394 protein-coding genes, 6 tRNA genes, 2 pseudogenes and 1 riboswitch (1 of these 403 only partly in view) are annotated in these 461,373 nt (G+C 63.5%); of the genes and pseudogenes, 218 read left to right on the forward strand and 184 right to left on the reverse strand.

Translation table 11 applies throughout. From position 1 onward, the window contains the following. Positions 1–30: 30 nt before the first annotated feature. Both SDENCHOL_RS10460 and SDENCHOL_RS10465 read right to left on the reverse strand, forming a co-directional pair. Complete coding sequence (locus SDENCHOL_RS10460; RefSeq protein WP_231912965.1) at positions 31–651, reverse strand: OmpA family protein; 621 nt, start codon at positions 649–651, stop codon at positions 31–33. Positions 652–712: 61 nt separating this feature from the next. Continuing rightward, entirely contained in the window at positions 713–2,113 is a 1,401-nt protein-coding gene (locus tag SDENCHOL_RS10465; RefSeq protein ID WP_154717182.1) for a TRZ/ATZ family hydrolase, read from the reverse strand. Between the two features lie 546 nt (positions 2,114–2,659). On the opposite strand from SDENCHOL_RS10465, the gene gyrA reads away from it, so the two are divergent. The 11 genes from gyrA (at position 2,660) to SDENCHOL_RS10520 (ending at position 17,710) form a co-directional block, all read left to right on the forward strand. Then, a complete protein-coding gene (gene gyrA / locus SDENCHOL_RS10470) occupies positions 2,660–5,251 on the forward strand; it encodes a DNA gyrase subunit A (RefSeq protein WP_154717183.1) in 2,592 nt (863 codons plus the stop codon). Beyond that, complete coding sequence (gene serC / locus SDENCHOL_RS10475; RefSeq protein WP_154717184.1) at positions 5,248–6,333, forward strand: 3-phosphoserine/phosphohydroxythreonine transaminase; 1,086 nt, start codon at positions 5,248–5,250, stop codon at positions 6,331–6,333. The genes gyrA and serC overlap by 4 nt, the downstream gene beginning before the upstream one ends. 13 nt (positions 6,334–6,346) lie before the next feature. After that, a complete protein-coding gene (locus SDENCHOL_RS10480; protein WP_154717185.1) occupies positions 6,347–7,531 on the forward strand; it encodes a phosphoglycerate dehydrogenase in 1,185 nt (394 codons plus the stop codon). A gap of 2 nt (positions 7,532–7,533) precedes the next feature. Further along, positions 7,534–8,643: a prephenate dehydratase gene (gene pheA, locus SDENCHOL_RS10485; protein ID WP_154717186.1), complete on the forward strand. Its 1,110-nt coding sequence runs from the start codon at positions 7,534–7,536 to the stop codon at positions 8,641–8,643. A 43-nt stretch (positions 8,644–8,686) separates the two neighbouring features. After that, positions 8,687–9,784 carry a histidinol-phosphate transaminase gene (gene hisC, locus SDENCHOL_RS10490; RefSeq protein WP_154717187.1) on the forward strand — a complete coding sequence of 366 codons (1,098 nt, stop codon included), beginning with the start codon at positions 8,687–8,689 and terminating at the stop codon, positions 9,782–9,784. A 27-nt stretch (positions 9,785–9,811) separates the two neighbouring features. Then, entirely contained in the window at positions 9,812–10,714 is a 903-nt protein-coding gene (locus SDENCHOL_RS10495) for a prephenate dehydrogenase (protein ID WP_154717188.1), read from the forward strand. Between the two features lie 21 nt (positions 10,715–10,735). Next, positions 10,736–11,695: a GDP-L-fucose synthase family protein gene (locus SDENCHOL_RS10500; RefSeq protein WP_154717189.1), complete on the forward strand. Its 960-nt coding sequence runs from the start codon at positions 10,736–10,738 to the stop codon at positions 11,693–11,695. Positions 11,696–11,741: 46 nt separating this feature from the next. Then, positions 11,742–12,842 carry a GDP-mannose 4,6-dehydratase gene (gene gmd / locus SDENCHOL_RS10505; RefSeq protein ID WP_154717190.1) on the forward strand — a complete coding sequence of 367 codons (1,101 nt, stop codon included), beginning with the start codon at positions 11,742–11,744 and terminating at the stop codon, positions 12,840–12,842. A gap of 87 nt (positions 12,843–12,929) precedes the next feature. Continuing rightward, positions 12,930–13,985 (forward strand): glycosyltransferase family 4 protein, encoded by a 1,056-nt coding sequence (locus SDENCHOL_RS10510; RefSeq protein WP_154717191.1) that lies wholly within the window; start codon positions 12,930–12,932, stop codon positions 13,983–13,985. Next, a complete protein-coding gene (locus SDENCHOL_RS10515; protein WP_154717192.1) occupies positions 13,985–14,830 on the forward strand; it encodes a 4'-phosphopantetheinyl transferase superfamily protein in 846 nt (281 codons plus the stop codon). Before SDENCHOL_RS10510 ends, SDENCHOL_RS10515 begins: the two co-directional genes overlap by 1 nt. Positions 14,831–14,905: 75 nt before the next feature. Next, a complete protein-coding gene (locus tag SDENCHOL_RS10520) occupies positions 14,906–17,710 on the forward strand; it encodes a valine--tRNA ligase (protein ID WP_154717193.1) in 2,805 nt (934 codons plus the stop codon). A 185-nt stretch (positions 17,711–17,895) separates the two neighbouring features. Here SDENCHOL_RS10520 and SDENCHOL_RS10525 read toward each other — a convergent pair whose 3' ends face one another. Beyond that, on the reverse strand, positions 17,896–18,135 hold the full coding sequence (locus SDENCHOL_RS10525) for a helix-turn-helix domain-containing protein (RefSeq protein ID WP_154717194.1): 240 nt from the start codon (positions 18,133–18,135) through the stop codon (positions 17,896–17,898). A 319-nt stretch (positions 18,136–18,454) separates the two neighbouring features. Between SDENCHOL_RS10525 and SDENCHOL_RS10530 the strand changes: the two are divergent. Both SDENCHOL_RS10530 and SDENCHOL_RS10535 read left to right on the forward strand, forming a co-directional pair. Continuing rightward, a pseudogene (locus tag SDENCHOL_RS10530) lies at positions 18,455–18,618 on the forward strand (IS5/IS1182 family transposase); the annotation flags it as partial. A gap of 276 nt (positions 18,619–18,894) precedes the next feature. Then, positions 18,895–20,805 carry a hypothetical protein gene (locus SDENCHOL_RS10535; protein WP_154717195.1) on the forward strand — a complete coding sequence of 637 codons (1,911 nt, stop codon included), beginning with the start codon at positions 18,895–18,897 and terminating at the stop codon, positions 20,803–20,805. A 1,060-nt stretch (positions 20,806–21,865) separates the two neighbouring features. On the opposite strand, the gene SDENCHOL_RS10545 is transcribed toward SDENCHOL_RS10535, so the two are convergent. From SDENCHOL_RS10545 to cysS, 3 genes are all read right to left on the reverse strand, one after another. After that, positions 21,866–22,243: a DUF3127 domain-containing protein gene (locus tag SDENCHOL_RS10545; RefSeq protein ID WP_154717196.1), complete on the reverse strand. Its 378-nt coding sequence runs from the start codon at positions 22,241–22,243 to the stop codon at positions 21,866–21,868. A 323-nt stretch (positions 22,244–22,566) separates the two neighbouring features. Continuing rightward, positions 22,567–23,094: a sulfur carrier protein DsrE2 gene (dsrE2, locus tag SDENCHOL_RS10550; RefSeq protein WP_420031047.1), complete on the reverse strand. Its 528-nt coding sequence runs from the start codon at positions 23,092–23,094 to the stop codon at positions 22,567–22,569. 119 nt (positions 23,095–23,213) lie between these two features. Next, positions 23,214–24,602 (reverse strand): cysteine--tRNA ligase, encoded by a 1,389-nt coding sequence (gene cysS / locus SDENCHOL_RS10555; protein ID WP_154717197.1) that lies wholly within the window; start codon positions 24,600–24,602, stop codon positions 23,214–23,216. A gap of 194 nt (positions 24,603–24,796) precedes the next feature. Here cysS and SDENCHOL_RS10560 point away from each other — a divergent pair, with 194 nt between their 5' ends. From SDENCHOL_RS10560 to recQ, 6 genes are all read left to right on the forward strand, one after another. Continuing rightward, positions 24,797–25,840 carry a nuclear transport factor 2 family protein gene (locus SDENCHOL_RS10560; protein WP_154717198.1) on the forward strand — a complete coding sequence of 348 codons (1,044 nt, stop codon included), beginning with the start codon at positions 24,797–24,799 and terminating at the stop codon, positions 25,838–25,840. Positions 25,841–25,887: 47 nt separating this feature from the next. Further along, positions 25,888–27,156, forward strand: coding sequence for a L,D-transpeptidase family protein (locus SDENCHOL_RS10565; RefSeq protein ID WP_154717199.1), 1,269 nt, complete (start codon positions 25,888–25,890; stop codon positions 27,154–27,156). A 50-nt stretch (positions 27,157–27,206) separates the two neighbouring features. Next, complete coding sequence (locus SDENCHOL_RS10570) at positions 27,207–27,776, forward strand: peptidylprolyl isomerase (RefSeq protein ID WP_154717200.1); 570 nt, start codon at positions 27,207–27,209, stop codon at positions 27,774–27,776. Between the two features lie 76 nt (positions 27,777–27,852). Continuing rightward, positions 27,853–28,344: a peptidylprolyl isomerase gene (locus tag SDENCHOL_RS10575; RefSeq protein ID WP_154717201.1), complete on the forward strand. Its 492-nt coding sequence runs from the start codon at positions 27,853–27,855 to the stop codon at positions 28,342–28,344. Between the two features lie 90 nt (positions 28,345–28,434). Next, positions 28,435–29,172 carry a UDP-2,3-diacylglucosamine diphosphatase gene (locus tag SDENCHOL_RS10580; protein WP_154717202.1) on the forward strand — a complete coding sequence of 246 codons (738 nt, stop codon included), beginning with the start codon at positions 28,435–28,437 and terminating at the stop codon, positions 29,170–29,172. A gap of 60 nt (positions 29,173–29,232) precedes the next feature. Continuing rightward, a complete protein-coding gene (gene recQ, locus SDENCHOL_RS10585; protein WP_154717203.1) occupies positions 29,233–31,059 on the forward strand; it encodes a DNA helicase RecQ in 1,827 nt (608 codons plus the stop codon). A gap of 9 nt (positions 31,060–31,068) precedes the next feature. On the opposite strand, the gene SDENCHOL_RS10590 is transcribed toward recQ, so the two are convergent. Together SDENCHOL_RS10590 and gloB are read right to left on the reverse strand one after the other, a co-directional pair. After that, positions 31,069–31,143: transfer RNA gene (locus tag SDENCHOL_RS10590), tRNA-Val, on the reverse strand. A 55-nt stretch (positions 31,144–31,198) separates the two neighbouring features. Beyond that, positions 31,199–32,041, reverse strand: a complete 843-nt coding sequence (gloB, locus tag SDENCHOL_RS10595) for a hydroxyacylglutathione hydrolase (protein WP_172955066.1) — start codon at positions 32,039–32,041, stop codon at positions 31,199–31,201. Between the two features lie 44 nt (positions 32,042–32,085). Here gloB and SDENCHOL_RS10600 point away from each other — a divergent pair, with 44 nt between their 5' ends. The 4 genes from SDENCHOL_RS10600 (at position 32,086) to SDENCHOL_RS10615 (ending at position 34,790) form a co-directional block, all read left to right on the forward strand. After that, entirely contained in the window at positions 32,086–32,880 is a 795-nt protein-coding gene (locus SDENCHOL_RS10600) for a class I SAM-dependent methyltransferase (RefSeq protein WP_331844122.1), read from the forward strand. Beyond that, on the forward strand, positions 32,877–33,398 hold the full coding sequence (gene rnhA, locus SDENCHOL_RS10605) for a ribonuclease HI (protein ID WP_154717204.1): 522 nt from the start codon (positions 32,877–32,879) through the stop codon (positions 33,396–33,398). The genes SDENCHOL_RS10600 and rnhA overlap by 4 nt, the downstream gene beginning before the upstream one ends. 2 nt (positions 33,399–33,400) lie before the next feature. Continuing rightward, the gene (dnaQ, locus tag SDENCHOL_RS10610) at positions 33,401–34,105 is read left to right on the forward strand and encodes a DNA polymerase III subunit epsilon (RefSeq protein WP_154717205.1); all 705 of its coding nucleotides are present in this window, start codon (positions 33,401–33,403) and stop codon (positions 34,103–34,105) included. Between the two features lie 91 nt (positions 34,106–34,196). Further along, on the forward strand, positions 34,197–34,790 hold the full coding sequence (locus tag SDENCHOL_RS10615; RefSeq protein WP_154717206.1) for a YceI family protein: 594 nt from the start codon (positions 34,197–34,199) through the stop codon (positions 34,788–34,790). Between the two features lie 111 nt (positions 34,791–34,901). Here SDENCHOL_RS10615 and SDENCHOL_RS10620 read toward each other — a convergent pair whose 3' ends face one another. Further along, positions 34,902–36,269, reverse strand: coding sequence for a PAS domain-containing protein (locus SDENCHOL_RS10620; protein WP_231913034.1), 1,368 nt, complete (start codon positions 36,267–36,269; stop codon positions 34,902–34,904). Between the two features lie 280 nt (positions 36,270–36,549). Between SDENCHOL_RS10620 and SDENCHOL_RS10625 the strand changes: the two genes are divergently transcribed. The 11 genes from SDENCHOL_RS10625 (at position 36,550) to SDENCHOL_RS10675 (ending at position 55,948) form a co-directional block, all read left to right on the forward strand. After that, complete coding sequence (locus SDENCHOL_RS10625; RefSeq protein ID WP_154717208.1) at positions 36,550–37,023, forward strand: hypothetical protein; 474 nt, start codon at positions 36,550–36,552, stop codon at positions 37,021–37,023. A 138-nt stretch (positions 37,024–37,161) separates the two neighbouring features. After that, complete coding sequence (locus SDENCHOL_RS10630; protein WP_172955068.1) at positions 37,162–38,376, forward strand: TolC family protein; 1,215 nt, start codon at positions 37,162–37,164, stop codon at positions 38,374–38,376. Beyond that, positions 38,373–40,070: an efflux RND transporter periplasmic adaptor subunit gene (locus SDENCHOL_RS10635; RefSeq protein WP_172955069.1), complete on the forward strand. Its 1,698-nt coding sequence runs from the start codon at positions 38,373–38,375 to the stop codon at positions 40,068–40,070. Before SDENCHOL_RS10630 ends, SDENCHOL_RS10635 begins: the two co-directional genes overlap by 4 nt. Positions 40,071–40,082: 12 nt before the next feature. Further along, positions 40,083–43,247 (forward strand): efflux RND transporter permease subunit, encoded by a 3,165-nt coding sequence (locus tag SDENCHOL_RS10640; protein WP_154717211.1) that lies wholly within the window; start codon positions 40,083–40,085, stop codon positions 43,245–43,247. Positions 43,248–43,345: 98 nt separating this feature from the next. Next, positions 43,346–45,232, forward strand: a complete 1,887-nt coding sequence (locus SDENCHOL_RS10645) for a potassium transporter Kup (RefSeq protein WP_154717212.1) — start codon at positions 43,346–43,348, stop codon at positions 45,230–45,232. Positions 45,233–45,354: 122 nt separating this feature from the next. Continuing rightward, positions 45,355–45,807: a DUF411 domain-containing protein gene (locus SDENCHOL_RS10650; protein WP_154717213.1), complete on the forward strand. Its 453-nt coding sequence runs from the start codon at positions 45,355–45,357 to the stop codon at positions 45,805–45,807. A 343-nt stretch (positions 45,808–46,150) separates the two neighbouring features. Continuing rightward, positions 46,151–53,659, forward strand: coding sequence for a hemagglutinin repeat-containing protein (locus tag SDENCHOL_RS10655; protein WP_154717214.1), 7,509 nt, complete (start codon positions 46,151–46,153; stop codon positions 53,657–53,659). 115 nt (positions 53,660–53,774) lie between these two features. Continuing rightward, positions 53,775–54,053, forward strand: a complete 279-nt coding sequence (locus SDENCHOL_RS10660; protein ID WP_154717215.1) for a hypothetical protein — start codon at positions 53,775–53,777, stop codon at positions 54,051–54,053. Continuing rightward, entirely contained in the window at positions 54,050–54,850 is an 801-nt protein-coding gene (locus SDENCHOL_RS10665; RefSeq protein WP_154717216.1) for a hypothetical protein, read from the forward strand. The genes SDENCHOL_RS10660 and SDENCHOL_RS10665 overlap by 4 nt, the downstream gene beginning before the upstream one ends. A 1-nt stretch (position 54,851) precedes the next feature. Beyond that, positions 54,852–55,226 carry a hypothetical protein gene (locus SDENCHOL_RS10670; protein WP_067169359.1) on the forward strand — a complete coding sequence of 125 codons (375 nt, stop codon included), beginning with the start codon at positions 54,852–54,854 and terminating at the stop codon, positions 55,224–55,226. Beyond that, positions 55,223–55,948, forward strand: a complete 726-nt coding sequence (locus SDENCHOL_RS10675; protein WP_067169362.1) for a hypothetical protein — start codon at positions 55,223–55,225, stop codon at positions 55,946–55,948. The genes SDENCHOL_RS10670 and SDENCHOL_RS10675 overlap by 4 nt, the downstream gene beginning before the upstream one ends. Before the next feature lie 157 nt (positions 55,949–56,105). Here SDENCHOL_RS10675 and SDENCHOL_RS10680 read toward each other — a convergent pair whose 3' ends face one another. Next, entirely contained in the window at positions 56,106–56,297 is a 192-nt protein-coding gene (locus SDENCHOL_RS10680) for a hypothetical protein (RefSeq protein ID WP_067169364.1), read from the reverse strand. Between the two features lie 249 nt (positions 56,298–56,546). On the opposite strand from SDENCHOL_RS10680, the gene rpsF reads away from it, so the two are divergent. The 5 genes from rpsF (at position 56,547) to dnaB (ending at position 59,703) form a co-directional block, all read left to right on the forward strand. Continuing rightward, positions 56,547–56,939 (forward strand): 30S ribosomal protein S6, encoded by a 393-nt coding sequence (rpsF, locus tag SDENCHOL_RS10685; RefSeq protein ID WP_067169367.1) that lies wholly within the window; start codon positions 56,547–56,549, stop codon positions 56,937–56,939. Further along, on the forward strand, positions 56,917–57,279 hold the full coding sequence (priB, locus tag SDENCHOL_RS10690) for a primosomal replication protein N (protein ID WP_269084064.1): 363 nt from the start codon (positions 56,917–56,919) through the stop codon (positions 57,277–57,279). Before rpsF ends, priB begins: the two co-directional genes overlap by 23 nt. Continuing rightward, positions 57,269–57,547, forward strand: a complete 279-nt coding sequence (gene rpsR, locus SDENCHOL_RS10695; RefSeq protein WP_067169370.1) for a 30S ribosomal protein S18 — start codon at positions 57,269–57,271, stop codon at positions 57,545–57,547. The genes priB and rpsR overlap by 11 nt, the downstream gene beginning before the upstream one ends. Positions 57,548–57,562: 15 nt before the next feature. Further along, on the forward strand, positions 57,563–58,012 hold the full coding sequence (rplI, locus tag SDENCHOL_RS10700; protein ID WP_067169373.1) for a 50S ribosomal protein L9: 450 nt from the start codon (positions 57,563–57,565) through the stop codon (positions 58,010–58,012). Positions 58,013–58,284: 272 nt separating this feature from the next. Continuing rightward, positions 58,285–59,703 carry a replicative DNA helicase gene (dnaB, locus tag SDENCHOL_RS10705; protein WP_067169376.1) on the forward strand — a complete coding sequence of 473 codons (1,419 nt, stop codon included), beginning with the start codon at positions 58,285–58,287 and terminating at the stop codon, positions 59,701–59,703. A gap of 53 nt (positions 59,704–59,756) precedes the next feature. Here the strand turns inward: dnaB and SDENCHOL_RS10710 are convergent, their stop codons facing one another. From SDENCHOL_RS10710 to SDENCHOL_RS10730, 5 genes are all read right to left on the reverse strand, one after another. Next, on the reverse strand, positions 59,757–60,548 hold the full coding sequence (locus SDENCHOL_RS10710) for a uracil-DNA glycosylase (RefSeq protein ID WP_067169381.1): 792 nt from the start codon (positions 60,546–60,548) through the stop codon (positions 59,757–59,759). After that, complete coding sequence (gene rimI / locus SDENCHOL_RS10715; RefSeq protein WP_067169385.1) at positions 60,545–61,018, reverse strand: ribosomal protein S18-alanine N-acetyltransferase; 474 nt, start codon at positions 61,016–61,018, stop codon at positions 60,545–60,547. Before rimI ends, SDENCHOL_RS10710 begins: the two co-directional genes overlap by 4 nt. Next, positions 61,015–61,731: a tRNA (adenosine(37)-N6)-threonylcarbamoyltransferase complex dimerization subunit type 1 TsaB gene (gene tsaB, locus SDENCHOL_RS10720; protein ID WP_067169388.1), complete on the reverse strand. Its 717-nt coding sequence runs from the start codon at positions 61,729–61,731 to the stop codon at positions 61,015–61,017. Before tsaB ends, rimI begins: the two co-directional genes overlap by 4 nt. Positions 61,732–61,759: 28 nt before the next feature. After that, a complete protein-coding gene (locus tag SDENCHOL_RS10725) occupies positions 61,760–62,710 on the reverse strand; it encodes a hypothetical protein (RefSeq protein WP_067169391.1) in 951 nt (316 codons plus the stop codon). 150 nt (positions 62,711–62,860) lie between these two features. After that, positions 62,861–63,247 (reverse strand): hypothetical protein, encoded by a 387-nt coding sequence (locus tag SDENCHOL_RS10730; protein ID WP_153011265.1) that lies wholly within the window; start codon positions 63,245–63,247, stop codon positions 62,861–62,863. A 182-nt stretch (positions 63,248–63,429) separates the two neighbouring features. On the opposite strand from SDENCHOL_RS10730, the gene ompR reads away from it, so the two are divergent. Both ompR and SDENCHOL_RS10740 read left to right on the forward strand, forming a co-directional pair. Beyond that, on the forward strand, positions 63,430–64,179 hold the full coding sequence (gene ompR, locus SDENCHOL_RS10735) for a two-component system response regulator OmpR (protein WP_067170640.1): 750 nt from the start codon (positions 63,430–63,432) through the stop codon (positions 64,177–64,179). After that, positions 64,179–65,540 carry a HAMP domain-containing histidine kinase gene (locus SDENCHOL_RS10740; protein ID WP_067169397.1) on the forward strand — a complete coding sequence of 454 codons (1,362 nt, stop codon included), beginning with the start codon at positions 64,179–64,181 and terminating at the stop codon, positions 65,538–65,540. The genes ompR and SDENCHOL_RS10740 overlap by 1 nt, the downstream gene beginning before the upstream one ends. A gap of 51 nt (positions 65,541–65,591) precedes the next feature. Here SDENCHOL_RS10740 and SDENCHOL_RS10745 read toward each other — a convergent pair. The 10 genes from SDENCHOL_RS10745 to rluD form a co-directional block, all read right to left on the reverse strand. After that, positions 65,592–65,667 (reverse strand) — tRNA-Ala (locus tag SDENCHOL_RS10745). A gap of 58 nt (positions 65,668–65,725) precedes the next feature. Continuing rightward, the gene (locus SDENCHOL_RS10750) at positions 65,726–67,240 is read right to left on the reverse strand and encodes an FAD-binding oxidoreductase (RefSeq protein WP_067169400.1); all 1,515 of its coding nucleotides are present in this window, start codon (positions 67,238–67,240) and stop codon (positions 65,726–65,728) included. Further along, positions 67,237–68,568 carry a 30S ribosomal protein S12 methylthiotransferase RimO gene (rimO, locus tag SDENCHOL_RS10755; protein ID WP_067169403.1) on the reverse strand — a complete coding sequence of 444 codons (1,332 nt, stop codon included), beginning with the start codon at positions 68,566–68,568 and terminating at the stop codon, positions 67,237–67,239. The genes SDENCHOL_RS10750 and rimO overlap by 4 nt, the downstream gene beginning before the upstream one ends. Before the next feature lie 135 nt (positions 68,569–68,703). Then, positions 68,704–69,354 carry a polyhydroxyalkanoate synthesis repressor PhaR gene (phaR, locus tag SDENCHOL_RS10760; protein ID WP_067169406.1) on the reverse strand — a complete coding sequence of 217 codons (651 nt, stop codon included), beginning with the start codon at positions 69,352–69,354 and terminating at the stop codon, positions 68,704–68,706. Between the two features lie 41 nt (positions 69,355–69,395). Further along, the gene (locus SDENCHOL_RS10765) at positions 69,396–70,136 is read right to left on the reverse strand and encodes a beta-ketoacyl-ACP reductase (RefSeq protein ID WP_067169409.1); all 741 of its coding nucleotides are present in this window, start codon (positions 70,134–70,136) and stop codon (positions 69,396–69,398) included. A gap of 121 nt (positions 70,137–70,257) precedes the next feature. Further along, entirely contained in the window at positions 70,258–70,998 is a 741-nt protein-coding gene (gene phbB / locus SDENCHOL_RS10770) for an acetoacetyl-CoA reductase (protein WP_067169412.1), read from the reverse strand. 119 nt (positions 70,999–71,117) lie between these two features. Further along, entirely contained in the window at positions 71,118–72,899 is a 1,782-nt protein-coding gene (phaC, locus tag SDENCHOL_RS10775) for a class I poly(R)-hydroxyalkanoic acid synthase (protein WP_231912967.1), read from the reverse strand. Positions 72,900–73,102: 203 nt separating this feature from the next. Then, positions 73,103–73,948: a ZIP family metal transporter gene (locus tag SDENCHOL_RS10780; RefSeq protein WP_067169416.1), complete on the reverse strand. Its 846-nt coding sequence runs from the start codon at positions 73,946–73,948 to the stop codon at positions 73,103–73,105. An 85-nt stretch (positions 73,949–74,033) separates the two neighbouring features. Beyond that, the gene (pgeF, locus tag SDENCHOL_RS10785; protein WP_067169420.1) at positions 74,034–74,825 is read right to left on the reverse strand and encodes a peptidoglycan editing factor PgeF; all 792 of its coding nucleotides are present in this window, start codon (positions 74,823–74,825) and stop codon (positions 74,034–74,036) included. Further along, entirely contained in the window at positions 74,825–75,835 is a 1,011-nt protein-coding gene (gene rluD / locus SDENCHOL_RS10790) for a 23S rRNA pseudouridine(1911/1915/1917) synthase RluD (RefSeq protein ID WP_408022499.1), read from the reverse strand. Before rluD ends, pgeF begins: the two co-directional genes overlap by 1 nt. Positions 75,836–75,907: 72 nt before the next feature. On the opposite strand from rluD, the gene SDENCHOL_RS10795 reads away from it, so the two are divergent. Continuing rightward, a complete protein-coding gene (locus tag SDENCHOL_RS10795) occupies positions 75,908–76,717 on the forward strand; it encodes an outer membrane protein assembly factor BamD (protein ID WP_083522812.1) in 810 nt (269 codons plus the stop codon). A 35-nt stretch (positions 76,718–76,752) separates the two neighbouring features. On the opposite strand, the gene ugpQ is transcribed toward SDENCHOL_RS10795, so the two are convergent. Then, positions 76,753–77,532 (reverse strand): glycerophosphodiester phosphodiesterase, encoded by a 780-nt coding sequence (gene ugpQ, locus SDENCHOL_RS10800; RefSeq protein WP_197706968.1) that lies wholly within the window; start codon positions 77,530–77,532, stop codon positions 76,753–76,755. Between the two features lie 80 nt (positions 77,533–77,612). Next, positions 77,613–78,947, reverse strand: coding sequence for an extracellular solute-binding protein (locus SDENCHOL_RS10805; RefSeq protein ID WP_067169426.1), 1,335 nt, complete (start codon positions 78,945–78,947; stop codon positions 77,613–77,615). A 161-nt stretch (positions 78,948–79,108) separates the two neighbouring features. Between SDENCHOL_RS10805 and SDENCHOL_RS10810 the strand changes: the two genes are divergently transcribed. The 3 genes from SDENCHOL_RS10810 to SDENCHOL_RS10820 are packed head-to-tail and all read left to right on the forward strand — an operon-like array spanning position 79,109 to position 82,772. Continuing rightward, on the forward strand, positions 79,109–81,430 hold the full coding sequence (locus SDENCHOL_RS10810; RefSeq protein WP_154717217.1) for a bifunctional salicylyl-CoA 5-hydroxylase/oxidoreductase: 2,322 nt from the start codon (positions 79,109–79,111) through the stop codon (positions 81,428–81,430). Positions 81,431–81,437: 7 nt separating this feature from the next. Beyond that, positions 81,438–81,941 (forward strand): MarR family winged helix-turn-helix transcriptional regulator, encoded by a 504-nt coding sequence (locus tag SDENCHOL_RS10815; RefSeq protein WP_067169432.1) that lies wholly within the window; start codon positions 81,438–81,440, stop codon positions 81,939–81,941. Positions 81,942–81,950: 9 nt separating this feature from the next. Beyond that, entirely contained in the window at positions 81,951–82,772 is an 822-nt protein-coding gene (locus SDENCHOL_RS10820; RefSeq protein WP_067169435.1) for an enoyl-CoA hydratase family protein, read from the forward strand. Positions 82,773–82,815: 43 nt separating this feature from the next. Here the strand turns inward: SDENCHOL_RS10820 and SDENCHOL_RS10825 are convergent, their stop codons facing one another. Together SDENCHOL_RS10825 and SDENCHOL_RS10830 are read right to left on the reverse strand one after the other, a co-directional pair. After that, positions 82,816–83,487 carry a hypothetical protein gene (locus tag SDENCHOL_RS10825; protein ID WP_153011266.1) on the reverse strand — a complete coding sequence of 224 codons (672 nt, stop codon included), beginning with the start codon at positions 83,485–83,487 and terminating at the stop codon, positions 82,816–82,818. A gap of 147 nt (positions 83,488–83,634) precedes the next feature. After that, a complete protein-coding gene (locus tag SDENCHOL_RS10830; RefSeq protein WP_067169443.1) occupies positions 83,635–86,532 on the reverse strand; it encodes a molybdopterin-dependent oxidoreductase in 2,898 nt (965 codons plus the stop codon). 297 nt (positions 86,533–86,829) lie between these two features. On the opposite strand from SDENCHOL_RS10830, the gene SDENCHOL_RS10835 reads away from it, so the two are divergent. The 4 genes from SDENCHOL_RS10835 to SDENCHOL_RS10850 all read left to right on the forward strand — a co-directional run bounded on the left by SDENCHOL_RS10835 (position 86,830) and on the right by SDENCHOL_RS10850 (position 91,335). After that, entirely contained in the window at positions 86,830–88,053 is a 1,224-nt protein-coding gene (locus tag SDENCHOL_RS10835; RefSeq protein WP_067169446.1) for an acyl-CoA dehydrogenase family protein, read from the forward strand. A gap of 131 nt (positions 88,054–88,184) precedes the next feature. Further along, on the forward strand, positions 88,185–88,727 hold the full coding sequence (locus tag SDENCHOL_RS14325; RefSeq protein ID WP_197706905.1) for a hypothetical protein: 543 nt from the start codon (positions 88,185–88,187) through the stop codon (positions 88,725–88,727). A gap of 182 nt (positions 88,728–88,909) precedes the next feature. Continuing rightward, entirely contained in the window at positions 88,910–90,400 is a 1,491-nt protein-coding gene (locus tag SDENCHOL_RS10845; protein WP_154717218.1) for a DEAD/DEAH box helicase, read from the forward strand. A 386-nt stretch (positions 90,401–90,786) separates the two neighbouring features. After that, positions 90,787–91,335: a hypothetical protein gene (locus SDENCHOL_RS10850; protein ID WP_154717219.1), complete on the forward strand. Its 549-nt coding sequence runs from the start codon at positions 90,787–90,789 to the stop codon at positions 91,333–91,335. 713 nt (positions 91,336–92,048) lie between these two features. Here SDENCHOL_RS10850 and SDENCHOL_RS14250 read toward each other — a convergent pair. After that, on the reverse strand, positions 92,049–92,405 hold the full coding sequence (locus SDENCHOL_RS14250; protein ID WP_172955070.1) for a hypothetical protein: 357 nt from the start codon (positions 92,403–92,405) through the stop codon (positions 92,049–92,051). A 208-nt stretch (positions 92,406–92,613) separates the two neighbouring features. Here SDENCHOL_RS14250 and SDENCHOL_RS10855 point away from each other — a divergent pair, with 208 nt between their 5' ends. After that, positions 92,614–101,916 (forward strand): calcium-binding protein, encoded by a 9,303-nt coding sequence (locus SDENCHOL_RS10855; protein ID WP_172955071.1) that lies wholly within the window; start codon positions 92,614–92,616, stop codon positions 101,914–101,916. A gap of 218 nt (positions 101,917–102,134) precedes the next feature. On the opposite strand, the gene SDENCHOL_RS10860 is transcribed toward SDENCHOL_RS10855, so the two are convergent. The 8 genes from SDENCHOL_RS10860 to SDENCHOL_RS10895 all read right to left on the reverse strand — a co-directional run bounded on the left by SDENCHOL_RS10860 (position 102,135) and on the right by SDENCHOL_RS10895 (position 113,068). Further along, the gene (locus SDENCHOL_RS10860) at positions 102,135–102,362 is read right to left on the reverse strand and encodes a hypothetical protein (RefSeq protein WP_067169455.1); all 228 of its coding nucleotides are present in this window, start codon (positions 102,360–102,362) and stop codon (positions 102,135–102,137) included. Further along, on the reverse strand, positions 102,346–105,486 hold the full coding sequence (locus tag SDENCHOL_RS10865) for an efflux RND transporter permease subunit (protein ID WP_154717221.1): 3,141 nt from the start codon (positions 105,484–105,486) through the stop codon (positions 102,346–102,348). The genes SDENCHOL_RS10860 and SDENCHOL_RS10865 overlap by 17 nt, the downstream gene beginning before the upstream one ends. Then, positions 105,483–106,685 carry an efflux RND transporter periplasmic adaptor subunit gene (locus SDENCHOL_RS10870; protein ID WP_197706906.1) on the reverse strand — a complete coding sequence of 401 codons (1,203 nt, stop codon included), beginning with the start codon at positions 106,683–106,685 and terminating at the stop codon, positions 105,483–105,485. The genes SDENCHOL_RS10865 and SDENCHOL_RS10870 overlap by 4 nt, the downstream gene beginning before the upstream one ends. A 92-nt stretch (positions 106,686–106,777) precedes the next feature. Continuing rightward, entirely contained in the window at positions 106,778–108,001 is a 1,224-nt protein-coding gene (locus SDENCHOL_RS10875) for an NADH:flavin oxidoreductase (RefSeq protein WP_067169458.1), read from the reverse strand. A gap of 117 nt (positions 108,002–108,118) precedes the next feature. After that, positions 108,119–108,754 (reverse strand): c-type cytochrome, encoded by a 636-nt coding sequence (locus SDENCHOL_RS10880; RefSeq protein WP_153011267.1) that lies wholly within the window; start codon positions 108,752–108,754, stop codon positions 108,119–108,121. A gap of 89 nt (positions 108,755–108,843) precedes the next feature. Then, on the reverse strand, positions 108,844–110,259 hold the full coding sequence (pntB, locus tag SDENCHOL_RS10885; RefSeq protein WP_067169465.1) for a Re/Si-specific NAD(P)(+) transhydrogenase subunit beta: 1,416 nt from the start codon (positions 110,257–110,259) through the stop codon (positions 108,844–108,846). Between the two features lie 16 nt (positions 110,260–110,275). Continuing rightward, positions 110,276–111,862, reverse strand: coding sequence for a Re/Si-specific NAD(P)(+) transhydrogenase subunit alpha (locus SDENCHOL_RS10890; protein WP_083522815.1), 1,587 nt, complete (start codon positions 111,860–111,862; stop codon positions 110,276–110,278). Positions 111,863–112,039: 177 nt separating this feature from the next. Further along, positions 112,040–113,068 (reverse strand): hypothetical protein, encoded by a 1,029-nt coding sequence (locus SDENCHOL_RS10895; RefSeq protein ID WP_067169471.1) that lies wholly within the window; start codon positions 113,066–113,068, stop codon positions 112,040–112,042. 203 nt (positions 113,069–113,271) lie between these two features. Between SDENCHOL_RS10895 and rsxA the strand changes: the two genes are divergently transcribed. From rsxA to SDENCHOL_RS10955, 12 genes are all read left to right on the forward strand, one after another. Then, complete coding sequence (gene rsxA, locus SDENCHOL_RS10900) at positions 113,272–113,856, forward strand: electron transport complex subunit RsxA (protein ID WP_067169473.1); 585 nt, start codon at positions 113,272–113,274, stop codon at positions 113,854–113,856. Next, positions 113,856–114,443 carry an electron transport complex subunit RsxB gene (gene rsxB, locus SDENCHOL_RS10905; protein ID WP_067169476.1) on the forward strand — a complete coding sequence of 196 codons (588 nt, stop codon included), beginning with the start codon at positions 113,856–113,858 and terminating at the stop codon, positions 114,441–114,443. The genes rsxA and rsxB overlap by 1 nt, the downstream gene beginning before the upstream one ends. Then, entirely contained in the window at positions 114,443–116,167 is a 1,725-nt protein-coding gene (gene rsxC / locus SDENCHOL_RS10910) for an electron transport complex subunit RsxC (RefSeq protein ID WP_067169478.1), read from the forward strand. Before rsxB ends, rsxC begins: the two co-directional genes overlap by 1 nt. A gap of 6 nt (positions 116,168–116,173) precedes the next feature. Beyond that, on the forward strand, positions 116,174–117,205 hold the full coding sequence (locus SDENCHOL_RS10915) for an RnfABCDGE type electron transport complex subunit D (protein ID WP_067169481.1): 1,032 nt from the start codon (positions 116,174–116,176) through the stop codon (positions 117,203–117,205). Between the two features lie 18 nt (positions 117,206–117,223). Beyond that, positions 117,224–117,922: an electron transport complex subunit RsxG gene (rsxG, locus tag SDENCHOL_RS10920; protein ID WP_067169484.1), complete on the forward strand. Its 699-nt coding sequence runs from the start codon at positions 117,224–117,226 to the stop codon at positions 117,920–117,922. Beyond that, positions 117,919–118,602 carry an electron transport complex subunit RsxE gene (rsxE, locus tag SDENCHOL_RS10925; RefSeq protein ID WP_067169487.1) on the forward strand — a complete coding sequence of 228 codons (684 nt, stop codon included), beginning with the start codon at positions 117,919–117,921 and terminating at the stop codon, positions 118,600–118,602. The genes rsxG and rsxE overlap by 4 nt, the downstream gene beginning before the upstream one ends. Before the next feature lie 348 nt (positions 118,603–118,950). Further along, positions 118,951–119,874, forward strand: coding sequence for a branched-chain amino acid transaminase (locus SDENCHOL_RS10930; protein ID WP_067169490.1), 924 nt, complete (start codon positions 118,951–118,953; stop codon positions 119,872–119,874). Between the two features lie 10 nt (positions 119,875–119,884). Continuing rightward, positions 119,885–120,085, forward strand: coding sequence for a zinc-finger domain-containing protein (locus tag SDENCHOL_RS10935; protein ID WP_067169494.1), 201 nt, complete (start codon positions 119,885–119,887; stop codon positions 120,083–120,085). Between the two features lie 85 nt (positions 120,086–120,170). Continuing rightward, the gene (gene waaF / locus SDENCHOL_RS10940; protein ID WP_067169497.1) at positions 120,171–121,190 is read left to right on the forward strand and encodes a lipopolysaccharide heptosyltransferase II; all 1,020 of its coding nucleotides are present in this window, start codon (positions 120,171–120,173) and stop codon (positions 121,188–121,190) included. Between the two features lie 11 nt (positions 121,191–121,201). Then, the gene (locus SDENCHOL_RS10945) at positions 121,202–121,633 is read left to right on the forward strand and encodes a YybH family protein (protein ID WP_067169500.1); all 432 of its coding nucleotides are present in this window, start codon (positions 121,202–121,204) and stop codon (positions 121,631–121,633) included. Positions 121,634–121,703: 70 nt separating this feature from the next. Beyond that, positions 121,704–123,095: a phosphomannomutase/phosphoglucomutase gene (locus SDENCHOL_RS10950; protein ID WP_067169503.1), complete on the forward strand. Its 1,392-nt coding sequence runs from the start codon at positions 121,704–121,706 to the stop codon at positions 123,093–123,095. A 101-nt stretch (positions 123,096–123,196) separates the two neighbouring features. Continuing rightward, complete coding sequence (locus SDENCHOL_RS10955) at positions 123,197–124,645, forward strand: EAL and HDOD domain-containing protein (protein WP_067169506.1); 1,449 nt, start codon at positions 123,197–123,199, stop codon at positions 124,643–124,645. A 134-nt stretch (positions 124,646–124,779) separates the two neighbouring features. Here SDENCHOL_RS10955 and SDENCHOL_RS10960 read toward each other — a convergent pair whose 3' ends face one another. Next, positions 124,780–127,668 (reverse strand): molybdopterin-dependent oxidoreductase, encoded by a 2,889-nt coding sequence (locus SDENCHOL_RS10960; RefSeq protein WP_154717222.1) that lies wholly within the window; start codon positions 127,666–127,668, stop codon positions 124,780–124,782. Between the two features lie 156 nt (positions 127,669–127,824). Here SDENCHOL_RS10960 and rnk point away from each other — a divergent pair, with 156 nt between their 5' ends. Both rnk and SDENCHOL_RS10970 read left to right on the forward strand, forming a co-directional pair. After that, the gene (rnk, locus tag SDENCHOL_RS14680; protein ID WP_330219148.1) at positions 127,825–128,478 is read left to right on the forward strand and encodes a nucleoside diphosphate kinase regulator; all 654 of its coding nucleotides are present in this window, start codon (positions 127,825–127,827) and stop codon (positions 128,476–128,478) included. 109 nt (positions 128,479–128,587) lie between these two features. Continuing rightward, the gene (locus SDENCHOL_RS10970; RefSeq protein WP_067169526.1) at positions 128,588–128,944 is read left to right on the forward strand and encodes a hypothetical protein; all 357 of its coding nucleotides are present in this window, start codon (positions 128,588–128,590) and stop codon (positions 128,942–128,944) included. Between the two features lie 44 nt (positions 128,945–128,988). On the opposite strand, the gene htpG is transcribed toward SDENCHOL_RS10970, so the two are convergent. The 3 genes from htpG to SDENCHOL_RS10985 all read right to left on the reverse strand — a co-directional run bounded on the left by htpG (position 128,989) and on the right by SDENCHOL_RS10985 (position 134,188). Further along, the gene (gene htpG / locus SDENCHOL_RS10975) at positions 128,989–130,923 is read right to left on the reverse strand and encodes a molecular chaperone HtpG (protein WP_067169529.1); all 1,935 of its coding nucleotides are present in this window, start codon (positions 130,921–130,923) and stop codon (positions 128,989–128,991) included. Positions 130,924–131,026: 103 nt separating this feature from the next. After that, positions 131,027–131,587 (reverse strand): transcription elongation factor GreB, encoded by a 561-nt coding sequence (greB, locus tag SDENCHOL_RS10980; protein ID WP_067169533.1) that lies wholly within the window; start codon positions 131,585–131,587, stop codon positions 131,027–131,029. A gap of 21 nt (positions 131,588–131,608) precedes the next feature. Further along, a complete protein-coding gene (locus tag SDENCHOL_RS10985; protein WP_067169536.1) occupies positions 131,609–134,188 on the reverse strand; it encodes a serine/threonine protein kinase in 2,580 nt (859 codons plus the stop codon). Positions 134,189–134,425: 237 nt separating this feature from the next. Here SDENCHOL_RS10985 and SDENCHOL_RS10990 point away from each other — a divergent pair, with 237 nt between their 5' ends. The 15 genes from SDENCHOL_RS10990 to SDENCHOL_RS11060 all read left to right on the forward strand — a co-directional run bounded on the left by SDENCHOL_RS10990 (position 134,426) and on the right by SDENCHOL_RS11060 (position 153,367). Beyond that, on the forward strand, positions 134,426–137,065 hold the full coding sequence (locus tag SDENCHOL_RS10990; protein WP_083522817.1) for an EAL domain-containing protein: 2,640 nt from the start codon (positions 134,426–134,428) through the stop codon (positions 137,063–137,065). Positions 137,066–137,136: 71 nt separating this feature from the next. Next, a complete protein-coding gene (locus tag SDENCHOL_RS10995) occupies positions 137,137–137,346 on the forward strand; it encodes a YdcH family protein (RefSeq protein WP_067169541.1) in 210 nt (69 codons plus the stop codon). A 77-nt stretch (positions 137,347–137,423) separates the two neighbouring features. Further along, on the forward strand, positions 137,424–139,598 hold the full coding sequence (locus tag SDENCHOL_RS11000; protein WP_154717223.1) for a PAS domain S-box protein: 2,175 nt from the start codon (positions 137,424–137,426) through the stop codon (positions 139,596–139,598). Beyond that, on the forward strand, positions 139,595–140,293 hold the full coding sequence (locus SDENCHOL_RS11005) for a response regulator transcription factor (RefSeq protein ID WP_083522818.1): 699 nt from the start codon (positions 139,595–139,597) through the stop codon (positions 140,291–140,293). Before SDENCHOL_RS11000 ends, SDENCHOL_RS11005 begins: the two co-directional genes overlap by 4 nt. A 285-nt stretch (positions 140,294–140,578) precedes the next feature. Next, a complete protein-coding gene (locus SDENCHOL_RS11010; protein WP_067169548.1) occupies positions 140,579–143,422 on the forward strand; it encodes an EAL domain-containing protein in 2,844 nt (947 codons plus the stop codon). Between the two features lie 114 nt (positions 143,423–143,536). Beyond that, the gene (locus tag SDENCHOL_RS11015) at positions 143,537–143,902 is read left to right on the forward strand and encodes a response regulator (protein ID WP_067169552.1); all 366 of its coding nucleotides are present in this window, start codon (positions 143,537–143,539) and stop codon (positions 143,900–143,902) included. Positions 143,903–143,905: 3 nt separating this feature from the next. Beyond that, on the forward strand, positions 143,906–145,204 hold the full coding sequence (locus tag SDENCHOL_RS14645; protein ID WP_154717224.1) for a methyl-accepting chemotaxis protein: 1,299 nt from the start codon (positions 143,906–143,908) through the stop codon (positions 145,202–145,204). 59 nt (positions 145,205–145,263) lie between these two features. After that, positions 145,264–145,581 carry an STAS domain-containing protein gene (locus SDENCHOL_RS11025; protein ID WP_067169559.1) on the forward strand — a complete coding sequence of 106 codons (318 nt, stop codon included), beginning with the start codon at positions 145,264–145,266 and terminating at the stop codon, positions 145,579–145,581. Positions 145,582–145,597: 16 nt separating this feature from the next. Continuing rightward, a complete protein-coding gene (locus tag SDENCHOL_RS11030; RefSeq protein ID WP_067169562.1) occupies positions 145,598–147,847 on the forward strand; it encodes a chemotaxis protein CheA in 2,250 nt (749 codons plus the stop codon). A gap of 12 nt (positions 147,848–147,859) precedes the next feature. Further along, positions 147,860–149,491: a methyl-accepting chemotaxis protein gene (locus SDENCHOL_RS11035; protein ID WP_067169565.1), complete on the forward strand. Its 1,632-nt coding sequence runs from the start codon at positions 147,860–147,862 to the stop codon at positions 149,489–149,491. Positions 149,492–149,502: 11 nt separating this feature from the next. After that, the gene (locus SDENCHOL_RS11040) at positions 149,503–150,063 is read left to right on the forward strand and encodes a chemotaxis protein CheW (protein ID WP_067169567.1); all 561 of its coding nucleotides are present in this window, start codon (positions 149,503–149,505) and stop codon (positions 150,061–150,063) included. A 275-nt stretch (positions 150,064–150,338) separates the two neighbouring features. Further along, positions 150,339–151,151, forward strand: a complete 813-nt coding sequence (locus SDENCHOL_RS11045; protein ID WP_067170654.1) for a CheR family methyltransferase — start codon at positions 150,339–150,341, stop codon at positions 151,149–151,151. Between the two features lie 30 nt (positions 151,152–151,181). Then, the gene (locus SDENCHOL_RS11050; protein ID WP_067170657.1) at positions 151,182–151,685 is read left to right on the forward strand and encodes a chemotaxis protein CheD; all 504 of its coding nucleotides are present in this window, start codon (positions 151,182–151,184) and stop codon (positions 151,683–151,685) included. Between the two features lie 4 nt (positions 151,686–151,689). Then, positions 151,690–152,766 (forward strand): protein-glutamate methylesterase/protein-glutamine glutaminase, encoded by a 1,077-nt coding sequence (locus SDENCHOL_RS11055; protein WP_067169571.1) that lies wholly within the window; start codon positions 151,690–151,692, stop codon positions 152,764–152,766. A gap of 16 nt (positions 152,767–152,782) precedes the next feature. Continuing rightward, complete coding sequence (locus SDENCHOL_RS11060; protein WP_067169575.1) at positions 152,783–153,367, forward strand: chemotaxis protein CheD; 585 nt, start codon at positions 152,783–152,785, stop codon at positions 153,365–153,367. 37 nt (positions 153,368–153,404) lie between these two features. On the opposite strand, the gene SDENCHOL_RS11065 is transcribed toward SDENCHOL_RS11060, so the two are convergent. The 4 genes from SDENCHOL_RS11065 to ubiB all read right to left on the reverse strand — a co-directional run bounded on the left by SDENCHOL_RS11065 (position 153,405) and on the right by ubiB (position 160,589). Next, positions 153,405–155,492 carry a TonB-dependent receptor gene (locus SDENCHOL_RS11065; RefSeq protein ID WP_067169578.1) on the reverse strand — a complete coding sequence of 696 codons (2,088 nt, stop codon included), beginning with the start codon at positions 155,490–155,492 and terminating at the stop codon, positions 153,405–153,407. 627 nt (positions 155,493–156,119) lie between these two features. Next, positions 156,120–157,262 (reverse strand): IS481 family transposase, encoded by a 1,143-nt coding sequence (locus SDENCHOL_RS11070; protein WP_067169585.1) that lies wholly within the window; start codon positions 157,260–157,262, stop codon positions 156,120–156,122. Positions 157,263–157,463: 201 nt separating this feature from the next. Continuing rightward, positions 157,464–159,005: a sodium:solute symporter family protein gene (locus SDENCHOL_RS11075; protein WP_067169589.1), complete on the reverse strand. Its 1,542-nt coding sequence runs from the start codon at positions 159,003–159,005 to the stop codon at positions 157,464–157,466. A 30-nt stretch (positions 159,006–159,035) separates the two neighbouring features. Further along, positions 159,036–160,589 carry a ubiquinone biosynthesis regulatory protein kinase UbiB gene (gene ubiB / locus SDENCHOL_RS11080; RefSeq protein ID WP_067169592.1) on the reverse strand — a complete coding sequence of 518 codons (1,554 nt, stop codon included), beginning with the start codon at positions 160,587–160,589 and terminating at the stop codon, positions 159,036–159,038. Positions 160,590–160,859: 270 nt separating this feature from the next. On the opposite strand from ubiB, the gene SDENCHOL_RS11085 reads away from it, so the two are divergent. Then, the gene (locus SDENCHOL_RS11085) at positions 160,860–162,932 is read left to right on the forward strand and encodes a site-specific recombinase (protein ID WP_154717225.1); all 2,073 of its coding nucleotides are present in this window, start codon (positions 160,860–160,862) and stop codon (positions 162,930–162,932) included. Between the two features lie 15 nt (positions 162,933–162,947). Here the strand turns inward: SDENCHOL_RS11085 and SDENCHOL_RS11090 are convergent, their stop codons facing one another. Next, entirely contained in the window at positions 162,948–164,396 is a 1,449-nt protein-coding gene (locus SDENCHOL_RS11090; RefSeq protein ID WP_231912968.1) for a sensor domain-containing diguanylate cyclase, read from the reverse strand. Between the two features lie 208 nt (positions 164,397–164,604). Here SDENCHOL_RS11090 and SDENCHOL_RS11095 point away from each other — a divergent pair, with 208 nt between their 5' ends. The 11 genes from SDENCHOL_RS11095 (at position 164,605) to SDENCHOL_RS11145 (ending at position 183,220) form a co-directional block, all read left to right on the forward strand. Next, positions 164,605–166,392, forward strand: coding sequence for an autotransporter assembly complex protein TamA (locus tag SDENCHOL_RS11095; protein ID WP_067169601.1), 1,788 nt, complete (start codon positions 164,605–164,607; stop codon positions 166,390–166,392). 25 nt (positions 166,393–166,417) lie between these two features. Next, positions 166,418–170,227 carry a translocation/assembly module TamB domain-containing protein gene (locus tag SDENCHOL_RS11100; protein ID WP_172955072.1) on the forward strand — a complete coding sequence of 1,270 codons (3,810 nt, stop codon included), beginning with the start codon at positions 166,418–166,420 and terminating at the stop codon, positions 170,225–170,227. A 117-nt stretch (positions 170,228–170,344) separates the two neighbouring features. Continuing rightward, positions 170,345–171,937: a transglycosylase SLT domain-containing protein gene (locus SDENCHOL_RS11105; protein ID WP_067169607.1), complete on the forward strand. Its 1,593-nt coding sequence runs from the start codon at positions 170,345–170,347 to the stop codon at positions 171,935–171,937. Positions 171,938–171,993: 56 nt separating this feature from the next. Next, a complete protein-coding gene (locus SDENCHOL_RS11110; RefSeq protein WP_197706908.1) occupies positions 171,994–173,850 on the forward strand; it encodes an ABC transporter substrate-binding protein in 1,857 nt (618 codons plus the stop codon). A gap of 152 nt (positions 173,851–174,002) precedes the next feature. Further along, positions 174,003–174,653, forward strand: a complete 651-nt coding sequence (locus tag SDENCHOL_RS11115; RefSeq protein WP_067169610.1) for a transposase — start codon at positions 174,003–174,005, stop codon at positions 174,651–174,653. Next, the gene (locus tag SDENCHOL_RS11120; protein ID WP_067169613.1) at positions 174,650–176,443 is read left to right on the forward strand and encodes an ABC transporter substrate-binding protein; all 1,794 of its coding nucleotides are present in this window, start codon (positions 174,650–174,652) and stop codon (positions 176,441–176,443) included. The genes SDENCHOL_RS11115 and SDENCHOL_RS11120 overlap by 4 nt, the downstream gene beginning before the upstream one ends. After that, positions 176,440–178,491, forward strand: a complete 2,052-nt coding sequence (locus tag SDENCHOL_RS11125; protein WP_067169616.1) for a M3 family metallopeptidase — start codon at positions 176,440–176,442, stop codon at positions 178,489–178,491. The genes SDENCHOL_RS11120 and SDENCHOL_RS11125 overlap by 4 nt, the downstream gene beginning before the upstream one ends. Position 178,492: 1 nt before the next feature. Further along, complete coding sequence (locus SDENCHOL_RS11130) at positions 178,493–179,431, forward strand: ABC transporter permease (RefSeq protein WP_067169619.1); 939 nt, start codon at positions 178,493–178,495, stop codon at positions 179,429–179,431. Then, positions 179,428–180,573: an ABC transporter permease gene (locus SDENCHOL_RS11135; protein ID WP_067169622.1), complete on the forward strand. Its 1,146-nt coding sequence runs from the start codon at positions 179,428–179,430 to the stop codon at positions 180,571–180,573. The genes SDENCHOL_RS11130 and SDENCHOL_RS11135 overlap by 4 nt, the downstream gene beginning before the upstream one ends. Before the next feature lies 1 nt (position 180,574). Continuing rightward, entirely contained in the window at positions 180,575–182,317 is a 1,743-nt protein-coding gene (locus tag SDENCHOL_RS11140) for an ABC transporter ATP-binding protein (RefSeq protein ID WP_067169625.1), read from the forward strand. 87 nt (positions 182,318–182,404) lie between these two features. After that, entirely contained in the window at positions 182,405–183,220 is an 816-nt protein-coding gene (locus SDENCHOL_RS11145) for a prohibitin family protein (RefSeq protein WP_067169628.1), read from the forward strand. A gap of 31 nt (positions 183,221–183,251) precedes the next feature. On the opposite strand, the gene SDENCHOL_RS11150 is transcribed toward SDENCHOL_RS11145, so the two are convergent. The 3 genes from SDENCHOL_RS11150 to SDENCHOL_RS11160 are packed head-to-tail and all read right to left on the reverse strand — an operon-like array spanning position 183,252 to position 186,833. Next, positions 183,252–184,034: a thioesterase II family protein gene (locus tag SDENCHOL_RS11150; RefSeq protein ID WP_067169631.1), complete on the reverse strand. Its 783-nt coding sequence runs from the start codon at positions 184,032–184,034 to the stop codon at positions 183,252–183,254. Between the two features lie 28 nt (positions 184,035–184,062). After that, positions 184,063–184,554: an SRPBCC family protein gene (locus SDENCHOL_RS11155; protein WP_067169634.1), complete on the reverse strand. Its 492-nt coding sequence runs from the start codon at positions 184,552–184,554 to the stop codon at positions 184,063–184,065. Positions 184,555–184,574: 20 nt separating this feature from the next. Continuing rightward, positions 184,575–186,833 carry a RelA/SpoT family protein gene (locus tag SDENCHOL_RS11160; RefSeq protein ID WP_083522822.1) on the reverse strand — a complete coding sequence of 753 codons (2,259 nt, stop codon included), beginning with the start codon at positions 186,831–186,833 and terminating at the stop codon, positions 184,575–184,577. Between the two features lie 135 nt (positions 186,834–186,968). On the opposite strand from SDENCHOL_RS11160, the gene SDENCHOL_RS11165 reads away from it, so the two are divergent. Both SDENCHOL_RS11165 and SDENCHOL_RS11170 read left to right on the forward strand, forming a co-directional pair. Then, positions 186,969–187,742: a zinc-dependent peptidase gene (locus SDENCHOL_RS11165; protein ID WP_067169639.1), complete on the forward strand. Its 774-nt coding sequence runs from the start codon at positions 186,969–186,971 to the stop codon at positions 187,740–187,742. A gap of 133 nt (positions 187,743–187,875) precedes the next feature. Then, on the forward strand, positions 187,876–188,673 hold the full coding sequence (locus SDENCHOL_RS11170; RefSeq protein WP_067169642.1) for an enoyl-ACP reductase FabI: 798 nt from the start codon (positions 187,876–187,878) through the stop codon (positions 188,671–188,673). 86 nt (positions 188,674–188,759) lie between these two features. On the opposite strand, the gene SDENCHOL_RS11175 is transcribed toward SDENCHOL_RS11170, so the two are convergent. From SDENCHOL_RS11175 to SDENCHOL_RS11195, 5 genes are all read right to left on the reverse strand, one after another. Next, a complete protein-coding gene (locus SDENCHOL_RS11175) occupies positions 188,760–190,667 on the reverse strand; it encodes a SurA N-terminal domain-containing protein (RefSeq protein WP_067169654.1) in 1,908 nt (635 codons plus the stop codon). A 350-nt stretch (positions 190,668–191,017) separates the two neighbouring features. Beyond that, a complete protein-coding gene (locus SDENCHOL_RS11180) occupies positions 191,018–191,314 on the reverse strand; it encodes an HU family DNA-binding protein (RefSeq protein ID WP_067169658.1) in 297 nt (98 codons plus the stop codon). Positions 191,315–191,528: 214 nt separating this feature from the next. Next, positions 191,529–191,604, reverse strand: a tRNA-His gene (locus SDENCHOL_RS11185). A 199-nt stretch (positions 191,605–191,803) separates the two neighbouring features. Then, a tRNA-Arg gene (locus SDENCHOL_RS11190) sits at positions 191,804–191,877 on the reverse strand. Between the two features lie 123 nt (positions 191,878–192,000). Then, positions 192,001–192,077, reverse strand: a tRNA-Pro gene (locus SDENCHOL_RS11195). A 321-nt stretch (positions 192,078–192,398) separates the two neighbouring features. Here SDENCHOL_RS11195 and dksA point away from each other — a divergent pair. After that, complete coding sequence (gene dksA, locus SDENCHOL_RS11200; protein WP_083522823.1) at positions 192,399–192,761, forward strand: RNA polymerase-binding protein DksA; 363 nt, start codon at positions 192,399–192,401, stop codon at positions 192,759–192,761. Positions 192,762–192,909: 148 nt separating this feature from the next. On the opposite strand, the gene pnp is transcribed toward dksA, so the two are convergent. From pnp to rimP, 7 genes are all read right to left on the reverse strand, one after another. Further along, on the reverse strand, positions 192,910–195,009 hold the full coding sequence (pnp, locus tag SDENCHOL_RS11205; protein WP_067170663.1) for a polyribonucleotide nucleotidyltransferase: 2,100 nt from the start codon (positions 195,007–195,009) through the stop codon (positions 192,910–192,912). Positions 195,010–195,390: 381 nt separating this feature from the next. Then, on the reverse strand, positions 195,391–195,660 hold the full coding sequence (gene rpsO, locus SDENCHOL_RS11210; protein WP_154717226.1) for a 30S ribosomal protein S15: 270 nt from the start codon (positions 195,658–195,660) through the stop codon (positions 195,391–195,393). 106 nt (positions 195,661–195,766) lie between these two features. Continuing rightward, complete coding sequence (truB, locus tag SDENCHOL_RS11215; protein ID WP_067169662.1) at positions 195,767–196,669, reverse strand: tRNA pseudouridine(55) synthase TruB; 903 nt, start codon at positions 196,667–196,669, stop codon at positions 195,767–195,769. Between the two features lie 4 nt (positions 196,670–196,673). Then, positions 196,674–197,057 carry a 30S ribosome-binding factor RbfA gene (gene rbfA / locus SDENCHOL_RS11220; RefSeq protein WP_067170666.1) on the reverse strand — a complete coding sequence of 128 codons (384 nt, stop codon included), beginning with the start codon at positions 197,055–197,057 and terminating at the stop codon, positions 196,674–196,676. Positions 197,058–197,117: 60 nt separating this feature from the next. Beyond that, a complete protein-coding gene (gene infB / locus SDENCHOL_RS11225) occupies positions 197,118–200,075 on the reverse strand; it encodes a translation initiation factor IF-2 (RefSeq protein WP_067169664.1) in 2,958 nt (985 codons plus the stop codon). A gap of 18 nt (positions 200,076–200,093) precedes the next feature. Further along, a complete protein-coding gene (nusA, locus tag SDENCHOL_RS11230) occupies positions 200,094–201,572 on the reverse strand; it encodes a transcription termination factor NusA (protein ID WP_067169666.1) in 1,479 nt (492 codons plus the stop codon). A gap of 52 nt (positions 201,573–201,624) precedes the next feature. After that, positions 201,625–202,068, reverse strand: a complete 444-nt coding sequence (rimP, locus tag SDENCHOL_RS11235) for a ribosome maturation factor RimP (protein WP_067169669.1) — start codon at positions 202,066–202,068, stop codon at positions 201,625–201,627. 308 nt (positions 202,069–202,376) lie between these two features. On the opposite strand from rimP, the gene SDENCHOL_RS11240 reads away from it, so the two are divergent. Then, positions 202,377–203,831: a DUF4139 domain-containing protein gene (locus SDENCHOL_RS11240; RefSeq protein ID WP_067169671.1), complete on the forward strand. Its 1,455-nt coding sequence runs from the start codon at positions 202,377–202,379 to the stop codon at positions 203,829–203,831. A gap of 57 nt (positions 203,832–203,888) precedes the next feature. Here SDENCHOL_RS11240 and rluB read toward each other — a convergent pair whose 3' ends face one another. The 7 genes from rluB to SDENCHOL_RS11275 form a co-directional block, all read right to left on the reverse strand. Then, positions 203,889–204,962: a 23S rRNA pseudouridine(2605) synthase RluB gene (rluB, locus tag SDENCHOL_RS11245; protein ID WP_067169674.1), complete on the reverse strand. Its 1,074-nt coding sequence runs from the start codon at positions 204,960–204,962 to the stop codon at positions 203,889–203,891. A gap of 49 nt (positions 204,963–205,011) precedes the next feature. Then, a complete protein-coding gene (gene scpB / locus SDENCHOL_RS11250; RefSeq protein ID WP_067169676.1) occupies positions 205,012–205,590 on the reverse strand; it encodes an SMC-Scp complex subunit ScpB in 579 nt (192 codons plus the stop codon). Further along, positions 205,568–206,392, reverse strand: coding sequence for a segregation and condensation protein A (locus tag SDENCHOL_RS11255; RefSeq protein ID WP_067170669.1), 825 nt, complete (start codon positions 206,390–206,392; stop codon positions 205,568–205,570). Before SDENCHOL_RS11255 ends, scpB begins: the two co-directional genes overlap by 23 nt. 92 nt (positions 206,393–206,484) lie before the next feature. Continuing rightward, complete coding sequence (locus tag SDENCHOL_RS11260; RefSeq protein WP_067169679.1) at positions 206,485–207,687, reverse strand: tryptophan--tRNA ligase; 1,203 nt, start codon at positions 207,685–207,687, stop codon at positions 206,485–206,487. Positions 207,688–207,781: 94 nt separating this feature from the next. Beyond that, positions 207,782–208,429: an L-threonylcarbamoyladenylate synthase gene (locus SDENCHOL_RS11265; RefSeq protein WP_067169682.1), complete on the reverse strand. Its 648-nt coding sequence runs from the start codon at positions 208,427–208,429 to the stop codon at positions 207,782–207,784. A 13-nt stretch (positions 208,430–208,442) separates the two neighbouring features. Beyond that, complete coding sequence (locus tag SDENCHOL_RS11270) at positions 208,443–209,306, reverse strand: 3',5'-nucleoside bisphosphate phosphatase (protein ID WP_067169685.1); 864 nt, start codon at positions 209,304–209,306, stop codon at positions 208,443–208,445. Next, positions 209,303–210,187 (reverse strand): alpha/beta fold hydrolase, encoded by an 885-nt coding sequence (locus SDENCHOL_RS11275; protein WP_067169688.1) that lies wholly within the window; start codon positions 210,185–210,187, stop codon positions 209,303–209,305. Before SDENCHOL_RS11275 ends, SDENCHOL_RS11270 begins: the two co-directional genes overlap by 4 nt. 264 nt (positions 210,188–210,451) lie before the next feature. Here SDENCHOL_RS11275 and SDENCHOL_RS11280 point away from each other — a divergent pair, with 264 nt between their 5' ends. From SDENCHOL_RS11280 to SDENCHOL_RS11315, 8 genes are all read left to right on the forward strand, one after another. Then, positions 210,452–210,916 (forward strand): cache domain-containing protein, encoded by a 465-nt coding sequence (locus SDENCHOL_RS11280; RefSeq protein WP_067169691.1) that lies wholly within the window; start codon positions 210,452–210,454, stop codon positions 210,914–210,916. A 125-nt stretch (positions 210,917–211,041) separates the two neighbouring features. After that, positions 211,042–212,658 (forward strand): methyl-accepting chemotaxis protein, encoded by a 1,617-nt coding sequence (locus tag SDENCHOL_RS11285; protein ID WP_067169694.1) that lies wholly within the window; start codon positions 211,042–211,044, stop codon positions 212,656–212,658. A 260-nt stretch (positions 212,659–212,918) separates the two neighbouring features. Next, positions 212,919–214,196 (forward strand): GGDEF domain-containing protein, encoded by a 1,278-nt coding sequence (locus tag SDENCHOL_RS11290; protein ID WP_172955074.1) that lies wholly within the window; start codon positions 212,919–212,921, stop codon positions 214,194–214,196. Between the two features lie 3 nt (positions 214,197–214,199). Beyond that, positions 214,200–214,291: riboswitch (glycine riboswitch) on the forward strand. 196 nt (positions 214,292–214,487) lie between these two features. Then, complete coding sequence (gene gcvT, locus SDENCHOL_RS11295; protein WP_067169700.1) at positions 214,488–215,579, forward strand: glycine cleavage system aminomethyltransferase GcvT; 1,092 nt, start codon at positions 214,488–214,490, stop codon at positions 215,577–215,579. Between the two features lie 39 nt (positions 215,580–215,618). Beyond that, on the forward strand, positions 215,619–216,002 hold the full coding sequence (gcvH, locus tag SDENCHOL_RS11300; protein WP_067169703.1) for a glycine cleavage system protein GcvH: 384 nt from the start codon (positions 215,619–215,621) through the stop codon (positions 216,000–216,002). 179 nt (positions 216,003–216,181) lie between these two features. Beyond that, positions 216,182–219,079, forward strand: coding sequence for an aminomethyl-transferring glycine dehydrogenase (gcvP, locus tag SDENCHOL_RS11305; RefSeq protein WP_067169706.1), 2,898 nt, complete (start codon positions 216,182–216,184; stop codon positions 219,077–219,079). Next, entirely contained in the window at positions 219,076–220,335 is a 1,260-nt protein-coding gene (locus tag SDENCHOL_RS11310; protein ID WP_067169709.1) for a peptidase U32 family protein, read from the forward strand. The genes gcvP and SDENCHOL_RS11310 overlap by 4 nt, the downstream gene beginning before the upstream one ends. 47 nt (positions 220,336–220,382) lie before the next feature. After that, positions 220,383–220,628 carry a biotin/lipoyl-containing protein gene (locus tag SDENCHOL_RS11315; protein ID WP_197706909.1) on the forward strand — a complete coding sequence of 82 codons (246 nt, stop codon included), beginning with the start codon at positions 220,383–220,385 and terminating at the stop codon, positions 220,626–220,628. Positions 220,629–221,596: 968 nt separating this feature from the next. Here the strand turns inward: SDENCHOL_RS11315 and SDENCHOL_RS11320 are convergent. Continuing rightward, positions 221,597–222,850, reverse strand: a complete 1,254-nt coding sequence (locus SDENCHOL_RS11320) for an NAD(P)/FAD-dependent oxidoreductase (RefSeq protein WP_067169716.1) — start codon at positions 222,848–222,850, stop codon at positions 221,597–221,599. 246 nt (positions 222,851–223,096) lie between these two features. On the opposite strand from SDENCHOL_RS11320, the gene ettA reads away from it, so the two are divergent. Both ettA and SDENCHOL_RS11330 read left to right on the forward strand, forming a co-directional pair. Beyond that, complete coding sequence (ettA, locus tag SDENCHOL_RS11325) at positions 223,097–224,761, forward strand: energy-dependent translational throttle protein EttA (RefSeq protein ID WP_067169720.1); 1,665 nt, start codon at positions 223,097–223,099, stop codon at positions 224,759–224,761. Positions 224,762–224,800: 39 nt separating this feature from the next. Further along, on the forward strand, positions 224,801–226,030 hold the full coding sequence (locus tag SDENCHOL_RS11330) for a fibronectin type III domain-containing protein (RefSeq protein WP_067169723.1): 1,230 nt from the start codon (positions 224,801–224,803) through the stop codon (positions 226,028–226,030). Between the two features lie 137 nt (positions 226,031–226,167). Here the strand turns inward: SDENCHOL_RS11330 and SDENCHOL_RS11335 are convergent, their stop codons facing one another. The 4 genes from SDENCHOL_RS11335 to SDENCHOL_RS11350 all read right to left on the reverse strand — a co-directional run bounded on the left by SDENCHOL_RS11335 (position 226,168) and on the right by SDENCHOL_RS11350 (position 230,204). After that, the gene (locus SDENCHOL_RS11335) at positions 226,168–227,724 is read right to left on the reverse strand and encodes a Fic family protein (RefSeq protein WP_067169726.1); all 1,557 of its coding nucleotides are present in this window, start codon (positions 227,722–227,724) and stop codon (positions 226,168–226,170) included. Between the two features lie 399 nt (positions 227,725–228,123). Then, positions 228,124–228,199: transfer RNA gene (locus SDENCHOL_RS11340), tRNA-Thr, on the reverse strand. A gap of 83 nt (positions 228,200–228,282) precedes the next feature. Beyond that, a complete protein-coding gene (locus SDENCHOL_RS11345; protein WP_067169730.1) occupies positions 228,283–228,915 on the reverse strand; it encodes a response regulator transcription factor in 633 nt (210 codons plus the stop codon). Further along, entirely contained in the window at positions 228,912–230,204 is a 1,293-nt protein-coding gene (locus SDENCHOL_RS11350; RefSeq protein ID WP_067169734.1) for a sensor histidine kinase, read from the reverse strand. Before SDENCHOL_RS11350 ends, SDENCHOL_RS11345 begins: the two co-directional genes overlap by 4 nt. 182 nt (positions 230,205–230,386) lie before the next feature. Between SDENCHOL_RS11350 and SDENCHOL_RS11355 the strand changes: the two genes are divergently transcribed. Genes SDENCHOL_RS11355 through SDENCHOL_RS14650 form a run of 6 tightly spaced genes read left to right on the forward strand, consistent with a single transcriptional unit; the run spans position 230,387 to position 236,988 of the window. Further along, the gene (locus SDENCHOL_RS11355) at positions 230,387–230,914 is read left to right on the forward strand and encodes a GspH/FimT family pseudopilin (protein ID WP_067169737.1); all 528 of its coding nucleotides are present in this window, start codon (positions 230,387–230,389) and stop codon (positions 230,912–230,914) included. Continuing rightward, positions 230,911–231,393: a type IV pilus modification protein PilV gene (gene pilV, locus SDENCHOL_RS11360; RefSeq protein ID WP_083522826.1), complete on the forward strand. Its 483-nt coding sequence runs from the start codon at positions 230,911–230,913 to the stop codon at positions 231,391–231,393. Before SDENCHOL_RS11355 ends, pilV begins: the two co-directional genes overlap by 4 nt. Beyond that, positions 231,390–232,406 (forward strand): PilW family protein, encoded by a 1,017-nt coding sequence (locus SDENCHOL_RS11365; protein WP_067169744.1) that lies wholly within the window; start codon positions 231,390–231,392, stop codon positions 232,404–232,406. The genes pilV and SDENCHOL_RS11365 overlap by 4 nt, the downstream gene beginning before the upstream one ends. Before the next feature lies 1 nt (position 232,407). After that, the gene (locus SDENCHOL_RS11370; protein ID WP_067169747.1) at positions 232,408–233,007 is read left to right on the forward strand and encodes a pilus assembly PilX family protein; all 600 of its coding nucleotides are present in this window, start codon (positions 232,408–232,410) and stop codon (positions 233,005–233,007) included. Between the two features lie 46 nt (positions 233,008–233,053). Beyond that, positions 233,054–236,554 carry a pilus assembly protein gene (locus tag SDENCHOL_RS11375; protein WP_153011268.1) on the forward strand — a complete coding sequence of 1,167 codons (3,501 nt, stop codon included), beginning with the start codon at positions 233,054–233,056 and terminating at the stop codon, positions 236,552–236,554. A 20-nt stretch (positions 236,555–236,574) separates the two neighbouring features. Then, complete coding sequence (locus tag SDENCHOL_RS14650; protein ID WP_067169753.1) at positions 236,575–236,988, forward strand: type IV pilin protein; 414 nt, start codon at positions 236,575–236,577, stop codon at positions 236,986–236,988. Between the two features lie 43 nt (positions 236,989–237,031). On the opposite strand, the gene queG is transcribed toward SDENCHOL_RS14650, so the two are convergent. Next, positions 237,032–238,120 (reverse strand): tRNA epoxyqueuosine(34) reductase QueG, encoded by a 1,089-nt coding sequence (queG, locus tag SDENCHOL_RS11385; RefSeq protein WP_067169756.1) that lies wholly within the window; start codon positions 238,118–238,120, stop codon positions 237,032–237,034. A 36-nt stretch (positions 238,121–238,156) separates the two neighbouring features. On the opposite strand from queG, the gene tsaE reads away from it, so the two are divergent. From tsaE to ispH, 7 genes are all read left to right on the forward strand, one after another. Further along, positions 238,157–238,714 (forward strand): tRNA (adenosine(37)-N6)-threonylcarbamoyltransferase complex ATPase subunit type 1 TsaE, encoded by a 558-nt coding sequence (gene tsaE / locus SDENCHOL_RS11390; protein WP_083522873.1) that lies wholly within the window; start codon positions 238,157–238,159, stop codon positions 238,712–238,714. Continuing rightward, positions 238,633–239,952 carry an N-acetylmuramoyl-L-alanine amidase gene (locus SDENCHOL_RS11395; protein WP_067169759.1) on the forward strand — a complete coding sequence of 440 codons (1,320 nt, stop codon included), beginning with the start codon at positions 238,633–238,635 and terminating at the stop codon, positions 239,950–239,952. The genes tsaE and SDENCHOL_RS11395 overlap by 82 nt, the downstream gene beginning before the upstream one ends. A 139-nt stretch (positions 239,953–240,091) precedes the next feature. Then, a complete protein-coding gene (locus SDENCHOL_RS11400) occupies positions 240,092–241,051 on the forward strand; it encodes a bifunctional riboflavin kinase/FAD synthetase (protein ID WP_067169761.1) in 960 nt (319 codons plus the stop codon). Beyond that, positions 241,044–243,866 (forward strand): isoleucine--tRNA ligase, encoded by a 2,823-nt coding sequence (ileS, locus tag SDENCHOL_RS11405; protein WP_154717227.1) that lies wholly within the window; start codon positions 241,044–241,046, stop codon positions 243,864–243,866. The genes SDENCHOL_RS11400 and ileS overlap by 8 nt, the downstream gene beginning before the upstream one ends. After that, positions 243,856–244,341 carry a signal peptidase II gene (gene lspA / locus SDENCHOL_RS11410; RefSeq protein WP_231912969.1) on the forward strand — a complete coding sequence of 162 codons (486 nt, stop codon included), beginning with the start codon at positions 243,856–243,858 and terminating at the stop codon, positions 244,339–244,341. Before ileS ends, lspA begins: the two co-directional genes overlap by 11 nt. Then, on the forward strand, positions 244,338–244,769 hold the full coding sequence (locus SDENCHOL_RS11415; protein ID WP_067169767.1) for an FKBP-type peptidyl-prolyl cis-trans isomerase: 432 nt from the start codon (positions 244,338–244,340) through the stop codon (positions 244,767–244,769). The genes lspA and SDENCHOL_RS11415 overlap by 4 nt, the downstream gene beginning before the upstream one ends. Before the next feature lies 1 nt (position 244,770). Further along, positions 244,771–245,715 carry a 4-hydroxy-3-methylbut-2-enyl diphosphate reductase gene (ispH, locus tag SDENCHOL_RS11420; RefSeq protein WP_067169769.1) on the forward strand — a complete coding sequence of 315 codons (945 nt, stop codon included), beginning with the start codon at positions 244,771–244,773 and terminating at the stop codon, positions 245,713–245,715. Between the two features lie 117 nt (positions 245,716–245,832). Here ispH and SDENCHOL_RS11425 read toward each other — a convergent pair whose 3' ends face one another. The 9 genes from SDENCHOL_RS11425 to moaC form a co-directional block, all read right to left on the reverse strand. After that, complete coding sequence (locus SDENCHOL_RS11425; protein ID WP_067169770.1) at positions 245,833–247,005, reverse strand: tetratricopeptide repeat protein; 1,173 nt, start codon at positions 247,003–247,005, stop codon at positions 245,833–245,835. A gap of 21 nt (positions 247,006–247,026) precedes the next feature. Further along, positions 247,027–247,875, reverse strand: coding sequence for an ExeA family protein (locus tag SDENCHOL_RS11430; RefSeq protein WP_067169777.1), 849 nt, complete (start codon positions 247,873–247,875; stop codon positions 247,027–247,029). A 44-nt stretch (positions 247,876–247,919) separates the two neighbouring features. Beyond that, on the reverse strand, positions 247,920–249,848 hold the full coding sequence (locus tag SDENCHOL_RS11435; protein ID WP_083522827.1) for a secretin N-terminal domain-containing protein: 1,929 nt from the start codon (positions 249,846–249,848) through the stop codon (positions 247,920–247,922). A gap of 7 nt (positions 249,849–249,855) precedes the next feature. Further along, the gene (locus tag SDENCHOL_RS11440; protein WP_154717228.1) at positions 249,856–250,392 is read right to left on the reverse strand and encodes a hypothetical protein; all 537 of its coding nucleotides are present in this window, start codon (positions 250,390–250,392) and stop codon (positions 249,856–249,858) included. Further along, positions 250,377–251,093: a type II secretion system protein GspM gene (gene gspM, locus SDENCHOL_RS11445; RefSeq protein ID WP_154717229.1), complete on the reverse strand. Its 717-nt coding sequence runs from the start codon at positions 251,091–251,093 to the stop codon at positions 250,377–250,379. Before gspM ends, SDENCHOL_RS11440 begins: the two co-directional genes overlap by 16 nt. Then, positions 251,090–251,812, reverse strand: a complete 723-nt coding sequence (locus SDENCHOL_RS11450) for a PilN domain-containing protein (protein WP_067169781.1) — start codon at positions 251,810–251,812, stop codon at positions 251,090–251,092. Before SDENCHOL_RS11450 ends, gspM begins: the two co-directional genes overlap by 4 nt. Before the next feature lie 10 nt (positions 251,813–251,822). Next, complete coding sequence (gene pilM / locus SDENCHOL_RS11455; RefSeq protein ID WP_067170676.1) at positions 251,823–252,764, reverse strand: type IV pilus biogenesis protein PilM; 942 nt, start codon at positions 252,762–252,764, stop codon at positions 251,823–251,825. 348 nt (positions 252,765–253,112) lie between these two features. After that, positions 253,113–253,355: a sulfurtransferase TusA family protein gene (locus SDENCHOL_RS11460; RefSeq protein WP_067170678.1), complete on the reverse strand. Its 243-nt coding sequence runs from the start codon at positions 253,353–253,355 to the stop codon at positions 253,113–253,115. An 82-nt stretch (positions 253,356–253,437) separates the two neighbouring features. Beyond that, the gene (gene moaC / locus SDENCHOL_RS11465; RefSeq protein WP_067169782.1) at positions 253,438–253,932 is read right to left on the reverse strand and encodes a cyclic pyranopterin monophosphate synthase MoaC; all 495 of its coding nucleotides are present in this window, start codon (positions 253,930–253,932) and stop codon (positions 253,438–253,440) included. A 232-nt stretch (positions 253,933–254,164) separates the two neighbouring features. On the opposite strand from moaC, the gene SDENCHOL_RS11470 reads away from it, so the two are divergent. From SDENCHOL_RS11470 to SDENCHOL_RS11480, 3 genes are all read left to right on the forward strand, one after another. Beyond that, positions 254,165–255,586, forward strand: coding sequence for a M48 family metalloprotease (locus SDENCHOL_RS11470; RefSeq protein ID WP_231912970.1), 1,422 nt, complete (start codon positions 254,165–254,167; stop codon positions 255,584–255,586). Positions 255,587–255,769: 183 nt separating this feature from the next. Beyond that, complete coding sequence (gene flgM, locus SDENCHOL_RS11475) at positions 255,770–256,084, forward strand: flagellar biosynthesis anti-sigma factor FlgM (RefSeq protein ID WP_067169786.1); 315 nt, start codon at positions 255,770–255,772, stop codon at positions 256,082–256,084. A gap of 20 nt (positions 256,085–256,104) precedes the next feature. Continuing rightward, a complete protein-coding gene (locus SDENCHOL_RS11480; RefSeq protein WP_067169789.1) occupies positions 256,105–256,596 on the forward strand; it encodes a flagella synthesis protein FlgN in 492 nt (163 codons plus the stop codon). A 39-nt stretch (positions 256,597–256,635) separates the two neighbouring features. Here SDENCHOL_RS11480 and motD read toward each other — a convergent pair whose 3' ends face one another. The 13 genes from motD to SDENCHOL_RS11545 all read right to left on the reverse strand — a co-directional run bounded on the left by motD (position 256,636) and on the right by SDENCHOL_RS11545 (position 271,336). Beyond that, entirely contained in the window at positions 256,636–257,454 is an 819-nt protein-coding gene (gene motD, locus SDENCHOL_RS11485) for a flagellar motor protein MotD (protein ID WP_067169796.1), read from the reverse strand. A 7-nt stretch (positions 257,455–257,461) separates the two neighbouring features. Continuing rightward, positions 257,462–258,211: a flagellar motor protein gene (locus SDENCHOL_RS11490; protein ID WP_197706910.1), complete on the reverse strand. Its 750-nt coding sequence runs from the start codon at positions 258,209–258,211 to the stop codon at positions 257,462–257,464. Continuing rightward, positions 258,208–258,990 (reverse strand): RNA polymerase sigma factor FliA, encoded by a 783-nt coding sequence (locus SDENCHOL_RS11495; RefSeq protein ID WP_067169798.1) that lies wholly within the window; start codon positions 258,988–258,990, stop codon positions 258,208–258,210. The genes SDENCHOL_RS11490 and SDENCHOL_RS11495 overlap by 4 nt, the downstream gene beginning before the upstream one ends. 228 nt (positions 258,991–259,218) lie before the next feature. After that, entirely contained in the window at positions 259,219–259,890 is a 672-nt protein-coding gene (locus SDENCHOL_RS11500; protein ID WP_197706911.1) for a WbqC family protein, read from the reverse strand. 98 nt (positions 259,891–259,988) lie between these two features. Then, positions 259,989–260,867 (reverse strand): MinD/ParA family ATP-binding protein, encoded by an 879-nt coding sequence (locus tag SDENCHOL_RS11505; protein ID WP_153011269.1) that lies wholly within the window; start codon positions 260,865–260,867, stop codon positions 259,989–259,991. Continuing rightward, positions 260,860–262,437 (reverse strand): flagellar biosynthesis protein FlhF, encoded by a 1,578-nt coding sequence (gene flhF, locus SDENCHOL_RS11510; protein WP_067169811.1) that lies wholly within the window; start codon positions 262,435–262,437, stop codon positions 260,860–260,862. The genes SDENCHOL_RS11505 and flhF overlap by 8 nt, the downstream gene beginning before the upstream one ends. Before the next feature lie 131 nt (positions 262,438–262,568). Next, entirely contained in the window at positions 262,569–264,653 is a 2,085-nt protein-coding gene (flhA, locus tag SDENCHOL_RS11515; protein ID WP_067169814.1) for a flagellar biosynthesis protein FlhA, read from the reverse strand. 5 nt (positions 264,654–264,658) lie between these two features. After that, positions 264,659–265,825, reverse strand: coding sequence for a flagellar biosynthesis protein FlhB (flhB, locus tag SDENCHOL_RS11520; protein WP_154717230.1), 1,167 nt, complete (start codon positions 265,823–265,825; stop codon positions 264,659–264,661). 213 nt (positions 265,826–266,038) lie between these two features. Further along, a complete protein-coding gene (locus SDENCHOL_RS11525; protein WP_231912971.1) occupies positions 266,039–267,940 on the reverse strand; it encodes a chemotaxis protein CheA in 1,902 nt (633 codons plus the stop codon). A 94-nt stretch (positions 267,941–268,034) separates the two neighbouring features. Then, positions 268,035–268,916, reverse strand: coding sequence for a protein phosphatase CheZ (gene cheZ / locus SDENCHOL_RS11530; RefSeq protein WP_231912972.1), 882 nt, complete (start codon positions 268,914–268,916; stop codon positions 268,035–268,037). A 58-nt stretch (positions 268,917–268,974) separates the two neighbouring features. After that, on the reverse strand, positions 268,975–269,376 hold the full coding sequence (cheY, locus tag SDENCHOL_RS11535) for a chemotaxis response regulator CheY (RefSeq protein ID WP_067169822.1): 402 nt from the start codon (positions 269,374–269,376) through the stop codon (positions 268,975–268,977). Between the two features lie 13 nt (positions 269,377–269,389). After that, positions 269,390–270,355, reverse strand: a complete 966-nt coding sequence (locus SDENCHOL_RS11540; protein WP_153011270.1) for a chemotaxis protein — start codon at positions 270,353–270,355, stop codon at positions 269,390–269,392. Positions 270,356–270,370: 15 nt separating this feature from the next. Continuing rightward, positions 270,371–271,336 (reverse strand): chemotaxis protein, encoded by a 966-nt coding sequence (locus SDENCHOL_RS11545; RefSeq protein WP_067169827.1) that lies wholly within the window; start codon positions 271,334–271,336, stop codon positions 270,371–270,373. Positions 271,337–271,716: 380 nt separating this feature from the next. Here SDENCHOL_RS11545 and SDENCHOL_RS11550 point away from each other — a divergent pair, with 380 nt between their 5' ends. Together SDENCHOL_RS11550 and SDENCHOL_RS11555 are read left to right on the forward strand one after the other, a co-directional pair. Then, entirely contained in the window at positions 271,717–272,403 is a 687-nt protein-coding gene (locus SDENCHOL_RS11550; protein ID WP_067169830.1) for a PaaI family thioesterase, read from the forward strand. A 134-nt stretch (positions 272,404–272,537) separates the two neighbouring features. Beyond that, positions 272,538–272,780: a hypothetical protein gene (locus tag SDENCHOL_RS11555; RefSeq protein ID WP_067169833.1), complete on the forward strand. Its 243-nt coding sequence runs from the start codon at positions 272,538–272,540 to the stop codon at positions 272,778–272,780. Positions 272,781–272,898: 118 nt separating this feature from the next. Here SDENCHOL_RS11555 and SDENCHOL_RS11560 read toward each other — a convergent pair whose 3' ends face one another. Then, a complete protein-coding gene (locus SDENCHOL_RS11560) occupies positions 272,899–277,005 on the reverse strand; it encodes a PAS domain S-box protein (RefSeq protein ID WP_083522829.1) in 4,107 nt (1,368 codons plus the stop codon). Between the two features lie 129 nt (positions 277,006–277,134). Between SDENCHOL_RS11560 and mfd the strand changes: the two genes are divergently transcribed. From mfd to SDENCHOL_RS11590, 6 genes are all read left to right on the forward strand, one after another. Further along, positions 277,135–280,662, forward strand: a complete 3,528-nt coding sequence (gene mfd, locus SDENCHOL_RS11565; RefSeq protein ID WP_154717231.1) for a transcription-repair coupling factor — start codon at positions 277,135–277,137, stop codon at positions 280,660–280,662. Between the two features lie 92 nt (positions 280,663–280,754). Further along, the gene (locus SDENCHOL_RS11570) at positions 280,755–281,828 is read left to right on the forward strand and encodes a 3-deoxy-7-phosphoheptulonate synthase (protein WP_067169839.1); all 1,074 of its coding nucleotides are present in this window, start codon (positions 280,755–280,757) and stop codon (positions 281,826–281,828) included. A gap of 76 nt (positions 281,829–281,904) precedes the next feature. Then, complete coding sequence (locus SDENCHOL_RS11575) at positions 281,905–283,125, forward strand: DUF1015 domain-containing protein (protein WP_154717232.1); 1,221 nt, start codon at positions 281,905–281,907, stop codon at positions 283,123–283,125. Positions 283,126–283,353: 228 nt separating this feature from the next. After that, a complete protein-coding gene (locus SDENCHOL_RS11580) occupies positions 283,354–283,560 on the forward strand; it encodes a cold-shock protein (protein ID WP_067169843.1) in 207 nt (68 codons plus the stop codon). Between the two features lie 100 nt (positions 283,561–283,660). Then, positions 283,661–283,918, forward strand: a complete 258-nt coding sequence (gene infA, locus SDENCHOL_RS11585; protein ID WP_067169846.1) for a translation initiation factor IF-1 — start codon at positions 283,661–283,663, stop codon at positions 283,916–283,918. Between the two features lie 12 nt (positions 283,919–283,930). Beyond that, positions 283,931–284,173 carry a FaeA/PapI family transcriptional regulator gene (locus SDENCHOL_RS11590; RefSeq protein ID WP_067169849.1) on the forward strand — a complete coding sequence of 81 codons (243 nt, stop codon included), beginning with the start codon at positions 283,931–283,933 and terminating at the stop codon, positions 284,171–284,173. A 108-nt stretch (positions 284,174–284,281) separates the two neighbouring features. Here SDENCHOL_RS11590 and SDENCHOL_RS11595 read toward each other — a convergent pair whose 3' ends face one another. The 13 genes from SDENCHOL_RS11595 to SDENCHOL_RS11655 all read right to left on the reverse strand — a co-directional run bounded on the left by SDENCHOL_RS11595 (position 284,282) and on the right by SDENCHOL_RS11655 (position 294,356). Continuing rightward, positions 284,282–284,944 (reverse strand): zinc-ribbon domain-containing protein, encoded by a 663-nt coding sequence (locus SDENCHOL_RS11595; protein ID WP_153011271.1) that lies wholly within the window; start codon positions 284,942–284,944, stop codon positions 284,282–284,284. A gap of 127 nt (positions 284,945–285,071) precedes the next feature. After that, positions 285,072–285,851 carry a TatD family hydrolase gene (locus SDENCHOL_RS11600; RefSeq protein WP_067169852.1) on the reverse strand — a complete coding sequence of 260 codons (780 nt, stop codon included), beginning with the start codon at positions 285,849–285,851 and terminating at the stop codon, positions 285,072–285,074. Between the two features lie 61 nt (positions 285,852–285,912). Further along, positions 285,913–286,107, reverse strand: coding sequence for a Fe-S cluster assembly protein IscX (iscX, locus tag SDENCHOL_RS11605; protein WP_067169854.1), 195 nt, complete (start codon positions 286,105–286,107; stop codon positions 285,913–285,915). Continuing rightward, positions 286,104–286,448 (reverse strand): ISC system 2Fe-2S type ferredoxin, encoded by a 345-nt coding sequence (gene fdx / locus SDENCHOL_RS11610; protein WP_067169856.1) that lies wholly within the window; start codon positions 286,446–286,448, stop codon positions 286,104–286,106. The genes iscX and fdx overlap by 4 nt, the downstream gene beginning before the upstream one ends. A 21-nt stretch (positions 286,449–286,469) precedes the next feature. Next, the gene (gene hscA / locus SDENCHOL_RS11615) at positions 286,470–288,332 is read right to left on the reverse strand and encodes a Fe-S protein assembly chaperone HscA (protein ID WP_067169859.1); all 1,863 of its coding nucleotides are present in this window, start codon (positions 288,330–288,332) and stop codon (positions 286,470–286,472) included. 86 nt (positions 288,333–288,418) lie between these two features. Beyond that, a complete protein-coding gene (hscB, locus tag SDENCHOL_RS11620) occupies positions 288,419–288,937 on the reverse strand; it encodes a Fe-S protein assembly co-chaperone HscB (protein ID WP_067169862.1) in 519 nt (172 codons plus the stop codon). A 51-nt stretch (positions 288,938–288,988) separates the two neighbouring features. After that, entirely contained in the window at positions 288,989–289,315 is a 327-nt protein-coding gene (gene iscA / locus SDENCHOL_RS11625; protein ID WP_067169864.1) for an iron-sulfur cluster assembly protein IscA, read from the reverse strand. Between the two features lies 1 nt (position 289,316). After that, on the reverse strand, positions 289,317–289,700 hold the full coding sequence (gene iscU / locus SDENCHOL_RS11630) for a Fe-S cluster assembly scaffold IscU (RefSeq protein WP_067169867.1): 384 nt from the start codon (positions 289,698–289,700) through the stop codon (positions 289,317–289,319). 102 nt (positions 289,701–289,802) lie between these two features. Then, positions 289,803–291,014, reverse strand: a complete 1,212-nt coding sequence (locus tag SDENCHOL_RS11635) for an IscS subfamily cysteine desulfurase (RefSeq protein WP_067169869.1) — start codon at positions 291,012–291,014, stop codon at positions 289,803–289,805. 22 nt (positions 291,015–291,036) lie between these two features. Beyond that, positions 291,037–292,203: a cysteine desulfurase family protein gene (locus SDENCHOL_RS11640; RefSeq protein ID WP_067169871.1), complete on the reverse strand. Its 1,167-nt coding sequence runs from the start codon at positions 292,201–292,203 to the stop codon at positions 291,037–291,039. Positions 292,204–292,226: 23 nt separating this feature from the next. Then, a complete protein-coding gene (gene iscR, locus SDENCHOL_RS11645; protein WP_067169874.1) occupies positions 292,227–292,709 on the reverse strand; it encodes a Fe-S cluster assembly transcriptional regulator IscR in 483 nt (160 codons plus the stop codon). Positions 292,710–292,798: 89 nt separating this feature from the next. Further along, a complete protein-coding gene (gene cysE / locus SDENCHOL_RS11650; protein WP_154717233.1) occupies positions 292,799–293,557 on the reverse strand; it encodes a serine O-acetyltransferase in 759 nt (252 codons plus the stop codon). A 52-nt stretch (positions 293,558–293,609) separates the two neighbouring features. Then, a complete protein-coding gene (locus tag SDENCHOL_RS11655; RefSeq protein ID WP_067170694.1) occupies positions 293,610–294,356 on the reverse strand; it encodes an RNA methyltransferase in 747 nt (248 codons plus the stop codon). Positions 294,357–294,442: 86 nt separating this feature from the next. Between SDENCHOL_RS11655 and SDENCHOL_RS11660 the strand changes: the two genes are divergently transcribed. The 18 genes from SDENCHOL_RS11660 (at position 294,443) to SDENCHOL_RS11745 (ending at position 313,766) form a co-directional block, all read left to right on the forward strand. Continuing rightward, entirely contained in the window at positions 294,443–295,246 is an 804-nt protein-coding gene (locus SDENCHOL_RS11660; protein ID WP_067169876.1) for an inositol monophosphatase family protein, read from the forward strand. A 110-nt stretch (positions 295,247–295,356) separates the two neighbouring features. Then, on the forward strand, positions 295,357–296,454 hold the full coding sequence (aroC, locus tag SDENCHOL_RS11665) for a chorismate synthase (RefSeq protein WP_067169879.1): 1,098 nt from the start codon (positions 295,357–295,359) through the stop codon (positions 296,452–296,454). Positions 296,455–296,488: 34 nt separating this feature from the next. Next, positions 296,489–297,646, forward strand: a complete 1,158-nt coding sequence (locus SDENCHOL_RS11670) for an MFS transporter (protein ID WP_067169881.1) — start codon at positions 296,489–296,491, stop codon at positions 297,644–297,646. A 216-nt stretch (positions 297,647–297,862) separates the two neighbouring features. After that, a complete protein-coding gene (locus SDENCHOL_RS11675; RefSeq protein ID WP_067169883.1) occupies positions 297,863–297,988 on the forward strand; it encodes an entericidin A/B family lipoprotein in 126 nt (41 codons plus the stop codon). Between the two features lie 50 nt (positions 297,989–298,038). Further along, positions 298,039–299,148 (forward strand): aspartate-semialdehyde dehydrogenase, encoded by a 1,110-nt coding sequence (asd, locus tag SDENCHOL_RS11680; RefSeq protein ID WP_067169885.1) that lies wholly within the window; start codon positions 298,039–298,041, stop codon positions 299,146–299,148. Between the two features lie 180 nt (positions 299,149–299,328). Then, positions 299,329–302,169: a FimV/HubP family polar landmark protein gene (locus SDENCHOL_RS11685; protein WP_067169887.1), complete on the forward strand. Its 2,841-nt coding sequence runs from the start codon at positions 299,329–299,331 to the stop codon at positions 302,167–302,169. 185 nt (positions 302,170–302,354) lie between these two features. Beyond that, a complete protein-coding gene (locus SDENCHOL_RS11690; RefSeq protein WP_067169890.1) occupies positions 302,355–303,035 on the forward strand; it encodes a CbiQ family ECF transporter T component in 681 nt (226 codons plus the stop codon). Then, positions 303,032–303,856, forward strand: a complete 825-nt coding sequence (truA, locus tag SDENCHOL_RS11695) for a tRNA pseudouridine(38-40) synthase TruA (RefSeq protein ID WP_231912973.1) — start codon at positions 303,032–303,034, stop codon at positions 303,854–303,856. The genes SDENCHOL_RS11690 and truA overlap by 4 nt, the downstream gene beginning before the upstream one ends. A gap of 8 nt (positions 303,857–303,864) precedes the next feature. After that, positions 303,865–304,527, forward strand: coding sequence for a phosphoribosylanthranilate isomerase (locus tag SDENCHOL_RS11700; RefSeq protein WP_231912974.1), 663 nt, complete (start codon positions 303,865–303,867; stop codon positions 304,525–304,527). Further along, the gene (trpB, locus tag SDENCHOL_RS11705) at positions 304,505–305,728 is read left to right on the forward strand and encodes a tryptophan synthase subunit beta (protein WP_067169893.1); all 1,224 of its coding nucleotides are present in this window, start codon (positions 304,505–304,507) and stop codon (positions 305,726–305,728) included. The genes SDENCHOL_RS11700 and trpB overlap by 23 nt, the downstream gene beginning before the upstream one ends. A 1-nt stretch (position 305,729) precedes the next feature. Further along, the gene (gene trpA / locus SDENCHOL_RS11710) at positions 305,730–306,542 is read left to right on the forward strand and encodes a tryptophan synthase subunit alpha (RefSeq protein ID WP_067169895.1); all 813 of its coding nucleotides are present in this window, start codon (positions 305,730–305,732) and stop codon (positions 306,540–306,542) included. Next, positions 306,539–307,402, forward strand: a complete 864-nt coding sequence (gene accD / locus SDENCHOL_RS11715) for an acetyl-CoA carboxylase, carboxyltransferase subunit beta (RefSeq protein ID WP_067169897.1) — start codon at positions 306,539–306,541, stop codon at positions 307,400–307,402. The genes trpA and accD overlap by 4 nt, the downstream gene beginning before the upstream one ends. Before the next feature lie 21 nt (positions 307,403–307,423). Beyond that, positions 307,424–308,770 carry a bifunctional tetrahydrofolate synthase/dihydrofolate synthase gene (gene folC, locus SDENCHOL_RS11720; protein WP_067169900.1) on the forward strand — a complete coding sequence of 449 codons (1,347 nt, stop codon included), beginning with the start codon at positions 307,424–307,426 and terminating at the stop codon, positions 308,768–308,770. Positions 308,771–308,851: 81 nt separating this feature from the next. After that, on the forward strand, positions 308,852–309,571 hold the full coding sequence (locus SDENCHOL_RS11725) for an SPOR domain-containing protein (RefSeq protein WP_067169902.1): 720 nt from the start codon (positions 308,852–308,854) through the stop codon (positions 309,569–309,571). Positions 309,572–309,587: 16 nt separating this feature from the next. Next, on the forward strand, positions 309,588–310,115 hold the full coding sequence (locus SDENCHOL_RS11730) for a CvpA family protein (RefSeq protein ID WP_067169905.1): 528 nt from the start codon (positions 309,588–309,590) through the stop codon (positions 310,113–310,115). A 127-nt stretch (positions 310,116–310,242) separates the two neighbouring features. Continuing rightward, entirely contained in the window at positions 310,243–311,772 is a 1,530-nt protein-coding gene (purF, locus tag SDENCHOL_RS11735) for an amidophosphoribosyltransferase (protein ID WP_067169907.1), read from the forward strand. Between the two features lie 42 nt (positions 311,773–311,814). Continuing rightward, the gene (locus SDENCHOL_RS11740; protein WP_067169910.1) at positions 311,815–313,002 is read left to right on the forward strand and encodes an O-succinylhomoserine sulfhydrylase; all 1,188 of its coding nucleotides are present in this window, start codon (positions 311,815–311,817) and stop codon (positions 313,000–313,002) included. A 20-nt stretch (positions 313,003–313,022) separates the two neighbouring features. Beyond that, positions 313,023–313,766 (forward strand): DUF2189 domain-containing protein, encoded by a 744-nt coding sequence (locus SDENCHOL_RS11745; RefSeq protein ID WP_197706912.1) that lies wholly within the window; start codon positions 313,023–313,025, stop codon positions 313,764–313,766. An 81-nt stretch (positions 313,767–313,847) separates the two neighbouring features. Here the strand turns inward: SDENCHOL_RS11745 and SDENCHOL_RS11750 are convergent, their stop codons facing one another. From SDENCHOL_RS11750 to fdxA, 4 genes are all read right to left on the reverse strand, one after another. Beyond that, positions 313,848–314,579 carry an EthD domain-containing protein gene (locus SDENCHOL_RS11750; RefSeq protein WP_067169912.1) on the reverse strand — a complete coding sequence of 244 codons (732 nt, stop codon included), beginning with the start codon at positions 314,577–314,579 and terminating at the stop codon, positions 313,848–313,850. Positions 314,580–314,595: 16 nt separating this feature from the next. After that, entirely contained in the window at positions 314,596–315,177 is a 582-nt protein-coding gene (locus tag SDENCHOL_RS11755) for a UbiX family flavin prenyltransferase (protein ID WP_067169915.1), read from the reverse strand. Continuing rightward, positions 315,174–316,877 carry a long-chain-fatty-acid--CoA ligase gene (locus SDENCHOL_RS11760; RefSeq protein WP_067169917.1) on the reverse strand — a complete coding sequence of 568 codons (1,704 nt, stop codon included), beginning with the start codon at positions 316,875–316,877 and terminating at the stop codon, positions 315,174–315,176. Before SDENCHOL_RS11760 ends, SDENCHOL_RS11755 begins: the two co-directional genes overlap by 4 nt. 102 nt (positions 316,878–316,979) lie before the next feature. Next, complete coding sequence (gene fdxA, locus SDENCHOL_RS11765; RefSeq protein WP_067169920.1) at positions 316,980–317,303, reverse strand: ferredoxin FdxA; 324 nt, start codon at positions 317,301–317,303, stop codon at positions 316,980–316,982. 384 nt (positions 317,304–317,687) lie between these two features. On the opposite strand from fdxA, the gene trxA reads away from it, so the two are divergent. From trxA to SDENCHOL_RS11785, 4 genes are all read left to right on the forward strand, one after another. After that, positions 317,688–318,014: a thioredoxin TrxA gene (gene trxA / locus SDENCHOL_RS11770; RefSeq protein ID WP_067169922.1), complete on the forward strand. Its 327-nt coding sequence runs from the start codon at positions 317,688–317,690 to the stop codon at positions 318,012–318,014. Positions 318,015–318,300: 286 nt separating this feature from the next. Beyond that, the gene (gene rho, locus SDENCHOL_RS11775) at positions 318,301–319,560 is read left to right on the forward strand and encodes a transcription termination factor Rho (RefSeq protein ID WP_067169925.1); all 1,260 of its coding nucleotides are present in this window, start codon (positions 318,301–318,303) and stop codon (positions 319,558–319,560) included. Between the two features lie 182 nt (positions 319,561–319,742). Next, entirely contained in the window at positions 319,743–319,955 is a 213-nt protein-coding gene (gene rpmE, locus SDENCHOL_RS11780; protein ID WP_067169927.1) for a 50S ribosomal protein L31, read from the forward strand. Between the two features lie 107 nt (positions 319,956–320,062). Beyond that, a complete protein-coding gene (locus tag SDENCHOL_RS11785) occupies positions 320,063–321,787 on the forward strand; it encodes an ArnT family glycosyltransferase (RefSeq protein WP_067169929.1) in 1,725 nt (574 codons plus the stop codon). A gap of 202 nt (positions 321,788–321,989) precedes the next feature. Here the strand turns inward: SDENCHOL_RS11785 and orn are convergent, their stop codons facing one another. Next, positions 321,990–322,538, reverse strand: coding sequence for an oligoribonuclease (orn, locus tag SDENCHOL_RS11790; RefSeq protein WP_067169931.1), 549 nt, complete (start codon positions 322,536–322,538; stop codon positions 321,990–321,992). A gap of 111 nt (positions 322,539–322,649) precedes the next feature. Between orn and SDENCHOL_RS11795 the strand changes: the two genes are divergently transcribed. Beyond that, entirely contained in the window at positions 322,650–323,930 is a 1,281-nt protein-coding gene (locus tag SDENCHOL_RS11795; protein WP_067169933.1) for a M48 family metallopeptidase, read from the forward strand. A 23-nt stretch (positions 323,931–323,953) separates the two neighbouring features. Here the strand turns inward: SDENCHOL_RS11795 and SDENCHOL_RS11800 are convergent, their stop codons facing one another. Together SDENCHOL_RS11800 and SDENCHOL_RS11805 are read right to left on the reverse strand one after the other, a co-directional pair. Further along, positions 323,954–324,286, reverse strand: a complete 333-nt coding sequence (locus SDENCHOL_RS11800) for an addiction module antidote protein (RefSeq protein ID WP_067169936.1) — start codon at positions 324,284–324,286, stop codon at positions 323,954–323,956. Further along, entirely contained in the window at positions 324,283–324,600 is a 318-nt protein-coding gene (locus SDENCHOL_RS11805; RefSeq protein ID WP_067169938.1) for a type II toxin-antitoxin system RelE/ParE family toxin, read from the reverse strand. The genes SDENCHOL_RS11800 and SDENCHOL_RS11805 overlap by 4 nt, the downstream gene beginning before the upstream one ends. A gap of 119 nt (positions 324,601–324,719) precedes the next feature. Here SDENCHOL_RS11805 and rsgA point away from each other — a divergent pair, with 119 nt between their 5' ends. Continuing rightward, a complete protein-coding gene (gene rsgA, locus SDENCHOL_RS11810; protein ID WP_067170705.1) occupies positions 324,720–325,616 on the forward strand; it encodes a ribosome small subunit-dependent GTPase A in 897 nt (298 codons plus the stop codon). Between the two features lie 228 nt (positions 325,617–325,844). On the opposite strand, the gene SDENCHOL_RS11815 is transcribed toward rsgA, so the two are convergent. The 7 genes from SDENCHOL_RS11815 to SDENCHOL_RS14550 form a co-directional block, all read right to left on the reverse strand. Next, on the reverse strand, positions 325,845–326,276 hold the full coding sequence (locus SDENCHOL_RS11815) for a type II toxin-antitoxin system VapC family toxin (protein WP_231912975.1): 432 nt from the start codon (positions 326,274–326,276) through the stop codon (positions 325,845–325,847). Further along, the gene (locus SDENCHOL_RS11820) at positions 326,273–326,527 is read right to left on the reverse strand and encodes a type II toxin-antitoxin system Phd/YefM family antitoxin (protein ID WP_067169943.1); all 255 of its coding nucleotides are present in this window, start codon (positions 326,525–326,527) and stop codon (positions 326,273–326,275) included. The genes SDENCHOL_RS11815 and SDENCHOL_RS11820 overlap by 4 nt, the downstream gene beginning before the upstream one ends. Positions 326,528–326,624: 97 nt before the next feature. Then, complete coding sequence (locus SDENCHOL_RS11825) at positions 326,625–326,993, reverse strand: hypothetical protein (RefSeq protein ID WP_197706913.1); 369 nt, start codon at positions 326,991–326,993, stop codon at positions 326,625–326,627. Between the two features lie 121 nt (positions 326,994–327,114). Next, a complete protein-coding gene (locus tag SDENCHOL_RS11830) occupies positions 327,115–327,405 on the reverse strand; it encodes a type II toxin-antitoxin system YafQ family toxin (RefSeq protein WP_067169945.1) in 291 nt (96 codons plus the stop codon). Continuing rightward, complete coding sequence (locus SDENCHOL_RS11835) at positions 327,392–327,661, reverse strand: type II toxin-antitoxin system RelB/DinJ family antitoxin (RefSeq protein ID WP_067169947.1); 270 nt, start codon at positions 327,659–327,661, stop codon at positions 327,392–327,394. Before SDENCHOL_RS11835 ends, SDENCHOL_RS11830 begins: the two co-directional genes overlap by 14 nt. Before the next feature lie 1,188 nt (positions 327,662–328,849). Next, entirely contained in the window at positions 328,850–329,260 is a 411-nt protein-coding gene (locus tag SDENCHOL_RS11840) for a flagellar protein FlaG (protein ID WP_067169949.1), read from the reverse strand. Between the two features lie 80 nt (positions 329,261–329,340). Then, positions 329,341–331,191: a flagellin gene (locus SDENCHOL_RS14550; RefSeq protein WP_067169952.1), complete on the reverse strand. Its 1,851-nt coding sequence runs from the start codon at positions 331,189–331,191 to the stop codon at positions 329,341–329,343. 268 nt (positions 331,192–331,459) lie between these two features. Between SDENCHOL_RS14550 and SDENCHOL_RS11850 the strand changes: the two genes are divergently transcribed. Next, the gene (locus SDENCHOL_RS11850) at positions 331,460–331,729 is read left to right on the forward strand and encodes a type II toxin-antitoxin system RelB/DinJ family antitoxin (protein ID WP_067169953.1); all 270 of its coding nucleotides are present in this window, start codon (positions 331,460–331,462) and stop codon (positions 331,727–331,729) included. Continuing rightward, a pseudogene (locus SDENCHOL_RS11855) lies at positions 331,716–331,998 on the forward strand (type II toxin-antitoxin system YafQ family toxin). Before SDENCHOL_RS11850 ends, SDENCHOL_RS11855 begins: the two are co-directional and overlap by 14 nt. Before the next feature lie 99 nt (positions 331,999–332,097). Here SDENCHOL_RS11855 and SDENCHOL_RS11860 read toward each other — a convergent pair. Continuing rightward, positions 332,098–332,493, reverse strand: coding sequence for a type II toxin-antitoxin system HicB family antitoxin (locus SDENCHOL_RS11860; RefSeq protein ID WP_067169956.1), 396 nt, complete (start codon positions 332,491–332,493; stop codon positions 332,098–332,100). A gap of 11 nt (positions 332,494–332,504) precedes the next feature. After that, the gene (locus SDENCHOL_RS11865) at positions 332,505–332,687 is read right to left on the reverse strand and encodes a type II toxin-antitoxin system HicA family toxin (RefSeq protein WP_067169958.1); all 183 of its coding nucleotides are present in this window, start codon (positions 332,685–332,687) and stop codon (positions 332,505–332,507) included. Between the two features lie 974 nt (positions 332,688–333,661). On the opposite strand from SDENCHOL_RS11865, the gene SDENCHOL_RS11870 reads away from it, so the two are divergent. The 9 genes from SDENCHOL_RS11870 (at position 333,662) to SDENCHOL_RS11910 (ending at position 341,352) form a co-directional block, all read left to right on the forward strand. After that, positions 333,662–334,591: a recombination-associated protein RdgC gene (locus tag SDENCHOL_RS11870; protein WP_067169960.1), complete on the forward strand. Its 930-nt coding sequence runs from the start codon at positions 333,662–333,664 to the stop codon at positions 334,589–334,591. Positions 334,592–334,607: 16 nt separating this feature from the next. After that, a complete protein-coding gene (locus SDENCHOL_RS11875; protein WP_067169963.1) occupies positions 334,608–335,594 on the forward strand; it encodes an NAD(P)H-quinone oxidoreductase in 987 nt (328 codons plus the stop codon). A 221-nt stretch (positions 335,595–335,815) separates the two neighbouring features. Next, positions 335,816–337,210, forward strand: coding sequence for a flagellar filament capping protein FliD (gene fliD, locus SDENCHOL_RS11880; protein ID WP_067169966.1), 1,395 nt, complete (start codon positions 335,816–335,818; stop codon positions 337,208–337,210). Between the two features lie 46 nt (positions 337,211–337,256). Then, positions 337,257–337,697, forward strand: a complete 441-nt coding sequence (gene fliS / locus SDENCHOL_RS11885; RefSeq protein WP_067169968.1) for a flagellar export chaperone FliS — start codon at positions 337,257–337,259, stop codon at positions 337,695–337,697. Between the two features lie 36 nt (positions 337,698–337,733). Beyond that, the gene (locus SDENCHOL_RS11890; RefSeq protein ID WP_083522832.1) at positions 337,734–338,069 is read left to right on the forward strand and encodes a flagellar protein FliT; all 336 of its coding nucleotides are present in this window, start codon (positions 337,734–337,736) and stop codon (positions 338,067–338,069) included. A gap of 178 nt (positions 338,070–338,247) precedes the next feature. Beyond that, the gene (locus tag SDENCHOL_RS14255; RefSeq protein ID WP_172955076.1) at positions 338,248–338,535 is read left to right on the forward strand and encodes a flagellar protein FliT; all 288 of its coding nucleotides are present in this window, start codon (positions 338,248–338,250) and stop codon (positions 338,533–338,535) included. A 214-nt stretch (positions 338,536–338,749) separates the two neighbouring features. Next, a complete protein-coding gene (locus SDENCHOL_RS11900) occupies positions 338,750–340,084 on the forward strand; it encodes a flagellar hook-length control protein FliK (RefSeq protein WP_067169978.1) in 1,335 nt (444 codons plus the stop codon). Further along, complete coding sequence (locus SDENCHOL_RS11905) at positions 340,081–340,404, forward strand: EscU/YscU/HrcU family type III secretion system export apparatus switch protein (RefSeq protein WP_083522834.1); 324 nt, start codon at positions 340,081–340,083, stop codon at positions 340,402–340,404. Before SDENCHOL_RS11900 ends, SDENCHOL_RS11905 begins: the two co-directional genes overlap by 4 nt. 123 nt (positions 340,405–340,527) lie before the next feature. Further along, a complete protein-coding gene (locus SDENCHOL_RS11910; protein ID WP_160329881.1) occupies positions 340,528–341,352 on the forward strand; it encodes a flagellar brake protein in 825 nt (274 codons plus the stop codon). Positions 341,353–341,364: 12 nt separating this feature from the next. Here the strand turns inward: SDENCHOL_RS11910 and SDENCHOL_RS11915 are convergent, their stop codons facing one another. From SDENCHOL_RS11915 to SDENCHOL_RS11940, 6 genes are all read right to left on the reverse strand, one after another. Further along, a complete protein-coding gene (locus tag SDENCHOL_RS11915; protein ID WP_067169984.1) occupies positions 341,365–342,873 on the reverse strand; it encodes a hypothetical protein in 1,509 nt (502 codons plus the stop codon). Between the two features lie 41 nt (positions 342,874–342,914). Beyond that, positions 342,915–344,132 (reverse strand): ATP-grasp domain-containing protein, encoded by a 1,218-nt coding sequence (locus SDENCHOL_RS11920; RefSeq protein WP_067169987.1) that lies wholly within the window; start codon positions 344,130–344,132, stop codon positions 342,915–342,917. Further along, a complete protein-coding gene (locus SDENCHOL_RS11925; protein ID WP_067169991.1) occupies positions 344,129–345,694 on the reverse strand; it encodes a pyridoxal phosphate-dependent decarboxylase family protein in 1,566 nt (521 codons plus the stop codon). Before SDENCHOL_RS11925 ends, SDENCHOL_RS11920 begins: the two co-directional genes overlap by 4 nt. 107 nt (positions 345,695–345,801) lie before the next feature. Beyond that, on the reverse strand, positions 345,802–346,149 hold the full coding sequence (gene fliE, locus SDENCHOL_RS11930) for a flagellar hook-basal body complex protein FliE (RefSeq protein ID WP_197706914.1): 348 nt from the start codon (positions 346,147–346,149) through the stop codon (positions 345,802–345,804). A 194-nt stretch (positions 346,150–346,343) separates the two neighbouring features. Next, positions 346,344–347,759, reverse strand: coding sequence for a sigma-54-dependent transcriptional regulator (locus tag SDENCHOL_RS11935; protein WP_154717235.1), 1,416 nt, complete (start codon positions 347,757–347,759; stop codon positions 346,344–346,346). Beyond that, a complete protein-coding gene (locus tag SDENCHOL_RS11940; protein ID WP_083522835.1) occupies positions 347,756–349,111 on the reverse strand; it encodes a sensor histidine kinase in 1,356 nt (451 codons plus the stop codon). Before SDENCHOL_RS11940 ends, SDENCHOL_RS11935 begins: the two co-directional genes overlap by 4 nt. On the opposite strand from SDENCHOL_RS11940, the gene SDENCHOL_RS11945 reads away from it, so the two are divergent. The 14 genes from SDENCHOL_RS11945 (at position 349,110) to fliR (ending at position 361,036) form a co-directional block, all read left to right on the forward strand. Continuing rightward, the gene (locus SDENCHOL_RS11945; RefSeq protein WP_154717236.1) at positions 349,110–349,274 is read left to right on the forward strand and encodes a hypothetical protein; all 165 of its coding nucleotides are present in this window, start codon (positions 349,110–349,112) and stop codon (positions 349,272–349,274) included. The genes SDENCHOL_RS11940 and SDENCHOL_RS11945 overlap by 2 nt on opposite strands. 139 nt (positions 349,275–349,413) lie before the next feature. After that, complete coding sequence (gene fliF, locus SDENCHOL_RS11950) at positions 349,414–351,057, forward strand: flagellar basal-body MS-ring/collar protein FliF (RefSeq protein ID WP_067169998.1); 1,644 nt, start codon at positions 349,414–349,416, stop codon at positions 351,055–351,057. Next, complete coding sequence (gene fliG, locus SDENCHOL_RS11955) at positions 351,050–352,042, forward strand: flagellar motor switch protein FliG (RefSeq protein WP_067170000.1); 993 nt, start codon at positions 351,050–351,052, stop codon at positions 352,040–352,042. Before fliF ends, fliG begins: the two co-directional genes overlap by 8 nt. Positions 352,043–352,094: 52 nt before the next feature. Then, positions 352,095–352,865, forward strand: coding sequence for a flagellar assembly protein FliH (locus tag SDENCHOL_RS11960; RefSeq protein WP_067170003.1), 771 nt, complete (start codon positions 352,095–352,097; stop codon positions 352,863–352,865). Between the two features lie 5 nt (positions 352,866–352,870). Then, positions 352,871–354,280 carry a flagellar protein export ATPase FliI gene (gene fliI / locus SDENCHOL_RS11965; protein WP_067170005.1) on the forward strand — a complete coding sequence of 470 codons (1,410 nt, stop codon included), beginning with the start codon at positions 352,871–352,873 and terminating at the stop codon, positions 354,278–354,280. 80 nt (positions 354,281–354,360) lie between these two features. Continuing rightward, a complete protein-coding gene (fliJ, locus tag SDENCHOL_RS11970; RefSeq protein WP_067170007.1) occupies positions 354,361–354,816 on the forward strand; it encodes a flagellar export protein FliJ in 456 nt (151 codons plus the stop codon). A gap of 75 nt (positions 354,817–354,891) precedes the next feature. Further along, positions 354,892–356,352 (forward strand): flagellar hook-length control protein FliK, encoded by a 1,461-nt coding sequence (locus SDENCHOL_RS11975; RefSeq protein ID WP_067170010.1) that lies wholly within the window; start codon positions 354,892–354,894, stop codon positions 356,350–356,352. Between the two features lie 126 nt (positions 356,353–356,478). Beyond that, entirely contained in the window at positions 356,479–357,042 is a 564-nt protein-coding gene (locus SDENCHOL_RS11980; protein WP_067170011.1) for a flagellar basal body-associated FliL family protein, read from the forward strand. Positions 357,043–357,055: 13 nt separating this feature from the next. Then, on the forward strand, positions 357,056–358,033 hold the full coding sequence (gene fliM / locus SDENCHOL_RS11985; protein ID WP_067170014.1) for a flagellar motor switch protein FliM: 978 nt from the start codon (positions 357,056–357,058) through the stop codon (positions 358,031–358,033). 37 nt (positions 358,034–358,070) lie between these two features. Beyond that, on the forward strand, positions 358,071–358,478 hold the full coding sequence (gene fliN / locus SDENCHOL_RS11990; protein WP_067170017.1) for a flagellar motor switch protein FliN: 408 nt from the start codon (positions 358,071–358,073) through the stop codon (positions 358,476–358,478). Positions 358,479–358,650: 172 nt separating this feature from the next. After that, a complete protein-coding gene (gene fliO, locus SDENCHOL_RS11995; protein WP_231912976.1) occupies positions 358,651–359,142 on the forward strand; it encodes a flagellar biosynthetic protein FliO in 492 nt (163 codons plus the stop codon). Positions 359,143–359,209: 67 nt separating this feature from the next. Next, entirely contained in the window at positions 359,210–359,911 is a 702-nt protein-coding gene (gene fliP, locus SDENCHOL_RS12000) for a flagellar type III secretion system pore protein FliP (RefSeq protein ID WP_153011289.1), read from the forward strand. A gap of 49 nt (positions 359,912–359,960) precedes the next feature. Next, entirely contained in the window at positions 359,961–360,230 is a 270-nt protein-coding gene (gene fliQ, locus SDENCHOL_RS12005; RefSeq protein ID WP_067170019.1) for a flagellar biosynthesis protein FliQ, read from the forward strand. Continuing rightward, positions 360,227–361,036 carry a flagellar biosynthetic protein FliR gene (gene fliR / locus SDENCHOL_RS12010; RefSeq protein WP_067170022.1) on the forward strand — a complete coding sequence of 270 codons (810 nt, stop codon included), beginning with the start codon at positions 360,227–360,229 and terminating at the stop codon, positions 361,034–361,036. The genes fliQ and fliR overlap by 4 nt, the downstream gene beginning before the upstream one ends. Here the strand turns inward: fliR and SDENCHOL_RS12015 are convergent. From SDENCHOL_RS12015 to flgB, 12 genes are all read right to left on the reverse strand, one after another. Beyond that, on the reverse strand, positions 360,958–361,509 hold the full coding sequence (locus SDENCHOL_RS12015) for a hypothetical protein (protein WP_067170025.1): 552 nt from the start codon (positions 361,507–361,509) through the stop codon (positions 360,958–360,960). The genes fliR and SDENCHOL_RS12015 overlap by 79 nt on opposite strands. A gap of 1 nt (position 361,510) precedes the next feature. Next, positions 361,511–362,824, reverse strand: a complete 1,314-nt coding sequence (flgL, locus tag SDENCHOL_RS12020; protein WP_083522837.1) for a flagellar hook-associated protein FlgL — start codon at positions 362,822–362,824, stop codon at positions 361,511–361,513. Between the two features lie 17 nt (positions 362,825–362,841). Beyond that, complete coding sequence (flgK, locus tag SDENCHOL_RS12025) at positions 362,842–364,782, reverse strand: flagellar hook-associated protein FlgK (protein WP_067170030.1); 1,941 nt, start codon at positions 364,780–364,782, stop codon at positions 362,842–362,844. Between the two features lie 163 nt (positions 364,783–364,945). Beyond that, positions 364,946–365,986 (reverse strand): flagellar assembly peptidoglycan hydrolase FlgJ, encoded by a 1,041-nt coding sequence (gene flgJ / locus SDENCHOL_RS12030; RefSeq protein ID WP_067170723.1) that lies wholly within the window; start codon positions 365,984–365,986, stop codon positions 364,946–364,948. 137 nt (positions 365,987–366,123) lie between these two features. Next, positions 366,124–367,206 (reverse strand): flagellar basal body P-ring protein FlgI, encoded by a 1,083-nt coding sequence (locus SDENCHOL_RS12035; RefSeq protein WP_067170033.1) that lies wholly within the window; start codon positions 367,204–367,206, stop codon positions 366,124–366,126. A gap of 39 nt (positions 367,207–367,245) precedes the next feature. Beyond that, complete coding sequence (locus tag SDENCHOL_RS12040) at positions 367,246–367,935, reverse strand: flagellar basal body L-ring protein FlgH (RefSeq protein ID WP_067170037.1); 690 nt, start codon at positions 367,933–367,935, stop codon at positions 367,246–367,248. Between the two features lie 42 nt (positions 367,936–367,977). Further along, entirely contained in the window at positions 367,978–368,760 is a 783-nt protein-coding gene (flgG, locus tag SDENCHOL_RS12045; protein WP_067170040.1) for a flagellar basal-body rod protein FlgG, read from the reverse strand. A 22-nt stretch (positions 368,761–368,782) separates the two neighbouring features. Beyond that, positions 368,783–369,523 (reverse strand): flagellar basal-body rod protein FlgF, encoded by a 741-nt coding sequence (flgF, locus tag SDENCHOL_RS12050; RefSeq protein WP_067170042.1) that lies wholly within the window; start codon positions 369,521–369,523, stop codon positions 368,783–368,785. Positions 369,524–369,539: 16 nt separating this feature from the next. Continuing rightward, positions 369,540–371,144 carry a flagellar hook protein FlgE gene (locus SDENCHOL_RS14555; protein ID WP_154717238.1) on the reverse strand — a complete coding sequence of 535 codons (1,605 nt, stop codon included), beginning with the start codon at positions 371,142–371,144 and terminating at the stop codon, positions 369,540–369,542. A gap of 30 nt (positions 371,145–371,174) precedes the next feature. Further along, entirely contained in the window at positions 371,175–371,870 is a 696-nt protein-coding gene (locus tag SDENCHOL_RS12060) for a flagellar hook assembly protein FlgD (protein ID WP_067170048.1), read from the reverse strand. A 49-nt stretch (positions 371,871–371,919) separates the two neighbouring features. After that, the gene (gene flgC, locus SDENCHOL_RS12065) at positions 371,920–372,327 is read right to left on the reverse strand and encodes a flagellar basal body rod protein FlgC (RefSeq protein ID WP_067170050.1); all 408 of its coding nucleotides are present in this window, start codon (positions 372,325–372,327) and stop codon (positions 371,920–371,922) included. Between the two features lie 30 nt (positions 372,328–372,357). Further along, on the reverse strand, positions 372,358–372,780 hold the full coding sequence (gene flgB / locus SDENCHOL_RS12070; RefSeq protein ID WP_067170053.1) for a flagellar basal body rod protein FlgB: 423 nt from the start codon (positions 372,778–372,780) through the stop codon (positions 372,358–372,360). Positions 372,781–373,028: 248 nt separating this feature from the next. On the opposite strand from flgB, the gene flgA reads away from it, so the two are divergent. Continuing rightward, a complete protein-coding gene (gene flgA, locus SDENCHOL_RS12075) occupies positions 373,029–373,727 on the forward strand; it encodes a flagellar basal body P-ring formation chaperone FlgA (RefSeq protein WP_067170056.1) in 699 nt (232 codons plus the stop codon). Between the two features lie 32 nt (positions 373,728–373,759). Here the strand turns inward: flgA and SDENCHOL_RS12080 are convergent, their stop codons facing one another. From SDENCHOL_RS12080 to SDENCHOL_RS12095, 4 genes are read right to left on the reverse strand one after another with little or no spacing between them, the layout of a single operon-like run. Continuing rightward, positions 373,760–374,650: an Hsp33 family molecular chaperone HslO gene (locus tag SDENCHOL_RS12080; RefSeq protein WP_231912977.1), complete on the reverse strand. Its 891-nt coding sequence runs from the start codon at positions 374,648–374,650 to the stop codon at positions 373,760–373,762. 49 nt (positions 374,651–374,699) lie between these two features. Continuing rightward, the gene (locus tag SDENCHOL_RS12085; protein ID WP_067170064.1) at positions 374,700–375,050 is read right to left on the reverse strand and encodes an arsenate reductase; all 351 of its coding nucleotides are present in this window, start codon (positions 375,048–375,050) and stop codon (positions 374,700–374,702) included. A 35-nt stretch (positions 375,051–375,085) separates the two neighbouring features. Then, positions 375,086–375,502 carry a phage holin family protein gene (locus tag SDENCHOL_RS12090; RefSeq protein ID WP_067170067.1) on the reverse strand — a complete coding sequence of 139 codons (417 nt, stop codon included), beginning with the start codon at positions 375,500–375,502 and terminating at the stop codon, positions 375,086–375,088. Positions 375,503–375,544: 42 nt separating this feature from the next. After that, entirely contained in the window at positions 375,545–376,072 is a 528-nt protein-coding gene (locus SDENCHOL_RS12095; protein WP_067170069.1) for a hypothetical protein, read from the reverse strand. Positions 376,073–376,255: 183 nt separating this feature from the next. On the opposite strand from SDENCHOL_RS12095, the gene SDENCHOL_RS12100 reads away from it, so the two are divergent. Beyond that, positions 376,256–378,220, forward strand: a complete 1,965-nt coding sequence (locus SDENCHOL_RS12100; RefSeq protein ID WP_067170072.1) for an FTR1 family protein — start codon at positions 376,256–376,258, stop codon at positions 378,218–378,220. A 98-nt stretch (positions 378,221–378,318) separates the two neighbouring features. Then, a complete protein-coding gene (gene rpiA / locus SDENCHOL_RS12105) occupies positions 378,319–379,053 on the forward strand; it encodes a ribose-5-phosphate isomerase RpiA (protein ID WP_067170075.1) in 735 nt (244 codons plus the stop codon). Between the two features lie 94 nt (positions 379,054–379,147). On the opposite strand, the gene SDENCHOL_RS12110 is transcribed toward rpiA, so the two are convergent. The 3 genes from SDENCHOL_RS12110 to SDENCHOL_RS12120 form a co-directional block, all read right to left on the reverse strand. Beyond that, entirely contained in the window at positions 379,148–379,417 is a 270-nt protein-coding gene (locus SDENCHOL_RS12110; RefSeq protein WP_067170077.1) for an oxidative damage protection protein, read from the reverse strand. 125 nt (positions 379,418–379,542) lie between these two features. Then, a complete protein-coding gene (gene argA, locus SDENCHOL_RS12115; protein ID WP_154717239.1) occupies positions 379,543–380,895 on the reverse strand; it encodes an amino-acid N-acetyltransferase in 1,353 nt (450 codons plus the stop codon). A 100-nt stretch (positions 380,896–380,995) separates the two neighbouring features. Further along, positions 380,996–381,748: a 16S rRNA (uracil(1498)-N(3))-methyltransferase gene (locus SDENCHOL_RS12120; RefSeq protein ID WP_067170083.1), complete on the reverse strand. Its 753-nt coding sequence runs from the start codon at positions 381,746–381,748 to the stop codon at positions 380,996–380,998. 28 nt (positions 381,749–381,776) lie between these two features. Between SDENCHOL_RS12120 and SDENCHOL_RS12125 the strand changes: the two genes are divergently transcribed. Continuing rightward, positions 381,777–382,334, forward strand: a complete 558-nt coding sequence (locus SDENCHOL_RS12125; protein WP_067170085.1) for a thioredoxin family protein — start codon at positions 381,777–381,779, stop codon at positions 382,332–382,334. A gap of 168 nt (positions 382,335–382,502) precedes the next feature. Further along, positions 382,503–382,727 (forward strand): hypothetical protein, encoded by a 225-nt coding sequence (locus SDENCHOL_RS12130; RefSeq protein ID WP_083522840.1) that lies wholly within the window; start codon positions 382,503–382,505, stop codon positions 382,725–382,727. Between the two features lie 159 nt (positions 382,728–382,886). Here the strand turns inward: SDENCHOL_RS12130 and bamC are convergent, their stop codons facing one another. From bamC to SDENCHOL_RS12145, 3 genes are read right to left on the reverse strand one after another with little or no spacing between them, the layout of a single operon-like run. After that, positions 382,887–384,020: an outer membrane protein assembly factor BamC gene (bamC, locus tag SDENCHOL_RS12135; RefSeq protein ID WP_067170088.1), complete on the reverse strand. Its 1,134-nt coding sequence runs from the start codon at positions 384,018–384,020 to the stop codon at positions 382,887–382,889. Positions 384,021–384,049: 29 nt separating this feature from the next. Continuing rightward, complete coding sequence (dapA, locus tag SDENCHOL_RS12140) at positions 384,050–384,934, reverse strand: 4-hydroxy-tetrahydrodipicolinate synthase (protein WP_154717240.1); 885 nt, start codon at positions 384,932–384,934, stop codon at positions 384,050–384,052. Between the two features lie 54 nt (positions 384,935–384,988). Continuing rightward, entirely contained in the window at positions 384,989–385,912 is a 924-nt protein-coding gene (locus SDENCHOL_RS12145; RefSeq protein ID WP_067170094.1) for a histone deacetylase family protein, read from the reverse strand. 104 nt (positions 385,913–386,016) lie between these two features. On the opposite strand from SDENCHOL_RS12145, the gene SDENCHOL_RS12150 reads away from it, so the two are divergent. The 4 genes from SDENCHOL_RS12150 to mltB are packed head-to-tail and all read left to right on the forward strand — an operon-like array spanning position 386,017 to position 391,217. Then, a complete protein-coding gene (locus SDENCHOL_RS12150; RefSeq protein ID WP_083522841.1) occupies positions 386,017–386,994 on the forward strand; it encodes an AAA family ATPase in 978 nt (325 codons plus the stop codon). Further along, a complete protein-coding gene (locus SDENCHOL_RS12155; RefSeq protein WP_231912978.1) occupies positions 386,991–387,992 on the forward strand; it encodes a DUF58 domain-containing protein in 1,002 nt (333 codons plus the stop codon). Before SDENCHOL_RS12150 ends, SDENCHOL_RS12155 begins: the two co-directional genes overlap by 4 nt. After that, positions 387,979–390,132: a transglutaminase TgpA family protein gene (locus SDENCHOL_RS12160; protein ID WP_067170099.1), complete on the forward strand. Its 2,154-nt coding sequence runs from the start codon at positions 387,979–387,981 to the stop codon at positions 390,130–390,132. The genes SDENCHOL_RS12155 and SDENCHOL_RS12160 overlap by 14 nt, the downstream gene beginning before the upstream one ends. Then, positions 390,129–391,217, forward strand: coding sequence for a lytic murein transglycosylase B (mltB, locus tag SDENCHOL_RS12165; RefSeq protein ID WP_067170102.1), 1,089 nt, complete (start codon positions 390,129–390,131; stop codon positions 391,215–391,217). Before SDENCHOL_RS12160 ends, mltB begins: the two co-directional genes overlap by 4 nt. Before the next feature lie 23 nt (positions 391,218–391,240). Here the strand turns inward: mltB and rpoS are convergent, their stop codons facing one another. The 9 genes from rpoS to SDENCHOL_RS12210 all read right to left on the reverse strand — a co-directional run bounded on the left by rpoS (position 391,241) and on the right by SDENCHOL_RS12210 (position 400,196). After that, a complete protein-coding gene (gene rpoS / locus SDENCHOL_RS12170; protein WP_067170106.1) occupies positions 391,241–392,260 on the reverse strand; it encodes an RNA polymerase sigma factor RpoS in 1,020 nt (339 codons plus the stop codon). Between the two features lie 2 nt (positions 392,261–392,262). Then, positions 392,263–393,279, reverse strand: a complete 1,017-nt coding sequence (locus SDENCHOL_RS12175; RefSeq protein ID WP_083522877.1) for a peptidoglycan DD-metalloendopeptidase family protein — start codon at positions 393,277–393,279, stop codon at positions 392,263–392,265. 2 nt (positions 393,280–393,281) lie between these two features. Next, positions 393,282–393,965: a protein-L-isoaspartate(D-aspartate) O-methyltransferase gene (locus tag SDENCHOL_RS12180; RefSeq protein ID WP_067170108.1), complete on the reverse strand. Its 684-nt coding sequence runs from the start codon at positions 393,963–393,965 to the stop codon at positions 393,282–393,284. Between the two features lie 4 nt (positions 393,966–393,969). After that, positions 393,970–394,716 carry a 5'/3'-nucleotidase SurE gene (gene surE, locus SDENCHOL_RS12185; RefSeq protein ID WP_067170110.1) on the reverse strand — a complete coding sequence of 249 codons (747 nt, stop codon included), beginning with the start codon at positions 394,714–394,716 and terminating at the stop codon, positions 393,970–393,972. Between the two features lie 209 nt (positions 394,717–394,925). Next, complete coding sequence (gene motB / locus SDENCHOL_RS12190; protein ID WP_067170113.1) at positions 394,926–395,894, reverse strand: flagellar motor protein MotB; 969 nt, start codon at positions 395,892–395,894, stop codon at positions 394,926–394,928. Between the two features lie 31 nt (positions 395,895–395,925). Continuing rightward, complete coding sequence (gene motA, locus SDENCHOL_RS12195; protein ID WP_067170116.1) at positions 395,926–396,783, reverse strand: flagellar motor stator protein MotA; 858 nt, start codon at positions 396,781–396,783, stop codon at positions 395,926–395,928. A 93-nt stretch (positions 396,784–396,876) separates the two neighbouring features. Continuing rightward, the gene (locus SDENCHOL_RS12200) at positions 396,877–398,217 is read right to left on the reverse strand and encodes a TAXI family TRAP transporter solute-binding subunit (RefSeq protein ID WP_067170118.1); all 1,341 of its coding nucleotides are present in this window, start codon (positions 398,215–398,217) and stop codon (positions 396,877–396,879) included. A gap of 93 nt (positions 398,218–398,310) precedes the next feature. Next, the gene (ssb, locus tag SDENCHOL_RS12205) at positions 398,311–398,799 is read right to left on the reverse strand and encodes a single-stranded DNA-binding protein (RefSeq protein ID WP_067170120.1); all 489 of its coding nucleotides are present in this window, start codon (positions 398,797–398,799) and stop codon (positions 398,311–398,313) included. A gap of 11 nt (positions 398,800–398,810) precedes the next feature. Further along, on the reverse strand, positions 398,811–400,196 hold the full coding sequence (locus tag SDENCHOL_RS12210) for an MFS transporter (RefSeq protein ID WP_231912979.1): 1,386 nt from the start codon (positions 400,194–400,196) through the stop codon (positions 398,811–398,813). Positions 400,197–400,317: 121 nt separating this feature from the next. On the opposite strand from SDENCHOL_RS12210, the gene uvrA reads away from it, so the two are divergent. The 4 genes from uvrA (at position 400,318) to metH (ending at position 408,539) form a co-directional block, all read left to right on the forward strand. Further along, entirely contained in the window at positions 400,318–403,194 is a 2,877-nt protein-coding gene (gene uvrA / locus SDENCHOL_RS12215) for an excinuclease ABC subunit UvrA (protein WP_067170125.1), read from the forward strand. 97 nt (positions 403,195–403,291) lie between these two features. Beyond that, on the forward strand, positions 403,292–403,543 hold the full coding sequence (locus SDENCHOL_RS12220) for a DUF2249 domain-containing protein (protein ID WP_067170127.1): 252 nt from the start codon (positions 403,292–403,294) through the stop codon (positions 403,541–403,543). 30 nt (positions 403,544–403,573) lie between these two features. Then, positions 403,574–404,749, forward strand: coding sequence for a hypothetical protein (locus SDENCHOL_RS12225; RefSeq protein WP_067170130.1), 1,176 nt, complete (start codon positions 403,574–403,576; stop codon positions 404,747–404,749). 112 nt (positions 404,750–404,861) lie between these two features. Further along, positions 404,862–408,539 (forward strand): methionine synthase, encoded by a 3,678-nt coding sequence (metH, locus tag SDENCHOL_RS12230; protein WP_067170133.1) that lies wholly within the window; start codon positions 404,862–404,864, stop codon positions 408,537–408,539. Between the two features lie 7 nt (positions 408,540–408,546). On the opposite strand, the gene SDENCHOL_RS12235 is transcribed toward metH, so the two are convergent. Both SDENCHOL_RS12235 and SDENCHOL_RS12240 read right to left on the reverse strand, forming a co-directional pair. Continuing rightward, a complete protein-coding gene (locus SDENCHOL_RS12235; protein WP_067170136.1) occupies positions 408,547–408,924 on the reverse strand; it encodes a DUF1840 domain-containing protein in 378 nt (125 codons plus the stop codon). 16 nt (positions 408,925–408,940) lie between these two features. Then, positions 408,941–409,756: an alpha/beta hydrolase gene (locus SDENCHOL_RS12240; RefSeq protein ID WP_067170139.1), complete on the reverse strand. Its 816-nt coding sequence runs from the start codon at positions 409,754–409,756 to the stop codon at positions 408,941–408,943. A gap of 125 nt (positions 409,757–409,881) precedes the next feature. Between SDENCHOL_RS12240 and SDENCHOL_RS12245 the strand changes: the two genes are divergently transcribed. After that, entirely contained in the window at positions 409,882–410,079 is a 198-nt protein-coding gene (locus SDENCHOL_RS12245; RefSeq protein WP_067170142.1) for a DUF2905 domain-containing protein, read from the forward strand. Here the strand turns inward: SDENCHOL_RS12245 and SDENCHOL_RS12250 are convergent. Then, on the reverse strand, positions 410,050–411,294 hold the full coding sequence (locus tag SDENCHOL_RS12250) for a multifunctional CCA addition/repair protein (RefSeq protein WP_067170145.1): 1,245 nt from the start codon (positions 411,292–411,294) through the stop codon (positions 410,050–410,052). The two genes, SDENCHOL_RS12245 and SDENCHOL_RS12250, sit on opposite strands and share 30 nt — an antisense overlap. An 18-nt stretch (positions 411,295–411,312) precedes the next feature. Next, positions 411,313–413,301: a lytic transglycosylase domain-containing protein gene (locus SDENCHOL_RS12255; protein WP_154717242.1), complete on the reverse strand. Its 1,989-nt coding sequence runs from the start codon at positions 413,299–413,301 to the stop codon at positions 411,313–411,315. A 37-nt stretch (positions 413,302–413,338) separates the two neighbouring features. Between SDENCHOL_RS12255 and SDENCHOL_RS12260 the strand changes: the two genes are divergently transcribed. From SDENCHOL_RS12260 to SDENCHOL_RS12270, 3 genes are all read left to right on the forward strand, one after another. Then, positions 413,339–413,989: a 5-formyltetrahydrofolate cyclo-ligase gene (locus SDENCHOL_RS12260; protein ID WP_083522842.1), complete on the forward strand. Its 651-nt coding sequence runs from the start codon at positions 413,339–413,341 to the stop codon at positions 413,987–413,989. A 114-nt stretch (positions 413,990–414,103) separates the two neighbouring features. After that, positions 414,104–415,201: an acyltransferase family protein gene (locus SDENCHOL_RS12265; RefSeq protein WP_083522843.1), complete on the forward strand. Its 1,098-nt coding sequence runs from the start codon at positions 414,104–414,106 to the stop codon at positions 415,199–415,201. A gap of 114 nt (positions 415,202–415,315) precedes the next feature. Further along, the gene (locus SDENCHOL_RS12270; RefSeq protein WP_067170154.1) at positions 415,316–417,088 is read left to right on the forward strand and encodes a phosphoethanolamine transferase; all 1,773 of its coding nucleotides are present in this window, start codon (positions 415,316–415,318) and stop codon (positions 417,086–417,088) included. A gap of 146 nt (positions 417,089–417,234) precedes the next feature. On the opposite strand, the gene aceA is transcribed toward SDENCHOL_RS12270, so the two are convergent. Further along, on the reverse strand, positions 417,235–418,533 hold the full coding sequence (aceA, locus tag SDENCHOL_RS12275; RefSeq protein ID WP_201785231.1) for an isocitrate lyase: 1,299 nt from the start codon (positions 418,531–418,533) through the stop codon (positions 417,235–417,237). Positions 418,534–418,913: 380 nt separating this feature from the next. Continuing rightward, the gene (rraA, locus tag SDENCHOL_RS12280) at positions 418,914–419,420 is read right to left on the reverse strand and encodes a ribonuclease E activity regulator RraA (protein ID WP_067170157.1); all 507 of its coding nucleotides are present in this window, start codon (positions 419,418–419,420) and stop codon (positions 418,914–418,916) included. Between the two features lie 186 nt (positions 419,421–419,606). Between rraA and SDENCHOL_RS12285 the strand changes: the two genes are divergently transcribed. The 5 genes from SDENCHOL_RS12285 to SDENCHOL_RS12305 all read left to right on the forward strand — a co-directional run bounded on the left by SDENCHOL_RS12285 (position 419,607) and on the right by SDENCHOL_RS12305 (position 425,819). Further along, entirely contained in the window at positions 419,607–421,730 is a 2,124-nt protein-coding gene (locus SDENCHOL_RS12285) for a TonB-dependent receptor (protein ID WP_083522845.1), read from the forward strand. 100 nt (positions 421,731–421,830) lie between these two features. After that, positions 421,831–422,862 (forward strand): ABC transporter substrate-binding protein, encoded by a 1,032-nt coding sequence (locus tag SDENCHOL_RS12290; RefSeq protein WP_067170160.1) that lies wholly within the window; start codon positions 421,831–421,833, stop codon positions 422,860–422,862. 73 nt (positions 422,863–422,935) lie between these two features. Continuing rightward, positions 422,936–423,739 carry an ABC transporter permease gene (locus SDENCHOL_RS12295; RefSeq protein ID WP_067170162.1) on the forward strand — a complete coding sequence of 268 codons (804 nt, stop codon included), beginning with the start codon at positions 422,936–422,938 and terminating at the stop codon, positions 423,737–423,739. Continuing rightward, positions 423,736–424,554 carry an ABC transporter ATP-binding protein gene (locus tag SDENCHOL_RS12300; RefSeq protein ID WP_067170164.1) on the forward strand — a complete coding sequence of 273 codons (819 nt, stop codon included), beginning with the start codon at positions 423,736–423,738 and terminating at the stop codon, positions 424,552–424,554. Before SDENCHOL_RS12295 ends, SDENCHOL_RS12300 begins: the two co-directional genes overlap by 4 nt. Continuing rightward, positions 424,551–425,819 (forward strand): NnrS family protein, encoded by a 1,269-nt coding sequence (locus tag SDENCHOL_RS12305; RefSeq protein WP_067170167.1) that lies wholly within the window; start codon positions 424,551–424,553, stop codon positions 425,817–425,819. The genes SDENCHOL_RS12300 and SDENCHOL_RS12305 overlap by 4 nt, the downstream gene beginning before the upstream one ends. 56 nt (positions 425,820–425,875) lie before the next feature. Here the strand turns inward: SDENCHOL_RS12305 and clpA are convergent, their stop codons facing one another. From clpA to SDENCHOL_RS12320, 3 genes are all read right to left on the reverse strand, one after another. After that, entirely contained in the window at positions 425,876–428,149 is a 2,274-nt protein-coding gene (clpA, locus tag SDENCHOL_RS12310; protein WP_067170170.1) for an ATP-dependent Clp protease ATP-binding subunit ClpA, read from the reverse strand. Between the two features lies 1 nt (position 428,150). Then, positions 428,151–428,486, reverse strand: a complete 336-nt coding sequence (gene clpS / locus SDENCHOL_RS12315; protein ID WP_067170172.1) for an ATP-dependent Clp protease adapter ClpS — start codon at positions 428,484–428,486, stop codon at positions 428,151–428,153. A 320-nt stretch (positions 428,487–428,806) separates the two neighbouring features. Next, complete coding sequence (locus SDENCHOL_RS12320; protein WP_067170175.1) at positions 428,807–429,256, reverse strand: pilin; 450 nt, start codon at positions 429,254–429,256, stop codon at positions 428,807–428,809. A gap of 393 nt (positions 429,257–429,649) precedes the next feature. On the opposite strand from SDENCHOL_RS12320, the gene SDENCHOL_RS12325 reads away from it, so the two are divergent. The 4 genes from SDENCHOL_RS12325 to SDENCHOL_RS12335 all read left to right on the forward strand — a co-directional run bounded on the left by SDENCHOL_RS12325 (position 429,650) and on the right by SDENCHOL_RS12335 (position 431,234). Beyond that, complete coding sequence (locus tag SDENCHOL_RS12325) at positions 429,650–429,907, forward strand: type II toxin-antitoxin system ParD family antitoxin (RefSeq protein WP_067170177.1); 258 nt, start codon at positions 429,650–429,652, stop codon at positions 429,905–429,907. After that, on the forward strand, positions 429,907–430,101 hold the full coding sequence (locus tag SDENCHOL_RS14565) for a type II toxin-antitoxin system RelE/ParE family toxin (RefSeq protein ID WP_231912980.1): 195 nt from the start codon (positions 429,907–429,909) through the stop codon (positions 430,099–430,101). The genes SDENCHOL_RS12325 and SDENCHOL_RS14565 overlap by 1 nt, the downstream gene beginning before the upstream one ends. Positions 430,102–430,194: 93 nt before the next feature. Continuing rightward, positions 430,195–430,662: a helix-turn-helix domain-containing protein gene (locus tag SDENCHOL_RS12330; RefSeq protein WP_067170180.1), complete on the forward strand. Its 468-nt coding sequence runs from the start codon at positions 430,195–430,197 to the stop codon at positions 430,660–430,662. Beyond that, positions 430,659–431,234 carry a PIN domain-containing protein gene (locus SDENCHOL_RS12335; protein ID WP_067170182.1) on the forward strand — a complete coding sequence of 192 codons (576 nt, stop codon included), beginning with the start codon at positions 430,659–430,661 and terminating at the stop codon, positions 431,232–431,234. The genes SDENCHOL_RS12330 and SDENCHOL_RS12335 overlap by 4 nt, the downstream gene beginning before the upstream one ends. Before the next feature lie 443 nt (positions 431,235–431,677). On the opposite strand, the gene SDENCHOL_RS12340 is transcribed toward SDENCHOL_RS12335, so the two are convergent. From SDENCHOL_RS12340 to SDENCHOL_RS12365, 6 genes are all read right to left on the reverse strand, one after another. After that, positions 431,678–433,357, reverse strand: a complete 1,680-nt coding sequence (locus SDENCHOL_RS12340) for an HD domain-containing phosphohydrolase (RefSeq protein WP_231912981.1) — start codon at positions 433,355–433,357, stop codon at positions 431,678–431,680. 46 nt (positions 433,358–433,403) lie between these two features. Next, positions 433,404–435,770, reverse strand: a complete 2,367-nt coding sequence (locus SDENCHOL_RS12345) for an ATPase, T2SS/T4P/T4SS family (RefSeq protein WP_408022500.1) — start codon at positions 435,768–435,770, stop codon at positions 433,404–433,406. A gap of 130 nt (positions 435,771–435,900) precedes the next feature. Continuing rightward, positions 435,901–436,512, reverse strand: coding sequence for an FHA domain-containing protein (locus SDENCHOL_RS12350; RefSeq protein WP_067170188.1), 612 nt, complete (start codon positions 436,510–436,512; stop codon positions 435,901–435,903). A gap of 290 nt (positions 436,513–436,802) precedes the next feature. Further along, on the reverse strand, positions 436,803–437,696 hold the full coding sequence (sucD, locus tag SDENCHOL_RS12355; RefSeq protein ID WP_067170191.1) for a succinate--CoA ligase subunit alpha: 894 nt from the start codon (positions 437,694–437,696) through the stop codon (positions 436,803–436,805). A gap of 9 nt (positions 437,697–437,705) precedes the next feature. Then, positions 437,706–438,872, reverse strand: coding sequence for an ADP-forming succinate--CoA ligase subunit beta (gene sucC / locus SDENCHOL_RS12360; protein ID WP_067170194.1), 1,167 nt, complete (start codon positions 438,870–438,872; stop codon positions 437,706–437,708). Positions 438,873–439,000: 128 nt separating this feature from the next. Continuing rightward, positions 439,001–439,570: a DUF2889 domain-containing protein gene (locus SDENCHOL_RS12365; protein WP_067170197.1), complete on the reverse strand. Its 570-nt coding sequence runs from the start codon at positions 439,568–439,570 to the stop codon at positions 439,001–439,003. Positions 439,571–439,746: 176 nt separating this feature from the next. Between SDENCHOL_RS12365 and SDENCHOL_RS12370 the strand changes: the two genes are divergently transcribed. From SDENCHOL_RS12370 to SDENCHOL_RS12385, 4 genes are all read left to right on the forward strand, one after another. Then, the gene (locus SDENCHOL_RS12370; protein WP_067170200.1) at positions 439,747–441,696 is read left to right on the forward strand and encodes a peptidase U32 family protein; all 1,950 of its coding nucleotides are present in this window, start codon (positions 439,747–439,749) and stop codon (positions 441,694–441,696) included. A gap of 115 nt (positions 441,697–441,811) precedes the next feature. Next, positions 441,812–442,567 (forward strand): energy transducer TonB, encoded by a 756-nt coding sequence (locus tag SDENCHOL_RS12375; RefSeq protein ID WP_154717243.1) that lies wholly within the window; start codon positions 441,812–441,814, stop codon positions 442,565–442,567. 2 nt (positions 442,568–442,569) lie between these two features. Further along, a complete protein-coding gene (locus tag SDENCHOL_RS12380) occupies positions 442,570–443,415 on the forward strand; it encodes a MotA/TolQ/ExbB proton channel family protein (protein WP_083522846.1) in 846 nt (281 codons plus the stop codon). A gap of 18 nt (positions 443,416–443,433) precedes the next feature. Continuing rightward, entirely contained in the window at positions 443,434–443,850 is a 417-nt protein-coding gene (locus SDENCHOL_RS12385; protein WP_067170207.1) for an ExbD/TolR family protein, read from the forward strand. 60 nt (positions 443,851–443,910) lie between these two features. Here the strand turns inward: SDENCHOL_RS12385 and SDENCHOL_RS12390 are convergent, their stop codons facing one another. Beyond that, positions 443,911–444,498: a transferase hexapeptide repeat family protein gene (locus tag SDENCHOL_RS12390; protein WP_067170210.1), complete on the reverse strand. Its 588-nt coding sequence runs from the start codon at positions 444,496–444,498 to the stop codon at positions 443,911–443,913. A 73-nt stretch (positions 444,499–444,571) separates the two neighbouring features. On the opposite strand from SDENCHOL_RS12390, the gene msrA reads away from it, so the two are divergent. The 3 genes from msrA (at position 444,572) to SDENCHOL_RS12405 (ending at position 447,244) form a co-directional block, all read left to right on the forward strand. Further along, positions 444,572–445,153 carry a peptide-methionine (S)-S-oxide reductase MsrA gene (gene msrA / locus SDENCHOL_RS12395; RefSeq protein ID WP_231912982.1) on the forward strand — a complete coding sequence of 194 codons (582 nt, stop codon included), beginning with the start codon at positions 444,572–444,574 and terminating at the stop codon, positions 445,151–445,153. A gap of 72 nt (positions 445,154–445,225) precedes the next feature. Then, a complete protein-coding gene (locus SDENCHOL_RS12400) occupies positions 445,226–446,872 on the forward strand; it encodes an NAD+ synthase (RefSeq protein WP_067170213.1) in 1,647 nt (548 codons plus the stop codon). A 33-nt stretch (positions 446,873–446,905) separates the two neighbouring features. Continuing rightward, on the forward strand, positions 446,906–447,244 hold the full coding sequence (locus tag SDENCHOL_RS12405; RefSeq protein ID WP_067170216.1) for a P-II family nitrogen regulator: 339 nt from the start codon (positions 446,906–446,908) through the stop codon (positions 447,242–447,244). Between the two features lie 46 nt (positions 447,245–447,290). Here SDENCHOL_RS12405 and trxB read toward each other — a convergent pair whose 3' ends face one another. Further along, positions 447,291–448,250 carry a thioredoxin-disulfide reductase gene (trxB, locus tag SDENCHOL_RS12410; RefSeq protein ID WP_067170219.1) on the reverse strand — a complete coding sequence of 320 codons (960 nt, stop codon included), beginning with the start codon at positions 448,248–448,250 and terminating at the stop codon, positions 447,291–447,293. Between the two features lie 187 nt (positions 448,251–448,437). Here trxB and SDENCHOL_RS12415 point away from each other — a divergent pair, with 187 nt between their 5' ends. The 6 genes from SDENCHOL_RS12415 (at position 448,438) to serS (ending at position 455,372) form a co-directional block, all read left to right on the forward strand. Beyond that, on the forward strand, positions 448,438–449,121 hold the full coding sequence (locus SDENCHOL_RS12415; protein WP_154717244.1) for a Crp/Fnr family transcriptional regulator: 684 nt from the start codon (positions 448,438–448,440) through the stop codon (positions 449,119–449,121). A 95-nt stretch (positions 449,122–449,216) separates the two neighbouring features. After that, positions 449,217–449,603 carry a hypothetical protein gene (locus SDENCHOL_RS12420; protein ID WP_067170224.1) on the forward strand — a complete coding sequence of 129 codons (387 nt, stop codon included), beginning with the start codon at positions 449,217–449,219 and terminating at the stop codon, positions 449,601–449,603. Positions 449,604–449,767: 164 nt separating this feature from the next. Beyond that, positions 449,768–452,068, forward strand: coding sequence for a DNA translocase FtsK (locus SDENCHOL_RS12425; RefSeq protein WP_154717245.1), 2,301 nt, complete (start codon positions 449,768–449,770; stop codon positions 452,066–452,068). Further along, positions 452,065–452,700: an outer membrane lipoprotein chaperone LolA gene (gene lolA, locus SDENCHOL_RS12430; RefSeq protein WP_067170230.1), complete on the forward strand. Its 636-nt coding sequence runs from the start codon at positions 452,065–452,067 to the stop codon at positions 452,698–452,700. The genes SDENCHOL_RS12425 and lolA overlap by 4 nt, the downstream gene beginning before the upstream one ends. Next, complete coding sequence (locus SDENCHOL_RS12435; RefSeq protein ID WP_067170232.1) at positions 452,684–454,045, forward strand: replication-associated recombination protein A; 1,362 nt, start codon at positions 452,684–452,686, stop codon at positions 454,043–454,045. Before lolA ends, SDENCHOL_RS12435 begins: the two co-directional genes overlap by 17 nt. 37 nt (positions 454,046–454,082) lie before the next feature. Beyond that, complete coding sequence (gene serS, locus SDENCHOL_RS12440) at positions 454,083–455,372, forward strand: serine--tRNA ligase (protein WP_067170235.1); 1,290 nt, start codon at positions 454,083–454,085, stop codon at positions 455,370–455,372. Here serS and mltF read toward each other — a convergent pair. Together mltF and SDENCHOL_RS12450 are read right to left on the reverse strand one after the other, a co-directional pair. After that, positions 455,359–456,879: a membrane-bound lytic murein transglycosylase MltF gene (mltF, locus tag SDENCHOL_RS12445; RefSeq protein WP_067170237.1), complete on the reverse strand. Its 1,521-nt coding sequence runs from the start codon at positions 456,877–456,879 to the stop codon at positions 455,359–455,361. The two genes, serS and mltF, sit on opposite strands and share 14 nt — an antisense overlap. Before the next feature lie 314 nt (positions 456,880–457,193). Further along, positions 457,194–458,288 carry an ankyrin repeat domain-containing protein gene (locus SDENCHOL_RS12450; RefSeq protein ID WP_154717246.1) on the reverse strand — a complete coding sequence of 365 codons (1,095 nt, stop codon included), beginning with the start codon at positions 458,286–458,288 and terminating at the stop codon, positions 457,194–457,196. A gap of 209 nt (positions 458,289–458,497) precedes the next feature. Here SDENCHOL_RS12450 and SDENCHOL_RS12455 point away from each other — a divergent pair, with 209 nt between their 5' ends. Further along, positions 458,498–459,079, forward strand: a complete 582-nt coding sequence (locus tag SDENCHOL_RS12455; protein WP_067170242.1) for an energy transducer TonB — start codon at positions 458,498–458,500, stop codon at positions 459,077–459,079. On the opposite strand, the gene SDENCHOL_RS12460 is transcribed toward SDENCHOL_RS12455, so the two are convergent. Next, positions 459,023–461,373, reverse strand: partial view of a PAS domain-containing protein gene (locus tag SDENCHOL_RS12460; protein ID WP_172955077.1) — the 3' portion only. 445 nt of this gene lie beyond the right edge of the window; 2,351 of the gene's 2,796 nt are visible here — the last part of the coding sequence; its start codon lies beyond the right edge, outside the window — the gene reads right to left on this strand; it ends in the stop codon at positions 459,023–459,025. The genes SDENCHOL_RS12455 and SDENCHOL_RS12460 overlap by 57 nt on opposite strands.

The raw sequence follows: 461,373 nt of genomic DNA on the forward strand, positions 1-461,373 counted from the left end.
GAAGCAGGGCTTTTTCAAGTCCCGGTGGAATTACTTGGTACCGATGACTTCGATGCTGACACGGCGATCGGGCTGCAGGCAGTCGATCAGCGCCTTGGTGCGCTTGGTGCCCTTGCACTCGTCCGCCTTGGTCACCGGCTGGGTCGAGCCCTTGCCAGCGGCGTCGATACGGTTGGCGTCGACACCCTTGCCGACCAGGTATTGCTTGACAGCCTCGGCACGGCGCTCGGACAGGCTCTGGTTGTAGGCAGCGCGGCCCAGGCGGTCGGCATGGCCGACGGCGAGGATGACTTCGACATTGAGCTGTTGGCTCTTGGCTGCAAGATCGTCCAGCTTGGCCTTGCCTTCGGGGCGCAGCACGGCCTTGTCGAAATCGAACAGCGCATCCGCCGCCAGCGTGATCTTCTCGGCGACAGGCTTCGGTGCCGGTGCCGGGACCGGAGCAGGCACGGCAGCAGCAACTTCAGGCTTCTTGACCAGATCCGGATCGCATTCCTCGATGGCCATCGCCGGCGTCCAGCGCGTGGTGCGCCAGCACAAATCATGGCCGCTGCGAGCAACCACGCCGCGCGTATCGAACATGTAACCGTCGTTGTCGGGTGCCTGTGCAAATGCAGTAGAGGCGAAAAGGCCCAGGGCAGCGAACAGCATGATTTGGGAATTCTTTTTGGTCATCATTTATCTCCAAGGAGTTGTCATCAACATTACTAAGTTACCAAGTGGTCAAACCGGTCCGTCGATCATGCATTGCACATTCCAGCTCACCGCCGCTTACAAACCCACTATATAGTCTATTTTGCCACAAATTTGCCATGTCAAGCATTTCTGCGACATCGATCCCACCCAAACGTCCATCTTCGAGACGAAGATTTCCTGCCACCCAGACATGGCTGACATGCTCCCGACCGGCCGCATGCACGAGGTGAGCGACCGGGTCATAACAAGGTTGCAGATCGATCTCGTCGAGGCGTACAGCGCAGATATCCGCCTGCTTGCCCACGCATAACGAACCGATTTCCCGCTCCAGGCCCAGTGCCACGGCACCTTCCAGACTGGCCATGCGCAATGCGGCATGCGCATCGACTGCCGTTGCATCGCCGCTGCTGCCCTTGGCGAGCAAGGCGGCCAGATTCATTTCGCGAAACATGTCGAGGCGGTTATTGCTGGCAGCGCCATCGCTGCCCAGGCCGACCGTCACGCCGGCACGCATGAGCTGCGCGCTCGGCGCAATGCCGCTTGCCAGCTTCAGATTGGAAACCGGGCAATGGGCGACACGGCAGCCATGAAGCGCCAGCAGTTCGATTTCGACCGGTTCCAGATGCACCGCGTGCACGGCAATCAGGTTGGGGCCGAGCAAGCCGAGGCGGCGCAGGCGCTCCAACGGACGCACGCCATGCTGCCGCAGGCTTTCCTCGATTTCGGCGCGCGTTTCATGAACATGCGTGTGTATCGGCAGATCGAGCTGTGCCGCCAGGGTCGCCACCTGCTCGAAGAGACGATCGCCGACGCTGTACGGCGCATGAGGCGCCATGCAAAAGTTGATCAGCGGTTGATCGCGCAGGCTGTCGCGGACGGCCAGTCCCTTGCTCAGATAGTCTTCCGCATCGGCCGCGTAGGCGGTCGGAAAATCGATCGCCAGCATGCCCAGCACGGCGCGCATGCCCAGGCGCAGCGCGGCCTCGGCAGCAGCCTCGGGAAAGAAGTACATGTCGTTGAAGCAGGTCGTGCCGCCACGCAGCATTTCGGCACAGGCCAGCAATGTGCCATCCCGCACGAATCCCGGCGTGACATGCCTTGCCTCGGCGGGCCAGATGCGCTGATTGAGCCAGTCCATCAGCGGCATATCATCGGCGTAGCCGCGCAGCAAGGTCATCGCGGCGTGAGTATGCAGATTGACGAGTCCCGGAATCAGCACATGCTGCGGCAAACGCACGGTCTTGCGCGCGCGAAGGCGCGTCCGCGCTTCAGCCTGCGGCAACAATGCGACGATACGACCGGCATCGATTGCCAGCGCATGATGCTCAAGAACCAGACCGCGCGGCTCGACCGGAACGATCCAGCGGGCTTCGATCAGGGTATCGACGATCTCGGTAGCGTGCGCGTATGCGGTCATGGGTAGCTATGGGTAGCGTGGGTAGCTGAGACAAAAAGTCAAAACGCGGATCCAGCGCGGGCTCGTGCTCGCGACTCGGAACCTGCTCGCCGCAGACAGCAAAAACCCCGCCGGAGCGGGGTCGTAAAATAACGCAACAACAAGGTCGTATCAATATCAATCACCTCGGCGATCTGCGCCGCCCCGGTAATTGGTTTTTGTTGTTATCGATCACACTGCCCACACTGTCGATCGCTGGATGCCCGCCTCAGGCCTTGAGCCAGATGCCAGCATCCGTGGCAACCCGATCAGTGCGCTCCCCCTCCGAATTCATGAAAAGTCCCGGCCGAACCCGGCAAGAACAATGTACACATATCGAAAACCGGAGCGGATTTAACCACAAAAACTTTGTGGATTCAATTTTATGCAGAAGAATACCCCACCGCCCGACCGGGCTGCGGTTCGACCATCCCTGCCATGCTAAAATCGCGAGTTTTCGGCCCTGCCTATGCTGGAGCATGCCGAAGCAGCAGCAAGAACAGCCTGTAACCTCGCGGAACCCCGACGATGACGAACACGCCAGCCTCGTTTGCCAAAGAAACCCTGCCGATCAGTCTCGAAGAGGAGATGCGCCACTCCTATCTCGATTACGCCATGAGCGTGATCGTCGGCCGCGCCCTGCCGGACGTGCGCGATGGCCTCAAACCCGTGCATCGCCGCGTGCTCTATGCGATGCACGAACTGTCCAACGACTGGAACAAGCCCTACAAGAAATCCGCGCGCATCGTCGGCGACGTCATCGGTAAGTACCATCCCCATGGCGATACCGCCGTCTACGACACCATCGTGCGCATGGCGCAGGATTTCTCGCTGCGCTACATGCTGGTCGACGGCCAGGGCAACTTCGGCTCGGTCGATGGCGACAGCGCGGCGGCGATGCGCTACACCGAAATCCGCATGGCGCGCATCGGCCATGAACTGCTCGCCGACCTGGAAAAGGAAACCGTCGATTTCGGCCCCAACTACGATGGTTCCGAAGAAGAACCGCTGGTCCTGCCGGCGAAGATTCCCAACCTGCTGATCAACGGCAGCGCGGGCATCGCGGTGGGCATGGCGACCAACATTCCGCCGCACAATCTCGGCGAAGTGATCGATGGCTGCCTGGCACTCCTGAACGATCCCGAACTGTCCGTCGAACAGTTGATCGAGATCATCCCGGCGCCGGACTTTCCCACCGCCGGCCTGATCTACGGCATCGCCGGCGTGCGCGAAGGCTATCTGACCGGGCGTGGGCGCGTGATCATGCGCGCGCGCAGCCACGTCGAGGATCTGGAAAAAGGCGGCAAGCAGGCCATCGTCATCGACGAGTTGCCCTACCAGGTCAACAAGAAGACCCTGCTGGAAAAGATCGCCGAACTGGTCAACGAAAAGAAGATCGACGGCATCACCCACCTGCAGGACGAATCCGACAAGGACGGCATGCGCGTGGTAATCGAGCTGAAGCGCGGCGAAATGCCGGATGTCGTGCTCAATCATCTCTACAAGATGACTCAATTGCAGGACACCTTCGGCATGAACATGGTGGCGCTGGTCGATGGCCGGCCGCGCCTGCTCAATCTCAAGGAAATGCTCGCGGCCTTCCTGGCCCATCGCCGCGAAGTCATCACCCGGCGCACCATTTTCGAACTGCGCAAGGCGCGCGAGCGCGGCCACATCCTCGAAGGTCTGGCCGTCGCCCTGTCCAACGTCGATGAAATCATCGCCCTCATCAAGGCCGCGCCGACGCCGGCCGACGCCAAGCGCGGCCTGATGGAGCGCCGCTGGAATTCCGCGCTGGTCGGCGACATGCTGGCGCGCGCGGCCGCCGACGCTTCGCGCCCCGAAGACCTGGCGCCCGAATTCGGCCTGGGGCCGGACGGCTACCTGCTTTCCGAAACCCAGGCCCAGGCCATCCTCGAATTGCGCCTGCAGCGCCTGACCGGCCTGGAGCAGGACAAGATCATCAACGAATACCGCGAAGTGATGGATCTGATCGCCGACCTGATCGACATCCTCGCCCGTCCCGAGCGCATCACCGCCATCATCGGCGAGGAACTCGCCGCCATCCGCAGCCAGTTCAACGATCCGCGCCGCTCCGAAATCGTCATGAGCGCGCACGACATCAACATCGAGGATTTGATCACCCCGCAGGACATGGTGGTCACGCTCTCCCATGGCGGCTACATCAAGTCGCAGCCGCTCTCCGAATACAAGGCGCAAAGACGCGGCGGGCGCGGCAAGCAGGCGGCATCGACCAAGGAAGACGATTTCGTCGACCACCTCTTCGTCGCCAATACGCATGATTACATCCTCTGCTTCTCCAACCGCGGCCGCGTGTATTGGCTGAAGGTATACGAGGCGCCGCAGGGCAGCCGCAGCAGTCGCGGCAAGCCGATCATCAACCTGTTCCCGCTCGAGGAAGGCGAGAAGATCACCGCCGTCCTGCCGGTCAAGGAGTTCGACGAGCAGCACTACGTCTTCATGGCCACCGCCGGCGGCACGGTCAAGAAGACGCCGCTGACCGAGTTCTCCAACCCGCGCCGCGCCGGCATCATCGCCGTCGGCCTGGACGAAAACGATTACCTGATCGGCGTGGCCATCACCGACGGCAGCCATGACGTGATGCTGTTCTCCGATGCCGGCAAGGCGGTGCGCTTCGCCGAGGAAGACGTGCGCGCCATGGGGCGCGGCGCGCGCGGCGTGCGCGGCATGTGGCTGGAAGCCGGCCAGACGGTGATTTCCATGCTGGTTGCCGAGAACGAAGACTGCTCGGTGCTCACCGCCACCGAGAACGGCTACGGCAAGCGCACGGCCATCGGCGAATACACCCGCCATGGCCGCGGCACCAAGGGCATGATCGCCATCCAGACCAGCGAGCGCAACGGCAAGGTGGTCGGCGCCCTGCTGGTGCAGCCGGAAGACCACCTGATGCTGATTTCCACCGGCGGCGTGCTGATCCGCACCGCCGTCGAGCAGATCCGAGAAATGGGCCGCTCGACCCAGGGCGTGACCCTCATCAATCTGGATGCCGACGATACCCTGGCCGGCATCACCAAGATCATCGAAACCGATACCGAATCCGAAACGGACAACCCAGACGAACAAGGAGAAACCGCATGACACGCGCCATCAACTTCAGCGCCGGCCCCGCCGCGCTGCCCGCCGAAGTGCTGCAACAAGCCGCAGCCGAAATGCTCGACTGGCAGGGCAGCGGCCAGTCGGTGATGGAAATGAGCCATCGCGGCAAGGAATTCATGGCCATCGCCGCCGCCGCCGAAGCCGATCTGCGCGAGCTGATGGCGATTCCCGCCAACTACAAGGTGCTGTTCCTGCAGGGCGGCGCCTCGCTGCAATTCGAGATGATCCCGATGAACCTGCTCGCCGGCAAGGGCAGCGCCGACTTCGTCAATACCGGCGAATGGGCGAAGAAGGCCATCAAGGCCGTCAAGCACTTCGGCAAGGCCAACGTCGTCGCCAGCGCCGAGGACAGCAACTTCAACTATGCGCCGAAGCAGGACACCTGGAAGCTCGACCCGAACGCCGCTTACGTGCACTACACCGCCAACGAAACCATCGGCGGCGTCGAATTTCACTGGGTTCCGGAAACCGGCAACGTCCCGCTGGTCTGCGACATGTCGTCGAACATCCTCTCCAAGCCCGTCGATGTTTCCAAATACGGCCTGATCTACGCCGGCGCGCAGAAGAACATCGGCCCGGCCGGCCTGACCATCGTCATCATCCGCGACGACCTGATCGGCAAGGGCAATCCCGCGCCCTCCGCGATGCTCGACTACAAAACCCACGCCGACAACGACTCGATGTACAACACGCCGCCGACCTATGGCATCTACATCGCCGGCCTGGTCTTCCAGTGGCTGAAGAAGCAGGGCGGGCTGGCCGCCATCGAGCAGAAGAACATCGCCAAGGCCAGGCTGCTCTATGACTTCCTCGACCAGAGCGCGTTCTTCAAGAATCCGGTACGCAAGGAAGACCGTTCGCGCATGAACATCCCGTTCACCCTGGCCAACGCCGAGCTCGACGACGAATTCCTCAAAGGCGCCAAGGCGCGCGGCATGGTGCAACTGAAGGGCCACCGCTCGGTCGGCGGCATGCGCGCCTCGATCTACAACGCCATGCCCATCGAAGGCGTCCAGGCGCTGATCGACTACATGAAGGAATTCGAAACCCAACACGGCAAGTAAGCAGGAGCACTCCATGGCCACCTCTTTTCAGGTTCTGATCCTCAACCAGATTTCCGCCAACGGCCTCAAGCGCCTGCCCGCCGAGCGCTACACCAGCGGCAAGAGCATCGAATCGCCCGACGCCGTTCTCGTGCGTTCCGCCGACATGCACAAGATGGACATCCCGGCCAGCGTGCGCGCCATCGGCCGCGCCGGCGCGGGCACCAACAACATTCCGGTCAAGGCCATGAGCGCGCGCGGCGTGCCGGTCTTCAATGCGCCGGGGGCCAATGCCAATGCCGTCAAGGAACTGGTCATCGCCGGCATGCTGCTCGCCGCGCGCAATCTGCGCGGGGCGATGGACTTCGTCGGCAAGCTCGACCCGGCCGACCCGGAAATGGAAAAGAAAGTCGAAGACGGCAAGAAAACCTACGCCGGCTATGAACTGGCCGGGCGCACCCTGGGCGTGGTCGGCCTGGGCAAGATCGGCTGCCTGGTGGCCGACGCCGCCCTCAAGCTGGGCATGAACGTGCTCGGCTTCGATCCGGAAATCACGGTGGATGCCGCCTGGAGCCTGTCTTCCCAGGTCAGGAAGGCCGCCAGCCTGAACGAGCTGCTGAAGCATGCCGACTTCATCTCGGTGCATGTACCGCTGCTCGATGCCACGCGCAACATGCTCAATGCCGACAACATCACGCACTTGAAGCATGGCGCGGTCATCCTCAACTTCTCGCGCGACCAGATCGTCGATGAGCAGGCCGTGCTCGACGCGCTCGATGGCAAGAAGCTGGCCGCCTACGTCTGCGATTTCCCCTCGGCCCGGATCAATGCCCACCCCAAGGTCATCGCCCTGCCGCACCTCGGCGCATCCACGGGCGAAGCCGAGGAAAACTGCGCCATCATGGTGGCCGAGCAACTGCGCGACTACCTGGAGCACGGCAACATCCAGAACGCGGTGAACTTTCCCAACGTGGTGATGCCGCGCGAATCGAACTACCGCGTGGCGATTGCCAACGCCAACGTACCCAACATGGTCGGCCAGATTTCGACCGTCATGGCGCAAGCCGGCCTCAACATCCACAACATGATGAACAAGTCGCGCGGCGACATGGCCTACACGCTGGTGGACGTGGATAGCAGCGTGCCGCAGCAGACCATCAACGCCATCGCCGCCATCGAAGGCGTGCTGGCGGTGCGCTTCCTGCCGCTGGAGGATTGAACATGACCGGGGCCGACGCTGCCAGCGACGAACAGAGCGAGCTCCTGCGCCTGCGCGCAGGCATCGATCGCATCGACGATGAAGTCCTGCGCCTCGTCAGCGAGCGCGCCCGCCTGGCGCAGCGTATCGGCGAGATCAAGCAGGGCACGATCTATCGTCCCGAACGCGAGGCCCAGGTGCTGCGCCGCATCGTCGAAGCCAATCCCGGCCCCTTGCCCGACGAGGCCGTGCAGCGCATCACGCGCGAAATCATGTCGGCCTGCCTGGCGCTCGAACAGCCGCTGCTCATCGCTTTCCTCGGCCCTGCCGGCACCTTCACCGAAGCTGCCGCACGCAAGCACTTCGGCGCATCCCCCGTCCTCGACCCCTGCGCCAGCATCGACGACGCCTTTCGCGCCGTCGAAGCCGGCAACGTCAACTACGCCGTGGTGCCGGTGGAAAACTCCACCGAAGGCGCCGTCGGCCGCACGCTGGATCTCCTGCTCTCCTCGAGCGTGAAGGTCTGCGGCGAAGTCAGTCTGCGCGTGCATCAGAACCTACTGTGCAAGGCCGCCGCGCTCGATTCATCAAAGCCGCCGGCACGCATCTATTCCCATGCCCAGTCGCTGGCCCAGTGCCATGAATGGCTGGACAGGAATCTGCCGCAGGTGCCACGCATTCCGGTGGCCAGCAACGCCGAAGCCGCACGCATGGCTGCCGAGCAGCCGGATACCTGCGCCATTGCCGGAGAAACCGCGGCGCAGCGCTACGGCCTGAACATCCTCGCCGGCAACATCGAGGACGAGCCCAACAACACGACGCGCTTCCTGATACTCGGCTCGCACGACGCCGGCCCCTCGGGCCATGACAAGACCTCGCTGATCTGCTCGGCGCAGAACCGCGCCGGCGCCATGCACCATCTGCTCGCCCCTTTTGCCGAACACGGCATCAGCATGACCCGGCTGGAATCCCGCCCGGCACGCAGCCTCGGCGGCGGGCAATGGGCCTATGTGTTCTACATCGACATCGAAGGCCACCGGCAGCAACCGCAACTCGCCGCCGCCCTGCAGGCGCTGGACGAACGCGCCGGCTTTCTCAAAGTCCTCGGCAGTTATCCGGCTGCCGCAATGTAGTTTCGTGATTTTGTAATTTCCAGATTTACCGAGGTTTTGCGCCATGAGCATTGCCGAACTAGCTCCGGCCCACATCCGCGCCATCGCCCCCTACCCGCCTGGCAAACCCATCACGGCCCTGGCGCGTGAAATGGGGATCCCCGTCGAGCGCATCGTCAAGCTGGCTTCCAACGAGAATCCGCTGGGCATGAGCCGTCTGGCGCGTGCCGCCGTCGAGCGCGAAGTCGCCGGACTCGCGCGCTATCCCGACCAGTTCGAGCTGATCCAGGGGATTGCCGAACGTCACGGCATCGACGCCGAACGCGTCATCCTCGGCAATGGTTCGAACGATCTGCTCGACTATGTGGCCCGCGTGTTTCTCGGCCCCGGCCTGTCCTCGGTATTTTCGCAATACGCCTTCGCCGTCTACCCGCTGGCGACCCAGGGCGTCGGCGCGGAAAGCCTGGTCGTCCCGGCACGCGACTACGGCCACGATCTCGACGCCATGCGCGCCGCCATCCGTCCCGATACCCGCGTGGTCTGGATCGCCAACCCGAACAACCCGACCGGCACCTTCCTACCTGCCGGCGCAGTGCATGCCTTCCTGCAGGCCGTGCCGCGCGACGTCATCGTCGTGCTCGACGAAGCCTACGACGAATACCTGCCGCCGGCGCTGCGCGGCGACGCCAACGACACGCGCGGCTGGCTCGACGCCTTTCCCAACCTGATCATCACCCGCACCTTCTCCAAAGTGTATGGACTGGCCGGCCTGCGCGTCGGCTACGCGCTGGGAGCGGCGGAAGTCATCGACCTGCTGAACCGCCTGCGCCAGCCCTTCAACGTGAACAACCTGGCGCTCGCCGCCGCGCGCGCCGCGCTCGACGACCACCTGTTCCTCGCCGAGAGCTTCGAACTCAACCTGCGCGGCATCGAACAGATCGTCGCCGGCCTCAAACGCATCGGCCTCGGCCATATTCCGGCGCACGGCAATTTCGTCACCTTCCACGTCAAGGACGCGGCCAGCGTGAACCAACGTCTGCTCAAGCAGGGCATGATCGTCCGCCCGCTCGGCAACTACGCGATGCCCGAGCACCTGCGCGTCACCGTCGGCCTGGAAAGCGAAAACGCCCGCTTCCTCACCGCCCTCGAAAAATCCCTCTGACCGCCTGATCCCCGTCCCCTGAAACCCATGCCCCAACTGCACAAAATCGTCATCTGCGGCGTCGGCCTGATCGGCGGCTCCTTCGCCCTGGCGCTCAAGCAGGCCGGCGCAGTCCGCGAAGTGGTCGGCATGGGCCGCACCACGGCTTCGCTCGAAGAAGCGCAGCGTCTCGGAGTCATCGATCGTTACACCACCGACTGGGCCGATGCCCTGCGCGACGCCGATCTGCTCATGCTCGCCATGCCGGTGGGCCACACCGAAGCCACGCTGCGCCAGCTTGCCCCACACCTGGGGCCGACGACCATCATCAGCGATGCCGGCAGCACCAAGCAGGACGTGGTCGCCGCCGCGTACGCCGCGCTGGGCGGCAAGGCCGGCCGGTTCGTTCCAGGCCACCCGATCGCCGGCGCCGAAAAGAGCGGCGTCGCCGCCGCGCAGGCCAATCTCTTCCGCGAGCGGCGCGTGGTGCTGACGCCTCTGGCGGAAAACTCCGCGGCCGCCGTCGCGCTCGTCCGCGATGCCTGGCTGGCCTGCGGCGCCGAAGTCAGCAAGCTGACCGCCGCGACGCACGACGCAATCTTCGCCGCCGTCAGCCACCTGCCGCATCTGCTTGCCTACGCCCTGGTGCATGAATTCGCCAACCGTGAAAATGCCGATCGGCTCTTCGGCTTCGCCGCCGGCGGCTTCCGCGACTTCACCCGCATCGCCAGCAGCCATCCGGAAATGTGGCGCGACATCTGCCTGGCCAACCGCACCGCCCTGATCCGCGAGCTGGACGCCTACCAGGCCGAACTGATACGCGCCCGCGTGCTGCTCGCCAGCGCCGACGGCCCCGGTCTCGAAGCGCTGTTCGGCAAGGCGCGCAGCGCACGCGATACCTGGCTGGCCACGCAACACGCCGCAACCGATGGCGGCGCTTCTCCCGAATAAACCTCCCGCAAAAGACCGCCCATGGAAAAACACGCCAAAATCTACGTAGCCGGCCATCGCGGCCTGGTCGGCTCGGCCATCGTGCGCGCCCTGCGCAAGCAAGGCTACGACAACCTGCTGCTGCGCAGCCACGCCGAGCTCGACCTGATGGAGCAGGCGCCGGTGCGCGCCTTCATGGAAGCCGAGCGGCCGGACTACGTCATCCTCGCCGCCGCCAAGGTCGGCGGCATCCACGCCAACAACACCTACCCGGCCGAGTTCATCCACAGCAATCTCGCGGTGCAGACCAACGTCATCCACGAATCCTGGCGCGTCGGCGTCCGGCGCCTGCTGTTCCTCGGCTCCTCGTGCATCTACCCGCGCAACTGTCCGCAGCCGATCAAGGAAGACTACCTGCTGACCGGCCCGCTCGAAGCCACCAACCGGCCCTATGCGCTGGCCAAGATCGCCGGCATCGAAATGTGCTGGAGCTACAACCGCCAGTACGGCACCCGCTTCATCGCCGCCATGCCGACCAATCTCTACGGCCCGGGCGACAACTACGATCTGGCCAACTCCCACGTGCTGCCAGCGCTGATCCGCAAGATGCACGAAGCCAAGGCGCGCGGCGACAAGGAAGTCGCCATCTGGGGCACCGGCACGCCGCTGCGCGAATTCCTCAGCAGCGACGACATGGCCGATGCCTGCCTGCACCTGATGCAACTGCCCAAAGAACGCTACGCCGAACTGCTGGCGCTCGACGGCCCACCGCTGGTGAACATCGGCTGCGGCGCGGACCAGACCATCCGCGCCATGGCCGAGATCGTCGCCAGTACCGTCGGTTTCCAGGGCGAGCTGCGCTTCGACACCACCAAGCCGGACGGCACGCCGCGCAAACTGCTCGACGTCTCGCGCATGAAGCAGCTCGGTTGGAGCGCGAAGATTCCGCTGGAGCGAGGCCTTGCCAGCGCCTATGCCGACTTCCTCGCACGCTTCGACTGAAGCCCCTGCGTTTGCCACCGATACTCACGAGAGGCCGCATCTACCCATGACCAAGACAGCACTCATCACCGGCGTCACCGGCCAGGACGGCGCCTATCTGGCCGAATTTCTGCTCGACAAGGGCTATACGGTGCATGGCATCAAGCGCCGCACCTCGCTGTTCAACACCGACCGCATCGATCATCTCTACCAGGATCCGCACGAAAAGAACCGCCGCTTCATCCTGCATCACGGCGACATGACGGACAGCTCCAGCCTGATCCGCATCATCCAGCAGGTGCAACCCGACGAGCTCTACAACCTGGCGGCGCAAAGCCACGTTGCGGTCAGCTTCGAGGAACCCGAATACACCGCCAACTCCGATGCGCTGGGCGCCTTGCGCCTGCTCGAAGCCATCCGCATCCTCGGGCTGGAGAAGAAGACCCGCTACTACCAGGCTTCCACCTCCGAGCTTTACGGTCTGGTGCAGGAAGTGCCGCAGAAGGAAACCACGCCCTTCTACCCGCGCAGCCCCTACGCCGTCGCCAAGCTGTATGCCTACTGGATCACCGTCAATTACCGCGAAGCCTACGGCATGTACGCCTGCAACGGCACGCTGTTCAATCACGAATCGCCGATTCGCGGCGAAACCTTCGTCACCCGCAAGATCACCCGCGCGCTGGCGCGCATCAAGCTGGGTCTGCAGGATTGCCTGTTCCTCGGCAATCTCGATGCCAGGCGCGACTGGGGCCATGCACGCGACTACGTAGAAATGCAATGGCTGATGCTGCAGCAGGAGCAACCCGAGGATTTCGTCATCGCCACCGGCGTGCAGTACAGCGTGCGCGATTTTGTCGATGCAGCCGCCAGGGAACTGGGTATGCGGATCCGCTGGGAAGGCAGCGGCGTCGATGAAAAAGGTTACTGGGTCGATGCCCCCGCCGGCAGGAGCACGGCCATCGTTGCCGTCGATCCGCGCTACTTCCGCCCGACCGAAGTCGAAACCCTGCTCGGCGACCCGACCAAGGCGCGCCAGAAACTCGGCTGGCAGCCCAGAACCAGCTTCGCCGAACTGGTTGCCGAAATGGCGCGCGAAGACCTCAAGTCCGCCGAACGCGACGAACTCATCAAGAACCATGGCTACAAGACCATGGATTACCACGAGTAAGGCCAAGGTAAGGCCGAAAGCGCCGCGCTGCCCGCCGCCCGTGCCAATACCCATACCGCGCATCACCACGACTGAAGGAACCGACGCTTGAGTCTTGCCGCCTTTCCCGGGCTCATCCTGTATTTCCTCGCCATACTCGGCGCATCGGCGGCTGTCACGCTGCTGCTGTTGCGCCGCTTTCGCATCATCGACCTGCCCAACGAACGCTCTTCGCACAGCACGCCGACGCCGCGCGGCGGCGGCCTGGGCATCGTGATCGGCTTCTTTCTCGCCCTGCTATCGATTCACCTGTTCGGCGGCAATGTGCTGGCCGCTCCCCTGACCACGCTGCACTTCGCCGGCTTTCTGCTCGCCGCGCTGCTGATCGCCGGCGTTTCACTGCACGACGACATGGCCGGCCAAGGCTACGCCAGCAAGCTGCTCGTCCAGTTGATCGCGGTGGCGATGGTCATGGCCTGCGGCAGCCTCATCGAGGCGCGGCAAATTCCGTGGCTGCCGGACTGGCTGGCCTGGCTGCGCTGGCCGATCACCCTGCTGTGGCTGATCGGCCTGACCAATGCCTACAACTTCATGGATGGACTCGATGGCATGGCGGGCGGCACGGCCGTCGTCGTCGCCGCCTGCTTCGCCCTCATCTGCTGGCAACAGGGGCTACCCTTCCTCGCCCTGGCCGCGCTGGCGATCTGCGCCGGCAGTTGCGGTTTTCTGCTGTTCAACTGGCCGCCGGCAAGAATCTTCATGGGCGACGTCGGCAGCACCTTTCTCGGTTTTTCCTTTGCCGCCTTCGCCCTGCTGGCCGCCGGCAACGCGGCGCCACGGCTACTGCTCGTCATGCCGCTGCTGTTGCTGCACTACATTTTCGACACGGTATTCACCTTCTGCCGTCGCCTGCTGGCCGGTGAAAAACTCACCCAGGCGCACCGCGGCCATCTCTACCAGTTGCTCAACCGCAGCGGACTTTCCCATCGCAGCGTAAGCCTGCTGTATGCCGGCCTGGCGCTGGCGCAAGGACTTGCCGCGCTCTGGTTCAGCAACGCAACCGACGACCACGCGCGCCTCTGGATTTTCCTGCCATTCCTGCTCGGCTACACGCTGCTCGCTTTCCGCATCACGCACCAGGCACGCCGCAACGGGCTCATTTGATGTTGTCGATCGGCAGCGACGAAATCCACCTCTGGCTGGCCTTCGACCGCGAGATTCACGATGCCGGCTTGCTGGCCGCCTGCCGGCGGCTGCTGAATCCCGCAGAGCGGCAGCAGGAACAGCGCTTCCACTTCGCCAAGGACAGGCAACAATATCTGGTCACCCGCGCGCTGACGCGCAGCGTGCTTTCGTACTACGCGCCCGTCGCGCCACAGGATTGGCGTTTTCGCAAACTGGAACATGGCCGGCCGCAAATCATCAATCCGCAGGCCGGCGATCTGGTGTTCAACCTCTCGCACACCGCCGGGCTGATCGTGCTCGGCATCACGGGCGGCGGCACGCTCGGCGTGGATACGGAAAACATCATCGAACGCAGCCCGCCGCTGGAAATCTCCCGGCGCTATTTCTCCCCGCGCGAAACCGACGATCTGCTGGCCTTGCCGCAGGCACTGCAGGCGGAACGCTTTTTCCATTACTGGACGCTGAAGGAGTCCTACATCAAGGCGCGCAGCCTGGGCCTGGCCTTGCCGCTGGAGCAGTTCAGCTTTCATTTTCCGGCCGAAAACGAGATCGATATCGCCTTCGATCCACGGCTCGACGACCAGCCCGAACGCTGGCATTTCCGGCTACTGCGCCCGACACCGGAACATCTGCTGGCCGTCTGCGCAGCACATGCACCCGCCAGTCCGCCCCGGCGCCTCAGCCTGCGCCGGATCGTCCCGCTGACGCCGCTGGCCGACGTAAGCGCACCGCAACCAATCGAAACCCTGCTCCTGCGCCAGACCCAATCGGAGAGTCAGGCAAGTCCGGAGAACCCGGCAAATCCAGCGAATCACGCGGCCTGAAGCGCAAGGCGGCCTACCCCCTCCGGTATAATCCGGGGTTCTTTTTTCGACCTCTGCTCACGCAAAACCTCCCCGATGGAACTCGCCAAAAGCTTCGAACCCGCCACCATCGAACAACGCTGGTATGAACACTGGGAAGGCCAGGGCTATTTCAAGGCCGGCCTCGATCGCTCCAAGCCCGCGGAAAATTCCTACTGCATCCTGCTGCCGCCACCCAACGTCACCGGCACCCTGCACATGGGGCACGGCTTCAACCAGACGCTGATGGATGCGCTGACCCGCTACCACCGCATGCGCGGCTGGAACACGCTGTGGCAACCGGGCACCGACCATGCCGGCATCGCCACGCAGATCGTCGTCGAACGCCAGCTCGATGCCCAGGGCGTTTCCCGTCACGATCTGGGGCGCGAGAAATTCATCGAAAAAGTCTGGGAATGGAAGGAATATTCCGGCTCGACCATCACCCGCCAGATGCGCCGTCTGGGCACCTCGCCCGACTGGTCGCGCGAACGCTTCACCATGGACGCGGGGCTGTCGAAAATCGTCACCGAGACTTTCGTCCGCCTCTACAACGAGGGAGTGATCTATCGCGGCAAGCGCCTGGTGAACTGGGATCCGAAACTGCACACCGCCGTCTCCGACCTCGAAGTAGTGAGCGAAGAGGAGGACGGCTTTTTGTGGCATATCCGTTATCCGCTGACGGATGGCTCGGCCACGCTGACCGTCGCCACCACGCGCCCGGAAACCATGCTCGGCGACACCGCCGTGATGGTGCATCCGGAAGACGAGCGCTATCGGCATCTCATCGGCAAGACCGTCAGGCTGCCACTCACCGAGCGCGAAATTCCCATCATCGCCGACGCCTACGTCGACCGCGAATTCGGCACCGGCGTGGTGAAGGTCACCCCGGCGCACGACTTCAACGACTATGCGGTCGGCCAGCGCCACCAGTTGCCGATGATTTCCATCCTCACCCTGGATGGCCACATCAACGACGCGGCGCCGGAGAAATATCGCGGCCTGGAGCGTTTCGCCGCGCGCAAGGCCGTCGTCGAAGACCTCGAAGCGCTCGGCCTGCTGGAGAAGACCGACAAGCACAAACTCAAGGTGCCGCGCGGCGACCGCACCGGCGTGGTGATCGAGCCCATGCTCACCGATCAATGGTTCGTCGCCATGAGCAAGCCAGGCGACGACGGCAAGAGCATCACCGAAAAGGCGCTCGAATGCGTGCGCTCGGGCGAGATCCGCTTCGTGCCGGAAAACTGGGTGAATACCTACAACCAGTGGCTCAACAACATCCAGGACTGGTGCATCTCGCGCCAGCTCTGGTGGGGCCATCAGATTCCGGCGTGGTATGGCAGTAATGGCGAAATCTTCGTCGCCCATGACGAGGTCGAAGCGCGTCAGCTCGCCGACAAGGCCGGCTATGCCGGTCCGCTGACGCGCGACCCGGACGTGCTCGACACTTGGTACTCCTCGGCACTCTGGCCCTTCTCGACGCTCGACTGGACGCCGGAATACCCGGCAAAATCCAACGACGCGCTGGATCTCTACCTGCCCTCCTCGGTGCTGGTCACCGGCTTCGACATCATCTTCTTCTGGGTAGCGCGCATGGTCATGATGACCAAGCACCTCACCGGCAAAATCCCCTTCCGCGACGTCTATGTGCACGGCCTGATCCGCGATGCCGAAGGCCAGAAGATGTCGAAGTCCAAGGGCAACGTGCTCGACCCCATCGACCTGATCGACGGCATCGACGTCGAGGCGCTGGTGCAGAAACGCACCACGGGGCTGATGAACCCCAAACAGGCGGCGCAGATCGAGAAGCGCACACGCAAGGAATTCCCCACCGGCATCCCCGCCTTCGGCACCGACGCCCTGCGCTTCACCTTCGCCAGCCTCGCCTCGCCGGGACGCGACATCAAGTTCGACCTGCAGCGCTGCGAGGGCTATCGCAACTTCTGCAACAAGCTGTGGAACGCCACGCGCTTCGTGCTGATGAACTGCGAAGGCAAGGACGTCGGCCTCGACATCACGCCGGGCACCTGCCCGCCGTTTTCCGCCGCCGACCGCTGGATCGTCAGCCGCCTGCAGCGTGCCGAAGCCGAGATCGCCCAGCACTTTGCCGAATACCGCTTCGACCTCGCCGCACGCACGGTGTATGAACTCGTCTGGGATGAATACTGCGACTGGTATCTGGAACTGGCCAAGGTGCAACTGCAAACCGGCAGCGAGGCGGCGCAGGTCGCCACGCGGCGCACCCTGGTACGCGTACTGGAAACCATCCTGCGTCTGGCCCATCCGCTGATTCCCTTCATCACCGAAGAGCTGTGGCAATCGGTCAAGCCGCTGGTCGGCATTGACGCCGACACCATCATGCTGCAACCCTACCCCGAATGCGTACCTGCCAAGATCGACGAAGACTGCGAGGCACGCATCCAGTTGCTGAAAGACATGGTGACGGCCTGCCGCAGCCTGCGCGGCGAAATGAACCTGCCGCCGTCACAAAAGGTGCCGCTGCTGATCACCGGTGATGAAGACACTGTCAAGGAATTCGCCCCCTACCTGCAAGCGCTGGCACGCCTGGAAAGCGTCACCGCCACGGGTGCGCAGCTACCGGAAGCCGACGCCCCGGTGCAGATCGTCGGCGACTATCGCCTGATGCTGAAAATAGAAATCGACATCGAGGCCGAGCGCGCCCGTCTCGCCAAGGAAATCGAACGCATCGCCGGCGAAATCGCCAAGGCCGACAAGAAACTCGCCACCCCCAGCTTCGTCGAACGCGCTCCCGCCGCCGTGGTGGAGCAGGAACGCAACCGTCTAAGCGAGTTCTCCACGCTGCTGGAAAAACTGATGGCGCAACGTCAGCGGCTGACTTAACCAAGGCGCTTACCCAACTCCCGTCCCCGCTCCTTTGGAGCCAGATAGCCCGTATCGCCGGCCATCCCGCGCTGTCAGCCCCGGACAACGGGCCGCTTGGACGGCTGGTTCATGAAACCGGCCAGCGCCAGTATTTGCCGACGATGAGATCGCCTAACACCGTAACGCTAAGATAAAGCACCGCGCTACGACGCCAGTTCCCGTTCGACACCCGGAGCTTCCAGCAGCACCGAAGGTGCCACACCCAGCGCTTCCGCCAGCTTGAAGATGTTGAGCAGAGCGATGTTGCGTTGGCCGCGCTCGACGCCGCCGAGGTAGCTGCGCGCCAGACCGCTTTCCAGCGCCAGGCGCTCTTGTGACCAGCCTTTGGTTTTCCTGACTTCTATCAGCCTCAGGCCGAAGCGTGTGCGCGGGTCGATGGGCATATTTCTCTTTCTCAAAGAGAAACAACTCTATGAGTACCCCCTCTATCAGGCTACGCTCGATAAGAGCACGCTCTATAAGTGACATTTGTATTATTTCCGCATAGAATGACCTCTATGAGTGACATCAACCTCACAGGAGGGCCTGGTGGCAAGTGTCTGGAAAACGGCCGGCCTGGGTGCCATCGTCGGATCGCCAAGTGCAGTGGCACATTTGCGGCAGCACATTGCACTACGCCCGAACTTACGCCACGAGGCAGGCAAGGCAGCCCAATCTTTACGCGCATCCTACGAGCGCCGTCTGGGCAGCCTTCGTACCAGGGCGAAACATCCTTTCCGGGTGCTCAAGCGGCAGTTTGGCCATACAAAGGTGAGATACCAGGGACTTGCCAAGAACACGGCACAGTTGAAAACGCTGTTTGCGCTGTCCTATCTGTGGATGGCGCAACGGTATTGCTGGCGGCGATAGGAGAGGTGCGTCCATGAAGCACCCAAAGCCCCCACAATAGGGCTGTAAATGACACAGATACGACGCTGAATGTCACAACTATTGAATAAAAATCAATATGGCGCGCAAGCCTAACGGAACCCGTTCGGGTGGTGTACTGTTCAGACTATCCATAAGGAGTCACAATATTTAAATATATTAAAACCAGAAAAACCCACTGATGGGAAAATTGATCCCATTAGTGCCAATCCATTTTCTCTCTTAAAAAGTTTTCAACTTCTGTCAGGATAGACCAACAACAAAGGAAACGTCATATGAGCACAATTACCGAAAGTGTAACTGACAATGCCGTCGATAAGGCTACCCTAGATAAGATGCCACAAATCTGGAACCCAAACGCTGCGGTAAATTGGTCTCTATTATTCACCCCAGTGTTTGGTACATACTTTCAGTACAGAAACTGGATAACCTTAAACGAGCCAGAGCGTGCAAAAACAACAAGGATTTGGCTTATTCTCAGTTGTTGTTTCCTTGCATTTCGTGTAGCCAGTGCTTTTAACTTTATCATCCTTACAGAATCTTTATTCATACCACTCTTTGGAGGTTTTGTTGTTTACTTCTTTACGTGGTATTTTTTGGATGGGCGTACTCAGAATACCTATATGAAGGAAAAGTACCAAGGTATGTATCGCCGCAAGTCATGGAAGATTCCACTACTGATTGCAATTCCCATCTTCTACGTGGTAACAGTTGTTGACTGGCATAACCACCCAATGTCGATTACTTCAGACTCAGCAGAGGTGAAGCTCGTCAAGAACGGCTATCTTGATGAGTGCCAGGAGTATACGGTGGATCAGATAATTACACACTTTATGCACAACCCAACTTGGGAATCAGGTAAGGCTATCGATGGCGATGTTAAAGGCAAGGATATAGTAAATATTCGTGGAAAAATCTCCTACCATGACAAGCCGGTCGAAGCAGTAATGCAATTCGTAGTTGAAGGGAGTAGCTTCACACTTCAGGCTATTGAGTACAATGGCGTTCCACAACCGGCACTCATGGCAACTGGTCTAATCATGAAGATGTGCGAAAGCGTTCCAGCCAATATGTCTGTCACAGCGCCTTTAACTCAAGTGCCCAGCCCGGTATTTGAACCTGTAGTTCAGGCTCCGGTAGACAAAGAGTTCACCATAGTTGGAACTGTGGTTTATAGTAATGGAGAAACTACAATTGGCTCCATAAAATCAATAGATGAGATTGAGAGCTACACTTTTACCTTGGATACAGAAGCTGGTGAGAAGATAATACAGGCTTGCCATGAGGCTACGGGTGACGGTATTTACTGCAAAATCGAAGGTATAGTCTCTAATGACAATAACATAGCATCGGTTATATCGGCTGAAATTGAAATAAGAGAATACAGTAACGCCTTCTCTACACAGACCAATGTAGTAACCCCAGCATCAAATACAAAAATATATAACACTAAAGAATTAGAATCTTTTCTAAACAAGATGACTCTAATAGAGAAGAAAAATATTATTAATAAAATAAGTACTTACCCAGAAAAAACAGTGTTTGATATTTGTTATGAAAAATACTCTAGCATTGAGAAACGAGATGGGTGTGCACTCTCCTTAACAGCCGACACTAACTTATGGGAGAAATCACGAAGAATCTATATGCTCAAAACACTTAATGAAATAGTTTGCCATTCAAATTTTAGTCAAGATAGTTTAGAAGTGATTCCTCAAGAACTACAGTCCCAAGATTCCAAGAATATATTTTGTGGATTTTCTCATGAGCGGCTTACCAATCTTGCTAAAGGCCAAAGTGCTAAGTCGTGCCCAGAGTATATGATGACGGTAAACCATCCTTTGATTAAAGCAAATAAATCACCATTAACTTTATTCCAAATATTAGTTGAACCAAATAATGCAGAAATACGACTTGGTGGAGTATTAGAAAATTTCCAAGGAAATCGCTATATACTTCGACAAGGAGACTTGGATCAGGAGATTCTTGTGAATGCCATGTTCAATCAACCAACAGATAAAAAACACGTAATTGCTGAAGTTGGAAGCAATACCAAGAAATTCTTGAATAACAAATTAGTAATTGGATCTGGAATAGGTATATATGGTATTTATAGGAGGAATGAATTAAATTATTCAACAGAAAAACAATTACCTGTTATTGAAACCCTTTGTATTGAGAACTAAAAATCGACAAATTAAGGATTGCAAGACGAAAACGAGACAAAATTACAGTGAGGAACGCAAGGCTCGACCTTTCGTTCCTGAGGAGATTGCTGTGTGGCTCTTGCGGCCCCCTCACCATCATTAGGGCCCTCAATCATAGGAGATGCAAAAATGCGAACGAAGCAAGCTGGTCCAAACCCATCCCCCTCAAGAAGGGACCGCTCGGCAGCTATGTGCTCCAGTTAGAAGATTTGCCAGAGGAGCCAGGCGTCTACGTCTTTGGACGAAAACATGGCGAGAGCGTAGTTCCAATCTACATCGGTGAAACGCTGTCGATTCGAAGGAGAGTTAAGGGCCATCTCAATTCCTTAGCACTTATGCGAGCTATTGAGAATGCCCCAATAGGAGGTCGATTCTTCATTTACTGCACTGTAAAAGCTGTCTCAAAAGAGAAAGCAAAGAAGCATGCCAAAGTGCTAGAAAAGGCACTTCTTATGCATGCGCAGAGTGAAGGTCATGAACTCTTCAACAAGAAGGGCACCAAGCTGCCTACCGACACCATCTCGTTTACTGGTAATCGAACATCAGAAGCAATTGCGCCCAGAATCATGCTGATTAGGCGCGCATTGACAAAAACCAAGAGGCCGAGCTCTCTCAAGAAACATACCCCAAATGGCTGAGTTAAATACTGGTTTCAAGCATCCTCCGGAATCGGATTAAGTTTGAAGCCAAGCCATTTCGTGCGTCTGGTGGAATGGTGCATGACGCACTGGCGATACCGCTCCTCAAGGGAGGCTTCCCCACGCCACTAAAAGCAGAGCACTGTATGAGCAAGAAAGCTGAGCAGCATGACTCAAAGCGTCTCGGCGCAGAAGGTGGCCGGCGTGACGATGCGCGTGCGCCCGACACGGCCGCGTTACAGCAGCCCGGCGCGGCGGTCACCCGTTACCAGATAGTCTCGGCATCGCTGCCAAGTGCCATTGCCAACAGGTAAGCGTCGTTCGGTTCGATGCTATCTGGCAACAGCGGCAATTGCGCCATATTCCGGCTGGGTCGACCGTGACAAGCCTGTACTACAGCATCAGAACGGGATGTCATCGTCCGGCGGTACCTGCGATTCGTTCTCCCAGGCCGGCGGGACATCCTCCGGGCTACCGCCCGACAGTTTTTCAATGCGCCAGGCCTGCAGGCTGACGAAGCATTTTTCCGGCTTGCCCGGCGCGCTCCACAAGCGGCCGCCGAGGTTGAAGGCCACCTTGACCTCGTCCCCCTTCTTGTAATTGTCGAGCACGGCGCATTTGTCCTTGACGAACTCCAGGGCGACGTAGTTCGGGTAGCTGGGGTTCTCGTCCTCGCCAGTCAGTTTGACCACCAGCTCGCGCTTGGTAAAACCGTTCTGCCCGTAGGTCCGGGTCTCGTCGATATTGTGAATCTCGCCCTGGATATCAAAACTTGCCATAGCCTTCCCTGCTCCTGCCTTGTGCCGTGTGGCTGAAATAAAAAACCACGCGGCTTCTTTTCATGTGCCGCGTGGGTATCGATCACTGAAACCCCGGCATGCTGCACCTGGCCTCGCAAAACGAAAGCTTCTCCGGATCGTCCGTCATTATAAATGCTCGGGACCGCAGAGCCGGGAGTCGGCTCTTGCATAAACACGTTGCCACCCGGTTACTGGGCACATCCCCTCCATGACGGACAAATCTTTCCAGCCCGGGCCATCCAGGGATTTCGAGCGTTATTAAAGGGGCCTCGATTTCCCCCGCCTACACGGACATCAAGTGTCTAAACGAAAAGACTGACGTCCGCCTTCTGCGCCTCGGGCAAAAAGGTGGCGGCGCCAGCGAAATCCACGCCGTTGATGAAGTCATCCGCCGCATAGCCGAACAGGTCCACGCTCATCTGGCAGGCGATCATTTCCACGCCGGCTTCCAGCGCCAGTTCGCGCAATTCGGCAATGCCGGCGACGCCCTTGTTGCGGATGGTCTGCTGCATCAGCTTGGTGGCCAGCGTCTCGAAGCCCGGGATGCCGGCCTGGATCAGGTTGGGAATGTTCCATTGCAACGCCTGGAACCAATCCGGGCCGAAAGGCATTTTCATTGGCATCGCCGGGTTTCCCAGCGGACTGACCTTGAGATCGGTCAGGTCCTTTTTCAGTAGGTTCAGGCCGTAGAACGTAAAGAACAGCTTGACCTGCCAGCCCAGGGCAGCCGCCGTCGTCGCCAGGATGAACGGTGGATAGCCCCAGTCCAGCGTGCCCTTGCTGGCAATCAGCGCCAGCGTGGGCACATGGCTCTGCGCCCGTGCGGCCAAGGCTGCTTCGATACGCTGCGGCAGCAGCTCGGCCAGGCGTTCATCGACCCGTTGCCGGATCAGTGCTTCGATTTCCGCCTCGGTCTTCACGCCTCAGTCCTCGCGACTCGCCAACGCACTCAGGCCCGCCGCCACAGCGTGCCCTGCGGCGTGTCTTCCAGCACCACGCCCGCTTCCAGCAGCTCGGAACGGATGCGGTCGGCCTCGGCGTAGTCCTTCGTCTGCTTGGCGGCGGCACGCGCGGCGATGCGCGCATCGATATCCTCGTTGCTCAGGCCGCCTGCAGCCACCGGCGCGGCATGCAGGTATTCGCTGGGATCGCGCTGCAGCAGGCCCAGTAAACCGCCCAGGCTGCGCAACAAACTCGCCAGCGTTGCATCCTGGTGACGATTGACTTCGGTCGCCAGTTCAAACAGCACGGCGAGCGCTTCCGGTGTGTTGAAGTCATCATCCATCGCCGCCTTGAAGCGGGCCGCCGGACCGTCGGTCCAGTCGATTTCCGCCGCGTCAGCCGTTGCCGGCGCGGCTTTCAGCGCCGTGTACAACCGCGTCAGCGCGCCACGTGCATCGTCCAGGTGCGCATCCGAATAATTCAGCGGGCTGCGGTAATGCGCGCGCAGGATGAAGAAGCGCACCACCTCGGCATCGTACTGCTTCAGCACTTCGCGGATGGTGAAGAAATTGCCCAGCGACTTCGACATTTTCTCGTCATCGACGCGCACGAAACCGTTGTGCATCCAGTAATTGACGAAAGTATTCCCGTGCGCGCCCTCGCTCTGGGCGATTTCATTTTCGTGATGCGGAAACTGCAGATCCTGCCCGCCGCCGTGGATGTCGAAATGCGGCCCCAGTAGTTGCGAACTCATCGCCGAGCATTCGATATGCCAGCCCGGCCGCCCCTCGCCCCAAGGCGAAGCCCAGCGCGCTTCCGCCGGCTCATTCTCCTTGCCGCGCTTCCAGAGCACGAAATCCAGCGGGTCCTGCTTGCCATCCCGGATATCGACGCGCTCGCCGGCACGCAGATCTTCCAGCGACTTGCCGGAGAGCTTGCCGTAGCCGTCGAACTTGCGCACGTGAAAGCAGACATCCTGGTTGCCGGCCACGTAGGCATAGCCGTTTTTCTCCAGGGCAGAAATCATCTCCAGCATCTGCGGCACGTGGTCAGTGGCGCGCGGCTCGAAATCGGGACGCGCCACGCCCAGCGCGGCGGCATCCTCGTGCATCGCGGCGATGAAACGATCGGTCAGGGCGCGCAGACTCTCATCGTTTTCCTGCGCCCGCCGAATGATCTTATCGTCGATGTCGGTGATGTTGCGCACGTAGGTGACCCGATAGCCGCTGGCCCGCAGCCAGCGCGCCACCATGTCGAAGACGACGAGCACCCTGGCATGCCCCAGATGGCAGTAGTCATACACGGTCATGCCGCAGACATACATGCGCACCTCGCCAGGTTCGATGGGAACGAAAGCCTGCTTGTCGCGCGTAAGGGTATTGTGAATTTTCAGCATGGAAACTGTTCGAAGCGATCGGGTGCCGTATTTACCGCATTTACCGCACTTGCCGCATTTGATGGGGAGCGGCTGCGCCGATGACGCGCCAGCCCGCGTCTCCCCTGCGCCGACCGTGATGACGGCATGAACAAATCGGCTATTCTTGGTAGAATGAAAAGCTAAGGATCGCCCGGAAAAGGACTAATTATAACATGCGCACACGTCTCCTCAGCCTGAGAACACCTGTTGCAATCCTCACAGCAGCGCTGCTGGCACTCGCTCCGCCGGCCCATGCCGATGCGTTGCAGGACATCGGCAAATTGATGAAACAAGGCCAGTACGCCCAGGCGCTGGAACGGGCCGAACGCTATCTCTCCTCCAATCCGAAGGATCCGCAAGGCCGCTTCCTCAAGGGACTGATCCTGACCGAGCTGAACCGCCAACCTGAAGCCATCGTCGTCTTCACCAAGCTCACCGAGGATTTTCCCGAATCGCCCGAGCCCTACAACAACCTCGCCGTGATCTACGCCCAGCAAAAGCAGTACGACAAGGCACGCCAGGCGCTGGAAATGGCGATACGCACCCATCCCTCCTACGCTACCGCGCATGAGAACCTCGGCGACATTTACGCCCACATGGCCAGCCAGGCCTACGACAAGGCACTGTCGATCGACTCGTCGAACGCCAGCGCTCAGACCAAACTGGCAATGATCCGCGACATGATGACCGGCGCAGGCTATGCCCCCACCAGCGGAGACAAGCGCCCTGCCGCAAAGCCGACCGTACCCCCGGTCGCCGTGGCACCGACACCGACGCCTGCCGCGCCTCCCCCGCCCGTCAGCGTTGCGCCGCCAGCCGCCAAGCCCACGCCGCCGGTCACAACGCCGCCTGAACGCCAACTGGCCGCAGGCGAGGAAGACGACGTTCGCAGGGCCGTCGAAAACTGGGCTGCCGCATGGGCAGGAAAGGACATGGGAAATTACCTTTCATCTTATGCAAAGGATTTCGAGTTACCCAGGGGACAATCGAGATCGTCCTGGGAAGCTGAACGCCACGCGCGCATTGCCAAAAGGTCTGGCACCATCCAGGTCGAGGTCGAAAACCTGAGCGTGACGATGGAAGGCCCGGATCGCGCCACGGCACGCTTCCGCCAGTATTACCGCGCCGCTTCATTGAAAAACACCACCAGCAAGATCCTCACCATGGTCAAGCGCAACGGCGCCTGGCAGATCAAGCAGGAACGCGTTGGCAAATAAGGCAGGCAGGACAGACCGGCAATCTTCGATAACGTAAAATCCCGACAATGCCCCTGAAATCGCGCCTCAAACTTGGAATTGCAGCTTCCGCCTGCGTGGCGGTCGGGGCGACGTTCGCCATTCCAACGCCGGCCAGGCACTACACCGGCAATACGCAATCGCAGTACACGGATACCCGGCTCTCGCCCGAATCCCAGCTCGCGCTCATTTCTTCCGGCGTCGAACCGGAAGCCCAACTTGCACGCGTCTTCGAACACATCGAGCAGAACCGTCTCGACACAGCCTTGCAGCAGGCGGAAAACCTGACGCGCGAGTACCCGAACTTCCATCTTGCCCAACTGGTCAAGGGTGATTTGCTGCTGGCGCGCAGCGGCCAGATCAGGGGGTTCGGCAACGCGGCCAACGCACCGGCCGACCGGATCGCGGACCTGCGCGACGAAGCCATTGCCCGCCTGCAGGCATACCGCAACAAACCCCAGACCGATGCCGTACCCCGCTATCTGTTGCAGATGCGGCAGGACCAGAAGTACGCCGTCGTGATCGACACGCAAAAATCACGTCTTTATCTGTACCAGAACGACCAGGGCACGCCGCGCTTCGTCACGGACTACTACATCACCCACGGCAAGCTGGGGACCGACAAGGTACGCGAGGGTGACAAGAAGACCCCCGTGGGCGTATATCACGTCACCGCCAACCTGCCGCGCCAAAAACTGACCGATTTTTACGGTGCCGGCGCCTTCCCGATCAACTATCCGAACGAGTGGGACAAGCGCAACGGACGCGCCGGCTCCGGGATCTGGCTGCACGGTACGCCATCGAACACCTATTCCCGCCCGCCCAGGGCCTCCGATGGCTGTGTCGTGCTTTCCAACAAGGACCTCACTTCGATCTCCCGCTATCTGCAAGTCGGCCTGACGCCCGTGATCATCAGCAACAACGTCGAATGGCTGTCGCTCGATGACTGGCAGAACGAGCGTGCGGGCCTGCAAAAGGGAATCGAGCAATGGCGGGCCGACTGGGAAAGCCTGGACGTCGATCGCTACCTCAGCCACTACTCCAGAAACTTCACGGGCAGCGGCCAGAACATTGCCCAATGGAGCGAGCACAAGCGCAACGTGGCGAACAGCAAGCAATGGATCAAGGTCGATACCGAAAATCTCAGCATGTTTCGCAACCCGGGCAAGGAAGAAATTGTCGTGGTGAGCTTCGTGCAGAACTACCGCAGCAACAATCTCAGCAATGTCATGAAGAAGCGCCAGTACTGGCAGAAGGAAAATGGCCGCTGGCGCATCATTTACGAAGGCGCGGCCTGATCCACTCCATCTGTCAGCCAGTCCGTCAATCCGCGCAGGAAAGCCCTCCCATGAAAAAACTGCTTCTGCTGGCCCTCGGCCTGCTCATGAATTTCTCCGTGCACGCGGCCAATCCGCAGGTTGAAATGAAAACCAGCATGGGTACGATCAGCATCGAGCTGTATGCCGACAAGGCGCCGAAAAGCGTCGCCAACTTCCTGCAATACGTGAAGGACGGTTTCTACGACGGCACCATCTTCCACCGCGTCATCGACGGCTTCATGATCCAGGGGGGCGGCTTTCAGCCCGGCATGAAGGAAAAGTCGACGCGCGCGCCGATCGAGAACGAAGCGAAGAACGGACTCAAGAACACCGTCGGCACCCTGGCCATGGCCCGCACCAACGCACCGCATTCGGCCACCGCGCAGTTCTACATCAATCTCGTCGACAATCGCACGCTCGACTATCCCAGCTTCGATGGCTGGGGCTATGCCGTCTTCGGCAAGGTCACCCGCGGCTTCGACATCGTGCAGCAGATCGGCAAGGCCCGAACCGGCACCAAAGGCTTCCATCGCGACGTGCCGGCAACGCCGATCACCATCGAATCCGTTCGCCTGCTGGGCACGGCAACCCAACCCTGAGTCCCGTCCCGGGTGAAACCGGGTCACCCCGCACACCCGTTCTCCATTCATCACAATTCATCGCAAAGGAACTTCCATGATCAAGCTGAGCACCAACTTTGGTGACATCACCATCGAACTGGACACCGAGAAGGCGCCCGAAACGGCGAAGAATTTCCAGTCCTACGTCGAGTCGGGCCATTACGACGGCACCATTTTTCATCGCGTCATCGACGGCTTCATGATCCAGGGAGGCGGCTTCACGCCCGACATGCAGCAAAAACCGACCAATGCGCCGATCAAGAACGAAGCCGACAACGGCCTGAAGAACACGCGTTATACCCTGGCCATGGCGCGCACCAATGACCCGCATTCGGCCACCGCCCAGTTCTTCATCAACGTTGCCGACAATGGCTTCCTCGATTTCAAGTCGCCTACCGGCAACGGCTGGGGCTACTGCGTTTTCGGCAAAGTGGTCGAAGGCACGGAAGTCGTCGACAAGATCAAGGACGTAGCCACCGGCAACCAGGGCTTCCACCAGGACGTACCCAGGGAAAGCGTGATCATCGAAAGCGCCACCGTCATTTGAGTCGCCTTCCTTGAGTCGTCTTCTTCCGGTTGGCCGCACTAGCTTGCTGCCAACCGGCAATCCGGCCGGTTTTCCGGATGACCGCACCCCATGGCCAGCCGCGCCACGTTCCTGATTTCCGATCTGCACCTCTGCCCGACGCGGCCGGAGATTGCCGGGCTGTTTCTCGACTTTCTCGCCAGCCGGGCGCGCGAAGCCGCCGCGCTGTACATACTCGGCGACCTGTTCGAATACTGGGCCGGCGACGACGAACTGAGCGATGCTTTCAATGCGCGCATCTGCGCAGGACTGCGCGACTGTGCCACTGCGACGCCCATCCATTTCATCGCCGGCAACCGCGACTTCCTCATCGGCACCGACTTCGCCCACGCCAGCGGCGTCACGCTGCTGGATGAACCGCAACTGCTCGATATCGCCGGCACGCCAACGCTGCTGATGCATGGCGATACCCTGTGCAGCGACGATCGGGCATACCAGGACTTCCGCAGCATGGTACGCAACCCCGCCTGGCGCGCCGATTTCCTCGGCAAGCCGCTGGCCGCACGCAAGGCGCAGATCGAAGCACTGCGCCGCCGCAGCGAAGAAGAAAAACAAATCAAGCCGGCCGCCATCATGGACGTCAATGCCGCCACCGTCGCCGCCACCCTGCGCGCGCACGGCTACCCGCGCCTGATCCACGGCCATACCCACCGCCAGGGCAGCCATGTTCATCATGTCGATGGCCATGCCTGCGAACGCTGGGTGCTCGGCGACTGGCACGACAGCGGCAACTATCTGGCGGTCGATGCCACGGGCTGCCGCTTCCACCCGCTGACGCTGGCGGCATAAGCCCTCACCGGCCCCACGCTGCGGCAATCGCTCCTGCAACGTTCAGCTTCCTCCTTTCCGATGAGCACTGCGCTTGATCTGCTGCATTCCGTCTTCGGCTACAACGCCTTTCGCGGCGCCCAGGCCGAAATCATCGAGCACGTCGCGCGCGGCGGGGATGCCCTGGTATTGATGCCGACCGGCGGCGGCAAATCGCTGTGCTACCAGATACCCGCGCTGCTGCGTCCCGGCTGCGGCATCGTCGTCTCGCCCCTGATCGCCCTGATGCAGGATCAGGTAGATGCCTTGCTGCAACTTGGCGTGCGCGCGGCTTTTCTCAACTCCTCGCAGGATTTCGACAGCGCACTGGCAACTGAAAAGCGCCTGCTCAATGGCGAGCTCGATCTGCTTTATGTCGCGCCTGAACGCCTGTTGAGCGAACGCTTTCTGGCCTTGCTGGAGCGCCTCGACCGCGAGGGGCGGATCGCCCTGTTCGCCATAGACGAAGCCCACTGCGTCTCGCAATGGGGCCACGATTTCCGCCCTGAATACATCCAGCTCTCAGCGCTGCATGAACGCCATCCGGGCGTGCCGCGCATTGCGCTGACCGCCACCGCCGACGAACTCACCCGCAGCGAAATCCGCAGCCGCCTGGGACTCACGGCAGCGCGCGTCTTCATCAGCAGCTTCGATCGGCCGAACATCCGCTACACCATCGTCGAACGCGACAACCCGCGCCGCCAACTGCTCGACTTTCTTGCCGACCACCGTGGCGAGGCCGGCATCGTTTACTGCCTGTCGCGCAAAAAAGTCGATGAAACCGCCACCTGGCTCAACCAGCAGGGCATCCTCGCCCTGCCCTATCACGCCGGCATGGACGGCGGCCAGCGCCGCCAGCATCAGCAACGCTTCGTCCGCGAAGACGGCGTAGTGATGGTGGCGACCATCGCCTTCGGCATGGGCATCGACAAGCCGGATGTACGCTTCGTCGCGCATCTCGACCTGCCCAAGAGCCTGGAAGCCTATTACCAGGAAACCGGCCGCGCCGGCCGTGACGGCGAGGCGGCCGAAGCCTGGATGACCTATGGACTCAACGATGTGGTCATCCATCGCAACCGCATCGACGAATCCGCCGCGCCCGACGAACAAAAGCGCATCGAACGGCAGAAGCTCGACGCCATGCTGGCCTACTGCGAAGCTGCCGGCTGCCGGCGCGAAGTTCTGCTCAACTACTTCGGCGAAGCCACATCCGCCTGCAACAATTGCGACACCTGCCTGGAGCCACCGCAGCTCTGGGACGGCACCATCGCCGCGCAGAAACTACTTTCGGCGGCCCTGCGCAGCGGCCAGCGCTTCGGCAGCGGCCACCTGATCGACATCCTGCGCGGCAAGCGCACCGAAAAGATCCTGCAATGCCAGCATGATCAACTGCCCACCTTTGGCGTCGGCCAGGAGCTCGACGAACCCGGCTGGCGCAGCGTTGCCCGCCAGCTCCTCGCCGCCGGCCTGCTGCATGCCGATGCCCAGCGCTACGGCGGCCTGACGCTCACGGCCGCCGCGCGGCCGCTGCTGAAAGGTGAAACCACCCTGATGCTGCGGCGCGCGGCCGCACGCCTCAAGCCCGTCAAAACCACGCGCGGCAAGACGGTCACGGTCAGCCAACACGAGCACGGCGACGATCCGCTGTTCCACGCCCTGCGCAACTGGCGCGGCGAACTCGCCCGCGAACAAAGCCTGCCCGCCTACGTCATCCTCAATGACCGCACCCTGCACGAACTCGTCGCCCACCGCCCGAGTACGCGCGATGAGCTGCTGCAGATCAACGGCATCGGCCAAGCCAAGGCCGACCGCTACGGCGTCGCCTTGCTGGAACTGCTGGCGCAGAACGCGAACCTGGATTGTGTATAGGGGGGAGTGTGGTGGGCGATAGTGGGATCGAACCACTGACTTCCACCGTGTGAAGGTGGCACTCTACCGCTGAGTTAATCGCCCACAGAAGAGACCGCGGATTATAAGCAAGCTGCCGCCGTGAAACAAGACGAAAGCCTCAAAAATCATCCTTCCACGCCCTGATTGCGGCAAACACCGCCACGGCATCCGCCGGTTCCAGGGGCTGATCCTGCCCTTCCCAACCCCGGAAGCGCGCAGCCGCCTGCTGGACGGATGGCTCGTCCCAGCGCAGGAAAGGATTGATCCGGCGCTCCAGCGCCAGCGTCGAAGGCAGACTGGGCTGCCCTGCCGCCCGCAATTGCGCGACGCGCGCCGCATGCTCGGCCAGTTCGACATTCTCCGGTTCGACGGCCAGCGCGAAACGCAGATTGGCTGCGGTGTATTCATGCGCGCAATAAACCCGCGTTTCTGCCGGCAACGCACGCAACCGGGCGAGCGAATGCTGCATCTGCGCCGCCGTCCCTTCGAAAATCCGCCCGCAACCGGCGGAAAACAGCGTATCGCCACTGAACAGCACCCCACCGGCCGGATGGTTTCGATCATAATAAGCGAGGTGCCCAAGCGTATGGCCGGGCACCGCAAGTACCTGAAACTGCGCTCCGGCCTGGGGAAATTCGACCACCGCGCCACCCGTCAGCCGCTCATCGAGACCATCGATCGCCTCGGCCGCCGGACCATGAACGCGCACAGCCGGAAAGCGCCGACGCAACGCGGCGATGCCGCCCATATGATCCGCATGATGATGAGTCACGAGGATGCCCGCGAGCTGCAGGTTCTCGCGCTGGAGATAGTCCAGCAGGACTTGCGCTTCACCCGGATCGACGGCCATTGCCGTGCCGCTCGGATCATGGCGCAACAGCCAGATATAGTTGTCGCGCAGGGCGGCAAGCGGAAGGATGCGATAGGATACGCGGATGTTGGTGTGGGATTGATTGTCCATGGCGGCCATTCTCGCGCATTCTCAACTTGCATGCATGGCGGCGCATGATGCCCATCCAGGGTTTTGACGACTGGCTCGACACTCCCCAGGGACGTTACGTCCTGCAATGGGAACAGGCAAAGCACGACCAATTGGTTGCCGATATCTTCGGCTTCAATGCCGTGCAGCTCGGCCTGCCACAATACGATTTTCTCCGCGCCAATCGCATGCCATTCCGGCTGCACTGTGACGACCTGCCCGGCGGCATCGGCAGCGGACGGCTGATCACCAATCCGCATTATCTGCCTTTCGCCAGCGCCAGCATGGATCTGGTGGTGCTGCCCCATCTGCTGGAGTTTCACGAAGCGCCGCACCAGATCCTGCGCGAAGTCGAGCGGGTGCTGGTGCCGGAAGGCAGCGTCATCGTCACCGGCTTCAATCCGTTCAGCCTGTGGGGATTGCGCCGCCGCTTCACGCGCGCAGCCGGTGCGCCGCCGCCCTGGCGCGGCCATTATCTGAGCGTGATGCGCCTGAAAGACTGGTTCGCGCTGCTCGGCCTGGAGACGCACAGCGGCAGCTTCGGCTGTTATGCGCCGCCCTTCAGCCAGGAAAATCATCTTCGCCGCTGGCGCTTCATCGAACTCGCCGGCAACCGCTGGTGGCCCTATGGCGGCGCCACCTACATCATTCAGGCGATCAAGCGCACGCATGGCATGCGTCTGATCCCCCCGGGCTGGCGCGAGCGCATGATGCACGCCAAGGCGCTGGCCACCGTGACCGCGCCCCGGCCGCGTCCCCGCCCGAGTTCGCGCAGCTCACGATTCAACCTGCAAAACTGCAACAAACCCGAAGAATCATGAATGCACAACCAGAAAACACAGATACGGACAGCGAAATCATCGACATCTATACCGACGGCGCCTGCAGCGGCAATCCCGGTCCCGGCGGCTGGGGCGCGATCCTGCGCACCAACACGCCGCGCGGCGCCGTCGAGAAGGAAATCTTCGGCGGCGAAGCGGCGACCACCAACAACCGCATGGAACTCATGGCCGTCATCGAAGCACTGAAAATCCTGAAGCGCCCGGTCAAGGCACGCGTACACACCGACTCGCAGTATGTGCAGAAAGGCATCAGCGAATGGATCCACGGCTGGAAGAAACGCGGCTGGCGCACGGCAGACAGGCAGCCGGTGAAAAACGCCGACCTCTGGCGTCTGCTCGACGAAGAAGCAGCGCGCCACCGCATCGAATGGCTGTGGGTGCGCGGCCATGCCGGCCATATCGAAAATGAACGTGCCGACGCACTGGCCCGGCAGGGCATCAGCAGCCTGCCCAGAGATTCCAGATCATCCAGCCCAGCCACCCGGGAGAAAAACTGAACATGCGACAGATCGTACTGGATACCGAAACCACCGGCCTCGACTACAAAAAAGGCCACCGCATCATCGAAATCGGCTGCGTGGAACTGATCAACCGCAAGGTGACCCAGCGCCGTTATCACGTCTATCTGAATCCGGAGTTTGAAATCGACGCCGCCGCCCAGGCCGTGCACGGACTGAGCAACGAATACCTGGCCGACAAACCGAAGTTTGCCGAAGCCGCCAGCGAATTCACCGACTTCATCCAGGACGCGGAACTGTTGATCCACAACGCCGAATTCGACCGGGGCTTCCTCGACAACGAATTTGCCCTGCTCGGCAAGCCGCCACTCGCCGACCTGACCGCCGGCATCATCGACACCCTCAAACTGGCGCGCGAAATGCGCCCGGGACGCCGCAACTCACTCGACGTACTGTGCAAGGAATTCGACGTCGACAACTCCGGCCGCCAGCTCCACGGCGCCCTGCTCGACGCCGAACTCCTCGCCGAAGTCTACCTGGCCATGACGCGCGGCCAGGACACCCTGCTGATGGACCTGGATGACGCACCGGCCATCGCGACACCGCAAACCACCGATACGACCGCACTGCCGCGCATCGTCCTGCGCGCCACCGAAACCGAACTGGCCGAACACGAACGGGTGCTCGCCGAAATCGCCAAGGAGAGCAAGGGCAAGTGTTTGTGGCTTGCGGAGAGTCAATCGTAAATGTTGAATGGCGGATGGTGGATGGCGAATGAAAAAGATCCCTTCGCCTTATAATCGGCGATCCACCGTCAACATCCAAAGGAAGCCAGCCATGCGTCCGATCTCATCATTCCTTGTTGCCCCGTGCGCCATCCTCGCCCTGCTTGCCGCCGCGCCTGCGCTGGCTGCGCCGGAAACCTACGTCATCGACGGCTCGCACACTTTTCCGCGTTTCTCGTACAGCCATTTCGGCTTTTCGACCCAGTTGAGCCGTTTCGACAAGACCAGCGGCACCATCGTTTTCGACAAGAAAGCACGCACGGGGGCAGTGGATATCGTCATCGACACCACCTCGGTCAACACCGGCAGCAGCGCCTTCAACGAGCACATTCAGGCCGAGGATTTTCTCGATACGGCCAAGCATCCGACCGCCACGTTCAAATCGACCAGGGTCGTCTTTGCCGATGGCGCCGATGTCAAGCCGATCGCGATTGAAGGCAATCTGACGCTGAAGGGCGTGAGCCGGCCGGTCACCCTGGAAATCACCTCCTTCCAGAACATGCCGCATCCCATGAGGAAGCGGGACGCCATCGGCGCCAACGCCACGACGACCATAAAGCGCTCCGATTTCAATGCCGGCAAATATGCTCCGAACGTTGGCGACGAGGTGCGCATCGACATTGCCGTCGAAGCAATCCAGCAGTAACGCCAATCTTCAACAGGCAGCCAGCCCGGCAAGCAAGGCATTGCCGGATGAACGGCCTGTAAATCCGGCTTGCGGGCCCAGCGCTCGGCCCGCAGCCAGCAGCCTACCTAATTAACTGCAGCGAAACTGCGCGGCCAGATCGACGCCGGACTGCTGCCGGTCCTGGCTGCGTCGCGAGATGCCGGAACGGCGCTCGACGAAATCGAAATCAACAAAATCCGTTCCCATGCCGGTGCTGCGGCAAGCCGCCGCAGACGCTGCCTGCCTGCGGCAACGACTGCGGCGGCGCTCAAGCCACGGTGGCACGACCTGGGTGCCCAGGGTGCTGTCCGGCTGCGGCTGCACCGTGAAATCGGCAATCGCCGGCTGCTGCCCGGCACAGATGTCGAGAATATCGGCGGTGGCCCCGTCGAGGAGCGCCTGCACGCCGTCAAGCTGCTCGCGATGTTCATTGCAAAAGTCTTCGGGCAAACACCTGGCCAGATTCGTCAGGGCGCACGCCATGTCGGCGAGCTTCGACACGGCGCGCGCCTGCAGCTCAGCGGCCAGACGCTGCCGCTCCTCCGCGCGCACGGCCGCCAGCCGTTGCCCCAGATCGTTCAGACGGCGCTGCTGCATGCGCTGCTCGCGCGCCAGCTCGCAACGCACGGCAACATCGCTGAACGCCAAATTGCTTGCGACAAAATTGCCGTCATCGTCATAGACGGCAATGGCATTCAGACTCACCGGCAGCAGGCAGCCATCCTTGCGCACCAGATCGAGCGCCAGTTCACGCAACGCACCGGACTGCATCAGATCGGGAAAAACACCGGCAAAACACAGGCGGCTGGTCTCACTCAGCAAGTCTTCCAGGCGCAGGCGCCCGATCACCTCGTCACGCCTGTAGCCCAGCCAGGCCAGCGCGGTATTGTTGATGCGCCGAAGCACGCCATCGGCGTCGATGGATTGATAGGCGCAAGGAGCGCATTGATACAGATCCTCGATTTCATAGGCAAACTGCCGCAGCCTGCGCTCGTTCTGCTTGTTCCCGGTAACGTCCAGAATGGCGCCGATGACGCCGGCAACCTCTCCCCGGGCATCGTGAAAAGGCGCCTTGACGATGTACACGATTTTCTCGAGGCCATCCTGCAGCACGTTCTCGTGCACGGCGATGCCGTTTCCGCTGCCGATGATCCGGCCATCCTCGCGGAGGAAACGCTCGGCATCATGCGCCGGGTAGAAATCGAAATCGTTCCTGCCGGCAACCTGCTCGGGCGTCAGGCCAAGATCGCTGGCAAACAGGGAATTGCACGCCACGTAGCGCGCCGTCGCGTCCTTGACGAAAACCTTCAGTGGCAAACTTTCCACCAGCGCCTGGAAGCGCTCCTTGCTGCGATGCAGCTCGTCCGCATCCAGCCGCCGTTGCCGCTGCAGATGACGAACCAGGGACTTCAAGGCACTGAAATCCGCCGGCGTGGCACCGCCGCCCGGCAATGGCATCACCCGCCCCTCTCCGTTTTCCGCACGGAGCAAACGCAAAAGTCGCGGAACAGCACGCCTGTGGGAACCCATGAGAGCCTCCAACGCGTTGTGAGTTGTGGACTTGAGACCTGTGACTTGTGTGGCTTGTGACCGGCTGCTGCCTGCAAAACGACGAATCGACGAGTCGACGAACACTCAAGCAAACATCCGGCATGCCGAATGCACTGTCATGGCGTGGCGAAAAAATGTCGCTGGGAAATGATTGTCGGCGCAATCCGATTAAATATCAAGCAGCTACATGCGCGAATCGCCTTTCATGGAGATTTGCTCTGCCGCGCTGGCCATGGCGATTGGCAGCCGATCTGCTATATTCACCGGGATGCGACTGCTTATTCTTCTCCTGCTGATGGTTGCCCTGCCGGTCAATGCTGCCTATGCGGCGGCCGCCGGCGTCTGCGACAGCATCGCCGGCCACGTGCAATCCTGCACATTCTTTGGCCATCACACTCACGTGCATGAGCAGGAACGTCATGAACATCATGGGCATGATGTCCAGAGCGAGGAAACGCCTGCATCTGCACCGGTACAGGCCGCTGCCTGCGACCACAACCATACGCATGCCCACCCGCTCTTTTCCGTCATGCTGCCGGCGCCGCTCAAGCTCCAGTCGCCTGCGCAGCCGGGGGCCGGCATCGAGCTGCCCGCAGCGGCCTTTATCTCGGCCCCGCCGACCCGTCTCGAACGCCCGCCGCAATCCCTCCTCGTCGCCTGAGCCGACGGGACGAGCGCGTCAACGCTTCCACACATCCACTTCCCGACCAGCGATTGATTTTCCGCACCGCGCCTGTGGCGTGGACGGAAGTGAATGCATGTCCCGTCGAAATCCAGACTCGTCGTTGCGAGGGTTTCGATGTCATACCATCACCATCACTTGTTGTATCCGTTGTTCATGCTGCTGGCCTTGCAGTCCGCGCCGCTCCTGGCGGCCGGCCTGACGGAAAGCGAAGCGCTCCGCCTGGTCCTCGAGCGTCCGGAATTTTCCACACTGCAGCAGGCCCGCCTGGATGAAGCCGAAGCGGATATCGTCGAATCGGCCACCTGGAGCAATCCGACCCTGGAATTCGGCCAGGAGCGGAACACCGCCTCCCGCGAACGCAGCTGGCACCTCTCCCAGTCCCTGGACATTTCCGGGCGGCGCGGTTTGCGGGAAGCGGCCGCCCGCCACCGGCTGCGCGCAACCGAAGCCGACAATCGCAGCCGCCAGAATGCACGCGCCGCCGAACTGCGCCTGGCATTCCACGCGCTGCTGCTGCAGCAGGAACGAGCGCGGGCGGTCGGCGCCTGGGCAGAACGCTTTGCCCAGCTCGATCGCGTCGTCGGCAAGCTGGCCAAAGCCGGTGAAATTTCCGGCTACGACCGCCGCCGGCTGGCGCGCGAACAGCACCATGCCGCCGCCCTGCTGGCCGAAGCACGCGCCGAGGAAGCGCGCCGGCGCACTCGGCTCGCGGCACTGACCGGACATGAAATCACCGGCGGCGTTGCAGGCACGCTCCTGCCGCCAGAGCCGCCAAGCCTGAGCGAACTGCAGGCCAGTCTGGCCGGGCGTCCGGAATTCGCTGCGCTGGGCGCACGCATCGATGCGGCGGAAACCGACAGCGCCGCCGCGCAGAACAACCTGCCCGAATTGACGCTCGGCTTCGGACGCAAGCAGCTTCAGGACGGCCCCGCGCACGGCACGAGCAACCTCATGATGCTCTCCCTCAGCCTGCCGCTGTTCGATCGCCAGCAGGCCAGGGAACGCCAGGCCGCCGCGCAGCGACAGGCCGCCCGCGCCGAACTCGGCTTATCGCGCCAGCAGGCCGAAGGCGAACTGCTCGGCCTGCATCGCCAGCTCGGCCTGCTGACGACGGCGGCCAGCCGCTATCGCAGCGAAGCCGTCGCGCCCTCCGCTGAACTCATCCGCATTGCCGAAAGCGCCTATCGCGCCGGCGAATCCACCATTCTCGAACTGCTCGATGCCTACAAGGGCGCGCTCGAAACCGAACTGACGGCCCTCGATCTCGAATGGAAAGCCCGCAGCGCGCGCATCGAACTCGACCAATTGACAGAAAGCCAGCCGCAATGAAAATCCTCTCCACACTGCTCCCGGCCCTGCTTGCCAGCCTTTTTCTGGCGGCATGCAACGACAAACCAACCGGCCTCGCGGCCCAGGATCGCAGCATGGCCGCGCACTCACACGCAGACTCCGCCGACCATGGCCACGACCATGATGCTGGCCCTGGCGGCCATATGCCGAAACTGGAACGCCTCAGCCATTTTTCGGCCAGCACCGAACTGTATCTCGAACGCCCCCCGTTCTTTGTCGGCAAGCCGGTCGAATTGACCGCCTACCTCAGCCGGCTCGCCGATTTCAAGCCGCTACGCCAGGGCAGAGTGAGCGTGATCCTGTCGGGCAATGGTGCGAGTAGTACGCATGGTGCGCACGGTACGCATGGCGCAGCGCAACACTATGAAAGCGATGCGCCGGCGACGCCGGGCATCTTCAAAGTGATCGTCACGCCGGAGACGGCCGGTGATTTCGAGCTGACGCTGCTGGTCGAAACCGCCGCGGGCAGCAGCCGCCATGAACTGGGTTCCGTGCCGGTATTTGCCGATGCCGAGGCCGCCGCTGCCGCCCATCAGCATCACAGCCATGGCATCCAAGATGAGGGCATTCTGTTCACCAAGGAACAGCAGTGGAAAGCCGATTTCGCCACAGCCGAAGCGATCGAGGGCCATGTGCGTCCCTCGATCAGCGCGACGGCCACCATCAAGGCCCGGCCCGATGGCGAAGCGCTGCTGGTGGCACCTGCCACCGGCGTGCTGCGCCCGGCGGGCAGCCTGGCGCGTATCGGCCAGCGCGTCAGAAAGGGGCAGATCCTGGCTTACCTGACCCCGCGGCTGGCTGGCGACACCGACCAGGCAACGCTGCAAGCCGCCGCCGCCAAGGCCGGCATCGCACTCGAGCAGGCGCGCCGCGAGCGCGAGCGCATGGAAGCGCTGTTCCAGGATGAGGCGATTGCCGAGAAACGGCTGCTCGAAGCGCGCGACCATGAACGTCTGGCCGCCACCGAACTGCAGGCCGCCCGGGCGCGTCAGGGGCAGCTTGGCGGAAATGACGGAAATGGCGACAGCGGCATCGCCATCCGCGCGCCCATCGACGGCAGCATCGCCGATGTCGCCGTGACGGCCGGCGCTTTCGTCACGGAAGGCAGCCCGCTGTTTCACCTCGCCGATACCGCCCGGCTGTGGCTGGAAGCGCGCGTGCCGGAAAGCGAAATCGGCCGACTGGGCCTGGGCGCGACAGATGCGCTGGACGGCGCCGCCTTCACGGTGGATGGCTACGACCAGCCCTTCGTCATCGAGCCGGAAAAAAACGGCAAGCTGATTGCCGTCGGTGGCGTCGTCGATGCCGCCACTCGCACCGTGCCGGCGATCTTCGAATTCGCCAATCCCGGCAACCTGCGCCTGGGCATGACCGCCAGGGCGCAACTGTATGTCGGCGCGGGGAAGGAAGCGGAGGAAGCAGATACAGCAAGGAATTCGCTGCTGGTACCCGCCAGCGCCGTGCAGGACGAAAACGGCATGCCGGTGGTTTATGTGCAGACCGGCGGCGAACGTTTCGAACGCCGTCCGGTCCGCCTCGGCGCCCGCGACGGCGCGCACGTCGCCATCCTCGACGGTCTGGAGGCAGGACGACCAGTGCGAGTGGTAAGCCGTGGCGCGCATCTGATACGCCTGGCGAGCTCGATGTCCACCGCCGTCGGCCATGCGCACTGAGGCGGAACGATCATGATCGGACACATCATTCAATGGTCGCTGCACAACCGTTTGTTCGTCGTGATTGGCGCGCTGCTGCTGCTCGTCTGGGGCGGCATCGAGAGCCTGCGCATGCCCGTCGACGTCTTTCCGGATCTGACCGCGCCGACCGTCACCGTCGTCACCGAAGCCGAAGGCATGTCGCCGACCGAGATGGAAGCGCTCGTCACCTTCCCCGTCGAAACGGCGCTCAATGGCGCTCCCGGCGTGCGTCGCGTACGCTCCTCGACCAAGATCGGCCTTTCGATCATCACCGTCGAATTCGCCTGGGGCACGGATGGCTATCTGGCCCGCCAGATCGTTGCCGAAAAACTGCAGCGGGTCCGGGCCGAACTGCCACCGGGCATCGAAGCGCCGATCATGGCGCCCGCCGCCTCCATCATGGGCGAGATCATGTTCATCGCCCTGACCTGGGCAGACCCGCAGCAAACCGCCGCCGACGGCATGATGAAACTGAAGAACGCCGCCGATTACGTGCTGCGCAAGCGTTTGCTGGCGGTTCCCGGCGTGGCGGAAATCCTGCCCATCGGCGGCGACCTGCAGCAATATCAGATCACCCTGAAGGCGGATCTGCTGGCGGCCTACGGCCTGACCATCGACGAAGCGATCAAGGCGGCCAGCGACGCCAACAGGAATGCGGCAGCCGGCTTCTATACGGAAAACGGCCAGGAGTACCTGATCCAGGGTATCGGCCGCATCCGCACAGTGGAGGACATCGCCGAAGCTGTGGTGGCGATGCGCAACGGCCAGCCGGTGTTGCTGCGCCACATCGCCGACGTAACGCTGGGCACTGCCGTGGCGCGCGGCATCGGCTCGGCCAATGGCAAGCCCGCCGTGATCCTCGGCATACAACGCCAGCCGGCAAGCAATACCCTGGCGCTGACGCGCGTGCTCGATCGCACCCTGGCCGAAATCCAGGCCGAACTGCCTGCCGGCATGAAGATCGAAACCCGGCTGTTCCGTCAGGCGGATTTCATCGAAATGTCGATCAGCAACCTGCTGGCGGCCCTGCGTGACGGCGCCATCCTGCTGGTTGTCATCGTCTTCGCCTTTCTGCTCTCGGCACGCTCGACCGCCATCACCCTGGTGGCGCTGCCCTTGTCCATCGTGACGACCGTGCTGGCCATGCAGGCGCTGGGCGCGACCATCAACACCATGACGCTGGGCGGCATCGCCATCGCCCTCGGCGCCCTGGTCGATGATGCGATCATCGTGGTGGAAAACATCGTCCGCCGCCTCAGGGAAAACCACGCCAGGCCGGCAACGCAACGCGCATCGACGCTGCGGGTGGTGCTGTACGCCACGCGGGAAATCCAGAGCTCCATCGTCTTCGCCACGCTGATCATCATGCTGGTCTTCGTGCCGCTGTTCTTCCTTTCCGGCGTCGAGGGCCGGCTGATGGTGCCGCTGGGCCTGGCGTACGTGATTTCGCTGTTCGCCTCGCTGCTGGTATCGATCACCATCACCCCGGTGCTCGCTTCGCTGTTTCTCGGGCAGGCGAAGGAAATTGCCGAACATCGCGAATCAGCCTTCGTCACTCGCCTGCGCGCTGCCTACCGGCGCCTGCTCGAACGCAGCCTGGATCGCTGGCGACTCATCACCGGCCTCAGCGCTGCGCTATTGCTGGCGGCCCTGCTCGGGCTGGGCGCGGCGGGGCAGTCTTTTCTGCCGGACTTCAACGAAGGCACGCTGACCGTCGGCGTCGAGACACTGCCCGGCACGGCGCTGGAGGTATCGGATCGTTTCGGCCAGCAGGTCGAGGAGATCCTGCTGAGTCATCCGGAAGTCACCGCCACCGCCCGCCGCACCGGACGCTCGCCGCTCGACCCGCACGCGCTCGACGTGCATCAATCGGAAATCGAGGTCAATCTGCGCATGCAGCAGCGCAGCAAGGCGGCATTCCTCGCCGCCTTGCGGACGGATTTCGCCAAACTGGCCGGGGTGCAGGTGGTGATCGGCCAGCCGATCTCGCACCGCATCGACCACATGCTTTCCGGCACGCGCGCCAGCATCGCGGTAAAAATCTTCGGCGCCGACCAGCGCGAGTTGCGCCGGCTTGCCGACGAAATCAAACAAGTCATGCAGCAGGTCGACGGCGCGGTGGATGTGCAGACCGAACAGCAGACCGACATTCCCTTTTTGACGCTGCAATACAAGCGCGACGCACTGGCGCGTCATGGTCTCTCGGCAGCCGAACTGTCGGAAATCGTGGAAACGGCATTCAACGGCCTGACCGTCGGCAAGGTGCTGCAGGGACAGGCCAGCTTCGACCTGGTGGTGCGCTACGATCCAGCCGTACGCGCCAATCTCGATGCCCTGCGCGCCACCCTGGTCACCACGCCCGGCGGCGCGCGCCTGCCGCTCTCCGCTCTGGCCGACATACAGAATGATCGCGGCCCCTATCTCATCAACCGCGAAAACACGCAACGCAGGATCGTCGTCATGGCCAACGTCGCCGGACGCGATCTGAAAAGCGTGGTCGAAGAAATGCAGGCAAGGATAGGCAGCGAAGTCGGCCTGCCGGCCGGCTATCACGTCGAATTCGGCGGCCAGTTCGAATCCGCCAGCGCCGCCGCGCGGGTGCTGATACTGCTGGGCGCGGCCGTGGTGGTCGGCGTGTTCCTGCTGCTGTTCGTCGCCTTTCATACGGCCCGCGACGCCCTGCTGGTGCTGCTCAACCTGCCGTTGGCCATCATCGGCGGCGTGGTCGGCGTGCATCTGACCGGCGGTGTCGTCACGATCGCCTCCATCATCGGCTTCATCACGCTCTTCGGCATCGCCACGCGCAACGGCGTGATGATGATCACCCACATCCATCACTTGTTCGCGCATGAGCAGGCAGCGGATATCCGCGAAGCGGTAATGCGCGGCGCGGAAGAGCGCCTGATTCCGATCCTGATGACCGCGCTTGCCGCCGGCCTGGCCCTGGTGCCGCTGGCGCTGTCTGCCGGCCAGCCGGGCTCGGAAATCCAGGCGCCGATGGCGCTCGTCATACTCTGCGGCCTGTTCAGTTCTACCGTGCTCAACATGATCGTCGTGCCCGCGCTCTACCTGCGCTTCGGCGCCCTGAAAGACGACAAATCACGCGAGCGGATTCTGCGGATCCGGGCCAACGGCAAAGACACGCTGACGGATTGAAGAAAGGGAAATGGCCATGAGGACTGTCTTATAATGCCGGGATTTCTACACAGCCAGCGCCTTCCTGACACGCGTACCGCAAGGACCAAGGACATCTCGTGGATTCATCGCACAACAGCAAGGAGCGGCTCTCCACACTGGCGCTCGCCGCGCTCGGCGTCGTCTATGGCGACATCGGCACCAGCCCCCTCTATGCAGTGAAGGAGGTGTTTTCCGGCGCCCATCATCCGATACCCATCACGCCGGAAAACGTGCTCGGCATCCTCTCGCTCATCTTCTGGGCGCTGATGATCGTCGTCACCGTCAAATACATTTCCTTCATCATGCGCGCCGACAACAAGGGGGAAGGCGGCATCATGGCGCTGATGGCGATGGCATTGCGCAACCTGCCGGAAGGTTCGCGCAGTCGCCGGCTGGTCCTGCTGCTGGGCCTGTTCGGCGCCGCGCTGTTCTATGGCGACGGCGTGGTCTCCCCGTCAATCTCGGTACTCTCCGCGGTCGAAGGTCTGGAAGTCATTACCCCCAGCTTCAAGCCTTTCATCATCCCGATCACGCTCGGCGTGCTGATCGCCCTGTTCATGATGCAAAGCCGCGGTACCGCCAGCGTCGGACGTTTATTCAGCCCGGTCATGCTGCTCTGGTTCTGCACGCTGGCAACGCTCGGCCTCATCAATATCATCGACACGCCCACCGTCCTGAATGCGGTGAACCCGTATTACGGCGCCCGCTTTTTGCTTGAAAGCCCGATGCTCGGTTTTCTTTCGCTGGGCGCGGTGGTGCTGGCGCTGACCGGCGCCGAGGCTCTGTATGCCGACATGGGACATTTCGGCCGCAAGCCCATCCAGATGATCTGGTTTTGCCTGGTGCTGCCCGCGCTCGTCATCAACTATTTCGGCCAGGGCGCGCTGCTGCTGAGCAATCCCGCAGCGATCGAAAATCCCTTCTATCTGCTGGCGCCGGCGTGGGCCATGTACCCGCTGATCGGGCTGGCCACGATAGCGGCGGTGGTCGCTTCGCAGGCCGTCATCACCGGCGCATTCTCGATGACGCAACAGGCCATGCAGCTTGGCTACACGCCCCGCCTGCAGCTACTTCACACCTCCGGCGCCCGGATCGGGCAAATCTACATCCCCGCCATCAACTGGCTGATGCTGATCGTCATCATCGCGCTCGTCCTCGGCTTCCGCTCATCGACCAACCTCGCTGCCGCTTACGGCATCGCCGTCACCGGCACCATGCTCACCACCAGCATCCTCGCCTACTTCGTGGCGCACAAGCTGTGGGGCTGGAATCCATGGTACGCATTCTTCGGCGCCCTGCCCTTCATCTGCATCGACATCGCCTTGTTTTCCGCCAGTTCCGTCAAGATCATCGATGGCGGCTGGTTCCCGCTGATCTTCGGCCTGACGCTGCTCCTGCTGCTCACCACCTGGAAACGCGGCCGCGCACTGCTGCAAAAACGCCTCTCCGAAGAAGCCATCGAACTATCGCCCTTCATACGCAGCATGGGAAGCGACAGCGGCATCACGCGGGTCGCCGGCACGGCGGTATATCTGACCAGCAACCTCAACGGCGTGCCGCACGCCATGCTGCACAGCCTCAAGCACTACAAGGTGCTGCACGAACGCGTCGTCCTGGTGGCGGTGAATGTTCTGGACATTCCCTACGTCGGCGATGCGCAGCGGGTCTATGTGGAACCGCTGCCCAACCACTTCTGGCGCGTGAAGGTGTTCTACGGCTTCATGGACGAACCCAACCTGCCCGAAGCGCTCGACTGGTGCGCCGAACAGGGGCTGGATTTCGACATGATGGAAACCTCGTTCTTCATCGGCCGTGAAACACTGATCGCCCGGGTGAATTCGGAAATGAACTTCTGGCGCGAGAAACTCTTCATCGCCATGACACGCAATGCCAGCAGCGCCGCCGATTTCTTCAAGCTGCCGGCAAACCGCGTCGTCGAAATGGGCTCGCAGATCCTGCTTTAGGGAAATGCTGCGATCGAATCCGTCACACTGACGGAAGCCGGCGCCTGGTTCGTTGAAAATGGCGGCGGCGCATCATCGACAACGCGCCGACAACGCGAACCGACTACGACTGGAGGCAAGACATGAGAAAGCTTTTTCTGACACTGGCCTGCGCGCTCACACTGGCCGGCCCGGCATTGGCCGCCGACCTGCCTGCAGTGACCATGCACAAGAGCCCCACCTGCGGTTGCTGCGGCGCCTGGGCCAACCACCTGCGCGCCGCCGGCTTCACGGTGCGCGAGGTCGTCGAGAACGACATGTCGGCCGTCAAGGCACGCTTCAAGGTGCCGGAGCCGGTACGCTCCTGTCACACCGCGACCGTGGGCGGCTATGTCGTCGAAGGCCACGTGCCGGCGGCCGACATCAAGCGCCTGCTGCGACAACAGCCGAAAATCGCCGGCATCGGCGCGGGCGGCATGCCGCTCGGCTCACCCGGCATGGAATCGCCGACCCCCGAAGCCTACGACGTATTGAGCTTCGACGCCGCAGGCCGCACGGCCGTATTCGCCCGCCATCCTCCCGCCCCGGCAAAGTGAGCGACTGGCCGCTGGTCATTTGATCGCGCCTCCTTCACACAACGGCTACGAATGAAATACACCCAAGACAATCGATTGCCAGCGACATAACTACGATGGCATAATTCGTTCTTCATGAAATTCACATTCAAGAAGAACGCTGTATGCAGAGCTTACCCCAGGCAACCGAAGCCGAAGCCATCTCCCCGCAGGATGGCGTAGCCGTACCGGCACCACCCACGCCCTTTCTCTCCGGCCGCAGAGCCTCCATCGGCTTGCGCAAGGTCGACGCTTACCCCGACCGTGCTTCTGTTCTTCAGGGCCGTACCACCCCGCTCAATCATCCCCTTCCTGAGAGCAGGCCATGAACGCCCAGTGTTACCGGATCATTTACAACAAGGCGCGCGGTCTGCTGATGGCGGTGGCCGAAACGGCGCCCAGCCGGGGCAAGGCCCGGGGCGTGACGGTGACGACGACGGTGGCGGCTTCGGGCAAACGTCCGCGCCGGCTGTCGGCCAGACTCAAGCCGCTCGCACGCCTGGTCTGGCGCGCCCTGGGCTGGGCGAGCTGTCTGGGTGGCCTGCTGATGCCGGCGGCCCAGGCGCAGATCGTCGCGGATCCCGGCGCGCCGGGCAACCAGCGTCCGACCGTGCTCAACGCCTTCAATGGCGTGCCCCTGGTCAACATCCAGACCCCCAGCGCCGCCGGCGTCTCGCGCAACGCCTACCAGCAATTCGACGTGCAGACGCAAGGCGCGATCCTCAACAACAGCCATGCCAACGTGCAAACCCAACTGGGCGGCTGGGTGCAAGGCAACCCCTGGCTGGCCACCGGCAGCGCCCGGGTGATCCTGAACGAAGTCCATTCCAGCGACCCCAGCCTGCTCCAGGGCTACCTCGAAGTCGCCGGCCCGCGCGCCCAGGTCGTCATCGCCAACCCGGCCGGCGTGAGCTGCGATGGCTGCGGCTTCATCAATGCCCACCGCGCCACGCTCACCACCGGCGAGCCGATCCTCGACGGCGGCCGCCTGGCGGGCTATCGCGTCCAGGAAGGCACGGTATCGATCACCGGCCTGGGCCTGGATGCCGGCAGCGCCGATTACACCGAGATCCTGGCGCGCGCCGTGCAAATCCATGCGGGCCTCTGGGCCCATCAGCTCGCGATCGTGGCGGGCGCCAACCAGATCGACGTGGATCCGGCCAGCGGCGATGCGCAGGTGACGGGTTCGAGTTCAATCGCCGGCATTGGGCCCGCGCCCACCTTTGCGATCGACACGGCCCTGCTCGGCGGCATGTATGCCGGCAAGATCAGCCTGATCGCCAGCGAAGCCGGCGTCGGCGTGCGCCATGCCGGCAAAATGTACGCGAGCGTGGGCGATGTCGTCATCACGGCGAACGGCCGACTGGAAAACGCCGGCCACATCGCCAGCGGCGGCGATACGCGGATCCGGATCGACGCGCAGGACGACGTGCAGAACACGGGCATCATCTACGCCCAGGGCAACCTCTCGCTCGACACGCGCGGCGACATCGACAACACCAGCGGCGGCGCCATCATCGGCAATGCGGCGGCCAGCATCGAAGCCGGCGCCCTGGACAACCGGGGTGGACAAATCCAGGCGGCCGGCCCGCTGGACATCACCCTGAGCGGCGTCCTGGACAACACCCGAAGCCTGGTGCGCTCGGGGCAGGCGCTGCGTATCAGCGCCACCGGCATCATCAATACCCACACCCAGAGCGAGGATGAGAGCGACGACCAAGGCCTGGAAGGCGAAACGATCGTCTTGAACGCGGCCCGCATCGACAACGCCGGCGGCGCCATTCGCGCCAATCGCGACGCGACGCTGACCAGCGATGGCCTCATCGACAACGCCGCTGGCCTCATCAGCGCGGGCAACGACCTGACGCTGCGCGACCCATTTGCCGAAACGGCGCCGGCCCACCCAACCCTCGCAATCGCCAACACCGGCGGCACGCTCATCGCCGGCCGGCAACTGCGCATCGACGGCGCCGGGTTGAGCGGCGATGGCAACGTACTCAGCCAGGGCGACCTGAACCTCACGCTGCGGCACGGTCTCGCGAACACGGGGCAGATCATCGCCAACGGCAACGCCAGCGTGGAAACGGCCGCCGCGCTGAGCAACCAGGGCCTGCTGGCCGCCGCCGGCAGCCTCACGGCCCGGGCGGCCACGCTCGACAACCAGGCCGGCGGCACGATCAGCGCCGCCCGGATCGATCTCCAGGCCGGCGACGGCCATACCCTGACCAATCGCGGCCTCATCAACGGCGGGGAAACCCTGCTCCGCAGCCAGACCCTGGACAACCTCGGCACCGGCAGAATCTATGGCGACCACGTGGCAATCGGCGCAAGCACCCTCAACAACCGGGCCGAGGACGACATTGCCCCGGTGATTGCCGCGCGCGAGCGCCTGGACATCGGCGCGCTGGCCATCGACAACAGCGGCCATGCGCTCCTCTTCAGCGGCGGCGACATCGCCATCGGCGGCAGCCTGGATGACGGCCATCGCGCGACGAGCCAGGCGGAAATCCTCAACAACGCCAGCGCCCGCATCGAAGCCATGGGCGCGCTGGAGATCGCGGCGCGCACCCTCGACAACACCAACCAGGACTTCAGCACCGCCATCGAAACCCTCGCCGCGCAAAGCATCACCGAATACCAGGGCGCGGGCTCGCCCAACCGCTACGCGCCGGACGCGCCCGACGTCTATATCTACAATGACGAATCCGACCACCTCCACACCCCCGAAGGCAACCATGAAAGCTGGTCGGCCTATCGCTACACCCGCACCACCACCGAAACGCGGGTGCAGACCTCCGACCCGGCCAGCATCACCGCGGGCGGCGACCTGCGCATCACGGCGGACACCGTCAACAACGACAAGAGCCACATCATCGCCGGCGGCACCCTCAGCGGCACGATCGGCACGCTCAACAACACCGAAGTCGCCGGCGAGCGCGTCATCACGGATGCGGGCACGGTCACCAGCTACTGGCGCAATCATGAAAAGGGCCGCGACAACACCGGCAGCAGCATGGCGGGCTATCTCCCCGCGCCGACGATCCAGGCCATCTCCCTGACGCCGACGGTCTATCTGCAAAACACCGCGCCGGCCAGCAGCGGCACGACGCTGGCCGCGCTGACGACCACCCGCCTCGGCCAGGCCCCGGCAGCCGTCAGCAGCGCGGCAGGCACCACTCCCATCGTGCAAATTCTGCTGCCCGGCAGCAGCGATGCCAGCGACCCGGCCGACGTGGTGCGCAGCGGCGGCATCGACACCCGCGTACCGGACAGCCGCCTGTTCGGCCTCACGCCCGACCCGGCCGCCCCTTACCTCATCGAAACCGATCCGGCCTTTGCCGACTACCGCACCTGGCTCAGCTCGGACTACCTGCTCGCCGCCCTCGCCCTCGACCCGGCCACCACGCAAAAGCGCCTGGGCGATGGCTACTACGAACAGAAACTCATCCGCGAACAGGTCGCCCAGCTCACCGGCCGGCGCTTCCTGGCGGGCCATGCCGACGATGAGGCGCAATACGCCGCCCTGATGGACAACGGCCTGACCTTCGCCCAAGCCTACGATCTGATCCCCGGCGTGGCCCTCTCCGCCGCCCAGATGGCCGCGCTCACCAGCGACATCGTCTGGCTGGTGGCCCAGGACGTCACCCTGGCCGATGGCAGCACGACCCAGGCGCTGGTGCCCCAGGTGTACGTCCGCCTCCAGGAAGGCGACCTGCAAGCGGGCGGCGCCTTGATCGCCGGGCAGGACGTCCGGCTCGATCTGAGCGGCGATCTGCTCAACGGCGGCACGATTACCGGACGCCAGCTCGTCGCCATCGACGCGGAGAATCTCCATAACCTGCAGGGCCGCATCCTGGGCAATACGGTTCAGGTGGCCGCCCGCGCCGACCTCGACAATATCGGCGGCCTGATCGCCGCCAATGAAGCGCTGCTCGCCAGCGCCGGGCGGGATTTGACTGTCGAATCGACCACCCGCAACCAGCACAACGCCCAGGGCAGCCAGACCAACGTCGAACGCATCGCCGGACTGTACGTCACGGCTGCCGAGGGTATGCTGCTGGCCAGCGCCGGGCGCGACATGAGCCTGGTCGCGGCCGCGATCCAGAACCAGGGCGCGGGACGGACGCAGCTCATCGCGCAGCGCAATCTCACACTCGGCACGGTGACGCAAGGCCAGAGTCAGAGCATCGTCTGGGATGCCGGCAACCGGCGCGACGAGTCCAGGGCCGCAGAGGTCGGCACGCGGATCGCCACCCAGGGCGACTTGAGGCTTGCGGCCGGGCAAGACCTCGCTGCCCGGGCCGCCGAGGTGGGCAGCCAGGCCGGGGCGCTGGCCGTGGCCGCCGGGCAAGATCTGACGATCGCGGCGGGTATGGCAAATGTCCAGGTCGACGAAGCCCACCAGCACACGGGCCGCAGCAGCGCCTTCTCCAGCAAGACCCTCACGACCCGCGACACGCTCGATCAGACCACGGCAATCTTGTCTGCCGTCTCCGGCGAGACGCTCAGTCTGACCGCAGGCAACGATGTGGCCGTGCGCGGCAGCAACCTGGTTTCGGATGCCGGCACCACGCTCGCGGCCGGGCGCGACCTGACCATCGAGGCTGCCACCGAAACCACGACGGAAAGCCACTTCAGGGACGAGAAGAAGTCCGGCCTCTTCAGTACCGGCGGCCTGGGCATCACCATCGGCACGCAGCAGCAGAGCATCGACCAGCAGGGCCTCGGCCAAACGGCGGCGGCCTCGACCGTGGGCAGCGTGCAAGGCGATGTGACCCTACTCGCCGGGGCGCACTACCGGCAGACGGGCTCGGACGTGCTGGCTCCGCAAGGCGACGTGAGCATCGCGGCACAGGCGGTGGAGATCGAGGCAGCCCGCGAGACGAGCCAGAGCCGGGTCGAACAACAGTTCAAGCAGTCCGGCCTGACCGTCAGCCTCGGCAGTCCGGTGATCTCGGCAGTGCAGACCGTGCAGCAGGTGGCCCAGGCCGCCGGTGATACCCGCGATGGCCGCATGCAGGCCCTGGCCGCCGCCAGCGCCGGACTGGCCGGGTATCAGGGCTATCAGGCGGTGGTGGCCGGACAGGCGGTGCAGGACGGCAATCTGGCGGATCAGGCCGGCGGCGTATCGCTTTCCGTCAGCCTGGGTTCATCGAAGAGCCAGAGCACGAGCACCCAAACCAGCGATACGGCGGCAGGCAGCACCGTGGCAGCGGGTGGCGACGTGACGATCCTCGCCATGGGCAACGGCGAGAAGAGCGACATCACCGTGCAGGGCAGCAGCGTCTCCGCCGGGCGCAACGTCAGTCTGCTCGCCGAGGATGAGATCAAACTGCTGGCCGCGGCCAACACCGGCCACAGCCAATCGAACAGCACGAGCAGCAGCGCGAGTATCGGCGTGAGCCTCAACCTGGGTGTCCAGACCGGCCTGAGCGTGGGCGTTGCGGCCAGCAAGGGCACGGGCCAGGCCGATGGCGACGATCTGGTCTGGACGAACACCAACGTCAGCGCAGGCGAAACGGCACGACTGGCTTCGGGTGGGGACACCACGCTCAGGGGCGCGGTCATCGAAGCCCCGCAGGTCATTGCCGACGTCGGCGGCAATCTGGCCATCGAGAGCCTCCAGGACACCAGCACCTACAACAGCCAGCAGCACAGCAGCGGATTCAGCATCAGCGTGCCGATCCTCGGCGCGGGCGGCTTCGGCGGCAGCATCGGCGGTGGCAAGTCAAACGTCGACAGTACCTATGCCAGCGTCAATGAACAGTCCGGCATCCGCGCCGGGGATGAAGGTTTCCAGGTCGACGTTCAGGGCGACACCACCCTCACCGGCGGCGCCATCACCAGCACCCAGCCAGCCATCGACGAGGGCAAGAACCATTTCGAGACCGGCGGCGAACTCAGCCTCGCCGACATCACCAACCACGCCGAATACGAAGGCAAGGGCGCCAGCATCAATCTCGGCGCGGGCATCAGTCTCGACGGCAAACTCACGCCCCAAGGCACCAGCGCAGGGGTGGGAGAAGACGAAAACAGCGCCGGCAGCATGACGCTGGCCGCCATCTCCGGCATCGCCGGCAACAAAGACGCCCGAACCGGTGATGCCGAAACCGGCATCGCCCCCATCTTCGATGCGGAGAAGGTGCAGAAGGAAATCGATGCGCAGGTGCAAATCACGCAGGTGTTCGGGCAGCAAGCGAGCAAAGCTGTCGGCGACTACGCGGAACAACAACTCAGGCAAGCGAACATCCTGCGCGCCGAAGGCAAGGAAGACGAAGCCAACACCATCGAAGCCCAATGGGGCAAGAATGGCACATTACGCCTGGCCGCGCATACGCTCATCGGCAGCCTGACCGGCGGCGCCAGCGGCGCGGCCGGCGCAGCAGCCGGCACCCTCACCGCCCCGGCGGTTGCCGATGCATTGGCCAATGCGAATATCGACGGGCTCCTCGCCACCACCCTCACCGGACTGGCAAGCACGGCGGCCGGGGCGCTCGCCGGCGGCAGCGCCGGCGCGGCAACTGCGTTCAACGAGGTGACGAATAACTATCTCTCCCACCTGGAAGAAGCCGCGCTCAAACGCGCCAAGGCGGAGTGCGCACGCACCTCGAATTCACCGGCCTGCGCCGAGCAAACCCGCCTGGAAAATCTCGATCGCCAACGAGACGAGGAAATCCAACCGTTGATCGACACCTGCCGCCAGCAGGCCAAAGGCGTGGATTGCGACGCCATGGCCCGGCACTACGCCGAAACCAACGGTTTTGGCTACGCCTCTGCGAAATACGAAAGCTCGGGCCGCAGCGGCTCACCATTCTCATTCAACGGCAAACTTGAGGGCGAAGGCGAGGATGCCCACTATGTCGCCCCGCAAATCAAGATGAAGGACGGCACCACGAAAACCGATCCCGGCGGCCTTAGTTACGGGATGTTCCAACTCTCGTCCGAACGTGGTGGCCTTGAAGACTTCCTGAACTATCTCAAGTTGAACACGAGTCCGGAAGCTCAAAACTTCTATCAGGAATTGACCGCCGTCGGCGGGTTGAGCGCCGCCCGTGCCGGCACCCCGGCATTTGTCGACAAATTCATGGAGTTGACCCAGCACGATCCCCAATTCATCGAATACCAGTTCGAGAGCATCAACCAGGGCAGCAACATGACCCGCATTCGCAAACAACTCGACACCGTCGGTCAGTCCTTCGACGCGCTCGATACCGAGCACAAGGAAGCCATCTTCTCGTCGAGCGTCCAGCACGGCGGCGGCGGTGCCAACAAGGCCGTGCAATACGCCTTCTCGCCCAAGCTCTACGATGAAATCGAAACCCGGTACGGGCTACGGCTTATGGAGTACCAAGAAGCCGTTGCCGAGGGGAAAAAACTGCAATCTCAGGCAACAACTTTGGAATCCCAGGCAAAAACCCTGGAATCCCAGGCAAAAGCCATGGAATCCCAGAAAAGTAATCTGCTCCAGCAGCAAGTCAATTTGCTCCAGCAAGGACAACAAGCAGGCACTGGGCAAATACAGGATTTGCAACGCCAGATCAATGCGCTCGACCAGAAGATCGAAGCCCAGAATACCCAGATCGAAGCCCAGAATGCCAAGATCGAAGCCCAGAATGCCAAGGTCACAGCCAATGACAAACTGATCCAGGAAACCAAGGCATGGCTGGTCAAGAACGCCAAGGACAGCATCGAAGACGGCGAAAGGTTCATCCACGACATCTACGAATGGCGGATCAAGAACAATCCCGGCGAAGCCACGACCCGATACATTCCCGAACGAGACATGCTGCTCCAGCAACTACGCGATAGGCAACAGCAAAACAATAAAAAATGAAACCAAACCAGCCCGCGAGACCGATCAGGTACGCATCGAACAATAGTTCAAGCAGAGCGGCCTGACCGTCAGCCTCGGCAGTCCGGTGATCTCGGCAGTGCAGACCGTGCAGCAGGTGGCCCAGGCCGCCAGTGACACCGGCGATGGCCGCATGCAAGCATTGGCCGCCGCCAGCGCCGGACTGACCGGGTATCAGGGCTATCAGGCCGTGGCGGCCGGACAGGCGTTGGAAGGCAGCAATCTGGCGGATCAGGCCGGCGGCGTATCGCTTGCCGTCAACCTGGGTTCCTCGAAGAGTCAGAGCACGAGCACCCAGACCAGCGATACTGGCGGCAGAGCTCTTGCCGCCAAAAGTTTGGCAGGCCATTTCAATTTTCTGAAGGCTGCACAATGAAAATATGGATATTGTTCGGTATCCCGATTTTGCTCTCTGGATGCCTTTCAAAAGCGTTTGCCGGCAACCCACCATTTGTCGACAAATTCATGGAGCTGACCCAGCACGATCCCCAATTCATCGAATACCAGTTCGAGAGCATCAACCAGGGCAGCAACATGACCCGCATTCGCAAACAACTCGACACCGTCGGTCAGTCCTTCGACGCGCTCGATACCGAGCACAAGGAAGCCATCTTCTCGTCGAGCGTCCAGCACGGCGGCGGCGGTGCCAACAAGGCCGTGCAATACGCCTTCTCGCCCAAGCTCTACGATGAAATCGAAACCCGGTACGGGCTACGGCTTATGGAATATCAAGAAGCCATAGCCGAAGGGAAAAAACTGCAATCTCAGGCAACAACTTTGGAATCCCAGGCAAAAACCCTGGAATCCCAGAAAAGTAATCTGCTCCAGCAGCAAGTCAATCTGCTCCAGCAGCAAGTCAATCTGCTCCAGCAAGGACAACAAGCAGGCACTGGGCAAATACAGGATTTGCAACGCCAGATCAATGCGCTCGACCAGAAGATCGAAGCCCAGAATGCCAAGGTCACAGCCAATGACAAACTGATCCAGGAAACCAAGGCATGGCTGGTCAAGAACGCCAAGGACAGCATCGAGGACGGCGAAAGGTTCATCCACGACATCTACGAATGGCGGATCAAGAACAATCCTGGCGAAGCCAAGACCCGTTACATTCCCGAGCGAGACATGCTGCTCCAGCAGCTACGTGATAAGCAGCAGCAAAACAACAAAAAATGAAATGAAAAGGGGCCAAGGTCAAAAAATCTGCGGCCATCTGCCCTCGTTCGCCGTCCCGCCAGCCCCGACGTTCGGTGAGCTTGCTTTTTTCCGGAAACTCGGCACGCCGCCACGTCCAACAAAGGCAATCGCTGGCGCGAAGACAGCACCACCGAAGCCGGCGCCCTCACCGCCCCGGCGGTTCGATGCGCTGGCCAATGCAGATATCATTTCCAACAGCCCGATCTACGATCTGAACGATCCGGCAGATCGGGCACGCATCGCCAAGGAAGCGCAAATGGGCTACATCACCCTGGCCACCATGCCCACATCCCCATCCGGAGGTTTCATCAGCGAAATGTCCCCTTATCGTTTGACAAAGGAATGGAAACAATGAAGCAAATGTTGAGTGTCTTGACACTATCAACCTTAGTGTCGGCATGCGGAGGCCTGGCCACCACAGACGGCAGCGGCACCAACGCCGGGCCACAGGCCGTGCAACCATCCGCATCTCAAGATAAACCGGCGGAAGCCCGGCTTGCGTCCGAAGTCAGGATTCCGATGGAAATATCCTTGCACACACCCAACGGCCAGCGCTATCCGGATTCGGTGTTGCGCGTCGTGGACAAAAGCGACCGGGCGCTGGACGTCGGTTTGCTGGTGGTTGGGGCGTTACTGGGCAGTTTCCGACTACCTGTGGCAAAGGAGGATTACCGCGGCACCAAGGTCGAAACGATGCGCCATCCGGCCATGCAACACCTTTTCGGCGGGATCACCGCGACGATGGCCGGGCAGCAGGAGGGGAAATCCGGTCGGCAGTACAAGAACCCCCTCTATGCCAGGCCGGATACATTCGCGCTCGTCTATGCCGATTCCGAGGACGAGAAACCGCCTTACGAGCTTTTCATCCAGACGACGGTATGGAGAAAACCCGATAGCGGCGGCTGGCTGACCAGCCCCGTAATGGTGGTCTGCCGCGATACGTTTTCAGCCTCCGCATTCACTTTGTCCCAATGGGAGATGGAAGACTATGCGGCGGTCAAGGCGAAGGGAGAGGAGCACATCCGGAACTGCGTCGGGAAGGTCGAGCTGGCGCTCAACGAGCTGTTCAAGGAATAGTGCGTGCGCGTGTTCTCGTGCAAAGCGGCCAGTGCGCCACACCGTCGGGCCAAGTCCGCAGTTATTGCATTGAAAAGAAAGAAAAGCCGCCGGAGGGGCTTGCCATTCGGAATGTGAAATGCGAAATACCGACTTCGGGATGCTGAAAACACCCGGCTCAGTCGCGCTTCAGGCGTTTTTCCGTCCGGCTCACTAGTTTGATGGCGATACCAACGGAACGGTCGATGAGTTCGTCCTCATTGGCCGGATACAGATCGATCTTTTGTATCAATGCGCCAAATATCGTCGCTGCCATGCCCGCGACAACCGATTCATCATGCTGCAAGGACCTGCACTCTTCGCTTGCCATCTTGTAACTCCATGGTTGTGGGTCCATCATCGTGCGGCCGCTCTTTCACCGCCCCACGCTTTATACAACACAAAACGCCGATTCGCACGCACCTGCCGCCAGAGCACCGCCGACCGTCAGGCATGCAGGACAAACGCCGTCGTAGCCGTCGCGACTTGCCATGACCCGCGGTTTTATTTAAAATGCCCGGCTTTTCCACCTTGCTCCACCCGACCCGCATGCGGGGGAGCTTTTCCATAAGGAGATTGCATGCGACATTATGAAATCATCTTCATCGTTCACCCGGACCAGAGCGAACAGGTTCCGGCGATGATCGACCGCTACAAAACCCTCGTCTCGACCGGCAACGGCAACATTCACCGCCTCGAAGACTGGGGCCGCCGCCAGTTGGCCTACCCGATCCAGAAAGTGCACAAGGCGCACTACGTGCTGATGAACATCGAGTGCGACGCCGAGACGCTGGCCGAGCTGGAAAATGCCTTCAAGTTCAACGATGCCGTGCTGCGTCATCTGACCGTCAAGATGAAGCATGCCGCCACCGAGCCGTCGCCGATGATGAAGGAAGAGAAATCCAGGTCATTGACCGCCCCCGCTGCGGCACAAACAGAAGCGCCGGCTGGTGCCTCCGCTGACGCCGCCTGAGCCTGAGCCTGAATTCGCGTCCAGGCCGGACAACCGCACGATACTGACTGGCCGTCTGCTTGAATTGAGCGCTTTGCGTTACACCCCGGCAGGGGTTCCGGTACTCGGTTTCCGGATTGCGCACAGCTCGCAGCAGAGCGAAGCCGATGTCGAACGAGCGGTGGGTTGCGAAATTTCGGCCGTGGCACTGGGACCGAACGCGCAATTGATGGCCGGGGCGAAACCGGGTGAGGCCGTAAGGCTGACCGGCTTCCTCGCCGCGAAGAGTCTGAAGAGCAGGAGCCTGATCCTGCATGTGAATGAGATAGAGTTTTTGGAAGGAAACCAAAATGGCATTTAAACCAAAATCCAAGCCCGGCGCCAAGCGCAAGGATGACAAGGGCCGCAGCATGTTCAAGCGGCGCAAATTCTGCCGCTTCACCGCCGAGAAGATTGCCGAAGTCGATTACAAGGACGTCGCCATCCTCAAGGACTTCATCACCGAAAACGCGAAAATCATGCCGGCCCGCATTACCGGCACCAAAGCCGGTTACCAGCGCCAGCTGTCGACGGCGATCAAGCGCGCACGCTTTCTGGCGCTGCTCCCCTATACCGATCTGCACGAGTAAACCGGAGATACGACCATGCAAGTCATTCTGATGGAAAAAGTTGTCAATCTCGGTACCCTCGGCGACGTGGTCAAGGTCAAGGACGGTTACGCACGCAATTACCTGATTCCGCAAGGCAAGGCCAAGCGCGTGACGCCGGAAAACCTGGCCACTTTCGAGGCTCGCCGTGCCGAGCTGGAAAAAGCCCAGGCCGAAAAGCTGGCGGACGCCCAGGACAAGGCCACCAAGCTGGAAGGCCTGCTGCTGCAAATCACCCGCAAGGCCGGTGTCGATGGCCGCCTCTTCGGCTCGGTGACCAGTGCCGACATCGCCGAAACGCTGAAGATCCAAGGCTTCGAAGTCGAAAAGGCGGCAATCCGCATGCCGGACGGCCTGATCAAGCAGGTCGGCGACAGCAAGCTGGAAGTTGCCCTGCACACCGACGTGATTGCCAGCATTACCGTGTCCGTACTCGGCGAACACTGATATCACTGATACCGGGCCGAACCGCAAGACCCGCAGCAAAATCGCATAAACCGCATCATCCAGGGGGCCGCGCAAGCGGCCCCCTGGCGTTCACGGCGGCATTCAGCGTCTGCTATCCCGCAGAAAAACAAGGGGAATCCGGAAACCCACGGAAAGCACACAGCAAGCACACAACCCGCCAACAGCTTCCCCCCAGCATTTCCCCAGGCTTATCCACACCGCCCACAGCGCCACACGGGTACACTGACGGCCTGCCTCACAGGAGACATTCCATGGTCCAGACGACGGAACGTAGCTTTCAGAGCAAGCGCAGCGCCACGCATGCCGACGATCCCCAGCTCAACAGCCTCAAGCTGCCGCCCCATTCCGTCGAGGCCGAACAATCGTTGATCGGCGGCCTGCTGCTCGACAATTCCGCCTGGGACCGCATCGCCGACATCGTCAGCGATGCCGATTTCTATCGCGACGACCACCGCCGCATCTTCCGCCGCATTCGGGGGCTGGTCGAACTGGGCAGGCCGGCCGATGTGGTGACGGTGTTCGAAGCCATCGAGAAACACAACGAAGTCGAGCAGGCCGGCGGCCTCGCCTATCTGGGCGAGATCGCCAACAACACGCCGTCGGCGGCCAACATCCGCCGTTATGCCGAAATCGTCCATGAACGCGCCGTGCTGCGCCGCCTGGTCAGCGTCGGCGACGAAATCGCCGCCAGCGCGCTGAATCCGGCCGGCAAGGATGTCAAGCAACTGCTCGACCAGGCCGAGCAACGCGTCTTCGAAATCGCCGAATCCGGCGCCAAAAGCACCCAGGGCTTCGTCGCCATCCAGCCGCTGCTGGGCCAGGTGGTCGAGCGCATCGAGGAACTCTACAACCAGGAAAATCCTTCCGAAGTCACCGGCGTGCCGACCGGCTTCACCGACCTCGACAGCATGACCTCCGGCCTGCAGCCGGGTGACATGATCGTCGTCGCCGGCCGGCCGTCGATGGGCAAGACCGCCTTCGCGCTGAATATCGCCGAACACGTCGGCGTCGACCTGGGTCTGCCGGTGGCGATCTTCAGCCTGGAAATGTCAGGCCCGCAACTGGCGATGCGCTTTCTTTCCTCGGTGGGCCGTCTCGATGCGCATCGCATGCGCACGGGCCGCCTGAACGACGACGAATGGGACAAGATGACCGTGGCCCTGGGCAAGCTGCACAGCGCGCCCATTCACATCGACGAGACCGGCGCCATCACCGCCACCGACCTGCGCGCCCGCGCGCGCCGTCTGGCGCGCCAGTTCGGCGGCAAGCTGGGGCTGATCGTCATCGACTATCTGCAGTTGATGACATCGAGCAAGGACAACGAGAATCGCGCCACCGAGATTTCCGAAATCTCGCGCTCCATCAAGTCGCTGGCCAAGGAACTCAAGGTGCCGGTAATCGCGCTGTCGCAGCTCTCGCGCAAGGTCGAGGAACGCAATGACAAACGTCCCCTGATGAGCGACCTGCGCGAATCCGGCGCCATCGAGCAGGATGCCGACATCATCATCATGATGTACCGCGAGGAGTACTACAAACCAGACACCCAGGACAAGGGACTGGCCGAGGTGATCGTCGGCAAGCACCGCAACGGCCCGACGGGTACCGTCAAGCTGACCTTCCTCGGCGAATACACCAAGTTCGTCAACAGCGCCAGGCCGGGCAGCTACTGAGCCGCTGCCGGTTTGGATTCCGGTTCGAATTCGGGCTCGAACCTGGACCAGGACTATTTCAACTTCAACCCGGCCATGGTGCGCCGGGCAAAGCAGAGATCCTCCCAGGCCTTGGCCTTGTCGTTCAGGGTGCGCAGCAGATAGGCCGGGTGATAGGTAATGACCACGGGGATGCCCGCACGGTCGAACAGGCGACCGCGCGCGGCGGAAATCTTGATTTCGCTCTGCAGCAAGGTTTGCGCTGCCGGTCGTCCCAAAGCCACGATCAACCGGGGTTGCAGCAAGGCGATCTGGCGCTCCAGATAAGGCCGGCAGGCCGCCATTTCCTCGGCGGTTGGCGTGCGATTGCCCGCTGGCCGACATTTGACGGCATTGGCGATATAGACATCCCGCCCACGCTGCAGGCCGATGGCCGCCAGCATCGCATCGAGCAGCTTGCCGGCCTGGCCAACGAAAGGCTCGCCGCGCCTGTCCTCCTCCGCGCCGGGGCCTTCGCCGACGAACAGCCAATCCGCCGTTTCATCGCCGACCCCCAATACCGCCTGCTGACGATCCTTGCACAGATCGCAGGCGCGGCATGCCGCCACGCTGGCACGCAACTGCGCCCAGTCCATGACGGCGATGGCGCTTGCCCGCTCGTCGCCACTCGCGGTAGCGGTCGTCGGCTCGGCCGCCACCTGCACCTGCGGCACGGCTTGCGCCGGCGCGGGCGCATCGACCTGCGGCGCATCGGCAGATTCTCCGGACGCCTGCGCCGACGGCTGGCGCAACTTCCACAGCGGCGCCAACCCCATCTCGCGCAGCATTGCGGCGCGGCGCGAGGCGGGTGATGAAGTTTTGCTCATAGCGCCCTCATCATCACCAGCGCGTCTTCGCGGCCGGCGTTGCACGGATAGTAATCACGCCGCAGGCCGACCTGATCGAAGCCGCTGCGCGCATACAAGGCAAGCGCGGCATGATTCGATGCCCGCACTTCGAGAAACATCCGCAGCGCACCGGCGCGGCGCACCTCCGTCACGAGAAAATCCATGAACCGTCCTCCCAGCCCCCGCCTCTGATACGCCTCATCGACCACGATATCCAGCAATTCCGCTTCCTCAAGCACGACCGAGCACAGCGCATGACCGGCCAGAACATCGTCCCGATACAACAGCCAGGCGGAGTGACCCGCATCCAGGCTGTCGATGAAATTGCCGCGCGTCCAGGAAAAGGCATGCACGCGCCGCTCCATGGCAAGCACCGCATCCAGATCGCCCAGGCACATCGGCTTGAAGTCGATGCGCGGCGCTTGCGGCGCGGCCGCCACCAGGCTCATTTCATTCCGCCGCGCGCCAGACGCTCGGCCGTCGTCAACGCCACCTTGTCGCGCACGTAGAGCGGCGCGGCCAATGCCGCATCGACGCCCTCGCCCTGGGCAAAGCGCGCTGCCGCCAGATGCGCGACTGCCGCCGCCGTCGGCCAGCAGCCCGGGATGACGCGCTCCAACCGACCCACCTGATCCGCCAGCGCCGGGTAAGCCGCGAAACCATCCCCGCATCCCAGCCAGCCCTCATTCATCAGCAGCGGCCGCACCCGCTCACCCAACGTCTGCGGCGCGGCGACGAATGGCGCCAGCACGATTTCCGGCAGACCGTCGCGGATTTCATAGGCGGCGCAATACACTTCATCCATGCGCGCATCGAGGCAGGCAAAAATCCGGGCACAGTCCTGTTCCTGTTCCCAGGCCACCCGCGCCAGCGCTTCCAGCGAAGGAATCCCCACCACCGGCAAATCCAGGCCGCAGGCCAGACCCTGAACCACGCCGCAAGCCAGGCGCAGGCCGGTAAAGCCGCCAGGGCCGGCGCCAAAGGCCAGACCGTCCAGCGCAGTGAAATCCATGTCCGCTTCGGCAAGCAGCGCTTGCACCCAGGGCAGCAGCCGCTCCGAACCGCCATTGACGACCTCGGCGGCACGCTCATGGCAAACGCCGTCACGCCAGAGCGCGACGGACAAGCGTTGGGTGGCGGTTTCCAGGGCGAGCAGATTCACGATGCGATTTTATCCATGCGGCCAACGGCTAGCGCGAAAACTCGACCCATACCTGCGAAAACTCGGCCTGCGGCAGCGCCTCACTCGCCGAAGCGACGCAATTCCAGCGTTCGTGCGTACCCGTGTAGGCCTGGATGTCGGCAATTCCCGCTTGCTTTGCCACCGCCTGGGCATCGGCGGTGAGCTTGCGCATGCGCATTTCGGTGTCCTTGCTGAACAGATCCTCGTCGCTGAGATTGGGCAAACTGCTTCTGGCCGCGACATAGTACGGCCGCGAGAACACGGTATGCCGACCGCCGTCGGCCGTGCGCAATCTGGCGGCAGCACGCACCACCACCGCCTCGTCGTTGTCATTGAGCAGTTTCAGCGTCGCGCACAACTGCCCCCGCTTGGTCAATGTGTTGCGCGTATAGAAGGCCACCTTGAGGGCATCGCCGCGGTACTGCCATTTGCGGCGATCCGACCATTTGATGAACCTGTCGAACTTTGCCAGCGAGCCGCGGATATATTTCACGGCCTCGGCATACGCCGGCTCGCTGCAACTGTCCGCCGCAAAACAACTGAGCATGCCGGGCATATAGCCGCAAAAGTTCTCGCTGCCGGTTTCCATCTTGAAGACCATGTCCATGCCATTGACCAGGCGGGAATTGCACATGGCAAACACATAGCGTTCGAGGAAATTGACCTTCTCCCTGGAAGGCATCGCGTTGAACCTTGGCCGCAAAGGACGCGCCGACTGAATGAAACGCTGGGCGGCGCCGGTAAAAATCGGCAACTCGGGTTCGCGCAACGGGTTGTACAGCAACATCACGGGAGGCGCTTTTGGCGGCGCGCTCACCGGCTCAGGCTCCGCGACATCGACCAGCGGCGGTACGCTGACAGCCGCACCCGGCAATGCAAGCGCCTCCTTCGACATCCATCCGGACAGTGCCAGCAGAATGCCGCAGACAACCGGCCAAGGCGCGCGTCCGATCTTCATTACGTCTTGTCCGATATCAGGTGCATCACACATCACGGTGTAGTTGCTGCAGTTGCGTTACAGTTGCGTAGTTGAGCGGCATCTCAGGCACTGGCCACGGCTCGCCCCGCGCCTGGAATGCGGAAGCGGAAGTGAATGCGCAAGCTGGAATCAATGATGCTGGTGCTTCTTGCGCACCGGCAAACCATACAACTCACGGCCGGCCTCATTGATATCCTGCCTGAGCTGGCGGCGCTCCTCGCGCGTCATGCGCTTTCCGCGCCGCCACGGTACCGGCGGCCCCATCTCCGTTTCATTCATTACCTGCGTCGGTTCGGCGGGAAGCGGGCCGGCGGCCGACCATCTCGCATCGCCATCGGGTGAACGGGCTTCGTGCCGCTCTTCACGGGAAACCTGGTGCTGAGCGATGGCCGGCATCGCCAATGCCAGACTCATGACCAGCCACATTCCCGAGGAAAACAGCGATGACGGAACAAACTTCATAACGCAACGAAAGACGCCATGGAGAGAACGAGAAAAACGCGGCAAACGCGACAAGCGGTAAATTCAGCGCTTCTGCAGCACGGCATGAATCATCGAGTCCGGATGTAAGTCAGTTATTAATCTGCCACCGCGAATTGTAACAAGGTGCAACATTCTTCCGCGGCGGAAATATTGTCTAACCACATCGCCGCACCGATGGCTGGCGCAACCTCACGGGAATCGCTAGCATGGCGCTCATGAACGATACCACCAAAATTCTCGTCGTCGATGACGACCTGCGCCTGCGCGATCTGCTCAACCGCTACCTCAGCGACCAGGGTTTCACGGTCAAGGCCGTTGCCAATGCGGCAGACATGGACAAAGCGCTCAATCGGGAACTCTATGACCTGCTGGTGCTCGACCTGATGCTGCCCGGCGAAGATGGCCTGTCCATCTGCCGCCGCCTGCGCAGCAGCAAAAATGATACGGCCATCATCATGCTGACGGCCAAGGGCGACGACATCGACCGCATCGTCGGTCTCGAAATGGGCGCCGACGACTACCTGCCCAAACCCTTCAACCCCCGCGAGCTGGTGGCCCGCATCCATGCCGTCCTGCGCCGGCGCAAGGCGGCGGCACCGCCCGGCGCGCCGACCATCGAGGAGGAAATCGTCAGCTTCGGCAACGTCAGCCTGAATCTGGCGACCCGCGAGCTGGCGCGGCACAATGGCAACGGCAACGGCGAGCAAGCGCCCGCCAGCCAGCTCACCACCGGCGAGTTTGCCGTCCTGAAAGTGCTGGTGCAGCACCCGCGCCAGCCGCTGTCGCGCGACAAACTGATGGAACTGGCGCGCGGCCGCGAATACGACGTCTTCGACCGCTCGATCGACGTGCAGATTTCGCGGCTGCGCAAGCTCGTCGAGGACGATCCGGCCAAGCCGCGCTACATCCAGACCGTCTGGGGATTCGGCTACGTCTTCGTTCCGGACGGGGTGAAGAAGGACTGATGAAGCTCTGGCCGCACAGCCTGCTCTGGCGCACCTTCCTGCTGGTGGCGCTGTTGATGCTGTTGTCCGTTCTGGCCTGGTTCGCCATTTTTCGCCTGTATCAGGAAGAACCGCGCGCGCGCCAGATTGCCCAACTGATGATCAGCGTCGTCAACCTGACGCGCAGCGCCATCATCAACGCCGCCCCGGAACATCGCCGCGAACTGCTGCGCGACCTCTCCGACCGCGAAGGCATCCACATTTATCCCTACGAAAGCGACGAGAGCATTGCGCCGCTGGACAACGAATTCATACTCCGGCGCGTCAAAGCCCATCTGCTCGACGAACTCGGGCCACAAACGCAATTCACCCTCGAACGCAATGGAGAACATGCGGTCTTCATCAGTTTTGCCATTGATGAAGAGGGCGACAATGAATACTGGGTCGCCCTGCCGCGCGAACGCATCGAACACATCCTGCACCGGCAGTGGCTGGGCTGGGGCCTGGCGGCCATCCTGCTGTCGCTGGGTGGCGCCTACTTGATCGTCTTTCGCGTCACCCGCCCGCTGCGCGCCCTGGCCCAGGCCGCCCGGCAGATCGGTCGCGGCCGGCAGCCGGCGCCGCTGGCGGAAACGGGGCCCGGCGAAATCATCGATGTCACCCGCGCCTTCAACCAAATGTCGGCCGACCTCTCCCGCCTCGACAGCGACCGCGCCCTGATCCTGGCCGGCATCTCGCACGATCTGCGCACGCCGCTGACGCGCCTGCGCATGGGCATCGAAATGATCTCCGCCGACGACCCGGCAGCGCAGGACACGCGCGACGGCATGATCGCCGATGTCGAGGAGATGGATCAGACCATCAACCAGTTTCTCGACTTCGCCCGCGAGACCGGCAATGAACCGCTCCAGGAAACCGACCTCACCGCCTTGCTCAATGATCTGGCCAATCAATACAAGCGGCGTGGAACGGCGCTGGAAACGGCGTTCGAACTGCTGCCGCCCTGCCTGGTGCGCACCCAGGCCATCCGGCGCGCCGTCACCAACCTGATCGACAACGCCCTGCGCCATGCCGGTTCGGACGGTTTGTCCCTGGCGCTGCGCCTCGACGACCCGCAGCATGTCGTCATTGAAGTCAACGACCGCGGCCCCGGCATTTCGCCCGCGGAAGTCGAGCGCCTCAAGCTGCCATTCACGCGCCTCGAATCGGCGCGCAGCAACACCGCCGGCGCCGGCCTCGGCCTCGCCATCGTCGACCGCATCGCACGCAGCCACAACGGCTCATTCCAGCTCCTGCCTCGCCCCGGCGGCGGCCTGACCGCCCGCATCGTGATGCCGAAGGCCAAGCCGTACGCTGAAGAGACGGCAACGCTGCAGGCGTGATGGGAAAATGAAAAAGGCCAACCGGATGGTTGGCCTTTTTCTTCGATCAGGTGGTGGAGGTAAGCGGGATCGAACCGCTGACCTCTTGCATGCCATGCAAGCGCTCTCCCAGCTGAGCTATACCCCCACAAGAAGCGCCGAATTATAGAGTCCGGCCGGACGGCTGTAAAGGGTTATTTGCAACTTTACCGTGCAACATCACTGTTCGACAGCAGCTTGCCCGGATTCATCAGACCCCGCGGATCCAGCGCGGTCTTGATGTTGCGCATCAGTTCGATTTCCAGCGGGCTTTTGTAGCGCAGGATTTCCTCGCGCTTCAGTTGCCCCAGGCCGTGCTCGGCGGAAATGCTGCCGCCCAGTGCGTGCACCAGATCATGCACCAGGCGATTGACCTCGGCCGTCGCGGCGATGAAGGCGCGGTTGTCCTCGGCCAGGGGCTGCGAGGGGTTGTAGTGCAGGTTGCCGTCGCCGAGATGGCCGAAGCAGACGATGCGCACGCCCGGATAGCGGGAAGTCAGACGGGCGTCGGTCTGCTCGATGAATTCGTGCAGGCGCGAGATCGGCAGCGAAACATCGTGCTTGATGCTGAAGCCTTCTTTCTTCTGCGCCTCGGAAATGCTTTCGCGCAATTTCCAGAGCGCGGCGGCCTGGGTTTCGCTTTGCGCCAATACCGCATCGAGCAAACGCCCTGCCGCCTGTTCGGCGACCAGCAACTCGCTCAGATCATCTGCCAAGGTGGCGCCTTCGGCGGCGCTGGAAGCATCCAGTTGCAGCAGCAACTGCCAATCATGAATACGCGACAGGGGCGAGTGCGTATCCGGCACATGCTTGAACACCAGTTCGAGCGCTGCGCGATTGATGATTTCAAAGGCGCTGACGCGCTCGCCGAAATGCTGGCGCAGGCGTCCCAGCAGTTCCACTGCCACTTGCGGATCAGGCAATGCCAGCCAGGCGGTGAGCTGCGCGCGAGGACGGGGATGGAGTTTCAGCACGGCGGCGGTGATCAGGCCCAGCGTGCCTTCGGCGCCGATGAACAGTTGCTTGAGGTCGTAGCCAGTGTTGTCCTTGCGCAGCCCGCGCAGACCATCCCAGATACGGCCATCGGCCAGAACGACTTCCAGCCCCAGGGTCAGCTCGCGCATGTTGCCGTAGCGCAGCACCTGTACGCCGCCGGCATTGGTGGATAGATTGCCGCCGATGGTCGCCGTGCCTTGCGAGGCGATCGCCAGAGGGAACAGCAGGCCCGCCTCGGCAGCCGCTTCCTGCACCTGCTGCAGCGTGCAGCCGGCTTCCGCCGTCAGCGTGTGGTTGGCCGTATCGATGGCGCGGATGCGCTGCAAGCGCTGCAGGCTGATGACGACCTGCGGCCGGCCGGCCGAGGCAAGCGGGTCAGCCAGATCAGCCGAATCAGCCTCTGCATTGCAGGGCACGCCGCCGCCGACCAGTCCGGTATTGCCGCCTTGCGGCACCATGGCGATGCCACCCGCCCCGGCCTGGGCGCATGCCGCCACCACCGCCGCCACTTCGGCGGTCGTGCCCGGACGCACCACGCACAGCGCCTGGCCGTGATAGCGGCCGCGCCAGTCATGCAGATAGGGTTGTGTGTCAGCCGCTTCGGTCAGCACCTGGCGGCTGCCGACGATCTCCGACAAGCGCAGTTTCAGCGCATCCGCCGCTTGCCTGGCTGCCTCGTTGCTCATTGCCCCGGAGCGACCCTGGCGTACAGATCATGGACGTCGCAGTCAGTGATTTCCACCATGGCGAATTCGCCCACGGCGAGTTCCTGGCCATCGGTGACATGCACCAGCCCGTCGATTTCCGGCGCATCGCCCTGGCTGCGGGCCACGGCGCCCTCCTCATCGACTTCTTCCACCAGCACTTGCAAGCGGCGGCCGATTTTGGCCTCCAGCCGGCGAGTGCTGATGTCCTCCTGGAATTCCATCAACTGCTGGCGGCGCGCTTCGCGCACTTCCGCCGGCAGCGCACCGGGCAGTTCATTCGCCGACGCGCCCTCGACCGGCGAATAGGCAAAGGCGCCGACGCGATCGAGCTGGGCTTCTTCGAGAAAATCCAGCAGCGCCTCGAACTCGGCTTCGGTCTCGCCGGGAAAGCCGGTGATGAAAGTGCTGCGGATGGTGAGGTCCGGACAGATCGCCCGCCAGGCCCGGATGCGTTCGAGATTGTTCTCGCTGCTCGCCGGGCGTTTCATCAGCTTCAGGATGCGCGGGCTGGCATGCTGAAACGGCACATCCAGATAGGGCAGGATCTTGCCTTCGGCCATCAGTGGAATCAGGGCATCGACGCTGGGATAAGGATAGACGTAGTGCAGGCGGATCCAGATGCCCAGCTCGCCCAGCGCCCGGGCCAGCTCCAGCAAACGTGTTTTCAGCGGCCGGCCATTGACGAAGCCGGTGCGGTATTTGACGTCCACGCCGTAGGCGCTGGTGTCCTGGGAAATCACCAGCAATTCCTTGACGCCGGCCTGGGCCAGCTTCTCGGCTTCCAGCATCACCTCGGCGATCGGCCGACTGACCAGATCGCCGCGCAGGCTGGGGATGATGCAGAAGCTGCAGCGATGGTTGCAGCCTTCGGAAATCTTCAGATAGGCGTAATGCTGCGGTGTGATGCGGATGCCCTGCGGCGGCACCAGGTCGATGAACGGCTCATGCGCCGGCGGCAACTGGGCGTGCACGGCATTCATCACTTCCTGCGCGGCATGCGGCCCGGTCACCGCCAGCACTTGCGGATGCGCCGCGCGCACCACCTCCTCGCGCGCGCCCAGGCAGCCGGTGACGATCACCTTGCCGTTTTCGGCGAGCGCTTCGCCGATGGCATCCAGCGACTCTTCCACCGCCGCGTCGATGAAGCCGCAGGTATTCACCACCACCAGATCGGCGCCGTCGTAGGAACCGGAAATCCGGTAGCCCTCGGCGCGCAGGCGCGTCAGGATCAGTTCGGAATCGACCGTCGCCTTCGGGCAGCCAAGTGAAACGAAGCCGATGGTCGGTTCTTTCTGCATGCGTGACATGGTTGCAAATGCTCCGAAATGTTGCCCTGCCCAAAGAATCCCGGGCACAGCGCCGCAACCCCGTGGAGACGGAAATGAAGAAATGAAGAAATGGAAAATCGGAAGACAGCGAACCGCGGGCGGCGGCAGAACCTGCTATTTGCGTTCCTTGCCAGTGGTTCCACTAATTCCGCTGGTTCCGGCATTTCCACCGCTTCCCTTGTCCTTGTTTGCGCCATGCTCATCGCCCGGCGCGGCGTTGAACTGGGGAAACTGGAAGCCCGAAAACATGTTGCGCGCCTGGCCCTGCATCTGTTCCTGCATCTGCTGGAACATCTTCTGACTCTGATCCATGTAGGCGCTCATCATGTTGTGCATGGCCGGCCCCTGGAAATTCAGGAACTGCGCCCAGAGATCCCGGCTCATCGGCGAATTCTCGCCATACACGGCACGCGCCTGCTCCTTGAAGCGGGCCTGCATCTCGGCGAAGGAACGCAGATTGCTTTCCAGATACTTGCCCATCATGCCCTGCATGGCGTTGCCGTAGAAGCGGATCATCTGCGCCAGCAGCTCGCTGGTAAACATCGGCGCTCCGCCGGTTTCCTCTTCGAGAATGATCTGCAGCAGGACGCTGCGCGTCAGATCCTCGCCGCTCTTGGCATCCACCACCTTGAACGCCTCGTGATTCAGCACCAACTGCTTGACATCGGCAAGCGTGATATAGGCGCTGTCGCGCGTATCGTAGAGACGGCGATTCGGGTATTTCTTGATGAGGCGAACAGAGGGTGCGGAGGCAGTATCGGCCATGAGGGTTCCCTTCCTGAAACGGGGTTGGCGCGCCGGCATGTTCAGCACATGTGCAGACCGCCGTTGATGTTGAAGGTGGCGCCGGTCATGTAGGCGGCCTTGTCGGAAGCCAGGAAGCTCACCAGATGGCCGATTTCCTCGGGTTGGCCGAAGCGCCCCATCGGTATCGTCGCGACGATCTGCTCGCGCACTTCGGGCTTGATCGCCATGACCATTTCGGTGGCGATATAGCCCGGCGCGATGGCATTCACCGTCACGCCCTTCTTGATGACTTCCTGGGCGACGGCCTTGGTGAAGCCCAGCACACCGGCCTTGGCGGCCGAGTAGTTGGCCTGGCCGAGCTGGCCCTTCACGCCATTGACCGAAGCCATGTTGATGATGCGTCCCCAGCCGCGCGTCGCCATGCCTTCGATGACCTGGCGCGTGACGTTGAACAGGCTGTCGAGATTGGTCGACAGCACGGCATCCCACTGCGTCTTTTCCATCTTGCGCAGCACGGTATCGCGGGTGATGCCGGCGTTATTCACCAGCACATCGACCGGGCCGATTTCGGCCTCGATCTTCTGCACCATTGCCGCGCAGGAATCGAAATCGGAAACATCGCCCTCGGCGGCATGGATATTGAAGCCTTCCGCCCTCATTCTGGCCAGCCATTCGTTCATGGGCGGGAATCCCGGCAGGCAGTTGGCAACGACGGTCATGCCGTCCTGCGCCAGCGCCCTGCACATCGCGGTACCCAGACCGCCCATGCCTCCCGTCACCAATGCCACTTTTCCAGCCATGTTGCACAACCTTTCTTCTTGACGACAAAAACCCGTTGATCCACGCCATAGCGCAAATAGGTGAAAACAGGTGCGGATGCGGCCCTGGCCACACCCGCACCGCCCGACCGTCCCGCTGCTGTCAGAACATGTGCTGACCGCCGTTGATCGAGATGTTGGCGCCATTCACGAACGCCGCTTCCTCGGAAGTCAGATACGCCACCAGGCCGGCAACCTCTTCCGGCTTGCCCAGCCGCCCGGTGGGGATCTGCGGCAGGATCTTCGATTCCAGCACGTCCTGCGGAATCGCCGTGACCATCTTGGTGCCGATGTAACCCGGCGAAATCGTGTTGATCGTCACGCCCTTCTTCGCCACTTCCAGCGCCAGCGACTTGGTGAAGCCGTGCATGCCGGCCTTGGCCGCCGCGTAGTTGGTCTGTCCGAAGGCGCCCTTCTGGCCATTCACCGACGAAATGTTGATGACGCGACCCCAGTTGCGCTCGACCATGCCGTCCATCACCTGCTTGGTCATGTTGAACACCGAATCCAGGTTGGTGCGCACGACGACATCCCAATCGGCCTTGGTCATCTTCTTGAAAGTCATGTCGCGGGTGATGCCGGCGTTATTCACCAGCACTTCGACCGGCCCGATGTCCTTGGCGATCTGCTCGACGCAGTTCTTGCAGGAATCGAAATCACCGACATCGCAAGGATAGGCCTTGAAACCATAGCCCATGTCATTCATGTTGCGCAGCCAGTCCTGGGCGCGGGTATTGCTCGGACTGTAGGTCGTCACCACCGTGTAGCCCAGCGCAGCGAGCTTGACGCAGATCGCCTCGCCCAGACCGCCCATACCGCCCGTTACCAAAGCCACTCTTGGCATAACCTGTCTCCTCTGTATCGGTTTGTCGATGAATTCATGATGCAGCAAATGCCATGGCGCATCCCGTCGAACTGCCGGCCATGCAACGCGCCTTTCCTGCAGCGGCCGGCGCTGCCATTCTACGATGCCTTTTCCCGAACGTATCTGCCCGGCGCAGGCTCCAATGCCTTATATGTCACGCTCCCCAGACGCACGCGCGCCTTGCGCGGCTTGCCGGCAAACGCCTGCAGCCATGCCGTCCAGGTCGGCCACCAGCTGCCGCGCTGCTCCGTCGCCCCGGCCAGCCATCGCTCCGCATCCTTGCCGGCATATTCGCCGACCCAGTAACTGCGCCTGTTCTTGGCCGGCGGGTTGATCACGCCGGCGATATGTCCGCTCGCTCCCATGACGAAGGTGCTGCGCCCACCCAGCAGGGCGCGCGACCGATAGCCGGCCTGCCAGGGCACGATGTGATCCTCGCGCGAGGCATACAGGAAGACCGGCATATCCACCTTGCGCAAATCGACCTTCTCGCCGCAGACCGTCAGCCGGCCGGGGCTGCGCAGGCGATTTTCCAGATACATGTTGCGCAGATACCAAACCGCGAACGGCCCCGGCAGATTGGTGGAATCGGCATTCCAGTAAAGCAGGTCGAAGGCCGGCGGCTTGCCGCCCTTCAGGTAATTGCTGACCACGTACTGCCAGATCAGATCATTGGCGCGCAGGCTGGAAAATACCGCCGCCAGCTCGCTGCCCTTCATCAGGCCGCCCTTGCCGATGCTCGCCTCGCGCGCGGCGACGGAAGCCTGGTCGATGAACAGGCCAAGCTCGCCGGGATCGGCAAAATCGAGCAGCGTCGTCAGCAAGGTCAGCGAAGTCACCGGCGTCTCGCCGCGCGCCCGCGCCACGGCCAGCGCGGTGCTCAGGAGGGTGCCGCCGACGCAGAAACCCAGGGCATTCACCTGCTCGACGCCGCAGATCGCCGCCGCCACGGCGAGCGCCCGCAGCACGCCCTGCTCGACGTAATCATCCCAACCCAGATGGCCCTGCGCGGCCTGGGGATTGCGCCAGGAAACCATGAACACGGTATTGCCCTGTTCGATGGCATGGCGCACCAGCGAATTTTCCGGCTGCAGATCGAGGATGTAGTACTTGTTGATGCAGGGCGGCACGATCACCAGCGGCCGGGTGCCGACCACATCGCTCAGCGGCGCATACTGGATGAGCTGCATCACCTCGTTTTCAAACACCACCGCCCCGGGCGTGATCGCCAGGTTGCGGCCGACCTCGAAGGCCGTTTCGTCGCTCAGCGAGATATGGCCCTTCTCGATGTCGGCAAGCAGGTTGCGGATGCCGGCATTGATGCTCTCGCCCTGGCTCGCCAGCGCGGTCTCGATGAACTCGGGATTGGTGGCGGCAAAATTCGACGGTGCCAGCGCATCGACATACTGCCGCGCCATGAAGCGCATGCGTTCCCGCGCCTTGGTATCGGCTGCCGGCAGCAGCTCGACCAGGCGGCCGACGTACTCGGCATTGAGGAGGTAGGACTGACGGAAATAATCATGGATCGGGCTGTTTGCCCATTCCGCTGCCGAAAAACGGCGGTCGCCCGGCTGGGGCCGGGGCAAGGCCGCGTCCGGCGTTGAAGAGGCTGCGTTCTTGTCGGACGAGCGATTGATCTGCGCCTGCCAGAGCGCCATGTGCCGCGCCATGAACGCCTGCTGCAGTTGCTGCAGCGCGCCATGCTGCGCCGCCGCCTGGGCAGGATCTGACTTTGAGGTTGGCGACGCGGAAGCAGCGGCCTGCGCAGTTGTTGATTGCGATTGCGATTGCGGTTGTGATTGCGCCTGAGCCTGAACCGCCGCCAGCCACTGCGCAAAGCCCTGCGCCCAGGACTGTCCGGCCTGGAACATGGTTTGCATGGCTTGTGAGGGCAGATCGGGGCCTGCGGACATCCTCTACTCCTGTTTCCCGGTCGATCCCGGCGCTTGCGGACAGAAACGCTCTCGCGTCCATGCACCATGGCCGGGGCCTGAAAAGAGGAAGATTATACCGCACTGCACAAATCCGCCGGTACCGCGCCTGTGCCGAAAACACTCGCCTGCAGCTTCAAAACCCGTCCAGCTCAAGCGGCTCCGAAGAAATGCTCGACCAGATGATGCGCCGCCCAGATCGTCAGGATGCCCGTGACGATCAACACCACCTGATGCAGCGTGGCCCGCAGTTCGGTGCGTTTATGCAGTCCGGGGATCAGATCCGCCACGGCGACGTAAATCATGCTCGCTGCCGCCAGGGAAAGAAACACCGGCACCGCGCCTTGCATGGCCGAAAGGGCGAAATACGCCAGCACGCCGCCCGCCAGGGTGGCCAGCGATGAAACGACGTTGAAAATCAATGCCTTGGCGCGGCTGTAGCCGGAATGCAGCAGGATCACGAAATCGCCGACTTCCTGCGGAATCTCGTGGGCAATGATGGCCAGCGAGGTGATGATGCCAAGCTGGACGCTTTCCATGAAGGCGGCGGCAATCAGGATGCCATCGACGAAGTTGTGGAAGGTATCGCCCACCATGATCAACAGACCGCTGCGTCCGCCATCGTGCGCAGCGTGCACATTGTGCGCATGACCATGGGAATGGAAGTGCTCCTGCACCCGGTTGGCGGTGAGCACCGGTTGCTCATGGCCCTCGCAGTGCTCGGTATGACAGTGGCGCCAGAGCACCAACTTCTCGAGCACGAAGAAACCGAGTATGCCGGCGAGCACGATGGCCGAAGTCGAACCGACGTCGCCGCTGCCTACCACGGCGTGCGGCAGCACTTCCAGAAAAGCCGCGCCAAGCAGGGCGCCGATGGCATAGCTGACCAGCGAATTGACCCAACGCCGGCTCGCCGTCAAGGCGATGAGCGAGGCCGCCAGCACGGAAAGCAGGCCGCCGGCAAACGACATCAGAAGTATCCAGGCAAGCACTGACATGGCTGAGTTTCGAAGGCGCGGAAAATTGCCGAATTATAAGGGAAGCGCGTCTGGAAACCGGGCGCAACGACGTCGCAGCGGCAACTCACTCACGCCAGATCAGGCTGGCCATGCGTCCGGTGGCGCCATCGCGGCGGTAGGAGTAGAAACGCCGTTCGTCGCTCCAGGTGCATAAGCCGCCGCCGCTCACCTGCCGCACGCCAAGCGCGGCCAGCCGCTGACGCGCCAGCATGTACAGATCGCACAGCCATTTGTCCGGCTCGTTCGATCTATCCGGCTTTTCCCGTCCCCCCTGCGCGCGAAAAGCCAGCGCTGCCTGCGGATCGTGCCGGCAAAAGGCGGCACGCACCTCGGCACCCACCTCAAAGGCCGCCGGGCCGATGGCCGGCCCCAGCCAGACCTGCACATCCGCTGCCGGCACGCCCATGGCGGCCACCGTCGCCTCGATCACGCCGGCGGCCAGACCGCGCCAGCCGGCATGCGCGGCCGCCACGACCGAACCGTCGCGCGCCGCCAGCAGCAGAGGCAGGCAATCAGCCGTCAGCACGACGCAAACCCGGCCCGGCGCACGAGCGCAACTGGCATCGGCCGTCGGCACGACAGCCGCATCGCCACGATCATCATCGGCACAGGCCACCTCGGTGCCGTGCACCTGATTCAGCCAGAGCGGCTCGGCCGGCAGCAGACGACGCAAACTGCCGCGATTGGCCATCACGGCCAGCGGATCGTCACCCACATGCAGGGCGAGATTGAAATACTCGTACGGCGCCGCGCTGCAACCCTGCAGGCTCAGGCGCGTGGTCACCAGGGCGCGCACGCCGGGCGGCGCGCCCGCTGCATGTTCGCAGCCCCAGTCGGGAATCAACAGTTCATCCATCACGCCTCCCGATCGTCATTCTGCGCCCGCAACGCCCCCAGCAGCGCGGCGAAATCCTCGGGCAGCGGCGCTTCCCAGCTCATCTCCAACTGCGTGCGCGGATGGCGCAGCGCCAGACGCCAGGCATGCAGCGCCTGGCGCGGGAAAGCGCTGAACAACGGCTGGCCGCTGCGTTTACCGCGCAGATAGACGGGATCGCCCACCAGAGGATGGCCGAGTTCCATCATATGCACGCGGATCTGGTGCGTGCGCCCGGTTTCCAGCCGGCATTCGAGCAACGTTGCCGCCGCGAAACGCTCGCGCACCAGGTAATGCGTGCGCGCCTCCTTGCCATGCCGCTCCAGTGGGACGACCGCCATCCGGGTGCGCTGCGTCGGATGACGGCCGATCGGCGCATCGACCGTGCCACCCGTCCTCTCCGCCGCCACCACGCCATGCACCAGCGCCAGGTAGTGGCGCCTGACGCTGCGCGCCTGCAACTGGCGCACCAGATCGGTCTGCGCTTCCAGGGTTTTCGCGACGACCAGCAAACCGCTGGTTTCCTTGTCGAGGCGATGCACGATGCCGGCCCGTGGAATCGCCGCCAGCGCCGGCGCGTGATGCAGCAGCGCGTTCAGCAGCGTCCCCTGCCAATTGCCGCTGCCGGGATGGACCACCAGCCCGGCCGGCTTGTCGACCACCAGAATCTCCTCATCCTCATGCACGATCCGCAGCGGAATGCTCTCGGCGACCGCCGGCAACCCACGTGGATCGGCGCCCAGGCCGTCCTCCAACTCGATGCACTCGCCGCCCCAGACCTTGTGTTTCGCATCCGTGACGACGCGGCCGTCGATGCGGACGTGTCCCTCGCGCAGCCAACCCTGCAAACGGCTGCGGGAATGCTGGGGCAGCAAGCGCGCCAGCGCCTGGTCGAGGCGCAGGCCGGCATGCTCGGGAGAGACCTGCACGCGCGTGCCGACGATGCCCCCGCCATCCTCCTCAAGACCATCGACAAGCTCATGAAGGCTCACGGAAGACGCCGGAACACTTGCGCTATAATCGGTCGGATTCATGATTCATGATTCATTCGTGGAACTTTCATCATGCGTAGTTTAGCGGCTCTGGCTGTTGTTTTCGCGATCACCATCGCCCCCCTCCCCCTGCTCAGCGGCTGCGGTTCGACGTCCGAACAGGCCGACGAAACGAGCGGCTGGTCGGCCCAGAAGCTCTACAACGAAGCCCGTGAAGCCATGAACGAGGGCGCCTGGGACAGGGCCATCAAGCTGCTGGAAAAGCTCGAATCACGCTACCCTTACGGCCGCTACGCCCAGCAGGCCCAGCTTGAAGTGGCCTATGCCAATTTCAAGCTCTCCGAGCCGGTGGCGGCCATCGCCGCCTGCGACCGCTTCATCCGCCTGCATCCCAATCATCCAAACGTCGATTACGCCTATTACCTGAAAGGCCTGGTCAATTTCAACGAAGACCTCGGCCTCTTTGGCTACGTCAGCCAGCAGGACCTGACCGAGCGCGACCCGAAGGCCGCCCGCGAGGCTTTCGATGCCTTCAAGGAACTGGTCAACAAATTTCCCGGCAGCAAATATGCTTCCGACGCCACGGCGCGCATGAAATACCTGGTCAACGCCCTGGCCGCGCATGAAGTCCACGTCGCCCGCTACTACCTCAAGCGCGGCGCCTATCTCGCTGCCGTCAACCGCGCCCAGGATGCCATCAAGACCTATCCCGATGCGCCGGCAATCGAAGAAGCCATGTACATCACCGTGCTGGCTTACGAAGCCATCGGCATGAAGGATCTGCGCGATGACGCCGAGCGCGTGATGCGGCGCAACTTCCCCAAGAGCGAGTTCTATGCGCTGGGTTTCGACCGGCCGAGTCCCTGGTGGAAGCTCTGGTAAAACCCGCCACCAGTTCACCTGCCTGACTCGAACGATCAGGCCGTTGCCGCAAAAAGATCGATGCGATCGCTGAAGATTGCCGTCACGCCCGCGGCAAACAACTGCTCGGCCTGCACGGGATCATTCACGGTATAGCAGGCCAGCGCCACGCCGGCGGCCTGGATTTCCGCCAGTCGTCCGGCCTGCAGGCGATGCGCATCGCCATGCAGATAGCGGCAGTCGAGGCGCTGCAGGCGCGTCTGCCAATCCGCCGGAATTTCCTCGCACAGCAACGCCCGAGCCGGCGCATCACCCGCACCCGCGCCGGCATCCGCGGCAAGGCGGGCTGCCTCGAGCGCCTCTTCGGAAAACGAGGAAAACAGCAAAGGCACTGTCTGGCTGCCGGCCGCCGCGCATTCACGCTGAAACGCGCTCACCCACTCGGCAACGACGCGCCCGGTTTGCCGCTCATGGCCCGCCGCCGGCTTGATCTCGATATTGGCCGCCAGCCCCAATGCTTGGCAATGGATAAGCGCCTGATGCAGATCCGCCAGGCGCTCACCGGCAAAGGCGCGGTGATGATGCCGCCCCACATCCAGCCGGCGCAAGCGTTCATACGGCCAGTCGGCCACCCTGCCCTGGCCATTGCTGGTGCGCTCCAGGGTTTCATCGTGGATCAGCACGGGTACCGCGTCGGCGCTCAGCATCACATCGAATTCGACGGCGCGGATACCCAGGCGCGCGGCAACGGCCAGCCCCGCCAGGCTATTTTCCGGTGCCAGAGCACCGCCGCAGCGGTGAGCGATGATGCGTGGATAGTGCCAGGATGGACTCATCATTCCACCTCCTGCAAGCCGTCCCGACGCCGCCAGACTCGATCAGCCCTCCGCCGCGCGCCATGGCAGGCCATGGCAATCTACGGCGCGCCGCCACCGGCGCGGCGCATCGCGATATCCAGCGCCTGCTTGGCCGGTTTGCGATTGGCCCAGACATCGGCGACTTCCTCGTCGACGATACTGCGCAACTGGCTCAGGCCCGCATTGTGCTTGGTGCGCAATTTCGCCGGGCTGGCCTCGCCGAGACGGCGCGTCGCCAGGTTGACCAGCGGCGGCGGCACGTCCAGCGATTCCAGCGTGCGCATCGCCACGGGCGTCATCGGCAGGAAACCGGTACCACGCAGCCACTCGTTCTGTACTTCGGGGCGCAGCATGAAGCGGACAAACTGCGCCACCCCCTGATACTCATGCGCACTACGGCCCGCCAGCGCCCACAAACCCATCCCGCCCGGCAGTATCCTTTCGCGGTTGGCGCCATGCATGTCGTCGTAAAACGGCATCGGCGACATGCCGACGGCAATGCCCGCGCGCCGCGCTTCCTGGTACAGCGCCGACTCGCCGGTAATCATGGCGCACTCACCGGAAAGAAAGCGGTGGTCGGCCTCGCTGCCCGGACCGAAATACTGGAAATAGCGCGCCTTGTACCAGCTCGACAGCAGCGCCAGATGCTTGATATCCACCATGCTGTTGAGGCGCGCCCGCATGGCGCGGCCCTTGTCGCGGACCAGCAGCGGTTCGCCATGCTGGGTAGACACGTTTTCGAGATGGATCCAGGAAAAACGCGAAGAGGTCAAAGGACACGCGCTGCCTTCGTCATACAGCTTGCCGGCGCGCATCTGCACATCGAACCAACTCTGCGGCGGCTCCTCGGGATCCAGCCCGGCCTTGCGCAGTTCATCCTTGTTCCACATCAGTACCGGCAGCGACAGGCCCAGTGGCAGCGCCTGGATGCGCCCGGCGCCATCGTCCACCGCATCGGCGACGAGCGGGAAGAACTGCCCCGCTTCCAGCCTCTGTCCGTTCGTCGTCATCACCTGATAAAGCGGCTTGAACTTCGGCTTGTCGCGGAAGAACAGCATGCTGTCATCCGGCTCCAGCAGCGCCATGGACGGCAAACGGCGCCGCTCGGCGTCGTCCAGCGCGCCCATGTTCTGCACGACCACACGAATCCGCCCCTTTTGCTCTTCGTTGAAACGCATGACCAGGCTGGCCAGGGTATCCTGCGCCTGACCCGAGAGCATATGGCGCAAAACGACATCCGGCGCTGGCTGGACGGCCGTCTTCGCGGCAGGCTTCGCTGCGCTTTTGGCGACTGTCTTGGCCGGCGTCGCCAGTGCCATTCCGCTGAAAAACACGAGGCTCGCCGCCACGGCAATCACGCCGGCAACCGGCACACCACGTCCCAAGCGCTGCATGGCCACTCCTCCACTGCCTGATTTCCTTGACGTGACATTATGCCACCCCGCGGACGCTCCAAGCTTGAAGACCATGAGTGAAAATGATATTTTAAACGTGAATATTTGTATTTCCATGCATTTGAAATACTCCCCCTGCTCTCCCATTTGCACGAAGCCCCATGCGCATCGTTTGTCTCGGCGGCGGCCCGGCCGGTCTGTACTTTTCGATATTGATGAAACGTGCCGACCCGACGCACCAAATCATCCTCCATGAACGCAACAAAGCCGACGACACCTTCGGCTGGGGCGTGGTGTTTTCCGCCGCTTCGCTCGACACATTGGCCATCGCCGATCCCGAAAGCCACGCCGCCATCACTGCCGCCATGCGGCGCTGGGATGATTGCGCGGTGCACTTCAAGGGCCGCTGCATGCGCTCGGGTGGCCATGGCTACAGCGGCATTAGCCGCCAAACGCTGCTCGCCATCCTCCAGCAGCGCGCCGCCGAACTGGGCGTGCAACTGGAATTCGAGAGTCAAATCAACCTCGACGGCGATGATGACGATGCGCCGCAAGCCACCCAGCTTGCCGCCGCCGATCTGATCGTCGCCGCCGACGGCATTCACAGCGCCACCCGCGCGCGCCATGCCGATCACTTTCAACCCGCCATCGATTTGCGCAAATGCCGCTATCTCTGGTTCGGCACCACCCGGCCCCTGGATGCCTTCACCTTCATCACCGAAGCCAGCCCATGGGGCTGGTTCCAGGCCCACGCCTACCCTTACGCCGAAGGGAAAAGCACCTTCATCGTCGAATGCCACGAAGCCACCTGGCGCAATGCCGGACTCGACCAGCTCGATGCCGACGCTTCGGCGGCATTCTGCGAACGCATTTTCGCCAGTCACCTGCAAGGCCACCGGCTGCTTTGCAACCCTCGCCATCAGCGCGGCTCTGCCTGGCTCAACTTCAACAACGTGCATTGCTCGCGCTGGCACCACGGCAACATCGTGCTGATCGGCGATGCCGCGCATACCTGCCATTTCTCGATCGGCTCGGGTACCCGGCTGGCGATGGAAGACGCGCTTGCCCTGAGCCGCAGCCTTGCCGCTGACGCCGGGGCTGCTCATGACGCCGCAACAAGTCTGACCCAGGCGCTGGAGAACTATCAGAACGAACGCAGCCGCGAAATCCTGCGTCTGCAGAATGCCGCGCGCAACCGCATGGAATGGTTCGAGAACCTCTCCCGCTACACGCGTCTCGAACCCGAACAATTCGCCTACTCGCTGCTCACCAGCAGCCAGCGCCTCGGCCATGACAGTCTGCTGCAGCGCGATCCGGCCTATATCGACGGCATCGAAAGCTGGCTGGCGCGGCAAAGCGGGGCGCCCAAGCCCGGCAACCAGCGCCTGCCGCCGATGTTCACGCCCTTCCGCCTGCGCGAAATGACGTTGAAGAACCGCGTCGTCGTCTCGCCGATGGCCATGTACTCCTGCGAGGACGGCCTGCCCGGCGATTTCCATCTGGCCCACCTGGGCAGCCGGCTGCTCGGCGGCGCCGCGCTGGTGATCTGCGAAATGACCGCCGTCATGCCGGATGGCCGCATCACGCCGGGTTGCGCCGGACTCTGGAACGACCGGCAGATGGCTGCCTGGCAGCGCATCGTCGAATTTGCCCGGCAAACCTCTGACGCAAAAATCGGCCTGCAACTGGGCCACGCCGGCCCGAAGGGCTCGACCCAACCCGGCTGGCAGCAGATCGACGAACCGCTGGCAGAGGGCAACTGGCCGCTGCTCGCCGCATCGGACATCGCCTACGGCCCGCAGAACCAGATCCCGCGCGCCATGACCCGCCAGGACATGACCCGCGTCCGCGATGCCTTCGTCGCCGCCACGCGGCGCGGCGCCACGGCAGGTTTCGATCTGCTCGAACTGCACTGCGCCCACGGCTATCTGCTGTCGAGCTTCATCAGCCCGCTCACCAACCGGCGCGAGGACGAATACGGCGGCTCACTGGAAAACCGGCTGCGCTATCCGCTGGAAGTCTGTCGCGAAATGCGCATCGCCTGGCCGGCAGAACGGCCACTCGCCGTGCGCATTTCGGCGCACGACTGGGCGCCCGGCGGCCTGACCGATGACGAAGCCGTGACGATCGCCCGCGCCTTCCGCGATCTCGGCGTCGACTTGATCGACGTTTCCTCCGGACAAACCACCCGCGCCGCCCGCCCCACCTATGGCCGCATGTACCAGACGCCCTTTGCCGACCGCATCCGCAACGAAGCCGGCATTCCCACCATGGCCGTCGGCAACATTTTCGCGGCCGATCACATCAACACCATCATCGCCGCCGGCCGGGCCGACCTCTGCGCCCTCGGGCGGCCGCACCTGGCCGATCCGGCCTGGACCCTGCACGCCGCGGCCGCGCAAGGCTATCGCGCCGTCGCCTGGCCGCGTCAATACCTGGGCGGCAAATCCCAACTGGAACACAACCTGGATCGCACCTCCTGACACCACCATGAACGCACATACCGACAGTGAAACCCGCGCCCACAGCGAACATGCCAATGCCCTGCGGCTCTGGCTGCGCATGCTGGCCTGCACCAACCTCATCGAAAGCAGCGTGCGCTCGCATCTGCGTCAGGAATTCGACATCACCCTGCCGCGCTTCGACCTGATGGCGCAACTCGAACGTGTGCCGGAAGGCATGAAAATGGGCGAGCTCTCACGCCGCATGATGGTGACCGGCGGCAATGTCACCGGCATCACCGACCAACTGGTCGAAGAAGGCCTGGTTACCCGCCTGGACAACCCCAAGGATCGCCGCGCCTACATCGTCAAGCTGACCAGCAAGGGCCGCAAGGCCTTCGACGAGATGGCCAAGGCCCACGAACAGTGGATCGTCGAACTGTTTGCCGGCCTCGACAGCGAGCAGTGCGACCAGCTTCACGAACTGCTGGCCAAACTGAAAACCCATCTCGCAACGGCTGCCGCGGCCGGTATCACCGGCAAGAACCGCTGAAAGACCGGCATGTCCTCCACTGCGCCTGCCGCCCGGAACTTCCTCTGGCAACCCGACCACGAGAACGGCGTGGCGACGCTGACCCTGAACCGCCCGGAACGCAAAAACCCGCTGACCTTCGCCGCCTACGCCGAATTGCGCGAACTGTTCTCCGCGCTCGCCACCGACCAGGCCAATGACATCCGCGCCGTGGTCATCACCGGTGCTGCCGGCAATTTCTGTTCGGGCGGCGACGTGCATGACATCATCGGCCCGCTGACGCGCATGAGCATGCCCGAATTGCTCGACTTCACCCGTCTGACCGGCGCCGTGGTGAAGGCCATGCGCGCCTGTCCGCAACCCATCATCGCCGCCGTCGATGGCGTCTGCGCCGGCGCCGGCGCGATGCTGGCGCTGGCGGCCGACATGCGCATCGGCACCGCGCGCAGCCGCACCGCCTTCCTCTTCTCCCGCGTTGGCCTGGCCGGCAGCGACATGGGCGCATGCACCCTGCTGCCGCGCGCCATCGGCCAGGGCCGCGCCAGCGAACTGCTGTACACCGGACGCAGCATGGCAGGCCCGGAAGCCGAGCGCTGGGGATTCTTCAACCGTCTCTGCGAGCCGGAGCAACTACTGGGCGAAGCGCAAAGCCTGGCCGCGGAACTGGCCGCCGGCCCCGGCTTCGCCCACGCCATGACCAAGCGCATGCTGCAACGCGAATGGAACATGAGCCTGGATGAAGCCATCGATGCCGAAGCCGACGCCCAGGCGATCTGCATGCAGACCGAGGACTTCCGCCGCGCCTATCGCGCCTTCGTCGCCCGGGAAAAACCGCAGTTCGCCGGCAATTGAAGCGCGCATCGGCGCGGACGCATCCGCGCATCCACGCCTCGCCTCAGTTACCGAACACCGCCCAGCTATTGTCAAGAATCAGGCGCACCGCGGCATACATGCCGACGAGCCCGAAGAGAACCCATGGGCAGTTGGTACCCCAGATGTAGACCAGGTTCTCGTTGCGGCTGTTCAGACGCTGCCGTCCCACGTTGAAGAAGGAGAACCAATACACCGAGGTGCAATACACCACCTGATAGAAGAAGCACAGCGCAATGATGCCGATGACATTGGGCGGCAGGAAATGATAGGTAAAGCCCAGATGCAGCAGCAAGCAAGGAATCAGCGTCCAGTAGCCGTTACCGACATCCAGATTGAAGCCCAGCGTGCGCTTGTCGGCATAGGAGCCGTCGAACAGCGAATACGTCGCCCAGACGTCGCTCCAGTAATCTGCCGAAAACAGATTGGAGAAAGCCACCTTGGAGAAGATGAAGTCCAGCACCGGACGATTCTTGTCCGCGGGAAAACGCCGGCGATAATCCGCATTCTTCTTCTCGATGAGGTCGATGCGCAGATACAGCACCCTCTCCCACAGACAGACGAGCATGTTCAGCGACAGAAAGAAAATCACCAGCAGATAGACGACGCTGAAGCCACCCAGCAACTGGTAATGATTCCACGCAGTTGCGCCAAAAACCGCAACCAGAAATACGCCGACGAATGCAAGAAAGTTCATGACGCCTCCTATGGGATCGAGATTTGCGGCTTGATGGAAAATCGAATCATGCTCGATGCGGCAGCCCGCCAGACGGCGGTGACACGGTGAATCTGCAGTTCATTTCGCGCAATTCAGTCATTCAGTCATTTCCATTTCTACACTTCGCTATTTCGCCTTCTCGACCTCCACAGGCGCGCCGCGCGGCGAGTGACTGGGCGCGCCATAGAAGACGCGATAGTGGATCTGGTGATAGCCGCCGGCCAGGTGCAGCGCCTTCCACGGCGCCTCGACCGGCTCCTGCTGGCCCTTCCAGTCCTTGTGCTGGTACGGTTCCCAGGCGTGATAGACGATGATCTCGCCCGGCGCGGTGATCGCCGAGACTTTCACCATGCACTCGAATTCGCTGTGATGGTTGTAGACGCGGATCATGTCGCCATCCTCGATGCCGCGCTTGCCGGCTTCCTGCGGACTCAGCCAGGCGGCCGGCTGGCCGCGCTGCAGGCGCAGCAGCATCTTCACGTCGCGCCAGATGGCGTGGATCGACCAGCGGTTGTGGCCGCCGTACATGCGCAGCGGAAACTTGCTGCCGACATGCGGCGCGGGCTTATGCACCGGCAGGTTTTCGTTGCCTTCGATGAACCACGGATGGTCGAGATAAAACTGCTGGCGCCCGGTCAAGGTCGGCCAGGCGACTTTCTTCTCGACGAAGTCACGGTGCGGCCAGTGCGTGTCCTTGGGATCGTAGTCGCTGTAGTTCTGATAGATCAATGAAGGACGGGCAGAGCCGATCACCGGCACCGCGCCCATCGCCAGCGCTTCGCGGCCCGTGCGCGCGCTGACGCTGGGACTGCCGGCAAACACGGCATCGAGCATCTTCACCGGATCCTCCGGATGGGTCGGATCGTACAGGCCATTGTCGGTATGCCGTTCATAGGCTTTGGTCAGATCCAGCGGTTGGTCCCTGAAGCCGCGCACCGGGCCGATGTTGCGCTCCCTCGCGCGCTCGGCAATGTATTTCGACAGCAGGCCGAACGCCTCCCAGTCGGACTTGGACTCGCCCAGCGGCTCCGTGGCCTTGTCCGAGGTAATGATGTAGGGCACGTAGGTCTGGCCGTACTTGATGCCGTACTTCTCGTAGTAGGCCGCCACCGGCAGCACGTAGTCGGCGAACATCGTGGACGTGCTCATGCGGAAGTTCACCGACACCACCACGTCGAACTTCGGCCACAGCACTTTCTTGGCAATCTGCGGTGAAGGCCAGCGACGCAGCGGGTTGCAGCCGGTGAAGATGTACGCCTTGGGCGAACGATCTTCCGGCGGGTGACAGGGTATCCAGCCCTTGTCGAGCGATTCGCGCATGTACTCGGCCATGCCGCGCGGCAATTGTGGATCCTGCAGGTGCGGCTGATCCCACATCTCCTTGTAGCCGCCGTGGATGTACAGGAAGGGAATCATCGGCATGTTGGGATTCTTCGCGCTGATGTGCACGAAAATCTCCTCATAGTCGCGTGGCGTCAGTCCGCGGATGGCCTTTTTCGCCAGTTGCAGTTTTTCCATGGGACTGAACATGTCGCCGGCCATGGCATCCAGGCCATCCATGCCCCACCATGCCGCGATGCGCACGCCGCTGCCGGCCTTGCCCTGGTTGCCGGTGAGGTTCATCAGCAGGATCATGGCGCGCTGGTACAGATCGCTGTGATAGTGCTTGCAGGCGCCCCAGGACATGTAGATCATGGCGTTCGGCGCCGCCGCCATTTCGCGCGCGAAGGTGCGAATCACGTTGGCGTGCACGCCGGTAACTCTGGCCGCCTGCTCGGGGGTGTATTCGCTGTCTAGACGCGCCTTGATCATGTCGAAGACGGTCTGCACTTCGACCGTTTCGCCCGAGACCAGCTTGACGCTGAACGTGCCCGACAGCGCCGGCTTGATCCCGCCCATCTTCAGGCTGCGGCCACCGTTGCCATCGCCTTCGCAGCCGGGGGCAATCACCGCCTGGTTTCTTGCTTCGTCCCAGACATGCAGCGCGTTGTCCGCCCCGCCCTCGACCAGGTCGGACGCACGCAGGAAACGCTGGTTGTCCTTGCGCACCAGGAACGGGAAGTCGGTCTGTTCGAGGACGTAGTCCTGCTTGTAGAGATTCTCCGAAATCATCACCTGGGCCGCCGCCAGACCCAGCGCGGCATCGGTCTCCGGCTTGATGTTGATCCAGGTATCCGCATGCACGGTTGATGGATTCAGGTCGGGAGCGATCACCACCAGCTTGGCGCCGCGATAGCGCGCCTCATGCAGGAAGTGCGCTTCCGGAATCCGCGTATAGATCGGGTTGCCCACCCAGATCACGATGTAGTCGGAACGGAACCAGTCGTCCGACGTGCCTTCGCAGTTGTACATCCCCCAGGTCTGCACCGCGCCCATCGGCATGTCCGACACGCCGGCCCAGGAGTCGATCTTGGTCGCCTGGATCGCATCGGCGAAACGCCAGTCACCGGAGGTTTCCGGGCCATAGCCGCTGTTGGTGGTACCGTCGTCGAAGATGATGGATTCGGTGCCTTCGGCCACGGCAGCGTCGATCAGCTTGTCGGCGATTTCGGTCAGCGCCTCGTCCCAGGTGATGCGCTTCCACTTGCCTTCGCCGCGCTTGCCGATGCGCTTCAGCGGATACTTGAGGCGGGCTTCCGACAGTTGCAGGGTGGTATAACAAGCGCCCTTCTGGCAGCCGCGCGGGTTGAAATCGGGAATGTCCGGACGATGCGGCTCGTAAATGGCGTTCTGCTCCTCGCGCCAGGCGATGCCATCGCGCACATACACGTCCCAGGAACAAGCCGCGATGCAGTTGGCCCGGGTGTGCGTGCCCTTCACCACCCTGTCCCACTTCCACTTCTCGCGCCAGATGTCGGAGTAGTCGTTGTATTTGACCTTCTTCGCCGGCACCGTCGGCGGATCGGCCGGGCGCGGCGCGGCCGGCACATAGTGCCTGGGCCGCAGACTGTAGAGGGCGAGACCGGCAACGGTTGCGGCAGAGCCCATGATGAAATGACGGCGGGTCAATTGCATGAATTGCATGAGACGAGACTCCTGTGAATTCCCGAATTCCGGTAGCGCTTCATCTGCCCGGCATGGTTGCACGCCATGGATATCTCAATATAGATGCCGCCAGCAGCAGGAGATAGTTTGCCGCCCTGAGCGACGAACCACGGTCTTCCGGCCATCGCCGCTGCATAGAATACAATAAACGTAAACTTTCCTGACTATTTTCCCGTCCGGCGACAACCCGAAACCCGCCGCTTCGGGAAAGCGGAACGGGAAAGCGCGGGGTAAACTCCAGACTCGCCATTGGACACAATCCCCCCTCCCGTCTCCATGCCTCTCCCCATCACCGACCCTGCCCTGCCCTTCTTTGCCGACCATCACCGTGAGCTGGCGCCAGCGGCGGCGGCCTGGGCGACAGTGCATCTGGCGCAGCAGCCGCAGATCGAAGACGTCGATGCGAGTTGCCGCGCCCTGGCCCGCCAACTGGGCGCGGCCGGCTGGCTGCAGTGGTGCGTGCCGCCGGCGAATGAAGAAGGAAAAACACCGCCGCTGGATGCGCGCGCCATTTGCCTGCTGCGCGAAACTTTTGCCTGGCATTCGTCGCTGGCGGATTTCGTCTTTGCCATGCAAGGGCTGGGGGCCGGTGCGATTTCGCTGTTCGGCGACGCAGCGCAGCGGGCGCGTTACCTGCTTGGCGTGGCCAGCGGAGAGCTGCTTGCGGCCTTCGCCCTTTCCGAACCCGGAGCAGGCTCCGATGCCGCCGCGCTCGCCTGCCGCGCCACACGGCTAGCCGACGGCAGCTGGCAACTGGATGGCGAAAAAACCTGGGTTTCCAACGGCGGCATCGCCGATTTCTACATCGTCTTTGCGCGCACTGAAGAAGAAGAAGAAGAAGAAGAAGCGCCGGAGCGCAGCAGCGCGGGTATTTCCGCCTTCATCGTCGATGCGGACAGCCCCGGCCTGGCGGTGGCCGAACGCATCCTCACGCTCTCGCCGCATCCGCTGGCGCGTCTCGAATTCAGCGCTTGCCAGGTACCGGCCAGCCAGTTGCTGGGTTCGCCGGGCGAAGGATTTCGCATCGCCATGGCGACGCTGGATATGTTCCGTATCTCGGTGGCCGCCGCGGCGCTGGGACTGGCCCGTCGCGCCGCGCATGAAGCGCTGCGCCACGTGCAGGAGCGCCGGATGTTCGGCCAGCGCCTGGCCGACATGCAGATCACTCAGGCAAAACTGGCCGACATGGCGACCGCCATCGACGCCGCCGCGCTGCTCACCTATCGCGCCGCCTGGCAACGCGACCAGGGCGGGACGAAAATGCAGACGACGCGCACGGCCGCCATGGCCAAGCTCTTCGCCACGGAAGAAGCGCAACGGGTGATCGACGCGGCCGTGCAGTTGTTCGGCGGACGCGGCATCACCCAGGGCGAGGTGGTCGAAGCGCTCTATCGCGACATCCGCGCGCTGCGCATCTACGAGGGCGCCAGCGAAGTGCAGAAACTCGTCATCGCCCGCGAAACCTTGCAGGCATTCAAGGACAGCGGAAATCTGCCGTAAAATCCGGGGTTCGGGGCTCAAGCGCCATTCAAGGTCCAAAGTCATGCAAAGTCATATCGTCCTCCGTTCCATTCGCGAGGCATCCAGGCGGCAGCGCGGCGGTTGACGCCTCCAGGAATGAGGGAATACTCATGACGACGAAAATACGCTTCCAGTCGCTAGCCGCCAATGCGAGCAACGTGCTGCGTTTCGCGCGCGGCCTGCCTGTCCGCCGCATGCTGCTGGCGGCCTTTCTGCTGCCCGCCTGCCTCGGCTTGAGCGCCTGCGACTTGTTCGGAGAAGAAGCCGAAGCCCGGGCAAGCGCCGCCAGGGATGCGGAAGGCCGCGCCATCGGCAGCGGCTGCCGCCATTCCGGCCGCGCGCTGGAAGACTGCTACACGCAGAACCCCAGGGCGCTCAAGGCCTCGGTATTTGCCGGCTGGCGCGACATGGATGGCTATATGCGCGAAAACAATATCGCGGTCGTGCCGCCACCCGACTACCGCGCCACCATGATGGAAGGCATGCTGCCCGCCGTCAAACCAGAAGCGCAAGCGGCCGCAGCACCCGAGCCGGCGGCGGCAGCGGCGAAGCCCGAAAGCAGAATCGACAAGCCAGCCGCCACAGCCGTCAATACGCAGACACAGACGCCGCCGACGCCACCCGCACCGACGACGCCCCCGAAACAACCCTGATCGCCGTTGCGGCTCGATTTTCTGCCATTTCCGCCGGCATCACCCTATCTGCGGTACAATCCTGCCCCTGTCGTCCTGCCGGTTGATGACAGCCATCGGTCGCACCTCGCGGCGGCCGATTTCGGCCCACCCATACTCTGCTGCCTGAACCGGCGCATGCCAGGCCAGAGCAGGAGCCATCATTGAAATTTGAAGACCTCGGGCTGATGCCCGAACTGCTGCAAGCCGTTGCCGATGCCGGCTACAGCGCCCCGACACCGATCCAGGCGCAATCCATCCCCATCATCCTTGCCGGCAAGGACATCCTCGGCGGCGCCCAAACGGGCACTGGCAAAACGGCCAGTTTCACCCTGCCGATGCTGCAACGCATCGCCCGCCACGCCAACACCTCCTCGTCGCCGGCGCGCCATCCGGTACGCGCGCTGATCCTCGCGCCGACGCGCGAACTGGCGATGCAGGTGTTCGAGAACGTCAAGACCTACAGCAAGCATCTGCCGCTGCGCTCGACCTGTCTCTATGGCGGCGTCGACATCAAGCCGCAGATCGCCGAAATGATGCAGGGCCGCGAAATCATCGTCGCCACGCCGGGGCGTCTGCTCGACCACGTCCAGCAGAAAACCGTGTCGTTCAATGCCGTCGAATTCCTCATCCTCGACGAAGCCGACCGCATGCTCGACATGGGCTTCATCCCCGACATCAAGCGCATCCTCGCCCTGCTGCCAAAGGAACGCCAAAGCCTGCTGTTCTCGGCAACCTTCTCCGAGGAAATCCGCAAGCTCGCCGACACCATGCTGAAGTCGCCGCAACTCATCGAAGTGGCGCGGCGCAACGCGGTATCGGAAACCATCACCCACCGCGTCTATCCCGTCGCCCAGGAAGACAAGCGCCACCTGCTCGTGCATCTGCTGCGCGAACAGGAATTGCGCCAGGTGCTGGTCTTCGTCGGCACCAAGTTCGGCGCCAGCCGTCTGGCCCACTACCTGCAGCGCCAGGGCATCGAGGCCGACGCCATCCATGGCGACAAGTCGCAGCAGCAGCGCACCGAAGCGCTCGAAGCCTTCAAAGCCGGACGCGTCAAGGTGCTGGTCGGCACCGACGTCGCCGCGCGCGGCCTCGACATCGACGACCTGCCGCACGTCATCAACTACGAACTACCGCACGTCGCCGAAGACTACGTCCATCGCATCGGCCGCACCGGCCGCGCCGGCAAGCCGGGGGATGCGACCTCGCTGGTCAGCCCGGCGGAAAAGCAGAACCTCGCCGAAATCGAAAAGCTCATCAAGATCAAGATCGAGCAGGTCAACACGCCCGGCTTCGAACTGATCGACGACCAGGGGCACACCAGCCCCGACGCCAAAGGTGGCCGCGCACGCAGCCAGGGACGCGCGCGTGACGAATTCGGCGCCTCCGCCGCCCGCGAATCACGCCAGGAACGCAGCCGCAAAACCGACCGCGAACGCGCCGCCGAAAATCTGCAGCGCCGCCCCAGCACGGAAAAATCCGCCTCGCCCCATCTGCCCAAGCTCGACTTCGACCCCAGCAAACCCTACGAATCGCGCCCGGACCCCGGCAAAACGAACCAGCCCTCCGCCGAAAAACCCAACCCACGCCGCGCGCAACGCCCCGTCGCCGCCCTACTCGGCGGCCTGGGGAAGAAAAAGGATGCGGCCTGATCTTCAGGGCAACCACTTTCGGCGGCAATCCCCGGTAGTCCCCCGCCCGACAGTCGTATCAAAAGTCGAATTTCCAGGACAAGGAAGTTCTACACCGCGCCATTGCTTGCCATGTGCTTCGGCTTGATCATTTCTTGCCCGCTTTCATCTTTCATATCCGTTTTTGAAAATCTGTCACACCACGGCCAGCCGCTCCACCGTGTCGGGAAACTTCTCGACCAAGCGGATCAGCAGGGCAGCCTGAGCATTCGGCCTGGCTCGCCCCTACTCCCAGTTTTCCAGGGTGTGGGGATCGATGCGCAAAGCGGACAAACACCGGGCGCGACAGGCGCAGACGCCCACGCAAGGCCAGTAGCTCGGCGGCGGTCACACCCGGCGCGGCGCTGATGACCGACGCGCGGGCAAGCCCCTATCTCTCTTCGCCCTACCACGCCCTCATTGCCGAATGGAGCCGCAAGCTCCACGTCCTCGAAGCCTTCAACGGCCAGTATTTCTTCAACCTGCCCTCGCAAAAGAGCCAGACCGCCAGCGCCAGCGTTGGGCTTTCCGTGGTGGCAGGTTCAAAAAAACCGGGTGCGACGGCGATTGAAGCCTTGCCCACCTTGCGCGTGAACTTTTCCCAGGCCCAGCTCGATTTGCTGCAACAGGCCTACGACAGCCTGAGCGAAAGCCTCTATGCCAGCCTGGTGCTGCAGACGCGACTGAAGCCCTATCTCGACCAGATCGAACTGGTGATCGACGACAACGGCATTCGCCTGGATGCCACGGCACTGAATCAGATGCTGGCCGACAAGCGCGCTCTCGACCCCGAGAACGCACTGGCCGACCTGTTCGACCTGGACAAGTATGCCGGCGGCTGTCGTTGGATTTGCTGGGACGACACTTGGGACAAACCCACGGCGGCGAACGACGCGAGCTGGGCACAAGCGGCGTGACGCAGAGTCCATGTGGGATGCAAATCTATAACTTTTGCCATATTGAAATGGCATCGTGCCTCAGGTAATCTGGCGGCCTACAAATATAGGTTCAGTGTCAGGGTGCCCATCCCCTGCAAGGGGAAAACGAACGGGCACAAGATCGCTTGTGCCGGCAAAGAACGAATAAAAACATGGAAACACAGACGATGCGGTGGGTGACACATGAACGCGAACGCCGCTATCGATGAAACTCGGCGCAGGCGGAACGGCAAGGCAGCAAATCAAAACGGGAGGGCGGTGGCGTGACCGCCGAGTACGTCGCCCAGAACATCAACCGGATCAAGGGCAAGGTGACGATATTTTTACTACCAGATGCCCAAAGGCTTACAGGCAGATGAGGTGCCGAATATGGGGCAGCATGCCATGTACACGAGTTTAGTGAAGGAGGAAAGTTGATGACGTACACAGACTCATTAAGGCTGATTGTTTGGGTTTTCATAGTTTTCTGGGCGATTTGGTATGTATACGTCCAGCTAGAGCGTCTAAACAGAAACGTCTTCGAGCGACTAAAGAGTATGGTTTTAAAGCGATCTGAGGAATCCACAGGTGCACTTCGAGCAATTGGCCTTGTTGTGTATTCGCCATATGTAATGCCTGTTCGAGCAGCAATTGCTTGGCTCATTATTGTACTTGTCATGTTTATTTTCTAAAGGGATAAAAATGAGTTGCGATCAAGAAAAAATCATAAGTCCAATTACAGCAACAAATAAATGGGTTTCCGCAATCAATTTTATTACTGGAAGAATTAACCCTGCAGCTGGTGCCGTGACTGGGCAGTTCGCAATTGCCACGCAGTCTGGCGCAAGCGCGGTGGCGCTTGCGAATGGTGATGGGACCGCCGCTACAGCAATTCCTGGTGTTTCCATCAGCGCGCCAACAATGGCTTGGTTTGCGAAAGTTGGTAGTTGGATATCTGTCATAGCCAAAGCCGCTGGTGTTGTTGTGCCAGGTGTAGGACTGGTATCTGTTGGAATGACTGTCATTTCCGCTGCGGCTGCAGCTGCAGCGAATAAGACATTCAATGACATTGTTACCGATCCCAGTTTCTGGGATGCATTTGGCAACGGCTCACCTGACGCCTACTTACAATCAAAATATGGGTTGACCATCAATGACTTGATGAATACTCTTTGGGAGGCTCTTCTCACAGGCGAGACGAAGTCGTTAAATACTTGTCCCAAAGATTTTCAGGATGCCAAATCCTGGGTCCAACCCCGCGACCCCATCCTCCTGGACTTGGATGGCGATGGCCTGGAAACCGTCGGCCTTTCTGCCAACATCTACTTCGACCACGACGGCGACGGTGTATTGACGCGTACCGGCTGGGCCGGCAAGGACGATGCCCTGCTGGTCTGGGATCGCAATGCCAACGGCAGCATCGACACCGGCGCAGAGCTCTTCGGCGACTTCACACCGCTGCCCAATGGCACGCTGGCGCCGAATGGCTTTGCCGCACTGGCCGCCCTCGATTCCAACGGCGACGGCATCCTCGACGCCACCGACCCCGCCTTCGCCGAACTGCGCCTCTGGCGCGATGCCGACCAGAACGGCGTGACGGGCGCAGGCGAACTGATTTCCCTACTTGATGCTGGCATCCTCAGCCTGAACCTCGCCAATACCCTCAAGAACAAGAACCTCGCCAACGGCAATCAACTCACCCGCGAAGGCAGCTTCACCCGCACGGACGGCACCACCTCCGCCATGGGCGAATTCAAGCTCGCCATCGACACCTTCAACACCCGGTTTGCCGAACAGATCGAAGTCCCCGAAGCCCTCAAGACCCTGTCCAACATGCAGGGGGCCGGCAACGTGCGCGAACTGCAGCAGGCCGCTGCCCAGTCCGGCGACGTGGCCAACCTGCTCGCCCAGTTCCAGTCCGCCACCACCCGCGCCGAGCAAAGAATTCTGCTCGACCAGCTCATCACCACCTGGGCCGACACCGCCGGCATGGCGGGCAGCCTGGAAGAGCGTGTCGCAGACAAATACCGCATCGAATACGAAGCCTTCGGCAATGAACGGCGCAGCAGCAATCTCAAGACCACTGCATCCAGCGGCATCGGCAACGCAACCGCGCTGCTCAGCGATGCCGACAGCCCCTATCTCTCCGAGCCCTACCGCGCCCTCATTGCCGAATGGAGCCGCAAGCTCCACGTCCTCGAAGCCTTCAACGGCCAGTATTTCTTCAACCTGCCCTCGCAAAAGAGCCAGACCACCAGCGCCAGCGTTGGGCTTTCCGTGGTGGCAGGTTCAAAAAAACCGGGTGCGACGGCGATTGAAGCCTTGCCCACCTTGCGCGTGAACTTTTCCCAGGCCCAGCTCGATTTGCTGCAACAGGCCTACGACAGCCTGAGCGAAAGCCTCTATGCCAGCCTGGTGCTGCAGACGCGACTGAAGCCCTATCTCGACCAGATCGAACTGGTGATCGACGACAACGGCATTCGCCTGGATGCCACGGCACTGAATCAGATGCTGGCCGACAAGCGCGCTCTCGACCCCGAGAACGCGCTGGCCGACCTGTTCGATCTGGACAAGTACGCCGGCGGTTTTCTCACCGGTACCAACTGGAACGGGATATTGGCGTTCGACAGTCTGATCGAGACGCTGCCCAATACCCCCGCCATCCAGGCCCTGCTCGACGAATTCAAGGTGCGCAGACTCGGTGCGGGCGACGACAACACCCAACTCGCCAACAAGGCCAATTTCGTGCTGGCCGGCGACGGCAACGACGTGCTGCGCGGCAACAACGGCAACGACCGGCTGTTCGGCCAAGGCGGCAACGACGCCATCCATGGCGGCAATGGCGATGACCTCATCTCCGGCGGCGCGGGCAACGACATGCTCTACGGTGGAGCCGGCGCCGATACCTACGTCTTCGGGCGGGGATACGGCCACGACACCATCATCGACGATGCCGAAGACGGCTTGCAGCGCGATACCGTGCGCCTGCTGGGGCTCAATCCTGCCGACATCCAGGTCACGGTCGATTACGACGACAATCTCGTCTTTACCATCGTCGATACGGCCGAAACGCTTTCCGTCCCGCGCAACGGCTACAGATGGGGGCCAAACGGCGTCGGTCAGTATGTGTTCGACGACGGCACGGTGTGGAGCCACGACGACGCACTCAGGATGGCAGTCGCCGCGAGCACCGAGGGCGACGACGTGATTCACGGCTCTGCCGCAGGGGATACGATTACCGGCCAAGCGGGCAACGATACGCTGATCGGCAACGGCGGCGATGATCTCATCGATGGCGGGGCAGGCAACGACGTGCTGATCGGTGCGTCCGGCTGGGACTATATTTACGAGGATGGCCAGTACCGGGGCGTGCGCAATGTCACGCCGCGGGTTACCGCCAACGGCAACGACACCTATCTCTTCGGCCGGGGTGACGGCCAGGATACGGTGATCGATGGCGACCACACCCTCGGCAACAGTGACACGCTGCGCTTCAAGGCAGGGGTGGCACCCGCGGATGTGAAGCTCATTCGCAACGGTAACGATCTGGTGCTGGCGATTCGCGACAGCAGCGACCAGGTGACGCTCAAGCAGTATTTCGATGAGGATTGGAACGGCGCAAATGGCCCTTACCTGATCGAGCGCATTGCCTTTGCCGATGGCACGGTACTGAGCTTTGCCGACGTGCAAGCCATGCTCTTTGCAGGTAGCGAAGCGGCGGAAACCATCATCGGCTCGCGGGTGGCGGACGTGCTGACCGGCCAGGGCGGCGATGACGTGCTGCTCGGCGGCGCGGGCAACGACATCCTGGATGGCGGAGCAGGCAATGATGTGCTGCGCGGCGGCGGGATGATGGATGCCTCGGGCTGGATCTACGACAATGACGGCGCAGGCGACACCTATCGCTTCGGTCGGGGTGACGGCCACGACCTCATCATCGAAAACTCGTGGGGTCAAGATGAGACCGACCGCATCGAGTTCAAGGCGGGCGTAGCGCCCGCCGATGTGCGTTTGGAGCGGGTGCGTATCGTGAATGGCCGGCAGGTCAGCGACGACCTGAGGATCACCATCCGCGATACCGGCGAGACGCTCACCATCCAGAACCATTTCAACGAGAGCAACCGCTACGCGGTGGAAGAAATCGTCTTTGCCGATGGCACGCTGTGGGATGCGGAGATGATCAGGTCACTCAGCCTGCTGGGCGAAGCCGGCAACGACGAACTGCGCGGCTTCAACGGGCGGGATGATGTGCTGGCGGGTGGTGCAGGCAATGACACGTTGGCGGGCGGCTCGGGTTCCGACACCTACCGCTTCGGCCTGGGCGACGGCCTGGACATGATCGACGAGGGCTACACGGCTGGCGAGGACACGGTGGCGCTGGGCGCTGGTGTGACGCCTGCCGATGTCACCGTGCGCTGGACGATGCAAGGCGACATGGCGATCACCCTGTCCGATGGCAGCCGCCTGACCGTACGCGGCCAGACGGCTACCTGGTCGCTCGAGCGAGGCATCGAACAACTGCGCTTTGCCGACGGCACGGTGTGGGATCGGACTGCGCTGTCCGCCCGCGCGCTGGCGGCGACCGACGGCGATGACGTGATCGTCGGCAGTTACGAAGATGACACCTTGGACGGTGGCGCAGGCAACGACCACTTCCAGAACCTGGGCGGCGATGACACCTATCTGTTTGGTGTTGGCGACGGCCAGGACGTAATCGAACCAACCTATGGCCGCGTGCTGTTCAAGCCGGGCATCGGCCAGAACGACGTGAACTTTACCCGCGACGGCAAGGATCTGATCGCCACCGTCGCCACTTCGGGCGATGCGGTGCGCATCAAGGCCTGGTTCAACAATTACAGTTGGCAGCGCATTGACCGTTTCGACTTCGACAATGGCGCAAGCCTTGATGAAAGCGACGTGTTCGCCAAGCTCGGTGTGAGCGAAGATCAGGAAGTCCTCTACGGTTCGCCGGGCGATGATGTGCTGATCGGCACCGAAAAGGACAGCACGCTCCATGGCCGCGAAGGCAACGACACGCTGGTCGGCGGCGCGGGCAGCGACTGGCTCTTCGGCGAAGCCGGCGACGACACCTTGGACGGCGGCGCCGACCGCGACTGGCTCTCCGGCGGCGAAGGCAACAACACCTACATCGTGGCGCCGGGGATGGGGCTGGATATCGCGGTCGGCGCAAGCCTGGCGGTAGCCAGCGACACCGTGGTCTTCGCGCCGGGCATTCGCCCGACGGACATATCGGTGCAGTTGGGTGAGGCCTACTGGATCGAGCAGGCAGGTGAGCTCGGGTATTACGATCTGGTCATCGGCATCGGCGGCAACGATGCGCTGATCGTGTGTCCCGATGACTGGACTGATCTGTCACGTGGGGCCATCCAGCATTTCCGTTTCGACGATGGCACCGAATGGACGCTGGCCGATGTGATTGCCCGCGCCGATGGCGGCATCATGGGATGGCAGGAATACTACGAGGGTGAGGAGACCACCCTCCTTGGCAGCCAGGCCGATGACGAGATTTATGATTACAGCGGTCAATCGCTCACCGTGCAGGCTCGCGGCAACAACGACAGGATTCATCTGGCAACCGGCAATAACCGGGTTTCCGCCGGCAGCGGTGACGACAACGTCGACCTGGGTGCCGGCGATGATCTGCTTGCCGGAGAGGCGGGTAACGATGAGCTCAGTACCGGCGAGGGTGACGACGTGGTCGTCTTCAACTACGGTGACGGCAACGACACGCTGCGCACCGAGGAAGGCACGGATACCCTGTCCTTCGGTGCGACGGTAACGCCCGCCCTGCTCTCGGCGGCGCTGAATCGCGACGGGCGCGTGGTGCTGCTGGTGGATATGGGCGCGGGCGGCTCGATCACGCTCGACGGCACCCGCATCGACGATCTGCCGGGCGATCTGGAGCGCATTCAGTTCATCGATGAAGATGGCAGGACACGGGTTTTCGATTTGGCGGGTTGGCTGAAAGCCAATTCGGGCGCCTTGCTGTCGGCAACGACCGCCGCGCCGTTGGCCTTCGATGGCACGGGCTTCGAGCTGACCCGCTCGGTCGCCCCGGCGGGCGGGTTGGAGGCGGTGGCCTATGCGCAGTCCGGCGATCTGTTCGCTGCCGCCCATCTCGCCAACAACACGCCGACCGACGGTGATGATCTGCTCTACGGCACCAATGCCGGTGAGGCGCTGGATGCGGGCGCGGGCGACGACATCGTACTGGGCCTGGCCGGTGATGACACCATTGCCGGCGGGGACGGCAACGACCTGATCCACGGCGGCGCGGGCGATGACGTACTCGACGGCGGCGCGGGGAATGACACCATCTATGGCGGTTGGGGTACTGACGTTCTGGCGGGAGGCACGGGGCACGATGCGCTTTATGGCGAGTGGGGTGGTGATACCTATCTGTATCAGGCGGGAGATGGCGTAACCATCATCGACGACGACCACCGCATGCTCACTTGGGAGCGCGACATTGGCCCCTGGTTCTTCAGAGGAACTCTCGATTACAACGTGCTCAATGGCGCCCCTGGCGACGGTGACGACGGTGACGACGGTGACGACGGCATTTTTGTCGATGATGCGCCCAACATCCTCAGTTTCGGCCCCGGTATCCGTCCGCAGGACCTGCGCTATTCGGAGCGGGACGGCGATCTGGTGATCGAGTTTGCCAATCAGCCCGGTGACCGGGTGATCCTGCGCGGCTACGTGCCGGGGCGTGCCACGCAAACGCGTTCGGTGGACATCATTCGTTTCGCCGACGGCACTGAAATCGCGGCGGACTCCATCGAATTGACCGGCATGACCGCAACGATAGGCGACGAAGGCGGCTGGCTGTATGGCACGCCGTTCGCCGACACCCTGATCGGCGGCGATGGCGACGACATGATTTACGGCGAAGGCGGCTCGGATTTCCTGGCGGGCGGTGCCGGTTCGGATACCTACAATATTTACAAGGAATGGGGATCGGGGCCTGCCCAGACGACCATCGTCGAAACCTGGCGGGCGCAGGACGACAACCGTATCGAACTGACCGGCCAGATCGATGCCGATGCGCTGCACCTGGCCTTCGATGGCCGCGATCTGCTGCTGTGCCTGAATGAAGATGGCGACTTGATCCGCTTTGCCGGATTCGACCCGCGCGCACCGGGCATGCAGGCGCCGGTTTCTGAAATCAGCCTGCCTTGGGAAGACATCACGCTGTCCTTCGACGACTTGATGGCGCGCGGCGTGCGCATCATCGGCACGCCTAACGACGACGTGCTCACCGGTACGGCCTTTGTCGACTGGATCGAAGGCCGCGAGGCCAATGACGCCATGAGCGGCGGCGCGGGTGGTGATCTCTACCGCATCGACGCCGATGGCGGCACGGACACCATCATCGACAGCGAAAACGGTGACGCGCCCAATATGCTGCTGCTGCCCGAGGGCACGACGCTGGATGATGTGCGTCTGTCCTTCGATCAGGACGGTTTTTTGATTCTCGACCTCGACAACACTGGCAACCGCGTGCGCCTCTCGGGCTTCGATCCGCAGAACCCGCTGGGGCCGCGCGCGGTGGATCGCTTCTACTTCGGTATCACCGGCGACGAGATCGGTTACGAGGAATTGCTCGCGCGCGGTTTCGATATCGTCGGCACGAATGAACGTGATGTGCTCAAGGGAACCACGCTCACGGATCGCATCCGGGGCGGCAACGGCAACGACCTGATCGAGGCCACGCCGGGCGGCGACTGGCTGGCCGGCGAAGGCGGCAACGACACCTATGTCGTGAAGCTGGGCGACGGCATCGTCACCATCGATGACCTGGCTGAACAGAATGCCGGCAACGTGCTGCGCTTCGGCCCCGGCATCGATCCCAACGCGATGCGCAACAACCTGCGCTTCGAGGCAGATGGCAACGGTGGCCACGTGCTGCTCATCCCCTACGGCGATGCGGGCGACGTCGTGCGGCTGACCGGATTCGATCCGCGGGATGTGCTGGGCAATCACGCCATCGAGCACTTCGAGTTCGCCGATGGCACGGTGGTGGATTACGCCACCCTGGTGTCCTGGACTTTTGTGGTCGAGGGCGACAACGCGGGTAACGTGCTGGCAGGCACCAACGTCGGCGACCGTCTCTACGGCTACGACGGCGACGATGTCATGGAGTCCGGCGACGGCGAAGACGTGCTTACCGGCGGCTTGGGCAACGATGTGTTGCGCGGCGGCGCCCAGCGTGACGCCTACGTGGTCAATCTGGGCGATGGCGAGGACGTCATCGAGGATGACCTCGATGCGGGTATCGGCAACATGCTCACCTTCGGCGCGGGCATCGCCCGCGAGGACGTGCAAGTGGCGTTGGACGGTGACGATTTGCTCGTTCGCTACGGTGCCGATGGCGACATGGTGCGCGTGAGGAACTACGCTCCGGATGGCGCGAGCGCTGGCACGGTGATCGACACCTTCGAGTTCGCCGACGGCACCGCCGTCACACTGCGCGAGTTCATGAACCGCGCGCCGGAAGTGGCCAATCCCATCGACGATCAGGTTGCCCTGGAAGACGCGGCCTTCAGTCTGCGTTTGCCCGACGACCTGTTCATCGATGCCAATGGCGACGACATCCTGACCCGGGTGACGGTATCGGGTTACGAGACGCAGCCGGACTGGCTGCAGTACGAGGCCGCCACGCGTACCCTGTTTGGCACGCCGGACAACGACGACGTGGGCGAGTTCGACGTCATCGTGCAAGGCATGGACACGCTGGGCGCATCGAGCCTGCACAGCTTCCACGTCACGGTGCAGAACACCAACGACACCCCGGAAACCGGCACGCTCATTGCCGCCCAGCAAGCGACCGAAGACACGCCGTTTGCCTTCACCGTGCCGCAGGATGCTTTCCACGATGTCGATGCAGGCGACGTGTTAACCCTCTCGGCCACCCAGGCCGACGGCTTGGCGCTGCCGTCGTGGCTCCAGTTCGATGCGGCGATGCGCAGCTTCAGCGGCACCCCGGCCAATGGCGACGTGGGCAGCGTCTCCGTGCGCTTGACGGCCGCTGACGTGGCCGGCGCACAGGCGAGCCAGACTTTCGCCATCGGCGTGGCCAACGTCAACGATGCTCCCGAAGTCGGCACGCCGCTGGCGAACCAGAGCGGACGTGCGGGCACGGCGCTGAGCTGGCAACTGCCCGGTACGGCTTTCGTCGATGTCGATGCGGGGGACGTGCTGGCCTACTCGGCCACCCTGTCCGACGGCAGCACGCTGCCCGGTTGGCTCGCCTTCGACGCAGCCACCGGCACCTTCAGCGGCACCCCGTCCTCGGCAGGCAACCATGTCCTGCGGGTTACCGCCACCGACCTGGCGGGCGCGCAGGCCAGCCAGACCTTTACCCTGGCCGTCGAATCCGGCGGCGGCAACCAGGCGCCGATCACCACCACGGATACCGCCAGCCTGATCGAGGACCGCAAGCTGCTGACCTGGGGCAATGTGCTCGACAACGACCGCGACCCGGAAGGCGGGCATCTGCATGTGGCCGACCCCGGCATCCGCTGTGGCGAATACGGCCTGCTGACCTTGCTGCCCAACGGCGCCTACGCCTATGTGCTCGACAACTTCTCCGCCAAGGTGCAGGGGCTGGGCGCAGGCGAGACGCTCACGGAAACCTTCGGCTACCTGGCCAGCGACGGCAGCCAGCGCAGCAACGGCGCATTGACGGTGACCGTGCAGGGCACGAACGATGCGCCCGAACTGGCGCGCTGCCTCGCCGACGTACAACTCGCCAGGGGCAAAGCCTTCTCGTGGCAGATGCCCGCGGGCAGCTTCAAGGACGCCGACCGCAACGACACGCTGAGCTACACGGCAACGCTATCCAACGGCAAGGCGCTGCCGGCCTGGCTCAAGTTCGACGCCGCGACGCAGACCTTCAGCGGCACCGCCCCGGCCATTACCTTGGGCAGCATCGACGTGCGCATCACCGCCAGCGATGGTCAGGGTGCGCAATCAAATGCCTCGGATGTATTCAAGATCAGCTTTGGCAGCAAGACCGTGGTGCCGGCCGCCGCCCAGGGCAACGAAAGCGTGGACAACGGCAACGTTGTCGATGCGCTACTCGCCGGCGTGGGCAGCTTGCTGGGGCAGCTTGGCCAACCGAACCAACCGAACCTCAAGCAAGGATCGGAACGTGACGATGATCCATTGGCGCGATTCCTCGACAGCTTCAAGCGCGATGACCTGTCCGCCCAGTCGATTCGTTCGGCCCTGCCTGTGCTCGATCCCCGCTGGATCGAGGAATGGAGCGGGCAATGGGATGAGCAAACCGGTCATGGCCAGGCCATCGACGATGTGGCAGGCCAGTGGGCCGCGCTGACCCAGGCCTTGAACCGCCTCGATGCCGAACGCCAGGACGCGCCGGCCTGGGAGCACGTCAACCAAGGGGCCGACCTCTCCGGTCTGGCGGGCTGGATGCAAAGCAGCCTCCAGAGCACGCGCGGCGGCATCGATGCCGTCTCGCTGAGCGGCGGCGCAGGTACCCTTCTCAAGGGCCTCAGCGGCATCAAGGAAGGGCTGAGCAAGCTGTCATGGTAAGCCGTCAGGCCCATGGGATGCGCGAGTATCGATGATGCGCATCCCATGGGCGGGCAGCGGACACGGTGCCTGCGGTTGGAAGATAAGATGATCCCAGCCGGCATGCCAAGACCTACAGGAAGCCCCTCGCATGCCTGCATTGAATCGCCGGGCGCGGCCACCGAGTCCTTATCCGGAAACCCACGAATCCGATAATCCGATAGCCCGGGAATCCAGGACTACCCGCGCCGACGCAATCCCAGCCGTTGCAGCAGTTCCGGGGCAGCGGCGTACGCGGCGCCGAGCAGCAGCGCCAGGATGGCGATGTCGATCAGACCGTCGGGACTGAGGAGGCTTTCGATGCCGCCACCGCCCGTATAGCCGCAGGCCTGCGCCAGCGGGCTGCTGACCAGGCCGGCAAGCAACAGACCCAGCCGGGCAATGCTTGCCTCAGTTTTGATAGCCATGCTCGCGCTCCTTGCTTGATTCGACCATCGGCGTATCGGCCTTGCCCGCCATTTCAGGCGAGGCGGCCGGCTTGTGCGGCAGGAATTTACGCGCCCAGTCGATGAATTCCTCGACATAGGAATAGGCCACGGGAATCACCAGCAGGCTGAGGAAGGTCGAGCTGATCAGGCCGCCGATGACGACGATGGCCATGGGCGAGCGGAAGCTCGGGTCGGTGCCGATCCCCAGGGCGATGGGCAGCATGCCCGCACCCATGGCGATGGTGGTCATGACGATGGGCCGCGCCCGCTTGCGGCAGGCATCGAGCAGCGCCGCGCGGCGCTCCATGCCGTGATCGCGGCGCGCCATGATGGCGTAATCGACCAGCAGGATGGAGTTCTTGGTGGCAATGCCCATCAGCATGATCATGCCGATCATCGACGGCATGGAGATGGCCTTGTTGGTGACGAACAGCGCGATGAAGGCACCCGGTATCGACAGGATCAGCGCGATGAGGATGGTCACCGGCTGAATGAAGTCGCGGAACAGCAGCACCAGCACGACGTAGATGCAGAGGATGCCGGCGGTCATGGCGATGGTGAAGCCTTCGTACAGCTCGGCCATCGACTCGGCTTCGCCCACTGTCGTGCGCATCACGCCGTTGGGCAGGTTCTTCACGCTGGGCAGGGCGAGCACCGCCTTCTCGGCGTTGCCCAGCGGCAGGCCGTTGAGTTCCACTTCGAAGTTGATGTTGCGCAGACGATCGTAGCGATCGATTTCCGCCGGGCCGCCGCCGATGCTGACATCGGCGACGCTCCGCAGCATCACGGGCCCCTGGCGGCCGGGCAGACGCAGACGCTCGATGTAATCGAGGTCGGCGCGCATATCCGCCGGCAGCTTGACGACGATGGGCACCTGGCGCTGGGAGAGGTTCAGCTTGGCCAGCCCCTGCTCGTAGTCCCCCGCCGTGGCGATGCGCAGGGTATCGGCGATGTCGGCCGCCGTCACGCCCAGATCGGCCATGCGCGCGAAATCCGGCTTGATGACGAGTTCCGGACGCACCAGGCTGGCGCTCGAAAAAATGTTGCCCACGCCCGGAATACCGCGCAGCTCGCTTTCCACCTGGCGTGCCGTCTTGCCCAGCAGATCGCCATCCTCGCTGGCCAGCACCAGGGTGTACTTTTCCGTCGATGAGCCCAGGCCGATCTTGATCTGCGCACCGGGAATCTGCGTCAGGGCCTGACGCAGATCGGCCTCGATGGACTGCTTGGAAACACCGCCGCGTTCCTCGCGCGGCGTGAGGTTGAGGGTCAAGGTCGCCTTGCGCACTTCAGCCGGCCCGCCCGGGATGAAGGCATCGCTGCCCGACTTGCCGCCACCGATGGCGGTATACACCATCTTCGTGTGCGGATTCCGCTCGATGATGCGACGCGCCTGCTCGGCAACGGCAAACGTCTGCTCGTAGCTGCTGCCCGGCGGCAAGGACAGATGCACCTGGGTCTGCGAGTAGTCGTCCGGCGGGATGAACCCCGAAGGCAGCAGCGGCACCAGGGCGAAAGAGCCGTAGAAGAATGCCAGCGTCACTGCCAGGGTGATCACCCGATGGCGCAGGCAGGCTTCCACCCAGGTCTGATAGATCTTTAGCCAGCGCGGCTCGGGATGCACCTTGGTGAGCGGCTTCATCATGTGGGCGGCCATCATCGGCGTCAGCATGCGGGCGACGACCAGCGACATGAAGACGGCGATTGCCGCCGTCCAGCCGAATTGCACGAAAAACTTGCCCGGCAGCCCGCCCATGAAGGCCGTCGGCAGAAACACGGCGACGAGGGTGAACGTGGTGGCGATCACCGCCAGGCCGATTTCGTCCGCCGCTTCCATGGCCGCCTGCCAGGGCGTCTTGCCTTGCGCCAGATGGCGCATGATGTTCTCGATTTCGACGATGGCATCATCGACGAGAACGCCGATCACCAGCGACATGGCCAGCATGCTGACGATGCTGATGGGAAAGTCGAACTGATGGATGATGGCGAAAGTCGGAATGATGGACAGCGGCAGCGCCGTGGCCGAAATGAAAGTCGCCCGCGCATCGCGCAGAAACAGGCCGACCACGATGACGGCGAGGATCGCCCCTTCGATCAGCAGCTTCATCGAGCCGTGGTAGTTATCCACCACCGGATCGACGAAGTTGAAAGCTTCGGTGATCTTGATTTGCGGATGCTCGGCTTTCAACTGTTCGAGCTTGGCTTCCACATGCCTGGCCACCGTCACCGCGCCGATGCCGCGGCTGCGGGTGATTTCGAAACCGACCACCGGCTGGCCATTGAGCAGCGCGCCGCTGCGCCGCTCGGCGACGGTGTCGCTGACCTGGGCCACTTGAGAAAGGCGCACGCGGCGGCCATCCATCAGCGGAATATCCAGCGCGGCGAGCTCTTCGGCGCTGGCCACCGTGGCCACCGTGCGCACCGTCTGCTCGATGCCGCCGACGTCGGCCTGGCCGCCGGAAGCCTCCTGCTGGACGCGGCGCAACTGGCGTGAAATCTCGGCCGCAGTGACGTTCAACGCCAGCATGCGCGTCGGATCGAGTTCCACGCGGACTTCGCGCGTCACGCCGCCAACGCGCGAAACCGCCCCCACGCCGCGCACGCTCAGCAAACTCTTGGCCACCACGTGATCGACGAACCAGGAGAGTTCCTCATCGTCCATGCCTGGCGCCGCGATGGTGTAAGTGAGGATGGGGCTACCCGCCAGATCGAGCTTCTCGATCACCGGATCCCTGAGGTCTCCCGGCAGATCGGCACGGATGCGCCCCACCGCCGCGCGCACGTCATCGACCGCCTCCTGCGGCGGCTTTTCCAGACGAAACTCGGCAGTGATGACGGCCGTATCGTCCTGCACGTGGGTATACAGATGCTTCAGCCCGCGCAGGCCGGCCAGCGCATCCTCGATCTTGCGCGCCACTTCGGTTTCCATCTGCGAAGCCGCGGCGCCGGGCAAAGTGGCCGTGACCAGCACCGTCGGCAGCTCGACATCGGGAAACTGCTGGATTTCCATGGCGCGGAAGGAAAAAATCCCCGCCAGGGTGAGCATGGCAAACAGCAGGATGGCCGGTATCGGGTTGCGGATCGACCAGGAAGAAACGTTCATGGCTGCGCATCCCTATCCGTATCCGGACCCGACGATTTCCGCGGCGCTGCCGTAGCGGCGGCAACGGCAACGACATCGCCATCGGCCAGAAAACCCGCGCCGCTGTCGACGACCCGGGCCTCGGCCGGCAGGCCTTCCAGAATCTCGACGCGATCCTTGAGACGCCGCCCGGTCTTGACGCGGGTCAGGCTGACCCGCGCCGGCTCGCCGCCGACCACGAACACGTGGGCATGGCCTTCGCGCAACAGCACGCTGGCAGCGGGCACGCTGAGCGCCGGCGCGCGTCCCAACTCGATCTGGCCGTGGGCATACATACCGGCACGCAGGCTCGCCGCCTGATTCGCCGGCAGATCGACATAGACGATGCCATTGCGGGTACGCGGATCCACGCTGGGCGCGATGCTGCGCACCTTGCCGCGCACGCTCTGGCCGGCGCCTTCCGGCCCTTCCACCTCGGCCGCCTGCCCGACCTGGACGCGATGCAGCAACTGGGCCGGCACTTCCGCCTGCCATTCGATACGGCCGCCGCGAATCAGGCGAAACAGCTCCTGCCCAGGCTGCGTCAGCGAGCCGACGGTGGCATTGCGCGCCGAAATCACGCCGTCGTCCGTAGCGCGGATCTGCGTGCGCGCCAACCGCCATTCGGCCGCTTCCAGACGCGCCCTGGCGCCCGAGACCCGCGCCAGGGAAGCCCGCTCGCCGGTGACGAACTGGGTGCTCGTCTGCGGGCTGTAGAAGCCTTGCTCGCGCAAGGTCTGGGCGCGCTGGGCATTGGCCTTGGCCTCGTCCGCATAGGCATCCAGCTCATGCACCATGGCTTGCGCGTCTTCGTAATCGGCGCGCACCGCCACGTCGTCCAGACTGGCCAGCAACTGGCCTTGCCTGACCCGATCCCCCACCTGGACATGCACCGCGGTAATGCGGAACTGGCCCAGCTCGGTGCCGATCACCGCCTCCTGCCAGGCGGTGACGTTGCCGTCGAGAGCCAGTTGCTGCGGCCAATCTTCCTGCTGCGGCACGGCAACGGTCACCGTCAGGGCGGGACGCGCGGCCGTCGTCGCGGCGGCCGGCGTCTGGGCGTCGGCAACCTCGCCGCTGCTGCAGGCCGCCAGCAGGCAGACTGCCGACAGGCCAACGAAACCGGCAATGATGCGCCGCCTCGCACACATCGCATGTGCGCCGAACAAAACAAAATTCATTTGGAACGCCCTCGATCAAAGAGGAAAAACAGAAAACAGGGCATACCGGCGCTATCGCCAATGACCGCGCCGACTCGATACTTCTTACCCCTCTAGCGCTCTCCCCCTTCGCGCACCACGCAGCGGATACCGCCGGGCGCTTCGATCAGCGTCGCGCAGAGGTTGCAGTGGTTGCAGCCATTGACGTAGGCCGCATCCGCCTGCGCGTGCTTGACGAAATCCGGGTCGAACAGCAGCGTCCGGCCGAGCTGGATGAAATCGAAGCCCTCGCCCATCACTTTGGCGATGCTCTCGTTGCTCGACACGCCGCCGATGTAGCAGACGCTGCCGCGCTTGACCTTGTCGCGGATGCGTCGCGCATTCTCGATCAGATAGGTTTCGCGGTAGGGGTAGTAGCGGAACAGGCGCGGCCCGACCGCGCGCAGACCGATCTGCATGAGCAGATTCTTCTCCTGCCGCAGCATGCCGGGCAGGATGCTGTCGCCATGGAACAGCAGCATCGGGTTCATCGAGCTGGTGCCGTCGCTGGGAATCACGCAATCGAGCCCGGCCTGATCGAACATCTCGGCGATCAGCGGCGACTCCTCGTAGCTGACGCCGCCGCGCACGCCGTCGGACATGCTGATCTTGCCGAGCAATGGAAACCCATCGCCCACGGCCTGGCGCACGGCCGCCAGCACTTCCAGCGGAAAACGCATGCGATTCACCAGGCTGCCGCCATACTCGTCGCCGCGCTTGTTGGTGATGGGCGAGATGAATTGCGACAGGCCGTAGCCGTGGCCGAAATGGATTTCGATGGCATCGAAACCGACGGACTTCATGAAGGCTGCCGCCCGGCCCATGGTCGCCACGCGCTCGCGGATCTGCGCCTTGCTCAGTGCCAGGGAGAAGAACATGCCCTGCGCCATACCCAAGCGATTCAAACCGAAAGACGGGCCGCGCGGCATCCAGGTGCTGAGCTGCTTGTTCTTCGAGAAGCCGCCGGCATGCGACAACTGGCCGGACACGCAGGCGCCGGTGGTCTTGATGGTCTGGATAAGCGCGGTGAGCGGCTCGCGCACGTAGTCATCCATGTAAATCATGTTTTCGTTCAAGCGGCCATCGTTCTCGGCCGCGCAATACGCCAGCGTCGTCATCGCCGTGCCGCCCTCGCCGATACGGCGATGCAGTTCGGTGTATTCCGCCGTCGGCAAGCCGCCCGGCGTCTTGCCTTCAAAAGTGCCGGCCTTGATGATGCGGTTGCGCAACGTCAGGCCGTTGAGGCGGGCGGTAGAGAAACACTTGTCGAGGGCGGCGCGATCGTTCGGGGTCGTCATGAGGCGGCTCCATTAAACTTAAGCGATAGAGAGCAAACCGGCGGATTTTATGCCGGTTCTGCCCGCTTGCGCGGCCTCATTCCCCAATACGGCCAAAATCCTCCGGCCGGCGCACGCTCACTGCAAGCTGCCGATGTAGATCGACAGGGCATTCACTTCCATCTCGGTCAGCTTCGCCGCGATCGAGTGCATGATGGCGTTGTCGTTGTTGCGCTGGCGTTCGTTGAAGTCCTTCAACTGCGTCTCGATGTAGGCCGGATGCTGGCCCGCCAGGCGCGGCAATTCGGCCGTGCCATGGCCATCGGCGCCGTGGCAACTGGTGCAGGCCGGCACGCCGGACCAGCGGTTGCCCTTGGTGAACAGGTAGCGGCCGACGGCTGCCAGCTCCTGGTCGCCGCGCTGGCGCGCCGCTGCCGGCTTGCTGCTGAAGAAGGCGGCGAGCGCCGTGATTTCCTCATCGCGCAGATCTCGCGCCATGTCGCTCATGGTGTCGCTCTTGCGCCGGCCATCGCGGAAATCGCGCAACTGCTTGGCCAGATATTCCGGATGCTGGGCAGCCAGGCGCGGATAGATCGCACTGGCGCTTTCGCCGTTGGCGCCGTGACAGAGCGCGCAGCGTCCGCCGACGATTTCCGCGACGCTGCGCAGGGGTGGTTCGGCCGCGGCTGTGGCTGTATCGGCCGCGATCGCCGCCGGCGCGGCCAGCCACAGCAAGGCGCTCGTCAGCAGCAGGCGGAGAAGATAAGGGTTCATGGCAATCCTCGACATTTTTGATGGGCTGGAGCGACGACGCCCGCGGCGGCAGGCAGCGGGCGTCGTCGGCAGAAGCGGGGCAAACGGGATCAGGACTTGAGCGCGACCAGCACCTCATCCAGCATCTTCTTCGCATCGCCAAACAACATGCGGTTGTTTTCCTTGTAGAAGAGCGGATTGTCCACCCCAGCATAGCCCGAGGCCATGCTGCGCTTCATGACGATGGAGGTTTTGGCATGCCAGACTTCCAGCACCGGCATACCGGCGATGGGGCTGGCCGGATCTTCCTGCGCCGCCGGATTCACGATGTCGTTGGCGCCGATCACCATCGCCACGTCGGTATCCGGGAAGTCCTCGTTGATTTCTTCCATTTCCAGCACGATGTCGTAGGGCACCTTGGCTTCGGCCAGCAGCACGTTCATGTGGCCCGGCATGCGGCCAGCCACCGGATGGATGCCGAAGCGCACCTTCACGCCCTGTTCGCGCAGGTGTTTGGTGATTTCGAACACCGTGTGCTGGGCCTGGGCCACCGCCATGCCGTAACCCGGCACGATGATGACGCTCTTGGCTTCGCGCAACAGTTCCGCGGTTTCCACGGCGGAAACCGGCACCACCTCACCGGCCGGCTCGGCCGCGCCGCCGCTGGCCGCCGCCGGCGCGCCACTGCCGCTGCCGAAACCGCCTGCAATCACGCTGATGAAGTTGCGGTTCATGGCGTTGCACATGATGTAGGAGAGGATCGCGCCGCTGGAACCGACCAGCGCGCCGACGACGATCAAGAGGTCGTTGGAGAGCATGAAACCGGTCGCCGCCGCCGCCCAGCCGGAGTAGCTGTTGAGCATCGACACCACCACCGGCATGTCGGCGCCGCCGATGGCCATCACCATGTGGATGCCGAACAGCAGCGCCAGCACGGTCATGATGATGAGCGGCGTCATGCCGGACTGGATGTCGGGGGCGTTGATGAATTCGCGACCGAACCAGATGACCACCAGCAGGATGCTCAGATTCAGCCAGTGGCGCGCCGGCAGCATCAGCGGCTTGCCGCCGATCTTGCCGGAAAGCTTGCCGAAGGCAATCAGCGAACCCGAGAAGGTCACCGCGCCGATCAGGATGCCGACATAGACTTCGACCTCGTGGATGGTCTTTTCGACGCCCGCGAGCACGGTCGAGGTATCGATGTAGCTGGCAAAGCCGACCAGCACGGCGGCCAGACCGACCAGGCTGTGCATCAGGGCGACGAGCTCGGGCATCTGGGTCATCTTGACGACGCGCGCGGCGTAGAAGCCGATCGCCGCGCCGGCCACCATGGCGCCGACGATCCAGGGAATGCCGGCTTCGGTGACGCGCGGGCCAAACACCGTGGCGAGCACGGCGATGGCCATGCCGATGATGCCGTAGAGATTGCCGCGGCGCGAAGTCTCGGGGTTCGACAGGCCGCCCAGACTGAGGATGAAGAGGATGATGGCTCCGATGTAGGAGACCGTTACTAGACTTGCAGGCATTGATCTGTCTCCCGGTTTATTTGCGGAACATCGCCAGCATGCGATGGGTCACGGCGAAGCCGCCGAACATGTTCACCGCCGTGAGCGTGATGCCGGCCATGGCCAGCCAGCGGATCACTTCATCCGGCCGCTCGCCGCCGAAATCGAGCAGCGGCGGCGCGATCTGGATCAGCGCGCCGATGGCGATGATGCTGGAAATCGCATTGGTCACGCTCATCAGCGGCGTGTGCAGGGCCGGCGTGACGTTCCACACCACCATGTAGCCGACGAAGCAGGCCAGCACGAACACCGTGAAGTGGCCGAGGAAGGCTTCCGGCGCGTTGGCGCCGATGAACCAGAACAGGGCCGCCGCGACGCCGAAGACGATGGCCAGCTTGCTGCCGGCCATCGGCGCGCTCGCCGCGCCATGGCCGCCGGATTTCTTCTCCGGCATCGTCACCGCCGGCTTGACCGCGGGCGCGGGCGGCAGCTTGGGCGGCGGCGCCGGCCAGGTGACCTCGCCGTCCTTGATCACCGTCAGACCACGGATGGCGTCATCCTCGAAATTGACATTGACCTGGCCATCCTTGGTCTTGCACAGCTCTTCCATCAGGCGGAACAGGTTGGAGGCGTACAGCGTCGAGGACTGCTTGGCCAGGCGCGAATTCAGGTCGGTATAGCCGACGATGGTCACGCCATGGCGCACCACCGCCTCGCCCGGCACGGTCAGCTCGCAGTTGCCGCCGCGCTCGGCGGCCATGTCGACGATCACGCTGCCCGGCTTCATCGACTGCACCATTTCGGCCGTGATCAGGCGCGGCGCCGGTTTGCCGGGAATCAGCGCGGTGGTGATGATGATGTCGACTTCCCGCGCCTGCTGCGCGTACATCGCGCGCTGCGCGGCCTGGAAACCCTCGGACATCACCTTGGCGTAGCCGCCGCCGCCCGAGCCTTCCTCCTCGTAATCGACCTTGACGAATTCGCCGCCCAGGGAAACCACCTGATCGGCCACCTCGGCGCGGGTATCGTTGGCGCGCACGATCGCGCCCAGCCCGGCCGCCGTGCCGATCGCCGACAGGCCGGCCACCCCGGCGCCGGCGATGAAGACCTTGGCCGGCGGCACCTTGCCGGCGGCCGTCACCTGGCCGTTGAAGAAGCGGCCGAAGGCATTCGCCGCCTCGATCACCGCACGATAGCCGGCGACGCCGGCCTGCGAGGTCAGGGCATCCATCTTCTGCGCCCGCGAAAGCTGGCGCGGCAGCGCGTCGATCGCCAGCACGGTGGCCTTCTTCGCTTTCAATTGCTCCATGAGTTCGGGATTCTGCGCCGGCCAGATATAGCCGATCAGCATGCCGCCCTCGCGCAACAGGCCGACTTCCTCGGCCGTCGGCACGCTCACCTTGAAGATGATGTCGCAGCCCGCCCACAGCGCGGCGGCACTGTCAATGATTTCGGCACCGGCCGCGCGATAGGCTGCGTCGTCACAGTTCGCCGCAGCCCCCGCGCCGCTTTCGACAGCGACGGCAAAGCCCAGCTTGATGAGTTTTTCGACCACTTCGGGCACGGTCGCGACGCGCTTCTCGCCCGGGAGTATCTCTCGTGGTACACCGATCTTGAGTGCCATCCCCATTCCCCTTGAATACGATTGCTATGGTTGCTACTACACGCTACCTACTACACATGTGGTTGCCGTGAATTGATTTAGGTCTAAACAAATTGCGCAAAGGGCGGATTCTAACGCTCCGGCACAACTTTTGGTGCACCGCACACTCGTGCGCCGGCGCATGCGGATACGGCAAGTTCAGCGGCTCAGCCAGTACCAGAGCGCAACGGCGGCGGCAAGCGCGACGGCGCCGGCCATGACCAGGAGCATCGGCGAGGGCTTCGACGCCGCCCCGGCGCCCGCCGCAGCGGCATCGGTCGCGCTGCCGGCAGCCGCCTGTGCCCAGCTCACCTTGCCGCCCAGGGCGTCGCACAGCACATAGCATTTGCCGCCATTGGCCTCACAGCCGCCCAGATAGGCCGGATACAGCCAGGCCGCGACCGCGCCGTGGCTGCGCACCGTCTCGGCATCGAAAAGAAAATCATCGATCCGCGCATAACGATCCAGCGGCGCCTTGGCCTGCGCTTCGATGGTGGCGGCGAGCCGGTTCTTGAAAGCGTCCAGCGCATCCGATGAATACACGCTGGCCGGGCGCAGGCAGCGCAGACGCATCCGCTCCTCGTCGGGCAACAGCAGCGGATTGTCGTCGTGCGTCACCTCCAGCGTCAGCCCCACGCCGCACTCGTGGTTGTCGAGAGACTCGATCAGCGCCGCGCTGACGCTGCCGCTTTCCGGGTGCTTGTTCCGGCTGGTCTGCTTTTCCTTGCCGCTGCCCCAGCAGCGCTCGCAGTCGCGCTGATTGACGCCCATGCCCTGCTTGCCGCTGCCATGGCATTCCGGACAGCCGATTTCCCAGGAGTTGATTTCGACCCCGCTGGCACTCCAGTTGGCGCTGATCTCGCCCTTGAGGAACCAGCGCGGCACGAAAACCGGACGCAGGCTCGCGACCAGACTGTCGACCTTGACGCCGCGCGGCAATTCCGCCGCCAGCGGCGCCAGCGCAGCGGCCACGGCGCTGCGCGCCGCATCGGGCGCGAGACGATGCGGCGTATACATCACCGTCATCATCGGCGCCGGAAAATCGCTGACGGCCGCTTCCGGCAGGGGACTCGGAGTGCGCTGCATTTCCTGCTCGATCTCCCGCAACGCACTCAGCGCAGCGGCATCGGGAACCGGCGCATCCGGAAAAGGCGGCGGTGAGACGAATTCGAATTCTTCTGGCTGCATCAGTTTCTGTAGGTACTGGCAATGAAAAGGAGCGGAACAGGAGCGTCAGGGATTCTATAGCGATTCTGCCCGCAGATGACCGTCTCCGCGCCGCCACCCTCTCTTGCGCTCCACCCGGCATGCGCCGGATAGTCCATACGGGTCAAAGGCTTGTCCGAAGACAGCGGGCGCGCGATAATTCGCCACCTGCCCGCTTATCCATCATGACCGGTTACCTATTCATCCTGCTTGGCGCCGTTCTCGTCAATAACGTCGTCCTCGTGCGCATCCTCGGCCTCTGCCCCTTTCTCGGGGTGTCGAAGAAGCTGGAGACCGCGCTGGGCATGGGTGCCGCCACCACCTTCGTGCTGACCGTCGGCTGCGGCGCCAGTTTCATCATCGATCGCTGGCTGCTGGCGCCCTACGATCTGCAGTATCTGCGCACGCTGTCCTTCATCATCACCATCGCCGCCATCGTCCAGCTCACCGAGCTGGTGATCCAGAAGACCAGCCCGCTGCTGCATCAGGTGCTGGGCATCTACCTGCCGCTGATCACCACCAACTGCGCCGTGCTGGGCGTGCCGCTGCTGAACATCGCCCTGAGCCACGACTTCCTCGAATCGCTGCTCTTCGGCTTCGGCAGCTCGCTGGGTTTCTCCATGGTACTGATCATGTTCGCCGGCATCCGCGAGCGCCTGGAGGCGGCGGACATCCCGCTGTATTTCCGCGGCAACCCGATTGCCCTGGTCACCACCGGCTTGATGAGCCTGGCCTTCATGGGCTTTGCCGGGCTCGACAAGTACCGCTGATGCTTTCCGCCATACTCGTCATGGCGCTGGGCGCCGTCGTCCTGGGAGGCGTGCTCGGCTATGCCTCGATCAAGTTCAAGGTCGAGGGCGATCCACTGGTCGACAAGATCGACGCCATCCTGCCGCAAACCCAGTGCGGCCAATGCGGCTACCCCGGCTGCAAGCCGTATGCCCAGGCCATCGCCTCGGGCGAAGCCGACATCAACCAGTGCCCGCCGGGCGGCGAGGAAGGCATACGCAAGCTGGCCGATCTGCTGGGACGCGAATTCAAGCCGCTGTCCGCCGAGCACGGCGAGGAAAAACCGAAGAGCGTGGCCTACATCGACGAAACCACCTGCATCGGCTGCACGCTGTGCCTGCAAGCCTGTCCGGTCGATGCCATCGTCGGCGCGGCCAAGCAGATGCATACCATCGTCGCCGAGCAATGCACCGGCTGCGAGCTGTGCATCCCGCCCTGCCCGGTCGATTGCATCAGCATGGTGCCGATTGCCGAGACGGTGGAGACCTGGAAATGGAAGTATCCGCTGGTCGAAATCCATCCGGCAGACACCCGCCCCGCCGGCACTGCCAGCCAGAAAGTCGCCTGATGCTGCAGAAGCTGTTCTCGTTCAACGGCGGCATCAAGCCGGCCTACCACAAGGAAGCCTCCACCGACCTGCCGATCGCGCCGGCGCCGCTGTCCGGGGAGCTGGTGATTCCATTGCACCAGAGTGTAGGCGGCGCGCCGCATCCGCTGGTGACGGCCGGCGACAAGGTGCTGAAGGGCCAGCGCATCGGCGCGGCCGACGGCAGCACCTCCTCGGCAATCCATGCCTCCACCTCCGGCACGGTGAAAGCCGTGGAAATGCGGCGCATGGCCCATCCTTCCGGACTGTCCATCCTCTGCGTGATCATCGAGCCGGATGGCGAGGAGCGCTGGATCGAACGCGCGCCCTTCGATTACCGCAACGCCACGCCCGAGGCCACCCGCGACTACCTGCGCGATGCCGGCGTGGTCGGCCTGGGCGGCGCGGTGTTTCCCAGCCATCTGAAGATCAATCCGGGCAAGAGCGGCCGGCTCGATACCCTGGTCATCAACGGCGCCGAGTGCGAGCCCTACATCACCTGCGACGACATGCAGATGCGCGAACGCGCCGCCGGCATCCTCCAGGGCGTGGCCGTCATGCGCAGCGTGCTGAACGCCGGCAAGGTGCTGATCGGCATCGAGGACAACAAGCCCGAGGCCATCGCCGCCATGCAGGCCGCGCTGCGGCAGCTCGGCACGGCGGCCGGAACCGGAACCGGAGCCGAAGACTTCCGCGACATCCGCATCGTTGCCGTGCCCACCCGCTATCCGGCCGGTGGTGCCAAGCAGTTGATCCGCGTCCTCACCGGCATCGAAGTGCCGCACGGCAAGCGCTCCACCGACTATGGCGTGCAATGCTTCAACACCGGCACGGCCCATGCCATCCATGAAGCCATCAACCTCGGCCAGCCGCTGGTTTCGCGCATCGTCACCGTCGCCGGCAACGTCGCCGCGCCGCGCAACTTCGATACGCCGCTGGGCACGCCGATGCGCGACCTGCTCGCCCTGTGCCAACCCGCCGCCGATACCGACCGCATCATCATGGGCGGGCCGATGATGGGCGTGGCCATGCCCGGCGACGAGGTACCGGTGATCAAGGCGACCAACTGCATCCTCGCCGGCTCGCCGGCGTTGTTCCCGCCGCCGGCGCCGGAGATGCCCTGCATCCGCTGCGGCGAGTGCGCCAAGGCCTGTCCGGCCGATCTGCAGCCTTTCGAAATGTACTGGTACTCGCATGCCAAGATCTTCGGCAAGGCGCAGGAATACCATCTGTTCGACTGCATCGAGTGCGGCTGCTGCGCCTACGTCTGCCCGTCGCGCATTCCGCTGGTGGATTATTTCCGCTTCGCCAAGAGCGAAATCTGGGCGCGCGAGCGCGAAAAGGCCGCCGCCGACGAAGCCCGCGAGCGCTATGAATTCCGCCTCGCCCGCGACGAACGCGAAAAGCAGGAAAAGGCCGCCAAACTGGCCGCCAAGGCCGCCGCCACGCGCGAGAAGCTGGCGCAGCAGCCGCCCGCCGAAGGCGCGGCCAGTCCAGCCGCCGGCGCCGGCACCGACGATGCGGCGAAGGAACTCATCGCCGCCGCCATGGCCCGCGCCCAGCAGCAAAGGGAACAGGTGCAGCCGCAGAACACCGAGTCCCTGAGCGAGGAACAGCGCGCGCAGATCGCCGAAATCGAAGCCCGCCGCTCGCAAGTGCGCGAAATGGCGAAGACCAGGCCCGCCCCGCCCGAGCAGAACACCTGAACCCTCATGGCCAACAATTCTCCCTATTTCCGCCAGCCCGCCAGCGTGCAGAGCGTCATGCTGCGGGTGCTGGTGGCGCTGCTGCCGGGCATCGCCGCCTACGTCTGGTTCTTCGGCATCGGCATCCTGATCCAGATCCTGCTCGCCTCGCTGGCCGCCCTGGCGGGCGAGGCGCTGATGCTGACGATCCGCAGGAAGCCGCTCGGCCTGTTTCTCGGCGACGGCTCGGCCCTGGTCACCGCCTGGCTGGTCGCCCTGACCCTGCCGCCGATCGGCCCATGGTGGCTGGTGGTCGTCGCCACCTTGTTCGCCATCGTCATCGTCAAGCATCTCTACGGCGGCCTCGGCCAGAATCCGTTCAATCCGGCGATGGCGGCCTTCTGCGTGATGATCGTCGCCTTCCCGCAACTGATGTCGCAATGGCCGGCTGTCGATGGCTTCGGCGGCCTGCAGAATCTCGACCTGCAGATTTCGCTGATCTTCGGCAGCCCGGCAGGCCGCGAGATCGACGCCTTTACCATGGCCACCTCGCTGGACACCCTGCGCACCGGGCTGCACGGCGCGACCGAAAGCAGCGTCGGCGCGATCGTCGGCGGAGCGCAGGCGCCGGTCTTCGGCCACTTCGGCGGCAGGAACTGGGAGTGGATCGCCCTGGGCTACCTGCTCGGCGGGCTCTGGCTGATCCAGCAGCGCATCATCACCTGGCACATTCCCTGCGCCTTCATCGCCACCCTGGCGGCCATCGCCGGGCTGTTCCACCTGATTTCGCCGGAACAGCATGCCGGCGCGCTGTTTCATCTGTTCAGCGGCGGCGCCATGCTCGGCGCCTTCTTCATCGCCACCGACCCGGTATCGGCCGCCACCACGCCGCGCGGCAAGCTGATCTATGCGGCCGGCATCGCCCTGCTGACCTGGGTGATCCGCAGCTTCGGCGCCTATCCGGACGGCATCGCCTTCGCCACCCTGCTGCTCAACATCGCCGTACCGCTGATCGACATGTGGACCCAGCCGCCGGTATTCGGCCACAAGAAACGCTAGCGAGGCGAGCGCACGATCATGAGTTCTCCGCAAACCGCATCCCCCCTCGGCATCCTCAACATTTCGCTGCGCACGGCGACCGTCCTGCTGCTGTTCACGCTCGTCTTCACCACCCTGATGGCCGTCGTCCACGGCGCCACCAAGGCGCCCATCGCCGCCAGCGTCGAAGCGGAAAAACTCAAGCTGATCGGCGAAGTGCTGCCCGCCGAGGCCTACGACAACGACCTGCTCAAGGATGCCGTCGAGTTGCCGGCCACGGCGGCGCTGGGACTCGACCAGCCCAGCCAGGTCTATCGCGCCCGCAAGGCCGGCGCCCCCGCCGCCCTGGTGTTCGAGGCCGCCGCGCCGGACGGCTACAGCGGCCGCATCGGACTGATCCTGGCGGTGCGAACGGATGGCGAGCTCCTCGCGGTGCGGGTCGTCGCGCACAAGGAAACGCCCGGCCTGGGGGACTACATCGATCCGCACAAGGACAAGAACAAGGAACGACCGTGGATCAGGCAGTTCGACCGGCAAAGCCTTGCCCGCCTGCCGACCGAACGCTGGCGGGTGCAGAAGGATGGCGGCGCGTTCGAGCAGCGCAGCGGCGCGACCATCAGCGCCCGCGCCGTCACCAACGCGGTGGCGCGGGCCATGCACTGGGCCGCCGCCCACCAGCAGGAACTGTTCGACAGCGCCCCGGTTTCCGCCGCCGGCCTCTCCGGAACCCAGCTATGAACTACCGCGACATCGTCTCGAATTCCCTGTGGAAACAGAACCCCGGCCTGGTCCAGTTGCTCGGCCTGTGTCCGCTGCTGGCGATGAGCAACAGCATCGTCAATGCCGCCGGCCTCGGCATCGCGACCATTCTCGTCATGGCCCTGTCGAGCGGCATGATCGCCCTGCTGCGCGGCTTCATTCCCTATGAAATCCGCATTCCGGTGTTCATCCTGGTGATCGCCGCCCTGGTCACCGGCGTCGATCTGGCGATGAATGCCTGGCTGCACAAGCTCTACAACGTGCTGGGCATTTTCATTCCGCTGATCGTCACCAATTGCATCGTGCTGGCGCGCGTCGAAGCCTTCGCCGCGAAGAACCCGCCGCTGGCCGCCACCCTGGACGGCGCCATGATGGGCCTGGGCCTGACGCTGGTGCTGGTGGCGCTGGGCGCGGTGCGCGAATTCGTCGGCGGCGGCACCCTGTTCGCCGGCATCGAAATGGTCATTCCCGGCGCCCGCGCCGTGCAGGTGCTGCCGGCGGACTATCCGGGCTTTCTGGTCGCCATCCTGCCGCCGGGCGCCTTCTTCTCCCTGGCCTTCCTGATCGCCCTGCGCAACTGGATCGACGCCCGCGCCAGCGAACGCGCCAAAAACCAGCCGCCCGCCGCCGCCCCGGCGCTGGAAGGGGTGTCCAGCTAGTGTCGTGCTGCATTCTTGACGGAATGTATGAATATCGGCTTCGTCATTCCCGCGCAGGCGGGAATCCAGTGTACTCGGCCACGTCGGCGATGGTGTTCATGCCGTCATTCCCGCGTAAGCGGGAATCCAGTACGTACCTGGGTCCCCGCTTTCGCGGGGACGACAAATGTGTGGTTCTTTATGTATCAATCAGCATGCAACACTACACTGGCCGCCGCAAAGCCACAGCAAAGCCGAAACGCGCCGGAATATGCAGGGCGATACTGCGGGAACCGCGACAAATCGGCTAAAATCCCGCCTTCCCCGATCCCGACCTCACCCATCCTCGAACTCCGGAGAGACACGATAATGTCCATGTCCGATCGCGACGGCCTCATCTGGTATGACGGCAAGCTCGTTCCCTGGCGCGAAGCCAATACCCATGTGCTGACGCACTCCCTGCACTACGGCCTGGCCGTGTTCGAAGGCCTGCGTGCCTACAAGACCGCCAGCGGCACGGCCATCTTCCGCCTCAGGGAACACACCGAGCGGCTGTTCACTTCGGCCCACATCTACCGCATGGACATGCCCTGGGATCGCGAAACCTTGATGGAAGCCCAGAAGGAAGTCGTTCGCGTCAACAATCTGGAAAGCGGCTACCTGCGCCCGATCGCCTTCTACGGCTCGGAAAAGATGGGCATCTCGCCGCGCGGCCTGAAAGTCCATGTCGCCATCGCCGCCTGGCCCTGGGGCGCCTATCTCGGCGCGGACGGCATGGAAAAGGGCATCCGCATCCGCACCTCCTCCTACACCCGCCACCATATCAACGCCACCATGCCGCGCGCCAAGCTGGCCGCGACCTATGCCAACTCCATCCTGGCCAACATGGAAGCCATCGACGACGGCTACGACGAAGCCCTGCTGCTCGACGTCGAAGGCTTCGTCGCCGAAGGCGCGGGGGAGAACCTGCTCATCGTCAAGGACGGCGTGATCTACGAGCCGGAAATCGCCTCGGCGCTCTCCGGCATCACCCGCGCCACCATCATCGCCCTGGCGCGCGATCTGGGCCTGACGGTGATCAGCAAGCGCCTGACCCGCGACGACATCTACATCGCCGATGAAGCCTTCTTCACCGGCACCGCCGCCGAAGTCACGCCGATCCGCGAACTCGACCGCCGCCAGATCGGTGCCGGCCGGCGCGGCCCGATTACCGAAAAACTGCAAAGCCTGTTCTTCGACGTGGTCAACGGCAAGGTGCCGGCCCACGCCGACTGGCTGACCCCGGTCGCCTGAGGAGGATGAGATGAGCACGATCAAGGACGCGGCCCGCCGCCTCGACGTCACCGCAGCCGATCTGCCGCTGCATTGCCCCTTGCCCGACAGCCCGTTGTGGTCGCGCCATCCGCGCGTTTTTCTCGACGTGCTGAAAACCGGCACGGCCACCTGCCCCTACTGCAGCACGGAATATGCATTCACGGGCGAAAGGCCCAAGGGACATCACTGATATCCCGGAGACCGGAAGCCGGAAACGAGGGGCCGGAAATGGGGATGGGGATGGGGATGAGGATGGAGACGTGGACGGGAAGCCCATGCGCATACTGATCGTCGCGCCGTCCTGGATCGGCGACACCATCCTGGCCCAGCCGCTGTTCATGCGGCTGCACGAAAAACACCGGGATCTGGCGCTCGACGTCCTCGCGCCGCCCTGGACCGCACCGCTGCTGGCGCGCATGCCGGAAGTGCGCAAGGTGCTCGGCAACCCCTTCGCCCATGGCGAATTCAACCTCGCCGCGCGCTGGCGCCTGGGCCGCGAACTGCGCAGCGAGCGCTACGACGAAGCCATCATCCTGCCCAACTCCTGGAAATCCGCGCTCTCGCCCTTTTTTGCCGGCATTCCGCTCCGTACCGGCTACAGCGGCGAGGCCCGCGTCGGCCTGCTCAACCGCCGCCACATTCTCGACAGGAACGGCCTGCCGCAACTCGCCCAGCGCTACGCGCAGCTTGCCGAAGCGCCCGGCGCCGCGCCCAACGCGCAAGCGCTGCCGCAGATTCATCTGAGCTCGTCCCGCGCACAGCAGGACGCCGTGCGCGCCGCGCTCGGACTGCCGCTGGATGCGGCACCGGCGATCTTCTGCCCCGGCGCCGAATTCGGCCCGGCCAAACGCTGGCCCTCGCGCCACTTTGCCGCGCTGGCGAGGCTGCTGGCGGTCGACGGCATTCCCGTCTGGCTGCTCGGATCGAACAAGGACACCACGCTGGGTGACGGCATCGCCCAGATGTCGCAGGGCCACGCCCTCAACCTCTGCGGCCGGACCACGCTGGAACAGGCCATCGACCTGATCGCCGGCGCGCGCCTGGTGGTCAGCAATGACTCGGGACTGATGCACGTCGCCGCCGCATTGGCACGGCCGCTGTATGCCCTGTACGGCTCCTCCAGCCCGATCTATACGCCGCCGCTTTCGGCGCACGCCCGCATCATCTCGCTGCATGTCGATTGCAGCCCCTGCTTCAAGCGCGCCTGCCCGCTCGGCCACTTCAAGTGCATGGAAGAGCTGAAGGCCGAACTGGTATTGAATGAAATCCATCGCACGGACACGGACCGGGGTTGAGGACAGACGCCATGCCGCTGAAAAAACCCATCTACGCCACGCCCAGGGATGCCGAACAGGCGCTGTACGATGCCATGAACCGCGCCGACCTGGACGCCTTCATGAACGTCTGGGCCGAGGACGAGGAAGTGCTCTGCATCCTCCCCAACGGCCCCAGGATCGCCGGTTACGCCAGCATCCGCGAAACCTGGCGGCGCATCCTCGAGGAAGGCCAGCGCTTCACCATCAGCATTGCCAACGTGCATGCGCTGCCGGGCATGCTGGTGACCATCCACAACGTGCATGAAACCATCGCCCTGAGCGGCGACAAGAACGCCCCGGCGGTACTGGTACTCGCCACCAACGTCTTCATCCGTAGCCCGGTCGGCTGGCGCCTGCTGGTGCATCACGCCTCGCCGACACTGGCGGTGCCGGACGGAGACATCGCCAAGACGCTGCACTGAGCGGCGAAGCGGCGAACTTCCATTTCCTTTCCTCTTTCATCTCTTCATCTACGCGATACGCCCGGCAACCATGACGAAACTCCCCGCTCCAGAAATCTTCAAGGCCTATGACATACGCGGCATCGTCGGCAAGACCCTGACGCCCGAGGTCGCCCGCATCATCGGCCAGGCCCTGGGCACGGAAGCGGCGAAGCGCAAACAGCGGACCATCGCCATCGGCCGCGACGGCCGCCTCTCCGGCCCGGCGCTGGCCGCCGCGCTGGCCGAAGGTCTCAACGCCGCCGGCATCGACGTGCTGGACATCGGCTGCGTGCCGACGCCGCTGGCCTATTTCGCCGCTTTCCAGCTCGGCACCGACAGCGCCGTCTCGGTCACCGGCAGCCACAATCCGCCCGACTACAACGGCCTGAAGATGGTGCTCGGCGGCGACACGCTCCATGGCGAGCAGATCCAGGCGCTGCGCCGCCGCATCGAAATCGGCGATCTGCGCACCGCCAAAAAACCCGGCAAGACCAAACGAGCCGACGTGCGCGCCGCCTATCTGGAACGCATCACCAGCGACGTCAGGCTGACCCGGCCGATGAAGATCGTCGTCGACTGCGGCAACGGCGTGGCCGGCGAACTCGCGCCGGAACTCTTCCGCCGCATGGGCTGCGAGGTGATTCCGCTGTACTGCGAGATCGACGGCAACTTCCCCAACCATCATCCCGATCCATCGAAACCGGAAAACCTGCGCGACCTGATCCGCACCCTCAAGGCAACCGATGCCGAGCTGGGTCTGGCCTTCGATGGCGATGGCGATCGCCTCGGCGTGGTCACCAAGGATGGCGAGATCATCTTCCCCGATCGCCAGTTGATGCTGTTCGCCGCCGACATCCTGACGCGCGAACCCGGCGCGCAGATCATCTACGACGTGAAGTGCTCGCGCAACGTCGCGATCAGCGTGCGCCACCAGGGCGGACGCCCGCTGATGTGGCAGACCGGGCATGCCATCATCAAGACCAAGCTGAAGGAATCCGGCGCGCCGCTGGCCGGCGAAATGAGCGGCCACATGTTCTTCAAGGAACGCTGGTACGGCTTCGACGACGGCCTTTACACCGGTGCGCGCCTGCTCGAAATCGTCTCGCGCTGGAAGGATGCCAACTGGCCGCTGAAGCACCTGCCGAATGCCATTGCCACCCCCGAACTCAACATCAAGATGCAGGAAGGCGAGCCGCACCTCCTGGTAAACAAGCTGATCGAGGACAGCCTGCGCCTGTTTCCCGGCGCGGTCGAACTCAGTTGCATCGACGGCGTGCGCGCCGAATACGCCGATGGCTTCGGCCTGGTGCGCGCCTCGAACACCACCCCGGTGATCGTACTGCGCTTCGAGGCCGACTCGGAACTCGCGCTGCAGCGCATCCAGGCGGAATTCCGCCATGCCCTGCGCGCCGTGCACCCGCAACTGGAGATCAATTTTTGAGCCCTTCGAGCAGATGATGCGCCAGCGCTCGCCAGGCACGCCTTGCTGAAGGGCAATGGGAATGCGGATGCCGGATATCTGGAAGGTTCGGAATGTCGGGAATGTTCAACTTCTTCCATAGGCTGCTGAGGCGCAACCAACCCAAAACCGGCCTGCCGGCAGCCGAGCCTGCGCCACCCAGAGCGACAAGCCACGCTGGCGACGCGCCGCAGGCAACAGCCGATGCGGCTGATACGCCAGATACGTCTGATACATCCAACGCATCCGATACCCCCACCCGGCGCGGCTTCGTCTGTCGCGAACCGATCCTCGATCGCCAGGAACGGATCGCCGGCTATGCCTTCGACCTGCACGCAAAGCTGCAACTGCGGCTACGCCTGCAGCAAGACCCCACGGCGCGGCGCGCCTACGACGACGCCTTGCTGCGCAACCTGACGGCCCTGGATGTCCATGGCCTGCTGGGACATCGCCTGGCCTTCGTTCATCTCTCGCCGGCTTCGCTCGGACATCCGCTGATCGAACGGCTGGCAGCGCAAAACACCGTGCTGATGCTGACCCTGGAGGCATCCGCGATGCCAGCGCCGACCGCCCTGCAGGCGCAGCTCGATGCCCTGCGCCAACGAGGGCTGGCCCATGGCTGGCTGCTGCAAAAAGTCCACCTCAAGGACCACCCGGGACTGCTCGATCTGGCCGCCCAGGCTGATTACGTGCAGTTTCAGACCGGAGAATTCGACGGCCTGGAAATCAAGACGCTCATCAAGATGCTCGATGCCGCCCGTCCGGCGGGTCGGGCCAGACTGCAACTGATCGCGCACGAACTCGCCAGCTTCGACGAATTCAACCTCTGCTTCCAGGGCGGCTTCGATTACTTCCTCGGCGATTTCATCACCCGCCGCGACAACTGGCATCCGCCCAGGAGCGACATCAATCGCCTGCTGGTCATCAAGCTGCTCAACCTGCTGCGCAGCGACACGGAACTCAGCGTCATTGCGCCGCAACTGATCGGCGATCCGGTGATGAGCTTCAAGCTGCTGCGCTACCTGAACTCGTCGGCCATGGGCCTGCAAAGCCCGATCACCGCGATGGACAAGGCGCTGCTGGTGCTCGGCCGCAGCCGCTTCTATCGCTGGCTGTCGCTGCTGCTGTTCGACATCAAGTCGCCGGGCTACCGCGAGCGCATGCTGATCGAACAGGCGCTGACCCGCGCCTTCTTTCTCGAAGCGCTGGCCGGCCAGGGACAACTGCCGAAAGACGGCGACGAACTCTTCCTCCTCGGCCTGTTCTCCATGCTGGATCTGCTGATCGGCCAGCCGCTGCCGAACATACTCGACCAGGCCCGCCTGCCGCCGGCCGTCCACGCCGCCCTGCTCGGCGAACCCGGCATCCATCGCAGCGCCCTGGAACTCGCCATCGCCGCCGAAGACCCGCACTCGACCACCCTGGAGCAACACAGCGCCGCCTGCGGCCTGGATGCGGCGCAAATCACGCGCTACGGCGTCACTGCGCTGACCAGGGCCCACGAAATTACCACGCTCAGCGAAAGCGCGTAGGAAGCAGAAACGGGAACAGGAACGACTGTGGAAACACGGTAACGTCAGGCAAAAACAAACAGAGGCACGACATGCCGTGCCTCTGTTGAGCATTACCCGAGCATCACCTGAACATTACGCCGCCCGGCTCACGCTCACTTCACCTTCTCGATCTCGATCGGCACGCCGCGCGGCGCATGGCTGGGGCCGCCGTAGTACATGCGGTAGTGGATCTGATGGTAGCCGCCGGCCAGGTGCAGCGCCTTCCACGGCGCTTCCGCCGGCTCCTGGTTGCCCTTCCAGTTCTTGAACTGGTACGGCTCCCAGGCGTGATAGACGATCACTTCGCCCGGCGCGGTGATCGGCGCAACCTTGACCATGCACTCGAATTCGCCATGGTGGTTGTACAGCCGGGCCATGTCGCCGTCCTTGATGCCGCGCTTCTCGGCTTCCAGCGGGTTCAGCCAGCAGGCCGGCTGGCCGCGCTGCAGGCGCAGCAGCAGCTTCACGTCGCGCCAGATGGCGTGAATCGACCAGCGGTTATGGCCGCCGTAGATGCGCAGCGGATATTTGCTGCCCGCATGCGGTGGCGGCTTGTGCGTCGGCAGCGACTCGCCGCCTTCGAGGAACCAGGGGTGGTCGATGTAGAACTGCTGGCGCCCCGTCAGCGTCGGCCAGGCGGTCTTCTTGGTGACGAAGTCGCCATGCGGCCAGTGAGTGTCCTTGGGATCGTAATCCGTGTAGTTCTGGTAGATCAGCGAAGGACGGCCCGTGCTGATGATGGGCACCGCCCCCATCTCCAGCGCCTCGCGGCCGCTATTGGCGCCCAGGCTGGGACTGCCCTCGAAGATGGCATCCAGCAACTTGACCGGATCTTCCGGATGGGTCGGGTCATACAGGCCGTTTTCGGTGTGGATGTCATACACCTTGGTCAGATCATGCGGCCGGTCCTTGAAACCGCGCACCGGCGGAATGTTGCGCGCCTTGGCACGTTCGGCAATGGTCTTGCTGAGCAGACCGAACACTTCCCAGTCCGACTTCGATTCGCCCAGCGGCTCGGTGGCCTTGTCGGAGGTGATGAGATAAGGCACATAGGACTGGCCGTACTTGATGCCGTACTTCTCGTAATACCCCGCCACCGGCAGCACATAGTCGGCGAACATCGTGGACGTGCTCATGCGGAAGTTCACCGACACCACCACGTCGAACTTCGGCCACAGCACTTTCTTGGCAATCTGCGGTGAAGGCCAGCGACGCAGCGGGTTGCAGCCGGTGAAGATATAGGCCTTGGGGCTGCGGTTCTCCGGCGGGTATACCTTGGTCCAGCCCTTGTCGATGGACTCGCGCATGTACTCCGCCAGGTTGCGCGGCAGCGCCGGATCCTGCAGATGCGGCTTGTCCCACATCTCCTTGTAACCGCCATGCACGTAGAGGAAAACGATCATCGGCGTGTTGGCTTCGCGATCGCTGATGTCGATGAAGAGGTCTTCGTAATCGCGCGGAGTCAGGCCCTTGATGGCCTTGGGAATCAGCTTGATCTTGTCCATGGTGCTGAACAGGCCGGCGGTCATCGCTTCCATGCCGTCCACACCCCACCACGCCGCCACGCGCACGCCGCTGCCGGGCTTGCCCTGGTTGCCGGTGAAGGTCATCAGGAGCGCCATGGCGCGCTGGTAAAGGTCGCTGTGATGGTGCTTGCAGGCGCCCCACGAGCAGTAGATCATGGCGTTCGGCGCCGCGGCCATCTCGCGCGCGAAGGTGCGGATGACGTTGGGATGGATGCCGGTGACCTTCTCGGCCAGTTCCGGCGTGTATTCCGTGTCCAGCTTTTCCTTCAGCATGTCGAACACGGTATGCACTTCGACGCTTTCGCCGTTCGCCAGCTTCACCGTGAACGTGCCCGACAGCGCCGGTTTGATGCCGTTCAGCTTCAGACTGCGCCCGCCTTCGCCGTCGCCTTCGCAGCCCGGTGCAACCACGGCGGCCTGTTTCGCTTCGTCCCAGATGTACACCGCGTTGTCGGCGCCACCCTTGACCATGTCGGCGCCGCGCAGAAAGCGCTTGTCGTCCTTCCTCACCAGGAAGGGCATGTCGGTCTGTTCGAGAACGTAGTCCTTCTTGATCAGATTCTCGGTGATCATCACCTGCGCCGCCGCCAGCCCCAGCGCCGCATCGGTTTCGGGGTTGATCTTGAGCCAGGTATCGGCATGCACGGTTGATGGATTCAGGTCGGGCGCGATCACCACCAGCTTGGCGCCGCGATAGCGCGCCTCATGCAGAAAGTGCGCTTCCGGAATCCGCGTGTAGATCGGGTTGCCCACCCAGATGACGATGTAGTCGGAACGGAACCAGTCGTCCGAGGTGCCTTCGCAGTTGTACATCCCCCAGGTCTGCACCAGACCCATCGGCATGTCCGACACGCCCGCCCAGGAGTCGATCTTGGTGGTCTGCAGCGAGGTGGCGAAGCGCACGTCGCCGGCGGTTTCCGGGCCATAGCCGGCATTCGTCGTGCCGTCGTCGAAGATGATGGATTCGGTGCCTTCGGCCACGGCAGCGTCGATCAGCTTGTCGGCGATCTCGGTCAGCGCCTCGTCCCAGGTGATGCGCTTCCACTTACCCTCGCCGCGCTCGCCGACACGCTTCAACGGATACTTGATGCGCGATTCATTCACCTGCAGATGGGTGTAGCAGGCACCCTTCTGGCAGCCGCGCGGGTTGAAGTCGGGAATGTCCGGACGATGCGGTTCGTAGATCGCCGCCTGCTCCTCGCGCCAGGCGATGCCGTCCTTGACATACACGTCCCAGGAACAGGCGCCGATGCAGTTGGCGCGGGTGTGGGTGCCCTTGACCACGCGGTCCCACTTCCACTTCTCGCGCCAGATGTCGGAGTAGTCGTTGTATTTGACCTTCTTCGCCGGGATGCCGGGCTTGTCCGCCGGGCGCGGCGCGGCCGGCACGTAGTGCTTGGGCCGCAGGCTGTAAAGGCCGAGGCCGGCCGCCGCAACGGCCGAGCCGACGATGAATTGACGTCTGGAAATCTGCATGCTGAAAGCTCCTCTGGATTGCGTGGGCCATGCCAGGCCCAGGATGAGCGGATTGGTGGCGAACCTGAATTTCTACGGCCCGGATGTTAGGCCCTGGCGCCGTGGATTGTTTTCACCAGTCGCCCAATTTGAGCAACTTTCCAGAAAATTGAGGAAATGCAAAAGCCGAACCCGGGCACCTGGCGCCGGACTCCCTGTAAAACCGGGCAAACCGGCCAGTCGCTCATCCGGCGGGAAGACCCTGGGTTCTACAATCCCAAGTGGCTCAACCGACCCTCGAAGCGGTTAGAATGCCCCATCAGGGCAACGCCGCGCTACCGCAACGCCGCGCCGCCGCAGCGCTGCAATGCAGCGACAGAGAAAATGAAGCAATGGAGCAATGAATTCCCCATGGAGAAAAATGTGAGACCCGAAATCATCATTTCATCAATTGACGCCGAAAGACTGGATGATTTGCTGGTCTCGCTGCCGCAAACCGGCATTGTGGGGCGCGCCGAACTGGAAGCCGAGTTGGATCGGGCAACCGTCGTGGAGCCGGAAGAAATACCGCCAACCGTGGTGACGATGAATTCCACCGTGAAATTCACCGTCGAATCGACCGGAGAAGAATTCGAGTTGACCCTGGTTTATCCCAAGGACATGGACAACTCGGGCAAAACCATCTCCATCCTGGCGCCGGTCGGCAGCGCCCTGCTGGGCCTGTCGCAAGGTGCTGAAATCGAATGGCCCAAACCGGGAGGCGGCCTGATCAAGGTACAAATCAAGGAAGTCACCTACCAGCCCGAACGCACCGGGATATACCACCGCTGACCGCCGCGGCAACGCGATGCGACGGCCGGCTCGGGAGATCAAGGCAAGGCAGGATGCGCCAAAATTTCACCAGGAAGTTTCCCGTTTCTCCATGCCCCCATCCCTACCCATGACCCCATCCCCATCCATCGCGCTGCGCTGGCTGGCCATTCCCTTGCTGGCCCTTGGCCTGAGTGTGGGGGTGAGTAACGCCGCGCTCGCCCAGGACGCGCAGGACGCCCAGACCCGCTGCGCCCAGGCGCATGACCCGGCGCACTGCATGGCGCGCCTGCAAGCCAAGGCCGCCTGCCGCCAGGAGCGCGGCCGGGAACTGCAACAATGCATCTACGATCACATGCCGCCGATGGATTGCAGCAAGGTGCAGGACAGCGCGCGCTGCGCCCTTCGCCAGCAGGCCGTCAAGGCCTGCCACGACAAGCTCGGCAAGGAGCGGCGCGCCTGCCTGCTGGCGCACGGGCTGCACTGATTCCCGGCGACCCCGGCACCACAGCTCCAGCTTCCATCCAGGCTTTAGCCCCGCATCTCCAGCATCAACTGATTGATGCGGCGCACGAAACCGGCCGGGTCGTCGAGCTGGCCACCTTCGGCAAGCAGGGCCTGATCGAAGAGCACTGAAGCCCAGTCGTCGAAACGCGCTTCCTCGTTCTTCAGCCGCTGCACCACGGCGTGATGGGGATTGAGCTCCAGTATCGGCTTGGTGTCCGGCGTCTGCTGGCCGGCGGCCTTCAGCATGCGGGCGAGGTTGCCGCCGATGTCGTGAGCGTCGGCCACCAGGCAGGCCGGGCTGTCGGTCAGGCGATGGGTGATGCGTACTTCCTTGACGCGCTCGCCCAGCGACCGGGCCACTTTCTCGGTGAAGTCCTTGAACTCGCCGGCCTCCTTTTCCTGCGCCTGCTTTTCTTCCTCGTCCTCCAGCGCACCCAGGTCGAGGCCGCCACGGGCCACCGACACCAACTGCTTGCCGTCGAACTCGGGCAGGTTGCCGACCACCCATTCATCGACGCGCTCGGAAAGCAGCAGCACTTCGATGCCTTTCTTGCGGAAGACTTCCAGATGCGGGCTGTTCTTCGCCGCGTTGAAGGTATCGGCAGTGACGTAGTAAATCTTGTCCTGGCCTTCCTTCATGCGCTTGATGTAATCGGCCAGCGATACATTCTCTTCCGGCGTGTCGTTGTGCGTCGAGGCAAAGCGCAGCAGCGCGGCGATGCGTTCGCGGTTGGCGAAATCCTCGCCGATGCCCTCCTTCAGCACGCGGCCGAATTCGCGCCAGAAGGTGGTGAACTTCTCCGGCTGGTTCTCGGCCAGGTCTTCGAGCATCGCCAGGATGCGCTTGGTGCTGCCCGAGCGGATCGCCTCGATGTCCTTGCTTTCCTGCAGGATCTCGCGCGAGACGTTGAGCGGCAGGTCGTTGCTGTCGACGATGCCGCGCACGAAGCGCAGATAGGTCGGCAGCAACTGCTCGGCATCATCCATGATGAAGACGCGCTTCACATACAGCTTGACGCCATGGCGCGAATTGCGGTCGAACAGATCGAACGGCGCATGCGAGGGAATGTAGAGGAGCTGGGTGTATTCCGAGCGCCCCTCGACGCGGGCATGGCTCCAGGTCAGCGGCTCGCTGTAGTCGTGGCTGACGTGCTTGTAGAACTCGACGTACTCGCCGTCCTCGATCGCGCTCTTGGAACGCGCCCACAGGGCGCTGGCCTGATTGACCGTTTCGTCCTCGTCGGTCGGCTTCTGCGCCTTGGCCTCCTCGTCCCAGACTTCCTTCTGCATCACGATGGGCTGGAGGATGTGGTCGGAATATTTGCGGATGAGCGAACGCAGCTTGTAGCCGGAAAGCAGGCCGTCCGGCCCCTCGGCGGCATCGTCGCGCAGGTGCAGGGTGATCTCGGTGCCGCGCGTGGCCTTGTCCACCACCTCGACGGTGAACTGGCCGCTGGCCTCGTCCGTCATGTCGCAGGTCCACAGCACGCCCTGATCGGCCTTCTCACCGGCGCGGCGGCTATACACCGTGACCTTGTCGGCGACGATGAAGGAAGAGTAGAAACCCACGCCGAACTGGCCGATCAGGTTGGCATCCTGCTGCTGATCGCCCGACAGCCGGCTGAAGAATTCGCGCGTGCCCGACTTGGCGATGGTGCCCAGATTCTGGATCGCATCCTCGCGGTTCATGCCGATGCCGTTGTCGGCAATCGTCAGCGTCTTCGCCTCGGCATCGAAGGAAATGCGGATCTTCAGTTCCGTATCGTCCTCGAACAATGTGGCATTGTTGAGCGCTTCGAAACGCAGCTTGTCGCAGGCATCCGATGCATTCGAAATCAGCTCGCGCAGGAAAATCTCGCGGTTGCTGTAAAGCGAGTGGATCATCAACTGCAGAAGCTGTTTGACTTCGGTCTGGAAACCCAGCGTTTCGCGGTTATTTGCGGCTGCTTGATCGGCCATCTGTTCCTCCTGATAAAAATCGCAGCAAGCGAAATGGGGATGGCCGCCTGGATTTCAAGAGCTGAATTTCATGCGCCACGCCGCATGGCAGGCAACAACAGCCTCAACGATAAAAGATCTCCACCACTTCCAGCTCACGCCGGCCGGCCGGGCTCTGGAAGCTCACCACGTCGCCTTCCCGGGCTTTCATCAGGGCGCGCGCCAAAGGCGCGATCCAACTGATGCGGCCGACGCCGGCGTCGGCTTCATCGACGCCGACGATCTGGTAGGTGGTTTCGCTCATGCCGGCATCGGCCAGATCGATGAGGGTCACCGTGGCGCCGAAGAACACCTGCTCCAGGTTCTCCTGTTCCTGTGGATCGACCACCACGGCGCTGTCCAGGCGCTTGCTCAGGTAGCGGATGCGCCAGTCGATCTCGCGCAGGCGTTTCTTGCCGTAGATGTAATCGCCGTTTTCCGAGCGGTCGCCATTGCCGGCCGCCCAGGAAACCACCTGCACCAGGGCCGGCCGCTCGACCTTGACGAGCTGCTCGAACTCCTCGCGCAGCCGGCGATGCCCCGCCGGCGTCATGTAATTGACGCTGCCGGCCGGCAGGCTGGGCGCACCGGCCGGCAGGTTCTCGCCTTCCTCGCCGGCATCTTCCCTGACGAAAGCCTTGTTCATGCCGCCTCCCTTCCAGCCCGTTCAGCTCGCCTGCTTGATCGCCAGCACGGCCTGGTTGCGCAGGGTTTTCAGCAAGGTGAGTTCGCTGGGCGAAATCACGATGTCGCCCGCCTTGCGTTTGTCGCAATAAATCATCGCCACCGGCGCATCCTTCAGCACCAGCGGAAACAGCACGAAGGTTTCCGCCAGCACATGCTGGCGATGCCATTGCGGAATCCGTTCGCCGATCTTGGGATCGTTGATGTCGGTAATCAGCAGATCGACGCCCTTGAGCGCGGCCACACTGAACACGTCGGACATTTCCTTCAGGGAAAAGCGGAATTTCCTGGCGATCTCCCCGGTATCGGGACCGAAGCCGAAGCGGCCGACCATGCTGCCGGTTTTCACGTCGCGCAGGCAGAGCAGCACCCGCTCGAAGCCCATCGCCCGATACATGGTTTCGAGAATGATGCGCAGAATGTCGTTCAGCGAAAAATCATCGACCAGGGAATTGCTGATGTCCTGTATCCCGGCAGTCAGCATCGCCTGCACATCGCTGGCCGCAACCTCGCGGCCAGGCGCTGCCGCCATGCCGCCGGCGCCGGACTCGGCGAACTCGGCGGACTCCAGCGCGTCTGCCGTCAGCGCACCATTTTCACCACCCACACCATTCGCACCACGCGCGCTCGCGCGATCCTGCATCCCGGGCGCGGTCTGCAGCACCGTCCCGGCCTCGGTCAATACCGTCTGCGCCAGATCAGTATCCACCTCCGCAAATCCAGGCATCGCGCGCCGGCTGCCCTCCGCCGCGCCCGCAGCCGCAGTTGCACTCGCTGCCGCAACCGCGCCGCCGCTCCAGCTACGCGCCTGCTGGACGAACGGACTCTGTTTCAGATTGACGCGCAGCCCTGTCGCAATCTGCTCCAGTTCCGCGAGCGCCTGCTGTACCAGGAGCTTGAGCTGCTCATCCGGAAAACGGATGGCGGCCGCATAGCGCTCGGCCACTTGCTGCACCACCCTGCCACGTTCAACCGCCGGGGTGTTGGCGATACTGTCGCACAGTTCGTTGGAAAAATTGGCCACCGTCTGCAGAGTGTCTTCGCGCGTCGCTGGTTTTTTCGACGCGCCTGCCGGCATGCGCCGCATGCTTTTGACGATGGCCGGCGGGAAACCCCATTTCTGCGCCACCGCCACGCCGAGCGCTTCGAAGGATGTTCCCAGCACTTGCTGGACGGCCGCCTCGTCGCTGCAATTTCTTTGCGCCATCAGACGCCGCATGTCCTCGACTTCCTCGGGGAAGTAATACTGCGCCAGGAGACGGCCGAGGCCATGAAACATCGAACAGATGAACAACTCCTCGGCCTCGCGCGGCGCCAGCTTCTTGCCGATGTCGCGCCCCAGCAGCCCGGAAAGATTGGCGCGCAGGAAGGCTTCCTTGATCTGCGTGGCGTTCGCCTTGTTCTGCAGATGCTCGAACATCATCACCGACAGGGCGATGTTGCGTATCGCATCGAAGCCGAGCACGATCACGGCGCGCGAAACCGTGCTGATGCTGCCGCCTCCCGCCTGGCGATACACCGGCGAATTGACGATCTTCAGAAGCTTCGCCGTCAGCGCGTAATCCTTGAGCACGGCGTTGGAGAGCTTGTTGATGCTGTCCTTGTCGGAATCCGTCAGCCGGTTGATTGCCTGTACCGATTCGGACAGCACTGGAAAATCCGACTTGTGGCGCATCTTGCGCAGGAGGAATTCCGCCGCCGCTGCGCCGTCCCCGGTTTCGCTCAACGGCGGCGCGAGATAGTCGCGCAGCGCGGCACGCATCTGTTCCGCCGTCTGGTAACGCAAGGCCGGCTCCTGGGCAACCGCCTTGAGGATGATGGCCGCCAGACGCTCATCGATGCCGGCGTCCTTCGGCAACTGCACCGGCTCACTCGCGATGAGCTGCAGCATGGCCTGCAGATCGGTAGCCTGGCGCGTCCGGCGTCCCGTCAGCATTTCGAGCAGGACCAGGCCCATGGCATGGATGTCGGTCTGCGCGCTGACGACGCGCTCCCGGACATATTCCGGCGCCAGATAAGGCGGCGTGCCCATCAGGCCATCGACTTGCAGCGCCAAACCGTTCGCCCCGTTCCCCCCGTTCCCCCCGTTCGCCCCATCACTGATGCGCACGGCGATGCCGAAATCCATGACGCGCGGCACGCCCTTGCCGTCGATGATGATGTTGGAAGGCTTCAGATCGCGGTGAATGATGCCCTGGGCATGGGCTTCGGCCAGCGCACCGAGGATATCCGCCGCGATCCCGGCTGCCTGCAGCGGCTCGATCGGCTCGCGTTGCAGCACCTGCGCCAGGCTCTCGCCGGCCACGTACTCGAAGACCAGATAGGGATCGCCCTCTTCCTCGCCGGCCTCGAAGATCGGCACGATGTTGGCATGGCGCAGCTTGCCGACCGTGCGCGCCTCGGCCAGCAGATGCGCATTGAGGCGTGGATCGGCCTCGGAAAAATGCAGGGTCTTGATCGCGACCTCGCGCTGCAGGTGAGGATCATTGCAAAGATAAACCACGCTCTGGGCACCCCGCCCCAGCTCGTGCAGAACTTCAAAGCGGCCGATTTTCCGTGTCATCGAGCGATCTTGCCATCAAGTCAAGCATGAAAAAGCAATCATCCCGGCGCGGCGCATGCGGCATGCGCAAACCATGCGGAGCGCGCAAAAACGCGCGAGAAGCACGGAAAAAATCCGCCGCCGGGTATCCTGTATTATGCTCAATCAGCCTCACGCCATGTCGACCTTCCCCACCGCTTGCTTCGCCTGCCCGATACGGACGCCCGGACACACCTACGCCGCCCTTTCCTTGCCATCATGGTAGATCGCCAGAATCGGCTCCCCCCTGTTCCAGCGCCGGAAAACGCATCGGATGACACCGCCATCCGGCTCAAGCTCCTCATCGCCGCGGCCGCCGATGAAACCGCCCGGCAATTGCTGGCCATCCTGGCGCAAAACGGTTTCGCGCCCGAAGCCGTCTGCATCCAGACGCTGCCCGAACTCGAACAGGCATTGCCCGGCAATCACTGGGATCTCGTGCTGGCCAGCCACCCGCCGACGCAACTGGATCTCTTCGCCGCGCTGCGGATCGTCCGGGAACAGGCGCCGGAACTGCCCTTCATCATCATTGCCGAGCAGATCGAGGAAACGCTTGCCCTTGCCGCCATGCGGGCCGGCGCCAACGACTTCATCGAAACCCGGCACGACCTGAAACGCCTGATCCCCACCATCCAGCGCGAACTGCTGGCTGCCGAGGCGCGGCGCCAGCGCCAGCAGGCGCGCGAAGTCGCCAAGCAGGCCATGGAAGCGCAGCTCCTTGCCGTCTCGCGCTTTCGCCGCCTGGCCGAAGCCATCCCCGAATGCGTCTGGGTGTTCGATCTCGACACCTGGCGCATGAGCTTCGTCAGCACGGCCTACGAGCGCATCTGGGGACGCCGCGTCCAGGATCTGCTGGACGATCGCAAGGACTGGCTGCGGCACATCCATCCCGACGACCAGGCGCGGATGAAACACGCGCGCGACACGGCGAAGCAGGGCGGACTGGACGAGGAATTCCGCGTCATCCGGCCGGACGGCGGCATCCGCTGGCTGCATCTGAGCACCTTCCCGATCCACGACACCAGCAACCGGATGCAAAGCATCGGCGGCGTGGCCAGCGACATCACCGGCTTCATCGAACAGCGCAACGAGCTGCGCGCAGCGCTTGCCGAACAGCGTCACCGTGCCGAAGTGCAGCGGCTCATCCTCGATGCGCTGCCGGCCGACATCGCCCTGCTCGACGGCGCCGGCCGCATCATCGAAACCAATGCCTCCTGGGAAAACTCCGTCACGCAAAAAGGCATGAGCCAATACGCCATCGGGGCCGATTACCTGGATACCTGCGAACAACTGGCGCAGCGGCAACAAGGTGAGAAGCAGCGCGACCTCGAAGAGATGGTCGCCGCGATACGGGGGCTGCTTGCCGGCGGCTATGAAACCGTCGGCCGGATTTATCCCAGCAAGGTCGACGGCCAGCAACGCTGGTTCCGCAACACGGTCGCCCCGTTGCACACCCAGGAAAAGCGCGGCGCAGTCGTCATGCATGTCGAGATCACCGAAACCATGCTCGCCGAGCAGCGCCTGCTGGAACTCTCCCACTACGACAGCCTGACCATGCTGCCCAACCGCCTGCTGTTCCGCGACCGTCTGGCCACGGCGCTGACCATGGCCAGGCGCAACCGCAGCAACCTGGCCGTCTGCTTCATTGATCTCGACCGTTTCAAGGGCATCAACGAATCGCTCGGCCACCAGATCGGCGATCTGCTGCTGCTCGAAGTCGCCAGCCGGATCAAGGACTGCGTGCGCGACAGCGACACCGTCAGCCGCTTCGGCGGCGACGAATTCGCCCTGATCCTGCCCGAGCTGGCCGAACAGCAGGACAGCGCCCAGGTTGCCGAACGCATCATCGAATCGCTGAGCGCGCCCTATTCGATCGAAGGCCACGATCTGTTCGTCACGGCCAGCATCGGCATCACCCTGTTCCCCAACGATTCCGACGATCCCGACGTGCTGCAGCGCAATGCCGACACGGCGATGTATCGCGCCAAGGAAGCGGGGCGCAACAACTTCCAGTTCTTCACCGCGGAAATGAACGCCAATGCGATGGAGATGATGAAGCTGGAGCGCGACCTGCGCTACGCCCTCGACAACGAGGAATTCCTGCTTTACTACCAGCCCAAGGTCAGTTGCCGGACGGGCAGGATCGTCGGCTTTGAAGCCCTGCTGCGCTGGCAGCATCCGCTGCGCGGCATGGTATCGCCGCTCGAATTCATCCCGCTGCTGGAAGAAACCGGCCTCATCGTTCCGGTGGGCGCCTGGGTACTCCATACCGCCAGCGCCCAGGCCCGGACCTGGCAGGAAGCCGGTCTCGGCAAGCTGAACATCGCCGTCAACGTTTCCGGCAAGCAGGTCGGCCAGCACCTCTGCGCGACCGTGCGCGAAGCGCTCGCAGCCAGCGGACTACCCGCCGAACACCTGGAACTGGAACTGACCGAAAGCCAGTTGATGAAAGATGCCGAAGGCATCATCTCGACCCTGCGCCAGCTCAAGGCAACCGGCGTCTCGATTTCCGTCGATGACTTCGGCACCGGCTACTCCAGCCTGGCCTATCTCAAGCGTTTCCCGCTCGACACGCTGAAGATCGACCGCGCCTTCGTCCGCGATCTGGCCGCCGATGCCAACGATGTCTCGATCGCCAAGGCCATCATCACCCTGGCCCACAGCTTCAATCTCAAGGTGGTTGCCGAAGGCGTCGAAACCGAAGATCAGTTGAGCCTGCTGATCGCCAACCAGTGCGACATCATCCAGGGCTACTACTTCAGCAAACCCCTGCCGACGACCGAAGCGACCGCCATGCTGCAGCAGAGCCGCTGCCTGCCCGCACATCTGCTCTGCCAGCAAGCCCTGTCCGCCGTGTAATACCGTCCACACCGGCGCGCGAACGCAGCAACGCGTTGCCAAGTCCTGCATCCTTGCATAACATTCGGCCCATGCTATCTCACCAGGATCCCGAATACCTGCGTACCCGCCTGCAGGTTCTGATCGTCGAGCATCGTGATCTCGACGAGGCGATCGCACAGCTCACGGAAAAACCCGGCAAGGATGAAATGCTCCTGCAGCGCCTGAAGAAACGCAAACTGCAACTGAAGGATCGCATCGCCCTGCTCGAACGCCTGCTCGAACCCGATGTCCCGGCTTGAGTCGATGGCGGCAGCCCGTCCCTTCCGTCCTTCCGCCTGCTGAGCCGCATCGCCGGCCCAGGCAACCACTGCCAGTCATGCACAACTCCATCTTCTCCCCCGACCGTGTGCGTCTCACATGGCGCGATTTCCTCTCGGCCGTCCTGCTGCCCTGCCTGATTCTCTCGCTCGCCGTGCTGGGACTGGGGCTGTATGGCTATGGCACGACCCGAAACATCATCTACAAGAACGCGGCCAGCGACTTGCGCGCCATCGCCCGGCTCAAGACCAGCCAGATCGAGCACTGGCTCACCGACCAGAGCGACATCGCGCACATGATGGCGGCCCCGGATTTTCTACACGACCTGCAGACCTGGCTTGCGGGTGGGCAACGCGACGAGTCGCTCAAACAGCGCTTGATCGACCACCTGAGCATTTCCGACACGCTGGCCGAACCCCGCAGCATCGCGCTGCGCGACAGCGCGGGCGAACTGCTGCTGGCCGCCGGCACCATGGCCGACTCGCCGGCGGCCCAGCGCCTGGCACGCCAGGCGGCAAGCAGCGGCAAGATCGTTTTCGAACCGCTGCATTTCGCCAACGCCCCTGCCGTCCAGGGACGAGCCCGCCCGCCCATCGAAACGGGTTATTTCATTCCGCTGCGCGGCACCGAAGACAATCTCGACCTCGACCGCAACTCCACTGCCACCGCCACCGTCATCCATATGCGGACGCGCCCGGAATACAGGCTCTATCCCCTGCTGCAAATCTGGCCGGGCAGCAGCCCCTCGGCTGAAACCATCCTCCTGCATCGCGCTGGCGAGCACGTCATCTATCTGAACCCCCTGCGCCATCTCCCGAACTCGGCCCTGCATACGCAACGCCCGCTGGCGGACAACGCACTGATCGGCAGCCAGGCACTGATCCGTGGCGAAGGCTTTTTCGAAGGCAATGACTATCGCGGCATTGCCAGCCTGGCCTACGTCCTGCCCGTGGCCGGAACGCCCTGGATGCTCGCCGCCAAGATCGACCGCACCGAAGTCCTGCATGACCTGCGCATCCTGATCGGCAGCATGGCCCTGTTGTGCTGCCTGCTCCTTGCCGCCTGCGCCTACTGGCTGACCCGGCACAAGCAGCGGGAGCTGCATCTGAACCACCTGCTTGCCGAGTACGACGACCTCTATCAGAACGCCCCCTGCGGCTATCACTCGCTGGACAAGAACGGCATCATCCGGCGCATCAACCAGACCGAACTGAACATGCTCGGCTACCAGCGCGAGGAAGTCATCGGCAAGATGAACGTCCGCCAGATTCTGACGCCGGCCAGCCTGCGCATCTTTCAGCACAACTTTCCCAGGCAGATCGGGGGAAAGGAAATCCAGGATCTCGAACTCGAAATGATCCGCAAGGATGGCAGCATCCTGCCGGTACTCATCAACGCCAGCTCGATACGCGACCGCAAGGGCAACTTCCTGATGTCCCGCACGACGATCAACGACCTCTCCACGCGCAAGGCCATCGAAGCCCAGTTGCTCGAATCACGCGAACAATTGCACGAACTGGCGCGTCACAACGACAGCATCCGCGAAACCGAGCGCAAGCACATGGCGCGCGAACTGCATGATGAATTCGGCCAGATGCTCACCCTGCTGAAGATGCACATCTCGCTGCTGCAAGTGCAGTTCGACACCCTGCCCGACCTGGTGGATAAAACCGAGGAAATGCGCGTCCTCGTCGAACGCATCATCAGCATGATCCGCAACATGACCAGCAACCTGCGCCCGGCGGCCCTCGACCTGGGCATCGCCGGCGCCCTGGAATGGCTGGCGGCGGATTTTGCCCGCAACACCGGGCTGACCTGCAACTACAGCGGCCCGGACCAGGAACCCCGCCTCGACGAACCCACGGCCACGGCCATCTTCCGCATTGCCCAGGAATCGCTGACCAACGTCGCCCGGCATGCCGACGCCAGCCGGGTCAACATCCGGCTGAATCAAGATCATGGGATACTGCGGCTGACCGTCAACGACAACGGCCGCGGTTTCGATGTGAATCAGGTTGCCGCCGGACGCAAGAACTTCGGTCTGCTCGGCATGCAGGAACGCATCAGCATGCTGGATGGGCGATTCCACCTGAGCAGCACGCCCGGCCAGGGCACGCGCATCGACATCGAGCTTCCCTTGACCGTTTCCACGCCATCCACGCCTCCCGGATTTCCCGCGCATTCCGTACATCCCGCACACTCCGCACATCCCGAACATTCAGTATCGCCATGACCATTCGCATCCTGATTGCCGACGATCACGCCCTGCTGCGCGGTGGCATCAAGCAGATCATCGCCGCCACCCACGACCTCCGCGTCATCGCCGAAGCCGCCACCAGCACCCAGGTTCTCAAGCTGTGCCATGAGCACACCGCCGATCTGCTGCTGCTCGACCTGACCATGCCGGGCATGAACGGCATCGAGCTGCTCCAGCGTCTGCGCAACGAACATCCAGGCTTGCCGATACTGATACTTTCGATGAGCAACGAAAAGCAGATCGTCCGCCATGCCATCAAGGCGGGTGCCGCCGGCTATCTCACCAAGGACGTGCACCCCGAAGTGCTGCTGACGGCCATCCGCAAAGTGGCCAGGGGAGGACGCTTCGTCGATCCGGCGCTGGTCGAAACCATGATGTTTCCGGATGCCGCCGGGGATACCGACGTTCCGCCGCACGAGCTGCTCTCCGAACGCGAATTCCAGATCCTCAAGCTGCTCATCGCCGGCCACAAGATCAACGACATCGCCAACCAGCTGAACCTGAGCCCGAAAACCGTCAGCACCTACAAGCTGCGGCTGATGCAAAAGCTCGATATCGACAACAACGCCGACCTGATCCGCTACGCCATCCGGCAGAACATCAGCCCCGACCTGCCCAACCTCGAACAGTACCTGTCGAGCGAACAAGCCCCCGCGGATCGCTATTTATAACCAAAGATGTAAGTATTTTCCTACCCCCCCCCCCCCCCTTACAACATTTTCAGTGCTCGCCGACTGACCTGAAGCCAGGTTTTGACGATTATTCGTCACGCGCTTGCTTTTGCGATACGCGAAATCCATAAAGCAGCATCCTGATCCGAATCTGTATCCGATTCCACTCGTGACCCGTCCCGGACTGGCATGAGATGAATACGCGGAAAGTTCCATCCGCCAGATCGTCAGGATCCAAACAGCGCAAACACCGGCCACTTCCGGCCAGACAGTCATGGAGTCGGCATGTACTCAATGCACAAACCCGCGCCCAACTGGCTGATCCGGTTGGTTGAAAAGCTGCCTCACCACAAAACCACCCCGCAGGCGCTGGCGCTGCGCTACGGCTTTGCCCTGGCCACGGTCGCCCTGGCCTATCTCGGCCGCGAGTTCGTCGGCCCGTCCAGCGTCGGCCTGCCGCTGCTCACCTTCTTCAGCGCCGCCGCGCTGACCCTCATCCTGACCGGCATCGGCCCGGGGCTGCTGGCCGCCGCCATCGGCATGAGCATCGGCACCTGCTTCTACATGCCGCCCTACGGCGTATTCACTTTCGAATTCGCCTCCGGCAACGTGCTGTCCAACCTGGTGTTCGCCTTCAACATCGTCCTTCTCAGCCTGGTGGTGAAGGCGCTGCAGATCTATTTCGACAGGTATCTGGCCAATCGCCGCCTTCTCAGCGCCATCGTCGAGGGCAGCAAGGACGCCATCTACGTCAAGGATCTGCAGGGGCGCTACCGCTTCATGAACGCGGCCGGCAAGCGCTATCTGGGGCAGGCGGCCGACGCCACCCTCGAGCAGAGCGACGGCGTGATGTTTTCCGCGGAAACCCGCGCGCAGCTCGCGGCCCAGGATCAGCAGGTACTGGCCCAGGGCAAGGTCATCGACTTCGAGACCGCGATCGACACCCCCGGCGGCAGGCGCATCTTCCACAGCACCAAGGGGCCGCTGCAGGATGAACAGGACCGCATGATCGGCATCTTCGGCCTCGAACACGACATCACCCGCAGCAAGCAGATCGAAGAAGCGCTGCAGGAAAAACTCGCCATCCAGGAACAGTTCGTCAATCTTGCCGCCCTGGTTCCCGGCACCATCTGCACCTACCGCCGCAACGCCAGCGGGCTGCCCTGCTTTCCCTACGCCAGCGCCAGTCTCGGCGAAATCTTCGGCCTCTCCCCCGAGGAGGTGCGCGAGGATGCCAGCGCCGCCTTCGCCCGGATCCACGCCGACGACATGCCCCATGTGCTCGACACCACCCAGCAGGCCATGAATTACGGAAGCATCTGGAACACCGGCTTCCGCGTCAATCACCCGCAAAAAGGCGAAATCTGGGTCGAAGGCTTCCTGCGCCCCGTCCAGCAGGCCGATGGCACCACGCTGTGGCACGGCTATCTGCAGGACATCACGACCAAACGCCACGCCGAGGAACAGATGCATCTGGCAGCCGGCGTGTTCGACACGATTACCGAAGGCATCGTCGTCACCAGTCCGCAAAACCGCATCCTTGCCGTCAATGAAGCCTTCATTGCCATGACCGGCTACACCCGCGAGGAGCTGCTGAACCAGACGCCGCGCCTGATGCACGCCGAGCGGCACGATGCCGCCTTCTTCGAGGCCATGCAGCGGAAACTGCTCGAACACGGCCGCTGGGAAGGCGAAGTCTGGAACCGCCGCAAGAATGGCGAACTCTATCTGAAGTGGCTGTCGGTGCGCGTCATCCGGGACGGCGCAGGCAATCTGGCCAGCTACATCAGCGTCTTCCGCGACATCAGCCTGGTCAAGAATTCCGAAGAACGCGTGGAGTTTCTCGGCACCCACGACGACCTGACCCACCTGCCCAACCGCACCCTGCTCAACGACCGGCTGCGCCAGGCCGTCAACCGCGCGGAGCGCAGCGGCCATCGCCTGGCGCTGATGTTCGTCGACATCGACAACTTCAAGCTGGTGAATGAAACCTTCGGCCATACGCTGGGCGACAACCTGCTGCTGCAGACGGCAGAACGCCTCAAGGACTGCGTGCGTTGCGAAGACACCGTGGCGCGCATGGGCGGCGACGAATTCGTCATGATCCTGGAAGACTGCGAGCGGGATGCCGTCATCCACACCGCCGAACGCATCCTCGCGCGCCTGTCGGAAATCTACCGGGTCGGCGGCCAGGAATGCTTCACGGCGGCCAGCATCGGCATCAGCTTCTATCCCGACGACGCCACCGAGCCTTCCGACCTGCTGCGCTATGCCGACAACGCCATGTACCGCGCCAAGGAAAAGGGCAAGAACAACATCCAGCTCTTCAGCGAGGACATGGCCGAGCGCTCGCGCAAGCGCCTGGAGATCGAACGCAGCCTGCGGCACGCCATCGAGAGAAACGAATTCTTCCTCGAATACCAGCCGCAGATCGACCTTGGCAGCCATACCCTGATCGGCGTCGAGGCGCTGATCCGCTGGCGGCATGGCGGCAAGACCATACCGCCGCTGGACTTCATCCCGATCGCCGAGGAAACCCGCCTGATCATCACCATCGGCGAATGGGTGGTGAAGGAAGCCTGCCGCCAGATCAAGGTCTGGGACAGAAACGGCCTGTCGCCATTCACGGTCAGCGTCAACATCTCCGCCCGCCACTTCCTCGACCCGAACATGGTCATCCGCCTGCACAGCATCATCCAGGATGCCGAAGTCGATCCCCGGCGCCTGTGCCTGGAAATCACCGAGGGCGCCATGGAAGACATCGACAACACCATGACCATGCTGCAGGAACTGGAAGAACTCGGCTTCCGCACCAGCATCGACGATTTCGGCACCGGCTTCTCCTCACTTTCCCACCTGAAGCGCTTCCCCCTGCACGAGCTGAAGATCGACCGCAGCTTCGTCGACGGCATCATCGACGACCAGGACGATCGCGCCATCACCTCGACCATCATTTCCATGGCCGGCAACCTGGAACTGAGCGTCGTGGCCGAAGGCATCGAAACCACCGAACAACTGCAGGAACTGCACGGCATGGGGTGCCAGATCGGCCAGGGTTACTACTTTTCCAAGCCGCTCACGGCGGATCGCTTCAATGAATGGCTGAGCAACCGAAAATCTCAAACATAAATATTTTAGATATAAAACTTATGCCATACTTTTGTCGTGGCGAAACCCTGCTGCAATGACCCAGCCCAACCCGCCAAGCCGGGCCAACCACCCCATGTCTGCAAGGAGTACGCAGTGAAAACCATCCTGTTGGTGGACGATTCGGCCACCATCCTGCTGTCGATTTCCAGCATCCTGAGCAAGGCCGGCTATGCCGTCGAAAAAGCCAGCAATGCGGCCGACGGCCTGAAGGTCTTCGCCGGCGGCGCGAAAATCGACCTGCTCATCACCGACCTCAACATGCCCGGCATGAACGGCATCGACTTCATCAAGGAAGTCCGCAAGCTGCCCAGCTACAAGTTCATGCCCATCCTCTTCCTGACCACCGAATCCCAGCAGGACAAGCGCATGGAAGCCAAGGCCGCCGGCGCCTCGGGCTGGCTGGTCAAGCCGGCAACCGCGGACGAACTGCTGAACACCATCAAACTGGTCATCCGCTGAGCCATGTCGGACAAGAAGCTGATACGCAATCTGCTCGCGGTCTATCTGACCGTCGTCACGGGATGCGCCATCGTCGTGTATTTCCTCAACGACTGGTTCCATACCTGGCTTCCCGAGTTTCTCGGCATTTCGTCGCCAATGACGGATGTCTTCGGCGCCATTCTGATGATCACCATGGCCTTCGCCGCCCAGCGCCTGGTCGCCTGGCTGTACTACGGCGACCAGGAGTTCGGCATGCAGAAACTGCTGCGCGAATTAGCCCTGCGCGAGGAGGAACGCAACGCTTCGGTCCGGCAGATTTCCGCCGAGCTGCGCCAGATCGCCGACTTCAACCAGGTGCTGCGCAGGCAGCTCGAACTCATCATCAGCGAAACCGAAAAGGCCGCCTTCGACATCGCCAGCCGCCTGCAAACCATCGACGGCGTGGTCAGCGACCTGAACGCCTTCGTCGCCTCGACCGCCAATGCCTCGGACAAGCTGCAGGCAAACTCCGAAGCCTGCATCGACCACAACCAGGAAATGCTGTCCACCATCGATTCGTACATCAAGCAGCGCCTCGACACCACCGAGACCGAGCGCTCGCGGATCGAGCAGGTCGTCAAGGAAATTCAGTCGCTCGACGGCCTGGTTCAGCTCGTCCGCAACATCTCCGGACAAACCAACCTGCTGGCCCTGAATGCGGCCATCGAAGCGGCGCGGGCCGGCGAGGTCGGGCGCGGCTTTGCCGTCGTCGCCGACGAAGTGCGCAAGCTGTCCACCGCCACCGATGAGGCCGTCTCCAAGATCAGCCTGGGCATCGACGCCGTCAACCAATCGACCCACGCGCATTTCGAGGACAAGCTGTCGATCGATCGCATCGAGGCCGAGAAAACCACCCTGCTGGGCTTCGTCAGCCAGCTCGACAATCTGGGCAACAGCTACCAGGCCCTGTCGGATCACGGCAGCAATGCCATGCAGAAAATCGGCAGCAGCAGCAGCCAGTTGACCTCGATGTTCATGGATACCCTGGCCAGCGTGCAGTTCCAGGACATGGTGCGCCAGCAGATCGAACAGATCATTGCCGCCCTGAACCAGCTCGACGGCCATGCCGCCGCGCTTGCCGAACATCTCGAATCCGGCAGGGCCGAAGGCATGGATCCGGCCTTCGCGCCGCTGGCCCAGCAACTGGAACAGATGTTCGAGCGCTACGTCATGACTTCGCAGCGCGAATCGCACCGCAACGCGCTCGGCGCGCCGCCAACCGAAGCCGAAGCCACCGAGGCCGCAGCCGCCAAGGCACCACCGAAAATCGAACTCTTTTGATCCCCGGCCCGCAAGCACCGCAACCACGGCCGGGACATGTGCACAGGGGAGACACTGGCATGAGCCATCCAGAAAACGCCGCGAAACGCATGATCATCACCGAAGACATGACCATCTATCACGCCGAAGCCCTCAAGGAAAAACTCATCCACGGCGTCGAAAGCAGCGACATGCTCGAACTCGATCTTTCCGGCGTCGCCGAGATCGACACGGCGGGCATCCAGTTGCTGATGCTGGCCAAGCGCGAAAGCCAGGCCTGCGGCAAATCGCTCAACATCATCGCCCACAGCCCGGCCGTGCATGAGCTGATCGACTTCTTCAACATCGCCGGCTATTTCGGCGATCCGCTGGTGATCCCGGCGCGCCAACCTGCCTGAGCGAGGAGCTGCCGACATGGAAGAAATCCTCAGCGTCTTCATCCAGGAAGCCCGCGAACAGATCGCGGCCATGGAAGCGGAGCTGCTCGGCATGGAACAGGCCGACGGCGATCCCGAAGCGGAAGTGCTCAACGCCATCTTCCGCGCCGCGCACACCATCAAGGGCGGCGCCGGCGTGGTCGAACTGGGCATGATCGAACGCTTCACCCATGTGCTCGAAAACGCGCTCGACAAACTGCGCAATCACGAAATCCCGGTCAGCGATACGCTGATCAGCATCCTGCTCAACTGCTGCGACCACATCGGCGCGCTGCTCGATCGCGTGGCGACGGGCGCCGTCGATGAAGACGAAAACCTGAAGCTGGACGGCGAAGCCATTGCGGAAAAACTGCGCGCCTGCATCGGCTCCTCAGCCGTCAACATCAAGGAGGGCCACACGCTGGCCACGTCCGCCCGCGCGGCCAGCCCCAGGGAACACACGAGCGAAGTGGAAAGCGAAGGCAGCGGCAAGGCCATCAACGACTGCTGGCACATTTCGGTGCGCTTCGGCGAAAACGTCCTGCGCAACGGCATGGACCCGGCGGCGATCCTGCGCTATCTGCTGACGCTCGGCGAAATCGCCCACATCGCCACCCTCGCCGACGGCATGCCCGCCGCCAGCCAGATGAATCCGGAATCCTGCTACCTGGGCTGCGAAATCAGCTTCCGCAGCCAGGCCGACAAGAGCGCCATCGAGCGCGCCTTCGATTTCGTCCGCGACGACTGCGCGCTGCGCATCCTGCCGCCCGACAGCAAGGTTGCCGATTATCTGCAACTGATCGGCGAACTGCCCGAGGAACCGATGCGCCTGGGCGAAATCCTCGTCAAGAGCGGCGCCCTGACGCAGGACGAACTCATCGAGGGTCTCTCCCGCCAGCAGGCCGGCGATGCGGCAACCACCCCACCGCCACCGCTCGGCAACATCCTCGTCGAGCAGAAGGTCATCCAGCCGGAAATCGTCGAGGCCGCCGTCGCCCGGCAAAAACAGGTCAGCGACAAGAAAGCCGAGGAAGCCCGCCTGATCCGGGTGCATGCCGGCAAGCTCGATCACCTGATCGATCTGGTCGGCGAACTGGTGATCGCCGGCGCCAGCGCCAGTCTGCTGGCGCAGAACAGCAAGCTCGGCCATCTCGTCGAGGCCACCTCGCTGCTCACCCGGCTCGTCGAGAACATCCGCGACTCGGCCCTGCAACTGCGCATGGTGCAGATCGGCGAAACCTTCAACCGCTTCCACCGCGTGGTGCGCGACACCGCCCGGGAACTGGGCAAGGAAATCGAGCTGGTCATCCGCGGCGGCGAAACCGAACTGGACAAATCCGTCGTCGAAAAAATCGGCGACCCGCTGATGCACCTGGTGCGCAACGCCATGGACCACGGCCTGGAAACCCCGCAGATCCGCATTGCCCAGGGCAAGCCGGCAACCGGCCGCGTCGAGCTGAACGCCTATCACGACTCCGGCAACATCGTCATCGAAATCACCGATGATGGCGCCGGCCTGTCGCGCGAGAAGATCCGCGCCAAGGCCATCGAGCGCGGCCTCATCGGCGCCAGCCAGGTTCTCGGCGACGAGGAAATCCATAACCTGATCTTCGAGGCCGGCTTCTCCACGGCGGAGAAAGTCACCAATCTCTCCGGCCGCGGCGTCGGCATGGACGTGGTGAAACGCAACATCCAGGCGCTGCGCGGCTCGGTCGAAGTGGCCTCGAACGAAGGCGCGGGCTCGCGCTTCACCATCCGCCTGCCGCTGACCCTGGCCATCATCGACGGCTTTCTGGTGGAAGTCGGCAAATCCTCCTTCGTCGTGCCGCTCGACATGGTGCTCGAATGCCTGGAGCTGTCCGAAGCCGACAGGCAGGCCAGCGATACGCGCAGCTATCTCAATCTGCGCGGCGAAGCGCTGCCCTTCATCCGCCTGCGCGAGCTGCTGGCCATCGAAGGCCAGCCGCCACGGCGCGAAAGCGTCGTGGTCGTCCACTTCGGCAACCAGAAAGCCGGGCTGGTCGTCGACCGGCTGCTGGGCGAATTCCAGACCGTGATCAAGCCGCTCGGCCAGCTTTTCCGGCATCTGCGCGGCATCTCGGGATCGACGATTCTCGGCAGCGGCGATGTCGCCCTGATTCTTGATGTACCGGTACTCGTACAGCAGGCGGCGAGCCGGGAAAACGAACAAACCGCCAGCGCCATGCACTCAACCCGGCCGGGAATGGCCGCCACGGAAATTCTGTAAGGAGATAGCGAAATGTTCAGCAACATGAAGATAGGAACGCGGCTTGCGCTGGGCTTCGGCATCGTCGTCGCCCTCTTGGCCGCCATCGCCGTGATCGGCGTGTCGCGCCTGTCGAGTCTCAACCACTCGATGGAAAACATCACCAAGCACATGTGGCCGAAGGTGCTGCTGCTGCAGGACGGCCTGGCCGGCGTGAACGAAATCGGCCTCAGCGCGCGCGACATGCTGCTCGCCGAGGACAAGGGCGGCCAGCAGCGGGCCAAGGAGCGCATCCTGGAAGCGCGCGTCGGCATCGCCAAGGCATGGGAAACCCTCCGGCCGACGCTCGTCCAGCCCAAGGGCAAGGAGATGTTCGAGTTGATCCTGCAGGCCCGCGAACGCTACATCGCGGCACAGGACCAGATCATCAGACTCATCGAGGAAGGCAAGGCGGAAGAAGGCCGGGCCTTCATGGACTCCGGCTTTCGCCCGGCCGCCACCGAATACCGCCAGCGGGTCAACGATCTGGTCAAGTTCCAGGGCGACCTGATGACCTCGCTCGGCGAGGAGGCGACGAAGGAATACGAGTCGGCCCGCGCCCTGACGCTGGCGATCGCCATCGCCGCCTTCCTCCTCGCCATCGGCATCGCGTTCTGGATCGTGCGCAGCATCACCCGGCCGCTGGGCCAGGCGGTGTCCGTCGCCAACGCCCTGTCCGAAGGCGACCTGTCCACGCGCATCGAAGTCACCTCGCGCGACGAGACCGGCATGCTGCTGGCGGCGATGAAGAACATGGTGGAGAAACTCTCGCAGATCATCGCCGAAGTGCGCAGCGCGGCGGACAACCTGTCGAGCGCCTCGGAGGAAGTCAGCGCCACCGCCCAGTCGCTCAGCCAGTCCTCCAGCGAACAGGCGGCGGGCGTCGAGGAAACGACGTCCTCGATCGAACAGATGTCGGCCTCCATCACCCAGAACACCGAAAACGCCAAGGTCACCGACGGCATGGCCTCGAAGGCCGCCCATGAGGCCGCCGAAGGCGGCGCGGCGGTGAAGGAAACGGTCACCGCGATGAAGAGCATCGCCGACAAGATCGGCATCATCGACGACATCGCCTACCAGACCAACCTGCTGGCGCTGAATGCCGCCATCGAAGCCGCGCGCGCCGGCGAGCACGGCAAGGGCTTCGCCGTGGTCGCCGCCGAAGTGAGGAAGCTGGCCGAGCGCAGCCAGGTCGCCGCCCAGGAAATCGGCGAAGTCGCCAAGGGCAGCGTGGCGCTGGCCGAGAAGGCCGGCAAGCTGCTCGACGAAATCGTCCCGTCGATCACCAAGACCTCCGACCTGGTGCAGGAGATCGCCGCCGCCTCGCAGGAACAGTCCTCCGGCGTCGGACAGATCAACGGCGCCATGGGCCAGCTCAACCAGGCCACCCAGCAGAACGCCTCCGCATCCGAGGAACTCGCCGCCACCGCCGAGGAAATGAGCGGCCAGGCCGAACAACTGCAGCAGACCATGGCGTTCTTCAAGACCGGCGATGCGCCCACCAGCCGGCAGGTGAAAAAAACGCCAGGACAGCGGCAGGCCAAGACGCACGGCAGCGCGAAACCGGAGGCGATCCGCCCGGCGGCCGAAACGCATGCCGATGAAGCCGACTTCGTCAAGTTCTGAGGAGGAAAGCCATGACTGCCCTGGTCAAGCCCGGCCAGTCCCTGCCGCAGGAAACGCAGGCGACGGCCGAGCAACAGCAATATCTGACGTTCCAGCTGGGTGCCGAAATGTTCGCCACCGGCATCCTCTGCGTCAAGGAAATCATCGAATACGGCGACCTGACCGTCGTGCCGATGATGCCCGAGTCCATCCGCGGCGTCATCAACCTGCGCGGCGCCGTGGTGCCGGTCATCGACCTGTCCAGCCGCTTCGGCAGGCAGCCGACCCAACTGACCCGGCGCACCTGCATCATCATCGTCGAAATCGTCAATGACGACGAACGGCAGGAAGTCGGCGTGATCGTCGACGCCGTCAGCGAGGTGCTGGAAATCCGCGAGGACCAGATCGAGCCGCCGCCGGCCTTCGGCGCCAAGATCCGCACGGACTTCATCCGCGGCATGGGCAAGGTGGACGGCAAGTTCGTCATCATCCTCAACGTCAACCGGGTGCTCTCGCTCGACGACCTGGCCATGGTCGGACAGATGGCGGCCACCGGCGCGGAAACCGACGCACTGGAGCATGCGCTCGATTGATCCCTGGCGAACGACGGCAGCAGGCCGCCTGCCCGGCAATCGCGCGGCACGGACACGGCCCGGAGAATCGGTGGCCCGGGATGATCGGGGCCACCGCGCCGCTGCCCGCAATCCGGGGCGCTTCTCGGGTACACTCGGGCAAGCGTCAAGTGGCCGCGGCCGCTGTTCATCCGCCCACAGACGCATCCACCTCACCTCCGGACTTTCCCCGTTTGCGCGGCCGGATCGCCGCATCGCAGCGCAGCGCCATCCCGGCGCATTCGCATTACTTCGACATGACCCACCCGACACAAATCACCGCCGCCGAGTTTGCCCAGTTCCAGGCCCTGATCCACAAGATCGCCGGCATCAACCTGTCGGATGCCAAGCAGATTCTGCTGGTGGGCCGTCTCGGCCGCCGCCTCAAGCATTACGGACTGAGCAGCTACACCGAATACTACAAGCTGGTCACGAGCAGCCAGCATGCCGGCGAGCTGCAGCAGATGGTGGATCTGCTGACCACCAACGAGACGTATTTTTTCCGCGAGTCCAAGCACTTCGAATACCTCGCCCAGCACATCCTGCCCAAGCATCCGCCCGGCCGCTCGTTCGACGTCTGGAGCGCGGCCAGTTCGACCGGCGAGGAAATCTATACCATCGCCATGGTGCTGGCCGATACGCTGGGCCTCAAGGGGCAATGGAACGTGACCGGCTCGGACATCAGCCGCTCCGTGCTCGCCGTTGCCGAACGCGGCCAGTACTGGCTCGACCGGGTACGCGGCCTGCCGCCCGACTATCTGCGCAAGTACTGCCTGAAGGGCGTCAAGGAAAACGAGGGGAGCTTCATCATCATGCCGGAGCTGCGCCGGCACACGCGCTTCCTGCAGGCCAACCTCAACGGGCCGCTGCCCGGTCTCGGCAAGTTTCACGTGATTTTCCTGCGCAACGTGATGATCTATTTCGACAACGACACCAAGCGCAAGGTGGTCGAACGCCTCGTCCAGCATCTGCATCCGGGCGGCCATCTGATCATCGGCCATTCGGAAAGCCTCAACAACATCACCAACTGCGTCAAGCCGATCAAGCCGACGATCTACCAGGCGGCCTGAAATCCGGACATGCCGATTCCGGTCCCTGCCATGGCCAGCAACGACACCGCAAGCGCGCCCATCAACCTGGCGCCCGGCGAGTTCCATTTCTGCGCGGCACCCGCGCAACTGGGAACCCTGCTCGGTTCCTGCGTGACCATCACGCTATGGCATCCGCGCCGCCAACTCGGCGGCATGTGCCACATCCTGCTGCCCGGCGCCGCGCCCCGAATCGCGGCATCCACGGCCACGCCCGCCCTCGATGGCCGCTATGCCGAAGCCGCCTTCGCGCTGTTCGATGCGGCCATCACGCGGCATGGCTCGCGGCCGCGCGAATATCAGGCCAGGCTGTTCGGCGGCGGCAACATGTTTCCCGCCATGAAAACCTTCAGCCCGCTGGGCCGGCAGAACATCGAGGCCGCGCGGGCGTTTCTCGAAACCCGGCGCATTCCATTGCTCGAAGAACATACCGGCGGTACCGGCCGGCGCAAGCTGCTGTTCGACCTGGACAGCGGAGAGGTCCGCCTGCAGTATGCCGATCCGCAGAAAAGATGAAGCCATGAACAAGATCAAGGTGATGATCATCGACGACTCCGCCGTGGTGCGCCAGGCCATCCGCGAGAGTCTCGAGCGCGAACCGGATATCGAGATCATCGGCGCGGCCGCCGATCCGCTCTTCGCGCTCGACAAGATGCGCGGCAACTGGCCCGACGTGATCACCCTGGATGTCGAGATGCCGCGCATGGACGGCATCACCTTTCTGCGCAAGATCATGGCCGAGCATCCGACGCCGGTCGTCATCTGTTCCTCGCTGGTCGAGAAGGGCGCGGAAACCACCATGGAAGCGCTGGCGGCCGGCGCGGTCAGCATCATCACCAAGCCGAAGCTGGGGGTCAGGCAGTTTCTCCAGGACGCCTCCAACGATCTGCTCAGCGCCGTGCGCGCCGCCGCCCGCAGCAACAAGCGCGCCCTCGGCGGCATGCTGCAGACGACCAGCATGCCGCCCCCCAGGCTCACCGCCGATGCCATGCTCGCCGCCCAGGCCGCCGCATCGACGGCGATGGCGAAAACCACCGAGGGCATCGTCGCCATCGGCACGTCGACGGGCGGGACGCAGGCGCTGGAAGTCGTGCTGAAGGCGCTGCCGGCCGTCTGCCCGGGCATCGTCATCGTCCAGCACATGCCGGAGAAATTCACCGGCATGTTTGCCTCGCGCCTGGACTCAATCTGCCAGCTCGAAGTGCGCGAAGCGCAGAACGGCGACCGGGTGATCCCCGGCCGCGCCCTGATCGCGCCCGGCGGACGCCACATGATGCTGCGACGCAGCGGCGCCCAGTACATCGTCGAAGTCGCCGACGGGCCGCTGGTCAATCGTCACAAGCCTTCGGTCGACGTGCTGTTCCGCTCCGTCGCCCAGGTGGCCGGGCGCAATGCGCTGGGCATCATCATGACCGGCATGGGCGACGACGGCGCGCGCGGCCTCAATGAAATGCACCAGGCCGGCGCAAAAACCGTCGCCCAGGACGAGGCCAGTTGCGTGGTCTACGGCATGCCCAAGGAGGCCGTGCGTCTCGGCGGCGTCGACAAAGTCCTGCCGCTGGGCCTGATCGCCCGCGAGATTCTGGCCTTCAAGTAAGCCGGCCCCGGATCGCATGAGCACCCGCGCAGAACCCACCCGCAAGGAAGTCGAACGCACTGCGCACAGCATCCATCCCGGCGAGTGGCGGGTCGATCGGCAACGCCCCATCGCCACCCTGCTCGGCTCCTGCATCGCGGTCTGTCTTTACGATCCCAGGCTGAAATTCGGCGGCATGAATCACTTCATGCTGCCCAGCAGCGACCCCGACAAGGCGCAGGACGATCTGCTGCGCGGCGATTACGCCATGGAAGTCCTGGTCAATGCCATGCTGGCCCAGGGCGCGCAGAAGACGCGTCTGGTCGCCAAGGTTTTCGGTGGCGGCAATCCCGTCTCCGCGATCCGCATGTCCATCGGCGAAAACAATGCGCGGTTCGCCCGCGAATGGCTGGCGCGCGAGGGCATCGCCCTGCAGGCTTGCGACGTGGGCGGCCCCTGGTCGCGCAAGGTGCTTTTCGAACCGCACGGCGGCGCGGCCTGGTGCAAGCGCATCCTCGGCAGCATGGCCGTTGCGGACGAGGTCGTCCGCGAAGAAACCGAATATGCCCGCCGCCTGGTCACGCCCGCCACGACGGCGGAAAAGAAAATCGAGCTGTTCTGAAGCTGCTCGATGTGGCCGCTCGGTGTTCTGAGGCCGCTCAATACTCGTAGATCGCATCCACGCCCAGCGTGCGCGGTGCGCCGTACATGGCGGTCATGACGCCGAGATTGGTGTTGGTCAGGCGGTATTCCCGATCCGTCAGGTTCTTGCCCCAGAGAGCCAGGCGCAGCCGGCCCTGCGGCAGGCGGATGTCCGACAACTGGGCGCGCAGATTCCAGATGCCGTAGCCGCTGGTGCGGGTTTCCAGATTCGGATTGGAGTGGAACGCGCTTTGCCACCGATAGTCGAGATTCACCAGCGGCTTGCCGAACGCGGTGCGCTCGCCGGCATAGGCCAGGCCGATGCCGCCCTGCCGCTTCGGCGCGTTCGGCATGCGCTTGACGGCGGCCAGATCGACGCCGTTATCGACATAGGCGTCATAGCGGGCGTCCAGCCAGGTGTGGTAGAGACTGGCGCTCAAGCCGTACCCCAGCAGGGCGGTCGCTTCGAGTTCCGTTCCCTGCACCCGCGCCCGGCCGGCATTCAGGGTGTCGGTAAAAAACGACGGCGTGCGCACCTGGTCGACCTGCAGATCGGTGTACTTGCCGTCGAACAACGCCAAGTTGAGACGCGCCCGGCGCTCGAACCATTCGCTCTTCAGACCGATCTCGCGGGAACGCACGTTTTCCTGGTCGAAACCGTCGCCGAAAGCCGTGTAGGGCGTGCGCGCATTAAAGCCGCCCGCGCGATAGCCGTTGGACAGGCGCGCATAGACGTTCAGATCGTCGCTGACGGCGTAATCCACGCTCCAGGTCGGCGTCAGTTTGTGGAACCGCTTGTCGCCCGCGACGACGGTCCCGTTCGACGCGGGATCGAAGTCGCTGTGAATGAAATGCTTGCTGGCCGAACGCCGGTCATGACTATCCCGCAGGCCCAGCGTCAACCGCAGCCTGTCGGCAAGCACGGGCGGCCGCCAGGCAAGCTGGCCGTACAGCGCGGCCGACTTCGACTCGGCCCAAATGCGCCAGCTATCCTGGAGCACGGGAGAAAACACCGAAACGACCTGCTCCTCGCCGCTTTCCCTGGAAAAGAACAGGCCGACGACGTATTCGATGCGCCGGTCGAGCGCCGAACCCACCAGTTGAAATTCCTGCGACGACTGGTCCTGATGCTGGTCGCCCGCCTGCGTGAACACGTCCGCGTAATTCTGCCGCACCTGATTGTTCATCCGGCGCCAGGCGCTGATCGACTTGAGCACCGCCGCATCGAACTGCCAGGTCAGGGTGAGTTGCTGCCCGCCCACCGACACCCGGCTCGGCGACAGTCCCTTGACCGGCGCGATGGATTCCTGCCGCCCCGGCACGGCCACCTTCTGGAAGAAGACGTTGCCGTAGGTCATTTTCGAATGATCGAGACTCAGATCCGCCGTCAGCCGCTCGCCGGCCAGCAGCCGCGTGGACCAGCGCACGGCTTCCTTGTCCTCTTCGTCGAAGCTCGCCTGATCGGGCAGGCTGCGATTGACGTTCTCGACCCAGCCATCCCTCGCGGAACGCACGTAGGCCAGCCGGGTATACAGATTCTCGGCCAGCGGCAGATTCACCCGCGTCCTGCTGGCCCAGGCGCCAAAGTCTCCCAGCGTCAACCCCTGCTCGAAGGAGAAATCCTTTTCCGGCCGGGCGGTGATGAAATTGATCGCCCCGCCCGTGGTATTCCGGCCGTACAGCGTGCCCTGCGGCCCGCGCAGCAGTTCGACCCGCTCCAGATCGGCGATGTCCGCCGCCAGACCGACCATCCGCCCCACCGGCACGCCGTCGATGTAGATGCCGTTGGCGCCGTCCTTGGTGATCTGCGAATCGAGGTTGCCCATGCCGCGTATCGTCATGTTCGGCGCGGCCCGATTGCCGGAAAACGGCACCATGACCAGGGAAGGCAGGGCATTTCCCAGATCCATCGGACTATCGACGCGCTGCGTTTCCAGCTCGCGCGCGCCGAGCGCGCTGACCGCCAGCGGCGCCTGCTGCAGCGGCTCCCGGCGTTTCTGCGCGGTGATGGTGATTTCTTCCAGCTTGCCGCCATCCGGCGATGCGGTATCCGTCTCGGCGGCGGCCTGTAGCGTGCCCGCCCCGCCCAGCGCGCAGCCCAGCAACGCCGCAAGCAGGGGCTGTCGAACGCGGGGCCTTGCCCGCTCAAAGCCGGGACGCGAGCATGAACGAGAGTGTGAACGCAATTGCAAACGCAAATGCATGACCTCGTATCCCTATTCCCTTAGTTCAATCAGGTCTATATCTTAATACATAATTTCCGCAGGGAGCGAACAGGGGCGGAGCGCAGCCAGGGCAATCGCATGAACGGGCCGGGAGGAGGCTTTGATGGCTGCGCCCACCTCTCCCCGGCCCTCTCCCGCAAGGGGAGAGGGAGCAAAGCTCATGTTTCGCCTCGCCTGGCGCCCCCTCTCCCCCGACCCCTCTCCCGCGAGGGGAGAGGGGAGCTTAAAGCCGCTGAACGTCGAGTCGGCATCCCAACGCCTCTCCCACAAGGAGAGAGAGGCATCGTCTCCGGCGCACCCGGCCGTACGCTGGTTTGTTACCTGTGTTGCCAGCTTGCGCAGTTCCTCCCCCTCCCCTCGCGAGATGCACAACTTTTCCTCCTCCCCTCGCAAGACGCACAACCTCTCCCTCCCCCCCCTCGCGAGATGCACAACCTCTCCCTCTCCCCTTGCGGGTGTATAGACCGGAGACATAGTGGACGGTTGTTCGGAGACATGGTGGACGGTTTATGCGAGCGCGCGGCCCGCGTTGGCCGTCCGGGTGGTCATGTCGATCCGGGCGATCCGATAGGTGCGCCAGTAGACATCGTACAGGCCGTCGTCGATTGAGGGGCGTACAGCCACCCGCTCACCGATGAACGCCTTGCCGACCTGCCAGTCCTCACCCCGCCAGGTCATCCGGCCCAGGGCCTGCACAGTGCGGACTTGATCGGTACCGTCATACTCGGGCACAGCGGGCTGCTCCACGTACTCCCGGGAGCTGGCGCGGTAGCGGTCGGCGGGGACGCCCATCGCTAACGCCTGGTGGGGACGCATCCGGTTGTAGATGGTCCGCCAGTGATCGAAGGCTTGTTGGGCATGGGCCAGATCGGTGAAAGGGGCGCCCTGGAGTACCTCGGCCTTGAGGGTACGATGAAAGCGTTCATCCTTGCCCTGCGTTTGCGGATGAAACGGTCGCGAGTGGCTGACCCGGATACCCTGACGCATCAGCCACACATCCAGTTGGGTGTAATGCGTTCCGTCGTTTCCCCACGGCGCGCCGTTATCCATCGTTATCCGGGCCGGCAGGCCGTAGCGACGGAAGATCGCGATCAAGTGATCGACCACTGTCGTTCGCCGTTCATTGTCGCAGGCGCGCAGGCCGAGTGCGTAGCGGGAGTGGTCGTCGAGGAGGGTCAGCGGATGACAGCGTCCGCGCTGCATCGGCACATGCCCTTTGAAGTCCATCTGCCACAGATCGTTCGGACAGGGATGCTCGAAGCGTTGCCAGGGCTGTGCCGCCTGCGATGCCGCCGGCGTGACCAGCCCGTAGCGCAGCAATACCGCATGGACGGTGCTCACGGCAGGCATCTCGTGTCCCAGCCGTTCCAGACGATGCGCCAGCTTGCGGGCGCCCCAGGCCGGGTGCGCCATCCGTAGCGCCACGATCAGCGCTTCGATTTCCGGCCGGCTGCGACGGGGCGTGTGATGAGGTTGCCGCGAGCGATCAGCCAGGGATGCGCCCTGCCGCTTTCGCGCCAGCCACTTGTAGCCGGTCGTCGGACTGATCCCGAAGCGCCGACACAACTGCCGTATGTTCGCGCCTTCCTGCGCTGCCAGCCTTGAAAATTCCTCGCGTAGTTCCATGATCGTCTTCTCCTGCCACGGCATCGCTTACTCCCAATGAGCCTTCGATCCCATAGTCTGAATGTGTCCACCATGTCTCCGAACACCTGTCCACCATGTCTCCGGTCTATACAGCGGGAGAGGGCCGGGGAGAGGGGGAGGGAAACCACAGAAGAAACCGAAAACGAGGCCTCACGCGATTGCCCTGCGGAATGCAGGAAAACCGGCCGAAAGACCGCCAGGCAGTCAGTGATGGCGGTGGTGATGGCCGGTCACGTGATGCGTCTGGCTGGCGGCATGATGGCGCAGCTCGTGCAGCGGACGGCCCGGCGTCTTGTGGCCGATCTTCTGCGGCAGCAGCGAACCCAGCACCATGCCCAGCGCCGAGACGCAGACGCCGATCAGTTGCGGCGGCACGGCATCGTCGCCGATCAGGGCATAGGCATACACGCCACCGCCGCCACTGCCGTCGGCGATCAGCAGCTCGACCATCAGCCAGGACAGCAGGCCGCCGATGATGGCCGCCAGCGCGCCCTGCGTCGTGGCGCGCTTCCAGAAGATGCCGCAGATCAGCGGCACGAAGGCGCCGGCCAGGGTGACCTTGTAGGCGCTCTCGACCATGTGGAAGATCGATGCCTCGGTATTCAGCGCGAAGGCCAGCACCAGCAGCGTGAAGCCGACCACCGTCAGGCGCATCACCCAGAGAAACTGGTGATCCCCCATCTTCGGCCAGAAGCCGCGGATCACGTTCTCGGCGAAGGTGACCGAAGGTGCCAGCAGCGTCGCCGAGGAGCAACTCATGATCGCCGACAGCACCGCGCCGAAGAACAGCACCTGGGCAAACAGGGGCGTGTATTGCAGCACCAGGGTGGGCAGCATCAACTGGCTGTCGGTTTCCAGCAAACCGCCGAACACCGTTGGGTCGATGAGGATGGCCGAATAGGCGATGAACATCGGCACGAAAGTGAAGCAGAAATAGATCGAAGCGCCGAGGAAGGAGCCGGACAGCGCGACCTTTTCGCTCTTCGCCGAAGTGATGCGCTGGAATACGTCCTGCTGCGGAATCGAGCCGAGCATCATGGTCATGCCCGTGCCGATGAAAGCCACCCACTTCAGCATATCCGGCTCGGGAAAGAAATCCAGCTTGCCGGCCAGGCGGGCGTGGTCGATCACCGCGGGCGCCCCGCCATCGATCTGGCCGCTGACGACCCAGGCGATGAACAGCAGGCCGCCCATGGATACCGCCATCTGCACGAAGTCGAGGATGGCGACGGAGAACATGCCGCCGAAGGTGGTATAGGTGAGCACGATGGCCGAGCCGAGAATCATGCCGGTCTGCTGGCTCACCGCGCCATCGGTGACGACGTAGAAGATCAGGCCGAGCGCCTTGATCTGCGCGGCCACCCAGCCGAGGTAGGAGGCGACGATGCAGATCGTCGTCAGCACCTCGACGCTGCGGCTGTAGCGCATGCGATAAAAATCGCCGAGGGTGATGATGTTGAGCCGGTAGAGATAGCGCGAGAACAGCATGCCGGCAAAGATCAGGCACAGCGACGAACCGAAGGGATCGGCCACCACGCCGGTCAGGCCATCCGTGACGAAGGTCGCGGAAACGCCGAAAACCGCCTCGGCGCCGAACCAGGTGGCGAACACCGTGGCGGTGACCACCGGCAGCGGCAGGCTGCGCCCGGCGACCGCGAAATCCTTCGCGCTATGTACCCGGGTCGCGGCCAGCAGGCCGATACCCACCGAAACCATCAGATAGAGGATGACGAACCACAGCAGCATAGTCGTAGAAGAATGAGTGGTGAGGAGAGATTAAAAACGCAGCAGGGCGAGAACGGCTGCGGCCAGCAGACTCGGCAGGGCGATGCCCCAGGCCAGGCGGCTGCGGCGGCGGGCGGCGGCAAGGGCCTGCTGCAGCACCAGCAGCTCATCGGCGCGTTTGTCGCGCGCCTCGGCGGCGGCCAGCGTCTGGTGCAGCAGGCGCGGCAGGACCGGCAGCAGCTTGGCCCACTGCGGCGCCTCGTGCTTGAGGTTGGCCAGCAGACCGCGCCAGCCGACCTGCTCGCTCATCCAGCGTTCGAGAAAGGGCTTGGCCGTGGTCCACAGATCGAGCTCGGGATCGAGCTGGCGGCCCAGCCCTTCGATGTTGAGCAGGGTTTTTTGCAGCAACACCAGTTGCGGCTGCACTTCGATGTTGAAGCGCCGCGAAGTCTGGAACAGGCGCAGCAGCACGCGGCCGAAGGAAATCTCGCTCAGGGGCCGATCGAAGAAAGGCTCGCAGACGGCGCGCACGGCGGACGCCAGTTCATCGACCCGCGTGCCCGGCGGCGCCCAGCCGGATTCGATGTGCGCCTCGGCCACACGCTTGTAGTCGCGCTGGAAGAAAGCCAGCAGATTCTGCGCGAGATAATTCTTGTCGACATCGGACAGCGTGCCGACGATGCCGAAGTCCAGCGCCACGTACTGGCCGCCCGGCGCGACGAAGATGTTGCCCGGGTGCATGTCGGCATGGAAGAAGCCGTCGCGGAATACCTGGGTGAAGAAAATCTCCACGCCGTTCTTCGATAGCTGCTTGAGGTCGATGCCCTGCTCGCGCAGGCTGTCGATCTGGCTGATCGGCGTGCCATGCATGCGCTCCATGACCATCACCGCTTCGTCGCAGAAGTCCCAATGCACCTCGGGCACCCGCAGGATCGGCGAATCCTTGAAATTGCGCCGCAGCAGCGAGCAATTCGCCGCTTCGCGCATCAGGTCGAGTTCGTCGTGCAGATACTTCTCGAACTCGGCCACCACTTCGCGCGGCCTCAGACGCCGGCCGTCGGCCCAGACCTTTTCCAGCAGCGCAGCGCCGGCCTGCAGCAGTTCGATGTCATGCTGGATGATGGCGCGGATGCCCGGCCGCAGAATTTTGACCGCCACCTCATGGCCGCCGTCTTCCTCGCGCAAGGTGGCGAAATGCACCTGAGCCACCGATGCCGAGGCCACCGGCTCGCGCTCGAAGCGGGCAAACACCTCATCGACCGGCCGACCATAGACCTTTTCCAGCAGCGCCACGGCCTCATCCGCCGGAAAAGGCGGCACCTGATCCTGCAATTTGGCCAGTTCCTCGGCGATGTCCGGCGCCAGCAGATCGCGCCGCGTCGACAGGATCTGCCCGAACTTGACGAAGATCGGCCCCAGCGCCTCCAGCGCCAGGCGCAACCGCACCGCGCGCGGCAATGCCAGTTGGGCGCTGCCGCGCCGCCAGAACTGGCAGGCATTGGCAACGCGCAGCAAACGACCGCTGGTTTCGTGCTCCAACAGCATCTGATCCAGCCCGTAACGGCTGGCCACACGCATGATTTTCAGCAAACGCGGCAGGGACATGTCGGATGAGGCAAGCGCCTTTGCGCAGGGCCGGAAACGGCCTGAACAACCCCGCGCCCCTTGTGGAAAAGGCGGCATTTTCCCACAGCCGCCGCAAAGCTGAAAGAGCGTCAACCGCCCTGTCCGAGCGTGCGCCAAAAGCCCCGCGACGAGTGATTTTGGAAGCTCTGATGCCGGCACGGCGCTCCGGTAAAATCGGCGAATCCGACCCGCTCCAGCCCACCGGAAATACCGCTGAAATACGCAAGAAGTCCGCATCACTGGAATGCCATGAACACATTACGCACTTTCCTGCATCGCCTGCTGGGCCGGCCGGCCAGCGGCAGCGATCCGCTGCACGAGGCGCTGGAGCCATTCCGCAATCCCGAGGCGAACACCCTGGCGCTGCTGCGCCGCCTGGTCGGCGTGCTGCGCCCGAAGAACCGCCGCGACGACCACATCGCCCGCTACCGGCGCATGCTCGACCGGCTCGATGCCGACGGCGAACTGCGCGCGGCGTTTCGCCGCCACGTCATCCATTTCGTCGCCGAGCGGCGGCTGATCACCTTCTTCACCGACAGCGGGATCCTGCCGGGCACCGGCTTCTTCTCGGAATGGGGACGCATCCTCGGCAGCCGCCTGCTGCCCGAAGTCAGCGACGAGCGCCGCCTCAAGGACTGCCTGCAACTGATCTACGACCGACCCAACGACTGGCAATGGCTGGAGCAGATTCCGGAAGATTGCTCCAGCCGCTTCTGGAACCTGATCGCCACCGCCGACGAGCTCCACAGCGTCAGTTGGCGGCCGGTGCAGGAGCAGATGCTCGATGCGGTACTGCTGCTGGCCCACCGCATCAGCGGCCTGGGCGTGGATAGCGAGCTGATGCGCGCATCGAGCAACTTCGACGACAACCTGCCGCGCTTCGTCGCTCTCTCGGCCGAGGCGCTGGATTTCGTCAATGCCTATCGCCAGGCGCTCGACGACCCGGCGCAGTCGCCGGACGACGGCAAGCAACTGATGGTCATCATCGATCAGTGCATGGAAACCTTGCAGCGCATCCGCAAGAGCGCGCGCACCACCGGCACCAGTCTGCACCTGTCCTATCTGCTGACGCGCAGCCAGCAGAGTCTGGAGCGCCTGCAGGAGCTGACGACCATCCTGCTCGCCAGCCGGCAGGCCCGCCTCGACGCCGAGGCGTTCGCCGCCTGCAGCGAATTCGTCCGCACGGCCTTTCTCGCCCAGACCCGGCGCAACAGCCTGGGCTTCTACCTCGGCCAGCTCTCCAGCCTGCTGGCCGTGCGCGTCACCGAAAACGCCGCGCGCTCGGGCGAGCACTACATCTGCGAGACGGCCGCCGACTACCGTCACATGTGGTGGTCGGCCGGCGGCGCCGGGGTGTTCATCGCCGGCATGTCGCTGCTCAAGATCAATGTCGGCACCCTGGACATTTCACTCTTCAACACCGCCTTTCTCTACAGCATGATCTACGGCCTGGGCTTCGTCGTGATCTACCTGCTGGGCATGACCGTGGCCACCAAGCAGCCGGCGATGACCGCCCAGACCCTGGCCAGCCTGCTGGGCGATCTCAGGCTCAACCGCGGCGCCGACCTCGAACGCCTGGTCGACGTCATTGCCGCGGTCTGCCGCAGCCAACTGGCGGCGATTGCCGGCAACGTGATGGTGGCCATCCCCATGGCGATCGCCCTGGGCTACGGCCTCACGGCCTGGTTCGGCGAGCCGCAGATCAGCCGCGACCAGGCCGCCCATCTGCTGCACGACCTCGACATCTTTTCCTGGGCCATTCCGCATGCCGCCATCGCCGGCTTCTATTTGTATTTATCGGGTCTGATCAACGGCTACTTCGACAACCGCGCCGCCTACGCCGACATCGGCTTGCGCGTGGCCAGCCTGCGCTGGCTGAAGCGGCTGCTGGGCGCGGGCCGGGCACGAAAGGTCGGCGCCTACGTCGAGGATCACCTGGGCGGCATCATGGGGAATTTCCTCTTCGGCTGCATGCTCGGCTCGACCGGGATCATCGGCATCATCCTCGGGCTGCCCATCGACATCCGCCACATCGCCTTCTCCTCGGCCAATTTCGGCTATACCCTGGTTGGCTACGGATTCGATCTGCCGCTCGCCCATATCGCCTGGGCCGCTTTCGGCTTCCTGGCCTTCGGCTGCACCAACCTGCTGGTCAGCTTCGCGCTGGCCCTGCGCACGGCGATGCGCGCGCGCGGCATCCAGTTCAACCATGGCGGTCCGCTGGCCGAGGCGCTCTGGCAGCGCCTGCGCCAAGACCCGCGCTGCTTCGTGCTGCCGCCGCGGCCCCTGGCGGAGCAGAACGTGGCGCCGGACGGCAGCTAATACCGCACTCGCGAATCAGCTCGCCACGCAGTTGCGGCCGCCCTGCTTTGCGGCATACAGCGCCTTGTCCGCGCGGTTGATCAGGCTTTCGATGCTCTCCGCGTCGGCATGACAGGCCAGACCGATGCTGGCGCTGACCGGGATCGCCTGCCCGCCTGCCATGACCGGCGCGGCCGCCACGGCCGCGCGCAGCGCCTCGGCCATGAAGCGTGCCTCTTTTTCATGACACCCCTTGAGCAGCAGCAAAAACTCCTCGCCGCCCCAGCGCACGGCCAGATCGGACGTGCGCAGGCGTCCTTGCAGCGTGCGCGCAACGGCCTCCAGCACGGCATCTCCCGCCGTATGCCCATGGCTGTCGTTGATGCTCTTGAAATGATCGATATCGACCAGCAGCACGCAGAACGGACGCGGCTCGCGCCGATGCTCGGCGAGCAGCTTCGCCGCCAGGATCTCAAAGGCATGGCGATTGAGCAGGCCCGTCAGCTTGTCGGTCGAGGCCATCTCCTCGATGCGGGACTGGTAATGGCCCAGCGCCAGGCTGGCGCACCATAGCACCACCAGGGTAACCACCAGGCTGATCGCCAGATTGATCCACATGGTATGGCGCAGCTTCGCCAGGCTGGTCGATTCATTCTGCTCGACGAACAGGTACCACTTGAGTTCGGGCAGGTAGTTGAAATGCAGGACGTGGCTATCGCCGCCGGCCTCGAATTGCCGCGCGCCGCTGCGCGCGGCAAGGATGCCATCGACGAGCGGACCCAGCCCGTCAACCGCTCTCAGATCCTGGCCCAGGCCGTCGCGCCCGCCGCGCAACTGGATCACGCGGCCATGCGCATCCGCAAAGTAGATGGTGCGCTGGAAACGCTGCTGGTAATCCTCGATGAGGCGGCTCACCGCATCGGCCGTCAAGCCGACGCCGGCGGCGCCGAGATAGCGCCCGTCGTAATCGAAAACGCGGTAATTGATGAAGATGGTCAGCGCATCGGCATTCGCCATGTCGACGTCGACATTGATCTCGTAGGCATCCTTCATCCCGCGCACGCGGTAATACCAGGCATCGCGCGGCTCATCGGCCTGGATCCGCTTGAGTATGCCCTTGCCGGTGTAGTAGTTCCCGGTTTTCTCGGAAACGAAGAAACTGCTGAACGCGCCGTAGTGGCGGCGGATTTCCATCAGGTAGCGGGCGATCTCGTCGACGTCCCCCTCGCCGCGCAGCACCCAGTCGCGCAAGAAGGTGTCCTGCGCCATGGCCGAGGAAATCAGGATCGGCCGCACCAGATCCTTCTGGATTTCCGAATAGACGTTGCTGGAAGTCAGCGGCAACTCGGTCTCGACGATGGCGGCGTGAATCTGCCTGTATGAGGCGAAATATCCCAGCAAGGTGACACCGGAAAACCCGGCAAAAAGCAAAAGCGCCAGTACGACCAGCAGGCTGCGGCGATCAAAAATGCGGGTTTGGGCCATGGACATGTTCCGTGGGGTTGCCGGATGCAGAAAAACCTCGACAATGACGAACCGAATGCAACGAGGAAGGGACGGGAACATCCGACGACGGACGCAACCGGTACAATTTGCCGGCGGCGAAACCGATCTTGCAAGACGATCCGGAGGGCCGTATTAAATCGCCTTTCGGTCATCCCACCAATATTTTCTGTCGATTCCGGGCGAATCCATGCGCATTTACTGGCTGTCATTCCTGCTGCTCGGCCTGCCTGCGCTGGCGATGGCCAGGACCGTGCTGGAAGCGCCGCCGGAGATCGCTCGCCTCATCGCGCCTCATTTGTCCGAGGAAGACATCGGCCCGCGCCGGTTGCGCAGCCTGGTCGGTGAGATCCTCGCGACCGAAGGCTATTTCAGCCCGCAACTGCAGTTCAGCCGCCAGCCTGGGGAGAGCGGTGAAGGCGACCAAGATACCGATGCGCCGCTGCGCCGGCTCGGCATCGACGCGGGACCGCGCACGCACGTCAGCCAGGTCGACATCCGCATCGACGGCGCGCTCGATCCGGCGCGACGCGCGGCCCTGATCGACGGCTGGCGCCTGTCTGCCGGCCAGCCCTTCCGCCAGAACGCGTGGAACGATGCCAAGCAGGATCTGCTGGCGCGTCTGCTGGCCGAGGAATATCCGGCTGCCCGCCTGATGGACAGCCGCGCGCGGATCGACGTCGCCAGCCAGCGCGCCGAACTGACGCTGCACTATGCGGCCGGCCCGCGCTACGTCTACAGCCGCGACCCGCTGATCATCAGCGGTCTGGCGCGTTATCCGGCAGCGCTCGTCGAGCGCTACAACCGCAGCATCCGGCCCGGCGCGGCCTATCGCGAAGAGGATCTCAACCAGTTGCAGGCCGCGCTGCAGGCCAGCCCCTACTTCAGCACCGCCGAGGTGCAACTGGAGCGCGCTACCGCCGTTGCCGATGCCGTAGCCGTTGCCGCAACCACCGGGACCGATGCCGCCGATGCTGCCGCGACTTCAGCCGCCCCCTTGCAGGCCGCGGTCAACGTGACGCTGCGCGAACGGCCGGCTCACCACATCAGTCTGGGCGCGGGGGTGAGTTCGAATACCGGGATGCGCGGCGAATTCGCCTACGCCACGCCGGACTTCGCCAACCAGGCCTGGGATCTGCACAGCGGCCTGCGCCTGGAACAGAAACGGCAGACGCTCTACGCCGACATCTTTCTGCCGCCGGATGCGCGCGATCGCCGTTACAGCCTCGGCGTACTGGGCGAGACCAGCGACATCCAGGGACTGCGCACCGTGCGCCAGGCCATCGGCGTGCAAAGCCGGCAGGCGCGCGGCAGCATCGAACAGCTGCTGTCGCTCAACTGGCTGCAGGAGCGCCGCGCCCCGGAGGGTGCGGCCGCGCTCACCAACCACGCCCTGGTGCCCAACCTGATGCTGACCTGGCGCCGGCTCGACAGCCTCATCGAACCGCGCAAGGGCACGGTGATCCAGGCCCAGATCGGCGGCGCGCTGCGCGGCCTGCTTTCCGACACCAATTTCCTGCGGCTTTCCGCCCGCATCCAGCACTATCTACCGTTGGGGCAACGCGACCACCTGCTGCTGCGCGGCGAAATCGGCCACACCCGCGCCGGCGCCAGCCAGCGCATTCCGCAGGATTACCTGTTCCGCACGGGCGGCGCCGGCACGGTGCGCGGCTACGCCTATCAGAGCCTGGGCATCAAGGAAGGCGCGGCCACCGTCGGCGGACGCTATCTGGGCATACTCAGCGCCGAATACACGCACTGGCTGGGCGATGGATCGGGTGAATGGGACGACTGGGGCATCGCGACTTTCGTCGATGCCGGCGATGTCAGCAATTCCCCGGGCGATTTTCGCTATGCCATGGGCTACGGTCTGGGCGCCCGCTGGCGCAGCCCGGCCGGACCGATCGGCGCCGACCTGGCCTACGGCCAGCGCAGCCGCAGCCTGCAACTGCATTTTTCCCTGGCCATACCTTTCTGATCCCTTCTGATCCGTTCCGATGCAGATGCCTCGCCTCCCGCTCATCCTTTGCTCCGCGCTGCTCTGCGCCCTGCTGGCCCTTGCCGGCGGCGCGCTCTGGCTGGTGAACAGCGAATCCGGTCTGCAGACGACGCTGAACCTCCTCGCCCGCTACGACGGCGCGCTGCACGTCGAAGGCGCGCGCGGCAGGCTGCTCGGCCCCATCGACATCGCGCGGCTGCGCTGGCAGCCAGGCAAGGGTGAAGGCGAAGACGATTTGCGTCTGGAAATCCGCCACCTGCATCTAGACTGGTCGCCGCGGGCCTTGCTGCGAACTCAGCGTCAACGCCAACTGGATATCGGGCAGCTCCGGGCCGAACGCCTCACCCTGCATCTGCCGGCCAGCGACACGCCCGCCACGCTACCCGACGACCTGCAACTGCCGCTGCCCGTACAGATCAGGCAACTGGCGCTCGGCGAGCTGTATCTGGACGAGCGCCTGCTGGCGCAAAAACTCGCCGCCCGCCTGAGCAGCGACGGGCAACGGCATCGTCTCGACGCGCTGGATTTCGTGCGCGGCGCCATCGGCGTGAAACTCAGCGAAGCCATACAGCTCGACGCCCGGCCGCCCTTTGCCCTGCAAGGCAAGGCGCGCATCGAGGGACAACTGGAAATGGACGCAGTAGACGCCCTGGATGCGCAGCCACACTCATTCACGTTGGACATTCAAGCCAGCGGCACACTCGAACGCATCGCGCTGGATATTGCCGCCAATACGATCGCCACAACCGCCGACACCACCGCCGCGCTGAACGGCCAGGGAAGCATCCTCCTGACGCCCTTCGCCGCCCTGCCCTTTGCCAGCGCCCAACTGCGCTTCGGGCAGTTGAATCCGGCCGACTGGCAGGCGGATGCGCCCAACGCCCGGCTCGACCTGTCGCTCGATCTCGCGCCGCAGGATGCGGCCATCGTCGGCAGCTTCAAGCTCGCCAACCAGCAGCCCGGCCCGCTCGATCGGCAGCGTCTGCCGCTATCGAGCCTCAGCGGCAAGCTGCACTGGCAGGCGGACCAGGCGCAGCTCACCGAACTGCACGCCCGCCTGCCCGGCGCCGGCGAACTGACCGGCCGGGCCGACTGGCAGGGCGCGACGCAAACGCTGCATCTCGACCTGGCCGCCCGCCAACTGGATGCCAGCAAAATTGCCGGCATGCTGCGGCCCAGCCGGCTGGCCGGCAGCCTCGGCGCCGAACTGGGCCGCGATCGCCAGAGCCTGCGCCTCGATCTGCGCGACCGACGCATGCAACTGCTGGCCGACGCCAGCCTGGCGGAGCGGCAACTGAGCATCCGCCAGTTGCGGCTGCAGGCCGGCGCCGCCGCGCTGCAACTGCATGGCGAGCTGGGGCTGGCCGCGCCGCGCCGCTTCAGGCTCGATGGCGAACTGCGGCAATTCGATCCGGCGCAATTCATGCAGCTCGCCCAACTCCCCGCGGCACATCTCAACGCCAGGCTGCAGGCCAGCGGCCAGTTGCTGCCCAAGCCGCAGGTGAGCGCGCAATTTACCCTGCGCGACAGCCAGCTCGCCCGCCAGCCGCTGGCCGGCCACGGCGCGCTGGCGCTGGCCTGGCCGGTGATTTCCAAAGCCGACATCGCCCTGACTGCCGGCAACAACCACCTGCGCGTCCTCGGCAATTACGGCACGGCCGACGGGCGCCTGAGCATCGACCTGGACGCCCCGCAACTCGCCGCCTACGGACTGGAAGGCGGCCTGACGGCACAAGGCGAACTGCGCGGCAGCCTGCAACAACCCCGCCTGAATCTGCAACTGGACGGCAAGCGGCTGGCCTGGCCGGAAAAATTCCAGCTGACGGGACTGAATCTGCAGATGGACGTCGGCAGCCGGGACGATGCGCCACTCGACGTCAAACTGGCGCTGGAGCGGCTCGACCTGCCCGGACGCGCGGCGCTGCTGCGACAATTGCAACTGCAAAGCAGCGGCCGACTCGCCGCGCATCGCCTGCAAGCCAGCGGCAATCTGGCAGGCGGCAACCGCCTGCAATTGCTGGCCGAAGGCGGCTGGTCGACCAGCCGGCAGAGCTGGCAAGGCAAGCTGCAGGAAGCCACGTTGCGCAGCCGGGAACGCACGCGCAACTTCCGGTTGCAGCAGCCGGCGGTGCTCAGCGTCGGCATGAATGAGCGCAATTGGCAGATCGGCCCGCTGACGCTGGCCGGCGATCCGCTCGACTGGCGCGCCACCCTGCAGGCGGCCAGCACGGGCAAGCAATTGCAGGCCAGCCTGCAGGCCGAGGGCAGCCGCCTCGGCCAACTCGACGCCAGTTTGCAGGCCGCCATGCTCGATCCCTGGTCGCTCGACCGGACGGCGCGCTGGCAAGGCCGCCTGCGCAGCGACATCAGCGATCTGGGCTGGCTGGCCGAACTGATCGGCGAAGACTGGCAGAGCGCCGGACGCTTGCACGGCGAACTGCAACTGGGCGGCACGCCGCAACACCCCAGCGGCAGCGGCCGGCTGCGCGGCGAACGGCTGGCGCTGCAACTGCCCGAACAGGGACTGCAACTGACGGACGGCGAGCTGACTGCCGAACTGCAGGACGACCTGCTGCGCATCCGGCGCTTGGCCTTCGACAGCCCGCTGCAGCCCGCCCCGCGCGCCTTGCTGCGCAGCGCCCCGAATGAAAAAACCGCCATCGAGGCGCTGGGCGCGCGGCCCGGACGACTGGAAATCAGCGGCGAGATTCCACTGGCCTCGCTCGATCCAGACGGCGCGCGAGGACAGGAGACGAGCTGGCTGGAAGTGCGCCTGGATCGCCTCGGCGCCTGGCAGCGCAGCGATCAATGGCTGCTGCTCTCCGGCGACGGCCGCCTGTCCTGGCAGGCCGGCACCCTGGGCGCGCGCGGTCAGTTGCGGGTCGATGCCGGCTACTGGCAACTGGCGCGCGGCGGCACGCCGCGTCTGTCGGACGACGTTACCATCGTGCGAACTGGCGCGCCCGCCGCCGATCCGCCTTTCCGCCCGCGTCTCGATCTCGACGTCGAGGCCAATCTGGGCCGCCGCTTTCATTTCAACGGCGCGGGCCTCGGCAGCCGCCTGACGGGCACGCTGCGGGTCAACGCCGAAGGACGCGACATGCCGCGCGCCAGCGGCAGCATCCGCACCCAGGATGGCCGCTTCGAGGCTTACGGCCAGACCCTGGAACTCGAACGCGGCATCCTCCGCTTCGACGGCCTGCTCGACAACCCCGGCCTCGACATCCGCGCCGTGCGCAAGGGGCTGAGCGTCGAACCCGGCGTGCAGGTCAGCGGCACGGTACAGAAACCGCGGGTCCGCCTGGTTTCCGATCCCGAACTGCCGGATACGGAAAAGCTGGCCTGGCTGGTGCTCGGCCATGGCGCAGAACAGATGGGCGTGGGCGATGCCACCACCCTGCTGGCGGCGGCCGGCGATCTGCTCGGCAACGATGCCGGCAATGTCATGCAGCAGATCCGCAAATCCTTTGGCGTGGACGAAATCGGCATCCGCCAGGGCAGCCTGGATGGCCAGCGCCAGACGACCAGCCGCATCGCCGGCAACGGCAGTACATCCGCGGCGGCGACCGATCAACAGATTTTCACCGTCGGCAAGCGCCTGTCCTCGAACACGCTGCTGTCGTACGAGCAAATCCTCGGCAAGGCCGAGAGCATCGTCAAGCTGACGGTCAACCTCAGCCGGCGCATCGCCCTCATCGGCCGCGCCGGCAGCGACAATGCCCTCGACATTTTCTACACCATGAGTTTCGGCCAGCCGCCGAAGCCGAAGCAGGAGCCAAAGTCGGCGCCTGCCCGGGCCCCGGACGCAAGATAAGGCGCGCGCAAGCCGCCGCCCACAGGCTGGCCGCAGCATGAAACCTGACGCATAAATTTGACGCATACAGGCAGCTTCGTTAAGATGCGCCGCTTCCCTGACGCTGCCCCTTGGGCCATGACTTTTCCGCCCATCAAGCGCCCGATCCCGCCCCTGCTGTTTCGCTGCCTGCTGGTTTTCTGCGTGCTGCCCGCTGTCTCGCCCACGCACGCCGAATACGCAGGACGCATGCAGGCCGAGACCGGCAAGGCGCCCACGACGACTGCCATCCGTCTGCCGATCCAGCCAGCCGACACCCGGCTGCAGCTGGACGACGAGCTCGACATGACCGCTTCGGCTTCGGGCCCGGCCGGCTCATCGAGATTGGCCCCGCCCCCGCAGCGCCGGCTGGAGATACCGCTGCAGCGCAGCGTCCAGCCGGCCACCGATCTGCGCGCGATCAACAATCCGCCCCTGGAAATCCACGACACGTTTCCGCGCATCGAAAAGATCGACCTGACGATGCACCAGGAAGACCTCTGGCAGCGCGTGCGCAACGGCTTTTCCATGCCCGACCTCGACAGTCCGCTGGTGGCCGATCGCCAGGCCTTTTATCTGAACCGCCCGGAAATGCTCAAGGAAATCCTGCGGCGCAGCCGGCGCTATCTCTACTTCATCGTCGGCGAACTGGAAAAACGCGGCATGCCGACCGAGCTGGCCCTGCTGCCGATGGTTGAAAGCGCCTACAACCCGATGGCCTATTCGCGCGCCCGCGCCGCCGGACTGTGGCAGTTCATTCCCTCGACCGGCAAGAACTACAGCCTGCAGCAGGACTGGTGGCATGATCAGCGCCGCGACATCATCGCCTCCACCGGCGCGGCGCTCGATTATCTGCAGAACATCTACGAGATGCACGGCGACTGGCATCTGGCGCTGGCTTCCTACAACTGGGGTGAATTCGCCGTCGCGCGCGCCATCGGACGCAATCAGGCCCAGGGCCTGCCCACCGACTACGCCAGCCTGCGGATGCCCGACGAAACGCGCTATTACGTGCCCAAGCTGCAGGCGCTCAAGAACATCATCGCCGAGCCGGCCCTGTTCGACATCGAGATCGATCCGATTCCCAACCAGGCCTATTTCGATACCGTCGACAAGCCCGCCAGCATGGACGTCAGCCTCGCCGCCAAACTGGCCGAAGTCCCGCTCAATGAATTCATTGCGCTGAATCCCTCCTACAACCGGCCGGTGATGCCGGACAGCACGGACACGCCGATCATCCTGCCGACCGACAAGGTGGCGACTTTCCTGTTCAATCTCGAACGCCACGAGGCCAGCGAGAAACCCCTGAGCAACTGGACCACCCATGTGCTGCAAAAAGGCGAGTCGCTGGATCGCGTCGCGGCGCGCTTCCATATCGGCACGGCCCGTCTGCGGCAAATCAACGGCATCGGCGCGCGCACCCGCGTGCGTCCCGGCACCCGGCTGCTGGTACCCGGCTCGGGCACGCAACTGACGCAGGAAGTCCTGGATAGCCTCCACTCGTCACCCGCCGCCACCCAGGCGCCGCCGCGCAGCAAATCGCGCGCTGCCGGCAAGACCAAGGGCAAGAAAACAAAGGCCGCCGCCAAGAAATCCAAGAAGTCGTCCAAGGCAACGAAGGCCAAGACTAAGAGCAAGGGAACTTCCGCCGCTGCCAAGCGTCCGGCCAAGAAGCCGTCCGGCAAACGCTGAACCACGAACCATCCGAACCATCCGCCACGCACCCTCGGCAAGGAGAGGAGCACGCCTTGAAGCATCGGCAGCACTGGCAACGTTCCGCACGGCATTTCCTGCGCTGCCGCGGCTACCGGGATCATCTGGGTCGCCTCGGCCGTCTGCTGTGCCTGGCCGCAATGCTGCTGGCAGCGCCCATCTGGAGCACGGCCGGCATGGCGGCCGCCGATCCGGCCAAGGTGCTGCGTCTGTACTTCCCCGCCGCCGAAGATGGCTTCGACCCGGCCGCCTTTGCCAGCCTGTATTCCAACATCGTCAGCGAAGCCATCTTCGAGCGTCTGCTGACCTACGATTACCTGGCGCGTCCGGCCCGACTCGTGCCCATGGTGGCCGAGACCCTGCCCGAAGTCAGCGCCGATGGCCGCACCTACACTTTCCGCCTGCGGAAGGGCATCCACTTCACCCCCGACCCGGCCTTCAAGGGCCGGCCGCGCGAGCTGGTCGCCGAGGATTTCATCTACAGCTTCAAGCGCTTCATGGATCCGCAACTGCGCTCGCCCTGGCAGTTCATGCTCGAAGACAAGATCGTCGGCCTCGACGAACTGGCGGCCGAAGCGCGGAAAACAGGACGCTTCGACTACGACCGGCCGATCGCCGGACTGAGCGCGCCCGACCGCCACACCCTGCGCATCCAGCTCAAGGCGCCGGATCACAACTTCAGCTACATCATGGCGCACACGCCCTTCGGCGCGCTGGCGCGCGAAGTCGTCGAAGCCTATGGCAAGGAACTGATCGCCCATCCGGTCGGCACCGGCGCCTATCAGCTCAAGGAATGGAAGCGCCGCAACCGCATCGTGCTGACGGCCAATCCGGCTTATCGCGGCTTTACCTGGCACTTCGCGCCTTCGGCCGAAGCCGTGGATACGGAGATCATCCGCGCCATGCAGGGCAAGCCCATGCCGCAGATCGGCCGCGTCGAGATCAGCATCATCGAAGAGCCGCAATCGGTCTGGCTGGCCTTCAAGAGCGGCCAGCTCGACGTGGTGAATGTGCCGCAGCAGTTCATCCGCGAGGCGCTGGAAGACGGCGAGCTGGCCGGCGAATTCCGCCGCCAGGGCATCCGCCTGTATCGCGCCACCGATCCGGAAATCACCTACACCTTCTTCAACTTCAAGGATCCGCTCATCGGCGGTTTCGGCAAGGAAAAAATCGCCCTGCGCCGCGCCATCGCCATGGCCTACGATGTCGACGAGGAAATCCGCGTCATCCGCCAGGGCCAGGCGATACGCGCGCAAATGCCCATCCCGCCCGGCGTGGTCGGCCACGACGCCGGCTATCGCTCCAGCATCCCCCACGACCCGGCCCTGGCCAACGCCCTGCTCGACCGCTACGGCTACCGGCGCGGCGCCGACGGCTGGCGCACCCTGCCCGACGGCGCGCCGCTGCTGCTGCGCATCCAGGGCGATGCCAGCGGCGCGGCACGGCAGTTCGACGAACTGTGGAAAAAATCGCTCGACCGCATCGGCATCCGCGTCGAGTTTCCCAAGAGCAATTTCGCCGACAACCTGAAAGCCGCCAAGTCCTGCAAGCTGCAGATGATGGGCGCGGCGTGGACGGCGGACTACCCGGACGGCGACAACTTCATGCAGAACTTCTACGGCCCCAACCTCGGCCAGAGCAACAACGGCTGCTACCAGTCGCCGGCTTTCGACCGCCTTTACGAACAGGTCAGCAAGCTGCCGGATTCACCCGAACGCAACCGCCTGTTCGTGCAGATGAGCCGCCAGATGGAAGCCGACACCGCCATCTCCCTGCACGTCACCCGCCGCCGCACCCAACTGATCCGCCCCGGCCTGACCGGCTACAAGAAACACCCCATCCTCCACGCGGAGTGGATGTACCTGGACATCGAACCGAAACGAGGCCGGTAGGGGCAGACCCACGTGTCTGCCCAACCCCACGCACCCACCCCAACCCACATACCACCTCCAACCCTATCCACCATCCCGACCAGGGCGAACACGTGGGTTCGCCCCTACGGGGGTAACCACAACCTGCGCCGTCCAACGCATTCCCGATAACCATGTCCTCCGTCCCACGACGTCGCCGCTCCTTGCGCCTGCCTGATTACGATTATGCGCAGGCGGGCATGTATTTCGTGACCATCTGCACCCAGCACCAGCGCTGTCTGTTTGGCGACGTGATCAATGGTGAAATGCAACTGAACGACGCCGGCAAAATGGTCATCGACTGGCTGGAAAAACTGCCCGGCAAATTCCCCGGCTTCACCTGCGACGCCATGGTGTGCATGCCCAACCACATCCATTTCATCCTCGACAACACCGGCGCCGTAGGGGCAGACCCATGTGTCTGCCCTGACCCATGTGTCTGCCCTGACCCATGTGTCTGCCCTGCTCAACCCGTCGGCCCTGACCCCAACCCACACCCCACCCAGGGCGAACACGTGGGTTCGCCCCTACCGGGGGTGGTGCAGTGGTTCAAGACCATGACCACCAACGCATATATCCGTGGCGTGAAACATTCGGGCTGGCCGGCGTTTGCGGGCAAACTGTGGCAGCGCAATTATTACGAACACATCATTCGCAACGAGGTGAGCTTGCTGGCAATCCGTACCTACGTGAAAAACAATCCCCTGCAATGGGAGCTGGATCGGCTCCACCCGTCCGCCTCATTCATCTCCTCCACCCCCTCCGTCGGAGGCTGCGCTCGATGAATCGCGCCCTGCGCCGCTGCTGCCTGGCATTCTGCCTGCTGGCGCTTTGCGCGTTGCCGGCCGGCGCCCAGGAGGCGCCGAAAACCCTACGCTGGGTGTTCTCCGCCGCCGAGACCGGCTTCGATCCGGCCGGGGTGCATGATTACTACTCGAACACCATCATCGAGGCCATCCACGAGACGCTGCTGACCTACGACTACTTGGCGCGGCCGGCCAAGCTGGTGCCGCTGACGGCGGCCGCCATGCCTGAAGTCAGCGACGACGGCCTGACCTGGACCATCCGCTTGCGCCCCGGTATCCGCTTTGCGCCGGATCCGGCCTTCGACGGCAATCCGCGCGAGTTGGTCGCCGAGGATTACGCCTATTCGCTGAAGCGGCTGATCGATCCGCGCGTGCGCTCGGCGTATGCCTTCCTGGTCGAAGGCAAGTTCGTCGGCCTGGATGAGCTGGCCGCACAGGTGCAAAAGTCCGGACGCTTCGATTACGATGCGCGCATTCCCGGCATCGAGGCGGTCGACCGCCATACCTTGCGCTTGCGTCTGAAGCAGGCCGAACCCAACCTGATCTATCTGCTGGCGTTCACCCAGACCAGCGCGCTGGCCCGCGAAGTCGTCGAGAAATACGCCGACGGCAGCGGCCGGGTCATGGCCAACCCGGTGGGCACCGGGCCTTTCCGCCTGACGCGCTGGGTGCGCGGCGCGAAGATCGTGCTGGAGGCGAATCCCGTCTATCGCGGCATGACCTGGAATTTCACGGCGGACGGCGATCCCGAGAACGCCGCCATCGTCCGCGCCATGCAGGGCAAGCGCCTGCCGGCCATCCAGCGCATCGAGGTCGCCGTCATGGAAGAGGATCAGTCGCGCTGGCTGGCCTTCCAGAACGGCGAGCTCGACGTGATGAACATGGACGGCCCGCTGGCGCCGCGCGCGCTCGATGGCGAACGCCTCAAGCCGGAGCTCGCCCGGCGCGGCGTCAAGCTGTCGCGGGTAGTCGATCCGGAGATCATCTATCACTACTGGCAGTGGAACGACCCGGTGGTCGGCGGCATGGGCAAGGCGCAGATCGCCCTGCGCCGCGCCATGGCCATGGCCTACGACGTTGCCGAGGAAATCCGCGTGGTGCGCAACGGCCAGGCGGTCGCCCTCGAATATCCCGTGCCGCCCGGCGTGGCCGGCCACGACCCGGCCTACCGCAGCAGCGTGCGCAAGGATCTGGCCACCGCCAATACCTTGCTCGATCGCTACGGCTATCGCAAGGCGGCCGACGGCTGGCGCCGGCTGCCCGACGGCAAGCCCTTCGCCATCCGCTATGCCAGCCGTCCCGATTCGACCGGCCGCCTGCAGGAGGAGATGTGGAAAAAAGCCTTCGACGCCCTGGCCATCCGCATGGAGTCGCAGAAGATGCCTTTCCCCGATCTCATCAAGCTGGAAAAGCAATGCAGGCTGCAGATGCGCAGCGCCGGCTGGATCGCCGACTATCCCGATGGCGACAACTTCATGCAGTTGCTCTACGGCCCGCGCAGCGGCCAGAGCAATGCCGGCTGCGTGCGCATGCCGGAATACGATCGCCTTTACGAGCAATCCAGACGCTTGCCCGCCGGCCCGGAGCGCGACCGCCTGTATCATCGGATGACGCGCCTGATCGAGGTCTACGCGCCCTGGCGCATCAATCTCGCGCGCGTGCGCAACATGCTGATCCAGCCGCAGGTGATCGGCTATCGCAAGCATCCCATCCTCCATGCCGAATGGCTGTACATGGACATCGACAACGACAAGGTAGCCGCCCGATGATATTCGCCCCCGCCCTGCGCCGCCGCCTGACTTGCGGCTTCGCCGTCGCGCTGCTGTGCGTCCTGCCGTCCCTGTCCGCGCAAGCCGACACCATCGCACGACCAACCCTGCCACTATGGAACGCCGCCACGCTGACCCAGGTCTGCAACGACGGTCTGGTCGAGTTGCAGCGCCAGGTCGACGCGCTGGCAAACCTGCCGCTGGACGCCGTGGCGATCCATGCGGATACGGATACGAAAACCTTCTTCCCTGCCTGGAACGCGCTGCAGATACGGTTGGAGGACATCGAAAACCCGGTCTACCTGCTCAACAACGTCTCGCCCGATCCGGCAGTGCGCGCGGCGGCGGAAAGCTGTCTGCTGGAGTACAACAGGTTCGGCAGCGCGCTGTACCAGAATGCCGCGATCTACCAGCGCGTACGCGCCGTGGTTCCACGGGATGCCGTCGATGCCAAACTGAAGAAGGATCTGCTCGAAGCCTTCGAGGACACCGGCGTCGCGTTGCCGGTGGACAAACAGGCACGCATGAAGCAGATCCTCGAACGCCTGGAGCTGATCCGCCAGGAATTCGATCGCAACATCCGCGACAACGACACCCGCCTGAGCTTCACGCCGACCGAAGTTGTCGGCCTGCCGCCGGCTTACCTGGAACGCGCGGCGCGCGATGCGCAGGGCAACTATCTGCTCGGCTTTGGCTATCCGGAATACGTGCCCTTCATGGAAAACGCCGAGGACGAGGCCGCGCGCCGGCGCTACCAGTTCGCCTTCGTCAATCGCGGCGGGCCGCGCAATCTCGAACTGCTCGACGAAGTGGTCGCCCTGCGCCATAAAATGGCTGGCCTGTACGGCCTGCCAAGCTATGCCGACTTCGTCATCCGTCGGCGCATGGCCGGCACGCCGGCCGCAGTGCGCGACTTTCTCGCCGAGGTGCAGACGCAGGTGCGGCAGGTCGAACTGGACGATCTTGCCGAACTGCGTCAGGCCAAGGTCGAACACACGGGCAAACCGCTGGCGCAAGTGCAGCTGCAGCGCTGGGATGTGTCGTATTACCAGGAACGCCTCAAGCGCGAACGCTACAGCGTCGATCAGGAAGCCCTGCGCCGCTACTTTCCCAGCGAGGCGGCCTTTGCCTGGGCAATGGACATTTCCGCCCAGCTCTACGGCATCGAATTCCGCGCAGCCGGCAAGGCGGTTGCCGTCTGGCATCCCGAAGTGCGTTACTACGACGTGATCGACGGCAAGACCGGCGAGCTCCTCGGCGGCATCTATCTCGATCCGTATCCGCGCGAGGGCAAGTACAGCCATGCCGCGGCCTTTGGCGTGCGCGGCGCCAGCCGTCTGGCCGGCCGCACGCCGATCTCGGTGCTGGTCACCAACTTCGACCGCCAGGGACTGAATTTCAACGAACTGGAAACCCTGGTGCATGAATTCGGCCACGTCATGCACGGCGTGCTGTCGCGGACGCGCTACGTCGACCATGCCGGCACCCGCGTCGAAACCGACTTCGTCGAAGCGCCTTCGCAGATGTACGAGGAATGGGCGCACCGGCTGGAGTCGGTCGGCCGCATCGCCGGTTTCTGCGCGGATCGCGGCTGCAAGCCGGTCGATGCGGAGATGATGCAGCGCCTCAACGCGGCGCGCAATTTCGGCCGTGGCATCCACTACGCGCGCCAGCATCTGTATGCCAGCTACGACATGGCGCTGTACGGCCCGCAACCCGGCGCGGCACTCGCCGTCTGGCAGCGGATGGAAGCGGCGACGCCGCTCGGCCATACGCCGGATACGGCCTTCCCCGGCCAGTTCAGCCACATCATTCGCGGCTATGGCGCGGGGTATTATGGCTACATGTGGTCCGAAGTACTCGCCCTCGACATGCTTTCGCAATATGGCGACAACCTGATGAATCCGGCGGTTGGCCAGCGCTTCCGCCGCGAAATCCTCGAACGCGGCGGCGAGCGCAGCGGCGCCGAAATGGCGCGCAACTTCCTCGGCCGGGCGCCATCGCCACAAGCCTTCTTCGCCGAGATCGCGGGACGGCGGCAGCAATAACATGGCCGCCTTCATCATTCGCCGCCTGTGGCAGATGCTGCCCACCATGCTGGGCGTGGTGCTGCTGGTGTTCTTCCTCTTCAACTGGGTGGGCGGCGATCCGGCCTATGTGCTGGCCGGCAAGATTTCCAATCCCGAGCAGATCGCCAACATCCGCAAGCAGCTCGGCATCGACGAGCCGCTCTGGGTGCAGTTGTGGATCTTCATCCAGCAGATCGCCACGGCCGATTTCGGCGCAAGCTGGAGCACCGGCGAGTCCATCGGCGACATCCTCGGCAGCCGCATGGGGCCATCGCTGACGGTGCTGATTCCCCTGCAGATCCTCGAAGTCCTCATCTCCGTCGCGCTCGCCCTGGCGGTGGCCTATGTGCGCGGCTCGCTCACCGACCGCATGGTGATGATCAGTTGCACCGTCGGCATGTCGATCAGCATCCTCGTCTACATCATCGTCTTCCAGTATTTCTTCGCCTACCAGCTCGGCTGGTTTCCGGTGCAGGGCTGGGGCGAAGGCGTTTTCCAGAATCTCGTCACCTATGCGGCACTGCCGATTCTGATCGCCCTGGCGGTCAGCATCGCGCCGAACCTGCGTCTCTACCGCACCTTCATGCTCGATGAAATCGGCCAGGACTACGTGCGCACGGCGCGCGCCAAGGGGCTGTCCGAGAATCGCATCCTGTGGGTGCATGTGCTGCGCAACGCGGCGATTCCCATCATCACCCACGTCATGGCCAATCTGCCGGGCCTGCTGATCGGCGCCTTCCTGATCGAGCGCTTCTTCTCGATTCCCGGCATCGGCCGCGAAATCATCATGGCGGTGGATCGCTCCGACTTCCCGGTGATCAAGGCCATCACGGTGTATGTCGCCTTCGCCACCATGGCCTTCAATCTGCTGGCCGACATCATGTATCGGCTGGTCGATCCGCGGGTGCAACTGGAATGAGCCCCCACGCCGTTTCTCCGGGACTCTGGGCGCTGGCCTGGCGCCGCCTGCGCGCCGATCGCCTGGCCATGCTGTCGCTGGCGATCGTCACGGCCTTTCTGCTGTTGATGATCGCATCCACCAGCGGCCTGGTCGCCGCCGACTGGTCGCGCGAAGTCGGCGTGAATTACGCGCCGCCGGGTTTTCTCGGCATCCCGGCCGACGCACTCGACACGGCCATCGCCGGCGCCGAAACCATCGACATCGAAAACCCGCTCGACCCGCTGGCCGCCGACATCGCCGAGCTGCGCCGGGAACTGCGCGCCACCGCCATTCCGGCAGCATCCTCCGCGCCCATGGAGGATTACGGCATCATCGATCCGCTGGCCGAGGATCTGCAGGCCATCCGCGCGGCGCTGTCTGCCGAGGCGGGCGGAGCTGGAGGAGCGAACGGGACCGGCGCAGCCGTGACGGAACGCCGCCCAACCCTGCCCTTCGGCGCCGATAAATGGGGGCGCGACGTCGTCCAGAAAACCATCAAGGGTTCGGGCACTTCGATCTTCGTCGGCCTGATCGCCGCCCTGGTCGCCACCCTGCTGGGCACGCTGCTCGGCGCGCTGGCCGGCTATTTCGGCCGCTGGGTGGATGATGTGCTGAACTGGTTCTACAACATCTTCACCTCCATTCCCTATCTGCTGCTGATCCTCGCCATCGCCGCCGTCGTCCCCAAGGGCAAGGGGCTGCTGAGCATCGTGCTGATCCTCGGCCTGACCGGCTGGACCGGCGTATTCCGCCTGGTGCGCGCCGAATACATGAAGCACAAGTCGCGCGAATACGTGCAGGCGGCGAGTGCCATCGGCGCTTCCGATCTGCGCCGGATGTTCGTGCATATCTTTCCCAACATCAGCCATGTCGCGCTGGTGCAGTTGTCCATCCTGGTCGTCGGTTTCATCAAGTCGGAAGTAATACTTTCCTTCCTCGGCTTCGGCGTGCCGGTCGATGCCGTCTCCTGGGGCAGCATGCTCAACGAAGCGCAGAACGAACTGATCCTCGGCAAGTGGTGGCAGCTCGTCGCCGCCACCTCGGCAATGGCGCTGCTGGTCACGGCCTTTTCACTGTTCACCGATGCGCTGCGCGATGCGCTCGATCCGAAGCTCAAATGACATGAACGGCACGCCGCCCGAGACCGCTCCCTCCGCCGCGCCGCTGCTTCGCGTGCGCAATCTGGCCATCGGCTTTCGCAGCGGCCGCCGGCAGCCGCCGGTCGCGGCGGTCAAGGGCATCGACTTCGAGATTCCGGAAAACGCCACCGTCGCCCTGGTCGGCGAATCCGGCAGCGGCAAGTCGGTCACGGCGCTGTCCATCCTCGGTCTGCTGCCGCGTGAAAATGCCGTCGTCGAAGCCGGCAGCCAGATCATCTACGGCGCGCGCAATCTGCTCGAACTGGCGCCGGGCGAGTTGCGCGCCCTGCGCGGCCGGGACATCTCGATGATCTTCCAGGAGCCGATGAGCTCGCTGAATCCGGTGTTCACCGTCGGCAGCCAGATCGGCGAAGTCCTGCGCCTGCATCTGGGCATGACGCCACGCCAGGCCATGCGCCGCACGGTGGAATTGCTCGATGAGGTCGGCATCCCAGATCCGCAGGCGAAGAGTGCGGCCTATCCCTTCCAGCTTTCCGGCGGACAGCAGCAGCGCGTCATGATCGCCATGGCCATCGCCTGCCAGCCGCGCCTGCTGATCGCCGACGAGCCGACCACCGCGCTCGACGTGACGATACAGAAGCAGATCCTCGAACTGCTCAACGAGCTGCAGCAGCGCCACCGCATGGCGATGCTGTTCATCACCCACGATCTGGCCGTGGTCGGCGACATCGCCGAGCGGGTCATCGTCATGCGTCACGGCGAAATCCGCGAGCAGGGAAGCACCCGCAGCGTCTTCGAGGCGCCGCAGGATGCCTATACCCGCGCCTTGCTCGCCTGCCGCCCCAGCCTGGCGCGACGGCCGCGCCGGCTGCCGGTCATCGAGGACTTCCTGCGCGAGACTGCGCAGCCGCCACAGCCAACGCAGCCACCGCAGGCAGCCGATCAGGAAAGGCCACGCGGCATCGCGCCAGGCGACAGCGTGATCCTCGACGTGCGCCATCTGAGCAAAAATTTTTACAGCCGCAGCGGACTGTTCGGCCGCCGCGAATTCAAGGCCATGGATGAGGTTTCCTTCCGCCTGCGGCGCGGCAAGACGCTGGGCATCGTCGGCGAATCCGGCTCGGGCAAGACCACCCTGGGCCTCACGCTGATGCGCCTGCATCGGGCCAGCGGCGGCGCGGCGCTGTTCGAAGGACGCGACATCCTCGCCATGTCGCCGGCCGAATTCCAATCCTATAAGCGGCGCATCCAGATCATCTTCCAGAACCCCTACGCCTCGCTGAATCCGCGCTTCACCGTCGGCCAGATCCTCGACGAACCGATGCTGATCCACGGCATCGGCGGCAGCGCCGCGGAACGCCATCGGCTGGCGCGCGAACTGCTCGATCGCGTCGGCCTGCCGGCCACGGCGGCGGAACGCTATCCGCACGAATTTTCCGGCGGCCAGCGCCAGCGCATCGCCATCGCCCGCTGCCTGACGCTGAAGCCGGACATCCTGATCTGCGACGAATCCGTTTCGGCGCTGGATGTCTCGGTGCAGGCCCAGGTGCTCAATCTGCTGCAGGATCTGCAGGACGAAGCCGGACTGTCCTACATCTTCATTTCCCACGACCTTGCCGTGGTGCATTACATGTCCGACGAAGTGCTGGTCATGCACCAGGGCCGCGCCGTCGAATGCGCCGATGCCGACGAGATCTATGCCCGGCCGCAACAGGAATACACGCGCCGGCTGCTGCAGGCCATGCCAGGGAAGAAATGCGCCTGAAGCCCGCCGCGCGCAGCCGGAAAAATATGTCTTTCGGGTTCCCTTCCTGATACCATGCCGCCCTTTCCCTCAGAAAGCGCACACGTCATGGCAACCCTGATCAACTCTTCCGGCAACCGTCTGTTCGGACGCATCATCAGCGGCATCCTCGTTCTTCTCGTGCTTTACTGGCTGGCCCCCTTCGCCATCGTCGGGCCGGGCACGCGGGGCGTGCTGACGACCTTCGGCAAGGTTTCGGACGAGGTCTATGGCGAAGGCATACATTTCATCATCCCCTTCGTCCAGCACATGCATCTGATGGATGTGCGCACCCAGAAGGGCGAAGGCCAGGGCGATGCGGCCTCGAAAGACCTGCAATCCGTGCACACTGCGGTAGCCCTGAACTACCACATCCAGCCCAGTCGGGCGGCCGTGGTGTTCCGCGATCTCGGCCAGTCGGTGGGGGAGCGCATCATCGTCCCGGCCGTGCAGGAGGCGGTGAAGGCCGCGACCGCGCAATACACGGCCGAGGAGCTGATCTCCAAGCGCCCGGAAGTCAGGGAACGCATCAAGTCGCTGCTGTCCGAACGCCTGGACAAGTACGGCGTCACCGTCGATGAGTTCTCCATCGTCAATTTCTCCTTCTCGAAAAGCTTCAACGACGCCATCGAAGCCAAGACCACGGCGGAACAATTGAAACTGAAGGCGGAACGCGATCTGGCGCGCATCAAGGTCGAGGCCGAACAAAAGGTGGCTTCGGCCAAGGCCGAGGCCGATGCGCTGGCGCTGCAAAAACAGCAGGTGACTGCCGAGCTGATCCGCCTGCGCGAAATCGAGAATCAGCGCAAGGCGATCGAGAAGTGGAACGGTATCCTGCCCAACGTGACGAGCGGCGCGATCCCCTTCATCAACGTCGGGAAATAAGGCAGAACCGGAAAGCGCCGCAGGGCACGGCTCAGGCCGCGTCCAGCAGCGCGCCTGCCAGGCAGTCGAGCACTTGCCGCCGCGACTCGTTGATGAAGAAATGGCCGCCCTCGAACCACTGCTCACGATAGGCCGCGGACGTCTGCCTCCGCCAACCGCATAGTCCGCTCTCACCGCCCTCATCATCGTGCACGTGCCTGTCCTGACGCCCTGACAATGCGGTCAGCGGGATGGGCAGGGGCGACTCGTCCTCGTAGCGATAATCGGCGCCCAGCGCGAAATCGGCGCGCACGGTGGGCAGCAGCAACTGCATGAGTTCGCGGTTGTCGAGAATTTCACGCGGCGTACCGTTGTAATCGCGCAGCTTCTCGATCAACTGGTCGTCGGGCAACTCATGCAGGCGCTTCGATTTTTCCTTCAGCGGCGGCGCATTGCAGCCGGAGACGATCAGATGAGCGGGCATGGGCAGGCCATGACGCCGGCAATGACGTGCCAGTTCAAAGGCAATCAGCGCGCCGAGACTGTGGCCGTAGAAGGCGAAGGGCAGCGGCGCCCGCGACTGCTGCGCCTGGAGCACGTCGCCGAGCGTCCGGATCAGCGCCTTGAAGGAAGTGCATGGCGGCTCGCGAAAACGCGCGCCGCGCCCCGGCAATTGCACGGCGCACAACTCGATCGCCGGATCGATCTCGCGCTGCCATGGAACGAAAGCCGCCGCATTGCCGCCGGAATAGGGAAAGCAATACAGCCGCAAACGCGGCGCCGAACGCGATGGCGATGCCCTCGCCGCCGGGCAGATCAGCCACTTCTCGCTCATTACCCCTGGCTTCTCAACCCCTCGCGCCTCATCCCTTGTACGCCGGATTCGACGGCTTGCCCGTTTCGTAATACTGCTTGAGGCCCAGCCCGACCTTCTTCATGTTGCCGCGAATGATCACATTGAGCAGCAGCTTGTCGAGCAACGCGCCGAGCGCGCCCCATTTGATGGTGTAGGTCATGGTTGGCCGAAACAGCGTCCTGCCCTCACCGGCATCTTCCAGGATGTAATGAAAACGCGCGGCGACGAAGATCGGTGGCGGCGGCTTGTCGCCGTCATGCAGTTTGATGACGAAGCCCTTGCCCTCGTTCCATTCGACGACGGTCTCGTCCATCTCCATGCCCGAAGTGGTGTACACGCGGCGGCTGGTGCCCACGCCTTCACGTTGATCCGTCGCCATGCGGCAGTCGCGCAGGCCAGGCACGTATTTGTGCGGCACCGTCAGATCGCGCAGACGCTGCCAGACTTCGGCGCGCGGCAGATTCACGATGACTTCGGCGACAGCAGTACTTTTTTCCATGATTTCACTCCAGACAAGAATCAGCCACGCCGCACGTCATTGACGTCCGGCACTTCACGTACCAGATTCAGCAGGCGCTGCAGCTCCGCCGTGCCATGCAATTCAAGGGTGAACGCCATGCGCGCCATGCCATTGCGCGACAGCGTCTTGACGGCGGTCACATTGACGCGCTCACGCGAAAAGACTTCCGAAATATCACGCAGCAATCCCTGGCGGTCCAGCGCGTCGACGACGATGTCCACGCCGTAGAGCCCCTGGCCGTCGATGCTGCCCTGGCCCCAGGCGGTTTCGATGACGCGTTCGGGATTGCGCGCAGCCAGATGCTCGAAGGTGCGGCAGCCCTTGCGGTGGATGGAAACGCCCTTGCCGCGCGTGACGAAACCGGCTATCGAATCCGGCGGCACCGGCCGGCAGCAGCGCGCAAGCTGCGTCAGCAGATTGTCCACGCCCACGACCAGCACGCCGCTTGACTGCTCGCGGCGGCTGCGGCGCACCTGGATTGCCGGCTCATCGGGAACGCCCTCCGTATCGCCGCGCAAGGCCTGCTGCAGCATGCGCTGGCCGACTTCGCCACGCCCGGCGGCACGGTAGAGATCGGCGGCCGACTTGCAACCCAGCTTGGCAGCGAGCGCATCGATATTCGCCTGGTTCTGCCCTTCGCGCTGCAGCTCGCGCGCGATCACGGCGCGGCCCTGGCTCAGCAGCGCCTCGTCCTCCTGCGCGGCAAACCACTGCCGCACCTTCTGCCGGGCGCGATGCGTGACGAGATAGCCCTGCGCCGGATTCAGCCAGTCGCGCGAGGGCGCACCCTGTTTGGCGGCGATGATCTCGACCCGCTGGCCATTGTCGAGCGGCGTATTCAGCGCCACCAACTGGCCATCGACCCGCGCACCGCGGCAGCGGTGGCCCAGATCGGTATGCAAACGATAGGCAAAATCCAGCGGCGTGGCGCCGCGCGCCAGGTCGAAGACGCGGCCCTGCGGCGTCATCACATAGATGGTGTCGTCGAACTCGGCCTGCTTGAAATGCTCGATCCATTCGCTACTGTCGGCAATTTCGTCACGCCAGGAAAGCAACTGGCGCAACCAGGAAATCTTGTCGTTGTAGGTGTTATCCGCCGGCGTCGACTCTTCCGAGTGACCGCTTTCCTTGTAGCGCCAATGCGCGGCCACGCCCAGCTCGGAGTGATAGTGCATTTCGTAGGTGCGAATCTGCACTTCGAACGGCCGACCATCCTCGGCAATCACCGCCGTATGCAGCGAGCGGTAATCATTGCCCTTGGGCTGGGCGATGTAATCGTCGAACTCGCCGGGCACGGGCTGCCAGCGCTGATGCACGACGCTCAGCGCGGCATAGCAATCCTTGACCTCGGGGACGAGGATGCGCAGGGCGCGCACGTCATAGACCTCGTCGAACTCGAGACGCTTGCTGCGCATCTTGTTCCAGATGCTGTAGATGTGCTTGGGGCGCCCCTGTATCTCGGCCTGGATGCCGGCCGCCGTCATTTCAGCCTTGAGGCGAGCCATGGTCGTCTCGATGAACAGCTCGCGCTCCGCGCGGCGTTCGTCGAGCATCCTGGCGATGCGCTTGTAGATTTCCGGCTCGAGAAAGCGAAAGGACAGATCCTCGATTTCCCATTTCAACTGCCAGACGCCCAGCCGGTTGGCCAGCGGGGAATAGATTTCCAGGCTTTCGTGCGCCAGTTGCTCGCGTATCGGGCCGGGATGACCCGTCATGAAGCGCAGCGTCTGGTTACGGCTGGCCAGGCGCAGCAACACCACCCGAATGTCCTCGACCATCGCCAGCAGCATCTTGCGCAGCGTCTCGGCCTGGGCTCTGGCTTCAGGAGAGGTGCCGCGCTGGGTACGGGTCAGCAGGCGCAGGGTGTTCAGGCGTTTCAGTCCCTCGATCAAATGCGCCACCGGCGCGCCAAAGCCGGCGATGATGCTTTCCTGCCAATCCCTGACCGGCTGAAGCTCCGCCTCTGCCAGGCCGGCCACGCCAAACAGCAACGCGGCAAGACGCACGTCGCGATCGAGATTCAACAAGGCGCAGGCGCGCGCCATGCCCACGGCGTGATCCAGATACAATTCGCCGGTACCCAGCGTCGCACCGGCATAGCACTCGCTGGCGGCATGCAAGGCGCGCTCGATCTCGGCACGGCTGGCAGCCGGCAGCCCGGCGCTCAGGGTGTCGATCAATTCAAGATCCAGCGTCCCCGTCGCAGGCGCCGGCACAGGAGCAGAGCCGGCTGCCGGCACGGCAGCGGATGCTGCCATCGGTAGGGACGTAGTGCTCGAAGCATTCATCACGCAATTATCCCAGATTGGAGGCCGGCAAGATGCCGCGCTGCAACCAGAAGCTTTCGCCCCAGATGCACCCCCCAATGCACCTCCAGACGCACCCTTTGCGCCATGCTTGCCTGGCGTAAGCTGCGCAACTGGCTGAGACGCCGCAAGGCGGCAGCCATCCGCATCACGCCGGCGCAATGGCAGCGCATCGAAGCACGCTTGCCTTTTCTCGCCCACCTGCAACCCGCCGAGCGTCTGCGCCTGCGCGGCATGGCGCTCGAACTCCTCGTTGACAAGCAGATGAGCGGCGCCCAGGGACTGCAACTGCATACCGAAATGCAGCTTTCCATCGCCTTGCAGGCCTGCCTGCCGGTGCTGAAACTGGGGCTGGACTGGTATCGCGGCTGGAGCGGGATCATCGTCTATCCGGGAGATTTCATCGTGCCGCGCCGCGAGGTCGACGAAACCGGCATCGTTCATGAGTTCGACGACACCCTGCTTGGCGAAGCCTGGGAAGGCGGCCCGGTGCTGCTGGCCTGGTTTGAGTACACCGAGGAAGCGCATGGCGACAGCCACAACGTCGTCATCCATGAATTCGCCCACAAGCTCGACATGAAAAATGGCCTAGCCGACGGCTTTCCGCCATTGCACGGCAGCATGACCGCCAGCGCCTGGCGCGATGCTTTCGTTCCCGCCTACGAAGATTTCTGCCGGCGCGTCGACCGTGGCGAGTACACCGCGCTCGATCCCTATGCCGCCAGCGCGCCGGCCGAATTCTTCGCGGTCATGAGCGAAGCGTTTTTCTGTCTGCCGCAGCGCTTACATGAAGAATACCCAGCCGTGTATGAGCAGCTTTCGCTGTTCTATCGCCAGCAACCGTTGTCCTCCGCCACCTGATTCGGCAGAGGCGCCGGAAGCTCGGCAAGTCCGCGCAAAGCCTTGTCAAACGTGCGTTTGATAACGGTCTGACGGCTTCCTCTGCGGTTTTCATCCGCTATAATTCGCGGCTTGAATTACTCAGGAACACATCATGGGTTTTCTCTCCGGCAAACGCATTCTCATCACAGGCCTGCTCTCCAATCGTTCGATCGCCTACGGTATCGCCCAGGCCATGCATCGCGAAGGCGCGGAACTGGCCTTCACCTACCAGAACGACCGCGTGCAGGATCGCGTTGCCAAACTGGTGGCAGATTTCGGTGCCCCTCCTCTGTTTGCCTGCGATGTTGCCGAAGACGCACAGATCACGGCCTTGTTCGAGGACATCGGACGGCACTGGGGCTACCTCGACGCTCTGGTTCATTCCATCGCCTTTGCCCCCAACGAAGCGCTCGAAGGAGACTTCCTCGATGGCATCTCGCGCGAAGCTTTCCGTATTTCACAGGAAGTCTCGGCCTACAGTTTCCCGGCGCTGGCCAAGGGCGCGCGGCCGCTGATGCAGGGGCGCAACGGTTCCCTGCTGACGCTGAGCTATCTGGGCGCAGTGCGCACCATGCCCAACTACAACATCATGGGACTGGCCAAGGCCAGCCTGGAAGCCTCGGTGCGCTACATGGCCGCCAGCCTCGGCCCGGAAGGCACGCGCGTGAATGCCGTTTCCGCCGGCCCGATCAAGACCCTGGCCGCCTCGGGCATCGGCAGCTTCGGCAAGCTGCTCTCCTACAACTCGCATCACGCGCCGCTGCGCCGCAATGTCACCATCGAGGAAGTCGGCAACGCCGCCGCCTTCCTCTGCTCCGACCTGGCCAGCGGCATCACCGGCGAAATCCTGTACGTCGATGGCGGCTTCAATACCACCGCACTGGGCAATGCCGAACCGATGAACAACTGAGCGGCAAAGCAGCGCAACTGAAAAAAGGCCCGATCACATCATGTGTCGGGCCTTTTTTTCATCCGCTCATGGCGTCACGGCGGGTGTCACGGCGTCTCCTTGCGCTCCAGCACCGCCTTCTTGATCTCGACAGGATATTGCTGCCGCAGCGTGGCCAGCCAGGCCGAGAAATCTTCCTCGGCCACGATGCGCACATAATCCTCGCGCAATTTACGCGCCTGCTCATCATCGGCATTCGCCGCCCGAGGCAATACCTGTCCGACGCGATACAGGGCATAGCCGCCATCCGCCAGAGCGACACCTGCATAAGCCGGCAGTTTCTGCGCGCCGGCCTTGAAGATGGCGCGAACAGCCGCAGCCGACAGCCCTTCGCTGCTGACGCGCGAAACGCGCTGGCGCTCGCCCCAGGCAAGCGCCGCGGCCGCGGCCTCGCCCTTGTCCAGCCTAGCAAGCTGCGCCTCGCCCTCCTTGCGCGCCAGCCTTGCCGCTTCTTCATGGATCAGGCGTTCCTCGATGGCGTTCCTGACCTCATCGAACGGCAGGCGGGCTGCCGGCTTGTGCTCGATGACGCGCGCGGCCACCAGGGTATTCGGCGCCACTTCGATCGCTTCGGTATTGTGCTTGTTCTTGGCAACGTCCTCACTGAACAAGGCGGCAAGCAGCCTGGGATTGTTAAGTAAACCGCCGGCTTGATCACGCGTCAGCCAGTCGCTTTGCTGCAACGCCAGCTTGAACTTCTCCGCCGCCGGCTTGAGCGTATCGGCCTGTTCATAGACCATGTTGCTGAACGCCTCGGCCTGCTCGCCGTATTGTCTGGTGGCCGACTGGCGCTTGATCTCCTCGATGATCTCGTCGCGCACGGCGGCCAGCGGACGCACTTGCTCGGCCCGGTTCTCCTGCAGCCGGATGAGGTGGAAGCCAAAATCGGTACGCACCGGATCGCTGATTTCGCCAGGCTTGAGCGAGAAAACGGCATCCTCGAACGGCTTGACCATCGCGCCCTGCGCAAACCAGCCCAGATCGCCACCCCGCTGCGCCGAACCGGGATCCTCCGAATGCTCTCTGGCGAGTCTTGCAAACTCCGCCGGCTTGCTTCTGAGTTCCACCAGGATCGCCTCGGCCTTGGCCTGAGCCGACTTGACTTGCGCGGCATCGGCATCCTTGGCCACGGCGATCAGGATATGGCCGGCATGACGCTCTTCCGCCTGCTTGTATTTATCGGCATGCGTCTGGTACCAATCGGCAATCTCCTGCTCGCCGACAGTTGCCTGCGCAATCAACGCCTCCTGGCTCAACACCAGATATTCGGCACGCACTCGTTCCGGCGTTTCAAACTGCTTGCCATTGACATCGTAATATTTCTTCGCCGCATCCGCGGCGAGCTTGACCTGCGCCGCAAACTGCTCCGGCTTGAATCGAATCTCATCAAACTCCCGCACTTCCTGCATGGCTTCCGTCCAGCGCTGGGCCGAGGCGCGCGCCGGCACGGCAGCATCCCGCACCACGCCCAGCAACTGCTGCTGCGCGATTTCCTGGCGCAAACGCCGCTCGAACTCCTGCGAACTCAACCCCTGGCCCGCAACGAAACTGTCGTAGCGCTGGCGCGAAAACCCCTGCTCGTCATGGAATGCAGGAATCTCCTGGATCACGGCGCTCAGTTGCGCATCCCCGACCACCAGATGCGACTGCGCCATGTGCTGGACAAGGATGCGCTGCGTGACCAGGTTGTCGAGGACGGCGTGCCGCATCTCGGGCGAGTCCAGCATCTCCTGCGGAATCTCGCGCCCGAATTGCTGGCGCATGCGCTCCTGTTGCTCACGCACCGCCTGTTGCAACTCCTGCCGGGAAATGTCGGATGAGCCCACCTTGGCGACCACATCGTCACCTCCCGAACTGCTGACGAAGGACTCGATGCCAAAGAAGGCGAATGGCAGGGTAATCAGGGCCAGGATGACCTGCACCACTCTGCGGTTGTTATGTACGATGTCAAACATGCGGGGCTACCAGGTAGAGTGAGAGTGTGAGAGTACGGAGAGTATGGAGAGCGCGGAAAGTACGAATCAGCCGAAGCATCCATCCGGACGCCTCGCCCCGAACCGGCCAGACGGGCACAGGCGGACAATGCGATCCGGCGGGCTGAAAACGCACCTCTACCCCAGGCGCTGCAGATGTTGCAGGTTCCAGGCCGTGTCGCAAACACCGCAGCCGTGACCAGCCCGGGTCGAAGCCGGCAATTATAAATAAGGCTCGCAAATAAGGCACGCGCTGGCGGTAACCCGAAGGAAACCGGCAGCGCGTGCGCTCAGGCCGGGCAGCGCATGACGCCGCCCTTGTCTCGTTCTACTTACTTCTTCGCAGCCTTTTTCTTGCCAGCGACGGCAGACTTCAAAGCAGCGCCTGCCTTGAACTTCGGCACGGTGGTCGCTGCAATCTTGATCTCCTTGCCGGTTTGCGGGTTGCGGCCCGTACGCGCTGCGCGCTTCGAAGAACCGAAAGTACCAAAACCAATCAGGGTCACCGTATCACCTTTGGCAACAGTCTTGGTGATTGCCGCCAGGATTGCATCCAGCGCGTTGCCGGCTGCTGCCTTGCTGATACCAGCTTCCTTTGCCGCGACTTCAATGAGTTCAGACTTGTTCATGGAATTTCCTTTTGTTTAATTGAAAACTCTGTATAGAAGCGCCAGTGTTACCACCCGCTTAGGTGATGGCGTGGCGATTCTAACCTTGCTTTTGCTCATCTGACAATGTGGCATGCAAGAAATTTGCGTTGCCCGAAAGTTGCCCGGAGCAAGCCCGCGACCGCGACATGAAAAAAGAAAAGGAGCCGCAACGGGCTCCTTTTGGGTATTTTTTTGGGGTGGCCGATGGGACTCGAACCCACGACGACTGGAATCACAATCCAGGACTCTACCAACTGAGCTACGGCCACCACCGTCTTCACTCTGCTGCCGATGCCAGACTGGCTGTAGCGGCTACCGAACGAGGCCGCAATTCTATCGGCCTTGCGCAAGCAAGTCAATCGAAGGATTGTCGTCAAGAGATATTGCCGCGCCATCTGCGGCGGTCTCCCGGCAAGCGCAATGGAACCAATGGAACGCAAGAAAACACAATGTGGAAACCCGGGAATGCGCGGCAGGAGGGGTTCGAACCCCCGACCTACGGCTTAGAAGGCCGTTGCTCTATCCAGCTGAGCTACTGCCGCATCGTATCGTCGTACCATCGTGCCATCGTACACCGGTACACCGCGCACCGTACCCACCATGTCATCGCGCCGGAAATTCGGACATGCCGCCCGAATCAAGCCGCCAGATGCCAGGTTGTTGGGTGGTCGGGGCGAGAGGATTTGAACCTCCGACATCTTGCTCCCAAAGCAAGCGCGCTACCGGGCTGCGCTACGCCCCGAGAACCGGAGATTCTACAGATGCGGCCCAACCCGGTCAATTCCTGCGGCATGCCAGGCCTGCCACAGGGCCATGCCACGAGCTTTCCAGCGCTGCCGGCAAAACCGGCGCAGACCTTTGCGATGCAGCGGCCCTGACACGGCTTGCAGGTCATGGGTATTTGGTTTATAAAGCCCGAATCCTGCTGTACCCATCCACCCGATTCCACCCGATTCATCATCACCCGGCCCGTCGTGGGCTGAATCAGCGGCGCGTGGATCATGGATCCGGTATCGGCAATCAGCACAATTCAGCAATTTCTCGCTACAAGAGTCAGGACGATATGAACAGCAAGCAACAGGCACATTTCCGCAAGATTCTCCAGACGCTCAAGGATGAGCTGCTGGGTGATGTCGAGCGCACCGTACACACAATGCAGGAGGAAGCCACCGTCTTCGCCGACCCCAACGATCGCGCCAGCCAGGAATCCGACATCGCCCTGGAACTGCGCAACCGCGACCGCGAGCGCAAGCTGATCAAGAAGATCGACGAGGCGCTGGAACGCATCGAGAAAGGCGAGTACGGCTACTGCGACAGCTGCGGCGTGGAAATCAGCCTCAAGCGCCTCGAAGCCCGTCCGACGGCCACCCTGTGCATCGACTGCAAGACGCTGGAGGAAATGCGCGAAAAGCAGTTGGCAAAGTAACCCACCGGCCGCTTGCGCTCAAAAACAGCCAAGCCAGCCGCAAAAACAACGAGGGCGCCACACAGGCGCCCTCGTTGTTTTTTGTCCGCCGAGGTAATCAACCTCGCAACCTCGCGGCGGACGAGCCAGGCCTCAGAACTCTCAGAACTTATTCCGCCGCCGGCTCCGGCGCATTCACCGCCTTCATCGACAGGCGCACGCGGCCCTTGTCATCGGTTTCGATGACCTTGACCTTGACCTGCTGGCCTTCCTTCAGATAGTCGGCCACGGCATTCACCCGCTCGTTGGCGATCTGCGAAATGTGCAGCAGGCCATCCTTGCCCGGCAACAGGCTGACGATGGCGCCGAAATCGAGCAGGCGCAGCACCGTGCCTTCGTAGATGCGGCCGACTTCGACTTCGGCGGTGATATCCTCGATGCGTTTCTTGGCAGCTTGCGCGGCATCCGAATTCACCGAGGAAATGGTGATCGTGCCGTCATCGGCGATGTCGATGACCGCGCCGGTTTCCTCGGTCAGCGCGCGGATCACCGCGCCGCCCTTGCCGATCACATCGCGGATCTTCTCCGGATTGATCTTCATGGTGATCATGCGCGGCGCGAAGTCGGAGACATCCTCGCGATGGCCGGACAGCGATGCCTTCATCTTGCCGAGGATGTGCAGCCGCGCCTCCTGGGCCTGCGCCAAGGCCACCTGCATGATTTCCTTGGTGATGCCCTGGATCTTGATGTCCATCTGCAAGGCGGTGATGCCGGCATCGGTGCCGGCCACCTTGAAGTCCATGTCGCCCAGATGATCCTCGTCGCCGAGGATGTCGGTGAGCACGGCGAAACGATTGCCTTCCTTGATCAATCCCATCGCGATGCCCGCCACGTGGGCCTTCAGCGGCACGCCAGCATCCATCAGCGACAGCGAAGTGCCGCACACCGAGGCCATCGAACTGGAACCGTTCGATTCGGTGACTTCGGAGACCACGCGGATGCTGTAGCCGAATTCCTCGGCCGTCGGCAAAACCGCCAGCAGCGCGCGCTTGGCCAGACGGCCATGGCCGATCTCGCGGCGCTTGGGCGTGCCGACCCGGCCGGTTTCACCCGTGGCAAACGGCGGCATGTTGTAGTGCAACATGAAACGATCGCGGTATTCGCCCTGCAAGGCATCGATGATCTGCTCGTCGCGGCCGGTGCCGAGCGTGGCCACCACCATCGCCTGGGTCTCGCCCCGGGTAAACAGGGCCGAGCCGTGGGTACGCGGCAGCACGCCGTTGCGGATGGCGATCGGCCGCACGGTGCGCGTATCGCGCCCGTCGATGCGCGGCTCGCCGCTGAGGATCTGGTTGCGGACGATCTTCGCTTCCAGATCGAAAAGGTGATTCTTGACGGTGTTGGCATCGGCGGCGTTCTCGCCTTCGCACAGCGCCGCCACCACCGAGGCAGCGACTTCACGCGTCTTCAGGGTACGCGCCTGCTTCTGCGTGATGCGGTAGGCTTCGCGCAGCGGCGCTTCGGCCAGCTCGGCGATACGGGCGATCAAGGTCTCATCCCGGACTGGCGGCTGCCAGTCCCACTCCGGCTTGCCGGCGATCTCGACGAGCGCGTTGATGGCATCAATCGCCACCTGCATCTGCTCATGGCCATACACCACGGCGCCGAGCATCACTTCCTCGGAGAGCTGCTGGGCTTCGGATTCGACCATCAGCACGGCGGCGGCCGTGCCGGCGACGACCAGATTCAACCGGCTGTCCTTCAACTGCGAGAAGGTCGGGCACATCACATACTGGCCGTTGATGTAGCCGACGCGCGCAGCGCCGATCGGGCCGGCAAACGGCACGCCGGAAATCGCCAGGGCCGCCGAAGCGCCGATCATCGCCGGAATGTCCGGATCGATTTCCGGATTGCTCGACATGACGGTGGTGATGACCTGCACCTCGTTGGTGAAGCCTTCCGGAAACAACGGACGGATGGGACGGTCGATGAGACGCGAAGTCAGCGTCTCTTTTTCCGACGGACGCCCTTCGCGCTTGAAGAAGCCACCGGGAATCCGTCCGGCGGCATAGGTCTTCTCGACGTAATCGACGGTCAGCGGAAAGAAATCCTGGCCGGGCTTGGGTTGCGGCTGGGCGACGACGGTGGCCAACACCACGGTGTCATCCATATTGACCAGCACGGCGCCACCGGCCTGGCGGGCGATTTCGCCGGTTTCGAGGGTAACGGTGTGGGCGCCGTAGTTGAAGGTCTTCTTGGTAGGGTTCAGTTCGAGCAAGGTTCTATCCTTTCATCATTAACAGGCTTGACGGGCGCAGATGCCGCCCCATGGCGAACATCACAGCGATCAATTTCAGCGCCATCAAACGCCAATTTCAAACTCAAATAATCAAGCAACCGGATCGCCACGCCACTTCAATCGACACGCATCACTCTTTGCGTGCATTCAGAAGTTTCAGGAGACCCGAGGGCCAGAAACAACAAAGCCGGTGACAACCAGTTCTCCAGATCTGATTGACACCGGCATACTTTCAGGTTTGCCGAGGCAAATATCCTGCTGCGGGACAGAGACAATGCTGTCTCACGCGATCACTCTTGGTTTGCACGTTTTCGGCTCGAAACGCCGCGCCGCACGGCGCGGGCGTCCAGATTACTTGCGCAGGTTGAGACGGCCCAACAGCTCACGATAGCCGTCGAGGTTCTTGCGCTTCAGGTAATCGAGCAGCTTGCGACGCTGATTGACCATTTTCAGCAGGCCGCGCCGCGAGTGGTGATCCTTGACATTGGCCTTGAAATGTCCGGTCAGGCCATTGATACGGGCGGTAAGCAGCGCAATCTGAACCTCCGGCGAGCCGGTATCACCTTGGGCACGCTGGAAGTCGCCAACGATCTTTGCTTTTTCAGCAGTGGAAATTGCCATCTGATTTCTCTTAACTTGGGGTCTTGGAAACGCGCGATTATATCCGCAAACCGGCACACGACTCAAGTGGCGGAATCGCTTCCGTTACCCGATAGAACAATCGACTTCAGAGCGGCTCGGCAACCAGTCGCCGTGGCGCCAGCCAGCCTTCCGCATCGAGCTTGCACAAACCGAGGAAGCGCCCGTCGTGATAGGCGCGAAAGCGCCCCGGCTGGCCGTTCCAGCGCACCGGCTGCCCCTTGCCCAGGCGGATCGCGCTGGTTGCATCCAGTTCGGCACGCGGCAGATCGGCAAGCAGCGTATCCACCGGCGCCAGCAAGGCATCCCGCAGCGCGCCTTCCGCCGCTTCTATCTGCACCGGACTGACCGCCTGCGCCAGCGCCAGCCGGCCGATGCGCGTGCGCCGCAGGCCCGCCAGATGCGCGCCGCAGCCGAGCGCCGCGCCGATGTCTTCAGCCAGGGTGCGGATGTAGGTGCCCTTGCTGCAGGCAACCGTGATCGCCAGCAAGTCGCCCTCCAGACGATCCATGCGCAGCTCGTGAATGACCACCCGCCGTGGCTGACGCTCCACCTCGATGCCTTGCCGGGCGTATTCGTAGAGCGCCTTGCCGTCGCGCTTGAGCGCCGAATGCATCGGCGGTACCTGCATGATTTCGCCGACGAAGGAAGCCAGCACGGCGCTTACCCGTTCCGCGTTGACCGCGACCGGATGCGTTGCAAGCACCTCGCCTTCAGCATCGGCCGTATTGGTCGTCACCCCCAGCCGGATCTGCGCCACATATTCCTTGTCGGCATCGAGCAGCTCGCCGGCGAACTTGGTGGCCTCGCCAAAACAAAGCGGCAGCAGGCCGCTCGCCAGCGGATCCAGCGTGCCGGTATGACCGGCCTTGGCCGCGTTGTAGAGGCGGCGCACGCTCTGCAGCGCGGCATTCGAGGTCAACCCGAGCGGCTTGTCGAGAAGCAGAACGCCGTCCACCCGGCGGCGCGGTGCGCGGCGCGGCGCGTTCATGCGCTCATTCGGTTTCGGTTGTGTCGTCGCCGGCGCCTGCCTGCGAGGCAACGGCTTGATCGATCAATTGCGACAACTGGGTGCCCCGTTCCACGGACTCGTCGTAAACGAAATGCAGCTCGGGCAGGTGATGGATCTTGATGCGGCGCCCCAGTTCGCGACGCAGGAAACTGCTGGCGCGGCGCAGGCCGGCGGCGATTTCCGCGTGTTGCTCATGTCCCGTCAAGGTCGTGTAGAAAACCTTGGCATGGGCATAATCCGGCGTCACTTCGACATCCGTCAGGGTCACCAGACGCACGCGCGGATCCTTCAGTTCGAGGCGGATCAGCTCGGCCAGTTCGCGCCGGATCTGCTCGGCGACACGATCGCTGCGGGAAAAGGTCTTCATGAAGTGATGGCCGGCCAGAGGCAGCACGACACCCGGACGGGCGCCGTGCTGCCAAATGGATTACAGCGTGCGGGCGATATCCTGGATTTCAAAGACTTCGAGCTGATCGCCCTCGATCAGGTCGTCGTAATTCTTCAGCGACAGACCGCACTCGAAACCGCTCTTGACTTCCTTGACGTCATCCTTGTAGCGCTTCAGGGAATCCAGTTCGCCGGTATGGATCACCTGATTGTTGCGCAACAGGCGGACCTGGGCGTTGCGCCGCACGCAGCCGTCGGTGACCATGCAGCCGGCGACCGTGCCCACCTTGGAAATGCGGAACACCTGGCGGATCTCGACCGTGCCGATGACGTTCTCGCGCTTTTCCGGCGCCAGCATGCCCGACAGGGCTGCCCGCACATCGTCCACCGCATCATAGATGATGCCGTAGTAGCGCAGATCGACGCCGAGGTTCTCGGCCAGCCTGCGCGACGAGGCATCGGCGCGCGTATTGAAGCCGATGATGACGCCATTCGATGCGGCGGCCAGGTTGACATCGGACTCGCTGATGCCGCCAACGGCGGCGTGCATGATGTTGACCTTGACTTCGTCGGTGGACAACTGGTTGAGCGCATGCACCAGCGCCTCCTGGGAGCCTTGCACGTCGGCCTTGATGATCAGCGCAAGCTGGCGCGCCTCGGCTTGCCCCATGTTCTCGAACATGTTCTCGAGCTTGGCCGCCTGCTGCTTGGCCAGCTTGACGTCGCGGAACTTGCCTTGGCGGAACAGGGCGACTTCGCGCGCGCGGCGCTCATCCGCCAGAACGACGGCCTCGGCGCCGGCGCCCGGCACATCCGACAAACCCTGAATTTCAACCGGAATCGACGGACCCGCCGCCTCCACGGGCTGACCGTTCTCGTCGAGCATGGCGCGCACGCGGCCATACACTGCCCCGGCCAGCACGGTATCGCCGCGCCGCAAGGTGCCGTTCTGCACCAGGATGGTCGCCACCGGGCCCTTGCCCTTGTCCAGGCGCGCCTCGACGACCACCCCCTTGGCAGGCGCATCCGGAGAAGCCGTGAGCTCCATGACTTCGGCCTGCAGCAGCACGTGCTCCAGCAGATCATCGATGCCCTGGCCGGTTTTTGCCGACAGCGGAACGAATGGCGAATCACCGCCATACTCTTCCGGCACGACGCCTTCGGCGATCAGTTCCTGCTTGACCCGCTCGGGATTGGCCTCCGGCTTGTCGATCTTGTTCATGGCGACGACCAACGGCACGCCGGCCGCCTTGGCATGATGGATGGCTTCCTTGGTCTGCGGCATCACGCCATCATCGGCAGCTACCACCAGAATGACGATATCCGTCGCCTTGGCACCGCGCGCGCGCATCGCCGTAAAGGCCTCGTGGCCCGGCGTATCGAGGAAGGTCACCATCCCGCGCGGCGTCTCGACATGGTAGGCACCGATATGCTGGGTGATGCCGCCGGCCTCGCCGGGCGCAATGCGTGTCTTGCGGATATAGTCGAGCAGCGAAGTCTTGCCGTGGTCGACGTGGCCCATGACGGTAACGACCGGCGCGCGCGGAATCATCGCGTATTCCTTGGCGACCGCCTGTTCCTGTTCGAGGAAGGCATCCGGATCGTCGAGCTTGGCGGCGAAGGGGCGATGGCCCATTTCCTCGACGACGATCATTGCCGTTTCCTGGTCGAGCGACTGGTTGATGGTCACCATCGTGCCCATCTTCATCAGCGTCTTGATCACCTCGGTGGCCTTGACCGACATCTTGTGCGCCAGATCGGCAACGGAAATCGTCTCCGGCACATGGACATCGCGCACGACCTGCTCGGGAGCCTGCTGCTGCGGCGCAGCCTCCTCGCCGTGACCGCCATGGCGCCCACGGTGCCTGCTGCCACCCGCCCCGCGCCAGCCGCTGGGGCCCGTCTCGCCACGCGTCCTGAGGCCGCGTTTTTTGGCGACGTCATCCTTCCAGGCGGTCGTCCCACCCCCGCCGGCCTTTTTGGCCCCCTTCTTGTCGTCTGTCTTGCCAGCGGGCTTGTGCAGCGTGCCGGTCACGCCGGCGGCCTTTTCCTCCGGCTTGGCGGTGGCTTCGGCGGCCTTTTGCGCAGCTTCGAGTTGCGCCTGCTGGGCGGCAAGCCGCCGCTCGGCCTCGATACGCGCCCGCTCCTGCTTTTCCTTGAAATCGGCTGCCTGGCGCGCCAGCAACTCTGCCTGCTTTTGCGCCTCGCGCTGGCGCTGTTCCAGCTCGTTGGCGCTGACCACATTGCGTACCACGCGCACTGCCGAACCCGCCTTGGTGCCCGCAGCAGTCCGGGTGGCTGCGCTGGCTGGGGCAGTCGTCGCCGCCGTTGCCGCCGTATCCGGCGTTGCCGTGGCCGCTGCGGATTTTTTTGTCGCCTTGGCCTTGGCTGCAGGCGCGGGGGCATCGGCAGTCGTGGCAACGCTATCCGCAACGACGGCAGGCGCTGCCATCCCGGCTTGATCGCTGGCTTCGGCCTTGGGTTTGGCCTCGGCCTCACCCGCCGCCATGACCGGTGCAACGCCCTCGGCAACCGGCGTTGCCGCAGCAGCTTTCGCCACGACGGGCGTTTCGACGGCGGCTGGCTTGGTGGTTTTTCCACTTGCCACAGCGGGCGCCGCACCCTCCGCAGGCGCAGTCACATTCACCGGGGCCGCCGTGGCAGCAGCAGCCGGTGTGCTCTCGGCAGCCGCCTCGGTGGCATCGCGGCGCACCAGCACGCGCTTCTTGCGCACTTCGACCTGAATGGTCCGCGCCTTGCCGCTGGCATCCGCAGCGCGGATCTCGGTGGTCTTCTTGCGGGTCAGCGTGATCTTCGCCTTGCCCTCGGCTTCGCCATGCGATTTGCGAAGGTATTCGAGCAACCTGGCCTTGTCCTGTTCTGTCAAGGTGTCGTCGACCGCCTTCTTGCCGACGCCGGCCTTCTTCAACTGCTCCAGCAGCACGCTCGCAGAGACTTTCAGTTCACTGGCAAATTGGGTGACGTTCATTTGTGACATATGGTTGCCCCTCCGCGATTATTCGGCTGCGAACCAGTGTGCACGTGCCTTGGTGATCAGATCCTTGGCGTGTTCCGCATCGATGCCGGTGTATTCCATGAGCTCATCGGTGGCAAGATCGGCCAGATCGTCACGCGACAATATGTTGTTGCGCGCCAGCTTGGCGGCCAGCGATTTGTCCATGCCGACGACCTCGAGCAAATCCTCCGACACATGCTCGAGCTGCTCCTCGTCGACGATGGCCTCGGTCAGCAGCACATTGCGGGCGCGCTCGCGCAATTCATTGACCGTCGCTTCGTCGAAGGCTTCGATTTCGAGCATTTCGGCAATCGGAATGTAGGCAACCTCTTCCAGGGTCGACAAACCCTCCTCGATCAGGATGTCGGCCACTTCCTCATCCACATCGAGCTTCTCCATGAACAGCGCGCGGATCGCACCGTGTTCCTCTTCGGATTTCTGCTGCGACTCCTCGACCGTCATCAGGTTGATGGTCCAGCCGGTCAGTTCCGAAGCCAGGCGCACGTTCTGCCCGCCGCGGCCGATGGCGATGGCCAGGTTGTCCTCGCTCACCACCACGTCCATCGCGTGTTTTTCCTCGTCGACGACGATGCTCGACACCTCGGCCGGCGCCAGCGCGCCGATGACGAACTGCGCCGGCTCGGCCGACCAGTGGATGATGTCGACGCGCTCGCCGGCCAGTTCATTGGTCACCGCCGTGACGCGCGAACCGCGCATGCCGACGCAGGTGCCGATCGGATCGACGCGCGGGTCGTTCGATTTGACGGCAATCTTGGCGCGCACGCCCGGATCGCGCGCCGCCGACTTGATTTCAAGCAGACCGTCCTCGATCTCGGGGACTTCCAGCTCGAACAGCTTCATGATGAATTCCGGCGCCGTGCGCGACAGTATCAACTGCGGACCGCGCGCGGTGCGGTCGATCTTCATCAGCCAGGCGCGCACCCGGTCGCCGGGACGCAGGTTCTCGCGCGGGATCATCTGGTCGCGCGGCAGCACGGCTTCGATGCGGCCCGCTTCGATGATGGCGTTGCCGCGCTCCATGCGCTTGACCGTGCCGTTGACCAGGTGTTCCTTGCGCTCGAGGAAGTCGCTGAGAATCTGCTCGCGCTCCGCATCGCGGATCTTCTGCATGATGACCTGCTTGGCAGCCTGCGCGCCGATGCGCCCGAAGTCGACCGGCTCCAGGGTTTCCTCGATATAGTCGTCGATGGCGATATCGGCAATCTGCTCGCGCGCATCGATGATGCCGATCTGGCACTCATCCTTCTCGACCAGTTCATCGGGCATCACCAGCCAGCGACGATACGCCTCGAAATCTCCCGTCTCACGGTTGATTTCGACACGCACGTCGGCATCGTCATGCACCTTCTTCTTGGTCGCCGAGGCCAGCGCCATCTCCAGGGCGGTAAAGACGATGTCCTTCGGCACGTTCTTTTCACGCGACAACGCATCCACCAGCAGCAACAGTTCACGACTCATTTGTCTCTCCCGCGATCCTCTAGCAAATCCTGTCAAATCCTGTCAAATCCTGTCAAAACTTCGGTACCAGCCGCGCCTTGTCAACCTGCGCCAGCGGCAACTCGAAAGGCTGCCCGCCGCCTTCACCCTGCAGCAGCACCAGCATCTCTTCGGCCTCGCGCACGCCCAGCAGCACGCCGCTGAAATTGCGCCGGCCAGCGATCGGCAGGCGCATCCGCACTTGCGCCTCCTGCCCGGCAAAACGCTCGAAATCCGCCGCTTTCTTCAACGGCCGGTCGAGGCCCGGCGAGGAAATTTCAAGCCGGTCGTAATCGATGTTCTCGACTGCGAACAAGCGGGTCAGGTGATTGCTCACCGCCGCGCAATCGTCGACCGTAATGCCCTCCGGCCTGTCGATGAAAACCCGCAACAGGCGCGCGCGCGGCGTCGTCTCGAAATCGACGAGTTCATAGCCCAGTCCCGTGACGGCTTGCTCGATGCGCTCTGCCAGTTGCATACAAATTTCGCTGCTACAAATGAAAAATGGGCGAAACGCCCATCCTCTTGGATCCCCGAACGCCAGGCAAGCACGCCGGAAACTGGAAAATGAAACCTGCCACACCACGCATCACACGGATCATCGCAGGAACATCCCAACCCCGCGCCGATCCCCGGCAAGTCCGCTAAACCGGTGGATTATATAGGAGCAAGCTCATGGAAGCAAATGAATCAAGGGAACAAACACATGCCGGGGCATGGCCTTGCTGGCGCTTTCCGGCGGCGCCGTTTTATCATGCCCTCCCCAGGCCACCATCAGGAGCGATCATGAGCAAATCCGAATCCCGGCAGATAGTGCTGGCCATGCTGGGCACGCTGTTCTGCCTGCACGCAGCGACTGCGGCGGCGGCAGACGAGCTCGTCAGCACGCTCGCCGATCAGAAACAGCTCGCCATCACCATCTACAACCAGGATCTGGCCCTGATCAAGGACAGCCGCAGCGTCGTGCTCGAGCGCGGTGAAAACGCGCTTGCCTGGCGCGATGTCTCGGCTCGCATGCGGCCGGAAACCGCCTTGCTGCGCAACCCCGCGCGGCCGGAAAGTTTTCGTCTGATCGAACAGAACTTCGATTTTGACTTGCTGACGCCGCAAAAACTGCTGGAAAAGCACGTCGGCCGCAGTTTGCGCGTCATCAAGACGCATCCGTCCAGCGGCGCCGAAACCAGCGAGGAAGCCACCCTGCTGTCCGCCAACGGCGGGACGGTATTGCAGTTTGCCGACCGCATCGAAGCGCATCCGCCCGGCCGTCTGGCCTACCAGACGCTGCCCGACAACCTGCGGGCACAACCGACGCTGGTGATCCGCCTCGATACGGCCGAGGCCGGGCGCCAGGCGCTGGAGCTCGCCTATCTTTCCGCCGGCCTGTCGTGGAAGGCCGACTATGTCGGCGAGCTGTCGGCAGATGAAAAGCGGCTTGACCTGAATGGCTGGGTGACGCTGACCAACCAGTCCGGCGCCAGTTATCCGCATGCCCGCCTGCAACTCGTCGCCGGTGACGTCAACCGCGTCCGCGACGACATGGAGCGCCGCACCATGCTGAGAGCCATGCCGATGGCGGCGGCAGCCGGCGCGGAAGGCATGCAGGAGGAAAACCTGTTCGAGTATCACCTCTACAGCTTCGAGCGCCCCACCAGCATTGCCGACAACCAGACCAAGCAGGTTGCCCTGCTCTCGGCGCCGCAGGTAGCCGTGCGCAAGGAATACCGCCTGCAAGGAGAAGAATACCTTTACCACGACCTGCAGTCCGAGATCGCCCGCAAGCTCAAGGTTGGCGTATTCATGGAATTCGACAACCGGAGCCCCAACCTCGGCCTCCCCTTGCCCAAGGGCATACTGCGCGTCTATAAGCGCGACAGCAACGGCAACGCCCAGTTCATCGGCGAGGACCGCATCGACCACACGCCGAAGAACGAGACGGTGCGCATCAAGCTGGGCGATGCCTTCGATGTCACTGCCGAAAAGAAACAGACCGATTTCAAGCGCATCGCCGCCAGCGGCCGGGGCAGCAGCGGCGTGATCGAGACGGCCTTCGAAATCACGCTGAAGAATGCCGGGAACGAAGCCATCAGCGTTGACGTCGTCGAACCCATTCCTGGCGACTGGAGCATGCTTGCGGAAAACCTGGCGCACACCAAGGCCTCGGCAAACCAGGCGCGCTGGCGTGTGCCGGTGCCGGCGCAGGGCAGCAAGCTGCTGAGCTACCGGATCAGAACGAAGTTTTGAACGGGCTGAACGGGAGTTGAACGGCGCCGGCCTCCCCATCGCCGCTGCCACAAAAGCCTAGCGTGCCTGACGCTTCCCGCCTGCCCTGCTCCTGTTCCCTTCGCTCCTTCTGCCGCCTGCACCACTTGCACCACTTGCACCATCTGCGCCACCACGCCGCGCGCGGACCGGGGCAGCGGTGGCGGATTTTGCCGCAAGTTTCCTTGCCACGGCTTCGACGGCGGGCTCCTGAACAGCCGCGGGCGCTGCCGCAGGCAGTTGGCGGATCAAGCGTTTGACCTCTTCCGGCGACAGCTCGAGCGTCATGCCGCGCTTGAGACGCGGCGGCATCTGCAGCGAACCATAGCGCACGCGCATGAGGCGGCTGACGGTCAGGCCGACCGCCTCGAACATGCGCCGCACCTCGCGATTGCGCCCTTCGGCGATGGTCACGCGATACCAGCGGTTGGTGCCCTCGCCGCCGCCCTCGGTCAACCGGCCGAAGCGCGCCACCCCATCTTCCAGCGCAACGCCTTCGAGCAGACGGGCGCGCGCCTCGATCGACAGCTCGCCGACGATGCGCACCGCATACTCGCGCTCGATGCCGCTGCGCGGGTGCATCAGGCGATCGGCAAGCGCGCCATCATTGGTGAATAGCAACAGACCGCAGGAATTGAAATCCAGCCGGCCGACGGCGATCCAGCGCCCGCCGCGCATGCGCGGCAGCTTGTCGAAGACGCTGGCGCGTCCCTGCGGGTCATTGCGCGAGACGATCTCGCCTTCCGGCTTGTGGTACATCAGCACGCGCAGACGGCGCGCATCGGCCAGGCGCAGATGCACCAGCTTGCCATTCAGCCGGATCTTGTCGCGCGCGCCGATGCGCTGGCCGACGTGGGCGGGCTCGCCATTCACGCTGACGCGTCCCTGGCTGATCCACTCTTCCAGCTCGCGCCGCGAACCATAGCCGGCATCGGCCAAGGCCTTGTGCAGTTTTTCCGTCTGTTCGTCCGCGCCCGGATTGCGTTCGACAGGCGCGGCGCCACCGCTGCCGCGCGCGCGCCGGCCCGCCGGAACTGCCGCACCGGCAGCCGTTTTCGCCGCGGCAGGACGAAATGGCGTATTGCGGCCACCGACCCGGCGCGGCCCAGGCACTCGTTCTCCTTTATCCGCTGCCGCCGCCTTCGTACCGGCAGCCCGAGGATCAGATTTCTTGCTGCGCGGCGGCATCGGTGACATCGCGGTTCTCCATGCTTGCTTCCATATCCGCCAATGGCGGTAACTCGGACAGGCTGCGCAGGCCGAGATCGTCGAGAAACTTTCTGGTCGTGGCGTACAGGGCCGGCCGGCCGGGGGCGTCGCGATGGCCGACGCAATCGATCCAGTCGCGCGCCTCCAGGGTTTTGAGGATATTGGGCGAAACGGCGACGCCGCGAATGTCCTCGATGTCGCCGCGCGTCACCGGCTGGCGATAGGCGATGATGGCCAGGGTTTCCATCACCGCCCGCGAATATTTCGGCGCCTTCTCGTTCTTCAGTCGATCCAGATGCGCCTGATATTCCGGCCGTGTCTGGAAGCGCCAGCCGCTGGCCAACTGCGCCAGTTCGACGCCGCGCGGCGACCAGTCGGCCTTGAGGTCGGCCAGCAGGGCACGCAGGGTATCGTCGTCGAATTCTTCGTCGAACAGGCGCTTCAGCTCGGGCAGCGGTAAGGGGCCGCTGGCCGTCAGCAGCGCCGCCTCGAGCACCCGCTTGTAGTCTTCAGGCGTGTAGAGCGTCAGCATTGGGGGATAGCCTCACATAGATGGGAGCGAGCGGTTCGCTCTGCGTGATCTCGACCAGTTTCTCGCGCGCCAGCTCCAGCATGGCGAGAAAGTTGACGATCAGATGAGGGATGCCGGCACCCGGCTCGAACAGGCGCTCGAAGGCAACGAAACCGCCGCCGGCCAGGTGGCGCATGATCAGGCTCATGTGCTCGCGCACGGAGAGCTCGTCGCGGCGTATCCGGTGATGCTGGGTGACGCGCGCCTGCCTGAGCAACTGCAGCCAGGCGGTCTGCAGATCCTGCAACGTCACTTCCGGCTGGCGTTCGACGAGCTTGTCGGCGATCCACACCGTCACCCATTCGTAGTCACGCTCGGCCTGCGGCAGCTCGTCGAGCTTCGCCGCTGCCGCCTTCATCTGTTCGTATTCGAGCAGGCGGCGCACCAGTTCGGCGCGCGGATCTTCCGGCTCGCCGTCCTCGGTCCTGGGGGGGCGCGGCAACAGCATGCGCGACTTGATGTCGATCAGCATCGCCGCCATCAGCAGATATTCGGCCGCCAGTTCCAGGTTGCGCTTGCGCATCGCCTCGACATAGGTCAGATACTGCTCGGTCAGCGGCGCCATGGCAATGTCGAGAACATTGACGTTGGCCTTGCGGATCAGATACAGCAGCAGATCGAGCGGGCCTTCGAAGGAATCGAGAATGACCTCCAGCGCATCGGGCGGAATGTACAGATCCTTGGGCATTTCGAGCATGGGCTCGCCATAGATCCTCACCGCATGGTCGGCATCGACCAGCGCCGCTGCCTGTTCGCCGACGATGGCAACAAGTGCCGCAGACACGGTATCAGCCGTCTCCACCGTCTCCGACGCATCGGCAACGGTCACGCCCGGCCCGGCGGCTTGCTCCGTGCTCATGTGTAATCGAGGCCCATCGCCTCGCGCACGTCGCGCATGGTTTCCTGCGCCAGCTTGCGCGCCTTTTCGCAGCCGTCGGCGATGATGTTGCGCACCAGTTGCGGATCGTCCAGATACACCTGGGCGCGCTCGCGCATCGGCTCCTGCTCCTTGAGGATGGCGTCGATCACCGGCTGCTTGCACTCCAGGCAACCGATGCTCGCGCTGCGGCAGCCTTTCTGCACCCAATCCCTGGTCGCCGCATCCGAATACACCAGATGGAATTGCCACACCGGACATTTGTCCGGATCGCCCGGATCGGTACGCCGCACCCGCGCCGGATCGGTCGGCATGGTGCGCACCTTCTTGATCACGCTGTCGCGGTCCTCGCGCAGCGCAATGGTGTTGTTATAGGACTTCGACATCTTCTGGCCATCCAGGCCGGGCATCTTCGCCGCCTCGGTGAGCAGGGCCTCCGGCTCGACCAGGATCATCTTTCCGCTGCCTTCGAGATAGCCGAACAGACGCTCGCGATCGCCCAGCGAGAGGTTCTGCGCCTCGCCCAGCAGGGCATGGGCGCGTTCGATGGCCTCCGCCTCGCCGCGCTCCTGATAGCGGGTGCGCAATTCGTTGTAGAGCTTGGCGCGCTTGCTGCCGAGCTTCTTGATGGCCTCCTTGGCCTTCTCCTCGAAATCCGGCTCGCGCCCGTACAGGTGGTTGAAGCGGCGCGCCAGCTCGCGGGTGAATTCGATATGCGGAATCTGGTCCTCGCCCACCGGTACCTTGTCGGCGCGATAGATCAGGATGTCCGCGCTCATCAGCAGCGGATAGCCGAGAAAACCATAGGTGGTCAGATCCTTGTGACTCAACTTTTCGATCTGGTCCTTGTAGGTCGGCACCCGCTCCAGCCAGCCCAGCGGGGTCATCATCGACATCAGCAGGTGCAGCTCGGCATGCTCCGGCACGCGCGACTGGACGAACAGCGTGGCCTGCGCCGGATCGACGCCGGCGGCCAGCCAGTCGACGACCATCTCCCAGGCGTTGTCCACGATACGGGCGGTATCGTCATAGCTGGTGGTCAGCGCATGCCAGTCGGCGACGAAGAACAGGCAGGGATATTCGTGCTGCAGCGTGATCCAGTTTTTCAGCACGCCATGGTAGTGGCCAAGATGCAGGCGGCCGGTCGGGCGCATGCCGGAGAGAACGCGTTCAACGTACATATTCTGGGTGCCGGGAGCTAGGAGCTTGGGGTCAGGAGGTCAGGGGGACAGGCGCCGCCTGGAAGGGGAAGGATTTTAGCAAAGACACGACCACTCAGCCTTCCAGACCGAAGGGCGCCAGCGCGCCGCAGCCGGCACGCACCAGCACCGGCGCGCCGCTGACCAGATCGATCACCGTGGTCTGCGCAGTGCTGCAGGGGCCGGCGTCGATCACCAGATCGAGCTGATGTTCGAGCCGGTCGAGGATTTCGTGGCTGTCGTTGAGCGGCTCGGCTTCCTCTTCATCGCTCGTCTTGCCCGGCAGGATCAAGGTGGAGGTCAGCAGTGGCTCGCCCAGTTCGGTGAGCAGCGCCTGTACCAGCACATGGTCGGGCACCCGCAGACCAAGGGTCTTGCGCTTCGGATGCAGCACCCGGCGCGGCAATTCCCGGCTGCCTTCGAGGATGAAGGTATAGCAGCCCGGCGTGGTGGCCTTGAGCTGACGATAGACGGAATTGTCGACGCGGGCATAGGTGGCGATCTGCGACAGATCGGCGCACATCAGCGTCATCAGGTGGCGCTCGTCCACGCCGCGGATGCGCCGGATGCGATCGAGCAGTTCCTTGTCGCCGAGATGGCCGGCCAGCGCATAGGAGGAATCGGTCGGCAGCGCCACCAGACCACCCTGGCGAATGATCTCGACGGCATGGCGAATCAAGCGTGGCTGAGGATGTTCGGGATGAATGTAGAAAATCTGTGTCATCGGCAAAATGCAATCAGAGCAGTAGCTGCCAGACCGGCCGCAGGTCTTCCGGCAGGGCCGGCAAGCGGCCGAGATCGATGCGGCTCTCGCCGGGACCGTGAAAGTCCGAACCCCGGGAGGCGAAGAGGCCGAACTCGCGCGCGTGGCGGGCGCTGGCGGCGATCTCCTCGTCGCTGTGCGAACCCGACAGCACCTCGATGGCCTCGCCACCCAGATCGCGGAACTCGCCGAGCAGACGACGCAGCGCCTTTTTGGTGATGCGGTAGCGCCCCGGATGCGCAATCACCGCCACGCCGCCGGCACCGTGAATCCAGTCGATGGCGGTCTGCAGCGTCGTCCATTGGTGACTGACGTAACCCGGTTTGCCCCTGGCCAGCCAGTGATCGAACACCGATTTCACATCCTTGGCGTAGCCGCTTTCCACGATGTAGCGCGCGAAGTGCGAACGCCCGACCAGCGCCGGATTGCCGACGAAACGCAGCGCGCCTTCATAGGCGCCATGGATGCCGACCTTGTCGAGCTCCGCCGCCATGAGTCTGGCGCGGTCATCGCGGCCGCTGCGCAAATGCGCCAGCCCGACGTCGAGCACGGCATAGCCGGGATCCACGCCGAGGCCGACGACATGGATCGTCTGGTCATCGCCCCAGGACACCGAAATCTCGACGCCATCGACGAAACGCAGCCCCAGTTCCTCCGCCGCGGCCCGCGCCTCGGCCAGCCCCTCCAGCTCGTCATGATCGGTCAGCGCCAGCAGCTCGACGCCATTGGCATGGGCGCGCCGCACCAGATCCGCCGGACTCAGCAGACCATCGGACATGCAGGAGTGGCTGTGCAGATCGGCATTGAGGCCGGAGCCGGAACCAAGCGCCGCCGTCATGAAAAGAACGCCTCGATCAACCGCGCCAGTTGCTCGGGCTGGTCGTGATGCAGATTGTGTCCGGCATCCTGGATGACTTCCCGCCGCAGATGGCTGAAACAGGCCATGCGCCCCTCGTAATCGTCTTCGCCCAGGCCGTGATACATGGCCATCGCCGACGACTCGCTGCCTTCCACCCACAGCACCGGCGCGCTCACCCGCCGCCAGCAAGCCTTAGCCTCCTCCAGGCGATAGGGATAAGGCGCCAGCAGCTTGTGACAGGGATCGCTGGCCACCACGATCGGCCGCGCCGGATCGGCAGAATCGGCACCATCCTCGACGCCGAAATGCTCGGCCAGAAAGCTGGCGCGTTCAGCGCTCAGGCGCGGGTTGAGCCGCTGCAGCCGCTGGGCCAGCGCGGCGCGATCGGCATAACGCCGGCTGGGCGCCAACTGGCGCGACTGATCCAGCCAATGGCGATAGCGGCCGGGCGCATCCTCGGGATCCGCCGCCGGCAGGCCGAAGCCCTCCAGCGTGACCAGGCCCGTCACCCGCTCCGGCCGTACGCCGGCATACACGCAAAGCACATTGCCGCCCATGCTGTGCCCCACGATGCGCGCCGGCGCATCCGGCGAATAGTGATCGAGCAAGGCGTCGAGATCGGCAAGGTAGTCGGGAAACCAGTAGCAGCCGTGATTCCATTGCGACTGCCCGAAGCCGCGCCAATCCGGCGCAATGCAGCGCCACTCGCCGGCAAGGGCGTCGACGAGAAACTGGAAACTGCCCGAAAAATCCTGCCAGCCGTGCAGCAGAAACAGTTTGGGCGCATCCTCGCTGCCCCAGACACGCACATGCATGCGCATGCCGCGCAGGGTCAGGAATTCGGAGGTGCTGGGGTACATCGTTGAATTTTAACATCCATACATGACGATGCTCCCGCCATCCCGCTCGATTGAGCATGCTTGAGCGCGCCGCGTCCGATATTCCACAATTGCCGCGTGCGGACATTGCCCGAATTAGGCTTTAGCTATAATGAAACCCGCTCGTCACAGCTACAGGAGGCGCTTGCTCGTCGCAGAGCAGACCGCGAATGCGGCTCTGAGCCTGCAGATTTCCACCCCTGCGGATTTCAGGATTTCGTACATCTAACCAAGGAGCCAAAACACATGCGCACCGTTACCGCTACCGTTACGCTGACCCTTGCTGCACTCTCCCTCATACCGCTGGCAGCCCATTCCGCCGACGACTACGCGACTCCCAAGGAAGCCGAAGAAATCGTGGCCAAAGCCGTCAAGGCAGTCAATACCGACAAGGCAACTGCATTCAAGGAAATTACCGGCAAGGACAAGAAATGGATCCATCTCGATCTCTACCCGGTGGTCTACGGCATGGATGGCAAGTGTCTGGCGCATGGCCAGAATGAAAAGTCGGTCGGCAAGGATTTGCTTGAACTGGCCGATGCCGACGGCAAGGAGTTCGTCAAGGAAAGAGTCGAGCTGGCCAAGACCAAAGGCAAGTTCTGGCAGGATTACAAGTTCACCGACCCTGTCACCAAGAAGGTACTGCCGAAGTCGGCCTACTGCGAGAGGACCGGTGAAATGATCGTCTGCGCAGGTGTGTACAAACGCTAAGGCATGTTCATGTTCTCATGCAGCCGGCAGATTGCGCCGCATGAGAACATGCCCCTGATTTTCTGCCATGCGCGCCGCAACCACCCTGCGAGCGGTTGCAGCCCATTTATTCAGCGAGTACCGTCATGAGCATCAAGGCCAAAATGTTTCTGCTTGCTCTGGGTGCCGTAGCCATGGTGCTGTTGCTGGGCATCTCCAGCCTCTTCGGCATACGAACGCTCCAGCAGGCACTCGATGATGTCGCCGTCAAGGGCATCGGTCATTCCCAGGCACTCAGCGAGGCCAACAGCAAATTATTTGCGGCCAACCTTTCGGCTTATCGCCTTTTCGCCACGATGGTCAACTTCGATGCGGCCCGCATCCAGGCGGAGACCGCCACGGTGCTCGGCCATGCCGATGGCGCGATCAAGATACTGAAGGATATGGAAGAGCGCAGCGACCTCCAGGCCGAAGAAAGGCAGACACTCGCCGAATTGGCCGAACCGCTTGCCCAATATCGCAAACTCATTGCCCAGGCCATCGACATGGCCGAATCCGATCTGCCCTCCGGCACCGGCATGATGCAGGCAGCAGACAAACGTTTCCTGAAGATCAAAGAAGAACTCGGAAAAATGATCGACGATCAAAAAGCCGAGTCGAATGCCTTGACTGTGGCGGCCACCGCTGCCGGCGATCGCTCCATCACCACCAGCGCCGTCGTCTTCCTGGTCAGTCTGATCGGATGCGCCGCCGTTTCTTTCATATTGTCCGGAAAGATCGTCGGTCCCCTGCTCGATGCCATCCGTACCGCCAGATCGATCGCCGGAGGCGACCTGACCAATCGTATCGAAATCAGCGGCAAGGACGAAACTGGCGACCTGCTGCGGGCGCTTGCGGACATGCAAACCAACCTTCGCAGCCTGATTGGCCAGATCGAAGCCAATGTGCAGCAAACCGCAACCTCATGCAGCCTGATGTCGTCGGCATTTCAAAACATCAACCAATCGGTTCATGCCCAGAATGACGCAACCGCCGCCGTTGCAGCCGCGATCGAGGAAATGAGCGTCAGCATCACCAGCATCCATGACAACGCCAGCCACGCGCTCAGCGCGAACCGCAAGAGCGCCGAGTTCGCATCACAGGGCGTCAGGGTCACCCAGAGCGCTTCGGCCGAGATGCTGAAAATTTCCGCCACGGTCAAGGATGCCGCAGAGGTCATCGAGCGTGTCGGGCAACAGACGAACGAAATATCCAGCATCGTGAAGACGATCCGTGAAGTGGCGGATCAGACCAACCTGCTGGCACTCAATGCAGCCATCGAAGCAGCGCGCGCCGGGGAGTCGGGCCGAGGCTTCGCCGTAGTCGCCGACGAAGTACGCAAGCTTGCCGAAAAGACGACGAGTTCTTCCGAGGAAATCCGCCGCATGATCGAGGCGGTTCAACTGAGTTCGGGGAATGCCGTGGACACCATCCGCCAGATGGTGAATCAAATGGAAATCACGGCCAGCCATGCAGCCAATGCGCAGGAAGCGATCGAGCGTATCCAGGCCAGCTCGAAACAGAGCGAAGGCCATGCCCAGGACATTGCCGCCGCGCTGGGCGAACACTCATCGACCAGCCACCTGATCGCCCAACAGGTCGAGAACATCACCTGCATGAGCAACGAGAATGCGCAAAGCATCGCTCAGGCCGGCCAAGCCATGCAGGAATTCGAAGACAAGGCCGGCATCCTGAATACTGCCGTAAAAAACTTCAAGATTTAGGGAAATGCCGACGCGCATGGCGGACGGACGGAGGCGGCCGACAATTCATCGGCAGGTTCGACTTCCCCGCAGAAACGGCAATGAAACAAGACGGCGGCATGGCGCCCGATACGGTAGACTGGGTGGCCCGTACTGCCCCGGGGCCATGTCCGGGCCGGAGCCGGAGCCGAAAGCCAAAGACCGAAGATTGACCGCTGAACTCTTTCGTAGCAGAGCAACCACACTCGAACCACGCCACTCGTGACCACTGACTGCCAATGATGACCAAAGCCGCTGAGCAACATTCCGAAATCGTCCGCCTGCTTTCCAAGACCCTGGCCCCGGACGCTTCCCATGGCGGCCTGGCGGACATCCCCCTGGAACAACGTCAGCAGATACAGGCCCTGCTCGACACCTCGGCGCGCGTTTCCGGCGGGATATTCATGTATATCGCCCTCTGGCTGATCATCGCCTGGGGCACCCAACTGATCAGCCTCAACCCGACACTGGTCTGGTCCTTCACCGCCTGGCTGACGGCAATCGCCATTTGCCGGCTGTTGCTGAAACGCGCCTTTCCCACGCTCATCGTCAAACGCATCAAATTCGCCCGCCGCGCCTTGTACTGGGTGGTACTCGTCAACGGCTTCAGCTGGGGTCTGATGACCGCTGCCAGCATTTATTTGACCGAGCTCGAGCCGATGCGCAGCGCCATGATCCTCGTCGCCGTCGGCATCTGCTCCGCCGGCAGCATGGCAATGGCCATCGACTCCTTCCTCAAGTTCTGGTTTCCGATCGCGCTGATCTTCCCCGTCGCGCTCGGCACCCTCGCCAGCAACACCGAGGGCAATCTGCTGCTGGCCACCCTGGCTTTCGTCTACGCCTTCTATCTCATGTTCTCCATACACAGCACGCATCGCGATTATTGGCGCGCGATGCACGCCAATGCCCAGTTCGAACGCGCCAGCCTGACCGATGCGCTGACCCAGGTCGCCAACCGCATGTCTTTCGACCGCCAGTACCAGCACGAATGGCGGCGCGCAAGCCGGCACAGCAATGAACTCGCCGTGTTGATGGTAGACCTGGATCACTTCAAGCAGATCAACGACACCTACGGCCACCAGGCGGGCGACCGGGTGCTGCAGCACGTTGCCAACGTCCTGCAGAATGCCCTGCTGCGTGGCGGCGATTCGGTCGCCCGTTATGGCGGAGAGGAATTCGTCATCCTGCTGCCGCAGGCCGACGTGGAAGGCGCCTCGACGGTTGCCCAGCGCATCCTCGCAAGCGTATCCACCCACAGCATAAAAATCGACAACAACGAACTGCGCATCACCTGCAGCATCGGCTGCGCCCTGGCCCAGCCTCACGAGCAAACGCGACCGGAAGACCTGCTCAAGCTGGCCGATACCGCCCTCTATGCCGCCAAGGCCGCCGGCCGCAACCTGGCATATTTCAACCATGGCGACGGCACCATCAGCCCCATCCAGCAGCAATCACACACGTCCCGCACACCCGCCTCTCCCGCCACCCGTTCTTGCGACAAGACCGCCAAGACGGCATAATGCGGCCCGTCGCAGGGAGAGCGTGAACATGAATTCCGTTCACCGCCGAAGGCGCAATCCCGTAACCGCTCAGGCCAACGAACCGGCGACGCAGGACAAATCTGGAGAGCGATGGGCTGGATCCATCCACCGAAGGGGCACCCGGCCGGGATGAGGCAGCGAAGACAGCGCTCATCCGCACCGCAATCTCTCAGGTACCAAGGACAGATGGGGCGAATGGATGACATCCATTCGCCCTTTTTTCATTCATCCGATCCTGCACCAGGAAAATCTGACAAGCCACTGATCCTCATGGAAAAACCGCCCATTCTCCTGCATACCCCGCTCCACGCCACGCATCTGCGCAGCAAGGCCAGAATGGCCGACTTCGCCGGCTGGGACATGCCCATCCACTACGGCTCGCAGATCGAGGAACACCAGGCCGTGCGCAGCGCCGCGGGCATGTTCGACGTCTCCCACATGCTCGCCATCGACCTGACTGGCCCGGACGCCACCGCCTGGCTGCGTCGCTTGCTGGCCAACGACGTGGTCAGGCTGACGGCCCCGGGCAAGGCCCTGTATTCCTGCCTGCTGCGCAAAGACGGCGGCATCATCGACGACCTGATCGTGTATTTCTTCGACCCGACGCATTACCGCATCGTCGTCAACGCCGGCACCGCCGACAAGGATCTGGCCTGGATGCAACAGCATGCCGCGGGCTTCGACATCGCCCTCGCGCCGCGCCGCGACCTGGCGATGATCGCCATCCAGGGGCCGCAGGCACGTGAAAAATTCTGGCAGGCCTGTCCCGACAGCCGCGCGGCAAGCGAAGGACTGGCCTCCTTCCAAGCGGCCTTCCATGGCGACTGGCTGATCGCCCGCACCGGCTACACCGGCGAGGACGGCTTAGAAATCGCCCTGCCGGCCGAGCAGGCCGCCACCGTCTGGACGCAGCTCGAAGCCGCCGGCGTACGCCCATGCGGCCTCGGCTGCCGCGACACGCTGCGCCTCGAAGCCGGCATGAATCTCTACGGCCAGGACATGGACGAAAGCATCTCGCCGCTCGAAGCGGGGCTAGCCTGGACGCTGGCCATGCAGGACGAGCGCGACTTCATCGGCAAGACCGCCCTCCTCGCGCAACGGCCGGCACGCCGGCTCACCGGCCTGCTGCTGCAGGAACGCGGCGTGCTGCGCGCCCACCAGACCGTGAAAACAGCCCACGGCAACGGCGAAATCACCAGCGGCAGCTTCTCGCCGACCCTGCAGCAAGGCATCGCGCTGGCCCGCCTGCCCGCCGCGGTTGCCATCGGCGATAGCGTCGAAGTCGATATCCGCGGCAAATGGCTGCAGGCCAAGGTGGTCAAGCCGCCTTTCGTGCGTCACGGCCAGCGCCTGTTTTCCTGATTCATTTCATCCAAGCAAACACACCAACCGGAGAATCCCATGAACGTCCCCGCCAATCTCAAGTACGCCAAAACCCACGAATGGGCACGCCTCGACGCCGATGGTCTGGTCACCGTCGGCATCTCCGATCACGCCCAGGAAGCGCTCGGCGACATCGTCTTCCTCGAACTGCCCGAAGTCGGCCGCACGCTGCAAGCCGGCGAAGAATGCGCCGTGGTCGAATCGGTCAAGGCCGCCTCCGACATCTACGCGCCGATCGCCGGTGAAGTCGTCGCAACCAACCAGGCCGCCATCGACGCGCCGGAACTGGTGAACCAGGACGCCTACGCCAACTGGCTGTTCAAGCTGCAACCCGCCAACACTGCCGAACTCGACGCGCTGCTCGACGCGGCGAGTTATGCAAAGGTGGCAGAGAGCGAGTAAAGCTGGGGGAACGGCGTGGTTCGGGTAGCTCCGTCATTCCCGCGCAAGCGGGAATCCAGAGGTGTCTGAGACATGGATCCCCGCTTGCGCGGGAATGACGAGGGTAACTTGACGTGCAATGGCCACGACATGCCATCGATAGCATTGAACCACATACCGCAACAAACCAAGGTCACACCATGCCCAACACACCCTCCCTACTCGAACTCGAACAACGCGATGCCTTCATCGCCCGTCACATCGGCCCGAACCGCGACGAAATCGCGGCGATGCTGGCCGTCATCGGCGCTGCCAGTCTCGATGAGCTGATCGAGCAGACTGTGCCGGCGGCCATCCGCCTGACTGCGCCGCTGGCGCTGTCCGACGCGCTGCCGGAGCATGAGGCGCTGGCCAGGCTCAAGGCCATCGCGGCGCGGAACGTCGTCAACAAATCGCTGATCGGCATGGGCTACCACGACACGCTGATGCCGGCGGTGATCCAGCGCAACGTGCTGGAGAATCCCGGCTGGTACACCGCCTACACGCCCTACCAGGCGGAGATCGCCCAGGGCCGGCTCGAAGCGCTGTTGAACTACCAGCAGATGGTGATCGACCTGACCGGCCTCGAACTCGCCAACGCCTCGCTGCTCGACGAAGCCACCGCCGCCGCCGAGGCGATGGCGATGGCGCGGCGCATCTCGAAGGCCAGGTCGAACGCCTTCTTCGTCGATGCCGCCTGCTTTCCGCAGACCATCGACGTGCTGAAGACGCGCGCCGGATTCTTTGGCTTCGAGCTGATCTTCGGCACGCCCGAGCAGGCCGCAGCGCAGGAAGTCTTCGGCGCGCTGTTCCAGTATCCGAACGATCGCGGCGAGATCGCTGACCTCACGCCGCACATCGCCGCGGTCAAGGCAGCCAGCGGCATCGCCGCCGTGGCCACCGATCTGCTGGCGCTGGTGCTGCTCAAGTCGCCGGGAGAGATGGGCGCGGACATCGCCTTCGGCTCGGCGCAGCGCTTCGGCGTGCCGATGGGCTTCGGCGGCCCGCACGCCGCCTTCTTCGCCACGCGCGACGAACACAAGCGCCAGGTGCCCGGCCGCATCATCGGCGTCTCCGTCGATGCGCGCGGCAAAAAGGCGCTGCGCATGGCGCTGCAGACGCGCGAGCAGCACATCCGCCGCGAGAAGGCCAACTCCAACATCTGCACCTCGCAGGTGCTGCTCGCCAACCTCGCCGGCATGTATGCCGTGTATCACGGCCCGGCCGGCCTGCGCGACATCGCGCTGCGCGTCCATCGCCTCGCCGCGCTGCTCGCCGCCGGCCTGCGCGAAGCCGGTATCGAAGCGGCCAACGCGCAGTTCTTCGACACGCTGCGCCTCGACCTCGGCGCGCACGCGCCGACGGTGCTGCAGGCCACGCGCGCCGCGGGATACAACCTGCGCGAGGTCTCCGACAGCGTGCTGGCCGTGGCCCTCAACGAAAAAACCACGCGCGATGACGTCGTCGAACTGCTGCAACTGATCGGCGGCCGCTCACCCACGCCCGACGCGCCCGGCGCACTCGATGCGCTCGATCAGCAACGCCCCATCGCCATTCCCGCCGAACTGCTGCGCCGCGACGCCATCCTCACGCATCCGGTGTTCAACACGCACCACACCGAGCACGCCATGCTGCGCTACCTGAAGAAGCTGCAGAACAAGGATCTGGCGCTCGACCACTCGATGATCCCGCTGGGCTCCTGCACCATGAAGCTCAACGCCAGCAGCGAGATGCTGCCGATCAGTTGGCCCGAGTTCGCCGACCTGCACCCGTTCGCGCCGCTCGACCAGGCGGCCGGTTATCTGGAAATGATCCGCACCCTGGAAGACGCGCTCAAGGCGATCACTGGCTTCGACGCGATCTGCATGCAGCCGAATTCCGGCGCGCAGGGCGAATATGCCGGCCTGGTCGCCATCCGCCGCTACCAGGCGAGCCGCGGCGAAAGCTCGCGCGACGTCTGCCTGATCCCGAAGTCGGCGCATGGTACCAACCCGGCGACGGCGCAGATGTGCGGCCTTTCCGTGGTCGTCGTCGATTGCGACGAGGCCGGCAACATCAACATCGCCGACCTGCGCGCCAAGGCCGCCGGACATGCCGCACGCCTGTCCTGCATCATGCTCACCTATCCGTCGACGCATGGCGTGTTCGAGGAAGGCGTGCGCGAGATCTGCGCCATCGTCCATGAGCACGGCGGCCAGGTGTACATGGACGGCGCCAACCTCAACGCCCAGCTCGGCCTGACCAGCCCGGCCTCGATCGGCGCCGACGTCTCGCACATGAATCTGCACAAGACTTTCGCCATCCCGCACGGCGGCGGCGGGCCGGGCATGGGGCCGATCGGCCTCAAGGCGCATCTGGCGCCGTTCGCGGCCAATCACGCGGTGCAGCCGATCGACGGCCCGCACCAAGGCCAGAGCGCGGTCAGCGCCGCGCCGTGGGGCTCGGCCTCGATCCTGCCGATTTCCTGGATGTACATCGCCATGATGGGCGGCGCCGGCCTCAAGCGCGCCACCGAGGTCGCCATCCTCAACGCCAACTACGTCGCCGCGCGCCTCGAGCCGCATTATCCGATTCTCTACACCGGCAGCCGGGGCCGCGTCGCCCACGAGTGCATCCTCGACGTGCGCGCGATCAAAACCGCCACCGGCATCGCCGAACTCGACATCGCCAAGCGCCTGATGGACTACGGCTTCCACGCGCCGACGGTGAGCTTCCCGGTCGCCGGCACGCTGATGGTGGAGCCAACCGAATCCGAAAACCAGGACGAGCTCGACCGCTTCATCGCCGCGATGATCGGCATCCGCGAGGAAATCCGCCAGATCGAAAACGGCACCTGGCCGGCCGACGACAATCCGCTGAAGCATGCCCCGCACACCCAGGCCGACGTGATTTGCAGCGACAGCGACTGGAACCGCCCCTACAGCCGCCAGCAAGCCGCCTTCCCGCTGCCTTTCGTCGCCGAGAACAAGTTCTGGCCGAGCGTGAACCGCATCGACGACGTATATGGCGACCGCAACCTGTTCTGCGCCTGTCCGCCGATCGAGGCCGCTTCCGCTTGAAGCCCGCGCCCGAGCTTCTCGCCCCCGCCGGTTCGCTGGAAATGCTGGAGACGGCGCTGGCCTATGGCGCCACCGCCATCTACGCCGGCCAGCCGCGCTACAGTCTGCGCGTGCGCAACAACAGCTTCGGCGACATGGCCCAACTCGGCCAGGGCATCGCTACCGCCCACGCCGCCAACGCCAGGCTGTATGTGGTCAGCAACATCTATCCGCACAATGCCAAGATCAAAACCTACCTGGCCGACATGGCGAAGGTGGTAGCTCTCCAGCCCGATGCGCTGATCATGGCCGACCCCGGCCTGATCGACATGATCCGCGAAACCTGGCCAGAAATGCCAATTCACCTTTCGGTGCAGGCCAACACCGTGAACTACGCCGCGGTGCGTTTCTGGCAGAAGCTCGGCATCTCGCGGGTGATCCTCTCGCGCGAACTCTCGCTCGACGAGATTGCCGAAATCCGCCAGCAATGTCCCGACATGGAACTGGAAGTCTTCGTCCATGGCGCGCTGTGCATCGCCTATTCGGGCCGCTGCCTGCTCTCCGGCTACTTCAACCATCGCGACCCGAACCAGGGCACCTGCACCAATTCCTGCCGCTGGGATTACCAGGTCAAGCCGACACAGACCGATGCCACTGGCGACGTCTACCTGATCGAAGAAGCCAGCCGTCCGGGGCAACTGATGCCGATCGAGGAAGACGAGCACGGCAGCTACATCATGAACTCCAAGGACTTGCGTGCCATCGAACACGTCCAGCGGCTGGTCGACATCGGCGTCGACTCGCTGAAGATCGAAGGCCGCACCAAGTCACCCTACTACGTCGCCCGCACCTGCCAGGCCTATCGCCGCGCCATCGACGATGCCGTGGCCGGCAAGCCGCTCGATCCACGCCTGCTGGCCGAACTCGACGGCCTGGCCAACCGGGGCTACACGGATGGTTTCTATCAGCGCCACCACGACGCCGAATATCAGAACTATCTGCACGGCTCATCCCGATCCGGGCGCAGCCTGTACGTCGGCCGCCTCACCGGCTACGGCAGCAATGGCCTGGCGGAAGTCGAAGTGATGAACCGCTTCGCCGTCGGCGATCGGCTGGAACTGATCCATCCGCGGGGCAACCTCGACGTGCAACTCGCCGCCATGTGGAATCAGGACGGCGCCTCCGTACAAATCGCCCCCGGCAACGGCCACCGCATGCGCATCCAGTTGCCCGCCGGTCTGGAAGGCGCATTCGTCGCCCGCTATCTGCCCGTATGAGCGCCTGAACAAGGCAGCAGCGCATGGCCGCATTACGCGAAGTCCGCATGCCGAAGTTTCCCGAATGCTGGGAAAGCTGCGGCAACTGCGCTGCGGAAACCATCATCATAGAAACGCTGCTGGTCGCGCCCGGCGAACGCATCGAGCGCGACGCCACGTTGCTCGTGCTGGAAACCGGCAAGGTCGCCCTCGATATTCCTTGTCCCTATGAGGGCAGGGTGGTCGAAGTTTTCGTTGAACGATACGATGAGGTCAGTGAAGGGATGTTGTTGGTGACGGTGGAATGTGAGTGATGAGGGATGAGTTGATGTTGCCGAGAGTTGGCTCGCTCCGGCAGGCGAAGTTTCAACAGCCAGGTTTCGTTTCAGTGGGCGATTTGAGCTTGGTGGGTTGTTTTCTGACGGCGCACTGAAGCCGGGACTCGCCCCGGCGGGCGGCCTCCTTTCTTGTCGTGCGACAAGAAAGGAGGCAAAGAAGCGCACCCCACCCCTACGGGTGGCTTCGCCCTTCGGGCTCCTGCCGGTGCGCCGGCCCTGCGGGCTGCCCGAGTTTCGCCGCCGCCGAGCGGCCGGTTTCTAAACTCGCTGCGCTCAGACACACGAAACCGGAAAGCCCCGCTCGGCGGCGGCGAAACTCGGCGAGACACAGGGGAATGGGGTGCTGCTCAACGCGTGGTGGTTAAAAAACCAACCATCAAATCATCGGCTTCGTCATTCCCGTGCAGGCGAAAATCCAGCAGCATGGACTACCCGACGAAGCGCGCATCGTCGTCATTCCCGCGAAAGCGGGAATCCAGTACGTTCCTGGGTCCCCGCTTTCGCGGGGACGACGAATATCTGAGAAGCTGCACGCCTCGCTCAAGCTCGGTTCCTGGGTCCCCGCTTCCGCGGGGACGACGAATATGTATCAAGCGTGCAACCCTGCATCAGCTTACCCGGCGCAACGCGCCGCGCTCTATCCGTTGGACTGTGACGCTTTTCCATTCCCCTGTGCGCCGCCGAACGGAGCTGGCCTCGGACGGGGATGTCCTGCTTTGCTGTTCGAGCGCAGCGAGTTTGCAAAGCAGGCCGGCCGAGGACTGCGCAGTGAGGGCAGCCCGGCGACGCCGGGCCGGCAAAGCGGGGCGCGCTTTTTGGTTACTTTTTGCCGCGTGGCAAAAAGTAACTCGCCCGCCGGGGCGAGTCCCGGCTTCAGCGCGCCGGCAGAAAACAACCCACCAAGCTCAAATCACCCACCGAAACGAAACCGCCTCCCAACAACTCTAGGCTTCTATCAACGCCGGCAACGCCTCAGGAAACCGCCGCTCCTGATGCACTTCGGGCACGAAACGCCCTTTCAGCAGCAGGTTCCAGTAGAACCATGGCAAAACGGAGCGCTTGAGAAACCAGTAAAACCTGCGCGGAATGCGGGAGTCCAGCGGCAGCGTGGTGGAGACGGTGCCGCCATAGGTAAACTCGGCCAGCATCACCTTGCCGTGCGACGTGGTGACCGGACAGGCCGTGTAACCCGTGTAGCGGTTGCGGGTTTCCAGCCCCTGCAATGCCTCCAGCAGATTGGCTACCAGCACCGGGGCCTGCGCCTTGACGGCGGCAGCGGTCTTGCTGGTCGGCAGCGAACTGCAATCACCCAATGAAAAGATGTTGTTGTGGCGCACATGGCGCAGCGTATGCTGATCCACATCCACCCAGCCTTCGGCGTTGGCGAGTGCGCTCTGGCGAATGAAGTCGGGCGCGCTTTGCGGCGGCACGACGTGGAGCAGGTCGTAAGCCACCTCCTCGCGAACTTTCTCGCCATCCTGCACCCGCTCGAAAACAGCAATCTTCTCCGCGCCGCGCACCTCGACCAGCGAATCGCCCAAGCGGGCCTTGGCGCCGTAGGCATCCACCACCCGGCTCAGGGCCTGGGCATAGAAGGGCACGCTGAACAGCACCGCGCCGCCATTGCGGAACTGGATGCTGTCGGCCTTGATGCCCTGCTGGCGCCAGTAATCGGCGGCCAGATACATCGCCTTCTGCGGCGCGCCGGCGCATTTGATGGCCCCGGCGGGCTGGGTGAACAATGCTCGCCCGCCTTTGAAATTTTTCACCAGTTCCCAAGTGTAGGGCGCCAGATCGTAACGGTAGTTGCTGCTCACCCCGTTCTTGCCCAGGGCTTCCGGCAGGCCCTTGATGGCGTCGAAATTCAACTGGATGCCGGCCGCCACGACCAGAAAGGCGTAACCCAGCCGCTCGCCGCCGGCCAGCTCGATTTCATTCGTTTCCGGACTGAAACCGCTGACCGCCTTGGCAATGTGCTTCACCCCGCGCGGCAGGAGGCCGGCCAACGGACGGCGAGTCCGCGCGACGTCGAAAGCGCCGCCACCGACCAGGGTCCATGCCGGCTGATAGAAATGGAATTCGGCCGGATCGACGATGGCGATGTCCAGGCCAGGCTGCCTGCGGCGCAGACCGGCAGCCACGCTGATGCCGGCCGTGCCGCCGCCGATGATGACTACTGTGTGTTTGCTTGCTGACATGGCATCCCTCGCATGATGGAGAAGTGAGGCGCGAAAATTTCGCCGCAGGGAAACTTGCGGAAACTTGCACGCGGAAACGTTGCCATTGTAGGAAACACAAACTAGAACCCAAAGGAATGAATTTTCATATGTGTATTCCCTGAAGGAATTTATAGTGCTTGTTCCCCCGGCAATCCCGGCGACTGGTCAAGCCACCCCGCCCTCGGGTAAGCTTCGCCCTTTGTATTTTCAGGCCAGATAGACACCATGTCGCAATACGTCTTCACCATGAACCGCGTCGGCAAGATCGTGCCGCCGAAGCGCCAGATCCTCAAGGACATTTCCCTTTCCTTCTTCCCCGGCGCCAAGATCGGCGTGCTGGGGTTGAACGGCGCCGGCAAATCCACGGTGCTGCGCATCATGGCCGGCGTCGACACCGACATCATCGGCGAAGCCCGGCCGATGCCCGGCATCTCCATCGGTTATCTGCCGCAGGAGCCGCAGCTCGACCCCGGACAGACCGTGCGTCAGGCGGTCGAGGAAGGCCTGGGGCCGCTGATCGAAGCCAAGGCCAGACTGGAAGAAATCTATGCCGCCTATGCCGAGCCGGATGCCGATTTCGACAAGCTGGCCGAAGAACAGGCGAAATACGAAAACATCATCGCCGCCGCCGGAACCGACGTCGAACATCAGCTCGAAATCGCCGCCGATGCGCTCGGCCTGCCGCCCTGGGATGCGAAGATCGGCGTGCTTTCCGGCGGCGAGAAGCGCCGCGTGGCGCTGTGCCGCCTGCTGCTTTCCAAGCCCGACATGCTGCTGCTGGACGAGCCGACCAACCACCTCGACGCCGAATCGGTGGAATGGCTGGAACAGTTCCTGGTGCGCTTTCCCGGCACCGTGGTGGCCGTCACCCACGACCGCTACTTCCTCGACAACGCCGCCGAATGGATCCTCGAACTCGACCGCGGCGAAGGCATCCCCTGGAAAGGCAATTACTCCTCCTGGCTGGAACAGAAGGAAAAGCGTCTGGAAACCGAAGCCAGGCAGGAAGGCGCACGCATCAAGGCGATGAAGCAGGAACTCGAATGGGTACGGCAGAATCCCAAGGGCCGCCAAGCCAAGAGCAAGGCCCGCCTGGCGCGCTTCAACGAGCTGTCCTCGGAGGAATACCAGAAACGCAACGAGACGCAGGAAATCTACATTCCAGTGGCCGAGCGCCTGGGCAATGAAGTCATCGAGTTCAAGAATGTCAGCAAGCGCTTCGGCGACCGGCTGCTCATCGACGATCTCAGCTTCTCGGTGCCGCCCGGCGCCATCGTCGGCATCATCGGCCCGAACGGCGCGGGCAAATCCACCCTCTTCAAGCTCATCACCGGCCAGGAGCAGCCCGATGCCGGCGAAGTGCACATCGGCCAGACGGTGAAGATTTCCCACGTCGACCAGAGCCGCGACGCGCTGGGCAACGACAAGACGGTATTCGAAGCCATCTCCGGCGGCGCCGACCTGCTGACCATCGGCAAATACCAGACGCCCTCGCGCGCCTATCTCGGCCGTTTCAACTTCAAGGGCGCGGATCAGCAGAAGATCGTCGGTAAACTCTCCGGCGGCGAACGCGGCCGCCTGCACATGGCCCAGACCCTGGCCACCGGCGGCAACGTGCTGCTGCTCGACGAGCCTTCCAACGACCTCGACGTGGAAACCCTGCGCGCCCTGGAAGATGCCCTGCTCGAATACGCCGGTTCGGTGCTGGTGATTTCACACGACCGCTGGTTCCTCGACCGCATCGCCACCCACATCCTGGCCTGCGAGGGCGACTCGCAATGGACGTTCTTCAACGGCAACTACCAGGAATACGAAGCCGACAAGAAGCAACGTCTGGGCGAGGAAGGCGCGCGGCCCAAGCGCATCCGCTACAAGCCAATCACGCACTGAATCACCGATGAATCACCGAACCGAAAGACAGGTACGCACATGAAACGTATCCTCACCCTGCTCACGACCGCCCTGGCCGTGCTCTTGCTGAACGGCTGTCTGGGAGACAGCCTCAAACTCGGCAGCTCGGCAGCCCCGCCAAGCAACCTGCAGGCGGTTGCCGGCGATGGCAGCGTCACCCTGACCTGGGATACCGCCCCAGGCGTCGAATACTGGGTGTTCGTCGCGTCCGGCTCGGGCGTCACGACAGACAACTGGGACAGCCGGGGCGGCCAGGCATTTCCCCGGGCGACCTCGCCCTATGTCGTTCCCAATCTCACCAACGGGCAACTCTATTCATTCACCGTCAATGCGCGCATCGACGGCGGCCCGGGCGGCCCGGGCGCACCCTCGGTCAATGCCACGCCGCGCATGCTGGGCGACACCTGGAGCAACGTCGGTCCCATACCCGAATCCCGCAACCTGAACGCGGTCACCTATGCGGGCGACCGCTTCGTGGTCGTTGGCGATCAGGGGGCGATCTATTCCAGCCCGGACTTCACCGCCTCGCCAACCTGGACTTCATTGACCAATCCGACAACGGCCAATCTGCATGCCGTCGACTATGGTGGCGTCTACCTCGCCGCCGGCGCCGCCGGCACCATCCTGCGCAGCACGGATGGAACGACCTGGGCGAAACAGACCAGCGGCACCAGCAAAACCCTGTACGGCCTGGCCAACAACGGTGCCAACGGCTACGTCGCCGTCGGCGAAATCGGCACCATCCTTTCCAGCCTGGGAGGAGAAAGCTGGACGTCGAGCGCCTCGGGCACCATCAGAAACCTGAATGCCGTCATCTACACCGGCAGCCGCTGGATCGCCGTCGGCAATGCCGGCACCATACTGATCAGCCTCAATGCCCTCAACTGGACTTCGATCAGCGCTCCAACCACACAGAACCTGAACGGCCTCACCCTCGGCTGGGACGCCACCACCGCCACCCCCATGCTCATCGCCGTCGGCGATGCCGGCACGCAACTGACCAGCCTCGACAACGGCATGAACTGGGTCAAGAGCACGATCAACGCAGGCTTCAACTTCAAGGCCATCACCTACGGCAGCCAGTTCATCACCGTCGGCAACTGGGGCACCATCTACACCAGCAGCGATGGCGGCACCTGGACCCGGCAGACTTCAAACACGCTGTCCCTGCTGAATGCCGCCGCCTACAGCAGCAGCGGCAATATCGCGGTCGTTGGCAATGGCGGGCTGATCCTGGCGGCGCAGTAACCGGCAACCAGCCAACAATCGCCGAAAAGAACAAGGGGTTACCGGCGCCGGCCGGCAACCCCTCTGAGATCAAGCCAAGGGCAGCAGGTAGCCATCGGGGCGGACTGCCGAGAGAATGCGGGAAATGTGCGCCGATTTCAGGTCGCACCATCGCCGGGATGTGTCTCCAACCACCGCCGCCCGATGGCCGTCAAGCGGTAGCATTGCTTGCTGCTGCGAGGTGTATCGGGCAGCGTCATCTCGATCATCTGCGCAGTCAGCGCCGGGCTCAGATACGCTTTTCGGAAGTGATCCTCGCCCTTGAGGCCAAGCGCGGTCTGGATTTGCTGCCGGGTCATCTCACCGACCACAGCGCGGACCAACCGTTCAATTTCCCCTGTGACTTCCCCTGTGACTTCCCCTGTGACTTCCCCTGCGCCTACCGTCGGGACGAGGGACAAAGGGTGGCGCGGCAGCCGAATCACGAACGAAAGCCGGTCGTCGTCCATCTCGAACAGCGGCGCGGGCGAGCCGTTGGCCGCCATTTCCTTCAAGATTTTCGGGATACCGGTGGAGCGGCCCTCGGTCATCTCCAGTTCCTTCAGGAACTCGCCGATGCGCCGGTTGCGGTAACGGCGGCTGACGGCGCGGCCCGCCTTCAGGTCTTCCATCCGGATTGACCGATCCGGGCCGGGGTAGCTGACGACCACCAGTTCGTCGTGGCTGATGCGCACCTCGATGGGTTCGTGCTCCTCGTAGGAACGGTGATAGACCGCGTTGACCACGGCCTCCTCGATGGCGGCATAGGGGAAGTTCCAGAACCGCGTCGCCTCGGCCCGATCCGGGTGCTTGATGACCGTTTCGTGCAGGTAGTTGCGCTGGATGTAGCCCAGCGCCTCGCGTGTCATTCGCGCCAGCGGTCCCTTGAAGATTTTCTCGTCGAAGCGGTCGCCACCCGCGCCTTCGGGGAACCACACCACGTCGATCTGTACGCCGGGGAAGAACCGCTCTGGCGTTTCGTTGAAGAACAGCAGACCCACGTTCTTGGGCCAAGGCGATTCGGTGGGACCGCCCGCCACGTTCATTTGACGCCCCAGTGCCTCAACAAAAAGCCCAGGCGCATCCGCCGCCAGCGCACTGCCGACTTCCTCCAGGAAACCCTGCATCAATGGCTTGGCGAGATCATCGACGCGCGCGAACTGGTTGAAGCGGTCGTCGAACGGCACCTTGGCGGCCAAGCTCAACAGTTCCTGCTCGGTGTCGCCCTTGGCCTCGACCGTGCTGCTGTAGCGGCGGATGTAGTAACGCCACGTTTTCTTGCTGGCCGTGACTGCTTCCGGCGCTTTGTAGGGGCGCGTCTGCCCACCCGGTGCTTGCAGCACGATCAGGTTACGACCCTCGACGACTTCAAGGCTCAACACCGGAAAATACGGTGGCTGGATCAACTGGCAGTGTGCCAGCAGTTCGCGCTGGATTTTGTCGAGCTGGTTGTCGGGCAGGCCGACCGGCGGAAAGATGGGCCTTCCGTCGGCGTCGCAGTCCTGCCCTATGACAACATAGCCACCACCCAGGTTCTCGAAGTCGTTGGCGAAGGCGCACAAAGTGCGGATGATCGCGTCCGGATTCCACCCCGCCTTGTATTCGATACGCTCGCCCTCGACCGTGCGCTGGCGCAGCAGGTCGTCGAGGTTGATGGGGAGTTTGCTGTTCGTCATCGACCAATTCCTCCAGCAACACGTTCAGACAAGTTGCATGTACACAAATCCAGACACGCGGAACGTACATCAGCCAATACTTGATGGAGGGCGAGAAAGCCGATCTCATCACGCACGCCTTGCTCGTCTTCGCGCAGTGCCTGCTCCGCTGCGGCGACATCTTTGCGCGAGAACAAAACCCACCCAATCATGCTTTGGAACCCTTTGGGTCGTTCAGTACAACCAGAAACTCCGTCGCCAGCGCCACCGGCTTCACACCTACACGTCGCACTTGAGTCTGACCAAGCCGTAGCCTTCCATCATTCGTAGCGAGCGCAACGGGTTGGGTACGCGCCGGCTGGTGCGCCAGTGCCGAGCGCACCACGAAAAAGCCCGGCGCATGTCCGGGCTTTGGGATGATGGTGCCGGTGAAGAGAGTCGAACTCCCGACCTTCGCATTACGAATGCGCTGCTCTACCAACTGAGCTACACCGGCTTGCTGCAAAGGATGCGGATTATAGCGGCTTGCCGCAGGGCGGGCAATCGTATCGGAGCCTGCGCCTGCGCAAGGAGCATTCTCTATTCAAACAAACGATGCTCGACGGCATAGCGGATCAATTCCACATTGTTCGTCACGCCCAGTTTTTCCATCAGATGCGTCTTGTGCGTGGTGATGGTCTTGGGGCTCAGGTTGATGCGTTCGGCGATCTGGCTCAGTTGATAGCCTGCGGCGATCAGGCGCAGCACTTCCCGCTCGCGCGGGGTCAGCCGCTCATGCCGTGCCGTTGCCCTGGGTTCGACCGAATCGAAAACCAATGACTCCGCCAGTTCCGCCGGGATATAGCGCTCGCCGGCAGCCACGCGGGTCACCGCCGTCATCAGCGTATCCGGGCTGACCTCCTTGGTCAGATAGCCCCGCGCACCCGCCTGCAGGGCGCGGCGCACGGTGGCCGGCTCATCGTGCATGCTGAGTACCAGGATCGGCACATCGGGCCGCAGCCTGGCGGTTTCTTCGACCAGGCTGGTGCCGGTCACGCCCGGCATGGTCAGATCGAGGATGAACACGTCGGCCTCGAGCTGCCCGATGGCCGCCAGCGTTTCCGCCGCATTCGTCGCCTCGGCGACGACGGTGAAATCAGCGAAGGACTGCAGCATCTGCCGCAAGCCCGCGCGAAACAGGGTGTGGTCATCGGCCAGAAAAATACGGATCATGCAAGCGCTCCCAGACTGGATGAATCAAACGCGCCAGACGCATCGGGCAGGCGCACCTCGATGTGCGTTCCCGCGCCGGGCGCGGTTTCGACATCCAGCCGGCCACCCAGGGCGGCCACGCGCTCGGTCATGCCCAGCAGACCAAAGTGGGTTTCACGACTCACCTGCGTCATGTCGAAACCCCTGCCGTCATCGGCGATCGACAGGTGCAAACCTGCATCCGCACCATCGACGCATTCGCGTGCAATGACGATGCGTACCCTCCGCGCCTCGGCATGCCGCACGACATTGGTCAGCGCCTCCTGCACGATGCGGAATGCCGTGATGGCAAGCCCGTCCTCCAGGCCGCTCAGCGCGTCGGCGTCCTGGTACTGCACCTCGCACTGCACGCCGATCGGCAACAGCATCCGCTCCGCCAGCCATTCGACGGCGGCGACCAGACCCAGATTCAGCGCCGGCGGGCGCAAGTCGGCGGCGATGGTCTTGATGCTGCGATAGGCATCGGCCAGCATCCCGTCGATAGTCTGCGCGCTCGCCGCCACCTGCGCGTGGGTCACTTCCGGCTGGCGGCTCAAAAGCTGCAGGTGCATGCGCGCCGTCGTCAGCAACTGCCCCAGCTCATCGTGAAACTCGCGCGCCAGCCGCTGATATTCCCGCTCCATCTGCCGTTCGCGATGCGCGCCCAGACGGCGCAGCGCTGCGCGTGATTGCTCCAGCGCCCGCTGCGTGGCCTTGAGCAGCGCAATGTCCTGAATCACCATTCCCAAACCCACCGGATTGCGTCCGAACGGCGTGGGGATCGGAAACAGCGAAACCAACCAGCAGGCAGGCGTGGCCACATCGGTATCAGATTCACTCTCACCCGCACCCGCCACGATCTCCATCTTGTCGACCGGCTGATTGCTCATCAATACCTCGGTCATGCGCGGCAGCAATGCCGCCGCCAGATCGGACGGCAGATGCCGCAACGACTGGCGAGCGCAAGGTTCCGCACCTCCTGCGCCTTCCGCCCCTGCCATCCTTCCCCCTTCCCGGACCAGCGGATTCTCCTGCTGCATCAAGGCCAGCAGCGTGGAATTGATGCGCACGAAGTTCAGCTCGCGATCCAGGATCGCCATGCCCGCCGGCGCCGCATTGAAAAAGGCGTCGAACAGGGCCTCGTTGCGCTCGACCTCCCGCGCCATGCGCTGCCGCCGCAGATGCGCCCACAGCCAGGCCAGCAGCACCAGCAGCAAAAATCCCAGGCCGAGCGCCACGACCGTGATGAAATATTCCCGACTACCGATCATGCTTGCATCCCACGTCGTCCGTTGCGGTACAAATTCACAGCCGAGGCTGGCGGGTCAGGTTTACCTGATGCAAAATCCGCCAACGCTGATTGTCTCCATCCTGCAGTTCACTAGCATACGCATCGTGAGACACCGTTCCAGCCCGCCAGCCCGGACCGCCAACAACCGCCCTCCGCAAAACCATGAACCTCGACCGCCAGCCCTCACTCCCGCCCGCCTCACAGCGCGGCTTCTCACTGATCGAGCTGATGATGGTGGTGGTCATCCTGGCGATCCTGGCCAGCATTGCCGTTCCCTCGATGCAGAACATCATAGTGCAGAACCGGCTGGCCTCGCGCACCAACGAACTGGTCGGCGCCATACAGTTTGCCCGTACCGAAGCCATCAAGCGCAATCAACGCATTCGTCTCTGCCGCGCCGCCGACGCAACCGCCACGGCCTGCACGTCCGGCGACTGGCAGCACTGGGTCATCCTCAACGCGGCAAACACTCCCCTGCAGCGCGGCAGACTCGATGCCACGCTGACGCTCAACGGCACGCTCGCCAACGACACCATCACCTTCCTCCCCTCCGGCCTCAACGACATCACGGCAAACAAGAACACCCTGACACTGCGCTCAACGATCGGCAGCGGCGCCACCGGCCGCCGGATTGAAATCGGCCTGGCCGGCAGAACCTCGATCACCAGATTGACGGCGAACGAATCATGAAAACTCCCGACCTCATGCAGTTCGCACGGCTCAAGCGGCAAGGCCGCGCCACCCCGCGGCGGCAACGCGGCGTCAGCCTGCTGGAAGTGCTCATCGCCATGCTGATCCTCGCCTTCGGCCTGCTGGGGCTGATCGCCATGCAGATGGCCACCCTGCGCAACAACCAGAGCGCCTTCGACCGCAGCCGGGCCATCATGGCGGTGTATAGCGTCGCCGACATCAAACGCACCGAATACCTCGATACGGGAGAGCTGACTGACGCCAGCATGACCGCCTTTCCAAGTGAGCAACTGACGGATCTCAAGGCAAATCTGGGACAAAGCGCCGACGGCGCAATCGCATGCACCGAAACCACCCTCACCCCCGTCCTGGGTGATGACATATCGCGCTATACCTGCGCAATCACCATCACCTGGGACGACTCGCTCGGCCTCGAAGGCGACAGCAGCCAAAGCCTGACCACACGGGTGCAGCTATGAATCCATCACTTGCCGCCGCGCGCCGCTTACGCATGCAGGGCATCTCCCTGGTCGAAGTCATGGTCGCCCTCACCATCGGGCTGATCCTGACGCTGGGCATGGTCGGCCTGATGGGCGGCAACGCCCAGAACCTGCGTATCACCGAAAGCCTTTCGGAATCCCAGGAAAACGCCCGCATGGCCTTCGAACTCATTGCCCGCGACGTCCGCCAGGCGCGCGACACCAGTTGCGGCCCGCTGGGCAACAGCAGCGTGAGGAAAATCGATCCTGCCGACGCCACTCCGGACTGGTGGGAAGAATGGTGGCCGCTGCGCGGCCTTGCCGGCGATGAAGAGACAGGTGCCGCAAGCTTCGGCAACGCCATAGCCGAACGCGTCGCCAACACCCAGGCCCTACAACTGCAGGAAACCGAAGATGTCGCCCTGATCAACACCTTCCCCTCAACGACCACCGTCCAGTTGAAGGACAACACGCCGGGCTTTGCCCAGAACACGATCATCGTGATCTGCGACATGGACAACGCCAGCCTGCACCAGGTGACTGCCGTTGCCGGCACCACACTCACCATTGATCCGGCCATCTCCATTTCCGACCCGGACAATCCGCAATTCCAGGCCGCGCGCTACTACGCCGCCACCTGGTATATCGGCAACAACGGCCGCGCCGATGAAGGCGGACGCTCGCTCTACCGGGCTCGCCTGGATGCCAATGGCAACGTCATTCAGGAAGAAATCCTGCCCGGTGTCGTGGATATGGAAATTCGCTATCACACCAGAGGGGAAGCCAGCAATGATTTCGTGGAAGCCGCCGATCTCCTCGACCCGAACAACGCAACCACTACCAAGAACAACTGGGACCAGATCAATGCCATCGAATTGACCCTGGTGACCGAAAGCACGCAAAGAAACGTCGCCTCTCCGGATGCCGACGCCGACGCGGGACTCGTCAGCCAGGCAGACCGGCGCCTGCGCCGCACCCTCACCCATATCATTGCCTTGAGAAACACGCACTGACATGAAAACCCAGCCTATTTCCGTTGCCATTGCCGCCAGACAACGGGGCGTCGCCCTGATCATGGCGCTCATCATGCTGGTCGTCGTCACCCTGGTCGCGCTGTCCGGCATGCGCAACACCTCACTGCAGGAAAAACTGGCCGGCAACCTCTACGACCGCGCCATCGCCCTGCAGAGCGCCGACTTTGCCCTGGCGGCGGCGGAAGCCTGGATACTCGCAAACGAGCGCAGCGCCATTCTCAAGGACAGCCGGGTGGTGGATTGCTCGCAGGCCAGCGCCAACTGCCCGACCATACCGACCAACGCCTTCGCGCCCAACGCCAACGGCTGGACCAGCGTGACGCCAACCAATTTCAATGAAGGCGTCAAAGCCGGCTCCAACCCTCAGTACTTCATCCAGTACCTCGGTCTGAAGAACAGCGAAGCCAACACCAGCACCAAGGAAAGCGTGCTCAGCCTGCAATACGGCGCCACCGGCGGTGGCGGCAGCAATGATTCCCCGCAAAACGCCACCTATCGCGTCACCGCCCGCAGCAGCCAACCCACCGCAAACAACGACCGCGCCGTTGCCGTGGTCAGCAGCCTGATTAAGGGCAGCTGATCGCCACCACTCGCCTTCACCCACTCACGCTCGACAGGTGACCGCCATGACCCAGCAAACTCACCATCGCCTACATCGCGCCCTTCCCGGCCTTCGCCTGCTCGGCCTGCTGGCCTGCCTCCTGCTGCCTGCCACCCCGGCATCGGCGGGTGTGGAACTCGCCCAGCAACCGCTGACGGTCGCCACGGCGGTCGAACCGAACATCATGCTCATCCTCGATGATTCCGGCTCGATGGGCTGGGAGCACATGCCGGGCACGACGGCAAACTGGTACAGCAATCCGGTCGGCGGACTGCCGACTACGGTCAGCGTCAACGACATTCGCCTGCGCGCCGCCAACATCAATACGATGTGGTACAACCCGCTCATAACCTACGAGCCTTGGCTCAAATACGACGGATCTTCCTATTCCAACGCCAATTACGACGGCGGCAACGTGGCCGCCGATCCTTCCGGAAAGTCCGGCAGCGGCACGCTCAACTTCAAGACCAAATTTACTGCATGGCAGAATCTGAGCACCAGTGGCACCTATTCCGTCGGCAACTCAGAGACGATGAGCACGTCGACCGGCCTCGTCTCTTCCAACTATCAGTGGCGGTACGGCGGTTTTTACTATCTGACCGGCAGCAATGAAAAAACCGTAACGCACTACAATCGCTACGATTTCATCTATGGTTGCAGCAGCGGCACCAGTTGCAATAACTCGCAAAAAGCCTGGCGCGCCCGCAAGGTTACGCTGAACACGAACGGTACGGACAGCAGCAATGTGCAATTGACCGGGTTTGACTGGACGCCCTATGGCGGCCCTACACGTACCATTCAGGAAGAAATCCAGAACTACGCCAACTGGTTCTCTTACTACCGCCTGCGCATCACCATGGCCAAGGCAGCGGCAAGTCGCGTCTTCGCCAAGCTGGGCAGTGGTTACCGCATTGGTTTTGACACCCTCCAATACAACGCCAAATCCAAAACGCCCATATTCTCCATTCCGGTCAGCAGCGATGACGGAAGATTTTCCGGCGCCAACAAGCAGACCTGGTTCACCAAGTTGTTCGCCGCCAACTCATCCGATGGAACTTCACTGCGTGAAGCCTTGAGCCGCGCGGGTGAATACTATTCGGACACAGTCAACGGTGCCAAAGGCAGCAGCGGCCCCTATGGGCCCGAGTCGGGCGCTGCCCAACTCTCCTGCCGGGCGAACTTTGCCATTTTGACCACGGATGGTTACTGGAACGGCAATGCCGCCTTAAACAACGAGGCCCAAAAGGACAACGACACTCAAGACGGGGTTGAAATTACCGGACCCAATGGAAGAAGCTACCAGTACGAATCCAAGTTTCCCTACAAGGACAGCCGTTCCAATACACTCGCCGATGTCGCCATGTACTACTGGAAAACCGATTTGATGCCTCCAAGCAAAGATGACGAAGGCATGACCAATGACGTACCCACCACGGCAAAGAACCCGGCCTTCTGGCAACACATGCGCACCTACGGCATTTCCATCGGCGAAAAAGGCACGCTCGATCCAAAAACAGACTTGCCCGCACTCACCGCCGGCAGCAAGTCCTGGCCCGCGCCCGGCAATGACAAGCAGGAGAACATCGACGACCTCTGGCATGCCGCGGTCAACTCGCGCGGCGAATTCATCGTCGCCTCCAACCCGGACGAGTTCGCCAAGGCCCTGACCAGCACCCTGAACGAAATTGCCAGCGAGACCAAGCATGCCGCCAGTGGCGGCGCCAGTTCGGCCAAGCTGGAAGCCGGCAGCATGGTGTATTTCAGCCAATACACTTCCGGCGCGTGGAACGGGCGGGTGTATTCACAAGAGCTCGATGCGGGTACCGGCCTGCCCAAGAGCGGCGGCAGTACCTGGGACGCGGAACAAAAGCTGCCGGCCTGGGCCCAGCGCAAGATGCGCGTCAATGCCGGCGGCACGCTGAAAGCATTCGAATTCGCCAATCTGACGGCGGCGCAGAAGGCTTTTCTGACTTCGGCCGACACGGTCAACTATCTGCGCGGCGACACCAGCAAGGAAGAACCCACGGGCAGCTTCCGCGAACGTAGCGGCCTGCTGCCCGCCTTCATCAACTCGCAACTGGTCTATGTCGGCGCGCCGACGCATGGCGACTATTACGCAGCGCAAAGTTCTACCGGCGCAAGCAGCTACGCGGGCGGGCTATGCCAGCGACAACAAGACTCGCACGCCGGTTCGGTTCTGTACGTCTCGGGCAGCGATGGCATGCTGCACGGCTTTAACGGCAAAACCGGCGTGGAAACCATCGCCTTCCTGCCCAGCTTCTCCATCGGCACCACCTTGCAGCGCTATACCGATCCCAGGTATGGCATGAACGATATCAACGATCCCGACTGGCAGACCTTCCGCCACCGCTACATCCTCGATGGCGAATTGACGGTTGCCGATGCCTATCTGAGCGGCTGGAAAACCATCCTGGTCGGTACCCAGGGGCGGGGCGGCACGGGAGTGTTCGCGCTGGACGTGACAAACCCCGACGACATCAAGTTCCTGTGGGAAAAATCGGCCGCGGACAACAGTGCGCTCGGCAACAGTCTGGGCAAGCCAGTGATTGCCCAGGTGGCGAACGGCGACTGGCGCGTGCTGCTCGGCAATGGCCCCAACAGCAACGGCGATCGTGCGCAACTGATCATGATTTCACTGACCAACGGGACGATCACTACCGTGAATACCGCCGCTGGCGGCAACAATGGTCTTGCCGGCGTGAATGCGATCGACTCCGACGGCGATGGATTTTTCGACACGGCCTATGCCGGCGACCTGAAAGGCAACGTCTGGCGCTTCACCAACCTGGGAGGCAGTCCAAGCGCTGACAAATTGTTCACCACGACCAACAACCGCCCGATCACCACCATGCCGCTGGTGGTGAAAAACGAGAAAACCCGGCAGATCTGGGTGTTCGTCGGCACCGGCCAGTTTCTGAATAATGCCGATATGAGCAACACCGACCAGCAGACCTGGTACGGCTTGCTGGACGACGGTACGGAAATCGGCTCACGCGCCAACCTGAAGGAAAGAAAAATCCTGACGACCGGCAGCGTCAGCGGCACCCCGGTCAGAACCCTGGAAGCCGGCACCGCCGCCGAAATCATCAACGCAGGCTTGCGTGGCTGGTATATCGACTTCACTTACCCGGGCGAACGGATGATTTCGCCCAATACGCTGCTGGCCGGCGCCTTGTTCGGCATCACCTACGTCCCCGATGGCACCAACCGCTGCCAGCCGGATGGCAAGAGTTCCGTCTGGGCGATCAACCCCTTCTCCGGCGCCCGGCTGAATCAGGGAATCTTCGATCTCACCGGCGACCGCAAGATCACTGCTGCGGACAAACTGGACGACGTCTTCCCTTCGGTGCTGGACGGACTGGAAGCCATCATGAGCGGCCAGCCGCCCATCATCCAGGGCAAGGATGGCACCGCCACCATGCACCTGCCCGGCAAGACCATCTTCCTGCAACTGCCCATCGGCCAGATGGGCCGCCAATCCTGGCGTGAAATCATCGCGAAATGAAACCAGACGGGACTACACCTATGAATACAGCGCCTTTCTCTCGCTCCTCCCGCAAAAAAACGGGAGGCTTTACCCTGATCGAGTTGATGATCGTCGTGGCGGTCATCGGCATACTCGCCGGCATCGCCCTGCCCTCCTACCAGAACTACTTGCAGCGCAGCGCGCGCGCCCAGGCGCAATCCTGCATGACGCAGCTCGCCCACGCCCTGGAACGCCGCCGCGCCACGAATCTCAGCTATGCCGGCAACGCACCGCAACTGGGCTGCACGACGGAAGGCGGCCTCAACAACCGCTATGCCATCAACATCGCAAGCGACGCCACGACCTATACCGTGACCGCCACTCCCCGAGGCAACCAGACGCAAGACGCGTGCGGCACCATGACGATCAACCAGATCGGCGCAAAAACCCCGGTCGCGGGGGGCTGCTGGTAGAGGCCGATCGTGCGAATGGCCGGCAGCGCTTGCCGCTGAGGTTTCAGCGAGCCACCGCCAGTACTTCCCGATGATGATGGCGCGCCAGCGCCCAGGCCACGTGCTCGCGCACCAGTTCCGAGGGATCGTCGCGGCTCTGCGCCAGGGCGGCCAGCACTGCAGGCGTGGTCGGCGCGTTGCCCAAAGCCACGGCGATGTTGCGTAGCCAGCGTTCATGGCCGATGCGGTAGATCGGGCTGCCGGCCATTTTTTCCTGAAACTCGCTTTCGCTCCAGGCGAACAGATCGACGAGACGGGCGCGATCCAGTCCGTGGCGCACGGCAAAATCCTCTTCCCGAGTCAGTTTCGGTCCGGTATTCCGGTGCCACGGACAGCAAAGCTGGCAATCGTCGCAGCCGTAGATGCGGTTGCCGATCAACGGACGCAAATCCAGCGGAATACTGCCTTTCAACTCGATGGTCAGGTAGGAGATGCAGCGCCGCGCATCGATGCGCCAGGGTGCCACGATGGCGGCGGTCGGGCAATGCGTGAGGCAAGCCGTGCAACTGCCGCAATGCGCGCTCTGCGGCGGATCGGGCGGCAGGGGCAGCGCCACGACGAGCTCGCCGAGAAAGAATGCCGACCCCGCATCGCGCGTCAGTAACAGGGTGTGCTTGCCGCGCCAGCCCAGTCCGGCACGGCTGGCGAAGTCGCCCTCCAGCAGCGGCGCGGAATCCGAGAATGCGCGATGGATGTACGGGCCGATTTCGGCTTCGATGCGCTCGGCAAGTTTCTGCAAGCGGTTGCGCAACAGCTTGTGATAGTCGCGGCCCAACGCATAGCGCGAGATATAGGCTCGCTCGCCGTCGGCAAGATTGGCCTGCGCATCGGCGGCATCCGGCCAGTAAGGCAGACGCGCCAGAATCACCGTCAGCGCGCCGGGCACCAGCTCGGCCGGGCGCGCGCGCTTCAGGCCATGGCGTGCCATATAATCCATTTCGCCGTGCCAACCGGCTTCCAGCCAGGCCAGCAAGCCGCGTTCGGCGACATCGCTGGACGTTGCCGGCGCAATCCCGACGTCGGCAAAACCGAGTTCCCTGCCCCACTGCTTGATCCGCGCGGCAAGGGCAGCCCAGTCCGTTTTCCGGTCCATTTTCCGATCCGCTTGCGAAATGTGAGTGTCCTGACGATGCATGACAGCGATGATAGCGCCTATCAACTGAGCCTGGCCGACGAAGCCGCCACGCTGGCACTGGGCGCGACACTGGCGGCCGCGCTGCCGGCAGACGACCCCGATCAAGGCCGGGCCAGGCTGGTGATTTATCTCGAAGGCGATCTGGGTGCCGGCAAGACCACGCTGGTGCGCGGCCTGCTGCGCGCGCTGGGTTTTTCCGGCAAGGTGAAAAGTCCGACCTATACTTTTGTTGAACTTTATGTTATTTCTAAATTAAACTTATATCACTTTGATTTTTATCGGTTTGAAAACGCGGAAGAGTTTCTGGATGGCGGCTTTGGCGAATACTTCGAGCAAGGAGCGATCTGTCTGGTCGAATGGCCGGACAAGGCCGCGCCCTATTTGCCCAAAGCCGATCTGCGCGTGCAGCTTGCGGTCGTCGACGAGGGGCGCCAGGCGGCACTCCGCGCAGTCAGTACGGAGGGACGACGATGTCTGACGAACTTTCAAACCAACCGGCCCGACATCTTGCAACCCGGCGCGACCTCTTTAAGTTCGCCGCCGCCTCGCTGACGCTGCTGGTCACGCGCACCGGCATCGCCGGCCCGCAAGCGCCCAGCATCATCGCAGTACGCGCCTGGCCGGCGCGCGATTACACCCGGATCACGCTGGAACACTCGGCGCCGCTGAAGTTCAGCTATCTGCAGCTTGCCGACCCCGACCGCCTGGTCGTCGATCTGGAAGGCGTCGAATTCAATTCCGTACTGCAGAACCTGCCCGACAAGATTTCCGTGGCGGATCCCTACATCAAGCTGATCCGCGCCGGGCGCAACCGTCCCGGCGTCGTCCGTATCGTCATCGAGCTCAAGAGCACGCCCGGCGGCGTCAAACCGCAGGTGTTCACGCTCGGCCCGGTCGGCGAATATGCGCATCGGCTGGTCTTCGATCTTTATCCGGGTGAACCCGTCGACCCGCTGCTGGCCCTGCTGGATGGCATCAACGACGGCGCGGCGGGCAACCCGGGAACGGACAATGCCGCCCTGAAGCTCGACGACACGCTGGGCAAGGCGCAACCCGGCAAGGCGGAAAAACCGGCGGTGGACCGCCTGGTCACCGTCGTCATCGATCCGGGGCATGGCGGCGAGGATCCGGGGGCCATCGGCCGCGGCGGCAGCTACGAAAAGCACGTCACCTTGTCGATCTCCCGGCGCCTCAAGGCGAAGATCGATGCCGAACCCAACATGCGCGCGGTACTGACGCGCGATGGCGACTATTTCATCCCGCTCCACCAGCGCGTGCAGAAGGCGCGTCGCCTGCAGGCCGACCTGTTCGTCTCGGTGCATGCCGATGCCTTCATCAAGCCGACGGCGCGCGGCTCCAGCGTTTTCGTGCTGTCGGAAACCGGCGCTTCCTCGGTGGCCGCACGCTGGCTGGCACAGCGCGAGAATGCCGCCGACCTGATCGGCGGCGTCAATCTCGGCGTCAAGGATCCCTATCTCGCCCGTACCCTGCTCGACCTGTCGCAGACGGCGACCAACAATGACAGCCTCAAGCTGGGCAAGGCCGTGCTCGGCGAGCTGGGCGGCATCAACACCCTGCACAAACCGCATGTCGAACTCGCCGGCTTCGCCGTGCTCAAGGCGCCGGACATTCCCTCCATCCTGGTCGAAACAGCGTTCATTTCCAATCCCGAGGAAGAACGCCGGCTGATCGACGAAGCCTATCAGGACAAAATGGCCGAAGCCCTGCTGCGCGGCCTCAAGCGCTACTTCGCCAGCAACCCGCCGCTGGCGAAATCGCGCCTGACCTGAGCCTTGCGGGAAGAACGCAAGTCCCTGCGCCCCCGGCGTCTCCAGTGTCCCCGGCGCTGCCGGGCTGGCTGATATAATCGCCCGTTTCCCGCGCCTGGCGCGCCCACCTCATCGTTCTTCCTCATTTCTCACCGCATCCATGCAGGTCTTACGCAGCGTTTCCGGGCAGGCGAAGGCGCTTTCGTCTTGCGGGCCATGTGTGCTGACCATCGGCAATTTCGATGGCCTGCACCGTGGCCACCAGCACTTGCTCGAACGCCTGACGGCCAAGGCGCGCAGCCTGGGTTTGCCGGCGACGGTGATGACCTTCGAGCCGCATCCGCGCGAGCTGTTCGCCCCCGAGCAGGCGCCGCCGCGCCTGACCAGCCTGCGCGAGAAGCTCGAACTGCTGGCCGCCCGGGGTGTGGATTGCGTCTATGTCTGCCACTTCGACGCCCGCCTGGCCGCGCTGGAGGCGGAAGATTTCATCCAGCGCATCCTGGTGGATGGCCTGGGCGTGCGGCATCTTTTCGTCGGTGACGATTTTTGCTTCGGCAAGGGACGGCGCGGCGATTTCGCCATGCTGCAACGTGCCGGCGAGGAGCGAGGTTTCACTGTCGAGGCCATGCAGACCATCGAATGGCAGGGTGAGCGCGTATCGAGTTCCTTCGTGCGCGAAGTGCTTGCCGCGGGCGATCTGGAACATGCGCAGCGCCTGCTGGGACGGCCCTATTCCATCAGCGGCCGGGTAGCGCATGGCGACAAGATCGGCCGCCGGATCGGCTATCCCACCGCCAATATCCGCCTCAAGCGCAAGCGCGTGCCGCTGGCCGGCGTCTTTGCCGTCGAGCTGCTGGGCATCGACGGCGATTGCGCACGGCGCTGGCCGGGCGCTGCCAGCCTGGGCACGCGGCCAACCATCGCTGCCAGCCTGCAGCCGGTGCTGGAAGTCCATCTGCTCGACTTCGAGCGCGAGATCTATGGCACGCACGTCACGGTAAATTTTCTGCACAAGTTGCGTGACGAAGCGCGTTTCGATTCACTTGAAGAACTCACGGCGCACATCGCCCGCGATGTCGCTGCCGTGCGCACCTATTTCCAGGGCATGAAAAATGGCTGATTCCGACTACCGCAAGACCCTGAACATGCCCGATACGCCTTTCCCGATGCGCGGCGATCTGGCGAAACGCGAGCCGGGCTGGGTGCAGGAGTGGCAGGAAAAGCACATCTACCGCCGGATTCGCGAACTGTCCGCGCGCGAGCAGCGCCCGCGCTTCGTTCTCCACGACGGCCCGCCGTATGCCAATGGCGACATCCACATCGGCCATGCGGTAAACAAGATCCTCAAGGACATCATCATCCGCTCGAAGACGCTGGCTGGCTTCGATGCGCCCTATGTGCCGGGCTGGGACTGCCATGGCATGCCGATCGAAATCCAGATCGAAAAAACCCACGGCAAGCATTTGCCGCGTACTGAAGTGCAGCAGCGGGCGCGTGCCTATGCGGCCGAGCAGGTGGCGCGGCAGAAAAAGGACTTCATTCGCCTGGGTGTGCTGGGTGAGTGGGACAACCCCTATCTCACCATGGCCTACCGGACCGAAGCCGATGAAATCCGCGCGCTCGGCAAGATCATGCAGCAAGGCTATCTGTACCGCGGTCTCAAGCCGGTGAACTGGTGTCTCGATTGCGGCTCGGCGCTGGCCGAGGCGGAGGTCGAATACGAGGACAAGACTTCACCGGCCATCGATGTTGCCTTCCCCGTCGTCGATGGCGCCGCGCTGGGCGCGGCATTCGGCGTGGGCATCGCGCAGCCGGCCTTTGCGGTGATCTGGACGACCACGCCCTGGACCCTGCCGGCCAACGAAGCGGTCAGCGTCCATCCCGAGTTCGACTACGATCTGATCGAGACGCCGAAAGGTTTACTGATCCTGGCGCATGAACTGGCGGCCGCCTGCCTGGAACGCTACGCGCTGACCGGCCGGACGCTGGCGACCTGCAAGGGCGCGGCGCTGGAAGGCCTGGCGCTGCGCCATCCCTTCCAGGCGCGCGAGGTGCGCATCATCTGCGGCACGCACGTCACGATTGATGCCGGTACCGGCCAGGTACATACCGCCCCGGCGCACGGGGTGGACGACTACGTCATCGGCAGGAAATACGACCTGCCGATCAACAACCCGGTGGGAGACGATGGCCGCTTCCTGGAGAACGTGCCGGCACTCGGCGTGGGCGAACTGGCCGGCCAGACGGTATGGCAGGCCAACCCGCTGGTGCTGGAGGAACTGGCCGCCAGCGGCCTGCTGCTCAGGCAGGAAAGCATCCGCCACAGCTATCCGCATTGCTGGCGTCACAAGACGCCGATCATTTTCCGCGCCACCACGCAGTGGTTCATCGGCATGGAGCGCAAACACAGCGAACAGGCGCCGACCCTGCGCCAGATGGCCGAAAGCGCCGTCGATGCGACGCAATTCTTTCCCGCCTGGGGGCGCGCGCGGCTGGAAGCGATGATGAAAAGCCGCCCGGATTGGTGCATCTCGCGCCAGCGCAACTGGGGCGTACCGATTCCCTTTTTCCTGCACAGGGAAACGGGCGAGCCGCACCCGCGCAGCGCCGAGCTGCTGGAGCAGGTTGCGCAGCGCGTGGAACAAGCCGGCATCGAAGCCTGGTTCAACCTCGACGCGAAGGAACTGCTCGGCGAAGAAGCCCAGCATTACAGCAAGATGAGCGATACGCTGGATGTGTGGTTCGACTCCGGCATCACGCATCTGTCGGTGATGCGCGGCTCGCATGCCGAACAACTGGCCTGGCCGGCCGATCTCTATCTCGAAGGCTCCGACCAGCATCGCGGCTGGTTCCAGTCTTCGCTGCTCACCGGCTGCGCCATCGACGGCCGCGCGCCCTACCAGGCGCTGCTGACCCATGGTTTCGTGGTCGATGGCAAGGGCCACAAGATGTCGAAATCCAAGGGCAACGTCATTGCGCCGCAAAAGGTGTCGGACAGCCTGGGCGCGGAAATCCTGCGTCTGTGGACGGCGGCCACCGATTACTCCGGCGAACTGTCGATTTCCGACGAAATCCTCAAGCGCGTGGTCGAATCCTATCGGCGCATCCGCAATACCCTGCGCTTCCTGCTTGCCAATACCGCCGATTTTTCCGCCGACGATCCGGGCCAGATGCTGCCAGTGGCGCAATGGCTGGAAATCGACCGCTATGCGCTGGCGATGACCCGCCAGTTGCAGACGCAGGTGTGCGCCGATTACGAACGCTACGAATTCCACAAGGTGGTGCAGGCGCTGCAGCACTTCTGCTCGGAAGATCTTGGCGCTATCTACCTCGACATCCTCAAGGACCGCCTCTACACCACGGCGGAAAATTCCCGCGCCCGCCGCTCGGCGCAAAGCGCGCTGTGGCACATCCTGCAGACCCTCACGCGCCTGATGGCGCCGATACTCAGCTTCACCGCCGAGGAAATCTGGGCGCTGACCGGCAAGAACCAGAATCTGGAAAGCGTGATGCTCACCCGCTGGCATGAACTGCCCGCGGCGCCAGCGGATGAAGCCGCGCTGCTGCAGCGCTGGCAGCAGATCCGGGAAATCCGCGGCGAAGCCAGCAAGGTGCTGGAAGACCTGCGTGCGGCCGGCAAGATCGGTTCCTCGCTGCAGGCCGAAGTGGAAATCCGCGCCAGCGGCGCGCGCCATGAACTGCTTGCTTCCCTGGGCGACGATCTGCGCTTCATCCTGATCTGCTCGAAAACCATCCTGGTGAAAGTCGCCGATGCCGCAGCCGAAGCGATCATCGCCACGCCCACCGCGCACCGCAAATGCGTGCGCTGCTGGCACTGGCGCGAGGATGTCGGCCACGCTGCCGAACATCCGGAGCTGTGCGGACGCTGTACCAGCAACCTCTACGCCGAAGGAGAACCGCGCCATGCTGCCTGAGATGCGCAAATGGCTGGCGCTGGCCCTGCTGATCATCGTGCTCGACCAGATCACCAAGGCGCTGGTGGTGGCAAATTTCCAGTTGGGCGAAGTTCGCACGCTGACTTCGTTCTTCGATCTGGTCTTCGTCTTCAACCCGGGCGCGGCCTTCAGTTTTCTTGCCGATGCCGGTGGCTGGCAGCGCTGGTTTTTCACTGCGCTGGCCTTCGCCATTTGCGGCTGGCTGTTCTTCCTGCTGCGCCACCACGCGCAGGAAAGGCTGATGCCGTTTGCCATTGCCCTGGTCATGGGCGGCGCGCTGGGCAATGTCATCGACCGTTTCGCCTATGGCGCGGTGGTCGATTTTCTCTCCTTCCATATCGATAAATATTACTGGCCAGCCTTCAATGTCGCCGACTCGGGCATTACCGTTGGCGCCATGCTGATCATCTGGCGCCAGTTCGTGCCCAGTTCTTCCCGGAGCCAATCAACATGAGCGAGCAAGTCAAGGCCGATAGCCTGGTCACCCTGAACTACCGCGTGGCCAGCAGCGATGGCGTCGAATTCATCGGCACCTTCAATGCCGCGCCGGCCGTGCTGAAGCTGGGCAACGACGAACTGGCGCCCGCGCTGGAACGCTGCCTGACCGGCATGTCCGTGGGCGAACGCCAGATCTTCGATCTGCAGCCGCAGGATGCCTTCGGCCCGCATCTGCCGCATCTGGTGCAACGCATCCCGCGTGAGCGCCTGCCCAACGGCGACAGACTGCAGACGCAAACCCTGCTCGAATTCGATGCCCCGAACGGCGCGCGTTTCACCGGCCTGATTTGCGAACTCGACGCGCAAACCGCGCTGATCGACTTCAATCATCCGCTGGCCGGCAAGCCAGTCCGCTTCGAGGCGGAAATCATCGGCGTCATCTGAAATGGCCGAGAAACCCGCCGAACAACGCATCCTGCTCGCCAATCCGCGCGGTTTCTGCGCTGGCGTCGAGCGCGCCATCGCCATCGTCGAGCGCGCGCTGGCGAAGTTCGGCGCACCGATCTACGTGCATCACGAAGTGGTGCATAACCGCTACGTCGTCGACGACCTGCGCGCCAAGGGCGCAATCTTCGTCGATTCGCTCGACGAAGTGCCGGCCGGTGCCACCTTGATCTTCAGCGCGCATGGCGTATCCAGAACCGTCAGTGAAACCGCGCAGGCACGCGGTTTCCGCATCTTCGACGCCACCTGCCCGCTGGTCACCAAGGTGCATGTCGAAGTCGCCCGCATGCACGACAACGAACGCGAAATCGTCATGATCGGCCATCGCGGCCATCCGGAAGTCGAAGGCACCATGGGCCAGGTGGCCGGCGGCATCCATCTGGTCGAAAACCTGGCCGATGTCGCCCGGCTGGAAATCCGCAATCCCGAACGCCTGTCCTACGTCACCCAGACCACGCTGTCGGTCGATGATGCCGCCACCATCGTCGCCGCCCTGCGGCAACGCTTTCCAGACATCCAGGGACCGAAGAAGGACGACATCTGCTACGCCACGCAGAACCGCCAGGATGCCGTCAAGCAACTGGCCAGCCAATGCGATGTGGTCATCGTCGTCGGCTCGCAGAACAGCTCCAACTCCAACCGTCTGCGCGAAGTGGCGGAAAACCTGGGGACGCCGGCCTATCTCGTCGATGCCGCCGGGCAGTTGGAGCCGGCCTGGTTCGCCGGCAAATCGCGCGTCGGCCTCACCGCCGGCGCTTCGGCTCCGGAAGTGCTGGTCGAAGAAATCATCGCGCAACTGCGTCGCTGGGGTGTGAGCAGCGTCCAGCCCTTGACCGGAGTGGTGGAAAACACGGCCTTTCCCTTGCCGCGCGAATTGACGAATTGACTGATTCGAGGTGACCGGAACGCGTGTTCGCGCTCTCGTCCCATCGCACCCTCACACTCTCGCACTTGTCGATGCGGCGGATTGCATTCCCGCACACCGGCGCATGAAAGCGGCGAATCAGGGCCGCAGCTTGCGTTCGAGCGAGTCTGCCAGTGAAGGCGGCAAGCCGCCGATCGCCTGGGCGCGCAACCAGGCATCGCGCGCCTCTGCCAACTGGCCGTCGGCCTCCAGCACACTGCCGAGCGCGTACCACCAGCGCGCTTCCTGCGGCTTGAGACGCAATGCGGCCCGATAATATTGCGCGGCCTCGCGCGGTTTCTTCAGGTGCTGCAGCAGCACGGCGGCAAAGCCTTGATAGTCGGCATTCCGTCCGGCACTACTCTGATGCCGCTGCAGGGTTTCCCAGGCGTCGGCCGGCCGGCCGCGCTCGACCTGGATGCGCGCCGCCGTCATGGCCCAGTCCGCGCGCTCGGGCAGCAATCCCAAGCTGTCCTTCAACAGAACCAGAGCGTCATCCAGTTGGCCCTGCTCGATGTAAATGCCCAGCAGGGTCTGACGCAGCGCAGTCTGCCGAGGCATTTCACGCAATCCCTGTTGCAAACGGCTGATGGCATCGCTCGTCCGGCCTTGCCTGTAGAGCTGGATGGCCTTGCGCAGGATTTCGCTGCCCGGCTCGCCGCGGTCGGTTTTTTCAATTCTTGCGGGCGCTTCCGTCTCGTTGGCCGGCATTGGCGACACCGGGGCTGCGGCGTCTTCCTTGCTGCTCGTTTTTTGCGGCGGCACTTTTTCTTCCGCCGCCTCTGTTGCCCCTGCTGCCTTTGCTTCCAGCCTGACTTCCTCTGGTTGCTTGGCAGCGGTTTCGGCGGCTGGCTTTTTCCCTGTCGCGGCGACGGGCATCGATCCCGACACACCGGTCAGCTTCAGTGTCCGATCCAGGCGCAACCCGAAATTGCCGGATTGCTGCACCTCTGCCAGCGTCGGCAGAGAGGCGAGCCATTCACCTTCCAGCGTCTCAACCGGCATGCCGGGTGAAGATGCGGTCTGCTCTGCCGCCGTGCCGGGGCCGGCACCGGGTGTCGCCGAGGCATCAACCGGCTTGGCCGATCGCCAGGCATCGATTCCCAGCGCAGCCACGACACCACCTGCAAGCACCATCAGCACCAGCAAAAGCAACCGGTGGATATCCTGCCTGCCGGCAGGCAGGGCGCGGACCTGGTGCGGCATGAGTGTCGCCGCATCGCTGGCATGGCGTGCATCGAGGTCACGCAGCATCTGGTTGATCAGGCTCATGGTCGCGCTCAGCCTCCCCTTTCAACTCAACCAGCGTTTGAACAGGCCGCGCACCTTGCCCTTGAGCCCTGCCGTATCACGCGCCGCCGCCACCACATGAGCCACCTCGACCGTCGCCTTGCCTTCGCCATAGGCGGCCAGCAACGCCTTGTTGGCAAGGATGTTCACCAGCCGCGGCGTGCCGCTGGAATATTGGTAAAGGCGCTGCGCCGCCCGGCGCGAAAACAAGGGCGGCCCGCGATGTCCGGCAATCTTGAGGCGATGATCGAGGTAGTACTCGAATTCCTCGCGCCGCAGCCCCGGCAGATGGTAATGAAAGGCGATGCGCTGCTGAAGCTGGCGCACCGAGGGGTCGGCAAGGTTGTGATCCAGTTCGGGCTGGCCGAACAGCACGACATGGATGAGTTTGTGTTTTTCGGTTTCGAGATTGGACAGCAGACGCAGCGCTTCCAGGCTCGCCAGGGGCGCTGCCTGGGCCTCATCCACACAGCAGACGACCGTGCGGCCGGCCTGCGAAAGCTCCAGCAGGCGCTGGTTGATGTGCTTGATCAGCTGGAATTGCGACTCGCCCGGATCGAGCTTCAAGCCCAGTTCCTCGGCCACGGCCAGCAGCAAGGGCAGCGGAGCAATCGAGGGATTGGGCAGATAGACGCTGAAATATTCCTCGCCCAGGGTGGCGAGAAAACGGCGGCACAGCAAGGTCTTTCCCGTACCGACTTCCCCGGTGATCTTGATGAAGCCCTCACCGCTGGCCAACCCGATCAGCAGCGTATTCAAGGCCTCCTGATGGGCGGTTGCCGAATAGACGAAGCTGGTGTCGGGCGTGATGCCAAACGGCCGCTCAGTCAGGCCGAAATGCGCGAGATACAAAGTTCAGCCTCTGTCATGCGCTGGCCCATCACACCGGCCAGGCGCTAATTGCGCAATTGCCACGACGACTTCACCGGCCCGGCAGGCGGGGAATCCGACTCCGGCTGGCGCACGTCGAAGGAGGACATCCGCTCATTCAAACCCTGCAGATCGTCCTGCCAGTTTTTGTCCTTGTCGACGATCGTCGGTTTGATCAGGATCACCATTTCGGTCTTGTTGACCGACGTGTTGCGTTGACCGAAAAGGAAACTGAACGGCGTCCCACCGGTACCCGGCAACTGCGAGCTCGACCTTGCCTGCTGCTGCTTCATCAGGCCGCCGATGGCGACGATGCTGCCGTCCCGCACACGGACGATGCTGTCGGATTCGTTGATCTCGCTGGACGGCTGGGGCAGCTTGAGGATGCCGCCATTTGTGCCCAGATCGATCACCTTCTCGATTTCGGTGACCTGGCTGACCGCAGGGTGCACATGCAGGATGATGTTGCCGTCATTGTCGATCTGTGGCGTGACATCCAGCGAAATGCCGGAGAAGAAGGGCTGCAGATCGACCGTCGGCGGCGTACCGGCAACCGAAGTCGTCGTCGGCGTACCGCCGGATACATTGGTGACGAACATGTCATCCGTACCGACCTTGAGCAAGGCTTTCTGGTTGTTGAGCGTGGCAATGCGCGGACTGGAGAGCACGGCGACATCGCCCTGCGTTTCCAGGAAGGACAGCAGAGCGGCAAAGTTGGCGGTCTGGAAGGCCAGGCCGACGAAACCATTGCCAAACGAGTCGGTGATTGCGGAACCACCCTTGCCGGGAGTTATGGTCAGGCCCGTGCCCGATTGCAGCGCGCCGCTGGTATTCAGGCTGGCCTTGGAACCCATCACCCCCACCATGCTGTTGCCAGGGTGCGTACTGTTGAAAATCTTGCCGCTGGTGGTCGTGTTGAAGATCGCCCAGTTGATGCCGGTCTGCGCCGCATTGTTGAGCGTCACGGAAATGATCTTGGCTTCCAGCATCACCTGTCGCTCGACCACCAGTTGCGTGGCCTTGAGGTAGGACTCGACGGCGCGCAACTCCTTGGGCAGCGCCCGCACGACGACCACACCGGACATCTGATTGATGTGCACACGCTTGCCCCCGGCAGCACCGGCAGCCTCGGCATCATCACTCTCCTTGCTGGCAAGGACCATGGAGTTGAGCGCCTCTCTCAATTCCTCCCAGAAATTGACGCTGGATTGCGTGCTGACCGAACTGGTATCCGTCGTGTTACCGCCCGCCGCGCCGCCCGTACCCGTCTTCGAGGAAGACGAACCCGTGGAAGCATCGCCACTGCCGCTCCCCGTGGATGGCAGCGCGGTCGAAGCGATCCGCAGGTTGCTGGAGGACTTGCGCTGGCTCACCAGGTAGTTGATCTGGAAAATCCGCGTCTGCAAGGTATTGGCCTGGATGAAGACGCGGGTCCCCTTGACCTTGTATTCATAGCCGTACAGCTCGCGTATGGTGTCGAGCGCTTCCAGAACCGTCACGTCCTTGAGATTGACGGTAATCGTCCCGCCCAGATCCGGCGGCAGCAGCATGCTGTAACGCGTGCCGGTCACCAGCGCCATGAAGACCTGGGCAGCCGGCGCATTGACGACGGACAGGTCGAAACGCGCTTCGGCCTCGGCCTTGATCACGGGTTCTTCGATCTGCAAGGGTGGCATCAATGCCGGATCGATCGCCTCATTTTTCGGCTGGGGCTCGGTAGCGCCACGCTTGAGATTGTCGCGCACGCTGTCATTGACCGAACCATATTTGACCAGCGGCAGACTGCACCCCGCCAGCAGCAGGGATGCCAGCAGACCGGCTCCCGTTCGGCGAATGGCTCGCGGTTCCGCAAGCAGACTGCCGCATGAGATGCTCCACGCTTTGCGGATGTTGCGACGAACGTCCGCTGCAGTCTGGGTCGCATGAGAGTATCGAAAGAATGTGGAATCGTTCATGGCAGATTCACTTCGTGAGAGTGGAGTTTGTCTTGCTGCGCTTACCAGCCTTTTTCCCCGATTTGTTGGCTGATTCCACCTGTGATGGTGCAGTCGGGACCACGGTCTTGCGCTCGGCATCCGGCATCAGGCGCAGTGTCTCCTTGCCATTTGCCCCCTGTAAAACGGCTTCCGTTTCCGTCAGGCTGATCAGGCGGGATTCACCCAGCATGCCGCCCAATTCGACGCTCTGGCCATTGATGATCGCCAGCGGTTTGGCGCCCTTGCGCAGCAGCACCGTCTGCAAGCCCAGCGGCGGCGGCTGGTCCGGCTGTTCTTCCTCTTGTACGGCAGTTTCCACCAATGCGGCCGGCGGTCTGGTCGGATCCGCCAAAGCCGCCGCGCCCGATTGTGCAAAGGCTGCGCCTGAGGTCAATCCGCACATGGACAGCAGCATCAGTACGCCAGCACGCAGCGGCAGCCACTGCCCCGCCGGTTTCAGTACACCCGGTACAAGTGGCGCGCTCACACTCACACCGGCACTCGCATTCAGACCACCAGCCATAGTTTGTCCAGACTCAAGGTGTAGACCGTCAACGTCAAAACACAGCGCGGGTGCTTTTCCACCACCAACTCGGCATTGGCCCAGACGGTACGCTGCGGCATCGCCTCGATCGCCTCCAGGTAGGCCAGCAAATCGCCATAGCTGCCGGCAATGCGAAGCTCGATCGCATGCTTGTAGATATTCGTTGCCAGATTATTGCCGGAAAGCGGAGCGGGTTTGCCCGAGCGGCCACCTTTTGCGCCCCGGCCGTCGAGATCCTGCCCGCCACCCGATTGTTCGATCAAGGGCGCGACAGGCAGGGTGCGCAATGAAATCAACTCAAGGTTGCGGTTTCTTGCGAGCAGGCCTTCCAGGTATTCCTGCATTTTCTCCGGCATGACCAGGCTGTCCTGCACATTGCGCAAGCGCATGTCGATCGCCGCCATGGTCTTGCGCACTTCCTGCAGGGCCGCCCGATTGCTGGCGTCCGGATCCTTGTGCTGTGCCTGGAGAGCGCTGATCTGCGTTTCCAGCGTGGCGAGATCGTTCTTGATCTGCACAATGCGTTTGGCTTGTGCTGCCTGCCGGGAAATCTGTGGATCGATCAAGGCCAGATAACCGATGACCAAGAGACCGAACAGTACGGCGCCAGCGATCGTCGCTCTTTCACGCTGCGACAAGGTATCGAAACGTTCAAAAAGCTGCAGCAGCCTCTCCTTCATTGCCTGACCTCCAGAACCGTCGTCTTGCCTGAAGCGGCAACCCCGGCAGCAGACCTGGATGTTTCAACCGGCGTGGTGCGTATCACGAATTCGATGTAGTCCGGCGATGCTGCCTTCACATGCGCCGACACCGATGCCGATGCCGAATCCAGCTCGGGAACCGCATCCTGCGCCGGGCGTTCGATGACCAGCGAGGAAAAACTCACGCCCCGGAAAACCGCTTCCGACTTGAGGCGCTGGATGAACTCCGGCAGAGCGGTCGATCTGAGCATGCGTCCGCGAATTTCGACATCCCTGCTGACCGGGTTCAGGACGAATCCTGTCAGCCACAGACCATTCGGCGCCTGTCTGGCAAAACCGCGCAAGAATTCGGCAAATCCGGAATTGCCCGTGAAAACGCCGCGCTCCAGGGTGGCGATGACTTCTTCGCGCAGATTCAGCATGGCCCGCGAATTGGACAGCTCCTCAGCCAGCACCGGATCTATTGCCGCCTCTGTCGTACGCGCGCTCATCTCCACCAGCTGCGCCTGCGCCGCCTTCAGCTCTTCCGCACGTTTGTCGGCCTCGACCTGCGCACTGCTCGCCCTCTGACGCGCGACGGAGCCGGCCACCAGGATCAGGACGAGCAGAACACCCACTGCCATGGCAAGCGGAACGGCCGAAAGCAGATCGCGCGTCTTGCGCAGCGCCGGATTGATCAGGTTGATCTGCTGTAGCATTCAAATCACCTCACTCGCGCAAAGCCGCACCGAGCGTCTTGAGGTATTGCGCCTGACGGGCCGGCTGGGAAAGCTCGGGCACCAACGAAAAATCCAGCACTTCGGCAAGATCCATTTCACTGACCGGCAGAGAAAGATATTCACGCAGATAATCCACCAATCCAGGGACCGTAGGCAGCGGCGCCAACATGACGCGCGTCACATTGATGTGGCTGTGCAGACGCTCGAAATTATCCAGGGATCGCTGCATTTCCAGCCCGATACGGTCAAAAAGCTGCTGCCGCCATTCACCTTCGGCTTCTTCCAGCTTGCTGCGATTGATCTCGATCTGGCGCACGGCGTAGAGCTCGTCGCGAAACGTGAATATCAGCAGCGCCCGCTCTTCATCAACCACCAGTACAGCCAGACCGCGATCCGTCTCCTCGAACAGGGCAGCGATATTGCGGATCGCCATTTCCGGAATGTCGATCACTTCGAGCGTCACGCCGGCGCTGTCGAACAAGCTCATCTGCTCGGCAATCAGGGCATCGCCGGCAGCAGCAACCAACCCCTGCCGCACGCGCCCGGTACGTCCGGCAATATCCGGAACTTCAGCCAGATCGATCGTCAATCCCTCGACCGGGAAGTCAACCATATCCTTGATTTTCCAGCGTACCGCCTCCTTCATTTCGTCCGGAGGCACGGCAGGCAGTTCGATCTGCAACAGATGGTATTCGTCGGGATTCAGCAACAGGGTGCTGTGACACTGACCCAACCCATGGCTCCGGGCCAAGCCGCGCAGTACGAAGAGATCACCGGCGCCGCGCTGCTCGGAACGCAGCATGAGAACCTCGGGCTTCTGCCCGGGACGGCGGCAAACGTGGGCGACAGCCAAGCTCTCCCGGTCAAAGGAAACAGCCATCCTGCCATCCTGCAGCTTGGTCTTCAGGAATCTCTGGCCCAGCGATGCCATCATCGCCTTTGCAGCTTCGCGTAGCTGTATCCGTTTCACAAATTATGTATCCGTCTCACAAATCGATACCCGCCTGTACCATCCATGGTCTGCAATCTGCAATCCATGACCTGGACCGGGAAACCGGAAATTGGCCCACACACTTTAGCGACGGCGCAATGCCGTCAATGACTGCAATACTGGGTGAATTACCCCGCGTTTCTGCTCATCCAGCATCAAAACCCAACCATTCGACCCTGACCCACACGTCCGGGAGTGCAGATTGTACCCACCTGAACGATCACCTTACTCCCCAACCCGCCTCCACCTCCGTCTCCGGCAATGGGATATCGAGCCAGGCAAATCGGCTCATTTGCGTACCAGGTGAAACTCGAACTCCTGGTTTCCCGTCTCGGTACTTGTCTCGGTACTCGAAATCAGCTCATTGCCCGTTTGCAGGGCAAATGCATTGAAATCCCTGACCGACCCCGGATCGGTGGTCACAATCCGCAAAATCTGGCCACTGCTCATGTCGTTCAGTGCCTTCTTGGCGCGCAGGATCGGTAGTGGGCAGTTCAGGCCACGTGCATCCAGATCCTTGTCGAAACGGATAGTCATGCTCTCTCCTGTCTATGGAACTATAGAAGCGCGTTCATTCACGTTCATTCAATTGCCGCCTGCAACATGACCGTCATCAGGCAGCAAGCCAATGCCCGGATTTTCCCCCGGACTTTTCAACCAGCCGCACATCCTCGATACGCATGCCACGGTCCGCAGCCTTGCACATATCGTAGATGGTCAGCAGCCCGATATTCGTTGCGACCAGCGCCTCCATCTCGACGCCGGTGCGGCCCAGGGTTTCCGCCGTCACCTCGCAAACGACCCGGCTGCGCTCGGCATCGACCAGAAATTCGACAGCCACCCGCGTCAATGACAGAGGATGGCACAAGGGGATCAGATCGGCTGTCCGTTTTGACGCCTGGATGGCCGCAATCCGCGCAACCCCCAGCACATCACCCTTCTTTGCACTGCCCTCCCGGATCAGCGCCAGCGTCTCCGGCTGCATCACAATGCAGCCGGCCGCCCGCGCCACCCGGCGGGTTTCGGCCTTTTCCCCGACATCGACCATGTGAGCCTGGCCGGCGCCATCAAAATGCGTCAAGGGTGAATGTGAATCCGTACAACTCATGACCAACCGTTTCCCCGTTTCCTCGTTCCCGGCTTTCCTGTCCTGGGCACCCCGCAGCCGAAACACCACCCGGAATGCATCAAACCCTGCCGATGTTGGGACATTATGTCACAGCAGTGCGGCACAAAACTCAACCCATCCCGATATTTGCCGGCGATTGCGGATTTCTCCGCAAAACCGCATGGAACCATGTATTCGAACGTATATCATAGGCAGGATGCGAATCCGAACCATGATCCTGCTGCTGTGCCTGGCTCCCGCGGTTCTTGCCGATGGCCTGCCGGAACTCGGCGATCTTTCGCGGATCGATTTTTCGCCGGCAATGGAGCAACGCACCGGCGAGTCGATCATGCGCGACATCCGGCTGCATGAACCCGGCTACATCAGCGATCCCGAGATCAACGGCTATCTGAACCATCTGGGCTCACGCCTGCTGAGCCAGAGCAGCGAGGCACGCCAGAACTTCGAATTCTTCGCCCTGCGCGATCCGAGTCTGAACGCCTTTGCCATGCCCGGCGGCTACATTGGCGTCCACACCGGACTCATCACGGCGACCCGCTCCGAATCCGAACTGGCCTCGGTGCTTGCCCACGAAATCTCCCACGTCACCCAACACCACCTGGCCCGCCAGATCAGCAGCCAAAGCCAGGGACAGCTGCCGATGCTGCTGGCTTTGGCGGTAGCCATCCTGGCATCGCGCAGCAACTCCGACCTCGCCCAGGGCGCCCTGATGACCGGCCAGGCTGCCAGCATTCAGAATCAACTCAACTACTCACGGGATTTCGAGCGCGAGGCGGACCGGCTGGGACTCCAGTTACTGGAAAATGCCGGCTTCGATGTGCGGGCAATGGCGGACTTCTTCGAGCGTCTGCAAAAGTACGGGCGTCTTTATGAAAACAACGCGCCCGGTTATCTGCGCACCCACCCGCTGACCTCGGAACGCATCGCCGACCTGGAAAACCGCATCCACGAGCGTCCTTACCGACAGGTTGCCGATTCTCTCGACTACCTGCTGGTCCGCACCAAGCTGAGGGCCAGCGAAGGCAGTCCGCAGGATGCCGTGACTGAATTCACCTCGCAGATACGCGAGCACAAATACAGCAACGAAATCGCCGCGCGCTATGGCCTGACCGTGGCCCTGGCACGCGCCCAGGATTACGCCAAGGCAGAGCAGGAAATTGCCACACTGCGCAAGTTGAAGGCAGATTCACCGATGATCGAATCAATTTCTGCCGACTTGCGCAGAAAACAGAATGACCCGGCAGGCGCGCTCAAGATCCTGCGCACCGCCCAGGTGCGCTATCCGCAAGCGCGCGGTCTGGCGTATGCCCTGACGGACACCCTGCTGACCACCCATCAGACGCAGGAAGCCCTGCAGTTCATACAGGAAGACTTGCAGAACTACCCCAATGATGCGCGCATGCACGAACTGCTGGCGCGTACCTACGCGGCACTCGGCAAGACGTTGCAACAACACCGTGCCCAGGCCGAAGCCTACGCCCTGCAGGGACAACTGCTGATGGCGATCGAACAGTTGCAGCTGGCGCAGAAACTGGGGGAAAACGATTACTTCGAACAATCCAAGGTCGACGCCCGCTTGCGCGAGCTGAAACAGCGGCATGCCGAGGAAACCAAGGAAATGAAGGAAAAATGACGCATTGCCATCCATGGATACGCTCATGAATGCACTGCATGGCGCATGAAAATATCGCGCAAGAATTCAAAAGACCGGGCCGGCAACCTATCTTATAATCGGAATTATTTTTGCTGGCGGCCTCAAGATTCCTTTCGGGATGCCGTTACCTGACGCAGGATATCTGCGCATAAGGATTACATCATGAAAATCGACAGCTCGATCAAATCGCTCGGCGGCTTGTCCGGCGAGGCGCGCAAGGACGCGGCGAAGCCGGCAGGCACCGCGTCCAGCCCGGCTGCAGGACAAAGCACCCAGAGCGCCGAAGTCGCCTTGTCACCGCTTTCGGCACGCTTGCAGGAACTGGAAAGCGCCATGGCGACAACCCCGGTGGCGGACAGCCAGCGCGTCGCCGCCATCCGCGAAGCCATCGCCGCCGGCACCTTCCAGGTCGACGCCAGCAAGATTGCCGACGGCCTGGTCGACAGCGTCCGTCAAATGCTGGCCGCGCAGAAATAAACAGCCCCGCAAGCCCTTCCGTGCAAGCTGCTGCCGATACCCGTCTTGCCCGTTTCATCGAGGATGAACTGGCAATGCTGCGCAGCTTTGTCGAATTGTTGCAACACGAACAGAGGATCCTGACCGAAGGCGACATTGACGAGCTGACGCCCTTGATCGAGAAAAAAGGGCGGCTTGCCGACCTCCTCACCCAGCTTGCCGGGCAGCGCAATGAAATTCTGGCTGCCGCAGGATATCCGCACGACCGGGCCGGAATCGATATCTGGCTGGAACGACGCAGCCCGACAGGCGAAGCAGCGCAAGACGCTCGCGACAGCTGGGAAAACATTCTCGCGCTGGCCGTTCAGGCCCGCACGCTGAACGAAACCAACGGCAAGCTGATCGGCATCCGCCTGCAACACAATCAGCAGACCTTGAACTCCCTGCTTGCCGCCGGCAACCGGTCAGCCCTGTACGGACCGGACGGCCAGCCCCACGCCAGCGGTGGCGGCCGATCATTCGGCGCAGTCTGAGCATTCCAGAGCCGCCGCCCCGCACTCGCCCATCGTACTTCAGGGCAGCGCGTTGCCCTTCGTGATTGCCGACACACTCCCGGCATCGGCCTGATCCGGCATTCTTGATTCGATGGTAATGGCGACACGCCGGTTGCGGGCACGTCCCTCTGCCGACTCATTCCCGGCGATCGGGCGCTGATCAGCATAACCCACGGCCGTCAGGCGGCTGGCGGCGACGCCGTTATCGATCATCAGGCGCACCACACTGGAAGCGCGCACGCCTGAGAGCTCCCAATTGGAAGCAAACTGGGCCGTCGCGATCGGGATATCGTCGGTATGCCCCTCGACCGTAATCGGAAAATCGGTTGGCGCCAGGATGCGCGCCACGGCGGTCAGCGGCGCCAGCGCCTCACTGGCCAGGCGCGCCTCCCCCGACGAAAACAACACGCTGGCATTGATATCGACCGTAATCCCCCGCGCACCTTCGGTCACCCGCACCTGTCCATTTTCCACCAGGGGCCCGAGCGCATCGCTGATTTCCTGCGCCATGTCACGCATCTTTTCCTTGGCCTTGCGCTTGGCCTCGCTAGCCGGCTTGGCTGCAACCACCGGCCGATTCGGCACGATCATCGGCAAGACCAGCGTCGGGGCGGCTGACCCCACCTCGACCTGGGCACCGGCGGTCGACCCAGGCACGTTCCGGAAAGCGGACACAATGGAATCCGAAAGGATCCGGTATTTACCCTCATTCACCGACGATACCGCATACATCACCACGAAAAAAGCGAACAGCAGCGTGATGAAGTCGGCGTAGGACACCAGCCAGCGCTCGTGGTTCTCGGCTTCCTCTTCGTGGCGATGGCGGCGGCGTGACATAAACGAATCACTGGACGTAGCCGCGCATGCGTCCTTCGATGACGCGCGGATTGTCTCCGTTGGCGATGCCGACCAGTCCATCGACGTACATTTCGCGCAAGGCAACGAGACGGGCAATGTTTACCAGCAATTTCTTGGCTACCGGCAAAAACACCAGATTTGCCAGACCCACACCGTAGATCGTGGCAACGAAGGCAACGGCGATCCCCGCTCCCAGCCGGGAAGGATCGGTCAGATTCTCCATGACATGGATCAGCCCCATCACCGCACCAAGGATGCCGATCGTCGGTGAATAGCCGCCTGCCGACTCCCAGATTCTCGCGGCCAGTTTCATCTGGGCTTCATAGACATCGATCTGCACTTCGAGAACCGCGCGCAGATTGTTCGGCTCGGCGCCATCCACCAGCAGTTGCAGGCCATGGATGTGGAATGGATCATTCAATTGGGGGAACTGCCCTTCCAGCGCCAGCAAGCCTTCACGGCGGGCGAGCACGCTCCAAGCCAGCGTGCGGTCGATGATTTCCTCCGCGGCAACGGCCGGCGGCACAAAAACCCACTTGAGCATGCGCAAGCCCGTCACGAATGCGGGCAAGGGACTCTGCAGCATCACCGCGCCCATGGTGCCCCCCACCACGATCAGGAAGGCCGTGGGCTGGATGAGCGATGACACATGGCCGCCTTCGAGCACCTGGCCAAACAGGATTGCACCAATACCCAGCAACAAACCGACGATACTGATCTTGTCGATGGCCCTCATGATTGCTTCTTCCTTGGGCGCCCTGCCTTGCCGCGCACGGCCTGGCGGGCAGCGGCAGAATCGCCGAGCACGTTGCTGCGCAGGCGCGCAATCGCCTGGGTGTGCAACTGACACACACGCGACTCGGTCACGCCAAGAACTTCGCCGATCTCGCGCAGATTCAACTCCTCGTCGTAATACAAGGCCATCATCAGCTTTTCCCGTTCCGGCAGATTTTCAATGGCCTGCACCAAGGCTTCACGCCTGTCCTGGTCAATCAGCATGGCCAGGGGATCGAGTTGCTCCGAAGCCAGGTGCCTCTCCAGAAAGGCATCTCCCCCACCTTCCTCGGCATCGCCCAGGTCCTCGAAATATACAAGTTGATGGCCACGTGCATCGAGCAACAGCTTCTGGTATTCCTCCAGCGACATGCCGAGCGATTCGGCAAGCTCGCCTTCCTGCGGCGCACGACCGTGTTTCTGTTCCAGGGTATGGATTGCGGCTTCGATCCGCCGCATCTCGCGCCGCAAGCCGCGCGGCAGCCAGTCGTTCTCGCGCAGCCCGTCGAGCATGGCGCCGCGCACGCGCTGCACGGCATAGGTTTCGAACTGGGCGCCCAGTCCGTCCTCGTAGCGAGCGATGGCATCCAGCAGGCCGATCATGCCGTTCTGTATCAGATCCTCGACCTGCACATTGGGTGGCAGCCTGGCCATCAAATGATAGGCAATCCGCTTGACCAGAGGCGCATATTGAGAGACGAGCTGTTCTTTGTCTGGAATGCCCTGCGCGTTATACGTCATAGATTTCCGGTAAGGCGGCAACCGGCAAACTATACCACCGAATCTGGCTGGCCAATATCGCGCCGGCCGGCCATGCACGCAAGAACAGCGCGTAGTGAACGCGTCCGGCAAGGTTCAGCGATTGCATGGCCAGCCGGACAGAACACGACGGTGCGCCACTGCCTCGACGAGCCAGATGGTTGGACTTGAGCGCGGACCAAGGGAACGCGGATACGGGCTCCATGGTCTTCAAACAAGCTCGTACGCATCGAGCAACTTTGCGCACTGCTCCCGGTCGTTGAACATCATGACATCGACGATGGACAAACCGGGCACGAACTTCCTCCCGAACTGCCGGTAGCACACCGCTCCGGGTTGCAGAAACGAAAGCTGCAGACCGCGTTCAGCAAAAGCCTCTCTGTCGTATAGCGATTTTCCGCCAGGCAGGTTGATGTACCGGGTAGCGCCCAGCACATCGCAGATATCCAGAATTTTGCCCTGTCCGCGCAGCCCGGCGGCTTTCTCCATGGCCGAAGAAACGAACCATTTCGGCTGCAGCCCCAGGTAGGCGCAGATGCTGCGCAATTGATACTCGAGAAGCAGCGCCAACTGGCTGGTCTGCTGGCTGAAGATATCCATCAGCACCGGATAGACCGCTGCGAAATGCGGCGCCTTGCCATAGCACTGACGAATGGTCTGCAAAAGTTTGTGCCGAGCAGACACTTCAAGCTGATTTATCCGCTTATTTGGGCTTGCGCCCTGCAGCGGCAACGTGACAAGCTGCTTGTCGGCATGGCCGAGAATGTAATTCCGGTTTATCCAGCCACCTTTGATGAAATCCACATCGTCGTAAATCACAAACGCATCCACCGCCCGAATGAGCTGAAAGTAGCCCAGATACGGGAACAGATAGGGTTGCATGATCGCGAGTCTCATCGGGACTCATCACTTCGGCGGCCACAAACCGGGAGCGCTGGCAAAACAGGGCAGGAGATATTACGGAACAGGCGTCAACCGCTTCACCCACCCCATGCGGTTTCCAGTCTTGCACCAGCGCTTCCCAGACCTTCCAGTTCGCCCTGGCGTCCGGGTGACCAAACCGGATCGTTTCCGCTGCCCTGAATCGCCGGCGGCAAACGCTGCAGCAGGGCGCTTGCCAGGTTGTCCGTCACCGGCACCAGTGAAGCGCCGAGATAATCGAGACGCACATCGAGATGTTCGCGCGCCACTCGCCGCATGTTGTCGAAAATGGCGCGCGCTTCCTCCCGGGTGCGCGGACGGGTGATGACCACCTGGAAGCCATCCCGCCCGCGCTCCTGCACGATGCGCTTGATCAGCGCGTAGGCATGGGTGATCGCCGTGCTCTGCGCACCCACCACGACCGCCACATGGCGTGCGGCCAGCGTCAATGGCGATAGCTGACCTTGTTGCCGGACGCTGCTGTCGATCAGAACGAAGTCCACGCCACGCTGCATTTCCTGCAGGCTGGTGGGTAGGCGCCGCTGCGCCAGCGTTGCATTGCGGTTGGCCTGCTCCAGTTCCTTTGCCGCGCGCACGGCGGGCAGGATGCGAACCAACGGCGCGGCTTCCAGCACCACCTGGCCCAGGCTGCGTTCTCCTTGCAACACCTGGTAAAGATCATGGCGCGTCTTCAGGCCGAAGTAGGAAATCGCGTTGTTCGGGGCCTGATTCTCATCCACGATCAGCACGGTGTGGCCCGCCGCCGCCAGCGCCGTCGCCGTCTGCACGACCAGGGTGGTGCGCCCGCAGGCTTCACGACCGGAGGCAAAAGCCACCACCTGCGGCCCACGGCTGCCGAACATGCGCCGCAAGCCGGCGGCCTGATCGCCGACCCAGCCACCGGGCACTTCTGCTTCAGCACATGCCCAGTCAGCCACGCCGTCCCCCCGCCGCCTTTTGCGATGGCGCCGCCATGACCAGGCCGGCTTCCTGGGTCTGCAAATGATGCGGCGATGCCTCGCCGGGCAGTTTGAATGCGCGGTGCAACAGGTAGTTGCGATTCGGCAAATGCATGTCTTCGGGCACGCGCTGTCCATTGGCGATGTAGCACAGCAGCAAGCCATGACGAATCACCGCATCCAGCGCCGGCGCCAGGGATGCCGTCTCGTCGACCTTGCTGAGTATCACGCCGGCCAGATCCTCGCCGGCATACGCCCGTACCACGTCGTCCAGGGTGTCGCCACGGCTGGTGGCATTGAGCAGCAGCAGGCGATTCACCTCGCCGGTGCGCATCAGCATGGCCGCCTGCTCGGCCACCATGCGGTCGCGCTGGCTCATGCCGACGGTATCGATCAGCACCATGTGCTTGTCGCGCAAATCCGCCAGGGTGTGGCGCAAGTCGTCGCCATCACGCACGACATGCACCGGCACGCCGAGGATACGGCCATAGATGCGCAATTGTTCGTGAGCGCCGATCCGATAGCCATCGGTGGTCAGCAGGGCCAGCTTGTCGGCGCCGTAGCGCACCACGCAGCGGGCGGCGAGCTTGGCGGTCGTGGTGGTCTTGCCGACCCCGGTCGGGCCGACCAGCGCGAAAACGCCGCCGCGGTCGATGATGTCGTTATCGCTGCTGAGCGTGCGCAGACGCCGGTTCAGCGCACTCTTCAACCATTTGCGCGCATCGTCGGTATTCAGTTCGGCCGGCATTTCCTGGCAGAGCTTGCGCGCCAGTTGCCCGGAAAAACCGACATCCAGCATCTCGGCCAGGGCCATGGTCCTGACCGGCGATTCACGCGACATTTCACCCCAGGCAAAACCGGCCAACTGGCGTTCCAGCAACGCCCTGATCGTGTGCATTTCACCCATCAATTCGGAAACCTGCTGCTGCATCGGCTCGTGCTGTTCCGGCAGAAAATCCGCTGCCGAAGCGGACATGCCGCGCTGCGCGCGCAGGCCCGGCTCGTGCGGCACGGCGGCGGGCTGCCCGAGCGGTTCCCGCTGTAGCGGCGTGGAGGACGCAGCCTGCGGCTCGCGTCCCGGCAAAGGACGCAGACGCGGCTTTTCCTGGACGACCGGCGCGGCGGCCGGCTTTGCCGATCCGGTATTGCCAGCCTGCACCGGCCACTCGGGCCGGGCCAGCGGCGGCTGGCGCCGCTGGGCGGAAAGGCTGACGGTGTAATCGTCATCTTCCGAGCCGGCGCGTGCATGAACGCTCCGTTCCGGCGCCTGATGCATCGACTGGTTGGCCGAATACGCCTGCCGAGCCGCCGCGCTTCCCAACGAGGCCGGCGGCGTGACCGTAGCCGTAGCCGGAGTGCTTGCCGCCATCGGAGCACGGGCGGGCATCTGCCGCGACAGCAGCTCGAAGCCTTCCGAAGTCATGGCCAGGATTTCCACGCCGCCCGGTACCGGCTTGTTGGAAACCACGATGGCATCCGCCCCGAGTTCTTCCTTCACCTTGCGCAGGCAGTCGCGCGCGGTCGGTGCCACAAAGCGTCGCATGCTCATTGTGTCCCCACCTCCGCCTCCAATACGCCAATGGCGCCAGCGCACGAAGCGTCAAGAGCAGCAAGCCATGCCGCCCGCAGTCGATGCGTCCGGTTCAAGCCCTTGCTGCGGCATCGAGAGTCGTTCATGTACTAGGCTCCAATAATTGCAGTTATACGAATCGTGCGTGAATCAGGGACTTCGGCATTCGAAATGACCTTGAGGGTCGGCACGGCGCGGCGCAGGAAGCGCGAAAGCAGCCAGCGCAGATGATTCGGCACCAGCAGCACCGCCGGCATGCCGCTTTCCTCCTGACGTTGCGCAGTGGCCGCCGTCTCGCGCAGCAGCGTATCGGCCAGACCCGGCTCGATGCCGCCGGCGCCCGCGTCGTTACCGGTCTGCATGGCCTGGCCGAGTATGCGTTCGAGGCCCGGCTCGATGGTCATCACCGTCATGTCGGTATTGCCGGGAAACAGTTGCTGGGCAATGGCGCGGCCCAGGGCGATTCTTACCTGCGTCGTCAGCTCGAGCGGATCCTGGGTGCGTGGCGCGTATTCGGCCAGGGTCTCGATGATGGTGTGCATGTCGCGGATATTCACGCCTTCCTCAAGCAGGCTTTGCAGGACGCGCTGGACGATCGAGACCGACAGCAGCTTGGGCACCAGATCCTCGATCAGCTTGGGCGCATCCTTGGCGATGTGATCCAGCAGCGCCTGGGTTTCCTGGCGCCCGAGCAGATCGGCCGCATGCGAGAGGATGACGTGATTGATATGCGTGGCGACCACGGTGCCGGCATCGACCACGGTATATCCCAGTGCCTGCGCCTGCTCGCGCAGGTTGGCCTCGATCCAGATGGCCGGCAGGCCAAACGCCGGGTCGGTGGTCGGCGTGCCCGGCAATTGCCCGGCGACGCGCCCCGGATTGATGGCCATGAACATGCCCAGATAGGCTTCGCCAGCGCCGATATCCACGCCCTTGAGCGTCAGCCGGTAGGCATTCGGCTTGAGCTCGAGGTTGTCGCGAATGTGCACCGGCGCGCACAAAAAGCCGATTTCCTGGGCAAACTTCTTGCGCAGACCACGAATGCGCTTCAACAATTCACCGTCCTGACCCTTGTCCACCAGGGGAATCAGACGATAGCCGACCTCCAGGCCCAGCACATCGACGGGCGCCACGTCCGACCAGCTGGCATCCTGCGTTTCCTGCGGGACGAGTTGTTCAGCCGGCTGCGCTTCGACAACCGGCGGTTCGGCCTGGCGCTTGAGCAGCCACCAGCCCAGGCCGCCGATGGCGGCAGCCAGCAGCAGAAAGATCAGATTGGGCATGCCCGGAATCAGGCCCAGCACGCCGATGATGAAGGCCGTCAGCAGAATCACGCTGGGATTGCCGAACATCTGGCTGCTCACCTGCTGCCCGATGTCCTCATCCGTGGTGACCCGGCTCACCACCAGGCCGGCCGCCGTGGAAATGATCAGCGCCGGAATCTGCGCCACCAGCCCATCGCCGATGGTCAGCAGGGTGTAGTTGGCCGCCGCCTGGGCAAAGCTCAGGTCGTGCTGCAGCATGCCGACGATCAGACCGCCAATGATGTTGATGAAGAGAATCAGAATGCCGGCAATCGCATCGCCACGGACGAACTTGCTGGCACCGTCCATGGAGCCGAAGAAATCCGCCTCCTGGGAAATCGCCGTACGCCGCTTGCGCGCTTCGTCTTCGCCGATCAGGCCGGCATTCAGGTCGGCGTCGATGGCCATCTGCTTGCCCGGCATGGCATCCAGAGTGAAGCGAGCGGAAACTTCGGCGATGCGGCCGGCGCCCTTGGTGATGACGACGAAGTTGATGACCACCAGGATCACGAAGACCACCAGGCCCACGGCATAGTTGCCGCCGACCAGGAAGTGGCCAAAGGCTTCGATCACCTTGCCTGCCGCATCCGGCCCGGTATGGCCTTCGAGCAGCACCACCCGGGTCGAAGCGACGTTGAGCGACAGGCGCATCAGCGTGGTCACCAGCAGGATGGTCGGGAAGACCGAGAAATCCAGCGGTTTCATGGCGTACATCGCCACCAGCATCACCATGATCGACAGTGCGATGTTGAAGGTGAAGAACAGATCGAGCAGGAAGGGCGGCAACGGCAGCACCATCATCGCCAGGATCATCACGATCAACAACGGCGCGGCAAGCTGCTGGAGATTGCCGCGCGAGAACAGGGTCTGCATGCCGAGTGTCGCCGCCATGCCGGTCAGGCCCCCATGCCTTCAACCACGGGCTGCCCGGGGTCCAGCTCCGCCGGCACCGGCAGCGCCTGCGGCGCTTGAGGCGGCAGCGATGACGGCGTCTGGCCGGCAAGATACTGCTGCAACTGATAGACGTAGGCCATCACCTCGGCAACGGCGCCGTAAAGCGCGGCGGGTATCTGCTCGCCAATGTCGCAATGACGATACAGCGCGCGCGCCAGCGGCGGCGCTTCCAGCAGCGGAACATCGTGTTTGGCGGCAAGTTCACGAATATTCTGCGCAACCAGATTGATGCCCTTGGCAAGCACTTGCGGCGCCCCCATCTGCCCACTGTCGTACTTGAGCGCGACGGCAAAATGCGTCGGGTTGGTCACCACCACGTCGGCTTTCGGCACATCGGCCATCATCCGCCGCCGCGCCATTTCGCGCTGCTGACTGCGGATGCGCCCCTTGACCTGGGGATCGCCTTCCTGCTCCTTGTTCTCCTGGCGCACTTCTTCCTTGGTCATGCGCAGCTTGCTGTGGTACTGCCAGAGCTGGAAGGGCACATCGATTGCCGATACCAGCGCCACGCCACTGACCAGCGCCAACATGGCGAAAAGCAGAATGTCGCCAAAGGAGACCAGTCCCCGCTCGAGCGGCTGGGTCAACAGCGCGAACAGGGCATCCTGCTGATGCACCACCACCCAATACACCACGCCGCCGACCAGCAGCGCTTTCAATACGGATTTGACGAGCTCGGCAATCCCCTGCACGGAGAAAATCCGTTTCAGGCCAGATAGAGGATTGATGCGATTGAAATCAGGCGCCAGCGCCTTGGAAGAAAACACCACGCCGCCCAGCATCAATGGCCCTGCCAGCGCGCCCAGCACCGCCACCAGAAACAGTGGCGCCAGCAGCGTCATGGCTTCCATGGACAGGGAAAGAAAAGCATTGGCCAGGGCGTAAGGATCGAACGCCTGGTCATGGCCGAAACTCAAGCCGCGACGCATCAGTTGTTTTGCATGCTGCGCAAACCAGCCACCCATCGTCCAGAGGGCGCTGACGCCGGCGAGCAAAACCAGAAAGGCCGAAAGCTCGCGCGAATGCGGCACACGGCCGTCCTCGCGCGCCTGTTCCAGACGCCGCGATGACGCAGGTTCGGTCCGTTCGAGATCGCTGTCCTCAGCCACAATCAGCTCCTTGCATGCCGGCAATTATTGCCGCCTGCTGCAAGGAAGACTGCGAGAATAGAAAGAGTTTCACCTGCCAATTCGGAAAGCAGGTGAGAATACAGAACCAAGCGTCTGTATCCAATCAACTATCAGCGATCATGCGCTGCCGGGAAATCCGGTCCGCAGGCAACGAACAACAAACGCTCCCGGCAGGCCGGGGCCGGCCGGATTTCAGGCCACGGCAGCCTGGGGGCCAACGAAGTCGGCGCGTATCATGCTGCCACTCGTGGCGGAACCGCCGAGCAGTTCCTTCATGTCGAGAATCAGCACGATCTGTCCGTTGGACAGCGTCGTCACGCCGGCAACGCCCTTGGGACGGAAGTCTTCCAGCGACTTGATGACGGCATCCTCTCGGCCGGCAAAGCCATCGACCGCCAGGATGAAAGCAGTCTCCACCGTCTGCATCAATACGCCATATTCGGGCACCCGCTCCTGCTGCCAGCTCAGCAGGCCGGACAGCGACAGCAATGGCAGGACTTCGCCGCGCACCACCATGACTGCGGCGCCGCCCACCTCCTGCACCTGGTTGATGTTGATCGGCAGGATTTCGCGCACCATGCTCAGGGGCACGGCAAACGGCTGTTCGCCCAGCTCGATGAGCAGCACGGGCAGGATGGCCAGGGTCAGCGGCAGAGAGATGACGAAAGTGGTTCCGCCGCCCTGCGTCGTGCGGATGTCTATCGTGCCGTTGAGCTTGTGGATGTTGGTCTTCACCACATCCATGCCGACGCCGCGTCCGGAAATATCGGATGCCACATCGTTGGTCGAGAATCCCGGCTGAAAGATCAGGTTGTAGCTCTGCCGGTCATCCATGGAATTGGCTTCTTCGCTGGTGATGAGCCCCTTTTCCAGCGCCTTGGTGCGCAACCGCTCCGGATCCATGCCGCGTCCATCGTCCGCCACCAGCAGGACGATGTGATCTCCTTCCTGACGCGCCTCGAGCCGTACCGTCGAATGCGCCGGCTTGCCATTGGCGGCGCGTTCGGCGGGTGACTCGATGCCATGATCGACCGCATTGCGGATCAGGTGAATGATCGGATCCGAAAGATCCTCGATCATGGTCTTGTCGATTTCGGTTTCCTCGCCGACCAGCACCAGCTCGACGTCCTTGCCGAGATTGCGCGCCAGGTCGCGGGCGATGCGCGGGTATTTCTGGAACAGGCGGCCGATCGGCTGCATGCGCGTCTTCATGACCGCGCTTTGCAGATCGCTGACCAGCAGATCGAGCTGGCTGACGGCCTGATCGAGCGACGACATGATGTCGGCATCGCTGCGCCCGGCCAGAATGTCGCTGCGCAGGGAATTCAGGCGGTTCTTGGTCAGACCGATTTCACCGGACAGGTTGAGCACCTGATCAAGACGCGCGGTATCGACGCGGATCGTGTTGTCGCGCGCCCTTTCTCCTTCGCGACGGCCGAGTATCGCGCCCTGGTTGCCGGGCTTGTCGGTCAGCCGGCGGCCGCTCGCCTGTTCAATGATCTGTTCCGGAGACTTGGCGAGCTCATGCGCCAGCGCGGCCGTTTCCGGCATCGTCACCTCATCGGCCGCTCCGGGTACATCGGTCACGGCAGCCAGCAGATTACCCCAGTCGGGACCGCCGTCTACTGCAGCAGCAGCGGACTGAACCGCTACCGGCGACGCCACCGCAGCAGGTGCCGAAGCGGCTGCGGTCTGATTCAGCTCCCCCGCGATGGCACGCCTGAGCGTTGCCAGCAAATTCGCCGGCGCGGCATCGGGCTGCTGATTGTCTGCCAGGGCACGAAACATCTGACGCACGCCGCTCGTCGCCTCCATGATAACGTCCATGATTTCGTGCGTCACCACCAGCTCGCCGTTTCTCAGACGGTCGAACAGGTTTTCAGTCAGATGACAGAGCGTCACCAGTTCCGTTGCGCTGAGGAACCCCGCGCCTCCCTTGATCGTATGGAAGCCGCGAAAAATATCGTTGAGCAGGCCGCGATCGCCGGGATTCCTCTCCAGGTCGACCAGTTTGTTATCGACGCTCGACAAAAGATCGTTCGCTTCGAGCAGAAAATCCTGCAGCAGCTCTTCCATTCCCTGAAACTCGCTCATCTTCTCTCGCTCCAGTCTGTCACCGGATCAAGCGTGCCATGCCGACACGCCATGGTAGGGCCGCACGCAGTTCATCGCACGCACGCCGCCAAACTCAAAAACCCAGGCTTTCCAGCAGATCATCGACCTGCGCCTGGCTATGCACCACATCCGTCCGCCCCTCGCCATTGACGACCGGGCCGTTGAGCAAGCCAGCCGAGGTTTCGGCGCGCACTTCAGGCGGCATCGCTTCCAGGAGAACCGACAGCAATTGGTGTTCCATCTTGTGCGCCAGTTCGACGATCTTCTTGATGACCTGGCCGGTGAGATCCTGAAAATCCTGCGCCATCATGATTTCCGTAAGCTGCACGTTGGTCGCCGCAACCTGCTGCGGCATGGCCCGCAGAAACCCGTGAGTATCCGCGGCCAGCAGCTTGAACTCGGCAGGCGACAACTGGTTTGCGAAAACCTGCTCCCAACGCGCGGCCAGCGTTTTTGACTGATCGTGCAGGGCATCCTGGACGGGTCTTGCCACTTCGACGGCATTCAACACCCTGCTGGCGGCCTGCTCGGTCATCTGGATGATGTAGGCAAGGCGCTGGCGCGCATCCGGAATCCCCTGGACGGCATCCTCGAGTATCCGGTCATAACCCAGTTCGCGCATCGTGTTATGCAATTCCCGGGTCATTTGGCCAATGCGATTGAAGACCTGGATCGTGGGGTCCACCTGCTGACTCTGGGAAGCGCCCGCAGACACTGCGGCGGCTGCAGCCCCGGCGCCGCGGTCGGCCTGCCCCGCGACACTGTCGAAAAGCGCCTGCAGCTCTGCCGAATCGCCGGAGCCGCTCATCGCCGCTGCCGGTTCCTTGGCGGCCACGGGCTGGCTGGCACCAGCAGCAATGCTGTCAAAAAGCGCTTGCAAATCCTCGCTGTCGCCGGATTCGTCGAAGCTGCCGGACTCCCGACGTGAAGAAGGGGGAAGGGATGTATTCATCATCTGCCGATCACTCTACGTTGCGTTGCGTTGCATTGCAGCTGCACTTCAACGACCAGGGTCAAGCCGGGGCCTGGCCAAGCTTTTCAAAGATCTTGCCGAGCTTTTCATTCAGGGTTGCCGCGGTGAAGGGTTTGACGATATAGCCATGGGCCCCGGCCTGCGCGGCGGCAATGATGTTCTCCTTCTTGGCTTCGGCAGTGATCATCAGTACCGGCAAGGACTTCAGCGCCGCATCGGCGCGAATGGCCTGCAACAATTGCAGGCCATCCATGTTGGGCATGTTCCAGTCGGTAACGACGAAATCGAAACTGCCCATCTTCAACTTCTGGAGGGCGACGGCTCCGTCTTCGGCTTCATCGGCATTGGTGTAACCCAGCTCCTTCAGCAGGTTGCGCACGATACGGCGCATCGTGGAAAAATCATCGACTATGAGGAACCTGGTCTTGCTCGGGTCAGACATGTGAATCTCCGCATCAGTTTCTGTGGTGCTTCGTCAACAGCGGCCGCAATGTATCGGCAAGGACGTTCGCATCGAACTTGGCGACATAGGAATCGACGCCAACCTGCTTGCCCATTGCACGATTGGCTTCCGAAGACAGTGAAGAGTGCATCACGACGGGAATGCCATCGAAACGCGAATCGGACTTGATGTTCCGCGTCAGCATGTAACCATCCATCTCGGGCATTTCGGCATCGGTGAGAATAAGCTGCACTTCGTCACGCAAATCCCCGCCGCTCTGCACGGCATGTGCAGCCATCCCCTGCAGTCGCGACCAGGCCTCCATGCCATTCACGGCATGCTTGTGCCGGCAACCGAGCTTGTCGAGAACCTCGGTGATTTTTTTGCGGGCGACCATGGAGTCATCGACAAAGAAAATATTGTAATCGTAACCGTCGTCCAGCCTGGCAACCTCGGGCACATGGGCCTCGCCAAAGGTCGACGCCATGATCTGCTCGACATCGAGAATCGACACCATCCTGCCCCCCGGCAGCTCGGTGATGGCCGTGATGAAGCTGTGGGGGCAGCCGTTGCCGACCGACTCGGCAGCCTTTACCTTGTCCCATGCGACACGCGTGATGCGATCGACGTCCTGAACCAGAAAACCCAGGATGCGCTTGTTGTATTCGGTGACCATCATCGCGCCACCGAGGCCGTGCGGCGCATCCGCCAAGCCCATCGAATGCACCAGCGACACCACCGGAATGACGTTGCCGCGCAGGCTGATCAATCCCTCGACGCCCCGTGGCATGTTCGGCGTCCGAGTAATCTTCGGCGTCTTGCAGACTTCCCGCACCTTGAACACATTGATGCCGAATGTTTCCTGGGTACCCAGGGAAAACAACAGGAGCTCCATGCAATTGGAGCCCGCCAGCCGCGTACGGGCATCGATGTCGTCCAGCATGCCCCTTTCCGGAAACGCAGTGACAGCATTTTTCATGGTGGCCATTCCCCGTCAAGCCTCCGCCTTGTGGTTCTGCAATCCGGAAGCGATGCGCAACAGCGCCTCGGCCAGTCGCTGCGGCTCGAATTTGGATACGTACTCATCCACGCCGACCGATTTCCCCAAATGACTGTTCGACAACCCGGAGAGCGAAGAATGCATGATGACCGGGATTCCCGCGAAGCGCGGATCCGATTTGATGTTCTTGGTCAAGAGATAACCATCCATCTCCGGCATTTCCACATCGGTCAGGACAACCTGAATGACATCCTTCACCGCATGGCCGTTATTGGCCGCATAGCCGGCGATTTTCTTGAGCTCCTCCCAGGCGACATACCCATTCACCGCACTGATGTGCTTGATGCCAAGCGTGTCCAGCGTGCGCTGGATCTGGGAACGCGCGATGAACGAGTCATCCGCGAAGAATACAGTCATGTCGGAATCCAGCGGCTTGAGCCCCTTGTACTGGTAGGAATCATCGATCTGCGTAGTCTCGGCCAGCACCCGTTCGACATCGAGCATCATCACCAGGCGCCCGTCGCCCAACTCGGTTACGGCCGTCACCATGCCCCCCAGATTCGACGCCAGAATCTCCGGAGGAACCCGCATCTGCTGCCAATCGAGACGCAGAATGGTGTCGACGGCTTCGACCAGAAATCCCTGCGTATGACCGTTGTACTCGGTAACGATCATGACCTCGCGCGGCGACTCCGGCTGAATCCCGATGTACTCGGCAAGATCGATCACGGGCACCAGGGAACCGCGCAAGCTGACCATGCCCTTCACTGCCGCCGGCATGTCGGGTGATGCCGTAATTGGCGGTTTGCGCATCACCTCGCGAACCTTGAACACATTGATGCCAAAAGTTTCACGCCGCCCGGTGCGGGAATCATGGCCCAGCGTGAACAACAGCATTTCCAGCTTGTTGGTGCCGGCCAGCTGAGTGCGTTCATCGACACTCTTCATCAAATCGGACATCGCTTGCTTTCTCCCTGAGCGCACTCGACCACAAGCAACGGGTCGTCACACGTATCCACAGTCGGCGATATTACGCCATTTTCTCCCGACAAGAGAATGCTTCCCCTGCAATATTTGTCGCATCTTTGCATATTTGCATCTTTGCAATCTTTGTAACTTTCGACATACCCGCTCCTGCCTTCCTGCATCGTTCCAAAGCGCGCAAGATGGAAGCCACGCCTGAAAGGCATGCGAGAATGCCCGGCGGGTCGTGCAACAGGCCCACCGCGCAGCAGACCCATAGACATATGCCCATATGCCGACCGGACACGACGACGAGGATGGCGCAGCAATTCCCGGCCAGTCAGGGCGCAAGAATCGGCAATGCCAGAGCAACCGTCATGATCGATACCAGACCACACTTCCTGAATCCCTTTCTCTCCCCCGACATCAAACCGCCGCTCGACGACGAATGGGCCGCCAAGCGCGAGCTGGCCGAACTCATCCGGAAACTCACGGCCACGCTCGTCACGACGACCAGCGATGCAGCCACGCTGCGAGCCGCCGCTGCCAGCCTCCGCGAGCAGCTCGCCGCGCTCGATCGGGCGCCGCAACTGGCCGGGCGCAAGGCGTTCGAGCAGGCGGATGGCGGCCGTTACGGAGACTGGCGCAGCCTCAGCTATGAACTCAGCCCGCTCGATGGCAAATCCAACCCGCTCGCCGCTCCGCTGATCACCTGGGTCGACGGCGACAGCGGACATGGTCGCGCCACCCTGGGCTGGGCCTATGAAGGTCCGCCGGGATCGGTGCATGGCGGCCATGTCTGCGCCCTGTTCGATCATTTCCTCGGCATCGCCCAGATCATGACCGGCCAGCCCGGCGTCACCGGCTCACTCAATGTGCGCTTCCATCTGCCCACCCCGCTCAACACCGAACTCGAATTGCTGGGCCACGTCAAAGAAGTGCGCGGCCGCAACAACATCCTCACTGGCGAAATCCGCGCCAATGGCGTATTGACGGCCAGTTGCGAAGGCGTCTTCGTGCACATCAGCAGCGAACGCTTCTTGCAACTGCGCGAGAGTGTTTGAAATATGCCCGGCGCACCCCATGCCGGCCTCGCCTCAACAATCCCTGCTGCCCCTTATAATCGACCCGCTTCATCCACCCGCCGGATCGCCCGGCCAGCTCGCCTGCCACTCACTCACCAACAACAGGAATCGCCATGAACAAACTGCTCGCCCTGCTCGTCACCGCCTGTCTGTGCACCAGCGCCTACGCCGCCCGTGACGCCGAACAGGGTCATCCCACCGGCCCCACGTATCCGGGTTACGCCACCGCCAAACCACCCGCCGTAGGTGAAGCCGTGACCCCGGCCAATGATGCAGCCGCCCTCAACGACTTCATCGACAGCCGCATGGCCGAGAGCCAGGCCGCCAAGGCCAAGGCTGCCGGCGACAAAAAATAAATCCGTATGGAGTGATGCAGGCGCCGGATTCTGCCGGCACCTGCTGATCCTGTCCGCGCCGGACGCTCGATACCGTCCGGCTTTTTCATGCCCGATTCCCGCCGTACCGACGGGATCCTCAGCGGGCATAGCCCAGCGCCATGGTGTGCAGGAGGCTGATCAATTTCTCGTTCAGCTCATGCAGGCGATCGACCATCATGCGGGCCTTTTCCTCTTTGCCATCGGCATGCGCAGCGACTGCGTCCTGCGCCAGCCTTTGTATCTGCTCATACAGCGCTTCGATGGCCTCGAACTCCGCAAATTTTCCGCGATACTTTGCCCCACGCTCCTGCAGCCAGACGGCCAGCGGCCCGGGCTGATGCAGCAGGGCGCCGTCGTCCTGAACGATCCCTTCGATCTGGTGGCCGATGCTGCGTAACCAACGGCGATGCCGGACCTCGGCCAGAACCAGGGAAGTGTCCGGATTGGGATAGGGAATCTCCGACCAGGCGAGCCAGCGATCATCCGGCTGCCAGCTTGCCGCCCAGTGCGGCAAGTCATCCGCCGGCATGGGGCGGGCGATGCCATAACCCTGCGCCAGATGGCAGCCGAGTTGCAGCAGCAGCTCGCCATGGGCAACGGTCTCGACGCCTTCGGCGATGATTTCCCGACGAAACACCCGGGCCAGGCCGATCACGCCTTCGGCAATCGCCAGATCGTCCGGATCCTCGAGCATGTCGCGAATGAAGCTCTGATCGATTTTCAGGACGGCTTCCGGCAGGCGCTTCAGATAGCTGAGCGAGGAATAGCCGGTACCAAAATCGTCGATGGAAAAGCGGATGCCCAGCGCCTGGCAGGACTTCATGAAGCGGATGACCTGAGGCAGATCATCGATGGCGCCGGTTTCCAGTATCTCGAGTTCCAGCAAGGTATGATCGACCAATGGATGCCTGGCCAGCAGTTCGCCAAGACGATCGCTGAAATTTCCCTGCTGCAACTGATGCGCGGAAATATTGACGCTGACCGGAACCGCCAGCCCCGCCTCCTGCCATTGACCGATTTGTATCAGCGCCCGGTCGATGACCCATTCGCCCAGCTCCAGGCTGACCTCCTGGTTTTCGATGATGGGCAGGAACTCGATCGGCGGAATCAGGCCGCGCTCCGGATGCAGCCAGCGAATCAGCGCCTCGACACCGATGAGCGCCCCGGTCTTCATATTGACCTTGGGCTGGTAGTAGAGGACGAACTCCCCTTGCCTCAGTCCGTGCCGGATATTGCTGATCGTCTCGTGCTGCGCCTGGATGGCGGAATCGTGGCGGACATCGAACAGGTGGATGCGATTCTTGCCGGATTGCTTGGCCTGATACATGGCCTGATCGGCATGGCGCACCAGTTGGTCGGCATCGCCGCCATCGCCCGGGAAAAGGGTTACGCCGATGCTGGCCGAAACGCTCAGCAAGAGCCGCCCCACCGGCACGGGCTGCGAGCTGGCATTCAGCAAGCGGTTCAGCACCGGCATGCAATCCTGCGGCTCATCCAGATCGGTCAGGATGGCAACGAACTCATCGCCACCGATGCGGGCCAGCGTATCGCCTTCGCGCAGCGTCTCCTGCATGCGCTGCGCAAGCATCACCAGAAGTTCGTCACCGACCTGGTGGCTGTGGGCGTCGTTGACTTCCTTGAAGCCATCCAAATCGAGATAGGCCACCGCCAGTGACTGACCGCGCCGCAGGGTTTGCGCCATCGCCTGCTGCAGCCGCCGCCCCAGCAGAACGCGATTGGGCAGGTCGGTGAGCATGTCGAAATGCGCCAGATGCTCGAGCTGGTACTGATGCTCCTTGATGATCGAAATATCCGCGCAGGTTCCCACCAGACGTAGGGGACGCCCCCCGGCGTCACGATCGGTGACCATGCTACGCATCAGCACCCACTTCCAGCTGCCATCCTTGCAGAGCACCCGCACTTCATTCGAGGTCGTCGAGATCCGGCTGCTCAGCATGGCTTCCAATGTGTTGGCGACATCGTGCTGATCTTCCGGATGTACCCGGCTCATCCAGTCATGGAGATTGTCCACGACTTCGTCGGGCCCATAACCCAGCATCTGCTGCCAGCGAGGCGAGAAAGTGCTGTGCCATCCGGGAATATCCAGCTCCCAGACCGCATCACCGGCCCCTTCCAGGGCAAATTTCCACAAGGCTTCGCTACGCCTGAGCGCATCCTCCGTATTTCGGCGCTCGGTGATGTCGAAAGCCACGACCTGCACGGCCACGGCCTGGCCATGCGAATCGAACATGGGGCTCAGATGCGCCCTGAACCAATGCAGGCCGTCCGGCAAGGGGAAAGGATCCTCGGTCGTCATCGATTCACCGCTCGCCATGATGCTGCGGTAGCGTTCGATGAACTGCTCGGCATGCTCGGGATCCAGCTCATGCAGCGACTTGCCGATCAACTCTTCCGGCTCGACGCCGAACATCCGGGCGTTGGCCTGGTTCATCATCTTGATGATGCCATCGCCATCGAAGATGGTGACGAAGGTGGTGGCATTCTCGATGAGCTGCCGGTACTTGAGCTCGCTTTCACGCAGGGCGCTTTCGGCCCGCTTGCGTTCGGTAATGTCGAAGGCCACCAGTTGAATGCCATACACCTGGCCATGAGCGTCGATCGCCGGACTCAGCCGCGAAGCAAACCAATGCTCGCCCTCGGGCAGGTCGAAGGCATCTTCGTAGGCCCTGTCGTCATTCGTTGCCAGAATCTCGGCGAAGCGCTGCCGGTATATTTCAGCCCGTTCGGCGGGCATCAGGGTATACAGGGATTTCCCGACGAAATCTTCGACCGTGCCACCCAGTACGCGGGCGTTGTTCTCATTGATCATCAGGATGATGCCGGCGGGATCGATGATCAGCGTGTTGGCGAGATTGCGTTCGAACAGCAGGCGATAGCGGGCTTCGCTATCCTCGATGGCCTGCCTGATTCTTACGCGCTCGCTGATGTCCTGACCCAATCCGATGAGGCAAGGCTGGCCCTCCAGCATGGTGCGCCGCCCGGTGAAATGATAGGGAATCACCTGGCCCGATTTGATGAGCAGGCCCGCATCCACTTGCGCTTCGCCGTGAGTGAATACGTCGGCCATGCGTGCGGCGACCAGGGCGCGATCTTCCTCGGCGATCAGCTCCAGCACGGAAATGCCGACAAGCTCCTGGTTCGTGTAGCCGACGATGTCCGCATAGGCTGGATTCCAGCGCAGCAGACGGCCTTGCATATCGATCAGATAGAAAATTCCCGGCAGACTGCGCAGCACATCTTCCGAATACTGCAGGGCGTAGGCGATTTCAGCCGATTTCTGTCTGCGCTCGAACAACAGAATGGACAGCGCGGCGCCGATGCAGCATGACAGGATGACGAGAAACCAGTATTGCATCAGCCCGGTCTTTTCCAGATCGGCGGCATAAAAACCCTGACCGGAAAAAGCGCCGATCAATCCCTGCACGGCAAAAACCGTCACGATCAGCATGACCGCGCGGCGACCGCAACTAGCCGCCGCCCAGGTGGCGAACAGGAACATCCAGTTATCCGAAACGACGAGCATCAGCGGCTCAAACCGCCAACCCACCAGAATGACCTGGCCAAAAACCACCGCCAGCAGCAGGCACAGGGCGCATTCGATCTTCCAGCGAAGAGACAGAGGGCTCTCGAGAGGATTCCTGAACGTCAGAATGAGCGGCGTGACCAGTACCAGGCCCAAAACGACACCCTGCCACCAATGGGCAAAATTCAGCCCGAAAACGGCGCCATTCAAGCTGCCGCTGAGATACAGCACCGTTGAACCCAGCAGGGCGGAAAGCAGCGCGGAAATTGCGGCGGTCCAGACCAATGCAAAGAAATCGCGCAATGCGCCCAAACCGATGTCGATTTTCCAGACATGACGCAAGGCAGCATGGCAGAACAGGACATTGAAGGCCGATATCGCCGCCAGTCCCAGCGCCTCGAAGACCGGGAAACCGCTGATCAGCATCGTGGCCAGCGAACCCAGGAAGACGCCCGGCCACAGCCAGCCGCCCATCAGCAGCATTGCCGCCAGAACGATGCCATCGGGAACCCAGATGATGGGCAGTATGCCTGCGGAGTGGAACAGGCGGAAACTGCCCACGCCAACCGCAGCATAGATCGCCGCCAGCAAGGCAATGGCAATCAGGCGCCGGCCAGCAGAGGCGACAGGGTAAGGAACCGCAGTAGGCGCAGCCGACATTTTGGCAAGGAAGGATCGCAAGCAAGTATTGGTGCCGATTATGACGAACCTGCGGACAACTTGTAATCATCATTTGGGGAAAGCTGCCAAATCCTACCGATATAATCCTTCCTCGATTTTGCCGCCGCCATGTCCCGTTCCGCTCCCGCCTCCACACCCGCACCGACCGCTGCCTGGCTGCCAGGCTTGCCCGGAGCCGGCCAACGCCTGGACTTGCCCCGGCTGGCCGGCTCGGCCGATGCGCTGTGCATCGCGCAGTTGGCGAGTCTCGCGCCGGAGCGGCCGCTGGTGGTCATCGCCGCCAGCCCGCTCGATGCCCAGCGGCTGCATGAAGAAGTGCAGTGGTTCTCGCCGCGACTGCGCGTGCATCTGCTGCCCGACTGGGAGACGCTGCCCTACGACAGCTTCTCGCCGCACCAGGATCTGACCTCCGAGCGCCTGGCCACGCTCTACGCCATCTCGCAGGGCGCCTGCGACGTACTGCTGACGGCGGCGAGCACCGCCATCACGCGCCTGCCCCCGTCGTCCTTCCTCGCCGCCCACACCTTCTTCCTCAAGAAGGGCGAACGTCTCGACGTCGACAAGCTGCGCGCCCAGCTCGCGCTGGCTGGCTATCAGCACGTGACGCAGGTCGTCGCGCCGGGCGAGTACAGCGTACGCGGCGGCCTGATCGACCTGTACCCGATGGGTGCGGCGCTGCCCTTCCGCATCGACCTGTTCGACGAGGAAGTCGAAACCATCCGCACCTTCGACGCCGACACCCAGCGCACGCTCTACCCGGTGCCGGAGATCCGCATGCTGCCGGCGCGCGAGTTCCCCATCGACGATGCGCCCGGCGGCGGACGCCAGCGTTTCCGCCAGCGCTTCCGCGAGGTCTTCGAAGGCGATGCCTCGCGCGCGGCGATCTACAAGGACGTCTCGAACGGCGTCGCGCCCGGTGGCATCGAGTACTACCTGCCGCTGTTCTTCGACGAAGGCGCGCTGGCGACGCTGTTCGACTATCTGCCGGCAGACAGCCTGCTGTTCCAGCACCACGACGTGCCCGGCGCCGTCAATGAATTCTGGCGCGACACGCGCGAGCGCCACCGCATGATGAGTGGCGAAAAGACACGCCCGATCCTGCCGCCGCAGGAAATCTTCCTCACCGACGAGCAATTCTTCGCCCGCGCCGGAGAGTTTGCCCGCCTCGTGCTGCCGACGGCCTTCGGCACTGGCGCGATGATCGACGGCACCGCGCTGGCGGAAGCCCCCGTGCCGCCACCGCCGCGCGTCGCCGTCGATCGCCGCGCCGAAGATCCGCTGTCCCTGCTGCGCGCCCATCTGGCGAGCTTCCCGGGACGCACGCTGCTGCTCGCCGAATCACCCGGCCGGCGCGAAACGATAGCCGAATACCTCGCCGAATACGGCCTGAGGCCGGCGCCCAGCGCCGACTTCGCGGGCTTCCTCGGCAGCGATGAAAAATTCATGCTCGGCGTCGCGCCGCTGTCCGGCGGCTTCGTTCTCAAGGAACCCGACCTCGTCCTGATTACCGAAAACGAGCTCTACGCCGCCACCGCGCGACCGCGCACGACGGGCAAGCGCGGCGCGCGGCGCAGCAACCTCGAAGGCTGGCTGCGCGATCTCTCCGAACTGAAGATCAACGATCCAGTGGTGCACGAGCAGCACGGCATCGGCCGCTACCTGGGCCTCGCGCTGCTCGACATGGGCATGACCGGCAAGCTGAAGGAACAGAGCGAATTCCTGCATCTCGAATACGCCGGCGGCGACACGCTCTACGTGCCGGTGGCGCAACTGCATCTGATCAGCCGCTACAGCGGCGCCGATCCGGAAGCCGTGCAATTGCACAAGCTCGGCAGCGGCCAGTGGGAAAAGGCGAAAAAGAAGGCCGCCGAGCAGGTGCGCGACACCGCCGCCGAGTTGCTGCATCTCTACGCCCAGCGCGCCTCGCGCCAGGGTCACAAGTTCGACTTCAAGCAGCACGACCTGGAATCCTTCGCCGACGGCTTCGGTTTCGAGGAAACGCCCGACCAGCAGGCCGCCATCGACGCCGTGGTCGCCGACATGCGCTCGGGCAAGCCGATGGACCGCCTGGTCTGCGGCGACGTCGGCTTCGGCAAGACCGAGGTCGCACTGCGCGCTGCCTTCATCGCCGTCGCCGGCGGCAAGCAGGTCGCCGTGCTGTGCCCGACCACGCTGCTCGCCGAGCAGCATTACCACACCTTCGCCGACCGCTTCGCCGATTGGCCGGTGAAGGTCGCCGAACTGTCGCGCTTCCGCAGCGAGAAGGAACAGGCGCAGGCCATCGCCGATCTCGCCGCCGGCAAGATCGACATCCTGATCGGCACCCACCGCCTGCTCTCCAGGGACGTGCAATTCACGCGCCTGGGCCTGGTGATCCTTGACGAGGAGCACCGCTTCGGCGTGCGCCAGAAGGAAGCGCTGAAGGCGCTGCGCGCCGAGGTCGACGTACTGACCCTGACCGCCACGCCGATCCCGCGCACGCTGGGCCTGTCGCTGGAAGGCCTGCGCGACTTCTCGGTGATCGCCACCGCGCCGCAGCGCCGCCTGGCGATCAAGACCTTCGTCTCGCGCTGGTCCAACGGCCTGGTGCGCGAGGCGGTGCTGCGCGAATTCAAGCGCGGTGGCCAGGTGTACTTCCTGCACAACGAGGTCGAAACCATCGCCAACATGCAGGAGCGCCTGGAAAAGCTGCTGCCCGAGGCACGCATCGTCGTCGGCCACGGCCAGTTGCCGGAGCGCGAGCTGGAGCGCGTGATGCGCGAATTCACGCAGCAGAAGCACAACCTGCTGCTGTGCTCGACCATCATCGAGACCGGCATCGACAATCCGCATGCCAACACCATCATCATCAACCGCGCCGACAAGTTCGGCCTCGCGCAATTGCACCAGCTGCGCGGCCGCGTCGGCCGCTCGCACCACCAGGCCTACGCCTACCTGCTGACGCACGAGGACGCCAAGCCGACCAAGCAGGCCGAGAAGCGCCTCGAAGCCATCCAGATGATGGAGGAGCTCGGCTCCGGCTTCTTCCTCGCCATGCACGACCTGGAAATCCGCGGCGCCGGCGAAGTGCTCGGCGAGAACCAGAGCGGCGAGATCCACGAGGTCGGCTTCGCGCTGTACACGACCATGCTGAATGCCGCCGTCAAGGCGCTGAAGGAAGGCAAGAAGGGTGACGAACTGGACCTTACCCAGCCGCTCGGCGTGGTGTCGACCATCGACCTGCACACGCCGGCCTTGCTGCCCGACGCCTACGCGCCCGACGTGCATGAGCGCCTGACGCTCTACAAGCGCCTGGCCAACGCCGAGAGCCTCGACGACGTGCAGGCGCTGCAGGAAGAACTCATCGACCGCTTCGGCGAGCTGCCGCCGCAGGCCCAGGCACTGCTGGAGACCCATCGCCTGCGCATCGCGGCGCGGCCGCTCGGCATCCTCAAGGTCGATGCCAGCCCGCACGCGATACAATTACAGTTTTCCGCCAACGCGCCCATCGACCCGGTGCGCCTCATCGAGCTGATCCAGAAGGATCGCCACCTGAAGTTCGCCGGGCCCGAGAAGCTCAACTGGAAACGCGAAACGCCGACGCTCCGCGAACGCGCCCAGGCGGTCCGAGAACTATTGAAGAAACTGCAAGGCTGACGACATGCACGAACCGTCCCGTATTCCGTCATTCCCGCGCAGGCGGGAATGACGAGCATCCAATTACCTGTATCTCATATCTGGCCCGCACCATGACCCACGCAAAGCTCGAAAACCTCAACGTCGAATCCCTCAGCAGCATGCCCACGCCGGAGGAAATCCACGCCCTGCTGCCGCTCACCGACAAGGCGGCCGCCACCGTGGTGCAGGGGCGCGAAACGCTGCAGCGCATCCTCGACCGCCAGGACCCGCGCCTGTTCGTCGTCGTCGGCCCCTGCTCGATCCACGACCCGGTGGCTGGCATGGACTATGCCAAGCGCCTGAAGAAACTTGCCGATGAAGTCGGCGAGACCCTGGTACTGGTGATGCGCGTGTATTTCGAAAAACCGCGCACATCGACCGGCTGGAAGGGCTACATCAACGACCCGTACATGGATGACTCCTTCCATATCGAGGAAGGCATGAAAAGGGCGCGTGAATTCCTGATCGCCGTCAACGAACTGGGCCTGCCCGCCGCCACCGAGGCGCTCGACCCGATCTCGCCGCAATACCTCGGCGACCTGATCAGTTGGACGGCCATCGGCGCGCGCACCAGCGAATCGCAGACCCATCGCGAGATGTCCTCCGGCCTGTCGACACCGGTCGGCTTCAAGAATGCCACCGACGGCGATCTCAGCGTGGCCATCAACGCGATCATCTCGGCGGCCAATCCGCACAGCTTCCTCGGCATCAACGCCCAGGGCAAGACTTCCATCGTCCGCACGCGCGGCAACCGCTACGGCCACGTCGTCCTGCGCGGCGGCGACGGCCGGCCGAACTACGATTCGGTCAGCGTCTCGCTGGGCGAACAGGCGCTGGCGAAAGCCAAGCTCGCGCAGAATCTGGTCGTCGATTGCTCGCATGCCAACAGCTACAAGAAACCGGAAATGCAGCCGCTGGTCCTCTCCGACGTCGCGCAGCAGATCGCGCACGGCAACCGTTCCATCGTCGGCCTGATGATCGAAAGCAACATCGAAGCCGGCAACCAGCCGATCCCCGCCGATCTTTCAAAACTCAAATACGGCTGCTCGGTGACCGACGCCTGCATCGACTGGAACACCACGGAAAGCGCGCTGCACAGCATGCACCAGCAACTGAAGAGCGTGCTGCCGGGCCGCAGCAAGTAGACCGCCTCAAATTCGTCATTCCCGCGCAGGCGGGAATGACGTCAATATCATCCGACCTCCCGAACGGAACCCCGCCATGCCCCTGATCAAACCCTTCGCCGGCCTGCGTCCCGCCGCCGCTCATGCCGCCGCCGTTGCCGCCCCACCGTATGACGTACTGTCCACCGAGGAGGCGCGCGCGCGCGCCGCAGGAAAACCGTGGAGCTTCCTGCACATTTCCAAACCGGAAATCGACTTGCCGGTGGGTACCGATCCCTACGCCCCCGAGGTCTATGCCAAGGCGCTTGAGAACCTGAAAACCATGCTTGCCGAGGGCGTGCTCAAGCCGGACGATCAGGCCTGCTATTACGCCTATCGCCTGAAAATGGGCGCACACGTGCAGACCGGCCTGGTCGCCGCCGCCTCGGTGGCCGACTACGACACCAACCGCATCCGCAAGCACGAGTTCACGCGCCCCGACAAGGAAGACGACCGCGTGCGCCAGATCGAGGCGCTCAACGGCCAGACCGGCCCGGTGCTGCTCGCCTACCCGTCGTCCGCCGCCGCCGATGCGCTGCTGGCGCAGGCCAGCAATGGCATGCCGGACGCCGACGTGACCGCCGACGATGGCATACAGCACACCCTCTGGGTGGTGCGCGAGGCCGCACTGATCGAGAAGATTTCCGCCGCCTTCGACAGCATGCCGGCGCTGTACATCGCCGACGGCCATCATCGCTCGGCCGCCGCTTCGCGCGTGGCCGCCGCACGCGGCGCGCGCGGCGAATCGGCCTACTTCCTTGCCGTCATTTTCCCGCATCACGAGATGCGCATCATGGATTACAACCGCGTCGTCACCGATCTCAATGGTCTGTCGGAGGACGCGCTGCTGGCGCGCATCGCCGAGAAGTTCGCGATCGCGCCGAGCGCCGGCCAGGTGCGCCCGACCCAGCCCGGCGAATTCGGCATGTATCTCAGAAACCGCTGGCTCAAGCTGAACATCAAGCCCGAGCTGATTCCGGCACAGGATCCCGTCGCGCGTCTCGACGTCAGCCTGCTCTCCGAGCATCTGCTCGGCCCCGTCCTCGGCATCGCCGACCTGCGCCGCGACAAGCGCATCGACTTCGTCGGCGGCATCCGCGGCCTGGATGAACTGGAAAAACGCGTGAATAGCGGCGAGATGGCCGTGGCCTTCGCTCTGCATCCCACGCAAATGACCGACCTGATGGCCGTTGCCGATGCCGGCGAAGTCATGCCGCCCAAGTCCACCTGGTTCGAACCCAAACTCGCCGACGGACTGGTATCGCACATGCTCGATTGACCAGGCAGGACAACCGGGCAGGGAAAATTACTTGCAATTACCGCTGCCATGGTCCATAGTGGCGCCCGCGATCTTCAAGTAGTGCAGTTGCTGTTCGGCTCCATGTCCGTACCGTATTCCACGGAAATTTACGGAAATCACGGAAATCCCCCTCATCACCCGCTGTCTTGATGCTCGCCCCTCCAAGGGGCAAATCCCCTTTCTTTTGTTTTTCAAGGATATCAAGACATGGCAACTGGTACAGTCAAGTGGTTCAACGACGCGAAGGGCTTCGGCTTCATCACCCCTGAAGGCGGTGGAGAAGATCTGTTCGCGCACTTCTCCGCAATTCAGGGACAAGGCTTCAAGACCCTCAAGGAAGGCCAGCGCGTCACTTTCGACGTGACGACCGGCCCCAAGGGCGCGCAGGCATCCAACATTCAGTCGGCCGAGTAAGGGTCTTCGCGGCAGGTGCGAAATCTCCTGCCCGCGCGGCCTGACAAGCCCGGCATCCGTCGGGCTTTTTTATTTTTGCAAATGCTCAGAAAGCTTGCCCATGGCCAAGGAAGAATTGCTGGAAATGAACGGGATCATCGAAGAGGTGCTCCCCGATTCGCGCTTTCGCGTCACCCTCGACAACGGGCATACGCTCACCGCTTACAGTGCCGGCAAAATGCGCAAGCACCACATTCGCATCCTTGCCGGAGACAGGGTTTCACTGCAGGTTTCCCCTTACGATCTCAGCAAGGGACGGATCACCTTCCGCCACATCGAAGGCCGCCCCCCGGTTGCTGCAGCGCCACGCAGGTATTGAAAGGCACGCGCCATGAACACGTCGCCCATTTTCGAACACATCAAGAAGCACGGCCAGGTACGCGATGCGGAAATTGCCGTGGCATTGGGACTGGGACTGGCGAAAGTACGCAGTTCGCTGTCCGACCTCTCCGCACGCGGCCATATCTCCTGCTGCAACGTCACGCGCTATCAGGATGGCAAACCCATCGAAGAGATTCTCTGTCGCGTCTCGGGATACATCCCGCCCGCCGCGCCGGGACGCAAGCCGACCTGAACGCGGAATTCAGTACTGCGAGGGCTGCAGCCGGCCAGACGATCAACGGCATCGGGCCAGTACCGGCGCATCGGGACGGCACTGGCCCGATGCGCCGCGATGCCGGGATCAGGCCGGCTTGTTGTTCTCGTATTGCTGGCAGAAGATCAGCGCACCCAGCGGCATGGTCAGAATGACGCCAATGAACAGCAACAGCGTGCCGATGCCGCTGATGAGCATGCCGACGAGATAGGTGAGCAGCCAATCGACCGGATTCGCCTGGATCGCGGAAATCCCCCATTTGAACGCATCGACGAAATTGCGGTTGCGGTCGATGATCAGATAGAAACCGGGGAATGCCGCAAAGCCCAGAGCCGCCGAAGCCAGTACGCCAAGCAGCGGTACCACGCTGAGAATGGCCGAGGCGATAACGACCAGCACCACATACACCAGCAGATTGCCGAAGCAGTCCCAGGCCTTGAACAAATCACCGACCTCGGCCCTGCCTTCGCCGCGCACCACCTTGAGAATGGCGCGCAGATAACCGGCAAGGAAACCGATATTGGCAATCGGTATCCAGATCAGCAGCATCAGCACCAGCGTCAACACGGCCAGATCGCCAAGATTCATTTTCCAGATGATCAGTGACGCATTGAACTGATCGCCAAAGCCGCTTCTGTAACCCGCAGCAACTGCGGGCGCATCCGCCACCGCCGCGCCGAGCGCGGAACCGCAATGACTGCAGCGTTTGGCGTCAGCCGGATTTTCTGCCTGGCATGATGGACATTGCATGATTTGCCCCTCCCTTGGTCGCACGCGTTGCACTCCCCACTCTCGATGGATGCCGGAGCACCTTTTCCAGTATCGGCAGGGCAAGTCCCCAGGTCAATTGCAAGCTGCGGGGTAAAACGGCGCCAATTCATCGATCCCGAACGATGCAGGCGGCATTCGCCGTCGTTGCCTGCGCCACTTCCAGCAGCGTCATGCCGCGCAACTCGGCCAGCACGGCGGCGATGCGCGGCAGTTCCTCAGGAACATTACGTGTGTCACCTGCCTTGCTCTTGCCGGCCAGCCAGGCAGGCGCCATGTCGGGCGCATCGGTTTCCAGCACGATGGCATCCAGCGGCAAGGTCGCCGCCAACTCACGGATGCGCCGGGCGCGGGTAAAGGTCATGGCGCCGCCAAAACCGAGCTTGAAACCCAGCTTGATGAATTCATCGGCCTGCTGGCGGCTACCGTTGAAGGCGTGGGCAATGCCGCCGCGCACCGGATGGCGACGCAACTGCCTGAGCACGGCGTCGACCGCATGACGCACGTGCAGCAGCACGGGCAGATCGAACTCGCGGGCTATCTTCAGTTGCTCGACGAACCAGTCTTCCTGCCGCCGTTCATCGCGCTGCTCGACGAAAAAATCGAGGCCGATCTCACCGATGGCGACGGCGGGATTGTCGCGCAGCGTGGCGCGCAAGGCCGCAAGATCGTCATCATGCGCCCGGCCGACATACAGCGGATGGATGCCATAGGCCGCGCGGCAGAGCGGATAGCCGCGGCAAACCGAAGTCACCGCCGCAAAGTTGGCCCGCTCGATGGCGGGCACCACGATTGCCGCGAGTCCCGCCCGCTGCGCAGCCGCAACGACCGCGTCGCGATCCGCATCGAACTCGGCGGCATCGAGGTGGCAGTGGGTGTCGATGAACATGTTCGCCGTTCGGCCCGAAGCGTTTGCGGCACTCGCCGCACTCGCGGCACTTGCCCCGGCGTTACCGTGCTTCCTCGATCCAGGCCATCTGGATGGCCTCGAGGATGCGCTCGCCGCAGCGCTTTTCGTCATCGGCAAAACCAGGCAGTTCCATCGTCCAGCGCATCAGATCGACGAAATTGATTTTTTCCGGATCGACATCGGGATGGCGCTCGGCAAGCTCGATGGCGATATCGAGCGTATCGGTCCATTTCATTTTTTCTTCCCCTCGCTGACCATGTTGATGGTGTACCGCGGAATCTCGACCACCAGTGGCATTTCATTGACGATTGCCTGGCAGGAAAGGCGCGAATTCGGCTCCAGACCCCAGGCCTTGTCGAGCAAGTCCTCCTCATCGTCCTCGGCCGGCTCCAGGGCGTCGAAGCCCTCGCGAACGATGACATGGCAGGTGGTGCAGGCGCACGACAACTCGCAGGCATGCTCGATGGGAATGTCGTTTTCCAGCAGGGAAGTGCAGATGCTCTTGCCCGGCTCGGCCTCGATGACGGCGCCCTCCGGACACAGCTCGACATGGGGCAGGACGACAATGCGGGTCATGGCAGTTCCAATGTTCGTGGATCAGATTTCGGCGACTTTTCTGCCGGCGAGTGCACGCTGCACGCTGCGATTCATGCGCCGCGCGGCGAATTCGGCAGTTGCCTGGCCGACCGTCTTCATGGCCTCGTCGATGGCGCGGCGATCATCGCCGACCAGTACCGACTGCAAGCGGATCACGCTGCTGTCGATGTGCGCGCGTTCGAGCGTGGACAGCAGATCGGCATCCTCGGCCAGCGCGCTCCGCGTTGCCTCGAGCAGGCGCTGCGCCTCGACCTGGGCTTCACGCAAGACGCGGCGATAGGCGTCGTCCTTGGCATGATTGAAGCTGTCCTTGAGCATGCTGGTGATCTCATCGTCGCTCAAACCGTACGAAGGCTTCACTTCGATGCGCGCCTCATGGCCGGTGGTCTGCTCGCGCGCGCTGACCGAAAGCAGGCCGTCCGCATCGACCTGGAAAGTCACGCGGATGCGCGCCGCGCCGGCCGCCATCGGCGGAATGCCGCGCAACTCGAAGCGCGCCAGCGAGCGGCAGTCGGACACCAGTTCGCGCTCACCCTGCACGACGTGAATGGCCATCGCCGTCTGGCCGTCCTTGAAAGTGGTGAATTCCTGGGCGCGAGCGATCGGCAGCGTGGCGTTGCGCGGGATGATTTTTTCGCACAGGCCGCCCATCATCTCGATCCCCAGCGACAGCGGGATCACGTCCAGCAACAACCAGTCGTCTCCCGGCGCGCGATTGCCGGCCAGCAGATTGGCCTGGGTCGCCGCACCCAGCACCACGACCTTGTCCGGATCGAGATTGTTGAGCGGCTCATGGCCAAAGAACTCGCCCACGGCATACTGAATCTGCGGCATGCGCGTCGAACCGCCGACCATCACCACGCCCTTGATATCCTCGGGCGCCAGCCCGGCATCGCGCAGCGCCTTGCGCGTTGCCGACAGGGTCTTCTGCACCAGGTTGCGGGTGATGTCGGTGAAAATCTCCGTCGTCAGCAGCAGATCGACATATTCGCCGCTGCCCAGCCGCATGTTGATCGGCGCCTCGCCATGCGTGGTGAGGTATTCCTTGGCCTCGCGCGCACAGCCTTGCAGCAGGCGCGAATCCGAGTGCGACAGGGGCGCGAGCCGCGCGTTCTCGATGATCCAGCAGTACACGCGCTGATCGAAATCGTCACCACCCAGGGCTGAATCGCCGCCGGTGGCCAGCACCTCGAAAATTCCCTTCGACAGTTTGAGGATGGAAATATCGAAAGTGCCCCCACCCAGGTCATACACGGCATAGATGCCTTCGGCACCGTTGTCGAGCCCGTAGGCGATGGCGGCCGCCGTCGGCTCGTTGAGCAGACGCAGGACGTTGAGGCCAGCCAGGCGCGCGGCGTCCTTGGTCGCCTGGCGCTGGGCATCGTCGAAATAGGCCGGCACGGTGATGACCGCACCCGCCAGCGGCCCGCCCAGCGCCGTCTCGGCACGCTCGCGCAGTGCCTTGAGGATTTCCGCGGAAATCTCGACCGGCGTCCTGACGCCATCCACCGTGCGCAACTTCGCCATGCCATCACTTTCGACGAAGTCGTACGGCATGCTTTCCAGATGCGCGATGTCCCTGAGGCCGCGCCCCATGAAGCGTTTCACCGAAACGACGGTGTTCTTCGGATCGCTGGCCTTCCTGCTCTGCGCGGCATGGCCGACTTCAACGCAACCATCGCCGGCATAGCGCACCACCGAAGGCAGCAATGAACGCCCCAGCTCGTCGCTCAGCACCACGGCCAGGCCGCTTCTGACGGTAGCGACCAGTGAATTGGTCGTGCCGAGGTCGATGCCGATGGCGAGGCGGTGCTCATGCGGGGCGGTCGAGGCGCCGGGTTCTGCAATCTGAAGTAAGGCCATGTCGGTCTTCGGCCGCCAGGCGGCTCGCTATGCTGTATTCCCGCCAGCGGGAATGTGGATGATGAAAATCAATTGCCGGGATGCGTTCAGGCCTCAATCGCCGCCAGCGCGTCATCTACCTCTGCCAGCAACTTCTCCTGGAACATCAACTGGCGCACCAGGCCGGCCGCCTGGGCCAGATCGTCATGGTCGATCAGCTGTTCCAGCGTGCCGTATTGCGTTGCCATTTCCTTGCGGATGCGCCGATGCAGGCTGTCGAGCGCAGCTTCGTCGTTGCCGGCGCGGGCGTCCGCAACCGCCTCGCGCCATTCCATCTGCGCCAGCAGGAACGCCGGCGGCATGCTGCGCTCCCGATGCACGTCGATACCGGTCAGGCCCAGCATGTATTCGGCGCGCGCCAGCGGCCGGCGCAATACCTGATAGGCCTCATTCACCCGCGTGGACCACTGCATGGCCAGGCGTTTTTCCGCAGCGCCGAGGTGGGCATGGCGGTCCGGATGTACCTGCGCCTGCAATTCGCGGTAGCGCAGATCCAGTTCGCCGCCGTCGAGCGCGAAGCGGCGCGGCAATCCGAACAGGGTGAAATGATCCTGGCTGAAATCCATGTGTCGGGTATGTGTCGAATTCAGAATTTGCAGAATTTTCAGAATCCCGGATCAGACGTTGAAGCTCTCGCCGCAGCCGCACTCATCCTTGACATTCGGATTATTGAATTTGAAGCCCTCGTTGATCCCTTCGCGGACATAGTCCAGTTCGGTGCCGTCGATGTAGGGCAGGCTCTTCGGATCGATCATGATCTTCACGCCATGGCTCTCGAACACCGTGTCTTCCGGGTTGATGGCATCGACGAATTCCAACTTGTAGGCCATGCCCGAACAACCGGAGGTATGTACGCCGAAGCGTATGCCCACGCCATTTCCGCGTTTGCGGATGAAATTGCTGACGTGCTTCGCGGCCTTTTCGGTCAGCGTGATCTGCGCCATGTCAGTCTCCGTGTTTCTGTTTGTAATCGGCCACCGCCGCCTTGATCGCGTCCTCGGCAAGGATCGAACAGTGGATCTTCACCGGCGGCAGCGCCAGCTCCTCGGCGATCTGGGTATTCTTGATGTCCAGCGCCTGATCCAGCGTCTTGCCTTTCACCCATTCGGTGACCAGCGAGGACGAGGCGATGGCCGAGCCGCAGCCATAAGTCTTGAACTTGGCATCCTCGATGACGCCATCCTTGCCGACCTTGATCTGCAGCTTCATCACATCGCCGCAGGCGGGAGCGCCGACCATGCCGGTGGCCACGCCTTCTTCCTCCTTGGCGAAGGAACCGACGTTGCGCGGATTTTCGTAGTGGTCGAGAACCTTTTCACTGTAAGCCATTTGTTTTCTCCTGTGAGAACCGGGGTGCGAGGCGTAGGGAGTTGGCGGATGCGTCGCTGCGCTTCATCGCTTCGTTCCCGACGCCCGATGCATCCCTGAAATTCAGTGTGCAGCCCACTGCACGGTATTCAGATCGACGCCATCCAGGTGCATCTCCCACAGCGGTGAGAGCTCACGCAGCTTGGCGATCTTGCCGTGCAGCAGCTTGATGGTGTAATCCACTTCCTCCTCGGTGGTGAAACGGCCGAGGGTGAAGCGGATCGAACTGTGCGCCAGTTCATCGGAACGCCCCAGGGCGCGCAGGACGTAGGACGGCTCCAGGCTGGCCGAGGTGCAGGCCGAGCCGGACGACACCGCGATATCCTTGATCGCCATGATCATCGACTCACCCTCGACATAGTTGAAGCTGATGTTGAGGTTGTGCGGCACGCGCCGTTCGAGATCGCCATTGACATAGGTTTCCTCGATTTCGCGCAGGCCCTCGAGCAGCTTGTCGCGCAACCTGCCGATGCGTTTGAGCTCGACGGCCATTTCCTCGCGGGCCAGGCGGAAGGCTTCGCCCATGCCGACGATCTGGTGCGTCGCCAGGGTACCCGAGCGCAGGCCGCGCTCATGCCCGCCCCCGTGCATCTGCGCTTCCAGGCGCACGCGCGGCTTGCGGCGCACGTACAGCGCGCCGATGCCCTTCGGGCCATAGGCCTTGTGTGCGCTAAAGGACATCAGATCGACCTTGAGCTCGTTCAGATCGATCGGCATCTTGCCCGCGGCCTGGGCGGCATCGACGTGGAAGATGATCTTTTTCTCGCGGCAGACTTCGCCTATCGCCTCGATCGGCTGGATCACGCCGATTTCATTGTTCACCGCCATCACCGAGGCGACGATGGTGTCCGGACGCAGCGCCTGGGTGAATTGTTCGATGCTGATCAGGCCATGCTCGTCCGGATCGAGATAGGTCACTTCGAAACCCTGACGCTCCAGCTCGCGCATGGTGTCGAGCACCGCCTTGTGCTCGGTGGACACGGTGATCAGATGCTTGCCCTTGCCCGAATAGAAATGCGCCGCGCCTTTCAGGGCGAGGTTGTTCGATTCCGTCGCGCCCGAAGTCCAGATGATGTCCTTGGCATCGGCATTCACCAGCGCCGCCACCTGGGCGCGCGCCTCCTCGACGGCCGCATCGGCCTCCCAGCCGAAGGCATGGGAACGGCTGGCCGGGTTGCCGAACTTCTCGACCAGATAGGGAATCATCTTTTCCGCCACGCGCGGATCAACGGGCGTCGTCGCCGAGTAGTCGAGGTAGATGGGTAACTTGAGCATGCTGGATTCTCCTGCAGGGAAACTAACCTGTCAGCGCAGTCAGGCGCCGCAGTTGGTAAAGGGTATCGCCCAGTACGGCGATGAAATCGTCGACCTGCCGCGCCGTATTGCCCAGGCCCAGGCTCACGCGCACGGCGCCGCGTGCCAGCGCCGGATCCACACCCATGGATTGCAGCACGTGGGAAGGCGCCGGATTGGCGCTGGAGCAGGCCGCGCCGCTGGCCACGGCAAAACCGGCACGGTCGAGCTTGCCGACCAGGGTTTCGCCGTCGATGTCCGGCAGCGCGAAATAAACGGTGTTGGGCAAACGCGTCATATCGGCAGCCGCACCAAAAATCGTGGCACCCAGATGGTTCAGCCCGGCCTCCAGCGCATGGCGCAGTTTTTCCAGCCGCGCCATTTCCGCGATGCGTTCGGCAACCAGGGTGCAGGCATGGCCAAAGCCGACGATCGCCGCCACGTTTTCGGTGCCCGAGCGCAAGCCGCGTTCCTGCCCGCCGCCGGCGATCAGCGGACGCAACTCGACGCGCTTGTCGACGATCAGCGCGCCGGCGCCCTGCGGGCCGCCGAGCTTGTGCGCCGACAAGGTCAAGGCATGCACACCGGCCGCATTGAGCGTGCGGAAATCCACCGCCACCTTGCCGAAAGCCTGCACGGCATCGCTGTGGAACCAGGCAGCGCCTGACACGGTTTGCGCCTGTGCCGCCAACGCGGCGACGTCCTGCATCACGCCGGTTTCGTTGTTGGCCAGCATCACTGAAATCAGGCGAGGCTGCCGCTTCAGCGTCGCCGCGTAATCCGCCGCATCGATGCGTCCGGCGGCATCGACGGCAATCTCGTGCAGCCGCCAGCCCTGGCGCTGCAGTTCGCGTGCCGGCTCGCGGACGCAGGGATGCTCGATGGAGGAAAACGCCAGCAAGCCCTGGTCGCAACAGGCGGCCGCCCCCTTGATGAACAGGTTGTTGGCCTCGCTGCCGCCACTGGTGAAAATCACTTCGGTGGCATGCGCGCCCACGGCCGCCGCCACCTGCTGCCGCGCCGCATCCACGGCCGCGCGCGCCAGCCGGCCATAGTCGTGGCGGCTCGAAGCGTTGCCGCAGCCTTCGCACAGGAACGGCAACATCGCCTCCAGCACCCGCGCATCGAGCGGCGTGGTGGCGTTGTGGTCGAAATAAACGGGCGCGAGCATGATGCGGAAAACCCGGGGCGGCGTCAGACCGAAGCCACGGCGATCGTGCGCCGCGCCTTGCCATTGCCTTTGTGATCGTGATGATGGTGATGCAGCTGCGGCTGCTTCTGCTGCTCGACCAGATCGGCCAGACTCACCGAGCGCAGGTAACTCAGCATGTGCTTGTTGAGCGTGGTCCACAGAGTGTGCGTCATGCAGGGCTGCTCGTCATGACAATTCGCCTTGCCGCCGCACTGGGTCGCATCCAGCGGCTCATCGACGGCATGGATGATGTCGGCCACCGAGACGTCCTCCAGCGGCTTGGCCATGCGGTAGCCGCCGCCCGGCCCGCGCACGCTGCTGACCAGGGCATGGCGGCGCAGCTTGCCGAACAACTGCTCCAGATAGGACAGGGAAATCTTCTGGCGCTCGCTGATGCCCGCCAGCGTCACCGGCCCATCACTCTGGCGCAAGGCCAGGTCGATCATCGCGGTCACGGCGAAACGGCCCTTGGTCGTCAGTTTCATGTCTGCCTCGCTGTCTAAGAAGCTGGAGGTGTGCCGGATCCGATATCCGGCAATCACCTCACCGCGTCACTCTACAATTCCCGAGTAACTTAGTCAACTATCCGGCCCAAATAGTTCGGATCGAACTTGTCGGCCGTCGCCATGCCGTCGCCGGCCGCATCATCGAGCAGACCGGCGCGCTCCAGGCGTTCCAGCAGCAATTCGAGGCGCCGGTCGGTATCCACCGCATGATCCAGCAGGCCATGGATGGCTTTGGCCAGCGGATCGTCCTCGCGCGTCACGGCATACGCGGAAAAGCCCATTTTCTCGGCTTTTTCCTCACGCGCCTGATCGCGTTCGCCTTCGATGATGCGCGCCGGGATACCCACCGCCGTCGCGCCCGCCGGCACGTCGCGCACCACCACGGCATTCGAGCCGACGCGCGCGCCCTCGCCCACCGTCAGCGGACCGAGCACCTGGGCGCCGGCGCCGATCACCACGCCGCTGCGCAGCGTCGGATGGCGCTTGCCCTTGTTCCAGGAAGTGCCGCCCAGCGTGACGCCGTGGTACAGCGTGCAGTCGTCGCCGATTTCGGCGGTCTCGCCAATCACCACGCCCATCCCGTGATCGATGAAAACCCGCCGCCCGATGGTGGCGCCGGGGTGGATTTCTATTCCAGTCAACCAGCGCACGCAATGCGACAGCCAGCGCGCCAGCCAGCGCAAGCCGGCACGCCACAGCAGATGAATGAAGCGATGGCATTGCAGCGCATGGAAACCCGGATAGCAGGTCAGCACCTCCCAGATCGAGCGGGCGGCGGGATCGCGATCGAAGACGCAAGCGATGTCTTCGCGCAGACGACTGAACATGGCGGGCTCCGTGGCCAGAAACCGCCGAATTATAAATAACCCTCAGTTTTATTCAACTTTTATTCCGGCGCTTGGGCTGCTCGATGGTGGAGAGCAAGCCCCGCAGAATGCTGACTTCCTCGTGCTCCAGGCGCGCGCGCGCGAACAAGCGCCGCAGGCGCGGCATCAGGCGCTTGGGCTGGGCCGGATCGAGAAACCCGGTGGCAATGGCGACTCTCTCGAGATGCGCGTGCAGACCTTCGACCTCATCGCTGGTCGCCGGCGCAAACTCGCCGCGCGGCGGCTCGCCGGGCGAGAGGGCTGCCAGGCGCAGCTCGTAGCACATCAACTGCACGGCGGCACCGAGATTCAGCGAGGAATAATCGGGATTGGCCGGAATCATGATGCCCAGATGGCAATGCGCCAGCTCGTCGTTCGACAGGCCCGCCGTCTCGTTGCCGAACAGCAGGGCCACGTCGCGCGTGCCCTGCTGCGTGCCGGCCAGCAGCTCGGCCGCGCCGCCGCGCGCCCAGTGGAAAGGCGCGGCCAGGTCGCGGCGGCGCGCGGTTATGCCGGCCACCAGCACCGTATCGGCCAGCGCTTCTTCCAGGGTCGAGCAAACGCGGGCCTGCGCCAGCACATCGCTTGCCCCCGAGGCGCGCGCCGTGGCCTCCTCGTCGGGAAAGCGCTTGGGCGCCACCAGCGTCAGCCGCGACAGACCCATGGTCTTCATGGCGCGCGCCGCCGCGCCGATGTTGCCGGGATGACTGGGGTGGGAAAGAATGATGTCGATCCGCGCAAGCGATAAGGTGCCGTTCATATTAAAATCCGCAGTTTTCTGCCAGATGCGCCGGCGATCCATGCGATTCGCGCCAGCTCGCGCCTCGGATACACGAAAGACGCCTCATGCACCCCATGCTCAACATTGCCGTCAAGGCTGCCCGCCGCGCCGGCCAGATCATCAACCGCGCCAGCCTCGATATCGGTCAGCTCACGGTCGGCGTCAAGCAGCAGGCCGATTTCGTCACGGAAGTGGACAAGCTGGCCGAAAACGCCATACTCGAAATCCTCGGTGAAACCTATCCGGAGCACGCGATTTTAGCAGAGGAGTCGGGCAGCTCCGGCCGCGCGGATGCCGAATACCAGTGGATCATCGACCCGCTGGATGGCACGACCAATTTCATCCATGGCTTTCCGCAATATGCAGTTTCCATTGCCCTGGCGCACAAGGGCGTGCTGAGTCACGCCGTGGTCTATGACACCACGCGCAACGATTTGTACACCGCCAGCAAGGGCGCGGGCGCCTTTCTCAACGAGAAGCGCATGCGCGTCTCGAAACGCAACCGGCTCGATGAAGCCCTGCTCGGTACCGGCTTCCCCTATCGCAGCTTCGCGCATATCGACACCTACCTGGCGATCTTCCGCGAACTGGCGCAGAAAACCGCCGGCATGCGCCGCCCCGGCTCGGCCGCACTCGACCTGGCCTATGTCGCCGCCGGCCGCCTCGACGGCTTCTGGGAATTCGGCCTGAGTCCCTGGGACATGGCTGCCGGCGCCCTGCTGATCAGCGAAGCCGGCGGCCTGGTCGGCGGCCCGACGGGCGAGCCGACCTATCTCGACAGCGGCAACATGATCGCCGGCAATCCCAAGATCTTCGCGCAACTGCTGCAGACCATCGCGCCCCACCTGACGCCGGCGCTCAAGCGCTGACGGGTGCCGAAGCGCCAGCCGGCAAGCGAGAGCGGAGAGCGGAGAACCAAGCTGATAGAATTCCTCACCCTGGTTTCTTCCGACTTCCTCTCCCCACGAGGCTGCTTGCAATGTCCGGCAACACTTTCGGCACCCTGTTCCGCATCACTTCCTTCGGCGAATCGCATGGCCCGGCGATCGGTTGCGTGGTCGACGGCTGCCCGCCGGGTCTGGAACTGGCCACGGCCGACATCCAGGCCGAACTGGATCGGCGCAAGCCCGGCACGTCGCGCCACGTCACGCAACGGCGCGAGCCGGATGAAGTCGAGATTCTGTCCGGCGTTTTCGAGGGCAGAACCACCGGCACGCCGATCGCGCTGCTGATCCGCAACCAGGACCAGCGCAGCAAGGATTACGGCAACCTTGCCGACACCTTCCGTCCGGGGCATGCCGATTACAGCTACTGGCAGAAATACGGCATCCGCGACTTTCGCGGCGGCGGCCGTTCCTCGGCGCGCGAAACGGCGGTCCGCGTGGCCGCCGGCGCCATTGCCAAGAAGTGGCTGCGCGAGCGCCACGCCGTCGAGATCCGGGGCTGCATGACGAAGCTCGGCAGCATCGAAATCCCCATCAGCGACTGGTCCGTCGTCGATGAGAATCCCTTTTTTGCCGCCGACCTGGCCAGCGTGCCGCAACTCGAAGCGGCAATGGACGCGCTGCGCCGCGAGGGCGACTCCATCGGCGCGCAAATCCACGTCGTCGCCAGCGGCGTGCCGGTCGGCTGGGGCGAGCCGGTATATGGCCGCATCGACGCCGAGATCGCCGCGGCGATGATGAGCATCAACGCCGTCAAGGGCGTCGAGATCGGCGCCGGCTTCGCCAGCGTGGCGCAAAAAGGCAGCGAGCATGGCGACGAACTGACGCCGCAGGGCTTTCTCTCCAACCATGCCGGCGGCATCGTCGGCGGCATCACCAGCGGCCAGGACATTCTGGTCAATCTCGCCATCAAGCCGACTTCCAGCATCCGCCTGCCGCGGCGCTCGATCGACCGCCAGGGGCAGCCGCTGGAAGTCGTGACCCACGGCCGCCATGACCCCTGCGTCGGCATCCGCGCCACGCCGATCGCCGAAGCGATGCTGGCGCTGGTGCTGATCGACCAGGCGCTGCGCCACCGCGCGCAGTGCGGCGACGTCGTCTGCCCGACGCCGAAGATTCCGGCACATCCCTGAAGCGGAAACCCTGGAACAGCGGCGGCCGCACGCCATGACCGCCTTGCGCCTCGCGGCGTGGTACTTCGTCTATTTCGCCTTCGTCGGCGCCTACATGCCGTATTTCGGCGTGTATCTGCAGGCGCGCGGCTTCTCCGCCTGGGAAATCAGCCTGCTGCTGTCGCTGATGCAGATGATGCGCCTGGTCGCGCCCAACCTGTGGAGCTGGCTGGCCGATCATCATGGCCGCAAAAAGCCGGTGGTCTATGGCACGGCGCTGCTGTGCGCACTGAGCTTCGGCACGCTGTTCGTGGTCGACGGCTTTGCCGCCACTTTTGCCGCCATGGCGCTGCTGTCCTTCTTCTGGAGCGCGGCGCTGCCGCTGGTCGAGGCGCTGACGCTGAGCCAGCTCGAAGGCCGTCCGGAACGCTATGGCCGCATCCGCATGTGGGGCTCGGCCGGTTTCGTCGTGGCCGTGCAGTGCATCGGCGCCCTGCTCGACGTACAGCCCATCGACAGCCTGCTGTGGGCCTCGCTGACCCTGCTGCTGCTCCTCTTCGGCTGCGGCCTGGCCCTGCCGGAAACACCGTCGCGGCACGATGCGCAAGCCAGCGTTTCACTGCGCGCGATGCTGCGCCGGCCGCAGTTGCTGCCGCTGCTCTGGGCCGCCTTCCTGATCTCGGCGGCGCACGGGCCGCTGTATGTCTTCTATTCCATCCACCTGGTGGCCCACGGCTATCCGAAAACCCTGATCGGCGCCCTGTGGTCGTTGGGCGTGGTTGCCGAAATTCTGGTTTTCATGCTGATGCCCCATCTGCAGCGCCACTACCGGCTGCGCAGCATCCTGCTGACCACCTTCGCCGCCACCGTGCTGCGCTTCCTGCTGATCGGCTGGGGCGCCGGCTCGCTGCCGGTACTGGCGCTGGCGCAACTGCTGCATGGCATCAGCTTCGGCGCTTTTCACGCGGCGATGGTGGCCATCCTGCACCAGTGGTTTCCCGGCCGCGAACAGGTCCGCGCCCAGGCGCTTTACGGCAGCATCTCCTTCGGTGCCGGCGGCATGCTCGGCGGCCTGTTGAGCGGCCAGACCTGGGATGTCCTCGGCGCGGGCTGGACCTACACCATGGGTTCGCTGTTTGCCCTGGGCGGTCTGCTGATCGTCTGGCGCCGCATCACCGACACCGGCCAGCGCTGTGGACACCGAGGGGGCTGAGGAAGCGGAAGAAGCGGAAAACGACCATCCGACCGCATCGCCAGAAACCGCTGGCTTGCCGCAAAACCACGCCCGCCGGATGACTGACACTGCCATTCGGCTGTGCAATAATCGGGGGCTCCCGAAACTTGAAATCCGGCCGAGTCTTGGTGGAATTTTTCTGCGGCCGGCCAGTCGATCAACCGATCAAACTTTGTCAGCCAAAGGAGTTCGAACATGCGTAGCAAATGGATTCTGTTGACCTTCACGGCGCTCGCCCTGCTGGCGGGATGCAACACTGTCAAGGGCATCGGCAAGGACATCGAAAAAGGCGGCGAAGCCATCCAGCGCGCCACCAACTGAAACGGAATATTTCACACATCCACAGGATAGACAGGACAAAGGGTACGGCGATGAAAACGGTCGGCATGGTGGGCTGGCGCGGCATGGTGGGTTCGGTCCTCATGCAGCGCATGCGCGAGGAAAATGATTTCCCCCTGATCAACCCGGTATTCTTCACCACCTCCAATGTCGGCGGCAAAGGGCCGGATGTCGGCCGTGGTACGGCAGCGCTGCAGGACGCCAAGAACATCGATGCGCTGTCGGCGATGGACATCATCATCTCCTGCCAGGGTGGCGACTACACCAACGCCGTCTTTCCCAAGTTGCGCGCTGCCGGCTGGCAGGGCTACTGGATCGATGCGGCCTCCTCGCTGCGCATGAAAGATGATGCGGTAATCATCCTCGACCCGGTCAATCGCCAGGTCATCGACCGCGCGCTCGACCAGGGCGTGAAGAACTACATCGGCGGCAACTGCACGGTCAGCCTGATGCTGATGGCCATCGGCGGGCTGTTCGAAGCCGGCCTCGTCGAATGGATGACGTCGATGACCTACCAGGCGGCCTCCGGCGCCGGCGCGCAGAACATGCGCGAACTGATCCTGCAGATGGGCGAAGCCCATCGGGTGGCCGAAAGCCTGCTCAAGGATCCGGCCTCGGCGATCCTCGACATCGACCGCGAAGTAGCCGGCATTCTGCGCGACGAACGCTTTCCGACGGCCAGTTTCGGCGTCCCGCTGGCCGGCTCGCTGATCCCCTGGATCGACAAGGATCTGGGCAACGGCCAGAGCCGCGAAGAATGGAAGGGCGCGGCCGAAACCAACAAGATCCTCGGCCTGGAAGCCGCGCCCATTCCGGTCGATGGCCTGTGCGTGCGCATCGGCGCGATGCGCTGCCACTCCCAGGCGATGACCATCAAGCTGAGGCGGGATGTGCCGCTGGCCGAGATCGAACGCTTGCTGGCCGGCCACAACGGCTACGTCAAGGTGATTCCCAATGAGCGCGAAGTCACCATGAAGGAACTCACGCCGACCGCGGTCACCGGCACGCTGCAGATTCCGGTCGGCCGCCTGCGCAAGATGTCGATGGGCAATGAATATCTTTCGGCCTTCAGCGTCGGCGACCAACTGCTGTGGGGCGCGGCCGAGCCGCTGCGCCGGATGCTGCGCATACTCGTCGGATAAACCGAACCGGCGAAACCTGGCTGGTTGGCTGCCGGCCCGAACGGCACGATGACTGCGGCGCCGGAAATACCTCACACGTCAGAGACAGGTTTAGCTTGCATGGCTAAGCTCATGATGTTATTTTGTTTGTTCGGATAATTCCCTTGCGGGAGGCTCACTGTGGCCAAAACGTCGCTTCGCATGAAATTTCAGGCATCCGCCATCGCCCTTGCGCTGGCCGCCTTGCCGCTGGGCGCTGAGGCTGCCGGACTCGGCAACATCAAGGTACTTTCGGTTCTCGGGCAGCCGCTGTTGGCGGAAATCGACATTACCGCCAGCCGCGAGGAAGCCCCGACGCTGGCCGCCCGTCTCGCCCCCTATGAAGCGTTCCAGCAGGCCGGCATCGAATACAACCCGGCCATCTCCGACCTGAAGGTATCGATAGAAAAACGCGCCGACAACCGGCTGTATCTGCAACTGAGAACCGATCAGGCGCTCAACGAGCCTTTCCTCGACCTGCTGCTCGAAATGAGCTGGGCTGCAGGGCGACTGCAGCGCGAATACCTCTTCCTGCTGGACCCGCCGGACGCATTGCAAAAACCGGCCCCGCAGGATGCGCCGGACAGGCTGCCGGTCGTGAGAGCGGGAACGGCAGCACCTGCCGCCGCGTCATCTTCATCTATTGACGCAAAAGCTGACGCAACACAACCGGCCGCAGACCGGAAAACCGCCACCACCGAAAAACCCGCCTCTACGGCCGCGCCGAACGACAAGCCAGCCGCAGTACCCGCCCCGCAGGCTACCCAGCCGACACCGGACATTACGGCGGCTGCCCACACGGCGCGCACTGCTCGCACCGTCGCCGTGAAGTCCGGCGACACCCTCAGCAAGATTGCCAGCGAAGCCCTGCAAACCCTGCCCGTGGGCGTCAATCTCGACCAGATGCTGATCGCCCTGTTCCGCAGCAACCGCGACGCCTTCATTGGCGGCAACATCAATCGGCTGCGCGCCGGCAAGATCCTGGCCATACCGGATCAGGACAGCATCGCTGCCGTCGACCCGCGCGAAGCGCGTGAGCTCGTCATCGCCCAGTCCGCCGATTTCAACGCCTACCGCAAGCGGCTGGCGGCAACGACCGAAGCCGCGCCGGCGGCGCAGGAAGCAGCGCCGCAACAACTGGCCACCGGCAGGATCGAAGCCAAGGTCGAAGAAAAACGCCCGCCGCCCGCTGCCAGCGAGGACAGGCTGGAAATCTCGAAGTCGGCCGCGGCGTCGGCCAAGGAAGCCGGCGCCGGGAAATCGCCGGCAGCGCGCACTGCCGCCATCGAGGAAGACCTGGTCGCCCGCGAAAAGACGCTGCAGGAAGCCAACAGCCGCATCGCCGAACTCGACAGGAATCTGGCCGACATGCGCAAGGCGCTGGAGCTGAAGAGCCAGACCCTGGCCGCAGCCCAGAACCAGGCTGCTGCGCCGGCCAGCACGCCTGAACCGGCGGCCGCGCCTGCACCCACGCCAAAAGCAGCCGAAACCACCGCGCAGGCAGGGCAATCACCTGCCCCCAAGAAGCCGGCGAAGAAAAAAGCCGCGCCTGCGCCGAAAGACGCAGCGCAGGAAACCGAACCCAGCTTCATCGCCGACAATCCTGAACTCGTCTATGGCGGCTCCGCGCTCATTGCCCTGCTGCTGGGCTACCTTGGCTTCAGCCAATGGCGGAAAAAGCGGGCCGCACAGCCCGAAGCCGCGCCTGAAGATCGCAGCGATCCAAAAAACGTGGAGGATCCGTCGATCAACTCGGTATTCGGCAACAACGGCGGCCAGGTCGTCGACACCGGCAGTACGGCAGCAGGCAGTTCGCTGGACACCGATTTCAGCGTGGTCAGCAGCGGTGGCGCCGACACCAACGAAAGTGTCGATCCCATTGCCGAAGCGGACGTCTACATGGCCTATGGGCGCAATGCCCAGGCCGAGGAAATTCTCCTCGACGCCATGAAGAAGGACCCCGCACGCCACGCCATACCGCTCAAGCTGCTGGAAATCTATGCCGCGCGCAAGAGCCTGAAACAGTTCGAGGCCATCGCCAGCGACTTGCATGGTCAAACCGGCGGCACGGGCGAAAGCTGGGAGCAGGCGGCCCGCCTCGGCCGTTCGATCGACCCGGAGAATCCGCTGTACGGCCAGGCGAACGCAGTGGCCGCCGCTGCAGCCGCAGCCACGCAACAACCGCAAGACGCAGGGCAGGCGCTCTATGACCCGACTGCCACCATGGTGCTGACGCCCCAGGATTTCGACAAGATTGCTGCCGAATTCGATGCGCCCGCCGCCCCTGCCGCGCCGCTCGACATGGGCGCGGTCACCCCCGATGCCGCCGACGCCGGGGCCGAAGCCGAGGAAGTGCCCGAATCGCTCGACTTCGAACTCGACCTGGGTAGCGAAGACGGTCACGACGCAACCAACGCCAGCCCCAGTCTCGATTTCGATCTGGGCCTGAACGAGCCCAAACCTGAACCCGCGCCGGCCGCAGATGCAGCCCCTGCCGCAAGCACCAGTAGCACGACCGGCGGTGATGAAGTCGATTTCGAGGAAGCACCTGCAATCGACGCATTGCCGAGCATCCCCGCTGCTGTCGATGCTGCCGATGCGGCGCCCTCATCGCCGGCCAGCGCTGCGGCAAGCGGGATCGACCTCGCCTCGATCAGCCTCGAACTGGACGCGCATGACGACACCGACAGCGCCAGCGCCAGCGCGGCAGCGTTCGCCACGGAGAGTTCTGCCGGTCCCGCCGATCTCGACATCCCGCCGCTGTCCGCAGCGGCCGAAGGCTTGGCTGCGCCACTCTCGGCCCCGGCTTCGCCGCCGGCAGCGCCGTCGGACTTGGCAGACGAAGCCGGCTCGCCCGAAGTGGACACCAAGCTCGAACTGGCCGCGGCCTACGAGGAAATGGGCGACAAGGAAGGCGCCCGCGAGCTGCTCCAGGAAGTCCTCAACGAAGGCAACGCCGCTCAGCAAGCCGCTGCCCGCGACAGACTCGCGCAACTTGGCTGATCCCTGCCGGAAGAGTTAACGCTTCACGCAACGCCTCACGACTTCACGGCCTCACAATCTCACGGCTCCAGGATTTCACCCAGCGCCGATCAGCAATCACTCACTGGCCATGTCAGCCGCTTACCGGCGGCCCGCTGCACGGCGCAGCGCATCGTCCTCGTTCCCGGCTGGCCCGTCGCCGCTTCATGTCCATCTTCCATCGCTTCGAAAACCTGCATCCCGCCAGCCGGATACTGCTCTGGCTGACCCTGGCCCTGGCGCTGCAATGGCTGCCGTTGTCCGCGCTGCTGTGGTTTGCCCTGGCGATCTTTCCGCTGACCCTGTGGCTGGCCGGCGACCGCTTCAAGCTCCTGCTGCGCCGCGCCCGCTGGCTGCTGCTGTCCATCGTCGTCCTGTTCCTCTTCGCCACGCCGGGCACATTGTTGCCCGGGGTCGCCGGCTCCCTGGGGATCACCCGCGAAGGTCTGGAATTCGCCGCCACACACGCCCTGCGCCTGATCCAGCTCCTCGCCCTGCTCGCCATGCTGCTCGAGCGGCTCGGCATACCGGCGCTGGTCGCCGGGCTTTATGTCCTGCTCGGCGCGCTCGGCCTGCGCCGACAGCGTGGCCGCATGGCGCTGCGCCTGTTGCTGGTGCTGGAATACGTCGAACAGGGCCGCGAACTGCGTCGGCAAGGCCGCTCATCCGGCTGGCAAGCCTGGTTCGATCCGCAGCCGGATTCAGCAACGGCAGCGGCAGCAGAGACGGCAGCCGATACGCCCATCGAGCTGCATATCGCAGCGCTGGCGTCCAGCGATCGGCTGATCATGCTGCTGACGCTGCTGGGGCTGGTCGCCGCCTATCTGTGGCTGGGCAGCCGCGCATGAAAACCATGCCTTCACAACAACAGATCCAGCGCATCGCCCTGGGCATCGAATACGATGGCGCGGCCTTTCACGGCTGGCAGTCCCAGCCTCACGGCCAAACCGTGCAGGACGTGCTGGAACAGGCGATCGGCCAAGTCGCCGCCCAGCCCATCCGCGTCCATTGCGCCGGGCGCACCGATGCCGGCGTGCATGCGCTGAATCAGGTGGTGCATTTCGACTGCGCGCCGGCATCGGTGCGCCCGCAACAGGCCTGGATACGCGGCGTCAACGCCCATCTGCCGTCCAGCGTCTGCGTGCGCTGGGCGCAGCCGGTGGCCGCCGACTTCCATGCCCGCTTCGACGCCCGCGCGCGCCATTACTGCTATCTGCTGCACAACCACCCGGTGCGTCCGGCGCTCATGCATGGCCGGCTCGGCTGGCATCATCACCCGCTCGATGCAGCGCGCATGCAGGCCGCCGCCCAAGCGCTACTCGGCGAACATGATTTCTCGGCTTTCCGCGCCGCCGAATGCCAGGCGAAATCCGCCGTCAAGATCATGCAGCAGGCCACCGTCCGGCGCCATGGCGAGCTGATCATCTTCGAATTTCGCGCCGACGCCTTCCTCCAGCACATGGTGCGCAACATGGTCGGCGCCCTGGTGGCGGTCGGCAATGGCCGTGAGGCCGTGGATTCCATTGCCCGGCTCCTTGCCAGCGGCGACCGGCGCCGCGCCGCGCCGACCTTCTCCGCCGCCGGCCTCTACCTGGTCGGCGTGGACTATGCGCCGCACTGGAATATCCCGCTTCCGGCCCGTATCATGCCGGCTTTGTTCGAGATTTAGCCCTTTACGTGCAACCCCACTCCATTCCCGCGCCACATCGCACGCGCATCAAGATCTGCGGCCTGACCCGCGAGGCGGACCTGCGCGCGGCCGTCGAACTCGGCGCCGATGCCATCGGTTTCATCTTCTACCCGCCCAGCCCGCGCGCCCTAAGCATCGAGCAGGCGAACCAACTGGCGCGGCACCTGCCGCCATTCGTCACCCTCGTCGGCCTGTTCGTCAATGAAGAGCCGGCGCGGGTGCGCGAGATCCTGCGCCGGGTTCCGCTCCAGTTGCTGCAATTCCATGGCGAGGAAGAGGCCGATTATTGCCGCCAGTTCGGCCTGCCCTACATCAAGGCCGCGCGCGTTCGGGCAGGGCTCGATTTGCTAGAATACGCGGCTAATTTCCCGGACGCCCGGGGACTGCTGCTGGATGCCTATGTGGATGGCTATGGCGGCGCCGGGCAGACTTTCGACTGGACGCTGATCCCGCCGCACCTGCCGCTGCCCATCATCCTCTCTGGCGGGCTGGAAGTCGGCAACGTGCATGAAGCCATCCGCCGGCTGCGCCCCTGGGCCGTCGATGTCAGCAGCGGTGTGGAAGTCCCGGGACACAAAGGTTTCAAGGACGCGGCGCGCATGGCCGCGTTCATCAACGGAGTACGCAATGCAGCAGCCGGCAACCCCTGACAACCACTACGACCTGCCCGATGCGCGCGGCCATTTCGGCCCTTACGGCGGCAGTTTCGTCGCCGAAACCCTGGTCGAGGCGCTCGACGAACTGAAGGCCGCCTACGCGGCGGCGCGCCGGGATCCGGACTTCCAGGCCGAATTCGCCCACGACCTCAAGCATTTCGTCGGCCGTCCCTCGCCGGTCTATCACGCCAAACGCTGGTCGACGCAACTCGGCGGCGCGCAGATCTACCTGAAGCGCGAAGACCTCAACCACACCGGCGCCCACAAGGTGAACAACTGCATCGGCCAGGCGCTGCTGGCACGCCGCATGGGCAAACCGCGCGTCATCGCCGAAACCGGCGCCGGCCAGCATGGCGTGGCCACGGCCACCGTCGCCGCCCGCTACGGCATGGAATGCGTGGTATACATGGGCAGCGCGGACATCAAGCGTCAGGCCGCCAACGTCTATCGCATGAAGCTGCTCGGCGCCAGCGTGGTGCCGGTGGAGTCCGGCTCGAAGACCCTCAAGGACGCGCTGAACGAAGCCATGCGCGACTGGGTCACCAACGTCTCCAACACCTTCTACATCATCGGCACCGTCGCCGGGCCGCATCCCTACCCGATGCTGGTGCGCGACTTCCAGGCCATCATCGGCGAGGAATGCCGCCAGCAGATGCCCGAACTCGCCGGCCGCCAGCCGGATGCGGTGATCGCCTGCGTCGGCGGCGGCTCCAACGCCATGGGGATTTTCCATCCCTACCTCGATCACCCCGAAACCAAATTGATCGGCGTCGAAGCCGCCGGCCTGGGCCTGGCCACCGGCCGGCATGCCGCGCCGCTGACGTCCAACGCCCGCCCCGGCGTGCTGCACGGCAATCGCACCTATCTGATGCAGGACGAAAACGGCCAGATCATCGAGACGCACTCGATTTCCGCCGGCCTCGACTATCCCGGCGTCGGCCCCGAGCATGCCTGGCTGAAAGACAGCGGCCGCGCCGAATACGTCGCCGTGACCGACGACGAGGCGCTGGCGGCCTTCCACAGCCTGTGCCGCCTCGAAGGCATCATCCCGGCGCTGGAATCCAGCCACGCGCTGGCCTACGCCGCCAAAATCGCACCGACGCTGGCGAAGGACAAAATCCTGCTGGTCAACCTGTCCGGCCGCGGCGACAAGGACATGCACACCGTCGCCGAAAAATCCGGGATCACGCTCTGACATGTCACGCATCCAAGCCCGCTTCACCAAGCTCCAGGCAGAAGGCCGCAAGGCCCTGATCCCCTTCATCACCGCCGGCTTTCCGGCACCAGCCGACACCCTGCCGCTGATGCGCGCCCTGGTCGCCGGCGGCGCCGACCTGATCGAGCTGGGCGTGCCGTTTTCCGACCCCATGGCCGATGGCCCCACCGTGCAGCGCGCCTCCGAAGTGGCGCTGGCCCAGGGCATGAGCCTGCACGGCGTGCTCGACATCGTCCGCGCCTACCGCGAGGAAGATGACGCCACCCCGGTCGTCCTGATGGGCTATGCCAATCCCGTCGAAGCCTATGGCTGCGCGGCCTTGGCGCGCGATGCCGCGGCTGCCGGCGTGGATGGGCTGCTGGTGGTCGATTACCCGCCCGAGGAAGCCGGGGAATTCGTCGCCTGCCTGCGCGAACACCGGCTCGACCCGATCTTCCTGCTCGCCCCGACCTCGACCGAAGCCCGCTTTGCCCAGGTCGCCGAACTGGGCAGCGGCTATATCTACTACGTCTCGCTGAAAGGCGTGACCGGCTCCGGCGCGCTCGATCTGGACGAAGTCGCCCGGCGCATCCCGCTGATCCGCAGCCGCGTCGGCATGCCGGTCGGCGTGGGCTTCGGCATCCGCGATGCGGCCAGCGCGGCACGCATCGCCAGCGTGGCCGATGCCGTGGTGATCGGCAGCCGCATCATCGAGGAAATAGAACACTCGCCGCACGACGAAATCCTGTCGCGCGTACAGGCTTTCATGCAGGACATCCGCGCCGCACTCGACAGCAAGGAGCAACCCCTATGAGCTGGCTGCAAAAACTCCTCCCGCCCAAGATCAAGCGCAGCGAAGGCTCGCACAAGACCGTTCCCGAAGGCCTGTGGAGCAAATGCCCGAACTGCGAGGCCGTGCTCTACACCAGCGATCTCGAGGACAACCAGGGCGTCTGCCCGAAATGCAGCCACCACCTGCGCCTGTCGGCGCGCCGCCGCCTCGACCTGCTGCTCGATGCCGAAGGCCGCTTCGAGATCGGCGCCGAAGTGCTGCCGGTGGACATGCTGAAATTCAAGGACAGCAAGCGTTACACCGACCGGCTGGTGGCCGCCTGCAACGACGCTGACGAAAGCGACGCCCTGGTGGTGCTGCAAGGGGCGATCAAGTCGCAATCCGTCGTCGTTGCCTGTTTCGAGTTCAACTTCATGGGCGGCTCCATGGGTTCGGTGGTCGGAGAACGCTTCGTGCGCGGCGTCAGGGCCGCCATCGACAACCACTGCCCGTTCATCTGCATCACCGCCAGCGGCGGCGCGCGCATGCAGGAAGGCTTGTTCTCGCTGATGCAGATGGCCAAGACCACCGCCGCCGTGGGCCTGCTCGACCAGCAGAAACTGCCCTTCATCACCCTGCTCACCGACCCGACCATGGGCGGCGTCTCGGCCAGTTTCGCCTTCGTCGGCGATGTCGTGCTGGCCGAACCCGGCGCCCTGATCGGCTTCGCCGGCCCGCGCGTGATCGAGCAGACGGTACGCGAGAAGCTGCCCGAAGGTTTCCAGCGCGCCGAATTCCTGCTGGAAAAAGGCGCCATCGACATGATCGTCGACCGCCGCGAACTGCGCGAGCGCCTGGCGTCGCTGATCACCTTGCTGCAGAAGCAGCCGGCCGCCGAATGAGAGACCGCAGCCCTCTTCCGCATGCACACTGCAGCCCAGGTACCCTCTCCCCAAACCCTCGATGACTGGCTGAATCTGCTGGAAAGCCGTCACCCGCAGGGCGCAGCCGGCATCGAACTGGGCCTGGAACGGGTGCGCGCAGTCAGCCGGACGCTAGGCCAGCAGCAGCGCGTCCCCCTCATCACCGTCGGCGGCACCAACGGCAAGGGCTCGACCTGCGCCATGCTGGAAAACATCCTGCGCCATGCCGGCTATCGCGTCGGCCTGTACACCTCGCCCCACCTGCTCGACTACAACGAACGCGTGCGCATCGACGGCACCTCCGTCAGCGATGCCGCGCTGTGCAGCGCCTTCAGCCGGGTCGAAGCCGCGCGCCTGGCCGCCGGCGACATTGCCCTGACCTACTTCGAAGCGGGCACGCTGGCCGCCTGGGAATGCTTCGCCGCGGCCGACGTCGACGCCATCATCCTCGAAGTCGGCCTGGGCGGCCGCCTCGACGCCACCAACATCCATGACGCCGACTGCGCCATCGTCACCAGCATCGATCTGGATCACCAGGACTACCTCGGCAGCACCCGCGAGGCCATCGGTTTCGAGAAAGCCGGCATCTACCGCAGCGGACGGACGGCGATCTGCAGCGATGCCGCGCCGCCGCAGTCGCTGATCGACTACGCCACGGCCATCGGCGCCGATCTGCGCCTGCTCGGCCGCGACTTCGGCTACACCAACCAGGAAATGCAATGGCAGTTCTGGTCGCGCCCACCTCGCGGCGAAGTCCTCCAGCGCCGCAGCAGCCTGGCGCATCCGGGTCTGCGCGGCAGCATCCAGCTGCAAAATGCCAGCGGCGTGCTGGCGGTGCTCGAGGCCATGGCCGAGCGACTGCCGGTCGCCATGCAGGACATCCGCCGCGGCCTGCTGGAAGTCGAACTGCCCGGCCGTTTCCAGATGTTGCCGGGGCGCCCGGCCATCGTCCTCGACATCGCCCACAACCCGCAGGCCGTGCGCAACCTGGCCGCCAATCTCGGCGCACAGGGACAGGCCTACCATCCGACAACCTGGGCGCTCTTCGGCATGATGCGCGACAAGGACATCGCGGGCATGATCGAAATCCTCAAGCCTCGCATCGATCACTGGCTGCCCTGCGCGCTCCCCGGCCCGCGCGCCGCCAGCGCCGATGAACTCGTCGCGGCGCTGGCGGACGCCGGGGTCACCGGCGCGGCCAGGGTGCCGCAACCCTTCGCCAGCGTCGCCGCGGCTTTCGACTACGCTCGGGAGAAGATGGGCGAAAATGATAGAATCGTTGTCTTCGGCTCCTTCCTGACGGTCGCCGCAGCCATGCGTATCCTGCGCGCAGCACGGCGGCTTTAGGCACGCGGTCGCAATGTGACAAGAATGGACACGCACTTGCTCCCCGACAACCCGCGCATTTGCGCAAACGGCTAGAACGGCATGGCAAACAAACTCGCTCCCGGCGCGACGGGCGCCTCCAGCCTCCCGGACGACCCCGATCTCGACCTGAAAAAACGTGCCCGGCGCCGTCTGGTCGGCGCCAGCGCGCTCGCCCTGCTGGCAGTCATCGTTCTGCCAATGGTCATGGACCAGGAGCCCCGGCCGGAAAGCCAGGACATCCAGATCCGCATCCCCAGCCAGGAACCCGGCGCGCACAACGTCGCCTCGCGCATCGTCGTCGCGGACGAGCCCGCGCCGCCACAGCACCCGCCGGCGGAAGCGGAACCCACCATTGCCATCGCGCCAGGCGGCACCGGCCCTGCCGCCGCAGCCACAAAAACACCGGCGAAAGCAGAACCGGAACCCGCACCTGCGCCGTCCGCGCCGCAGACCGAAGCAAAGAAAGCGGATGCGCCCGCCGCCAGGCAAACCGCCCAGGCCGCCGAACGCGCCCGCGCCATGGCCTTGCTCAACGAGGAACAATGGATCATCCAGCTCGGCGCCTACCAGAACCAGAGCACGGTGCGCAGCTTGCAGGCAAAACTCAAGGAACTCGGTTACCCCTCCTATACCGAGGCAATCGACACGCCCAAAGGCCAGAGCACCCGCGTGCGCTGCGGGCCCTTCCCCAGCCGGGAGGCGGCAGAAAAAGCCCATGCGCGCCTGAAGAAGATCGCTGCCGGCGGGCCGGGCGGCGGCACCATCGCCCAACTGAAATAACAGACGTGGCTGCGGCATGGGCAACTTCACCTGGCTCGACCTGCTGATCCTGGCCGTGATCCTGTTCTCTTCCCTGCTTGGCGTCCTGCGCGGCATGCTCAGCGAAGTGCTCGCGCTGCTCGCCTGGGTTGCCGGCTTCATCGCGGCCAATGCCTGGGCCGGCACGGCCGCCGGACTCCTCGACGGCATGCTGCGCGTGCCCGGCGACCCCAGCTTGCGCCACATCGTCGGTTTCGTCACGGTCTTCGCCCTGGTACTGATCTCGTTCGCCATCGCCCGCCGCCTGCTGGCCAGCCTGCTGCACGCCGTCGGGCTGGGGCCGCTGGACCGTCTGCTCGGCGCGGTATTCGGCATCGCGCGCGGCGTACTCGTCGTCTGGACCGGCGTGCTGATCTGCGGCCTGACCGAACTGCCGCGCCAGCCCTGGTGGCATGAAGCGCAACTGATACCACCGCTGGAAACGGCGGTGATCGCCAGCAAGCCCTGGCTGCCGCTGGCGCTGGCAAAGAAGATCCGCTATCGCAGCGCGGCGGCGGCCGCGTGAAACGGTGAAAGCGTAAAAGCCTGGCCGCCAGGACGACTGCAATCGCGATGAAAAACAACCGGCTCGCAGCAAACCAGACACACTAGGCAACCCGATCAACCAAACCAACTCACGACAGGCGGACGCAATGTGCGGAATCATCGGAGTCGTCGCAAACTCTCCAGTCAACCAACTGCTTTATGACGGCCTGCAGGTGCTGCAGCACCGCGGCCAGGACGCCGCCGGCATTGCCACTGCGGAAGGCGGGCGCTTCCACATGCACAAAGGCTCGGGCCTGGTGCGCGACGTCTTCCGCACGCGCAACATGCGCAACCTGCATGGCAACTGGGGCATCGGCCACTGCCGCTACCCCACCGCGGGCTCGGCGCACAACCTCGCCGAAGCGCAACCGTTCTACGTGAACTCGCCCTTCGGCCTGATGCTCGCGCACAACGGCAATCTGACCAATTCGGGCGCGCTCAAGAAAGACATGTTTCTCCAGGACCTGCGCCACATGAACACCAACTCCGATTCGGAGGTGCTGCTCAACGTCCTCGCCCATGAACTGCAGGCGGCATCGACCAGGTATCAGGTCGATGCCGAAACCATCTTCAAGGCCGTTGCCGGCGTGCATCGCCGCGCCCGCGGCGCCTATGCCGTCGTCACCATGATTGCCGGCTACGGCCTGCTGGCCTTCCGCGATCCCTACGGCATCCGCCCGCTGATCATCGGCCGCAACGAAACCGAAGCCGGCACCGAATACATGGTCGCCTCGGAAAGCGTGGCCCTCGACACCCTCGGCTTCAAGATAATGCGCGATGTCGCGCCCGGCGAAGCGGTGCTCATCGACACCCAGGGCAACTTCATCAGCCGGCAGTGCGCCGAACGCACCAACCATGCGCCCTGTATTTTCGAATTCGTCTATCTGGCCCGCCCGGATTCCCTCATCGACGGCATCTCGGTGTACGAAACCCGCCTGCGCATGGGCGATTTTCTCGCCGACAAGATCAGGCACACACTGCCCCACCTGCACATCGACTCGGTCATCCCGATCCCCGACTCCAGCCGCCCGGCGGCCATGGAGCTGGCGCAGCGCCTGGGCCTTCCCTATCGCGAAGGCTTCGTCAAGAACCGCTACATCGGCCGCACCTTCATCATGCCGGGACAGGTGCATCGCAAGAAATCGGTGCGCCAGAAGCTCAACGCCATCAGCATGGAATTCAGGGGCAAGAACGTCCTGCTGGTCGACGACTCCATCGTCCGTGGCACCACCAGCCGCGAGATCGTCACCATGGCGCGCGAAGCCGGCGCCCGCAACGTGTATTTCGCCTCGGCCGCCCCGCCGGTGCGCTATCCCAACGTCTATGGCATCGACATGCCGACGCGCAACGAACTGATCGCCAACAACCGCAGCGACGAGGAAATCCGCCGCGAAATCGGCGCCGACGCCCTGATCTACCAGGATATCGAAGACCTCAAGGCGGCCGTGCGCGCCGTCAATCCGGCACTCGGCCGTTTCGAGGCATCCTGCTTCGACGGCGACTACATCACCGGCGACATCAACAGCAACTATCTGTCCAATCTCGAGAACAACTCGACTTCGGGCCAGCTCCCCAGGACATATGACGAGGAAAGCGAAAGCGGACAGCTCGACCTCAATCTCGTCAGCAACGCCTGACGCCGCACAGCAAACCGACAGCGCAACGCATCTCCTACCGCCATGAGCGACACTCACGACTTCGATTTCGACACCCTGGCCGTCCGCGCCGGGCAGCAGCGCAGCCAGTTCAACGAACACGCCGAAGCGCTCTACCTCACCTCCAGCTTCGTCTTCGACAGCGCGGCACAGGCAGCGGCGCGCTTTTCCGGCGAGGAAGCCGGCAACATCTATTCGCGCTTTTCCAACCCCACCGTCAGCATGCTGCAGGATCGCCTCGCCGCGCTCGAAGGCGCCGAAGCCTGCATCGCCACCGCCTCGGGCATGTCGGCCATCCTCACCACGATCATGGCGCTGCTGAAAAGCGGTGAGCACATCGTCGCCTCGCAGAGCATCTTCGGCGCAACGCAGCAGATGCTCGGCAACATCCTGCCGAAGTTCGGCATCGAGACGACTTTCGTCACCGGCAGCGAGCCCGCAGCCTTCCGCGCCGCGCTGCGGCCCAACACGAAACTGCTGTTCATCGAAACCCCGTCGAATCCGCTGATGACGATTTTCGACATCGCCGCCCTGGCCGAAGTCGCCCACGGCGGCGGCGCCCTGCTCGCCGTCGACAACTGCTTCTGCACGCCGGCGCTGCAGCGGCCGCTGGCGCTCGGCGCCGATCTGGTGATCCATTCCGCCACCAAATACCTCGACGGCCAGGGTCGCGTGCTGGGCGGCGCGGTGTGCGCCGACAAGACGCTGGGTGAAGAGGTATTCAAGTTCCTCCGCACCACCGGCGCCACGCTGTCGGCCTTCAACGCCTGGGTCATTCTCAAGGGGCTGGAAACGCTCGATCTGCGCATGCGCGCGCAATCGGCCAGCGCGCTGGCACTCGCCCGCTGGCTGGAAGCCCAGCCGCAAGTGGCGCGCGTGCATTACCCCGGCCTGCCCTCGCACCCGCAGCACGCGCTGGCCGCGCGCCAGCAGTCCGGCCACGGCGCCATCCTCTCCTTTGAAGTCAAGGGTGGACGGGAATCTGCCTGGCGCCTCGTCGACCATTGCAGACTGATTTCCATCACCGCCAATCTCGGCGATACCAAGAGCACCATCACCCACCCGGCCAGCACCACTCACGGCCGCGTCAGCCCCGAAGTACGCGCCGCCTCGGGCGTGAGCGAAAACCTGTTGCGCATCGCCGTCGGCCTCGAAAGCATCGGCGATCTCCAGGCCGACCTGGCCCGCGGCCTGGCCGCCAGCGCCGGCTGAGGCCGGCAATGCCGCACGACATGAGCATGAACGCGTACCTGCAGCCACGGCGCTTCACGCCTGCCGACATCCGCAGCGCCCTGTTCAGCGGCTGGCAGCTCACCCGCCAGACCTGGCGCGCCAGCCTCATCTACGGCGGCTTCTTCACCCTGATCGGCGCGCTGATCCTCGGCCTGCTGCTGGCGCACGGCTTCGGCCCCTTCGTGATTGCCGCCGCCGGCGCCTTCATGCTGGTCGGCCCGGTGATCCTTGCCGGCTTCTTCGGCATTGCCCGCGCCCACGAACGCGGCCAGCCCACCGGCCCGGCCAGCGTCTGGGCCGGCTTCACCGAAGCCTCCAGCGCCATCTGGGTGATTTCGCTGGTCTGCGCCCTGCTGTTCATGATCTTCATCACCGATGCCGCCATCCTCTACAGCTACATGGTCGGCGGCACCCCGGTCTGGCTGAATGAGTTCGAGACCCTGCATATCGGCGTCGGCCACTTCCTGCTCTGGGGCTCGGTCTCCGGCTTTGCCATCGCCTTCATGCTCTATTGCGTCTCGGCGTTCTCGATCCCGCTGCTGTGCGAACGCCGCTGCAGCATGGTGAGCGCCATCGTCGCCAGCGTGCGCGCCGTCTTCGGCAACTTCCACGCGGCCCTGGCCTGGGCCTTGCTGCTGGCGGTCTGCGGTATCGGCAGCATCCTGCTGCTGCCGCTGCTGCCCGTCACGCTGCCCTGGCTGTCACACGCCAGCCGCGCGCTGTACAGGCACGTCTTTCCCTGAGTTTTTCCCGGGTTTTCCCCGCGCTTTTCCTGAAGCCCGCTGTGCCCGCCGCCCCGAGCAAGCGAGCGGGCTACGGAAAGCTCAGAACGGCGCCTTGATGACGTACTGGCTCGTCGGCACCACGTCGATCCTGTCGAGGTCGATGAAGCGCTGCACGCTTTCCATCATGCCCTGCAGGTTGCGCTGGAACTTCTCGGGATTGCCCACGCCGTCGAAGAACACCTGCGGATCGGTCATGGCCTCGGCCGGGAAGCACTCCTCGACCACGGCGTCGTACAGCGGGGCGCCGTAGCTGAGCGGCCGGACGATCACGTTCTGCACGTACTGGAAGGTGCTTTGCGTGTCGATGGCGACCTGCGTGTGGCTGTTGTGCCAGATGTCCAGCCAGGCTTCGTAGGTCAGGCGCGGCGGCCGGCGCAGCACGGCGACCTGGGCGAAACCGGCCGTGCGGCAGCCCGGCTGCGGCGGATGCAGGGTATTGCGGATCGGTTGCGATTCGGTGACGAGGTAGGCGGCCATGCGCGGCACGGCGGCGGCGATGGCATCGTCGAACGGCTGGCGGAACCTGGCGACGGCGCTGTCGAGCCATAGCGAGAGCATGCCTTCGATCTGCGGCCGCGTGTTGCTCTGACGCAACGCCTCGCCGGGCGCGACGGCGGCATCGGCGACGTTCAACTGCACGCCGCGCGCGCCGAGCGCGAGCAGCCGCTCCGCCAGATTGCCGCGCAAATGCTGGGCGAAGCGTTCACCTTGTTCACCAGCTTCGCCGCTTTCTCCGGCATCGCGCCAGAGCAGGTAAAGGACTTTCTCCATCGTTCCTCCTCGCCGTTCAGGACTGACGCGGCCGGCCTTGCCAGCGCGGACGCAGTTCATGCTCGATGCCGAGCTGGTCGAGCGCCTTGCCGATGCCCTGATGCACGATGTCCATGATGCTCTGCGGCTGATCGTAGAACGCCGGCATCGGCGGCAAGATCACCGCGCCGCAATCGGCAGCGCGCGCCATGAGTTCGAGATGCCCCTTGTGCAGAGGCGTCTCGCGCACCATCAGCACCAGCGGCCGGCGCTCCTTCAACATCACGTCGGCCGCGCGCGAAATCAGCGTATTGGAATAGGAATTGGCGATCGCCGACAGCGTCTTGATGCTGCACGGCGCGACGATCATGCCGCGCGTGCGGAAGGAGCCGCTGGCCACCGCCGCGCCGATGTCCTTGTTCGGATACACCGCGTCGGCCAGGGCGCGCACTTCATCCACCGCATAGGGCGTCTCGATGGCCAGCGTCATCATCGCCGCCTCGCTCATCACCAGATGGGTCGGCTGACCGAGCCGGCACAGCACGCGCAGCAATTCGACGCCGTAGATCACGCCGGTCGCGCCGGTGATGGCAACGAGCAAGGGCGCCTGCGCGCTCATGCAGCGTCCCGGGCCGATTTGCCGGCAGCGGCCAAATACTCCTCGCGCAGGGCGCGGCGCAGGATCTTGCCGACATTGGTCTTCGGCAATTCGTCGCGGAACTCGACGTGCCGAGGCACCTTGTAGCCGGTCAGATTGGCGCGGCAATGCTTGATCAACTCATCGGCCGTCAATGCCGGATCCTTCTTGACGACGAAGATCATCACCGCCTCGTTGGAATGCTCGTCGGGCACGCCGATCGCCGCCACCTCCAGCACGCCGGGATGCAGGGCGACGATGTCCTCGACTTCGTTCGGATAGACATTGAAGCCGGAGACCAGGATCATGTCCTTCTTGCGGTCGACGATGCGCACGAAACCCTTGTCGTCCATGACGCCGACATCGCCGGTGAGCAGGAAGCCGTCAGGCAGAAGCACCTTGGCGGTTTCCTCGGGACGGTTCCAGTAACCCTTCATCACCTGCGGCCCGCGCACGCAGATTTCGCCCACCTCGCCGGGCGGCAGATAACGGCCATCCTCGGCGCGGATCGCCACCTCGGTCGAAGAGATCGGCAGGCCGATCGAGCCGTTGTACTCGGGTAGGTCGAGCGGATTGATGGTGGCCGCCGGCGAAGTTTCCGTCAGGCCGTAAGCCTCGATCAGCGGCTTGCCGGTCACCTGTTTCCATTTCTCCGCCACCGCCTTCTGCACTGCCATGCCGCCGCCCAGGGAAACGCGCAGCGCGCTGAAATCCAGCCGGGCGAAATCCGGATGATTGAGCAGCGCATTGAACAGCGTATTCACGCCGGTGAAACAGGTGAACCGATGCTGCGCCAGCTCCTTGACGAAACCGGGAATATCGCGCGGATTGGTGATCAGCACATTCGTCGCGCCGATCTTGAGAAAAGTCAGGCAATTCGCCGTCAGCGCGAAGATGTGATACAGCGGCAGGGCGGTGATGATGACCTCATCGCCTGCCGGCTTCAGCACCGGATTCAGCCAGGCGTGCGCCTGCTGCAGGTTGGCGATGATGTTGCGATGCGTCAGCATCGCCCCCTTGGCCACCCCGGTCGTGCCGCCGGTGTATTGCAGGAAGGCGTTGTCCTCATGATCGATGGCTACCGGCTGAAATGCCGCCTGCCTGCCGGCGGCCAGCACCTGATTGAAGCGCAACGCGCCGGGCAGCCGCCAGGCCGGCACCATTTTCTTGACATGGCGCACCACCAGATTCACCAGCAGGCTCTTGGGAAAACCCAGCATGTCGCCCAGCCCGGTGACGACGACATGGCGCACCTGGGTACGGGGCAGCACCGCCTGCAGCACATGCGCGAAGTTCTCGACGATGACGATTGCCTCGGCGCCGGAATCCTGCAACTGATGCTCCAGTTCGCGCGGGGTATACAGCGGATTGCAATTCACCACGGTATAACCGCCGCGCAGCGCGCCGAACAGGGCCACCGGATACTGCAGGAGATTCGGCATCATCAGGGCGATCCGCGCGCCCTTGGGCAGCTTCAGCACCGATTGGCAATAGGCCGCGAAATCGCGCGAGTGCCGATCGAGCTCGGCATAACTCAGCGCCTTGCCCATGTTGATGAAGGCCGTGCGCTCGGAAAAAGCCTGCGCGCTTTTCTCGAAGAGATCGGCGAGCGAAGCAAACGCATCGACATCCACCTCGGCAGGCACGCCGGACATGTAACTCTGCAACCAGATCTTTTCCATGTCGCTCCTCCTTTTCTTTTATCTCTGCCTGCACGATACAGGCTACCAGCCTACAAGCCTACAAACCGCAAACGGGTGATCTGCTGCTGCGTTGGCCCGCCGTCAGCGCTGGAGCTTGTCGAACTTGCTCTCGACCTTGGCCCACTCGTCGGCCTCGGGCAGCGCGTCCTTGCGTTCGATGATGGGCTTCCAGAGCTTGGCAAGCTCGGCATTCAACGGCGTGAAATGCTCCTGCCCAGCGGGCACGTCATCCTCGGCAAAAATCGCCTCGACCGGACACTCGGCCACGCACAGCGTGCAATCGATGCACTCGTCCGGATCGATGACGAGAAAATTCGCTCCCTCGCGGAAGGCATCCACCGGACACACATCAACACAGTCGGTGTATTTGCACTGTATGCAGGATTCGGTTACCACGTAAGTCATGTCACTGCACCTCGCAGAATGGCGGAATCGCCGGGGAAATTATACGGCAAGCCCATTCCGCCCGCGCCGGGCGGCCTGCCGCCAGGTGGCTGTCCGGCGGACAGACAGGCCAACGAGAATCGGGTAATATGCACGGACACGCGGCCAGCAGCACCGCGGCTGCCGGCGGTGGCGAACCATCTTCACACTGCCTCGCGCTGCCTCACACTACCGTCTCCCGGCCGCCTGCATCGCACGGATTCGTCCAGATCACTCCCCATCCTTTCATCCCACGCGTCCATGCCACGCTCCACTGACACTGGAACGACGCCTGCATGACTCCCGACTCCGCGACCTGACGCCGCGCCCGAATTCCGGATTTGTACAACACACTCAGAGGACCCCATGAGCGAACACACACACCCCGTCTCCGACGCCACTTTCAAGAGCGAAGTGCTTGAATCCACCACGCCCGTCCTGCTCGACTACTGGGCCGAGTGGTGCGGCCCATGCAAGATGATTGCCCCCATCCTCGACGAAATCGCCCAGGAATACGCCGGCAAGCTCAAGGTGGCGAAGATGAACATCGACGAAAACCAGAAGACGCCGGGCGAATTCGGCATCCGCGGCATTCCCACCCTGATGCTGTTCAAGGGCGGCAACGTCGAGGCGACCAAGGTCGGCGCCCTGTCGAAATCGCAACTCACGGCTTTTATTGACAGTCATCTCTGATCCGGATAAAGTCCGGCCCCGGTATTGCCCGAACGGCGGCGCCTGCAAGGATATCGCTGCGCTGACAGCCTCTACTCCACGCGCCGCCCGCACTGCTTCGGTTTCCGGCAATCCGTCATCTGCAATTCCAGAAATCCCCAAAGCGTCCAACTCCTCCCGAGTTTTCTGCCAGACACTCCCCCGGTCTTCGCAACCGCGCGATCATTTCCTGCGTGCGCGAATCCTCATGGCGTGCTCCTGACTGGCCACTCGTCCATCATCGCCTTACATCCATCAGGCTTTCCACATGCACTTTTCGGAGCTCAAAGTTCTCCACGTCAGCCAGTTGCTCGACATGGCTGTTGCCGACGAAATCGACGGCGCCTACCGCATGCGCAAGCAGGAACTGATTTTCGCCCTGCTCAAGAACCGCGCCAAGAAAGGCGAAACCATCGTCAGCGACGGCGTGCTCGAAGTCCTCTCCGACGGCTACGGCTTCCTGCGCACGCCCGACACCTCCTACCTCGCCAGCCCCGACGACATTTACGTCTCGCCTTCGCAGATCCGCCGCTTCAATCTGCACACCGGCGACACCATCGAAGGCGAGATCCGCATGCCCAAGGATGGCGAACGCTACTTCGCCCTGGTCAAGGTCTATAGCGTCAATGGCGAATCGCCGGAAGCCTCGAAGAACAAGATCCTCTTCGAGAACCTGACGCCGCTGCACCCCGAAGAACACCTGCGCCTCGAACGCGAGATTCGCGCCGAGGAAAACACCACTTCGCGCGTCATCGACATCGTCGCCCCGATCGGCAAGGGCCAGCGCGGCCTGCTGGTCGCCAGCCCGAAAAGCGGCAAGACGGTGATGATGCAGCACATCGCCCATGCCATCGCCGCCAACCACCCGGACGTCGAACTGATCGTCCTGCTGATCGACGAGCGCCCCGAGGAAGTCACCGAAATGCAGCGCTCGGTGCGCGGCGAAGTGGTCGCCTCGACCTTCGACGAGCCGGCCGCACGCCACGTCCAGGTGGCCGAGATGGTCATCGAAAAAGCCAAGCGCCTGGTCGAGCACAAGAAGGACGTGGTCATCCTGCTCGATTCCATCACACGCCTGGCGCGCGCCTACAACACCGTCGCGCCGTCATCCGGCAAGGTACTCACCGGCGGCGTCGATGCCAACGCCCTGCAACGCCCCAAGCGCTTCTTCGGCGCGGCGCGCAACATCGAAGAAGGCGGCTCGCTGACCATCATCGCCACCGCCCTGATCGACACCGGCAGCCGCATGGACGACGTCATCTACGAGGAATTCAAGGGCACCGGCAACATGGAAATCCACCTCGACCGGCGCATGGCCGAGAAGCGCGTCTATCCGGCGATCAACGTCAATCGTTCGGGCACGCGGCGCGAGGAACTCCTGCTCAAGCCCGACGTCATGCAGAAAATGTGGGTGCTGCGCAAGCTGCTCTACAACATGGACGACATGGAAGCGATGGAATTCCTCCTCGACAAGATCAAGGCCACCAAGAACAACGGCGAATTCTTCGACGCCATGCGGCGCGGCTGAAATCCCCTCCCCAGCCACGGCGGCCATCCCGATCATCCCGGCCATGGCCGATTGCAATCCGGCATGAATTCAAGGATAATTCCCCTCTTTTCCGCGCCCACGGCCTTGCCAATCCCCGCCAATCGACGCAGTTGCCGGCCGGCGCACGCGGATCCGCGAACTCTCAAAACACAGGACTCATCATGAAAGACGCCATCCATCCCAACTACGCCGAAATCGACGTCACCTGCTCCTGCGGCAACAACTTCAAGACCCGCTCGACCAGCAGCAAGGCGCTGCATATCGAAGTGTGTTCCGAATGCCACCCCTTCTACACCGGCAAGCAGAAGATCGTCGACACCGCCGGCCGCGTCGAACGCTTCCGCCAGAAATACGGCAACGTCCAGCGCGCCTGATTCCCGGCGCCCATCCCCTCTATCGCTGCACTCCGGCGACGCAGGCAATACGAAAAAGGCAGCCCAGGCTGCCTTTTTACATACTCCCAGTCCCTCCCTGGCCACCCATGCGGCTGCCCCGTTTCCCCATCCTTCCTCCCTGGCGCGGCCTGCCGCTGGCGGCGGTCTGCGCCCTCTACCTGTTCGCCGGACTGACCGGCCACGATCCCTGGAAGAACGACGACGCCCTGCATTTCGGCATCGCCTGGGAACTCTACCGCGGCGGCGACTGGCTGGTGCCGCAGCTTGCCGGCGCGCCCTGGCTCGACACCCCGCCGCTCTACTACTGGATCGCCGCCCTCTGCGGCCACCTGTTCGGCCCGCTGCTGCCGCTGCATGACGCCATCCGCCTCGCCTCGGGCCTGTGCGGCGCGCTGTTTCTGGCACTGCTGGCCTTTGCCGGACGCCTGCTGCACAAATCCAGCCAGACGAAAAAAATCGGTGAAATCGGCGAACTCGAAGACGACACGCGCCGCCGCACCGGCAACGCCGCCCCGCTGATCGCCATCGGCTGCCTGGGCCTGCTGCTGCCCATCCATGACACGCAACCCTTCATTGCGCTGCTCGCCGCCAGCGCCGTCGCCTATGGCGGCTTCGCCCTGTTGCCGCTGCGTCCCATGGCGGGCGGCAGTCTCGCCGGGCTGGGCATCGGCCTGGGCTTTCTGGCCGGCGGCACGCTCGCCCTGGCCCATCTGCTGCCCTTGCTCCTGCTGCTGCCGCTCAACCGCCACTGGCGCACACCCACCGCCCTGCGCGGCCTGCTCATCACCCTGCTGCTGGCCGCCCTGCTCTGCGCCGCCTGGCCGCTGCTGCTCGCCAGCCAGCGGCCCGACGCCTACGCCCTCTGGCTGGAACGCATGCTGGCCAGCCTGCGCTACCAGAGCGACTGGTGGCGCAACCTGCCCGATTTCGCCAAGCTCCTTGCCTGGTTCGCCTGGCCGGCGCTGCCGCTCGCGCTCTGGGCGCTGTGGCTGAATCGCCGCCACCTCGGCCACCCGGCCATCGCCCTGCCCCTCATCGGCACGCTGACCAGCTTCGGCATCCTGCTGCTGTTCGGCGAACCCCGTCCCACGCTGCAGGCCCTACCGCTGCTGGTGCCGCTGATCCTGCAGGCGGCGAGCAGCGCCCATCTGCTGCGGCGCGGCGCGGCAAATGCCTTCGACTGGTTCGGCATGATGACCTTCAGCTTTTTCGCCTTGCTGATCTGGCTGGGCGGCAGCGCCCTGTCCTTCGGCCTGCCCGAAAAAATCGCCCGCAATGCCGCCAGGATAGCGCCGGGCTACAGCCACGAATTCTCCCTCCTTGCCTTCGCGCTGGCTGTCGTGCTGAGCCTGGTCTGGTTCTGGCTGATCTGCACCAGCCCGCGCTCGGCCTGGCGCGGCATCAGCCACTGGGCCGCCGGCGTCGCCCTGATGTGGACGCTGCTGATCACCCTCTGGCTGCCCTGGGTCGACTACGGCAAAAGCTATCGCAGCGTGGCCGAGTCGCTGCAGCAAGCCCTGCCGCAGGAAAAAGACGCCGGCTGCATCGCCCAGCGCGACCTCGGCCTGCCGCAACGGATCTCCTTCGATTATTTCGTCGGCATCCGTCCCCGCGCCGCCGACTCGGCAGACGGCCAGGACTGCCCACTGCTGCTGATCCAGGGCACGGCAGCCGGCGGCCGCATCCCACAAGGCGCCGACTGGCAACAACGCTGGGAAGGCCGCCGCCCGAGCGACCGCAACGAACGCTTCTGGCTCTACCAGCGCATTCCCCACACGCAGGCAGCACAGGCAGCGCAGGCGCAGAAGTAAGCCGGGAAAATCAGCAACAGGAAGGTGAAAGTCGGGAAGCTGCCGTTACCGTGCTCACGGCTGCGCACAACTTCTCACGACTTGTTACCCTCACCATTACCCTTACTAGAGGGTAATTCATTACCCTTATTTACCACCCTCGCCGCCCCCGACACCCACAGCGCCGCCGGGCCGCGGCCCGTGCAGACCAAACGGCAGCGCCTCAGGCCAGCCGGATGAAATGCTCGCGGTAATACTTCATTTCCTCGATGGATTCGAGGATGTCGGCCAACGCCGTATGCTGGCCGTTCTTGGTCACGCCCTTGGCCAGTTCCGGACGCCAGCGCTTGCAGAGTTCCTTGAGCGTGCTGACATCCAGGTTGCGGTAATGAAAATACGCTTCCAGCGCCGGCATGTAGCGCGCCATGAAGCGCCGGTCCTGGCAGATCGAATTGCCGCACATCGGCGTCGTCCGCGCCGGCACGTGCTGCTTGATGAAATCCAGGCACTGCGCCTCGATCGCCGCCTCGTCGAACGTTGACGCGCGCACCTTCTCGATCAGCCCAGAGCGGCCATGGGTGCCCTTGTTCCACTCATCCATGCCATCGAGCACCGCATCCGACTGGTGCACCACCCAGGACGGACTTTCCGCCACAATACCGAGTTGCGAATCGGTGACCACCATCGCAATCTCGATGATCCGGTCCCCGTCGGGATTCAGTCCCGTCATCTCCATATCCAGCCAGACAAGCGCATTCTGATCCTGTGCCATAACCTCACCCACCTCATCCGTTCTTCAGCGAAAAATCGAGCCCGCATTCTCTCACAGTCTCGCAGTTGCAACGCCTGCCCCCCAGCTCCAGCCACACACCCGCCGCCCGCCATGACCGCCCAGCAATTCACCCAGCTCTTTCTGGCCGCGCTCGCCGCCAACGTCCTCCTCCACTTCTGGCTGAAGCTGCGCCAGTTGCGCCACATCGCCGCCCATCGCCACGCCGTGCCGGACGCCTTTGCCGCCCGCATCAGCCTGGCCGAACACCACAAGGCCGCCGACTACGGCAGCGCCAAGGCGCGCCTGGCCCTGATCGAACTGGCGATCGGCAGCATCCTGCTGTTGTTATTCACCCTCGGCGGCCTGCTGCAGCACATCGACGAACTATGCCGCCACTACCTGCCCGCCGGCGGCTACCTGCATGGTCTGGCGCTGATCGCAGCCGTCGTCGTGATCAGCTTCCTGGCCCACCTGCCGCTCGACCTCTACCAGCGCTTCAGCCTCGAAGCGCGCTACGGCTTCAACAAGCTCACCCCGGCGCTCTGGCTCGCCGATCTGGTCAAGCAAACCCTGCTCGCGCTCATCATCGGCACCCCGCTGCTGCTCGCCGTGCTCTGGCTGATGACCCGCATGGGCAGCGCCTGGTGGCTCTACGTCTGGGCCTTCTGGATGGGCTTCAACCTGCTCGCCCTGCTGCTCTACCCGACGCTGATCGCCCCGCTCTTCAACAAGTTCGAAGCGCTCGCCGATCCCGCCCTGCGGGCCCGCATCGAAGCCCTGCTGGCGCGCTGCGGCTTCAAGTCCAGCGGCCTGTTCGTCATGGACGGCTCCAAACGCAGCACCCACGGCAACGCCTACTTCACCGGCTTCGGCCGCGCCAAGCGCATCGTCTTCTACGACACCCTGCTCGATCGCCTCGACCCGGCGGAAATCGACGCCGTCCTCGCCCACGAACTCGGCCACTACCGCCAGCACCACATCTGGCAGCGCGTCCTCCTGCTCGGCCTGTTCAGCCTGGCCTTCTTCGCCCTGCTTGGCCTGCTGATCGACCAGAGCTGGTTCTACGCCGGACTCGGCATCACCCCACCTGCGGCCGGCGGCCCGGCCGCCACGGCGCTGGCCCTGCTGCTGTTCTTCCTCGTCGTGCCGGTATTCACCTTCCTGCTCACGCCGCTGCTCTCGCAACTCTCGCGCCGCCACGAATACCAGGCCGACGCCTACGCCGCGCGGCACACCGCCGCCGCCGACCTGATCAGCGCCCTGGTCAAACTCTACCGCGACAACGCCGCCACCCTCACCCCCGACCCGCTGCACTCCCTGTTCCACGACAGCCACCCGCCGGCCGGCCTGCGGGTGGCGCATCTACAAAATTTGCGGATTACGACTTCATGACAGCGCGACAACAGCCAAACAGCTCACGCCAGCGCATGCCCCTGTGGCTCGATGGACAACCGCATGCCCACCGCCTTTAGCACGGCGAGCAAAGTTTTCAAAGTGGGATTACCGCGTGGCGACAGCGCGCGATACAGCGCCTCACGGCTGATTCCTGCCTGAGCTGCAACTGCTGCTAGCCCGCCGTAAGCTTCCACCACAGTACGCAACGCCAGCAGACCTGCCGCACGATCATCAGGGTCGTCCAACGACTCCATCGCCACCCTCAAATATTCGATCGCCAGTTCACGATCTGCGCGCAGCTCCGCAACTTCACGCTCACGGTGCATTACCATCGCCTGCAGTTTTCTGCTCATGCCTGCCTCCGTTTCCAATCCGCCCAATGCTCACGAGCGGTCATGATGTCGCGCTTTTGCGTACTCTTGTCGCCGGCGCAGAGCAAAACCACCACGCGCGCCCCATGTCGCCCCAGATACATACGATAGCCAGCGCCAAAATGTGCCTGCAACTCCAGCACACCCTCACCTACCGGCTCGCAATCACCAAAATTCCCCGCCTCCAATCGCTTCAGACGCAAACGCGCCTGCAGCGCCTTGTCACGCAAGGCATTCAACCACGCTGTCACAGGCTCCTGGCCGTCGCTGGTCTGGTAGCGAAAGATTTCAATCATGTCCCGGATTGTAACTTATAATGCACTCCACGCACGTTTTCATCAACGCCCTGCTATCCAGCCAGAACAGGCCTGATATCGTACTATCCCGGGTTACCGACATCTTTCGTTCGCCGCAAGTGACACCCTCACCGCCCCCCGCCACCGGTCTGATCACGGCCGCCTTCGGCCGCCACTACGAAATCGAACTGGCGGATGGCCAACGGATCACCGGCTATCCGCGCGGCAAGAAAAGCCCCTACGCCTGCGGCGATCGCGTCGAACTGGAACATGCCGCCGACGGCCAGGCGCAGATACGCCGCCATCTGCCGCGCGCCTCGCTGCTCTACCGGGCGGATGCCTGGCGGCAGAAACTCATCGTCGCCAATGCCACGCAACTCGTACTGGTCGCCGCCACCGAACCCTCGTTCAGCGACGAACTCCTCACCCGCGCCCTGGTCGCCGCCGAAAGCCAGAACCTGCGCAGCCTCATCATCCTCAACAAGACCGACCTGACCGCCCAGCTCGACGCCGCCCGCGCCCGCCTCGCCCCGCTGGCCGCGCTCGGCTACCCGGTCATCGAACTGAGCGCAGCACAGCACCCCGAAGCCGCCGCCCGCGCTCTGCAACCCCACCTGGCCGGCCAATGCAGCATCCTCGTCGGCCAATCCGGCATGGGCAAATCAACGCTGCTCAACGCCCTGATCCCCGGCGCCAACGCCACCACCCGCGAAATCTCCGCCGCGCTCGACAGCGGCAAGCACACCACCACCCACGCCCGCCTCTACCGCCTGCCCGGCGCCAGCGCGGACGCTGCCCTCATCGACAGCCCCGGCCTGCAGGAATTCGGCCTCGCCCACCTCACGCGCGGCGAAATCGAACAAGGCTTCCGCGAATTCCGCCCCCACCTCGCCGCCTGCCGCTTCCGCGACTGCCACCATCGCGACGAACCCGGCTGCGCCATCAAACAGGCCGTCGACCACGGCGCCATCCACCCGCGCCGCTATGAACTCTATCTGCGGCTGGGACAAGCATAGGCGCGGATCGCGGCCAGCAGACAACGATCAGCAATCCACGGTGGCGCAAGTCAGAGCATACGCTCGCGGCGGTTTTTCTTTCAACGGCCAAATATCGGCTCCGTCATTCCCGCGCAGGCGGGAATCCAGTACGTCCCTGGGTCCCCGCCTGCGCGGGGGCGACGAATGTGTGTATCAATCAGCGTGCGACACGACACCAGCCGAGGCTAGCCAGGAAATATCGACCCTTTACGCTGGCAACAGCGCCCACGGATTAACGATACTCACGCCCGTCGGCTTGAAATCAGCAACATTGCGCGTGACCACCGTCATACCGTGCACCAGCGCCGTTGCCGCAATGAGCGCACCACGCTCGCCACGCTGGTCGGGCACATGCAGCCGGGCGCAGCGTTGCGCCACGGCAGTATCGACGGGCAATATGCGCCCGGAAAACTCGGTCAATACGTACTGCTCCAGCCACAAGCGCAACATGGCTCCTTGACTGGCATCCTTGCACTCGATCGACAGAACGCCAAGCTCCAGCTCCATGATGGTGATGGTCGATACAAAGAGTTCAGCGGCATCGACGCTTTCCGCCCATGCCGCCACATTCGCATCGGCCCTGCCAAGCCGTACCTTGCGCAGCTCGGACAGCACGTTGGTATCGAGCACGTACATCATGAAAGATCAGCCGGCCGGACACCAATACTCACGCGCGGCGGCTCAAACCCGACATCCGCAACACCCGGCATCGCCAGCGCGTCGGCAATGTTGCGCCGCTGCTTCGTCAACCGCTGATAATCCTCGAAGCTCAACAGCACGTGCGCAGGCTTGCCGCGATCCGTGATGAACACGGGGCCGTTCCTGGTGGCCTTCTTTGCTCGCGTCACGTCCTGATTCAGCTCCCGGCTGGATAGCGTCGTAATGGTCATGGGGTGCCTCCTATATCAACCAGCGATGTAGTCACGTTACTACAAGCTTGATTGGGAGGTAAATGCTGACCAAAGCAGTCGTCAGCCCCAGTCCATATCAGGGCATACGCTCGCTTTCAACCTTACGAGCCAGACCGACCGCACCCGCAGGTTCAGTTTCGAACTGGTTCGTCGCCATGTACCCGTAGAGTCGATGACTCAGCATGTCACGCAAGCGAGGCAGGCTCGGAACCCAACCCTTCCTGACAACATCCGCCGACGCCAGCCTTGCGTTCGGGTGTGAAGCGAAGTAGCGCTCGCTTGCCTGCATCAGGCGCATCGACTCACTGGGGAATCGCGACCGGACGACCATCGCGGCCAGGCGGAACACATTGGCCTCGCGCTGGTCCTGCGCCGGCTGCGCAGCCTCCCGAGCGGCGGCAGCACACCGGGCAAACAGTGCCGATTCAGCATCTCTGGCAGTCATTGCGGCAAGCTCCATCACAACAAGAAATCACGATTTCCCATGCCATGACTCTATAGCGAAACAACGCTTGGCGAGAAGCACTCCATGGGTTTGAATGGCAGCCGGGCCGATGCTGGTGCGGTCAGCCGAAAAGCTCGCTGTGTGAGCCAAGGCGAGCCAAACGCAGGATTCCGTGCTCTTCGGTATCTATCTTCCGGTAAATCAACAGCAAATCGGGTTTAAGGTGGCATTCGCGGCAACCTGCCCAGTCCCCGGTCAAATCATGATCGCGCTGACTGGGCTGTAGCGCCTGGTCGTCGGCCAACGCCTGAACCACAAGCTCTAGCGAAGCATCCAGCGTACCGCGATGCTGGCCTTTACTCTCGCGTTTGTAATCCTTTTTAAACCTTGAAGTCCACTCAATCATCCGCATGGAGTTCCCTCATCAACTCGGCCACGCTGTGCGCACGCGGCAGATTGCCGCTTTCCAGCTCTTCGATGGCTGCGCGGGTTTCGGCGTTGGGCACCTTGAGTTCAAGGGGGAAAGCCTGGTCAGCGGCGACACGGCGAAGCAGGATGCGCAGGGCATCCGAAACGGACAGCCCCATCGCCTGCAATGCGGCAGTGGCCTTGTCCTTGGTTTCGCTGTCAATGCGGGCGCGTACAAAAGTGTCTGCGGTCGTGGTCATGTCTGTTCTCCCTGTACTGTAACTACATTGTGGCTATAGCATACAAAACAGTCAAGGCGCAGGCCTCGTCATGTTTCAGAAGCCAGGTTTCGCCCTGGCGGGTGACCTACTTTCTTGTCGTACGACAAAGAGGAAAGGAGCCAGGAAGGGAAATGGGCCAGGGTCGGTATTTTGAGATTTCGGTGGGGGTTTTTCTGACGGTGCGCTGAAGCCGGGACTCGCCCCGGCGGGCGACCTCCTTTCTTGTCGTGCGACAAGAAAGGAGGCAAAGAAGCGCACCCCGGTGTCTCGGCCCTTCGGGCTACCCGAGTTTCGCCGCCGCCGAGCGGCCGGTTTCTAAACTCGCTGCGCTCAGACAACGAAACCGGAAAGCCCCGCTCGGCGGCGGCGAAACTCGGCGAGACACAGGGGAATGGGGTGCTGCTCAACGCGTGGGGGTTGAAAAGCCAAATACCAAATCGGCTGGAAGATGTAAATATCGGATTCGTCATTCCCGCGAAAGCGGGAATCCAGTACGTTCCTGGGTCCCCGCTTTCGCGGGGACGACGAATATGTGTCAAGCGTGCAACCCTGCATCAGCTTACCCGGCGCAAAGCGCCACGCTCTGTCCGTTGGGCTGTGACGCTTTTCCATTCCCCTCTGCGCCGCCGAGCGGAGCTGGCCTCGGACGGGGAAGTCCTGCTTTGCTGTTCGAGCGTAGCGAGTTTGCAAAGCAGGCCGGCCGAGGGTAGCGCAGTGAGGGCAGCCCGAAGGGCCGGCGCACCGACAGGAGCCCGAAGGGCGGAGCCACCCGTAGAGGTGGGGCGCGCTTTTTGGTTACTTTTTGCCGCGCGGCAAAAAGTAACTCGCCCGCCGGGGCGAGTCCCGGCTTCAGCGTTCCATCAGAAAAACCCCCACCGAAATCTCAAAATACCAACCCTGCGCTCTACATCGTCGTCCCCGCGAAAGCGGGGACCCAGGAACGTACTGGATTCCCGCTTTCGCGGGAATGACGACGATGCGCGCTTCGTCGGGTAGGCCGTGCTGCTGGATTCCCGCCTACGCGGGAATGACGAAGCCGATATTCGGAAATATCGCCCCCCAAAAAAAAACAGCCAACCGCACAATGCAGTTGGCGTAAACAAAAAACCCCTGCCCCATACGGGGCAAGTAGCAAGTCAGCAGACAACCCGCCGATCAATCAATCGGTCAAGCGCTATCCTTGATCAGCACGCTCTGCGCGTTCTGGTACTCCTCGATCGACTTGGCCAGGGCCAGCATTTCCTCGGAAGGAATCTGGCGGATGACCTCATCGGTCTGGGCGTCGACGATCTTGACGATGGTCTTGCCGCTGTCGTCGTCGAGCGAGAACACCAGGTTGCTGGCGCGGCTCTGCACCAATTCCGCCACCTGGCGGGTCGCCTCTTCGACGGCGGCCAGGCTGGCGGCGGGCGCTGCCTGGGCCGGCGCGGGCGCCGGTGCCGCGGACGGCGTGCCGACGGGCGGCGCAGCCACGGTCACGGCCGCTGCTGAAGCCATTGCGCCGCTGGCGCGGCTACCCGTTTCGCTGCCGGCGCTGGCGGTGGTGCTTACCGTTGGGCCGATGGTCGGGATGCTCATGGTCCATTCTCCTTGGCAAACGGCCAGGCGGAGCACCTGTTTCAGTGCTCCGCCCGGCGCATCTTACAACAGCCCCAGACTTACCTCAGCAGGCTCAGCACCATGTTGGGCATGGAGTTGGCTTGCGAAAGCATGGCGATACCCGCTTGCTGGAGAATCTGCGCACGCGTCAGGTTGGCCGTTTCCTGGGCGAAGTCGGCATCCTGGATGCGGCTGCGGGAAGCCGTGAGGTTTTCCGACGTGGCCTGCATGTTGGCGATCGCCGACTCGAAGCGGTTCTGGATCGCGCCGAAGGTGCTGCGCAGATCGGAAACCGAAGTCAGCGCCGCGTCGATGCGCTGGATCAGCTCGTTGGCGCCCGCCACGGTCTTCACGTTGCCGCCGGTCAGGCTGCCGGAAGCCGTGATGGGATCCGCCCCCATACCGACCGTCGTGGTGCCAACGCTGCCGGTCACCGTGATGGTCTGGCCGGAGACGATGCTCATCGTGCCATCATCGTTGAGCGACGCCTGACCATTGCCAGCCAGGGCGCGATTCACCGCAGCGACCAGGCTCTGAGCGGTCGCGTAGCTGCCATCGGCCACCTGCACGGCATCGGCGTCGCCGAGCTTGATGCTGAAGTTGCCGGCAACTGTAATCGGCGCAGCCGCCACACCAGCGACATCGCCATCGGTGACGGCAGTCAGAGTCTCTGTACCGCCCATGACGATGCTGCCAGCAGCCGCATTTTTCGCCGTGAAAGTCAGGTTGGTGCCATCACTGGCGACGGTGAAGCCCGCCGCCGAATAACCCGCCGCACCCTGGATGGCGGAAAGCAGATTAGCAGCACTCGTAATGTTCGAATCCAGCGTTACGTTGAAAGCGCTGCCACCAGGCACCGTGATGCTGAAGTCGCTGTTGGCGCTGGTGTCGGCGTCGGCACCCGACGCGTCAACATTGATGGTGGCTGCCAAGGTACCGCTAACAGACATGGCGTGATTAGTGCTGGGCAAACCGGCCGTCGCGTAAGTCAGCGTAAGCGTGTTGGTGCCAACGGTCGCAGTAATGTCATCCAACCGCCCATCGGCATTGGCTGAATCGGCCTTGTACGCATCAATTGCAGCCTTGAGTGCAGCAGCAGTGGTGTCATTGGTGAGTGGCGTACCGGATATGTCGCGCGTAATCGTAACGGCAGTGGCAGACGTAATGGTCTCGCTGGCGGCTCCACCTTGTACAAAAGTGAATGTAATGCCATCAAGCACGAAAGTATCGTTAGCAACCGCCGCCGCAGTCACTGCGACCGTGGATGTGCCTGTTGTAGCGTCTATTGTGCTGTAGTCAGCGAAGAGATCAGCAGCAGCCGTAGTGAAAGTAGCGGCGCTGCCTTCGATGAGGCCGGCCAGGTCGGTGGTCGAGGTAGCCTTCGCCACCGCGCCGACGCTGTCCAGGCGCATGCTGGTGCTGGCACCCAGATCGAAGCCGATGGTCTGGCCGACGTTGGCGCCGACCTGGAAGGTCGCGCTGCCGAAGCTGCCGTCGAGCAGGTAGCGGCCGTTGAACGAGGTTTGGGAAGCCACGCGGTCGATTTCCTGCATGCGCTGCTGCACTTCGAGGTCGATGGCCGAGCGGTCGGTATTGGAGTTGGTGGCGTTGGCCGATTGCAGGGCCAGCTCGCGCACGCGCTGCAGGTTCTGCGTCAATTCGCCCAGCGCGCCTTCGCCGGACTGGGCCAGCGAGATGCCGTCATTGGCATTGCGCACGGCCTGGTTCAGACCGCGGATCTGGGTGGTGAAACGCTCGGCAATCGCCAGACCGGCGGCGTCGTCCTTGGCGCTGTTGATGCGCAAGCCGGAAGACAGACGCTGCAGGGAAGTTTCGAGCAGCGAGCTGGAAGCGCTCAGATTGCGCTGCGCGTTGATCGAGGCAATGTTGGTATTGATGACTGAAGCCATTTTGGTTCTCCTTTATCTATCAGGGAGTTACGGTGTCAAGGCGGAGTACGCAAAATGTGTCTTCCTCGCCTTTGGTTCAGGTAACGGTTTGGCGGGGGGAAACTTTAGGTGGTTTGGTGAAAAAATTTTGTGGTTGGGGGGTGCGGGTAAATTGGCGGGTAAGTTCCGGCTTTACTGCTTATGAGCCTGAGCCATTTTCACCCGCATATGTAGTCTCATTGAGACTACAATAGAACGACTAAACCACTCAATTCAAGGAGAGTAGGCCATGAGTACCGCAGCCGATAGCTATGTCCGCGCCCGCATCGACATCAAAACAAAGGAGCGCGCCGCCAGTGCGCTTGAAGCGATGGGGTTGTCGATTTCCGACGCCATCCGCTTGCTGATGTTGCGCATCGCGGACGAGCACCGCTTGCCCTTCGATGTGAAGGTGCCGAACGCCACCACACGCAAGGCAATCGCCGAGCTGGAAGCAGGTAAGGGCAAGAAGTTCGCCAGCGTCGATGACTTGATGGCAGATCTGCATGCGGACGATTGATCGTCCGTCAGCCTTCAAGCGCGATTACAAACGGGGAAGCAAAGGGGCAGCACCGAGCGACGCTGGATGATGCGCTGAGGGCTGTTATCGTGCCGTTGGCGCTCGATCAGCCGCTCGATGCTCATTATCGAGACCACGACTTGTCTGGCAATTGGGCAGGCTACCGTGAATGTCACATCAAGCCCGATCTGCTATTGATTTATCGAAAGTCCGACAACAATACCCTGCGCCTGGCACGGCTTGGCTCGCATAGCGAGCTTTTCGGCTAAGCCGTACTGACGAACAATCGTAAAGGGGCTGCTTTACTGTTCGAGCGCAGCGAGTTTGCAAAGCAGTTCAATGCGATCCAGCGCGAGGGATTGACGGGGTCATCGCATTGCCGCCCTGGCCGCCTCGGCCAGAAAGCCGGAGCGAGTTTCGCCGTGCGCTTTGGCGTAGCTGTCGATCTTCGCCAGCAGGCGGCGCGGCAGCGTGATATTGATTTTCTCCGCGCGCCCCTCGAAGCGCGATATATCCACATCGACCAGCGCCCATATCCATCCGGCAAACTCGGGATCAGCTTGCCATTGGGCGATACTGCGGGGCACCGGAATATCGTCGCCATCTTCGGCCAGAATTTCACAATGAGCCTCGATAGCCTCGACCGCGTTGGTGAAGGCATCCTCAGCAGAATCACCCGCCGAGAAGCAACCCGGAAGATCAGGCACAACGACACCCCATGCCGTGTTTTCGGTCGCGGGCTCAATGGCAATCGGAAATTTCATGATGTACTCCTTTACTTCAATCCAGCTTGTTTCAGCAGCTTAGGCACCAAGCCGACGCCCAAGTCCTGTTTGGGATGCGGCACGCTGATGTGACCAGGCTTCGTTGGGTGGCGAAAGATATGGTGGCTGCCCTTCACGTTCCGCAACTCCCAGCCGTCCGCTTCCAATTGCTTGATGACTTGCCTACTGTTCATGGTGGTTATTATAACTACCAATTTAAGAATTTTATGGAGGTTAAAAATTCAGAAGTGTAGAAGTAGGTCGGGGGCGGTATTTCGGTGGGGATTTCTCTGATGGTGCGCTGAAGCCGGGACTCGCCCTGGCGGGCGATTTGGCATTGCCAGGTTTCGCCCTGGCGGGCGACCTCCTTTCTTGTCGTGCGACAAGAAAGGAGGCAAAGAAGCGCACCCCAGTGTCTCGGCCCTGCGGGCTACCCGAGTTTCGCCGCCGCCGAGCGGCCGGTTTCTAAACTCGCTGCGCTCGGACAACGAAACCGGAAAACCCCGCTCGACGGCGGCGAAACTCGGCGAGACACAGGGGAATGGGGTGCTGCTCAACGCGTGGGGGTTGAAAAGCGAAACACCAAACCTGCTGGAATATATCGGCGGCTTCGTCATTCCCGCGAAAGCGGGAATCCAGTACGTCCCTGGGTCCCCGCTTTCGCGGGGACGACGAATATGTATCAAGCGTGCAACCCTGCATCAGCTTACCCGGCGCAAAGCGCCGCGCTCTGTCCGTCGGACTGTGACGCCTTTCATTCCCCTCTGCGCCGCCGAACGGAGCTGGCCTCGGACGGGGATGTCCTGCTTTGCTGTTCGAGCGTAGCGAGTTTGCAAAGCAGGCCGGCCGGGGACAGCGTAGTGAGGGCAGCCCGGCTTCGCCGGGCCGGCAAAGCGGGGCGCGCTTTTTGGTTACTTTTTGCCGCGCGGCAAAAAGTAACTCGCCCGCCGGGGCGAGTCCCGGCTTCAACGTTCCGTCAGAAAACAACCCACCGAAATATCAAAATACCGACCCTGGCCCCTTTCCCCTTTGTCGCACGACAAGAAAGGAGGTCGCCCGCCAGGGCGAAACCCGGCCTTTGAAAAGCCCGCCAACGCGAGCCCCGGCTTCAGCACCCGCCGGTTAGAATCACGCGGCCTTCCCAAAATCAACAGAAAAAGACTTTCCCATGTGGTTTCGCAATCTACAGATTTATCGCCTGGACCCGGACTGGCAGACCAACGCTGCCGGTTTGCAGCTCAAGCTCGAGAAGCATGCCTTTCGCGGCTGCAGCGCCAGCGAGATGCAGGCGCGGGGCTGGGTGCCGCCGCGCGGCAATCCGGATGAGCTGGTCATCGCCGCGAACCGGCAGTTGCTGATTTGCCTGGGCGTCGAGCAAAAGCTCCTGCCGGCTTCGGTGGTGCGCCAGTATGCCCAGGAGCGCCTGGCCGAGCTGGAGGAGCAGCAGGGCTTCAAGCCCGGCCGCCGGCAGACGCTGGACGTGCGTGAGGCAGTGACCGCCGAGTTGCTGCCGCGCGCTTTCGTCAAGCGCCGCCTGACCTATGTCTGGTTCGAGCTGCAGGGCGGCTGGTGCGCCATCGACGCCGGCAGCGCGGCGCGGGCGGAGGAAGTCGTCGAACACCTCAAGCAGACGCTGGGCGAGTTGCCGCTGCGGCCGCTGCGCACGCAGCTTTCGCCGGCCGCGGCGATGAGCGCCTGGCTGGCGGCCAGCGAGGCGCCGGACGGTTTCACCATCGACCGCGACTGCGAATTGCGCGCCGTCGGGGAGGATCGCGCCACCGTGCGCTATGTGCGGCATACGCTGGAAGCCGCCGAAATCGCCGGCCACATCGCCGCCGGCAAGTCCGTCACGCGCCTGGCGCTGACCTGGCAGGATCGGATTGCCTTCGTCCTCACCGAGCAGTTGCAGGTCAAGCGGCTGGCTTTTCTCGATCTGCTCAAGGAAGAGGCCGAGCGCCAGGCCGAGAGCGCCGACGAGTTGTTTGAAGCCGATTTCCTCATCATGTCGGGCGAATTCAGCCGCCTGCTGCCGCAGTTGGTCGCAGCGCTGGGCGGCGAAGGCGGGCCGGACGAAGAGGGGCCGGGGAGCCAAGGCTAGGGTTTGGAGGGAAGCGATGCGCTATATCAGTCATGGCGAGGGCGGTTCTGCCGAGGTGCTGCGGCTGGTCGAGGGCGAGCAGCCGCGGCCGGGCGCGGGGGAAATCCTCATCGAGGTCGGCTATGCCGGCGTCAATCGGCCGGACCTCCTGCAGCGCGCCGGACTGTATCCGCCGCCGGCGGATGCTTCGCCGCTGCTCGGTCTGGAAGTCGCCGGCCGCGTCGCGGCGGTCGGCGATGAAGTCACCGAATGGCAAGTGGGCGATCGCGTCGCCGCGCTGACGCCGGGCGGCGGCTATGCCAGCCATTGCCTGGCGCCCGCCGCCCATGCCCTGCCAGTGGCCGAGGAGATGAGCCTGGCGACGGCGGCGGCATTGCCGGAAACCTGGTTCACCGTCTGGGCCAATCTCATCGACCTGGGCCAGCTCAAGGCCGGCGAGCGTCTGCTGGTGCATGGCGGCGCGAGCGGCATCGGCCTGGCCGCCATCCAGCTTGCCCGGCACGTCGGCGCGGAGGTTTTCGTTACCGTCGGCAGTACGGAAAAGCAGACCTTCTGCGAAGCCTTCGGCGCCCATCACGTCATCAATTACCGCGAGGAGGATTTCCTCGCCCGGATCAGGGAAATCACTGCCGGCGAAGGGGTCGATGTGGTGCTCGACATGGTTGGCGGCGACTATCTGCAGAAAGACCTCGGCGCCCTGCGCCGCGATGGACGGCTGGTGCTGATCGCCTTTCTCGAAGGCAGCAAGACGCACTTCGATTTCATGCCGGTGATGATGAAGCGCCTGCATATCACCGGCTCGACCATGCGCTCGCGCACGCGCGGCGAAAAAGCCGCCATCCGCGATGCCCTGGCGCGCACGGTCTGGCCGGCGCTGGGCGCCGGTCTGCTGAAAACCCACGTCTGCGCCCGCTTCCCCCTGGCCCAGGCGGCCGAGGCGCACCGCCTGATGGAAAGCGGCCGGCACATCGGCAAGATCGTGCTGGAAGTCGGCGGGGAGTAGGGAGCAGGCGGAATAGGCGGAGCGGGCGGCGCGGCGCCGGAACAAAATCCGGTTACCCGATATCCAATCTCGTCATCGGCTGCGGAGCATAAATAAACGTACGACAGACGCACGAAACATCGATACGGCCGGTAAAAGTCGTCCGCAGACGTTGTTCCTTCAGTTTTTCCTTTTTTGGCCGATAATAGCCACAGAGCGTCTTTTGGCAGGAGGTTGGCATCATGGCAGGTCTTTCTTCGACAGGTATCGGCTCGGGCCTCGATGTCAGCGGGCTGGTCAGCAAGCTGATGGAGGCGGAAAGCAAGCCCCTGGTGTCCCTGGCCTCGAAAGAGGCAACGATACAGGCGAAGATTTCGGCTTTCGGCTCGGTCAAGAGCAGCCTGTCCGCCCTGCAGACGGCGGCGCAGACTCTGGCCAAGCCGGCAAGCTTCACCGGCAGCAGCGCGACGGTTGCCGATACGTCGATCCTCACCGCCACGGCAGATACCTCGGTCGCGCCCGGCAACTACAACATCAACGTCACCCAGTTGGCGAAGAACCACGTCATCCGCAGCGATGGCGCGTATACGACCAGCGATACCTTCAATGCCGGCACGCTGACGCTGACGGTGAATGGCAAGACGACGAATGTCGCGATCGAGGCCGGCAAGAACGATACCCTGGCGGGAATCGCCAAGTCGATCAACGAGGCCAAGGCCGGCGTGAATGCGGCGGTGGTCAATACCGGCTCGGCGCAGCGCCTGGTGTTGACCTCGGCAAGCCTGGGGACGAATGGAGCCATCGGCTTGAGCGTTGCCGAAACCGGCAGCGGTGCGACGCACAGCCTGACGGATTTTGCCTATGGCGGCAGCGATACGCCGACCATGCTGCAGACGCAGGCGGCGGATGATGCCATCTTCACCGTCAACAATATCGAGATCACCCGTTCGAGCAATACGGTGAGCGATGTGATCAGCGGCCTGACGCTGGGCCTGGCCAAGCTGGGCGAGACGAAGGTGACGGTGGCGCGCGATACCGGCATGACGACCTCGGCGATCAATGCCTTCGTCAAGGCCTACAACGATGTGGTGACGACGCTGGGCAGGGTTTCGGCCTATGACGCGGAGGCGAAGAAGGCTTCGACGCTGACCGGGGACAGCACGGTGCGCAGCCTGGAGTTTCAGCTCTCCAGCCTGAGCGGCAGCGTGGTCGGCGACATTTCCGGCAATACCGCGCGGCTGTCGGATATCGGCATCAGCCGCCAACTGGATGGCACGCTGAAGGTCGATGATGCGAAGCTGAAGGCGGCGCTGAATAACCCGGAGCGGGATGTCATGGGCCTGTTCAGCAGCACGGAAGCCGGCAGGGAGGGCATTGCCGTGCGCTTCGGCAATGCGCTGACCAACATGCTCGGCGAGGGTGGCTCGCTGACTTCGCGCACGGATGGCCTGAACAGCACGATCAAGGATATCGCCCGCCAGCGCACCGCGATCAACCAGCGCCTGGAAGCGGTGCAGGCCAATTACCTCAAGCAGTTCCAGGCGCTGGACAGCCTGATTTCCAGCATGTCGACGACCAGCAACTATCTGACGCAGCAGTTGAGCGCGCTGGCCGCCATGACCAACGGCAGCAAGTAAAGCAACCCCGGCAACCCAGCGCACAGGAACGCAAGAGGAGCACACCATGTTCACCCCTCGTGGCAATGCCGCCCAGGCCTACAGCAAGGTCGGCGTCGAAACCGGCGTCGAGGCCGCCAGCCCGCACCAGTTGATCGTCATGCTGTTCGACGGCGCCCTGCTGGCCATCTCGAATGCCGGTCTGCAGATGCAGCAGCAAAATCCCGCCGGGAAGGGTCAGTCGATTTCACACGCCATCGACATCATCAGCAACGGGCTGAAGGCCAGTCTCGACAAGGACAAGGGCGGCGAGCTGGCGCAGAACCTCGACGCGCTTTATGACTACATGTGCAACCGTCTGCTCCAGGCCAATTTGCGCAACGACAAGACGGCGCTCGATGAGGTCAGCCGACTGCTCGCCGATATCCGCAGCGCCTGGGTGGAGATCGCCGGCGCACCGGCGGCGCAGTCGGCCACCACTTCAGCTTCGGCCTCGGCCGTTGCCTGACTCCCCTGACCAGTCTAACGAAACGGACGAGCCACCATGCCTGGCAAACCTGCCCCGGTCGGTTATCAGGAGATGCACATACTTTCGGCGCACATGCTGGCTGCCGTGGAGCGCAATGACTGGGACCGGGTGATCGAGCTGGAAAACCAGATCGCTGCGCTGCGCGATCACCTGATCGCCCATCCCGTGCCGGTGACGGCGAGCGAAGAGGAAATCGCCGAGCAGAGGCGTTTGATCAGGCAGATCATCCTCGATCACGAAAGCGTCCGGCACCAGGCACAGCCCAAGCTGGAGGAAACCCGCCAGCAGCTCGGCACGGCAGCCAACCAGCGCCGGGTGGATCAGGCTTACGGCAGCAACGACGATGATTAGGGCGCGTTCCCGCTCCCTGATTTCCGGGTTCTCGCATTCCCAGGTTTCACATTCAGGCGGCAGACGGGCAGCCAGCAGAAATAGCCGCGATTCCCTACCTTCATTTTGCGAATCCGTTTGCTGTGAGGCCTTTACCATGCGGCTCATGCCTACATCGCCGATTTCGCTGTACGAAGAAATGAATGCACTGTCTTCCCGCATGGCCGCAGCAGCGCGCATCCAGGATTGGGAAACCCTGAAGATGCTGGCGCGCTCGGTTGCCGTGTTGCGCAATGCGCTGCCGGATGGCGACAGCCAACTCACGGAAGCCGAACTGCAGCAAAAGACCGTGCTGATCCAGCGCATCCTCGATGACGATGCGGAAATCCGCCGCCATACCGAGCCATGGATGGAGCGCGTCTGCGATTTTCTCAACCCGCCGCCACGCCGGAGCAAGCACGCGCAGCGCCAGGCGCGCGCCTGTTAGACCACGGGCGCATGCGGGTATCGAGGCCGAAGCCGGAATGCGAGGTCGATCCGATGCACATCTTCCGCCCCCGCGTGCCATTCACCCTGCCACTGACCCTGTCGCGAAAACCCGCGACGCTGCCTAGGACGCCGGCCCGCCGGCCGCTTGAGTCGGGCGGGCTTGTTGCCGCCATCCACACTACCCACGCCACCACCTGCCGCGGAGCGCGCGCATGGCGCTGATTCCCTCCGACGCCGGGCTGCGCCTGCGCCTCGAAAACGAACTGCTGCCGCAGCAGGCGCGGCCGGTCACGCCGGTCAAGGAAATCACCGCCGACTTACCGCGTCTGCAGGCGGGGCAGAATTTCACCGCGCAGATTCGCGATGTGCTGCCGCAGAATACCTATCTGGCCCTGGTCGCCGGCAAGCAAGTGACGCTGTCACTGCCGTCGAGCGCGAAAAGCGGCGACGTGCTCGAACTGGTGGTGGTCGAGCAGACGCCGAAGAGCATCGTCGCCAAGCTGGCCGATCCACAGAGCGCGGCCGCGCAGCAGGCCGGGGCCAATCAGAATCCGCCGCAGACCACCTGGAGCAACGCCGCCCGCATGCTGCGCACGCTGCTGGTGGCCGAAGGCGAGTCGCCCAAGGCCGCCCCGCTGAATCGCGGCGAGCCGCTGCTGGCGCGACCGACCGGCAACGGCGCCGAGTTGGCGCCGGTACTCGGCCGGGCGGTGTCGCAAAGCGGCCTGTTTTATGAAGCGCATCAGGCGCAATGGGTGGCCGGCAAGCTGCCGCTGAGTCAGTTGCGCCAGGAACCCCAGGGCCAGCAGCCGGCCGGTGCTTCACCCTTGCCATTGCCTGCCGACGCGGCCGCGCCTACCCCTGCCCAAACGGCCGGCGGCGCCGGCACGCAGACCGCGACTGCGCAGCAAGCGCTCGGCAACAACGTGCTGCAAGGCCTGCTGTTGTATCAGGCGAATCAGCAGCAGGCAGCGGGCAGCCAGGCGGCGGAACAACCCCCAGGCACTGCCGCCGAGGCGGCGCAGGCAGGCAGCCGCCAGCAAGCGGCGACGGCCAACGCCGCGCAGCCCCAGCACGCGGCCGGCCTGGTGCGCCAGGACGCCGGCGAGGCCGCCCGGCCGGCGGTCGCGCTGCCGCAGCTAGCCAATCTGCCGACCATGCCCGACGAACTGCGCGCGCTGGTCCAGCAGCAACTGGATGCCGCCGGCAGCCAGCGCCTGCTCTGGCATGGCGAGGTCTGGCCGGGACAGGAACTGGATTGGCGGGTGGAATGGCAGGGCGATGAGCATGCCGGCGGCAGCGAGGAGGACAACGAGCCCTGGCAGACCCATCTGCGCCTCACCACGCCACGCCTCGGCAGGCTGGAAGCCGCGCTGCATCTGGGCCCGGCCGGCGTGCGCCTGGATCTGGCGGCGGCCGAAGCCGGCAGTGCCGCCGCCCTGCGCGCCGCCGTGGATGATCTGGCCCAGGCGCTGGCCGCCGCTGGCGTGCCCCTGCGCGGTTTTCTGGTGCGCCAGTCGACGGCCGAAGATGCCGATGCGCCATGAGCAACCCACCTGCCCCTGGAGCCCGTCCCCTCCCCGCCACGCCGGAACCGGAAACCCCGCGCGAGGAACGGGCGCTGGCCCTGGCCCTGGCCTATGCCCCCGGCGATACGGCGCCGCGCATCGTCGCCAAGGGCCGAGGCCTGATTGCCGAGGAAATCATCCGCCGCGCCCACGAAGCCGGCGTCTTCGTCCACGAGTCGCCGGAACTCGTCACCCTGCTGATGCAGTCCAACCTCGACGACCACATCCCGCCCCAGCTCTACGTCGCCATCGCCGAACTGCTGGCCTGGATCTACCGGCTGGAGCAGGAGCGGCCGTAACGACGGCCCCGCCGCAACTCAGCGTGACTGGGGGTGATTGGACATGACTGGGCGCAACGCGATGTGTTGGCGCGGCGCTGTTGCATGGAATAAACTCGACAGTCGCATCGCATGGATCCTGGCATGACCGACGAAACATCCGCCCCGCCGCATACGCCTCCCCCCCCGCCCTCGTCATCGATCCCGCAAAACCGCTTCGAACGCCTGCGCGATGAGGAGGAAAAGGACTACACCCTGCGCTCGCGCAGCGAGATATTGGCGGTATTGCGTTCGATGATCGAACACAATGCGCTGATGACGGTGTATTTCAATCAGGGCCAGGACTTCATGCTCTCCTCGCTGCTGCAACTCGCTGCCGACGGCAGAACGCTGGTGCTGGATGTCGGCAGCAGCGCGGAAATGAACCAGCGGGCGCTGGCGGCGGATCGCCTGATCTGCGTCTCGAATCTCGACAAGATCAAAATCCAGTTCGTGCTGAACGGCGTCGATGCGCTGCAGTTCGAAGGCCGCCCGGCCTTCCTCGCCAATACGCCGGAAATCTTGGTGCGCCTGCAGCGGCGCGATTTCTATCGCTTCGTCCTGCCGGTGCTGCAATCGATCAGGTGCAGCATTCCATTCAAGTCCTACGATGGCGGGCTGCAGCCGATCGAAGTCAACGTGATCGACATCAGCGCAGGCGGCATCGGCTTTCTCAGCAAGAGCGAGAGCCTCGGCCTGAGCACCGACATGCTGCTGGAAAATTGCCGCATCGACCTGCCGGAGATCGGCATCCTGACCGTCAACATGCGCATCCGCAGCCTGTATGAAGTCACCCTGCTCACCGGCGCCCGCCACGAACGCGCCGGCTGCCAGTTCATCGGCCTGACCGCCAAGCAGGAAATGCAGTTGCAGCGCTACATCATCAAGGCAGAGCGCGAGCGCAAGGCGCGCGAGCTGGGGATGAGTTGAGGCTGAGGCTGGTTACGGCAATGCGGCAGCGCGCAGCCGCGCCGCAACCCGATCCAGGGCAAGCAGCGCCTGGGCACTCAATGCCGCCAGCGCCGCCGGGCCTTGTGCGGCAGCGACGATCTGGCGGGCGCTGAAGCACAGGCGCAACGCGGCGATGGCCTGACCGTCGCGCTGGCCGCAGGCGACGGGTTGGCCGAACTGGCAACGCAGACCCACGTTTCCATTTTCGCTCGCGCCCCGGAGCAGATCGCGCTGGATGGCGGCAGTTGCCGCCGCATCGAGGTAACGGCCATCGGGCCGGCGCAGCAGGAAGGGGAAGATGGTCTGGCAGGTATCCCAGCGCGCCGCCGGTGCGCCCTCGCCCTCTCCACCCGGCAGCGCATGGCGTTCGAGCGGCGGTACCGGCAAGGCCTCCAGCAGCGGATCGCGCGCCAGGCGGTCGCGCACGGCGGCGGCGCAATGCTCGAGGATGCGCCTCACGCCGGCATCGGGCAGCGCATGAAAGGCGCGCATTTCGGCCAGCGCCGCTTCCCAGCGCAGCAGCAGGCCGAAGTTGGGCGTATCCGGCAGCGCATCGACCCGCCAGCCGGCCGGCCAGGCGGCCTGCGCCGAATAGGCTCGCAGGCTGGCGGGCACGGCGGTGTTGCGCCAACGCGCGGCCAACCGCGATGGCACGAGCAGGGCGCCGGAAAAACTCGGGCCGCCAATGAATTTCGAGCCGGTCAGCGCCACCAGGCATCCCTGCGCCAGCCAGGCTTGCAAGGTCGCCGGGGCCAGACGCAACTGGCAGGCATCGACCAGGATCGTCAGCCGCGCGCCCAGTTGCCGTTGCAATGCCATGACGCAGGCGGGCGTGGGCGCGAGCAGGCCGGTCTTGGCGACATCGGCGACGATCAGCAGCACCTGCCGGTCTTCGGCGGCCGCCGCCAGGACTTGCGCGCCGATGTCGGCATCAACCTCGGCCGGCGGGCGCGGCCTGCCACCGGCATCGCGCACGGCCACATCGACGAATTCCAGCGTGCGGCCGGCGATGATCGGCCTGCCATCCTCTGCGCCATGCCGGGCGAAATGCAGCCCGCGCAAGGCGGCCGGCACCTGGCTGCCGGTTTCCGCCGCGGCGATGCCGACGATGCGCAAGGCTTGCGCGGCATTTGCCGCCGCGAGCTGGGCGGCGATCAGATGCAGTTCGCTGCCCGAGCTGGCGAAAATGATGTCGGCCGCAGCGTCGGCATACAGGCTTTGCAATTCGCCGCGTTGCCGCGCCAGTTCCTCGGCATGGATTTGCCTTGCGCATGCCGCCGCCACCGTGGCGCCTGCGGCAAGCGAGCGTTGCAGGCGGGCATGCAGTTGCGTCGCGGCCGCCAGGCCGGCCGGCGAAACCGGCGAGGCCGTCGATGAGCCGAAGGCCAGCAACCGTGGCGCCGGTCTGGGCGGGCAGCCATAGATATTGCAGCCGCTTGCCGGATCCAGGGCGATGCGGGCATCGCCACCGCTGACGAGCAGCGCTTCAACGGACGGCAAGTATTCCTCGGCTACCTCGGTCACAAGTCACAAGTCGCAAGTTACAAATTACGCTGCCGGGCCGCTTCGAGCATGGCGCGGAAAGCCTGGAAGACTTTCCGCATCGGCGGTTGTTTGTAGGGAAAGACCGTGGGCGGATCCATGGCATGCACCACGGCGCTGGTGTCGACTTCAAAAATCAGCAGGCCGCCCCCGTCCGGCGCTTCGGCGCAGTCGATCACCAGGTAGTCGAGCGGCATGCGCTCATGGATGACGGCCAGGGCGGCCGCATGGCGGCGGGCGAAGTCCGCGTCGAATTCCGCCATGAAGTGCGCTTCCTCGGCGCGCTTGGCGGCGGACTCGGCCATGCCGGCGTTCAGGTAGTGGATCATCCAGTGTGCCGAGATGCCCATGTGGCAAGCGTAGGGCCGGCCTTCGATGAGGACGACGCGGTATTTGCGGTACAGGCCGTCGTCATTGCGATAGTCGATGAAACTGGAGACGTGGAATTCCTCTTCCGCCGCGCCGGCGAGAAAGGCGGCGATGTCCGCGGCGCCGTCGATTTTCGTCATGCCCTGTCCGGCGTGGGTGTCGAGCGGCCGGGCGATCAGCGGGAAGCGGCCGTCCTCGAGCACGTCCCGCAGCGCAAGCTCGCCGCTGCCGATCTGCGCCAGCATGCCGCGCTCGATGCGCCGCGTCGCCGGCATGACGATGCCCGGCGCGCCGCGCAGGTAGCGGCCGGCCTGGTCGCGCGTGGTGCAGATGATGCGTTCCGGCGCATTGATCACCGGCCGCGGCCAGTCGCGGGTGATGCCGGCAAGTTCGGCAAGCAGCGCGGTGTGGCGCGCCGAGGGGCCGATGGCGATGAACAGCAGGTCGTGATCGGGCAACTCTTCCGGCGGCGCCAGACCGTCGCCCATGTAGAGCATGTCGAGGGCGACATCCGAGTCTTCGAGCAGGCAGTCGAGCGGCGTGTTGCTCATCAGGTCGCCCGGCGTCATGAAGGCAAGCAGGCGCAACGGCGCGCGCGCGTCTTCCCGCAGCGCCGGCAGGTGATACAACGGCGTGATTTCCAGCGCCTGACGCTGCATCGACAAGGCCAGATCGCGGTTGCCGGTGAGTTGAAGCAGCGTCGCCATGTCCATCAGCGCATTGGCGTCCTGCGGATCGGCGGCGGCGCGCGCCAGCAACTGCTGGCCGAGCGGACGCAGATCGTCGCCGGCCAGCGCCCGGCGCATCAGCGCGGCATTGCCGAGCAGCGGCTGGCTCGGTTGGCTCATTCCGCAGCGTCCTGGCGCAGGCCGAAGCCGAAACCGAAACCATTGAGCGACGCACCCTGGCCGACGCCGCTGGCCAGGGTTTTTTCGCCGAGTTCCAGCGTGGCGCGCAACAGCGCGTCGATGTCGGGCCGCTGCGTACGATGATTGACGATGGCCACCCGAATCGCCAGATGGCCGGCGATGGTGGTGGTCGACGGCGCGGCGATGCCGGACTCCTGCAGGGCGACGACGATGGCGGCATTCACCAGGTCGGCATTCGACCCTGCCGGACAGCGGTAGCGGAAGCAGACGATGTTGAGCTCGACCGGCGCCAGCAGTTCGAGCTGCGGCGCATCCGCGACACGCCGCGCCAGGTAGCGCGCCAATTCGCAGGTGGCCGAGATCATGCGGCCGAGCCGTTCGGTGCCATACACCTTGATGGTGAACCAGGTCTTCAGCGCCTTGAAGCTGCGCGACAGATCGAGGCCGAAATCGCAGGGCCACGGCGAGCCGGCAGCCATGCCGCGCATGTCGCGGCTGAGATAGGCGACCGGCAGGGCGAAGCTGTCGAAATGCAGGTTGCCGTCGCGCACCAGCACGAAGCCGGCGTCATAGGGCACCTGCAGCCATTTGTGGAAATCGAAGGCGATCGAATCGGCGCGTTCGATACCGGCCAGACGCGGGGCGATGTCCGGCGCCAGCATGCCGAGCGCGCCGAAGGCGCCGTCGATGTGGAACCACAGCCCTTCGCGCTGGGCAAGATCGGCCAGTTGCGGCAGGGGATCGATGGCGCCGACATCGACGGAGCCCGCCGTCCCGGCAATCATGAACGGCTTGAGCCCGGCGGCGCGATCCTCGGCAATGGCCTGTTCCAGCGCGGCGAGGTCGATGCGGAAATTTCCGTCCAGTGGAATGGTGCGGAGGAACTCGCCGCCGATACCCGCCACGTCCATCGCCTTGTAAATGCACTTGTGCGCGCCGGCGGAAGCGTAGGCAACGAGCTGCTCGCCGCCGGCCAGCAAACCCTGGCGCCGCGTATCGGTACCCAGCGCTTGCGTCCTGGCGACGAGCAAGGCAAGCAGATTGGCCATCGAAGTGCCGGTGACGAACAGGCCGCTGGCGTTTTCGGGAAAGCCGAACAGCTCGCGCATCCAGTGCGTGACCTGGCGCTCGACGGCAATGGGAACCTGCGCCCGCCCGCCCAGGTTGGCGTTCAGCCCGGCGGCCAGCATCTCGCCCAACATGCCGACCGGCGTGCCGGCCCCATGCACCCAGCCCATGAAACCCGGATGGGCATTGCCGATGGCGTAGGGCAGGATGTCCTGCATGAAGTCTTCATGCACGGCGGACAAGGCTTGCGGCTGCCGCGGCAATGCCTGCTGGAAGGTGTCGCGCACCGCCGCCGGCGCGGGTTGCCAGACCGGGCGCTGGCGAATGTGCTGCTGATAGTCGAGGATGTCGTCCAGCATGCGGTGCGCCTGGACGCGCAACGCTTGCCAGTCCTGCGGATCGAGGGTTGCGGCGGCGTCTGCCGCAGAGTCCGGTTCGGCTGCCGGGTGGTTTGCTTGGGAGGGCTCCGGCATGACGGGTTCAGGGACGGATAGTGAAGAGAGGCAGGCTGCCGCCTACTGATGGCGGCGCATTTGACGCAAGGTTCACAAGTCGCAGGCTGCGCTTGCGACTTACGGCGTCACACCGGCATGTTCATGATGTCGTGGTAGGCCGTGACCAGCTTGTTGCGCACCTGCACCATCTGCTGGAAGGAAAGGTTGGCCTTCTGCAGATTGATCATGACGTCCTGCAGATTGACGTTGCTGTCGCCGGCGGCGAAGCCCTGCGACATTTGCTGCGCCGATTGCTGGGCCTGATTGACCTGGTCGATGGCGTTCTTCAGGGCGACAGCGAAATCCGCACCGCCCGCCTCGGCCGCGCCGCCGACCGCTCCTGCCGCCCGCCCCACCGGCTTGCCGGCGGCAACCGCGCCCGCCGAGCGCAGCTCCACCAGCATTTGATCCAGATTCCGAGTGTCGATCGCCATGGTTTATCTCCCGCTCCGACGGGCAGGCAACGTGAGCAAGGTTTGCCTGCTTTCCTGCGTGCTGCCTTTGGGTAGTCCGTTCTGCATGTTGTTTGCCTGCGTGCCTGTTTTCCATTGTAGTAGCAAACCACATGCCAGAAAAGCAGCGCATTTGCCGATGCCCGTTCAAAAATTCAGCGATCAAGATTCAGGATTCAATCTTCATTGTCCGGTTTGTCTTCCAGCCAGCCTTCTTCGCGGTATTGCTTGAGCTTGTAGCGCAGGGTGCGCTCCGAAATCCCCAGACGCTCGACCGCCAGCTTGCGCGAACCGCCGACGGCCGCCAGGGTTTCGAGAATATGCTGGCGTTCCAGATCCTGCATGGTGGCGCGGCTGCCGGCGGCGGCCGGCGCCCCGGTAGCGGATGACGATGGCGCGGCAGCCGGCCGGGGCATCACCGGCGCAGAAGCCGCCACAGCCGGCGCGCTCGTGCCCATGCCGCCCGCGCCCGCCGCGCTGCCGAACAGCAGATGTTCGGCTTCGATGCTGTTGCCGGGCGCCAGGATCAGCGCGCGCTGGATGACGTTTTCCAGCTCGCGCACGTTGCCCGGCCAGTCGTGACCGGCAAGTTTTGCCTCGGCGCTGGCGGCAAGGCTTGCCGTGCGTCCGCTCGGCGCACCGTGCAGGCCGATGAAATAGCGCGCCAGCGGCACGATGTCGGCCGGGCGGTCGCGCAAGGCCGGAATTTCCAGCGGAAACACGTTCAGCCGATAGTAGAGATCTTCGCGGAAGCCGCCCTGCTTCACCTCGGCAGCCATGTCGCGGTTGCTCGTCGCCAGCACGCGGATGTCGAGCGGTACCGGCTTCTTGCCGCCGACCCGCTCGACTTCGCGCTCCTGCAGCACGCGCAGCAATTTGGCCTGCAGCGGCAGGGGCATTTCGGAAATCTCGTCGAGCAGTAGCGTGCCACCGTTGGCCTGCTCGAACTTGCCGGCCTGCGCGCTTTGCGCGCCGGTGAAGGCGCCCTTTTCGTGGCCGAACAGCGTGGCTTCGAGCAGGCTGTCGGGTATCGCCGCGCAGTTGATGGCGACGAACGGCCCTTGGCTGCGCGCCGATCGGTCATGGATGTAGCGGGCGAAGACTTCCTTGCCGACGCCGGATTCGCCGGTCAGCAGCACCGTGGCCTCGCTTTTCGCCACGCGTGCCGCCAGCAGCAGGACGGCGCGGGTCTGCGGATCTTCGGCGATGAGGTCGTCGGCGAGCGGCGCGGTGGCGTAGCGGGCGATCTGCTCGATCAGCGCCCGGGGCTCGAACGGCTTCATCATGAAGTCACAGGCGCCGCCACGCATCGCCGCGACGGCCTTGTCGACATCGCCGAAGGCCGTCATCAGCAGCACCGGCAGACCGGGCCAGCGGGCGCGAATCTCGTGCAGCAGTTCGAGGCCGTCCATCGGCGCCATGCGCAAGTCGGAGACCACCATGTTGAAGCTGTGCTGCGCCAGCAATTGCAGCGCCTGCGGGCCGCCGTCCGCGCCGCTGGCCGCATGGCCGGCGGCTTCCAGCGTGATCAGCAGCGCGTCGCGCAGCGCCTCGTCATCCTCGACCACGAGTATCTTCAGATGTTCGCTCATGCTTTTCCTGTGTGTCCCTGTGCATCCCTGTACGCGTCCTGCCCCGCCTGCAGTGGCAGGGTGACGATGAATTCGCTGCCCATGCCGGGAGTGGAATCGACTTCGATGTTGCCGTTGTGCGCCCGCATGACGCCGCGAGCGATGGCCAGCCCCAGCCCGGTGCCTTCGGCGCGGGTGGTGAAGAACGGCTCGAACAGCCGCGCCACCACGTCCGCCGCCATGCCGGCGCCGTTGTCGCGCACGCGCAGCACCAGCAGTTCGGCTTCGATGCCGGCCGTCAGCCGCACCTCGCCATGATCCGTCGCGGCGGCGGCATGCAGGGCATTTTCCAGCAGATTGACCAGCGCGCCGACGATGGCCTTGCGATTGCCCTGCAGCGGCGGCAGGCTCTCTGCGGCATGAACCTGAAAGGCCACCGCGCGCGTCCGTGCCAGCGGTTCGATGGTATGGCGCAGTTCGCGCAGCAATTCCGCGACGTCGATGGCTTCGCGCCCGAGGACTTCGCCACGGGCGAACAGCAGCATGTCCTGAATCAGCCGCTCCAGGTGCTTGAGGCGGGAAACCGCCTTGCCGGCAATGCGGATGCGCGGCTCCGCCGCAATCTCGGGCACTTCGAGATTGCCGGTATAGAGCAGCGCGGCCGCCAGCGGCGTGCGCAACTGATGAGCGAGCTGGGCGGCCATTTCGCCCATGGCGGCCAGGCGCTGGTTGCGCTCGGCCTGGGTCTTCAGGCGCTGGGCCTCGGTGATGTCATGCAGCAGGACGATGCGCCCGCCGGCCGAATCCAGCGCCGTCACGGTCACCGCCACGGCCAGGCGCCGGCCATTGCCGCCGGGCGCGGTGAGATATTCGCCGGGCGTCTCGCTGGCCGTCAGTTGCGCCCGCTCCACGGCAGACCAGGCAAGGCCGAGCAAGGAAGTCGGGGCCGGAACCGAGACTGACATTGACTCCGCTCCCGCCGCCGCGAGCATGCCGACTGCCGCCGGGTTGGCCTGCTCGATCCGCCCCTGCGCATCGAGCACCACCACGCCGGCCGGCAGGGCGGAAAGCAGCAGCGAGAGGCGTTCGGTGAGGGCGGCCTTTTCCTGGTATTGCTGGCGCAGGGCGCCATTGGCGGCGGCCAGCTCGCTGGTCAGTTCGGCAACCTGGGCCTGCAGCCGGGTGTAGGCGGTCGAGAGTTCTTCCGAGGCCTGGTTGAAAATGCGGAAAGCCTCGGCCAGCCGCAAGGTTTCGATCTGCGCGGCCTGCGCCTCGCCGGGCGTCGGGGTGGCGGAGGACGGCCCCGGCGCATCATCCTGTTCCGGCCCCTGCTCCGCAATCCTTGCCGCCGCCTGTTCGAAGAAGTTTTCCATGGTTTTCCGCCTTGCAGCGGCCGATCATGGCAGATTCACCGCGCCGAAACAAGAATTCCGCGGCGATTCCACCGAATTGCGCGGCGATCCGGCGCTCAAGTCGCAAAATACCGGCCAAAAACCGCCTTTCTTCCTTAGCAGGGCCGGGGCCGGCAAGGCATAATCGGGAGGTCGTCAGAATCGGCTTTTGCGGTATCCGGCGGTATCTGACCACAGCCGGCAGATGCAGCGGTAAAGATGACGAACACGGCAACGACATAACGACACAGCGATACAACGATACAACGATACGCACACAAAATATGGCCAGCACGGCGCAAACAGCGACACTGCCTTTTTCGCTCGAAACACTGAACCAGCTCACGCCCAACCAGAAGGTAGGCGGTCTGGCGGCGATCGCCTTCGCCATCGCGCTCCTCACCGGCATCTGGATGTGGAGCAAGAACATCGAGTACAGCGTGCTGTTCTCGAATGTTTCCGATCGCGACGGCGGCCAGATCGTTGCCACGCTGCAGCAGATGAACGTGCCCTACAAGTTCTCCGAAGGCGGCGGCGCCATCCTGGTGCCGGCAACCCGGGTGCACGATACGCGCCTGCGCCTGGCCTCGCAGGGACTGCCGAAGGGCGGCCTGGTCGGTTTCGAGGTCATGGAAACGCAAAAACTGGGCGCCAGCCAGTTCCTCGAACAGGTCAATTATCAGCGGGCGCTGGAAGGCGAGCTGGCACGCTCGATCCAGACGCTGCAGGCCGTGCAGGCGGCGCGCGTGCATCTGGCGATTCCCAAGCAATCGGCCTTCCTGCGCGACGAACAGAAACCGACGGCCTCGGTGGTGCTCTCCCTGTATCCCGGCCGGGCGCTCGAATCGGCCCAGGTTGCCGGCATCGTCCATCTGGTGGCCTCCAGCGTTTCCCAACTGACGCCCAACAACGTCAGCGTGATCGACCAGAACGGCACCCTGGTATCGAAAAACGGCGATCCGGCACGCGACAACGGACTGGATCCGGCCCAGCTCAAGTATTTGAGCGATCTCGAGCAAACCACGACCCGGCGCATCGAGGCCATCCTCGAACCCATCGTTGGCGCCGGCAACGTGCGTGCCCAGGTCGCTGCCGATATCGACTTCTCCCAGGTCGAGCAGATGGCCGAAACGTATGTCCCGAATCCGGCGACCAATGCCGCCATCCGCAGCCAGCAAACCAGCGAGACCAGCAACGCGGCGGCCGGCGCAGCGCTCGGCGTCCCCGGCGCGCTGTCGAATCAACCGCCGGTACCGGCGATTGCGCCGATCACCTCGCCCTCTGTCGCCGGCCAGAGCAATGCCGCCGGCGCGGGCGCCGAGTCGCCCCAGGTGCAGAGCCGCAACGCCACGATCAATTACGAACTCGACAAGACCATCCGGCATACCAGAAGCAGCTTTGGCGCCATCAAGCGATTGTCCGTGGCGGTCGTCGTCAATCACAAGAAGAGCGCGCCGGACAGCGAAGGCAAGGTCAAGACCACGCCGCTGAGCGCTGCCGAAATGCAGCAGGTCAACGAACTGGTGCGCGAAGCCATGGGCTACAACCAGGAACGCGGCGATACGCTCAACGTGGCCAACGTCTCGTTCAATCCGGTCGAGAAGGAAACGCTCGCCGAAATCCCGCTCTGGCAGAACGTGGGGCTGCTCGCCATGGCCAGGGAAAGCGTGAAATACGTCCTGGTGGCCATCGTTGCCCTGCTGCTCTGGAACAAAATGCTCAATCCCCTGTTCAGAGCCTGGACCAGGGCGGCAGAGGAGCGGCGCAAGATGCTGGAGCTGGCCAATCAGGAAAGAGCGCTCGAGCAGAGCGCAAGCGCACCCCGGCGCAAGTATGACGCCAAGCTTGCCGATGCCCGCGATCTGGCGAAACAGGATCCGAAGGTCGTCGCCGACGTAATCAAGGGCTGGGTCAGCGGGAATGAGTAGCGAAGGGGTCGAAAAAGGCGCCATGCTGCTGCTTTCCCTGGGCGGCGACCAGGCGGCGGAGGTTCTGAAGCACCTGAGCCCCAAGGAAGTGCAGAAGCTCGGCCACGCCATGGCCACGCTCAAGGGCGTGCCGCGCGAAAAAATCGAAGAAGTGCTCGACGAACTCGAATCCGAGACGGCCAAGGGCGCCGGCGTCTCGGCCGACGAGGAGCTCATCCGCAACATGCTCACCAAGGCGCTGGGCGATGATCGCGCCTCCAACCTGATTTCCCGCATCCTGCATGGCGGCGATACGGCGGGCATCGAGAGTCTGAAGTGGATGGATCCGGGCACGGTGGCCGACATGATCCGCAACGAACATCCGCAGATCATCGCCACCATCCTCGTCCATCTCGACTACGATCATGCCGGCGAAATCCTCAAGCTGTTCACCGAGCGCCTGCGCAATGACGTGCTGTTGCGCATCGCCACGCTCGACGGCGTGCAGCCGCAGGCGCTGTTCGAACTCAACGAGGCGCTGACGCGCGTGCTCGCCGGCTCGGCGACCATCAAGAAGGCGGCCATCGGGGGAATCCGGCATGCGGCGGAAATTCTCAACTTCGTCGGCCAGGCGCAGGAAACCGCCATCATCGACAATGTCCGCGAATACGATCCCGATCTGGCGCAGAAGATCCTCGATGAAATGTTCGTCTTCGACAATCTCCTGGAAGTCGACGATCGCGGCATACAATTGCTGCTGCGCGAAGTGCAGTCCGACTCGCTGATCGTGGCGCTGAAGGGCGCCCCGCCGGAACTGCGCGAGAAGATATTCAAGAACATGTCGCAGCGCGCGGCCGAAATGCTGCGCGAGGATCTCGAAGCGAAGGGGCCGGTACGCCTGTCGGAGGTCGAGATGGAACAGAAGGAAATCCTCAAGATCGCCCGCCGTCTTGCGGACGAGGGCCAGATCCAGCTCGGCGGCGGCGGTCAGGATGCCTTCGTCTGACGTCCGGCCGATGTCCGCGACATAGCCATCCACCCCGCCTGCCTTCAGCGCAATGACCGCAATCACCGATCCGCTCGACGACGATGACGACGACCGCCCCGATGCCTGGGAACGCTGGCAGTTCACCCGCTTCGATGCGCCGCCATCCGCATCGTCCGCATCATCTGCGGCATCCCCGGCGGCAAAAAAACCGGCTGGCGCCAAGGCCAGGGATGCCGCATCCGCGACAGCCGCCGAACTGGAACGGCTGCGCCAGGATGCGCGGAAAAACGGACACGCCGAAGGCTATGCCGCCGGGCTGGTCGAGGGAAAAAAACAGGCGCATACCGAAGCCCAGCGCCTGGCTGCGCTGGCAGGTCAGCTCGAAGCCGCGCTGGAGGAATTCGATCAGCGGATGTCCAGGGAAGTGCTGGCGCTATCCCTGGCCGTCGCGCGCCAGATCGTGCGCCAGCATATCGAAGTTCGCCCCGAATCGCTGCTGGCGACCCTGCGCGAACTCCTGGCGCAACTGCATCATCCGCAGGTATTGATCTCCGTGCATCCCGAAGATGCTGCGCTGCTGCGCAGCTATCTCGACGCCCAGCCGGGCCACGAGGAGCATCGCCTGCACGAGGACCCGCGTCTGCAGCGCGGCGGCTGCGTCATCGAGGCCGGCGGCGGACAGATCGATGCCAGTATCGACACCCGCTGGAAGCGCGTCGTCGAAAGCCTGGGCAGCACCATCTCCTGGCTGGGGGAAGAAGCCCCGCCGGCCGGCAACGCCAGAAGCGGCGATGAGGATGGCGATGGGGGTGGCGGCGCCCATGCCCGGAGTATCGATTAAGAAGCATGGAAGACAATCCTCATCTGCGCAAATTGCGGCATTTTCTTGAGGACTGCCGCAGCCAGGTCGAACAGGTCCCGCCCTTCCGGCACTATGGCCGCCTGACGCGCATCAACGGCCTGGTCATGGAGGCCGCCGGCATCCAGTTGCCGCTGGGCGCCAGTTGCGGAATCCAGGTTTCCGGCGGACGGGCCATCGAGGCCGAGGTCGTCGGCTTCTCCGGCGACAGGCTCTACATGATGCCCCGCGAGGATGTCCAGGGCCTGGCGCCCGGCGCGCTGGTCACCGCCCTGGAAACCGCCGCCACCGCGCCGCAGCTCGGTGAGCGCCCGCCCCCGCTGCGCCGCCAGATCGACCGCGCCAAGCATGTGCCGGTCGGCAATGCCCTGCTTGGCCGCGTGCTCGACAGCAACGGCCGGCCGCTCGACGGCCTGGGTCCGCTCAACAATCCCCAGAGCCGCTCGCTGCAAAGCCGGCCGATCAACCCGCTGTCGCGCGCACCGATCAACCGCAGCCTCGACGTCGGCATCCGCGCCATCAATGCCCTGCTGACCGTCGGCGGCGGCCAGCGCCTGGGCCTGTTCGCCGGCTCGGGCGTGGGCAAGAGCGTGCTGCTGGGCATGATGGCGCGCTACACCGAAGCCGAGGTGATCGTCGTCGGCCTGATCGGCGAGCGCGGCCGCGAAGTCAAGGAATTCATCGAGCACATCCTCGGCGAGGAAGGCATGCGCCGCTCGGTGGTCGTCGCCGCGCCGGCCGACACCAGCCCGTTGATGCGCCTGCAGGGCGCCTACTACGCGACGACCATCGCCGAGGAATTCCGCGATCAAGGCTGCAAGGTGCTGCTGATCATGGACTCGCTGACGCGCTTTGCCATGGCCCAGCGCGAGATTGCCCTGGCCATCGGCGAGCCGCCGGTCACCCGCGGCTATCCGCCTTCGGTCTTCGCCCGCCTGCCGGCGCTGGTCGAACGCGCCGGCAACGGCCCGGACGGCGGCGGCTCGATCACCGCCTTCTACACGGTGCTGGCCGAAGGCGACGACCAGCAGGATCCGATTGCCGATTCGGCGCGCGCCATTCTCGACGGCCATTTCGTGCTCTCGCGCCATCTGGCCGATGCCGGCCACTATCCGGCGATCGACATCGAGCAATCCATCTCGCGCGCCATGACCGGGCTGATCGATGCGGAACACCTCGACCGGGTACGGCGCTTCAAGCAGCTCTATTCGCGCTACCAGCGCTCGCGCGACCTGATCGCCGTCGGCGCCTATGCGGCGGGCTCCGATCCGCTGCTCGATGAAGCCATCCGCCTGCAACCCTTGATGGACGCCTTCCTCCAGCAACGAATCGACGAACGCGCCGACTATGCGGGCAGTCTTGCGATGCTGAGTCAACTCTTCACCACCACGCAATAAATGCGCTAGGATGAACCAGCCTCGGGGTTCGAGCGAATTTTCCCTCCCTCCTCTTCTCCCAGCTTCCCGGTACCCTCACCTTGACCAAGCCTTTTCCCCTGCAAACCCTGCTCGACCTGTCCCGGCAGCGCATGGACGAAGCGGCGCGCAAACTCGGCGAACTGCTTGCCGGCGAGCAGGAGGCCAGTACCCGGCTGGCCCTGCTGCAGCAATATCGCGCTGAATACCACGGCCGCTTCGTTGCCGAGGCGCGCAATGGCATCGGCCGCGACACATTGAACAACTACCAGACTTTTCTCCAGCGTCTCGACGAAGCCATCCTCCAGGCCCAGATGATGGTGACGCAATCGAAACAGCGCACCGTCCAGGGTCAGCAGGAATGGCTCGACAAGCGCGGCCGCGTGCAGGCCTATGACACGCTGTCGACGCGCCACCAGGTTCGCGAGCAGCGCATCGAGAACCGCAAGGAGCAAAAACTGCTCGACGAACACGCGGCACGCAAGCATCAGACAACCAAAGAAGGTTCCCCGTCCTAGCCTGGCACGCGATTTGCTGGATACAGGGCGACAGGCAACGCAATGTCGTGGTTGCCGCATTGAAGGGAACACACCATGCCGGAAGTCGCCAGCACACCGATATTCTCCGCACTTGCCTCATCGTCCGGCCGTACGGGAACGTCCGGCAGCACCGGCGGCAAGGACGGCCTGCCCGGGGAAAGCGCCCAGGGCAGCTTTGCCAGCATCCTGAAACAGCAATTCAAGCAGCCGCAGCAGACGCAAGCGGCGCAGGCAGCCCAGACAGCGCAAACGGCCCGGAGCAAACCGGCCGATGCCGCCGACCAGACGCCCGATCCAGCCACGGCCAGTATCGCCGCCCTTGCCGGCAATTTCCCGCCGCTGCAGCAGGCCGGCGCCGCCCAGGAAAGCGGCCTGCCTGGTGTCGGCGACGCTGCAGCCGGGAAGCTGCCTTCTTTGGCGCCGGATGAAACGACCGACGATACCGCCGGGCAGACCCGGCCGGATGCGGCGAAAAGCGGGGAAATCACGGACAGCATGGCAAGTACGCAAATCCACGGCTTGCCGGTGACGGCAGATGATGCGCCGGCCAGCCCCGCGCCCGACGCGCAGGCGGCACTCGCCAGCCAAGGTCTGCCGGCGGCCGCCAGCGCGGCCAACGATGGATCGAACCCGCTCCCGGACGCTGCCAGCGAGGCCGCCGGCAGCAAGCTCGTCGCCAGCGCCGGTGACGGCGGCAACACCGCCGAACAGGCGGCGCGGCACGCCATCCCCGTCCTTGCGTCCGCCGCATCCGGCAATCCGCCGGCAAGCGATGGCGATCACGATAGCGCTGCGCCCACAGCCTCGCGGCAGACCACGGCACCGCTGTCACTGTCGCAAGCGCGGCAGCAGGGCGTGCTTGCCGGCGACCAGAACAAAACGGCAGCGGCAGAATTTGCCGGCACGTCCGCTGCAGCAAACGATGCCGCCGCCACTCGCGGCGCCGGCGCAACCGCCAGTCAGACGAATTTCGATCAGCTATTGGCCAGCGCCCATACTCAACTCGGTCAGCTCGGCCAGGCGCATCCTCTGCGCGACAGCCGCATCCATGCCGAAGCGCCCGCCAGAATGGAAGCCCCGCTCGGCAGCAGTGCCTGGAACCGCGAAATCGGCGACAAGCTGGTGTGGATGGTCGGGCGACAGGAACAACGCGCCGAACTGGTTCTCAACCCGCCGCAACTCGGCCGCGTCGAAATCTCGCTGAGCCTGCGTGGCGAACAGACCAACGCCACGTTCATGGCCGCCAATCCGGCCGTGCGCGAAGCGCTGGAAAACGCCCTGCCGCGCTTGCGGGAAATGTTCGCCGAGGCCGGATTGAGTCTGGGGCAGGCCCAGGTCGGCGCCGATTCCGGCAGCCACGCCACCGATCAGTCGTTTGCCAACAGAGGAAACGGGGACAATTCATCGCGCTTTTCCACCGCACCGGATGACGCCGCCGACGGTAACATGACGCGCCTGATTGACGATGGATCATGGCTGCGCCAGGGCAGGGGAATGGTGGACGTTTTTGCCTGAACCCGCACAGCGTGCCATACTCATCCATGGACGAACCCGGCCGCTTCGCCTGATCTGGAGGAAGTGAAACGGCCTGTAGCCACCCTCGTGGGCAGTGCCCGGGTGGATTGCGTTGAGGAGTGATGCATGGCGAAAGCCCCGGAAAAAACCGACGAAGAATCTGCAGCCGCCACCCCGGCAAAAGCGGGTAAAAAAAAGCTGCTGATCATCATCGTCTCCCTGGTGCTGGTACTGGCCATGGCTGGCGGCGCGGGCTTTTTCATCCTGAAGAAAAATCAGCAGCCTCCCTCGGAAGACGAAGAAGCCAAGCAGGAAAGAATCAAGCGCATCAAGGCCGAGGCCCCGCCCGTCATCGTCAAGCTGGATCAATTCACCGTCAAGTTGCAGCCGGAAGAAGGCAAGCCGGAGCAGTACATGCAAACCGTGATCGAATTCGAGGTGCTGGACAACCAGACCGCCGACCGCATCAAGGTCTTCATGTCGAAGATCCGCGCCAAGATCCTGCTGATACTGCTGGGCAAGATGCCTTCGGAAATTTCCTCGCCGCAGGGGGTCGAACTGCTGACGGCAGAAATCCGCAACGAGACCAATCACATACTCGACGGCACGACGCGCCCGCTGGACAGCCTGAAGCCCGGACCGGACGACTCGGTGCAGGCCGTGTATCTGACCCAGTTCATCATCCAGTAACCGCCAGAAGCGCATGAGCCAGGATTTTCTCTCCCAGGAAGAAGTCGATGCCCTGCTCAAGGGGGTCACCGGCGAAACCGACGAGGCGCCCGCCGAGAGCGGCGCCGAGGGAGGCGTGCGGCCTTACGATGTCGGCCGCCAGGAACGCATCGTGCGCGGCCGCATGCCGACCCTGGAGCTCATCAACGAACGTTTCGCGCGCTATCTGCGCATCGGCCTGTTCAATTACATGCATCGCAATGCGGAAATCTCGGCCGGCCCGATCCGCGTGCAGAAATACAGCGAATTCATTCGCAATCTGGTGGTGCCGACCAACCTGAACCTGGTCCAGGTCAAGCCATTGCGCGGCACCTCCCTGTTCGTCTTCGACCCGAACCTGGTTTTCCTCGTCATCGACAACATGTTCGGCGGCGACGGACGCTTCCACACACGCGTCGAGGGGCGCGATTTCACGCCGACCGAGCAACGCATCATCCAGGGTCTGCTCAACACCGTCTTCGTCGAATATGAAAAATCCTGGAAGCCGATCCACCCGCTGACCTTCGAATACCTGCGTTCGGAAATGAACACGCAGTTCGCCAACATTGCCACGCCATCGGAAATCGTCGTTGCCGCCACCTTCACGATCGAGCTTTCCGGCGCCGCCTCGGAAATGCACATCTGCCTGCCGTATTCCATGATCGAGCCGCTACGCGGCGTGCTCTACAGCAGCCTGCACAGCGAACAGTTGTCGGCCGACAAGCGCTGGACGACCATGCTGCGCCGGCAACTGCAAACCGCCGAGGTCGAGCTGGTCGCCCCCTTGGGCAGCACCCGCATCAGCCTCGGCGACATCATGAAACTGCAAGTGGGCGACATCATCCCCATCGAGATCGGGGAAAAACTCAACGTCACCGCCCACGACGTGCCGGTATTCTCGGCAAGCTATGGCGTCAAGAACGACCAATACGCACTGAAACTCGACAAATTCCTCGCCCAAGAGGAAAGCTGAAAAAACTGAAAAACATGGCACCCTTCTGGAGCACGCAATGACGGACGAAGAAAATCAGGTAAGCGACGACGACTGGGCAGCCGCCATGGGTGAGCAGAACGTCGGGGAGGCGGCACGCGCCCAGGCGGCCACGGCCAAGGTCTTCGATGAACTCTCCGACGATGCCGGAAAAGCGGGCAGCCTGCGCGATTTCGACATGATCCTCGACATTCCGGTCAACCTCACGGTGGAATTGGGGCGAACCCGCATCGCCATTCGCGACCTGCTGCAACTGGCTCATGGCTCGGTCGTCGAACTGGAAGGCCTGGCAGGCGAACCCATGGACGTGCTGGTCAACGGCACCCTGATCGCCCAGGGGGAAGTCGTGGTGGTCAATGAAAAATTCGGCATCCGCCTGACCGACATCATCACCCCGGCAGAGCGCATGAGCAAGCTGCGCCGCTGATCCGCCACCCGGCACTCGTTCGACGGCGGCAGGCCCCGCCTTGCCGCTCGCGGGCAGCGGAAAACTGGCGCAATTTCCGCCCTCTGCTCGGCGCCTCGAAAAGCCTCGTGCAGGTTAATCTCGTCCGGCATGATTTTTCATGCCGGACGATGAATGCCGAAGCCGAAGCCAAATGTCGAATACGCCCTCGCCCTCACCCCTGCTCCCGCGCCGCCACTGCCTCCGCTTCCCCCACGCTCGCCCGTTGCTGGCTGCCCTGACCGGCATCTCCATGCTGGGCCGGGCACAGGCCGCGGATGCCATACCGGTCGGCAGTACGGGCGGCGGATCCTTGCAGGTGATCTTCGGTCTGTTGCTGGTCGCCCTGCTGCTCGCCGGCAGTCTGTATCTGCTGAAACGCCTGGCGGCGCCCAGCGGCGGCACCACGCTGCTGCGGATCATTTCCGCGGCGGCCGTGGGCGCGCGCGAGCGCGTGGTGGTGGTCGAAGTCGGCGAAACCTGGCTGGTGCTCGGCGTCGCGCCCGGACAGGTCAACAAGCTCCATGAACTGCCGCGCCAGGCGCTGCCCGATGGCGGCCGTCCCGCGGCACCGCACCAGGCATTTGCGGACAGACTCAGGCAAATCATGGCGCATCAGCAGCGCAATGTTCGCAATGCGCCCTGAATCGCGTTCGCATTCGCGCTCGCACCGGCAAGCCGCCGGCTCGCTGCTGATCGGCCTCGGCCTGTTCATGCTGCTGCCCTCGCTGGCGGCCGCCCAGGTATTGCCGGCCGTCACCAGCACGCCGGCCGGGGGCGGCGGCACGCAGTGGTCGCTGTCGATCCAGACGCTGCTGATGCTCACCAGCCTGAGCTTCCTGCCGGCGATCCTGCTGATGATGACCAGTTTCACCCGCATCATCATCGTCTTCTCGTTGCTGCGCAGCGCGCTGGGTACCCAGTCCTCGCCGCCCAATCAGGTACTGGTCGGACTTGCCTTGTTCCTGACCTTCTTCATCATGGCGCCGGTGGGCGACAAGATCTATACGGACGCCTATCTGCCGCTGGCGGAAAACCAGATCAGCTTCACCGAGGCGCTGGATCGCGGCGCCGTGCCGCTGCGCGCCTTCATGCTCAAGCAGACGCGCGAGCCCGACCTGGCGCTATTCACCAAGATATCCAAGCTGCCCAAACCCGAATCGCCGGAGCAGGTATCAATGCGCGTGCTGATCCCGGCCTTCGTCACCTCGGAACTGAAGACCGCCTTCCAGATCGGCTTCATCGTCTTCATTCCCTTTTTGATCATCGACATGGTCGTCGCTTCGGTATTGATGTCGATGGGCATGATGATGATGTCGCCGGTCATCGTCGCCCTGCCATTCAAAATCATGCTGTTCGTGCTGGTCGATGGCTGGACGCTGCTGATCGGCTCCCTGGTGCAGAGCTTCGGATAATTCAAGGCAACGTTCAGAGTTCAGTGTTCAGGATGCGGAGAGGAAAACCATGACGCCAACCACTGTCATCGAAATCGGTCGCGGCGCCGTCGAGACCCTGCTGCTGGTCGCCCTGCCCCTGTTCGCCGCCGCCTTGCTGACCGGCTTGCTGGTCAGCATCTTTCAGGCGGCAACGCAAATCAACGAAGCAACGCTCTCCTTCGTGCCGAAGCTGATCGCCATCTTCGTCACCCTGATCGTTGCCGGCCCCTGGATGCTGACCATCCTGACGGACTACATCCGCCGCCTCTACGAAAGCATACCGGGCCTCATCGGGTGATCTCCGTCACCTCTGCCCAGCTCGACGCCTGGCTGGCAGCCTTCATCTATCCGCTGGCGCGCATCCTGGCAATGCTGGCGGCAGCACCCGTCTTCAACAATACGGGCATGCCGCGGCAAATTCGTCTGGTCTTCGGCATCGCCATCAGCCTGGCCATCGTTCCGGCCCTGCCGCCGATAGAAACGATTCCGCCAGGTTCATGGCATGGCATCGCCGTGCTGGGACAGCAAATTCTCATCGGCGCCATCTTCGGCCTGACCCTGCGCATCATGTTCACGGCGGTGGACATCGCCGGCGAAATCATCGGCCTGCAGATGGGGCTATCCTTCGCCTCCTTCTTCGACCCCCGCAACAGCGCCCAGACTTCGGTGATGAGTTCCTTTCTCGGCCTGATCATGACGCTGCTGTTCCTGGCGATGAACGGCCATCTGCTGATGCTTTCCGTTCTGGCGGAGAGTTTTCAGTTGCTGCCGATCAGCACGACGGCCTTTGCGGCACCGGGATTCAGCGCGCTCCTGGCCTGGTCGGCCGTCATGTTCGCGACCGGACTGATGCTCGCCCTGCCATTGATCACCGCCCTGCTGATTGCCAACATCTCGCTGGGCGTGCTGGCGCGCATTGCGCCGCAACTCAACATTTTCGCCGTCGGTTTTCCGGTCACCATCGTTACCGGCTATGCCATGCTGCTGTTCTCCCTGCCGCATTTCGGCGGGGTGCTGCAGCATCTCTATGACCAGGGATTCGATGCCCTGGCCGCCGTCCTGCAGGCAGGCGGCGCGTTGAATCCGAATCCGCCCGCGCCCTGAACGGCGCTCAACTGCCCCTTGCCCGTCAGGCGAATGACGCCACTGGCCACGCGCTGCGAACCGAGTACCGAGGACTCCACGCCTTCGCTGTACTCTTCGATCTCGTAACCGTCGAAGCCGCCATACTGAACCAGCTCGCGCGCCCGGCGCTGAAACAACTGGCGCGCCTCACCGGCACCGCCGGCATGCACCCGCTTCATTTTCAGCGCCAGATGGACGTGGTTGTCGGGCAGCGGCGCCTGCTCGATTTCCCAGTTGGGGGCCAGTGGATCGAGCACCAGATAGGCGATGCCGGCATAAGCCCCCCAGAAGACGATTTTCTCGAGGGGAAGACCGAAGGACGAGCTCAATTGAAACGCTTTGTCCGGTATCAGTCCCGTGGCATTCAGCTTGCCCGGACTGCTGCAGGCGGCCAGGCTGGCTACGGCTACGAAGAGTATCGCCAGTGCGACGCGAGGGCGCGGCAAACGCATGTCAGATGTAGTTGAACAAAGAGAGTTGCGACATCTGGACGAAGGTCTGTTGCGCCGCCTGCAGTTGGATCTGCATCCGCGTCAGATCCGACAGGGCCTGAACGTAGTCCACATCCTGCAGGTTCGACAGCGACTGCTGGTATTGCACATCGAGGTCGGTATTGAGCGTTTGCAGCGACTCGACCCGGTTCATTCGCGAACCGATGCCGGAGCGAGCCGTCAGAAAGTTCTGCTCTGCCTGATCGAAATTACCGATGGCCAGCGCAATTTCGCTGGACATGCGCGCCTGGTCGTTGCTGCCTGGGACGATCGGTTGTTCAAGCACGTCGATGATGCGCCGCAAGCTTTCGAATACGCTCTGGCTGGTGCTGTTTTTCACGCTGAAGCTGTCGCCATCCGCCGGCTGGCCGGTGAGGGTCACATTGATGCCGAAGTCGTTGTAGGGCGCGGCCAGGCCGCTGAAGCTGATCGGCTGCCCCGGCACATAGGCATGGGTATAGCTGTTGCCGACTCCGCCCGCAGTGGAAACGTCATCGGTGAACAAGGATTTCGACGTGTCCGCATCGACCAGATCGTAGTAAACCGCATTCGCCGGGCCGATCGTGCCGCCATCATCGACCCAGAAACGAATTTCCAGATTGCCGCTGTTGCTTGCATCGTGCCAGCGGCTGGCATTGATCACGCTGCCGCCGCCGATGACGGCGGTTCCCGCATTCGTACCGGCATAGTCGAGCGCAAACACGCCATTGCCATTGGCAATGCGATTGAAGATGCCGTTGCCCGAATCGCTGACGGCCAGTTGCTGCGACGAGGAAACCTGCAAATAGCGCTGGCCGTCGTCGCCGAAATAGGACACGCCGGTTTCCACCGTTCCGCCAAAGGGCTGAGTGTTGCCCATGTAGCCGGAAAATATGTACTGGCCACTCGCATCCTGGGTATTGGCCAGACCCAGCAGTTGCTCGAAGTCGGCGCGCAACTGCGCCGCGATGCTCTTTCGATCCGCGTCGGAAAGCCCGGGGTTGCCTGCCTGGAGGACCAGCGTCCGCGCCTCGCCGAGAACGGCGCCGGCGCTTTTCAACTGGCTTTCGGCAAAGGACAGGATGGAATTCGCATTGTCATGCGTTTTTGCGTACTGCTGCGTCATGTCCAGCGCCTGCTTGGCTTCCAGGATGCCGACGGCCGCGACCGGGTCATCCGCCGGCGTCAGAACCTTGCGTCCGGTGGATAGCTGCTGCTGGAGCTGCAGCAACTGCGCCGACTGTTTGCCCAATGAGGAAATACCCGCATCGAATATCATTCCCGAACTGACACGCATGATCAACTCCCGCCTGGTTAGATTGCCAGCAAGGCATCGAACAACTTGTTGGCCACGGAAATCAACCGCGCCGATGCCTGATAGGCCTGTTGAAAGCGCAACAGGTTCGCCGCTTCTTCGTCCAGATTGACGCCCGATACGGAATCGCGCGTCTTCTGCGCCTGATCGACCAGCGATTGCTGCGCTGCGCTGCTGACCTGGACTTCGCGCGCCTTGTTGCCGATCTGATTGACCATGATCGCATACGAGCCCTGGAAGCTGGTCGTACCGCCGTCGAGCACCTTGGCCGTCTGCAACTGGCCGAGCAGCAAGGCATTGCGATTGTCCGAAACCCCGTCGGCATTCGCTGCGATGGTAAAGCTGTCACCGTCGATCGGCGTGCCGTTGATCTTGAAACTCATGCCGCTGAAGCTGATCGTATCGCCATTCGCGTAGGGAACCGGCGTCGGCGGCGAATCGCTGGTGATCGTGATCGGCGCGCCGCCATTCACGCTGACCACCGCACCCAGCGGGAAACCCAGCAGTTGATTGGCCTCATGGGTCAGCGTGATGCCCGCCGTCAACGGCGTGAATCCCTCGCTCACGGCACCGGCGCTGATCGTGGCATTACCGGCATTCTCCAGTGCGGCCGAGGTGCGGATCGGCGCGGCCAGCGCAATGCTGCTCGTGTTGTTCAGCGCCACGGCGATGTCGCGCGCGCCCGCCCGGGTGGGCTGAATCAGGTAGCTGGCGCCATTGGGCGCCGTCGCAGACAGGCTGAAGCTCAAGCCATCGATGCTTGCAGGCAGCGGGCCGTTGTTGACCAGCACCGCATTGTCCGACAGGCGCTTCAGGGTGTAGTTGCCGCTACCGTTCGATGTCAGCAGATAGTCGCTGGCCATCAGTTTGCCCACATCGACGATCTCCGCCTCGACCATCACCTGCGGCAAGGGATTGGAAGAGCTGGGCAGAACCACTGGAGAAGACAGGCTGAAAAAGTCCCCGCCCATTTCGCCATTCAGATCCTGCCCCAGCCTGTGCTGATCGTTGAAGGACTGCGCCAGGGCGATGGCCGTCCGTCCCAGCGCATTCTCCACGTTGTCCAGCGTCTCGTTGCGGAAGGCGATCAAGCCGCCCAGCGTGCCGCCGCTCAGCAGGCTGTCCGGCAACTGAATGAGGCTGCCGCCCGGCACCTGCAAGGCCACATTGGTGCGCAGCGGATCGTAGGCATCCTGCGTTGCCGCCAGTGTCGATACGATATTGCCGACCAGCAGCGGCTGGCCGCTGCCGATCAAAAGATTGTAGCCGCCGTCATCCTGCGGCAATACCGTGACGCGGATTTCCTGATTGAGCTTGCTGATCAGCAAATCGCGCTGATCGAGCAGATCGTTGGCCGGTTGCCCCTGGCCGGCGGCCTGGGCAATGACGATCCGCTGATTGAGCTCGGCGATCTGCTGCGCATAGGCGTTGATGGTCGTCACCTCGCTGACGATCTGGGTATTGACCTGATGCGTGATCTGATCGAGTCGCTCGCTCAGGTCATGGAAGCGCGCTACCAGCGTCTGCGCATCGGAAAGAAATGCCTGGCGCGATGGCGTGGATGACGAATTTGCCGACAGTTGGCTGAGGCTGGAAAAGAAACTCGATATTGCCGGCCCCATGCCGGAATTGGCATCGGCCACCAGGTTGGCGACCTGGTCGATCTGCTGCTGGTAGCTGACCAACGCTGCCGAACTCGACTGCGCGCTCAGTACCTGGGCCGTCAGGTATTCGTTATATACCCGCTTGACGGCTTCGACATTGACGCCCTGGCCGAAGAAGCCGGCGCCTGTGTACAGCGGCTCGTTTGCGCTCTGCACGATCTGCTGGCGCGTATAGCCCGGCGTAGAGGCATTGGCGATGTTTTGCCCGGTTGTGGCAAGGTTGGCCTGGGCAACGTTCAGGCCCGTCACGCCGATGCTGAGGATGTTGGCACCCATGATCGCTCCAAAGTGTCACTCGGTTAACGGCAAAACTTGCCGCAAATTAAGTTGTCACCTGGTATGCAGCAACCTTCGTGCCACATTCGACAGAGTCTGCGTGATCAGGGAGAGTAGAAACGCGCCGCGAGTGACGGTGAAACGCTGCAAACGCCGCGAATGCTCAACCCTGCTGCAGGCCGCTGCGCAGGGTGGGGCCGTCGATGATGCGGGTCAGCTTGGTCGCGTAAAGCGGATCGGTGGCATAACCGGCCTGCTGCAGGCCGCGGGCAAAGCTCACGGCATCGCGGGTACCGAGCACGTCGGCATAGCGCGGGCTCGAGGCCAGCAGCCTGGCGTAATCCTGGAAGGCTTCGGCATGGGAAGCATAGACGCGGAAGCGTGCCGTCTCGCGCTGGGCCAGGCCATTGACGACTTCGGTGGTCGAGGCCTCGACCACCGGGCCGGACCAGCCACGTCCCGCCTTGATGCCGAACAGGTTGTGGCTGGGACTGCCGTCCGGCAGGCGCGGTTCGGCTTTGCCCCAACCCGTTTCCAGCGCGGCCTGGGCCACCATGAAATGCGCCGGAATGCCGGTGGCGCGACTGGCTTCCAGCGCATGCGGCCAGACTCGTTCGATGAAACTCCGCGCCCCGGCGGGAGCGCCAGGCGCGATTGCAGTTGGTTCGGTTGATTCGATCGGCTCGGCTGTTTCGGTTGGCTCGGCTGCCGAACCCGTGGCACTGCCCACGGCCGCCGCCCTTGCGCCGACCAGCGCCTTTTCCAATGAACGCAAATCCGTTGCCGCGGCATCCGGCTCCAGCGGCAAGTCGGGAGCAAGCCGATTCAACGGTCGGGAAGGAGCCACGGGATTCAGCGGCAGATCACTCAATGGCAGCGCTTCGGTTTCGGTATTCAATTGCGCGAGCTGCTTCTCGATCATGGCGGCCAATCCCAGCCCCTTGCCCGTGCTGGAGAGCACCTGCGCCAGTTGCTGGTCGTGGATCGACTCGAACATGCGCGACTGCTCGCTGTCGAACAAGCCTTCGCGCGGCGAAGCATCGCGCATGGTCTTCAGCACGATCTGCAGGAACAGCGCCTCGAACTGTTGCGCGACGGCCTTGTTGGCAGCCGGCGTATTGGCGCGCGCCTCGAGCTTAAGGGCGTCCAGCCCCCTGACGTCGATGGCCAGCTGGGCGGATTGAGCAGAGATCGGTGTGGACATGGACATAGCTTACGCCCCGCGCTCCTGCAGACATGCCGCAAACAGACCCGCTTTTATCCGGCAATAAGGCAATAGATCCGTTGTTTCCGGCGGCCCGCTTTTTCACCGCCGCCGCACGCCGGCGGCGGCGGTGAAGATCAGATCACTTCCAGTTCCGCGCGCAGCGCGCCGGCAGTACGCATGGCCTGGAGGATGGCAATGAGGTCGGCCGGATTCGCGCCGATGGCATTCAGCGCCTTGACCACATCGGCCAGATTGGCGCCGGGCTGGACATTGACCAATGCCCCGGCTTCCTGCTGGATGTCGATCTGCGCATTGGTCACCCGCGCGGTCTGCCCGGCGGCCAGGGGATTGGGTTGGCTGACGGCATTCTCGGCGGTGACGCTGACGGAAAGATTGCCGTGCGCCACGGCACAACTGTCGAGCGTCACGGCCTGGTTCATCACCACCGAACCAGTGCGGCTGTTGATGATCACCTTGGCGGACTGCTGTACCGGCGTTACCTGCAGGTTTTCGACGCGGCCGATGAAGGCCACGCGCTCATTCGGATTCAGTGGCGCGCGTACCCGCACCTGGCGCCCATCCACTGCCGCCGCCGCACCCGGCGCGCTGCCATTGATGGCGTCGACCAGGCGCTGCGCCGTGCCGAAGTCGGTTTCCTTGAGCTCGAAATAAACGTACTCGCCCTCGCCCAACTGGGTGGGCACTTCGCGCTCGACCGTGGCGCCGCCGACGATGCGGCCCACCGAAAGATGATTCACCGTCGCCTTCGAACCGCCGCCCGAGGCACCCGCGCCGCTGACCACGACATTGCCCTGGGCAATGGCATAGATCTGTCCGTCCGCCCCCTTCAGCGGCGTCATCACCAGCGTGCCGCCGCGCAGCGATTTGGCATTGCCCATGGAAGAAACCGTGATGTCGACCTGCTGGCCGGCGCGGGCAAACGGCGGCAGATTGGCCGTGACCATGACCGCCGCCACGTTCTTCAATTGCAGGCTGGTACCCGGCGGCAGGGAGACTCCCATGTTGGACAGCATGTTGATGATGCCCTGCACCGTGAAGGGCGTTTGCGTGGTCTGGTCGCCGCTGCCGTCCAGACCGACCACCAGACCGTAGCCCACCAGCTGGTTGTTGCGCACGCCGGCGATCGAGGCCAGATCCTTGATGCGTTCGGCCCACGCCGGCTGAACGCAGCTCAGCGCGAGCAGGAAGGCGATCATCAAGGGAAAACGAAAACGCGGCGACTTCATCGGATACCCCTAGATCGGCAGGAACGACAGGAAAAAGCGGCTCAGCCAGCCCATCACCTGAGCCGAATCGATGAAGCCGTTGGCCTTGTATTCGATGCGCGCATCGGCCACCTGGGTCGATTGCACGGTATTCGTGGCCGTGATGGTGGTGGGATTGACCACGCCGGAGAAGCGGATGAATTCCTCGCCTTCCTTGAGGCCGATCTGTTTTTCGCCCGAGACCAGCAGGTTGCCGTTGGACAGCACTTCGATCACCGTGACCGTCAGCGAGCTGGTGAAATCATTGGTCGAGGAATTTTGCCCCTTGCCGCTGAAGTTGTTGCTGCTGGAAGCCTGCAGATCCAGATCCTGCAGCGTCTTGACCGGCAGACCGGAAACGCTCGGCACCGAGGCCGACATGCTGCTCGAACGCGTCGCCTTGTTCTCGGAGTTCTTCGAGGCCGCAGTCTTCTCGGCAATATTGATGGTGAGCGTATCCCCCACGAAGCGGGCCCGCCTGTCCTCGAACAACGGCCGCGCCGAAGCGACGTTATAGATGGCGCCATTGGCCGCCGGCATCTGGCCGCGCGGCTCGGGACGCACCGTCATCGGCTGATGCACGTTGCTCGGCGGCACCGTGCCCGGGCTGGCGCAGCCGGCAATGCCGAGGATGGCGAGCAGCACGGCAAACCAGGCCGGCAGACGGGGGATGAAACGCATCGTAGTGTTCCTGTTCCGCATCAGGCAGTCTTTCGCATCCGCTCAAAGATTGGCCAGCTTGGCCAGCATCTGGTCGGAAGTCGAAATGACCTTGGAGTTCATTTCATAGGCACGCTGGGTCTGAATCATGGTGACCAGTTCCTCGGCCATGTTGACGTTGGAAGCCTCGACATAACCCTGATTGAGCACGCCCGTGCCATTGGTGCCCGGCGTATTCGGCGAGGGAGTGCCGCTGGATGCGGTTTCGACGAAGAAATTTTCACCCACGCTCTGCAAGCCGCCCGGATTGACGAAACTGGAAATCTGTATGGTGCCGACTTCCGTCGGCGCCACCGCGCCGGCCTGCACCACCGAGACCACGCCATCGCGGCCGATGGTGATCGACAGGGCATCGGGCGGTATGGTCAGGGCCGGCGACAGCGGATAGCCGCTGGAAGTGACGACCAGGCCGGTGCTGTCCTTCTGGAACGCGCCGTCGCGGGTGTAGGCCAGGGTGCCATCGGGCATTTCGATCTGGAAAAAGCCCTGGCCGTTGATGGCGATATCCAGCGGGTTGTTGGTCAGGTTGAGATTGCCCTGGCCGAAATTCTTTTCCGTGGCGACCGGACGCACGCCGGTGCCCAACTGCAAGCCGGAAGGAATGGTGGTCTGTTGCGACGACTGCGCTCCCGGCTGACGCATGGTCTGGTACAGCAGATCCTCGAACACGGCATGGGCGCGCTTGTAGCCATTGGTGCTGACGTTGGACAGATTGTTGGCAATGACGTCGAGCTGCGTCTGCTGGGCGTCGAGGCCGGTCTTGGCAATCCAGAGTGAGCGGATCATGGTCTAGCCCTGTAAAGTGAAATCAAAGATTGCTGATGACCTGCGTTGCCGCCTGGTCGTTGGTGGAAGCGGTATTCAGCAGCTTCATCTGCATGTCGAACTGGCGGGCAAGGGAAATCATGCTCACCATCTGCTCGACGGCATTGACGTTGCTGCCTTCGAGAAAGCCGCTTGCCAGCTTGGCGTTTTCCTCGGCCTGCGCCGCCTCGCCGCTGCGCAGGCGAAACAGCCCGTCCGCACCACGCACCAGCTCCGTCTCGTCGGGGTTCACCAGCTTGATGCGCCCCACCGCATTCACCGTGTTCTGTTCGCCGCTTTCCGGTATCGCCGAGACGCTGCCATCCGTGCCGATCGACACCTTGACGTCAGGCGGCACGCTGATCGGCCCGCCATCGCCCTGTACCGGGATGCCGTTGCGCGTCTGCAATACGCCATTGACGTCCAGTTGCAGGCTGCCGTTGCGCGTATAGGCTTCGCTGCCATCCGGCATGGCCAGGGCAATCCAGCCCGGCCCCTGCACGGCGACATCCAGCGCGCGTCCGGTGGACTGCATGGGGCCGCTGGAAAAATTGGTGTGGGTGCTGGCATCGACGACGAAAGCGCGCGTCGGCAATGCCTGCGACTGCACCTGCACGGCGCGCAGGCGATGCTCCTCGGCGCGATAGCCGGCCGAGGCGACGTTGGCGAGATTGTGCGCCACCGCCGCCTGCCGGCTCATCGTCTGCGAGGCGCCGCTCATGGCGGTGTAGATCAGGCGATCCATGCTTCAGCAGCCCGCCTTAACGCAGGTTCACCAGCGTCTGCATGATCTGGTCCTGCGTCTTGATGCTCTGCGCATTGGCCTGGTAGGCGCGCTGCGCCGTGATCATGTTGACCAGTTCCGAGGTCATATCGACGTTGGAATCTTCCAGCGCCCCGGATTTCACCAGCCCCAGGTTGCCGGTCCCCGGCCCGCCGGGAATCGGCGAACCCGATTCGGTGGTTTCCGCCCACAGGTTGTTGCCCAGCGACTGCAGGCCGTTGGGGTTGTTGAAATTGGCCAGCACCACTTGTCCCATGTTGCGGGATTGGCCATTCGAATAGCGCCCCTGCACGATGCCATCGGAGGAAATGCTCAAGCCCGACAGCTTGCCGGAGGTATAGCCGTCCTGAATCAACTGGTTGGTGCCGAAGGCGATGCCGTACTGGGTCGTCCCCGAGAGATCCAGATCGAAGGTCAGGGGCGAAACCGCGCCGGTGTGCACATCGAAGTTCTGCGGCAACTTGACGCCCGAAGCCGGCGTCACCAGCGTGCCCGTGCCATTGAAGACCAGTTCCGTCGGCCCATTCATTACGCCGGCATCCATCGTCGTGTAGAGCTGCCACTTGCCCGGCTCCGAGGTCTTGACGTAGTACAACGACAGCGTGTGGGGGTTGCCGAGGCTGTCGAACACGGTTTGCGCCGTGGATGCCGTGTAGCTGTTGGTATTGGTGGGGCTGAAGGCGTCGATGCCGTCTGAAGTCGTGATACTGCCGGAGCCGCTATCGAAAATCTCGTCAAAACCCGTATTCGTGCCCGAAGCCGCCAGACTCACCGTGGAACCCTGGCCGAGCGCGCCCTGGCTGCCCACGCTGCGCGAGGTCACGATGAAATTGTTCGCGTTGTCGACCGTGACATCGACCTTCACCGTCGGCGCCACCGGCCCCAGACTGGAGTTGATCGCAGTCTGCAGCGCAGTCGCCAACTCTCCCGGCGAAGCGTAGCTGCCGCTGGGCAGGGTCACGCTCACGGTAACGCCATCCACGGTCACCTCGAATGCATCGTTACCGGCAGTGATCGTGTGGGGCATCGTCGGACTGCCGTTGCTGGTCAAGACGCCATGGGTCATCGACTCTGGCGGCTTGGCGCGCGAATCGAGATTCACCTGAATCTGGCTGCGCGTCGTGACTGCCGGCGGAATGGCTTCATTTCTTATCTGCAGCGGATAGATGTTACCCGGCACGATGGCGCCCGTATTCGGGTCGGCGGCGTAGCCCGTCAGTTTCAGGCCGCCGTTGTTGATGATGTAGCCCTCCTTGTCGAGCAGGAACTGGCCATTGCGCGTGTAGCTGATGCTGCCATTGTTGTCCATGCGGAAAAACCCGCCGCCATTGATGGCGACGTCCAGGGGGTTGTTGGTCGTCGTCAGGTTGCCCTGGGTGAATTGCTGACGGATACCGTCCACCTGGGCGCCGATCCCGACCGAGGAGGTGCCGCCGCCCTGCATCGAGGTCGCAAAAACATCGGCGAACTGGGCGATCGCCCCCTTGAAACCGGCGGTGCTGCCGTTGGCAATGTTGTTGCCGATGGCATTGAGCGAGGCGTTGGCAACGCTCAATCCGCTGAGTGCTTGCTGAAAGCTCATGTTCGTCTCCTGGTTGCTGAGTTTGGATGTTTAGATGATTTGCTTGACATCGGACAGGCTGACCACCATGTCCTGACTACCCACCGTCAGGGTTACCCCCTGACTGTTCCTTGCCACGCTGGTTACTGCGGCATATTCCAGCGCCGTGACATTCACGCTGTTCTCACCCTGCCTGGCGCTGAAGCTGACCGTATAGATGCCATCTGCTGCCGGCGTGCCGTTGTCGGTCGTGCCATCCCAGGTGTAATTCGACAGACCCGCGTCGAACTCGCCGAGATCCAGCGTGCGCACCACGAGACCATTCGCATCCTTGATCGTTGCCACCACCTTGTCGGCTGCGCCGGCCATCTCGATGCCGCCGATCGACTGGCCGTTTGCCAGCATCAGGTTGCTGCCCGGCACCAGCACTGCATGCCCGATCAGGGCCGCCGCCTGCAGAGCCTGGCTGTCGGTGGAATTGCCGAGCATGGCCTGCATGGTCGCGTTGAGCTTGGTGATGCCATCGACCGTGCTGATCTGCGCCAGTTGCGAGGTCATTTGCGCATTGTCGAGCGGATTCAGCGGATCCTGGTTCTTGAGCTGGGCCGTGAGCAGCTTCAGGAAACGATCCTGGGCGGAATCGGTGGAATCCAGAGATGCTGTCTTCGATCCCGTCGCCGCGCTTTTGTTTGCGCTGTTGATCGCATCGTAGAGTGCGGCATTATCGGTATTGACGCTGGTGCTCATGTCCGTTTCCTTTCGTTCTTGCCGGGTTTTACCTTATGGGGCCCGTGGCTTATGCCTGGCCGATGTTCAGGGTCTTGAGCAGCAACTGCTTGGCGGTGTTCATCATTTCGGCATTGGTCTGATAGGAACGGGACGCCGAAATCATGTTGACCATTTCTTCCACCACATTCACGTTGGGCATCGAAACGTAGCCCTGCTCATCCGCATGCGGATTGGTCGGCTCATACACCATGCGCAGCGGCGCGGCACTTTCGACCACCTGGGTGACCCGCACGCCCAGACCGCCTTCGTTGCCCACCGGCATGGCGGCAAACACCACCTGCTTGGCGCGATAGGGCTGGCCATCGGCGCCGACCAGGCTGTCGGCATTCGCCAGATTGCTGGAAACCGCGTTCAGCCGCGCCGACTGCGCAGTCAGCGCAGAACCGGCGATGCTGAAGACGTTGAACATGCTCATGAGGATTTCCTTTCAGGCGCCGGAAGGTTTTCAGGGCTGCACGGCCGCGCTCAGCGTCTTGAAGCGGCCATTGATGAAAGTCAGCATGGCTTCGAGCTGGATGGCATTCTCGGCAAAGGCCGCCCGCTCGACATCCATATTCACCGTATTGCCATCGACGCTGGACTGCAGCTCGCCGCGATACTGCACGGTCGCGCCAGACCGGTTGCCGCCCTGGCCGCCGGCCGCACCGCCCAGCCCCAGATGATTCGCATTCGTCCGCGCCAGCGGCAGGCTGCCACCGCCCGTCTTGCCCAGCGCGCCATCGAGCGCAGCCTTGAAATCGATGTCGCGCGCCTTGTAGTTCGGCGTATCGGCATTGGCGATGTTGGAAGCCAGGAGCTCCTGACGCTGCACCCGCAGGTTGAGCGCGGTCTGGTGAAACTGGAAATCCTGGTCGATGCGGTTGATCATGGTGCCTTCCTGTTTGCCGTGGCCACCTGTCGATGGCTTCGAGCATCCTTATGCAGAAACCGTGCCAACCTCCCGCCACCCGCCAAACCCGCGTCACTGCGCGCGCGGCACCTCACCGCCGGCCGGATGCTGCAGTCCCCACGCGCCGCCACCGGCAAATCTCACAGGCCTCGGCAATATTTGCCGCCCGGCCAGCCGACGGCTTGCCGAGCTTGCCACCTGCCCGCGCGCCATGGTTCAATCGCGGCATGTCACAGATCATTCAGTTTGTCCGCCGCAGCCTGTTACTGTTGCTGCTGATCGGTTCCCCCGCGCTGGCCCAGCAGGATCCGGCGCCGGTCGGCAAGGCGGTCGAGGATTTCCTCCGCATCCAGACGCAAGGCTTGCCCGGACAGGTCGAGTTCGAGATGACCGCGCTCGACCCGCGCAACAATCTGGCTTCCTGCGCGCAGTTGGATGTTTCCCTGGCCGGCGGCGCGCGCCTGTGGGGGCGCAGCAGCGTGATGGTGCGCTGCCTGGATGCCGGCGGCTGGCGCATCCATGTGCCGGTAACCATCCGCGTCATCGGCGACTATCTGCTGACGGCCCGCGCATTGACCACGGGACAGCTCGTCACCAGCGCCGATCTGGCCCGCAGCAACGGCGACCTGACCAGCCTGCCCAACGGCATACTGACCGATGAGGAACAGGCCATCGGACGCACGGCCGCCCTTTCCATCCCGGCCGGCCGGCCGCTGCGGGGCGACATGCTGCGCCAGCCGCTGGCCGTGCAGCAGAACCAAAGCGTCAAGGTGATTTCCAGTGGCCCCGGCTTCCAGGTCGCCGGCAATGACGGCCGGGCACTGAACGCGGGCGCGGAGGGTCAAGTGGTTCAGGTACGCATGGCCAACGGCCGCATCGTCAGCGGCATTGCCCGAGCGGGCGGCATCGTCGAAATCAACTACTGAACGGGGCGGCGACGCGATGCAACGGTCGCGCGTCAGTGCAACGTCTGGCCAGCGGAGGGAAACAGCTCCGCGATGATTTCGGCGCCGAAGCGGTATTCGTGATTGCAGATGTCGTCGCGCACGACGATCTCGCCGTATTCGGCAAGAATCCCGGCAACTTCCTGGTGACCCAGCGAGATCAGCATGCTGCGCACCTTGTCCTCGTCGCGCGGGCAGTGATAGTGCACCGGAATCGGCGCAAAGACCCGCAGGTCGTCCTCGGAAAACAGGCGTTCGAGCAGCGTCGTTGCCGGCAACTGCAACTCCTGCCGCTGCAGCGTCGCCGCCAGCTGCTGCACCCGGTTCCAGCCGTCGGGATCGACGGTGGCGGCATGTTCGCGCGCCGGCATGGTCTGCAGGAACAGGCCGGCGGCCTGCGCGCCATCGGCAAACAGCCACAGGCGGGCCGGCTGTTGCGCCGACTGGCTCATGAATTGCTCGAAAACCTGCGCGATGCTGCCGCCATCCAGCGGCACGTAACTTTGATAGGGTGTACTGGCAGCCGCCGTTTGCAGGCTGAACAGCAACTTGCCATCGCCCAGCAGTTCGTGCAGCGGCGCTGCCGCGACCTCGCCCTTGCTGCGCGCCATGCCGCGCAGCAGCAACTGATCCCCTGACCCCGACTGCTCGCAATCGACCACCAGCAGGGAAATCGGCCCCGTTTTCTGGCCCTGGGCCTGGAAGGTCGCGCGGCCGGGCGTCTTCAGATTGCTGCCGATGACGGCGGCAACCGCGGCCAATTCACCGAGCAAATCCCGCGTCTGCTGCGCATAGTCGCGTCCCGCGTGCATTTGCTGCCAGGTGCCGGAGAGCTGCACGACCGCGCCGCAGATGTCGAGATTCTCGAACATGAAGCGCGTGATCAGGCTTTCCGCGCTTTCCAAGCTTTCCGCACTTTCCACATTTTTCACATGGGCCGGCCGGCTCATATCGTCATGCTCGTTCGAGGCAAGCGGCAAACGACTGCGGATCGAAACCGACCAGCACCCGGCTGCCAGTTTCCACCACCGGACGCTTGATCACGCTGGGATATGCCTGCATCAGCGCCAGCGCCTCATCCTGCGAATCGACTGCCTGCTGGGCCGCCGTGAGCTTGCGCCAGGTGGTGCCGCGCTTGTTGAGCAGACTCTGCCAGCCGGCAGTCTGGCACCACTGCAGCAACCGCTCGGGCGGCACGCCGGCTTTTTTGAAATCATGGAAAACGTAGTCGACGCCGTGCGCGGCGCACCAGTCGAACGCCTTCTTCATGCTCGTGCAATTCTTGATGCCGTAGATCGTTACCATGGAAAACCTTCACCGGAAAACCAGACGGCCTGCCCTCAGATCCAGGTGCCGGGGCCGCCGGGACCTGCGGGACCGATGGGCAACTGAAAGGCCGCCCCATGATCCGCAAGGAAATAGCTGACGGCAAAGCTGAACAGGGAAATGAAGATGCTGACCAGCATGGCCGTCCACAGGCCGGTCACCTGGAAGCCGCGCACCAGCCGCGCCACCAGCAGGATCATCAGGCCGTTGACGACGAGCAGGAACAGCCCAAAGGTGATCAGCGTGAACGGCAGTGTCAGCAGGATCACCAGCGGACGGACGAAAGTATTGGCAAAACCCAGCAGCAGGGCGGCAGCGATCAGCGCGCCATGGCTGTCGAAACGGACATTGCGAAACAGATGGCTGGCCAGCCAGAGCGCGCCAGCCAGCGTCGCCCAATGCAAGAGAAAATTCGTCAGGCCGTCAAACATTCGGTTTCCACCTTCATGATTCGGCAGGCAGGCGCGCGGCCTTTACTGCGGCTGCGGGCCGCTCCAGCCGGGATGATCGAAATATTTCGCGTAGTTGCGCAACGCCTGCGCCAGTGCAATCGCCCCGGTGCGCTGGATTTGCGGCTTGCTGCGGCGCATCAGTTCGAGCGACTGGTTCATGTCGGCAAGAACTTCATGAAACGCCTGGTCGGCGCGCTCGTCCAGCTTGCAGTTGCGGACGATGTGCACAGTCTCGCGCTCGACCTTGTCCGCCAGCTCGCGATACGCCGGGCCTTGCAGCTTGTTGCCCTGAACGTCCTGCCATGACGTGTCGAGCAGGACGGCAATGTTTGCCATGCCCTGGCGCAGAACCTCGTCGGTCGCATACTTCTTTGCCTGCGCCGACGCTGCGGCCCGGGGCTTTTCCCCGGTGCCGGCACTGGCGTTGGCGCTGGCATTGGCTCGATGAGACGGATCGGCCAACGCGCCCGTCGCAGCCACGCCCATGAGCATGCCACCCAGCGTCAGCGCAATGGCAAAACGCCGTAACCGAAGAATTCCGTCGTCCATATCAGCCTCGGTGAAAAAAGCATGATTCTACAGGGCTTGCGATGCATGGTCTGCAGCCCTGGTCGCTGACGCGAACACGTCATCCCGGCGCCATCGAACATGGGTACGAAATCAAATGCGAAGCATTCTCATTTGCTATAGAATGCGTCCTTCTTTCGGAATTCACGATTCATGGCAAATCCCATGCGCCGACTTCGTTCGCACCCCCTCCTGATCCTGCGCACCCTGCTGATCCTGACCTTGCTGTCGATCGCCGTCACGACGCATGCGGCCACGCCGAAAGTCCAGACCATCTGGCAACTGCTCGATTACCTGGCGGTGGATTATGCCGGCGCGGTCGATGAGGGCCGGGTCATCAACGCCTTCGAATATGCCGAGATGCAGGAATTCTCGGCCAACGTCAGCGAGCGGCTGGCGGAATTGCCCAGCCATCCGCAACAAGCCACGCTGCGGCAGCAAGCCAAAGCACTGCAGCAACTGATCAGCGACAAATCCGCCCCAACCTCGGTGGCACGACAGGCGCGCAGTCTGGCCGAAGAGTTGCTGCAGGCCTATCCGGTGCCGCGCGCGCCGCAGGAACTGCCCGACCTATCCCAGGCTGCCGCGCTCTACCAAAGCCATTGCGCTTCCTGCCATGGCGCGACTGGCGGCGGCGACGGCCCGCAGAGCGCCGGCATGGATCCACCGCCGATTGCCTTCACCGATCTGGAGCGCGCGCGCCAGCGCAGCCTGTTTGCCCTGCAGCAGGTGATCGAGCGTGGGCTGGAAGGCACGGCGATGACGAGCTACGCGCACTTGTCCGAAGCGCAACGCTGGGCGCTGGCGTTCTATATCGGTCAATTCGCCTTCGATCAAAAAATGGCCGAACGCGGTGAAAAACTCTGGCGCGATCAGCCAGCCCTGCAGGCCGCCCTGCCCGATCCAGCCGCCTTCATCCAGGCCCAGCCGGCCAGTCTGGCCGGCTTGAGCGACGAGGCGGCCGATGCCCTGACGGCCTATCTGCGCCGCCATCCCGAACGGCTGGCCGACGCCAACATTGCACAAAATGCCGCCGGCAACAGCGCCATCCTGGCGCTGGCACGCCAACGCCTCCAGCAGACGCTCGACGCCTACGCCCAAGGCCAGCACAAGCAGGCGCGCGACATGGCGCTGTCGGCCTATCTGGATGGCGTCGAGCCGATCGAGCCGCTCCTGCGCGCACGCGATCCCGAACTGTTGGCGGCCATCGAGGCGGCCATGCTGAACGTGCGCGGCGCCATCGGCACGCAGGCCGACCAGGCCACGCTGCAGAATCGCGTCAGCGAAGCCGGCGAGGTACTCGACCGCATCGAGCTGGTGCTGACCACGCACAGCAGCGCCGACACGCTCACCGCCTTCACCGGCGCCCTGACCATCCTCCTGCGCGAAGGTCTGGAAGCCCTGCTGATCGTCGTCGCCATGATCGCCTTCCTGAAGAAGGCCGGACGGCCCGAAGCCCTGGCCTACGTCCATGGCGGCTGGATCGGCGCGCTGCTGGCCGGCGGGGCCACCTGGTTCGCCGCCACCCATCTGGTCGAGATCAGTGGCGCCAGCCGCGAAGTCACCGAAGGCCTGGCCGCGCTGTTCGCCGTCGTCGTGCTGATTTCGGTCGGCATCTGGATGCATGGCAAGAGCCAGGCCGATGCCTGGCAGCGCTACATCCATGACAAACTCTCTCACGCCCTGTCGCGCGGTTCGGCCTGGTTTCTGTTCATGCTGGCCTTCATCGTGGTCTATCGCGAAGCCTTCGAAACCGTGCTCTTCTATGCAGCACTGTGGAGCCAGGGCGAGCATCGCGCCATCCTCCTCGGCGCGGCAGTGGCCTGTCTGCTGCTGGCACTGGTGGCCTGGCTGATCCTGCGCTACAGCCGGCGCCTGCCGTTCGGCCAGTTCTTTGCCGCCAGCGCCGTGCTGGTCGCCGTGCTGGCCGTCGTGCTGGCCGGCAAGGGCGTGGCCGCCCTGCAGGAAGCCGGCTGGCTACCGGTTTCGCTCTACGCCGGGCCGCGCTTCGACCTGCTCGGCCTCTACCCGACCCTGCAAGGCGTATCGGCCCAGGTTCTGACGCTGCTCATCCTGCTCGCCGGCTTTGCCTGGAATACCCGCAACGCCCGCCTGGCCCAGGTTCGCTGAAAGCCGGCTCGCCGCCGTAAATCGTATCGTCAAGGAAACCGCTAAAATCCGGCTTCCACAACTTCACGATTCACGGCGCTGCCCGCCAGAAAGCGGTAATGAACCAGAATGAACTCAAGCAGGCCGTCGCCCGGGCGGCCAAGGATTACGTAGCGACTCATCTGCCGGCAGGCGCCATCCTCGGTGTGGGCACCGGCTCGACGGCCAACTGTTTCATCGACGAAGTCGCCGCGCTCAGGGAGCGCATCGGCGGTTGGGTGGCCAGTTCCGAAGCCACCCGCCAGCGCCTGGAAAGCCACGGCCTGCGCGTGCTCGATCTCAATGAGGTCGTCGCGCGCGGCTTGTCCATGCCGATCTATGTCGACGGCGCGGACGAGATCGATGCCGGGCTGTCAATGATCAAGGGCGGCGGCGGCGCGCTGATGCGCGAGAAGATCGTCGCTGCCGTAGCAGAGACCTTCGTCTGCATCTGCGACCAGAGCAAGCGGGTGGAAACCCTGGGCGGTTTCCCGCTGCCCATCGAAGTCATCCCGATGGCGCGCGAACATGTACGCCGTGAACTGATCCGCCTCACCGGCGGCGAGCCGCGCCTGCGCGAGGGCTTCATCACCGACAACGGCAATGAGATCCTCGATGTGCACGGCCTGGCCATCAGCGCCCCCGTTGCGCTGGAAGCCCGTCTCGAACAGATCACCGGCATCGTCTGCAACGGCCTGTTTGCGCGGCGCGGCGCCGACGTCCTGCTGCTGGCAGGCAGCCAGGGAGTGAAAACCTGCACGCGCAGCACGCCGGCAGAAAACCCGGCTGCCGCAATGACGCCTGACGCCTGCTGACACCCGCCGCCCACCGTAAACGGCAACGGGGCGGTTGTCAGTCTCCCGCCCCGTTGCCGCGTCATGCCGTCAAATTCACGCGATCTTCCATGCCTTATCGCGGTGCCACGTACCCCGTCACCTGATCGGCGCCATTGCCGAAGAAATGCTTCTCCAACTGCTCGGCGAGATACTTCCGCGCATTGGCATCCACCAGGCTGAGACGGTTTTCGTTGATCAGCATCGTCTGCAGTTTGACCCACTGCTGCCAGGCTTCCTTCGACACATTTTCAAAAATGCGCTTGCCGAGTTCTCCAGGCACCGGCGGGAAGTCCAGGCCCGGCGCCTCGCGGCCCAGTTTGATGCAATTCACCATACGAGTCATGGGGTTTCCTTTCCAGAATACTGAGCCGGAATTCTACCGCGGCACGCGGTAACGGAGTTGGTGACGGGGTTCCCGATGTTCCAATCGCGGCAGCCGGCTCACAGGTTTTTTACAGGTTCACAGTTTCACAGCGTCTTGATGAAGACCTTCGAGCGCCGCTGATAGTTGTAGAGCTCGCGCTTGGTGTCCGGCAAGGTCGCCAGATCGCTTTCGACGAAGCCACGCTCGATGAACCAGTGCGCCGTGCGCGTCGTCAGCACGAAAAGTTTCTTCAGCTTGAGCTTCTTCGCCCGCATCTCGATATGCCTGCGCAACTGGTCGCCGTAGCCGTAATGCTGGTATTCGGGCATGACCGCCAGGCAGGCCAGTTCACCGACGCGTTCGGCAGCCTTTTTGCCGGTGAATGGATACAGGGCCGCGCAGCCGACGGTGACGCCGTCGTCTTCGAGCAGGGAAAACCGCGAGATTTCCATTTCGATACGCTCGCGGCCACGCTTGACCAGCGTGCCATCCGCCTCAAGCGGTGCAATCAACCCCAGGATGGCGCCGACGTCATCCACCGTCGCCTCGCGCAGGCGGACCAGCGGCGAACGCGTCATCACCGTGCCGACACCCGCATGGGTGAAGAACTCCATCAGCATGGCGCCATCCGCATTGCGATCGAGGAAATGCACCCGGCCAACGCCGGCACGACAGGCACGCAGCGCGGCAGGCAGCACCCGCGCCACTTCCGGCGCCTGACGCACGCGCCGCGTCAGCAGCAGCCCGGCCTCATCCACGGTCACCGCCTCGAGCAACTGCCCTTTCTTGTCGACCAATCCGGGCGCGTCGCCGAGAAAAATCAGTTTTTCCGCCTGCAGGGCAACGGCCACCGCCTCGGCCACGTCTTCCAGCGCCAGATTGAAAATTTCGCCGCTGGGCGAAACCCCCAGGGGTGAAATCAGCACGACATTCTGCTGATCGAGATCCGCCTTGATTTCCTCGGCAATGATCTTGCGCACCGCGCCCGTGTAGAGATGATCGACGCCGTCCAGCACGCCCACCGGCTTGGCGGTGATGAAATTGCCGCCCGTCACGCGCATCCAGGCGCCCGCCATGGGCGTATTGGGCAAGCCCTGGGACAGCAGCGCCTCGATTTCGATGCGCGTCACGCCCAGCGCGCTTTTCACGCATTCCAGCGCCGCCGCATCGGTGACCCGCAGGCCTTTGTGAAAGCGTGCCGGCAAACCGCGCCGCTGCATTTCGGCATCGATCTGCGGCCGCGCACCGTGCACCAGCACCAGGCGGATGCCCAGGCTCGCCAGCAGGTTGAAGTCCTGCGCCAGCGCCTGAGCCTTGTCGGTGCCCAGCACCTCGCCGCCGAAGGCAATGACGAAAGTACGGCCGCGAAATGCGTGAATATACGGCGCTGCCTGGCGAACCCAGGCCACCAGGGCAGCTTCACTGATCTGCCTCGTTGCGTCCTCAATCATCGTCATGCTCGTTCCCCATGCCCGGCCAGCCTTTTCGGGGTGCTCCCGAATATCGTCACCACCACGCGCAACCACCAAAGCGCTGCGCAACGCATCCTGTCATATTTCAGAAATCGCCCCACAATGCCATCATCGCGGCCAGCGCCGCCAGCCCTGCAGTCTCGGTACGCAAGATGCGCGGGCCGAGACGCAGCGGCTGAAAACCGACCGAACGCGCCATGTCCTCCTCGGCCGCCTCAAAGCCACCCTCCGGACCAGCCAGCAACTGGATTTCACCGGCTGGCCGAGGTAGATCGGCAAGGCGCGCGCCCTGATGCGGCGATAGCAACAGACGCAGCGGCACTGCCGGCGCGCCGGCAAGATAGTCGGGCAAATCCAGCAGCTCACGCACTTCCGGCAGGCGATTGCGCCCCGACTGCTCGCATGCGGCTACCGCCACCTGCCGCCAATGAACCATGCGCCTGGCGGCACGCTCGCCCCCCAGACGCACCACGCTGCGCCTGGCCTGCACCGGCTGGATGGCCGCCACGCCCAATTCCACCGCTTTCTGGATCACCAGATCCATCTTGTCGCCGCCCGGCAGGGCCTGGATCAGCGTAACGCGCAGCGGCGCCTCGCGTTCGACCTCATGCCAGGCATCCAGCCTGGCCAACAGCCTGCGGCCGGCGCCGGAGCCAGACTCGACGATCACCGCCTGATACTCCCCGCCCGTGCCATCGAACAGCACCACGGCATCGCCCGCCCGCAGGCGCAGAACCTTCGCGGCATGATGCGCCACTTCGTCCGGCAAGACCACGGTGCGGCCAGGCGCCAGCCGCGCAGCGGCAGCGGTATCCGGACAGTAAAAGCGCGCTATCATCGGCCGATTATATGACGAGGAAACGGCCATGGTCAGCACCACCACCCCACTCTGCGACTTCGGCTGGCGCGCCGTTCCCTTCGATCTGACGGGAACCGACGGCCGGCGCCATACGCTCGAATCCGCGCGCGGACCGAACGGCCTGCTGGTGATGTTCATCTGCAACCATTGCCCCTACGTCAAGGCCATCCTGCCGCGCCTGCTGCGCGATACGCGCGAGCTGGCGTCACTGGGGATCGGCAGCATCGCCATCATGGCCAATGATCCGGGCGAGTATCCCGAGGATTCCTGGGACAACATGCAGCGCATCGCCCGGGAACTGAATTTCTCCTTCCCCTATGTCCTTGACGCCACTCAGGAAACGGCCCGCGCCTATGGCGCAGTGTGCACTCCGGACTTTTTCGGTTTCAATGCCCGGCTCGAACTCCAGTACCGTGGCCGTCTCGACGCCTCCCGCAAGGAAGCCGCTGACGCGGATGCCCGGCGCGAGCTGTTCGAGGCGATGAAGCACGTCGGGGAAACCGGACGCGGCCCGTCCGGGCAAATACCGAGCATCGGCTGCTCGATCAAGTGGCGCGGTGCCTGAAGCAGGGAGGAAAGAAGGAAAACGAGAAAAGGAGAAAAATACAGCCTCAAATTATATGATCTGCACCTATTTTTTTGATTTCCGGCTGCTATAATGCTCGACTGATTGGAGTAACTTCCAGTCATTGACGAAAAATTTTCCTCGCCCTCACCGACTAAAGGAATCAAAATGAAACATTCTCTCCTCGTTGCTGCTCTGCTTGCCCTGTCCGTTGCCGCTTGCGGCAAAACGGAAGCCCCGGCTGTTGAAGCTCCCGCTGTTGAAGCCCCGGCTGCCGAAGCTCCCGCAGCCCCGGCGACCGAAGCGCCGGCTGCCGAAGGCGCTGCTGCTGAAGCTCCGGCCGCTGCCGAAGCCCCGGCTGCCGAAGAAAACAAGGAAAACGCTGCGCAGTAATCAGCGTCGCGTCCCGCAAAAAAGCCAGCCCTCGGGCTGGCTTTTTTGCTTCTTGAATTCGTCATTCCATGAACAACGGATGATGAGAATGCCGGCGGCAGGGCGCGGCAACTCGCGTACCGACAACTGCCCCGCCCGTCCTGTACCCTGAGGCAACGCCTACTTCAACTGCTCCAGCAACAGCTTGAGTATCTTGCGTGCCGTGGCAGAATCATCCGGCGCGCCGTCGTGCGTCTGGATACGCACCAGGCTGGCATTGCCTTCACCCTTGACGATCACCCGCAACTGCGCCGCCGTTTTGGGATCCACCTTGTCGCTCTTCCAGAACATCATGCGCGAAAGGATGCCCTTGCTCTCCTGCTTCTTGCCCGGCTCCACATCCGCTTCCGGATCGACATAGCGGACGAAATACGTGCCCTTGGCGCGGTCCCGATCCTCGACCGTGAAGTTCACCCGATCCAGCGCCAGGCCGATACGCCGCCAGGCACGGTCAAAGGATTCCTGCACGGTCAGCACATCGCCGGACGCACTGAGTCTGGCGCGATCTTCGGTTTGCTGCGGACTGGCCAGCATGGTCTTGGCCCGCTCGCCATCCACGCCCAGACGCACCATCAGGCGCTGCAGCATTTCCGCCTCCAGCTCGGGATCGGCAGGACGCGGCTGCCAGCGCGTCTCGCTCTTTCCTTCATTGGTGTAGATCTCCATCATGCCGCGATGGCTGATGTAGATTTCGGTCGTTCCCGGCGTGCTTCCCTGCTCCAGACGGGTGCGGAACTTATCGCGCTCGGCGGTCGAATAAAGGAAATCCAGCGCCTTGCCGATCGTACCGCGGATGAAGTCCTGCGGCAGCTTGGCGCGGTTTTCATTCCAGTCGGTTTCCATGACGCCGGCCTCGGGCATTTCAGTGACCAGCGAAAAACCGATACCCTGCCAGAATTCCTTCAACGTCGGCCAATATTTATCCGGCGTACCCGGGGCGACCAGCCAGCGCTGCGTGCCGTCGCGCTCGATACGAACGTTGTCTACCTGCGGCAGCACGCCGGCATCGCTGCGGCGTGCCAGCAAGCCGCGTTCGTCGCTGTATTCCGAGAAAGTCGTCGCCGCCTTGCCGGCGTCGGGAATCGCATAGCGCTCGTCGCGCGCCGGCGACGTCAGGTCGGGTGGCACTTCCAGCGTCGGCAGTTTGCCGGCGGACTTGTAGTCGATCTTCTTCGATTCGATCAGGGTGCCGCTGCAACCTGCCAGCACCAGGGCGGAAATTATCAGTGACGACAACAGCAGATTGGGCTTCATGCAGACCTCTTCACTCTTCAAACGGCAAATCAGGTATCGAGAGAAATATCCGCCTCGTTCAGCGCGAGGCGCAGACGCTCGTGATATTCGACAGCAAACGGCGTCAGGGGCAGACGCAAACCGTCCATCATTTTACCCATGCGCGCCAGCGCCCACTTGACCGGAATGGGATTGGCTTCGAGAAACAGATTGCGATGCAGGCCCAGCAGACGAAAATTGATCTCGCGTGCCCGCCGCACGTCGCCGGCCAATGCCGCCACGCACATCTCGTGCATCAGACGCGGCGCCACATTGGCGGTGACCGAAATCGTCCCATGCGCGCCAAGCAGGATCAGCGCCAGTGCGGAAGCATCATCCCCGCTGTAGATGGCAAAACCCTGCGGCGCGCGCTTGATCAGATCGCTGCCGCGCTCGATGTTGCCGGTGGCGTCCTTGATGCCGACGATGCCCGGCACCTGCGCCAGACGCAATGCCGTCTCATTCGACAGATCGCAACTGGTACGGCCCGGCACGTTGTAGAGCACCAGCGGCAGGTCGACGGCCTCGGCAATCGTCCTGAAATGACGATACAGACCCTCCTGCGGCGGCTTGTTGTAATAGGGCACCACCGACAGGTGCGCCGTCGCGCCCACATCCTTGGCAAACTGCGCCAGCTCGATGGCTTCCGCCGTCGAGTTGGCGCCGGTACCGGCGATCACCGGCACTCGCCCGGCGGACTGTTCGACGGCCGTCTGGATCAACTGGCAGTGCTCTTCGACATCGACCGTCGGCGACTCGCCGGTCGTGCCGACCATGACCAGGGCATCCGAACCCTCCGCAATATGCCAGTCGATGAAACTGCGCAGACGCGGCAGATCGAGGCTGCCGTCCTCGAACATCGGGGTGGCGATGGCAGGTATGGAACCGGTGATCATTGGGGAGGTAGATATCGAAAAGGGGAAATTTTACTCGAAACCTTCTGCAACCTTCTATAAATCGGCCAGAACCTTGATGTGCGCGGCGACGCTGCGACCGAGGGCCGACAGGGCGTAGCCCCCCTCCAGCATGGACACGATGCGCCCCTGCGCCGAGTCGGCGGCAATGCGCATGAGCTGCTCCGTCACCCAGGCGTAGTCGGCCTCGACCAGGCCCAGCGAGGCCATGTCATCCTCTGCGTGCGCATCGAAACCAGCGGAGATGCAGACCAGTTCGGGCGCGAATTCACGCAGGCGCGGCAGCCAGAGCGTGCCGACCACTTCACGAAAGCCCTCGCCCCGCGTGCCCGCCGGCAACGGCACATTGAGCATGTTGGCAGCAGCATGCCCGGTGCCGCTGTATGGGTAGAAAGGATGCTGGAAGCTGCCGACCATCAGCACATCTTCCCTGCCGGCCAGTATCTGCTCCGTGCCATTGCCGTGATGCACGTCGAAATCGACCACGGCGACCCGCTCGAGTCCCCAAGCCTCGATGCCGTGCAGGGCCGCAATGGCAATGTTGTTGAAAAAACAGAAGCCCATGGCGCGCGCGCGCTCGGCATGATGTCCGGGCGGACGCACGGCGCAGAAAGCATTCGCCACCTGCCCCTGCATGACCAGATCCGTCGCCAGCACACCGGCGCCGGCCGCCCGCAATGCGGCATTCCAGGTACCGGGGCTCATGGCGGTATCCGGATCGAGATGCACGATGCCCTGCTGCGGCGCGCTGTCGGCCAGGGTTTCGAGATAGGGCCGGGCATGCGCGCGCAGCAACTGCTCCATGCTCGCCTGCGGCGCCTCATGGTATTCCAGATGAACGTCCAGGCCGGCGGCGATCAAGCGATCGTTGATGGCATCGAGGCGATCCGGACATTCCGGATGTTGCGCCCCCATGTCGTGCAGCCGGCAATCACGATGGGTGACGAAGGCAGTCGTCATGTTTTCATGTATCTCATCTATCGATACGATGTTTCCGATACCATCGGAAAGTGGAACTGCATTATGCTACGTTTCACCCCGCCAACAACCCTTGCCCGTCTTGCATGTCCTCTATCTCCGCCGCCCTTGCCCGCTCCACGCACCCCGATCGTCCGCTGCTTGCCGGAACCGAGGAAGTCCTGCGCCAGGCAGGCAAGATCATTCTCGGCAAGGATCATCAACTCCGCCTTGCCCTGGCCTGCCTGCTGGCGCGCGGCCATCTGCTGATCGAGGATTTGCCCGGCGTCGGCAAGACCACCCTGGCCCATCTGCTGGCGCGCCTGCTCGGCCTGCAGTTCCAGCGCATCCAGTTCACCAGCGACATGCTGCCGGCGGACATCCTCGGCGTCTCGGTATTCGAGCGCGACAGCGGCGGCTTCACGTTTCACCCCGGCCCCATCTTCGCCCAACTGGTTCTCGCCGACGAAGTGAACCGCGCCACACCCAAGGCGCAGAGCGCGCTGCTCGAAGCCATGGAAGAACGCCAGGTCACCATCGACGGCGTGACGCGGCCGTTGCCGCTGCCTTTCTTCGTCATCGCCACGCAGAACCCGCTGCACCAGATCGGCACCTTCCCGCTGCCGGAATCGCAGCTCGATCGTTTTCTGATGCGCATCGAGCTCGGTTATCCCGAGCGCGCGGCCGAACGTGAACTGCTGCGCGGCAGCGACCGGCGCGAAATGATCGGCGAACTGCAGCCCTGCCTGTCGCCGGACGAGCTGGCCGAGCTGCAGCGCCAGGTCAGCCAAATCCAGGCCGCCGATGCGCTGATCGACTACGTTCAGGCGCTGGCCATGCATACCCGGCTATCGTCCGACTGGCAGACCGGCCTGTCGCCGCGTGCCGCGCTGGGTCTGCTCCACGCCGCGCGCGCCTGGGCGATGCTCGCCGGACGCCAGCACGTGCTGCCGGAGGACGTGCAGGCCGTCCTGCCTGCCGTTGCGCCGCACCGCTTGCGTCCAGCGGAAACCAGCGGCCAACTGCAGCGCCTCGACGCCACTGCCATCGCACAGCGCCTGATCGAGGCCGTGCCGCTGCCTTGACGGCTCGCCCGGGCATGTCGCTGAAAGGCTGGCTGCAGGAACGCTTCTACCGCTGGGCCCTGCGCGGCAAGGCACCCGAAGCCGCGCCCATCCTGCTCTCGCGGCAGCGCGTCTACGTGCTGCCGAGCGCCCAGGGACTGGCCTTTGCCGGCATGCTGATCCTGATGCTGGCAGCCACCATGAACTACGCCCTGAGCCTGGGCTACATGCTGGTTTTCCTGCTGGCCGGGCTGGGCGTCATGAGCATCATCCACACTTTCCGCAATCTCGTTCAACTGCGCATCAGCCCCGGCCGTTGTCCGCCGGTATTTGCCGGCGAAAACGCACACTTCGGCCTGCTGCTGGAAAACCGGCGCGAGACGCCGCGCCCGGCAATTCAACTGCATCTGCCGGGTCAGCCGCCACTCAGCGTCGATGTGCCGGCCAATGGCAGCATCGAAGCGCGCCTGGCCCTGCCGGCAGCCCGACGCGGCTGGCTGGCGCTGCCACGCGTCACGCTCGCCACCACCTACCCGCTGGGGCTGATCCGCACCTGGGCGTATGCCGCGCCGGCGGCAAGCTGCCTCGTCTATCCGGCGCCGGCGCGTCATGCGCCCCCTTTTCCCGTCACGGCGGACGATAGCGGCAACAGCAGCAGCGCGGCCCTGGCCGCAGGCATGGACGACTTTGCCGGCTTGCGCGGCCATCAGCCCGCCGATCCGCCCCGGCACATCGCCTGGAAGGCCGCCGCCCGCCAGCACGACGAACCACTGCAGACCAAGCTGTTCAGCGGCAGCGCGACGCAGGAGCTGTGGTTCGATTGGGAGAGTCTGCCCGCGGCGGTGGACACCGAACAGCGTCTGGCCATACTGACGCGCTGGGTCTGCGATGCGCATGGCGGCGGACAGCGCTGGGGCTTGCGTCTGCCCGGCCTGCCCGGCGGCCGGATCGCGCCGGCCGATGGCGAAGCGCATTTCCATGCCTGTCTCAAAGCGTTGGCGCTGCATGGCACGCACTGAAGCCGCCGGCAAAACGGCCCGCAGACCAACCCAGCCGCTGCAGACCGGGCAACTGCGCTGGCTGCTCGCCATGGCCGCCTGCTGCGAGCTGCCGCTGTTGCCGCATCTGCCGGAATGGCTGGCCGCCCTGTGCGTGCTGCTGCTGATCTGGTTTGCCGTTCTGCACTGGCGGCGCATTTCGCCAGCGGCGATGACGACATCTGGACGTGGCCCCAAGCTGCCCGGCCCCTGGCTGCTGACGCCGCTGGCGCTGATCGGCACGGCCGCCATCGGCATCCACTATCACACACTGTTCGGCCGCAGCGTCGGCGTCGCCCTGCTGGCCCTGCTGTGTTCGCTGAAGCTGCTGGAAGCCCGTACGACGCGCGATGGCTTCGTGCTGGTGCTGCTGGGCTGCTTCATGCTGCTCGGCCAGTTCTTCCATAGCCAGGGCATGACGGATGCCGTGCTGATGCTGGCCGGCGTGCTGGTGGTCACCGCCACGCTGGCGATGCTCAACTATCCGCGGCATGAAACGCTGCCCGTCCTGCGCCTGGCCGGTCGGCTGCTGCTGCAGGCCATGCCCTTGATGCTGGCCCTGTTCGTGCTGTTTCCGCGCATCCAGGGGCCGCTGTGGGGACTGCCGGCCGATGCCTTTGCCGGCACCATGGGACTGAGCGACAGCATGTCGCCGGGCAATATCGCCCAGCTCAGTCAATCCGGCGCGGTCGCCTTCCGCGCCCGCTTCGGCGGCGAATTCGACGGCCGCGCGCCGGCTCAGTCCAGCCTCTACTGGCGCGGCCCGGTGCTGAACAATTTCGACGGCCGCACCTGGACCGTCAGACAGCAACCTGCGCTCACCGAACTGCCCTACGCGCCGACCGGCAAGCCGGTCGAATACAGCCTCACCCTGGAGCCGCACGACAAGCAATGGCTGTTCGCCCTCGACTTGCCAACCATGTTGCCGAGCGATACCAGCATGAGCGGCGATTTCCAATTGCTGGCGCGGCGGCCGGTACGCGGCCGCATGCGTTACGAACTGCGCTCGGCATTGCCGATCGGACCGATCGCGCCTCGCGCGCCGACCACGACCGCCGAGGACAACCGGCAGGACGCCGCATTGAAAGCCGCGCTGCAACTGCCCGCTGCCTACAACCCCCGCACCCGGGCGCTGGCCGCAAGCTGGCGCAAGGAATTGCGCGGCGACGCGCGCGCCATCGCGCAGCGCATGCTCGACTATCTGCACGACGAGGATTTCTACTACACCCTGCGCCCGCCCCTGCTGGGCGCGAACAGCGTCGACGAACTGCTTTTCGAAACGCGGCGCGGCTTTTGCGAGCATTACGCCGCCGCCTTCGTCTTCATGATGCGGGCCGCCGGCATTCCGGCGCGGGTCGTCACCGGTTACCAGGGAGGCGAGTTGAATCCGGTCGACGGTACGCTGATCGTGCGCCAATCCGACGCCCATGCCTGGGCCGAAGTCTGGTTCGCCGGCGCTACAGGAACCGTGGGAACCGCGGGAACCATGGAAACCGCAGGCCCCGGCTGGCAACGCGTCGACCCTACCGCCGCCATTGCGCCGATGCGCGTCGAACGCAGCCTCGCCGATGCCTTGCCGGCCGGGGAGCGGGAAATCCTGCCGCTGATCACCCGTCTGCCCTTTCCCTGGCTGCGCGACGTGCGCCTGCGCCTGGATGCCCTGAGCAATACCTGGAATCAATGGGTCATCGGCTACAACCAGCAACGCCAGCGTAACCTGCTCGACAAACTGGGCGTGGATGCCGGCGACTGGCGGCAGATGAGTCTGCTGTTCAGCGTACTGAGCGGCGTGCTGATGCTGGGCCTCCTGGCCTGGGCGCTGCACGTGCGCCAGACCGCCGATCCGGTCGTTGCGGCCTGGCAGCGACTGTCGAAAAAACTCGCGCCGCTGAACCTGGCCAGACACCCCTGGGAGGGACCGGAAGCCTATATGCGCCGCATTCATGCGAGACTGCGCGCCGAAGAAAAAACCGCCGCGCCGGCCGACCGCCAACGCGCCGAAGCCGTCGCCGCCATCGCCGATCTCTACATACGCCTGCGCTATGCGGCAGACGCCGCGCCGCCCGCGCAGCGCAAAGCCTGGCTGCGCGAACTCGAACAACGGATTGCCCGCTTCAAATGACTGCTCACCTCTCCTGCCTGCGTCCTCTGGCCAGCGTCCTGCGCTGGCTCGCACTGTTGCCGGCTGCCGGCAGCGTCCTGGCGGCCGCGCCCCAGCCACCGATACCTTACTCGGAGAACGGCGAAGTGCGCGCCTTTGTCGGCGAAATGCAGGACAGGCATGGCTTCGACGCCGCCGCGCTGCTGCAAACCTTTGCCGAAATTCATCCGCTCAACGCCGTGATCAAGGCGGTCATGCCGCCCAAGGATCCGCAGGTCCGCTCATGGAGCAACTACCGCGCCCGCTTCGTCGAAGCTTCCCGCATCGACGCCGGCCTGCGCTTCTGGCAGGAACACCAGGCCATGCTGACCGCCGCCGGTCGCGACAGCGGGGTACCCGAGGAATACATCGTCGCCATCATCGGCATCGAAAGCATCTACGGTCGCCACATGGGCCGCTTCAACACGTTCGCCGCACTCGCCACGCTGGCGTTCGACTACCCGGCAATCAACCCTCTCACCGATGCGGATCGCAAGGCGCTCTTTCGCGGCGAGCTCGAAGCCTTGCTGCTGCTGGCCCGCGAAACCCGGCGCGATCCACTTTCCTATCGCGGCTCCTACGCCGGCGCCCTCGGCCTGCCGCAATTTCTGCCGAGCAGCATCCGCAACTTCGCGCGCGACGGCGACGACGACGGGCGCATCGACCTGGAGACGAATCCGGCGGATGCCATTGCCAGCGTCGCGAATTTCCTCAAGCGCCATGGCTGGGAACCCGGTGGCACGGTGGCCGTACCGGCGCTGGTCAGCGGAGATGGCCACAATGAATTGCTTGCGGAAGGCATCCTGCCCCGACGCAGCGTCGGCGAGCTGGCCGGCCATGGTGTGACCACTGCCGAATCATCGCCCCTGATCGCAAATGCGCCGGCAGCGCTGATCGATCTGGTCACCCCCGGGCAGGCAACCGAATATCGCCTCGGCCTGCGGAATTTCTACGTCATCACGCGCTACAACCGCAGCAGCTTCTATGCGGCGGCAGTGCATGACCTGGCGCAAACGCTGCGCGCGGAACGCAGCGTGCGGACTACGCCGCGCGAAACCGATTACTGATTACGGATGAACACGCAGCCGGCTCAAAGCAAGCCTTCCTGCGTGTAGCCCTCGCGCGCCAGCTTGCTTCTCAGCTTGCCCAGCGCCTCGACCTGGATCTGGCGCACCCGCTCCCGCGTCACGCTCAGATCGAGCGCAAGCTGTTCGAGCGTGAATACCTCGCAGCCATTCAAACCATAGCGCCGCTCCAGCACATAACGCTGCTTGGCGGAAAGCTGGTCGATCCACTCGGCGACCTGACGGCAGATCTCCGCGTTCTCGAACTGGTTTTCGGGATTGCAGCCAGGATCGGCAGCAATGGCATCAGCCACCGAAAGCTCCGGATCGACGTCGAGCGGCGCATCGAGCGAGGCGGTATTTTCATTGAGCGTCAGAATGTGCCGCACATCCTCCACGGGTTTTTCCAGCAGGCGGGCAACTTCTTCCATGCTGCTCAGCCTGGCTGTCCCGTCATGCAATGCGTCCGCCGGATCCTGGGCATCGAGCTGGCGCAGCGCGCGCAGCACGAGGTTGAGTTCCTTGACGACATGCACCGGCAGGCGGATGGTGCGCGACTGATTCATGATGGCGCGCTCGATGTTCTGGCGGATCCACCACGTCGCATAGGTCGAGAAGCGGAAACCGCGTTCGGGATCGAACTTTTCCAGCGCATGAATCAGGCCGAGGTTGCCTTCCTCGATCAGGTCGGCCAGGGTCACCCCGCGATTCAGGTAGTGCTTGGCGATACTGACGACCAGACGCAGGTTGGAAACGATCATCTTCTGCCGCGCGTCAAAATCCCCCTGCACCACGGCCCTGGCCAGCGCCAATTCTTCCTGGGGCGTCAACAAGCGATTGGCGCCGATATCGTCGAGATAGAGCTGGGTAACGTCGTTGAGGAATTCGCCGTGCGAGGACTCCGCGCCATCGGGTGACAGATCCTTGCCGCCGACCCGCCCGCCGCAGCCTGCGTTTTCCTCGTGACTGCCGTATCCGGCGATGCCATCGACACCTCGCGTTCCGGACCGATCGGCTGCAGCATCCGTTTCGCGATGTTTACCCATGGTCAGCGCGCCGGTAGAAATTTCAGTGGATCGACGGGTTTGCCCTGCTGGCGGATTTCAAAATGCAGCTTCGGCTGATCGGCATCGCTGTCGCCGATCTCGGCGATTTTCTGTCCCTTGCTCACCGCCTGCTCTTCCTTGATCAGAATCCGGCTGTTGTGCGCATAGACGGAAAGCAGCGCGTTGTTGTGCTTGACGATGACGAAATTGCCATAACCGCGCAGGGCGCTGCTCACCAGGATCACCTTGCCGGCGGCAGCGGCGAGCACCGGCTCACCGAACTTGCCGGCAATATCGATGCCCTTGTTGCCGCCCTCGACGAACCCGGCGAGCAGCCTGCCATTGCCGGGCCAGACCCAATCGGGCTGGCCGGATACGGCAACGCCGGACTGCGGCCTGGCGGCCGGCGGCGTTGCCTGTGCCGCCGCCGGCGGCGCGGCGGCAGCGACCGCCGGTACCACGGCAGGCGCGGCAGCCACTTCTTCCTGCTGCAGTTTTTCCAGCGCCTCCGCCGAATACGGCAGCTTGCCGCCCTTCGGGGCGTGCTTGAGCGGATCGCCGGCAGACGCGGCAGCGCTCGCCGGCGCAGCCGGATGCTGTTCCGCGCCAGCCGCCGTCGACTCGATACCACTGACCATGCTGACGGGTTTGGCAACCGCCACCGCTTCGGCTTCACCCGCAGCAGTTCCTTCTCCTCCCGCTCCACCCTCTCCCGGCGGCACGACGCGCAACACTTGGCCAATTTCGATCCTGCCCGGATCGGCCAGGCCGTTCCAGGCGGCAAGATCGCGGTAGGACTGGCCGTGATCGAGCGCGATGGCATACAGGGTATCGCCCTTCTTGACGCGGTACAGGCCGGGACCGAGCGGCGCCGGCTCTGCTGCGGCAGCCGGCATGCCGCCCGTGCTGCGTTCGATCACCGGCGCCGGCGCCGTGCTGGCGCAGGCCGACAACAACACTGCTGCCGCCAGCAATGCGCCGGCGACAGCGAAACCCGATGTATGGCGGCGCTGCCTCATGTTCATTCGACTCCTGCAACCAGCGGCACGAAGCGTACCGCATCGTAGTGCGTCTCGCGAAAACCGCTGCCGTCCGCGTTGCGCTCGACCAGCACCAGTATCTGCTTGCCACCGCCGCCGGCCAGCGGCAGGATCAGGCGCCCCCCCGGCGCCAACTGATCGAGCAAGGTCTGCGGAATGCGCGAGGCCGCTGCAGCGACGATGATCGACATGAAAGGCGCGGCTTCCGGCAGGCCAAAGCTGCCGTCCGCATGCTTCATGCGCACATGGCCGAGGCGCAACTGCGCAAGATGCTTGCGCGCCCGCACCAGCAGGGCATCGATGCGTTCGATGGCGTACAGCTCGCGCGTCAGCAGCGCCAGCACCGCCGCCTGATAACCGCAACCGGCACCCACTTCGAGGGTTCTGCCCAACTCGCGCGGCTGCGGGCCGTCGAGCAGCAGCTCGATCATGCGCGCCACGACATACGGCTGCGAAATGGTCTGCTGAAAACCCAGCGGCAGCGCCGTATCCTCATAGGCGCGCGAAGCCAGCGCCTCCTCGACGAAAATATGCCGCGGCACATTGCCCATGGCGGCGAGCACGCGCTCGTCGCGGATGCCCTGTTCGCGCAAGCGCTCGATCATGCGCTCGCGCGTACGCAGGGAAGTCATGCCGATGCCGCGCAACGTTGCTGCCGTATTCATGGCATCACACCTGCTGCAACCAGCGCTGAACCAGGGGAATCTGCGCGTTATGCGTCAGATCGATCTGGATCGGCGTTGCCGAAACATGGTCGTTGGCCACGGCGTGAAAATCGGTACCGGCACTGTCATCCTGGGCAGCACCGGCGGCACCGACCCAATAGACCGTTTCATTGCGCGGCGTCCGTTGCTTGACCACCGGCTCGGCCTTGTGGCGCCGACCCAGCCGCGTGATGCGCAGCCCCTTGATCTGCTCGAAGGGCAGATTGGGCACGTTCACATTCAGCAACAGCGGTTCGCCAAAGCCTTCCTGCTGGAAGCGTTCCACCAGTTGCCGGGCGATGCGCGCCGCAGCGCCCAGATGTTCGCCGGAAAAACTGGTCAGGGAAATCGCCAGTGAAGGAATGCCGAGCAGATAGCCTTCGGTGGCGGCGGCGACGGTTCCCGAATACAGCGTGTCGTCTCCCATGTTGGCGCCCAGGTTGATGCCGGATACCACCATGTCTGGAAGGTAGTCGAGCATGCCGGTGACCGCCAGATGGACGCAATCGGTGGGCGTGCCATTGACGAAATAGAAGCCGTTGGCCGCTCGTCGCAGGTGCAGCGGGCGATCCAGCGTCAGCGAGTTGCTGGCGCCGCTGCGGTCACGCTCCGGCGCCACCACCGTGATTTCGGCAATCTCGCCGAGCTCCCGCGCAAGAATCTCGATTCCCGGTGAAAAATAACCATCATCGTTGCTGATCAATATGCGCATGAGTTTCTGTGACAAAAAATGCCGCGCCGGGAACAGGTATGTTCGGTGCCTGGGCATGCTGGCAGGAAATGGCCGGGACGCCGGACAGGCAGAATGTCCCGCTGCCTGTGCGGACAATCCATATTTTGGGGGCCATTATAAGGCATCCTCCGGCAAGCCGGAGCGCGGCACGCGGCCCGCGCGGGCACGAGAGCAGCCTGCGGCGCGCCTCAGCGCGTCATTGGCGCAAGCGCCGGAGTACCGCCAGCGGAAGCCGCCCTGTCGCCGGCTCCGCCGGCATCCGGCGCCGGGAAATCCTCTTCATACACGCCATCGCGCAGGATGGCTTCCTCCGTGCGCGTGTTCATGACGATGATGCTGATGCGGCGATTGACCGGACTGAACGGATCCGTCCGGTCATAAGGCACCGCCGAGGCCAGGCCGACCAGGCGTATCACCTTCGCTTCCTGCATGCCGCCTGCGATCAGCGCACGCCGCGAGGCGTTCGCCCGGTCGGTCGACAAGTCCCAGTTGTTGTAGTCGAGCTTGCCGCCGGCGAACGGCGTGGCATCGGTATGGCCGGACAGGCTGATGCGATTCTCGACGCCATTCAGTGCATGGCCGATGGCAAACAGGATTTCGCGGGTATAGGGCTTGAGTTCGTCGCTGGCACTATCGAACATTGGCCGGTTCTGGTTATCGACGATCTGGATGCGCAGGCCCTCGCTGGTCAGATCGAGCAGCATCTGATTCCTGAACTGGCGCAGACGGGGATTCGCGTTGATCATCATCTCGATCCTCTCCTTGAGTCCGGCCAGCTTCTCCTTTTCGGCCTTCTCGACTGCGGCGCGGTCCGCCTGGGCTGCGCGCAGATTGATGATTTTCTTTTGATCCTCGTCGCTCTTGTTCTTTTGTCCGTAACTGCGCGTCAGATCCTCGCCGCCACCCTTGACGATGCTCGAAGAATCGCCACTGCCGGAACCACCCGACAAGGCCACCTTGAGCGGAGTATTGAAATAGTCGGCAATGCCCTTGAGATCGCCCGAGGTCGTCGAGCCAAGCAGCCACATGAGCAGAAAGAACGCCATCATCGCCGTGACGAAGTCGGCATAGGCGATCTTCCAGGCGCCGCCATGGGCCGCTCCGCCGCCCTTCTTGATGCGCTTGACGACGATCGGTTGCTGGTTGTCGTCGCTCATGACTGCGCGCCCGGAGATGGCATCGGTTGCATCACTTGCCCTTGCGGCTCTTCACGTCGTCTTCCAGCTCGATGAAGCTGGGGCGATCCGTCGAGTACAACACCTTGCGGCCGAATTCGATGGCCACCTGGGGCGCATAGCCGTTCATGCTGGAGAGCAGCACCATCTTGATGCACTGGTAGATCTTGCCGCTCTCTTCGGCTTTCTGCTCCAGTTGCGTGGCAATCGGCGACACGAAACCATAGGAGAGCAGAATGCCGAGAAAGGTACCCACCAGGGCGCCGCCGATCATGCGGCCAAGCACGGCGGGCGGCTCGCCGACCGAGCCCATCACGTTCACCACGCCCATCACCGCAACCACGATACCGAACGCCGGCAGGGCATCCGCCGTTTTCGCCATGATGTGTGCCGGCACGTGGGCTTCGTGATGGTGCGTCTCGATTTCGATATCCATCAGGTTCTCGATTTCGAAGGCGTTCAGATTGCCGCCCACCATCATGCGCAGATAATCGGTGATGAATTCCATCACGTGATGATCGGCGACGATATTCGGATATTTGGAAAAGATGCTGCTCTGCTCCGGCGCCTCGATATCGGATTCGATCGACATCAGGCCTTCCTTGCGCACCTTGGCCAGCACCTCGTAGAGCATCGCCAGCAAGTCCATGTACAGGGTCTTGGAAAGCTTCGAGCCCTTCAGTACCGATGGCAGAGCGGCGACGGTTGCCTTGATCGCCTTGGGCGTATTCGCCGCCACGAAGCCGCCGATGGTCAGACCGACGATGGCGAGATACTCCATCGGTACCCAGAGCGCGGCAAGGCTGCCGTGTACCGCATAAGTCCCGACCGATGCGGCCAGAATGATGACATACCCGACTAACAAAAACATCCAGGACTCCCGTTTGCTTTTCGATGCAGCATCAACCGCGCGAATCGAGACGATTCGATGGCGCAATCATAGACGAATAAACGCTCGGCACCATCACGTCTTGCGCAGGATTTCCGAACGAACCAAGCCGATATGCTGACGCAGGGTGTAGAGCATATCGGAAAAAGCCAGCGGAGCCGGCAGATGATTGGCATCGTCCTCGATCTCATCGAGGCGCGCCAGCCACTCCTCGCGGCTGTACCGACCGGCTTCCAGTTCCAGCTCCCTCTCCAGAAACTTGAGCTCGCCGTAACGGCGGAAAATCCGCGAGCGAACGCGCCAGCCATAGAGTGGCGGAGCAAACCTGATGATCGGAATCAACAGAGCCACCACCGGCACCAGCAGCACCACCATGCGGTCGATCAGCGTCGCCAGCCAGAATGGCAGATAGCGCTGGAGGAAGCTCTTGCCCGATTTGTAATAGCGTTCGGCTTCCGCCGCCAGCGGAAAATCGACCTCGGTCGCCTGTGGAAACTCGTGCGGTTTCTGAAACACCCCCGCCTCGCCATGCACTTCGCTGGCAGCCTGCAACAGCAGATCGATCAGCGCCGGATGCGTGTCCTGACGCACCGCCAGCGTCGCCATCGGCGCCAGCAAGGCGACGTCCTGCGCCGGCACATCATGTACCAGATCGATGGCCCCGCGCGGCAGGGTCAGCCGCTGCAACTGGGGAAACAGCCGGGCATAGGCATCGGCGTGGGCCAGACTCATCAACTGCACATCCTTGGCAAACAGCAGGGACCAGACCACCGCCGACTGCGAAGGCCCGACGACGAAAGCGGCATCGAGACGGCCGGCGCGCAAATCCTCGACCATTGCCAGACCATCGCTCTCGAGTAATTGGGTAGGTGCGCCCGCCAGGCCATTGCTTTCCAGCAGGTCGCGCGCCAGCTTGTGCGCGCCGCTGCCGGCCGCGCCAATGGCAATGCGCCGTCCCTTGAGCTGGCCGAGCCGATCCAGGCGCCTGCCCGGCACCTGCTGCGCCAGTTCGCTGCGATAGAAGATCCACAGCGGCTCGTAATACAGGCCGCCGAGAGAGACCAGTTGCTCACGATCCGCATCGCTGACGCTGGCCGTGCCGCCCTGGATGAATCCGGCATCCACCACCTCATCGGGATCGCGCAGGCGCTGCAGATTTTCCAGCGAGCCCGCCGATGGCCGCTCGACCAGCTCGATGCCATAGCGCTCCAGCACTTCCCGATAACGGGCCGCGAAGCGCTGGTAGCCGCCCCCCTCGCCACCGCTGGAAAGTATCAACTGATGCGGCGGCGCCGGGCGCACGAACTGCGCCGCCAGCCAGAAACCGCCCGCCAGCAGCAGCAAGGCCGGCAAGCCGATCAGCGCGACATCATGCCAGGAGGGAATTTTCAGGCGTCGCACTTTCTTGATATTCATGGCGGCAACGCCCCTGCGCAAGATCCGGTGAATGGACTACCCGCCCGCATGGGGCAAGCCGCAAGCCACAATCCACAATCCGGCAAGCAGCCATCAGAAGGGAATATCGTCGTCGAAATTACCGAAATTCTCGGCCGGCGCCGGTGGCTGGGATGAGGATGCGGCTGCCGGACGCGCCGCAACCCCGGCCGAAACGGCCGACGCCGAACGCTCGCGCTGATAATCGCCGCCGCCATCGCCGCTGCCCTGGCGCGAACCGAGCATCTTCATCTCGTCGGCGACGATCTCGGTGGTGTAGCGATCCTGCCCATCCTTGTCCTGCCACTTGCGCGTTTTCAAGGAGCCCTCGACATACACCTGCGAGCCCTTCTTCAGATACTGGCCGGCGATTTCGGCCAGCCGGCGGAAGAACACCACGCGATGCCATTCGGTCGCTTCCTTTTTCTCGCCGCTGGCCTTGTCTTTCCAGGTTTCGGTCGTGGCAAGCGTGATGTTGGTGACCGCATCGCCATTGGGCATGTAGCGCACATCCGGATCCTTGCCCAGATTGCCGATCAGTATCACCTTGTTGACTGCAGCCATTTCACACTCCCTTATCCCTTGTTGATCAGATTGTTCGCGCCGATTTCATCCCAGGCATCGCTGCGGACCTTCAAGTATGCCACGCCCTCACCGGCAATGACTACCGCCTCGACCACCCCTTTCAGCCCGCTCAGTGCGGCGGACAAGCGCTGCGCCCCGGCAGCGTCGCGCACCCCGACCTGCAGCAGGCGCGTGCGCACGGCCGGCGGCGCCTGCATCGACAACGCCAGCAACAGCCAGGCGAATACCAGCCCGGTGGAGAACACGAACACTGCGGCATTGCCGACATGCTGGGCGAGAAAACCGCCGAGCGCGCCGCCGAGAAACAGGCCGAAGAACTGGAAGCTGTTATAGACGCCCAGCGCCGTGCCCTTGCTGGCCGCCGGGGCGATCTTCGACACCAGTGAAGGCAGCGTCGCTTCCAGCAGATTGAAGGCCAGAAAGAACAAGGACAGCGCGGCAACGAGACCGGCGAACTGGCCGATGAACACCGCCATCAGCAGCGTGGCCAGGCACAGCAGGGCGACCGCGCTGCAGAAGACCGCTTTCATGCGGCCGTATTTCTCGGCGAGGATGATGGCCGGCACGGCGCCGACGAAGGAAACCAGCATGATCGGCAGATACACCTGCCAATGCCGATCCACCGGCAGGCTGGCCGCCAGCGCCAGCGGCACCACCACGAACAGCCCGCGCATCGCCGCATGCAGGCTGAAGATGCCGAAGTTGAGGCGCTGCAGTTCGGTATTCACCAGCACCATGCCGATCTGGCCGGGAATGGTTTCGGCATCGGCATGGACGCGGCTGACCTGCGGCGTGGGCACCACCCAGCGCACCACCGCCATCGCCGCCAGCGCCAGCACACCGGTGAGCGCGAAAATGCCCGGCACGCCGATCCAGTGTTCCAGCATGGGGCCCAGCACCATGGAAGCGCCGAAAGTCGCGCCGATGCTCATGCCGATCACCGCCATGCCCTTGGCACGATGCTCCTCGCGCGTCAGATCGGCCGTCAGCGCAATGATCGCCGCCGCCACCGCGCCCGTGCCCTGCACCAGACGGCCGAGGATGATGAAATAAATGTCGTGCGCACCGGCGGCAATGAAGCTGCCCAGCGCGAACAGCGTCAGGCCGATGTAGATCATGCGCTTGCGCCCGTAGCGATCGGAGAGCAGACCGAAAGGAATCTGCAGCAGCGCCTGGGCCAGGCCATCGATGCCCAGCGCCACGCCGATCAGAAAGGGCGTTCCGCCGCCCGGCAGATCACGCGCATACAGGGCCAGCACCGGCAAAATGGAAAACATGCCGAACATGCGCAGCGCAAACACCAGTGCCAGGGAAACCGTAGCGCGCATTTCGACCGAAGTCATACGGTCCATGCGGTCGGGGGTTGAAGCAGTCATTGCAGCGGGAAGAAAAATGGAACGGATTGGGACGAATCGGAACGAAGCAAATCTTGGTCAGGCCGAAGCGGGTGCCGTATATTAGCAGGCCGCCATACTTCCTCTTTCCCCCTTTATCGTCATGGATTTACTCAAGGTACGCGGTGCCCGCACGCACAATCTGAAGAACATCAGCCTCGATCTGCCGCGCGACCGCCTGACGGTCATCACCGGCCTGTCCGGCTCGGGCAAGTCCTCGCTGGCCTTCGATACGCTCTATGCCGAAGGTCAGCGGCGCTATGTCGAATCGCTGTCGGCCTACGCCCGCCAGTTTCTGCAATTGATGGAAAAACCCGACGTCGACCTGATCGAAGGCCTGTCGCCGGCGATTTCCATCGAGCAGAAGGCCACTTCGCACAATCCGCGCTCGACCGTCGGCACGGTCACCGAAATCCACGACTACCTGCGCCTGCTCTACGCCCGCGCCGGCACGCCGCATTGCCCCGAGCACGATCTGCCGCTGGAAGCGCAGAGCATCGCGCAGATGGTCGATAGCGTATTGAGCCTGCCGGAAGATACCAAGCTGATGATCCTCGCGCCCGTGGTGGCCAACCGCAAGGGCGAGCAGCAGGAGCTGTTCAATCAGTTGCGCGCCCAGGGCTTCGTGCGCCTGCGCATCGATGGCCAGATCCATGAAATCGACGCCTTGCCCAAGCTGGCGAAGAATCAGAAACACAGCGTCGACGTGGTCGTCGATCGCCTCAAGGTGCGCAGCGATCAACGCGGCCGCCTGGCCGAATCCTTCGAAACCGCGCTGACCCACGCCGAAGGCCGCGCCATCGCGCTGGAAATGGACAACGGCCACGAGCAACTGTTTTCCTCGCGCTTCGCCTGCCCGGTGTGCAACTACGCCCTGCAGGAACTGGAGCCGCGCCTGTTCTCCTTCAACAATCCGATGGGCGCCTGCCCGCAATGCGACGGTCTGGGCGTGATCCAGTTCTTCGATGCGGCGCGCATCGTCGCCTATCCGCATCTGTCGCTGGCGGCCGGCGCCATTCGCGGCTGGGACAGGCGCAATTCGTTCTATTTCCAGATGCTGGAAAGCCTGGCCGGCCATTACGCCTTCGACATCGACCGGCCTTTCGAGGAGCTGACGGAAGACATCCGCCAGATCATCCTGCACGGCTCGGGCAAGACGCCGATCCGCTTCCACTATCTCAACGAAAAGGGCAAGCGCGTCGAACGCAGCCACGCCTTCGAAGGCATCCTGCAGAACTTCGAGCGCCGCTATCACGAAACCGATTCGCCCGCCGTGCGCGAAGAACTGGCGAAATACCTCAACAGCAAGCCCTGTCCCGAGTGCGCCGGCACCCGCTTGCGCCGTGAAGCGCGCCATGTGTATATCGGCGGCCGCAACCTGCCGGAACTCTCCGCCTGGTCGCTGGCGCAGACCCAGGGATTTCTCGAACGCCTGCAACTGAGCGGCCAGCGCGCCCAGGTGGCGGAAAAAATCGTCAAGGAAATCGCCAGCCGGCTGGGCTTTCTGATCAACGTCGGCCTCGATTACCTCTCGCTCGACCGCTCGGCCGAAACGCTGTCCGGCGGCGAAGCGCAGCGCATCCGCCTGGCTTCGCAGATCGGCTCTGGGCTGACCGGCGTCATGTACGTACTCGACGAGCCGTCGATCGGCCTGCACCAGCGCGACAACACGCGCCTGCTCGACACGCTGGTCAACCTGCGCGACATGGGCAACACGGTGATCGTCGTCGAGCACGACCAGGAAGCCATCGAGGCGGCCGATCACGTCGTCGACATGGGGCCGGGCGCAGGCGTGCATGGCGGCCAGGTGGTCGCCAGCGGCACGCCCGCGGCAGTGGCGGCGCACCCGGATTCGCTGACCGGCGCGTATCTTTCCGGCCGCCGCCGGATTGCCGTGCCGACACGCCGCACGCCGCGCAATCCGGAACGCCTGCTGCACATCCACGGCGCCACGGGCAACAACCTGCAGGCGGTCGATCTGGAACTGCCGCTGGGGCTGTTCACCTGCATCACCGGCGTGTCCGGCTCGGGCAAATCGACGCTCATCAACGACACCCTGTACGCCGCCGCCGCCCGCCATCTGTACGGCTCGGTACTGGAGCCGGCAGCGCACCGCGAAATCCGCGGCCTGGAGTTTTTCGACAAGGTGATCAACGTCGACCAGTCGCCGATCGGCCGCACGCCGCGCTCGAATCCCGCCACCTATACCGGCGTGCTCACTCCCATCCGCGAACTGTTCGCCGGCGTGCCGCAAGCCAGGGAACGCGGCTATGGGCCGGGCCGCTTCAGCTTCAACGTCAAGGGCGGGCGCTGCGAAGCCTGCCAGGGCGATGGCCTGATCAAGGTGGAAATGCATTTCCTGCCCGACATCTTCGTCCCCTGCGACATCTGCCACGGCAAGCGCTACAACCGCGAGACGCTGGAAATCCGCTACAAGGGCCAGACCATCCACGACATCCTCGGCATGACCGTCGAGCAGGCGCGCGAGTTCTTCGACGCCGTGCCGGCGGTGGCAAAGAAACTGCAGACGCTGATGGATGTCGGCCTGTCCTACATCACCCTGGGGCAGAGCGCGACCACGCTGTCCGGCGGCGAAGCCCAGCGCGTCAAGCTGGCGCTGGAACTCTCCAAGCGCGACACCGGCCGCACGCTCTACATCCTCGACGAACCCACCACGGGACTGCATTTCGCCGACATCGAAATGCTGCTCGAAGTGCTGCACCGCCTGCGCGACCACGGCAATACCATCGTCGTCATCGAACACAATCTGGACGTCATCAAGACCGCCGACTGGGTGATCGACCTCGGCCCCGAAGGCGGCGCCGGCGGCGGCCGCATCATCGCGGCCGGCACGCCGGAAGAAGTGGCCGCAGCACCCGGCAGCCATACCGGCCACTACCTGTCCAGGCTGCTGGCGCCGGCCGCATCGAACGCCCCGGCCGTCCCCGCGCGCGCCCGGCGAGCGCGCAAACCTGCCTGAAATGGGCGGGATGCAATGGAACGGGAATGGAACGAGTTCACAAAACCGGCTTAGATGTATAGAATTTACCGCTTTACCAACCCCTACAGGAACCATCATGGCCTGCAACCATACCGATCCCTCCGCCCTCTATCCTTTCGACGCCCGCGGCATCGCCAAGCGCTTTCGCCATGCCGCCATCTTCGGCGCCCTCGACGCCCTGATGCCGGGTGAAACGATGCGCTTCTGCAACGACCACGATCCCATTCCGCTGCTCAACCAGCTCAACCAGCGCTATGGCGCGCAGGTCGAAATCCTCTATCAGCAGCGCGTCCCCGGCGAAATCGTCATCGACTTCATCAAGAAGTAAGCAGCGACGCCATATGCCGTCACTGCATCATTGATCCTCCTCCGCCAGCCCGTGCTGCCGCTGCTCGCCATCAACGCCATATTGATGATGGCGGCTGCCGCCGGGCTGGCGATTTTTTTCGCGTATCCGCATCCATCTCTGGCCTGGCCGCCCCAGGCGACCAGCCACATCGCCCTGGCGCTGGGCATCCTGCCATTGATTCTGGCCGCGATGAGCTATTTCATTCCGGTGCTTACCCGCAGCGGCGCCGCTGCGCCGCGCTGGCTGCCGATGCTGCCGCTGGCCAGCTGGCTGGGCGGCCTAATCCTGATCCTGGGCTTCAGCGGCCCGCTGGATCTGCATCCCGCCAGTCACCTGGCCTTTCTCCTGGCGGCCTCTGCCGCGCTGGCCCTGTTGTTGTGGAGCTGGCGCCGCGGCCAAAAGACCGTCGGCCGGCCGCATCCGGGACTCAACTGGTATCTCGCCGCCCTCGTCTGCCTGCTCCTGGCCTTGCTGGCCGCGCCCTTGATGTCCGTCTGGCCGGCCCAGCGCGCGGCGCTGCGTTTGTTTCACCTGCACCTCAACCTGCTCGGCTTCGTCGGTCTGACGGCCCTGGGCACGCTCCAGGTGCTGCTGCCCACCGCCGCCGGGCGTCCCGATCCACTCGCCGCGCAACGCCTGCACAAGGATCTGCTGCCAACGACCGGCGGCGCGCTGCTGATCGCCCTGGGCGCGGCCTGGGCGCTGCCACTGGCCCTCATCGGCTGCCTGCTCTATCTCATCGCGCCGCTGCGCATGCTGCGTGACTGGCTGCGCAATTGCCGCGAGCTGCTGCTTGCCCGGCACGGCGCGGCACCCGCGCTGGCCTTGTCTGCCATTGGCCTGCTGGCAGCGCTGCTGCTGGGGCTGGCCCATGCCACCGGACTGATTGTCGGCAGGCCGGCGATCGCCGCTTTCATCCTCGGTTTTCTGTTGCCGCTGGTCAGCGCGGCAGCCAGCCAATTGCTGCCGGTCTGGCTGCGTCCCGGCCCACAGCGCGCATGGCATGCGCAGATGCGTCAGGCGCTGGGCTGGCTGGCCGGCCCACGCACCTTGCTGATGGTGACGGGCGGCATGGCCATCGCGCTGGAATGGTCAACCGGGCCATGGCTGTTGCTGGCCGGCCTGCTCCTGCTGCTGCTCGCCGCCCTGCGTGCCTGGCAACAGAGCAAACACGCAGCCACCTGATGCGCCGAGGCCGGACCGCCGGCGGCCGTCATGCTAACATCGACGGCTTTCCCTGCCGCTCACTGCCACTCCCGCAATCTTCACGCTCTCACAGTCTCACACTCTCCGCGCCATGCAAGCCGATCGCAGCCAAGAACTCCAGCAGCTCCTCAACCAGCGCATCCTGATCCTCGACGGCGCGATGGGCACCATGATCCAGCGCCACACCCTCGGCGAGGCCGACTTCCGTGGCGAGCGCTTCCAGGCGCATGGCAAGGATCTCAAAGGCAACAACGATTTGCTGGTACTCACCCGTCCCGCATTGATCCAGGGCATCCACGAGGAATACCTGGCGGCCGGCGCCGACATCATCGAAACCAACAGCTTCAACTCGACGGCCATTTCGCAGGCCGACTACGGGCTGGAAGAGCTGGTTGCCGAACTCAACCGCAGCGCCGCCCGACTGGCCCGCGCGGCCTGCGACAAATACGCCACGCCCGACAAGCCGCGCTTCGTCGCCGGCGTGCTCGGGCCGACTTCGCGCACCGCCTCGCTCTCGCCGGACGTCAATGATCCGGGCTTCCGCAACGTGGATTTCGATACGCTGGTCGCCGATTACCTCATCGCCGCGCAGGGTCTGGTCGAGGGCGGCGCGGATCTGCTGCTGATCGAAACCGTCTTCGACACGCTGAATGCCAAGGCCGCCATTTTCGCCATCGAACAGTTCTTCGAAACCGCCGGACGCCGCTGGCCGGTGATGATTTCCGGCACGATCACCGATGCCTCCGGCCGCACGCTCTCCGGCCAGACGGCGGAGGCGTTCTGGAATTCGCTGGCCCACATCCGCCCGCTGTCCTTCGGCCTCAACTGCGCGCTCGGGGCGAAGGAGCTGCGGCAGCATGTGGAAGAACTTTCCCGCGTCTGCGACTGCTTCGTCTCGGCGCATCCCAACGCCGGCCTGCCGAATGCCTTTGGCGGCTACGACGAAACGCCAGCGGAACTCGCCGGTGAAGTGGGCGACTGGGCGCGTCAGGGCTACATCAACATCATCGGCGGCTGCTGCGGTACCACGCCCGAACACATTGCCGCGATTGCCCAGGCCGTTGCCGCGACAAAACCGCGCGCAGTTCCGCAAATCGAAAAGAAGCTGCGCCTGTCGGGGCTGGAGCCGTTCAACGTCGGCAAGGACTCCCTGTTCGTCAACGTCGGCGAGCGCACCAACGTCACCGGCTCCAAGGCCTTCGCCCGCATGATCCTCGAAGGCCGCTTCGACGATGCGCTGGCCGTCGCCCGCCAGCAGGTGGAGAACGGCGCGCAGGTGATCGACATCAACATGGACGAAGCCATGCTCGACGGCAAGGCGGCCATGGATCGCTTTCTCAAGCTGATCGCCAGCGAGCCGGAAATCTCCCGCGTGCCGGTGATGATCGATTCCTCGAAATGGGAAGTGCTGGAAGCCGGTCTGAAGTGCATCCAGGGCAAGGGCATCGTCAACTCCATTTCCATGAAGGAAGGCGTGGCGAAGTTTCTCGCCGAAGCGAAGCTCGCCCGCCGCTATGGCGCCGCCGTCGTCGTCATGGCCTTCGACGAAACCGGCCAGGCCGACACCTTCGCGCGCAAGACCGAAATCTGCCGGCGTGCCTACGAACTGCTGGTGAGCAACGGCTTTCCGCCGGAAGACATCATCTTCGATCCCAACGTCTTCGCGATCGCCACCGGCATCGAGGAACACGCCAACTACGCCGTCGATTTCATCGAAGCGACCCGCTGGATCCGCCAGCACCTGCCGCACGCGCAGATATCCGGCGGCGTTTCCAACGTCTCCTTCTCCTTCCGCGGCAACGACCCGGTGCGCGAAGCGATCCACACCGTCTTCCTCTATCACGCGATCAAGGCCGGCATGACGATGGGCATCGTCAACGCCGGCATGCTGGGCGTCTATGACGATCTCGATCCAGCGCTGCGCGAGAAGGTCGAGGACGTCGTGCTGAACAGGCATCCGGGCGCCGGCGAAGCGCTGGTCGAATTCGCGCAGACGGTCAAGGAAGGCAAGAGCAGGGAAAGCAGCAGCGGCCCGGATCTGAGCTGGCGCGCGCTGCCGGTGGAAGAACGCCTCTCGCACGCCCTGGTCAAGGGCATCACCGACTTCGTCGTCGCCGACACCGAGGAATGCCGCGCCGCGCTCACCGCCGCCGGCCGACCGCCGCTGGCAGTGATCGAAGGGCCGCTGATGAACGGCATGAACGTCGTCGGCGACCTATTCGGCGCCGGCAAGATGTTCCTGCCGCAGGTGGTGAAATCGGCGCGGGTGATGAAGCAGGCCGTGGCCCACCTGATTCCCTACATCGAGGAAGAAAAGCTGCGCTCCGGCGCCGCCTCGAAAGGCAAGATCGTCGTCGCCACCGTGAAGGGCGACGTGCACGACATCGGCAAGAACATCGTCGGCGTGGTGCTGGGCTGCAACGGCTACGACGTGGTCGACCTCGGCGTCATGGTGCCTTGCGACAAGATCCTCCACGCCGCGAAGGAACACGGCGCCCAGGCCATCGGCCTGTCCGGCCTGATCACGCCCTCGCTGGAGGAAATGGCCCATGTTGCCGCCGAAATGCAGCGCCAGGGCTTCGACCTGCCGCTGCTGATCGGCGGTGCCACCACCAGCCGCGCCCATACCGCCATCAAGATCGCGCCGAATTACAAATCCGCCGTCGTCTATGTGCCGGATGCCTCGCGCGCGGTCGGCGTCGTCACCAAGCTGTTCTCCAGCGAACAGGCCACCGGCTACCAGGCCGAAATCGCCGCCGACTACGCCAAGGTGCGCGCCCAGCATGCCAACAAGAAGGGCGTGCAACTCGTCAGCCTGGAAACCGCGCGCGCCAATGCGCTGCCTTTCTCCGGCACGCCGGTCCGGCCGCGGCAGACCGGCATCACCGTGCTGCAGGACATCGACCTGTCCCTGCTGGTCGATTATCTCGACTGGGGGCCCTTCTTCCAGACCTGGGATCTGGCGGGCCCGTATCCGAAGATACTCGACGACGAAGTGGTCGGCGAAGCGGCGCGCAACGTCTTCCGCGACGGTCGGGCGATGCTGGAAAAAATCATCGCCGAAAAATGGATCCGCGCCAACGCCGTCTTTGGCCTGTGGCCGGCGAACCGCTCGCCGAACGCCCCGGACGACGTGGAGCTATACACCGACGATAGCCGCACCCAGGTGCTCGCCGTCGCCCATCACCTGCGCCAGCAGCACGAACGGCCCAGCGGCAAGCCGCACTATTGCCTGGCCGACTTCGTTGCTCCCAAAGGGACGCCCGACTGGAGCGGCGCCTTTGCCGTCACCGCCGGCATCGGCATCGAAAAGAAGCTCGCGGAGTTTGCCGCAGCGCATGACGATTACCACGCCATCATGCTGAAAGGACTGGCCGACCGGCTCGCCGAAGCCTGCGCCGAATGGCTGCACGCGCGCGTGCGCAAGGAATACTGGGGCTACGCCGCCGACGAACGACTGAACAATGAACAACTGATCCGTGAGGAATATCAGGGCATCCGTCCAGCGCCAGGCTATCCCGCCTGCCCGGATCACACCGAGAAAGGCACCATCTTCTCGCTGCTCGACGCGCCGAAGAATGCCGGCATGGAACTCACCGAAGCCTATGCCATGATGCCGGCGGCCGCCGTTTCCGGCTGGTACTTCGCCCATCCGGCCGCGCAGTATTTCGCCGTGCCGAAAATCGGCCGCGACCAACTGGAAGACTGGGCCAGGCGCAAGGGCATGGAATCGTCCGTCGCCGAGCGCTGGCTAGCGCCCATCCTGTAAGACGAAACTACACGCCCCAGACCACCGGCTGGACGTGGCGCTGCGAGCGTTCGAGCATTTCCAGCAGCGGCACGGCGCGCTGGGTCAGGCTGACGGGCTGCGCCATGGGATCGGGACGAGCCTCGGCAGCGGCACCAGCGCCCGGCGCCTCCGCCGCATCCAACGCGTCCAGCGCATCCATGGCCTCGGCAACCAGGCCGGCATGTTTGCCCTTGTCCTGCTCGATCGCCGCCCGCAGGCGCGCAATCGCGTCGGGCAACTGCTCGACGGTGACGATGCCCTGGGCCGCCACCTCCTTGCCCATGATTCGCATCAGTCGATGCGCCACTTCGCCGAACATGATCACGTCGGCCGTCGCCCGCGAACGGAATGTCACGATGCTCATGATGATCGCACTCCTCTCAAAGTCCTTCCCCAGCCAGCCAGTCACGGATGTGCTCGGCAACCCGCTGCCAGTCGCGTTCGAGCATCAGGCCATGGCCCAGGCCGGGGAAAATATGCGCATCCACGCCATAGGTCTTCGCCGTCATGCGCACCAGCGAAGGCGGAATCAGATGATCGCGTTCGGCACCCAGTACCTGCAGCGGCGTGCGCATGACGCGCGAGGGATGCGGCAGATTGAACAGGGTCATATCCCAGATCGCGCGATGCGACTCGCTCTGCGCCTTGCGCAGATAGCGCTGCAGATCGGCCGCGGCGACCGGCTGCGCGAACATGGCTTCGCGCAGGCCGTCCACCGCCAGACGGCCACCGCTCATCAAGCGGTTGAGATCGCCCAGCATGCCGGGCTTCTGGAACATCAGGCCGAACATCGAGGACATCAGGCCCTGCGGCGGCACCGAACACAGCAGCACGGCCGCCGGCGCCAGATGCCGCTCCAGATATTTCTGCACCACGAAACCGCCCATCGAATGGCCGATCAGCACCGGCGGCACCGGCAAGGCGCCGACCACTTCGACGACATCATCCACGTAATCGGCAATACCGAAGCTGTCCAGATGCTTGCGCCCGCGACTGCCGCCATGACCGGAAAGACTCAGCGCGTAGCTGAAATAACCCTGGGCGGCAAACCAGTCGAGGAAGTACTCCTCCCAGCACCAGGCGGCCGTATAGGCGCCGTGGATGAACAGCAGCGGCGTCTCGCGCACGGCAACGCCGGCCGCGGCCGGCGGCGTCCTGACGATCAACTCGAGGCTGGCGCTGCGCTCCTGGCTCATCGCGGCACCCTGCCGGCAACGGGATGGAAAAAATGAACGATCGTCGATCGGTACGGCAAACTCATTTGCGGACGGTTATGGTTATCATGGCGGATTTTCAACGCGCCATTTTAACCGCCCCTCCCATGCTCAAGTGGCTGATCGTCATCCTCATCGCCGTCCTCGTCCTTGGCCTGGTCATGCCGCGTCTGGCGGCCCGGCTGCCGCTCGGCCGCCTGCCCGGTGACGTACGATTGCGCTGGCGCGGCCAGGAATACAGCTTCCCGTTTGCCACCACCCTCCTGCTGTCGCTGCTACTCAGTCTGATTCTGCGCTTGCTGTAATTCGAGGGCGGCGACGGCCGCGACCCGTGCCTCGTGGAGGCGTTCGGGGATGCGCTCCACGCAATTTCCCACCGCGCATGCCTGGGCGATGGCGCCGGCATCCACGCCGCACATGGCGGCCATGGCGCTGCGCCACATGGCGGCCTGCGGGTAGGTCTTTTCCTCGAAACCCAGACGCCCGCGATAATCCGCCTCGCATGCCCCCAGCAACGCATCGAAGCGCTCCGGCCGGCGCAACACGTCGCAATGCTCCATGACCTTGACCATGGTTGCCGGCCGCAACTGTTCGGCGCGATGAATGTTGCCGTGATATTGCGCCACCAGTACCGCCAGTTCGCGGCATTCACCGGGCACGCGCAAGCGCGCGCACAAGAGTTTGAGCAGGCGCACGCTGGCTGCCTCATGGCCGGTATGGCGCGGCAGCACCTCAGCCGGCGTGACGCCCTTGCCCAGATCGTGCGTCAGCGCGGCAAAGCGCGCCGGCAGGGACAGGCGCAGGCGCGCGGCCATGTCGACCACCATCATGACATGCACGCCGGTATCGACCTCGGGATGGAAATCGGCACGCTGCGGCACGCCGAACAGCGCATCGACTTCGGGCAGCAGCCGCGCCAGCGCGCCGCATTCGCGCAGGGTGGCGAACATGCGCGAGGGCTGCCTTTCCATCAGTCCGCGGGCGATTTCATTCCAGACCCGCTCGGGCACCAGATGATCGACTTCCCCCGAATCGACCATGCCGCGCATCAACGCCAGCGTTTCCGGCGCCACCGCAAACTCCCCGTAGCGCGCGGCAAAACGCGCAATCCGCAGGATGCGCACGGGATCCTCGGCAAACGCCGGCGAGACGTGGCGCAACACCCTGGCCACGAGATCGGCACGGCCGCGATAGGGATCGATCAGCGTGCCGTCCTCGGCAACCGCCATGGCATTGATGGTCAGGTCGCGCCGCACCAGATCTTCTTCGATGGTGACTTCCGGCGCGGCATGAAAAACGAAGCCGCGATAACCCGGCGCGGTCTTCCGCTCGGTGCGCGCCAGGGCGTATTCCTCGCGGGTTTCGGGATGCAGGAAAACGGGAAAATCGCTGCCCACCGCCCGATAACCCAGCGCCAGCATCTGCTCCGGCGTAGCGCCCACGACCACGTGATCGCGATCACTCACGGGCAGGCCCAGCATTTCATCGCGCACTGCGCCACCGACGGTATAGATTTTCATCCGCCGATTATCAGCCGATCACGGCAGACCGGCAATTCCCCCTGCCGCCACGCCGCCGCGCGGCGCAACGACACCCAGACGCGCCTTCAACGACTGGGGTTGGTTTTCGAACAGCGCCGCGTAATACACCGCATTGCTCATCACCTTCTTGACGTAATCCCGCGTCTCGTCCAAGGGAATGGTTTCGGCATAGATGGCGCCTTCCAGCGGCTGTTCCGCGCGCCAGCGGCGCGCGCGGCTCGGCCCGGCGTTGTAGGCCGCCGAAGCAAGCACCGGATGATTGTCGAGATCATTCAGCACCATGCGCAGATAATTCGTCCCCAGCATGATGTTGGTATCCAGCATCGTCACTCGGGAGGGATGGTAATCCCCCATGCCGATCTTCTTCGCCACCCAGGCAGCGGTCTTCGGCATCAATTGCATCAGACCCTGGGCGCCGGCGCTGGAATTGGCACTCATCACGAAACGGCTTTCCTGGCGCATCAGGCCATACACCCAGCCGCTGTCGATCCCCACCTGACGCGCCTGCGAAAGCACATTGTCACGAAACGGCGCAAGATAGCGCAGCGCAAAATCATGCTGATCCTGCGTGCGTTCAGCCGCATAGATCGCCCGGTCGAAAACCTCGCTGCGCTGCGCCAGCTCGGCCGCCGCCAGCAACTGGCGATCATTCATGCCGCGCAACGCCCAGTTCCATTCACGCACGCCTTCGAAGCGCATGCCCAGTCGAAACAAGGCCAGCGCCCGCCGCACACCGGCATCGCTGCGCACGGCGGCCAGTTCCTCGGCAGTGGCGGCGCGGGCGCGCGGCGGCAGCGTGATGTTCCGGCCCAGCTCCTCATCGGCGAGATTGCCGTAGAAGTTCGGCTGGCCGGCAATCTTCAGGTACGCAGCGCGCGCTTCATCGAGACGCCCCTGCACCGCCAGCGCCCGGCCGCGCCAGTACATCCAGTCGGGCTGCGCGGCGAGCGGCGCCGGCATCTGCTCGATCGCCCGCAACACCATGGGCCAGTCATGAATCCGCAAGGCCGCCCGCACCTGCCAGGCCAGTTGTTCTTCCGAAAATTTGAGCCCCTTGTCCTGCCCGGCCAACGCATACCAGCTCAAGGCCTCGGGCAAGTGGCGGCGCGCACCTTGCCAGGCGATCTGCCCCCAGGCATAGGCGCGCTCGCTCAGGGAAAACTTGCCGAGCAATTTTTCCAGCCCCCCGGCAGCCTGCGTCGGCTCGATGCGCGCCAGGCGTTGCAGCGCAAACAACGCCATCTCGCGCCCCTGGCGGGTATCCGCAAAGTTGGCCGGCAATTTGGCGAGATACGCCTGCGGCTTCTCGCCGATCGTGCCGAGCACCCGGCTCGCCGGCATCTGTGGCCCCGGCAAATAGCTCGCCGTGCTGCGCGCCACGGTATAGCGCTGGTTTTCGAGCAGGCGCCGGATGCGTTCCCAGATGTCGTCGCCATTGATGGCGACGGTCTCCACCAACCGATCCATCACCGGCTTGCAGCTTTCCGGCAAATCCAGCACCTCGAACCAGAGCGGCCTTGCCTCATCGAGGACCTTGCCGGCATCGCGCTGCCCGGCCAGCCTGGCCTGCAGCGCATAGCAGCGCAGCTCGGTATCGGGTTGCCGGAGCCGGTCGTACTCGGCGAGGAAACCGGACCAGTCGGACTGTTTGCCGCGTTCCCTGAGCCAGTCGCCACGCAGCCGCTCGGCAAGATAGGTATTTTCCTGCCGCGCCAAAAAATCAGGGATGCCGCTGCTGTCCTTGTTGCCCAGCTGCTGCCGCAAATACCAGTAATCCACCCAGGGATCGAGCTCGTGCGACACGTTGCCAGCGTCGGCGCCAGTGTCGGGGGCAGCGACAGCGTATTTTCCAGCCGGAATCACCGTCACCGCCGCCACGCGCTCGCCGAGGCGAAAAGCCTCGCGCGCGGCAAGTATCCGCTCATCACCGGGCGCGGCATGCGCCAGGATGGGCAGCAACAGAATCAAGCAGTGCCGGAATTTCATGTTTATAGTCGCTCCTGACGAGTCCCAAGGATAGCACATGCCCGCCTCGAAACCCGCGCCAGAACTGGCATCCGGGCCGCCAAACGGTACGCAGGATACGCAACGCGATGCGCTGCGCCGCGCGCGCATCGCCGCCCGCGAAGCGTTGACGCCCGATGAGCATCGGCGCCTTTCGCAACGGATCGAAACCCATCTGGCCGCCTTGCTCGCCCGCCACCCACCGCGCATCCTCGGCTTCTGCTGGCCCTACCGCGCCGAGTTCGACTGCCGTCCGCTGATGATCCGCCTGCTTGCCGCAGACTGCACGCTGCGCGTCTGCCTGCCCGTCGTCCGCACGCCCGAACTGCCCATGGAATTCCGCGCCTGGACGCCGCACAGCGCCATGCAGACCGACCGCTACGGCATCCCCCATCCTGCCGCTGGCGAACCGCTCTCGCCCGACGTGCTGCTGATGCCGGTGAACGCCTTCGACGCGCAGGGCTACCGCCTCGGCTACGGCGCCGGCTACTTCGACCGCACGCTGGCCGCACTCGCGCCGCCACCCCTGAGCATCGGCATCGGCTTCGAACTCGCCCGCATCGCCAGCATCCACCCGGCAAGCCACGACATTCCGCTGGATGCCGTGGTGACCGAGGCGGGCGTCAGCGTCTTCTCGCCACGCATCCAGTCTCTCACCCGCCGAGAATGACGATGCGCGGCATGTACGCCTATTCCGGCGCCACGTCGCCGGCAGGCTAATCAAAATACCGCAATCACTAATCACCCGACATCGCCACGTCACCACGACCGCACTGCCCAAGAAATGAACCGATCAGCACAGCCAGAAAAACCATTCCTGAAACCCGATGACACCTTGATTCTCAAGGGCATGGCAATGACGTGGATCGTTCTGCACAACTACTTTCACTGGCTGCCTGGTCTTGGGATAGAAAACGAATTCTTCTTCAATGAAGCAAACTTCCTGGATTACATCGATGGCGTGCTCAAGGGATTCAAAAGCACCTTGATGTACAGTTTTGCTTATTTCGGCCATTTTGGCGTTCAGATATTCATCCTTCTGTCAGGCTACGGTCTGCATGCCGAAAGAAAAAACAAAGAGGGATTCAATTACCCCGTTTATTTCTTGGGAAAAGCACGAAAACTGGCCATCTTGCTCCTGATCGGGATGATCTTTGCTTTCCTCGTCAGGTATATCAGTACAGGCGAATGGGTCAGCGCCGCCTCATTCCTGCAACATCTGGTGCTCAGAATAACGTCCATTGCAAACTTCCAAAAGCAGACGGTTTTCGACGTTGCCGGCCCGTTTTGGTTCTTCGGCCTAATGATTCAGCTGTATCTGATATTTCCGGCCATCTACCAGGCGATGAAAAGAACATCGCCCGTATTCGACACCTGCATCATCATGGCCCTGTCGATCATCAATGCGCTTTTATACCCATGGCTCCATGCCCACGATGTCCCCATGATGGCACTATTCATTGGGCAGATGCCCGTTTTCATTTTTGGGATGGCCCTATCGAAGCACGGATTCAAGACGAATCGCCACCTCCTTATATCAAGCGTCATTCTGTTCATCCTCGGCCAAAGACATGAAGTGTTTTTCACATCCACGTTCATCGCACTTTCCTACATCCTGGTTCATTCATACGCCCTGACGAGAGACTGCTTCAAAAAACACTTGCCCTCATTCAATCTTGCCTTCGGCTATATCGGAAGCATATCCATGGCAATCTTCATCATAAACGGGCCATTGCGCACGCTACCTTTATTCAAGGATAGCCAGGGCGAAAAGCTGAACCCGGAAATGTTTCTGACATTTACCGCCATTCTGCTCATCCTTTCCGTCCCCATTGCCCATATCTACACTTATCTGAACAAACTCGCGGCAAGAAAAACCTGATTCACCTTGGCCTTGGCAGAGGAACAGCCGATGCTGCTGTGGCGACGATCGGCGCCATACCGATTCGCCAGCTGTCTTACTCCGAAATCAAGCACGCCACAAAACAACCTGAACATGACCACTCGCCCCTGGATACAAGGCCTGATTGCGTGCATCGCACTGCTTGCCGTGAATGCGCCCAACCTTACACTGGCCCTTTCTTCTCCAAACATTCAACAATCTTTCGCCACCGTCATTGCGCCGGCATTTCTGCTCTGCGTTGCACTCTATGTGCTGCTGCCGCGCTTCACGCCCTGGTTGCTGATTTTCCTGGCGCCGCTCGCCCTGCTGGAAACCCTCTACATCATGCGCTACGAGCGGCCGACGGACGAGCAGATATTTGCCATCATTCGCGAAAGCAATTTTCAGGAAGCCACCGCCTGGCTGGGACCTGCAGGGTTGTTACTACTGGCTTGCGCTCTGCTGTTGCTGCTGACCGCTCTGGGTCTGGTGTGGCGCTATCGCCGGACTTTTCCCGTGCTGCCCAGGCGCTGGCGCATCATTCTGCTGACAGCCGGCCTCTCCGCCCTGGGGCTGATTCATTTATCGTCCCTGGCCGATTTTCATGATCCGCTTGAGGAAAATACTGCGCAAGTCAATCCCGACCAGGCCCGCTCCGAACAGCTCAGTGCAGATTTGATCGGCGAGTTTCGGAAGCCGACATTGAACGACCTCTTTCCATGGGGAGTGCCTCTGCGCATCCAGCGTTATCTGACGCTACAGAAAGGTATGAACAATGCCAGAGAAACACTCGGCCAATTCCGCTTCGATGCGCAGCAATCCCCTAAAAACGCAAGTGACGACGAAATAGTTCTGCTGGTTATCGGTGAAACCGGACGGCCCGACCGCTGGCAACTCAATGGCTATGAACGTCCAACCAATCCTCGCCTGAAAAGCATGCCGGGCGTCGTCAGCCTCACCAACGCCACGACAGGTTGGGCATGGACCCGCATGTCGGTGCCGGTCATCATTTCGCGCAAGCCTTCCAGCCTGAAGCTTTCTTATTTTCCCGAACGATCGATCGTCGGCGCCTTCCGCGAAGCGGGCTTCTGGACGGCCTGGTATTCCACGCAGGGCGCCCTGGGCTTTCACGAATCGGCAGTGGCCTTGTACGCCGGCGAGGCCGAGGATGTGCGATTCATCAATCCGGCGGGCTATCGCAGCCCGGGAGCCTACGATACGGATTTGCTGACGACGCTGGATACGGCACTCGCCCGCCCAGAGCGCAAGAAGTTCATCGTCCTGCATACGCTGGGCAGCCATTTCAATTATGCGCACCGCGTCCCGCCCGAGTTCGAGGTTTTCAAACCATCCTTACGAGGAGAGCAACGCCCGGATTTGCATGATCGCAACCAAAAGGAGCTGCTCAACAACAGCTACGACAACTCCATCCGCTATACCGACCACGTCCTCGCAGAAATCGTCCAGCGCTTGAATGCATCCGGCAAGGTGGCTTCCCTGCTCTACATTGCCGATCATGGCGAGAATCTGTTCGACGGCGATTGCGACAAAAGCGGCCACGGACACAATACCGAATACGACTATCGCGTGGCCGCCCTGTGGTGGAACGGCAGCGAATTCTCTCAGCGCCACCCCGAAAAAGTCGCCGCAATCACGGCTCATCGGGACAGCCCGTGGTCGACGGAAAATGTTTTCGACACCTTGCTGGACGCTGCGGACATCAGTCTTCCGCCGCAGTCGTACGGCACGAAAAGCCTCCTGCAGAAAGACTTCAGCATCCAGCCCCGATGGATACAATCCGGTATGTTTTTCGATGAAGCCTTGCGTGAAGGCAACTGCCACGTGCTCGCTCATCCAGCCGCAAAGAAATCGCGGGACAAACGCTAGCCGACCTTGCCAGCCGAAGTTTCGGCTGGCCGAAATACATCACGCATGCCATGACCATGGGCACTGCCCAATAAAAAGCCGGCGCCTTTTGAGCGCCGGCCATCTTGCCCAGTTCTGTCCGCTGTAACGGACGAGCCCGGGTGCTGCTAGAACTGTTCCGATTCGGTCGAGCCGTGCAGTGCGGTCACCGAGGAAGCGCCGCCCTGGATCACCGTGGTAACGTCGTCGAAGTAGCCGGTGCCGACTTCCTGCTGGTGCGAGACGAAGGTATAGCCACGGTCGCGCGCCGCGAACTCCGGCTCCTGCACCTTCTCGACATAAGCCGACATGCCGCGCTGGGCGTAGTCCTGGGCGAGGTCGAACATGTTGAACCACATCGAATGAATACCGGCCAGGGTGATGAATTGGTACTTGTAGCCCATCGCGCCCAGTTCGCGCTGAAACTTGGCGATGGTCGCGTCGTCGAGGTTCTTCTTCCAGTTGAACGACGGCGAGCAATTGTAGGCCAGCAGCTTGCCGGGATACCTGGCGCGCACGGCCTCGGCGAACTTGCGGGCGAACTCCAGATCCGGCGTGCCGGTCTCACACCACACCATGTCGGCATACGGCGCATAGGCCAGACCACGGCTGATCGCCTGCTCCAGACCTTTCTTCGTTTTGTAGAAACCTTCCGGCGTGCGCTCGCCGGTGACGAAGGGCTGGTCGTTGGCATCGACGTCGGAGGTCAGCAAGTCTGCTGCCTCGGCATCGGTACGCGCCAGAATCACCGTCGGCACGCCCATCACGTCGGCAGCCAGACGCGCGGAAACCAGCTTCTGCACGGCTTCCTGCGTCGGCACCAGCACCTTGCCGCCCATGTGGCCGCACTTCTTGACGGAAGCGAGCTGATCCTCGAAATGCACGCCACCGGCGCCGGCGCGGATCATCGCCTTCATCAGCTCGAAAGCGTTCAACACGCCGCCGAAACCGGCCTCGGCGTCGGCAACGATGGGCGCGAAATAGTCGATGTAGCCGGCGTCATTCGGATCGATATTCTTCGCCCACTGGATTTCATCGGCGCGCTTGAAGGCATTGTTGATACGCTCGACGACCTTGGGTACCGAATCCACCGGATACAGCGACTGGTCCGGATACATCGCAGCGTAGCCGTTATTGTCGGCAGCCACCTGCCAACCGGACAGATAGATGGCCTTGATGCCGGCCTTGACCTGCTGCATCGCCTGGCCGCCGGTCAGGGCGCCGAGACAGTTGACGTAGGGTTCATTGTTGACCAGGTTCCACAGCTTCTCGGCGCCGTTGCGCGCCAGGGTCTGCTCGGTCACCAGCGAGCCGCGCAGGCGCACGACGTCTTCGGCGCTGTACGGACGCTTGATGCCGGCCCAGCGCGGATTCTCGGCCCAGTCCTTCTTCAGTTCGGCGATTTGTTGTTCACGGGTTTTCATGATGTTCAGTCCTTGATTCCAATTGGTCAGAGTCAGAATTTTGAGTGGCTTGATTTGTGGCATCGCCGACGCACCTTGGGAGCGCGCAGGGGCGATGTCCATCCACGAGGCAGCCAGAGATCGAGTCTGACGAACCGGCAAGGCGGCAAGGGTTGCGCCGCCTTCTACGGACTCAAGGGCACGGGTGGTCGCCGTCGAGTTCGTGCAGGATCAAAGTATAGGTTAACTTGCTGCAGAGCACCAAATAAAACCATCGTTTGAAACAATTTATTTATTCAAGCAATTTCAAAAAGATATTTTTCTTGTTTTGTATAACGAAACATACTTCTCATACATGAAATCTAAACTATGCTGCGCCGCATCAGGCAGATACCGAGGCTGTTTCAGGCAAGCGCCGTCTGGCTGACGATCACTCCGTCTGCGTCGGCATAGAGAAAATGCCCCGGCACGAAGCTGACGCCGCCGAAAGTCACGGCGAGGTCGGCCTCGCCGACATTTCGCTTGATACTCTTCAGCGGATGCGTGGCCAGCGCAAACACACCCAGCGCCATGCTGCCGATGGCGCGCGAATCGCGGATGCAGCCATACACTACGATGCCCGCCCAGCCATTCTTCACCGCCAGTTCGGCCAGTTGATCGCCCACCAGGGCGCAGCGCAGCGAGCCGCCGCCATCGATCACCAGCACGCGGCCATTGCCCGGCTGTGACAGCGCCGTGCGCACCAGCGAGTTGTCCTCGAACACTTTCAGCGTGCTGATCGGCCCGCCGAAGACGGCCCGGCCGCCGTAGGAGCGGAACATCGGCGCGACGACATGCAGCGTGCCGGCATTGAGGCCGGCTTCGTTGGCATCGAGCAAATCGGCCGTGGCAAACGGTATTTCCAGCGACATTTGAACTTCTCCCAACCAAAATTTGCAGCATAAACCATGAGCCAGGAAGACCCCACAGCAAGCACAAACGCGAATCATTCTTATTTGCTAAAATACGATGATCTCGCGGTGTGCTGATTTTCTGTTTTTCCCCGCTCAGCTCAGCTCACCCCATTCACCGCTTCACTCATTGCCTGCGGAGTCGTCATGTCATCCACGTTCGTTCCACCCCATGCTTCCCGACTTGCCCCTCTGGCTGCTGCGATTGCCGCGCTTTGCGGCAGCGCGCTGGCGCATGCCGAAGCCGAAACCACGCTGGCCCCGGTCAGCGTGACGGCCAAGGGCTATGAAGCCGATACCCTGTCCACGCCGTCCTCGGTCTTCGTTGCCGACGGCGACGAACTGCGCAAGAACGGCGCCGGCAACCTCGGCGAGGCGCTGCGCGGCGAGCCGGGCTTCGCCGTCAACAGCGACAGCGCGCAGGGCATGAATCCGGTGATCCGCGGCCTGAAGAAGGAAAGCATCGTGCTGCTGGTCGACGGCATGCGCTTCAACTCGGCGCAGCCGGCCGGCGCCATCGCCTCGTTCATGTCGTTCGGGCTGGCCGAGCGCGTCGAGGCGGTGAAGGGAGCGGCCTCGGTGCTCTACGGCACCGGCGCGCTCGGCGGCGCGATCAACGTGCTGACGCCGCAAGCGCGCTTCGAGCCGGGCGTGAAACTCTCGGCCGGCGCCAGCTACGACAGCGCCAGCAAGGGCCTGCGCGGCACCGGCGTGGGCAATTTCTCCTCGGGCGACCACGCATTGATGCTCGGCGCCTCGCTCGCGCGCATCGACGACTACGAAGCGCCGGACGGCCGCGTCAACCGCACCGGCTACGATTCCGACAGCTTCATCGGCCAGTACCGCTTCCGCATCGACGGCCAGCAGCAATTACGCCTGTCGCTGCAGACGCACCAGGACGAGGACATCTGGTATCCGGGCTCGACCAAGCCCTTCACCCACCCCAATCCCGGCGTCGCCACCGCCGTCGGCAGCACCACCGTGCACTCGCCGAAGCAGGAGCGCACGCTGGCCGAGGCCGGCTACAGCTACAAGGGCACGGGCGAGTCGCCGTTCAACTTCGACGTCCGCGTCTGGCGGCAGGAAATGGAGCGCACCATCTACGCCTGGTCGCCCAACCTGAACCGCGACATCACCACGACCCACGTCAACTTCAGCACCGACGGCTTCGACGCCCGCGCCGACTGGCTGGTGCATCCGCAGCATCTGCTCTCCTTCGGCGTGAACCTGTGGGACATGGACGCCTCGCCGAACCGCCTGAACGCCAACCCGCCGAACAGTACCAACTACGTGCGCACCGATCCCTTCACCAACGGCCGCATCCGCGCCGCCGGCTTCTACGTGCAGGACGACATGCGCTTCGGCAAGCTGAGCCTGCTTGCCGCCGGCCGCTATGACAAGGTCAAGGGCCGCGCCGATTCGGTGGCGAACTCGGCCAACCCAACCGGCACTCGCGTCACCACCGGACTCGACCGCAGCGACGGCGCCTTCTCCGGCAGCCTCGGCGCCAGCTATGAACTCGCTCCGCTGCTGCGCCCTTACGCCAACCTGTCGCGCGGTTTCCGCGCCGGCGAGATGCGCGAACGCTACGAATCCTCACCGCGCGGCGACGGCTATTTCTACGTCGGCAACCCGCAGGTGAAGCCGGAAATCTCGACGCAGTTCGAAGTCGGCATCAAGGGCCAGGACGAAACCCTGGTCTGGTCGGCAGCCCTCTACCGCAACCGCATCAAGGACTACATGAGCGGCCTGGACATCTCCGGCACGGGCACCGCCACCACGCTCTGCGGCCCCAATGCCGGCGCCTGCAAGCAGACGGTGAACATCAGCAAGGTGGTCATCGACGGCTTCGAGGCGCAGGGCAAGTGGCAGGTCTGGCAGGGACACTGGCTGAAGGCCGGCCTCTCCGTGCTGCGCGGCGACAACGAGGACCTGAACGAGCCGCTGTTCCAGATGCCCGCCGACGAACTCGCCCTCGGCTGGGAAGGCCATGTCGCGCCAGGCTGGACGGCCGACCTTACCGGCCGCTTCGTGCGCGAGCAGAACCGCGTGGCCACCGTCTTCACGCGCGGCACCGAGAACCGTACCGCGGGCTTCGTCACCGCCGACCTCGGCGCGACGTATCGCCTGAACAAGCAGCACAGCTTCCGCGTGGCGCTGAAGAACGCCTTCGACCGCGAGTATCATGAGCACCTCACCGAAGGCATCTCCGGCCAGGAAATCCACATGCCGGGCCGCAGCCTGGTGGTCTCGTGGAAAGGCGACTTCTGACATTGCCGATACCTGATACCCGATGAATGAACCCGCCCCGGCCAGTCGCCGGGGTTCAGGATTCGGCTCTCCGACCACCGACACCGACGAGGAATGCCGGATGACTGCTATCCACCACCGCCTGCGCCGGACGATCGGCGGTTGCCTGAGGGCCATCGCCCTCGCCGCTACCGTTTTCGCTGCCGCGCCCGCCATCGCCGGCAAGCTGCCGAAGCTCACGCTTTCCGGCCCCTTCGCCGCCGTTTCCTATCCGCTGATCCACATCGCCGAAAGCGGCGCCTTGAAGGACGTGGCCGAGACGGTCGAGTTCGTGTCGTGGAAAAATCCGGACCAGCTGCGCGTGCTGGCCATCGACGGCAAGAGCAAGGTCGACTTCATCGCCATGCCGACCAACGTCGCCGCCAATCTCTACAACCGCGGCGTGAAACTGCAACTGGTCAACGTCTCGACCTGGGGCGTGCTCTGGCTGGTCTCGCGCGACAAATCGCTGAAGACGCTCGCCGACTTCCAGGGCAAGGAAGTGCTGATGCCCTTCCGCGCCGACATGCCGGACATCGTCTTCCAAACGCTCGCCGAGAAGGCCGGACTCGATCCGAAAAAGAACTTCCGCCTGCGCTACGTCGGCAGCCCGCTCGACGCGATGCAGTTGCTCATCGCCCGCCGCGCCGACCACGCGCTGCTCTCCGAGCCGGCGGTGTCGATGGCGCTGCGCAAAACAAAATCCTTCCCGGTCAACCTCATCGCGCCGGATCTCTACCGCAGCGTCGACCTGCAGCAGGAATGGGGCCGGCTGATGCAGCGCGAAGCGCGCATCCCGCAGGCCGGCATCGCCGCCATGGGTCAGGCGCTCGCCAACCCGGCGCTGGTCGAACGCTTCCAGCGCGCCTACGCCGCCTCGCTCAAGTGGTGCGAGGACAAGCCGGACGAATGCGGCGCGATGGTCGCCAGACATATCGACATGCTGACGCCGGAAGCCGTCGCCGACTCGGTACGCGCCGACCGCACGGCTTTCGTCACTGCTGCCGATGCCCGTCCGGAACTGGAGTTTTTCTTCACCCAACTGCACGCGCGCCAACCGGCGCTGATCGGCGGCAAGCTGCCCGGCGATGCGTTCTACTGGCCGGGAAAGTGATAGGCTACGCGGCTCTTCACCCTGACCTCCGATGCCTGGCGCCTGACTCCGCAGGGGCCATTCCAAGCACTTCATGAAACTCCTGCGCGCCTGGTTCATCGGCATCCCCCGCTATTTGTGGAGCGGCTGGGGCGCCATCGCCAGCCTGTTCCTGCTGATGGCCCTGTGGGAAGGCACCAGCAGCCTCTACGGCGAACTGATCCTGCCCGATCCGCTGACCGTCTGGCACGCCTTTCAGACGCTGCTGGAAAACGGCCAGGCCGGCGCGGAACTGCTCATCACCGCGCGCCGCGCCCTGCTCGGCCTGGGCCTGGCAATCCTCGCCGGCAGCCTGCTCGGCATGCTGGCCGGCATCTCGCTGACGGCCTCCATGGTCTCGCGGCCACTGGTCACCGCCCTGCTCGGCACACCGCCGATCGCCTGGCTGGTGCTGGCCATGCTGTGGTTCGGCGCCAGCGACGGCACGCCGGTCTTCACCGTCTTCATCGCCTGTTTCCCGGTGATCTTCATCGGCGCCCTGCAGGGCACGCGCACCCTCGACGGCCAGTTGCGCGAAATGGCCACGGTCTTCCGCCTGCCGGCGCGCATGAAGCTCTTCGACCTCTACTTGCCGCACGTCATCTCCTACCTGTTTCCGGCCTGGATCACCGCCCTGGGCACTTCCTGGAAAGTCGTGGTGATGGCCGAACTGTTCGCCAGCGCCGATGGCGTCGGCGCAGCGCTGGCAGTGAGCCGCTCGCAACTGGACACCGCCACCACCCTGGCCTGGATCGCTGCCGTGGTACTGACCCTGCTGGCCATCGAATATCTGCTGCTCGAACCGATCAAGCGCGAGCTGGAGCGCTGGCGCCAACCGGATCGGCAAGCCGGCGCATGAACACCGCACCCAGCCTGACGCTCTCCGGCGTCTCCCATGCCTACGCCCCGCGCACGGTGCTGGAGGACATCGCGCTGGAACTACCGGCCGGACGCACCCTGGCCCTGGTCGGCCCGTCCGGCTGCGGCAAGACCACCCTGCTGCACCTGTGCGCGGGCCTGCTCACCCTGCAGGAAGGCCAGTTGAAAAACGGTTTCCTGCGGCCGGCCGTGATGTTCCAGCAGCCGCGCCTGCTGCCCTGGAAAACCACCCTCGACAACATCGCCCTGGGCCTCAAGGCCGGCGGCATGGACAAGCGCCAGCGCCAGACCCGCGCCAGCGCCATGGCCCGCGCCGTCGGACTGGACGCGCTGGCGCTGGAGCAGTTTCCCCATGAACTCTCCGGCGGCATGCAAAGCCGCGCCGCACTGGCTCGCGCGCTGGTGCTGAATCCGGACCTGCTGCTGATGGACGAGCCTTTTTCCGCCCTCGACATCGGCCTGAAAAGCCAGCTTCACCGCCTGCTGCTCGACCATCAGGCCGAATACGGCCTGGCCGTGCTGATGATTACCCACGACCTGATGGAAGCCGTGCGCCTGGCCGACACCCTGCTGGTGATGGCCAGCGAGCCTGGCCGCATCGTCCAGCGCATCGACATTCCCACGCCGCGCAGCCGCCGCAGCGAACTTGAAGTTCACCAGACCACCGCGCGTCTGCTGCAGGAGCCAGCCGTATGCGCCAGCTTCGGCCTAGCGCTTGCGCCGCCGCCTGACACTCCCGCAGCGGCAGCGGATGTCGCGGGCGTGGGCGGCAGCACCCTGGAAATCCATCCATGATTTCCCTGAAGACCGCCGACCATCCGCTCTGGCTATGCGGCTTCCGGCCTTTCTTCCTGGCCGCCGCGTTCAGCCTGATCCTGCTGATCCCGCTCTGGCTGTTCTTTCTCGGCGCGCCTTTTGGCCTCGCCCTGCCGCTGCCCCAGGTGCCGGGCGGCGCTACCATCTGGCATGCCCATGAACTGCTGTTCGGCTTCGTCCTCGCCGCCCTGGCCGGCTTCGTGCTGACCGCCGTTCCCGAATTCACCCTCGCGCCCCCGGTACCACCCGCGCAGGTACGCCTGCTGGCCGGGCTCTGGCTACTGGGCCGCCTGGGCTTCTGGTGCGCCGGGCTACTGGGCAAACCGGCGCTGGCGATTGCCGGTCTGGCGCACCTGGGCCTGGTCGCCGGACTGCTCGTCCTGCTGGCGCCGCGCATCTGGCACGCCCCGGCGCGCCGCCACCTGTCCTTCATCTGGGCGATGCTGGGCCTCATCCTCTGCATCGGCGGCTTCTACCTGGACGCCTTGCGCGACGGCGACGTCGCCCGCTGGCTGCATGCCATGGTCGGACTGATGATGATTTTCATCGTCCTCGCGCTCAGCCGCATCTCGATGCGCATCGTCAATCAGGCAATCGACGAATGGCGCGAACGCCACCCTGCCGCCGCAGACGCCGATGCCGATGCCGAACCGACGGAATACCGTGCCCGGCCGCCCAAGCGCAATCTGGCGATCAGTTGCATCGCCGCCTACACCGTGGCCGAATTCTTCCTGCCCGAGTCGCGCCTGTCCGGCTGGCTGGCGCTGGCCGCCGCCGCGGCCCTGCTGCACCTGCACAGCGACTGGCACATTGGCCGCGCCTTGCTGCGGCGCTGGCCGCTGATGCTGTTCGGCGTCTATGTGCTGATGGCCGCCGGTTACGCGCTGATCGGCATCGCTCTGGTATCCGGCGGCGACGGCTTTTCCGCCGGCCGCCACATGCTCACCATCGGCGCCATGGGACTGGCCATCTACTGCGTCTTCAACATCGCTGGCCGCATCCACTGCGGCCACCCCATGGACGAACGCCCGTGGGTGCCGGTCGGCGCCGCGCTTCTGGTGCTGGCCGCCGGGCTGCGCGCCGCCGAGATCCTGCCCGATGCGAATGTCCTCGGCCTCTACCAGCTCGCCGCCTTCGCCTTGGTACTGCCCTACGCCGTCTGGCTGTGGCGGATGTGGCCGCTGCTCACCCGGCCGCGCCAGGACGGCCTGGGCGGCTGCGATGATTATGTGGAGAAGACCTGAAGCGCGTGATCACGCAATCGCATGATTGCGCAGGCCGGCGGACACGCGGGCACGTTTCAGCCCAGTGAGCCCAGCGCTTCCGCGGCTTCCTCGGCAAACGTCAGTTTCACCTGCTGGTTTTCGTCCAGATCGATGGTCACGCGGCCACCGCCGGCCAAGCGGCCGAACAGCAGTTCATCGGCCAGCGCGGCGCGGATGCTGTCCTGGATCAAACGGGCCATGGGACGCGCGCCCATCAGCGGATCGAAACCCTTTTCCGCCAGCCAGGCGCGGAGTTGATCGGTGAAAATCGCCTCGACTTTCTTCTCGTGCAACTGCGCTTCGAGCTGCATGAGGAACTTGTCGACCACCTGCAGGATGACCTGCGCATCGAGGGCGGCGAAGGAAATATTGGCATCCAGGCGGTTGCGAAACTCGGGCGTGAACAGGCGCTTGATTTCGGCGATCTCATCACCCGCCTGCTTGCTGCTGGTGAAGCCCATGCTCGGCTTCTGCAGGGCTTCGGCGCCGGCATTCGTCGTCATGATGATGATCACGTTGCGGAAATCCGCCTTGCGGCCATTGTTGTCGGTGAGCGTGCCGTGGTCCATCACCTGCAGCAGGATATTGAAAATGTCCGGATGGGCCTTTTCGATTTCATCGAGCAGCAGCACGGCATGCGGCTTCTTGGTGATCGCCTCGGTCAGCAGCCCGCCCTGGTCGAAGCCGACATAGCCCGGCGGCGCGCCGATCAGGCGGCTCACCGCGTGGCGCTCCATGTACTCCGACATGTCGAAACGCACCAGCTCGATGCCCATGCAATAGGCAAGCTGGCGCGCCACCTCGGTCTTGCCGACCCCGGTCGGGCCGGAAAACAGGAAGCTGCCGATCGGCTTGTCCGGATTGCCCAGCCCCGAGCGCGACATCTTGATCGCCCTGGCCAGCGCCTCGATGGCGCGATCCTGACCGAACACCACGGCCTTCACGTCGCGCTCCAGATTCTTCAGCGTATTGCGGTCGTCGCTGGAAACATGCTGCGGCGGAATGCGCGCGATGCGGGCGACGATTTCCTCGATCTCGGTCTTGCCGATCAGCTTCTTCTGCTTCGACTTCGGCAGGATGCGCTGGGCCGCGCCCGCCTCGTCGATGACGTCGATGGCCTTGTCGGGCAGATGGCGGTCGGTGATGTAGCGGGCCGACAGCTCGGCCGCGCTGCTGATCGCCGCCGCCGAATACTTGATGCCGTGATGTTCCTCGAAACGCGACTTCAGACCGCGCAGGATGGCCACGGTTTCCCCAATCGACGGCTCGCCGACGTCGATCTTCTGGAAACGCCGCGAGAGCGCATGATCCTTCTCGAAAATGCCGCGATACTCCTGATAGGTCGTCGCCCCGATGCACTTCAGGCTGCCGCTCGACAGCGCCGGCTTGAGCAGGTTGGACGCATCCAGCGTGCCGCCCGAAGCCGCGCCCGCGCCGATCAGGGTATGGATCTCGTCGATGAACAGCACCGCATTCGGCAACTCGGCAAGCTGCTTCAATACCGCCTTCAAACGCTGCTCGAAATCGCCGCGGTACTTGGTGCCGGCCAGCAACGACCCCATGTCGAGCGCATAAACGGTCGCATCACCGAGAACTTCCGGCACCTTGCCTTCATTGATCTGCCGCGCCAGCCCTTCGGCAATCGCCGTCTTGCCCACGCCGGCTTCGCCGACCAGCAGCGGATTGTTCTTGCGCCGCCGGCACAGCGTCTGCACCACACGCTCCAGCTCCCTGTCGCGGCCGATCAGCGGATCGATCTTGCCCTGCTGCGCCTGAAGATTGAGATTCAGCGCATAGTTCTCCAGCGCCCCGCCGCCCGCCGGTCCCTCCTGCTCCGGCTCGCCCTGCTCGGCCTCGCCGCGCGTCACCGGCTGGGCATTCTTGCTGATGCCGTGGGAGATGTAATTCACCACGTCCAGCCGGCTGACATTCTGCCGCTGGAGAAAATACACCGCATGCGAATCCTTCTCGCCGTAGATCGCCACCAGCACGTTCGCCCCCAGCACCTCCTTCTTGCCGGAAGACTGCACATGCAAAATGGCGCGCTGGATCACCCGCTGAAAGCCCAGCGTGGGCTGGGTCTCGATGGAATCACTGCCCGTCACGGTCGGCGTATGCTCGGTAATAAAGCTGATCAACTCGCGCCGCAGTTCTTCGATGTTTGCCGCGCAGGCGCGCAGCACCTCGGCCGCCGAAGGATTGTCGAGCAGCGACAGCAGCAGATGCTCGACGGTAATGAATTCGTGACGCTTCTGCCGGGCATCGACGAAGGCCATGTGCAGACTGACTTCGAGTTCCTGCGCGATCATTTCAGTTTTCCTCCATCACGCACGCCAGCGGATGCTGATGCTGACGCGCAAAGGCGACGACCTGTTCAACCTTGGTGGCGGCAAGATCGCGCGAATAGACCCCGCAAATTCCCTTGCCCTCACGATGCACCGCCAGCATCACCACCGTCGCCCGCTCACGATTCATGCCGAAGAACTTTTCCAGCACCACCACGACGAAATCCATCGGCGTGAAATCGTCGTTCAGCAGCAACACCTTGTAAAGCCGGGGCGGCCTGACCTTGCTGCGCCGCGCCTCCAGTACCACCCCGCCCTTGCCGCCGGGCTCATCCTGACCAGACTGTTTTCTTCCACCCATAGGCCGATTCTAATGGCTAAAGTTCAATCCGCAATATGCGGAAAAGCCCCGCATTCGGCGGTTATTCCCTTGTCTTCCAAGGGGTTTCCAATGCCTTGCCTGCTTGCGGGAATGCGGCCCCAGATCACGTCGGCACGTGGTTTTCGCCTATCCATGTATCTCCATCAGGCCACAGGCCGCGCCAGCTCAAGCTGGAAAAGCGCAACCCGCCGTCGACAGCCAATGCCGGCCAACCAAATGTGATCAGCCGGACAGCGCACCACAAAAAGGAAAAGCGCCTTGCGGCGCTTTTCCTTGCAAGTTGATGCGGTCGGTCCGGATTAGCTGCCAGTGCCACCGCCGGTGCCACCACCGCCAGCAGCGCCGCACTTGCCGGGACGATACTTTGCGTCCAGAGTCGTCGTGCAAGTCCATTCTCCATCAGCATCACGTTCCCAAGCGATAGCCCTGCCATTAAAGTTGGCCACATTACCGCCTGTGGTCGTGCACGTGATACCGTCAGCGTCGACTGCTATAGCGCTACAGTAGGAAGATGTGGCCCTGATCCCGATATAGCCTTGAGCGGTCGTAGTCGTGCTCGGCGTTTGGCCATCGGCAACCGCCTGTTCAAAGCCCACCTTGCCGGGCGTGATTTCAGCCAAGGCAGCCGCAGCGTTGGACTTGATGGTGTAATCCTGATACGCCGGCAGCGCCACGGCCGCCAGAATACCGATGATCGCCACGACGATCATCAGTTCGATGAGGGTGAAACCCTGTTGTACCTTGCGCATGATGTTCTCCTTGCGGTTATTGGTAGTGACGGCAACCTGCAGTCACTTGCCCTTCATGGTGCAAGTGCTGTGCCAAGTTTCCCGCAACGAATCCAATGCGTTGTTTCTTATACGAAATTCAATCCATGCAAAGAAACTGACGCCACGCACCTGACCCAATGAGGGAGAAAACTGACGTTTTTCGTCAGTCCACTTTCCGGCGCAACGCCAACGGGGGAAACCATCCGAGACGCCACGCGGCTCGGATGGCAGGGAGTCTCGGATGGGACGAGCCTGCCCAGCGTATTCATTGCCGCCACCCTCAGATTTCTCGACCAGCCGGCCTATTGACGGTAGCGCGGCGCAAGGGAATAACAACTTTTGTTAATTGTTACTAACTTTCAGGAGGTCAGCATGCCTACCAGCGTCGCCCTTGGTCATTACTTTGAGACTTTCGTCCGCAACCAGGTGCAAAGCGGGCGCTTCAACAACGCCAGTGAAGTAGTGCGCGCAGGGCTGCGCCTGCTGGAGGAGAGCGAACAGCACAAGCAACTCGAACTCGAAGCCCTGCGCGCAGAGATCGCCGCCGGACAAGCCAGCGGCCCCGGCAAGTCTGCCGATACGATATTCGACCGCCTCGAAGCCAAGTACGCCACACAAACTGCGCGCTGATGCGCCTGACATTCACCCCGCTGGCCGAGCAGGATCTCGAAGCCATCGCCGACTATATTGCTGCGGATACCCAGCGTGCGTCGCAGCGTGATACAGCGCGGTCAGCAGGTAAGCATCCTGTACGTTCCTGGGTCTCCGCTTGCGCGGAGACGACGGATGTACTGCCTACACAGCGCAAGCTCACAACGCCCTGATCCAACCCCAATCCAGCTTATTTTCGTTTATTGCGAATTTCGTTTATTTTGAATAGACTGATGCCAGAACTGCTTTTAACTTAGGAGTGAGCCATGGTCACCACCGCCCAATCCAAAATGACGCTACCTGCCGCACGGGAAGTGCAGGCGGCTGTTCAAGGTCAGCGCGCATTAGCCGCGTACCTGGCAACGCGCTCCGAAACACAACATATTCAGATCTTCGATGACCGGAACCAAGCCCGCCAAATAGAGTTGCCCACTTCAGCACTACGTCTGCTGGTCGATATTTTGGCCGAGTTGGCCGATGGCAACGCGGTGAAAGTCGTGCCCGTCCATGCAGAGCTGACGACTCAAGAGGCTGCGGACATGCTCAATGTCTCCCGTCCTCATTTGGTCAAGCTGTTGGAGGATGGCGCATTGCCGTTCCACCGAGCGGGCAAACACCGCCGGGTGAGATTCGCAGATTTGATGCAGTACAAGGATGCTCGTGAACGCGCCAGCGAAGAGGCCATGACCGAACTCGCTCGTCAGGCGCAAGAGTTGGGCATGGGGTACGAATGAGACACTCCCCCTTCACTGCCATCTTTGATGCCTGCGTTCTCTATCCTGCGCCACTGCGTGACTTTCTGATGTGGTTAGGCTTGTCAGGACGGTTCCGTGCCCGCTGGAGTCGAGATATTCATGAGGAGTGGAAACGCAATTTACTGCTCAACAGGTCCGATTTCACACGTGCACAACTGGATCGCACATCGGAACTGATGGATCGCGCAATCCCTGATGGACTGGTGGATGGGTATCAATATCTCATTACAGGACTAACGCTGCCCGATCCTGACGATCGTCATGTTCTGGCTGCGGCGATCCGCTGCGGTGCCAGCGTGATCGTTACATTCAACCAACGAGATTTTCCTGCGGAGCTACTGACTTCCTACGGCGTGGAATCTCAGCACCCTGATGAATTTGTAGACAATCTCTTCAGCCTCGATGCGGCAGCGGTAGTCGCTGCCGCACAACGCCAACGCGCTCAGCTCAAGAACCCGCCTACCAACGTCGATAGTTACCTGGAAATTCTGTTTCGGCAGGGGCTGGTTCAGTCAGCCAAAGCCCTGGCGACCTATCGTGCCATTCTATAAATGCGACGCGCGTTCAGAAATACAAATACAGTGATACCCAAGAAGGGGTTACCCGACGCAACGCACCGCGCTCTGTCCGTTGGACTGTGACGCTTTTCAGTCCCCTCTGCGCCGCCGAGCGCAGCGAGTGCCGGGCGGGGGTTTCCGGTTTCGTTGTCCGAGCGTAGCGAGTTTAGGGAAGCACTGAATCAGTCCGTTCGCCCTGAGCCCGTCGAAGGGCAGGCTTTGCAACCTGCTGAGTTTGTTACATCCCCCGCTCATGGTTCGACAAGCTCACCACGAACGGAGGGCTTATTCAGAATTTCCTTAGAAACCGACCGCCCGGCACTGGCGGAGCGAAGGAAGCCCGCAGGGCCGGCAAAGCGGCAGGAGCCCGAAGGGCGGGGCCACCCGTAGAGGTGGAGCGAGTCCCGGCTTCAGCGCACCGTCAAACCTGTCTTACCTCAGACTCGATACCCCGGAATCCTGCTTTCATCCACGGTGTCGATCTGTTCGGGGTGCAGGTATTGGTTCGCGTAGTCCCGATAGACCCGCTGGCGGATGAAGATGTCGAAGAGGTCGGGGTCGATGTGGCCGTTTTCGCGGAATTTGCCGAGGATGTGCAGGGATTCGGAAAGCGTCTTGCCCGGTTTGTAGGGACGATCCTTGGCGGTGAGGGCTTCGAAGATGTCGGCAATGGCCATGATGCGGGCCTGGATGGACATTTCTTCGCGCTTGAGGCCCTTGGGGTAGCCCTTGCCGTCCATGCGCTCGTGGTGGCCGCCGGCGAATTCGGGCACGCGGCGCAGGTGGCGCGGCCAGGGCAACTGTTCGAGCATGCGGATGGTGGCGACGATGTGGTGGTTGATGATTTCGCGCTCGGCGGCGGTCAGGGTGCCGGCGCGGATGGAGAGGTTTTCGATTTCGTCCGGGTCGAGGAAGTCCCTGGTTTCAGCGCTGCCGTTCTGCCAACGATAGCGGCTGGCGATGTCGCGCACGCGCTGCTGGTCGGCCGGGCTCATGGCTTCGCTGCCGATGTTTGCGCGATGGAGAAACTCGCGGTCGGCTTCGATTTGCGCCAGACGGGCGGCATAGGCCGTTTCAATCGCTTCGGCCTCGGCGGCTGACTGCGGTTCCGGCGCGGTCGGGCTCGCGGCTGCCACTGCGAGCTGTGGATCGCGCTGGGCGAGCTGGCTGCGCAGCAGTTCGATTTCGGCATCGCGCTTGAGCAGTTCGAAGCGCACGTCCAGGGCGTCGATGCGGTCGTAGAGGGTGTGCAGCTTGGTGGCCTTGTCGACGACATGCACGGGGGTGGTGATCTTGCCGCAATCGTGCAGCAGGCCGGCGATCTTCAGTTCGTAGCGGTCCGCCTCGTTCATGCGGAAACCGGCCAGCGGGCCGGTGGTGGTGGTGTGCGCGGCTTCGGCCAGCATCATGGTGAGGATGGGAACGCGCTCGCAGTGGCCACGGGTGTAGGGGGATTTTTCGTCGATCGCCAGGTTGATCAGGTTGATGAAGGATTCGAAGAGTCCTTCGAGCTGCAGGATCAACTGGCGATTGGTCAGGGCGATGGCGGCCTGCGAGGAGAGCGATTCGACCAGACGCTGGTCCGCCGCCGAGAACGGCACGACCTTGCCGCTGGCCGGCTCCAGGGCGTTGATCAGTTGCAGCACGCCGATCACCACGTTTTCGTGATTGCGCATCGGCACGGTGAGGAAGGAACGGGAGCGGTAGCCGGTATTTTCGTCGTACAGCCGCGTGCCGGAAAAATCGAAGCCCTGGGCGGTGTAGGCGTCTTCGATATTCACCGTCTCCACGTGGGTGGCGGCATAGACGGCCACCATGCTGTTGTTGGGCGCGCCGTGTTCGTCGGTATAGGGCAGGTTGGGAAAACCGATGGGATTGCCGGAGGTGCCGCCCAGCGCCACGCCCAGGGTGTCGTTGCGCAGGATTTCAAAGCGCAGCGCCTGTTCGTTTTCCGTGACGAGGTACAGCGTGCCGCCGTCGGCATGGGTGATGTCCTTGGCGGCAAGGAGGATTTTTTCCAGCAACGTGCTGATGTCGCGCTCGCTGGACAGCGCCGCGCCGATGGCATTGAGCTGTTCGAGACGGGCGAAGGTCGATGCTTGCAGATCAGCGGTCACGATTTTCCCCATCAAGCCAGCCTCGCCCCAGCTTTTCCCCGGCCTTTTACTTGATGCACACCGAGCGCACGGTCTTCAGATCGAGATGGCCTTGCAGCACTTTTTCCATGCCGTCCATCTTGAGGGTGGTCATGCCTTCCTCCAGGGCGCAGGCCAGCAGTTCGGCCACGCGGGCACCTTCCTGGATCAGTTTCTTCACCCGATCGCTGCCGAGCATCAGTTCGTGCAGACCCATGCGCCCCTTGTAGCCGGTTTCGTTGCAGGTGACGCAGCCGCGCGGGCGGTAGAGCGTGAATTTGCCGTTTTCGGCATAGCTGTTCAGCCAGCGCTGATAGATGGCATCCCTGGCGGCATCGGCATCCTTGAGGAAAGCTTCGGTGCGCTGCAGCTCGGTGCAGTATTCCTTGATGAACAGGCGCATCTCGTCCTCGTCCGGGGTGTAGGGCTCCTTGCATTTGCACAGCCGCTTGGCCAGGCGCTGTGCAAGGATGCCGAGCAAGGCGTCGGAGAAGTTGAACGGGTCCATGCCCATGTCGATCAGACGGACGACGGATTCCGGCGCGCTGTTGGTGTGCAGGGTGGCGAAGACCAAATGGCCGGTGAGCGAGGCTTCGATGCCGATGCCGGTGGTTTCGGCATCGCGCATTTCACCGACCATGATGATGTCCGGGTCGGCGCGCAGGAAGGCGCGCATCACCATGGCGAAGTCGATGCCGGCCTTGCGGTTGACCTGGACCTGGCGCAGGCCCTTCTGGGTGATTTCGACCGGGTCTTCGGCCGTCCAGATCTTGGTTTCGCTGGTGTTGAGATATTTCAGCACCGAATGCAGGGTGGTTGTTTTACCGGAGCCGGTCGGGCCGCAGACAAAGAACAGGCCGTAAGGCTTGGAGATCGCGCTTTTCAGGCGATCCAGGTTTTCCGGCAGGACGCCCAGCTTGTCGAGCGGGATCGGCTCGCCGCCGGCGAGGATGCGCATGACCACGTCTTCGCCGCCCACGGAGGGAATGGTGGCGACCCGCAGCTCGATGTCGACCGGGCCGAATTTCTTGAACTTGATCTTGCCGTCCTGGGGTTTGCGGCGCTCGGAGATGTCGAGATCGCACATGATCTTGATGCGCGCCACCATGGCATTGCGGTAGCTGGCCGGCACTTCGATGTACTTGAACAGCGAGCCGTCGCGGCGGAAGCGGACCAGGGTCTTTTCCTTGCCGGGAGACGGCTCGATGTGGATGTCCGATGCGCCCTGCTGGTAGGCATCGATGATGATCTTGTTGACCAGCTTGACGAGTTCGTTGTCGGCGGCGGCGGAAACGTCGCTTGCCGACGACTCGCTGCCTTCATCGTCGTCGGCCATGCTGGTCAGCAGATCATCGACGGAAGAGCTGTCGCCCTCGGCGGCCTGGGCGCCGAAGAAGGCATCCAGCGTCTGTCTGAATTCACTCAGGGTGCTGACGCGATAGGCCAGCTTGCTCCGGGGAAAGATGTTGCTGACGACCCGCGAGTTCATCAACTGTTCGGGGTCCATCGCCATGATGACGGTGCCTTCGCTGGTTTCTTCCAGCGGCAGCCATTGGTTCTGTTCGAGGTAGTCGCGCTTGAGGTTCTTCAGCAGATCCATCGGCTTGACCCGGTCGGCCTTGTAAGGCTCGTAGGGCACGTTGAAGAATTTGGCGAGGGCCGCGCCGATGGCTGCCAGCTTGACCTGGAATTCGCTGATCAGCACCGATTCGATGTCGGTATTCTTGCGCCGCGCCGAGCGGATCGCCAGTTTCAGTTCCTGCGCGGAGATGACCGCATCGTTGACCAGGTTGTCGTACTTGGTCTTGCTTGCCGACAGCTTCGCGCGTTGCGAGAAGGCAATCGCCAGGGTTTCGCACAGCCCCTTGAGGCCTTCGACCACCTGGTTGGAAAACGGCTCGTCGGCCTTGTTGTTAATGACCTGCACCACGCCGACCACGTCGCCGTCGGTCGTGGCGACGGGTGCGACCAGCATCTGCTTGGTGCGGTAGCCGGTGCGCTTGTCGACTTCCTGCAGGAAGTGCAGGTTTTCATGGTAGGACTTGAGCTCGGCGTCATCATAGACATCGCTGATGTTGATCAGTTGACGCGACAACGCGGCGTAGCCGGCAATGCTCTGATCGGTGATCGGCAGCTTGAGATCCTTGAAGGAGTTCAGGCCGGTCTTGACCTTGGAGACGATGGCGGTCTTGTCCTCGCTGACCGCATAGATGGTCAGGCGGTCGGCATTGAACAGGCTGCACAGGTCCTGCGACAGCTCCAGCATGATTTCATCGATGTTGTTCGTCGCATGGATCTTGTTGGTGACGGCCTGCAGATTCTTGAAAAACATCAGCCGCTTGCTGACATCGCCAATGCTGCCGCCTGCCTGAACGGACTCTGATTTCGCGCTCACATTCAACTCCTGCTGCTTTTATGGTTTTTTATCAGTAAGAAGGCCGGATCCTCCGCAGCCGATCGCGTCCCTGGCTGAAGCTCCGCATGATACCCCAGCCCGCGCCGCCCACCCTGCGCAGCATCAAGACTCAAGCCTTGAAAAAGAACTCCATCTTGACGCCGGCCAGCTCGATGATGTCATGATCATTGAGCAGATGCGCCTGGGCATCGAGCATGCTGCCGTTGATCGCGGGAAAGCTCTCGCCCTCGACGTGGGTGATGAAATATCCCTGCGGTCGGCGGGCGATGGCGGCGACCTGGACGCCCGGCTTGCCGAGCGTGCAGAGGTTCTTGCTGAGCGCCAGTTCCTTGCCGGCACTGGCGCCGGAAAGGATTTGCAGCGCTGCCGGCGGAATGGCGTCCCGCACTGGCGCCGGTGTCGGCGTGCGTTGCGCTTCCGCCGCATCGGCAGCCCTGAGATAGGTCAGGCGATATTTTCCCAGGTTGATGACGTCGCCATGTTGCAGCAGATGCCTTTTGACCGGCAGGCCATTCACCTGGGTGCCGTTGGTGCTGCCGAGATCCTCGATGCAGGCGCAGGCGTCCTGCTGCTGCCGGACGATGACCGCGTGCTCGCCGCTGATCGCCAGGTTGTCGATCTGGATGTCGTTGTGCGGTTTGCGGCCGATCGTGGTCCGCTCCCTGGTCAGCGGAACTTCGCGAAGCACCATGCCTTCCAGGCTGACTACGATTTTTTCCATCTCGCTTGCCTCATCTTGCCTGAACCGGATTGCCGGGTTTCCGGATCTTCATGACGAACAAAGTACGCAACAAAGTTTCTTTCGCCGAAACAGCAGGCTGGCAGCAATTCTTGCAGTCACGGCTCAGGACAGTCAAACACTTTTTCCGGCTTCCGGCAAATTTGCCGCCAAAATGAAAACGGGAACCGAGGACTGAGAACCGAAAAACCGGAAACGAAAAAGCCACGCTCATCACTGGCGTGGCTTTTTCGTTGGAACCGGCTGCCGGCGAGGCCAGCCGGCGCAGAACATCAGAGCATGGCTTTGAGCAGCTTGGCCATTTCCGAAGGATTGCGGGTGACCTTGAAGCCGCACTCTTCCATGATGGCGAGCTTGGCATCCGCCGTGTCGGCGCCGCCGGAGATCAGCGCGCCGGCATGGCCCATGCGCTTGCCCGGAGGCGCGGTGACGCCGGCGATGAAGCCGACGATGGGCTTCTTCATGTTCTCCTTGCACCAGCGCGCGGCTTCGGCTTCGTCGGGGCCGCCGATTTCGCCGATCATGATGACCGCATCGGTATCGGGATCGTCGTTGAACATGCGCATCACGTCGATGTGCTTGAGGCCATTGATCGGGTCGCCGCCGATGCCGACCGCCGAGGACTGGCCCAGGCCGATTTCGGTGAGCTGGGCGACGGCTTCATAGGTCAGCGTGCCGGAGCGCGAAACCACGCCGATGCGGCCCTTGCGATGGATGTGGCCGGGCATGATGCCGATCTTGATTTCGTCCGGCGTGATCAGGCCGGGGCAGTTGGGGCCGAGCAGCAGGGTTTCCTTGCCGCCGTTGGCGACTTTCTGTTTCATCCTGTTGCGCACCACCAGCATGTCGCGCACGGGAATGCCTTCGGTGATGCAGATCGCCAGATCGAGGTTGGCCTCGCAGGCTTCCCAGATCGCATCGGCAGCCCCTGCCGGCGGCACGTAGATCACCGAGACGGTGGCGCCGGTTTCAGCGGCGGCTTCCTTCACCGAGGCGTAGATGGGGATATCGAAGATTTTCTCGCCCGCCTTCTTCGGGTTGACCCCGGCGACGAAGCATTCCTTGCCGTTGGCGTATTCCTGGCATTTCTCGGTGTGGAACTGACCGGTCTTGCCGGTGATGCCCTGGGTGATGACCTTGGTGTTCTTGTTGATGAGTATCGACATGGTGACTCCTTACTTGCCGGCGACAGCGGCCACTGCCTGCTGCGCCGCCTCTGCCATGGTGTCGGCGGAAATGATGGGAAGGCCGGAATTCTTGAGGATTTCCTTGCCCAGATCCTCGTTGGTGCCCTTCATGCGCACCACCAGCGGTACCGACAGATGCACTTCCTTGGCCGCGGCGACCACGCCGGTGGCAATGGTGTCGCACTTCATGATGCCGCCGAAGATGTTGACCAGGATGCCCTTGACCTTGGGGTTCTTCAGCATGATCTTGAAGGCTTCGGTGACTTTCTCGGTGGTGGCGCCGCCGCCCACGTCGAGGAAGTTGGCCGGCTCCGCGCCGAACAGCTTGATGGTATCCATGGTGGCCATGGCCAGACCGGCGCCATTCACCAGGCAGCCGATGTTGCCGTCGAGCGAAATGTAGGCCAGGTCGAATTTGGAAGCCTCGATTTCGTCCGGATCCTCTTCATCCAGATCGCGATAGGCGACGATCTCGGGATGGCGAAAGAGCGCGTTGGAATCGAAGTTGAACTTGGCGTCGAGCGCCTTGATGTTGCCGTTGCCTTCGAGAATCATCGGGTTGATCTCGGCCAGGCTGGCATCGGTTTCCATGTAGCAGGTATACAGGCCGCGAATCAGTTCGGTAGCGCGGGTCACCGAGGCGGCCGGCACGCCGATGCCGAAGGCCAGGTTGCCGGCCTGCTTCTCGGTCAGGCCGATGAGCGGATCGACGAACTCCTTGAGGATCTTTTCCGGGTGGCTGTGGGCGACTTCCTCGATGTCCATGCCGCCTTCGGAGGATGCCATCACCACTACCTTCTGCGTGGCGCGATCGGTCAGCACGGCCAGATAGTATTCCTTCTGGATGTCCGCGCCTTCTTCGATCAGCAGGCGATTCACCTTCTGGCCTTCCGGGCCGGTCTGGTGGGTGATCAGCTGCATGCCGAGAATGTCGGATGCGTACTTGCGCACTTCTTCGAGCGACTTGGCGACTTTCACGCCGCCGCCCTTGCCGCGCCCGCCGGCGTGAATCTGCGCCTTGACGACCCATACCTTGCCGCCGAGTTCCTCGGCGACCTTGACGGCCTCGTCGACCGATAGCGCTGGCTTGCCGCGCGGTGTCACGACGTTGAACTTCCTCAAAAGCTCCTTGCCCTGATACTCATGGATTTTCATGCGTTTTCCTTGCTGAATGAAACAATAAAACCGAATAAAACCAGTTGGATTGCGAAAAATAATCCTCAAGCCCCCCGGCCGCGCCGTCCGTCCGGACTAGGCCGCCGACCACCTGCAATTGCCGCACATCAATCCTTTTTCCGTGCGTCCTCACCTTCCCCGCGATACCACAGCGGGTAGTAGCGCCTGACGATTTCCGTCGTCGTTTCCAGCGCATGGCATTTGTCGAGTGGAAACGGCTTCTGGCCGGCGTCGTAACCCGTCGTCTCGGTCATGTCGCTGGCGAAAGTCTGGAAGGCCACGGCCGGCAGCACCATCAGCAGCTCGGTGAGGTGGGAGCAGCCTTTCACCGAGCCGAACAATTCATGCACGTTGCGACGGAAATCGCGCATCAGGTTGAGTCCGACCAGCTTTTGATAGCTCGGCGCGATGCGCTCGCAACCCGGATAGGGCACGGCCGCCGAATGCGCCTCGGCGGCGACGACATTGAAGCGCTGGTCGATGGTGATGCGCACCCACATGTCGTGCACCGCATCGCCGGCCTTGCGGATGCCGGAACCCAGCGAGTAGTCGTGATCCTTGGTATCGGTCAGCCGGCCTTCGATGTCCCACAGGCCATCCTCGCGCTTCCAGCCTTCGAGTTGGATGCGCCGGTTGTGAATTTTTCTGCGCGCGGCAGTTGGTGGTGAAAGCGGCATGGAATCAAACAGTTAATGCGCCAATCCGGACGCATCGAGCCGGAAATGATAGCACGGCCGGACGCGCCCGAGGCGCGGTGCGATGCAGTCGCCGGCGGCGAGGCGGCAGATCGGCGGCGGCAGCGCGCCGCGCCGTACAGCGTTTAAAATCCGCGGTCATTTTGCTGCGGCACGCCATGAACCCCACTCCCGCTGCCAACCGGCGCAGCCTCGAACTGCTCGCGCCGGCCAAAAACCTCGAATACGGCATCGCCGCCATCGATCACGGCGCCGATGCCGTGTATATCGGCGGGCCGGCATTCGGCGCGCGCCACGGCGCCGGCAACGGCGTGGCCGAGATCGCGCGGCTGACGCGCTACGCCCACCGCTTCGATGCCCGCGTCCTGGTGGCGCTGAATACCATCCTGACCGATGACGAACTGTCCGAGGCCGAACGCCTGATCCATGAACTGCACGCGGCGGAGGTGGATGCCCTGATCATCCAGGACATGGGGTTGCTGGAACTCGACCTGCCGCCGATCCAGTTGCATGCCAGCACCCAGTGCGACATCCGCACGTCGGCCAAGGCGCGTTTTCTGCAGGATGTCGGCTTTTCGCAGATGGTGCTGGCGCGCGAGCTGAATCTGCAGCAGATCCGCGCCATCGCCGCGCAGACCGAAGCCGTGCTGGAATTCTTCATCCACGGCGCGCTGTGCGTGGCCTACAGCGGCCAGTGCTACATCAGCCATGCCCATACCGGACGCAGCGCCAATCGCGGCGAATGCTCGCAGGCCTGCCGCCTGCCCTACACCCTGCAAGGGCCGGATGGCACGCTGATCGCCCAGGACAAGCATCTGCTGTCGATGAAGGACAACGACCAGAGCGCGAACCTGCGCGCGCTGATCGAGGCCGGCATCCGCTCCTTCAAGATCGAAGGCCGGCTGAAGGATCTGTCCTACGTCAAGAACATCACCGCCCACTACCGCCAACTGCTCGACGGCATCCTCGATGAACTGCCGGCCGATGCGGGCTATCGCCGCGCCTCCAGCGGCCGGAGCACGTACACCTTCACGCCGCGCCCGGCAAAAACCTTCAATCGCGGCGCCACGGATTATTTCCTCCAGGGACGCCAGGCCGACATCGGCGCGTTCGACAGTCCCAAGTTTGCCGGCCCGGCGATCGGCCAGGTCACGGCGGTCGGCGAGCGGCATTTCGATGTCGCGCTGCCGCACGATGCGGAAGAAGGCAGCCAGGAAGAACTCCACAATGGCGACGGCCTGAGTTATTACACCGCCGACGGCGTGCTGGCCGGCCTGCGGGTGAATCGCGTGGACGGCGCGCGCGTGCATGTGGCTGAAGCAATCGACCGCCTGGCGGTCGGCACCACCCTGTATCGCAACCGCGATCAGGCTTTCGAGCGCCTGCTCGCCGGCCACTCCGCCGAGCGCAGGATCGCCGTGCGGATGCGGCTGGAACAGAACGCGGCCGGCCTGCGCCTGACGCTCGCGGATGAAACCGGCATCAGCGGCAGCGCCACGCTGGAACACGCCCTGACGCCCGCGCGCGAGGCCGGTACGGCCCTGGCCGCGCTGCGCAAGGGCCTGAGCAAGCTGGGCGAGACGATTTACCGCTTGCGCGACGCGACCGATCTGCATATCGATCTCGCCACGCCCTGCTTCCTGCCCGCCGCCAGCATCAACACCCTGCGCCGCACAGCAGCAGCCGATCTCGACCAAGCACGCGCCGCCGCCTGGCAGCGCCCGCCACGCGCCCCCGAAATCAGCCCGCCGCCCGTCTATCCCGAGCGCGAACTGAGCTACCTGGGCAACGTTCTGAATGCCCGGGCGCGCGACTTCTACGCGCGCCATGGCGTGGCAGTGATCGCCAAGGCCTATGAAAGCAACCGGGAACAGGGCGAGGTTTCACTGATGATCACCAAGCACTGCCTGCGCTACAGCTACAACCTCTGCCCCAAGCAGGTGAAAGGCATCCGCCCCGAGCCGATGACCCTGATCCAGGGCAGGGACCGCCTGACCCTGCGCTTCGACTGCAAGCCTTGCGAGATGCACGTCATCGGCCCGTCCAGACAACCGGACAACGCGCGCAGCATCCCGATACTGCCGCATGCCGAACAGCGCAACCGCTGAACTGCCGCGGCCCCGGTGCCTGCGATGCGCCTGCAGCACGATTGACCACTATTGACATCTCCCGGCAATTTAATGAGAATAGTTATCATTTGTCAAAACACTGCTGAGGTTTCCCGTGCGTCAGGCACGTCCCTGGGTTCATTTCCCGTCACCGTCACGGTATGCGGCGCGCTTCGCCAAAACGCCGGGCATGCTGCCGGGCGCGTTGCTATGGTATGAACCCTGGCGCATTTCACGCACCGGCCTGATACTGGTCGTTGCAGCGCATCTGGCGCTGCTGTGGGCCCTCACCCGGATCAGTGCGCCATCCGCATTGCCGCTGCTGCCGGTAGCGCCGGTGTTGAGCGTCGACCTGCTGATGCCCAGCGTCAGCGTGGCGCCGCCGCAGAAAATCGAAGTCCCCGACGAGCCCGTGGTACGGCCGCCCGTCGTGCGGCCAACCCCAGTCCGGCAACCGGCACCGCCCGCCCCCGTGCTGACGACCAGCGCAACGACCGCCATGGAAGCAGCGCCCCCGATTGAACCGCCCAGCCCGGCAGCGGAAGAACCACAGCCGGCCGAAACCGCGCCTCCCCCGGCCGCAGCGCCCCAGCCGCCTCGCTTCGATGCAGCCTATCTGGACAATCCGCGTCCGGTCTACCCGACGCTGTCGCGGCGCATGGGCGAGCAGGGCACGGTGCAACTGCGCGTCCAGGTCGACGCCAATGGCCAGCCGCTGGACGTGAAGCTGCACAGCAGCAGCGGCTCGCCACGCCTGGACAACACCGCCATCGAAGCCGTGCGCCGCTGGCGCTTCGTGCCGGCCCGGCTGGGCAACAAACCCGTTGCCGCCAGCGTCATCGTACCTATCGTTTTCTCTCTCAAGGATTGACCATGGAAACCACCTCGAACTCACTGTCCTCACTGGGATTCGGTCACTTTCTGGCGCAGGCGGATGGCATCAGCAGCTTCATCCTGCTGATCATGCTGGTCATGTCCGTCGGCACCTGGTACCTGATCATCGCCAAGGGCTTGCGGCTGTTTTTTGCCCAGCACCGCAGCAAGATTTTTCTGAAGGACTTCTGGGGTGCCGCAAGCCTCGACGCCGTGGCGCGCCAACTGCGTGAAACCGGCGTCACCGAGCCTTTCTCGCACCTGGTGCATCATGGCTTCACGGCCGTCGAACAGCACTGCGCCGCTGGTTGCGACGATTGCGAAGGCAAGAAGCCGCGCGGCTTGATCGATGCCGGCACGCCCGACGAATTTCTCACCCGCGCCCTCAAGCGCGCCATCGCCCAGGACAAGGCGCGCATGGAGCACGGCCAGACCTTTCTTGCCACGGTGGCGTCCTCGGCGCCCTTCATCGGCCTGTTTGGCACCGTCTGGGGGATTTATCATGCCCTGCTCGCCATCGGCATGAGCGGACGCAGCAGCCTCGACCAGGTCGCCGGCCCGGTAGGCGAAGCCCTGATCATGACCGCACTGGGTCTGGCCGTGGCGATTCCTGCCGCCGTCGCCTACAACGCCTTCGCCCGCGCCAGCCGCAATACCCTGGCCGAGCTGAATTCATTCGCCCACGATGTGTTCACCTTCCTCGCCACCGGCTTCAAGAGCGGTCCGACGAATGCGGCGGAAAACGTCATGGCCACCTCGGACCGCATCATCGCCCGCTATCGCAATTCGGACGAAGCAACGCCGGCCCCGAGCGCCGCGCCCATCAAGTCGGCTGCCGCCGCCTGAACCTGAGGAGCATTTCTTATGTCCTTCGGTACCCTGACGGATGAAGACGGCGACGAAGCGCTGACCGAAATCAACATGATTCCGTTGATTGACGTGATGCTGGTGCTGCTGGTGATTTTCATCGTTGCCGCGCCCCTGCTGCAGCACTCGGTGAATATCGATCTGCCCCAGGCCTCCTCCACGCCACTGACGGCCGAGCCGGAAGCCGTGCGCCTGAGCATCGACGCCGAATCGCGGCTCTACTGGAATGACGCGCCGCTGGCCGAGGAGGCGCTGACCGCGCGATTCGGCGAGATGGCAGCGCAATCGCCGCAGCCGCAGTTGCAGCTCGCCGCCGCGCGCAGCACGCCCTACGAAAAAGTCGCCGAGGTGATGAGTGCTGCCGCTCGCGCCGGGCTGACGCGCATCGGTTTCATCACCGAACCATCCAACTGAAATTCCACGGCGATCGCAGGGGCAGGTTTCAAGCCCGCCCCTGCGTTGCGCTGCCCGCTGCTACTTCCGCCATTGCGTGCGCAATTGCAGGCGCCCTTCATCCGCGCCGGTCAATGCGCTGGTCTCCGCCATGCCCGCCAGACAGCGCCGCGCCAGTTCCTGGTAAGTCTGCGTGCCGCGCGTCTTGCGGCCGACCTCGTCCTCGCCGAGCTCGCGCACGACCCGCCCCGGCACACCGGCCACCAGCACGCGCGGTGGAATCCGCATGCCCGCCTTGACGAAGCAGGAAGCGGCCACGATGGCCGACTCGCCGATTTCCACCTCGTCCATGATCACCGCATTCATCCCGACCATCACGTTGCGGCGCACGGTGCAGCCATGCAGCACGGCGCCATGGCCGATATGGCCGTTTTCCTCGACCACGGTATCGGTGCCCGGATAACCATGCATCACGCAGCCGTCCTGAACATTGCTGCCGCCCATGACGACGAGGCGGCCAAAATCGCCGCGCAGCGAAGCACAGGGGCCGATATAGCAATTCGCGCCGATGATCACATCGCCGATCAGCACCGCCGACGGATGCACGAAAGCGCTTGGATCGACAACGGGAATCAAACCTTCGAAAGCATAGACGCGTGGCGGGATCATGAGCATTCCTGCGCTGGGACGAAAAAACGCAGGATAATGAAAGCCGGCAGGGAATGACAGCCCGGGAAGGAAAATGATGAACGCCGCCGCATCCGCCATGCCCACCGCCACGTCCACCGACAGCGCGCTGGAAACCGCCACGCTGGGCGGTGGCTGCTTCTGGTGCCTGGAAGCCATTTTCAGCCGCCTGCGCGGCGTCGTCTCGGTGGAGTCCGGCTATAGCGGCGGACACGTCGCCGATCCCGACTATGCAACAGTCTGCACCGGCGACAGCGGCTATGCCGAAGTCGTGCGGATACGCTTCGATCCGGAGCTGATCCGCTACGGCGACTTGCTTGAAGTCTTCTTCGCCATCCATGACCCGACCACGCCGGATCGCCAGGGGCACGACGTCGGCAGCCAGTATCGCTCCGTCATCCATACCCATGGCGCCGCGCAGGAACGCAGCGCCCGCGAAGCCATTGCCGCCCTCGACGCCGCGCAGAGCTTTCCCGCGCCCATCGTCACCCAGGTGCAGCCGGCGGAACGGTTTTATCCCGCCGAGGAGGAACACCGGAACTACTACGCCAACCATCCCCACCAGGGGTATTGCCTGACCGTGGTAGCGCCCAAGCTGGTGAAGTTCCTGCGGCAGTTCGCCGAGCGCCTGAAATGATCGCAGCGCCGACCCGGCAGGCTAGAATCCGGGTTCGCCGACACTCCCTGCAACGATCCACGCCCCAGACTCATGAGCCGACTGCGCATTGCCATCGCCCAGATCGATTGTCTCGTTGGCGACTTCAGCGGCAATGCCGAACGCATCCTCGCCGCTGCCGCCCGCGCCAGCGAGCTGGGCGCCGACCTGCTGCTGACGCCCGAACTGGCGCTGAGCGGCTATCCGCCGGAAGACCTGCTGCTGCGGCCGGATTTCCACCGCGTGGCAGCCCATGAGCTGCAGATACTGGCCCGCCGCGCCGCCGAACGAGCGCCCGGCCTGGCCCTGCTGGTGGGCCATCCGGAAGCGCGTGACGACCTGCGCTTCAACGCCGCCTCGCTGCTGCAGGACGGCCGCATCACCGCCACCTATCACAAGCAGAATCTGCTCGATCAGCAGGTGTTCGACGAGCGGCGCTATTTTTCCGCCGGAACCCGGCCCTGCGTGCTGACGCTCAAGGGCGTGCGCTGCGGCGTGAACATCTGCGCCGATATCTGGGAGCCGGGCGCTGCCGAGAGTACCCGCGCGGCAGGCGCCGAGCTGCTGCTGGTGCTCAACGCCTCGCCTTTTCATCCCGATAAAACCGCGCAGCGCCATGAGGTCCTGCGCGCACGCATCGCCGCCACCGGCATGCCGGCGATTTACGCCAACCTCGTCGGTGGCCAGGACGAACTGGTCTTCGACGGCGCATCCTTTGCGCTCGACGCCCAGGGCCGGCTCACCCATCAACTGCCGGCCTGCGAGGAAGCGCTGGCCATCGTCGAGTATCGCGACGGCCGACTGCTGCCGGGAGAGGCGGAGGCAGCGATCGCCACGACCCCTTCCACCGAAGCCGCGATCTATGCCGCGCTCAAGCTGGGCGTGCGCGACTACATCGACAAGAACGGTTTTCCCGGCGCCATCATCGGTTTTTCCGGCGGAGTCGATTCGGCGCTGGTACTGGCGATTGCCGTCGATGCCCTGGGCGCGGAACGGGTGCGCGCGGTGATGCTGCCTTCACCCTACACCTCGCAGATGAGCCTCGACGATGCGCGCGCCATGGCGCGCAATCTCGGCGTGCGCTACGACGAAATCCCCATCGCGCCGGCCATGCAGACTTTTTCCGCGCTGCTTGCGCCGCAGTTCGCCGACCTGCCGGACAATCCCCTGGATACCACGGCGGAAAACCTGCAGGCGCGCATCCGCGGCATGCTGCTGATGGCGCTGTCCAACAAGACCGGCGCCATCGTGCTGACCACCGGCAACAAGAGCGAAATGGCGGTCGGCTATGCCACGCTGTACGGCGACATGGCGGGCGGCTTCGCGGTGCTCAAGGATGTCTGCAAAACCCTGGTCTATCGCCTCTGCCGCTACCGCAACGGCCTGCGCGCCGACATTCCGGAGAACATCCTGACGCGCGCGCCCTCGGCCGAGCTCAAGCCGAACCAGACGGACCAGGACACGCTGCCCGACTACGCCACGCTCGATGCCATCGTCACCGCCTACATGGAACAGGATCTCGGCCCGCGCGAGATCGTCGCCCTGGGCCATGCGGCGGCGGATGTGCGTCAGGTGCTCGCCCTGCTCAGGCGCAACGAATACAAGCGCCGCCAGGCGCCCGTCGGCATCCGCATCACCCGACGCGGCTTCGGCAGGGACTGGCGCTGCCCGATCACCTCGCGCCACCAGGACGAATGGTGAGCATGAGTTGCAACACCAACCACAGGAGCAAGCATGAAAAAGGTTGAAGCCATCATCAAGCCCTTCAAGCTCGACGAAGTACGCGAAGCGCTCTCCGAAATTTGCGTCTCCGGCCTGACCGTGACCGAGGTCAAGGGCTTTGGCCGGCAGAAGGGTCATACCGAGCTGTATCGCGGCGCCGAATACGTCGTCGACTTCCTGCCGAAAATCAAGCTCGAAATCGTCGTCGCCGACGACAGCGTCGATGCCGTGATCGAAGCCATCATCAAGGCGGCACGCACCGGCAAGATCGGCGACGGCAAGATATTCGTCTCGCCGATCGAGCAGATCGTGCGCATCCGCACGGGTGAAACCGATGAGGCAGCCATCTGAGGCTGCCGTGACCATTGCAGCCGTTGCGGCTGCGCTATCGGAAATATCAGCCCAGGTTGTCGAGATAGCGCTCGGCGTCGAGCGCTGCCTGGCAGCCGGTGGCCGCGCTGGTGATGGCCTGGCGATAGACATGATCCTGCACGTCGCCGGCAGCGAAAACGCCCGGCCGGCTGGTCGCCGTGGCATTGCCGTGGCGTGAGCCGCGGGTGATGATGTAGCCATCTTCCATGTCGAGCTGGCCGACGAACAATTCGGTATTCGGCCGATGGCCGATGGCGATGAACACGCCCTGCACCGCCAGCTCCTCGGTCGCACCGCTGTTGACGTTCTTCAGCCGCATGCCGGTCACCCCGCTCTGGTCGCCAAGCACTTCGTCCAGGGCGCTGTTCCACTTGATCGTCACCTTGCCGGCCTTTTCCTTTTCGAACAGCTTGTCCTGCATGATCTTTTCGGCGCGCAGCTTGTCGCGGCGGTGAATCAGGGTGACGTGGCTGGCGATGTTGGCCAGATACAGCGCCTCTTCCACGGCCGTATTGCCGCCGCCGACCACGGCGACGCGCTGATTCTTGTAGAAAAAGCCGTCGCAGGTCGCGCAGGCCGAAACGCCGCGCCCCATGTACGCCTCCTCGGAGGGCAGACCCAGGTATTGCGCCGAAGCGCCGGTGGCGATGATCAGCGCATCGCAGGTATAGCTGCCGGCATCGCCGATCAGGGTCATCGGCCGGCTGTCGAGCCGGGCGGTATGGATGTGATCGAAGACGACCTCGGTGTTGAAACGCTCGGCATGCTTCAGGAAGCGCGCCATCAATTCCGGCCCTTGCACGCCATCGGCATCCGCCGGCCAGTTGTCGACTTCCGTGGTGGTCATCAACTGGCCGCCCTGCGCCAGGCCGGTGATCAGCAGCGGCTGCAGGTTGGCACGCGCGGCATACACGGCAGCGGTATAACCGGCCGGACCGGAGCCAAGGATCAGCAGGCGCGTGTGGCGAGTGGGGCGGGTCGTCATCTTGGGGCTCCATGAAGAATAAACAGGAAGCGCAGATTATACTGGCCGGTGTTTCCGAACCGCCCCATCGCACCAATCCATACCAATCCGCAGCCAATGCCCTGCCCCGCGTCCGGCAGGCATTCCATTCGGCAAGGCCATGAAACATTCCAACACACCAATAACCAGCAACATCAAGGAGGAGCCGATGCGCCCAGCAATGCCTGTTTCTACCGTTGCCCTGCGCACCCTGCCGGTGTTCGAAACGCTGAGTCACGAACGCCTCGAGGAAATCGCCCACTATGCGCGCCTGCTGCAGGTTGCCCGCAACACCGAGGTGATGCACGCCGGCGATGCCACCAATGACATCTACGTCGTCCTGACCGGCACCCTGAAAGTTCAGATGAGCGACCAGGAAGGGCGCGAAGTGATCCTCTCGCAGCTCGGCCATGGCGACATGTTCGGCGAAATGGGCGCCATCGACGACCACCCACGCTCGGCCACCGTGGTCACCACCCAGCCCTGCGATCTGGTGGTGATTCCCAAGGAGGATTTCAAACGCTGCCTGGCCAGCAATTTCGATGTCGCCCTGTACATCATCCGCAGCCTAATCAAGCGCCTGCGCGATGCCGATCGCAAGATCGAGAGCCTGGCCCTGGTCGACGTCTTCGGCCGCGTGGCGCGTCTGCTGATCGACATGTCGGAAGAATGCGACGGGCGCCGCGTCGTCACCAAGCACATCACCCGCCAGGACATTGCCAAGACGGTCGGCGCCTCGCGCGAAATGGTCAGCCGCGTGATGCGCGACCTGCAACTGCAGGGGCTGATCGAGGAAACCAGCGACGGCCGCATCTGGCTGCGCGCGGACATCGAAAGCGGCAGCGCCACCTGAGGCGACCAATCGGCTCGCGGCACCCGCAGCTTCGCCACGTACTTTATGCCCTGCATCTTGCACTCGTTGTTTCACGCCAACCCCGCCATCACGCCATGACACTTGCAGACTACATCGCCCAGCCGCCGTCATCCGGTGAAACCGGCCTGGCCCTGCAGCCGTTTCTCGATACGCCGGTGTATTTCAACCAGCCGCCGGAAAATCGCGCGCAGACGCTGACTTCCAGCGCCGACGTCGATTGGCCGCTGGAAGCCAAGCGCATCGGCGAACTGGTGACGCTGGTGTTCTACACCGACCCTGCGCACCGGCGCCTGGAACAGCCCTGCGCCACGCTGCCGTTGCGCGAATGCCTGCAAATCAGTTTCGACTTCCCCGGCGCCGATGCGATCGCGCTGGTGAATCCGGACATGCGCTGGAAATCCTTCCGCAAGGAAGATTTCGAACGCCTGCTGAATGCCGTGCCCGGCGGCGGCTACCGCTGACGCGTCGGTTCCCGATCCCTGAATCCAGCGGCGGCCTCGGTATAATCGCGCGATGTACGCAATGCACACGATGCGCACGCCATCCGCACCGAACCTGCTGCCATTGTTTCCCCGTCCTTGTCCCTATTCCCTCCCATTCCCTTACTCCAGCCGGAGCTGACCCCATGGCCGCACTGAATGCCAACCAGCCCTTGCCGGAAAAAATCGTTGCCCTGCTGCAGGAAGCACGCTGGCTGGTGCTGGGCGCGCTGGCGCTGTATCTGATCCTGATCCTCGCCGGCTTCACGCCGAGCGATCCCGGCTGGTCGCATGCCGCCACTGCAGAGCACATTGCCAATCCCGGCGGCCGTCTCGGCGCCTGGCTGGCCGATCTGCTGCTCTATCTGTTCGGCATTTCGGCCTGGTGGCTGGTGCTGTTTCTACTGTTTGCCGTTGCCTGGGGCTATCGCCGCCTCGACAATCTCGTTCCCTCGGCCATTCCCATTTCACGCCGCGACCGGCGCCCCTTCCTGGTCGCCCTGCTCGGTTTCGCCCTGCTGCTGGCTGGCAGTTGCGGCATCGAGGCCATGCGTTTCCATACTTCCCAAGCGCTGCTGCCACTGATGCCGGGCGGCATGCTCGGTCACGAGATTGGTCGCCTGGCCACGGCCCAACTGGGTTTCAGCGGTGGCACGCTGATCCTGATCGCGCTCTTCGCCGCCGGCGTCAGCCTGTTTACCGGCTTGTCCTGGCTGCGCATCGCCGAAGGCACGGGCGCCCTGCTGGAAATGACGCTGCAGAAGACCTTGCAACTCTGGCAGGACTGGCAGGACCGGCGCATCGGCCGCAACATCGCCCAGCAGCGCGAAGCGGTGGTCGAACAGGAGCGCAAGAAGATCGAGGAGCTACCGCCGATCAGGATCGAGCCGCAATCCCTGGACGTGCCGCTCGCGCCCAAGGCCGAACAGCGCATCGCGAAGGAACGCCAGGCACCGCTGTTCTTCGAGGGGGCGCTGCCGCCCTTGCATCTGCTCGACGAAGCGGCCCACAACAGCATCGACCTGCCCGACAACGAAACCCTGGAATTCACTTCCCGCCTGATCGAGCGCAAGCTGGCCGATTTCGGCGTCAACGTGCAAGTACTCGCCGCCTATCCCGGCCCGGTGGTGACACGCTATGAGATCGAGCCGGCCATCGGCATCAAGGGCAGCCAGATCGTCAATCTGGCCAAGGATCTGGCGCGCGCCCTGTCGCTGGTCAGCATCCGCGTCGTCGAAACGATTCCCGGCAAATCCTGCATGGCGCTGGAACTGCCGAACCCGCAACGCCAGACCGTGCGCCTGACCGAGATCATCGGCTCCAAGGCCTATCACGGCATGCACTCGCCGCTGACGCTGGCGCTGGGCAAGGACATCGGCGGCAAACCCGTGGTGGCCGATCTGGCGAAGATGCCGCATCTGCTGGTGGCCGGCACCACCGGCTCGGGCAAGTCGGTGGGCATCAATGCGATGATCCTCTCGCTGCTCTACAAGTCCGAGCCGCAGGACGTGCGCCTGATCCTGGTCGACCCGAAAATGTTGGAGCTTTCGATCTACGAGGGCATTCCGCACCTGCTCGCCCCCGTGGTCACCGACATGAGCAAGGCCCACAACGCCCTGCACTGGTGCGTGGGCGAAATGGAAAAGCGCTACAGGCTGATGTCGGCGCTGGGCGTGCGCAACCTTGCCGGCTTCAACGGCAAGCTGCGCGAAGCCGAGAAGAAGGAAGAGCATATCCCCAACCCGTTCTCGCTCACGCCCGAAACACCCGAACCGCTCGCCACGCTGCCGCACATCGTGGTGATCATCGACGAGCTGGCCGACCTGATGATGGTGGTCGGCAAGAAGGTCGAGGAACTCATCGCCCGCCTGGCGCAAAAAGCGCGCGCGGCCGGCATCCACCTGATCCTGGCCACCCAGCGGCCCAGCGTGGATGTCATCACGGGTCTCATCAAGGCCAACATCCCGACGCGCATTTCCTTTCAGGTCTCGTCGAAAATCGACTCGCGCACCATTCTCGACCAGATGGGCGCCGAGGCCCTGCTGGGCCAGGGCGACATGCTCTATCTGGCGCCGGGCACCGGCCTGCCGCAGCGCGTGCATTGCGCTTTCGTGGCCGATGACGAAGTGCACCGCGTGGTCGAATACCTGAAGAAAGTCGGTGAACCCGACTATATCGAGGGCATCCTTGAAGCCCCGGCCGGTGAAGCGGCCGGCGGCGGCGAACTGGGCGGCGAAGCCGGCGATGAAGCCGATCCGATGTACGACCAGGCCGTCGAAGTGGTGCTGAAGACGCGCCGTCCGTCGATCTCCCTGGTGCAGCGCCATTTGCGCATCGGCTACAACCGCGCGGCCCGCCTGATCGAACAGATGGAACGCGCCGGCCTGGTTTCCGCAATGAATGCCGCCGGCAGCCGCGAAGTCCTGGTGCCGGAGCGCAGCGAATGATCTCCCCTCGCGCGCTGGCGCTGAAACTGCTGCTCGCCGGCCTCGCCTGCGCCGTCATGCTGCCGGCGACGGCCTCCGGCCCGGCGCAATTTCAGACCTTCATCAGCAGCACCCACAGCGCCCGCGCCCACTTCAGCCAGACGGTCACGGCCTTGTCCGGCCGCAAACCGCAGGTCTCGCAAGGCAGTTTGAGCTTCGCCCGCCCGGGACGCTTCCGCTGGGTCTATGAAACCCCCTACCATCAGTTGCTGGTCGGCGATGGCACGCGCCTGTGGATCTTCGACCGCGACCTCAACCAGGTGACCGTCAAGCAGCTCGGCCAGGCGCTCGGCGCCAGCCCGGCCGCCCTGCTCGCCGGCGACAATGCCCTCGACAGGAACTTCATCATCACCGATGCCGGCAGCGCCGACGGTCTGGAATTCATCGAAGCCATGCCGCGCAACAAGGAAGAAGGCGGCTTCGAGCTGGTGCGCATCGGCCTGCGCGACAATCTGCCGCAAGTGATGATCGTGCATGACAACTTCGGTCAGCAGACCACCCTGAACTTCCGCCAGTTCGAACGCAATCCCTCGCTGCCTGCCGAGTTGTTCCGCTTCACCCCGCCTGCGGGCGCCGATGTCCTCGGCGAGTGATCTGCTGACGGCAGCGCAGCCCGCCATGAGCCACGTGCCGCTGGCCGAACTGCTGCGCCCCGGCAGCCTGGACGAAGTGGTCGGACAAAGCCATCTGCTCGGCCCCGGCAAGCCGCTGCGCCTGGCTTTCGAGGCGCGCACGCCGCATTCGATGATCCTCTGGGGCCCGCCCGGCGTCGGCAAGACCACGCTCGCGCGCCTCATGGCCACGGCTTTCGATGCCGAATTCATCAGCCTGTCGGCGGTATTTTCCGGCGTCAAGGACATCCGCGAGGCCATGCAGCAGGCCGAACTGAACCGCGCGCGCAGCGGCCGCCCGACCCTGCTGTTCGTCGATGAAGTGCATCGCTTCAACAAGGCCCAGCAGGATGCCTTCCTGCCCTACGTCGAAGCCGGCGTGGTCACCTTCATCGGCGCGACCACCGAGAATCCCTCCTTCGAAGTGAATTCCGCGCTGCTCTCGCGCGCCGCCGTGTATGTGCTGAAAACGCTCTCCGCCGAGGAGCTCGATCAGATCATCGAACGCGCCAGTCAAAAGATAACCGGACTGGCGTTCACGCCCGAAGCGCGCGCCCGGCTGATCGGCCATGCCGACGGCGATGCCCGCCGCCTGCTGAACGTCCTCGAACAGCTGCGCACGGCCGCCACGGCGGCAAACATCCAGCAGATCGACACGGACTTTCTCGATCAGGCCCTGGCTGCGGATCTGCGCCGCTTCGACAAAGGCGGCGACAGCTTTTACGACCAGATTTCAGCGCTCCACAAATCGGTGCGCGGCTCCGACCCCGATGCCGCGCTGTACTGGTTCTGCCGCATGCTCGACGGCGGCGCCGATCCGCTGTATCTCGGCCGGCGCATGGTGCGCATGGCCAGCGAGGACATCGGCCTGGCCGATCCGCGCGCCCTGGAAATCAGCCTCAACGCCTGCGCGGTGTATGAACGCCTGGGCTCGCCGGAAGGCGAGCTGGCGTTGGCCCAGGCCATCATCTACCTGGCGGTGGCCGCCAAATCGAACGCCAGCTACCTCGCCTATAATGCGGCGCGCGCTTTCGTCGCCAAGGACCAATCCAGGCCGGTGCCCGAACATCTGCGCAATGCGCCGACCCGGCTGATGAAGGAACTCGGCTACGGCAAGACCTACCGCTATGCCCACGACGAGCCGGAAGCCTACGCGGCCGGTGAGAACTACTTTCCTGCCGGCCTGCGGCCGCCCGGCTGGTACCAGCCCACCCCGCGCGGCCTGGAGCAGAAAATCGCCGAGAAACTCGCCCGCCTGCGCGAACTCGACCGCCAGGCAAAGCAATCAGGCAAACCCAAGCCAGGCAAACCAGACAAAACCGAATGATCGGAACCCGCCCCAACAGCTCTTTCAGGACCCCACCATGCTCGACCCCCAACTCCTGCGCACGCAACTCGATACCGTCATTCAGCGCCTGGCCAGCCGTGGCGTGAGCCTGGATGCCGCCACCTTCCAGGCCCTCGAAGACGAACGCAAGCAACGGCAGACACGCACCCAGGAACTGCAGGCCAGGCGCAACAGCCTGTCGAAACAGATCGGCCAGTTGAAGGCCAAGGGCGAAGACGTCGGCGCGGTGATGGCAGAAGTCGCCGGCCTGGGCGATGAACTGAAAACCAACGAGGACGCGCTGGCCGCGCTCCTGAGCCGCTTCAACGACTTCGTCGCCACCATACCCAACCTGCCGCATGAAAGCGTGCCGCTCGGCCGGGACGAAAGCGCCAACGTCGAAGTGCTGCGCTGGGGCACGCCGCGCAGTTTCGATTTCACCGTCAAGGATCACGTCGACATCGGCGAAGGCCTGGGTGGCCTGGATTTCGCGACGGCAACAAAAATCGCCGGCAGCCGCTTTGCCTTGCTGCAAGGCGGCATCGCCCGCCTGCACCGGGCGCTGGCCCAGTTCATGCTCGACGTACACACCACGGAACACGGCTATACCGAGCTGTACACACCCTACCTGGTCAATCCCGACAGCATGTTCGGTACCGGCCAACTGCCGAAGTTCGAGGAAGACCTGTTCCAGGTGCCGCGCAGCGATGGCGGCAAGCTCTACCTGATCCCCACCGCCGAAGTGCCGGTGACCAACATCGTGCGCGACGAAATCCTCGCTGCCGGGCAACTGCCACTGAAATTCGTCTGCCACACCCCCTGCTTCCGCTCGGAAGCCGGCTCCTACGGCCGCGATACGCGCGGCATGATCCGCCAGCACCAGTTCGACAAGGTCGAACTGGTGCAGATCGTGCATCCCGAACACTCCTGGCAGGCGCTGGAAGAACTCACGCAACATGCCGAAAGCATCCTGCGGAAGCTGGAACTGCCCTATCGCAAGATGGCGCTGTGCAGCGGCGACATGGGTTTTTCGGCGGCCAAGACCTATGACCTCGAAGTCTGGCTGCCGGCGCAGAACGCCTACCGCGAAATCTCGTCCTGCTCGAACTTCGAAGCTTTCCAGGCGCGACGCATGCGGGCGCGCTTCCGCAACGAGCAGAACAAGAACAAACCGGAACTGGTGCACACCCTCAACGGCTCCGGCCTGGCGGTCGGCCGCACCCTGGTGGCGATCCTGGAAAACTACCAGAACGCCGACGGCAGCCTGACCATCCCGGCCGCGCTGCGCGGCCACATGGGTGGAATGGAAAGACTCAGCGCCGGCTGATCAATTGGGTCGCCTTGATCAACGCCGGCCCCACCAGCCCCGCCTCCTGGCTGGGGCCGCCTTCGGCACCGGCGCGTGCCTGCGCCTGTCTGAGGCCAGTCGATGCGTTCAGGGTGTACCTGTCGATATTGAGATTCAGCCCTTCCTGCGGCTCGAAGCGCGACAGGATGTCGTAGAACTTGCGAATGTTCTCGACCATGATCACGGCCTCGCCGCCGCGCGCGCGGCCGCTCTTCAGCCGCCTGTAGTATTCCGGCCGCGCCATCAGCGGCAGCACCTGCTTCATCTCGTACCAGGACGTGGTGTCCCGCTCCATGCTCCTGGCGATGGCCAGCGCTCCGTTCATGTGGCCCTGCCCCAGGTTGTAGGCGGCAATGCCCATCCAGGTGCGATCCGGCTGGGGAATTTCCGCCGGCAGAGCGGCAATGATGTCGTTCAGGTAGCGCGCCCCGGCGCGGATGCTCTGGCGGGCATCGAGGCGGTTGCTCACCTTCAGGCGATCCGCCGTTTCCTCGGTCAGCATCATCATCCCGCGCACATTGGTCGGTGAAGTGGCCAGCGGGTTCCACATCGATTCCTGATAGGCCAGGGCCGCCAGCAGGCGCCAGTCGATGCCGGTCATTTCCTGGGCGGCGACAAACTCGGCGCGATAGCGCGGCAGTGTGCTGTTCACCCGTTGCAGAAACCAACTGATCGAAAGCTGATCCAGTCGATGCAGGTGGCCGAAGTAGCGGTCATTCAGACGCGCCAGCGTGCCCTCGCTCTTGACCCGGGCGATGAAGCGCTGCGCCTTCTCGAACAGCAGCGGATCGCCATTCACCGGGAAAGCCCAGGCAAAACGCACCTGGCCTTCGAGTTTCTGCGCCACCTGGAGATTCGGAAAAAAACTCGCCGCAATCGAGAAATCCAGACTGTCGATTGCGGCAAGCTCGCTCTTGCCCTCGCTGACGCGCTCCAGCAGATCGATGCCATTCAGACCGCGCTGCTCGGCCACGAGGAAACGCACGGTCGCCGTGTCCTTGGCATTCGCCGCTGCCACCAGGCTTTGTTTTACGTTCATCAGCTTCAGCAACGCAGCCTGCGGCGAGCTTTCGAGCACCTCGATCTCCTTGCCGACCAGCCCATCGATATCGTCGATGCCCAGGGCATCGGCCGACTGCACGAGCAAATGCTCCGCCTCGCGCAGCGGCTGGGTGTAGCGGATGCCTTCAGGATTCTCGGAAATGTTCGGCGAGGCAGCGAAATGCGCCTTGCCTTCCCTGAGCAGGACAGTCAGTTCGCTGTAATCGCGCACCGGAATCACCCGCAACCGGAGCCCCAGCTCCTGGGCAAACAGCTCGACCAGATCGCGCTCGAAGCCGCCGCCCTCCTCCGGGGCAAATGGCGAGGAGTCGCGCACGGCCACCACCAGTTCATCGCGCGGCAACGGTGCGGTCACGCGCGTACAGGCGGCAATGGCCAGCGTCAGCAAAACCAGAACTGCAAGAAAACCGTACACGCTGCGCATGGGCGGTCCTCCAAAAAATCGACACCCCGAACGCAAACACCTCGTGGCAGCACAGAATCGCGCTGCGCTCGCGTTATGCGTTACATCGTTGCCTGGATCGATGGACGAACATGCAAAAGCGGCGTGGTTGCAGAAACCCGCGTGCCATGCATGCCATTGCAGGAACCCGTCGATTGAAAACCGGACGGATCAGAGTAGCGGAGAAGCGGAGCAACGGAAATCCGGACCATCGTGCGATGAATACTGCCGCTTCCAGGAGGGCATTTTAACAGAGTCTCCGGCGCGGCCCGTTCCCGGGTGCCGTGCCGTCGTATTCAAGGCATCTGCTTCAGACGCTCCACCGCCTCGTAAAGCGACTTGCGCAAGGCATCGACCGGCTGGCCGCTGGCCCGGGCCTGCTGCATCCGCTCCAGGATAAGGCTGATCTCGCCGCGGACGGCAGCCGCCGCTGCCGCTGCGGACTCGTCGCCCCCGTGTATTGCCACCGGCGTCCCGGCAGCGGCATCGCGGTAAATCATCTCGGCGCGTTCGCCGACAGAAGTTCCTGCACCTCCTGTTTCCCCGGGCTTCGCCGCACGCCGGGCCGTGATGAGCAGTTTTCCGGGCTTGCCGCGGCGCGCCGCTTTGCGTTTCGGAGTGTCGATGACGATGCGGCGGCTTTCCTGCCTGAAGCGCTCGACGCTTGCCTGCAGCGCCGCCCGCAGGCTTGCCGCAGACTGCCCTGCCGCCTCGGCCAGACGAATCTGACGCAGGATTTCCTCGATTTCCGCCGGCCCGGCTTCGGAGCGCTGCGGCGCACCGAAGCTGGCCGGATCGGCCTGCGCGGCCCGGGCGAATTCCGCCTGGCTGGATACCAGCCGGGCAATGCCGAAGTTCCCATGACGCATCGCCCAGCCCAGCGCCGATTCGCCGCGTTCATTGACGGCCTGGACATCCGCCCCTGCCTCGAGCAATTGGCGCGCCAGATCGGCATGGCCCTCGCGCGCGGCCATCATCAGCACCGTGGAGCCATTCGGCGCGCGCGCATTCACATCTCCTCCGCGAGCCAGCAGCAGACTGACGATTTGCGGATGATCGGCAAAGGTCGCGTAATGCAGCGCCGTCCAGCGCGCGCCGGGACGATCCGCCGCCGCGCCATGATCCAGCAGCCATTGCACCGCCGCCAGATGACCGCGCCAGGCGGCCAGCAACAGGGCCTGTTCGTCGTAACGATTGGTCAGGTCGATGCGCGCGCCATGCCGCACGAACAGCTCCATCATGGCGATGTTGCCTTCCCAGGCCGCAATCATCAGGCCGCTGCCGATGCGATCGCCCTGGAAATCGGCCGGCAAGCCGTCGTCCAGCCAGGCGGCGACGCGTTTCAGGTCGCCCTGTTCGACCACCAGCGCAAAACGGGTCGGATCGGGCAATGACGGCGTTTCGGCATGCGCGGCCGCCGGAAACAGACTGCAATGCAACCCGAACCAGAACGCGCAGGCAGCGCATACGGTCGCGTAAAACCGCAAGGATTTGCTTGGAGACACGGGCAAACATCCTCATCCGCAAAAGCCCCGTTGTAGCAGAATGTACGCTGTTTTCAAAATGCTCGGCCATCTGCCTGCCGTCTCTGGAATGTGGAATGTACCCGCCCTCTCGCTTCTCCCTGGCCGTCGCCCTGCTGATCTCCCTGCTTCTGCACCTGTCATTGCTCGGCGCCGGCCTGCTGCTGCAGCCGCAGGCTTTGTCGAGCAACCGTCAGGCCGCAGCCGCACGGATCGATACCCGCCTGCTGCCGCCCGCAACGCAGAACCTGGCCGAGCCGCTGCTGAAGAACACCCTGGCCGAAGAAACCGCGCCACCGCCCGATCCTCCCGCCGAACCGGCACGCGCCGCTGCGCAATCCCTGGCATCCTCATCCTCGCCGGCATCGGCAAAGCCGCGCGCTTCAAGCGCATCATCCGCCGCACGGCAGACGGCGCAACGCAAGCTCGCCGCACATATCTACTACCCGGAAGAAGCCGTGGCACGCGGACTGGAAGGCGAGGTGCGCCTGCTGCTGACGCTCGCCCCGGACGGCCGGCTGCTCGATGCCGTGATTGCCGCAAGCAGCGGTCATGCGCTACTCGACCAGGCTGCGCTCGATGCCGTGCGGACGATGGGCGGGCTACCCGATGCCGGCGTCGTGGAGTTGATCCTGCCCGTCGTGTTCAGGCTGCAGTGATGCCTGGGTGACGTTGGCCAGACCTCTCGATGAAGGCGCGTGACTGTGCCGGGAATCGGCGCCGGCTGCGGGCAGGACAATGCTGAAGACGGCGCCCCGCCCGGGCTCCGATCGCAAGTCCAGATTCAGCTCAAGCAAATGGGCGATGCGCTGCACGATGGAAAGCCCGAGCCCCAGGCCGATGCCCGAGTTCCGCTCCGGATTGCCGATCTGAAAATATTCGTCGAAGATTTTCCGGCTGTATTCGGCGGCGATGCCAGGGCCGTTGTCGCGAACTTCGATGCGGAATCCCGCGCGACTGCGCCGCGCGCACACCAGCACCTTGCCGGCGACGGAAAACTTGATGGCGTTATCGACCAGATTGCCAAGCAAACGGCAGAACAGGATGGGATCGGTATGCACGACCCCGTCGACCGACCTGACGAAGAGCGAGACACCCGCCTTGCGGGCAATCGGCCCGTAGGTCGTCTCGGTTTCCTGCAGGAGCCGAACGAGCGGAACGTCGCACTTGTGCGTTTCCAGCTTGCCCATGTCGAAGCGGGAAATGTCCAGCAACATTTCCAGTTGCGCCGACATCGACTTGATGGCGAGTTGCAGGCTGTCGGCAATCTGTTGCTGGGCAGAGCACACCTCCTGGCCGAGCGCGTCGGCGAACAATTGCGCGGCATACAACGGCTGGCGCAGATCATGACTGGCCGCATTGAGAAAATTCGCTTTCGCCGCCGCCAGTTGTTCCGCCTCGCGACGGCGTGCGTCGATCTCCTGCATGACCTGAAACAGGCGTTCTTGCTCGGCCTTGAGTTCGGTAATGTCCCTGATCGTTCCGACCAGTCGCAGCGCCTTGCCATGCTCGTCACGCTTGACGACCAGACCGCGCGACTGCAGCCAGATCCAACCGCCGTTGCCGTGGCGCACGCGCAATTCCACCGAAGAGGTATCGATGCCCTGCTGGGTATGGTGTTCCCGATTCTTGGTTCCCCGCTCCACGTCATCCGGATGAACGCGTTGGCACCACGTATCGTAATCGTGCTCCATTTCATCGCTGCCCAGCCCCAGCATCTGCATGCTGCGCGGCGAAAAGCTGATCCTGCCGGCCAGCACATCCCAGTCCCAGACGCCGTCACCCGCGCCTTCCAGGGCGAATTTCCAGCGCTCCTCGCTACGGCGCAGCGCCTCCTCGACGCCTTTGCGCTCGCTGATGTCGCTCATGCAGCCGACGATGCGCAGCGACTGCTCCTTCTGATCCTGCACCACCAAAATGCCGCTGCCATGCACCCATTTCCAGCTTCCATCCTTGCAGCGCAGGCGAAACTCTATGCTGTCGGTGGCCTTTTCACGGGCCAGCAGGCTGCGGAAACTTTCGTCGATCACTGCCTGGTCGTCGGGGTGCAGACGCGTCATCCACTCGCTGGCATCGTCGCGGATCTCGTCCTCGGCATAGCCAAGAATCTCCTTCCAGTGCGCGGAATAGACGCACTTGTTGGTTGCCAGCTCCCATTCCCAAACGCCATGGCCCACCGAATCCAGGGCCAGCTTCCAGCGTTTCTCGTTCTCGCGGACGACTTCCTCCACCTGCCGGTGCTCGGTGATGTCCACATTGGTGCCGATGATGCGCAAAGGCTTTCCGTCCGGATCGCGTGAAACCACCGCAGCACGCGAAAGTATCCAGCGCCAGCCGCCATCGCGGGCGCGCAGGCGCACTTCGATCGAGGTATGTTCCGTCACGCCATCGGTCAATTGCCGGCCATTGGCTTCGGTGATCGGCAAATCATCCGGATGCACCCGGCTATACCACTCTTCCGGGCTGGTACCGATCTCGTCTGCGGCATAGCCGAGCATTGCCTTCCAGCGCGTCGAATAATTGAGCACGCCATTGACCACATCCCAGTCCCAGACACCATCGCCGACCCCTTCGATCACCAGCTTGCAGCGTTCGGCATACTGCTGCACCGCCGCTTGCAGGCGCATGCGCTCGCTGACATCGATGGTGTAGCCGTGCCACAGCACGCTGCCATTGGCGAGCGCTTCCGGATGCGCTTCGATGGCGCGCCAGCGGATTTCACCACTCGGCAGCATCATGCGATATTCATGGCGCCAGAGCTGCAATGTCTCCGCGGATGTTCGCATCGAGGCTCGCAGTGACGCCAGATCATCCGGATGCACACGCCCCAGAAGATGGCCGACGTCGGCGCGCGCCTGCTCCTGCGTCACGCCGTACATGCGCGGAATCGACTCGCTGACGTAGGGGAAACACGTGCTGCCATCGGGATTCAGCCGGTACTGGAACAGGATGC

Origin of the sequence: Sterolibacterium denitrificans, from assembly GCF_900174485.1 — a bacterium.
Taxonomy (GTDB): domain Bacteria; phylum Pseudomonadota; class Gammaproteobacteria; order Burkholderiales; family Rhodocyclaceae; genus Sterolibacterium; species Sterolibacterium denitrificans.

Bases quoted from the DNA above. Each gene is read 5' to 3' on its own strand.
- SDENCHOL_RS10460 (WP_231912965.1), bottom strand. From the start codon at position 651: ATGCTGTTCGCTGCCCTGGGCCTTTTCGCCTCTACTGCATTTGCACAG.
- SDENCHOL_RS10465 (WP_154717182.1), bottom strand. From the start codon at position 2,113: ATGACCGCATACGCGCACGCTACCGAGATCGTCGATACCCTGATCGAA.
- gyrA (WP_154717183.1), top strand. From the start codon at position 2,660: ATGACGAACACGCCAGCCTCGTTTGCCAAAGAAACCCTGCCGATCAGT.
- serC (WP_154717184.1), top strand. From the start codon at position 5,248: ATGACACGCGCCATCAACTTCAGCGCCGGCCCCGCCGCGCTGCCCGCC.
- SDENCHOL_RS10480 (WP_154717185.1), top strand. From the start codon at position 6,347: ATGGCCACCTCTTTTCAGGTTCTGATCCTCAACCAGATTTCCGCCAAC.
- pheA (WP_154717186.1), top strand. From the start codon at position 7,534: ATGACCGGGGCCGACGCTGCCAGCGACGAACAGAGCGAGCTCCTGCGC.
- hisC (WP_154717187.1), top strand. From the start codon at position 8,687: ATGAGCATTGCCGAACTAGCTCCGGCCCACATCCGCGCCATCGCCCCC.
- SDENCHOL_RS10495 (WP_154717188.1), top strand. From the start codon at position 9,812: ATGCCCCAACTGCACAAAATCGTCATCTGCGGCGTCGGCCTGATCGGC.
- SDENCHOL_RS10500 (WP_154717189.1), top strand. From the start codon at position 10,736: ATGGAAAAACACGCCAAAATCTACGTAGCCGGCCATCGCGGCCTGGTC.
- gmd (WP_154717190.1), top strand. From the start codon at position 11,742: ATGACCAAGACAGCACTCATCACCGGCGTCACCGGCCAGGACGGCGCC.
- SDENCHOL_RS10515 (WP_154717192.1), top strand. From the start codon at position 13,985: ATGTTGTCGATCGGCAGCGACGAAATCCACCTCTGGCTGGCCTTCGAC.
- SDENCHOL_RS10520 (WP_154717193.1), top strand. From the start codon at position 14,906: ATGGAACTCGCCAAAAGCTTCGAACCCGCCACCATCGAACAACGCTGG.
- SDENCHOL_RS10525 (WP_154717194.1), bottom strand. From the start codon at position 18,135: ATGCCCATCGACCCGCGCACACGCTTCGGCCTGAGGCTGATAGAAGTC.
- SDENCHOL_RS10535 (WP_154717195.1), top strand. From the start codon at position 18,895: ATGAGCACAATTACCGAAAGTGTAACTGACAATGCCGTCGATAAGGCT.
- SDENCHOL_RS10545 (WP_154717196.1), bottom strand. From the start codon at position 22,243: ATGGCAAGTTTTGATATCCAGGGCGAGATTCACAATATCGACGAGACC.
- cysS (WP_154717197.1), bottom strand. From the start codon at position 24,602: ATGCTGAAAATTCACAATACCCTTACGCGCGACAAGCAGGCTTTCGTT.
- SDENCHOL_RS10560 (WP_154717198.1), top strand. From the start codon at position 24,797: ATGCGCACACGTCTCCTCAGCCTGAGAACACCTGTTGCAATCCTCACA.
- SDENCHOL_RS10565 (WP_154717199.1), top strand. From the start codon at position 25,888: ATGCCCCTGAAATCGCGCCTCAAACTTGGAATTGCAGCTTCCGCCTGC.
- SDENCHOL_RS10570 (WP_154717200.1), top strand. From the start codon at position 27,207: ATGAAAAAACTGCTTCTGCTGGCCCTCGGCCTGCTCATGAATTTCTCC.
- SDENCHOL_RS10575 (WP_154717201.1), top strand. From the start codon at position 27,853: ATGATCAAGCTGAGCACCAACTTTGGTGACATCACCATCGAACTGGAC.
- SDENCHOL_RS10580 (WP_154717202.1), top strand. From the start codon at position 28,435: ATGGCCAGCCGCGCCACGTTCCTGATTTCCGATCTGCACCTCTGCCCG.
- recQ (WP_154717203.1), top strand. From the start codon at position 29,233: ATGAGCACTGCGCTTGATCTGCTGCATTCCGTCTTCGGCTACAACGCC.
- gloB (WP_172955066.1), bottom strand. From the start codon at position 32,041: ATGGACAATCAATCCCACACCAACATCCGCGTATCCTATCGCATCCTT.
- SDENCHOL_RS10600 (WP_331844122.1), top strand. From the start codon at position 32,086: ATGATGCCCATCCAGGGTTTTGACGACTGGCTCGACACTCCCCAGGGA.
- rnhA (WP_154717204.1), top strand. From the start codon at position 32,877: ATGAATGCACAACCAGAAAACACAGATACGGACAGCGAAATCATCGAC.
- dnaQ (WP_154717205.1), top strand. From the start codon at position 33,401: ATGCGACAGATCGTACTGGATACCGAAACCACCGGCCTCGACTACAAA.
- SDENCHOL_RS10615 (WP_154717206.1), top strand. From the start codon at position 34,197: ATGCGTCCGATCTCATCATTCCTTGTTGCCCCGTGCGCCATCCTCGCC.
- SDENCHOL_RS10620 (WP_231913034.1), bottom strand. From the start codon at position 36,269: ATGCCATTGCCGGGCGGCGGTGCCACGCCGGCGGATTTCAGTGCCTTG.
- SDENCHOL_RS10625 (WP_154717208.1), top strand. From the start codon at position 36,550: ATGCGCGAATCGCCTTTCATGGAGATTTGCTCTGCCGCGCTGGCCATG.
- SDENCHOL_RS10630 (WP_172955068.1), top strand. From the start codon at position 37,162: ATGTCATACCATCACCATCACTTGTTGTATCCGTTGTTCATGCTGCTG.
- SDENCHOL_RS10635 (WP_172955069.1), top strand. From the start codon at position 38,373: ATGAAAATCCTCTCCACACTGCTCCCGGCCCTGCTTGCCAGCCTTTTT.
- SDENCHOL_RS10640 (WP_154717211.1), top strand. From the start codon at position 40,083: ATGATCGGACACATCATTCAATGGTCGCTGCACAACCGTTTGTTCGTC.
- SDENCHOL_RS10650 (WP_154717213.1), top strand. From the start codon at position 45,355: ATGAGAAAGCTTTTTCTGACACTGGCCTGCGCGCTCACACTGGCCGGC.
- SDENCHOL_RS10655 (WP_154717214.1), top strand. From the start codon at position 46,151: ATGAACGCCCAGTGTTACCGGATCATTTACAACAAGGCGCGCGGTCTG.
- SDENCHOL_RS10665 (WP_154717216.1), top strand. From the start codon at position 54,050: ATGAAAATATGGATATTGTTCGGTATCCCGATTTTGCTCTCTGGATGC.
- SDENCHOL_RS10670 (WP_067169359.1), top strand. From the start codon at position 54,852: ATGAAAAGGGGCCAAGGTCAAAAAATCTGCGGCCATCTGCCCTCGTTC.
- SDENCHOL_RS10675 (WP_067169362.1), top strand. From the start codon at position 55,223: ATGAAGCAAATGTTGAGTGTCTTGACACTATCAACCTTAGTGTCGGCA.
- SDENCHOL_RS10680 (WP_067169364.1), bottom strand. From the start codon at position 56,297: ATGGCAAGCGAAGAGTGCAGGTCCTTGCAGCATGATGAATCGGTTGTC.
- rpsF (WP_067169367.1), top strand. From the start codon at position 56,547: ATGCGACATTATGAAATCATCTTCATCGTTCACCCGGACCAGAGCGAA.
- rpsR (WP_067169370.1), top strand. From the start codon at position 57,269: ATGGCATTTAAACCAAAATCCAAGCCCGGCGCCAAGCGCAAGGATGAC.
- rplI (WP_067169373.1), top strand. From the start codon at position 57,563: ATGCAAGTCATTCTGATGGAAAAAGTTGTCAATCTCGGTACCCTCGGC.
- dnaB (WP_067169376.1), top strand. From the start codon at position 58,285: ATGGTCCAGACGACGGAACGTAGCTTTCAGAGCAAGCGCAGCGCCACG.
- SDENCHOL_RS10710 (WP_067169381.1), bottom strand. From the start codon at position 60,548: ATGAGCAAAACTTCATCACCCGCCTCGCGCCGCGCCGCAATGCTGCGC.
- rimI (WP_067169385.1), bottom strand. From the start codon at position 61,018: ATGAGCCTGGTGGCGGCCGCGCCGCAAGCGCCGCGCATCGACTTCAAG.
- SDENCHOL_RS10725 (WP_067169391.1), bottom strand. From the start codon at position 62,710: ATGAAGATCGGACGCGCGCCTTGGCCGGTTGTCTGCGGCATTCTGCTG.
- ompR (WP_067170640.1), top strand. From the start codon at position 63,430: ATGAACGATACCACCAAAATTCTCGTCGTCGATGACGACCTGCGCCTG.
- SDENCHOL_RS10740 (WP_067169397.1), top strand. From the start codon at position 64,179: ATGAAGCTCTGGCCGCACAGCCTGCTCTGGCGCACCTTCCTGCTGGTG.
- SDENCHOL_RS10750 (WP_067169400.1), bottom strand. From the start codon at position 67,240: ATGAGCAACGAGGCAGCCAGGCAAGCGGCGGATGCGCTGAAACTGCGC.
- rimO (WP_067169403.1), bottom strand. From the start codon at position 68,568: ATGTCACGCATGCAGAAAGAACCGACCATCGGCTTCGTTTCACTTGGC.
- phaR (WP_067169406.1), bottom strand. From the start codon at position 69,354: ATGGCCGATACTGCCTCCGCACCCTCTGTTCGCCTCATCAAGAAATAC.
- SDENCHOL_RS10765 (WP_067169409.1), bottom strand. From the start codon at position 70,136: ATGGCTGGAAAAGTGGCATTGGTGACGGGAGGCATGGGCGGTCTGGGT.
- phbB (WP_067169412.1), bottom strand. From the start codon at position 70,998: ATGCCAAGAGTGGCTTTGGTAACGGGCGGTATGGGCGGTCTGGGCGAG.
- phaC (WP_231912967.1), bottom strand. From the start codon at position 72,899: ATGCAAACCATGTTCCAGGCCGGACAGTCCTGGGCGCAGGGCTTTGCG.
- SDENCHOL_RS10780 (WP_067169416.1), bottom strand. From the start codon at position 73,948: ATGTCAGTGCTTGCCTGGATACTTCTGATGTCGTTTGCCGGCGGCCTG.
- pgeF (WP_067169420.1), bottom strand. From the start codon at position 74,825: ATGGATGAACTGTTGATTCCCGACTGGGGCTGCGAACATGCAGCGGGC.
- SDENCHOL_RS10795 (WP_083522812.1), top strand. From the start codon at position 75,908: ATGCGTAGTTTAGCGGCTCTGGCTGTTGTTTTCGCGATCACCATCGCC.
- ugpQ (WP_197706968.1), bottom strand. From the start codon at position 77,532: ATGAGTCCATCCTGGCACTATCCACGCATCATCGCTCACCGCTGCGGC.
- SDENCHOL_RS10805 (WP_067169426.1), bottom strand. From the start codon at position 78,947: ATGCAGCGCTTGGGACGTGGTGTGCCGGTTGCCGGCGTGATTGCCGTG.
- SDENCHOL_RS10810 (WP_154717217.1), top strand. From the start codon at position 79,109: ATGCGCATCGTTTGTCTCGGCGGCGGCCCGGCCGGTCTGTACTTTTCG.
- SDENCHOL_RS10815 (WP_067169432.1), top strand. From the start codon at position 81,438: ATGAACGCACATACCGACAGTGAAACCCGCGCCCACAGCGAACATGCC.
- SDENCHOL_RS10820 (WP_067169435.1), top strand. From the start codon at position 81,951: ATGTCCTCCACTGCGCCTGCCGCCCGGAACTTCCTCTGGCAACCCGAC.
- SDENCHOL_RS10825 (WP_153011266.1), bottom strand. From the start codon at position 83,487: ATGAACTTTCTTGCATTCGTCGGCGTATTTCTGGTTGCGGTTTTTGGC.
- SDENCHOL_RS10830 (WP_067169443.1), bottom strand. From the start codon at position 86,532: ATGCAATTCATGCAATTGACCCGCCGTCATTTCATCATGGGCTCTGCC.
- SDENCHOL_RS10835 (WP_067169446.1), top strand. From the start codon at position 86,830: ATGCCTCTCCCCATCACCGACCCTGCCCTGCCCTTCTTTGCCGACCAT.
- SDENCHOL_RS14325 (WP_197706905.1), top strand. From the start codon at position 88,185: ATGACGACGAAAATACGCTTCCAGTCGCTAGCCGCCAATGCGAGCAAC.
- SDENCHOL_RS10850 (WP_154717219.1), top strand. From the start codon at position 90,787: ATGACCGACGCGCGGGCAAGCCCCTATCTCTCTTCGCCCTACCACGCC.
- SDENCHOL_RS14250 (WP_172955070.1), bottom strand. From the start codon at position 92,405: ATGTCATTGAATGTCTTATTCGCTGCAGCTGCAGCCGCAGCGGAAATG.
- SDENCHOL_RS10860 (WP_067169455.1), bottom strand. From the start codon at position 102,362: ATGGCTATCAAAACTGAGGCAAGCATTGCCCGGCTGGGTCTGTTGCTT.
- SDENCHOL_RS10865 (WP_154717221.1), bottom strand. From the start codon at position 105,486: ATGAACGTTTCTTCCTGGTCGATCCGCAACCCGATACCGGCCATCCTG.
- SDENCHOL_RS10870 (WP_197706906.1), bottom strand. From the start codon at position 106,685: ATGAATTTTGTTTTGTTCGGCGCACATGCGATGTGTGCGAGGCGGCGC.
- SDENCHOL_RS10875 (WP_067169458.1), bottom strand. From the start codon at position 108,001: ATGACGACCCCGAACGATCGCGCCGCCCTCGACAAGTGTTTCTCTACC.
- SDENCHOL_RS10880 (WP_153011267.1), bottom strand. From the start codon at position 108,754: ATGAACCCTTATCTTCTCCGCCTGCTGCTGACGAGCGCCTTGCTGTGG.
- pntB (WP_067169465.1), bottom strand. From the start codon at position 110,259: ATGCCTGCAAGTCTAGTAACGGTCTCCTACATCGGAGCCATCATCCTC.
- SDENCHOL_RS10890 (WP_083522815.1), bottom strand. From the start codon at position 111,862: ATGGCACTCAAGATCGGTGTACCACGAGAGATACTCCCGGGCGAGAAG.
- SDENCHOL_RS10895 (WP_067169471.1), bottom strand. From the start codon at position 113,068: ATGCAGCCAGAAGAATTCGAATTCGTCTCACCGCCGCCTTTTCCGGAT.
- rsxA (WP_067169473.1), top strand. From the start codon at position 113,272: ATGACCGGTTACCTATTCATCCTGCTTGGCGCCGTTCTCGTCAATAAC.
- rsxB (WP_067169476.1), top strand. From the start codon at position 113,856: ATGCTTTCCGCCATACTCGTCATGGCGCTGGGCGCCGTCGTCCTGGGA.
- rsxC (WP_067169478.1), top strand. From the start codon at position 114,443: ATGCTGCAGAAGCTGTTCTCGTTCAACGGCGGCATCAAGCCGGCCTAC.
- SDENCHOL_RS10915 (WP_067169481.1), top strand. From the start codon at position 116,174: ATGGCCAACAATTCTCCCTATTTCCGCCAGCCCGCCAGCGTGCAGAGC.
- rsxG (WP_067169484.1), top strand. From the start codon at position 117,224: ATGAGTTCTCCGCAAACCGCATCCCCCCTCGGCATCCTCAACATTTCG.
- rsxE (WP_067169487.1), top strand. From the start codon at position 117,919: ATGAACTACCGCGACATCGTCTCGAATTCCCTGTGGAAACAGAACCCC.
- SDENCHOL_RS10930 (WP_067169490.1), top strand. From the start codon at position 118,951: ATGTCCATGTCCGATCGCGACGGCCTCATCTGGTATGACGGCAAGCTC.
- SDENCHOL_RS10935 (WP_067169494.1), top strand. From the start codon at position 119,885: ATGAGCACGATCAAGGACGCGGCCCGCCGCCTCGACGTCACCGCAGCC.
- waaF (WP_067169497.1), top strand. From the start codon at position 120,171: ATGCGCATACTGATCGTCGCGCCGTCCTGGATCGGCGACACCATCCTG.
- SDENCHOL_RS10945 (WP_067169500.1), top strand. From the start codon at position 121,202: ATGCCGCTGAAAAAACCCATCTACGCCACGCCCAGGGATGCCGAACAG.
- SDENCHOL_RS10950 (WP_067169503.1), top strand. From the start codon at position 121,704: ATGACGAAACTCCCCGCTCCAGAAATCTTCAAGGCCTATGACATACGC.
- SDENCHOL_RS10955 (WP_067169506.1), top strand. From the start codon at position 123,197: ATGTTCAACTTCTTCCATAGGCTGCTGAGGCGCAACCAACCCAAAACC.
- SDENCHOL_RS10960 (WP_154717222.1), bottom strand. From the start codon at position 127,668: ATGCAGATTTCCAGACGTCAATTCATCGTCGGCTCGGCCGTTGCGGCG.
- rnk (WP_330219148.1), top strand. From the start codon at position 127,825: ATGCAAAAGCCGAACCCGGGCACCTGGCGCCGGACTCCCTGTAAAACC.
- SDENCHOL_RS10970 (WP_067169526.1), top strand. From the start codon at position 128,588: ATGACCCCATCCCCATCCATCGCGCTGCGCTGGCTGGCCATTCCCTTG.
- htpG (WP_067169529.1), bottom strand. From the start codon at position 130,923: ATGGCCGATCAAGCAGCCGCAAATAACCGCGAAACGCTGGGTTTCCAG.
- greB (WP_067169533.1), bottom strand. From the start codon at position 131,587: ATGAACAAGGCTTTCGTCAGGGAAGATGCCGGCGAGGAAGGCGAGAAC.
- SDENCHOL_RS10985 (WP_067169536.1), bottom strand. From the start codon at position 134,188: ATGACACGGAAAATCGGCCGCTTTGAAGTTCTGCACGAGCTGGGGCGG.
- SDENCHOL_RS10990 (WP_083522817.1), top strand. From the start codon at position 134,426: ATGGTAGATCGCCAGAATCGGCTCCCCCCTGTTCCAGCGCCGGAAAAC.
- SDENCHOL_RS10995 (WP_067169541.1), top strand. From the start codon at position 137,137: ATGCTATCTCACCAGGATCCCGAATACCTGCGTACCCGCCTGCAGGTT.
- SDENCHOL_RS11000 (WP_154717223.1), top strand. From the start codon at position 137,424: ATGCACAACTCCATCTTCTCCCCCGACCGTGTGCGTCTCACATGGCGC.
- SDENCHOL_RS11005 (WP_083522818.1), top strand. From the start codon at position 139,595: ATGACCATTCGCATCCTGATTGCCGACGATCACGCCCTGCTGCGCGGT.
- SDENCHOL_RS11010 (WP_067169548.1), top strand. From the start codon at position 140,579: ATGTACTCAATGCACAAACCCGCGCCCAACTGGCTGATCCGGTTGGTT.
- SDENCHOL_RS14645 (WP_154717224.1), top strand. From the start codon at position 143,906: ATGTCGGACAAGAAGCTGATACGCAATCTGCTCGCGGTCTATCTGACC.
- SDENCHOL_RS11025 (WP_067169559.1), top strand. From the start codon at position 145,264: ATGAGCCATCCAGAAAACGCCGCGAAACGCATGATCATCACCGAAGAC.
- SDENCHOL_RS11030 (WP_067169562.1), top strand. From the start codon at position 145,598: ATGGAAGAAATCCTCAGCGTCTTCATCCAGGAAGCCCGCGAACAGATC.
- SDENCHOL_RS11035 (WP_067169565.1), top strand. From the start codon at position 147,860: ATGTTCAGCAACATGAAGATAGGAACGCGGCTTGCGCTGGGCTTCGGC.
- SDENCHOL_RS11040 (WP_067169567.1), top strand. From the start codon at position 149,503: ATGACTGCCCTGGTCAAGCCCGGCCAGTCCCTGCCGCAGGAAACGCAG.
- SDENCHOL_RS11045 (WP_067170654.1), top strand. From the start codon at position 150,339: ATGACCCACCCGACACAAATCACCGCCGCCGAGTTTGCCCAGTTCCAG.
- SDENCHOL_RS11050 (WP_067170657.1), top strand. From the start codon at position 151,182: ATGGCCAGCAACGACACCGCAAGCGCGCCCATCAACCTGGCGCCCGGC.
- SDENCHOL_RS11055 (WP_067169571.1), top strand. From the start codon at position 151,690: ATGAACAAGATCAAGGTGATGATCATCGACGACTCCGCCGTGGTGCGC.
- SDENCHOL_RS11060 (WP_067169575.1), top strand. From the start codon at position 152,783: ATGAGCACCCGCGCAGAACCCACCCGCAAGGAAGTCGAACGCACTGCG.
- SDENCHOL_RS11070 (WP_067169585.1), bottom strand. From the start codon at position 157,262: ATGCCGTGGCAGGAGAAGACGATCATGGAACTACGCGAGGAATTTTCA.
- SDENCHOL_RS11075 (WP_067169589.1), bottom strand. From the start codon at position 159,005: ATGCTGCTGTGGTTCGTCATCCTCTATCTGATGGTTTCGGTGGGTATC.
- ubiB (WP_067169592.1), bottom strand. From the start codon at position 160,589: ATGTCCCTGCCGCGTTTGCTGAAAATCATGCGTGTGGCCAGCCGTTAC.
- SDENCHOL_RS11085 (WP_154717225.1), top strand. From the start codon at position 160,860: ATGAACACATTACGCACTTTCCTGCATCGCCTGCTGGGCCGGCCGGCC.
- SDENCHOL_RS11090 (WP_231912968.1), bottom strand. From the start codon at position 164,396: ATGGCCCAAACCCGCATTTTTGATCGCCGCAGCCTGCTGGTCGTACTG.
- SDENCHOL_RS11095 (WP_067169601.1), top strand. From the start codon at position 164,605: ATGCGCATTTACTGGCTGTCATTCCTGCTGCTCGGCCTGCCTGCGCTG.
- SDENCHOL_RS11100 (WP_172955072.1), top strand. From the start codon at position 166,418: ATGCCTCGCCTCCCGCTCATCCTTTGCTCCGCGCTGCTCTGCGCCCTG.
- SDENCHOL_RS11105 (WP_067169607.1), top strand. From the start codon at position 170,345: ATGACTTTTCCGCCCATCAAGCGCCCGATCCCGCCCCTGCTGTTTCGC.
- SDENCHOL_RS11115 (WP_067169610.1), top strand. From the start codon at position 174,003: ATGTCCTCCGTCCCACGACGTCGCCGCTCCTTGCGCCTGCCTGATTAC.
- SDENCHOL_RS11120 (WP_067169613.1), top strand. From the start codon at position 174,650: ATGAATCGCGCCCTGCGCCGCTGCTGCCTGGCATTCTGCCTGCTGGCG.
- SDENCHOL_RS11125 (WP_067169616.1), top strand. From the start codon at position 176,440: ATGATATTCGCCCCCGCCCTGCGCCGCCGCCTGACTTGCGGCTTCGCC.
- SDENCHOL_RS11130 (WP_067169619.1), top strand. From the start codon at position 178,493: ATGGCCGCCTTCATCATTCGCCGCCTGTGGCAGATGCTGCCCACCATG.
- SDENCHOL_RS11135 (WP_067169622.1), top strand. From the start codon at position 179,428: ATGAGCCCCCACGCCGTTTCTCCGGGACTCTGGGCGCTGGCCTGGCGC.
- SDENCHOL_RS11140 (WP_067169625.1), top strand. From the start codon at position 180,575: ATGAACGGCACGCCGCCCGAGACCGCTCCCTCCGCCGCGCCGCTGCTT.
- SDENCHOL_RS11145 (WP_067169628.1), top strand. From the start codon at position 182,405: ATGGCAACCCTGATCAACTCTTCCGGCAACCGTCTGTTCGGACGCATC.
- SDENCHOL_RS11150 (WP_067169631.1), bottom strand. From the start codon at position 184,034: ATGAGCGAGAAGTGGCTGATCTGCCCGGCGGCGAGGGCATCGCCATCG.
- SDENCHOL_RS11155 (WP_067169634.1), bottom strand. From the start codon at position 184,554: ATGGAAAAAAGTACTGCTGTCGCCGAAGTCATCGTGAATCTGCCGCGC.
- SDENCHOL_RS11160 (WP_083522822.1), bottom strand. From the start codon at position 186,833: ATGGCAGCATCCGCTGCCGTGCCGGCAGCCGGCTCTGCTCCTGTGCCG.
- SDENCHOL_RS11165 (WP_067169639.1), top strand. From the start codon at position 186,969: ATGCTTGCCTGGCGTAAGCTGCGCAACTGGCTGAGACGCCGCAAGGCG.
- SDENCHOL_RS11170 (WP_067169642.1), top strand. From the start codon at position 187,876: ATGGGTTTTCTCTCCGGCAAACGCATTCTCATCACAGGCCTGCTCTCC.
- SDENCHOL_RS11175 (WP_067169654.1), bottom strand. From the start codon at position 190,667: ATGTTTGACATCGTACATAACAACCGCAGAGTGGTGCAGGTCATCCTG.
- SDENCHOL_RS11180 (WP_067169658.1), bottom strand. From the start codon at position 191,314: ATGAACAAGTCTGAACTCATTGAAGTCGCGGCAAAGGAAGCTGGTATC.
- dksA (WP_083522823.1), top strand. From the start codon at position 192,399: ATGAACAGCAAGCAACAGGCACATTTCCGCAAGATTCTCCAGACGCTC.
- rpsO (WP_154717226.1), bottom strand. From the start codon at position 195,660: ATGGCAATTTCCACTGCTGAAAAAGCAAAGATCGTTGGCGACTTCCAG.
- truB (WP_067169662.1), bottom strand. From the start codon at position 196,669: ATGAACGCGCCGCGCCGCGCACCGCGCCGCCGGGTGGACGGCGTTCTG.
- rbfA (WP_067170666.1), bottom strand. From the start codon at position 197,057: ATGAAGACCTTTTCCCGCAGCGATCGTGTCGCCGAGCAGATCCGGCGC.
- infB (WP_067169664.1), bottom strand. From the start codon at position 200,075: ATGTCACAAATGAACGTCACCCAATTTGCCAGTGAACTGAAAGTCTCT.
- nusA (WP_067169666.1), bottom strand. From the start codon at position 201,572: ATGAGTCGTGAACTGTTGCTGCTGGTGGATGCGTTGTCGCGTGAAAAG.
- rimP (WP_067169669.1), bottom strand. From the start codon at position 202,068: ATGCAACTGGCAGAGCGCATCGAGCAAGCCGTCACGGGACTGGGCTAT.
- SDENCHOL_RS11240 (WP_067169671.1), top strand. From the start codon at position 202,377: ATGAGCAAATCCGAATCCCGGCAGATAGTGCTGGCCATGCTGGGCACG.
- scpB (WP_067169676.1), bottom strand. From the start codon at position 205,590: ATGCTGACGCTCTACACGCCTGAAGACTACAAGCGGGTGCTCGAGGCG.
- SDENCHOL_RS11260 (WP_067169679.1), bottom strand. From the start codon at position 207,687: ATGTACGTTGAACGCGTTCTCTCCGGCATGCGCCCGACCGGCCGCCTG.
- SDENCHOL_RS11265 (WP_067169682.1), bottom strand. From the start codon at position 208,429: ATGACACAGATTTTCTACATTCATCCCGAACATCCTCAGCCACGCTTG.
- SDENCHOL_RS11270 (WP_067169685.1), bottom strand. From the start codon at position 209,306: ATGACGGCGGCGCTTGGTTCCGGCTCCGGCCTCAATGCCGATCTGCAC.
- SDENCHOL_RS11275 (WP_067169688.1), bottom strand. From the start codon at position 210,187: ATGTACCCCAGCACCTCCGAATTCCTGACCCTGCGCGGCATGCGCATG.
- SDENCHOL_RS11280 (WP_067169691.1), top strand. From the start codon at position 210,452: ATGCGCACCGTTACCGCTACCGTTACGCTGACCCTTGCTGCACTCTCC.
- SDENCHOL_RS11285 (WP_067169694.1), top strand. From the start codon at position 211,042: ATGAGCATCAAGGCCAAAATGTTTCTGCTTGCTCTGGGTGCCGTAGCC.
- SDENCHOL_RS11290 (WP_172955074.1), top strand. From the start codon at position 212,919: ATGACCAAAGCCGCTGAGCAACATTCCGAAATCGTCCGCCTGCTTTCC.
- gcvT (WP_067169700.1), top strand. From the start codon at position 214,488: ATGGAAAAACCGCCCATTCTCCTGCATACCCCGCTCCACGCCACGCAT.
- gcvH (WP_067169703.1), top strand. From the start codon at position 215,619: ATGAACGTCCCCGCCAATCTCAAGTACGCCAAAACCCACGAATGGGCA.
- gcvP (WP_067169706.1), top strand. From the start codon at position 216,182: ATGCCCAACACACCCTCCCTACTCGAACTCGAACAACGCGATGCCTTC.
- SDENCHOL_RS11315 (WP_197706909.1), top strand. From the start codon at position 220,383: ATGCCGAAGTTTCCCGAATGCTGGGAAAGCTGCGGCAACTGCGCTGCG.
- SDENCHOL_RS11320 (WP_067169716.1), bottom strand. From the start codon at position 222,850: ATGTCAGCAAGCAAACACACAGTAGTCATCATCGGCGGCGGCACGGCC.
- ettA (WP_067169720.1), top strand. From the start codon at position 223,097: ATGTCGCAATACGTCTTCACCATGAACCGCGTCGGCAAGATCGTGCCG.
- SDENCHOL_RS11330 (WP_067169723.1), top strand. From the start codon at position 224,801: ATGAAACGTATCCTCACCCTGCTCACGACCGCCCTGGCCGTGCTCTTG.
- SDENCHOL_RS11335 (WP_067169726.1), bottom strand. From the start codon at position 227,724: ATGACGAACAGCAAACTCCCCATCAACCTCGACGACCTGCTGCGCCAG.
- SDENCHOL_RS11345 (WP_067169730.1), bottom strand. From the start codon at position 228,915: ATGATCCGTATTTTTCTGGCCGATGACCACACCCTGTTTCGCGCGGGC.
- SDENCHOL_RS11350 (WP_067169734.1), bottom strand. From the start codon at position 230,204: ATGATCGGTAGTCGGGAATATTTCATCACGGTCGTGGCGCTCGGCCTG.
- SDENCHOL_RS11355 (WP_067169737.1), top strand. From the start codon at position 230,387: ATGAACCTCGACCGCCAGCCCTCACTCCCGCCCGCCTCACAGCGCGGC.
- pilV (WP_083522826.1), top strand. From the start codon at position 230,911: ATGAAAACTCCCGACCTCATGCAGTTCGCACGGCTCAAGCGGCAAGGC.
- SDENCHOL_RS11365 (WP_067169744.1), top strand. From the start codon at position 231,390: ATGAATCCATCACTTGCCGCCGCGCGCCGCTTACGCATGCAGGGCATC.
- SDENCHOL_RS11370 (WP_067169747.1), top strand. From the start codon at position 232,408: ATGAAAACCCAGCCTATTTCCGTTGCCATTGCCGCCAGACAACGGGGC.
- SDENCHOL_RS11375 (WP_153011268.1), top strand. From the start codon at position 233,054: ATGACCCAGCAAACTCACCATCGCCTACATCGCGCCCTTCCCGGCCTT.
- SDENCHOL_RS14650 (WP_067169753.1), top strand. From the start codon at position 236,575: ATGAATACAGCGCCTTTCTCTCGCTCCTCCCGCAAAAAAACGGGAGGC.
- queG (WP_067169756.1), bottom strand. From the start codon at position 238,120: ATGGACCGGAAAACGGACTGGGCTGCCCTTGCCGCGCGGATCAAGCAG.
- tsaE (WP_083522873.1), top strand. From the start codon at position 238,157: ATGCATGACAGCGATGATAGCGCCTATCAACTGAGCCTGGCCGACGAA.
- SDENCHOL_RS11395 (WP_067169759.1), top strand. From the start codon at position 238,633: ATGTCTGACGAACTTTCAAACCAACCGGCCCGACATCTTGCAACCCGG.
- SDENCHOL_RS11400 (WP_067169761.1), top strand. From the start codon at position 240,092: ATGCAGGTCTTACGCAGCGTTTCCGGGCAGGCGAAGGCGCTTTCGTCT.
- ileS (WP_154717227.1), top strand. From the start codon at position 241,044: ATGGCTGATTCCGACTACCGCAAGACCCTGAACATGCCCGATACGCCT.
- lspA (WP_231912969.1), top strand. From the start codon at position 243,856: ATGCTGCCTGAGATGCGCAAATGGCTGGCGCTGGCCCTGCTGATCATC.
- SDENCHOL_RS11415 (WP_067169767.1), top strand. From the start codon at position 244,338: ATGAGCGAGCAAGTCAAGGCCGATAGCCTGGTCACCCTGAACTACCGC.
- ispH (WP_067169769.1), top strand. From the start codon at position 244,771: ATGGCCGAGAAACCCGCCGAACAACGCATCCTGCTCGCCAATCCGCGC.
- SDENCHOL_RS11425 (WP_067169770.1), bottom strand. From the start codon at position 247,005: ATGAGCCTGATCAACCAGATGCTGCGTGACCTCGATGCACGCCATGCC.
- SDENCHOL_RS11435 (WP_083522827.1), bottom strand. From the start codon at position 249,848: ATGAACGATTCCACATTCTTTCGATACTCTCATGCGACCCAGACTGCA.
- SDENCHOL_RS11440 (WP_154717228.1), bottom strand. From the start codon at position 250,392: ATGGCTGGTGGTCTGAATGCGAGTGCCGGTGTGAGTGTGAGCGCGCCA.
- gspM (WP_154717229.1), bottom strand. From the start codon at position 251,093: ATGAAGGAGAGGCTGCTGCAGCTTTTTGAACGTTTCGATACCTTGTCG.
- SDENCHOL_RS11450 (WP_067169781.1), bottom strand. From the start codon at position 251,812: ATGCTACAGCAGATCAACCTGATCAATCCGGCGCTGCGCAAGACGCGC.
- pilM (WP_067170676.1), bottom strand. From the start codon at position 252,764: ATGGCATCGCTGGGCCAGAGATTCCTGAAGACCAAGCTGCAGGATGGC.
- moaC (WP_067169782.1), bottom strand. From the start codon at position 253,932: ATGAGTTGTACGGATTCACATTCACCCTTGACGCATTTTGATGGCGCC.
- SDENCHOL_RS11470 (WP_231912970.1), top strand. From the start codon at position 254,165: ATGATCCTGCTGCTGTGCCTGGCTCCCGCGGTTCTTGCCGATGGCCTG.
- flgM (WP_067169786.1), top strand. From the start codon at position 255,770: ATGAAAATCGACAGCTCGATCAAATCGCTCGGCGGCTTGTCCGGCGAG.
- motD (WP_067169796.1), bottom strand. From the start codon at position 257,454: ATGTCACGCCGCCGCCATCGCCACGAAGAGGAAGCCGAGAACCACGAG.
- SDENCHOL_RS11490 (WP_197706910.1), bottom strand. From the start codon at position 258,211: ATGAGGGCCATCGACAAGATCAGTATCGTCGGTTTGTTGCTGGGTATT.
- SDENCHOL_RS11495 (WP_067169798.1), bottom strand. From the start codon at position 258,990: ATGACGTATAACGCGCAGGGCATTCCAGACAAAGAACAGCTCGTCTCT.
- SDENCHOL_RS11500 (WP_197706911.1), bottom strand. From the start codon at position 259,890: ATGCAACCCTATCTGTTCCCGTATCTGGGCTACTTTCAGCTCATTCGG.
- flhF (WP_067169811.1), bottom strand. From the start codon at position 262,437: ATGAGCATGCGACGCTTTGTGGCACCGACCGCGCGCGACTGCCTGCGC.
- flhA (WP_067169814.1), bottom strand. From the start codon at position 264,653: ATGGCGGCGACACTCGGCATGCAGACCCTGTTCTCGCGCGGCAATCTC.
- SDENCHOL_RS11525 (WP_231912971.1), bottom strand. From the start codon at position 267,940: ATGAGCGAGTTTCAGGGAATGGAAGAGCTGCTGCAGGATTTTCTGCTC.
- cheZ (WP_231912972.1), bottom strand. From the start codon at position 268,916: ATGATGAATACATCCCTTCCCCCTTCTTCACGTCGGGAGTCCGGCAGC.
- cheY (WP_067169822.1), bottom strand. From the start codon at position 269,376: ATGTCTGACCCGAGCAAGACCAGGTTCCTCATAGTCGATGATTTTTCC.
- SDENCHOL_RS11540 (WP_153011270.1), bottom strand. From the start codon at position 270,355: ATGAAAAATGCTGTCACTGCGTTTCCGGAAAGGGGCATGCTGGACGAC.
- SDENCHOL_RS11545 (WP_067169827.1), bottom strand. From the start codon at position 271,336: ATGTCCGATTTGATGAAGAGTGTCGATGAACGCACTCAGCTGGCCGGC.
- SDENCHOL_RS11550 (WP_067169830.1), top strand. From the start codon at position 271,717: ATGATCGATACCAGACCACACTTCCTGAATCCCTTTCTCTCCCCCGAC.
- SDENCHOL_RS11555 (WP_067169833.1), top strand. From the start codon at position 272,538: ATGAACAAACTGCTCGCCCTGCTCGTCACCGCCTGTCTGTGCACCAGC.
- SDENCHOL_RS11560 (WP_083522829.1), bottom strand. From the start codon at position 277,005: ATGTCGGCTGCGCCTACTGCGGTTCCTTACCCTGTCGCCTCTGCTGGC.
- mfd (WP_154717231.1), top strand. From the start codon at position 277,135: ATGTCCCGTTCCGCTCCCGCCTCCACACCCGCACCGACCGCTGCCTGG.
- SDENCHOL_RS11570 (WP_067169839.1), top strand. From the start codon at position 280,755: ATGACCCACGCAAAGCTCGAAAACCTCAACGTCGAATCCCTCAGCAGC.
- SDENCHOL_RS11575 (WP_154717232.1), top strand. From the start codon at position 281,905: ATGCCCCTGATCAAACCCTTCGCCGGCCTGCGTCCCGCCGCCGCTCAT.
- SDENCHOL_RS11580 (WP_067169843.1), top strand. From the start codon at position 283,354: ATGGCAACTGGTACAGTCAAGTGGTTCAACGACGCGAAGGGCTTCGGC.
- infA (WP_067169846.1), top strand. From the start codon at position 283,661: ATGGCCAAGGAAGAATTGCTGGAAATGAACGGGATCATCGAAGAGGTG.
- SDENCHOL_RS11590 (WP_067169849.1), top strand. From the start codon at position 283,931: ATGAACACGTCGCCCATTTTCGAACACATCAAGAAGCACGGCCAGGTA.
- SDENCHOL_RS11595 (WP_153011271.1), bottom strand. From the start codon at position 284,944: ATGCAATGTCCATCATGCCAGGCAGAAAATCCGGCTGACGCCAAACGC.
- SDENCHOL_RS11600 (WP_067169852.1), bottom strand. From the start codon at position 285,851: ATGTTCATCGACACCCACTGCCACCTCGATGCCGCCGAGTTCGATGCG.
- iscX (WP_067169854.1), bottom strand. From the start codon at position 286,107: ATGAAATGGACCGATACGCTCGATATCGCCATCGAGCTTGCCGAGCGC.
- fdx (WP_067169856.1), bottom strand. From the start codon at position 286,448: ATGACCCGCATTGTCGTCCTGCCCCATGTCGAGCTGTGTCCGGAGGGC.
- hscA (WP_067169859.1), bottom strand. From the start codon at position 288,332: ATGGCCTTACTTCAGATTGCAGAACCCGGCGCCTCGACCGCCCCGCAT.
- hscB (WP_067169862.1), bottom strand. From the start codon at position 288,937: ATGGATTTCAGCCAGGATCATTTCACCCTGTTCGGATTGCCGCGCCGC.
- iscA (WP_067169864.1), bottom strand. From the start codon at position 289,315: ATGGCGCAGATCACGCTGACCGAAAAGGCCGCGAAGCACGTCAGCAAT.
- iscU (WP_067169867.1), bottom strand. From the start codon at position 289,700: ATGGCTTACAGTGAAAAGGTTCTCGACCACTACGAAAATCCGCGCAAC.
- SDENCHOL_RS11635 (WP_067169869.1), bottom strand. From the start codon at position 291,014: ATGCTCAAGTTACCCATCTACCTCGACTACTCGGCGACGACGCCCGTT.
- SDENCHOL_RS11640 (WP_067169871.1), bottom strand. From the start codon at position 292,203: ATGCTCGCGCCCGTTTATTTCGACCACAACGCCACCACGCCGCTCGAT.
- iscR (WP_067169874.1), bottom strand. From the start codon at position 292,709: ATGAAACTGACGACCAAGGGCCGTTTCGCCGTGACCGCGATGATCGAC.
- cysE (WP_154717233.1), bottom strand. From the start codon at position 293,557: ATGTTCAGTCGTCTGCGCGAAGACATCGCTTGCGTCTTCGATCGCGAT.
- SDENCHOL_RS11655 (WP_067170694.1), bottom strand. From the start codon at position 294,356: ATGAACGGCACCTTATCGCTTGCGCGGATCGACATCATTCTTTCCCAC.
- SDENCHOL_RS11660 (WP_067169876.1), top strand. From the start codon at position 294,443: ATGCACCCCATGCTCAACATTGCCGTCAAGGCTGCCCGCCGCGCCGGC.
- aroC (WP_067169879.1), top strand. From the start codon at position 295,357: ATGTCCGGCAACACTTTCGGCACCCTGTTCCGCATCACTTCCTTCGGC.
- SDENCHOL_RS11670 (WP_067169881.1), top strand. From the start codon at position 296,489: ATGACCGCCTTGCGCCTCGCGGCGTGGTACTTCGTCTATTTCGCCTTC.
- SDENCHOL_RS11675 (WP_067169883.1), top strand. From the start codon at position 297,863: ATGCGTAGCAAATGGATTCTGTTGACCTTCACGGCGCTCGCCCTGCTG.
- asd (WP_067169885.1), top strand. From the start codon at position 298,039: ATGAAAACGGTCGGCATGGTGGGCTGGCGCGGCATGGTGGGTTCGGTC.
- SDENCHOL_RS11685 (WP_067169887.1), top strand. From the start codon at position 299,329: ATGAAATTTCAGGCATCCGCCATCGCCCTTGCGCTGGCCGCCTTGCCG.
- SDENCHOL_RS11690 (WP_067169890.1), top strand. From the start codon at position 302,355: ATGTCCATCTTCCATCGCTTCGAAAACCTGCATCCCGCCAGCCGGATA.
- truA (WP_231912973.1), top strand. From the start codon at position 303,032: ATGAAAACCATGCCTTCACAACAACAGATCCAGCGCATCGCCCTGGGC.
- trpB (WP_067169893.1), top strand. From the start codon at position 304,505: ATGCAGCAGCCGGCAACCCCTGACAACCACTACGACCTGCCCGATGCG.
- trpA (WP_067169895.1), top strand. From the start codon at position 305,730: ATGTCACGCATCCAAGCCCGCTTCACCAAGCTCCAGGCAGAAGGCCGC.
- accD (WP_067169897.1), top strand. From the start codon at position 306,539: ATGAGCTGGCTGCAAAAACTCCTCCCGCCCAAGATCAAGCGCAGCGAA.
- folC (WP_067169900.1), top strand. From the start codon at position 307,424: ATGCACACTGCAGCCCAGGTACCCTCTCCCCAAACCCTCGATGACTGG.
- SDENCHOL_RS11725 (WP_067169902.1), top strand. From the start codon at position 308,852: ATGGCAAACAAACTCGCTCCCGGCGCGACGGGCGCCTCCAGCCTCCCG.
- SDENCHOL_RS11730 (WP_067169905.1), top strand. From the start codon at position 309,588: ATGGGCAACTTCACCTGGCTCGACCTGCTGATCCTGGCCGTGATCCTG.
- purF (WP_067169907.1), top strand. From the start codon at position 310,243: ATGTGCGGAATCATCGGAGTCGTCGCAAACTCTCCAGTCAACCAACTG.
- SDENCHOL_RS11740 (WP_067169910.1), top strand. From the start codon at position 311,815: ATGAGCGACACTCACGACTTCGATTTCGACACCCTGGCCGTCCGCGCC.
- SDENCHOL_RS11745 (WP_197706912.1), top strand. From the start codon at position 313,023: ATGAGCATGAACGCGTACCTGCAGCCACGGCGCTTCACGCCTGCCGAC.
- SDENCHOL_RS11750 (WP_067169912.1), bottom strand. From the start codon at position 314,579: ATGGAGAAAGTCCTTTACCTGCTCTGGCGCGATGCCGGAGAAAGCGGC.
- SDENCHOL_RS11755 (WP_067169915.1), bottom strand. From the start codon at position 315,177: ATGAGCGCGCAGGCGCCCTTGCTCGTTGCCATCACCGGCGCGACCGGC.
- SDENCHOL_RS11760 (WP_067169917.1), bottom strand. From the start codon at position 316,877: ATGGAAAAGATCTGGTTGCAGAGTTACATGTCCGGCGTGCCTGCCGAG.
- fdxA (WP_067169920.1), bottom strand. From the start codon at position 317,303: ATGACTTACGTGGTAACCGAATCCTGCATACAGTGCAAATACACCGAC.
- trxA (WP_067169922.1), top strand. From the start codon at position 317,688: ATGAGCGAACACACACACCCCGTCTCCGACGCCACTTTCAAGAGCGAA.
- rho (WP_067169925.1), top strand. From the start codon at position 318,301: ATGCACTTTTCGGAGCTCAAAGTTCTCCACGTCAGCCAGTTGCTCGAC.
- rpmE (WP_067169927.1), top strand. From the start codon at position 319,743: ATGAAAGACGCCATCCATCCCAACTACGCCGAAATCGACGTCACCTGC.
- SDENCHOL_RS11785 (WP_067169929.1), top strand. From the start codon at position 320,063: ATGCGGCTGCCCCGTTTCCCCATCCTTCCTCCCTGGCGCGGCCTGCCG.
- orn (WP_067169931.1), bottom strand. From the start codon at position 322,538: ATGGCACAGGATCAGAATGCGCTTGTCTGGCTGGATATGGAGATGACG.
- SDENCHOL_RS11795 (WP_067169933.1), top strand. From the start codon at position 322,650: ATGACCGCCCAGCAATTCACCCAGCTCTTTCTGGCCGCGCTCGCCGCC.
- SDENCHOL_RS11800 (WP_067169936.1), bottom strand. From the start codon at position 324,286: ATGAGCAGAAAACTGCAGGCGATGGTAATGCACCGTGAGCGTGAAGTT.
- SDENCHOL_RS11805 (WP_067169938.1), bottom strand. From the start codon at position 324,600: ATGATTGAAATCTTTCGCTACCAGACCAGCGACGGCCAGGAGCCTGTG.
- SDENCHOL_RS11815 (WP_231912975.1), bottom strand. From the start codon at position 326,276: ATGATGTACGTGCTCGATACCAACGTGCTGTCCGAGCTGCGCAAGGTA.
- SDENCHOL_RS11820 (WP_067169943.1), bottom strand. From the start codon at position 326,527: ATGACCATTACGACGCTATCCAGCCGGGAGCTGAATCAGGACGTGACG.
- SDENCHOL_RS11825 (WP_197706913.1), bottom strand. From the start codon at position 326,993: ATGACTGCCAGAGATGCTGAATCGGCACTGTTTGCCCGGTGTGCTGCC.
- SDENCHOL_RS11830 (WP_067169945.1), bottom strand. From the start codon at position 327,405: ATGCGGATGATTGAGTGGACTTCAAGGTTTAAAAAGGATTACAAACGC.
- SDENCHOL_RS11835 (WP_067169947.1), bottom strand. From the start codon at position 327,661: ATGACCACGACCGCAGACACTTTTGTACGCGCCCGCATTGACAGCGAA.
- SDENCHOL_RS11840 (WP_067169949.1), bottom strand. From the start codon at position 329,260: ATGAGCATCCCGACCATCGGCCCAACGGTAAGCACCACCGCCAGCGCC.
- SDENCHOL_RS14550 (WP_067169952.1), bottom strand. From the start codon at position 331,191: ATGGCTTCAGTCATCAATACCAACATTGCCTCGATCAACGCGCAGCGC.
- SDENCHOL_RS11850 (WP_067169953.1), top strand. From the start codon at position 331,460: ATGAGTACCGCAGCCGATAGCTATGTCCGCGCCCGCATCGACATCAAA.
- SDENCHOL_RS11860 (WP_067169956.1), bottom strand. From the start codon at position 332,493: ATGAAATTTCCGATTGCCATTGAGCCCGCGACCGAAAACACGGCATGG.
- SDENCHOL_RS11865 (WP_067169958.1), bottom strand. From the start codon at position 332,687: ATGAACAGTAGGCAAGTCATCAAGCAATTGGAAGCGGACGGCTGGGAG.
- SDENCHOL_RS11870 (WP_067169960.1), top strand. From the start codon at position 333,662: ATGTGGTTTCGCAATCTACAGATTTATCGCCTGGACCCGGACTGGCAG.
- SDENCHOL_RS11875 (WP_067169963.1), top strand. From the start codon at position 334,608: ATGCGCTATATCAGTCATGGCGAGGGCGGTTCTGCCGAGGTGCTGCGG.
- fliD (WP_067169966.1), top strand. From the start codon at position 335,816: ATGGCAGGTCTTTCTTCGACAGGTATCGGCTCGGGCCTCGATGTCAGC.
- fliS (WP_067169968.1), top strand. From the start codon at position 337,257: ATGTTCACCCCTCGTGGCAATGCCGCCCAGGCCTACAGCAAGGTCGGC.
- SDENCHOL_RS11890 (WP_083522832.1), top strand. From the start codon at position 337,734: ATGCCTGGCAAACCTGCCCCGGTCGGTTATCAGGAGATGCACATACTT.
- SDENCHOL_RS14255 (WP_172955076.1), top strand. From the start codon at position 338,248: ATGAATGCACTGTCTTCCCGCATGGCCGCAGCAGCGCGCATCCAGGAT.
- SDENCHOL_RS11900 (WP_067169978.1), top strand. From the start codon at position 338,750: ATGGCGCTGATTCCCTCCGACGCCGGGCTGCGCCTGCGCCTCGAAAAC.
- SDENCHOL_RS11905 (WP_083522834.1), top strand. From the start codon at position 340,081: ATGAGCAACCCACCTGCCCCTGGAGCCCGTCCCCTCCCCGCCACGCCG.
- SDENCHOL_RS11910 (WP_160329881.1), top strand. From the start codon at position 340,528: ATGACCGACGAAACATCCGCCCCGCCGCATACGCCTCCCCCCCCGCCC.
- SDENCHOL_RS11920 (WP_067169987.1), bottom strand. From the start codon at position 344,132: ATGAGCCAACCGAGCCAGCCGCTGCTCGGCAATGCCGCGCTGATGCGC.
- SDENCHOL_RS11925 (WP_067169991.1), bottom strand. From the start codon at position 345,694: ATGCCGGAGCCCTCCCAAGCAAACCACCCGGCAGCCGAACCGGACTCT.
- fliE (WP_197706914.1), bottom strand. From the start codon at position 346,149: ATGGCGATCGACACTCGGAATCTGGATCAAATGCTGGTGGAGCTGCGC.
- SDENCHOL_RS11935 (WP_154717235.1), bottom strand. From the start codon at position 347,759: ATGAGCGAACATCTGAAGATACTCGTGGTCGAGGATGACGAGGCGCTG.
- SDENCHOL_RS11945 (WP_154717236.1), top strand. From the start codon at position 349,110: ATGGTTTTCCGCCTTGCAGCGGCCGATCATGGCAGATTCACCGCGCCG.
- SDENCHOL_RS11940 (WP_083522835.1), bottom strand. From the start codon at position 349,111: ATGGAAAACTTCTTCGAACAGGCGGCGGCAAGGATTGCGGAGCAGGGG.
- fliF (WP_067169998.1), top strand. From the start codon at position 349,414: ATGGCCAGCACGGCGCAAACAGCGACACTGCCTTTTTCGCTCGAAACA.
- fliG (WP_067170000.1), top strand. From the start codon at position 351,050: ATGAGTAGCGAAGGGGTCGAAAAAGGCGCCATGCTGCTGCTTTCCCTG.
- SDENCHOL_RS11960 (WP_067170003.1), top strand. From the start codon at position 352,095: ATGACCGCAATCACCGATCCGCTCGACGACGATGACGACGACCGCCCC.
- fliI (WP_067170005.1), top strand. From the start codon at position 352,871: ATGGAAGACAATCCTCATCTGCGCAAATTGCGGCATTTTCTTGAGGAC.
- SDENCHOL_RS11975 (WP_067170010.1), top strand. From the start codon at position 354,892: ATGCCGGAAGTCGCCAGCACACCGATATTCTCCGCACTTGCCTCATCG.
- SDENCHOL_RS11980 (WP_067170011.1), top strand. From the start codon at position 356,479: ATGGCGAAAGCCCCGGAAAAAACCGACGAAGAATCTGCAGCCGCCACC.
- fliM (WP_067170014.1), top strand. From the start codon at position 357,056: ATGAGCCAGGATTTTCTCTCCCAGGAAGAAGTCGATGCCCTGCTCAAG.
- fliN (WP_067170017.1), top strand. From the start codon at position 358,071: ATGACGGACGAAGAAAATCAGGTAAGCGACGACGACTGGGCAGCCGCC.
- fliO (WP_231912976.1), top strand. From the start codon at position 358,651: ATGTCGAATACGCCCTCGCCCTCACCCCTGCTCCCGCGCCGCCACTGC.
- fliP (WP_153011289.1), top strand. From the start codon at position 359,210: ATGCTGCTGCCCTCGCTGGCGGCCGCCCAGGTATTGCCGGCCGTCACC.
- fliQ (WP_067170019.1), top strand. From the start codon at position 359,961: ATGACGCCAACCACTGTCATCGAAATCGGTCGCGGCGCCGTCGAGACC.
- SDENCHOL_RS12015 (WP_067170025.1), bottom strand. From the start codon at position 361,509: ATGCGTTTGCCGCGCCCTCGCGTCGCACTGGCGATACTCTTCGTAGCC.
- flgL (WP_083522837.1), bottom strand. From the start codon at position 362,824: ATGCGTGTCAGTTCGGGAATGATATTCGATGCGGGTATTTCCTCATTG.
- flgK (WP_067170030.1), bottom strand. From the start codon at position 364,782: ATGGGTGCCAACATCCTCAGCATCGGCGTGACGGGCCTGAACGTTGCC.
- flgJ (WP_067170723.1), bottom strand. From the start codon at position 365,986: ATGTCCACACCGATCTCTGCTCAATCCGCCCAGCTGGCCATCGACGTC.
- SDENCHOL_RS12035 (WP_067170033.1), bottom strand. From the start codon at position 367,206: ATGATCGCCTTCCTGCTCGCGCTGAGCTGCGTTCAGCCGGCGTGGGCC.
- SDENCHOL_RS12040 (WP_067170037.1), bottom strand. From the start codon at position 367,935: ATGCGTTTCATCCCCCGTCTGCCGGCCTGGTTTGCCGTGCTGCTCGCC.
- flgG (WP_067170040.1), bottom strand. From the start codon at position 368,760: ATGATCCGCTCACTCTGGATTGCCAAGACCGGCCTCGACGCCCAGCAG.
- flgF (WP_067170042.1), bottom strand. From the start codon at position 369,523: ATGGATCGCCTGATCTACACCGCCATGAGCGGCGCCTCGCAGACGATG.
- SDENCHOL_RS14555 (WP_154717238.1), bottom strand. From the start codon at position 371,144: ATGAGCTTTCAGCAAGCACTCAGCGGATTGAGCGTTGCCAACGCCTCG.
- SDENCHOL_RS12060 (WP_067170048.1), bottom strand. From the start codon at position 371,870: ATGAGCACCAGCGTCAATACCGATAATGCCGCACTCTACGATGCGATC.
- flgC (WP_067170050.1), bottom strand. From the start codon at position 372,327: ATGAGCATGTTCAACGTCTTCAGCATCGCCGGTTCTGCGCTGACTGCG.
- flgB (WP_067170053.1), bottom strand. From the start codon at position 372,780: ATGATCAACCGCATCGACCAGGATTTCCAGTTTCACCAGACCGCGCTC.
- flgA (WP_067170056.1), top strand. From the start codon at position 373,029: ATGTCACAGATCATTCAGTTTGTCCGCCGCAGCCTGTTACTGTTGCTG.
- SDENCHOL_RS12085 (WP_067170064.1), bottom strand. From the start codon at position 375,050: ATGGTAACGATCTACGGCATCAAGAATTGCACGAGCATGAAGAAGGCG.
- SDENCHOL_RS12090 (WP_067170067.1), bottom strand. From the start codon at position 375,502: ATGTTTGACGGCCTGACGAATTTTCTCTTGCATTGGGCGACGCTGGCT.
- SDENCHOL_RS12095 (WP_067170069.1), bottom strand. From the start codon at position 376,072: ATGGACGACGGAATTCTTCGGTTACGGCGTTTTGCCATTGCGCTGACG.
- SDENCHOL_RS12100 (WP_067170072.1), top strand. From the start codon at position 376,256: ATGCGCCGACTTCGTTCGCACCCCCTCCTGATCCTGCGCACCCTGCTG.
- rpiA (WP_067170075.1), top strand. From the start codon at position 378,319: ATGAACCAGAATGAACTCAAGCAGGCCGTCGCCCGGGCGGCCAAGGAT.
- SDENCHOL_RS12110 (WP_067170077.1), bottom strand. From the start codon at position 379,417: ATGACTCGTATGGTGAATTGCATCAAACTGGGCCGCGAGGCGCCGGGC.
- argA (WP_154717239.1), bottom strand. From the start codon at position 380,895: ATGACGATGATTGAGGACGCAACGAGGCAGATCAGTGAAGCTGCCCTG.
- SDENCHOL_RS12120 (WP_067170083.1), bottom strand. From the start codon at position 381,748: ATGATAGCGCGCTTTTACTGTCCGGATACCGCTGCCGCTGCGCGGCTG.
- SDENCHOL_RS12125 (WP_067170085.1), top strand. From the start codon at position 381,777: ATGGTCAGCACCACCACCCCACTCTGCGACTTCGGCTGGCGCGCCGTT.
- SDENCHOL_RS12130 (WP_083522840.1), top strand. From the start codon at position 382,503: ATGAAACATTCTCTCCTCGTTGCTGCTCTGCTTGCCCTGTCCGTTGCC.
- bamC (WP_067170088.1), bottom strand. From the start codon at position 384,020: ATGAAGCCCAATCTGCTGTTGTCGTCACTGATAATTTCCGCCCTGGTG.
- dapA (WP_154717240.1), bottom strand. From the start codon at position 384,934: ATGATCACCGGTTCCATACCTGCCATCGCCACCCCGATGTTCGAGGAC.
- SDENCHOL_RS12145 (WP_067170094.1), bottom strand. From the start codon at position 385,912: ATGACGACTGCCTTCGTCACCCATCGTGATTGCCGGCTGCACGACATG.
- SDENCHOL_RS12150 (WP_083522841.1), top strand. From the start codon at position 386,017: ATGTCCTCTATCTCCGCCGCCCTTGCCCGCTCCACGCACCCCGATCGT.
- SDENCHOL_RS12160 (WP_067170099.1), top strand. From the start codon at position 387,979: ATGGCACGCACTGAAGCCGCCGGCAAAACGGCCCGCAGACCAACCCAG.
- mltB (WP_067170102.1), top strand. From the start codon at position 390,129: ATGACTGCTCACCTCTCCTGCCTGCGTCCTCTGGCCAGCGTCCTGCGC.
- rpoS (WP_067170106.1), bottom strand. From the start codon at position 392,260: ATGGGTAAACATCGCGAAACGGATGCTGCAGCCGATCGGTCCGGAACG.
- SDENCHOL_RS12175 (WP_083522877.1), bottom strand. From the start codon at position 393,279: ATGAGGCAGCGCCGCCATACATCGGGTTTCGCTGTCGCCGGCGCATTG.
- SDENCHOL_RS12180 (WP_067170108.1), bottom strand. From the start codon at position 393,965: ATGAATACGGCAGCAACGTTGCGCGGCATCGGCATGACTTCCCTGCGT.
- surE (WP_067170110.1), bottom strand. From the start codon at position 394,716: ATGCGCATATTGATCAGCAACGATGATGGTTATTTTTCACCGGGAATC.
- motB (WP_067170113.1), bottom strand. From the start codon at position 395,894: ATGAGCGACGACAACCAGCAACCGATCGTCGTCAAGCGCATCAAGAAG.
- motA (WP_067170116.1), bottom strand. From the start codon at position 396,783: ATGTTTTTGTTAGTCGGGTATGTCATCATTCTGGCCGCATCGGTCGGG.
- SDENCHOL_RS12200 (WP_067170118.1), bottom strand. From the start codon at position 398,217: ATGAATATCAAGAAAGTGCGACGCCTGAAAATTCCCTCCTGGCATGAT.
- ssb (WP_067170120.1), bottom strand. From the start codon at position 398,799: ATGGCTGCAGTCAACAAGGTGATACTGATCGGCAATCTGGGCAAGGAT.
- SDENCHOL_RS12210 (WP_231912979.1), bottom strand. From the start codon at position 400,196: ATGACTGCTTCAACCCCCGACCGCATGGACCGTATGACTTCGGTCGAA.
- uvrA (WP_067170125.1), top strand. From the start codon at position 400,318: ATGGATTTACTCAAGGTACGCGGTGCCCGCACGCACAATCTGAAGAAC.
- SDENCHOL_RS12220 (WP_067170127.1), top strand. From the start codon at position 403,292: ATGGCCTGCAACCATACCGATCCCTCCGCCCTCTATCCTTTCGACGCC.
- metH (WP_067170133.1), top strand. From the start codon at position 404,862: ATGCAAGCCGATCGCAGCCAAGAACTCCAGCAGCTCCTCAACCAGCGC.
- SDENCHOL_RS12235 (WP_067170136.1), bottom strand. From the start codon at position 408,924: ATGAGCATCGTGACATTCCGTTCGCGGGCGACGGCCGACGTGATCATG.
- SDENCHOL_RS12240 (WP_067170139.1), bottom strand. From the start codon at position 409,756: ATGAGCCAGGAGCGCAGCGCCAGCCTCGAGTTGATCGTCAGGACGCCG.
- SDENCHOL_RS12245 (WP_067170142.1), top strand. From the start codon at position 409,882: ATGCTCAAGTGGCTGATCGTCATCCTCATCGCCGTCCTCGTCCTTGGC.
- SDENCHOL_RS12250 (WP_067170145.1), bottom strand. From the start codon at position 411,294: ATGAAAATCTATACCGTCGGTGGCGCAGTGCGCGATGAAATGCTGGGC.
- SDENCHOL_RS12255 (WP_154717242.1), bottom strand. From the start codon at position 413,301: ATGAAATTCCGGCACTGCTTGATTCTGTTGCTGCCCATCCTGGCGCAT.
- SDENCHOL_RS12260 (WP_083522842.1), top strand. From the start codon at position 413,339: ATGCCCGCCTCGAAACCCGCGCCAGAACTGGCATCCGGGCCGCCAAAC.
- SDENCHOL_RS12265 (WP_083522843.1), top strand. From the start codon at position 414,104: ATGAACCGATCAGCACAGCCAGAAAAACCATTCCTGAAACCCGATGAC.
- SDENCHOL_RS12270 (WP_067170154.1), top strand. From the start codon at position 415,316: ATGACCACTCGCCCCTGGATACAAGGCCTGATTGCGTGCATCGCACTG.
- rraA (WP_067170157.1), bottom strand. From the start codon at position 419,420: ATGTCGCTGGAAATACCGTTTGCCACGGCCGATTTGCTCGATGCCAAC.
- SDENCHOL_RS12285 (WP_083522845.1), top strand. From the start codon at position 419,607: ATGTCATCCACGTTCGTTCCACCCCATGCTTCCCGACTTGCCCCTCTG.
- SDENCHOL_RS12290 (WP_067170160.1), top strand. From the start codon at position 421,831: ATGACTGCTATCCACCACCGCCTGCGCCGGACGATCGGCGGTTGCCTG.
- SDENCHOL_RS12295 (WP_067170162.1), top strand. From the start codon at position 422,936: ATGAAACTCCTGCGCGCCTGGTTCATCGGCATCCCCCGCTATTTGTGG.
- SDENCHOL_RS12300 (WP_067170164.1), top strand. From the start codon at position 423,736: ATGAACACCGCACCCAGCCTGACGCTCTCCGGCGTCTCCCATGCCTAC.
- SDENCHOL_RS12305 (WP_067170167.1), top strand. From the start codon at position 424,551: ATGATTTCCCTGAAGACCGCCGACCATCCGCTCTGGCTATGCGGCTTC.
- clpA (WP_067170170.1), bottom strand. From the start codon at position 428,149: ATGATCGCGCAGGAACTCGAAGTCAGTCTGCACATGGCCTTCGTCGAT.
- clpS (WP_067170172.1), bottom strand. From the start codon at position 428,486: ATGGGTGGAAGAAAACAGTCTGGTCAGGATGAGCCCGGCGGCAAGGGC.
- SDENCHOL_RS12320 (WP_067170175.1), bottom strand. From the start codon at position 429,256: ATGCGCAAGGTACAACAGGGTTTCACCCTCATCGAACTGATGATCGTC.
- SDENCHOL_RS12325 (WP_067170177.1), top strand. From the start codon at position 429,650: ATGCCTACCAGCGTCGCCCTTGGTCATTACTTTGAGACTTTCGTCCGC.
- SDENCHOL_RS14565 (WP_231912980.1), top strand. From the start codon at position 429,907: ATGCGCCTGACATTCACCCCGCTGGCCGAGCAGGATCTCGAAGCCATC.
- SDENCHOL_RS12330 (WP_067170180.1), top strand. From the start codon at position 430,195: ATGGTCACCACCGCCCAATCCAAAATGACGCTACCTGCCGCACGGGAA.
- SDENCHOL_RS12335 (WP_067170182.1), top strand. From the start codon at position 430,659: ATGAGACACTCCCCCTTCACTGCCATCTTTGATGCCTGCGTTCTCTAT.
- SDENCHOL_RS12350 (WP_067170188.1), bottom strand. From the start codon at position 436,512: ATGGAAAAAATCGTAGTCAGCCTGGAAGGCATGGTGCTTCGCGAAGTT.
- sucD (WP_067170191.1), bottom strand. From the start codon at position 437,696: ATGTCGATACTCATCAACAAGAACACCAAGGTCATCACCCAGGGCATC.
- sucC (WP_067170194.1), bottom strand. From the start codon at position 438,872: ATGAAAATCCATGAGTATCAGGGCAAGGAGCTTTTGAGGAAGTTCAAC.
- SDENCHOL_RS12365 (WP_067170197.1), bottom strand. From the start codon at position 439,570: ATGCCGCTTTCACCACCAACTGCCGCGCGCAGAAAAATTCACAACCGG.
- SDENCHOL_RS12370 (WP_067170200.1), top strand. From the start codon at position 439,747: ATGAACCCCACTCCCGCTGCCAACCGGCGCAGCCTCGAACTGCTCGCG.
- SDENCHOL_RS12380 (WP_083522846.1), top strand. From the start codon at position 442,570: ATGGAAACCACCTCGAACTCACTGTCCTCACTGGGATTCGGTCACTTT.
- SDENCHOL_RS12385 (WP_067170207.1), top strand. From the start codon at position 443,434: ATGTCCTTCGGTACCCTGACGGATGAAGACGGCGACGAAGCGCTGACC.
- SDENCHOL_RS12390 (WP_067170210.1), bottom strand. From the start codon at position 444,498: ATGATCCCGCCACGCGTCTATGCTTTCGAAGGTTTGATTCCCGTTGTC.
- msrA (WP_231912982.1), top strand. From the start codon at position 444,572: ATGATGAACGCCGCCGCATCCGCCATGCCCACCGCCACGTCCACCGAC.
- SDENCHOL_RS12400 (WP_067170213.1), top strand. From the start codon at position 445,226: ATGAGCCGACTGCGCATTGCCATCGCCCAGATCGATTGTCTCGTTGGC.
- SDENCHOL_RS12405 (WP_067170216.1), top strand. From the start codon at position 446,906: ATGAAAAAGGTTGAAGCCATCATCAAGCCCTTCAAGCTCGACGAAGTA.
- trxB (WP_067170219.1), bottom strand. From the start codon at position 448,250: ATGACGACCCGCCCCACTCGCCACACGCGCCTGCTGATCCTTGGCTCC.
- SDENCHOL_RS12415 (WP_154717244.1), top strand. From the start codon at position 448,438: ATGCGCCCAGCAATGCCTGTTTCTACCGTTGCCCTGCGCACCCTGCCG.
- SDENCHOL_RS12420 (WP_067170224.1), top strand. From the start codon at position 449,217: ATGACACTTGCAGACTACATCGCCCAGCCGCCGTCATCCGGTGAAACC.
- SDENCHOL_RS12425 (WP_154717245.1), top strand. From the start codon at position 449,768: ATGGCCGCACTGAATGCCAACCAGCCCTTGCCGGAAAAAATCGTTGCC.
- lolA (WP_067170230.1), top strand. From the start codon at position 452,065: ATGATCTCCCCTCGCGCGCTGGCGCTGAAACTGCTGCTCGCCGGCCTC.
- SDENCHOL_RS12435 (WP_067170232.1), top strand. From the start codon at position 452,684: ATGTCCTCGGCGAGTGATCTGCTGACGGCAGCGCAGCCCGCCATGAGC.
- serS (WP_067170235.1), top strand. From the start codon at position 454,083: ATGCTCGACCCCCAACTCCTGCGCACGCAACTCGATACCGTCATTCAG.
- mltF (WP_067170237.1), bottom strand. From the start codon at position 456,879: ATGCGCAGCGTGTACGGTTTTCTTGCAGTTCTGGTTTTGCTGACGCTG.
- SDENCHOL_RS12455 (WP_067170242.1), top strand. From the start codon at position 458,498: ATGTACCCGCCCTCTCGCTTCTCCCTGGCCGTCGCCCTGCTGATCTCC.